357 protein-coding genes, 2 tRNA genes, 2 pseudogenes and 1 riboswitch (1 of these 362 only partly in view) are annotated in these 461373 nt (G+C 34.5%); of the genes and pseudogenes, 150 read left to right on the forward strand and 211 right to left on the reverse strand.

Features of this window, described 5'->3' with window-relative positions:
- Window positions 1–128 precede the first annotated feature (128 nt).
- Window positions 129–1194: pseudogene (fbp, locus tag ACGK9U_RS02785) on the forward strand (class 1 fructose-bisphosphatase).
- A 339-nt stretch (window positions 1195–1533) separates the two neighbouring features.
- On the opposite strand, the gene ACGK9U_RS02790 reads toward fbp, so the two are convergent.
- From ACGK9U_RS02790 to trxB, 3 genes are all read right to left on the reverse strand, one after another.
- On the reverse strand, window positions 1534–2817 hold the full coding sequence (locus tag ACGK9U_RS02790; protein ID WP_394464859.1) for a site-specific integrase: 1284 nt from the start codon (window positions 2815–2817) through the stop codon (window positions 1534–1536).
- 307 nt (window positions 2818–3124) lie between these two features.
- Window positions 3125–3198, reverse strand: a tRNA-Pro gene (locus ACGK9U_RS02795).
- A 211-nt stretch (window positions 3199–3409) separates the two neighbouring features.
- Window positions 3410–4390, reverse strand: coding sequence for a thioredoxin-disulfide reductase (gene trxB, locus ACGK9U_RS02800; RefSeq protein WP_394464860.1), 981 nt, complete (start codon window positions 4388–4390; stop codon window positions 3410–3412).
- Window positions 4391–4558: 168 nt separating this feature from the next.
- Between trxB and ACGK9U_RS02805 the strand changes: the two genes are divergently transcribed.
- On the forward strand, window positions 4559–5002 hold the full coding sequence (locus tag ACGK9U_RS02805; protein ID WP_394464861.1) for a hypothetical protein: 444 nt from the start codon (window positions 4559–4561) through the stop codon (window positions 5000–5002).
- Between the two features lie 52 nt (window positions 5003–5054).
- Here ACGK9U_RS02805 and ACGK9U_RS02810 read toward each other — a convergent pair whose 3' ends face one another.
- The 3 genes from ACGK9U_RS02810 to ACGK9U_RS02820 form a co-directional block, all read right to left on the reverse strand.
- Window positions 5055–5723 (reverse strand): bifunctional 4-hydroxy-2-oxoglutarate aldolase/2-dehydro-3-deoxy-phosphogluconate aldolase, encoded by a 669-nt coding sequence (locus tag ACGK9U_RS02810; RefSeq protein WP_394464862.1) that lies wholly within the window; start codon window positions 5721–5723, stop codon window positions 5055–5057.
- A gap of 60 nt (window positions 5724–5783) precedes the next feature.
- A complete protein-coding gene (locus ACGK9U_RS02815; RefSeq protein ID WP_394464863.1) occupies window positions 5784–7001 on the reverse strand; it encodes a 6-phosphofructokinase in 1218 nt (405 codons plus the stop codon).
- 93 nt (window positions 7002–7094) lie between these two features.
- Entirely contained in the window at window positions 7095–8141 is a 1047-nt protein-coding gene (locus tag ACGK9U_RS02820) for a PfkB family carbohydrate kinase (protein ID WP_379925369.1), read from the reverse strand.
- Window positions 8142–8303: 162 nt separating this feature from the next.
- Here ACGK9U_RS02820 and ACGK9U_RS02825 point away from each other — a divergent pair, with 162 nt between their 5' ends.
- A complete protein-coding gene (locus tag ACGK9U_RS02825; RefSeq protein ID WP_394464864.1) occupies window positions 8304–9335 on the forward strand; it encodes a LacI family DNA-binding transcriptional regulator in 1032 nt (343 codons plus the stop codon).
- On the opposite strand, the gene ACGK9U_RS02830 is transcribed toward ACGK9U_RS02825, so the two are convergent.
- The 5 genes from ACGK9U_RS02830 to ACGK9U_RS02850 all read right to left on the reverse strand — a co-directional run bounded on the left by ACGK9U_RS02830 (window position 9336) and on the right by ACGK9U_RS02850 (window position 11974).
- The gene (locus ACGK9U_RS02830) at window positions 9336–9683 is read right to left on the reverse strand and encodes a cupin domain-containing protein (protein ID WP_394464865.1); all 348 of its coding nucleotides are present in this window, start codon (window positions 9681–9683) and stop codon (window positions 9336–9338) included.
- 127 nt (window positions 9684–9810) lie between these two features.
- On the reverse strand, window positions 9811–10353 hold the full coding sequence (locus ACGK9U_RS02835) for a DUF4252 domain-containing protein (protein ID WP_394464866.1): 543 nt from the start codon (window positions 10351–10353) through the stop codon (window positions 9811–9813).
- 15 nt (window positions 10354–10368) lie between these two features.
- Window positions 10369–10932 (reverse strand): DUF4252 domain-containing protein, encoded by a 564-nt coding sequence (locus tag ACGK9U_RS02840; protein WP_394464867.1) that lies wholly within the window; start codon window positions 10930–10932, stop codon window positions 10369–10371.
- A 42-nt stretch (window positions 10933–10974) separates the two neighbouring features.
- Window positions 10975–11478: a hypothetical protein gene (locus tag ACGK9U_RS02845; RefSeq protein WP_394464868.1), complete on the reverse strand. Its 504-nt coding sequence runs from the start codon at window positions 11476–11478 to the stop codon at window positions 10975–10977.
- On the reverse strand, window positions 11465–11974 hold the full coding sequence (locus ACGK9U_RS02850; RefSeq protein WP_394464869.1) for an RNA polymerase sigma factor: 510 nt from the start codon (window positions 11972–11974) through the stop codon (window positions 11465–11467). Before ACGK9U_RS02850 ends, ACGK9U_RS02845 begins: the two co-directional genes overlap by 14 nt.
- A gap of 256 nt (window positions 11975–12230) precedes the next feature.
- Here ACGK9U_RS02850 and ACGK9U_RS02855 point away from each other — a divergent pair, with 256 nt between their 5' ends.
- Complete coding sequence (locus ACGK9U_RS02855) at window positions 12231–13715, forward strand: S41 family peptidase (RefSeq protein WP_394464870.1); 1485 nt, start codon at window positions 12231–12233, stop codon at window positions 13713–13715.
- Complete coding sequence (locus ACGK9U_RS02860) at window positions 13712–14425, forward strand: ATP-binding protein (RefSeq protein ID WP_394464871.1); 714 nt, start codon at window positions 13712–13714, stop codon at window positions 14423–14425. Before ACGK9U_RS02855 ends, ACGK9U_RS02860 begins: the two co-directional genes overlap by 4 nt.
- 55 nt (window positions 14426–14480) lie before the next feature.
- On the opposite strand, the gene ACGK9U_RS02865 is transcribed toward ACGK9U_RS02860, so the two are convergent.
- Complete coding sequence (locus ACGK9U_RS02865; protein ID WP_394464872.1) at window positions 14481–16352, reverse strand: TonB-dependent receptor plug domain-containing protein; 1872 nt, start codon at window positions 16350–16352, stop codon at window positions 14481–14483.
- Between the two features lie 66 nt (window positions 16353–16418).
- Window positions 16419–16692, reverse strand: a riboswitch (cobalamin riboswitch).
- Between the two features lie 69 nt (window positions 16693–16761).
- On the opposite strand from ACGK9U_RS02865, the gene ACGK9U_RS02870 reads away from it, so the two are divergent.
- The 8 genes from ACGK9U_RS02870 to ACGK9U_RS02905 all read left to right on the forward strand — a co-directional run bounded on the left by ACGK9U_RS02870 (window position 16762) and on the right by ACGK9U_RS02905 (window position 25149).
- Window positions 16762–17904 (forward strand): ABC transporter substrate-binding protein, encoded by a 1143-nt coding sequence (locus ACGK9U_RS02870; protein WP_394464873.1) that lies wholly within the window; start codon window positions 16762–16764, stop codon window positions 17902–17904.
- 48 nt (window positions 17905–17952) lie between these two features.
- On the forward strand, window positions 17953–18984 hold the full coding sequence (locus ACGK9U_RS02875) for a FecCD family ABC transporter permease (protein WP_394464874.1): 1032 nt from the start codon (window positions 17953–17955) through the stop codon (window positions 18982–18984).
- A gap of 42 nt (window positions 18985–19026) precedes the next feature.
- Window positions 19027–19821, forward strand: a complete 795-nt coding sequence (locus tag ACGK9U_RS02880) for an ABC transporter ATP-binding protein (protein ID WP_394464875.1) — start codon at window positions 19027–19029, stop codon at window positions 19819–19821.
- A gap of 134 nt (window positions 19822–19955) precedes the next feature.
- Complete coding sequence (locus ACGK9U_RS02885; protein ID WP_394464876.1) at window positions 19956–21680, forward strand: hypothetical protein; 1725 nt, start codon at window positions 19956–19958, stop codon at window positions 21678–21680.
- An 88-nt stretch (window positions 21681–21768) separates the two neighbouring features.
- A complete protein-coding gene (locus ACGK9U_RS02890; RefSeq protein WP_394464877.1) occupies window positions 21769–23091 on the forward strand; it encodes a DNA recombination protein RmuC in 1323 nt (440 codons plus the stop codon).
- Between the two features lie 170 nt (window positions 23092–23261).
- Window positions 23262–23897, forward strand: coding sequence for a SatD family protein (locus ACGK9U_RS02895; RefSeq protein WP_394464878.1), 636 nt, complete (start codon window positions 23262–23264; stop codon window positions 23895–23897).
- Window positions 23894–24598 (forward strand): DUF3307 domain-containing protein, encoded by a 705-nt coding sequence (locus ACGK9U_RS02900; protein ID WP_394464879.1) that lies wholly within the window; start codon window positions 23894–23896, stop codon window positions 24596–24598. Before ACGK9U_RS02895 ends, ACGK9U_RS02900 begins: the two co-directional genes overlap by 4 nt.
- A 5-nt stretch (window positions 24599–24603) precedes the next feature.
- The gene (locus ACGK9U_RS02905; protein WP_394464880.1) at window positions 24604–25149 is read left to right on the forward strand and encodes an acyl-CoA thioesterase; all 546 of its coding nucleotides are present in this window, start codon (window positions 24604–24606) and stop codon (window positions 25147–25149) included.
- Window positions 25150–25157: 8 nt separating this feature from the next.
- Here the strand turns inward: ACGK9U_RS02905 and ACGK9U_RS02910 are convergent, their stop codons facing one another.
- The 3 genes from ACGK9U_RS02910 to ACGK9U_RS02920 are packed head-to-tail and all read right to left on the reverse strand — an operon-like array spanning window position 25158 to window position 29141.
- On the reverse strand, window positions 25158–27674 hold the full coding sequence (locus ACGK9U_RS02910) for a carboxypeptidase-like regulatory domain-containing protein (protein ID WP_394464881.1): 2517 nt from the start codon (window positions 27672–27674) through the stop codon (window positions 25158–25160).
- Window positions 27664–28569 (reverse strand): FecR family protein, encoded by a 906-nt coding sequence (locus tag ACGK9U_RS02915; RefSeq protein ID WP_394464882.1) that lies wholly within the window; start codon window positions 28567–28569, stop codon window positions 27664–27666. Before ACGK9U_RS02915 ends, ACGK9U_RS02910 begins: the two co-directional genes overlap by 11 nt.
- Before the next feature lie 47 nt (window positions 28570–28616).
- Window positions 28617–29141 carry an RNA polymerase sigma factor gene (locus tag ACGK9U_RS02920; protein ID WP_394464883.1) on the reverse strand — a complete coding sequence of 175 codons (525 nt, stop codon included), beginning with the start codon at window positions 29139–29141 and terminating at the stop codon, window positions 28617–28619.
- A 112-nt stretch (window positions 29142–29253) separates the two neighbouring features.
- On the opposite strand from ACGK9U_RS02920, the gene ACGK9U_RS02925 reads away from it, so the two are divergent.
- The 6 genes from ACGK9U_RS02925 to ACGK9U_RS02950 all read left to right on the forward strand — a co-directional run bounded on the left by ACGK9U_RS02925 (window position 29254) and on the right by ACGK9U_RS02950 (window position 33607).
- A complete protein-coding gene (locus tag ACGK9U_RS02925) occupies window positions 29254–30330 on the forward strand; it encodes a hypothetical protein (protein WP_394464884.1) in 1077 nt (358 codons plus the stop codon).
- A gap of 158 nt (window positions 30331–30488) precedes the next feature.
- Window positions 30489–30863, forward strand: coding sequence for a hypothetical protein (locus ACGK9U_RS02930; RefSeq protein WP_394464885.1), 375 nt, complete (start codon window positions 30489–30491; stop codon window positions 30861–30863).
- Between the two features lie 18 nt (window positions 30864–30881).
- Window positions 30882–31712 carry a T9SS type A sorting domain-containing protein gene (locus ACGK9U_RS02935; protein ID WP_394464886.1) on the forward strand — a complete coding sequence of 277 codons (831 nt, stop codon included), beginning with the start codon at window positions 30882–30884 and terminating at the stop codon, window positions 31710–31712.
- 24 nt (window positions 31713–31736) lie between these two features.
- Complete coding sequence (locus ACGK9U_RS02940) at window positions 31737–32588, forward strand: DUF5777 family beta-barrel protein (protein WP_394464887.1); 852 nt, start codon at window positions 31737–31739, stop codon at window positions 32586–32588.
- Between the two features lie 59 nt (window positions 32589–32647).
- Window positions 32648–33022, forward strand: a complete 375-nt coding sequence (locus ACGK9U_RS02945; protein WP_394464888.1) for a cytochrome c — start codon at window positions 32648–32650, stop codon at window positions 33020–33022.
- Window positions 33023–33061: 39 nt separating this feature from the next.
- Complete coding sequence (locus ACGK9U_RS02950; RefSeq protein WP_394464889.1) at window positions 33062–33607, forward strand: YceI family protein; 546 nt, start codon at window positions 33062–33064, stop codon at window positions 33605–33607.
- Window positions 33608–33637: 30 nt separating this feature from the next.
- Here the strand turns inward: ACGK9U_RS02950 and carB are convergent, their stop codons facing one another.
- Together carB and rpmH are read right to left on the reverse strand one after the other, a co-directional pair.
- Window positions 33638–36490 (reverse strand): carbamoyl-phosphate synthase large subunit, encoded by a 2853-nt coding sequence (gene carB / locus ACGK9U_RS02955; protein ID WP_394464890.1) that lies wholly within the window; start codon window positions 36488–36490, stop codon window positions 33638–33640.
- A gap of 112 nt (window positions 36491–36602) precedes the next feature.
- Window positions 36603–36764 (reverse strand): 50S ribosomal protein L34, encoded by a 162-nt coding sequence (rpmH, locus tag ACGK9U_RS02960; RefSeq protein ID WP_038527912.1) that lies wholly within the window; start codon window positions 36762–36764, stop codon window positions 36603–36605.
- Between the two features lie 292 nt (window positions 36765–37056).
- Between rpmH and ACGK9U_RS02965 the strand changes: the two genes are divergently transcribed.
- Window positions 37057–37632 (forward strand): DUF2892 domain-containing protein, encoded by a 576-nt coding sequence (locus ACGK9U_RS02965; RefSeq protein ID WP_394464891.1) that lies wholly within the window; start codon window positions 37057–37059, stop codon window positions 37630–37632.
- 65 nt (window positions 37633–37697) lie between these two features.
- Here the strand turns inward: ACGK9U_RS02965 and ACGK9U_RS02970 are convergent, their stop codons facing one another.
- Both ACGK9U_RS02970 and ACGK9U_RS02975 read right to left on the reverse strand, forming a co-directional pair.
- Window positions 37698–38624: a lytic transglycosylase domain-containing protein gene (locus tag ACGK9U_RS02970; protein ID WP_394464892.1), complete on the reverse strand. Its 927-nt coding sequence runs from the start codon at window positions 38622–38624 to the stop codon at window positions 37698–37700.
- Window positions 38625–38659: 35 nt separating this feature from the next.
- On the reverse strand, window positions 38660–39325 hold the full coding sequence (locus tag ACGK9U_RS02975; protein WP_394464893.1) for an alpha/beta hydrolase: 666 nt from the start codon (window positions 39323–39325) through the stop codon (window positions 38660–38662).
- 174 nt (window positions 39326–39499) lie between these two features.
- On the opposite strand from ACGK9U_RS02975, the gene ACGK9U_RS02980 reads away from it, so the two are divergent.
- Entirely contained in the window at window positions 39500–39796 is a 297-nt protein-coding gene (locus ACGK9U_RS02980) for an N-acetyltransferase (protein ID WP_394464894.1), read from the forward strand.
- A gap of 77 nt (window positions 39797–39873) precedes the next feature.
- Here ACGK9U_RS02980 and ACGK9U_RS02985 read toward each other — a convergent pair whose 3' ends face one another.
- Together ACGK9U_RS02985 and mtaB are read right to left on the reverse strand one after the other, a co-directional pair.
- Window positions 39874–40377 carry a hypothetical protein gene (locus tag ACGK9U_RS02985; RefSeq protein WP_394464895.1) on the reverse strand — a complete coding sequence of 168 codons (504 nt, stop codon included), beginning with the start codon at window positions 40375–40377 and terminating at the stop codon, window positions 39874–39876.
- Window positions 40378–40478: 101 nt separating this feature from the next.
- Window positions 40479–41807: a tRNA (N(6)-L-threonylcarbamoyladenosine(37)-C(2))-methylthiotransferase MtaB gene (gene mtaB, locus ACGK9U_RS02990; RefSeq protein ID WP_394464896.1), complete on the reverse strand. Its 1329-nt coding sequence runs from the start codon at window positions 41805–41807 to the stop codon at window positions 40479–40481.
- Window positions 41808–42121: 314 nt separating this feature from the next.
- Here mtaB and ACGK9U_RS02995 point away from each other — a divergent pair, with 314 nt between their 5' ends.
- Entirely contained in the window at window positions 42122–43651 is a 1530-nt protein-coding gene (locus ACGK9U_RS02995) for an ABC transporter substrate-binding protein (protein ID WP_394464897.1), read from the forward strand.
- On the opposite strand, the gene ACGK9U_RS03000 is transcribed toward ACGK9U_RS02995, so the two are convergent.
- The 3 genes from ACGK9U_RS03000 to ACGK9U_RS03010 all read right to left on the reverse strand — a co-directional run bounded on the left by ACGK9U_RS03000 (window position 43648) and on the right by ACGK9U_RS03010 (window position 46192).
- Window positions 43648–44460 (reverse strand): TolB family protein, encoded by an 813-nt coding sequence (locus tag ACGK9U_RS03000; protein WP_394464898.1) that lies wholly within the window; start codon window positions 44458–44460, stop codon window positions 43648–43650. The two genes, ACGK9U_RS02995 and ACGK9U_RS03000, sit on opposite strands and share 4 nt — an antisense overlap.
- Before the next feature lie 155 nt (window positions 44461–44615).
- Entirely contained in the window at window positions 44616–45791 is a 1176-nt protein-coding gene (locus tag ACGK9U_RS03005) for a GlmU family protein (RefSeq protein ID WP_394464899.1), read from the reverse strand.
- Between the two features lie 149 nt (window positions 45792–45940).
- The gene (locus ACGK9U_RS03010; protein ID WP_044638195.1) at window positions 45941–46192 is read right to left on the reverse strand and encodes a type B 50S ribosomal protein L31; all 252 of its coding nucleotides are present in this window, start codon (window positions 46190–46192) and stop codon (window positions 45941–45943) included.
- 212 nt (window positions 46193–46404) lie between these two features.
- Here ACGK9U_RS03010 and ACGK9U_RS03015 point away from each other — a divergent pair, with 212 nt between their 5' ends.
- The 7 genes from ACGK9U_RS03015 (at window position 46405) to ACGK9U_RS03045 (ending at window position 53493) form a co-directional block, all read left to right on the forward strand.
- Window positions 46405–46920: a DUF4199 domain-containing protein gene (locus tag ACGK9U_RS03015; RefSeq protein ID WP_394464900.1), complete on the forward strand. Its 516-nt coding sequence runs from the start codon at window positions 46405–46407 to the stop codon at window positions 46918–46920.
- A gap of 40 nt (window positions 46921–46960) precedes the next feature.
- On the forward strand, window positions 46961–47911 hold the full coding sequence (locus ACGK9U_RS03020; protein ID WP_394464901.1) for a glycosyltransferase family 2 protein: 951 nt from the start codon (window positions 46961–46963) through the stop codon (window positions 47909–47911).
- A gap of 233 nt (window positions 47912–48144) precedes the next feature.
- Window positions 48145–49875 carry a phospho-sugar mutase gene (locus ACGK9U_RS03025; protein WP_394464902.1) on the forward strand — a complete coding sequence of 577 codons (1731 nt, stop codon included), beginning with the start codon at window positions 48145–48147 and terminating at the stop codon, window positions 49873–49875.
- Window positions 49876–51702 (forward strand): ABC transporter ATP-binding protein, encoded by a 1827-nt coding sequence (locus ACGK9U_RS03030; RefSeq protein ID WP_394464903.1) that lies wholly within the window; start codon window positions 49876–49878, stop codon window positions 51700–51702.
- Between the two features lie 287 nt (window positions 51703–51989).
- A complete protein-coding gene (locus ACGK9U_RS03035) occupies window positions 51990–52532 on the forward strand; it encodes an RNA polymerase sigma factor (protein ID WP_394464904.1) in 543 nt (180 codons plus the stop codon).
- Between the two features lie 33 nt (window positions 52533–52565).
- Window positions 52566–53066, forward strand: coding sequence for a hypothetical protein (locus ACGK9U_RS03040; protein WP_394464905.1), 501 nt, complete (start codon window positions 52566–52568; stop codon window positions 53064–53066).
- A gap of 4 nt (window positions 53067–53070) precedes the next feature.
- Window positions 53071–53493 carry a hypothetical protein gene (locus ACGK9U_RS03045; protein ID WP_394464906.1) on the forward strand — a complete coding sequence of 141 codons (423 nt, stop codon included), beginning with the start codon at window positions 53071–53073 and terminating at the stop codon, window positions 53491–53493.
- 34 nt (window positions 53494–53527) lie between these two features.
- On the opposite strand, the gene ACGK9U_RS03050 is transcribed toward ACGK9U_RS03045, so the two are convergent.
- Window positions 53528–54580 carry a WD40/YVTN/BNR-like repeat-containing protein gene (locus tag ACGK9U_RS03050; protein WP_394464907.1) on the reverse strand — a complete coding sequence of 351 codons (1053 nt, stop codon included), beginning with the start codon at window positions 54578–54580 and terminating at the stop codon, window positions 53528–53530.
- Between the two features lie 96 nt (window positions 54581–54676).
- On the opposite strand from ACGK9U_RS03050, the gene ACGK9U_RS03055 reads away from it, so the two are divergent.
- The 12 genes and pseudogenes from ACGK9U_RS03055 to ACGK9U_RS03110 all read left to right on the forward strand — a co-directional run bounded on the left by ACGK9U_RS03055 (window position 54677) and on the right by ACGK9U_RS03110 (window position 73448).
- Window positions 54677–55891 carry an RsmB/NOP family class I SAM-dependent RNA methyltransferase gene (locus ACGK9U_RS03055; RefSeq protein ID WP_394464908.1) on the forward strand — a complete coding sequence of 405 codons (1215 nt, stop codon included), beginning with the start codon at window positions 54677–54679 and terminating at the stop codon, window positions 55889–55891.
- A 144-nt stretch (window positions 55892–56035) separates the two neighbouring features.
- A complete protein-coding gene (purL, locus tag ACGK9U_RS03060) occupies window positions 56036–59725 on the forward strand; it encodes a phosphoribosylformylglycinamidine synthase (RefSeq protein ID WP_394464909.1) in 3690 nt (1229 codons plus the stop codon).
- Between the two features lie 81 nt (window positions 59726–59806).
- Window positions 59807–61222 carry a T9SS type A sorting domain-containing protein gene (locus ACGK9U_RS03065; protein WP_394464910.1) on the forward strand — a complete coding sequence of 472 codons (1416 nt, stop codon included), beginning with the start codon at window positions 59807–59809 and terminating at the stop codon, window positions 61220–61222.
- A 111-nt stretch (window positions 61223–61333) separates the two neighbouring features.
- Window positions 61334–63103 carry an AMP-dependent synthetase/ligase gene (locus ACGK9U_RS03070; protein WP_394464911.1) on the forward strand — a complete coding sequence of 590 codons (1770 nt, stop codon included), beginning with the start codon at window positions 61334–61336 and terminating at the stop codon, window positions 63101–63103.
- Between the two features lie 109 nt (window positions 63104–63212).
- Complete coding sequence (locus ACGK9U_RS03075) at window positions 63213–63659, forward strand: MarR family winged helix-turn-helix transcriptional regulator (RefSeq protein ID WP_394464912.1); 447 nt, start codon at window positions 63213–63215, stop codon at window positions 63657–63659.
- Between the two features lie 6 nt (window positions 63660–63665).
- Window positions 63666–66059 (forward strand): 3-hydroxyacyl-CoA dehydrogenase NAD-binding domain-containing protein, encoded by a 2394-nt coding sequence (locus tag ACGK9U_RS03080; protein ID WP_394464913.1) that lies wholly within the window; start codon window positions 63666–63668, stop codon window positions 66057–66059.
- Between the two features lie 109 nt (window positions 66060–66168).
- Complete coding sequence (locus ACGK9U_RS03085) at window positions 66169–67359, forward strand: acetyl-CoA C-acyltransferase (RefSeq protein ID WP_394464914.1); 1191 nt, start codon at window positions 66169–66171, stop codon at window positions 67357–67359.
- A 42-nt stretch (window positions 67360–67401) separates the two neighbouring features.
- Complete coding sequence (locus ACGK9U_RS03090; RefSeq protein WP_394464915.1) at window positions 67402–67773, forward strand: four helix bundle protein; 372 nt, start codon at window positions 67402–67404, stop codon at window positions 67771–67773.
- Window positions 67774–67820: 47 nt separating this feature from the next.
- Window positions 67821–69626, forward strand: a complete 1806-nt coding sequence (locus ACGK9U_RS03095) for an acyl-CoA dehydrogenase family protein (protein ID WP_394464916.1) — start codon at window positions 67821–67823, stop codon at window positions 69624–69626.
- A gap of 240 nt (window positions 69627–69866) precedes the next feature.
- A pseudogene (locus tag ACGK9U_RS03100) lies at window positions 69867–71199 on the forward strand (M28 family peptidase).
- A gap of 27 nt (window positions 71200–71226) precedes the next feature.
- Window positions 71227–72870: a M1 family metallopeptidase gene (locus ACGK9U_RS03105; protein ID WP_394464917.1), complete on the forward strand. Its 1644-nt coding sequence runs from the start codon at window positions 71227–71229 to the stop codon at window positions 72868–72870.
- Between the two features lie 5 nt (window positions 72871–72875).
- Window positions 72876–73448, forward strand: a complete 573-nt coding sequence (locus tag ACGK9U_RS03110) for a YdeI family protein (RefSeq protein ID WP_394464918.1) — start codon at window positions 72876–72878, stop codon at window positions 73446–73448.
- A 20-nt stretch (window positions 73449–73468) separates the two neighbouring features.
- On the opposite strand, the gene ACGK9U_RS03115 is transcribed toward ACGK9U_RS03110, so the two are convergent.
- The 4 genes from ACGK9U_RS03115 to ACGK9U_RS03130 form a co-directional block, all read right to left on the reverse strand.
- Window positions 73469–74749: a glycosyltransferase gene (locus ACGK9U_RS03115; RefSeq protein WP_394464919.1), complete on the reverse strand. Its 1281-nt coding sequence runs from the start codon at window positions 74747–74749 to the stop codon at window positions 73469–73471.
- A 16-nt stretch (window positions 74750–74765) separates the two neighbouring features.
- Window positions 74766–76844, reverse strand: coding sequence for an HAD-IIB family hydrolase (locus ACGK9U_RS03120; RefSeq protein WP_394464920.1), 2079 nt, complete (start codon window positions 76842–76844; stop codon window positions 74766–74768).
- A 216-nt stretch (window positions 76845–77060) separates the two neighbouring features.
- Window positions 77061–78527: a magnesium chelatase gene (locus tag ACGK9U_RS03125; protein ID WP_394464921.1), complete on the reverse strand. Its 1467-nt coding sequence runs from the start codon at window positions 78525–78527 to the stop codon at window positions 77061–77063.
- A 104-nt stretch (window positions 78528–78631) separates the two neighbouring features.
- Window positions 78632–79762, reverse strand: a complete 1131-nt coding sequence (locus ACGK9U_RS03130) for a VWA domain-containing protein (RefSeq protein ID WP_394464922.1) — start codon at window positions 79760–79762, stop codon at window positions 78632–78634.
- 273 nt (window positions 79763–80035) lie between these two features.
- Here ACGK9U_RS03130 and ACGK9U_RS03135 point away from each other — a divergent pair, with 273 nt between their 5' ends.
- The 3 genes from ACGK9U_RS03135 (at window position 80036) to ACGK9U_RS03145 (ending at window position 82024) form a co-directional block, all read left to right on the forward strand.
- Window positions 80036–80605 carry a superoxide dismutase family protein gene (locus ACGK9U_RS03135; protein WP_394464923.1) on the forward strand — a complete coding sequence of 190 codons (570 nt, stop codon included), beginning with the start codon at window positions 80036–80038 and terminating at the stop codon, window positions 80603–80605.
- Window positions 80606–80697: 92 nt separating this feature from the next.
- The gene (locus ACGK9U_RS03140; RefSeq protein WP_394464924.1) at window positions 80698–81228 is read left to right on the forward strand and encodes an RNA polymerase sigma factor; all 531 of its coding nucleotides are present in this window, start codon (window positions 80698–80700) and stop codon (window positions 81226–81228) included.
- 1 nt (window position 81229) lies between these two features.
- Window positions 81230–82024 (forward strand): anti-sigma factor domain-containing protein, encoded by a 795-nt coding sequence (locus ACGK9U_RS03145; RefSeq protein ID WP_394464925.1) that lies wholly within the window; start codon window positions 81230–81232, stop codon window positions 82022–82024.
- Window positions 82025–82076: 52 nt separating this feature from the next.
- On the opposite strand, the gene ACGK9U_RS03150 is transcribed toward ACGK9U_RS03145, so the two are convergent.
- Together ACGK9U_RS03150 and ACGK9U_RS03155 are read right to left on the reverse strand one after the other, a co-directional pair.
- Complete coding sequence (locus tag ACGK9U_RS03150; protein WP_394464926.1) at window positions 82077–83120, reverse strand: RluA family pseudouridine synthase; 1044 nt, start codon at window positions 83118–83120, stop codon at window positions 82077–82079.
- Window positions 83121–83160: 40 nt separating this feature from the next.
- A complete protein-coding gene (locus ACGK9U_RS03155) occupies window positions 83161–83796 on the reverse strand; it encodes a PASTA domain-containing protein (protein ID WP_394464927.1) in 636 nt (211 codons plus the stop codon).
- Window positions 83797–83935: 139 nt separating this feature from the next.
- Here ACGK9U_RS03155 and ACGK9U_RS03160 point away from each other — a divergent pair, with 139 nt between their 5' ends.
- Both ACGK9U_RS03160 and coaD read left to right on the forward strand, forming a co-directional pair.
- The gene (locus ACGK9U_RS03160; RefSeq protein WP_394464928.1) at window positions 83936–84916 is read left to right on the forward strand and encodes a D-alanine--D-alanine ligase; all 981 of its coding nucleotides are present in this window, start codon (window positions 83936–83938) and stop codon (window positions 84914–84916) included.
- Window positions 84917–85022: 106 nt separating this feature from the next.
- Window positions 85023–85478 carry a pantetheine-phosphate adenylyltransferase gene (coaD, locus tag ACGK9U_RS03165; RefSeq protein ID WP_394464929.1) on the forward strand — a complete coding sequence of 152 codons (456 nt, stop codon included), beginning with the start codon at window positions 85023–85025 and terminating at the stop codon, window positions 85476–85478.
- 169 nt (window positions 85479–85647) lie between these two features.
- Here coaD and ACGK9U_RS03170 read toward each other — a convergent pair whose 3' ends face one another.
- Both ACGK9U_RS03170 and ACGK9U_RS03175 read right to left on the reverse strand, forming a co-directional pair.
- Window positions 85648–87312 (reverse strand): SulP family inorganic anion transporter, encoded by a 1665-nt coding sequence (locus ACGK9U_RS03170; RefSeq protein WP_394464930.1) that lies wholly within the window; start codon window positions 87310–87312, stop codon window positions 85648–85650.
- 132 nt (window positions 87313–87444) lie between these two features.
- The gene (locus ACGK9U_RS03175) at window positions 87445–88026 is read right to left on the reverse strand and encodes an NUDIX hydrolase (RefSeq protein WP_394464931.1); all 582 of its coding nucleotides are present in this window, start codon (window positions 88024–88026) and stop codon (window positions 87445–87447) included.
- 131 nt (window positions 88027–88157) lie between these two features.
- Between ACGK9U_RS03175 and pyrE the strand changes: the two genes are divergently transcribed.
- Window positions 88158–88802, forward strand: coding sequence for an orotate phosphoribosyltransferase (gene pyrE / locus ACGK9U_RS03180; RefSeq protein WP_394465196.1), 645 nt, complete (start codon window positions 88158–88160; stop codon window positions 88800–88802).
- A 76-nt stretch (window positions 88803–88878) separates the two neighbouring features.
- Window positions 88879–89274 (forward strand): SRPBCC family protein, encoded by a 396-nt coding sequence (locus ACGK9U_RS03185; protein ID WP_394465197.1) that lies wholly within the window; start codon window positions 88879–88881, stop codon window positions 89272–89274.
- Here the strand turns inward: ACGK9U_RS03185 and ACGK9U_RS03190 are convergent.
- Window positions 89271–90002: a biotin--[acetyl-CoA-carboxylase] ligase gene (locus ACGK9U_RS03190; protein ID WP_394464932.1), complete on the reverse strand. Its 732-nt coding sequence runs from the start codon at window positions 90000–90002 to the stop codon at window positions 89271–89273. The two genes, ACGK9U_RS03185 and ACGK9U_RS03190, sit on opposite strands and share 4 nt — an antisense overlap.
- A 94-nt stretch (window positions 90003–90096) precedes the next feature.
- Here ACGK9U_RS03190 and rsfS point away from each other — a divergent pair, with 94 nt between their 5' ends.
- The 6 genes from rsfS (at window position 90097) to ACGK9U_RS03220 (ending at window position 94870) form a co-directional block, all read left to right on the forward strand.
- Window positions 90097–90468, forward strand: coding sequence for a ribosome silencing factor (gene rsfS, locus ACGK9U_RS03195; protein WP_394464933.1), 372 nt, complete (start codon window positions 90097–90099; stop codon window positions 90466–90468).
- A 6-nt stretch (window positions 90469–90474) separates the two neighbouring features.
- Window positions 90475–92409, forward strand: coding sequence for an ATP-dependent zinc metalloprotease FtsH (gene ftsH / locus ACGK9U_RS03200; protein WP_394464934.1), 1935 nt, complete (start codon window positions 90475–90477; stop codon window positions 92407–92409).
- A 124-nt stretch (window positions 92410–92533) separates the two neighbouring features.
- A complete protein-coding gene (locus ACGK9U_RS03205; protein WP_394464935.1) occupies window positions 92534–93142 on the forward strand; it encodes an LUD domain-containing protein in 609 nt (202 codons plus the stop codon).
- A 1-nt stretch (window position 93143) separates the two neighbouring features.
- Window positions 93144–93965, forward strand: a complete 822-nt coding sequence (locus ACGK9U_RS03210; protein ID WP_394464936.1) for a phosphatidate cytidylyltransferase — start codon at window positions 93144–93146, stop codon at window positions 93963–93965.
- Entirely contained in the window at window positions 93955–94611 is a 657-nt protein-coding gene (locus tag ACGK9U_RS03215) for a phosphatidylserine decarboxylase family protein (RefSeq protein ID WP_394464937.1), read from the forward strand. The genes ACGK9U_RS03210 and ACGK9U_RS03215 overlap by 11 nt, the downstream gene beginning before the upstream one ends.
- Entirely contained in the window at window positions 94604–94870 is a 267-nt protein-coding gene (locus ACGK9U_RS03220; protein ID WP_394464938.1) for an acyl-CoA-binding protein, read from the forward strand. The genes ACGK9U_RS03215 and ACGK9U_RS03220 overlap by 8 nt, the downstream gene beginning before the upstream one ends.
- Window positions 94871–94893: 23 nt before the next feature.
- Here the strand turns inward: ACGK9U_RS03220 and argS are convergent, their stop codons facing one another.
- Entirely contained in the window at window positions 94894–96678 is a 1785-nt protein-coding gene (gene argS, locus ACGK9U_RS03225) for an arginine--tRNA ligase (protein WP_394464939.1), read from the reverse strand.
- Window positions 96679–97143: 465 nt separating this feature from the next.
- Here argS and ACGK9U_RS03230 point away from each other — a divergent pair, with 465 nt between their 5' ends.
- Window positions 97144–99174 (forward strand): ATP-binding protein, encoded by a 2031-nt coding sequence (locus ACGK9U_RS03230; RefSeq protein WP_394464940.1) that lies wholly within the window; start codon window positions 97144–97146, stop codon window positions 99172–99174.
- Between the two features lie 161 nt (window positions 99175–99335).
- Here ACGK9U_RS03230 and ctlX read toward each other — a convergent pair whose 3' ends face one another.
- On the reverse strand, window positions 99336–100271 hold the full coding sequence (gene ctlX, locus ACGK9U_RS03235) for a citrulline utilization hydrolase CtlX (protein ID WP_394464941.1): 936 nt from the start codon (window positions 100269–100271) through the stop codon (window positions 99336–99338).
- 165 nt (window positions 100272–100436) lie between these two features.
- Here ctlX and ACGK9U_RS03240 point away from each other — a divergent pair, with 165 nt between their 5' ends.
- Window positions 100437–101330, forward strand: a complete 894-nt coding sequence (locus ACGK9U_RS03240) for a tetratricopeptide repeat protein (protein ID WP_394464942.1) — start codon at window positions 100437–100439, stop codon at window positions 101328–101330.
- 168 nt (window positions 101331–101498) lie between these two features.
- Here the strand turns inward: ACGK9U_RS03240 and ACGK9U_RS03245 are convergent, their stop codons facing one another.
- From ACGK9U_RS03245 to rpsL, 36 genes are all read right to left on the reverse strand, one after another.
- A complete protein-coding gene (locus ACGK9U_RS03245; RefSeq protein WP_394465198.1) occupies window positions 101499–102413 on the reverse strand; it encodes a dimethylarginine dimethylaminohydrolase family protein in 915 nt (304 codons plus the stop codon).
- Window positions 102414–102481: 68 nt separating this feature from the next.
- The gene (locus ACGK9U_RS03250; RefSeq protein ID WP_394464943.1) at window positions 102482–103768 is read right to left on the reverse strand and encodes a citrate synthase; all 1287 of its coding nucleotides are present in this window, start codon (window positions 103766–103768) and stop codon (window positions 102482–102484) included.
- A 176-nt stretch (window positions 103769–103944) separates the two neighbouring features.
- Entirely contained in the window at window positions 103945–105237 is a 1293-nt protein-coding gene (gene eno, locus ACGK9U_RS03255; protein WP_394464944.1) for a phosphopyruvate hydratase, read from the reverse strand.
- A gap of 325 nt (window positions 105238–105562) precedes the next feature.
- Entirely contained in the window at window positions 105563–106669 is a 1107-nt protein-coding gene (carA, locus tag ACGK9U_RS03260) for a glutamine-hydrolyzing carbamoyl-phosphate synthase small subunit (protein ID WP_394464945.1), read from the reverse strand.
- Window positions 106670–106758: 89 nt separating this feature from the next.
- The gene (gene rplQ / locus ACGK9U_RS03265) at window positions 106759–107235 is read right to left on the reverse strand and encodes a 50S ribosomal protein L17 (RefSeq protein ID WP_209653644.1); all 477 of its coding nucleotides are present in this window, start codon (window positions 107233–107235) and stop codon (window positions 106759–106761) included.
- A gap of 137 nt (window positions 107236–107372) precedes the next feature.
- A complete protein-coding gene (locus tag ACGK9U_RS03270) occupies window positions 107373–108365 on the reverse strand; it encodes a DNA-directed RNA polymerase subunit alpha (protein ID WP_117172433.1) in 993 nt (330 codons plus the stop codon).
- A gap of 98 nt (window positions 108366–108463) precedes the next feature.
- Complete coding sequence (gene rpsD / locus ACGK9U_RS03275) at window positions 108464–109069, reverse strand: 30S ribosomal protein S4 (RefSeq protein ID WP_394464946.1); 606 nt, start codon at window positions 109067–109069, stop codon at window positions 108464–108466.
- A 229-nt stretch (window positions 109070–109298) separates the two neighbouring features.
- A complete protein-coding gene (rpsK, locus tag ACGK9U_RS03280) occupies window positions 109299–109691 on the reverse strand; it encodes a 30S ribosomal protein S11 (RefSeq protein ID WP_209653648.1) in 393 nt (130 codons plus the stop codon).
- 100 nt (window positions 109692–109791) lie between these two features.
- Window positions 109792–110166, reverse strand: coding sequence for a 30S ribosomal protein S13 (gene rpsM, locus ACGK9U_RS03285; RefSeq protein WP_209653650.1), 375 nt, complete (start codon window positions 110164–110166; stop codon window positions 109792–109794).
- Window positions 110167–110168: 2 nt separating this feature from the next.
- Entirely contained in the window at window positions 110169–110285 is a 117-nt protein-coding gene (gene ykgO, locus ACGK9U_RS03290; protein WP_074961360.1) for a type B 50S ribosomal protein L36, read from the reverse strand.
- Between the two features lie 5 nt (window positions 110286–110290).
- Window positions 110291–110506, reverse strand: coding sequence for a translation initiation factor IF-1 (gene infA / locus ACGK9U_RS03295; protein WP_028289261.1), 216 nt, complete (start codon window positions 110504–110506; stop codon window positions 110291–110293).
- Between the two features lie 9 nt (window positions 110507–110515).
- Complete coding sequence (gene secY / locus ACGK9U_RS03300; RefSeq protein WP_394464947.1) at window positions 110516–111865, reverse strand: preprotein translocase subunit SecY; 1350 nt, start codon at window positions 111863–111865, stop codon at window positions 110516–110518.
- A gap of 15 nt (window positions 111866–111880) precedes the next feature.
- A complete protein-coding gene (gene rplO, locus ACGK9U_RS03305; protein ID WP_394464948.1) occupies window positions 111881–112333 on the reverse strand; it encodes a 50S ribosomal protein L15 in 453 nt (150 codons plus the stop codon).
- A gap of 14 nt (window positions 112334–112347) precedes the next feature.
- Window positions 112348–112530: a 50S ribosomal protein L30 gene (rpmD, locus tag ACGK9U_RS03310; protein ID WP_132218429.1), complete on the reverse strand. Its 183-nt coding sequence runs from the start codon at window positions 112528–112530 to the stop codon at window positions 112348–112350.
- Between the two features lie 11 nt (window positions 112531–112541).
- The gene (rpsE, locus tag ACGK9U_RS03315; RefSeq protein WP_209653656.1) at window positions 112542–113066 is read right to left on the reverse strand and encodes a 30S ribosomal protein S5; all 525 of its coding nucleotides are present in this window, start codon (window positions 113064–113066) and stop codon (window positions 112542–112544) included.
- Between the two features lie 6 nt (window positions 113067–113072).
- Window positions 113073–113429: a 50S ribosomal protein L18 gene (gene rplR / locus ACGK9U_RS03320; RefSeq protein WP_209653658.1), complete on the reverse strand. Its 357-nt coding sequence runs from the start codon at window positions 113427–113429 to the stop codon at window positions 113073–113075.
- Window positions 113430–113439: 10 nt separating this feature from the next.
- Complete coding sequence (gene rplF, locus ACGK9U_RS03325) at window positions 113440–113982, reverse strand: 50S ribosomal protein L6 (RefSeq protein WP_209653660.1); 543 nt, start codon at window positions 113980–113982, stop codon at window positions 113440–113442.
- An 11-nt stretch (window positions 113983–113993) separates the two neighbouring features.
- Window positions 113994–114392, reverse strand: coding sequence for a 30S ribosomal protein S8 (rpsH, locus tag ACGK9U_RS03330; protein ID WP_166967730.1), 399 nt, complete (start codon window positions 114390–114392; stop codon window positions 113994–113996).
- Window positions 114393–114459: 67 nt separating this feature from the next.
- Window positions 114460–114729: a 30S ribosomal protein S14 gene (gene rpsN, locus ACGK9U_RS03335; protein ID WP_117172444.1), complete on the reverse strand. Its 270-nt coding sequence runs from the start codon at window positions 114727–114729 to the stop codon at window positions 114460–114462.
- Window positions 114730–114732: 3 nt separating this feature from the next.
- Window positions 114733–115284, reverse strand: a complete 552-nt coding sequence (gene rplE, locus ACGK9U_RS03340) for a 50S ribosomal protein L5 (protein ID WP_209653662.1) — start codon at window positions 115282–115284, stop codon at window positions 114733–114735.
- Between the two features lie 2 nt (window positions 115285–115286).
- Entirely contained in the window at window positions 115287–115598 is a 312-nt protein-coding gene (gene rplX, locus ACGK9U_RS03345; RefSeq protein ID WP_394464949.1) for a 50S ribosomal protein L24, read from the reverse strand.
- 14 nt (window positions 115599–115612) lie between these two features.
- Window positions 115613–115981, reverse strand: coding sequence for a 50S ribosomal protein L14 (rplN, locus tag ACGK9U_RS03350; protein ID WP_100610627.1), 369 nt, complete (start codon window positions 115979–115981; stop codon window positions 115613–115615).
- 2 nt (window positions 115982–115983) lie between these two features.
- Complete coding sequence (gene rpsQ / locus ACGK9U_RS03355) at window positions 115984–116241, reverse strand: 30S ribosomal protein S17 (RefSeq protein WP_044637136.1); 258 nt, start codon at window positions 116239–116241, stop codon at window positions 115984–115986.
- Between the two features lie 12 nt (window positions 116242–116253).
- Window positions 116254–116445, reverse strand: coding sequence for a 50S ribosomal protein L29 (gene rpmC / locus ACGK9U_RS03360; protein WP_132218420.1), 192 nt, complete (start codon window positions 116443–116445; stop codon window positions 116254–116256).
- 13 nt (window positions 116446–116458) lie between these two features.
- Complete coding sequence (rplP, locus tag ACGK9U_RS03365; RefSeq protein ID WP_132218419.1) at window positions 116459–116878, reverse strand: 50S ribosomal protein L16; 420 nt, start codon at window positions 116876–116878, stop codon at window positions 116459–116461.
- A gap of 21 nt (window positions 116879–116899) precedes the next feature.
- A complete protein-coding gene (gene rpsC, locus ACGK9U_RS03370) occupies window positions 116900–117628 on the reverse strand; it encodes a 30S ribosomal protein S3 (RefSeq protein ID WP_394464950.1) in 729 nt (242 codons plus the stop codon).
- A gap of 8 nt (window positions 117629–117636) precedes the next feature.
- Window positions 117637–118044: a 50S ribosomal protein L22 gene (gene rplV, locus ACGK9U_RS03375; RefSeq protein WP_209653666.1), complete on the reverse strand. Its 408-nt coding sequence runs from the start codon at window positions 118042–118044 to the stop codon at window positions 117637–117639.
- Between the two features lie 6 nt (window positions 118045–118050).
- Window positions 118051–118329, reverse strand: coding sequence for a 30S ribosomal protein S19 (gene rpsS, locus ACGK9U_RS03380; protein WP_117172452.1), 279 nt, complete (start codon window positions 118327–118329; stop codon window positions 118051–118053).
- A gap of 3 nt (window positions 118330–118332) precedes the next feature.
- Window positions 118333–119160: a 50S ribosomal protein L2 gene (gene rplB, locus ACGK9U_RS03385; RefSeq protein ID WP_394464951.1), complete on the reverse strand. Its 828-nt coding sequence runs from the start codon at window positions 119158–119160 to the stop codon at window positions 118333–118335.
- A gap of 10 nt (window positions 119161–119170) precedes the next feature.
- Complete coding sequence (rplW, locus tag ACGK9U_RS03390; RefSeq protein ID WP_027138494.1) at window positions 119171–119461, reverse strand: 50S ribosomal protein L23; 291 nt, start codon at window positions 119459–119461, stop codon at window positions 119171–119173.
- A 5-nt stretch (window positions 119462–119466) separates the two neighbouring features.
- A complete protein-coding gene (gene rplD / locus ACGK9U_RS03395; protein WP_394464952.1) occupies window positions 119467–120096 on the reverse strand; it encodes a 50S ribosomal protein L4 in 630 nt (209 codons plus the stop codon).
- Complete coding sequence (rplC, locus tag ACGK9U_RS03400) at window positions 120096–120713, reverse strand: 50S ribosomal protein L3 (protein WP_394464953.1); 618 nt, start codon at window positions 120711–120713, stop codon at window positions 120096–120098. Before rplC ends, rplD begins: the two co-directional genes overlap by 1 nt.
- A 123-nt stretch (window positions 120714–120836) precedes the next feature.
- On the reverse strand, window positions 120837–121142 hold the full coding sequence (gene rpsJ / locus ACGK9U_RS03405) for a 30S ribosomal protein S10 (RefSeq protein ID WP_111309258.1): 306 nt from the start codon (window positions 121140–121142) through the stop codon (window positions 120837–120839).
- Between the two features lie 10 nt (window positions 121143–121152).
- Window positions 121153–123279: an elongation factor G gene (gene fusA, locus ACGK9U_RS03410; protein ID WP_209653671.1), complete on the reverse strand. Its 2127-nt coding sequence runs from the start codon at window positions 123277–123279 to the stop codon at window positions 121153–121155.
- 6 nt (window positions 123280–123285) lie between these two features.
- Entirely contained in the window at window positions 123286–123762 is a 477-nt protein-coding gene (gene rpsG, locus ACGK9U_RS03415; protein ID WP_117172458.1) for a 30S ribosomal protein S7, read from the reverse strand.
- 22 nt (window positions 123763–123784) lie between these two features.
- Window positions 123785–124198, reverse strand: a complete 414-nt coding sequence (rpsL, locus tag ACGK9U_RS03420) for a 30S ribosomal protein S12 (protein WP_394464954.1) — start codon at window positions 124196–124198, stop codon at window positions 123785–123787.
- A gap of 177 nt (window positions 124199–124375) precedes the next feature.
- On the opposite strand from rpsL, the gene ACGK9U_RS03425 reads away from it, so the two are divergent.
- The 6 genes from ACGK9U_RS03425 (at window position 124376) to rlmB (ending at window position 132803) form a co-directional block, all read left to right on the forward strand.
- Window positions 124376–126064 carry a POTRA domain-containing protein gene (locus ACGK9U_RS03425; RefSeq protein ID WP_394464955.1) on the forward strand — a complete coding sequence of 563 codons (1689 nt, stop codon included), beginning with the start codon at window positions 124376–124378 and terminating at the stop codon, window positions 126062–126064.
- Between the two features lie 118 nt (window positions 126065–126182).
- On the forward strand, window positions 126183–129326 hold the full coding sequence (locus ACGK9U_RS03430; RefSeq protein WP_394464956.1) for a SusC/RagA family TonB-linked outer membrane protein: 3144 nt from the start codon (window positions 126183–126185) through the stop codon (window positions 129324–129326).
- Between the two features lie 21 nt (window positions 129327–129347).
- Window positions 129348–130811 carry a SusD/RagB family nutrient-binding outer membrane lipoprotein gene (locus ACGK9U_RS03435; protein ID WP_394464957.1) on the forward strand — a complete coding sequence of 488 codons (1464 nt, stop codon included), beginning with the start codon at window positions 129348–129350 and terminating at the stop codon, window positions 130809–130811.
- Window positions 130812–130842: 31 nt separating this feature from the next.
- Window positions 130843–131490: a DUF5011 domain-containing protein gene (locus ACGK9U_RS03440; RefSeq protein WP_394464958.1), complete on the forward strand. Its 648-nt coding sequence runs from the start codon at window positions 130843–130845 to the stop codon at window positions 131488–131490.
- Window positions 131491–131547: 57 nt separating this feature from the next.
- The gene (locus ACGK9U_RS03445) at window positions 131548–131994 is read left to right on the forward strand and encodes a lipid-binding protein (protein ID WP_394464959.1); all 447 of its coding nucleotides are present in this window, start codon (window positions 131548–131550) and stop codon (window positions 131992–131994) included.
- 71 nt (window positions 131995–132065) lie between these two features.
- The gene (gene rlmB, locus ACGK9U_RS03450; protein ID WP_394464960.1) at window positions 132066–132803 is read left to right on the forward strand and encodes a 23S rRNA (guanosine(2251)-2'-O)-methyltransferase RlmB; all 738 of its coding nucleotides are present in this window, start codon (window positions 132066–132068) and stop codon (window positions 132801–132803) included.
- Window positions 132804–132863: 60 nt separating this feature from the next.
- Here the strand turns inward: rlmB and ACGK9U_RS03455 are convergent, their stop codons facing one another.
- On the reverse strand, window positions 132864–133586 hold the full coding sequence (locus tag ACGK9U_RS03455; protein WP_394464961.1) for a rhomboid family intramembrane serine protease: 723 nt from the start codon (window positions 133584–133586) through the stop codon (window positions 132864–132866).
- A gap of 272 nt (window positions 133587–133858) precedes the next feature.
- Between ACGK9U_RS03455 and ACGK9U_RS03460 the strand changes: the two genes are divergently transcribed.
- A complete protein-coding gene (locus ACGK9U_RS03460; RefSeq protein WP_394464962.1) occupies window positions 133859–135136 on the forward strand; it encodes a replication-associated recombination protein A in 1278 nt (425 codons plus the stop codon).
- A gap of 79 nt (window positions 135137–135215) precedes the next feature.
- Here the strand turns inward: ACGK9U_RS03460 and ACGK9U_RS03465 are convergent, their stop codons facing one another.
- The 4 genes from ACGK9U_RS03465 to radC all read right to left on the reverse strand — a co-directional run bounded on the left by ACGK9U_RS03465 (window position 135216) and on the right by radC (window position 138998).
- A complete protein-coding gene (locus ACGK9U_RS03465) occupies window positions 135216–136088 on the reverse strand; it encodes a hypothetical protein (RefSeq protein ID WP_394464963.1) in 873 nt (290 codons plus the stop codon).
- Window positions 136089–136131: 43 nt separating this feature from the next.
- Entirely contained in the window at window positions 136132–136821 is a 690-nt protein-coding gene (locus ACGK9U_RS03470) for a YjjG family noncanonical pyrimidine nucleotidase (protein WP_394464964.1), read from the reverse strand.
- 68 nt (window positions 136822–136889) lie between these two features.
- Window positions 136890–138197, reverse strand: coding sequence for a polysaccharide deacetylase family protein (locus ACGK9U_RS03475; protein ID WP_394464965.1), 1308 nt, complete (start codon window positions 138195–138197; stop codon window positions 136890–136892).
- Window positions 138198–138299: 102 nt separating this feature from the next.
- A complete protein-coding gene (radC, locus tag ACGK9U_RS03480) occupies window positions 138300–138998 on the reverse strand; it encodes a DNA repair protein RadC (protein ID WP_394464966.1) in 699 nt (232 codons plus the stop codon).
- Between the two features lie 64 nt (window positions 138999–139062).
- Here radC and ACGK9U_RS03485 point away from each other — a divergent pair, with 64 nt between their 5' ends.
- From ACGK9U_RS03485 to ACGK9U_RS03500, 4 genes are read left to right on the forward strand one after another with little or no spacing between them, the layout of a single operon-like run.
- Window positions 139063–139656: an FMN-binding negative transcriptional regulator gene (locus ACGK9U_RS03485; RefSeq protein WP_394464967.1), complete on the forward strand. Its 594-nt coding sequence runs from the start codon at window positions 139063–139065 to the stop codon at window positions 139654–139656.
- 17 nt (window positions 139657–139673) lie between these two features.
- The gene (locus tag ACGK9U_RS03490) at window positions 139674–140537 is read left to right on the forward strand and encodes an alpha/beta hydrolase fold domain-containing protein (RefSeq protein ID WP_394464968.1); all 864 of its coding nucleotides are present in this window, start codon (window positions 139674–139676) and stop codon (window positions 140535–140537) included.
- Between the two features lie 24 nt (window positions 140538–140561).
- Window positions 140562–141449 carry a dienelactone hydrolase family protein gene (locus tag ACGK9U_RS03495; protein ID WP_394464969.1) on the forward strand — a complete coding sequence of 296 codons (888 nt, stop codon included), beginning with the start codon at window positions 140562–140564 and terminating at the stop codon, window positions 141447–141449.
- Window positions 141450–141460: 11 nt separating this feature from the next.
- Window positions 141461–141922, forward strand: coding sequence for a VOC family protein (locus ACGK9U_RS03500; protein WP_394464970.1), 462 nt, complete (start codon window positions 141461–141463; stop codon window positions 141920–141922).
- Between the two features lie 17 nt (window positions 141923–141939).
- Here ACGK9U_RS03500 and ACGK9U_RS03505 read toward each other — a convergent pair whose 3' ends face one another.
- On the reverse strand, window positions 141940–142746 hold the full coding sequence (locus ACGK9U_RS03505) for a DUF1080 domain-containing protein (RefSeq protein WP_394464971.1): 807 nt from the start codon (window positions 142744–142746) through the stop codon (window positions 141940–141942).
- Between the two features lie 489 nt (window positions 142747–143235).
- On the opposite strand from ACGK9U_RS03505, the gene ACGK9U_RS03510 reads away from it, so the two are divergent.
- Window positions 143236–144465 carry a HEPN domain-containing protein gene (locus ACGK9U_RS03510; protein ID WP_394464972.1) on the forward strand — a complete coding sequence of 410 codons (1230 nt, stop codon included), beginning with the start codon at window positions 143236–143238 and terminating at the stop codon, window positions 144463–144465.
- 171 nt (window positions 144466–144636) lie between these two features.
- Here the strand turns inward: ACGK9U_RS03510 and ACGK9U_RS03515 are convergent, their stop codons facing one another.
- The 3 genes from ACGK9U_RS03515 to ACGK9U_RS03525 form a co-directional block, all read right to left on the reverse strand.
- Window positions 144637–146040, reverse strand: a complete 1404-nt coding sequence (locus ACGK9U_RS03515) for a hypothetical protein (RefSeq protein ID WP_394464973.1) — start codon at window positions 146038–146040, stop codon at window positions 144637–144639.
- 95 nt (window positions 146041–146135) lie between these two features.
- Window positions 146136–147491 carry a UDP-N-acetylmuramate--L-alanine ligase gene (gene murC, locus ACGK9U_RS03520; protein WP_394464974.1) on the reverse strand — a complete coding sequence of 452 codons (1356 nt, stop codon included), beginning with the start codon at window positions 147489–147491 and terminating at the stop codon, window positions 146136–146138.
- A gap of 113 nt (window positions 147492–147604) precedes the next feature.
- Window positions 147605–148558: a tetratricopeptide repeat protein gene (locus tag ACGK9U_RS03525; protein WP_394464975.1), complete on the reverse strand. Its 954-nt coding sequence runs from the start codon at window positions 148556–148558 to the stop codon at window positions 147605–147607.
- 138 nt (window positions 148559–148696) lie between these two features.
- Between ACGK9U_RS03525 and ACGK9U_RS03530 the strand changes: the two genes are divergently transcribed.
- From ACGK9U_RS03530 to ACGK9U_RS03540, 3 genes are all read left to right on the forward strand, one after another.
- Window positions 148697–154822, forward strand: a complete 6126-nt coding sequence (locus tag ACGK9U_RS03530; RefSeq protein ID WP_394464976.1) for an alpha-2-macroglobulin — start codon at window positions 148697–148699, stop codon at window positions 154820–154822.
- A 70-nt stretch (window positions 154823–154892) separates the two neighbouring features.
- Entirely contained in the window at window positions 154893–155384 is a 492-nt protein-coding gene (locus tag ACGK9U_RS03535) for a hypothetical protein (RefSeq protein ID WP_394464977.1), read from the forward strand.
- A gap of 2 nt (window positions 155385–155386) precedes the next feature.
- Window positions 155387–156814 (forward strand): M64 family metallopeptidase, encoded by a 1428-nt coding sequence (locus ACGK9U_RS03540; protein WP_394464978.1) that lies wholly within the window; start codon window positions 155387–155389, stop codon window positions 156812–156814.
- A gap of 66 nt (window positions 156815–156880) precedes the next feature.
- On the opposite strand, the gene ACGK9U_RS03545 is transcribed toward ACGK9U_RS03540, so the two are convergent.
- The 3 genes from ACGK9U_RS03545 to ACGK9U_RS03555 form a co-directional block, all read right to left on the reverse strand.
- A complete protein-coding gene (locus ACGK9U_RS03545; RefSeq protein ID WP_394464979.1) occupies window positions 156881–157402 on the reverse strand; it encodes a DUF4136 domain-containing protein in 522 nt (173 codons plus the stop codon).
- 237 nt (window positions 157403–157639) lie between these two features.
- Entirely contained in the window at window positions 157640–158638 is a 999-nt protein-coding gene (gene obgE / locus ACGK9U_RS03550; protein WP_394464980.1) for a GTPase ObgE, read from the reverse strand.
- Between the two features lie 170 nt (window positions 158639–158808).
- Window positions 158809–159918, reverse strand: coding sequence for an adenylate kinase (locus ACGK9U_RS03555; protein ID WP_394464981.1), 1110 nt, complete (start codon window positions 159916–159918; stop codon window positions 158809–158811).
- Window positions 159919–160054: 136 nt separating this feature from the next.
- Here ACGK9U_RS03555 and ACGK9U_RS03560 point away from each other — a divergent pair, with 136 nt between their 5' ends.
- The 3 genes from ACGK9U_RS03560 to ACGK9U_RS03570 all read left to right on the forward strand — a co-directional run bounded on the left by ACGK9U_RS03560 (window position 160055) and on the right by ACGK9U_RS03570 (window position 163971).
- The gene (locus ACGK9U_RS03560; RefSeq protein ID WP_394464982.1) at window positions 160055–161209 is read left to right on the forward strand and encodes a 5-(carboxyamino)imidazole ribonucleotide synthase; all 1155 of its coding nucleotides are present in this window, start codon (window positions 160055–160057) and stop codon (window positions 161207–161209) included.
- 81 nt (window positions 161210–161290) lie between these two features.
- Entirely contained in the window at window positions 161291–161773 is a 483-nt protein-coding gene (gene purE / locus ACGK9U_RS03565) for a 5-(carboxyamino)imidazole ribonucleotide mutase (protein ID WP_394464983.1), read from the forward strand.
- A 146-nt stretch (window positions 161774–161919) separates the two neighbouring features.
- Complete coding sequence (locus tag ACGK9U_RS03570; protein ID WP_394464984.1) at window positions 161920–163971, forward strand: M3 family metallopeptidase; 2052 nt, start codon at window positions 161920–161922, stop codon at window positions 163969–163971.
- A 345-nt stretch (window positions 163972–164316) separates the two neighbouring features.
- On the opposite strand, the gene ACGK9U_RS03575 is transcribed toward ACGK9U_RS03570, so the two are convergent.
- Window positions 164317–166413: a hypothetical protein gene (locus ACGK9U_RS03575; protein ID WP_394464985.1), complete on the reverse strand. Its 2097-nt coding sequence runs from the start codon at window positions 166411–166413 to the stop codon at window positions 164317–164319.
- A gap of 163 nt (window positions 166414–166576) precedes the next feature.
- Here ACGK9U_RS03575 and ACGK9U_RS03580 point away from each other — a divergent pair, with 163 nt between their 5' ends.
- The 5 genes from ACGK9U_RS03580 to ACGK9U_RS03600 all read left to right on the forward strand — a co-directional run bounded on the left by ACGK9U_RS03580 (window position 166577) and on the right by ACGK9U_RS03600 (window position 169296).
- Complete coding sequence (locus ACGK9U_RS03580) at window positions 166577–167080, forward strand: GbsR/MarR family transcriptional regulator (protein WP_394464986.1); 504 nt, start codon at window positions 166577–166579, stop codon at window positions 167078–167080.
- A 52-nt stretch (window positions 167081–167132) separates the two neighbouring features.
- Complete coding sequence (locus ACGK9U_RS03585; protein ID WP_394464987.1) at window positions 167133–167486, forward strand: hypothetical protein; 354 nt, start codon at window positions 167133–167135, stop codon at window positions 167484–167486.
- Window positions 167473–168195, forward strand: a complete 723-nt coding sequence (locus ACGK9U_RS03590) for a DUF2071 domain-containing protein (protein WP_394464988.1) — start codon at window positions 167473–167475, stop codon at window positions 168193–168195. Before ACGK9U_RS03585 ends, ACGK9U_RS03590 begins: the two co-directional genes overlap by 14 nt.
- Window positions 168196–168472: 277 nt before the next feature.
- Window positions 168473–169027 carry a sigma-70 family RNA polymerase sigma factor gene (locus tag ACGK9U_RS03595; RefSeq protein ID WP_394464989.1) on the forward strand — a complete coding sequence of 185 codons (555 nt, stop codon included), beginning with the start codon at window positions 168473–168475 and terminating at the stop codon, window positions 169025–169027.
- A gap of 2 nt (window positions 169028–169029) precedes the next feature.
- Window positions 169030–169296: a hypothetical protein gene (locus ACGK9U_RS03600; RefSeq protein ID WP_394464990.1), complete on the forward strand. Its 267-nt coding sequence runs from the start codon at window positions 169030–169032 to the stop codon at window positions 169294–169296.
- Here ACGK9U_RS03600 and ACGK9U_RS03605 read toward each other — a convergent pair.
- Window positions 169289–170122 carry a hypothetical protein gene (locus tag ACGK9U_RS03605; protein WP_394464991.1) on the reverse strand — a complete coding sequence of 278 codons (834 nt, stop codon included), beginning with the start codon at window positions 170120–170122 and terminating at the stop codon, window positions 169289–169291. The genes ACGK9U_RS03600 and ACGK9U_RS03605 overlap by 8 nt on opposite strands.
- 132 nt (window positions 170123–170254) lie before the next feature.
- Here ACGK9U_RS03605 and gcvP point away from each other — a divergent pair, with 132 nt between their 5' ends.
- The 7 genes from gcvP (at window position 170255) to ACGK9U_RS03640 (ending at window position 180210) form a co-directional block, all read left to right on the forward strand.
- A complete protein-coding gene (gene gcvP / locus ACGK9U_RS03610; RefSeq protein ID WP_394464992.1) occupies window positions 170255–173104 on the forward strand; it encodes an aminomethyl-transferring glycine dehydrogenase in 2850 nt (949 codons plus the stop codon).
- 101 nt (window positions 173105–173205) lie between these two features.
- Entirely contained in the window at window positions 173206–174264 is a 1059-nt protein-coding gene (locus ACGK9U_RS03615) for a 3-oxoacyl-ACP synthase III family protein (protein ID WP_394464993.1), read from the forward strand.
- A gap of 15 nt (window positions 174265–174279) precedes the next feature.
- Window positions 174280–174807 carry a methyltransferase gene (locus ACGK9U_RS03620; RefSeq protein WP_394464994.1) on the forward strand — a complete coding sequence of 176 codons (528 nt, stop codon included), beginning with the start codon at window positions 174280–174282 and terminating at the stop codon, window positions 174805–174807.
- Window positions 174808–174889: 82 nt separating this feature from the next.
- Window positions 174890–175753 (forward strand): glycosyltransferase, encoded by an 864-nt coding sequence (locus tag ACGK9U_RS03625; protein WP_394464995.1) that lies wholly within the window; start codon window positions 174890–174892, stop codon window positions 175751–175753.
- Window positions 175754–176038: 285 nt separating this feature from the next.
- Entirely contained in the window at window positions 176039–177103 is a 1065-nt protein-coding gene (locus tag ACGK9U_RS03630; RefSeq protein WP_394464996.1) for a hypothetical protein, read from the forward strand.
- 434 nt (window positions 177104–177537) lie between these two features.
- On the forward strand, window positions 177538–179739 hold the full coding sequence (locus tag ACGK9U_RS03635; protein WP_394464997.1) for a T9SS type A sorting domain-containing protein: 2202 nt from the start codon (window positions 177538–177540) through the stop codon (window positions 179737–179739).
- Window positions 179740–179982: 243 nt separating this feature from the next.
- Window positions 179983–180210, forward strand: a complete 228-nt coding sequence (locus ACGK9U_RS03640) for a hypothetical protein (RefSeq protein ID WP_394464998.1) — start codon at window positions 179983–179985, stop codon at window positions 180208–180210.
- 172 nt (window positions 180211–180382) lie between these two features.
- On the opposite strand, the gene ACGK9U_RS03645 is transcribed toward ACGK9U_RS03640, so the two are convergent.
- From ACGK9U_RS03645 to pafA, 3 genes are all read right to left on the reverse strand, one after another.
- A complete protein-coding gene (locus ACGK9U_RS03645) occupies window positions 180383–182458 on the reverse strand; it encodes a T9SS type A sorting domain-containing protein (RefSeq protein WP_394464999.1) in 2076 nt (691 codons plus the stop codon).
- Window positions 182459–182553: 95 nt separating this feature from the next.
- The gene (locus tag ACGK9U_RS03650) at window positions 182554–183363 is read right to left on the reverse strand and encodes a DNA/RNA non-specific endonuclease (RefSeq protein WP_394465000.1); all 810 of its coding nucleotides are present in this window, start codon (window positions 183361–183363) and stop codon (window positions 182554–182556) included.
- Window positions 183364–185025, reverse strand: a complete 1662-nt coding sequence (pafA, locus tag ACGK9U_RS03655) for an alkaline phosphatase PafA (RefSeq protein WP_394465001.1) — start codon at window positions 185023–185025, stop codon at window positions 183364–183366.
- A gap of 106 nt (window positions 185026–185131) precedes the next feature.
- Here pafA and ACGK9U_RS03660 point away from each other — a divergent pair, with 106 nt between their 5' ends.
- Both ACGK9U_RS03660 and ACGK9U_RS03665 read left to right on the forward strand, forming a co-directional pair.
- On the forward strand, window positions 185132–185869 hold the full coding sequence (locus ACGK9U_RS03660; protein WP_394465002.1) for an MlaE family ABC transporter permease: 738 nt from the start codon (window positions 185132–185134) through the stop codon (window positions 185867–185869).
- Complete coding sequence (locus tag ACGK9U_RS03665) at window positions 185869–186636, forward strand: ABC transporter ATP-binding protein (protein WP_394465003.1); 768 nt, start codon at window positions 185869–185871, stop codon at window positions 186634–186636. The genes ACGK9U_RS03660 and ACGK9U_RS03665 overlap by 1 nt, the downstream gene beginning before the upstream one ends.
- 5 nt (window positions 186637–186641) lie before the next feature.
- On the opposite strand, the gene ACGK9U_RS03670 is transcribed toward ACGK9U_RS03665, so the two are convergent.
- The 7 genes from ACGK9U_RS03670 to ACGK9U_RS03700 form a co-directional block, all read right to left on the reverse strand.
- Window positions 186642–188138, reverse strand: coding sequence for a DUF389 domain-containing protein (locus ACGK9U_RS03670; protein WP_394465004.1), 1497 nt, complete (start codon window positions 188136–188138; stop codon window positions 186642–186644).
- Between the two features lie 78 nt (window positions 188139–188216).
- Window positions 188217–189296, reverse strand: a complete 1080-nt coding sequence (locus ACGK9U_RS03675) for a mannose-1-phosphate guanylyltransferase (protein WP_394465005.1) — start codon at window positions 189294–189296, stop codon at window positions 188217–188219.
- 16 nt (window positions 189297–189312) lie between these two features.
- Entirely contained in the window at window positions 189313–189927 is a 615-nt protein-coding gene (locus ACGK9U_RS03680) for a SprT-like domain-containing protein (protein ID WP_394465006.1), read from the reverse strand.
- A gap of 65 nt (window positions 189928–189992) precedes the next feature.
- The gene (locus ACGK9U_RS03685; RefSeq protein ID WP_394465007.1) at window positions 189993–190628 is read right to left on the reverse strand and encodes an HAD family hydrolase; all 636 of its coding nucleotides are present in this window, start codon (window positions 190626–190628) and stop codon (window positions 189993–189995) included.
- A gap of 3 nt (window positions 190629–190631) precedes the next feature.
- On the reverse strand, window positions 190632–193859 hold the full coding sequence (locus tag ACGK9U_RS03690; protein ID WP_394465008.1) for a T9SS type B sorting domain-containing protein: 3228 nt from the start codon (window positions 193857–193859) through the stop codon (window positions 190632–190634).
- An 88-nt stretch (window positions 193860–193947) separates the two neighbouring features.
- On the reverse strand, window positions 193948–194631 hold the full coding sequence (locus ACGK9U_RS03695) for an SDR family NAD(P)-dependent oxidoreductase (protein ID WP_394465009.1): 684 nt from the start codon (window positions 194629–194631) through the stop codon (window positions 193948–193950).
- Window positions 194624–195634 (reverse strand): M28 family peptidase, encoded by a 1011-nt coding sequence (locus tag ACGK9U_RS03700; RefSeq protein WP_394465010.1) that lies wholly within the window; start codon window positions 195632–195634, stop codon window positions 194624–194626. Before ACGK9U_RS03700 ends, ACGK9U_RS03695 begins: the two co-directional genes overlap by 8 nt.
- Window positions 195635–195777: 143 nt before the next feature.
- On the opposite strand from ACGK9U_RS03700, the gene ACGK9U_RS03705 reads away from it, so the two are divergent.
- From ACGK9U_RS03705 to ACGK9U_RS03720, 4 genes are all read left to right on the forward strand, one after another.
- On the forward strand, window positions 195778–196884 hold the full coding sequence (locus ACGK9U_RS03705; RefSeq protein WP_394465011.1) for a nickel-binding protein: 1107 nt from the start codon (window positions 195778–195780) through the stop codon (window positions 196882–196884).
- A 116-nt stretch (window positions 196885–197000) separates the two neighbouring features.
- Window positions 197001–197375 (forward strand): group 1 truncated hemoglobin, encoded by a 375-nt coding sequence (locus tag ACGK9U_RS03710; protein WP_394465012.1) that lies wholly within the window; start codon window positions 197001–197003, stop codon window positions 197373–197375.
- 23 nt (window positions 197376–197398) lie between these two features.
- A complete protein-coding gene (locus ACGK9U_RS03715; protein ID WP_394465013.1) occupies window positions 197399–198787 on the forward strand; it encodes an FAD-binding oxidoreductase in 1389 nt (462 codons plus the stop codon).
- A 41-nt stretch (window positions 198788–198828) separates the two neighbouring features.
- Window positions 198829–199293 (forward strand): cupin domain-containing protein, encoded by a 465-nt coding sequence (locus tag ACGK9U_RS03720; RefSeq protein ID WP_394465014.1) that lies wholly within the window; start codon window positions 198829–198831, stop codon window positions 199291–199293.
- 199 nt (window positions 199294–199492) lie between these two features.
- On the opposite strand, the gene ACGK9U_RS03725 is transcribed toward ACGK9U_RS03720, so the two are convergent.
- The 5 genes from ACGK9U_RS03725 to porU form a co-directional block, all read right to left on the reverse strand.
- On the reverse strand, window positions 199493–201139 hold the full coding sequence (locus ACGK9U_RS03725; protein ID WP_394465015.1) for a pyruvate dehydrogenase complex dihydrolipoamide acetyltransferase: 1647 nt from the start codon (window positions 201137–201139) through the stop codon (window positions 199493–199495).
- A 3-nt stretch (window positions 201140–201142) separates the two neighbouring features.
- A complete protein-coding gene (gene pdhA, locus ACGK9U_RS03730) occupies window positions 201143–202141 on the reverse strand; it encodes a pyruvate dehydrogenase (acetyl-transferring) E1 component subunit alpha (protein WP_394465016.1) in 999 nt (332 codons plus the stop codon).
- 213 nt (window positions 202142–202354) lie between these two features.
- Window positions 202355–202837 carry a cytidine deaminase gene (gene cdd, locus ACGK9U_RS03735; protein ID WP_394465017.1) on the reverse strand — a complete coding sequence of 161 codons (483 nt, stop codon included), beginning with the start codon at window positions 202835–202837 and terminating at the stop codon, window positions 202355–202357.
- 126 nt (window positions 202838–202963) lie between these two features.
- The gene (gene porV / locus ACGK9U_RS03740; RefSeq protein ID WP_394465018.1) at window positions 202964–204199 is read right to left on the reverse strand and encodes a type IX secretion system outer membrane channel protein PorV; all 1236 of its coding nucleotides are present in this window, start codon (window positions 204197–204199) and stop codon (window positions 202964–202966) included.
- Between the two features lie 34 nt (window positions 204200–204233).
- On the reverse strand, window positions 204234–208118 hold the full coding sequence (gene porU, locus ACGK9U_RS03745; protein WP_394465019.1) for a type IX secretion system sortase PorU: 3885 nt from the start codon (window positions 208116–208118) through the stop codon (window positions 204234–204236).
- Between the two features lie 264 nt (window positions 208119–208382).
- On the opposite strand from porU, the gene gldJ reads away from it, so the two are divergent.
- On the forward strand, window positions 208383–210074 hold the full coding sequence (gene gldJ / locus ACGK9U_RS03750; protein WP_394465020.1) for a gliding motility lipoprotein GldJ: 1692 nt from the start codon (window positions 208383–208385) through the stop codon (window positions 210072–210074).
- Between the two features lie 139 nt (window positions 210075–210213).
- Window positions 210214–211491, forward strand: a complete 1278-nt coding sequence (gene murF / locus ACGK9U_RS03755) for a UDP-N-acetylmuramoyl-tripeptide--D-alanyl-D-alanine ligase (RefSeq protein ID WP_394465021.1) — start codon at window positions 210214–210216, stop codon at window positions 211489–211491.
- A gap of 248 nt (window positions 211492–211739) precedes the next feature.
- Here murF and ACGK9U_RS03760 read toward each other — a convergent pair whose 3' ends face one another.
- The 9 genes from ACGK9U_RS03760 to ACGK9U_RS03800 form a co-directional block, all read right to left on the reverse strand.
- Window positions 211740–212510, reverse strand: coding sequence for a response regulator transcription factor (locus tag ACGK9U_RS03760; protein ID WP_394465022.1), 771 nt, complete (start codon window positions 212508–212510; stop codon window positions 211740–211742).
- A 170-nt stretch (window positions 212511–212680) separates the two neighbouring features.
- Window positions 212681–212758: transfer RNA gene (locus ACGK9U_RS03765), tRNA-Val, on the reverse strand.
- 63 nt (window positions 212759–212821) lie between these two features.
- A complete protein-coding gene (locus tag ACGK9U_RS03770) occupies window positions 212822–214039 on the reverse strand; it encodes a bifunctional folylpolyglutamate synthase/dihydrofolate synthase (RefSeq protein ID WP_394465023.1) in 1218 nt (405 codons plus the stop codon).
- A gap of 2 nt (window positions 214040–214041) precedes the next feature.
- A complete protein-coding gene (locus ACGK9U_RS03775) occupies window positions 214042–214890 on the reverse strand; it encodes an energy transducer TonB (RefSeq protein ID WP_394465024.1) in 849 nt (282 codons plus the stop codon).
- 65 nt (window positions 214891–214955) lie between these two features.
- Complete coding sequence (locus ACGK9U_RS03780; RefSeq protein ID WP_394465025.1) at window positions 214956–215348, reverse strand: ExbD/TolR family protein; 393 nt, start codon at window positions 215346–215348, stop codon at window positions 214956–214958.
- A 1-nt stretch (window position 215349) separates the two neighbouring features.
- Window positions 215350–216054, reverse strand: a complete 705-nt coding sequence (locus tag ACGK9U_RS03785) for a MotA/TolQ/ExbB proton channel family protein (RefSeq protein ID WP_394465026.1) — start codon at window positions 216052–216054, stop codon at window positions 215350–215352.
- A 59-nt stretch (window positions 216055–216113) separates the two neighbouring features.
- Entirely contained in the window at window positions 216114–217526 is a 1413-nt protein-coding gene (gene nhaD, locus ACGK9U_RS03790) for a sodium:proton antiporter NhaD (protein WP_394465027.1), read from the reverse strand.
- A 14-nt stretch (window positions 217527–217540) separates the two neighbouring features.
- Window positions 217541–218767: a Glu/Leu/Phe/Val dehydrogenase dimerization domain-containing protein gene (locus ACGK9U_RS03795; protein ID WP_394465028.1), complete on the reverse strand. Its 1227-nt coding sequence runs from the start codon at window positions 218765–218767 to the stop codon at window positions 217541–217543.
- A gap of 169 nt (window positions 218768–218936) precedes the next feature.
- Complete coding sequence (locus ACGK9U_RS03800; protein WP_394465029.1) at window positions 218937–220001, reverse strand: anhydro-N-acetylmuramic acid kinase; 1065 nt, start codon at window positions 219999–220001, stop codon at window positions 218937–218939.
- Between the two features lie 94 nt (window positions 220002–220095).
- On the opposite strand from ACGK9U_RS03800, the gene ACGK9U_RS03805 reads away from it, so the two are divergent.
- The 10 genes from ACGK9U_RS03805 to ACGK9U_RS03850 all read left to right on the forward strand — a co-directional run bounded on the left by ACGK9U_RS03805 (window position 220096) and on the right by ACGK9U_RS03850 (window position 231550).
- Window positions 220096–221238, forward strand: coding sequence for an acyl-CoA dehydrogenase (locus ACGK9U_RS03805; protein ID WP_394465030.1), 1143 nt, complete (start codon window positions 220096–220098; stop codon window positions 221236–221238).
- Window positions 221239–221379: 141 nt separating this feature from the next.
- Entirely contained in the window at window positions 221380–221715 is a 336-nt protein-coding gene (locus ACGK9U_RS03810; RefSeq protein ID WP_394465031.1) for an arsenosugar biosynthesis-associated peroxidase-like protein, read from the forward strand.
- 95 nt (window positions 221716–221810) lie between these two features.
- A complete protein-coding gene (arsS, locus tag ACGK9U_RS03815) occupies window positions 221811–222863 on the forward strand; it encodes an arsenosugar biosynthesis radical SAM (seleno)protein ArsS (protein WP_394465032.1) in 1053 nt (350 codons plus the stop codon).
- Between the two features lie 23 nt (window positions 222864–222886).
- On the forward strand, window positions 222887–223555 hold the full coding sequence (locus ACGK9U_RS03820; RefSeq protein ID WP_394465033.1) for a TIGR04282 family arsenosugar biosynthesis glycosyltransferase: 669 nt from the start codon (window positions 222887–222889) through the stop codon (window positions 223553–223555).
- Window positions 223552–224364 (forward strand): purine-nucleoside phosphorylase, encoded by an 813-nt coding sequence (locus tag ACGK9U_RS03825; protein ID WP_394465034.1) that lies wholly within the window; start codon window positions 223552–223554, stop codon window positions 224362–224364. Before ACGK9U_RS03820 ends, ACGK9U_RS03825 begins: the two co-directional genes overlap by 4 nt.
- 281 nt (window positions 224365–224645) lie before the next feature.
- Window positions 224646–225614, forward strand: coding sequence for an arsenosugar biosynthesis arsenite methyltransferase ArsM (arsM, locus tag ACGK9U_RS03830; RefSeq protein ID WP_394465035.1), 969 nt, complete (start codon window positions 224646–224648; stop codon window positions 225612–225614).
- An 82-nt stretch (window positions 225615–225696) separates the two neighbouring features.
- Window positions 225697–226584 (forward strand): sterol desaturase family protein, encoded by an 888-nt coding sequence (locus tag ACGK9U_RS03835; protein WP_394465036.1) that lies wholly within the window; start codon window positions 225697–225699, stop codon window positions 226582–226584.
- On the forward strand, window positions 226581–227282 hold the full coding sequence (locus tag ACGK9U_RS03840) for a DUF547 domain-containing protein (protein ID WP_394465037.1): 702 nt from the start codon (window positions 226581–226583) through the stop codon (window positions 227280–227282). Before ACGK9U_RS03835 ends, ACGK9U_RS03840 begins: the two co-directional genes overlap by 4 nt.
- Window positions 227275–228024, forward strand: coding sequence for a TIGR04283 family arsenosugar biosynthesis glycosyltransferase (locus ACGK9U_RS03845; RefSeq protein WP_394465038.1), 750 nt, complete (start codon window positions 227275–227277; stop codon window positions 228022–228024). Before ACGK9U_RS03840 ends, ACGK9U_RS03845 begins: the two co-directional genes overlap by 8 nt.
- Before the next feature lie 76 nt (window positions 228025–228100).
- Window positions 228101–231550, forward strand: a complete 3450-nt coding sequence (locus ACGK9U_RS03850; RefSeq protein ID WP_394465039.1) for a pyruvate carboxylase — start codon at window positions 228101–228103, stop codon at window positions 231548–231550.
- Here ACGK9U_RS03850 and ACGK9U_RS03855 read toward each other — a convergent pair.
- The gene (locus ACGK9U_RS03855; RefSeq protein WP_394465040.1) at window positions 231547–232281 is read right to left on the reverse strand and encodes a metallophosphoesterase family protein; all 735 of its coding nucleotides are present in this window, start codon (window positions 232279–232281) and stop codon (window positions 231547–231549) included. The two genes, ACGK9U_RS03850 and ACGK9U_RS03855, sit on opposite strands and share 4 nt — an antisense overlap.
- A 90-nt stretch (window positions 232282–232371) precedes the next feature.
- Window positions 232372–233379 (reverse strand): glycoside hydrolase family 113, encoded by a 1008-nt coding sequence (locus ACGK9U_RS03860; protein ID WP_394465041.1) that lies wholly within the window; start codon window positions 233377–233379, stop codon window positions 232372–232374.
- A gap of 94 nt (window positions 233380–233473) precedes the next feature.
- Between ACGK9U_RS03860 and ACGK9U_RS03865 the strand changes: the two genes are divergently transcribed.
- The 6 genes from ACGK9U_RS03865 to ACGK9U_RS03890 all read left to right on the forward strand — a co-directional run bounded on the left by ACGK9U_RS03865 (window position 233474) and on the right by ACGK9U_RS03890 (window position 241536).
- Window positions 233474–234778, forward strand: coding sequence for an NAD(P)/FAD-dependent oxidoreductase (locus ACGK9U_RS03865; protein WP_394465042.1), 1305 nt, complete (start codon window positions 233474–233476; stop codon window positions 234776–234778).
- 2 nt (window positions 234779–234780) lie between these two features.
- The gene (locus tag ACGK9U_RS03870) at window positions 234781–236382 is read left to right on the forward strand and encodes a 4Fe-4S binding protein (protein ID WP_394465043.1); all 1602 of its coding nucleotides are present in this window, start codon (window positions 234781–234783) and stop codon (window positions 236380–236382) included.
- Window positions 236383–236458: 76 nt separating this feature from the next.
- A complete protein-coding gene (locus tag ACGK9U_RS03875) occupies window positions 236459–237151 on the forward strand; it encodes a glycosyltransferase family 2 protein (protein ID WP_394465044.1) in 693 nt (230 codons plus the stop codon).
- Complete coding sequence (locus ACGK9U_RS03880) at window positions 237148–238638, forward strand: cellulose synthase family protein (protein WP_394465045.1); 1491 nt, start codon at window positions 237148–237150, stop codon at window positions 238636–238638. Before ACGK9U_RS03875 ends, ACGK9U_RS03880 begins: the two co-directional genes overlap by 4 nt.
- Before the next feature lie 314 nt (window positions 238639–238952).
- Window positions 238953–239957: a methylmalonyl Co-A mutase-associated GTPase MeaB gene (meaB, locus tag ACGK9U_RS03885; RefSeq protein WP_394465046.1), complete on the forward strand. Its 1005-nt coding sequence runs from the start codon at window positions 238953–238955 to the stop codon at window positions 239955–239957.
- 25 nt (window positions 239958–239982) lie between these two features.
- Window positions 239983–241536, forward strand: coding sequence for a mannosyltransferase (locus ACGK9U_RS03890; RefSeq protein WP_394465047.1), 1554 nt, complete (start codon window positions 239983–239985; stop codon window positions 241534–241536).
- A gap of 102 nt (window positions 241537–241638) precedes the next feature.
- On the opposite strand, the gene ACGK9U_RS03895 is transcribed toward ACGK9U_RS03890, so the two are convergent.
- The 19 genes from ACGK9U_RS03895 to msrB form a co-directional block, all read right to left on the reverse strand.
- Window positions 241639–242052, reverse strand: coding sequence for a VOC family protein (locus ACGK9U_RS03895; protein WP_394465048.1), 414 nt, complete (start codon window positions 242050–242052; stop codon window positions 241639–241641).
- A 12-nt stretch (window positions 242053–242064) separates the two neighbouring features.
- A complete protein-coding gene (locus ACGK9U_RS03900; RefSeq protein ID WP_394465049.1) occupies window positions 242065–242295 on the reverse strand; it encodes a hypothetical protein in 231 nt (76 codons plus the stop codon).
- Between the two features lie 19 nt (window positions 242296–242314).
- Window positions 242315–242725, reverse strand: a complete 411-nt coding sequence (locus ACGK9U_RS03905; RefSeq protein ID WP_394465050.1) for a DNA primase — start codon at window positions 242723–242725, stop codon at window positions 242315–242317.
- A 12-nt stretch (window positions 242726–242737) separates the two neighbouring features.
- Window positions 242738–243715: a deoxyhypusine synthase family protein gene (locus ACGK9U_RS03910; protein WP_394465051.1), complete on the reverse strand. Its 978-nt coding sequence runs from the start codon at window positions 243713–243715 to the stop codon at window positions 242738–242740.
- Window positions 243705–244643 (reverse strand): agmatinase, encoded by a 939-nt coding sequence (speB, locus tag ACGK9U_RS03915; protein WP_394465052.1) that lies wholly within the window; start codon window positions 244641–244643, stop codon window positions 243705–243707. The genes ACGK9U_RS03910 and speB overlap by 11 nt, the downstream gene beginning before the upstream one ends.
- Window positions 244633–246030: an arginine decarboxylase gene (locus tag ACGK9U_RS03920; RefSeq protein WP_394465053.1), complete on the reverse strand. Its 1398-nt coding sequence runs from the start codon at window positions 246028–246030 to the stop codon at window positions 244633–244635. Before ACGK9U_RS03920 ends, speB begins: the two co-directional genes overlap by 11 nt.
- 595 nt (window positions 246031–246625) lie before the next feature.
- Window positions 246626–247507, reverse strand: coding sequence for a pseudouridine synthase (locus ACGK9U_RS03925; protein WP_394465054.1), 882 nt, complete (start codon window positions 247505–247507; stop codon window positions 246626–246628).
- A gap of 62 nt (window positions 247508–247569) precedes the next feature.
- A complete protein-coding gene (locus tag ACGK9U_RS03930) occupies window positions 247570–248475 on the reverse strand; it encodes a geranylgeranylglycerol-phosphate geranylgeranyltransferase (protein ID WP_394465055.1) in 906 nt (301 codons plus the stop codon).
- A 141-nt stretch (window positions 248476–248616) separates the two neighbouring features.
- On the reverse strand, window positions 248617–249546 hold the full coding sequence (locus tag ACGK9U_RS03935) for a mevalonate kinase (RefSeq protein ID WP_394465056.1): 930 nt from the start codon (window positions 249544–249546) through the stop codon (window positions 248617–248619).
- A 56-nt stretch (window positions 249547–249602) separates the two neighbouring features.
- Window positions 249603–250685 (reverse strand): diphosphomevalonate/mevalonate 3,5-bisphosphate decarboxylase family protein, encoded by a 1083-nt coding sequence (locus tag ACGK9U_RS03940; RefSeq protein WP_394465057.1) that lies wholly within the window; start codon window positions 250683–250685, stop codon window positions 249603–249605.
- Between the two features lie 5 nt (window positions 250686–250690).
- On the reverse strand, window positions 250691–251221 hold the full coding sequence (locus ACGK9U_RS03945; protein ID WP_394465058.1) for a DUF1697 domain-containing protein: 531 nt from the start codon (window positions 251219–251221) through the stop codon (window positions 250691–250693).
- Complete coding sequence (locus tag ACGK9U_RS03950; protein WP_394465059.1) at window positions 251218–252459, reverse strand: NAD(P)/FAD-dependent oxidoreductase; 1242 nt, start codon at window positions 252457–252459, stop codon at window positions 251218–251220. The genes ACGK9U_RS03945 and ACGK9U_RS03950 overlap by 4 nt, the downstream gene beginning before the upstream one ends.
- Window positions 252456–253142, reverse strand: a complete 687-nt coding sequence (locus ACGK9U_RS03955; RefSeq protein WP_394465060.1) for a glycerophosphodiester phosphodiesterase — start codon at window positions 253140–253142, stop codon at window positions 252456–252458. Before ACGK9U_RS03955 ends, ACGK9U_RS03950 begins: the two co-directional genes overlap by 4 nt.
- Window positions 253143–253237: 95 nt before the next feature.
- Window positions 253238–254104, reverse strand: a complete 867-nt coding sequence (locus ACGK9U_RS03960) for an acyl-CoA thioesterase (protein WP_394465061.1) — start codon at window positions 254102–254104, stop codon at window positions 253238–253240.
- Between the two features lie 68 nt (window positions 254105–254172).
- Window positions 254173–254700: a peptide-methionine (S)-S-oxide reductase gene (locus ACGK9U_RS03965; RefSeq protein WP_394465062.1), complete on the reverse strand. Its 528-nt coding sequence runs from the start codon at window positions 254698–254700 to the stop codon at window positions 254173–254175.
- Window positions 254691–255635, reverse strand: a complete 945-nt coding sequence (locus ACGK9U_RS03970) for an aldo/keto reductase (RefSeq protein WP_394465063.1) — start codon at window positions 255633–255635, stop codon at window positions 254691–254693. Before ACGK9U_RS03970 ends, ACGK9U_RS03965 begins: the two co-directional genes overlap by 10 nt.
- A 22-nt stretch (window positions 255636–255657) precedes the next feature.
- On the reverse strand, window positions 255658–257220 hold the full coding sequence (locus tag ACGK9U_RS03975) for a YdiU family protein (protein WP_394465199.1): 1563 nt from the start codon (window positions 257218–257220) through the stop codon (window positions 255658–255660).
- Entirely contained in the window at window positions 257220–257759 is a 540-nt protein-coding gene (gene msrA / locus ACGK9U_RS03980; protein WP_394465064.1) for a peptide-methionine (S)-S-oxide reductase MsrA, read from the reverse strand. The genes ACGK9U_RS03975 and msrA overlap by 1 nt, the downstream gene beginning before the upstream one ends.
- Window positions 257759–258217: a peptide-methionine (R)-S-oxide reductase MsrB gene (gene msrB, locus ACGK9U_RS03985; protein WP_394465200.1), complete on the reverse strand. Its 459-nt coding sequence runs from the start codon at window positions 258215–258217 to the stop codon at window positions 257759–257761. The genes msrA and msrB overlap by 1 nt, the downstream gene beginning before the upstream one ends.
- Before the next feature lie 292 nt (window positions 258218–258509).
- Here msrB and ACGK9U_RS03990 point away from each other — a divergent pair, with 292 nt between their 5' ends.
- Window positions 258510–258926: a hypothetical protein gene (locus ACGK9U_RS03990; protein WP_394465065.1), complete on the forward strand. Its 417-nt coding sequence runs from the start codon at window positions 258510–258512 to the stop codon at window positions 258924–258926.
- A 91-nt stretch (window positions 258927–259017) separates the two neighbouring features.
- On the opposite strand, the gene araA is transcribed toward ACGK9U_RS03990, so the two are convergent.
- From araA to ACGK9U_RS04230, 48 genes are all read right to left on the reverse strand, one after another.
- Window positions 259018–260523 (reverse strand): L-arabinose isomerase, encoded by a 1506-nt coding sequence (araA, locus tag ACGK9U_RS03995; RefSeq protein ID WP_394465066.1) that lies wholly within the window; start codon window positions 260521–260523, stop codon window positions 259018–259020.
- 21 nt (window positions 260524–260544) lie between these two features.
- Complete coding sequence (locus ACGK9U_RS04000; RefSeq protein ID WP_394465067.1) at window positions 260545–262134, reverse strand: solute:sodium symporter family transporter; 1590 nt, start codon at window positions 262132–262134, stop codon at window positions 260545–260547.
- Between the two features lie 45 nt (window positions 262135–262179).
- Entirely contained in the window at window positions 262180–262887 is a 708-nt protein-coding gene (locus ACGK9U_RS04005) for an L-ribulose-5-phosphate 4-epimerase (RefSeq protein ID WP_394465201.1), read from the reverse strand.
- Window position 262888: 1 nt separating this feature from the next.
- On the reverse strand, window positions 262889–264565 hold the full coding sequence (locus ACGK9U_RS04010; RefSeq protein WP_394465068.1) for a ribulokinase: 1677 nt from the start codon (window positions 264563–264565) through the stop codon (window positions 262889–262891).
- Between the two features lie 130 nt (window positions 264566–264695).
- The gene (locus ACGK9U_RS04015) at window positions 264696–265382 is read right to left on the reverse strand and encodes an NUDIX domain-containing protein (protein WP_394465069.1); all 687 of its coding nucleotides are present in this window, start codon (window positions 265380–265382) and stop codon (window positions 264696–264698) included.
- A gap of 26 nt (window positions 265383–265408) precedes the next feature.
- Window positions 265409–266065 carry a fructose-6-phosphate aldolase gene (fsa, locus tag ACGK9U_RS04020; protein ID WP_394465070.1) on the reverse strand — a complete coding sequence of 219 codons (657 nt, stop codon included), beginning with the start codon at window positions 266063–266065 and terminating at the stop codon, window positions 265409–265411.
- An 11-nt stretch (window positions 266066–266076) separates the two neighbouring features.
- Complete coding sequence (locus ACGK9U_RS04025) at window positions 266077–268119, reverse strand: transketolase family protein (RefSeq protein WP_394465071.1); 2043 nt, start codon at window positions 268117–268119, stop codon at window positions 266077–266079.
- Between the two features lie 257 nt (window positions 268120–268376).
- Complete coding sequence (locus ACGK9U_RS04030; RefSeq protein WP_394465072.1) at window positions 268377–268712, reverse strand: L-rhamnose mutarotase; 336 nt, start codon at window positions 268710–268712, stop codon at window positions 268377–268379.
- Between the two features lie 11 nt (window positions 268713–268723).
- Window positions 268724–270049: an L-fucose:H+ symporter permease gene (fucP, locus tag ACGK9U_RS04035; RefSeq protein ID WP_394465073.1), complete on the reverse strand. Its 1326-nt coding sequence runs from the start codon at window positions 270047–270049 to the stop codon at window positions 268724–268726.
- A gap of 36 nt (window positions 270050–270085) precedes the next feature.
- A complete protein-coding gene (locus tag ACGK9U_RS04040) occupies window positions 270086–270877 on the reverse strand; it encodes an SDR family oxidoreductase (RefSeq protein ID WP_394465074.1) in 792 nt (263 codons plus the stop codon).
- A 1-nt stretch (window position 270878) separates the two neighbouring features.
- The gene (locus ACGK9U_RS04045) at window positions 270879–271706 is read right to left on the reverse strand and encodes an amidohydrolase family protein (RefSeq protein WP_394465075.1); all 828 of its coding nucleotides are present in this window, start codon (window positions 271704–271706) and stop codon (window positions 270879–270881) included.
- Window positions 271703–272563 carry a fumarylacetoacetate hydrolase family protein gene (locus tag ACGK9U_RS04050; protein WP_394465076.1) on the reverse strand — a complete coding sequence of 287 codons (861 nt, stop codon included), beginning with the start codon at window positions 272561–272563 and terminating at the stop codon, window positions 271703–271705. Before ACGK9U_RS04050 ends, ACGK9U_RS04045 begins: the two co-directional genes overlap by 4 nt.
- 18 nt (window positions 272564–272581) lie before the next feature.
- Window positions 272582–273355, reverse strand: coding sequence for an SDR family NAD(P)-dependent oxidoreductase (locus tag ACGK9U_RS04055; RefSeq protein WP_394465077.1), 774 nt, complete (start codon window positions 273353–273355; stop codon window positions 272582–272584).
- 11 nt (window positions 273356–273366) lie between these two features.
- A complete protein-coding gene (locus ACGK9U_RS04060; protein ID WP_394465078.1) occupies window positions 273367–274383 on the reverse strand; it encodes a zinc-binding alcohol dehydrogenase family protein in 1017 nt (338 codons plus the stop codon).
- A 14-nt stretch (window positions 274384–274397) separates the two neighbouring features.
- The gene (locus ACGK9U_RS04065) at window positions 274398–276833 is read right to left on the reverse strand and encodes a sugar-binding domain-containing protein (protein WP_394465079.1); all 2436 of its coding nucleotides are present in this window, start codon (window positions 276831–276833) and stop codon (window positions 274398–274400) included.
- Window positions 276834–276841: 8 nt separating this feature from the next.
- Entirely contained in the window at window positions 276842–280366 is a 3525-nt protein-coding gene (locus ACGK9U_RS04070; protein ID WP_394465080.1) for a malectin domain-containing carbohydrate-binding protein, read from the reverse strand.
- Window positions 280367–283042, reverse strand: a complete 2676-nt coding sequence (locus ACGK9U_RS04075) for a hypothetical protein (protein WP_394465081.1) — start codon at window positions 283040–283042, stop codon at window positions 280367–280369.
- A 19-nt stretch (window positions 283043–283061) separates the two neighbouring features.
- A complete protein-coding gene (locus tag ACGK9U_RS04080) occupies window positions 283062–284990 on the reverse strand; it encodes an exo-alpha-sialidase (protein ID WP_394465082.1) in 1929 nt (642 codons plus the stop codon).
- 35 nt (window positions 284991–285025) lie between these two features.
- On the reverse strand, window positions 285026–287767 hold the full coding sequence (locus ACGK9U_RS04085) for a glycoside hydrolase family 78 protein (protein WP_394465083.1): 2742 nt from the start codon (window positions 287765–287767) through the stop codon (window positions 285026–285028).
- A 61-nt stretch (window positions 287768–287828) separates the two neighbouring features.
- Entirely contained in the window at window positions 287829–289385 is a 1557-nt protein-coding gene (locus ACGK9U_RS04090; protein ID WP_394465084.1) for a glycosyl hydrolase family 65 protein, read from the reverse strand.
- 9 nt (window positions 289386–289394) lie between these two features.
- Window positions 289395–291863: a glycosyl hydrolase family 95 catalytic domain-containing protein gene (locus tag ACGK9U_RS04095; protein ID WP_394465085.1), complete on the reverse strand. Its 2469-nt coding sequence runs from the start codon at window positions 291861–291863 to the stop codon at window positions 289395–289397.
- Window positions 291847–293271, reverse strand: a complete 1425-nt coding sequence (locus tag ACGK9U_RS04100) for an acetylxylan esterase (protein WP_394465086.1) — start codon at window positions 293269–293271, stop codon at window positions 291847–291849. Before ACGK9U_RS04100 ends, ACGK9U_RS04095 begins: the two co-directional genes overlap by 17 nt.
- A 1-nt stretch (window position 293272) precedes the next feature.
- A complete protein-coding gene (locus ACGK9U_RS04105; RefSeq protein ID WP_394465087.1) occupies window positions 293273–296065 on the reverse strand; it encodes a glycoside hydrolase family 78 protein in 2793 nt (930 codons plus the stop codon).
- Between the two features lies 1 nt (window position 296066).
- Window positions 296067–297929 carry an exo-alpha-sialidase gene (locus ACGK9U_RS04110; RefSeq protein WP_394465088.1) on the reverse strand — a complete coding sequence of 621 codons (1863 nt, stop codon included), beginning with the start codon at window positions 297927–297929 and terminating at the stop codon, window positions 296067–296069.
- Window positions 297929–298849 carry a glycoside hydrolase family 43 protein gene (locus ACGK9U_RS04115; protein WP_394465089.1) on the reverse strand — a complete coding sequence of 307 codons (921 nt, stop codon included), beginning with the start codon at window positions 298847–298849 and terminating at the stop codon, window positions 297929–297931. The genes ACGK9U_RS04110 and ACGK9U_RS04115 overlap by 1 nt, the downstream gene beginning before the upstream one ends.
- 20 nt (window positions 298850–298869) lie before the next feature.
- On the reverse strand, window positions 298870–300447 hold the full coding sequence (locus ACGK9U_RS04120; RefSeq protein WP_394465090.1) for a glycoside hydrolase family 28 protein: 1578 nt from the start codon (window positions 300445–300447) through the stop codon (window positions 298870–298872).
- A gap of 12 nt (window positions 300448–300459) precedes the next feature.
- Window positions 300460–301878, reverse strand: coding sequence for a glycoside hydrolase family 140 protein (locus ACGK9U_RS04125; protein ID WP_394465091.1), 1419 nt, complete (start codon window positions 301876–301878; stop codon window positions 300460–300462).
- 95 nt (window positions 301879–301973) lie between these two features.
- Window positions 301974–305162, reverse strand: a complete 3189-nt coding sequence (locus ACGK9U_RS04130; protein ID WP_394465092.1) for a DUF6298 domain-containing protein — start codon at window positions 305160–305162, stop codon at window positions 301974–301976.
- A 20-nt stretch (window positions 305163–305182) separates the two neighbouring features.
- Entirely contained in the window at window positions 305183–306889 is a 1707-nt protein-coding gene (locus ACGK9U_RS04135; RefSeq protein WP_394465093.1) for a polysaccharide lyase, read from the reverse strand.
- A 41-nt stretch (window positions 306890–306930) separates the two neighbouring features.
- Window positions 306931–307590: a DUF3826 domain-containing protein gene (locus ACGK9U_RS04140; RefSeq protein ID WP_394465094.1), complete on the reverse strand. Its 660-nt coding sequence runs from the start codon at window positions 307588–307590 to the stop codon at window positions 306931–306933.
- Window positions 307591–307615: 25 nt separating this feature from the next.
- On the reverse strand, window positions 307616–309316 hold the full coding sequence (locus tag ACGK9U_RS04145) for a polysaccharide lyase (protein WP_394465095.1): 1701 nt from the start codon (window positions 309314–309316) through the stop codon (window positions 307616–307618).
- 281 nt (window positions 309317–309597) lie between these two features.
- Window positions 309598–311577, reverse strand: coding sequence for a RagB/SusD family nutrient uptake outer membrane protein (locus ACGK9U_RS04150; RefSeq protein ID WP_394465096.1), 1980 nt, complete (start codon window positions 311575–311577; stop codon window positions 309598–309600).
- An 18-nt stretch (window positions 311578–311595) separates the two neighbouring features.
- A complete protein-coding gene (locus ACGK9U_RS04155; RefSeq protein ID WP_394465097.1) occupies window positions 311596–314907 on the reverse strand; it encodes a SusC/RagA family TonB-linked outer membrane protein in 3312 nt (1103 codons plus the stop codon).
- 198 nt (window positions 314908–315105) lie between these two features.
- A complete protein-coding gene (locus tag ACGK9U_RS04160) occupies window positions 315106–317124 on the reverse strand; it encodes a glycoside hydrolase family 127 protein (protein WP_394465098.1) in 2019 nt (672 codons plus the stop codon).
- 7 nt (window positions 317125–317131) lie between these two features.
- Window positions 317132–319597: a T9SS C-terminal target domain-containing protein gene (locus ACGK9U_RS04165; RefSeq protein WP_394465099.1), complete on the reverse strand. Its 2466-nt coding sequence runs from the start codon at window positions 319595–319597 to the stop codon at window positions 317132–317134.
- 12 nt (window positions 319598–319609) lie between these two features.
- Window positions 319610–321922: a DUF5703 domain-containing protein gene (locus tag ACGK9U_RS04170; protein ID WP_394465100.1), complete on the reverse strand. Its 2313-nt coding sequence runs from the start codon at window positions 321920–321922 to the stop codon at window positions 319610–319612.
- 9 nt (window positions 321923–321931) lie between these two features.
- Window positions 321932–323368: a sialate O-acetylesterase gene (locus ACGK9U_RS04175; RefSeq protein WP_394465101.1), complete on the reverse strand. Its 1437-nt coding sequence runs from the start codon at window positions 323366–323368 to the stop codon at window positions 321932–321934.
- 13 nt (window positions 323369–323381) lie between these two features.
- Entirely contained in the window at window positions 323382–326768 is a 3387-nt protein-coding gene (locus tag ACGK9U_RS04180; RefSeq protein WP_394465102.1) for a glycosyl hydrolase, read from the reverse strand.
- Window positions 326768–330058, reverse strand: coding sequence for a glycoside hydrolase family 2 TIM barrel-domain containing protein (locus tag ACGK9U_RS04185; protein WP_394465103.1), 3291 nt, complete (start codon window positions 330056–330058; stop codon window positions 326768–326770). The genes ACGK9U_RS04180 and ACGK9U_RS04185 overlap by 1 nt, the downstream gene beginning before the upstream one ends.
- A complete protein-coding gene (locus ACGK9U_RS04190) occupies window positions 330045–331175 on the reverse strand; it encodes a glycosylase (RefSeq protein WP_394465104.1) in 1131 nt (376 codons plus the stop codon). The genes ACGK9U_RS04185 and ACGK9U_RS04190 overlap by 14 nt, the downstream gene beginning before the upstream one ends.
- Before the next feature lie 9 nt (window positions 331176–331184).
- Window positions 331185–334049, reverse strand: a complete 2865-nt coding sequence (locus tag ACGK9U_RS04195; RefSeq protein WP_394465105.1) for a glycoside hydrolase family 2 TIM barrel-domain containing protein — start codon at window positions 334047–334049, stop codon at window positions 331185–331187.
- Window positions 334050–334058: 9 nt separating this feature from the next.
- Window positions 334059–336188, reverse strand: a complete 2130-nt coding sequence (locus ACGK9U_RS04200) for an alpha-L-rhamnosidase C-terminal domain-containing protein (protein ID WP_394465106.1) — start codon at window positions 336186–336188, stop codon at window positions 334059–334061.
- Between the two features lie 34 nt (window positions 336189–336222).
- Window positions 336223–337596, reverse strand: a complete 1374-nt coding sequence (locus ACGK9U_RS04205) for an MFS transporter (RefSeq protein ID WP_394465107.1) — start codon at window positions 337594–337596, stop codon at window positions 336223–336225.
- 98 nt (window positions 337597–337694) lie between these two features.
- Entirely contained in the window at window positions 337695–338567 is an 873-nt protein-coding gene (locus ACGK9U_RS04210; RefSeq protein WP_394465108.1) for a hypothetical protein, read from the reverse strand.
- 30 nt (window positions 338568–338597) lie between these two features.
- Window positions 338598–340190, reverse strand: coding sequence for a sodium:solute symporter (locus ACGK9U_RS04215; protein ID WP_394465109.1), 1593 nt, complete (start codon window positions 340188–340190; stop codon window positions 338598–338600).
- A 77-nt stretch (window positions 340191–340267) separates the two neighbouring features.
- Window positions 340268–341023, reverse strand: coding sequence for a phytanoyl-CoA dioxygenase family protein (locus ACGK9U_RS04220; protein ID WP_394465110.1), 756 nt, complete (start codon window positions 341021–341023; stop codon window positions 340268–340270).
- Window positions 341024–341066: 43 nt separating this feature from the next.
- The gene (locus tag ACGK9U_RS04225; protein WP_394465111.1) at window positions 341067–343331 is read right to left on the reverse strand and encodes a TIM-barrel domain-containing protein; all 2265 of its coding nucleotides are present in this window, start codon (window positions 343329–343331) and stop codon (window positions 341067–341069) included.
- Between the two features lie 5 nt (window positions 343332–343336).
- Window positions 343337–345841 carry an L-rhamnose mutarotase gene (locus ACGK9U_RS04230; protein ID WP_394465112.1) on the reverse strand — a complete coding sequence of 835 codons (2505 nt, stop codon included), beginning with the start codon at window positions 345839–345841 and terminating at the stop codon, window positions 343337–343339.
- 349 nt (window positions 345842–346190) lie between these two features.
- Between ACGK9U_RS04230 and ACGK9U_RS04235 the strand changes: the two genes are divergently transcribed.
- The 19 genes from ACGK9U_RS04235 (at window position 346191) to ACGK9U_RS04325 (ending at window position 379811) form a co-directional block, all read left to right on the forward strand.
- The gene (locus ACGK9U_RS04235) at window positions 346191–347123 is read left to right on the forward strand and encodes a helix-turn-helix domain-containing protein (RefSeq protein WP_394465113.1); all 933 of its coding nucleotides are present in this window, start codon (window positions 346191–346193) and stop codon (window positions 347121–347123) included.
- 158 nt (window positions 347124–347281) lie between these two features.
- Window positions 347282–347836 (forward strand): RNA polymerase sigma factor, encoded by a 555-nt coding sequence (locus ACGK9U_RS04240; protein WP_394465114.1) that lies wholly within the window; start codon window positions 347282–347284, stop codon window positions 347834–347836.
- 98 nt (window positions 347837–347934) lie between these two features.
- Window positions 347935–349128 (forward strand): FecR family protein, encoded by a 1194-nt coding sequence (locus ACGK9U_RS04245; RefSeq protein ID WP_394465115.1) that lies wholly within the window; start codon window positions 347935–347937, stop codon window positions 349126–349128.
- A gap of 179 nt (window positions 349129–349307) precedes the next feature.
- Entirely contained in the window at window positions 349308–352685 is a 3378-nt protein-coding gene (locus ACGK9U_RS04250; protein ID WP_394465116.1) for a TonB-dependent receptor, read from the forward strand.
- A gap of 25 nt (window positions 352686–352710) precedes the next feature.
- Window positions 352711–354513 (forward strand): RagB/SusD family nutrient uptake outer membrane protein, encoded by a 1803-nt coding sequence (locus ACGK9U_RS04255; protein ID WP_394465117.1) that lies wholly within the window; start codon window positions 352711–352713, stop codon window positions 354511–354513.
- Between the two features lie 143 nt (window positions 354514–354656).
- Window positions 354657–356036 (forward strand): glycoside hydrolase family 28 protein, encoded by a 1380-nt coding sequence (locus tag ACGK9U_RS04260; protein ID WP_394465118.1) that lies wholly within the window; start codon window positions 354657–354659, stop codon window positions 356034–356036.
- A gap of 15 nt (window positions 356037–356051) precedes the next feature.
- On the forward strand, window positions 356052–357632 hold the full coding sequence (locus tag ACGK9U_RS04265; RefSeq protein WP_394465119.1) for a glycoside hydrolase 43 family protein: 1581 nt from the start codon (window positions 356052–356054) through the stop codon (window positions 357630–357632).
- Between the two features lie 41 nt (window positions 357633–357673).
- Window positions 357674–359068: a Gfo/Idh/MocA family oxidoreductase gene (locus ACGK9U_RS04270; protein ID WP_394465120.1), complete on the forward strand. Its 1395-nt coding sequence runs from the start codon at window positions 357674–357676 to the stop codon at window positions 359066–359068.
- A gap of 42 nt (window positions 359069–359110) precedes the next feature.
- Entirely contained in the window at window positions 359111–360154 is a 1044-nt protein-coding gene (locus tag ACGK9U_RS04275; protein ID WP_394465121.1) for a Gfo/Idh/MocA family oxidoreductase, read from the forward strand.
- Between the two features lie 109 nt (window positions 360155–360263).
- Complete coding sequence (locus tag ACGK9U_RS04280; RefSeq protein WP_394465122.1) at window positions 360264–360833, forward strand: RNA polymerase sigma factor; 570 nt, start codon at window positions 360264–360266, stop codon at window positions 360831–360833.
- A 153-nt stretch (window positions 360834–360986) separates the two neighbouring features.
- Window positions 360987–362156 (forward strand): FecR family protein, encoded by a 1170-nt coding sequence (locus tag ACGK9U_RS04285; RefSeq protein ID WP_394465123.1) that lies wholly within the window; start codon window positions 360987–360989, stop codon window positions 362154–362156.
- Window positions 362157–362341: 185 nt separating this feature from the next.
- Window positions 362342–365770 (forward strand): SusC/RagA family TonB-linked outer membrane protein, encoded by a 3429-nt coding sequence (locus ACGK9U_RS04290; RefSeq protein WP_394465124.1) that lies wholly within the window; start codon window positions 362342–362344, stop codon window positions 365768–365770.
- Between the two features lie 12 nt (window positions 365771–365782).
- Window positions 365783–367378: a RagB/SusD family nutrient uptake outer membrane protein gene (locus ACGK9U_RS04295; protein ID WP_394465125.1), complete on the forward strand. Its 1596-nt coding sequence runs from the start codon at window positions 365783–365785 to the stop codon at window positions 367376–367378.
- Between the two features lie 26 nt (window positions 367379–367404).
- Window positions 367405–369264, forward strand: coding sequence for a hypothetical protein (locus tag ACGK9U_RS04300; protein WP_394465126.1), 1860 nt, complete (start codon window positions 367405–367407; stop codon window positions 369262–369264).
- A 203-nt stretch (window positions 369265–369467) separates the two neighbouring features.
- On the forward strand, window positions 369468–372341 hold the full coding sequence (locus ACGK9U_RS04305) for a TIM-barrel domain-containing protein (RefSeq protein WP_394465127.1): 2874 nt from the start codon (window positions 369468–369470) through the stop codon (window positions 372339–372341).
- 31 nt (window positions 372342–372372) lie between these two features.
- Entirely contained in the window at window positions 372373–374613 is a 2241-nt protein-coding gene (locus ACGK9U_RS04310; RefSeq protein WP_394465128.1) for a glycoside hydrolase family 3 C-terminal domain-containing protein, read from the forward strand.
- A gap of 9 nt (window positions 374614–374622) precedes the next feature.
- Entirely contained in the window at window positions 374623–376143 is a 1521-nt protein-coding gene (locus ACGK9U_RS04315) for a cellulase family glycosylhydrolase (RefSeq protein ID WP_394465129.1), read from the forward strand.
- Between the two features lie 61 nt (window positions 376144–376204).
- Entirely contained in the window at window positions 376205–378289 is a 2085-nt protein-coding gene (locus ACGK9U_RS04320) for a beta-galactosidase (protein ID WP_394465130.1), read from the forward strand.
- A 10-nt stretch (window positions 378290–378299) separates the two neighbouring features.
- On the forward strand, window positions 378300–379811 hold the full coding sequence (locus tag ACGK9U_RS04325) for an alpha-L-fucosidase (RefSeq protein WP_394465131.1): 1512 nt from the start codon (window positions 378300–378302) through the stop codon (window positions 379809–379811).
- 9 nt (window positions 379812–379820) lie between these two features.
- On the opposite strand, the gene ACGK9U_RS04330 is transcribed toward ACGK9U_RS04325, so the two are convergent.
- The 27 genes from ACGK9U_RS04330 to ACGK9U_RS04460 all read right to left on the reverse strand — a co-directional run bounded on the left by ACGK9U_RS04330 (window position 379821) and on the right by ACGK9U_RS04460 (window position 417429).
- Window positions 379821–381170: a glycoside hydrolase family 28 protein gene (locus tag ACGK9U_RS04330; protein WP_394465132.1), complete on the reverse strand. Its 1350-nt coding sequence runs from the start codon at window positions 381168–381170 to the stop codon at window positions 379821–379823.
- The gene (locus tag ACGK9U_RS04335; RefSeq protein ID WP_394465133.1) at window positions 381170–381913 is read right to left on the reverse strand and encodes a rhamnogalacturonan acetylesterase; all 744 of its coding nucleotides are present in this window, start codon (window positions 381911–381913) and stop codon (window positions 381170–381172) included. Before ACGK9U_RS04335 ends, ACGK9U_RS04330 begins: the two co-directional genes overlap by 1 nt.
- A 5-nt stretch (window positions 381914–381918) precedes the next feature.
- The gene (gene pelA / locus ACGK9U_RS04340; RefSeq protein WP_394465134.1) at window positions 381919–383943 is read right to left on the reverse strand and encodes a pectate lyase; all 2025 of its coding nucleotides are present in this window, start codon (window positions 383941–383943) and stop codon (window positions 381919–381921) included.
- Between the two features lie 27 nt (window positions 383944–383970).
- The gene (locus ACGK9U_RS04345) at window positions 383971–385734 is read right to left on the reverse strand and encodes a hypothetical protein (protein ID WP_394465135.1); all 1764 of its coding nucleotides are present in this window, start codon (window positions 385732–385734) and stop codon (window positions 383971–383973) included.
- Between the two features lie 38 nt (window positions 385735–385772).
- Entirely contained in the window at window positions 385773–386543 is a 771-nt protein-coding gene (locus ACGK9U_RS04350) for a cupin domain-containing protein (RefSeq protein ID WP_394465136.1), read from the reverse strand.
- Between the two features lie 12 nt (window positions 386544–386555).
- Window positions 386556–387929 (reverse strand): trehalase family glycosidase, encoded by a 1374-nt coding sequence (locus ACGK9U_RS04355; protein WP_394465137.1) that lies wholly within the window; start codon window positions 387927–387929, stop codon window positions 386556–386558.
- The gene (pelA, locus tag ACGK9U_RS04360) at window positions 387930–389135 is read right to left on the reverse strand and encodes a pectate lyase (RefSeq protein WP_394465138.1); all 1206 of its coding nucleotides are present in this window, start codon (window positions 389133–389135) and stop codon (window positions 387930–387932) included.
- 14 nt (window positions 389136–389149) lie between these two features.
- On the reverse strand, window positions 389150–390691 hold the full coding sequence (locus ACGK9U_RS04365) for a family 43 glycosylhydrolase (protein ID WP_394465139.1): 1542 nt from the start codon (window positions 390689–390691) through the stop codon (window positions 389150–389152).
- 24 nt (window positions 390692–390715) lie between these two features.
- Complete coding sequence (locus ACGK9U_RS04370; RefSeq protein WP_394465140.1) at window positions 390716–393265, reverse strand: hypothetical protein; 2550 nt, start codon at window positions 393263–393265, stop codon at window positions 390716–390718.
- 16 nt (window positions 393266–393281) lie between these two features.
- A complete protein-coding gene (locus ACGK9U_RS04375) occupies window positions 393282–396419 on the reverse strand; it encodes a DUF6298 domain-containing protein (protein ID WP_394465141.1) in 3138 nt (1045 codons plus the stop codon).
- A 17-nt stretch (window positions 396420–396436) separates the two neighbouring features.
- Window positions 396437–399181, reverse strand: a complete 2745-nt coding sequence (locus ACGK9U_RS04380; RefSeq protein WP_394465142.1) for a T9SS type A sorting domain-containing protein — start codon at window positions 399179–399181, stop codon at window positions 396437–396439.
- 50 nt (window positions 399182–399231) lie between these two features.
- Window positions 399232–400827 (reverse strand): pectate lyase, encoded by a 1596-nt coding sequence (locus ACGK9U_RS04385; protein WP_394465143.1) that lies wholly within the window; start codon window positions 400825–400827, stop codon window positions 399232–399234.
- 18 nt (window positions 400828–400845) lie between these two features.
- The gene (locus tag ACGK9U_RS04390) at window positions 400846–401511 is read right to left on the reverse strand and encodes a LamG-like jellyroll fold domain-containing protein (RefSeq protein ID WP_394465144.1); all 666 of its coding nucleotides are present in this window, start codon (window positions 401509–401511) and stop codon (window positions 400846–400848) included.
- Between the two features lie 225 nt (window positions 401512–401736).
- Entirely contained in the window at window positions 401737–402786 is a 1050-nt protein-coding gene (locus ACGK9U_RS04395) for an L-rhamnose/proton symporter RhaT (protein ID WP_394465145.1), read from the reverse strand.
- Window positions 402787–402822: 36 nt separating this feature from the next.
- Window positions 402823–403266, reverse strand: coding sequence for a MaoC/PaaZ C-terminal domain-containing protein (locus ACGK9U_RS04400; RefSeq protein WP_394465146.1), 444 nt, complete (start codon window positions 403264–403266; stop codon window positions 402823–402825).
- A 235-nt stretch (window positions 403267–403501) separates the two neighbouring features.
- The gene (locus ACGK9U_RS04405) at window positions 403502–404572 is read right to left on the reverse strand and encodes a Gfo/Idh/MocA family protein (protein WP_394465147.1); all 1071 of its coding nucleotides are present in this window, start codon (window positions 404570–404572) and stop codon (window positions 403502–403504) included.
- A 2-nt stretch (window positions 404573–404574) separates the two neighbouring features.
- The gene (locus ACGK9U_RS04410; RefSeq protein WP_394465148.1) at window positions 404575–405798 is read right to left on the reverse strand and encodes an ABC transporter substrate-binding protein; all 1224 of its coding nucleotides are present in this window, start codon (window positions 405796–405798) and stop codon (window positions 404575–404577) included.
- Complete coding sequence (locus tag ACGK9U_RS04415; RefSeq protein ID WP_394465149.1) at window positions 405799–406932, reverse strand: CaiB/BaiF CoA transferase family protein; 1134 nt, start codon at window positions 406930–406932, stop codon at window positions 405799–405801.
- On the reverse strand, window positions 406932–408077 hold the full coding sequence (locus tag ACGK9U_RS04420; protein ID WP_394465150.1) for a CaiB/BaiF CoA transferase family protein: 1146 nt from the start codon (window positions 408075–408077) through the stop codon (window positions 406932–406934). Before ACGK9U_RS04420 ends, ACGK9U_RS04415 begins: the two co-directional genes overlap by 1 nt.
- 6 nt (window positions 408078–408083) lie before the next feature.
- On the reverse strand, window positions 408084–409223 hold the full coding sequence (locus ACGK9U_RS04425; protein ID WP_394465151.1) for an extracellular solute-binding protein: 1140 nt from the start codon (window positions 409221–409223) through the stop codon (window positions 408084–408086).
- A 28-nt stretch (window positions 409224–409251) separates the two neighbouring features.
- Entirely contained in the window at window positions 409252–410409 is a 1158-nt protein-coding gene (locus tag ACGK9U_RS04430) for a four-carbon acid sugar kinase family protein (protein WP_394465152.1), read from the reverse strand.
- Entirely contained in the window at window positions 410409–411434 is a 1026-nt protein-coding gene (gene pdxA, locus ACGK9U_RS04435) for a 4-hydroxythreonine-4-phosphate dehydrogenase PdxA (RefSeq protein ID WP_394465153.1), read from the reverse strand. Before pdxA ends, ACGK9U_RS04430 begins: the two co-directional genes overlap by 1 nt.
- 1 nt (window position 411435) lies before the next feature.
- Entirely contained in the window at window positions 411436–412584 is a 1149-nt protein-coding gene (locus ACGK9U_RS04440; RefSeq protein ID WP_394465154.1) for an iron-containing alcohol dehydrogenase, read from the reverse strand.
- Window positions 412585–412596: 12 nt separating this feature from the next.
- Window positions 412597–414132: a sodium:solute symporter gene (locus tag ACGK9U_RS04445; protein WP_394465155.1), complete on the reverse strand. Its 1536-nt coding sequence runs from the start codon at window positions 414130–414132 to the stop codon at window positions 412597–412599.
- Between the two features lie 27 nt (window positions 414133–414159).
- Entirely contained in the window at window positions 414160–415008 is an 849-nt protein-coding gene (locus ACGK9U_RS04450; protein WP_394465156.1) for a dihydrodipicolinate synthase family protein, read from the reverse strand.
- Window positions 415009–415173: 165 nt separating this feature from the next.
- The gene (locus tag ACGK9U_RS04455; protein ID WP_394465157.1) at window positions 415174–415944 is read right to left on the reverse strand and encodes a T9SS type A sorting domain-containing protein; all 771 of its coding nucleotides are present in this window, start codon (window positions 415942–415944) and stop codon (window positions 415174–415176) included.
- Between the two features lie 231 nt (window positions 415945–416175).
- Window positions 416176–417429: a T9SS type A sorting domain-containing protein gene (locus tag ACGK9U_RS04460; protein WP_394465158.1), complete on the reverse strand. Its 1254-nt coding sequence runs from the start codon at window positions 417427–417429 to the stop codon at window positions 416176–416178.
- Window positions 417430–418222: 793 nt separating this feature from the next.
- On the opposite strand from ACGK9U_RS04460, the gene ACGK9U_RS04465 reads away from it, so the two are divergent.
- The 15 genes from ACGK9U_RS04465 (at window position 418223) to ACGK9U_RS04535 (ending at window position 444667) form a co-directional block, all read left to right on the forward strand.
- Window positions 418223–421540, forward strand: coding sequence for a SusC/RagA family TonB-linked outer membrane protein (locus ACGK9U_RS04465; protein WP_394465159.1), 3318 nt, complete (start codon window positions 418223–418225; stop codon window positions 421538–421540).
- Between the two features lie 17 nt (window positions 421541–421557).
- Window positions 421558–423375, forward strand: a complete 1818-nt coding sequence (locus ACGK9U_RS04470) for a RagB/SusD family nutrient uptake outer membrane protein (protein WP_394465160.1) — start codon at window positions 421558–421560, stop codon at window positions 423373–423375.
- Between the two features lie 20 nt (window positions 423376–423395).
- Window positions 423396–425069, forward strand: coding sequence for a DUF4957 domain-containing protein (locus ACGK9U_RS04475; RefSeq protein WP_394465161.1), 1674 nt, complete (start codon window positions 423396–423398; stop codon window positions 425067–425069).
- A gap of 98 nt (window positions 425070–425167) precedes the next feature.
- Window positions 425168–426670, forward strand: a complete 1503-nt coding sequence (locus tag ACGK9U_RS04480) for a polysaccharide lyase family 1 protein (RefSeq protein WP_394465162.1) — start codon at window positions 425168–425170, stop codon at window positions 426668–426670.
- Window positions 426671–426690: 20 nt separating this feature from the next.
- Window positions 426691–428928, forward strand: coding sequence for a pectinesterase family protein (locus ACGK9U_RS04485; protein WP_394465163.1), 2238 nt, complete (start codon window positions 426691–426693; stop codon window positions 428926–428928).
- Between the two features lie 114 nt (window positions 428929–429042).
- Complete coding sequence (locus ACGK9U_RS04490) at window positions 429043–430476, forward strand: glycoside hydrolase family 28 protein (protein ID WP_394465164.1); 1434 nt, start codon at window positions 429043–429045, stop codon at window positions 430474–430476.
- Between the two features lie 22 nt (window positions 430477–430498).
- The gene (locus tag ACGK9U_RS04495; protein WP_394465165.1) at window positions 430499–431503 is read left to right on the forward strand and encodes a DUF4861 family protein; all 1005 of its coding nucleotides are present in this window, start codon (window positions 430499–430501) and stop codon (window positions 431501–431503) included.
- A 13-nt stretch (window positions 431504–431516) separates the two neighbouring features.
- On the forward strand, window positions 431517–432758 hold the full coding sequence (locus tag ACGK9U_RS04500) for a glycoside hydrolase family 105 protein (protein WP_394465166.1): 1242 nt from the start codon (window positions 431517–431519) through the stop codon (window positions 432756–432758).
- Window positions 432759–432845: 87 nt separating this feature from the next.
- Complete coding sequence (locus ACGK9U_RS04505; protein WP_394465167.1) at window positions 432846–434474, forward strand: glycoside hydrolase 43 family protein; 1629 nt, start codon at window positions 432846–432848, stop codon at window positions 434472–434474.
- Between the two features lie 8 nt (window positions 434475–434482).
- Window positions 434483–437113 carry a glycoside hydrolase family 3 C-terminal domain-containing protein gene (locus ACGK9U_RS04510; RefSeq protein ID WP_394465168.1) on the forward strand — a complete coding sequence of 877 codons (2631 nt, stop codon included), beginning with the start codon at window positions 434483–434485 and terminating at the stop codon, window positions 437111–437113.
- Window positions 437114–437119: 6 nt separating this feature from the next.
- Window positions 437120–438817 (forward strand): glycoside hydrolase family 28 protein, encoded by a 1698-nt coding sequence (locus ACGK9U_RS04515; RefSeq protein ID WP_394465169.1) that lies wholly within the window; start codon window positions 437120–437122, stop codon window positions 438815–438817.
- A gap of 3 nt (window positions 438818–438820) precedes the next feature.
- Window positions 438821–439729 (forward strand): alpha/beta hydrolase, encoded by a 909-nt coding sequence (locus ACGK9U_RS04520; protein ID WP_394465170.1) that lies wholly within the window; start codon window positions 438821–438823, stop codon window positions 439727–439729.
- Entirely contained in the window at window positions 439699–442932 is a 3234-nt protein-coding gene (locus ACGK9U_RS04525) for a glycosyl hydrolase family 95 catalytic domain-containing protein (protein WP_394465171.1), read from the forward strand. The genes ACGK9U_RS04520 and ACGK9U_RS04525 overlap by 31 nt, the downstream gene beginning before the upstream one ends.
- 3 nt (window positions 442933–442935) lie before the next feature.
- Window positions 442936–443901, forward strand: coding sequence for an alpha/beta hydrolase fold domain-containing protein (locus ACGK9U_RS04530; RefSeq protein ID WP_394465172.1), 966 nt, complete (start codon window positions 442936–442938; stop codon window positions 443899–443901).
- Window positions 443891–444667: a rhamnogalacturonan acetylesterase gene (locus ACGK9U_RS04535; protein ID WP_394465173.1), complete on the forward strand. Its 777-nt coding sequence runs from the start codon at window positions 443891–443893 to the stop codon at window positions 444665–444667. The genes ACGK9U_RS04530 and ACGK9U_RS04535 overlap by 11 nt, the downstream gene beginning before the upstream one ends.
- 61 nt (window positions 444668–444728) lie before the next feature.
- Here ACGK9U_RS04535 and ACGK9U_RS04540 read toward each other — a convergent pair whose 3' ends face one another.
- A complete protein-coding gene (locus ACGK9U_RS04540; protein ID WP_394465174.1) occupies window positions 444729–445328 on the reverse strand; it encodes an RNA polymerase sigma factor in 600 nt (199 codons plus the stop codon).
- A 120-nt stretch (window positions 445329–445448) separates the two neighbouring features.
- Here ACGK9U_RS04540 and ACGK9U_RS04545 point away from each other — a divergent pair, with 120 nt between their 5' ends.
- The 5 genes from ACGK9U_RS04545 to ACGK9U_RS04565 all read left to right on the forward strand — a co-directional run bounded on the left by ACGK9U_RS04545 (window position 445449) and on the right by ACGK9U_RS04565 (window position 453682).
- A complete protein-coding gene (locus ACGK9U_RS04545; RefSeq protein WP_394465175.1) occupies window positions 445449–446615 on the forward strand; it encodes a FecR family protein in 1167 nt (388 codons plus the stop codon).
- 162 nt (window positions 446616–446777) lie between these two features.
- On the forward strand, window positions 446778–450029 hold the full coding sequence (locus tag ACGK9U_RS04550) for a SusC/RagA family TonB-linked outer membrane protein (protein WP_394465176.1): 3252 nt from the start codon (window positions 446778–446780) through the stop codon (window positions 450027–450029).
- Window positions 450030–450056: 27 nt separating this feature from the next.
- Window positions 450057–451589 (forward strand): RagB/SusD family nutrient uptake outer membrane protein, encoded by a 1533-nt coding sequence (locus ACGK9U_RS04555; RefSeq protein WP_394465177.1) that lies wholly within the window; start codon window positions 450057–450059, stop codon window positions 451587–451589.
- Between the two features lie 113 nt (window positions 451590–451702).
- Complete coding sequence (locus ACGK9U_RS04560; protein ID WP_394465178.1) at window positions 451703–452698, forward strand: alpha/beta hydrolase fold domain-containing protein; 996 nt, start codon at window positions 451703–451705, stop codon at window positions 452696–452698.
- Between the two features lie 12 nt (window positions 452699–452710).
- Window positions 452711–453682 carry a pectinesterase family protein gene (locus ACGK9U_RS04565; RefSeq protein ID WP_394465179.1) on the forward strand — a complete coding sequence of 324 codons (972 nt, stop codon included), beginning with the start codon at window positions 452711–452713 and terminating at the stop codon, window positions 453680–453682.
- An 82-nt stretch (window positions 453683–453764) separates the two neighbouring features.
- Here ACGK9U_RS04565 and pelA (ACGK9U_RS04570) read toward each other — a convergent pair whose 3' ends face one another.
- The 4 genes from pelA (ACGK9U_RS04570) to ACGK9U_RS04585 all read right to left on the reverse strand — a co-directional run.
- Entirely contained in the window at window positions 453765–455396 is a 1632-nt protein-coding gene (gene pelA / locus ACGK9U_RS04570; protein WP_394465180.1) for a pectate lyase, read from the reverse strand.
- A 252-nt stretch (window positions 455397–455648) separates the two neighbouring features.
- Window positions 455649–457757: a hypothetical protein gene (locus tag ACGK9U_RS04575; RefSeq protein ID WP_394465181.1), complete on the reverse strand. Its 2109-nt coding sequence runs from the start codon at window positions 457755–457757 to the stop codon at window positions 455649–455651.
- A 76-nt stretch (window positions 457758–457833) separates the two neighbouring features.
- Entirely contained in the window at window positions 457834–459459 is a 1626-nt protein-coding gene (locus ACGK9U_RS04580; protein WP_394465182.1) for a family 43 glycosylhydrolase, read from the reverse strand.
- 94 nt (window positions 459460–459553) lie between these two features.
- Window positions 459554–461373, reverse strand: partial view of a DUF4450 domain-containing protein gene (locus tag ACGK9U_RS04585; protein WP_394465183.1) — the 3' portion only. The gene runs 1609 nt beyond the window's last position; only the last 1820 of its 3429 coding nucleotides appear in the window; its start codon lies beyond the right edge, outside the window; it ends in the stop codon at window positions 459554–459556.

A 461373-nucleotide genomic window follows, 5' to 3' on the forward strand; every position in this document is an offset into this window, starting at 1 on the left:
ATTTGTAATACACATGTGTTAATTTTCTATATTTACTCATCTTAAAAAAGTTTTAGATGGTAAACCTAAAAAATGGCAAAGCCTTTAAAACATGACCACCGTCAAAGACGGTGGTTTTTTAGACTGAAATAAAAATCATAACTTTAGGTCAATTTATTGCTTCAAAATCAAGCATCTTTTCCCTAATCAATAGGCGAACTTTCCAAGCTACTAAACAGTATCCGGTTAGCAGCAAAAATGGTAAACCATGAATTTAACAAAGCGGGATTGGTTGATATCATTGGAGTTTCTATGATGTTAATGCACAAGGATAAAACCAACAAAAATTAGATGTTTTTTGCAAACAAAAAATTTATTTAAGCCATAAAAAATAAAGATATAGCTATGATATTGTTTTGGAAGAAGTTGAAGATTTTATACAAATTCAGGGTAATGATGGATCAAACAATGGAAAATATGTGGTCTTAATGGATACTTTAGATGATTCTACAAATATTCATGTTAATGTATCCGTTGGAACTATTTTTTCTGCTCTTAGAAGAATTACACTTATTGAACCCCTTGTAGAACTTAAAGATTTTTACAACTAAGTAGTGCACAAATAGCGGCAGTTCACATTATTTACGGCACTTCAACGATGCTTGTATACACCAACGGAAATAGCGTAAATGGTTTTACCTTAAACCCAACCATTGAGTTATTTTATCTGTCGCACCCCGATATCAAAATTCCCGCCACAGGAAATATTTATTCTGCTAATGAAAGGAACTATTTCCTTTTTTTTCCCAAGGTGTAAAAAACTACATTAAATATTGCCTAAAGGATGAAATTAATCGTCCTTATTCAGCAAGATATATTGGATCAATGGTCTCTGATTTTCACAGGAATATGTTAAAAGGCGGCATATACATATACCCAATTGTAATAAAAACAAAAACGGAAAACTCAGGCTCCTTTATGAAGCAAACTCTATTGCATTTATAGCAGATCAAGCTGGATGCAGAGCTAGCAATGGCGTTGAACACATTTTGGATATTTTTCAAAAAAAATTCACCAACTAATTCCCTTTTTCATAGTGGAAGCATAGAAATGGTTGATAAATTGGAATCTTTTCTTTTAAATTTAAAACTCCAACTATTACAATTAAAAGTCAACTTATTACTATTCCCAAAACCATTCATTAGTTTTAAATAAATCTATTTTTAAATAAATTAATCACAGATTATTAAATTTGTAACAACAAAAGTTAATATCGCTTAAATAAAAATAAATTAAGGTTCACAAATCGTCAATAAAAATCACAACAATTAGCAAAACCTATGATATCACTGGCAAAGTTACAACAGGTTCGAATCCCAGCCCGCACCTCCTCTTTCCAACACCATCATCATAATAGATATAATCTATTATACAAATCTAAAGGCCGTCCCTTTTCCGATAAATAGTTTGCGAGTTTATATTTCGGGGATATTGTATGAATAAAAAACCTCTTTTTTATTAATTTTCGAGCTTATTTGTATACATATTCTTACTTTAAACAATTTGCAAATATCCAAATACTTTGCCCTTTTTATCATTTATTACTTTTTTGTCAGTCTTTAGTTTTGTTTTTAATTGTTTAAAATCATTACTGATCTTTTTCTCTACGACGCGAGCATACTTTTGGGTAGTTGACAATTTTTTATGACCAAGTACTTTAGAAACTGTTTCGATTGGTACATCATTTAAAAGTGTTATAGTAGTTGCGAATGTATGTCTGGCAACGTGAAAGGTTAAATTCTTTTTTATTTGGCACAATTCAGCCAATGCCTTTAAGCCCTTATTCATCTTTTGGCTACTAATTACAGGTAATAGTAAATAATTATTTTCTTCGCTTGGAAAATTAGCATACTCCTCTAAAATAGAGCAAGCTTCATCTAATAAAGGTTGCTTTACTGGACAGCTAGACTTTTGGCGTTTAATCATTACCCATTTCTCACCATCAACTCCATAACAAATATTTCCTTTTTTGAGATTCTTTACATCTATATAACTTAACCCCGTATAGCAAGCAAAAATAAAAATATCCCTAACTCTTATTAAACCATCATTCACCAAGACCAAATTGGATATCGCTTCAAGTTCCATTTCCTCTAAAAATGGTGCATCATAATCTTGAAATTTTAATTGATATAGAGCAAATGGGTTTGTTTTTATCCAACCGTGCTTGAATGCAATTGTGGTTAATTTTTGTAAACGTTCCATATGCTTCATAATACCATTGTTACCTAATGGTCTTGATTTATTCAATGGTTGACAACCCATTAGAAAATTTTCAAATCCAACTACAAATGAATAATCTACTCTTTTAAGTGAAACGTCTGACTGCTTAATGCATTCATTCAAATATTTATTTAAATATTTTTCAGTTGCTCCATAATTTTTCGCCGTACCCTTTTCTAACTTTTTTATTTCATTTTCGCTATGGTATGACATTAACTCCTGAATTGTCTGGACTTTTTTATCCAAACCTAAAAAACGAATTTTTATAGATTGAGCAGTAATTAGGTTATTCTCACAGCTTAGTTGTTTATGGCAATCAATTAGTTTTTTGTAAACAAAATCTAAATAATCATTTAGCTTATTGGCTTCAGGATCTCCTTTTAAAACCTTTCTAGCATGACTACACCAATAATGTTCTAATATGCATCTTTTTATACTTAAGTCAGCACGCTTACCATCAACCGTGATCCTTACATAAATAGGCACATAGTTATCTTTAGTCCTAAATGTTTTTTTTATCCAAAAATGGATACTAAATGTTGTCGAAGTCTTCATTTCTTCCGTTTAAGTAAAACAATCCGTTAAACGAAAGCCAAATCAATATATGTATTACGTCAAAAAATACGTAATTAACCTTAATGCAGTGGAAATAGGACACCTATTTATTAATTTAGGACTATCTAGCCCATAAAAAAACCACTTGATTTTAAGCAAGTTAAGCATTTTTTTTTAATAAAAATAGGACACCTATTAGGACACCTAAACAATGGTTTTAAAGCGAATCAAATGATATCAAATAAAATTTAAACAATTGAAAATCATGTAATTAACTTTTTATCAATGTCCTTTAATACCCATTTTGTCGGGATGACAGGATTTGAACCTGCGACCACACGGCCCCCAGCCGTGTACGCTACCGGACTGCGCCACATCCCGAAATTATATTTAAATAATAACCACTCTACATGGTTAATCATGGTTTCTGGAAGTTCAAACTGTAATAAAGTGCAGTTTATCCTGAGCTTGCCGAAGGGCCACATCCCGTTTTAAAAAGTTTTCAAAGAAAACACATTTTGTTAAATTTAAAAAATCAATTCATAAAAAAAGCCGAAGAAATTACTTCGGCTCCTATTTTATTTTTTGATATCTAATTATAAGTAGATGTAGATACTTCAAAAGTAGCATCTTTACCTGCTAAATAACGTTCGGCATCCAATGCCGCCATACATCCAGTTCCTGCTGCTGTTATGGCTTGTCGGTAAACATGATCTGCCGCATCACCCGATACAAATACACCATCTACATTTGTTTTTGATGTTCCTGGTACGTTTATGATATAACCTGTTTCATCTAAATTTAAAAATCCTTTAAAGATATCCGTATTAGGTTTATGCCCAATAGCCACAAAAAAACCTGTTGCTGGTATTTCGTGCTTTTCCTTTGTTTGGTTATTATAAACCCTAACGCCAGTAACTACTTGTCCGTCTCCTAAAACCTCATCGGTTTCTGTGTTAAAAAGTATTTCTATATTTGATGTATTCTTAACTCTGCTAGCCATAATTTTTGATGCTCTAAATTCATCACGCCTTACTAACATAGTTACTTTTTTACATAGTTTTGAAAGATAATGTGCTTCTTCACAAGCTGAATCTCCAGCACCTACAATCACCACTTCTTGATTTCTATAGAAGAAACCATCACAAACCGCACAAGCTGAAACACCACCTCCTAATTTTAAATATTTTTGTTCAGAATCTAAACCTAAGTATTTCGCCGAAGCTCCTGTTGAAATAATAACGGTATCGCAATGAATCTCTTTAGTATCATTTACCCATACTTTATGTACATCGCCCGAAAAATCCACTTTAGTAATCCAGCCATCACGCACATCGGTTTCAAAACGTTCTGCCTGTTTTTGTAACTCCATCATCATTTCCGGACCTGTAATTCCATCTGGATACCCTGGGAAATTTTCAACTTCATTCGTTGTTGTTAATTGACCACCTGGTTGTGCACCTTGGTATAATACAGGTTTCATATTGGCTCTAGCTGCATAAATTGCTGCTGTATAACCCGCAGGTCCCGAACCAATTATTAAACATTTTAATTTTTCAATCGTATCTGACATAATCGCTATTAATTTTTAATCTTAACAAAAGTAGAATTTTTGAATTAAATCTTACATTAAAAGTATCAAAAGATATTATCATCACATAAGTACTTATTATCCATTATACTATTTCTCCTTTTTTTTTTGTAAATTGTAGTAGTATGATTATTAATTAACTCTTCATTTATGAAAACTATTCTATTTATTTTCTGTGCGTCCCTTTTAATTTCTTGCAATAACAAAAAAACCGTTGAACAACCTATAGAACATTCTTTAGAAGGTGCTTGGGAATTAGTTAGTTTTTTGAACTATAAAGAAGATGGTTCCGTTGATACTATAAAATCTTCAAACGCATTTAAGCAAATGAAGATGTATTCTAAAACTAAGATTATGTGGAGCCGGTTAAGGGCATGGGATTCTTTAGATTGGTTTGGAGTTGGGGATTATACTTTTAAAGATGGCAAGCTAACCGAAGTTTTAGATTATGGCTCCCATGCTATGAATAGCCGTATAAAAGCAAAAAAGAAGTTTGTTTTTGATATTTTAATTAATGAAAACACATTTACTCAAATTGAAATTGATAGTCTAGGGCATCCTATATATGCTGAAAACTACAAACGTGTGGAATAAAAAAAGCTGAACTTTAAAGTTCAGCTTTTCATCTTATAGAAATTTTAAAAAATTATTTTCTAACAGCTTTAACTATAGCGAGTGCTTTCTTAACATCTTGCTCTAATTTTGCGTAATCTTTATTTGCTATAATATCTTTAGAAATTAATTGCGATCCCATACCAACACAAGTTACACCAGCATCAAACCATCCTTTTAGGTTTTCTTCAGTTGGAGAAACGCCTCCTGTTGGCATAACGCTTGTCCAAGGTTGTGGGCCTTTAATGCCTTTTACAAATTGTGGTCCGTAAATATCTCCAGGGAAAAGTTTAACTATTTCGCAACCTAATTCTTCTGCTCTAGCTATTTCAGTTAATGTTCCGCAGCCTGGAGACCATAATACTTTTTTACGGTTACAAGCAATGGCAATATCTTCTCTTAAAACAGGCGTTACAATAAAGTTTGCTCCTAAAGACATGTATAAAGTTGCTTGTCCTGCATCGGTAACAGAACCTACACCCATTATCATACCTGGTAATTCTTTAATAGCGTATTTAGTTAATTCGCCAAAAACTTCGTGAGCAAAATCGCCACGAGCTGTAAATTCCATTAATCTTGCTCCACCATCATAACATGCTTTTAATACTCTTTTACTTAACTCAATATCATTGTGAAAAAACAAAGGAATCATCCCAGTATCTTTCATTGCTTGAGCCACTTCTAATCTTGAAAATTGTGCCATTTTATTGTTGTTTTTTATTATTATTTTTATTCTTTGGTCCCGATAGCTATCGGGATTATTTTAGTTCCAGTTTAATATTTTCTTAAAATCGTATGCCTCTGGATTGGGTAGATATTTTTTTGCATCTTCATAATCCTTTTCTTTTATATAGAAAAGATTATTAATAAATAGTTGAGCCATATCTGAATTTATATCTACTAATCTAGGTGGAATTTTGCCGTTTTCATCTTCAAAATCCTTTAAATATAATGGTGTGATGTCGCCACGTGAATTGGCACTAACAATACAACCCGTTTTGCCTTCGTCGAATAATTTTTTAACACCAATACCTAGTAAAGTACATAAGGTTAAGTCGAATGCAATTGGAGGACAACATCTTAATTCGTAACCAAGCTCTACTGGTCTTGATTTTATATCCATTCCTAACTCTTTCAATTTAACTTGTAATAAATAGTTAAAAATATGAGACTTACTAACATTCCCTAGCTCTGGGTGTCCGTGATCATCATACGTAAAGTTAATTCCAGAATTTATGATTTCATCTTGTTCCATAAAATGAAAAACACCTTCACTTACTAAAGCGACACCATATTCAATACCTTGAATTTTACACTTAACAATTGAAGAAATAATCATGTTAATGATTTTCTCGAAAGTGATATTCGTTTTGTTGAACATTTCTGGAATAATCATCATTTGATAATGACAAGCCGAAGCTATACCGAATGCTAAATGACCCGCAGAACGCCCCATAGCTGCCAAGACAAACCAATTTTCGCTTGTTCTAGCATCTTCATAAACCGTATTGCCAATGCGAACACCTTCGTCTTTTGCCGTATGAAAACCAAAGGTTGGGTTTCTATCTGGCAATGGCAAATCGTTATCTATGGTTTTAGGTACATGAACATGGGCTACATCTAAATTCTGAGTGTTAACATATTTGGTTAATCTATTAGCTGTAGAAGCCGTATCATCGCCACCAATAGTAACCAATAACTTTACATTATGCTTCTTAAAAAAATCAGCATTAAAATCGCTGTCTTTTGGTTTAAATCTACTCATTATTAAAGTAGAACCTCCGCGACTAAAAATACGATCGGCATGATGAAAATCAAAATGTACTAAAGAGGGGTTATCAGAAAGCAATCCTTTATATCCATGATGTACTCCTATAACGTTGTAGCCGTCTTTTAAAAAAGTTTTGGCCAAAGTGCTAATAACAGTATTAATCCCTGGTGCAGGACCACCTCCACAAATAATTGCAATCGATTTTTTCATATTGAAGGATTTAGTTTAGTTGGGAATTTTAGATTCAATTAAAACCTACAAGGTTTTGAAAACCTTGCAGGTCTATGTATTTAAAATCTATTGTTATCTAGCAACTCTACCAGAAGCATCACCACCCATAAGTTTGGTTACTTCATCAACAGTTACTAAGTTAGCATCACCTTTGATAGTGTGTTTTAAACAAGATGCCGCTACAGCAAAATCTAATGCATTTTGATCGTTATCTGGGTACGTTAACAATCCGTAGATTAATCCTCCCATAAAAGAATCTCCACCACCTACGCGATCAACGATATCGGTAATTTGGTATTGACGGGTTTGTAACATTTGTTTTCCATCGTATAAAACCCCAGCCCAAGTATTGTGAGATGCAGAAATAGAACCTCTTAACGTAGTGATTACTTTTTTAGCTCTCGGGAATTTTTTCATCATTTGTTGACAAACAGATAAAAACGCTTCAGCTTTCACATCATGTCCGTGTGTTTGAACTGCTGCTCCTGCTGGCTTAATACCAAAGTGCATTTCTGCATCTTCCTCATTTCCTAAAACCACATCACAATAAGATGTTAATTCAGTCATGATTTCTTCTCTTTTTGCAGCGTCGCAATATTTCCAAAGCTTCGCACGGTAGTTTAAGTCGGTTGAAATAGTAACGCCTAATTTGCTAGCAGCTTTTACAGCCTCTAAACAAACATCGGCAGAACTTTGAGAAATAGCAGGTGTAATACCTGTCCAATGGAACCACTCTACACCTTTAAATACTTCTTCCCAGTTAATCATACCCGATTGAATAGTAGACATTGAAGAATATGCTCTATCATATACTACTTTACTACCTCTAGATACCGCTCCTGTTTCCAAGAAATAAATACCAAGGCGCTCTCCACCCCATACAATTTTATCTACACCAACGCCTCTTTTACGCATTTCCATCATAGCACATTCGCCTATGTCATTTTTAGGTAAACGTGTTACAAAATCTACAGAAATACCATAATTTGCCAATGATACTGCTACGTTAGACTCTCCTCCTCCATAAACAACATCAAAATTGTCTGCTTGAGAAAATCTTAAAAATCCTTGAGGTGCCAATCTTAGCATGATCTCACCAAATGTTACTACTCTACTCATGTTATTATAATTATAAAATTTAGTTAAATAAAATTCTGCTTAAACGTTTAAGCAATGGCTTTCAAGTAAATATAAGGAAAACATATAAAAATATATCTGCTTTGATAATAAAAACTGAAATACTATATTTGCTTAAACGTTTAAGCAAAAGTATATAAAAAAATGAGAAACAAAAAAAAAACTACAATAAAAGACATTGCTAGCGTTTTAAACATCTCTCCCGCAGCTGTTTCCAAGGCTCTTCATGATGATTCTCGAATAAGTACAAAAACGAAAGAAGCCGTTAAAAAAGTGGCAAAAGAGCTAAATTATCAACCAAATCATTTAGCAAGTGCGCTTCGAAAAGGTAAAAGTAACTTGGTTGGTGTTATTGTCCCTAGAACTAATAGCAACTTCTTCTCTTCTGTTATTCAAAATATTGAAGAAGTATTAAATAAGGAAGGTTACAATATTATTATTACCCAATCCAACGAATCCTATAAAAAAGAATGTAGCAATATAGATACGCTTTTGTTTACTCAAGTTGATGGAATTATCGCCTCCATGGCAAACGAAACGATTAAACTTGATTACTTTGAAAAAGTTAAATCTAAAGGCATACCACTAATTTTATTTGACCGTGGTGAAAATGATTTGAATGTGGACTATATTGGTATTAATGATTACGAAAGCAGCCACATGATTGTTGAACATTTAGTAGAACAAGGCTGTAAACGCATTGCTCATATTGGTGGTTATAGACGTACACGAATTTTTAATAACAGAATTAAAGGTTACATTGATGCCATAAAAAAACACCATTTACCCTTAGATGAATCTTTACTTATAGAAAGTAGCCTTACTATTGAAGATGGCAGAGAAAAAATGAAGCAACTTTTAGCATTGAAAAACAGACCAGACGCTGTGTATGTTGCTGGCGATTATGCTGCTTTAGGCGCATTGCAAGTACTTAATGAAAACAACATTAACGTACCTAACGATATTGCTTTAGTTGGCTTTGGAAACGAACCCTTTACCTCCATGGTAACCCCAACAATTTCAAGTATAGAACAACACAGCACAGAAATTGGAAAACAAGCAGCATTAACCTTTTTAGAACGCGTAAAAGAACCTTTTGTAAAGCAAACACTAAATAAAGTGATTCTTGATGCTGAATTAATTGTTAGAGATTCTTCTAATGTAAAAAATCAATAACTATTGCATAAAATCTTCTCGAATAGGACTAAATACATCTATTAAAATACCGCTCTTTTTACAAACGGTTCCGTGCATAACGTTTGGCGGAATATAAAGGGCGTCACCTTCTTTTACCAGTTTCACTTCGTTATCAACTGTAAATTCAAACTCACCACTGGCTACGTAAGTAACTTGTGAATGGTGGTGGTTATGCATAGCTCCTACGCCTCCAGCTTCAAAATGAACATTAACAAGCATGATTCTATCATCATAGGCCATGATTTTTCTTTTTATTCCTCCTCCTAACTCTTCCCATTCAATATTATCTCCTAATAAAAAAACGTTGCTTGATCCGAAACTCTTCATATGTGTTATTTATTTTTATGGTGAAAATTACACCATTTGAATTAGTAATTCTACAAAGATACTTTTCTCAGAGTTATTATAAAAAGCACTATAAATATATATTTAAATATATTTAACAATGCTTAACTCATTTAAAAAAGTTCATAATATCTTGAACTTGTCCTTCATCTACATTGGCACCTTGTAAAATACCAACTAAGGTTACCATTTTATCTGGGCTCATAGCATCGCCCAAAACTCGAACTATTCCAAAACCCATGTCTTTAGAGCTTCCAAAAACCACAACTTCATCAGCTTCATCATCGTCACCAAGATATTTCACAACCACTTTATTGCCTCTATCGCTTAATTCCATAAGGTCGTTATACTTCTCGTTGCTCAAAATGGTTTTCACTTTTGCCAATTCCACTTTTAAAGTTTCGGCATTGGTTTCATCGGCTTTAAAACCTAAAAAATTTAACCGCGATACTGAGTTATAAGCTTCCTTTTGTTCGTTATTGAATTTAGATTCGTCTATTTTCAACATAGAAATTGGAATATCTTGCGTTATAAAATCTTTAGATTCTTGATGGTCTACAAAATACTTTTGCAAACTGGCTCCGTCATTACAGCTTACCAAAACAGTAGCTGTAAACAAAACCAATAGGATATGGTTGATGGTTCGATTCATGATTAATGCGCGTTGTTATTTCTTTTTCTTTTTGTCTAAATGATTTCCGCCAGGGATATTCATTTTCTCTGTAAGTTTTGAAATTTCATTCAAATCAATATCACCGGTAAGCGACACAATAACGGTTTCAATACGTCGCTGTTCTCCATTTACTTCAACACTTTCTTTCATTACTTTATTAATACCGTTTACAAAAATCAATAGCTCTTTTACATGGTTGGAATCTTTTCCTTCTTTTACATAAAATTTCACTTCTGCGCCATCGTCTTTAACTTCCATAAGCTCTTCTAATGAACTTGAACGCGATTTTACCCATTTGCTAATATCTGCCGAAATTGATTTATTATCGGTAACAATGGTTTTAAAACTGGTAATGCTTTTTACCATATCCATATACGCCTTAGCTTCAGGATCACCTTCATTGATGCCCATTTTCGCTATCATTTGAAACATTTTGGGTTTTATGGACACAAAGGTGACATCGGAATTATCGCTATACTTTTCAAAAATATCTTGAGCCATTCCAGTTAGGGGCAATAACATAATTGCCATTACGATTACTATTAATTTCTTATTCATTTTACTTGTTTTTACGTGTTTAATTATTTGGTTCAATTCTGGTTATTGTTTTTTAAAAATGATGTTTGTTGCGTTTTGCATTTCATTCAAATACCCAAGAGTTTCGGTGCCTTTGTTCACTTCTTCAAGATAGTTTACCGTTGAAACTCCTTTGTTAAAATGATTTGAAATCATTGCCAACTGTTTTGTGACTTCGTTAAGTGCTTCTTCGGGATTGTTATATGTTCCGTAAGCGTATTCTTCATAAGAAGACACAACAGGGCTTTTAAAATAATAACCTAATGTAAGAACAGCTACTGCCGCTACAGCAATCCATTTATAGTTAAATACTTTTTTATCCCGATAGCCATCGGGATTTAATGGAAGTGCTTTAGTAAATTGCTCTTGCTTATTTACCGAAAAATAGGCGAACATAGGTTTATACATTTCTAAATGTGGCGCTACAGTTTCTTGCGAAAAATAGTTTTTTAACTGTTGCTCTTCTTTTAGCGATGTTTCTCCGTTCTCGTACTTTTCAAGTAACTTTTCTATACTATTTAATACCATAATTATGTGTATTAGTCAATTTTTCTCTTATTGTTTTTCTAGCTCTAGACAAGGCTACGCGTACTGCGGTATTGTTCATATCTAACATTTTTGCAATCTCGTCTAAATCGTATGCTTCTATATCCCTTAATTGAATTACTAATTTTTGCTGTTCCGGCAATCCTTCTATAATTTTAGCCACCCAATGAACACTATCGGTTAATTCAACTTGTTTTTGTAAAGATGTGTTGCCATCTTCATAATTGTTATGCACAATTTTTAAATTCTGCGCTTGCTTCGATTTCAATTTATCAAAACAAAAATTCTTAGTCATCGTCATAGAAAATGCTTCCACATTCTTATACTCCTCTATTTTTGTTTTGTTGTTCCATAACTTCAACAATATCTCTTGTGTTGCATCTTCTGCTTCCTCGGTAGATACCAGCAATCGTTTTGCTAAACGAAACACTTTATCTTTAAAAGGCATCACAATATTTAAAAACTCTGTTTGAGTCATTTTTGTTGGTTTGCTTTGGTTGGTTCAAAACTGCTTTGCTAGGGCTATTTTATATTACGACGAACGTTCATCTAATTTGTTACAAATATTTTTTAATTATATAATAATGTAAGTAAATTTAGAGTTTTAAAGACTAACGTTATAAAAAAATCTGTAATACGAACAAATGAAACATCCATCACCAAATTTTTGTGCTTAACAATAAAGTTTATATGGATATTCCATTTGACCGATTAAAATCAATAAGAAATAACAAATGAAATTATTAAAAGTCCTATTTCTAGTATTTACCGTTTCCTTTTTAGTTACAAGTTGTTTTGAAGATAATGACGATAACCAAATTTCAACCACCGAAATAAATGACTTTGTTTGGAAGGGTATGAATGCTGTTTACTTATATAAAGATAATATTCCAGACCTTGCTAATGACAGATTTACTTCAAATAAGGAATATCGTGATTATTTGAATAGCTTTTCTGCTCCTGAAGACTTATTTGAAAATTTAATATACCAAAGGGAAGATGTAGATAAATACAGTTGGATTGTTGATGATTATATTGCTTTGGAGCAACTTTTTAGTGGTGTTTCAACCAGCAACGGCATGGAATATAAACTATTTCGTCAACCCAATAGCACCACCAATCTGGTTGGCTTTGTACGCTTGGTGCTTAATAATAGCGATGCTGCCAATAAGGGTTTAAAGCGTGGTGATGTTTTTAACGCTATAAATGGCACACCTTTAACCGTAAACAATTACAGTAGTTTATTATCTTCAACCTCATACACCTTAAATTTAGCAACTTACAACACGAACAATACACCTGAAACTTCTGATGACACCGTGGTTTCTAAAAACGAAACCATTGCTCTTACTAAATTAGAATATGCCGAAAACCCCATTTACACCACTAAAATTTTTAGTGTGAAAGGAGAAAATGTTGGCTATTTAATGTACAATGGCTTTACTGCAAATTACGACTCGCAACTCAACGCTGTTTTTGGAAATTTTAAATCTAACAACGTAAAGCATCTTGTATTGGATTTAAGATATAACCCTGGAGGTTCGGTAACTTCAGCCATATTACTTTCCAGCATGATTACAGGGCAATTTAATGAGGAAGTTTTTAGCACCGAACAATGGAATAGCGAATTTCAAGCATATTTTGAAACTGAAGACCCCGAATCGATAATCAACCGATTTACAAATAAGGTTGGTGGTGCTGCTTTAAATAGTTTAAACCTTCAAAAAGTATATATTTTGGCAACTGATGCTTCAGCTTCTGCCAGCGAATTGGTTATAAACAGTTTAGATCCATATATTGAGGTTGTACATATCGGTGATTTTACTACTGGAAAATACCAAGCTTCAACCACGTTGTATGACTCTGAAAATTTTACTCGTGAGGGCGCAAACCCAAACCATGCTTACGCGATGCAACCTCTTATTTATAAATCCTTGAACAAAGTTGGCAATACCGATTATAATAATGGACTAGCACCTGATATTGAACTTAAAGAATCTTACATAAATTTAGGTGTTATAGGCAATGAAAACGAACCTCTTTTAGCGGCGGCTTTGGCTAATATTGAAGGTTCTATTAGTAAGTTAGAAACTATTAAAGCGAAAGCAAAACATACTTTAAAGCCTTTTAAAGACAGTAATAGTTTTGAACCGCACCTTAATGAAATGTATGTGGACAAAAAGCTTCCTGCGGACTTAATCAGAAGAAACTTTAAGTGAATAAACTAAAAACTTATTTTAATTGGAGTTCTGGGAAAGATTCCGCCTTAGCGCTTTATCATTTATTAAAAGATGAACGTTATGCTGTTGATGAATTAATTACAACCGTAAATAGCCATTACAACCGTGTCTCCATGCACGGTTTGAGAAAAGAATTATTATTTGCTCAAACAGATGCTATAAACATTAAATCTAGCATTATAGAATTACCGGAAATGCCAAGTATGGAAATCTATGAGCAAAAAATGTTAGAAACTGTTTCTAGATTAAAAACAGAAGGTTTTACACATAGTGCTTTTGGCGATATTTTTTTGGAAGATTTAAGAACTTACAGAGAAGAACAATTGGCCAAACAAGGTTTTGAAACCGTTTTCCCAATTTGGAAACGAAACACCAAAGAACTCCTTCTTGAATTTTTAGATTTAGGCTTTAAAACGATTGTCGTTTGCGCCAATTCCAAATATTTTGGTGAAGACTTTGTAGGCACTGTTATTGACAAAAACTTTATAGACAATTTACCAGAAGGTGTTGATCCCTGTGGTGAAAATGGCGAATTCCATACCTTTTGTTTTGATGGGCCTATTTTCAAAAACCCCATTCCATTTACCATTGGAGAGAAAGTATATCGTGAATATGATAGTCCAAAAACCAACAATGCTATTTGTAAAAGCGACAAATATGGTGTTTGGTATTGCGATTTAATTCCATAAAAAAATGCCGCCAAATAAAGAAATGGCGGCATTAAAAATTGACTTTATTCTCTCACTATAAAGCCAAGTGAAGACCTAAGCTCACATTTCTACCTTTAGTTGTAAAACCAATAATCTCAACGTAATCTTCATTTAAAAGATTGGTTACACTTGCAAAAAGTTTCAGTTTGTTGTTAATTAATTTCTGACTGAAATAAAGATCTATTAACGAATATGATTTTAATTCTGCATTTTGATAAGTAGAAAAATCGGTATCCAATCGTTCACCAACAAATTGATAATTTACAGAAGCAAACGATTTATTTGAGAAGTTATACCCCAAACCCGCATTCGCTTTATGTTTAGGCAAACGCAAACGAGTTCCTTCTTTTAATTCAGTAAACGTATAATTGGCATTAAAGGCTAAATTATCAATAATCTTAACTTCAGCTTCCACTTCAACACCATGTACCGTAGCATCTGTTGTTGCATTAGTATAACCCGTTGTGTATATAATAGTATTTTCTTCTTTTCTATTAAAGTACAATCCGTTTAAACGCAGTCCTTTTTTATTTGAAAACTCCAAACCACCTTCAATAGTTCTATTATCTTCCGGTTCTAAATCGGGGTTTGCACCAAAATAGCCAAACAATTGTGATAAATTAGGCGCAATAAATGAAGTGGCGTAAGACCCTAAAAGTTTAATATACCCAGCATCAACAGGCACACTGTACGACGGATTTAAACTATAAACCAAATGCGAACCATACTCACTATGGTTGTTTAAACGCGCACCCGCATTTAAATTCAAGCCAAAATCTGATACATAAACAACATTTAAATATGGATCGGTATTGGTATAACTTTCATTGGTAGCAAATAAACTTTTATAATCGGCATGGTTCACACCAACAATAGTGTAAAATGACTCATTAAAAACATATTTATTGAAAGCATCAACCACATAACTTTCAGCTTCATTGGTTGTAGAAAAACTAGAAATAGTTTCTCTATCTATTTTTGAATACGCTGCATTAATTTGAAAACTACCATTATTGTATTTAAACTTAGGCGCTATGGCAAATCTGGTTTGGTTTGATAAATATTCATCAAAGGTATCACCTGGTGCATAAGTTGGCGGCGGAAAGCCATCAATATCGGTTTTTAGCTTATCATAACTTGCAAAAGCGGTCATTTCAAAAGCATCGCTAAATTCATATCCTAATTTTAAATTGGTATTAAATCTTGAAAAAGCATCCTTTTCAGCATTTTCAGACTTTGTAGCCGATAAACCATCTACAAATCTATTTCCAAAACTTGCCAAGTAACTAAATTTATCAACACTTCCATTTACAGACACGCTGTTTGTAAAGCTAGAACCATAATAATTCAAATCATCTTGAGATTGATTTGTTCCAACCACGCTTAAAAAATTAGCAGCAACTTTCTCTCTTGAAGATTTTTTTGTTGTAATGCTTATAACAGCTGTAGCTGCAGCATTCCCGTATAATGTACTGGCAGCTCCTTTTATAATTTCAATGGATTCAATGGTATTTACATCTAGCAAACGCAAATCAAATTCATTAGAAACCAATGACGGATCGTTTACCTGAATACCATCAATAAGTACCAATACTTGGCGGTTATTACCACCTCTTACATAATAACCCAAATTTTGTCCTTCTGCACTTCGGCTTCCATTAATTTCAATACCACTTTTGGTATTTATTAATTCTGAAACCGTTCTCCCTTGGTTGTTTTCAATCTCTTTTTGTGAAATTTTAATAACCGTTTTTCCTGAATGTTCACGCTTTAAATTAAAACGTGAATCTGTAATAACAACCTCATCTAATTGTTCTACTGTTGTTGAATCGGTTTGCTGTTGTGCAAAACCAACCATTGATATACCAAAACACAGTACACCAAAAACATTTGTTTTTTTGTTCATTTTTAATGAATAATTAATCGAGAATCGCATGGATTACATACGCAAACTTCTATCCCGAAAGTTTAACTTATTTGTTTTGAAAATGGCAGGTCTCCTGACTTGCGTCTCCATGTTGGTCTTCCCAAAGAATAAATCTTCAGTGACATTGAAGTTTAACATGAAGCTTTGTAGCTTACAGTTGCGGGAACAGTTCTGGAATTAATGAATTACGATTTATGAATTACGAATTTTATAAACACAAAAAACGTAAATCTAAAATCTGCAATCGTATATCATTGCACCAGATTCCCTTTTAATTCATCTACGTGAAATAGATAAAACCAAATTTCGCTGCAAAAGTAAACATTTTGTCTAATGATTTATCCAAAAGATTAAATAATCTTACTTTTGAAAAAATAAATCACAATCATTGAAAAAAGCAGTTTTATTATTCGTGTTTCTATGCTTCCTAGCATGTAAAAACAATCAGAAAAAACCTCTTGAAACGGCACAGGACCTTACTAAGTCTGAATATCAATACGCTAAAGGGTTTTCAGTTACTTATACTGAAAATTTTAAAGTCCTAACCATTTCCAATCCTTGGCCCAAAGCTGAAAAGGTTTACAAATATGCTTTGGTTCAAAAAAACATGCTTTCAAAAATAACTTTAAACAAAGATGAATTTGATGGCATTATTACCATTCCTATTGAAAAAATTGTGGTTACTTCAACCACGCACATTCCTGCTTTAGAATTGTTGAACGTAGAGCAAACACTGGTTGGTTTTCCTGGTACGGATTATATTTCTTCTGAAAAAACAAGATATAGAATTGATAGCGGATTGATACGAGAATTAGGCAAGAACGAAGGCATCAACACCGAAGTTTTGTTGGAATTGAAACCCGATGTGGTGATAGGTTTTGGCATTGATGGGAACAACCGAACTTTTGAAACCATAAAAAAATCTGGGATTCCTGTTATTTTTAATGGCGATTGGGTTGAAGCATCACCTTTGGCAAAAGCAGAATGGATTAAGTTTTTCGGAGTCTTGTTCAATAAAGAAAAAGAAGCCGATTCTATATTTAACACCATTGAAAAAGATTATCTGGAAGCAAAAAAATTAGCAAAAAATGCCAAAACAAAACCGAGTATATTAAGCGGTGCCATGCACAACGATGTTTGGTTTTTACCAAACGGCAACAGTACCGAAGCACAACTTTTAAAAGATGCCAACACCAATTATTTGTGGAGCGACTCCGAAGGTACTGGTAGTTTATCCCTTAATTTTGAAACCGTTTTTTCAAAAGCCAAAGACGCCGATATTTGGTTAAGTCCTTCAAACTACATCCATAGGGAAGCGCTTAAAAACGCCAATTCACATCATGCCATGTTTAAAGCGTTTCAAAATAAAAACATATATTCCACTATAAATACCAAAGGGAAATCTGGCGGTATTCTGTATTTTGAATTGGGTACTACCCGACCCGATTTGGTTTTAAAAGACTTAATTAAAATTTGCCACCCAGAACTCTTAAAAAATCATGACCTTTACTTTTTTAAACCTTTAGATTAGAACTTAAAAATTCCAAAGAAAAAAATCCAAATTCCAAAATATTATTAATTGCTGAATTCAAAAACATATAGCTTTTCATTTTTAGTATTACTCACAATACTGATTATCTGTTTTTTTACAAACATAAGCTTGGGCTCTGTTTATATTCCTTTTAAAGACGTATTTAACAGCCTTATTGGAAGCACCACCGAGCAAGAAACTTGGCTACACATCATCCAAAATTACCGATTACCAAAAGCGTTAACAGCTATTTTAGTGGGTTCTGGCTTGGGTATTTCAGGGTTGTTGATGCAAACATTATTTAGAAATCCATTGGCTGGTCCTTTTGTGTTGGGCATTAGTTCGGGCGCTAGTTTGGGCGTTGCATTGGTTATTCTTGGTTCATCGGTTTTTGGTGGGGTATTTATGGCTTTTTTAATTTCAAAATGGAGCATTGTAATTGCTGCTAGTTTGGGTAGTTTTTTAGTACTATTAGCGGTTTTAATGGTTTCAATAAAAGTACGCGATACCATGGCCATACTTATTATTGGGCTCATGTTTGCTAGCATAACGGCTGCTATTGTAAGTGTACTTTCTTATTTTGGATCGGCACAACAACTGCAACAATATATTTTTTGGGGCTTTGGGAGTTTAGGAAACCTATCTTGGGATGAACTATTTGTATTTTTTATTATTTATTGTCTTGGAATTATAATTAGTTTAGCCTCAGTAAAATCATTAAACACCTTGCTTTTAGGTGAAAATTATGCCAAAAGTTTGGGGTTGAACATTAAAAGAAGCCGATTGGCCATCATCATTTCAACCAGTTTATTAGCTGGAACCATTACCGCTTTTACAGGCCCAATTGCATTTATAGGTTTAGCCATTCCGCATTTAACACGTCAAATTTTTAATACATCAAATCATAAAATATTATTACCAGCCGTTTTTTTATTGGGTGCCATCGTCATGCTTATTTGCGATAGTATTGCGCAAGTTCCCAATAGCGACTATACATTACCTATAAACGCCATAACATCGTTAGTGGGTGCTCCAGTGGTTATCTGGCTATTGGTTAGAAAACGAAAAATGGTTTTTTAGATTGTTAGACTGTTATATTTTTAGATAAAACTTAAGGAATTAGTGAACGAAAAAGACCAACATATCATTTTAAAAACCGAAGATTTATCCATTGGATATCAATCAAAAAAAGCACAAACTCTTGTGGCTTCACATATTAATATTGAGCTACATAAAGGGGAATTGGTTGGTTTGGTTGGAGGAAATGGCATTGGAAAATCGACACTTTTACGAACCATTACAAATGTACAGGATGCTTTAAGCGGAGCCATTTTTATAAACGGAGAACCTATAAAAAAATATCCTGCTCTTGATTTAGCCAAATTATTAAGCTTGGTTTTAACCGAACAAATGATGTCTAAAAATTTATCGGTTTTTGAATTGGTGGCTTTGGGCAGGCAGCCTTACACCAATTGGGTTGGAAATTTATCTGAAAATGACATCGCTATCATCAACACTGCTTTATCGCAAACCAATATTATTGATTTAAAACAGAAACGATGTTTTGAATTAAGCGATGGTCAATTACAAAAAGTGATGATTGCACGTGCGTTGGCACAAGATACCGACTTAATTATCCTAGATGAACCAACAACCCATTTAGATATGTACCACAAGGCCTATATTTTGAAGCTACTTCAAAAATTAGCTAAAGAAACAGGAAAAACCATTCTGTTTTCCTCACACGAAATAGATTTAGCCATTCAACTTTGCGATAAATTGATTGTTATGTCTTCTAACCAAGTGGTATCCGACACACCGTGCCATTTAATTTCAAAAGGTGTTTTTGAAACTTTATTTCCTAAAGATCTAATTGCCTTTGATGAAAAAACGGGAAGTTTTCGGGTAAAAAAATAAAAGTCCTTTCTTATTAGCATTAAATTAATTAAATTTACTAAGCTATAGCCTAAAAATCAACCAGATACATTCACTTACACTTTAGTTCATTGCAATTAAAGTAAATGGTTTTTATTTACTTAAATTTTAAAATTATGAAAACCAAACTTATTATTCTATTCACTTTTGTAATGTTCTTGTCTACTATTTTTTATAAAATAGCACCTGACAAAACATTGGATTATACAAAAAAAATAGGCAGTAATTCGATGAGTTGTACACCCGCCATATTCTTATTGGATAACATAGATACCACGAAACAAATTGCCCCTTTGTTTGAAAACCTTGGAAACCACTTCTATAAAATAAGCACAAAGAATGAATTAGCACAGCGCTTTTTCAATCAAGGTTTAAGGCTAACTTATGCTTTCAATCATGCCGAAGCGCACAGATCGTTTATGGAAACATCCCGATTAGATCCTATATGCGCCATGGCTTATTGGGGACAAGCTTATGTTTTAGGGCCAAATATTAATGACCCTTTACCCGATGATGAGCGCAAAAATAAATACAATGAGGCTATTGATAAAGCCATAAAACTCATCGATAATGCAAGTCCAAAAGAGCAAGCGCTCATTGAGGCGTTAACCCATAGATATTCAAAAGATTTAACGATAGATGTTTCAATTTTGAATAAAGCTTATATGGAAGCTATGGCAAAAGTAGCAACCAAATACCCTGATGATTCGGATATTCAAACGTTGTATGCAGCATCGGTTATGAACACGGTCCCTTGGAATTATTGGGATAAAGATGGGAATCCATCACCAAATATCAAAGAAGCAAAAGCAGCACTTGAAAAAGCCATACAACTAAACCCCAATAACCCTGGCGCCAACCATTATTACATCCATATGGTAGAACTTCCTTATCCAGATTTAGGAGTCCCTATTGCCGAAAAACTGGGTAGTTTAATGCCTGCTGCTGGTCACATCGTTCATATGCCATCTCATATTTACATTAGAGTTGGCAGATATAAAGATGCCGTAAAAGCAAACCAAGAAGCTATTTTAGCTGATGAAGATTATATTTCTCAATGTTTTTCCCAAGGCATGTATCCACTAGGTTACTATCCCCATAACATACATTTTCTTTGGTCGGCATCAAGCCTTTTAGGCAACAGTCAACTAGCCATTGACGCAGCAAAAAAAACAGCAGAAAAAGTTCCCGTAGGTGAAATGAAAGACCTTCATTTTTTACAAAATTTTGCCTCTACACCCCTTCTGGCTTATACTCGATTTGGAAAATGGAACGATATACTTACCTACCCTAAACCAAATGACAACATTAAACATTTAAAACTCATTTGGCATTATACAAGAGGCATCGCATTCATCAGAAAAAATAACATCAAAGAAGCAAAAGAAGAACTTGAGGCTATTAATGAGATGATTAAAGATCCTGAAATGGAAACCATCATAGCCACAGGATTTGATTCTGGAACTACCATTGCAAAATTAGCTTTTGAAGTTGTTTCGGGCGAATTAGCTGGGTTGGAAGGAAATTATAGTTTGGCAATTGAACATTTACAAAAAGCAGTTGTTTTAGAAGATGGTCTAATTTATAACGAACCTGCTGCATGGCACATCCCAACCAGACAAAACTTGGGAGCAATACTTATGAAAGCTAAAAAATATGAAGAAGCTGAAAAAACATACAATGAAGATTTACGTGTTCTCAGACAAAATGGCTGGTCTTTAACAGGTTTATATCAAAGTTTAAAAGCGCAAGGCAAAATGGAAGAAGCTAAAAAAATAAAACAAGAATTTGATCTAGCCTGGAGTGATGCCGACATCAAAATTGATGCATCCATCTTATAAAAATAATTTCAAAAAGCTGTATTTCTGTCAATAGCAAACTTCGTTCTTCCGACTAAAAAAATTATCTTTGGTCAAACATATTTTTTCAATGAACGATAACCTTATCCTAATTCTTGCTATTCTAATTTCTGGTGGTATTGGCGCTTATATTGGTATGACCATTACCAAACTAAAAAGTAAAAGCGAACAAAGCACTTTAGAAGAACGCCAAAACCAGCTTAATATCACTATTAATGATTTAAAACAAACCGTTGATAAAATTGAAAAAGAACGTGAAGATATTCGTCGGGAAAAAGAGTTTTTAAATGCCGAATTAACCCGCAAAAACACCGAATATGACAACCTACAACAAATAAGTTCTAAACGCGAACAAGAAATAGAAGAACGCCAAGAGCAACTTCGTAAAGATTTTGAATTGTTGGCAAATAAAATTTTAGAGGAAAAATCAGAAAAATTCACCACTAAAAACAAAGAAAACTTAGATGCTATTTTAAAACCGCTTCAAGAAAAAATAAAAACCTTTGAAGATAAAGTCGATTTAACCCAAAAAGAAAGCATCAGTATGCATTCGGCGTTAAAAGAGCAACTTTTAGGATTAAAAGACCTCAACCAACAAATGACCAAAGAAGCAACCAACCTAACCCGAGCGTTAAAAGGCGACAGTAAAATGCAAGGAAACTGGGGCGAATTGGTTTTAGAACGTGTATTGGAAAAGTCTGGTTTAGAGAAAGATAGAGAATATTTTGTACAGCAAAGTTTTACTTTAGAAAATGGCTCGCGCGTTTTACCCGATGTGGTTTTGCATCTGCCCGATGGCAAAAAAATGATTATTGACAGTAAAGTATCGTTAACCGATTATGAACGCTTGGTTAATGCAGAAGACGATGACAGACCACTATTTTTAAAAGCACACGTAAACTCGGTTAAAAAACATGTGGATCAACTTTCAGAAAAAAACTATCAAGATTTGTATGATATAGAATCACCTGATTTTGTACTCATGTTCATCCCCATAGAGCCTGCTTTTGCGGTGGTTGTGAACGAAGATAACAGCATCTACAACAAAGCTTTTGAAAAGAATATTGTCATTGTAACACCTTCCACCCTTTTAGCTACTTTGCGTACTATTGACAGTATGTGGAACAACGAAAAACAACAACAAAATGCCATTGAAATTGCACGACAAGCAGGTGCACTTTACGATAAATTTGAAGGTTTGGTATCCGATTTAACAGGTGTTGGCAAAAAAATTGACGCTGCCAAAAGCGATTATTCTGCGGCTATGAACAAACTGGTTGATGGTAAAGGAAATTTAATATCGAGTGTTGAGCGCCTTAAAAAAATGGGAGCCAAAGCCAAAAAAGCATTACCAGAAGCCATTATAAAACGTGCTAATGACGATTTAGACTAATTACTAAAGTTGAAAGCGACGCTATTTTATCACTTAAAAACGCAATATATTTGTTTATCACCTAAAAACGTGATACATTTAATATTCCATAAAAAAGGCATATTTTTGAATATTCCATAAAAAAGGCATATTTTTGAATATTCTATAAACATGGAATATAAAATTTGAATATGGTAAGCATAATAACAGGCGACATCGTTAGGTCTAAGAAATTCAAAAATCCAGAAATATGGTTAACGCCTTTAAAAGAAGCATTGACCAAAACGAGTATTGATAAAAAATACTGGGAAATATTCCGTGGTGACAGTTTTCAAATTGAAATTGAGGACAATAAAAAAGCATTCAATATTGCCACATATATTAAAGCTTGTGTAAAAACCGTAAAAGGATTGGATGTTCGAATGGCAATTGGTGTAGGAAATAAAGCCTTTGAAGGCAATATAATTACTGAATCTAATGGAGAAGCATTTCAATTTTCCGGAGATACCTTGGAGGAACTTAAAAAAGAAAAAACAAACTTAAAAATAAAGTCTAAACACTCATTTTTAAACGAAGAACTAAACTTGTATTTTAAACTTGCCTTAATAACGATGGATAATTGGTCTGTCAATTCAGCAGAAACGGTTAAAATAGCTCTTGAAAATTATGGTGTTTTACAAACAGAAATGGCACAAGTTTTAGGTGTGAGTCAAGATGCGGTAAGCAAACGTTTAAAACGAGCACATTTTAACGAAATAATGGATTTGGATGGCATGTATCGTAAAAAAATAAATCTGTTAGAAGAAAAACAATTGGAAAAAAAATGATGGTACTGATAAAACTTTTACTGGCTCATATTATTGGCGATTTTTTTCTTCAACCAGAAAAATGGGTAAGAGAAAAAGAAAAGAAAAAGCTAAAATCGAATAAGCTCTATTTTCATGTTTTAATTCATATCGTCTTAACCAGTATCTTTCTTTGGGATATTTCACTATGGTCTATCATTTTAACCATCGGTATAACGCATTTCATTATTGATGCTACAAAACTTTCAATTCAGAAGAAAAAAACAAGACGTCTTTTATTTTTTATAGACCAAATACTCCATATTGCCGTTATTTTTTGCTGCTATTTTATTTTTATTGAGAACACATTCCAATTGAACAACCTCGTAACAGAATTCAATCTTTTGCTATTAGCTTGTTTGCTGTTTTTAACAATACCTACATCAATAATTATGAAAACCATTTTTTTAAAGTGGAATATTTCAGAACTCACTAAAAATAACGAGTCACTTGAGGATGCAGGGAAATATATTGGTATTTTAGAGCGCGTTTTAGTGTTTATTTTTATAATAGTAGGACACTGGGAAGCTGTTGGATTTTTAATTACTGCCAAATCGGTTTTTAGATTTGGCGATTTAAAAGAATCTAAGCACCGTCAACTAACAGAATACATTTTGATAGGAACTTTAATAAGTTTTGGTATCGCTATTTTTACTGGACTTATTTTCAATTCGCTAATTTAATATTTATGTTTAGAACAACTGAAGAATCGCAAATAACAATTACACAATTAATGCTGCCATCGCATTCAAATTTTAGTGGCAAAATACATGGTGGCTACATTTTAGGGCTTATGGACCAAATAGCATTTGCTTGCGCCTCAAAACACTCTAGAAACTATTGTGTAACTGCATCGGTTAATAAGGTAGATTTTTTAAATCCAATAGAAGTAGGCGAATTGGTAACCCTTAAAGCATCAGTAAATTACACTGGTAGAACATCGATGGTTATAGGAGTAAGAATTGAATCTGAAAACATTCAAACAGGCGAAAAAAAACATTGCAATTCTTCATATTTCACCATGGTTGCTAAAGATGAAAACGGAAAAAATGTTCCTGTACCTGGTATTATTTTAGATACCAAAAACAAAGTAAGACGCTTTGCCAGAAGTATTGCCAGACAAGAACAAGCAAAAAATAGAACTACTGCTTTTAGAACTTCGGAGTTTAAAATGGAATTGTATTTAGATTCTTTAAAAGATCAAAATGCTAAAATTGAAGTGACTGAAAGCTAATACTTCTTTTAAAAATCAAATCTTAAAACAGCATTAGGAGTTAAACCCAAAGAGCGTTGATTTATTTCATTAAGCACATCATTATTTATTTTATAAAATTGGTTAATCTGGTTTTCCTTATTTAAAACATTCCAAAGTGAGACACCAACATTTGCTTTGGTTTTGTTGGTTAGTTTAAAATTATAAAGGGCAGATATATCTAAGCGTAAATAATCTTCTAAATTTGAAATATTAACAACTTCATAATTTACATTGCCATCTACAATTTCATTACCAGTAATTGGTAAAGTTGTAGGTTTTCCAGAATGCCAATTTAATCCAGCAGATAGTTTTAAATTCTCTAAGCTATAAGTCATTCCTAAAGTAGCTGCATGCTTAATGTTGTAATTGCTTGGAAAATAATTAGGCTGTAACTCTTTAAACCGGTAGGTATTATGCATGTAGGCATAGCTTATCCAAGTGTTAAACTTATTGAGGTGTTTTCGAAATAACACGTCAATACCACTTACACGATTTGCTCCTGTACTTTTCGAAAATTCAAATTGATTTTGAAACCCTTGACTTTGTGCAGTAATGCCTTCAACATGCTTTACATACCCTTCTATATTAAACAACCACCCTCTATGACTGTAATTTAAACCTAGTGACGCCTGTTTACTTGTAATTACAGGAATGTCTTTATTATTTGATAGCTGCCACCGACGCTTTTCAATTCCTAAAAAATCGTTTTGGAAGTTGATAACTTGCGATGTGTTTTGATGTTTGAATTCACCTAAAACTTCAATCGTAAAAAAGTTTAAAAATCGCTGACTGAAGCTTATCCGTGGTTCCCAAATAGATTTACTGAATTTTTCAATAAAATTATATCTCACGCCAAAATTTAAATTTGAATACCCGTTTGCAGATCTGTAACCCAGTTGTGAAAAAACGCCATGTGTTCTAACTACTTCCGAAACCAAAAGCCTAAACAAAGGGGTGTCTACATCATCTAAATTAGTAACTTCGGTTTCTACAAAATGATAACCACTTAATAATTGTAATGCCTCACTAAAACTATAATTAGCTTTTAATTTTAAACTGGTTTCAGACACGATGTTTTCTTGTAAAAAACGTTGAGAATCCAACACATCAACATTTACCGCTTTAAGTTTATAGTCGGTTTCATAAGCTTCAAAGGCTGTTTGGAATTTGTTGTTCCAAATTCTATTATAATGTAATGCCCCTGCAATACTATTTTGGGTTAAACTACTTTCTTTAGATTCCTCTTCTTCATTCACCAACGCATTTTCATTAAACTGAAGTTCGTTGTACACATTTATAAAATTAATACGCAATTCATCTTTATCACTTATTTTATATATCCAACGTAAAGAAGTGTCGTAAAAGTCAAATTTTTTGTCTGAATTGGTAATGGTGGTGGCATTGTTAGAAACTTCTGTATTTTGAGAAATTCTGTCAAAAAAAGCGGTATACGTTGGTGTTTCAACAAAATTGCTAATCGATTTTCTTGCAGCCACTTGTATTGAAGATGTTTTATTAATTGGAACATCAACAAAAGCATTGGCATCTGTTAAATTAACACCTACAGTTGCGTTAAGTCTGTTGTTAACTGATTGATTGGTTTTCATTGAAATAGTTCCGGAAACACCATCGGTATAACTCACATCGCTCCCATTCTTTCTTAATGAAACCTTTTGGGTAATTTGGGGATTATACATAGAAATCAACCCGAAAAAATGACCGGATTGATACATTTTTATATCATCCCAAAGAATCAGGTTTTGATCGTGTGTACCCCCTCGAATATTTATATTTGAAACAGTCTCGTTGATACTTTGAATCCCTGGAAACGCCTGGACAGACTGCAAAACATCATTATCTATTAATCCTGGAAGGATATCAAAATCTGAAAAATTTATTTCATAAGAACCATTGTTTATCTTATTTATACCACTTGCGATATAATTTGAAACAACAACTTCCGACAGTGACTGAAAATTAGGAAACAATAAAACATCTGCACACCCTAATTTTGAAAATTGATTATACGGTTTGACGATAGTTTGATACCCTATAAACCGAATGGTGACGGGCTGTGTTATACTTTTAACTTTAATTTGAAAAAAACCATTTTCATCTGTTGTGGCAGAGTTCATTAAGGTTTGAACCGTTGCATATGCTAAGGGTTGTAAATTATCTTTATCTTTTACATAGCCACAAAGCATTTTATCTTCTTTAGGCTTTACAAGAACAATACCATCGCTCAACATAGAAAACAATAAACCCGTTTGGATTTCTAGATAAGTCAAGACTTCCTTTAACGGTAAACTTGCATCTGGAGAAATGAGGAAAATATTTTCAATAGTATCTTCGGCGTAATTAAATTGAACCTGATGTTGCACTTCCAATACATTTATTACATAAGCCAATGGTTTCTGCTTATTGACATTTTGAGCATAACTACTAAAAAAGACAAAAAGCAAAAAACTAAAAAAAATGGTTATTTCTCTAATTCTACTTCCCATGAATTATTACCAGGTTTGAAGAACTCAATTCATAGGTCATATTCATGGGTTGCGTTATGGCAATAAGGGCATTTTCAAGGTTGTTATGCACAAAACCTCCCGTAAACAATCTGTTAATATCTATATTTTTAAAAGTGACTTGTACGTTATATTGTCGTTCTAATTCTGAAAGCACTTCTCTTATTGGCATTGCCTCAAATTCACTCCAATTATCTCTCCATTTTGGTGCAGATGCCACTATTTTACCTTGGGTGAATTTGCCATCTAAAATTAGATAGGTATCACCTGCCAATAATTTTCTGGATATGGTATCTGAACTTACTTTTACAATACCTTCAAAACATTTGACTTCAAAATAATTATCGCGTTGCTTTACATTAAATTGTGTACCAACAACGGTTACTGTCCCGCTTTTGGTTTTAACATCAAAAGTTTTTCCTTTTGAAACCACAAAATAAGCTTCTCCTTCAAGCTTTAAAAACCTATGGTCATCCCAATTTTTGGTATTGAACTCAACAGAAGATAGGGCATTTAATTCTACTTTAGAGTGGTCTGGAAGCTCTATAGAAGATTTCTCGCCGGCTAAGGTTTCTATATGTGTAAATGGGTCTGAAAAAAAAGCAAAATAAATACTCAAACCAATTAAAATGACACTCGCTATTTTTAGCAGTGGATTCGTCCAATTTAATTTTTTAACAGGTGTTTTTAACGATTTGTACTGCGTTTTAAACGTATTAAAATCTTCTAATTTATAAAAATGTGAGGCTTTAAAATGTTTCGCGCTATCTATTATATTTTCGTTTAACTCTGCATCATCCAACTTGCCAAACATTTCTTTTTCAGCATCATTAAGCTCGTCCTTTAACCATTTTTCTATTAAATGCTCTTTATCCATCTATCCTTAACTTTAATATATAACAACTTAAAACTAAATTCTCCTGATTATTTTATTTTAAATCCTTCCAATTCTTTCTTCAACGTATTGAAGGCACTATAAATCCTATATTCTACTACTTTTTGGGTAACTCCCAAAAGTTCGGCAATTTCGCTATGTTTTTTCCCTTCCACTTTATTCATTAAAAAGGCGATGCGTTGTTCTTCATTTAAATTTTCCAACACTTTTTGATAGCGCTGTAAAAACTGTTCTTTTTCAAAAATAAACTCTGGCGATTCATTGGTGTAATCTTTCGGCCTTTCATTGTGATATTTTAAAACTACTTTTTGATGTTTAAGCTCATTCAACATTAAATTATTGGCAACAGTAAACAAAAATGATTTAGCTTTACTTAAACTAACCTTTTTACAATTATCCCATAGCTTTATAAATGCATCTTGCGCTACATCGTTTGGGTTTATTTGCGAACCATATTTATAATATAAAAAATTAAGCAAGTCTTGTGAGTATTTATTATAAACACGCTCAAAAACCTTGTCTTCGCATATATGGTCGTTAAGTTCTTTTGGCAAAGTATTTAATTTAGTGCTTTAAAGTTATATAAAAAATATATTAAAAAAATTCAGGAGTTTTTTATTTCTAGTTGTTTAATTAATAAAAGCTTCTGTTAAAGACCACCAAATTATGAAAACAATAGCTCAAAAAGTTATCTTTTACATCTTTATTACAGCATTGGTATTTATTACTTCTTGCAGAACAGAGGAAACCGAATCTATACAGGCACCGGAAGACGAAGTTTTGGTTGCCAATTCTTCAGTTGCCAGTTTAATGCAAAAAACATCTATCAATGATGGGTCTAATGATAATATCATAGATAAAGCCAATTGCTTTAATATAAAATTGCCTATTACTGTAATGGTGAACGGTAATAGCATTACTATTAAAACAGAAGAAGATTATAAAATTATTGAATACATTTTTGATGACGATGATGATGATATTGATACTTTATTCATTTCTTTTCCAATTACCATCATTCTTAGCGATTTTACGAATGTAAGAATCAACAATTACACAGAACTATATAATTACATAAGCACTTGTAATGGTGAAAATGAAATTGATGACGATATAGAGTGCTTAGATTTTAATTACCCCATTACGGCTTCTTTATATAACTCAAACAGCGAAATTATAGAAAGCATTGCTATAACCTCAGATATTCAGCTATATGGCTTTATTAAAAATTTAAGAAATACTGATTTTGTTACCATTAAATTCCCCATCGAAGTAACACTGTATGATGGCACACAATTAATCACCAACAATCTTAATGAATTAAAAGACTTAATAGAAACTTATGGTAATAATTGTGATGAAGATGATGATTACGATTATAATGACGATGATTGTAATGACTGTAACCAAGATCAACTACTTGACATTTTAACTAACTGTTCAGGTTGGAGTATTGATAAGTTAGAACGTTATGGAAATGATTATGATGACTATTATGATGGTTACACTTTTAATTTTCGTACCGACGGAACTGTTTCTGCTTTTTACGCGAACAATACAAATTATGGCACTTACACTACTAAAGGAACAGGAAACAGTTTAATAGTTACCATAAATGTTCCTAAATTACCTTATTGCAATAACAATTGGGTTTTGCATGAAATATCAAAATATACCGAAACCAAAATAGACCTAAGGGTTGGTGGCAACGATAGAATGCGATATAAAAATAATTGCAACTAATTATATCAATTTTTTTTTTAAATAAATAAGCTAGTAGTAATACTTAATGAAAAAGAGAAATTTCATTTTCAAATGTCATTTTTAAGTGTTATAACATTTGATTACTAGCGGAACTGCTTCAGTTTAAAAACTGAAGCAGTTTAAAAAAATAAAATGCTATGAAAAAATGGTTAATTATAATACTGCTATGTGCTCTTGCAGTTATAGGTTACAGGTATGTTTATCAAGACCACCGTGATATAGCAACCGAAACATCTATATATAAACTTACAGCATCAGATATTTCGAATGAATTTGCAATTAATCCCATGTCGTCAGAAAACAAATATTTAAATAAAACTATTGAAGTTAGTGGCAGTATTTCAGATAAAAATCCACAAAGCATTACTATAGAGGACAAAGTGTTTTGTCAATTTTCAAATGAAATCCAAAAAACTTTAAATACTGACAAAATCAAAATTAAAGGTCGTTTCATTGGTTATGATGATCTGTTAGAACAAGTAAAACTAGACCAATGCATTATTATTGATTAATCCTAAAACTAAAATATTATGAAAGCAACATTACTTTTTCTTTTTTCAATATTGATTTCAACATCGGTTTTATCGCAGGTGTTTGCAGGTCAAATTGATGATTTTGAATCCGGTACGGTGCAATCGTGGGCAGAAGGAGCGCAATCTCCAAATCCGCCAGTCAACATTTCAACTGGTGGCCCAAACGGCGCAAACGACAATTTTTTAAGAAATGTTTCCAGTGGCGCAGGACCAGGAAGTAGAATGGTGATGTTTAACCAAAACCAGTGGACTGGCAATTTTACTGGGCAAAGTATTATTGCTATTAAATTCAAAGCTAAAGCAACAACAAATTCACTAAATATAAGAATTGCTTTTGATGGAGCTGGCGGCAAAATATGCACTACAAATGCCGTTACTATTAATAGTGGAAGTCCATGGACAGAAGTAACAATTCCAATTAGCTCCTCTAACTTTTCATTGATTGGAGGCACAAACATATCCCAAACATTACAAAATGTTAATACGATGCGAATTCTAAGCAGCGCGTCTCCTGCATGGGAAGGCGATGCCATTTCTGCCACTTTAGATATTGACGTTATTGAAGCATCAACAACTTTAAGTTTAGACGATTTTCAATTAAAGGAATTCTCAATATCACCAAATCCAGCTAGTGCACTTATACAACTAAAAACACAGCCAAACTTAAAAGTAGATAACGTTGCAGTATTTGATTTATTGGGAAAACAGGTATATACCAGCAAAGTATTAGAAAGTCAAATAGACATTTCAAAATGGAGCAAAGGCATGTATATTATAAAAATTTCAGCTAATAACTTTTCTAAAACGGAACGATTCTTAAAACAATAACCACAATTTAAACAGCATTGACATATGAAAATCATCATAATATTTATCTTATCCATTTTCCCTTTTTTAGCTTACGCACAAGATGATTTATTAAAGGAAATCGATACAGACACAACAAATACTGACTATGAAATAGCCACATTTAAAGGTTTGAAAATTGTAAACTTCGAATCAACGAAGCTGGTTTCAAAAAAACAATTAACATTTATTGTATCGCACAGATTTGGTACGATTAAAAATGGTATCAACACGTTTTTTGGACTTGATGATGCCGTAACCAGGCTCAATTTCATATACGGAATTTCAGATGGGCTAAATATTGGAGTTTCTAGAAGTTCGTTTCAAAAAACTTATGAAGCTTCATTAAAATATAGGCTTGCAAGACAAGAAAAAAACGGTTTCCCATTTACTATTGTAGGTTTTAACGACCTCCTAATCAATACAGCCTTAGATGAAAATGATGTGCCATCCATTAAATTTAAGGATCGTTTAGGATATGCGGCACAACTATTAATTTCCAGAAAGGTAAACACCAATTTATCTATAGAATTGGCACCTACTTTTTTTCACGACAATTATGTTTTGATAGAAGAACAAAATAATTCTCAGTTTGCATTAGGTTTTGGCGGACGCTATAAATTAGGTAAAAGATGGTCTATAAATGCCGATTACGGTTGGCATTTAAATAGAGCTAGTAATTCACCTTTTAAAAACCCATTATCTCTGGGCTTAGATTTGGAAACTGGCGGTCATGTTTTTCAAATGCACTTTACCAATGCACAAGCTATGAACACCAATGGCTTTTTAGGACAAGCAACAGGCGACTGGACCGATGGAAATATTTACTTTGGATTTAACCTAAGTAGAACTTTTTAGATATGCCTAGTAAATAAATAATGCTAAAAAAACGAAATATTAATTTAAAAATTCACGCTATGAAATTTAAAAATTTAGTTTACGTATTTGTAACAGTTACATTGTTATTCAATTGCTCTAGTGGTAGTGACGATGACACTTCACCTACACCAAACCCAAACCCAAATCCGAACCCATCAGGTAAAATCACCTATAACGGTAACATAAAAAGTATAATGAGTGCAAATTGTACTTCATGTCATGGCAATCCACCAACTAATGGCGCCCCTATGTCTTTAACAACATATAGTCAAGTAAAAAGTGCCGTAGAAACCAGAGGGTTAATTGGCAGAATAAACAATACCAATAATCCAATGCCAACAGACGGCTTAATGTCTCAAGCCAATAGAGATTTAATTCAAAAATGGTTAGATGATGGTTTGCTGGAGAATTAAAAAAGTTCATATTTATTTAGCATCTTAAATAAATTCAAAATGAAAAAAGCAATAGCATATTTTATAGTCTTTTTAAGTCTTAATATATTTTCACAAACCAAGTATATTACAAAAACTGGCGTAGTAAATTTTGAAGCTTCGGTTTCTTCTTTTGAAGAAGTTAAAGCCATTAATAATTCTGTAACAGCCATCATTGAGGTTGAAAGCGGAGAATTTGCTGCACTGGTTTTAGTTAAAGGTTTTCGATTTAAAAATGCCTTAATGGAAGAACATTTTAATGAAAATTATGCCGAATCTGATAAATATCCAAAAGCCATTTTTAAAGGAAATTTAGAAGATTTCACCATGAATAAATTACAGTCTAATTCAATATTTAAGATTAGCGGCACCTTAACGTTTCATGGTAAAAGCAAAAAGTTGGAATCCATTCCATTAAACTTTTCAAAAGAAGGTGACTTCATAAATATATCGGGGAATTTCAAAGTAAATACTTCAGATTTTGATATAAAAATACCCAAAGTAGTTAGAGATAAAGTCTCTGAAACTGTTGCTATCTCCTTAAATTTCAAATTAGAAAAGACCTAAAAAAAGCCGCTTAAAGCGGCTTTTCTATTTTTATTTATTAAGATACATTTTTCGTCTTGAGTATAGTTCGTAAAACTCATCGTCTTTTAAACTATCTATAAACAAAATGCTTTCTCCTGTACTTTTCATTTCAGGTCCCAATTTCTTATTCACATTATGGAATTTATTGAAAGAGAATACCGGTTGCTTAATCGCAAATCCTTTTAATTGCGGATTAAAGTTGAAATCTTTAACCTTCTTCTCTCCTAACATTACCTTAGTAGCGTAGTTTACATAAGGCTCTCCATAAGCTTTTGCTATAAATGGTACGGTACGAGATGCTCTTGGGTTTGCTTCGATGATGTAAACAATATCATCTTTTATAGCGAACTGAATGTTTATTAAACCAACCGTATTAAGCGCCAACGCAATTTTTTTAGTATGGTCTTTAATCTGTTGCATCACAAACTCACCTAGGTTAAATGGTGGTAACATCGAGTTACTGTCCCCTGAGTGGATTCCACATGGCTCTATATGTTCCATAATACCAATGATGTACACATCTTCTCCATCACAAATGGCATCAGCTTCCGCTTCAATAGCTCCTTCTAGATAGTGGTCTAAAAGTAGTTGATTCCCTGGCATTTGGCTTAACAAGTCAACCACATGTTTTTCAAGCTCTTCTTTATTGATAACAATCTTCATCCCTTGCCCTCCAAGTACGTAAGAAGGTCTTACCAATATTGGGAAATCCAACACATCTGCAATGGCAGCAGCTTCATCCGCTGTGGTTGCAATATCAAACTGTGGATAAGGAATATTGTTTTCTTTTAAAAGGTTTGAAAAATGCCCTCTATCTTCAGCTAAATCTAAAGACTCAAAACTTGTTCCTATTATTTTAATACCATATTTCGTTAATTTTTCAGCAAGTTTTAAAGCTGTTTGTCCACCTAATTGTACAATAACACCTTCTGGTTTTTCATGCTTGATGATGTCGTAAATATGTTCCCAGAAAACTGGCTCGAAGTATAATTTATGTGCAGTATCAAAATCGGTTGAAACGGTTTCAGGGTTACAGTTAATCATGATGGTTTCATAACCACATTCAGCAGCTGCCAAAACACCATGCACACAACAGTAATCGAACTCAATACCTTGTCCAATTCGGTTTGGTCCCGAGCCTAAAACAATAACCTTCTTTTTATCTGTTACAATACTTTCGTTATCTGCATAACGGTTTCCGTCCGCAGTTTCCATATCACTTTCAAACGTTGAGTAGTAATAAGGTGTTTTTGCTTTAAACTCCGCAGCACAGGTATCAACCAACTTGTAAACACGGTTTACCCCGAATTCTTCACGTTTATTGTAAACCTGACTTTCTAAACAACCTAGCATGTGCGCTATTTGTCTATCTCCATAACCTTTTTGCTTCGCTTCAAGCAATAAGTCTTTTTGGATGGTATCAATGGTGTAAGTAGAAATTTCTTTTTGAAGCAAGAATAACTCTTCGTATTGCTTTAAAAACCACATGTCTATTTTTGTGATTTCGTGAATTCTGCTTAACGGAATTCCCATTGCAATGGCATCGTAAATAATAAATACACGATCCCAAGAAGCATGGGTAAGCTTTTCTATAATTTGATCGTAGTTCTTGTTTTCTTTTCCGTCGGCACCTAAACCATTACGCTTAATTTCAAGCGATTGTGTTGCTTTATGAAGCGCTTCTTGGAAGGAACGCCCAATACCCATCACTTCTCCTACCGATTTCATTTGAAGTCCTAACGTTCTATCAGACCCTTCAAACTTATCAAAGTTCCAACGTGGTATTTTTACGATTACGTAATCTAAAGTCGGCTCAAATAAAGCCGAAGTAGATTTTGTAATTTGATTTTGTAATTCATCTAAATGATAACCCAAAGCTAGTTTAGCAGCAATTTTCGCAATTGGATAACCCGTTGCTTTACTTGCTAATGCCGATGAACGCGATACACGCGGGTTGATTTCAATGGCAATAATATCTTCATTTTCATCTGGTGAAACCGCAAACTGCACGTTACAACCTCCAGCAAAATCACCAATACTACGCATCATATGAATGGCCATATCACGCATTTTTTGGTAAGTTTTATCACTTAAAGTCATGGCAGGTGCCACGGTTATAGAATCACCTGTATGAATACCAATCGGATCCATGTTTTCAATAGAACAGATGATTACTACATTATCATTGGAGTCTCGAAGCAACTCTAACTCATATTCTTTCCAACCTATTAACGCCTTATCAATCATCACTTCGTGAATTGGAGACACCTCTAATCCACGTGTTAATAACGCATCATAATCTTCTTCTTTATAAACAAATGAAGCACCTTCACCACCTAAAGTAAACGATGCTCTAATAATTAAAGGAAAGCCAAACTCTTGCGCTATTTCCTTACCTTTTAAATAGGATGTTGCAGTTGCTTGAGGTGCCATAGGAATGCCTATTTTTAGCATAAGCATTCTAAACTTTTCTCTATCTTCAGTTATATTGATAGCATCAATATCTACACCTATAATTTCAACATTAAAATCTTTCCAAATACCTTTTTCATCGGCTTCAATACATAAATTTAATGCAGTTTGGCCACCCATTGTTGGTAAAACGGCATCAATTTGTGGATGTTCTTTTAAAATTTTAATTATCGATTTGGTTGTAAGCGGCAACAAGTACACATGATCGGCCATGGATGGGTCGGTCATGATGGTTGCAGGATTCGAATTAATTAAAATGGTTTCAATTCCATCCTCTTTTAAAGAGCGTAAAGCTTGTGTTCCCGAATAATCAAACTCGCATGCTTGCCCTATAACAATAGGACCAGATCCAATAATTAGAATAGATTTAAGTTTTGAATTTTTTGGCATTTTTACTGTTTAATAATTGTTTTATAATAAGTTACAAAAATACGGATTAACAGATATAAAAAAAGGCATTACACTTAAGTAACACCTTTTTAATATCAACAATTGTTAATCATTATTTCTTATGTCTAGATTCAGATGATACAGACAATTTTTTTCTACCCTTAGCTCTTCTACGAGCAAGTACTTTTCTTCCATTAGCAGAAGCCATTCTTTCTCTAAAACCGTGTTTGTTTCTTCTTTTTCTTTTCGATGGCTGAAATGTTCTTTTGCTCATTACTTTATATCTTTAAAATCTGAATTGTACTTTTTATTTATTATTTTAGGTTCCTTTAAAACCGAGGGCAAATATACAAAGAGTTTTTACTTTGACAAATGTTATTTTAAAAATATTTCGAATTTATTTTCAAGACACTAATTAACCACAAATTCCTTTATTTATTTGGGCTCAACAACTCCCTTTTGTTAAAAATCTATGGATTGATTTTGATAAAAATTTAGTTTCTTTGCATTCAAAATTAAACTTAGATGTAAAAAACATCTAAAAACAATAATTCAAACTATAAAAAATGTACAATAAAATAATAAAATTAGTTATAGCTGCTGGAATAATTGCTTTTGCAGTGTATCAATTTACCGAAGGAAACATTGGCAATGGCATCATGTTTATATTACTTTCATTAATATTTGTGTTTCTTTATTTTAAGAATGAATTTATATTATTGGCATTTTTAAGGTTACGTAAGCAAGATTTTGAAGGTGCTAAAAAATGGTTGGATAAAATTAAGAATCCTGAAGCTGCTTTGGTAAGAAAACAACAAGGTTATTATAACTATTTACATGGTTTAATGGTTTCTCAAACAAACGTCAATGAGGCTGAAAAATATTTCAAGAAAGCCGTTTCATTGGGTTTATCTATGGATCATGATATGGCCATGGCAAAATTGAATTTATCGGGCATTGCTTTTTCTAAACGCAGAAAAATTGAAGCTGAAAAACTACTTGCTGAAGCTCAAAAATTAGATAAACAAGGCATGCTTACCGATCAAATTAAAATGATGAAGGAAAACATGAAACGTGCTGTGGGTCCAAACCAACATTTTGGTGCAGGTGGTTCCATAAGAGCTCAAAAAAGAAGAGGCTAATTCTAACAACTCCCAAAAAGAAAAGACCAACTATGATATGATTTAGTTGGTCTTTTTTTTATTTACTATTGTACATTGTAATATCCCTTTTCCGGAATTTCTATAACATAGCTTTTCCCCGATTTGTTATTAAGTTTCGGTTCTCTTAACCAAGGATTATGGATTTTGAGTATTTTATAGTTAATGCCATTTGCTTCAGCAAATTTTGTAAAATCTGTTACTTCAGTATTAACAGTTACTTTTCGGGTAGGCACATTATTGTATAAATCCTTCTCTCTAAAATTAAAACCATATTTAGCTGGATTGGATAAAATTTCCTTAAGGGCAACGATTCTAAAAATATAACGCCCCGTTTCTTCACCCAACAACAAATCGTAATAATTCTTAACGTTTTGTTCTCTTAAATATCTAGAAATTCCAGCATTACCAGCATTGTAAGCAGCAGCTGCAAGCGTCCATGAACCTAAATCTTCTTTGGATTTCAACAAATACTTACAGGCTACTTCGGTTGATTTTTCTAAATGGTAGCGCTCATCAATATTTTCATTTACCTCTAATCCATTCTCTTTCGCCGTAGCTGGCATAATTTGCCATACACCACGAGCTCCTGCTGGAGAAACAGCATTGGTTAAACCACTTTCTATGACTGCTAAATATTTAAAATCGTCTGGAATACCATTTTTGGCTAAAATGGGCTCTATAATCGGGAAATACTTATTAGCCCGTTTAAACATTAACAATCCGTTGGATTGCCAATAGGTGTTAACCAACAACTCTTTATCCATACGCTCAAAAATATCCAGGTCTTTAAGTGGCATGGGCTCACCTGCGAAATCTAAATTGCCAGGCACTTGAAGCGCATAAACATTATAATCGTTTATCAGCTTTTTTTCAAAATTTTCATCGGTAGGCGCATCTTGAAGGGCATAAACAAATAAAGCACATAAACTTAATAATCCCACAAACGCCAATATTTTCTGTATAGTCTTCATTTTTAAAAAGTTTTATTTAAAGGTAAATATTTTGCTTAGTTTTCTGAAATTATCCTTGGTAAATTTTCGTTAAACCATTTGTATTTATTGATAATCATAATATGGGTCCCTCCTTTTATTGTAATACAATTTGAAATGTTTTTTATGGGAAATACCGCATCATTATCACCATGAATATGAACAATGTCAGGCAAGTAATTTGCTTGGTTCCAACAAACCATTTCTTTAATTGCCCAACTTAAATAACTACTATGATTTACCGATAAATATTTTTTATATAACTCCAAACGCTTTGTTATATTATTTCCAAAGACATATTTAGAAAAAAGCTCGACATTACCAACCAACTGTGTTGGTAGCAACTTATATGCCATGGTTGCTTTTGCTAATAACATTTTTTTTGGCAATTCGTGCATCGATTTTACGCTAGACACAATAATAAGCTTCTTTACCGCAATATGCTTACTCATTTCTTGCACTAAAACGCCTCCAAAAGACACACCCAACAATACTACATTTTCATGTAATATATGCTTTGTCATTCTTAAAGCATAATCGCTAATAATCTCATTTTTAAGAGGTAAAAACCATTCTAAGTAATGAATTTTAAATTGGTCTTCGGGCAATTTGATATACTCAAAGATTTTAGGACTTGCTGCCATTCCTGGCATTAAATAAACGTGTATAATTTCTTCTCTCATACGTTTTAACATAAAAAACACAAAACAACTATTAAACTCTAATAGTTTATTTTATAAGGCATTAACCTGTATTTTACTTTTTAATAACGATTATTTTTCGTATTTTTGCCAAACAAAGTTATACAATAGTACTCAGCTATTTTAAGTTTCCTGAAAAATTAAAAAATACTCACTATGATTGATGTTGCAGAATTAGTAGATAATGATTTTTTACGCCAGTTTGAACTGAAAATCGATAACCATTTAGCTAAAATAGAATACTCATTGCAAGAACGAAAGATTTTTTTAACCAAACTTGTTATTCCTGAGGAAATTAATGATGAGAATTTTACCAAAATTTTTTTAGCTGCTGTTTTTGAACAAATTGAAGAACGCAATTTAAGCGTTGTACCAACAAGTCCTGAAATTGCTAAGTTTGTTAGAAGCAACCGAAAGTATAAACGCATGCTTCCAGTAGGCGTTAGGATTTAGATTTTAGATTTTAGATAAAATTAAAAAAGTCCGAAGTTTAAAAACTTCGGACTTTTTTTTGGGTTAAAACGAAAAATTTATTGTTTTGTATAAACCAAGGTTAAATCTTTGGTTGTTACTACTTCCGTAAAATCTTCATTATATATTTGGATAGCATCTTCAAAGACCCTTGACAATTGGTTGTTAGCAAAAGTTGCGATGCTTTCATTAATTACTACTACCTTACTATTATATGCATATGTTGTAGCAAAACTTATAACACCTTCTTCATCACAAACAACATTAAAAATATATTCATCTGAAGCACCATCAAGTAACGCAATTTTTATATGAGGATTGAACGTTGAATTAGATGTTACAACACCATTAGATTCAAAAACCAAAGTTTCATTGTTTATACAATCTATTTCATTTAACAAATTGGAGCTAATGGTTCCATCGTTATTTATATCAAAACCATCTTCAACATTCATAGCCGATAATTGCCATACACCTACAATAGCAAAGTCGTCGTCTCCATCTCTAAAGCAACTGGTCAATAATAAAGGCGTAAAACATAAGATTAATAATATGTTCTTCATTTTGGGGCATTATTTACTTCTTCAGTAAAAGTATTACGTAAATATTCAGCTGCACAATAAATAAGTTGAAAAGAATAAAATAAGGTTAATTGGCACTTAAATTAGGCTAATAGCTTAACAAATTCAAATCGAACCAAGCCATCTTCATCAATTTTGGTAAGTTCTACTTGATGTAATGTATTTACCAATTCAGGATTCCATGGTGCTTTTATCTTAACGTAATTTTCAGTAAATCCATAAATATACCCTTCTTTGTTTTCGCTTTCAAACAATACGGTTCTTTGTGTCCCTATTTGGCTTTCATAAAATGCACGGCGCTTCTTAACCGATAAACCACGTAACATTTTACTGCGTTTGTTTCTAACATTCATTGGTACAACTCCGTCCATTTCAGCAGCTTCAGTGTTATCCCGCTCCGAATAGGTAAATACGTGTAAATACGAAATATCCAGTCCGTTTAAAAAATTGTAGGTTTCTAAAAAATGTGCATCTGTTTCACCCGGAAAACCAACAATAACATCCACACCTATACAGGCGTGAGGCATCACTTCTTTTATTTTTGAAACCCTATCTACATACAGTTCACGCATGTAACGACGTTTCATTTTTTTAAGAATCTCGTTGCTACCAGATTGTAATGGAATATGAAAATGAGGCACAAAAGCTCTAGATCTTGAAACCAAATCGATGGTTTCGTTCTTTAAAAGATTCGGCTCAATAGATGAAATTCGTAAACGCTCAATGCCTTCTACCTTATCCAGCTCTGTTACCAAATCTAAAAACGTGTGTTCGTGTTTTTTGTTTCCAAACTCACCTTTTCCGTAGTCGCCAATATTAACACCCGTTAAAACTATTTCCTTAATGTTTTGAGCTGAAATTTCTCGGGCATTCTCCAACACATTTTGCATAGTATCACTTCGTGAAATACCACGTGCCAATGGAATGGTGCAATAGGTACATTTATAATCACAACCATCTTGAACTTTTAAAAAGGCACGGGTTCTATCTCCTATTGAATAGCTGCCTACATAAAAATCGGCTTCTTCAATTTCACAGGAATGTACTTCGCCCATGTCATTTTTAGATAGATCATTTATATAGTCTGTAATCTTGAATTTTTCAGTTGCACCCAAAACCAAATCCACCCCATCTACATCTGCCAATTCTTGAGGTTTTAATTGTGCATAACAACCAACAGCAGCCACAAATGCTTTCGGGTTTACCTTTTGTGCTTGTTTCACAATACTTTTAAAACGCTTGTCTGCATTTTCGGTTACCGAACAGGTATTTATAACGTAAATATCTGCATTTTCAGAAAAATCTACACGATCGAAACCTTCATCTGTAAAACTTCTTGCGATTGTTGAAGTTTCAGAAAAATTAAGTTTACAACCTAATGTATAAAATGCGACTTTTTTTCGAGAATTCATTTCTTTTATTAAAGGTGCAAAGTTAATAAAAAAAGAGCGTTTCAAAGCGAAACGCTCTTAATTTAAGGGCGTAGCATAATTTTACACCCTTTGAGAGACTTGGTTGTTGATAATAACAAAAAATCACCTAACATTATTTTAGACACATATTTCTTTAAAAAGTCACATCTATTTTAATTAGAAATAGAAAATAAAAACTTTATTTTTGAATACATAAAACTACCAATGTGATTAAGGCCTATTCTAAGTTTTTTAAATACAGCATACTCTTACTTATTGCGAACATGTACGTATCTTGCAATAAGAAATCTACAATGAATAACGATTCCCTTGTTTTTAGGTATAATGAACATAAAAACATAGGCTCGTTAGACCCTGCTTTTTCTAAAGACATCGCCGATATATGGGCCACAAACCAATTATTTAACGGTTTAGTACAAATGGACGACCATTTAAACGTACAACCTTGTATTGCAAAAAGTTGGACTATTTCTGAAGATGCCCTAACCTACTCGTTTTTATTACGCAACGATGTGTATTTCCATAAAGATGCTTTATTTGGAAAAGATTCAACAAGAGCAGTATTTGCCAAAGATTTTGAATACAGCCTAAACCGTTTATTAGACCCCCAAGTTGCTTCTCCTGGTGGTTGGGTTTTAGGTAAGGTTGATAGCTTTAAAGCAGTAAACGACACCCTTTTTCAAATCCAACTAAAACAACCTTTTCCCGCTTTTTTAGGATTACTGACCATGAAATATTGCAGTGTTGTACCTAAAGAAATTGTAGAGCACTATGGAAGTGATTTCCGTTCTCACCCTATTGGTACAGGCCCATTCAAATTCAAACGATGGGAAGAAAACATCAAATTGGTATTTAGAAAAAACAATCATTATTTTGAAAAAGATAAAAAAGGCAAAGCATTACCATATTTAGAAGCAGTTTCCATAACCTTTTTACCCGACAAGCAAAGTGAGTTTTTACAGTTTGCGCAAGGCAATATCGATTTTGTTTCTGGATTGGACGCTTCTTATAAAGATGAAATATTAACGGCTGATGGACAACTTAGAAGTTTATACAAGAATGATGTAAACATGATTCGTGGTCCCTATTTAAACACCGAATATTTAGCGTTTTACATGGATTCTGAAATTCCTGAAATACAATCCGAACGCATTAGAAAAGCCATTAATTATGGTTTCGATCGTAAAAAAATGATGGTTTATTTACGAAATGGTGTTGGTATTCCTGCCAACGGAGGTTTTATTCCAAAGGGATTACCAGGTTACAACGAAACTATTGGTTTTGATTTTCAACCCGAAAAAGCCAAACAATTAATTGCTGAATTTAAAAAAGAGAGTGCCAACAAAACCCCGGAAATATCTATTACAACAACAGGAAATTACTTAAGTTTTTGCGAATATATACAACGTGAACTTCAAAAAATCGGACTCATTGTAAATGTAGATGTTATTCCCGCCGCCACTTTAAAAGATGCCAAAGCCAACGGAAAACTAAGTTTATTTAGAGCGAGTTGGGTGGCTGATTATCCGGATGCAGAAAACTATTTATCGCTTTATTATAGCAAAAATTTCGCCCCGAACGGACCTAACTATACACACTTTAAAAGTGATTTGTTTGATATGTGGTACGAAAAAGCCTTTGCCGAAACAAATACCACGAAAAGAGAACGCCTTTATACCAAAATGGATTCGTTAGTTATGCACGAAGCACCTGTTGTTCCTTTGTTTTATGATGAAGTTGTACGTTTTACCAGGAAAAATGTAAATGGTTTGGGTATTAATCCTATTAATTTATTGGAATTGAAGCAGGTGAAAAAAAATTAATTTAGCGTAAAATAATACACATCATCATCCCCTTTTCCTCCATCACGTTTTGATGATAAATAGCCTGATTTATTCACGCTATTAATAATCAAACTAAAATCATCTTCGGAACTGTTTATGGGTTTGGGAAGTTTTTCTGCTTTTTCAAAAGTACCATCTACATTCATTTTACTTCTGTAAATATCAAAACCGCCGAAACCATTTGGTCGGTTCGATGCAAAATACAACGTATTGTCTGCACTAATAAAAGGAAACATTTCTTTGCTATATGAATTTACTTTGCTTCCTAAATTTTTAGGTTCCGAAAATTCACCATTCCCTAAAATATCGACTTTAAAAATATCTGAACCTCCTTTGGTTGTTTCTTTTCCTCCTCCAATATTCGAAGTGAAATACATGGTTTTCCCATCTTTACTTATAGCAGGATGTGCATAGGAATATTTAGGATTACAAAACGGCAATTCCTTGAAATTTGTCCATCCTACACCTGTTTTAAACTCACCTACTTTAATTTGGAAATTATCGTCATCAACATCTTTACCTTCAAACATTGTAGTAATATAAAGTTGGTCTCCTTTAGGCGATAATGTTGCAGCTGTAATATAGAATATTTTCTGGTCTGGGTCTATTTCAATCGGACTTATATTTTGAACATTTCCACTTCCTACAGCAGTTCCCTCAAAAATAGTTAAGATTGGATTTCCTTGAAATCGTTTTAATTTTTCTTTATGGTCTAATAAGTACGAAGTGAAAACTATTTTAGAATCATTTACCAGCATCAAACCAAAATGCGGGTATTTGGTATTCATTTCAATATTCTTTACAGTATAAGTTTTTGTTTGGGAGAATCCCAAATAACCTAGAAAAAAACATAAAAAATACAGCTTTTTAAACATAGAAACCTAGTGTTTCACAAATATAACAAATTGAATTTAAACATATTCCAATATAAAACATCTAGAAACTACTCGCGTCTAAACCTTTTGGTTTCTTCAAATATATGCTCTAAAATAACTTTATCTTGTTCGGAAAATGTCATATTACGCCTAGACATAACCACTTCAGCTACTTCAAATGCCTTTTTGGTTACATAAGTTGTAAAACCAGCACTTCCTCCCCAACTAAAACTCGGCACGAAATTTCTAGGAAAACCACTTCCAAAAATATTCACACTAACCCCTATAACCGTACCTGTATTAAACATGGTATTGATACCACATTTACTATGGTCTCCCATCATAAGTCCACAAAACTGTAATCCTGTTCTTGCAAAACTTTCTGTCTGATAGTCCCATAAACGCACTTCGGCATAATTATTTTTCAAGTTAGACGTATTGGTATCTGCGCCTAAGTTACACCATTCTCCTAAAACAGAGTTTCCTAAAAACCCATCGTGACCTTTATTTGAATTGGCAAACAGCACTGCATTATTTATCTCACCACCTACTTTACTTGAAGGTCCAATAGTAGTAGGCCCGTAAATTCTAGCTCCCATTTTCACAATCGCTTCTTCACACAGTGCAAAAGGCCCACGAATTAAAGACCCTTCCATTATCAAGGAATTTTTTCCAATATAAATTGGGCCATTACTAGCATTCAGTGTTACAAATTCCAAACTGGCACCTTCTTCAATAAAAATATTTTCGGCTGCAATTACGTTATTACTTGATGGAATGGGTTGAGAACGTCTTCCATTTGTTAGCAAATTAAAATCTTCTTGAATGGCCTCTCCATTTTTTGAAAAAATATCCCAAGTATGTTCAATTTTAATAACATCGTCATTAAATTCAATGGCCTCATAGCTATCAAAATCAACCTCTTCTTGTGTATTCTTTGAAAAGAAAGCAATCACATCTTCATCCTTAAAAATAGCTTGATTTTCCTGTAAATCTTTCACCATTTCTACCAATTCTAAATTTGGAAGGTACGATGCGTTTATCATGACATTTTCATCCATTTCTACCATGGGATATTTATCAGATAAATACTCTTCAGTAATGGTTGTGGTGGTGGTATCTAAAAAAGTCTCCCACTTTTCACGAATGGTTAAAATTCCAATTCTTATATCGGCAACAGGACGCGTAAAAGTAAATGGCAATAAGTTATTACGCGAAGGTCCATCAAAAAGAATATAGTTCATATTGAAGTTAGAAGTTAGAAGTTAGAAGTTAGAAGATGTTCTCTTAAAACTTAAACTTATTAGTTATCTATTCAAAAGTAGGTTAATTGTCTAAAATAAAAAAGCCTTCCATATTAAATATAGAAGGCTTTATATATAGTTTGTTAAGCTTATTTACTAAACTTAGCATATTTGTTTTTGAATTTATCGATACGCCCAGCAGTATCGATTAATTTAGATTTACCAGTGTAAAATGGGTGCGATGTTCTAGAAATCTCCATTTTGATAAGTGGATACTCAACACCATCAACCTCTAAAGTTTCATTTGTGTTTGCAGTAGATTTAGTTAAAAACACATCTTCGTTAGACATATCTTTAAATGCTACAATTCTATAATTTTCTGGATGTATATCTTTTTTCATCTGGATGATATTTATTTTTTTATTCTGACAGATGCAACACTAAAAAGTGTTTCATCGCTTAAAGCTTTAATATTCTTTCAATTTTGGTTTGCAAAAATAAGCATTTTTTACAATCTCGCAATACTTTTTTACATTTTTTATTACTAATATTATTGTAACGAATTACTATCTTTGAATACTAACTAAAAAACCAACAATTTAAACACAAAAATATGGAATCTAAAGAATTAAACCCTGGCAAATTTGGTATTAATTTAGGTTTGGTCTTAGGGGGTATCATGACGCTAATTGCTATCTACATGTATGCGACGGATATGGCGTTTAAAGGACAGCAATGGCCAGTGTACATATATTATATAGCTTTTCCTTTAATTATAATTTACGCAATAAGTCTTTATAAAAAAAGCAACTCTGGATTACTAAGTTTAAAAGAAGCCATGAAAACAGGAATTGCAGTTGCACTTATTAGTGCTTTAGTATATGTTGGCTACATCCTTATTTTCAACTACATCATTGATTCTGAATACAATACCAAAATGACAGAGTTTGCTACCGATCAAATTGCTGCAACTGAAGCGCCCGTTGAAGCTAAAGAAATGCAATTAAAAATGGTTGAATTCTTTTCCAATCCTATTGCAGGTAGCGTTTTTTGGGTAGCCATGAGTTTATTCTTTGGGTTAATATATTCCTTAATTGGAGGTTTAGTAATGAAAAAATCAGATGCATAAATAAATTCTTTACTTTTGGAATCTGAAAACATTATTTCAAATGAACATATCAGTAGTTATACCACTACTTAACGAACAAGATTCTTTAACCGAATTACATGACTGGATTGCTAAAGTTATGCAATCCAATCAATTTTCGTACGAAATCATTTTTATTGATGATGGCAGCACCGATAACTCTTGGAAAACCATAAGCAACCTTTCATCACAAAACCCAAATGTTAAAGGCATTCGTTTTTTTAAGAATTTTGGCAAATCGCAAGCACTTCATGCAGGTTTTGAAAAAGCTTTAGGCGATGTGGTTATTACTATGGATGCCGATTTACAAGACAATCCAGACGAAATACCAGAACTCTATAACATGATTGTAAGCGATGGTTACGACTTGGTTTCTGGTTGGAAAAAAAAGCGTTACGATTCCGTTATTTCTAAAAACTTACCATCGAAATTATTTAATTGGGCAGCCAGAAAAACATCGGGAGTAAAATTACACGACTTTAATTGCGGCCTTAAAGCCTACAAACTCGAGCTCGTTAAAAACATAGATGTGAATGGTGAAATGCACCGTTACATACCTGTTTTGGCTAAAAATGCCGGCTTTGTAAAAATCACTGAAAAAGTAGTGCAACATCAAGCTAGAAAATATGGTGAAACCAAGTTCGGCATGAATCGTTTTGTTCATGGCTTTTTAGACTTAATCACCATCTGGTTTTTATCAAGTTTCGGAAAACGCCCCATGCACTTATTTGGCGCATTAGGTTTCATCATGTTCGCCATTGGTTTTGGTTTCGCACTCTATTTAGGTATCGATAAACTATTTTTAAACCCAACTGGCAGGCTAATAACCGAGCGTCCGCAATTTTACATATCACTTTCAACTATGATTATTGGAACACAATTTTTTGTAGCTGGTTTTTTAGGCGAAATTATTTTACGTACCAAAGAAGACAAAAAACGCTATTCAATTAAAGAAAAATTAAATTTAGAATAACTATGTTGGGCGTTACCACAAGGGTCGGGTTTTCCGTTATATCTTTTGGTTTTTTCTGAAAAACCAAAAGGATGCCACTTCAACCCCTAACGCAAATGACAGTCTCAAATAAAATTTTTAATATTTCAACAAAAAATTAATTTTAAAACTCAATATTTCACTTCAAATTAGTAACTTTTACAAAAATATCCTTCTACAATAAATTACTTTTGAAACATATTATTTAAAACATCATGATACACATTGAACCAAAAATTTTAGATCGAATTAACTCATGGCTAACCCCAACCTTTGATGCCGAAACACAATCTATTATAAAAAATAGTATTGCAAACAACCCAAAAGACATTCAAGAAAGTTTTTATAAAGACCTAGAATTTGGTACTGGTGGTATGCGTGGTATTATGGGTGTTGGAACCAACCGCATTAATAAATACACACTTGGAAAAAGCACACAGGGTTTAAGTGATTATCTAAATAAATCGTTCCCAAACGAAACACCAAAAGCAGTTATAGCTTACGATTGTAGAAACAACAGTAAAAGCCTTGCAAAAGTAGTTGCCGATGTGTTTTCAGCAAATGGCATTCAAGTGTATTTGTTTGAAGATTTACGTGCAACTCCAGAATTGTCATTCGCTGTAAAACATTTAAACTGTCACTGCGGCATTGTTTTAACGGCATCTCACAACCCACCAGAATACAATGGTTACAAAGTATATTGGCAAGATGGCGGACAATTAGTACCGCCCCAAGATGGAGAAATAATTAATGTTATTAATAGTTTAAAATATTCAGACATTAAGTTTGAAGCAAACAATACTTTAATAAAATATATAGGTAAGGAAGTTGATGATGCTTTTATAACCGAATCTGTTAAAAACGCAAACTTCAATACGTCCGCTAAAGCGAAAGATGATTTAACTATTGTTTTTACTTCGCTACATGGAACATCCATTACAACAGTTCCAGAAACCCTAAAGCGTGCAGGATTCAAAAATGTGCATATTGTGAAAGAACAAGAAGTGCCAGATGGTAACTTCCCAACGGTAGCGTCACCAAACCCAGAAGAACCAGCTGCCTTAAAAATGGCATTGGAGTTGGCTGAAAAAGTAAACGCTGATATTGTTATTGGCACCGATCCAGATTGTGACCGTTTGGGTGTTGCTGTTCGTAATTCAGAGAATAAATTACAACTACTTAACGGAAATCAAACCATGTTAATGATGACTGATTTCCTTTTAAAACAATGGAAAGCTGCTGGAAAAATTAAAGGCAAAGAATTTATTGCTTCAACAATTGTATCTACACCAATGCTTAATAAATTGGCAGATGCCTATGGTGTAGACTGTAAAATTGTTTTAACCGGTTTCAAATGGATTGCAAAACTTATTAAAGATTTTCCAGAGCTTGATTTTGTTGGTGGTGGCGAAGAAAGTTTTGGTTATATGGTAGGCGATTTTGTACGCGATAAAGATGCCGTTACTTCTACCCTGTTAGCATGCGAAATAGCTGCTGCAACAAAAGCAAATGGCAGTTCTTTTTACAACGAATTGATTGCGCTATATGTTACTCATGGATTGTATAAAGAACGACTGATTTCCATAACCAAAAAAGGTATTGAAGGCGCCAAAGAAATAAAACAAATGATGGTTGATGCACGCGAAAATCCATTGACTGAAATCAATAGTTCTAAAGTTATTCGCGTGGAAGATTATGAGCTGTCAATTGCAAAAAACCTGATTGCAAACTCTGTTGAAAATCTTGATATTCCAAAATCGGACGTATTAATTTATTATACCGAAGACGGCAGTATAATTGCGCTCAGACCAAGTGGTACAGAGCCAAAAATAAAGTTTTACATCAGTGTCAACACAACTTTAGACAATGTGTCAGCATTTAAAGCAACGGAACAGAAATTGGAAGTTCAATTGGATATGATTGTAAATGCCATGAACCTTAACTAAATGGATTATCTGAAAAAACTTTCTTCCTTTATATTACCTTATAAGAAGTTTGCAATATTAAACATTGTATGTAATATTTTTTACGCCTTGTTTGGCACATTAGCCATGGTATCCTTAATGCCTATGATAAATGTGCTTTTTGGTGAAGGTAAAAAAGTTACCGCAAAACCTGTTTATAGTAGCGCCAACAGCCTAAAGTCATACCTTGAAGACTCTATAAACTACCTTATCACAACAACAACAGAAAACCATGGTTCTCAACGGGCATTGCTGTATATGATTGTTTTGATAATAAGTTTGTTCTTGCTTAAAAACCTGTTTAATTATTTGGCACTTTATTACATCACTTTTTTAAGAAATGGTGTTTTAAAGGATTTAAGAAATGCTATTTATAAAAAAGTTATTTCCCTACCAATTGCATATTATTCCGAAAAGAAAAAAGGCGATATTATTGCACGCATTTCTGGTGATGTAAATGAAGTCAAAAATTCCTTATTGGCCATTTTAGAACTCGTAGTAAAAGAACCTCTAACTATCTTATTTGCAATTATTGCAATGTTTACAATTTCTGTAAAGCTTACTATATTTGTATTTATATTTATCCCCATTTCTGGTTCAATCATTTCTCGTATTGGAAAAAGCCTCAAAAAGAAATCCAATCGTGTACAAAGCGAACAAGGTATTTTCATCTCAACGCTCGAAGAAACTTTAGGTGGATTAAAAGTCATTAAAGGCTTTAATGCTGAAGAAAAGTTCAACAAAACTTTCATTAATTCTACCGAACGCTATTACCGATTTTCCAATACCTTATTGAACCGTCAAAATTTGGCTTCTCCAACAAGCGAATTTTTAGGCATCGTTACCATTGCTATATTACTATGGTTTGGTGGCTCTATGGTATTGATTGACAAAACACTCTCTGGTGGTGCTTTTATTGCTTATATGGCATTGGCTTATCAAATTTTAACTCCTGCAAAAGAAATTTCTAAAGCAAGTTATAAAGTAAAAGCAGGTAATGCCGCCGCTGATCGAGTTCTTGAAGTACTGGATACTATATCGCCGTTAGAAGACAAACCAAATGCCAAACAAAAAGAAACATTCAACTCTGGCATTGAATTTCAAAATATATCGTTTAAATATGAAAATGAATTAGTACTCAAAGACTTTTCATTAAAGGTTCCAAAAGGAAAAAGTGTTGCGTTGGTTGGACAATCTGGTAGCGGAAAAAGTACCATCGCTAATTTGCTGACACGTTTTTATGACGTAAACATGGGAAGCATCAATATTGATGGCAATGACATTAAAGATTTGACCACATATTCCTTGCGAAACCTTATGGGATTGGTAACACAAGATTCTGTACTATTCAATGACAGTATTAAAAACAATATCCTTATCGGAAAAGAAAATGCTACCGATGAAGAAGTGATTGACGCATTGAAAATTGCCAATGCTTGGGAATTTGTCAAAGACCTACCAAACGGTATAGAAACTAATATTGGTGATGCTGGAAACAAATTGTCTGGCGGGCAAAAGCAACGTTTAAGCATTGCACGTGCTGTACTGAAAAATCCGCCAATTATGATTCTTGACGAAGCAACCTCAGCTTTAGATACCGAAAGTGAACGTTTGGTACAAGTGGCTTTAGAGAATATGATGAAAAATAGAACTTCTGTCATTATTGCTCATCGCTTGTCGACCATTCAAAATGTCGATGAAATTGTCGTGATGCATAAAGGAGAAATTGCCGAACAAGGTAAACACCATGAACTCATTGCCAAAAATGGTGTATATAAAAAGTTGGTTGATATGCAGAGTTTTGAATAATTAAAATTATCATGAAATAAAAAAGGATAGAGATTTGGGTTTCTATCCTTTTTTTTATCCAGTTAGACTTGGGGACGACTAACTACATAAGTAGGTTTCTATAGCAAACATATAATAAAAAAATACATCTCACAAGAAAAAAATGCATTTAATCGTGTTATTTTACACTTAATCGATATTTAATTTTTCAATATGCTGATTTTTAAGTAGTTGTGTTTTTGTGTGAAATTAAAAAAACAACATTAAACTTTTAGTATATTTAGTAGTCTAACCATTAAAGTATTTTTGTGATTGACGAAGTACAATTATTAGAAGAATTAAAATCTGAATTCCATAAAGAGCGCGCCTTTAGAGAGCTGATAACACTGTATAAAGAACGGTTGTATTGGCACATTCGTAACATTGTAAAGTCTCATGACGACACAGATGACGTACTTCAAAACACTTTCATAAAAATTTACAAAAATATTCATAACTTTAAAGGAGACAGTAAATTGTTTTCATGGATGTATCGCATTGCAACAAACGAAGCTATAACGTTCATCAATCAAAACGCTAAACGTTTGCAAACAACAAACGAAGAAGTACAATCTATAGCTATTAGTAAATTAAGTTCAGATGTTTATTTTGAAGGTGAAATCATACAAATTAAATTACAAAAAGCCATTGCAACATTACCAGAAAAACAGCAATTGGTTTTTAATATGAAATATTTTCAGGATTTGAAATACTCTGAAATGTCCGATATATTAGAAACCAGCGAAGGCGCATTAAAAGCATCTTACCACATAGCGGTAAAAAAAATTGAATCATATTTAACTGAAGATTAAACCTTTTACAAAATATCAAGTCTTATTAACAAGATGAAAACAAATAAATTACATAATACAAAAGATACTGGGTTTAAAGTTCCGAAGGATTACTTTGCATCGCTTGAAGATAAGATTTTAAGCGAAGTGAAGCTACAAGAAATAGTTCCTAAATCTGGATATAAATTGCCCGATAATTACTTTGATTTGTTAGAAAATAAAATTGTCAATGCGGTTAAACCACAAGAAGAAACAAAGGTTATCAAACTATTTACTTGGAGAAAAGCTGTTTATACTACCGCAGTTGCAGCAAGTTTAATGTTACTAATTAATGTATTCTTTAATAAAACTCAAAATATCACCATCGATACTCTGGAAACAGCCAGTATTGAAAACTACATCCTAAACGAAGATTTGGAACCAACCGAATTTGCATCTCTTTTTACCCAAGAAGATTTACAGGATGTGCAGTTAATAAATGACGGTTACAGCTCAGAAACTTTAGAAAATTTTGTTTTTGACAACTTAGAAATTGAAGATATTATTACAAAATAAAGAAATGAAAACACTTACAAGCATAGTATTCATAATAAGTTTTTCCTTAGCCACCTTTGCGCAATCTAATGGTGATAAAATTAAAACACTGAAAATTGCGTATATAACGGAAAAATTGAATTTAAGTGAAAAAGAAGCTCAAAAATTTTGGCCTATATACAATGAGTTTGAAGAAGAAAATTCCAATTTAAGAAGACAATCTTATGAAACTCGTAAAAAGACCGATTTAAACACTATTTCCGAAGAAGAAGCCTTACAGCTACTAAAGAAAATTAGAATGAATGAGGAGAAAAGAGATAAACTTAAAAGCGAGTTCATCAATAATCTGATGAAAGTGATACCTGCAAAAAAAATCATTCTTTTACATAAAGTTGAAGACGATTTTAAACGAAAAATGTTTGATGAATATAAAAAGAGAAAAAAATAAACACTAAAAAGAGGAACTAAAAATTCCTCTTTTTTTATTCCCTAAAAGTAAGCTTAGAAATTCTTCCAGCACCTGCCGCATAAGCGATACTATCGTTTAAAAAACGAAGCGTATAAAAATCTTCTTCACTTAAGCGCTTCCATGAATCGCCAGAATCGTTGCTAAAATCAATTCCTTTAAAACCTACAGCAATAAGTTCCTTTCCATTTCTATTTGGTATGTACTGTACACAACTTCTATACCCAGGGCTTTCATTTTGTGCTACCAATTGCCAAGTTTCACCTCCATTGGTGGTTCTTATTTTGTTTGCTGTATTAGCATCTGGTTTTGTGTAATCGCCACCTATGGCAAATCCATTCATTTCATCATAAAAATCAATGGAATATATCCCTGTGGTTTCTAAACCTTGTACTATGGGCGTTTCAAAAACCTCCCAAGTTTCACCCATATCTGCCGAGTATAAAATCCTACTCGATTTTCCACCTGTAGCAACCCAAGTTTTATCTCCTACAATGGCTATATTGGTATTGCTAGCTGCAAATGCTGCTTCACCTTCTTTGGATTTCGGCAATTTATAACAAGAAATTTTATTCCACGTGTTGCCACCATCTCGGGTAATAATGATACTCATGCAACCATCGGTTGGATCGCCAACAGCAATCCCTTCTTGATTATTCCAAAAAACCATAGCATCGTAAAAAACTTTAGCGTGGTTTTCTTTATAAACTACTTGCATTTGCCCCGAACCTCCTGTTTTATATAAAACAGCTGGATTTTCAATACTTAGCATAAAAAAATCGGTTGCTGTGTGTGCCACTGCCCTAAACTGGAGGTTTAAACTATCAAACTCTTGTTTTGAAATCATCCAACTTTTTTTCACAGAATTAAAAAGACCAAAAGCGCCATTGTTGGCAGCAAAAGCAAGACTTCCATCGTTCAATATATCAATAGCGCGAATACTTAACAACGAATCTTCTAAAATGTTTTCAATCTCAACGTTAGAGAAATTCCGTGGCGGTAACCTTTTCTTTTTTACGCAGGAAATAAAAAAAACAATACTTATTAAAATGACGGAAATCCGTTTCATAAACTATAAATTTCCTTAAAAGTAGAAAAGCTAAACGAATAAACGTATAAACAAATCAACATAATAAATGTAACTTTGCAAACTTATTTATACAACATGCGATTACACAGAAACTTATGCTTTTCGGTTATTGATGGTTTAACCTTGATATTTAACGAAGGAAACTATGCAGATAAAGTCATTCAACAATTATTAAAACGAGATAAACGTTGGGGCGCACGCGACCGCGCTTTTGTTGCCGAAACCACCTACGATATTGTACGTTGGAAACGTTTATATGCAGAAATAGCTGAAGTTAAAGAACCGTTCGATAGAGATAATTTATGGCGCATGTTTGCTGTTTGGGCAACCCTAAAAGGTATTAAATTACCCGATTGGACCTATTTTGAAAACACCCCGACACGTAAAATAAAAGGACGTTTTGATGAACTTTCAAAAATCAGAAAATTCAAAGAATCCATTCCAGATTGGTTGGACGAATTGGGTGAAAAAGAATTAGGCAAAGACATCTGGACCAAAGAAATGGCTGCATTAAACGAGCAAGCCGATGTTATTTTAAGAGTCAACACCCTTAAAACAACCAAAGAAAAACTACAAGCCGAATTATTTGATTTAGACATTGAAACCGATTATTTACCCGATTATCCCAATGCTTTAAAGCTAAAAGAACGTGCCAACGTATTTACCACCGAAGCCTTTCAAAATGGTTTTTTTGAAGTTCAAGATGCATCCTCTCAATTAGTTGCCGAGTTTTTAAACGTAAAACCCGGTATGCGTGTGGTAGATACTTGTGCTGGTGCTGGCGGAAAAACACTGCATATTGCTTCCTTAATGGAAAACAAAGGGCAAATTATCGCCATGGATATTTACGCCAATAAACTCCATGAATTAAAACGTCGCGCTAAACGAAACGGCGCCCATAACATTGAGCCACGTGCTATAGAATCTACAAAAGTGATTAAAAAATTATATGATAAAGCCGACCGTGTTTTAATTGATGCCCCATGTTCTGGTTTAGGTGTTTTACGCAGAAACCCAGATGCCAAATGGAAACTGCAACCCGAGTTTATAGACAAAATTAAAGTGACCCAACAGGAAATTTTACAACAATATTCTAGAATGGTAAAATTGGGCGGGCAATTGGTTTATGCTACCTGTTCGGTATTACCATCTGAGAACCAACAACAAGTTGATACATTCTTAACATCGGAAGCTGGAAAAAACTTTATATTTGTAAAAGACAACAAAGTTTTAGCCCACAAATCTGGATTCGACGGATTTTACATGGCACTTTTAGAAAGAAAAGCATAACCTAGCAAGCGACTTTAAACAGTCGCTTTTTTTATGTTCAAAACCTCGTGAATAATTAAACATTTTCATGGCATTAATTACATGAAATTACGCCGAAAAAAAGTAAATTTGCACTTTCTTTAAACACACACAAATCAATATATAATGATTCACTTCTTTGGAAACGTAACCAGCAAGGTATTTGCTGTTCAAACAACAAAAGAATTATCAACTGAAACCATCGCTAAATTAACGTGGTTATTTGGCAACCAGCCTAAAATAGAACAAGCATCTCTCGATGCTTTTTTTGTTGGTCCACGCGCTGCCATGATAACGCCTTGGAGTACCAATGCGGTTGAAATTACCCAAAACATGGGTATTTCAGACATCATCCGTATTGAAGAATTTCAAGCGGTTTCCGAAGATTTTAAAAGTTTCGACCCGATGATTTCTGAAAAATTCAAAGGATTAAATCAAGAATCATTCACTATCAATATCAAACCAGAACCGATACTTAACATTGAAGATATAGCCGCTTATAACCAAAAAGAAGGCTTATCATTAAGTGATGAAGAAGTAGCGTATTTAGAAGGCGTTGCCAAAAAAATTGGTCGCCCGTTAACCGATTCTGAAGTGTTTGGATTTTCGCAAGTGAATTCAGAGCACTGTCGCCATAAAATTTTCAACGGCACGTTTGTAATTGACGGCGAAGAAAAACCAACCTCTCTTTTCAAATTAATACGTAAAACATCTGAAACACATCCAAACAGTATTGTTTCAGCATATAAAGATAATGTGGCCTTTGTTGAAGGTCCAAAAGTGGAACAATTTGCTCCAAAAACCGCCGACAAACCCGATTTTTACGAAACCAAAGATTTTGAGTCAGTTATTTCATTAAAAGCTGAAACCCATAATTTCCCAACAACCGTAGAGCCTTTTAATGGTGCTGCAACTGGTTCGGGAGGTGAAATTCGCGATAGGCTTGCAGGCGGAAAAGGCTCACTTCCATTAGCAGGAACCGCGGTGTATATGACCTCGTATTCTCGTTTAGAAGAAAACCGCCCTTGGGAAAAAGCATTTCCAGAACGCAAATGGCTGTACCAAACGCCAATGGATATTTTAATTAAGGCTTCAAATGGTGCATCAGACTTTGGAAACAAATTCGGACAACCACTTATTTGTGGTTCGGTTTTAACCTTTGAACACGAAGAAGACGCCAGAAAACTTGGTTTCGATAAAGTGATCATGCAAGCAGGTGGTATTGGTTATGGCAAAAAAGACCAAGCGTTAAAAGACAAACCACAAACTGGTGATAAAATAGTTATTCTAGGTGGCGAAAACTACCGTATTGGTATGGGTGGTGCAGCAGTTTCAAGTGCCGATACAGGTGAATTTGCATCAGGTATTGAATTGAATGCTGTACAACGTTCCAACCCAGAAATGCAAAAACGTGCTGCCAATGCCATTCGTGGTATGGTAGAAAGCGACAAAAACTATATTGTTTCTATTCACGACCATGGTGCTGGTGGCCATTTAAATTGTTTATCGGAATTGGTTGAAGATACTGGTGGAAAAATAGATTTAGATGCACTTCCTGTAGGCGACCCTACCCTTTCTGATAAAGAAATTATTGGTAACGAATCGCAAGAGCGCATGGGCTTGGTGATTGACAAAGAGCATATCGATATCCTTCAACGTATTGCAGAACGTGAACGCTCACCTATGTACACGGTTGGGGATGTTACGGGTGATGATAGATTTACATTCGAGTCTAAAACAAACGGCCATAAACCAATGGATTTAGCGATGGAAGATATGTTTGGTAGTTCGCCAAAAACCATCATGACCGATACAACCATCAAAAGAAATTATAAAGATTTAAACTATAATTCCGATAAGTTCCATGACTATTTAGAGCAGGTTTTACAACTGGAAGCCGTAGCATGTAAAGACTGGCTAACAAATAAAGTAGACCGCTGTGTTGGTGGAAAAGTAGCCAAACAACAATGCGCTGGCCCATTACAATTACCACTAAATAATGTGGGTGTGATGGCGCTTGACTATAAAGGGAAAGAAGGGATTGCAACGTCTATTGGGCACTCGCCTATTTCAGGATTGATCAATCCGGTGGCAGGAAGCAGAAATGCCATTACCGAAGCATTGACTAACATTATTTGGGCACCTTTAAAAGACGAATTAAAATCAGTTTCACTATCAGCAAACTGGATGTGGCCTTGTAAAAACGAAGGTGAAGATGCCCGTTTATATGAAGCAGTTAAAGCTGTTTCTGAATTTGCGATCGATTTAGGCATTAATGTGCCTACAGGAAAAGATTCGCTTTCTATGAAGCAAAAATATCCTGATGGCGATGTGTTATCTCCTGGAACGGTAATTATTTCAGCAGCAGGAAACTGTAACGATATTGGCAATGTAATTGAACCTGTTTTTCAAAAAAATGCAGGAAGTATTTACTACATCAACATATCTCAAGATAATTTTAAATTAGGAGGCAGTTCTTTCGCTCAAATATTAAATAAAATAGGAAACGATGCTCCTACCGTAAAAAGTGCAGGATATGTAAAAACCGTTTTCAACACAATTCAAAAATTAATAAAAGATAAACAAATAGTAGCTGGACATGATGTGGCTTCAGGTGGATTAATTACCACGCTGTTAGAACTTTGTTTTGCTGATAATAACTTGGGAGCTAAAATAGACTTGACAAGTTTAAATGAATCTGACACTGTTAAGCTTTTATTTGCTGAAAACGCAGGTATTGTTTTTCAAGCAAAAGATAATTATGATGTTGAAGAATCATTAAAAGAAGCACATATCAAATTTTATAATATCGGAAATGTAACTTCAGATGGATTTTTAGATCTCAAAAATGATTTAGGAAAAGGAATAGGCTTAAATAATATTAGTCACCTTAGGGATGTTTGGTACAAAACGTCATTCCTTTTAGACCAAAAACAAACCGCTAATAATTTAGCTGAAGCGCGTTTCAACAATTATAAAAATCAACCTTTAGAATATACATTCCCTAGTCATTTTACAGGACTTCTCGACTCCGCTCGAAGTGACAAAAATCTGTCAGGTCGAGCGCAGTCGAGACCTAAAGCCGCTATTCTTCGTGAAAAAGGAAGTAACTCCGAGCGCGAAATGGCAAACGCTATGTATTTAGCAGGTTTTGATGTTAAAGATGTACACATGACCGATTTAATTTCGGGTCGTGAAACCTTAGAAGATATTCAGTTTTTAGGTGCTGTTGGAGGTTTTAGTAATTCTGATGTGCTTGGTTCTGCAAAAGGTTGGGCAGGTGCTATTAAATACAATGAAAAAGCCAATAAAGTAATTCAGGATTTCTTCAAAAGAGAAGACACACTATCTGTTGGTATTTGTAATGGCTGCCAATTGTGGATGGAATTAGACCTTATCAACCCTGAGCACGATGTTCATGGTAAAATGGTTCATAACGATTCGCATAAACATGAAAGCGCATTCACTTCAGTAAAAATTCAAAAGAATAATTCAGTGATGCTTTCAACACTTGAAGGTGCTACTTTAGGAGTTTGGATTTCGCATGGTGAAGGTAAATTCAAATTGCCATATTCTGAAGACAAATACCAAATTGTTGCTAAATATGGTTATGCTGAATATCCTCACAACCCAAATGGTTCCGATTTTAATACAGCCATGATGTGCGATAAAACAGGTCGTCATTTGGTAACCATGCCTCATATTGAGCGTTCTACCTTTCAATGGAATTGGGCAAATTATCCGCAAGGTCGTAAAGACGAAGTATCACCTTGGTTAGAAGCCTTTGTGAATGCTAGACTTTGGTTAGAAAAATAATAAGAAATTCTATACGATTTTTAAAGAAAAGCTTTTACTTTGGTAGAAGCTTTTTGTTTTTAACAGAATTTATAAATCTTTATGAAAAATCACTTCTTTATTTATCTGTTTTTATCCCCTATATTTTTATGTGCTCAAGAAGAGGAAATCAATGTAAAACGTACTTTTTATAACGATAGTATTCTTGCTATAAAAAGATGGTTTGGAAGTGATAAAATAATTGACAGTCTCAAAACTTACTACAAAACAGGCGAACTAAACGAAGCATTCTACTTTACAAATATTAAGTACAATGGTGCATGTTATAAATTCAATAAAGCTGGCGATAAGGTTACTACATGGCAGTTTGAAAACGGAAATCTAATAAAACGTACAGACCATATTTTAGAATTCAATAAAAAAGATGAAGAAAAAATAAAAGCGACACATATAAAGCTAAAGGAATTGAATGCAAAATTAAAGGCAAATCCTAATGATTTAAAATCTGAACTGGCTCGTGCCCATGTGCGCCATGTATTAGGTAATTACACTTTAGCGCTTAATGATTATACTAAATTAGAACAAAGGCTTTTAAAAATAAGCGAAGTAAAAAAAGTGGAAGTCCCAAATAAGCTTTTAGCCAATATTTTTGATGCAAGAGCTAGTATTTATGAGTATTATGAAATGGAGAATTATGCAACACAATATAAATACAAAGCCCTTAAAGCAGACCCAGAAGACAAAAGATTGATATATAATTTAGGTTCTTACTTATATGGTATTAAATCGTATAGACTTGCAGAATTTTATTTGAAAAAAGCTTTAGAAAAACGACCAGACCATGAATTTAGCCATAGAGCCTTAGCATCACTATATACCGATTTTGAAGATTATGATAAAGCATTGCATCATGTTAATTTGGCTTTTGCACAAGAATCAAACCTTATAAAATATGGTTTTGGCAGTGTTGAAAGAGATATTAGAACTTTGCGAGGTTTAATATATCATAAGTTAGGTGACTCGGATAAAGGCATTGCTGATTTAAAAGAAACGTTACGTTTAAATAAAGATAATTCGTTCGCTTACCGAAATCTTGGAGTGGTATATTTTGAATTAGGCAAGTATGAAAAAGCTTGTGAAAATTTACAAAAATCCAACGATTTAGGTTATGAAAAAACGCATGATCGGTATGATTTACAAGATTATTTAGAACAGGCTTGTAAAAGTGTAGCAGTAGCTAAAAATGAAACTGTTTTAGAAGTTAAACCTATTAAAACCATTAAATTAGCTGATAAACCTTATGTTTATCCAAATCCAACGTCGGACATCATCAATATTAAAAATCTGTTATTTACTAATTATAACTATTTAATATTTGATTATGCAGGGAAGTTAATATCACAAGGTGTTTCAAATGGAACTAATTCAATTAGCTTGTCTCATTTACAAACAGGTGTTTATATCTTAAAGGTTCATAACAAGGACAACATTGAAACCTTTAGAATCATAAAAGAATAACATTCAGTAATCTATTCTACGAATTTCAATAATTCAACTTCACTTTTTTAATCAATTTGAAAATCTCATTTATTTTCATACTTTGCATAACTAGAAACTTTCAGAAAACAAATGGCTAATATTACTAGAATTTTTGACTTTCCTTATCACCAATTAAGCACTTATAATTTAGATAAGGCATTCTCCACAAAATACAATGGTGAGTGGCAATCTATTTCAACTCAAGAATTCATAAATCAAGCTAACGCAATTAGCCGAGGTTTGCTACGTTTAGGTGTTAAACCTAACGACAAAATTGCTGTTATTTCTTCATCCAATAGAACGGAATGGAACATTCTAGATATTGGCGTGCTACAAACAGGCGCTCAAAATGTCCCCATATATCCAACTATTGCTTCTGAAGATTATGAGTACATTCTAAACCATTCCGAATCCATTTATTGTTTCGTATCCGATGTTGAAGTTCTTGAAAAACTGAATAACATAAAAAGTAAAACCAAGCTAAAAAACGTTTATACTTTTGACGCCATTGAAGGAGAAAATCATTGGACAGATGTTTTAAGTTTAGGCAAAGACACTAGCAATCAAACTGACGTTGAAGCAAGAAAAGAAGTCGTAAAATCTTCCGATTTAGCAACCCTAATTTACACTTCCGGAACTACCGGAAAGCCAAAAGGCGTCATGCTTTCACATAACAATTTAGTATCAAATGTATTAGACAGCGAAAAACGCGTTCCATTTGTTAAAGGAAAATCCAAAGCACTTAGTTTCCTTCCTGTTTGCCATGTTTTTGAACGCATGATTCTTTACTTATACATGTATTGTGGAGTTGAAATTTATTTTGCCGAGTCTATCGAAAAAATGAGCGACAATCTAAAAGAAGTGTGCCCTACAGTAATGACGGCGGTTCCAAGACTTTACGAAAAAGTTTACGACAAAATTGTAGCCAAAGGAACTGATTTAACAGGCATAAAGAAAATGTTATTCTTTTGGGCTTTAAACTTAGGTTTGAAATTTGAGCCCTATGGAAAAAATGGCTGGTGGTACGAGTTTCAATTAAAAATAGCTAGAAAACTAATTTTCAGCAAATGGCAAGAAGGCTTAGGTGGCAATTTAGAAATTATGGTTTCTGGTAGCGCTGCACTTCAAACGAGATTGACTCGCGTTTTTGCTGCTGCCCAACTACCCATTATGGAAGGTTATGGGCTTACAGAAACGTCGCCAGTAATTTCAGTTAACGATATGCGTAATGGTGGCTTTAGAGTTGGCACCGTTGGAAAAATAATTGATAACGTTGAAGTTAAAATTGCCGAAGATGGCGAAATTTTAGTAAAAGGCCCCAACGTTATGTTAGGCTATTTTAAAGAACCAGAAAAAACAGCTGAAGTCATGACAGGTGAGTATTTCCATACAGGAGATATTGGTGAATTTGACAATGATGGCTTTTTAAAAATAACCGACCGTAAAAAGGAAATGTTTAAAACTTCTGGCGGAAAATATGTAGCGCCTGCACTTATCGAAAATCAATTTAAACAATCGCGCTTTATAGAGCAAATCATGGTCATTGGCGAAGGTGAAAAAATGCCGGCTGCTTTAATTCAACTTAATTTCGATTTTGTTAAGGAATGGGCCAGAAAACATCAAATAGCATTTAAAGACACAACCGATCTTATTTCAAACCCTCAATTAATCGAGCGTATTCAAGAAGAAATTGACCATGCAAATAAAAATTTCGGGCATTGGGAACAAATCAAAAAGTTTGAAATAACCCCAGATGTTTGGTCTATTGAATCAGGCCATTTAACACCTACCATGAAATTAAAACGGAAAGTGATTAAAGAAATCTATTCAAATCTTATAGAGAAAATATACAGATCTTAATCGAAAGTTTTAATTAATACCAAAACCAAAAAAACAAATTAAATTTTTCTCAATATATTATGCATGCATAATATATTTTCATATATTTGGAGTTACCAACCTACCAATTATGAAAGAAAAAACTATTGATTATATATTAAGAACCACATGGCTTGCTGTTCAAAAAATGTATAATGAAGAAGCTGCTAAATTTGAAAGCACTATGGCTACTGGCTTTACACTATTAAGTATCGATCCGGAAAAAGGCACACCATCAACAGCTTTAGGTCCAAAAATGGGGATGGAAGCAACCAGTTTATCTCGGATTCTAAAAACTATGGAAGCAAAAGGGTTGATTGAACGTCACCCAAATCCGGAAGATGGCAGAGGTGTTATCATTCGTCTTACTGAATTTGGACTCGAAAAAAGAGCCAATTCTAAAGAAAAAGTACTGATTTTTAATGAAACCATTAGAAAAAACATTTCCGAAGAAAAATTAAATCATTTCTATGAGGTTTCAGATTTAATAAGCGATATGATTTCCAATAAAAAAATTTACGATCAAAACGATAAGTAATCTAAAATGAGCAAACGAAGAATTAAAAAAGTAGCCATTATTGGTTCAGGAATTATGGGAAGCGGTATTGCATGTCATTTCGCAAATATTGGGGTAGACGTGCTGTTGCTTGACATTGTTCCAAGAGAATTAAACGATGCAGAAAAAGCGAAAGGCTTAACACTAGACGATAAAATGGTAAGAAACCGATTGGTAAATGATGCTTTAGCGACCTCATTAAAATCGAAGCCCTCCCCTATTTATCACCCAGATTTTGCCAAACGTATAACCACTGGTAATTTAGAAGACGACATTGCTAAAGTTAAAGATGTAGATTGGATTATGGAGGTTGTGGTTGAACGCCTCGATATTAAAAAAAGTGTTTTTGAAAAACTTGAAAAATATAGAACTCCTGGAACTTTAATAACTTCCAACACGTCTGGAATCCCCATCCATTTTATGAGTGAAGGCCGTTCAGAAGATTTTCAAAAACATTTCTGCGGCACCCACTTTTTCAATCCGGCACGTTACTTAAAATTATTCGAAATCATTCCGGGTCCTAAAACATCACAAGACGTTTTAGACTTTTTAAATGGTTATGGTGAACAATTCTTAGGAAAAACCTCGGTTGTTGCTAAAGACACACCTGCGTTTATTGGAAACCGCATTGGTATTTTTGGTATTCAAAGCTTATTCCACCAAGTAAAATCTTTAGGCTTAACGGTTGAAGAAATTGATAAATTAACTGGTCCGGTGATTGGACGACCAAAATCGGCAACCTTTAGAACGGTAGATGTGGTTGGGTTAGATACATTGGTACATGTTGCCAACGGTATTTATGAAAATTGCCCTAACGATGAAGCTCACGAACTTTTCAAACTACCGGATTTCATCAATAAAATGATGGAAAACAAATGGCTTGGAAGCAAAACAAGACAAGGCTTTTACAAAAAAGAAGGTAAAGACATTTTAGCCTTAGACTTAAATACTTTAGAATACAAGCCTTCAAAAAAAGCAAGTTTTGCTACTTTAGAATTAACAAAAACGGTTGATAAAGTCATCGACAGATTTAAAATATTAGTTGCAGGGAAAGATAAAGCAGGCGATTTCTACAGAAAAAACTTCGCTTCCATGTTTGCCTATGTTTCCAACAGAATACCTGAAATTACCGATGATTTATATAAAATAGATGATGCAATGAAAGCCGGATTTGGATGGGAACACGGTCCTTTTCAAATTTGGGATGCTGTTGGTGTAGAAAAAGGCATCGAAATCATGAAAGCAGAAGGTTTAGAACCTGCGGCTTGGGTGCATGAGATGGTAGCTTCAGGAAACACATCTTTTTACACCGTAAAAAATGGCGCTACTTATTTTTATGATATCCCTAAGAAATCACAAGAAAAAATCCCTGATCAAGATGCCTTCATCATTTTAGATAATATTAGAAAATCCAAAGAAGTATTCAAAAACTCTGGTGTTGTTATTGAAGATTTGGGCGAAGGTATTATAAACTGCGAATTTCAATCTAAGATGAACACCATTGGTGGCGATGTTTTAGCAGGATTAAATAAAGCTATAGATATTGCTGAAAAAGATTTCGCTGGTTTGGTTATTGGTAACCAAGCAGCAAATTTCTCTGTAGGCGCTAATATTGGTATGATTTTCATGATGGCTGTGGAACAAGAATATGATGAATTGAATGCCGCCATCAAATATTTCCAAGATACTATGATGCGTATGCGTTATTCAGCTATCCCAACCGTTTCTGCACCTCATGGCATGACACTTGGTGGTGGTTGCGAACTATCCATGCATGCCGATAAAGTAGTAGCTGCAGCCGAAACTTATATTGGTTTGGTAGAATTTGGTGTGGGCGTTATCCCTGGTGGAGGCGGTTCTAAAGAAATGGCCTTACGTGCTTCCGATTCGTTTAAAAAAGGTGATGTTGAATTGAACACACTTCAAGAATACTTCCTAACTATTGGTATGGCAAAAGTAGCAACCTCTGCTTATGAAGCCTTCGATTTGGGTCTTCTTCAAAAAGGAAAAGACATTGTTGTAGTAAACAAAGACAGACAAATTGCTACAGCAAAAGCCTATGCTAAATTAATGGCGGAAGCTGGATATACAAAACCTGTAAAACGTACCGATGTAAAAGTACTTGGTAAGCAAGCTTTGGGTATGTTTTTAGTAGGAACCGATTCTATGGAAGCTTCAAACTTCATCAGTGAACACGACCATAAAATTGCCAACAAATTGGCCTATGTAATGGCTGGTGGCGATTTATCCGAACCTACCTTAGTTAGCGAACAATATCTGTTGGATTTAGAGCGTGAAGCTTTTTTAAGTTTATGTACAGAACGAAAAACCTTAGAACGTATCCAACACATGTTAAAAACTGGGAAACCACTAAGAAATTAGAATCCCCCTAACCCCCGAAGGGGGAATTTAGGGAATAGAAACAAAATGTATAACTAAAAACATACCCGCAACAGTTCCCTCTCCTTCGGAGAGGGTTAGGGAGAGGAAAATGAAACAAGCATATATAGTAAAAGCATACAGAACCGCTGTTGGTAAAGCACCAAAAGGTGTCTTTCGTTTTAAACGTGCCGATGAATTGGGTGCGGAAACCATCCAACACATGACGAAGGAATTACCTAACCTAGATGTAAAACGCATTGACGATGTTATTGTGGGTAATGCCATGCCAGAAGGTGCTCAAGGTTTAAATATGGCACGATTTATCTCATTAATTGGATTAAATAGTGTAGATGTTCCTGGGGTTACCGTAAACCGCTTTTGTTCTTCAGGTATTGAAACCATTGCTATTGCAGCTGCTAAAATCCAATCGGGAATGGCCGATTGTATTATTGCTGGTGGTTCAGAAAGCATGAGTTCGGTACCTATGACGGGTTTTAAACCTGAATTGAATTACGACACCGTTAAAGCGGGTCATGAAGACTATTATTGGGGCATGGGAAATACGGCCGAAGCTGTTGCCAACAAATTTAATGTGTCACGCGAAGACCAAGATGAATTTGCTTATAATTCACATATGAAAGCCTTAAAAGCACTTGCTGAAAATAGATTTCAAGACCAAATTGTACCTATAAAAGTAGAACAGGTTTATATTGATGACAACGGAAAAAAAGCAATTAAATCTTATACCGTTACCAAAGACGAAGGTCCTCGTGCTGGAACAAGTTTGGAAGCCTTGGCAAAATTAAGACCAGTATTCGCCGCTGGCGGCAGTGTAACCGCTGGAAACTCATCGCAAATGAGTGATGGCGCTGCTTTTGTAATGGTGATGAGTGAAGATATGGTAAAAGAATTAAACTTAGAGCCCATTGCGCGATTGGTAAATTATGCGGCAGCAGGCGTAGAACCAAGGTTTATGGGCATTGGTCCTGTAAAAGCCATTCCAAAAGCATTACAATTAGCAGGTTTAAAACAATCGGATTTAGAATTAATTGAACTTAACGAAGCGTTTGCTTCACAATCATTAGCTGTGATAAGAGAATTAAACCTCAACCCCGACCTTGTAAACGTAAATGGTGGCGCTATTGCTTTAGGGCATCCACTAGGTTGTACTGGTGCAAAACTATCGGTGCAATTATTTGATGAAATGCGCAAACGTAACATGACAGGTAAATATGGTGCCGTTACCATGTGCGTAGGTACAGGTCAAGGTGCTTGTGGAATTTTTGAATTTTTAAATTAAGAAGAAAAAGAATATAGAATTAAGAAAAGAGACTGTTGAGAAATGGCTTTTAGAAAACGGCATAATTATAAAAATTTAAGAATTTGGCAACTTGGTCTTGAAATAACTAATGACATTTCAGATATTTTAATAGAGTTTCCAAAACATGAACGTTATGACTTGTCTTCACAAATGAGTCGGTGTTCTGTTTCAATCCCTAGTAACATAGCGGAAGGTTCAGCTAAAACAGACAAATCTTTTAGTAATTATCTAGATATTTCTTTAGGATCTTCCTTCGAATTAGGGACACAACTATTGGTTGCAAATCACAGAAAATATATTAATGCTGATATCTTAAAAAAACTTGAAAATAAAATAGAAGAGTTTCAAAGAATGACCATGGGTTTTCAAAATGGTCTAAACAATAATAGCTAAAAGTCTACTATCTATATTCTTTTATCTCTTTTCTAAAACAAACAATTATGGAAGAAAAAAATATTTTAAGAGGTGGTCAATTCTTGGTTAAAGAAACAAACTGTGAAGATATATTCACACCTGAAGATTTTTCTGAGGAACAATTAATGATGAAAGAGGCCGTCACCGAATTTGTAGACCGAGAAATTTGGCCAAACAAACCACGCTTTGAAGCAAAAGATTATGCCTTAACGGAATCTTGCATGCGAAAAGCAGGCGAAATGGGTTTTTTAAGCATTTCAGTACCCACCGAGTATGGTGGTATGGGCATGGGCTTTATTGATACCATGCTGGTTTGTGATTATATTTCAGGTGCCACAGGATCGTTCAGTACCGCTTTTGGTGCACATACTGGAATTGGCACCATGCCTATAACATTATATGGAACCGAAGAACAAAAGCAAAAATATGTACCAAAATTAGCTACGGGCGAATGGTTTGGCTCTTATTGTTTAACTGAACCAAGTGCTGGTAGTGATGCCAACTCGGGTAAAACCAAAGCCGTTTTATCTGAAGATGGGAAATCATACAAGATTACCGGGCAAAAAATGTGGATTTCTAATGCTGGCTTTTGTAATTTAATGATTGTATTCGCTCGTATAGAAGATGATAAAAACATCACAGGTTTTATTGTTGAATACGACAAGAACAATCCAAATGGCATTACCATGGGCGAAGAAGAACACAAATTAGGTATTCGTGCGTCTTCAACCAGACAAGTATTTTTTAATGATACCGTAGTTCCTGTTGAAAATATGCTATCCACCAGAGGAAACGGTTTTAAAATAGCTATGAACGCACTAAACGTAGGTAGAATCAAACTAGCAGCTGCCTGTTTAGATGCTCAGCGTCGCGCCATCACTGTATCTGTAAAATATGCCAATGAACGTATTCAATTTAATACCCCTATTGCAAGCTTTGGCGCCATTCGTCAAAAAATAGCTGAAATGGCAACCAACTGTTGGGTTGGTGAAGCGGCCAGTTATCGTGCCGCAAAAAACATAGAAGACCGCATCATGCTTCGGCAAAAAAATGGGAAAGATACACATCAAGAAGCGGAATTGAAAGGTGTAGAAGAATATGCCATTGAATGTTCCATCTTAAAAGTGGCGGTTTCTGAATACATTCAAAAATGTACCGATGAAGGCATCCAAATTTTTGGAGGTATGGGATTCTCTGAAGACACCCCTATGGAATCGGCTTGGAGAGATGCACGTATTGCCAGAATTTACGAGGGCACAAACGAAATTAACCGCATGCTAAGTATTGGTATGCTAATCAAAAAAGCCATGAAAGGCCACGTTGATTTGTTAGGTCCGGCCACAGCAGTTGCTAACGAATTAACTGGTATTCCAAATTTCGACGTACAAGATTTTTCAGAATTATTTTCCGAAGAAAAAAGCATCATTGCCAATCTAAAAAAATTATTCTTAATGGTTGCTGGTGCTGCGTTACAGAAATATGGTGAAAAAATTGAAGAAAAACAACAACTTATGCTTGCTGCTTCCGATATTTTAATTCAAATTTACATAGCGGAATCTGCTATTTTACGTGCAGAAAAAATGGCAAAAAAGCAGGGTGAAGATAAGGCAAAAGAACAAATTGCCATGGCAAAATTAAACTTATTCCATGCTATCGATGTTATCGAAACTGCAGGAAAACACTCCATTATTTCATTCTCAACTGGCGACGAGCAACGTATGATGCTTATGGGTTTAAAACGTTACATTAAGTATGTGAACATGCCAAACATTATTGAATTAAGAAATATTATAGCTTCAAAAGTTATAAAAGAAAATAAGTATTGCTTTTAAGCAATGCGTTTGTAGTGACTAACTCAATTCTCAAAAACGCTTCGAATTTAATTTCGGGGCGTTTTTATTTTCATTATTTTAGAAGAATATATCTCCATTTGAAAGTCATGATTATTTATTTGACCCTTTTTATGGAAACAGGAAAAAATCAAACAATAATAAATTGAATTTTTATTTAGATCATTCATTAAGAGAAAAACACTTAGCAAGTTTAAAATTCAATTATAAAAATGAACAAAAATGAAGTTAAAACACTTATTTACTCTATTACTTTTCTCGGTTGTTTCATATGCTCAAACCCCACAAGACTTATATAAAATTATAGATGCCGTTTCGGAAAAACGAATTGAAAAAAGATATCCAAACCCTTGTAAATTTTGGAACACGAAATACCTTTAGCGATACACTTTCAAACAATAGAGGTATTGGAGCTGCCAGACGTTGGATAAAAAATGAATTTGAAACCATTTCCAACCTTTGTGATGATTGCCTAAATGTGTTTTACCAAAAAGATTTTGTGACAAAAAAAGGCAACAATCGGGTACCCCATGACGCATGGGTGGTTAACGTAGTCGCTATTCAAAAAGGAACCAAATACCCTAACAGCTATGTTATTATGAGTGGAGACATAGACTCCCGTGTTAGTGATACTATGGATTTTACCACAGATGCCCCTGGTGCCAATGATAATGCATCTGGTATGGCAGGTACCATAGAAGCTGCAAGAGTACTTTCAAAATATAAATTTGAAAACAGCATTATTTATGTAGGACTGTCTGGTGAAGAACAAGGTCTTTTTGGAGGGGCTGGATTAGCAAATTTTGCAAAAAAACAAGGCTGGGATATTATTGGTGTTTTCAACAATGATATGATAGGTAATATTGAGGGGGTTGATGGTGTTGTAGACAATAGGTCTTTCCGGATATTTTCAGAACCCGTACCTCCTACCGAAACAGAGAAAGAACGAAATGCCCGCCGCTTTTATGGAGGCGAAGTAGATGGACTCTCTCGACAATTAGCACGCTACATCCATAAAACAACAAAAACCTACATGCCAGAAATGAACCCAATGATGGTATATAGATTAGATAGGTTTGGGCGTGGTGGTCACCATCGTCCGTTTAACGATTTGGGGTTTGCTGGTATACGTATTATGGAGGCACACGAAAATTATACACAACAACACCAAGATATCCGTGAAGAAAACGGAATTAAATATGGCGATGTTATTGAACATGTGAATTTTGGTTATGCAAAAAAGCTAACCGCTGTTAATGCCATTAATTTAGCAAGTTTAGCTTGGGCACCATTAGCGCCTAAAAACGTGGCTATTGGTGGCATTGTAGAACCTTCTGCCAAATTCAAATGGGATAAAGTTGATGGTGCCGTAGGTTACAAAATTTACTGGCGAGATACAACTTCACCTACTTGGGACTATAGCCGATATGTTGGAAATGTTTCCGAATTTACTTTAGATGGCATCGTTATTGACAATTTCTTTTTTGGTATTGCAGCTGTTGGCGGAAATGGCTTTGAAAGCCTAATAACTTTTCCCAATAAAATATTTAATTAACACCTATTTTTGATTTAAAATAAATTTATGACAAAACAGTTCTTTATAATCAGCCTACTTTTTAGTTTTTCATTTGCTTCAGTAAATGCACAATTGTTATCAGAAAAAACCAATTTCACAAGGCAGGATACCTTAAGGGGCAGTATTACCCCAGAGCGCGCTTGGTGGGATTTAACTTATTATCATTTAGACATTACGGTAAATCCTGACAAAAAATATATTTCAGGAAAAAACACTATTCAATATAAAGTACTTGAAAACAATTCTGTAATGCAAATTGATTTACAGCTCCCTCTAAAAATCACTAAAGCCATACAAAACAATAAAGAATTAGAGATTAAGCATGATGGTAATGCGCATTTTATAAACTTAGTAGATGTTCAAAACCCAAACGACATCAATAGTGTTGATGTCTATTATGAAGGGCATCCTAAAGAAGCCGTAAAAGCTCCTTGGGACGGAGGTATTTCATGGGCGAAAGACAAAAATGGCAATCATTTTATAGCATCATCATGCCAAGGTTTAGGCGCTAGTGTTTGGTGGCCATGCAAAGACCATATGTATGATGAAGTGGATAGTATGCTTATTAGTGTGAATGTACCCGACCACCTAACAAACGTTTCCAATGGCAGACTACGAAGTGTGGAACAAACAGGAGACACCAAAACTTATACTTGGATTGTAAAAAACCCTATAAACAATTACGGTGTTAACATCAACATTGGCGATTACGTAAATTTCTCTGAGGTTTATGATGGTGAAGGCGGCAATTTAGACATGAATTATTATGTTTTAAGAGACAACCTTGAAAAAGCCAAAGAGCATTTTAAAGATGCCCCAAAAATGATGAAAGCTTTTGAGCATTGGTTTGGTCAATATCCATTTTATGCCGATAGTTTTAAATTGGTTGAAGTGCCTTATTTAGGCATGGAACACCAAAGCTCGGTTACTTACGGAAACCAATATAAAAAAGGGTATTTAGGCAATGATTGGTCTGGTACCGGATGGGGACTAAAGTTTGATTATATTATTATCCATGAAGCCGGACATGAGTGGTTTGCAAACAATATCACTTACAAAGATGCAGCCGATATGTGGATTCATGAAGGATTTACATGTTATTCTGAAAGTTTGTTTTTAGATTATTACTACGGAAAAAAAGCTGCTTCAGAATACGTTATTGGAATTAGGAGAAACATTGAAAACGACCGACCAATTATTGGTTTTTACAATGTAAACAAAGAAGGTTCTAGCGATATGTACTTTAAAGGCGCCAACATACTCCATACCTTAAGACAACTTATTGAGGATGATGAAAAATGGCGTCAAATTTTAAGAGGTTTAAATAGAACCTTTTACCACCAAACCGTTACCACGAAGCAGATTGAAGATTACATTTCAAAAGAAACGGGTATCGATTTAACCGAGTATTTCAATCAATATTTAAGAACAATTAAAATACCAACTTTAGAATACAAAATTGAAAACAAAGAGTTAAAATACCGATGGACCAACATTATTGATAAGTTCGATATGCCAGTTCAAGTAACCATAAATGGCAAAGAAGAATGGCTGTTCCCTAAAGCCGATTGGAAAACCAAAACTTTGGACACCAAAAATGCGACCTTTGAAATAGACCCAAATTTCTATATTAATTCTAAAAAACTTTAATTGGTTTGGAGTTACCCGAGTTATATTTTAAAACAGATAAAGAATGGCGCGAATGGTTACATAAAAACCACAAAACCTACAAAGGCGTTTACCTCATCTTTTATAAAGTACAACACGAAAACGATTCCATGCGATGGGAAGAAGCCGTTAAAGTAGCCTTATGCTATGGTTGGATAGATTCAACCGTAAAAAGCTTAGGCAATGGAAAACGCAGGCAATACTTCACACCCAGAAACGAAAAAAGTGTTTGGAGCGCCCTAAATAAAAAATATTTAGAAGGCTTAATTTCTGAAAACCTAATGCACGAAAGGGGTTTGAAAATTATTGAAGTTGCCAAACAAAACGGTAGCTGGGAAGCTCTGGACGATGTTGAAAACGGTATCATTCCAAAAGATTTACAAACCGAATTTGACAAAAACCCCATAGCTTTTGAAAACTACCAAAACTTTGCGCCCTCCTACAGAAAAAGCTATTTATATTGGCTTAATCAAGCAAAACGCGAAGCCACCAGAACAAAACGAATTTCAGAAATAGTGAAACTTTGCGCTTTGAATATTAAAAGCAGAGATAGTCGATAATTTGAAAAACTCTATTTTTTTCAATGGGTATAAATATTTGATTCCATAGATTGTTGGTTGATGGAATTATCAAATATTTTAAGTATACGTTTAGCTATTCCGGTCCATCCAAAATTTCGACGTGCAAAACGAGCACCTTCAACCGATAATTCATTACGTAATTTAGGATATAAAAGCGGCATAGACAGCATCGCTCCAAACTCAATAGGCCTGTGAGGATCCGCAAACAATGCTTGATTTCCAAAATCAATTAAATCATATAATCCACCATGAACTGTTACCACACTTGGCGTACCACAAGCCATAGCCTCAATAGCTACCATTCCAAAAGGTTCGTACCTTGATGGCATGGCGAAAATATTGGCTGACCGATACACGTTTGCTAAATCTTCATCTGCAATATAATTTTTCCATTTTATTTTATCTAAAACGCCTAATTCATCTGCCAACGTTTTTAGTTTTTCTATACCTTGTTTGTCTTGTTCCGAATCTCCTCCAATAGCGGCAACCAAACGTGCTTCGGGGCAAAGTTCCAATACAGTAGGTAAAGACTGTAAAAGCAAATCATAGCCTTTATTATGTGCCATTCTACCCAAAGCTAATATATCATTGGGATGGATATCATACTTAGAGCGAACTTTATCGTTTTCCTTTGAAGGCACTGGATAAAAACGATTTTCATCAATACCAGGTGGAATCATACCACAATTTCTAGATAACACATCATATTGTTTAGTAAGTAAATCTACCTGTGGCAAGGTGGTCGCAATAACGAAATTACACATCTGGTACACAAAATATTCTTTTCGAATACGTTCTTTAAAACGATATGTTTTCTCCATTTCAACCTCATCCATATCGCTTCCCATACTATGGCGTTTCCACCAACCTAGTGAATGTGGTGTGTGAACATGAGATATTCCCAATTCTTCAGCTATTTTCTGTCCTGCCCAACCCGCATCCCAATAATGGGTATAAACAATATCATATTTCTTGTTTTCTTTTTTTATAGCTGCTAAGGTATTAGTGACGAACTTCTTTAAATGATCGTGCATATCTTCTTTACGGATAAACTTTTTTCCTCCGAAAGGAATGCGCCATACACTATAATTTTCATCTACAACATCATATTCTGGTTGATCTTCAAATTGACGTGTTACTAAATCTACTTTTTTTCCTAATCGGCTAAAACGTTCTGCTAATTCTAAAACATAAACAACTTGTCCTCCTGTATCTGGTTTTCCTAATTCGGCATTGGCACCTACATATCCGTGCAAAGAGATCATTAATATCGATTTCATAGTTTATAAATTTTAGTTAATTATTAATTATTTTTAAATGATGACAAGCTGAAATATATTGAGCAGCAGACCAAGCTTGGTAGGCTTTACCCATTGCTCTACCTGTAGTACCATGTGCCCATTCTGTAAATTCCCATTCTTCACTTATTCCTTCTTTGTTAATTAAAGCAAGTTTATGCAACTCTGAAATTGCCATTTCTTTCAGCCCTAATTTGTTTATAAACTTCACCCAAAAACCGCCTACAAAAGGCCAAATACCACCATTATGGTAGTGATTAGGCAAGTTTAATAGGTTTACCGTATAATAAGGTCTCCAATCTGGATCTCCGGGAGACACTACGGGATATACATTAGCTACAGGAAACGGATCGTTAACCCCAACCCCTAACATAAAGCGAAAGGTTTGATGTGCTTTTTCAGCATCTATAGTACCGTGTAAAAAGGCTAAAATATTTCCAAAGACATCACAACGCCAACTAAAATCGAATGGGGTTGTTTGTGCTATTAAATAGGATGTGTCTCCTAAAGTAAATTGGCGTTCTGCAAAGGATACTCCCGAAAACAATTTCTGTTGCGTAGAAGGCCAAAAATTTTGAATAATCTCTTTTTTAATTACTTGAGACCATCTAATATATTCTCCTGCTTGCTCATAATCTCCCAACATTTCCAACATTCGCCCAAAGCAAACATTGGAGCGGTACCAAAGGATTTCGTCATATAGAATGTTATAACTTCTACCAAACAAATCTGTCCAATCGCCCGCTTCAGGTATTTCCAATAAAGCATCATTGTTACTATCATGAGCTCCAAGCCATCGCATCGTTTCTTTTATGTTGTCAATATGGTCTCTAAGAAACTCAATGTCCTTGGTTACATTCACATACTCATAAAAGGCAATAACCACCCAAATACCGCTATCTATGGAACAGATACCCCCTACTCCCGAGTAATCGGGTACGTTATCTTTTATACGAACGTTTGATGGAATTTGTCCGTTACGAGAAATATGTTCAAATAAGGTTAAAAGTGTTTGACGTTGGCATTGATGAATTTCTTCATCATGAATAAGGGGCAGCGACCCAATAACCGTTATTGCACCGTCCCTTGCCCATACACTGTGATAGTTTTCATCGGTTCCATTTGGGATATTATCTTTTATAGAACAAGCTGAAAAACCAAGCGGTGTGATATTTTTTCTTAAGGCCTCAATAGCCTTTTCATAACCTTCTTTAATTAAGGCTATCTTTTCACCTTCGTCTTCAGTTGCTATATTATTTAGTTCTTGCTGAATAAAAAAATCATCTTTATGGTCTTTTTCATTGTTAACCAAAGCACCTGCTGGCAATATGCCATAATAAATTAGCCCTTCAACAACACCATCCCCATTTACACCTTCGGCATGGTACACTTGCCTATGCTTCGTAAATTTGTATAATTCTTCATGTGCATTGGCAACAACAATTCCTCTTACACCATCCAATCCAAACATGGCGGAATCGTTTCCACTATCTCCTGCCACTAAAACTTGGTTGGTGTTTAAATCGAGTTTCCTTAGCAGCCATTGCAGTGCATTGCCTTTATTTGCCCACTTGGGAAGAATATCCAAAAATTTATCGCCTGAATATACCACGTTAATATACATATTGGCATTGGCAAAATCCTGTTCTATGTTGGCTATATGCTCTGAAGTTGCATCGTGAAAAAAATAACTTCGTTTGTAGGAGTGTTGAAATTTTGAAGGCTGTTCGTTAATAGGATGATTGCTATTGTGTATAATTTTTTCAACGGACTGAATATCCCAACCATCATCAAGTACCTCATTAAACTCTTTTACGATACATTTATTATTATAATCATAAATATGGGTACCAACACCCGAAATAATATAATCCGGCTCTGGCAGAACACCTCTTTTAATGAGGCTCAAAACATCATCAATCAATCTGCCTGTATTGTAAGTGAGCAATACATTAGAATCTGTTTTGTACTTATTCCAAGTTTTGGTAAAACTTCCTTTTAGTGTATTAAAATCGATGAGTGTGTTGTCAATATCAAAAGATAAAAGTTTGATACTATTCTCTTTGCTTATATCCATATTTTAAAATGCAATTGTTTAAATTATACTTTATAAATAGTTAGAAAAACTACTTGAGACCTTAATATAAGGAAAATTAAAGACTTGCACTGCCTCAATCCATTAAGAAATGGACTGTAAAAATATTTTTGATATAAAAGGAATATATCTAGCTCACATTAACAATTTCGAAATTATATAAACTTATATTTACAATATGAAAACTTACAAAAATGCTTAAATACCGCTTATAAAATTACCATAAGGGTCTTTAAATTGAATGCCTTCTGTAAAACGATGCTTGCTTAACTGCTTAAATTCCACCAATGCCCAAAGCACAAATTCTTTGATGAAATAACCATCTTCTTTTGATAATTTTGGCTGGTATTTAGCCAATAAATCATCTAGAGGTGAAATGGCATCCAATTGGCTTCTATATTCTTTATCACGTAAATCGTCCAACAATTCAAAACCATCTTGCTGATTAAAGAACCATGAAACAATATCATCATAAGGAGTTTCCTCGTCCTGCTTTTTTAATTTTTCAATTTTCGGAAAAAACTCTTCAAATAAACTTTTAACAGCTTCACCTATTAAGTTGTATGCAACCATGGCAGCGCCTTCTTGTTCTCCTTCATAAACCAACTCTACTTTTCCTGTTATAGATGGGATGATACCAACAAAATCACTCAATCGAACCGTTGTTTTTTCATCGCCCGATTTCAAAGCACGACGCTCTGCGGTACTTAATAAATTTTCTAGTGCTGTTATACTTAAACGGGCACTAACACCACTTTTAGCATCTACATATTCGCTTTCTCGTGCTTCAAACACAATTTGCTCCAATAAATCTCGTGCCAAATCCGGAACGGTAACCGAATCTTTTTGTGCTTCCACAACTTTAGCCTCCTGTTCCGTAATTAAACGAGCCGTTTCAATATCGGCAGGATAATGCGTTAAAATTTGAGAACCAATCCTGTCTTTTAATGGGGTTACGATACTGCCTCGGTTGGTATAATCTTCAGGATTTGCGGTGAATAAAAACTGAATATCTAATGGTAACCTCAACTTAAATCCTCTAATTTGAATATCGCCTTCTTGCAAAATATTGAATAATGCCACTTGAATTCTTGCTTGTAAATCGGGCAACTCATTAATGACGAAGATGCATCGGTTGGCCCGTGGAATCATTCCGTAGTGAATCACACGATCATCAGCATAACTCAGTTTTAAATTAGCTGCCTTAATAGGGTCTACATCACCAATAATATCGGCAACCGTTACATCGGGTGTGGCTAGTTTTTCAGCAAAACGTTCACTTCTATGCATCCATGCAATAGGTGTATCATCACCTTTATCTTTAATTAATTCTTTGGCGTATCTAGATATGGGCTGAAAAGGATCATCATTAATTTCCGAGCCTTCTACATAAGGAATATATTCATCCAACAAATTTAACATTAAACGGGCCAAACGTGTTTTTGCTTGCCCACGCAAACCCAACAAGTTTATATTATGCCTAGATAGAATGGCACGTTCCAATTCGGGGATTACGGTATTTTCATATCCATGCACTCCTTCAAAAGTGGTTTCATTATCTTTTAGTTTTTGAATCAAATTATCACGTAATTCATCTTTTATGGTTTTTGATTGATAACCTGATTTTTTTAATTCTCCTAATGTTTTTATGTTTTCTATATTCATATTCTTTTTTATTTAGAATTTAGAAAAGAGAATAAAGAAGAGAGACTTCTTTTAAACCCTGTGTTTTTTCTATATTCTTTAATCTTTTTTCTTAAATCTATTTTTTATCCTCTAATCCGTTTTTTTCTATTGGTTTCATAATCTTCAAAAATCATTTCACCCAAACCTTTAAGTCCTGTATAAAATGCTTTTCCTTGATTGGCATAGGTAAACTCTCTAACAAATTGCATTAAATAAGGGTCTTGCGCTATCATAAATGTGGTAATGGGAATGTGCAAACGCCTTGCCTGTTGTGCCATCATGTAACATTTGTTCACTATATGCCTATCTAAACCATTGCTATTTTTATAATATTCGCCATTTGACAAACGCAAACAACTAGGTTTTCCATCGGTAATCATAAAAATTTGCTTGTTGGTATTTCGCTTTCTTCGAAGTAAATCCATTGCCAATTGAAGTCCTGCCACCGTATTAGTGTGATAGGGACCTACCTTTAAATAGGGCAAATCTTTAATTTCTATTTGCCATGCATCATTACCAAAAACCAGAATATCCAATGTGTCTTTTGGGTAGCGTGTGGTAATTAATTCGGCTAAAGCCATGGCTACTTTTTTGGCCGGCGTTATTCTATCTTCACCATAAAGTATCATACTGTGACTAATATCAATCATAAGCACCGTACTCATTTGCGATTTATGAAGGGTTTCTTCAACTACCAAATCACCTTCAGACAAAGTAAAATCTGCAATACCATGGTTTATTTGGGCATTTTTTAAACTTTCGGTCATCGACACTTTATCCAACGCATCACCAAATTGATAATTTCGGAAATCGCCCGTATGCTCATCGCCTATACCTGGGCTTTTACTTTTATGATTGCCTTGACCACTGCGTTTTATATTTCCAAAAATTTGGTCTAAAGCTTGCTGACGAATGGCCCGTTCAGTTTTTGCAGTAATGGCCATTCCACCACTATTCCCATCGGGGTCCATTTCTTCTCTTATATAGCCTTTCTTTTTAAGGTCTTCAATAAAATCATCAATGGTATATTCTGGCGTGGTAAGTTTATATTCTTTGTCCAATTCCCGCAACCAATCTATGGCTTCATCAAAATCACCGGAAGTATGCGTAATCAACTCTTTAAAAATATCAAAAAGTTTATCAAAAGGAGATTGATTGGGCGCCTCATACTTTTTAAATACAAAACCCTTTCTTAAAGTATTATTTTTTGTCATAGCTGTATAAAAATACTTTATTTTCAATCAATAAAAGCTAAAGAATTATTAAACTTTGGTATGTTAAAATAAAAAATACTTATACTACAATTTAAAAACAGAATGTTTTATGCTTCTTTTAAAGCATACTCATTAGCAACTTTTTAAACCAATTTGAACCCCTCATTCAAAATACAAATGCATATAAATTTAAAATAATATCATATAAGTCATATTCAAATTTGTAATTGTTTGATTTAAGCATTAACTTTCGATAAATAAAAACACTATAAAATGAAAAAAATAAGCTTGCTAATACTGGTTTTTACAATAGGTTTAACCTCATGTAAAAACGAGAAAAAAAATACCGAAACCACAGAAACAGAAACTACTGATAGTCAAGTAGTAGAACCTAAAAGTGTTACCATAGAACTTAGTCCTAAAAGCGACAGTAGCGTTAGTGGGACTGTTATTTTTACTGAGAAAGAAGGCACTGTGAGCATGCTTGCAACAGTAAGCGGCTTAGAACCTGGTGAACATGCCATACATATACACGAATCGTCTGATTGTTCTTCATCTGACGGAAAATCTACCGGTGGGCATTGGAACCCTACAAACCTACCACATGGGAAATGGGGTGCTGAAACAGGATATCATAAAGGTGACATTGGAAATTTAATAGCCGATGAAAACGGAGATGCAAGCATTTCTATATCTACAAATGAATGGTGTATTGGTTGTGACGATGAAACCAAAAACATTATAGGTAAGGGCATTATTGTACATGCTGGTGTAGACGACTTTACAACCCAACCGACTGGTGATGCTGGTGGGCGTGTAAGTTGTGGTGGAATCATTCAATAAAACAGAAAGCAAAATAATTATTTATAAAAGCTACTTTAAAACAGTAGCTTTTATCTTTTTAATTCATTACTTTCGGAAACTCAAACTCTTGTATGCAATTAGAACTTCTAATAGAAAAATTCAAACAGAAAGACGAAAAGGCTTTTGAAACGTTATACAACATGTATAATGATAGCATGCAAGGTGTTATTTATAATATTGTACGCGATTCTGACATAGCTGAAGAAGTTATGCAAGATGTTTTTATTAAAGCATGGCATAATGCCAGCACCTATTCTGCCGAAAAAGGACGGTTTTTTACATGGATTTTAAATATTGCCAGAAATGCAGCGATTGATAAAACCCGCTCAAAATCCTTTAAAAATTCAAAACAAAACCTTGATGCTACTTTTTTCGTAGATATACTTGAAACCAATGAAAGTTTAGATAACAAAACCGATTCCATTGGTATTGCAAAATTTGTGGGCAAGCTTGCAAAAAAATGTATAGAAGTTATTGAACTATTATACTTTAAAGGCTACACACAAACTGAAGCTTCTGAAGCACTTGATATGCCCATTGGCACAATAAAAACAAGAAACAGAAACTGCATACAAGAATTAAGAAACATGGTATTAAAATAAAATGGATATTAAAGCATACATAGAATCTGGAATTTTAGAGCTATACGTAGCGGGTTCGCTTTCTGAAAAAGAAAATCAGGAAGTGTACGAGCTTATGCAACAACATCCTGAAATTTTACAAGAAGTTTTAGATATTGAAGCCGCTATTATTAAACTTACAGCAGCAGCATCTAACAACAAAAACACAAACTCGTTACAAGCTATAAAAAACAAATTAGGTTTTAACAACGATGAAGCCAAAGTTATTTCTATAGCCAAACCTAAATACAACTGGATAACTTATACTGGTTGGGCCGCGTCTATTATTTTAGCCGTTGGGTTATTTTATACTTCAACTGAAAATAATCAACTAAAAGAAGAGATACAAATATCAGAAACCCAACAATCTTTATTGGAAACCCAAATAGCCAATTCCAAAAACAGTTTGGAAGAAGCCAATACCTTAATAAGTGTTTTACGTGATGATAACATTACCAAAGTTCCTTTAGCGGGACAAGGCAATTTTGCAAACACCTATGCTAAAGTTTATTGGGATAAAAATACGCAACGCATTTTCTTAGATGCACAAGGTTTGCCCGATCCACCAGAAGGAAAGGTGTACCAAGTATGGTCGTTAAAGTTAAGCCCATTAACCCCTACAAGTTTAGGAACTATTGATAATTTTACTACCGATAGCAACAAGATTTTTGAAATTGAAAATGCTAATGAAAGTGAAGCCTTTGGTATTACTTTAGAACCTGCAGGTGGTAGCAAAACACCTACTATGGAACGACTTTACACGCTTGGGGCTGTATAAATTCCTTTCTGAAAAAACGACAAAAATTAGCTAAATTAAAAAAACAGAAGATTTATTCTTCAGCACCTTGGTGTTTTGAATAAGTGCGCCATTTTTCAATGCACTGTACCATATCATCTGGAATAGGCGTATCAAAACTCATAAACTTACCGGTTTTTGGATGTACAAAACCCAATGTTTTTGCGTGTAACGCTTGCCTAGGCAATACCTTAAAACAATTATCTACAAATTGTTTGTACTTCGTAAAGGTGGTTCCTTTTAACACCTTTTCGCCACCATACCGTTCATCATTAAACAAGGTATGCCCAATATGTTTCATATGAACACGTATTTGGTGTGTACGCCCCGTTTCAAGTTTACAGGATACTAAGGTTACATACCCCAAGCGTTCCAAAACTTTGTAATGTGTTACGGCTGGTTTTCCTTTATCGGCTTCATCACCAAGATATACGGTGTTTTGTAAACGGTTTTTAGGATGACGACCAATATTACCTTCAACCGTACCTTCCTCCTCATCTATATTTCCCCAAACAATAGCTACGTATTCGCGCTCGCTTGTTTTTTCAGCAAATTGAAGCGATAAATGCGTCATGGCTTGTTCGGTTTTTGCAATAACCAAAAGTCCACTTGTATCTTTATCTATTCTATGTACCAAACCAGGACGCTCACTGGAGTTGTTCGGTAAATTTTCAAATCTATAAATCAATGCATTAATAAGCGTTCCCGAATAGTTTCCATGTCCGGGATGCACTACCATACCTGCTGGTTTGTTTACTACCAACAATTCATCATCCTCATAAACAATATCAAGCGGAATATCTTCACCTACCAACAAATTTTCATGAGGTGGATGCGTAAATAAAACACGGATTTTATCGAATGGCTTTACTTTGTAGTTTGATTTAACAGGAGTTCCATTTACAAAAATGCTTCCGTTTTTTGCTGCTGCCTGAATTTTGTTTCGTGTTGCATTTTCAACAAAATTCATTAAATATTTATCGATTCGAAGTGGTTTTTGTCCTTTTTCTACATCAAAAGCATGATGTTCATAAAGGTCACTTTCATCATCAATATAATCGGGTGTATAATCTTCCATTGGAATTTATTAACCGCGGTAAACCACAGCAGTTGTTAATTTAAAAATTTAAATCGGAAGCCGGTGCAGCATCTTCATTTCCGTTGTCGGGCAAACTATCTCCTTCTTCAGTTGTTGCTGAACCTGGTCTAGTTCCATTTCCAAGCACCAAATCTATAGCAGTTGTTTTTGGCAGCTTTTCACCAGATTTTATTTGTTTCCCCTTATAGGTCATATCCAAAACCAAATCCTTGGCAATGTTATCTACATACGTAAGCTTTCCTACTTTAAACCCTAAAGCTTCCAAAGTTGGTTTTGCTTGTCTAAACGTACGCTCCTTTAAATCTGGAACGGCAATTTTTCTATAACCAGAAGGATTTACCGTAATATAAATTTTGCGGTCTTCTTTAACCTTGGCACCTGCTGCAGGCGCTTGATCTATAACCGAAAACTTAGGATAATCGGGGTTATAGTTTGCGGAATCTTGAACCTGCATTGTTAAATTATTCTCGTCTAACTCTATCTGTGCAACACTTAAAGATTTTCCTTTTAATTCCGGTACGGTTTCAAATTCACCATGGTTTGTGGTAAAGTTTAACCATCGTAACATGATAAAACTTAATACAATTACCGCAACCGCAGCCAATAATAATTGTTTAAAAAATACTTTACTGGTTAGAAATTTAATAACGCTCATGTATAAAATTTTCGATTAGGCAAATATATAAAAACAGAACTGTTTTTTCTTTTGCAATTTAAGTGATATTTTAGCTTAACTAATAATAGATACGTTTTATTGTAGTTTTTAGACTGACACCTTAATTATTTCTATACAGATGAAAAAAAATATTGCTATCATCATGGGAGGTTATTCAAGCGAATACCAAATCTCATTAAAAAGTGGCCAAGTGGTTTTTGAAACTTTAGATGCTTCAAAATACAACGTTTACAGAATTCATATTTTCAAAGAAAAATGGGTGTATGTTGATAGCAACAACGCTGAATTCCCTGTGGATAAAAATGATTTTTCGGTGACTCTAAACAACTCAAAAATAACTTTTCATTGTGTGTTTAATGCCATACATGGATCGCCTGGAGAAGACGGATTTATGCAAGCTTATTTTAAATTGATTAGCATGCCGCAAACCAGTTGCGATATGTATCAAGCGGGTTTAACCTTTAACAAACGCGACTGTTTAAGCGTTTTAAAACCCTATGGCATAAAAACGGCTGAATCATTTTATATAAATTTAGGTGATACCATTAATGAGGATGCCATTGTTGCCAAAGTAGGTTTGCCTTGCTTTGTGAAGGCCAATAAAGCGGGTAGTAGTTTTGGTGTAACGAAAGTGCACAAAAAGGAAGATATAAAACATGCCATTGAGGTAGCTTTTAAAGAAGATGATGAAATTATTGTTGAATCTTTTTTAGACGGCACCGAAGTATCTGTAGGCGTTATAAATTTTAAAGGTGAAACCAAAGTATTGCCCATTACCGAAATTGTAAGCGAAAATGATTTTTTTGATTACGAAGCTAAATATTTAGGAAAATCGCAAGAAATAACCCCTGCCCGATTAACCAAAGATGAAGAAACCAAAGTAACTGCCATTGCAAAAAAGGTGTACGAAGTTTTAAAAATGAAAGGTTTTAGCCGAAGCGAATATATTTTTAAAAATGGTGAACCGCATTTATTGGAAGTAAACACCGTACCTGGATTAACTTTAGCCAGTATTTTACCCCAACAAGCTAAGGCTGCAGGAATTAGTTTGGTTGAGTTGTTTGATAATGCTATTGAATCCTCCCTTAATCCCTCCTAATGAGGGAAACTGTTGGGGATATTTACAATAGAATTGTATATTTACTTATTAATTAATTTTAACTAAATAAAAATTCCCTTTCCTTTGGAAAGGGTTAGGGATAGGAATGAAAAAAGCCATATTTCCAGGGTCTTTTGACCCTATAACTTTAGGGCATTACGATATTATTAAACGTGGTGTGACGCTTTTTGATGAAGTCATTGTGGCTATTGGTGTGAACTCCGATAAAAAATACATGTTTTCTTTAGAAGAACGAAAAGGATTTATAGAAGAAGCATTTGCCGACGAGCCGAAAGTAAAAGTGGTTACCTATAAAGGCTTGACGGTTGATTTTTGCAAAGAAATTGACGCAAAATTCATTTTACGCGGGTTACGTAATCCTGCTGATTTTGAGTTTGAAAAAGCCATTGCTCATGCCAATAGGCGCTTAGCTACTATTGAAACGGTGTTTTTATTAACTGCAGCAAAAACATCGTACATATCCTCTTCCATAGTACGCGATGTTATTAAAAACAAGGGCGATTATACCAAGTTTGTACCAGATAGCGTGCGCGTGAAATAGATTTAATTTTAGACTTCTTAGATCTCTTAGACTACTTAGACCTTTTAGATTTTTAGATTTCCAGACAAAAGTATTCAGTTCAAGCTTCTAAAAGTCTAACCTTCTAATTATCTAACTTTCTAAAAGGTCTAACCATCTAACCTTCTAAAAATCTAACTTTCTAACCAATCTAAAACTTATATTCCGATAATGATTTTGGAAATTTCTCTGGGTTTTCGGCTAAATAATAACGTGGATCATCAACAGCTTCAACAATAACTTCCCTAAATTTCGGACTTGCCTTATACAGCAACACTTTACAGTCTTCACTTAAATGTTTTAGCTTGATGGACTTCCCTTCGGCTTCATATTTATTCACCAAATTAAAAATAGCTTCCAATGCGGAATGGTCGCTAATACGCGATTCTACAAAATCTATCTCAACATGGTCAGGATCATTTTTCACATCAAACTTTTCATTAAAAGCCTGAATAGATCCAAAAAACAAAGGACCCCAAATTTCATAGGTTTTTGTTTTTCCATCTTCAGAAATACGCTTTCTTGCTCTAATTTTTTTGGCATTTTCCCAAGCAAAAACCAATGCCGAAATAATAACACCTACAAACACAGCAATGGCTAAATCGTAAATTACGGTAACTGCCGATACTGTAATCAATACAAAAGCATCTGCCATTGGTATTTTTCTAAGAATTCTAAAACTAGACCATGCAAAGGTTTCTATCACCATCATAAACATCACCCCTATTAATGCAGCAATAGGCACTTGTTCAATGTATTTATCAGTAAACAAAATAAAGGTAAGTAGTGTAACCGCCATCATGATTCCAGATAATCTACCTCGGCCTCCAGCATTAATATTGATAACTGTTTGCCCAATCATACCACAACCTCCGGTACCACCAAACAAACCACTTACTATATTTCCTGCGCCTTGAGCAACACATTCTCGGTTCCCGTTTCCTCTGGTTTCAGTTAATTCATCAACCAAATTCATGGTCATTAGGGATTCAATCAATCCCACCGAAGCCGCTAAAAACGCATATGGCAAGATAAATTTTAAGGTATCTAAATTAAACGGTAAATATTGCCAAAGTTCTAAATTAGGTGTTGGAAATTCACCTTTTAAACCGCTTCCGCCACCTTCAACTATATAAGAACCTACGGTACTAACATCCAACCCTCCAAACACCACAATACCTGTAGTTATTAGAATCGCTGTTAATGCTGCTGGAATTTTGGTTGTTATTTTAGGCAATAACCAAATAACACCCATAGTAAACAAAACCAACCCAATCATTAAATACAATTCGGAGCCTTGCATGGGAATGTTGATGTATTCTTTAACACCATCTGCTGAAATTTCTAGTTCTTTATGTGAAAACATACGTACTTGAGCTAGAAAAATAACAATGGCCAAACCGTTTACAAACCCCATCATTACAGAGTGTGGAATAAGCCTAACAAAACGTCCTAATTTAAATAACCCCGCACTTATTTGAAACACACCCATTAGTATAACAGCTGCCAATAAATAGAAATACCCCATGTTTTCAACAGGCGTATCAAACTGCATCCCTTTGGCATGACCTTCTGAAATTAAATGCACAAAAATAACGGCAACTGCCCCAGCTGCTCCAGAAATTAAACCGGGTCTTCCTCCAAAAATAGCGGTAATCAAACCTATAATGAAAGCTCCTGAAAGCGCCACTAAAGGATCTATTTGAGCAACAAAAGCAAATGCAACTACTTCAGGAATCATAGCTAACGATGTTGTTATACCTGCCAACACATCATCTTTAGCATTTGGTATTATCTTCCTTACAAATTCTGTCATGGTTGTTTTTTTGAAGGTGCAAATTTACGTTTAATAAATAAGTATCTCCAAAGAAAAGCTCATTTAACTCTATATAGCCACTAAAACGTTTGAGTTTTAATTACTCTTTTTTTTAATTTAGAAATGATGCTTTTAAATAAGAATCTTAATATTTGCATATGAATTTTCAAGAGCTCCAGATACTTGCTCATGACTTAACCACTCAACCTTGGTAATACCTTCTTCTTCTTGAGCATACAAAACACCTGTAAAGCTTGTTTTCATTTCAAACCAATAGGTTACCTTAATTCTATGGTTTCCATTACGTTTAAATATATGGTATGTGGTTTCTAATGGTTTTGTTATTTCTAAACCTGCAACACCAGTTTCTTCCATAACCTCACGCAAAGCAGTTCTTTCAATACTTTCAGAGCCTTCTATTTTCCCTTTAGGTAAATCCCATTTATCATTTCGGTAAATAAATAAAATTTCATTGTTATCATTATACACTTTACCTCCACCAGCAACTACATTTGGCAATTTTTTTAAAAACTTTTTAAGTAGTTTTTCGCCATTTTTATGAATAAGGCGTACTTCTTCTAATTTCGTAGTATTAAGCTCCTTTATAACTTTTCCAATATTTACCGTATCCAATAAATAGTTTTTAAAGTTAGTTTCTTGCTCAACAACTGTTGTTAAAATTATAGGTTTATCGCCAACAAAAACTTTGTACATGCCTTACTTTAATAATTACACTTTGGTAAAAATATCATTTTTAGCCACAAACTACACATTGTTGAAAAAAATATTTTTTATTAATTGCATCGCTACAATGTAAAACTAAATTTATGTTTATTTTTGCTCCTATGATTTTTAATAAAGATACCGCTAGAAAAACTGCTGAAGTTTTATTGCAAGTAAATGCTATAAAACTTAGCCCTAAAGCCCCTTTTACTTGGGCTTCTGGATGGAAATCGCCCATTTACTGCGATAACCGTATTGTTTTATCGTTTCCCCCTATTCGAAATTACATTCGAGAAACCATGGCGAAACAAATTGAAAAACAATATGGAAAACCTGATGTTATTGCTGGTGTTGCCACTGGTGCTATTGGTATAGGCATGTTGGTTGCTGAATATATGGGACTGCCTTTTATTTACGTAAGACCCGATGCTAAAGGCCACGGACGCAAAAACCAAATTGAAGGTTTTATAGAATCTGGACAAAACGTTGTTGTTGTAGAGGATTTAATAAGCACTGGAGGTAGTAGCTTAAATGCCGTAAAAGCCCTTAAAGAAGCTCATATTACAGTTAAGGGCATGATTGCTATATTCACTTATGGGTTTGATGTATCTGTCAAAAACTTTGAAAAAGAAAACATCAAGCTACAAACATTAAGCGATTACAATAGTTTGCTTGAACAAGCTTTAAAAACCAACTATATTTCTGAAAAGGAATTAAAAACTTTACAGGAATGGAATACCAATCCTAGTGAATGGAACGCCATCTAAAAAAGGTTCTTGTGAGTTATTAAGTCGTTTAACCGACTATCAACTTAACAAAAACCGACTTAACACCAAAACAAAAATGAATTTAGAATCTCCAAAAATAAACGTTAGCAAATCACCTGAAGCCGTATTTGATTTTTTAGCTGATGTTAAAAATTTCAAATCATTAATGCCCGAAAACATTAGCAAGTTTGAAGTTTTAAGCGAAGACACTTTTGTATTTGCTTTAAAAGGTATGCCGGAAATCGTTTTAAAAAAGAAAGAAGTAGTACCGCCTAATAAAATAATTTTAGGCGCCGCTGGAGGAAAAATAGACTTTTCCCTTATTGGCAATATCACTAAAATAGATGAAGCTAGCAGCGAAGTACAATTGCAATTTTCGGGCGACTTTAACCCGATGATGGCTATGATGATAAAAGGCCCAATCAGCAAATTCATTGAAACACTTGCTACAAGTATCCCAAAAGCAATTTAGTATAAAAGCGTAACGGTTTTTAAATCGAATTCTTTAATTATATCATCCTCAAGCAATATTTGTAGGTTTCCATAATCCGAAACGCCTTTTATAATACCAGAAAACATCAAACCTTCAGCATCTTGAAATGTTGAAGGTTTATTTTTTCTAAAAAGAGATGCTTCATATTTTTCTTTAAGCACATCTAAGTGTCCCCTTTTTAAAATATTAAAATAATGTTTTAAGTTTTTTATGATAATGCTGGAAACTTCATCTAAATCATAAACCCGTCCAGTAATTAATTTTAAAGAAGATGCTTTGGGCAAATTATCAAATTCTACTTGGTTTACATTCAGTCCTATTCCAATAATAGAGCTACTAAATTTACTTTGCTTTACTACATTTTCTATTAAAATGCCACAAATCTTCTTGTTCTCTGACAAAATGTCGTTAGGCCATTTTACACTTAATTTACTAATAGAAAAAAATTGTAGGGTTTTTAAAAGTGCCAAAGAAACCACCATACTTATATAAAAAGGATACTCTACATTAAAACTGGAAACATCCTTATATACACTGAACGTTAGGTTTTTAGAAGATTGAGATTCCCAAACCGTTCCCATTTGTCCTCTGCCATTGGTTTGGTTTTTAGTTATAACAGCTGTATAGTCTGCAACCAACTCATTCAAACAATGTGCTTTTAAATAACTATTTGTAGAATCGATGGCATTAAGTTTGATTATATGCATTAAACAGTTATTATTAGTATATAAAATCTTATGATAATTTTAAAGCATAAAGAACTAAAAAAATAATAACTTTGCAAAAATTTAAAAACATTTAATGGCGAAAGAAAATATAAGTGCAGACCAATTAATATCTGTTATAATTAGTGGCATTGAAGACGTTAAAGGAAAAGAAATAAACATTCTTGATTTAAGAGAGATTGAAAATACGGTTTGCGATTATTTTATAATTTGTGAAGGAACTTCAAATACGCAGGTAAACGCTATAGTTAATTCAGTTCAGAAAAAAGTAAGCAAAGAACTTAAAGATCATCCTTGGCACACCGAAGGTATGGATAATGCCGAATGGGTGCTAATGGACTATGTTAACGTAGTAGTTCACGTTTTTCAAAAACAAATTAGACAATATTACGACATTGAAAGTCTTTGGGGCGATGCAAAAACAACAGTTATAGAAACTAGTTATTAGAAAAGAATGGCAAACGACAAAAAAAACATAAATGACAACAAGCCTAAATTCAGTCCATACTGGATTTACGGTATTTTAATTGCCCTGTTTTTAGGGTTTCAATTGTTTAGCAGTAGTACATCTCAAGATGGAAGCGCTACTACCCCATCAGAATTTTTTAAATATTTAGAAGATGGTGATGTTGCACAGGTAGATATTATAAAAAACACTCGTGTTGCTAAAGTTTATTTAACTTCTGAAGCTCAATCCAAAGAGATTCATAAGAAATCGAAACCAACAACTTTTTTACCTTCTACTACTAAATTACCAAACTATAAATTTGAGTTTGGTGATCTTCAAAATTTTGAAAATCAGTTAAATGAAGCTTCTAAAGATTTACCCAGCAAACCCGTTATAAAATTTGATACCGAAACCGACAATTGGGGCAACCTTTTAATGAGTATTTTGCCTTTTATCTTACTTATTGGAGTATGGATTTTTATCATGCGCCGTATGTCTGGTGGTGCTGGCGGAGGTGCTGGTGGTCAAATTTTCAATATAGGTAAATCTAAAGCAAAACTTTTTGATCAGAACACAGAAGTAAAGACAACCTTTAAAGATGTTGCAGGATTAGAAGGTGCAAAAGAAGAAGTTCAAGAAATAGTTGATTTCCTTAAATTTCCAGAAAAATACACCTCTTTAGGAGGAAAAATACCAAAAGGAGCGCTTCTTGTAGGCCCTCCAGGAACAGGAAAAACTTTATTAGCTAGAGCCGTTGCAGGCGAAGCTAAAGTACCTTTCTTCTCTTTATCTGGTTCAGATTTCGTAGAGATGTTTGTTGGTGTGGGTGCGTCTCGTGTTAGAGATTTATTTAAACAAGCTAAAGAAAAATCACCTTCAATTATCTTTATTGATGAAATTGATGCCATTGGTAGGGCCAGAGGGAAAAATGCCATGTCAGGAAGTAATGATGAACGTGAAAATACATTAAATCAATTACTAACCGAAATGGATGGTTTTGGCACAAACACTAATGTTATAGTACTTGCGGCAACCAATAGAGCTGATATTTTAGATACCGCTTTAATGCGTGCTGGACGTTTTGACAGACAAATTTATGTTGATTTACCAGACGTTCGTGAACGTCAAGAAATTTTTGAAGTGCATTTAAGACCACTAAAAAAGGATAAAGACCTAGACCTCGATTTCTTATCAAAACAAACTCCAGGGTTTTCTGGGGCTGACATTGCCAATGTTTGTAACGAAGCCGCATTAATTGCTGCAAGAAATGGTAAAAAATCGGTTGACAAACAAGATTTTCTTGATGCTGTAGACAGAATTATTGGTGGTTTAGAAAAGAAAAACAAAATCATCACGCCAAGTGAAAAACGTGCGGTAGCGTTCCACGAAGCAGGTCACGCCGTTGTTAGTTGGATGCTAGAACATGCTGCGCCATTGGTTAAAGTAACCATTGTACCTCGTGGCCGCTCATTAGGTGCTGCTTGGTATTTACCAGAAGAACGTTTAATTGTTCACCCAGAGCAAATGCTAGACGAAATGTGTGCTGCTTTAGGTGGTCGTGCTGCTGAAAAAGTTATTTTCAACAAAATATCTACAGGAGCTTTAAGCGATTTGGAAAAAGTTACCAAACAAGCTAGAGCCATGGTTACCATATATGGATTAAGTGATAAAATAGGCAACTTAACTTATTACGATTCTTCGGGGCAAAACGAATATGGATTTACAAAACCATACAGCGAGCAAACAGCCGAATTAATTGACAAAGAAATTTCAGATATTATTGAAACACAATACAAACGTGCTATCAAATTACTTGAAGACAATAGAGATAAGCTGACAGAACTAGCCGAAGTTCTTCTTGAAAAAGAGGTTATTTTTAAAGATAATTTGGAAAAGATATTTGGTAAACGGGCATTTGAAAAAGAAGATGTTGAAAACTAATAAACAAGTTTTCGGCAATATTGCTTAGATAAATAGTAAAAATCTTAAATTAACCGTACGGTTAATTTAAGATTTTTTATATTTGATAACCTCTAAAGGAAATATATTAATAGCAGCTTACTGAATGAGCCTTTTTAGAAAAATTTTTGGTTTAAAACCAGACCAATCGGAAGAAGAAGTAAAATCTTCTGACAGAGGCAAATATATGCCTGAAATAAAACTGCCTATTGACGAAAAGTTTACCATAAACTTTAAAGGCAATGGTGGTAAGTTTTTGTATTGCGAAAATTTAAATGAGATATTTCAGAACTTACAAAATATTATTGAGGAAAATAATTGGGAAGATAAAGAAACCTTAGTACTAGACGAAAACTTAAAAGATAAATTCAAAAAAACCAATTTACAATCTACATCTAAAATTAGCGACGCCACCCTTTTCTTAACAACTTGTGAGAATTTAATAGCTAATGATGGATCTTTACTTATTTCTTCAAAACAAATTTTTGAAAAAAAATTACCCGAATTACCTGTAAACTTTATTGTTTTTGCTACTACTAGTCAAATTGTTGAAAATATTGGTGAAGGTTTGCGAGGTATTAAATCTAAAAACAGACAAAAAATCCCAACAAATATTACCACCATAAAACATTTCAAATCAAACGACGAAAAAGATTTCTTAAGTTATGGTAGTAGTGCTAAAAACCTATACCTACTCCTTTTAGAAGACTTATAAGATGAAAGAAATTCTTATTCGATCACTTTCTGGATTGCTATACATTGTGCTTTTAATATTGTGTATAAGCCATCAACAATCACTGATTATCTTGTTTTTTGTATTTGGCATTATTTGCTTAACTGAATTCAAAAGACTTATTCACCTTAAAAGTATCATTCCTTATTTCATATTTGGTGTCCTTTATGCCTTTTTTGTGTATTGGGAATTTATTTTAAATACAGATACAGGCATTGATGAGGCTATTCAAATACTTATGGTACTAACTATATTTATTGAATTGTTTTTAATTAAAGATTTATTTTCAGATAAAACAACGCCGCTTTTTAGTTCAAAACGTTTTATATTAACCACTTTTTACATCTCAAGTGCCTTTGTTTTTCTAATTTTAATAGCCGATTACAACGAAATCTACAACCCTAACATTCTATTGGGTTCTTTTATTTTAGTATGGGTAAACGATTCTTTTGCCTATTTAGTTGGCAAAAATTTTGGCAAACAAAAACTTTTTGAAAAAATTTCACCTAAAAAAACAGTAGAGGGTTTTTTAGGCGGTTTATTTTTTTCGTGCATAGCAAGCTATTTTATTGCTACCTTTACACAAACTTTAGACTTTACAAGTTGGCTTGTTTTAAGTATTGTAATAACCGTATTTGGCACTTTGGGCGACTTAATAGAATCTAAGTTTAAACGACAAGCAAACGTAAAAGACAGTGGCACTATAATGCCCGGTCATGGCGGCTTGTTAGATCGATTAGACAGTATTATTTTTGCTGCGCCATTTATATATTTATTTTTAAGAATTTTGCACTATGTTTCATAAAGAGGGTCATAAAATTATATTTCTAACATTTGTATTTGTTGTTGGTTGCTCTCTGTTGGCCGATAGCTTTATACCAATAGACTGGCTACGAACTATTGTTTTAATTGCTTTATTGGCTTTTTTAATAATCATTCTTCAATTTTTTAGAAACCCAAAGCGGCATACAATTTCAAACAACAAACATGTAGTCTCTCCAGTTGACGGAAAAGTAGTTGTTATTGAAGAAGTCTTTGAAAAAGAGTATTTTAACGACAAACGCTTACAAGTAAGTGTATTTATGTCGCCAATAAATGTACATGTTACACGTTATCCAATTAGTGGAAATGTTATTTTCAGCAAATACCACCCAGGCAAATATTTAGTAGCTTGGCATCCCAAAGCAAGTGAAGAAAACGAACGCACAACAGTTGTTGTTGAGAACGAAACCTATGGCAAAGTACTTTACAGACAAATAGCCGGAGCATTAGCAAAACGCATAGTGAACTATGCTAAAATAAACGACAAGGCTATGCAAGGTGGAGAATCTGGTTTTATTAAATTTGGCTCTAGAGTTGATTTATTTTTACCGCTAGACACAAAAATAAAAGTGCAATTAAACCAAAAAGTGCGTGGAGGTGAAAGTATTATTGCAGAAGCAAATGACTGATGAAGCATTAGAAATAGAATTCCAAGAAGCGGTTGAACGCGTAAATGCTTACACCGAGCCTTTTCCAGCCGATGTACTTCTAAACCTTTATGCCTACTATAAAAAAGCCACGAACAACTACAGCAGGCCTAGTAGCAAAAAAGCGATTATAAATGCTTTTAAAACCAATGCATTATTTCAAGTAAAAAATCTATCTCAAAACGAAGCGAAACGCTTGTATATTGATTTAGTCAATAAGTATTTTTTATACGGAAGATAAGTTTCTATTTTCCAAAAATAACATTACATACGCTCAGGCACCTGTATGCCTAAAACAGCAAATGCATTTTTTATGGTTTGCGCCACCATTTTAGAAAGTTGTACCCTTAGTAACTTGTCGTTATCATCATCAGCACCCAAAATAGATACGTTTTGGTAGAATGAATTAAATTCTTTCACCAAGTCATAAGTATAATTAGCCACCAAAGCTGGACTGTGTTGCGATGCAGCATTTTGAATAACCTCAGGAAATAATTCCAATTGCTTTAAAAGCTCTTTTTCTTTAGGATGTAAAGATTTATCTGTTGCGCTCAAGGTAACATTGCAATCAAAATCTACCTTTCTTAAAATAGCTTGAATTCTTGCATAGGTATATTGGATAAAAGGCCCCGTATTCCCTTGAAAATCGATAGACTCTTTAGGATCGAACAGAATACGCTTTTTTGGATCTACTTTTAGAATGTAATATTTTAAAGCACCCAAACCAATGGTCTTATAAAGCGCTTCTTTTTCTGCTTGAGAATAACCATCAAGTTTCCCTAATTCTTCTGAAATTTCACCAGCGGTTGATGCCATTTCATCAATTAAATCATCGGCATCTACCACAGTACCTTCCCTACTCTTCATTTTTCCGCTAGGTAAATCTACCATTCCGTAACTTAAATGGTATAGATTTTTAGCCCATTCAAATCCTAATTTTTTCAAAATTAAAAACAGTACCTGAAAATGATAATCCTGCTCATTTCCAACAGTATAAACCATACCACCCACATCTGGAAAATCTTTTATACGCTGTATAGCTGTTCCAATATCTTGTGTCATGTAAACAGCTGTTCCATCGGACCGTTGCACTATTTTTTTATCCAAGCCATCTTCGGTTAAATCGCACCAAACAGAACCGTCATCCTCTTTTATAAAAACACCCGATTTTAAACCTTCAGCAACAAATTCTTTTCCCAATAAATAGGTATCACTTTCATAATATAAAGTGTCAAAATCTACTCCTAAATTTTTGTAAGTTTCATTAAAACCTTCATATACCCAACCGTTCATCTTTTTCCATAACGACACTGTTTCTTCATCTCCTGCTTCCCATTTTTGAAGCATATTTTGAGCTTCTACTAAAAGTGGCGCTGTTCTTTTAGCTTCTTCGGCTGTTTTACCAGAAGCTATTAGTGCCTCTATTTCTTTCTTGTACTCTTGGTCGAACTTCACATAATAATTCCCAACCAACTTATCGCCTTTTAAACCTGTGCTTTCTGGAGTTTCACCTTTACCAAAACGTTTCCATGCCAACATGCTTTTACAAATATGAATACCTCTATCGTTTATAATTTGGGTTTTGTAAACTTTTTTACCTGAAGCTTTTAAAATTTCGGAAACACTATAACCCAAAAGATTATTTCTTACATGTCCTAAATGCAAAGGCTTATTGGTGTTTGGAGATGAATACTCCACCATGATGGCTTTATCATCTGCCTTAGGAGAAACAAAACCATAAGTTTCTTCATTTTTAATACTATTAAAAAAATCAATATAATAAGCATCGCTTATTTCAACATTTAAAAAACCTTTTACTACATTAAAAGCCTTAACTTCTTCAACATTTTCAACTAAATAAGCACCGACAGTTTCACCTATTTGCACAGGATTTCCTTTAACAAATCGTAACATGGGGAAAATTACAACGGTAATATCTCCTGCAAATTCTTTTCTGGTGGCTTGAAATTCTACCGACTCTAATTGAATGTTAAAAGATGCTAAAACCGCTTGTTTTACTTGGCTAGATAAAGTTTCTTGAGGGTTCATTAATAGTCTTATTTTTAAGTGAGCAAAGATAAAACTTTTATTAAAGGATTATTGCAAAAGTTGGCATAATAAAAACAAAAAATATTGCCATTATTTAGATACTAACCTTTTATTTCATTTTGAAAATTAAATAAAAAAACACCAACGCATTTCATCGATAAAAGTACACTTTTTCTATGATTTTTGCCGTTAATCTATTCGTCGAATTTTTCTATTTCTCACTTTATCCTTTCATCTAATTTATTGGTAGAAAAACGCAGAAATTAGATTTTGATGCTGCTTTTTCCAACTTTTGCTATGTAAAGCTATTAATATCCATTTAGGTGGATTTTTTTTAACCAACAAAAACATTACAGCTTAAATAGGTAATACTTATTTTCCCTCAAATAAGGCATACTTAATTATGGTTTTATTACTTGTTGTAATATAAATTATATGAGGAGAATAATTACTTTAATTATTATAATGTCTGTATTCTTAGGTTTTTCACAAACCAAAGAACTAGATAGTCTTTCCATCCAACTTGCCTTCGAAACCCAAGATTCCTTAAAAGTTAAAACCTCTTTAAAGCTTATTAAATTGCTTTACGAAATTAAGGATTATGACAGAGCTTTAAAGTATATTATTGAAAGCGAAAAACTTTCTAACAATTTAAACTACACTAAAGGTATTGCTGAAACATGCTTTTACAAATCGCTTATTTACTCACAAAAAGGGGATTATATTAATGCAGTAACTGGTTATGAAAAATCTAAAATATTATTTAAGCATTTAAACGATACACTTGGGGTCGCAAAAGTTAACAACAGTATTGGTTTAATAGAAATTAAGCGAGGTAATTACTCTAAAGGGATACAATATTCATTGGCCGCCATTAAAGATTTAGAGAATCAAAGCCTACTTAAAGATTTGAGTTTAGCGTATAGTAATTTAGCAAAAGCGTACCAAAACATAAATGCAGTTGATAGAGCTATAGAATATAATTTAAAAGCGGTTGATATTCAAAAACAATTGAATGAAAACAAAGAGCTTATACAATCTTATAACCAATTAGCTGAACTTTATTCAACAAAAAACGAAAACAGAAAAGCTATTGAATATTACCAAAAAGTTTTAAATGGCAAAAACGGCACCAATGATTCTTTACAAGGTTTAATTTATCCTAAATTAGGTGCTGAATATTTAAAATTCAACGATTACGATAAAGCTTCCCATTTTTTATTGGAAGGCTTGAACATTAATAGAAAATCTGATAACAAAACAGGTGTTTTATCCGCTTTAAACAGTCTTGGAGAACTAAATTTAAAAACAAACAAACTGGTTTTAGCCGAACAACATCTTTTTGAAGCTGGTACCATAGCCAAAGGTATAGACAGCAAAGATGAGTTGCTTAAATATTACAAATCGATGATTGCTTTAGACTCTACAAAAAATAAATTCGACAAAGCTTTTATATGGCAACGCCAGTACTATAACTTAAAAAACGAGCTAGCTAATGCCGACAAAATAAAAAATATAGATTCGGTTCCATTGGATTTCAATCCTAATTTTGAAAAAGATTTAATAAACAACAACATTACTGGAGACTCAAGCGACAATTCTGATCTTGGTTTAAGTAAAAACTTCGGTAAATTCAAATTAATATTTTACGGTCTTTTGGCAGCACTTGCCATTGTTTCAACCTTCTTAATCTTAATTTATTTAAAGAGAAACAACAATATAAAATACACCCAAGAATTAGAAGAGAAAAATCTTAAAATTGAATTACAAAACGAAGCTTATCTAGAACAAACCAAGCATCTTGAAAACGTTAATAATGTAAAAGACAAACTGTTTTCAATTGTATCACACGATTTAAAAGATTCCCTTTCTTCCATAAACGGATTTATAGATTTATTAAAAGACGGCTCTTTATCTAGAGAAGAGTTCGATAATTTAATACCAGAGTTAAGCGAAAACGCCAACAATGCATCCTTATTATTGTTCAATTTATTAAACTGGTCTAAATCTCAAATGCAATCTTTAGAACCAAAACCAACACTTTTCGATATTCAAGAAGTGTTTGAAGAAAAAGTTAGGCTTATTGAACAACGTATGGAAAATAAAGGCATCGAATTGATAGACCATTCTTTACGCGATTTTGCCTATGCCGATAGAAGCATGTTCGAAATAGTGGTTCAAAACCTACTTGCCAATGCCTTAAAATTCTGTAAAAATGGCGATACTATTACCATTTCAAACCATATAAGCAATGGAAGCTGTATTATTAGTATTGCCGATACAGGTATTGGTATTTCTAAACAAAACATAGATAAACTATTCAAAAACAACAGTTCGTTTACTACCGTAGGCACCAATAACGAAAAAGGCACTGGTTTAGGCTTATCCATCTGTAAAGAATTGGTAGAATTAAACAACGGTAAAATTTGGGTAGAAAGCACCGTAAACGTTGGTAGCACCTTCTACGTACAATTGCCGAAATCCAGACCATCGTAACATCCTATTTGGGCGTTACCCTATGGGGTCGGGCTATCCGTTACAATCTTTTTGCTCGTGCCTTACAAAAAAGGATTTCTACTATAAATGCGTAGCATTCACGATTTCATTAATTTAAAATAACATGCATGAGTAATCCCTAACACAACCTATCAGCCAACTTAGTTTTTAGGTAAAAACACCTCGGCCATCATACAACGGGCGCTACCACCACCACAGGCCTCAATAGTATCTAAAGAACTTGAGAGTATTTTAGTGTGCTTCTCAAGCCTTTTAACCTGATCTGTAGTTAACGAATTATACGCTGCAGTACTCATTACCAAATACCGTTCGTCATTCACACCTCTAACCTGCAACATATTACCCGTAAAATTATTTACTTGTGCTTCGGTAATATCTATAATTTCCTTGCCATCTTGTTTTAAATGGTCCATTACATTTCTGCGTTCTTTTTTATCGTCTATACTGCTTAAACAAATAACGGCAAAGGTTTCACCCAAACACATCATCACATTGGTATGGTAAATGGCTTTTCGCTCACCATTCACGGTTTGGTTTGCTGTAAAAATAATGGGCAAGTATTCAAAATCTTCACAAAACTCAATAAACAAATCTTCATCGGCTCTGGGAGATAAAGCACAATACGCTTTGCGGTTTACCCTATCTAAAACAACACTTCCCGTACCTTCCAAAAACACCTGTTCGTCCTCTGCATCAGTATAATCCACTATGTTTTTAATTACAAAACCAGCATTTTCAAGAGCTTCAAGCACATCTTCATTCCGTTCTAAACGTCTGTTTTCAGCAAACATAGGATACAAACCCACATCGCCATTTTCATGAAACGACACCCAGTTATTAGGAAAAATAGAATCTGGCGTATCAAATTCATTAGTATCTTTCACTACAATCACATTAACTCCAACACTTCTTAGTTTTTCAACATAAGCATCAAACTCTTGTTGCGCTTTGGCATTAACCGTTTGCGGCAATACATTATCCAATATTTTTTGATAATAATTATTTACAGCAGTTTGCTCGTTCATCCTAAAATTTATAGGACGAATCATTAAAATAGTATCTGTGGTTTGTTGCATGGTGTATCACTTTATACTACAAAAATAATACTATTTATGTTATTAAAATTGAAGTATTACACTTGACTTTGTAAAGAATTTCGACTAACTTCGTTTAACGTCAAGTATAAAACATTGAAACGGTTTTATATCTTAATAATTGGCCTCAATTTGAGAAAAATACGTATGAAAAGAATATTAAGAACATTAATTGCGATTTTAATTTCCCAATTTGGATTTAGTCAAGACTATCAATCTGACTTTCAAAAATATTGTCAGACTAATGACACCATCAACCAATTAAAAGTTTTGACCGAATGGAATTCAGCTAGTCCAAAAGATGCTGAACTTTACACAAGCTATTTCAATTACCATTTTATGAAATCTAAGCAAGAAGTTCTTGCTTTATCTAATGACAAGCTAAATGGAGAAGGTTTTGTTTTAAAAGATAGTTTGAATCAAACAGCAGGGTTTTTAGGAAGTGAAATTTATTTTGATCAAAAAGAATTAGAAAAAGGGTTAAATAAAATTGACGAAGGAATCAAACTTTATCCAAACCGACTTGATATGAGATTTGGAAAAATATACGCATTAGGACAAATACCTGATTGGGAAAGTTTCACATCGGAGATAATTAAAACAATTGAGTATTCTTCAACAAACAATAATAATTGGACTTGGTCTGATAATGAAAAAAGAAATGGTGGAGAAACAAATTTTCTACTAGATATCCAAACTTATCAAATACAATTATATGATACTGGAAATGACGATTTACTTAAAAATATGCGAGAAATTGCGAATGAAGTTTTAAAATATTATCCAAATCATATTGAGAGTTTGTCAAATCTGTCTATTACTTATTTGCTAACTGGAGAATATGACAAAGGAATTGAGCCACTTTTGCGAGCTGAAAAGATTAATCCTAAAGATTATATTGTTCTTTCAAATATTGCTCAAGGTTACAAATTAAAAGGAGATAAAGAAAAGGCCATTGCATATTACGAAAAGACAGTTGAATATGGCGACGAAAGAGCAAAAGAGTATGCAATACAGCAAATAATTGAATTAAAACAATAAAAACTGGTGCCAACACAATATAAAAAAATTGCTAGTTTTAGCTAAACCAAAGTGAGTTGCTCATTTGTTAGCTTCTGATTTTCCTTCGGAAAATCCTCGCATACAAACACGCAACTTCCCTTATACAAAAACGTTAAACAAACCAAAGCTTCCAGCTTTCGCAGGAATTTAATCCCGAACCAAAGGCATCGTACTACAGCGCAACAAGCCTTCTTGTTTAGAAATTTCGGCATAAGGCACTTCTTCAACTGTAAAACCTTGTTGGCGTAACCAGGTATTTAAGCGCGTAAAGTTTTTTTCGGAAATAATAACATCTTCTGAAATGGAGAAAATATTGCTATTCATGTCATACATTTCGTCTTTGGTAATTTCAAAAACATGGTCTTTTCCAAAGAAATTCACCAACCAATCATATTCACGCTCGATTAAAAAACCGTTTTTGTGTATAATGGCCTTACCTTTCCCTATGGGTTGGAAACAGCAATCTAAATGCAGTGCGTTTTCTTTGGCGTTGGTGTTCGATTTTCTAAGTTCGAACGACTTCACCGTCTTTTCTGGAAACAGTTCTTGAATGGCTATAACAGCATCCATATTGGTACGAGCGGTAATTAGGTCGGGATAATCTTCACCGGAATACGTTCCTATAAAAATATAATCGCCCCAAGGCATAACATCACCACCTTCCACATGGCATTCTGGTGGCAATACAATTCGGTTTTTTCTATCTACCTGATTCCAAACATATCGGATAGCTTCTATTTCGGCTTCTCGGTTTGGTAAAATATTGGCTCTAATTAGTTTGTCTTCTATAACAAAAGCAATATCGCGCGAAAATATTTGGTTACAATCTTTAATAACTTGTGGCCTAAACACCTGAACATCGTATTTTTTTAAAACCGCCTCAACAGCATCCATCTCCCTAATCATATCTTCTTCTTTCGGATAGGTGCCAGCAAGCACGTGCTCTATGCTTTTAGGGTCGTAGCAATCTTCCACAGTAGGCGTAGGACCATTACTTTCGGCCGTGCCTAAAATAACAGCTCTTAACCTAGAGATTTCGTTTTTTATATTCAGTTGTAGCATGGTGTAAATATAAAAAAGCTTCATAATGTTTAGTTATGAAGCTTCATTTATTTTACACTTAAAAAATTTTATCTTTTTTCTATTGGCACAAATGTTCTTTGAGTTGCACCAGTATAAATTTGTCTTGGTCTTCCAATGGGCTCTTTTTTCAAACGCATTTCACGCCATTGTGCAATCCAACCTGGTAAACGTCCCAAAGCAAACATTACCGTAAACATTTCGGTTGGGATGCCCATACCTCTATAAATAATTCCTGAATAGAAATCTACGTTTGGATATAATTTTCTATCCACAAAGTATTTATCTTCCAACGCTTCTTTTTCTAAGCCTTTTGCTATATCTAAAATAGGATCTTCAATACCTAAGTTACCCAATACATCATCAGCTGCTTTTTTAATGATTTTAGCACGTGGATCGAAGTTTTTGTAAACACGGTGACCAAAGCCCATTAAACGGAACGGATCTGCTTTATCTTTTGCTTTAGCCATATACTTTTTAGTATCGCCACCATCTTGTTGAATTGCTTCCAACATTTCTAATACTGCTTGGTTAGCACCACCATGAAGTGGTCCCCAAAGCGCTGAAATACCAGCTGAAATTGAAGCAAATAAACCTGCATGCGATGAACCTACAATTCTAACTGTAGATGTAGAACAGTTTTGCTCGTGGTCTGCATGTAAAATTAAAAGTTTATCTAAAGCATCAACTAAAATTTTATTTTGAACATAGAGTGCATTAGGTTGTCTAAACATCATTTTCAGAATGTTTTCAACATATCCTAAAGAATCATCACCGTAATCAAGTGGTAAACCTAATTTTTTACGGTAGGTCCAAGCTACTAATACTGGAAACTTACCTAATAAGCGCACTACCGATTTGTACATATCTGCTTCTGAATCCACATTCACTGATGAAGGGTTAAAAGCAGTTAATGCACTTGTTAAAGAAGATATAACACCCATTGGATGTGCCGATTTTGGGAACGCGTCTAAAATCTTTTTAACATCTTCATCTACTACAGCTTGCGCTTTAATATCGTTATGGAACTTCTCATTTTGTTCTTTGGTTGGAAGTTCTCCAAAAATCAACAAATAAGCAACTTCTAAAAAATCTGCCTTATCAGCCAATTCTTCAATAGAGTAGCCTCTATATCTTAAAATACCTTTTTCACCATCTAAAAACGTTATAGCACTTTCACAAGACCCTGTATTTTTATATCCTGGATCGATAGTAATAACACCATCTGATGCACTTCTAAAACTTGATATATCAATAGCTAACTCTTTTTCTGTTCCTTCAATAACTGGAAGCTCTAATTTTTTTCCGTTGACTTCAATGGTAGCAGTATTTGCCATAAGTATGAATGATTTTTTTTTAATTCTTAAATTGGATTGCTAATTTACGAAATATACCTTTATTAATATAGGGGTTGAAAGCAAAGATTTAATCAATTAACAAATTGTTTGAAATTAATGTAAAAAAAAAAGCGATTATTAAAATAATAACCGCTTTTTAAAAAAAATTAATTTTCTTATTTTATTTTGAATGCTTTTTCCTGTGGAAAATAAGCAACTTCACCCAATTGTTCTTCAATACGAAGTAATTGATTATACTTAGCCATACGGTCGCTACGAGATGCAGAACCAGTTTTGATTTGTCCACAGTTTAAAGCTACTGCCAAATCGGCAATGGTGTTATCTTCAGTTTCTCCAGAACGGTGAGACATTACAGATGTGTACCCTGCGTTTTTAGCCATATTTACAGCTGCAATTGTTTCGGTTAACGATCCAATTTGGTTTACTTTAATCAAAATTGAATTTGCAATACCTTCTTCAATACCTCTAGATAAACGCTCAACGTTGGTTACAAATAAATCGTCTCCTACCAATTGTACTTTATCACCAATTTTATCGGTTAATAATTTCCAACCTTCCCAGTCGTTTTCATCCATACCATCTTCAATAGAGATGATTGGGTATTTTGCAGATAATTCAGCTAAATACTCCGCTTGTTCCGCAGATGTTCTTACTTTTCCTGTTTCACCTTCAAACTTTGTGTAATCGTATTTTCCATTTACATAAAATTCTGCAGCAGCACAATCTAAAGCAATCATAATATCACCACCAAAAGTATATCCAGCTTTTTCAACAGCCAATTTAATAGAATCTAAAGCATCTTCAGTTCCTCCGGCTAAATTTGGCGCAAAACCACCTTCATCCCCAACCGCGGTACTTAAACCTCTATCGTGTAATACTTTTTTAAGGTTGTGGAAAATCTCAGTTCCCATTTGCATAGCGTGTGTAAAGTTTTTAGCCTTTACAGGCATAATCATAAACTCTTGAAATGCAATAGGGGCATCACTATGCGAACCTCCATTTATAATATTCATCATTGGAACCGGAAGCGTGTTTGCAGACACACCGCCTACATAACGGTATAAAGGCATGTTAAGTTCGTTTGCCGCTGCTTTTGCAACGGCTAAAGAAACACCTAAAATAGCGTTAGCTCCTAATTTTGATTTATTTTTTGTTCCGTCTAAATCAATCATGATTTGATCGATTAGGTTTTGTTCAAAAACTGAAACACCCATTAATTCTGGAGCGATAATAGAATTTACATTATCTACAGCTTTTAAAACACCTTTACCCATATATGCTTTTCCACCATCACGTAATTCTACAGCTTCATGCTCTCCTGTTGATGCACCAGATGGTACGGCAGCTCTTCCTAAAATATCATTTTCTGTTACAACATCTACTTCAACAGTAGGATTTCCTCTAGAATCTAAAATCTGTCTAGCATGGATATTAATTATTATACTCATAATTGGTTATTTTAAACTTTTTAACAATTCAAATTTACGTTTAAATCTTGTTTTTTTTAAGATGTTCTTTGATAATTATCCAAAAAAGCACCTATAACGTTTTAGTAATATTATTTATAAAACAAAACAGCTTTTGGGCGTTACCACAAGGGTCGGGTTTTTCGTTACAAGTCCTCGATCCTGCGTCGCTGTGGGCTTTTCACTGCAACCCCTAACGCAAGCACCAGCCAACTTTTGGCTAAACCGTTCGTTTTAGTATCTCAAAATATCTATTAAATAAAAGACCTCACAGGTTTTTGAAACCTGTAAGGTCTCCATCAACACTTTAATTTCTTTTTATATTTTCTATAAACTGGTCGAAAAGATACGACGAATCGTGTGGACCAGGGCTAGCTTCCGGATGGTATTGTACCGAAAAACAATTCTTGCTTTTCATTGCCAATCCTGCTACCGTATGGTCGTTCAAATGCACGTGCGTTACTTGCAAGTCTGGATGCGCTTCCGCTTCTTCCCTGTTTACAGCAAAACCATGATTTTGGGAAGTAATTTCACCCTTACCTGTAACCAAATTTTTTATTGGATGATTAATCCCCCTATGCCCGTGATGCATTTTATAAGTCGACACACCGTTAGCTAATGCAATCACTTGATGTCCCAAACAAATACCGAACAATGGTAAATCTCTTTTTATGATTTCTTTTGCCAAAGTTTGTGCTTCTACCAAAGGTTCTGGATCTCCAGGACCGTTTGATAAGAAATAGCCATCTGGTTTAAAAGCTTCCAAGTCTTCAAACTTAGCATTATAAGGGAATACTTTTATGTAAGCATCTCTTTTTGCTATGTTGCGAAGGATATTCTTTTTGATACCTATATCCAAAGCAGCTACTTTGTAAGTGGCATTTTCATCGCCAAAATAATAAGGTTCTTTGGTTGACACTTTTGATGCCAACTCTAAACCATTCATATCTGGAACTTCAGCCAATTGCTTTTTTAATCCTTCTACATTATCTACATCGGTAGAAATAACAGCATTCATAGCACCGTTATCTCTTATATAGCTTACCAATGCTCTTGTATCCACATCAGATATTGCTAAAAGATTGTTCTTATCTAGAAAATCTTCCAACGAACCATTAGCTACATCACGTGAATAATCGTAACTAAAATTTTTACAAATTAACCCTGCAATTTTAATGGAATCTGATTCAATTTCTTCGTCATTCACACCGTAATTACCAATGTGCGCATTGGTTGTTACCATCAACTGACCAAAATAAGAAGGGTCAGTAAAAATTTCTTGGTACCCAGTCATTCCGGTATTGAAACATACCTCACCAAATGCTGTTCCTTGTTTATTCCCTACTGCTTTTCCGTAAAAAATGGTGCCATCTGCTAAAAGAATAATGGCTTTTTGTCTTTTTTGATATTTCATGTATTAATTAAAAAAGTTTTGCAAAAATGCTAAAAAAAAAGGATAAACTAAAATAGTTTATCCTTTATATGTTAAATGCTTATTAACATTTATTCTTCCTCTTCTTTTGTTGCCTTAGGTTCAACAGCAGGAGCAGCTGCTGGTTTTGCACCACCTCTTCTACTTCTACGTGTTGTTTTCTTCTCTGGTTTACCTGCATTGTAAAGCTCATTGTAATCTACAAGCTCTATCATTGCCATATCAGCGTTATCACCTAAACGATTACCAAGTTTAATGATTCTTGTGTAACCTCCTGGACGATTCGCCACTTTAGCAGCAACATCTCTAAACAATTCTGCAACAGCATCTTTTTGTCTTAAGTTAGCCATAACGATACGTCTGTTATGGGTTGTATCTTCTTTAGACTTAGTAATCATTGGCTCTACAAATTGTTTTAAAGCCTTTGCTTTTGCAACTGTAGTGTTAATACGTTTGTGCTCTATTAAAGAACAAGCCATATTAGCCAACATAGACTTTCTATGTGCAGTTTGTCTACTTAAATGATTGATTTTTTTTCCGTGTCTCATGACATTTTTGTTATCATCATCTTGCTTCTATACCTTTTTAGGGAGCAAACTATGATGGGTTAATGAATTACTATTTACGATCTTTGAATTACGACTTCTTTAATAAAAAATCGCAATTCCTAAATCAAAAAATCGTTCTAGTCTTTATCTAATTTATATTTGCTTAAATCCATTCCGAAGTTTAAACCTTTAACGTTTACTAGTTCTTCTAGCTCGGTTAAAGACTTCTTACCAAAGTTTCTGAATTTCATTAAATCGTTTTTATTGAAAGATACTAAGTCTCCTAAAGTATCTACTTCTGCAGCTTTTAAACAGTTAAGTGCACGTACCGATAAATCCATATCGATTAACTTAGTTTTAAGCAACTGACGCATGTGAAGTGATTCTTCATCATAAGTCTCCGTTTGTGCAATTTCATCAGCTTCTAACGTGATACGCTCATCAGAGAATAACATGAAGTGGTGAATTAACGTTTTTGCTGCTTCGGTTAAAGCGTCTTGTGGCGTAATAGAACCATCTGTAATGATTTCAAAAACCAGTTTTTCGTAATCTGTTTTTTGCTCAACACGATAGTTTTCAATACTATACTTAACGTTTTTTATTGGCGTATAAATAGAATCGGTAAAAATAGTTCCAACTGGTGCAGCAGCTTTTTTGTTTTCTTCTGCAGGAACGTATCCTCTACCTTTTTCAATAGTGATTTCCATATTGAAATTAACTTTAGGATCTAAGTTACAGATAACTAATTCTGTATTTAATACTTGGAAACCAGAAATGAATTTTTGGAAATCTCCAGCTGTAATTTGCTCTTGACCTGAAATTGAAATAGAGATAGATTCGTTATCAATATCCTCAATTTGTCTTTTAAAACGAGCTTGTTTTAAATTTAAAATGATTTCAGTAACATCTTCTACCACTCCAGCGATTGCTGAAAACTCATGATCTACACCTTCTATTCTAACTGATGTAATGGCGAATCCTTCTAAAGATGATAATAAAACCCTTCTTAATGCGTTACCTACTGTTAAACCATAACCAGGCTCTAAAGGTCTGAATTCGAATTTACCTTCGAAATCAGTTGAATCAATCATGATTACTTTATCTGGTTTTTGGAAATTAAATACTGCCATGTTTTTTTCTTCGTTTTAATTGTTATTTGGTTGCGCGGTTTAAAAGTTTGAAGAAGCACCAATAAACCCTTTGGCCAAATACCAATATGATTAATTTATTATTTTGAATATAACTCGACGATGAATTGTTCGTTTATATTTTCTGGAATCTGGATTCTTGCAGGAACAGAAACGTAAGTTCCTTGTTTCGTATCGTCATTCCAAGTAATCCATTCGTATACTTGACTTGAGTTAGCTAAAGATCTTGTAATAGCTTCAAGAGATTTAGATTTCTCTCTTACCGCAACAACATCTCCTGCTTTTAATTGGTATGAAGGAATGTTTACCAACTCACCATTTACAGTAATGTGTCTGTGAGATACTAATTGTCTAGCACCACTTCTAGAAGGAGCAATACCCATTCTGTATACTACGTTATCTAATCTAGATTCGCAAAGTTGTAATAAAACCTCACCTGTAATACCTTGAGCAGCTCTAGCGCTTTTAAATATGTTTCTGAATTGACGCTCTAAAATACCATAAGTGTATTTTGCTTTTTGCTTCTCCATTAATTGGATTGCGTATTCAGACCTTTTTCCACGTTTTCTTGCGTTTCCGTGTTGACCTGGAGGATAATTTCTTTTCTCAAAAGATTTATCTTCTCCAAATATAGCCTCGCCAAATTTACGAGCTATTTTAGTTTTAGGACCAGTATATCTTGCCATTTTAAATTGTTTTTTAAGAGTGATTATGAATTAAGGTCTTAATCTTATCCTTCGATAATCGTTGATCTCTTTTTGATACTTGTTAATAATTATTTTTTTCGGTTTGCAAATGTATGCAAAAAATTAATATCATCTGCAAAACAGATGATATTAATTTTAGTAATGATTTTTTTGATTTACGATATACGATTTTACAAATCTACAATCGAAAATCTTTAATCGTATTTTATTATACTCTTCTACGTTTTGGAGGACGACATCCGTTATGTGGAAGCGGAGTAACATCGATAATTTCAGTTACTTCAATACCTGCATTGTGGATAGAACGGATAGCAGATTCTCTACCATTTCCTGGACCTTTTACGTATACTTTTACTTTCTTTAAACCAGCCTCTAAAGCTACAGCAGCTGCATCTTCAGCAGCTAATTGTGCAGCATAAGGCGTGTTCTTTTTAGAACCTCTAAATCCCATTTTACCAGCAGAAGACCAAGAAATTACGTCTCCTTTTTTGTTGGTAAGTGCAATTATGATGTTGTTGAAAGAAGCATTAACATGAGCTTCTCCTACAGAGTCTACAATAACTTTACGTTTTTTTGTAGTTTTTGTGTTTGATTTTGCCATTTTCTATAGTTTTCAGTTTTAGTTGATAGTCGCTAGAATCCTAAACCTTTTATAATTTCAAACAGATTCCTTCCAACGTCTAAATACTAAAGACTAATTGTTATTTAGTTGCTTTTTTCTTGTTAGCAACAGTTTTTCTTCTACCTTTTCTAGTTCTAGAGTTGTTTTTTGTACGTTGACCTCTTAATGGAAGCCCCGATCTGTGACGAATTCCTCTATAACATCCAATATCCATTAAACGTTTAATGTTCAATTGAATTTCAGAACGTAATTCACCTTCGATAGTAAAAGTACCAACAGCTTCACGAATACCAGCAATTTGGTCGTCGTTCCAATCTTGAACTTTAATACTTTCATCAACATTAGCTGCTGCTAATATTTCTTTAGCTCTACTTCTACCTACCCCGTAGATATAAGTTAAAGCGATAACTCCTCTTTTGTTTTTTGGTATGTCTACACCTGCAATTCTTGCCATAATTACCCTTGTCTTTGTTTAAATCTAGGATTCTTTTTGTTTATCACGTAAAGTCTACCTTTTCTACGCACGATTATACAATCTGCACTTCTCTTTTTTACTGATGCTCTTACTTTCATCTGTGTTAGTATCTATAAGTTATTCTCGCCTTAGATAAATCATAAGGACTCATTTCTAATTTCACCTTATCGCCTGGTAATAATTTAATATAATGCATACGCATTTTACCAGAGATATGTGCCGTCACGATGTGACCGTTCTCTAATTCAACACGGAACATCGCATTTGATAATGCTTCTATAATGGTTCCGTCTTGTTCTATTGCTGCTTGTTTTGCCATAGTATAATATTAAGCTACTGCTGCCTTTCTATTTTTACCTGTTTTCATCAAGCCATCATAGTGTCTATTTAACAAATAAGAATTAATTTGTTGCATAGTATCTATCGCCACACCTACTAAAATGATTAATGATGTACCTCCAAAAAATAATGCCCATCCTTGTTGCACGCCCATAAGCTTAACAATTAACGCTGGAAATACAGCAATGAATGCTAAAAATATAGAACCAGGTAAAGTAATTTGAGACATTATTTTATCCAAGTATTCTGAAGTTTCAGAACCTGGACGAATTCCTGGAATAAAACCACCACTTCGTTTTAAATCATCAGCCATTTTATTTGTTGGTACTGTAATAGCTGTATAGAAATACGTAAATATGATAATTAATATTGCGAATGTGATATTATATACCAATCCAAAAATATCAGCATAATTAGTTTGCATCCATGCTCCAAAAGCTGTTTCTTTTAAAAGTGAAGAACCTCCTATTAAACTAGGGACAAACATAATAGCCTGTGCAAAGATAATTGGCATAACTCCAGAAGCATTAAGCTTTAATGGAATGTATTGTCTAGAACCAGCCATAGCACTTTTTTCGTAATCGCCAGTTGCTGTTCTTCTTGCATATTGCACTGCAATTTTTCTAACAGCCATAACAAGCATAATACAACCTAGTATAATAGCAAACCATAATACCAATTCGAAAAGAATTAACATGACATTGTTTCCTTCTAATCTGGTTGCAGCATTTTGAATGAACGATGCCGGCATGTTGGCAATAATACCAACCATAATCAATAATGATATACCATTACCAATGCCTTTATCGGTAATTTTTTCTCCTAACCACATTGCGAAGATACAGCCTGTTACTAAAATAGTTACAGAAGAGAAATAAAACTCAAAACCAGTACCTATTAAAAAGGCACTTGTTGGAATTCCTAATGCTGGTAAACTTGCTAAGTAACCTGGTGCTTGAAGTAAACAGATTGCTATAGTTAACCAACGTGTAATTTGGTTAATTTTCTTTTGCCCACTGGCGCCTTCCTTTTGTAGCTTTTGCAAATATGGAATTGCTATCCCCATTAACTGAACAACAATAGAAGCTGAAATGTATGGCATGATACCCAACGCAAATACCGAAGCATTTGCAAAAGCACCACCTGTAAAGGCATTAAGTAACCCCAATAAACCTCCATCTGTACTATCTGCTAAACCCTGTAATTGGGCAGCATCAATACCTGGTAATACTACTTGAGCACCAAAACGGTAAACTAATAACAGACCAAGTGTAACTATGATTCTGTTTCTTAGTTCTTCTATTTTCCAAACATTCTTTAACGATTCTATAAATTTCATACTTATAATAAGGTCTTATAACGTTACAACTTCTCCGCCAGCAGCTTCAATAGCAGCTTTTGCTGAAGCAGTAAATTTATGTGCAGATACTTTTAATTTTGCTTTTAATTCACCTTTACCTAATATTTTAACTAGATCGTTCTTACCGATTAAACGGTTTGCGAATAAAGTTTCAAAATCAACAGTATCACCAACTTTTTTATCGTCAGCTAATTGCTGCAAAGTATCCAAATTGATACCTTGATACTCTACACGGTTAATGTTAGTAAAACCAAATTTAGGAACACGTCTTTGAAGTGGCATTTGACCTCCTTCAAATCCTACTTTCTTAGAATAACCAGAACGCGATTTAGCACCTTTGTGACCACGAGTAGCAGTACCACCTTTACCAGAACCTTGTCCTCTACCTATTCTTTTTCCTTGATTTTTAACTGAACCTTCTGCAGGTTTTAAATTACTTAAATCCATTTTTCAGTATATTATTATTTAATTTCTTCAACAGAAACTAAGTGATTTACTTTACTTACCATACCAAGAATACTTGATGTAGCTTCGTGCTCTTTTACTTGACCAATCTTTTTAAGACCTAAAGATTCTAAAACTCTTTTTTGTCTTTGTGGACAATTGATTGCGCTTTTAACTTTTGTTACTTTTATTTTTGCCATCTCTGTCTGTATTAAGCTTTAAAAACTTGTTCAAGTGAAATACCTCTATCTCTAGCAATGGTATTGGCATCTCTTAATTGTAATAAAGCATCAAAAGTTGCTTTTACTACGTTGTGAGGATTTGAAGATCCTTGAGATTTTGATAATACATCGTGTACACCAACTGCCTCAAGTACTGTTCTTACAGCACCACCGGCAATTACACCTGTACCTTGAGCAGCAGGAATAATATTTACTCTTGCGCCACCAAATTTACCTTTTTGCTCATGTGGTAATGTTTTTCCTTTTAAAGGAATACGTACTAGGTTTTTCTTAGCATCTTCAACAGCTTTTGCAATTGCACTAGCAACGTCTTTAGATTTTCCTAAACCTTGTCCTACAACACCAGCTTCATCACCAACTACAACAATTGCTGAAAAACCAAATGCTCTACCACCTTTAGTTACTTTTGTAACTCTTTGTACACCAACTAAACGATCTTTAAGATCTAATCCACCTGGTTTTACTAATTCTGCACTTTTATATTTTTTAAACATAATTTCTTAGAATTTAAGTCCTGCTTCTCTAGCTCCTTCAGCTAATGATTTTACTCTACCATGATATAAATAACCACCTCTATCAAAAGCGATAGTTTCTACACCTGCTTTTAAAGCTTTTTCAGCAAGCGACTTACCTACTAACTTAGCTACTTCAATTTTAGTTGCTTTTGCAGAACTAATATCTTTATCTCTTGAAGATGCTGCACTGATAGTTACACCAGTTACGTCATCTACAACTTGAGCATAAATTTCTTTATTACTTCTAAAAACAGTTAACCTAGGTCTAGCCTCTGTACCAGAAACTATCTTACGTATTCTGCTTTTAATTCTTATTCTTCTTTCGTATTTTGTCAATGCCATAACTTACTTATTAAGCTGATTTACCTGCTTTTCTTCTTAATACCTCACCAACAAACTTAATTCCTTTTCCTTTGTAAGGTTCTGGTCTTCTAAATCCACGGATTTTTGCAGCAACTTGTCCAACAAGTTGTTTATCGTGAGAAGTAAGTTTAATGATTGGGTTTTTTCCTTTCTCTGAAACTGTTTCAACTTTAACTTCAGGAGCTAAGTTCATAACAATAGCGTGTGAAAAACCTAATGCTAATTCCAATTTTTGACCTTGGTTACTAGCTCTATATCCTACACCAACTAATTCTAATTCTTTAGTCCACCCTTTAGATACACCTTCAATCATATTACGCATTAACGATCTATATAAACCATGTTTTGCTTTTTGATCTTTAGTATCTGAAGAACGTGTAACTAATACATTTCCATCTTCAACTTTAATATCTACAGAATCGAAATTTTGGGTTAATTCTCCTAATTTTCCTTTTACTGTAACTACTGAGTCTTTTATATCAACTGTAACGCCTTGCGGAATTACTACTGGGTTATTACCTATTCTAGACATATCTTATCTTTTTAGTAAACGTAACACAATACTTCACCACCAACATTATCTCTTTTGGCTTGTTTACCTGTCATTACACCGTGAGATGTTGAAACAATGGCAATACCAAGACCGTTAAGGATTCTAGGTAGTTCTTTTGAACTTGCGTATTTACGTAAACCTGGTTTACTTATTCTTTGAATCTTTTTGATTACAGGCTCTTTAGTTTCTTTGTTGTACTTAAGTGCAATTTTGATTGTACCTTGTACTGTAGAATCATCAAACTTGTAACTTAAAATATATCCTTGCTCGAATAATATTTTAGTGATGTCTTTTTTAAGATTAGAAGCAGGTATCTCAACCACTCTGTGGTTCGCACGCACTGCGTTTCTAATTCTTGTCAAATAATCCGCTATTGGATCTGTGTACATAATGAATTGATTTGTGATTTTGGTTTTCGGACTATTCCGAACCTTAAATCTGATTATTTAAATAATATTACCAACTTGCTTTTCTAACTCCAGGAATAAGACCATTGTTGGCCATTTCTCTAAAAGTTACACGAGAAATTCCAAATGTTCTCATATACCCTCTAGGTCTTCCTGTTAATTTACATCTATTATGCATACGAATAGGAGAAGCATTTTTTGGTAACTTTTGTAATGCTTCATAATCGCCAGCTTCTTTTAAAGCTTTACGTTTTTCAGCATATTTAGCTACTGTTTTAGCTCTTTTTACCTCGCGGGCTTTCATTGATTCTTTAGCCATAACTTAGTTCTTTTGAAAAGGTAATCCTAATTCGGTTAATAATGATTTTGCTTCTTTGTCAGTTTCAGCAGACGTTACAAATGTAATATCCATACCTGAGATTTTATTAACTTTATCAATATTAATCTCTGGGAAGATAATTTGCTCGGTAATTCCTAAATTGTAGTTACCGCGTCCGTCAAATCCTGTAGCTTTAATTCCGTTAAAATCTCTTACACGTGGAAGTGCAGAAGTAACTAAACGATCTAAAAACTCGTACATTTTTTCGCCACGTAAAGTCACTTTTGCCCCAATAGGCATACCTTTACGTAATTTGAAAGATGCAACGTCTTTTTTAGATATGGTTGCTATAGCTTTTTGTCCAGATATTGTAGTTAACTCTTCTACTGCGTAGTCAATTAACTTTTTGTCTGCAACTGCAGCTCCAACACCTTTAGATATTACTATCTTTTGTAGTTTAGGAACTTGCATTACATTTTTATATCCAAATTCGTCTGTAAGAGCTGCAATTACTCTGCTTTTATACTCTTCTTTAAGTCTCGGTGAATATGCCATAACTATATTACTTCATTAGATTTTGTTGAAAATCTTACTTTTTTATCACCTTCAATTTTATAACCAACTCTTGTAGTTTCTCCTTTCGAAGTTAACAATGATAGGTTAGAAATATGAATAGGCGCTTCTTTTTCTACGATTCCACCTTGAGGATTTTTAGCACTTGGTTTAGTATGTTTCTTAACCATGTTTATACCCTCAACAATCGCTTTGTTCTTATCTATTAATACTTTTTGTACTTTACCTTCAGCACCTTTGTGGTCTCCAGCAATTACTTTTACAGTATCTCCAGTTTTTATTTTAAGCTTTGTCATCTTAAATTAATGTATTAAAGCACTTCAGGTGCTAATGATACAATTTTCATGAATTGTTTATCACGAAGTTCTCTAGCAACAGGACCAAATACGCGTGTTCCTCTCATCTCTCCTTGAGCGTTTAAAAGCACACATGCGTTATCGTCAAATCTTATATAAGATCCGTCTGGTCTTCTTACTTCTTTTACAGTACGTACAACAACTGCAGTTGAAACAGCACCTTTTTTAATGTTTCCATTAGGTGTTGCGTCTTTTATGGAAACAACTATTTTGTCTCCTACAGATGCGTATCTTCTTTTAGTACCACCTAAAACACGGATAGTTAAAACTTCCTTTGCTCCAGTGTTGTCTGCTACCTTTAATCTTGATTCTTGCTGTACCATAATTATTTAGCTCTTTCAATGATTTCAACTAATCTCCAACATTTAGATTTACTTAAAGGTCTTGTTTCCATGATCCTTACAGTATCTCCAATATTACAATCGTTTGTTTCGTCGTGTGCAACATATTTTTTTGTTTTTAACACGAACTTACCATACATAGGGTGTTTTACTTTTTTCACCTCAGAAACCACAATAGATTTCTGCATCTTGTTACTTGTAACAACTCCTATACGTTCTTTTCTTAAATTTCTTGTTTCCATCTTTTAGCAGAATTATTGTAATTCTCTTTTAGTTAATTCAGTCGCAATTCTTGCTACGCTTCTTCTTACAGAACGTAATTGAATTGGATTTTCTAAAGGAGATATTGCATGAGCTAATTTTAGGTCTGAATAACTCTTTTTTGTTTCACCAAGTTTCTCTTGTAACTCGGCTACTGATAATTCTTTAATTTCTGATTGTTTCATGATATCAAATAAATTATGCTTCGTAATCGCGAGCGATTATAAACTTAGTTTTAACTGGTAGTTTTTGAGCCGCTAAACGCAATGCTTCTTTAGCGATCTCTAGTGATACTCCTCCTATTTCAAAAAGCATTCTCCCTGGTTTAACAACAGCTACCCAATATTCAACGGCACCTTTACCTTTACCCATACGTACTTCAAGAGGTTTCTTTGTAATTGGCTTATCTGGAAATATTTTAATCCATAATGAACCTTCTCTTTTCATGTAACGTGTAGCAGCAATACGTGCAGCTTCTATTTGACGTGACGTTAAAAACTCAGACTCGAGTGATTTTATACCAAAAGTACCATATGAAAGTTGGTGTCCTCTTTGAGAAAGACCCTTCATACGTCCTTTTTGTTGTTTACGAAATTTTGTTCTTTTAGGCTGTAACATTTTTCTTTACTTTATAAAAAATTACTTTCTACGACGTGGCTTAGAATTATTTCCTCCACGAGGTGCTCCTGCACCTGCCTTCCCTTGCTTTTTGGATAAACCAACTAGCGGAGAAAGTTCTCTTTTACCATATACTTCACCTTTCATAATCCATACTTTAACACCCAATCTACCATAGGTAGTGTGTGCCTCAACTAAAGCATAGTCAATATCGGCTCTAAAGGTTGATAAAGGAATACGTCCTTCTTTGTAGTGTTCAGAACGTGCCATTTCAGCACCATTTAAACGTCCACTAATTTGAACTTTAATTCCTTCAGCATTCATACGCATCGTAGCAGCAATAGCCATTTTTATAGCACGACGGTATGAAATTCTATTTTCAATTTGGCGTGCAATGCTAGTTCCTACTAAAAATGCATCAAGTTCAGGTCTTTTAATTTCAAAAATATTAATCTGAACTTCTTTTCCGGTAATCTTTTTAAGTTCTTCTTTCAACTTGTCTACCTCTTGACCACCTTTCCCGATAATAATACCAGGTCTTGCAGTAGTGATAGTAACGGTTACAAGCTTTAAAGTTCTTTCAATAATTACTCTACTTACACTAGCTTTAGATAAACGTACATGTACGTATTTTCTAATCTTATCGTCTTCGGCAAGCTTATCTCCATAATCATTACCTCCATACCAGTTAGATTCCCATCCTCTGATAATACCTAAGCGATTTCCGATTGGATTTGTTTTTTGTCCCATTGTCTATCTTAGCTTTGTGTGTTATTATTAGCTCCAACTACGATTGTTACGTGGTTTGAACGTTTTCTAATTCTGTGTGCACGACCTTGTGGTGCTGGACGCAATCTTTTTAACATTGCTCCTCCATCTACTCTAATTTCTTTTACAATCAACTCAGCATCTTCAATACTAGCTTCTTCGTTTTTAGACTGCCAGTTAGCAATTGCAGATAAAAGCAATTTTTCTAATTTAGCTGAAGCTTCTTTTTGGTTGAATTTTAAAATATTAAGAGCTTTCTCTACTTTTTCGCCTCTTACTAAATCGGCTACTAAACGCATTTTTCTCGGTGACGTAGGACAATTATTAAGTTTTGCAAAAGCAACAAGCTTATTACCTTCCTTAATAGCGTCTGCCATTTGTTTTTTACGACTTCCCATAGCTTACTACTTTTTACCTTTATTTTTAGCACCTGCATGTCCACGGAATGAACGTGTTGGTGAAAATTCTCCTAATTTATGTCCTACCATGTTTTCAGTAACATATACTGGCACAAATTGGCGGCCATTGTGAACTGCGATAGTTTGTCCAACAAAATCTGGAGTAATCATAGAGGCTCTAGACCACGTTTTGATTACGGTTTTTTTGTTAGCCTCCACATTGTCAGCCACTTTTTTCTCTAATTTATAATGAACGAACGGTCCTTTTTTTAATGATCTTGCCATGTCTTATTTCTTTCTACGTTCTACAATATATTTATTACTTGCATTCTTTTTAGAACGTGTTCTATAACCTTTAGCTGGAATACCGTTTCTAGAACGTGGGTGTCCTCCAGAAGATTTTCCTTCACCACCTCCCATGGGGTGATCAACTGGATTCATTACTACTGGTCTAGTACGTGGACGTCTTCCTAACCATCTTGTTCTACCTGCTTTACCAGATACTAACAATTGGTGATCAGAATTAGACACAACACCAATAGTTGCTAAACAGTTAACAAGAATCAATCTTGTTTCACCAGAAGGCAATTTAATTGTTGCAAATTTTCCATCTCTTGCCATTAATTGAGCAAAAGCACCAGCGCTACGAGCCATAATAGCTCCTTGACCTGGACGTAACTCTACACAAGAAATAATAGTTCCTAATGGAATTTGACTAAGTGGCATGGCGTTTCCAATTTCTGGAGCAACACCTTCTTGACCAGACACTACAGTTTGACCAACTTGTAATCCGTTTTGTGCAATGATATATCTTTTCTCGCCATCCTGATAATTCAATAATGCGATAAAAGCTGTTCTGTTTGGATCGTATTCGATAGACTTAACTTCAGCAGGAATTCCAGCTTTGTTACGTTTGAAATCGATAATACGATACTTTCTTTTATGACCTCCACCGATATAGCGCATGGTCATTTTTCCTTGACTGTTTCTACCACCAGACCTTTTGTTCGGAACGAGTAAACTCTTTTCCGGCTTATCAGTAGTAATGGCGTCAAATCCATTTACTACTCTAAATCGCTGTCCTGGTGTGATTGGTTTTAATTTTCTTACTGACATTTGTCTTTAATTACATGTTACTGTATAAATCAATCATTTCACCTTCCGCCAGTTGTACAATTGCCTTTTTAACAGCATTTGTTTTACCATGTTGAATACCCGTTTTAGTATAACGAGTTCTTCTTTCTGGACGGACATTTATAGTACGAACTTTTTCAACAGAAACACCATAAGCAGCTTCCACCGCTTTTTTGATTTCTACCTTGTTCGCCTTTGTATTCACCGCGAAAGTATAGCAGTTTCTTAACTCGCTATCTGCAGTCGCTTTTTCTGTGATTATAGGTTTAATTAAGATACTCATGGTTTCTATTTACTTAAATTTGTTTCAATTCCTTCTAAAGCTCCTTCTAAAAGCACTACTTGACCAGCATTTAAAATCTTGTAAGTACTTAATTCTGAAGCAGTTATAACTTCAGAGCCTCTTAAATTGCGTGACGACAAATATACATTATTATTTGACGCACCCAACACAAACAGAGATTTTTTGTTTTCTAAGTTTAAAGCCTTTAAAACAGCTGTAAAATTCTTAGTTTTTGGAGCATCAAAATTAAAGTCTTCTAATACTACAATTGATTGCTCTCCTGCTTTAATGCTTAAAGCTGATTTACGTGCTAAACGCTTTAAGTTTTTATTAAGTTTAAAGCTATAGTTTCTTGGTCTTGGACCGAACATACGACCACCACCTTTAAAAACTCCAGACTTAATAGAACCTGCTCTTGCTGTACCAGTTCCTTTTTGTTTTTTAATCTTACGAGTACTTCCAGAGATCTCAGCACGTTCTTTCGATTTGTGAGTTCCTTGTCTTTGGTTCGCTAAATATTGTTTAACATCCAAATATACTGCATGATTATTAGGCTCAATAGCAAATACATCTTTAGAAAGGTCTGCCTTTCTTCCTGTATCTTTTCCGTTTATATCTAAAACTGCTACTTTCATTATTTCTGAATAATTACATAAGAGTTTTTATGTCCAGGCACACAACCTTTAACAACTAGTAGATTTTTATCTGCTACTATTTTTAAAACTCTTAAATTTTCAACATTCACTCTATCACCACCCATTCTTCCTGCCATCTTCATTCCTTTAAATACTCTTGCAGGATATGAAGCTGCTCCAATAGAACCTGGCGCTCTTAAACGGTTGTGTTGACCGTGTGTTGCTTGACCTACACCACCAAAACCGTGACGTTTTACAACACCTTGGAAACCTTTTCCTTTTGATATTCCAGCAATATCAACGAATTCACCTTCAATAAAGTGCTCTACTGTGATTGCATCACCTAATTTGTACTCCTCATCAAAACCTTTGAATTCAACGATTTTGCGTTTTACAGAAGTCCCTGCTTTCTTAGCGTGACCTAAGTCCGCTTTAGTAGCACTTTTTTCTGTCGCGTCATCGAAACCAAGTTGAATAGCTTTGTAGCCGTCAACTTCTTCAGTTCTGACTTGGGTAACGATACATGGTCCAGCTTCGATTACTGTACATGGAATGTTTTTTCCATTTTCATCGAAAATGCTGGTCATACCGATTTTTTTTCCAATTAACCCAGACATATTTATTATTTATTAATGATTACTATTTGTTATTAAAAATTCAAGGCTGAAAATACATTCAGCCTTGAATTGTATTTTACCGTTTTTCCTTAACCATCGTTAAGGACATGTTTCTGTTCTTACTTACACTTTAATTTCTACTTCAACACCACTTGGCAATTCAAGTTTCATTAAAGCATCAATTGTTTTTGAAGACGAAGAATAAATATCCAATAAACGCTTGTAAGAGCTTAATTGGAATTGTTCTCTTGCCTTTTTATTTACGTGTGGAGAACGTAATACAGTGAAAATTTTCTTGTTTGTTGGTAATGGAATTGGACCTGTTACCACCGCACCTGTACTTTTTACAGTTTTTACAATCTTATCAGCAGACTTATCTACTAAGTTATGATCGTAAGATTTTAATTTAATTCTAATTTTTTGACTCATATTCTTAGTTTTAAGCTTCTGTTCCTTTAGCCGCTTTAATCACTTCTTCAGATATATTTGAAGGTGTTTCAGCATAATGTGAAAATTCCATAGTTGATGTTGCACGACCTGATGATAATGTTCTTAATGTAGTTACATAACCGAACATCTCTGATAATGGCACATGTGCTTTTACAGTTTTTGCTCCTGCTCTATCACCCATATCATTAACTTGCCCACGGCGTCTATTCAAATCACCAACAATATCACCCATATTTTCTTCTGGAGTAATAACTTCCAGTTTCATAATAGGCTCCATAATTACAGCTTTTGCAGCTTTTGCAGATGCTTTAAAACCTAATTTAGCAGCTAATTCGAACGATAATTGATCAGAATCCACATCATGGTAAGAACCATCTGTTAATGTTACTTTCATAGCATCAACTTCGTATCCTGCTAATGGACCATTTTGCATTGCTTGTTTAAATCCTTTTTCAATAGAAGGGATAAATTCTTTAGGAACGTTACCACCTTTAATTGCAGATATAAACTCTAAACCTGTTTTTCCTTCTTCTGCTGGCTCCAAAGTAAATACGATATCAGCAAATTTACCACGACCACCAGATTGTTTTTTGTAAACTTCTCTATGTTCAGCTTTACGAGTAATAGCCTCTTTGTACTCAACTTGAGGAGCACCTTGATTAACTTCTACTTTAAACTCACGACGTAAACGGTCTACAATGATATCTAAGTGAAGCTCACCCATTCCAGAAATAATAGTCTGTCCTGAAGCTTCATCAGTTCTCACTGTAAATGTTGGATCTTCTTCAGCCAATTTAGCTAAAGACATACCTAATTTATCAACATCAGCTTTCGTTTTAGGCTCAACCGCGATACCAATAACGGGATCAGGGAAGTTCATACTTTCTAAAACAATTGGGTGTTTTTCAGCTGAAAGAGTATCTCCTGTTTTGATATCTTTAAATCCTACTGCTGCTCCAATATCACCTGCTTCGATAAAATCGATAGCATTTTGTTTGTTAGCATGCATTTGGTAGATACGAGAGATACGCTCTTTATTGCCTGAACGGTTGTTCAACACATAAGAACCAGCATCTAAACGACCTGAATAAGCACGGAAGAATGCCAAACGACCAACATAAGGATCGGTAGCAATTTTAAATGCTAATGCAGAGAACGGCTCTTTTACATCTGGCTTACGTCTTTCTTCTTTTTCTGTATCTGGATTAACTCCAATTACACTTTCTCTATCCATTGGAGAAGGCAAATAACGACATACGGCATCTAACAAGAATTGTACACCTTTATTTTTAAATGAAGAACCACAAATCATAGGAATGATAGCCATATCCATTACAGCAGCTCTAAGTGCAGCGTGCACTTCTTCTTCTGTAATAGAATCTTCATCTTCCATGAATTTTTCTAATAGGTTCTCATCATAAGTAGCTACTTCTTCAATAAGTAAAGCTCTATATTTTTTAGCTTCAGCTTTTAATTCATCTGGAATTTCAATAACATCAAAAGTTGCCCCTTGAGTTTCATCATGCCATACGATAGCTCTGTTTTTTACTAAATCTACGATACCTTTAAAATCAATCTCGTCACCAATGTTCAAAACGATTGGCACCGCGTTAGATCTTAACATATCTTTTACTTGTTGACAAACTGCTAAAAAGTTAGCACCTTGACGGTCCATTTTGTTAACGAAACCAATACGAGGCACTTTGTAGTTGTCAGCTAGTCTCCAGTTAGTTTCAGATTGAGGCTCAACACCATCAACCGCACTAAATAAGAATACTAAACCATCTAATACACGTAATGAACGGTTTACTTCAACCGTAAAATCAACGTGACCCGGAGTATCAATGATGTTAAAATGATAACTCATTGAATTATCAGTAGGCTCACCATTTTCTCTTGGAAATACCCATTCGCAGGTTGTAGCCGCAGATGTGATAGTAATACCACGCTCTTGCTCTTGCTCCATCCAGTCCATGGTTGCAGCACCATCATGTACTTCCCCTATTTTATGGGAAACTCCTGTATAATAAAGTATACGCTCTGTTGTTGTTGTTTTACCAGCATCAATATGAGCAGCAATACCTATGTTTCTTGTATATTTTAAATCTCTTGCCATGTTGTATTAAAATCTAAAGTGAGAGAATGCTTTGTTAGCTTCTGCCATTTTGTGAGTATCTACTCTTTTCTTAACCGCCGCTCCTTCTTCTTTAGCTGCTGCTAAAATTTCTGAAGCTAAACGTTGTGCCATAGATTTTTCGTTTCTTTTGCGAGAATAGCTAATTAGCCATTTCATTGCAGTTGAAACTTTACGGTCTGGACGGATTTGCATTGGAATTTGAAATGTTGCACCACCAACACGACGACTACGTACTTCTACGTGAGGCATAACGTTAGATAAAGCATCTTTCCAAGTTTCTAAAGCTGTTTTTTCTTCGTTTGTTTTTTTCGATTCTACAATGTCAATCGCATCGTAAAATACTTTAAAAGCCACAGACTTCTTTCCATCCCACATCATCATGTTAACGAAACGAGTTACTAACTGATCGTTAAAACGTGGATCTGGTAAAAGCGGTCTCTTTTTTGCTGCTCTTTTTCTCATGTCTTCTTCTTAAAAGTTTTAATTACTTTTTCTTACCTTTTGCTGGAGCAGCTGGTGCTTGTCCTGGTTTTGGACGTTTAGCCCCATACTTAGATCTACGTTGTGTTCTACCTGCAACACCTGCTGTGTCTAAGGCACCACGAACGATGTGATATCTAACTCCTGGTAAATCTTTTACTCTTCCACCTCTAACCAATACTATCGAGTGCTCTTGTAGATTGTGACCCTCACCTGGGATGTATGCATTTACCTCATTACCATTTGTTAATCTAACACGAGCAACTTTACGCATTGCTGAGTTAGGTTTTTTAGGTGTAGTGGTGTAAACACGCGTACAAACCCCACGTCTTTGTGGACACGAATCTAAAGCAGCCGATTTACTCTTCTTGGTTATTTTGGCTCTTCCTATTCGTACTAATTGTGAAATTGTTGGCATATATATTATATATAAATTTTAAAATCCTCTTTTAAGAGGGCTGCAAAGGTAGAAATTAAAATGAATAATTCAAATCCTAATTCATTAATTTTCACAACATTTATAATATTTTTTTATTAGTTATATTATTAGTGTTAGTTTTCCGTTAGATTTACATATTAAATAGCTATTTATACCGTGCAGAAAACATCCATTTTATACCTTATTATATATATAGTATTTTCTTCGGGACTGTTTTGCCAAAACCTATACCTGAAAATTGATGGTGAAGACGCCATTGAAACCACCACCATAGATTCATTAAACTATCTTAAAAAACATGAAAATTATCTATCTATTAAAAATGAAGTGGATTCGCTTCAAAAAAGTTTATATAGAATTGGTTATATTGAAAATGAACTGGAATTTATTGACAGAACCAATGATTCTTGTTTTGCTGCAAAAATTCATCTTAAAAGAAAATATAATGTTATACATATATATTACGACAAATCCATTATCAACCCGAAGTTAATAAATGCGATATCAAACAAGGTGTTTGACAACTATTTTTCGGTTCCATTCAGTAAACTTGAAAATGCTTTAAGCTTTATTAATTCTAAAATTTCAGAAGAAGGATATCCATTTTCTAAATTATATTTATCAGATATTGAAATAGAAAAATCCAACTTAAAAGGAAACTTAATTGTAGCATCTAAAAACCAAAAGCGTGTCATAAGTGATATTATCATTAAAGGATACGAAAAGTTTCCTCGTTCCTATTTAAAACATTATTTAAAAATTAAGCCCAATCAAACTTTTAACTTAAGTGTCATAAAAAACAAAACCCAGCAATTGAACAATTTAAGGTTTGCAAGTGAAATAAAACCCCCTGAAGTTTTGTTTTCAAAAGATTCTACAACCTTATATTTATACCTTCAAAAAACAAAAAGCAATGCGTTTGATGGCTTTTTAGGTTTTGGCACCAATGAAGACACAAACAAATTACAATTTGATGGCTATTTGAATTTAAACCTTAGCAACAATTTAAACTACGGCGAATCGTTTAAATTGCTATACAAAAGTGATGAAAACGACCAAAAAACTTTTGAAACCAACCTTTCTTTGCCTTATTTTTTTAAGTCGCCCGTTGGGTTAGACCTTGCTTTACGCATATTCAAAAAAGATTCTTCATTTACTACGGTAAACCAAACTGCAAAAATTCACTATCAAATAAACCCTAAGCACAAGGTTTATACAGGAATTTTATCCACTCAGTCCAATAATTTATTGAACCAAACCTCAACTTCCATATTAGATTACAAAACTACATACTACACATTTGCTTATCAATTTGTAAAAAACCAAAACTATAACTTGCTTTTCCCAGTAAATTCACAGCTATATTTAGAAAGCAATTTTGGTGAAAGAAATCAATCAAATCAAGAAGAAAAACAATCCTTGTTAAGTTTGGATGCTTTTAAAATCTTTAATTTGAATACCAAAAACAGCATTTATTTAAGAATAAATAGTGCTATACTTAATTCTGAAACTTATTTTGAAAACGAACTATTGCGCTTTGGCGGCATAAATTCCGTAAGAGGTTTTGAAGAAAACAGCATATATGCATCGCTTTTAAGTTTATTAAATACCGAATACCGTTATCAACTTAACAATTCTATCTACATACATACCATTACTGACTTAGCCTATTTTGAAAATAAGTTATCCGGTAACAAAGAAAAACTATATGGTTTTGGATTCGGCTTTGGAGTTTTAACAAAAACAGGACTACTTCGGTTTAATTATGCAAATGGTAAATCTGAGAATATCCCATTTAAACTTTCAAATTCTAAAATACACCTTAGTCTGACAGCAAATTTCTAACCCTAAATTGTCATTTTCTTATTTTTTTGTCCTAAATCGTAAATTTTAACCATTATTTATTGTTTTATTAACTTTTTATTATGATTTTTGACATTGACTAATTCAAATAATTATAAAAATGAAAACAAAGTTTAGTGGAATTCTAACGCTATTACTAGCGTTTGTCGTGCAACTAACGTTTGCACAAGAAAAGACTATTTCAGGTACAGTATCAGACGCGTCTGGTTTGCCTTTACCTGGAGCTACGGTCTTAGTTAAAGGTACCACTTCTGGTACCTCAACAGATTTCGATGGAAAATATGCAATTAAAGCTAATACAGGTGCTACACTTGTGTTTAGTTTTGTGGGGTATACAACCAAAGAAATTAGAGTAGCTGCCTCAAATTCAATTAATATCCAATTAAGCGAAGATACCGCTGTTCTAGAAGAAGTAGTAGTTACTGCTTTAGGTATTAAAAGAGAAAAAGCCTCAATTGGGTCTGCAGTTACTACTGTAAACTCTGAAGAACTTAATGAGGGATCTCAAACTAACATATCCGATGCCATAAAAGGTAAAGTGGCAGGTGTTGTTATTTCGAATGCTTCAACAGATCCTGGAGCTTCTTCTGGTATTATTATTAGAGGTTTTAGTTCTTTAGGTGGTAGTAACCAACCGCTTTATATTGTTGATGGCGTTCCTATCAATGATGGATCTAGATTTTCTAATGATTTAAATGGTGGTTATGACTTTGGACGTGGATCAGGAGACATTAATCCTGATAATATTGAAACCATTTCTATTTTAAAAGGTGCTTCTAGTACAGCATTATATGGATCTAGAGCAGCGAACGGTGTGGTAATTATTACTACAAAAAAAGGTAAGGCTTCTAAGTTAAATATTGAATTTTCATCGGCCGCTACATTTTCTGATCTGCTTAGGGCACCAAAATATCAAAATCAATTTGGTCAAGGATGGGATGGACAACATTACCTAGATGAAAACGGTTCTTGGGGACCTCGTTTTGACAATAGTGTAATTGTTTGGGGACATGTGGTTAACAATTCTCAAAAACTAAAACCTTATGCATTTCAAAAAGATCAGCTTAGAAACTTCTTTGATATAGGGGAATCTTACCAAACCAATGTATCTGTATCTGGAGGTTCTGATAACACAACTGGAAGAATTTCTGTTAACAATGCAACATCTGATGGTATTTACCCTACAACTGCAGATAGTTTTGAAAGAAATACATTAACATTATCCTTTCAATCAAAAATGGATTTTTTAACTTTTGGAGGAAGTTTAAATTATGTAAACACTTCTGGTAGTGCGGTTGCAACAGGACAAGGTCTTTCGGTAATAAACAATTTAATGCAAATCCCTACTGATATTGATATAACTGAATTTAAAGATTATAAAGACCCATTTAATAATGTTTCTAATTATTATACGCCTTATGGTGTTACCAACCCATATTTTACATTAAATGAAAATGGAAGTGGGTACAAAAAAGAACGTGTTTATGGTGCCTTTGACGTTAACGCAGAATTAAATTCTTGGGCCAGTATTGGATATCGATTTGGTATAGACGCATATGCTGACAACACAAGAATATGGAGAGCCATTGTAGACGCCGATCCAGGAAGTCCAAATGATGGATCAAGTACCGAAGAGCCAGGTGCATATTCAGAAGCAAATAATATAGTTAAACAATTTAATCATGATTTATTTTTAAATCTTAATTTTGATATACAAGAAAAATTAAAAATTGAATCTACATTTGGTTTTAACTATAATGATAGATTTACTACTGGTTTAGCTGCTTCTGTAAGTTCGCAAGACGTGCCTGGTTATTATGCATTAACAAATTCTGCAAGTACTCCAATTACATCTTCTACAATTAGTAAAAGAAGATTATATGGCGTGTTCAATTCAACGACTTTTTCATTTAACGACATGTTATATATAACTGGTAACATAAGAAACGATTGGTATTCAACACTTCCTATTGAAAGTAGATCTGTACTTTATGGTGGTGTAAATGCATCATGGATTGCAACAAATACTTTTCCTGAAATAAAGAATGTTTTAAGTTATGGTAAAATACGATTAGGCTATGGAGAAACAGGGGTAGATACCGACCCATATCAAATAGACCCAGTTATTGTATCTGGTTCTATTGACAATCAAGGCTTTAGAGATTTAGCGTTTCCTGCTGGTGGGTTTAATGCTTTTGAAATTGGTAATAGAGCTGGAAACCCTAATTTAAAACCTGAAAGAAGAAAGGAATTCGAAATAGGTACTGAATTATCCTTTATAAAAAATCGTATCTCTCTAGATTTTACTTATTATGACGCTAAGGTGGAAAACCAAATCTTAAACTTACCACTAGCAGCTTCGTCTGGATATACAAATCAAACAGCAAATGTTGGTGTTATATCTAATAAAGGTATTGAAGCATTACTTAAATTAAGTATTTTCAGAAATCCCGATGGTTTTAATTGGAATACTACTTTTAATTATTCTACAAATGATGCAATTCTAGAAGAATTAGATGAAAGATTAGATCAAGTAGATTTGGGAGGTTTAAGCACCGTAGCTTTAATAGCTAGAAAAGGGGAACCATTATCATTACTAGAAGGTAGCGTTCCAAGAAGAGACCCTGATGGTAACATTGTAGTTGATGCAAACGGTATACCTATTGCTTCACCAATTAAAGAAGTTTACGGTGACACTCAGTATGATTATACCTTAGGAATTTCAAATGATTTTTCTTATAAAGGATTTTCATTAGGCTTTACTTTAGATATAAGGGAAGGTGGTTTAATGTTCTCAAGAACTGCTGATATTACTAGATTTACTGGTAACTCAATAACTACCACAATTAATGATAGAAATCCATATCTCATACCAAATTCTGTGCGAGAAGTTACTCCTGGAGTTTTTGAAACTAATACTACAGCCATTGATTCTGAGCATTGGGATGATTACTATAGAGCAGACGCTAATGATAGAGAACAAGTAATAGATAAATCCTTTATAAAGTTAAGAGAAGTTATATTTGCTTATAAGTTTTCTGATAAAATTATTGGAAGAACACCTTTTAAAGATTTAACAATAAGTGTTGTTGGTAGAAACCTTCTACTTTTCACACCAGAATCTAACCAATATATCGATCCTGAGGTTTCTACTTTTGGCACCGATTTAAATAGCCAATTTGGTGAGTTTAGTGCAAATCCTACCACTAAGAGTCTAACCCTTGCATTAAAAGCTAGATTTTAATTAATTTTAAAAAATAAAAAAATGAAAAATATAATTAGATTTCTTTTTCTTCTAATCATGATAACCTCATGTGAAGAAGATTTGAACATAAACACAAATCCAAATACCCCAGTAGGTGCCGATAAAAGTTTTATCCTTACAGCTGCAGAAGGGTCATTAGCTACTATTATGGGTGGGTATTTAACAAACGTAGGTGGGTTTTTATCTCAATATCATACGCAACCACCTTCAGCTTCACAATATTTAGATATTGATACCTATAACATGAATGCTGACCACGCCAATAGAATGTGGAATGAAATATATGCAGGCTGTTTGAATGATTTAAGTTATGTAAAACAAGTTTCTGATGATGAAAATGATACAGGATCCTATTTAATTGCTACCTTATTACAATCATATACTTTTCAAGTATTAACAGACCTTTTTGGAAGTATACCTTACTCTGAAGCATTATTAGGTGAACAAAATATTAGTCCTAAACTTGATGAAGGTGACGTTATCTATCCTGCATTAATTAACAGTATTGATGATGCCTTAGCTAAATATAACACTAATCCTGTAAGTTCAACCGTTGGAACTCAAGATGTTATTTATAGTGCAAATATGAGTGATTGGGTAAAATTTGCAAACACTTTAAAACTAAAATTGTATTTAAGAATGGCTTATACAAGTCAAGCAAATCCTACGGCTGTAAATGCCCTATTAACTGCAAACAATTTTATAACATCGGATGCTAAATTTTCAGTGTACTCAGCAACTCAAGAGGAAGACAAAAACAACCCATTTTATGATGTTCAAATCGATAGATTGGGGGATGTAAATAATATAGCTAGTGCTTCTCTTTTAAATTTCTATACTGATAATAGCGACCCTAGAATTGATGCTGTTTATCGCAAAAACACTTCAAATCTTCACAGGGCTATTGACCAAGGAGATAGAGGTAGTTTTGCATCTCTTGTTGCTGGTGCTTTTTCAAGACCAAATATAAAACCAAATACACCAGTTTACTTGTTAACCGTAAGTGAAAGTAATTTTTTACAAGCAGAAGCTCTAATAAGATATGCAAGTGGTGTAGGTGCAGATGCTAAGTATAATGCAGGTGTACTCAATTCGTTTTTAACTTATGGGTTAACAGCTGCTCAAGCAAATACTTTAACGGGTACTGGTGGAGCTTATCAATATGTGCCTTCTGCTAATATTGAAACAGCTATTAGACAAGTAATGGTTCAAAAATGGGCTTCTTTAGCATATATAAATAATATTGAGGCATTCTTTGAACTAACCAGAACTAAATACCCAGAAATAGTAACTTTTGGAACTCAAAACTATACTATTGGCAATTTAATTATTTCTAAAAATTCCATTCTACCAGCTGGTCAAACACCAAAAACACTTTTTTATCCAACTGATGAGATAAATAGAAATAAAAACGTAAATCAAAAAGATGCTCTTACTGAGAAGATTTGGTGGGATCAAAAATAAAATATAAATTTTAATTTTAAAAAAAAATAAAATGAAAATAACATTTAAACATTTAAGTCGTATTTCATTAATACTACTAGTATTTCTGATTATATCTTGCGATGAAGCTAACCCAATTCCTTCGGAGATTACTTATTACGCTGATGTACAATTAATTGGAGATCGAACAATTGCCATAACTCAGGGACAACCATTTACTGATCCTGGGGCAATATCTTTAATTGATGGAGAATCGGTACCTTATACAACAACAGGATCTGTTGACACCAGTACTCCTGGTGTTTATAAACTAACTTATGAAACCATAAACGATGATGGGTTTCCTGCATCAGCAACAAGAGCAGTAGTTGTTTTAAGTAGTGCTCCTAGTATCTATAATCTTGAAGGCAATTGGAGAAGAAGTGCTACAGGTAATGCCGTAATAGTACGCATTTCTGATAGAGAATACACTCATAGTAATGCAGGCGGTGTAGACGGAGTCAATGCTCTTTTTGTTCCTTTCTATAATATAGATGATGTTAATTTATATATACCTTTTACCCCTAATGCATCTGAAAGTGGAATAAGTGTTGAAAGCGTCTTGGGTTCTGGAAAAATAATTAACGCTAATGAAATTAACTGGGTTTTAAGTGCCAGTGGATTTTATGGTAGTTTACTTAGAATTTTTAGAAGAGTTTAAAAAAATTAAATACGTAATATTATGAAAAATATATATAAATATAGTTTTATACTTCTTTTGACTTTACTAACATCTTGCACTAATGAAGAAGGATATAAAGATATAAGTCTTGCTAATTCTGCTGTTAAAGAAGTATCTGGTGATTGGGTAGTTGAGGTTTTAAGAGATGATGTTCATTTTAGTGATGCTATAGTGACAATATCTAATACTTCTGATAATTCGCCTACACAAATTGTTATAAATGACCATGATGGTGGATGGGGATTAAAAGCTATTGCTAATGTTGATATAGCTACTAAAACTTTTTCTGTAACTGATGCTACCGAGTACTATTATGACGTAACTGTTACTATCACTAATGGTACTATTATTCCAAATGGAGGTACAACACCTGATGGAAGAATCGTTGATGCTATTTCATTTACCGCAGTTTTTTCTGATGTTCCAACTAGAACCTTTGTTTATACCGGTTATAGAAGAACAGGATTCTTAGAAGACGAATAAATAGGAATACTTTAATTTCATATTTCAAACCGAACAAGAAAACTTGTTCGGTTTTTTATACCTTTACCCCCATGGAAAACCAAACACAAATTTTTGGAATACGCGCTATTATTGAAGCGGTAAATGCTGGTAAAACTATCGATAAAGTATTTCTTCAAAAAGGCTTAAAGGGAGAGCTTTTTAGCGAATTAGAATCGTTGATTAACAGAAACTCTATTAATATATCGTATGTTCCTGTTGAGAAATTAAACAGACTTACCAATAAAAACCACCAAGGTGCTGTTGCTCAAATTTCACCTATAGAATTCCATGATTTGGAAACACTTGTCTTAAACGTTATAGAATCTGGTAAAACTCCTTTGTTTTTATTGTTGGACCAATTGAGTGATGTTAGAAATTTCGGTGCTATTATACGCACTGCCGAATGTACTGGTGTTAATGGCATCATTATTCAGAAAAAAGGTGGTGCTCCTGTAAATGGCGACACCATTAAAACAAGTGCTGGCGCTGTTTTTAAAATTCCTATTTGCAAGGTAGACCATATTAAAGATGCTGTTTTCTATATGCAATCTTCGGGTATTAAAGTGATTGCTGCTACTGAAAAAACAGATGACACTTTATACGATGTTTCATTTACTGAACCTTGCGCCATCATCATGGGATCGGAAGATAGAGGTATTAACCCCTCTATTTTAAAAGTGGTGGATGCTAAAGCTAAATTACCTTTACTTGGTGAAATTGAATCCTTGAATGTATCGGTGGCTTGTGGTGCTTTTTTATATGAAGCGGTGAGACAAAGACTCTCTTAGATTCTTAGACTTTCTTAGAAATTTAGACATTTTAGAGTGAACATTTTTTCAGATGTATCGTTAATCTTTATTTTCTTTGAAGGTATAATTAACTGTAGGTTGCTTTGGTTCTGGTTCTATTTTTTCAATAAAATTTCCGTTTTCATCGAAGTGTTTTAAAAAAGGGTCGTCGTCTTCATTATAATTGGGTTCTTCCCAAACGTATTTTTTGGGTTTCGCAATGGCTTTTCTAAAAATGAACGCAAATAGAAGTCCTGTTATCAATCCTGATAAGTGACCTTCCCAAGAAACACCTTCTTCTAAAGGTAAGGCGTACCAAATCATGCTTCCGTAAAGAAAAATGACCAATAAAGACAAAGCTACCAGTCGGTAATGCTTTGCAAAAACGCCTTTGAAAAAGATAAAACTTACCAATACATAAATGAGTCCGCTAGCGCCAATGTGGTATGAGGGCCTGCCAATATACCATGTTAAAAAACCAGAAACTATAATACCGTAAAACAAAACTTTCCAAGCGATAGGTCTGTAGAAATAGAACAACGCCATGGACAACACAAACAACGGAATGGTATTGTGATATAAATGTTGGATACTGCCATGTAAAAAAGGACTTAAAAATACACCTCGCAACCCTTTAAAGGTTTGTGGATAGATGCCATATTTACTAAAGTTGAAACCAAAACGCACTTCGAACCAAAATACCAACCAAATAGTCAGCACAAAAAAAATGGGGTATGCTATTACACCTGTTGAAAATTTAAAATGGTCTTGATTGTTGCTCATAGAATTAAAGATAGCAAATTGTTAACCAAGTTTCAATTTTGTGCTAAAATGGCAGAAGGGCACCGCGTGAGCGATTATTCGTTGTTGATTATTTCAAATTAATGAACTCATGAATGTAAAAACATTTAAAGTGAAAATCCTTTTTGTGAGGCACGAGCAAAAAGATTGCAACGAAAAGCGCGACCCCGACTTTTTTCGGGGGCACGCCCAAAAAACAAAACTTAATAGTGATGAGATTCCTTTTTGAAAGGGAATTGTTTTAATTTTACAGTATGAACGAACCTTTAGCAGAACGACTACGCCCAAAAACCTTGGAGGACTATGTAAGCCAAAAGCATTTGGTGGGGAAAGACGGTGCTTTAACGCAACATATTAAGCAGGGCTTGATTCCATCGATGGTGTTTTGGGGACCTCCGGGAACGGGAAAAACAACTTTGGCGAATATTATTGCTACAGAATCTAGCAGACCTTTTTACACGTTGAGTGCTATAAATTCTGGCGTTAAGGATATTAGGGACGTTATTGATAAGGCAAAACAAAGCGGCGGTTTGTTTACTACCAAAAACCCAATTTTGTTTATTGATGAGATACATAGGTTTAGTAAATCGCAACAGGATTCGTTATTGCAAGCGGTTGAAAAAGGTTGGGTAACTTTAATTGGTGCTACTACCGAAAACCCAAGTTTTGAAGTGATTCCTGCACTTTTATCGCGTTGCCAAGTTTATATTTTGAACGCTTTTGATAAAAGTGATTTAGAGATGCTTTTGAAGCGTGCTATTGAAAATGATGAGCAATTATCTAAAAAGAAAATAAAGCTGAAGGAAACCAATGCGCTTATACGCCTTTCGGGTGGTGATGCTAGAAAACTGCTGAATATTTTTGAATTGATTGTAAACTCGGAAAACAGCGATACCATTGAAATTACCGACGATGGTGTTTTGAAAAAAATACAGAGCAATACGGTGCGCTACGATAAAACAGGCGAACAACATTATGATATTATTTCAGCGTTTATAAAATCGATTCGTGGTAGTGACCCCAACGGGGCAGTTTATTGGTTGGCGCGTATGATTGAAGGTGGCGAAGATGTAAAGTTTATTGCTAGAAGATTGCTTATATCAGCAAGTGAAGATATTGGGAATGCCAACCCAACGGCTTTGGTAATTGCCAACAATACGTTTCAGGCGGTTTCGGTTATTGGACATCCGGAATCTAGAATTTTATTAAGCCAATGTGCTACATACTTAGCGTGTTCCCCAAAAAGCAATGCCGCTTATATGGCTATTGGCAAAGCGCAACAATTAGTTAGGGAAACGGGCGATTTATCGGTGCCCTTGGATATTAGAAATGCGCCTACAAAACTGATGAAAGAATTGGGTTATGGTGAAAACTACCAATATGCCCACAATTACGAAAACAATTTTGCAAACCAAGAGTTTTTACCAAACGAAGTAAAAAACACAAAACTTTACGACCCTGGCAATAATGCCCGCGAAAATGCCCACCGTGAATTTTTAAAGCAGCGTTGGAAGGATAAATATGGATATTAGTTTGTTGTTAAGTTGTATGCTGTAAAGGCGTAAAATTAATTTCATCTTAACACCTCAACGACAAACAACTTAACGCTCATTAAAACTTGATATTAAGCACTTCTTGTTTTAAAACATCATTGTCATAATATTCTAAAACCCAATTACTGTCCTTTTTATATATAGTAGCATTTTTACCTTCTACCAAATACATATCTGGAATGCTTGTTTTCTTAATTCTATAAACCACTTTTGGTGTACTATCAACTAATTGAAAGCCGTTTTCAATGGCCTGTGCATATAAAATACCCGATGGAGATTCTTTTGCAGTTAATGCTGTTGTATCTATTACTTCTTTAGCAGCCACTTTTAGTTTTGGTGTTTGAGCAACCGCTTCAACCTTCGGCGATACTTTTTCTACAACTACTTCTTTTTCCTTTTTAAGGTTTTCAATTTCCTGTCTTAACGTTTCTATTTCTTTTGAAACCTCACTTTTGGTTTCTACCTCTTGTGATACCGCAACGCTTGCATTGGCACTTGGTTCATATTTATAGTTGAGTGCCTCAATGGATTTAAAAGCGTTTCTTGCGGCTTCAGTATAGGCTCTTTGAAATTCTTTTTCTCTACTTTCACCCATTTCAGAAGTATAAACCACTTCGTCGTTGCAGTTTTTAAGTTCTACCGTTAATTTGGTTTTGAACATACCTGAATCTTTTACCAAATTAGATTTTAAAGCCAAACATCTGTTTTTAACCAAATCATCAGGATAGTTAGCACCTTCCATTAGTGCCTCAAATCCATACTTTTCAAACAAAAACTCGGTTAATGAATTAAGTTGGTATTGATCGGCTTCCTTTAAAAAATCATATTTCGTAGGTACTATTACGTACTTGTAATTGTTTAAATTGGCTTGTGAAAAGATACTTGTAGATAGTAAGCATGTAATAAGTATGGCAATATATTTAAGTTTCATTTTTTATTTAATAATTGTTAAACGACTGTTGTAAAGATACACTTTATAAATATTTTTTTAATTCTATTAAACCACTTATTTGTTTAACGTTGGTTTCTATATTCATATTATTGGTGTCAAAATAAATAACATCCATACCTACGTTTAAAGCACCCTCTATATCGGCTTCATAACCATCACCAATCATAAGGCTTCTACTAATTTCCGTTTGGGCTTTTTCAATAGCATAATGAAAAATTCGAGGGTTTGGTTTTTTTACCCCAATATCTTCGCCATTTGTAATGGTTTTAAAATAGTGATGAATGTTTGATTTGGTTAATTTCCTGTATTGTACCTCTTCAAATCCATTAGACAAAATATGCAAGTTGTATTTTAAACTTAAGTAATCGAGAATCTCAATGGTATGGTCAAACAAATAATTATTATCGGTTAGATAGGTAATATAATCTGTTGATAGCGTTCGAATCATAGTATCATCGATATGCAAATTGGCAGCTACAAACGTATCTCTCAACCGACCAAAACGCAACACTTCTTTATCAATCTTAGCATCTCTATAAAGTTTCCAATATTGGAAATTGATTTCGCGATAGTGCGATAAAAATTCATGTAAATCCACATTTATAGCATTCATTTTAAAAATTTTATCGAATGTTAATTCTGAATTTTTATCAAAATCCCAAAGTGTATGGTCTAAATCGAAAAAAATATCGGTAATACCTTCAATTTTCATATGTGCACTTTATTGTTTTTAAGGTCATATGCAGTTCGCTATTAACAACTTCATTAAAAATCAGCTTTTTACATGCTTGTTTCATTCCCTGACTCTAAAATAATATTGAACAATTCTTTAAATCCTTTCCAGCGTTCAATATCGCTAAATGTATAATTATGAAGTACAGGTATAAACTCTCCATTTACCTGCTTCACTTCATGAATAATGGCATTTAATGTTTTCTTTTTATCTAATAACGATTGGTTTTTTAGCAACACATAGTCCATTACGTGGTAGGAATATATCTTTAACGGGGTTTGAATTTCATAATCCAAATCGTAAAAGAAAAAAGGTGTGCAAGAACCTGCACGAAAACCTATCTGATTTACGTAGCCCATCGTATAATCTTCCAAAATTTCTAGTTCTATCAAGTTTCTGTAAGATTCTGGTAGATTCAATTTTGAAAACGACTGTCTTGATGCTCTAAGCGATGTGTTTATAATATCTTCCATTTTAAGCTTTTCCTTTTTTAAAATAGAAAAATCTTCAATGGCAAAAAAGGATGTTTTTAAACCTACTTCGCAATAATCGGCCACATGCTTTATAAGTGAAACAAACTTCTTTTTATTAGGATTAACACCCTTGTCATAAGTTGAAAAATCGCCTATTAAAAAGAAAAACAAAAACTTGAACTTACTTTGCTTTTGTTTATTAATAATATATTTAAAGGTGTCGTATGGGTCGTGCTGCAACCCAAAAATGACCATAAACCGATTGTATAAAGTTTTAAATTTAAACTGAAATAAATCTTTAACCGAACCTCCAAAACTTCGCATGAAACCTTTTAGCTTAAAATGGTAAGGGCTGGGTACATCTATTATTGGCTTTACACTGTACTTTTTTTGAGGAAATTTAAACTCAGGAAATTGCAATTGCAAGGCCTCTTTAAATTTATACGCCCAAATATCTACAACAGGCTGTTGTAAAAAACCATGTTTAAACGCCATGCTTTCGGTAGCCAAAAAACGTCCATAATTATCTTTTACATGAGGCAGGTATTCTTCATATCTAGACAATAAATAAAACGACGCTGCAAAAATATCAAATGGCATCGCGCTTTTTTCACCATTAAAAAAGAAGCATTTTGTGTGTCCCCAATTTTGAACGTGCACGTCAATATCGTTTAAACCCTGTTCAAATAAAATATCATGGCTTTTTATAAAAAACTCGTTTCCAAGTTGCTGTTTGGTGTACGATAGTTTGATATCATCGTGAGCTATAAACTCCTCTATTTTGGTGGTAAATGTTACCTCTACACCTAATATACGTGTACAAATATGCTTAAAAACATACTTTAAACGTGGTGTAATATTGTGGGTGTAAACTAAAAGCATCTAAAATATAAATTCCAATATTAAAATTCCAAAATCCAAAAAACCTATTCGTTAAAATCTATACATATTAAGATTTTGTTTTTACCTTTTTTGTTATTTACGTTACAAAAGGTTTTCATCGGCAAAACTAAAGTATGCATTTTCGGTAATAATTAAGTGGTCTAGCACTTTTATATCCAAACTTTCTGAAGCCACTTTTAATTTATTGGTAATTTGCTTGTCGGCTTCACTGGGTTTCAATGTGCCAGACGGGTGGTTATGTGCTAAAATAAGTCCGGTTGCGCCCACTTCCAACGCATTTTTAAGCACCAGTCGCACATCTACCAATGTACCAGTGATACCGCCTTTACTTAATTGATTTTTTTGAATGACCTTATTGGAATTATTCAAGTAAACAATCCAGAATTCTTCATGTTGAAGTTCGCCGATAATGGGTTGCATCAGCTCGAAAACAGAAGTGCTTGAAGTTATCTTTTTCTTTTCCAAAGCCTCCTCGCCTCTTCGTCGCCTTCCCAATTCCAAAGCTGCGGCAATGGTAATGGCTTTAGCTTCACCAATACCCTTAAATTCCATAAGTTGTTTGATGGAAAGCTTCCCCAATTCGCTTAAATTATTATCTACACTTGCTAAAATGCGCTTGCATAATTCAACGGCACTCTCGCTTCGGCTACCCGAACCTATTAAAATGGCCACCAACTCTGCATCGCTTAAAGCGGCCTTGCCTTTGTAGAGCAATTTCTCGCGCGGTTGGTCGTCTTGACTCCAATTTTTTATTGAAAACGAGGCTTGTTTTTCTTGCATAAAGTAAATATAAATATTGTAATTTTAAAAATCGTAATTCGTAAATCTAAAATTGCACATTCCATTGAATTATCCTCCAAAAATACATCAAGACAATGACATAAACCACATGGTTGATGTGATAAAAACATACCCATTGGCTACGGTAATTTCAGTAAAGGATAACCAACCTTTAATTACCCATTTACCTTTAATTTATAATGACGCTGGAAAATTAATTGGACATATCGATAAGCAAAATCCACAAGCAGCCTTATTAAGAAACAGCCTTCCTGTTACCATTATATTTTCGGGTCCGCAATGTTATATATCGCCAAGTATTTATACCACAACGCAATTACCTACCTGGAATTACATTAAGGTACACCTAAAGGGCACGGTTAATGCTATAGAAAGCAAAGAAGCTTTAAAAGAATCGATTATTACCATGACCACGTTTTTAGAAGCTCCAGAGCATAAATATGTTTTAGAACCCAATAACCAGCGCATGCTAGGTGCTTTAGATTATATTGAAATGTTTGAAATAACCATTGATGCTTGGGAAGGAAAATTCAAACTTTCGCAAGACAAAAAAACACAAGACATTGAAAATGCCCGTGCCGAATTAATACGTGCCAACCAAGAATCTATTGAGAAATTTTTAAACAAAGTATTTTAATCTATAGCTACTGAATTATGAAGTATTGCATGTTTATCATGGCTTTTTTTAGCTATACACAACTTTTGTTTCCTCAAGAAAAGGAATACACATCAGTTGATTATCCTGAGGGTTACACCGCAGACATTGATGTACTTTACACCCAAGAAGGTAATTGGAAAGGCTACATGGATATATTTACAAATCCCAACGCCACCAACCCAACCCCGGTAGTGATCAACATTCATGGTGGTGGTTGGAAAAGCGGACAAAAAGAATCGCAAACAGGTCTTGAAACTTTTTTTAGTCGTGGGTATGCGGTTGCCAATGTAGCCTACCGCTTAATAGATGTAGCGCCTGCCCCTGCCGCTATAGAAGATGTGCGCTGTGCCTTGCTATATATTTATAGAAATGCCAAAACCTTAAACATAGATACCAACAAAATTGTTATTATGGGAGGTTCTGCTGGTGGCCATTTGGCACTTATGGCAGGTTTACTGGCTGGCAATAATAGTTTTGACAGTAATTGCCCTAATTCCGAACACATTAAAGTCGCCGCTATTATTGATAAATACGGGGTAACCGATTTAACACCGCTTGCCTATAAAAACTCGCCAAGAGATTGGTTAGGGCTCAATAATACAGATGCGGAATTTGTAAAAAAAGTATCGCCCATAAACTACGTGTCACAAAACAGTCCACCTATTTTTATAGCGCATGGCGATGCAGATCCTATAGTGCCTTACCAACAATCCATCATACTCTATAAAAGACTGAAAGCTTTCAAAGTTAAAACCCGACTTTTAACCATTAAAAAAGGCAAACATGGAAACTTCACTAAAAAGCAGAATATTCTTTTAAGCAAAAATATTTGGAAATTTTTAAATAACTTAGGGCTATAATACTGAAATTTAAAAACATAGTCCATGAAAAAACTCACCAAAGAAGATATCAGTCAAGAAGTATTTGATTTGTACGACTATTATGCCCATAATAAAATTGACAGACGCCAATTTGTTGAAAAACTATCCATATATGCGGTTGGAGGTATTACCGTGTCGTCTTTGCTAAGTTTTATAACACCCGATTATATCAATACACTTTTAGTAAAACCGAATGATGAGCGCTTAGATTCCAAATACATCACCTACCAATCGCCCAAAGGTGGCGGTACCATAAAAGGTTTATTATCTATGCCCGATAACACAAAGGGGAAATTACCCGGTGTTATTGTAGTACACGAAAACAGAGGTTTAAACCCTTATATTGAAGATGTAGGCCGACGTACCGCTCTTGAAAATTTTATTTCCTTAGCGCCCGATGCCTTATCTCCTTTAGGTGGCTACCCAGGTAATGATGATGATGGACGCGAACTTCAAAAAAAACGCAATAAAAACGAAATGCTTGAAGATTTTATTGCCGCTTTCCAATACCTAAGTTCGCACCCTAATTGCGACGGTAACATAGGAGTAGTTGGTTTTTGCTTTGGCGGTTGGATTTCCAACATGATGGCTGTAAAAGTGCCTACACTAAAAGCAGCAGTTCCTTTTTATGGCGGACAACCTACTGCCGAAGAAGCTGCTCAAATAAAAACGCCCTTGCAGTTACACTATGCGGGATTAGACACCCGTGTAAACGAAGGCTGGAGCGACTACCAAGAGGTTTTAAAACAAAACAATGTGGAATACACCGCCCATTTTTATCCCGATGTAAACCATGGCTTTCACAACAATACCACACCGCGTTATGATGAAAAAGCAGCAAATTTGGCTTGGGAAAGAACCATTGCTTTTTTTAAAGAGAAGCTTAAATAACATAATTTGGGATGAAAGAAATCAGTTTAAATTGCTTTTTAATTCTGTTTAGCAACACAACATATACACAAAACAACACTGATTTTTCTATGACTTTCAATCATATAGCTTTGTCTGTAAAAAACCTTGAACAATCTGCTAATTTCTATAAAAACACACTAAACCTTAAAGAAATAACAAACAAAACAAAGAAAGATAGCCGAAGATGGCTTTCACTTGGTGATGGTAAAGAATTGCATTTAATTTCAGATTTTGAAGGTGCTATAGTTGTAACCAAAGCTGTTCATATGGCATTAACAACATCAAATTTTGACTCATTTATTGACAAACTTAAATCTATGCATATTAAGTATGCCGATTGGGAAGGAAACCAAAATATAATTAGTATTCGGGCAGATGGTATAAGACAAGTGTTTTTTCAAGACCCAGATGGCTATTGGATTGAAGTAAACAGTGTTGGGCAAACCAATTAAAAATAATAATAGTATAATTACAGCTTTTTAAGCAGAATATTTCTGTATTCTACTTTCATAGGTGGACCAACATGTACCTGTACACCTAAATAACCAGAAAATGCTTGATTAATTAAATCGTTATCAATAACCTCACTCATCAAAACAGCATTAACATAATGTTGTAATCTGTTGCCTTTAATTATAAGGTGTACTTGATTCCATTCGCCATTTTTAATTTCTGATTTTAAAACATCTGAATCGCCTAAAGATTCTAAAACCTCTCTAATTTGCCAACAATTCTTTTCAATGTTTGATTTTAAATCAACTAGGCTATCTTTATTTTCAATGCTAACCTTTTCACCTCGGTAAGCTAAAGTAGTACGTTTTCGTTCCTCATAGTTTTGCCCTGTATACCTATTCTTGCCATCAATATCTGCCTGATAACCACGTAGTGCAAACGACATATCTGCAATAAGCTCACTTCGGTAATTAATGCCACTATTTCCAGCTTCAGAAATTCTATACTCCAATTTTAATTCAAAATCGGTTGGTTGGTCGCCTTGCCAAATGATAAAACTATTTGTTTTTAAAATAGTTTCTGGTGTAATTTCTCCTACCAAATTACCATTTTCAACACGCCAATAGGTTGGGTCTCCAATCCAATCTGTTAAGGTTTTACCATCAAATATTGGCAAAAAACCCTCATCGTTTTCACTAAAAGGTATTTCGTTATTATTTTCAGGCTGTTGTGCATTTACTTCAAAAAATAAAAAATTGCATAGTAACACATACATCAAACCTGTATTTAATATATTATGTACATTTAATCGTGTCCTATTCATAAACCTTATTTTTAAGTAAAACCACCTTTATAGCATATACCATCGGGTTTGTAAAATTGTTGTAAGCATGCCAATAGCTCATAGTATAAAGTAAAAGTATGATTTTATACGTTACAAATAACTATATTGATGAATGCTTTAAAGGTATTACCAAAACTATTAAGCAAAGGTTCCTTAGTAAAACACCGACAAAACACACCAAAAACACTCTTTTTTTAATGTTTTGTCCCACACTTGTTCGGGAATCCTTCGGGAATCCTTCGTAAAATAAGGGGTTTTACGAAGAATCCTCGAAGGAATGTCGAAGGAGACCCGAAAGAAACCCCTAAAAACCATTTTAACCTGTCGATGAATGGTAAATGGGGGTTTAAAAAAATGATTTTTATAAGAGGTTTTTCATTATATTCGTAAGATATAGCGTGGATGTAGACAATTGATTATATCACAGTTGTTGTGAGCAAGCTGGGATTAACCAAATATATTTGACAATTGAATTATTATAATCAATATTTTGATGGAATTTTTTGGATTCCTAGCAGAGATGAAAGAAAAATCAATGCAACTTTATTTATAGATAAGAATGGTAGTGCAACTATTTCTTCTTTGCAACCATTAGAAGATGGAATCAACATTACTGATAAATGGAGTGAAATAGAATTAGTATTAGGTTATTTAAATTGTCATAGCGATTCTAAAACTTATTCTGTCAAACTTTATGACACCTATAAATCCTACCAATCAATTGGACCACTAGATAAGATTAAGTACAAATCCGACAACACATTAATTGCTTCCGCATATGATTCAGAAATTGAATCAAATCTATATAATATATTAATGCTTAGTTCTGATGAACTTAACAATTGGATTCCAATTACTGGATTTGACTTTAATACCAATATTGACAAAAAATTCGAAATAAGTCATTTGTATAACCAACCAGATACTATTGAGTTATTCAAGAATAAAGATTTTAGTGTTTATTTATATTTTCGAGCTTCTACGAATTTCCAAAAACGCAGGAAATCAAATATTATAGAAACTGTTTTTATAAATATTGAGCCTAATGAACCTTTTGAAATAACTGAATTATCAAAAATCAGAAAATCAATAGAACGACTTTTTAGTTTAATTCTTTTCAAACCATTTTTATCTAAGGTTATTGAACTTAAAACTAAAGGTCGAGCAACATATAAAATCATAAAAAAATTAAATAAACCAGATTATGGTTTAGGCAAAGAGATTGATTTCGAAATTTTTACTAAAAATTCGAATAAAATATTTGAAAAATGGTATGAAAAACAAAAAATACTAGAATTAGGTATTATAAATTTTTTTAGTGTTTATGGTCAAAAAGGTGTTTTGATTGAGAATAAGTTTCTTACCTATATCTCAATTTTAGAAAACTATCACAAGAATCATATTAATAAAAATGGGTATTTGAAAAAACGTTTGGAATATTTATTAAATAATTCAAGTTTAGCATCACAATTAAAAAAATTAGACGAATACGCAGAAAGGTTAAAAATCACAAGAAATTATCACGCTCATTTAGAAGAAAAGCACAAAGCAAAGAGTTTAAAAAGTGAAGAGATTCTTAAAACAAATTATTTACTTGAATTTATAATTCGTGAATTATTTCTGAGAGAAATTGGAATTAATCATAATTCGACAATACCACATAACGTTGAAAGATATATAATAGAATTAAATATTTAGAAGCCAGCTCCCTGCTAGCGCGAGCGTCTCGCTCGTGCCCACAATCCAATTCATATATCATTTCTAAATTACACAAAAACCAATAGCATTATTCTCAACATGCTATTATAGTTCTTAGTAAAAGCTTAGAAAATATTTTTAATTCTTATCTGTACGATTGGAACGCTCGCACTAACGTTTGGCGTCTTTTTTAATTAAGTTTTCCTTAATAATTATTGGATACTTAACTTTTAAAATTGTCTGTTCCTTTCTAAACGATTCATTATATCCGTACTCATGCGCTCTTAAAATTGTTTGCTCATTTTCCCTTAACCTATTTGCTGCCGCAAAATGTGAGCTCAAAACAGTTATATAATCTTGATACACGATATCTTCATTATATGTATACAATACCAACGTTTTAGGTTTTATATAATTTTTGAATTTATCAACAAGTTTGTCCTTTGAAATTTCCTCACCATTTATTCTAACCATTTTTTGAATAGAAACATTCACAGTATCATTAAACTGATAATTTTCAGTATAATTTGGTACTGGCGGAATGGGAATATCTTTTTTTAATTTAATTTCAAAAAACGATTCTGTAATCATTTTATCAATCCCCATTTTTTCAAATCTCGGAGTCATTAAATTATCATTGTAAACATCGTATATAATTTTTCGTTGGTTGATACCATACAGCTCCGCTTCAAACATTTTTATATACTTAATAGACATGTTCTTGCTAGCAGAAATTCGAACTGCTAAAAATGGCATTAGCTCTTCTCTTATAAATATTCTTCTTTCTGTAATAAAAGAAGCTACATCTTCCAATGCAATTTTATTTTTATTCTCTGTAAAGATCTCTAAATCATTATTCTCATTCAATTGAAGTTTAAAACTGACTTCCCAATCATACTGAATCATTTCATGGCTATAAAAATCAGAATGAGGCAAGTCTATAATTGGATTTTGACTAATTGATAATGTATCTATTGCCTTATAATCTATAATATTTATTCTACTTAATCCAAAAACTAAAAGCATCATAAATAGCAAATGAAGTAATTGAATTTTAAACCGGTTCTTTTTAAAAATACAACTTAAGTTTTTCCATGATTCTAAATACAATACACCTAATAATAAATAAGATGAAAATTTAAAATATGGAAGAAAATTAAAATCCATACAACACATCGAGAAAACCCCAAAAACCAATCCTATTTTAGTAAACCAGTATGAGAAATTAAAGCTTAAAAAAATTTGATCGTTAAGTATTCTTTTTCTTTTTGGATTAAGTGGACTTACTACTTGTTGTGGCTTACTAAAAAGTAAATTAATAAATATGGAGTTAGCAAAAATGAAAGATAAACCAGCAAAAAAAATATTATAAAAATTTCTGTCTGATTCACTTAAAATGTTTGGAAAATTTTCAAAACCAAAGGACATGACTCTAAATGACTCTCTTAAAACATAAAAGAAAGCGTAAATAGTGTATGCTGAAGCTAAACCAATGGCAAAACTTAAAACAAAACGTTCATTAGAAATATTTCTAAAGTTTACTGATGAATCGAAAAAACGTCTATTAAATTTCATTGACAGCTAAATGTAACTTATAAGTATAAACTTATAATAAAAAGTTACAAGTTAACTATAAGATGAATAAAGATTCCTGCTTTCGCAGGAATGAACTACCCAATAAGCCTTTTAACTTCATTAAAATCCAACCCACCATAATTACCAGAACTCATTAAAAGCAATGCTTTGTTATCAAAGTTTTGCGAGAACAGGAAGTTTTTAAAATCGTCTGGATTGGTATAAATAATAAGGTCTTCACGCTCAAAAGCGTTGGCTATTTGGTCGTGGGTTACTTCTTTAAGTTTTTTAATTTCTACGGCGTGTGGTGAGTAAAACACAACGGCTACATCGGCAGCATCTAATGCACCTTTGTATTCCTTTAAAAACTCCGCATTTAAACTGCTATACGTATGAAGCTCTAAGCAAGCTACAACAGTTCTATTGGGATACTGTTCTTTCACCGCTTTGGTAGTTGCTTCTACTTTACTTGGCGAATGTGCAAAGTCTTTGTATGCAACACTGGTTTTACTTTCGGCTATTTTTTCTAGGCGTTTGCTGGCACCTTTAAAAGTGGCAATGGCTTCGTAAAAATCGTCTTCATCAACGCCCATATGCTGGCAAATCCATTTTGCACCTGCCAAATTATTGAGGTTGTGTTTTCCAAACACTTCTATGGGCAATGGACCTTCGGGAGTTTCCAATAAGGTTTCGCCATCTTCAACAGTATATTCGGGAGTGTGGTATGGCAACTTACGGATAGTATTTGCCGAAGCTTCTACAACACGTTTTACCTCGGGGTCTTCTTCATTATAGGTAATGCTTCCACCGCTAACAATAGAGTCTACAAAAATACGGAACTGCTCTACGTAATTATCATAGGTTGGGAATACGTTAATGTGGTCCCAAGCAATACCGCTTAACAGTGCTATATTGGGTTTGTATAAATGGAATTTTGGGCGTCTATCAATAGGTGAACTTAAATACTCATCGCCTTCAAGCACCATAAAATCGTTGGTTTCGGTGAGTTTTACCATCACATCAAAACCTTCCAATTGCGCACCTACCATATAATCGACATCCCGATTGTGGTAATGCATAACGTGTAAAATCATGGATGTAATGGTGGTTTTTCCATGGCTACCGCCAATAACTACACGGGTTTTGTGTTTAGATTGCTCGTACAAAAACTCGGGATAACTGTATATTTTAAGTCCTAATTCTTGAGCTTTTAACAACTCTGGATTGTCTGCTTTTGCATGCATACCCAATACAACGGCATCTATAAGGGCATTTATTTTTTCTGGAAACCAACCGTAGGTTTCGGGCAGTAGGCCTTTTGCTTGCAAACGGGATTTTGAGGGTTCGAAAATCTCATCATCACTTCCTGTTACTTGGTATCCTTTGTTGTGTAATGCCAAAGCTAGATTATGCATGGCAGAGCCACCTATAGCTATAAAATGTACGTTCATTAATTAAGTATTAAAGTTGCTAAGTTACAAAGTTTCAAAGTTAAAAAGACTCTAATTTGTAAAGTAGTTGCTGTTAAGCGTAAACTGAGACTGGGACTGAAAACTCTAACTATTTAAAGTTTCATAATCCGTTGCTTTTCGTCTTTAAAATGCTTCGTTTTTGGCGATTCGGCAAGTGCTAAATCGATGTACTTTAAAGCGGCTTGTTTGTTCTTTTTGTGGGCATAAATTTGCGACAAGCGGTAGTGTGCCCAGGCTTTGGGAACGCCATCTTCGGGCGAGTAGTTTTTTAAATAGGTTTGCAAACATTGTACGCCTTTTTGCAACTCGATGTTATAATCGGCCGCTATTTTGCCCATTTCATAATGTAAGGCATTGCGCTTGTGTTTTTCTTTGGCTACTTCTAAATTGGCCAAGGCTTTTTCGGGTTGCTTTTGCTTTTCATAAAACGTGGTTAACTTGTTGTAACACCACAATGAGCCCCCTACGTTTATGGCCAACTTATAATATTTTTCGGCAAGTTCAGGCTCATCATCGCTTTCAAAAATATAGCCTTTTGCCAGATAGCCATCTACTTTTGAGAGTTGCTCCAACTGATAGGCATATTTTAATGCCTTGTTTTTACTGCCGCCTAAAACACCAGGTAATTTCATATAATATTCTACCAAGGCCCAACGTACATTTACATGTTTGGGGTCTAATTTGGCTGCTGTAAGAAATGAATCTTCAATATCCCCAATCATCCCTAAAGCGGTTAGCTTACTTACAGACAAGGCTTTCATACCCATAGCACCACCGTATTTATAATGGTATTCGGCACTATCGGGGTTAAGGCTTACTAACTTTTTGTATTTTTCAATGGCTTCGTCCCACTTTTCCTGATGCCCATAGGTATCGCCCAAAAGTTCAATGGCTTTTAAATTGTCGGGGTGTTTTTCTAAGTAAACGGTTAGTTGAAGCTCCGCTTTATCAAACTGTTTGCGTTTAATTAAATCTTCAAAATTATTTAATTGAGTTTGACCAAACGCCACTAACGGGAAAAGCAATAAATAAATAATTCTTCTCATAACATGTAATTTGTTAACAAATATCAATACGCCTGTTTAACTAAAAATAACTAATTTCACTCAATCAAAACCACTATTCGCTCATTTAGTATTTTTTGGAATAGCTTTTGAATGTAATTTGGTTGAAAAATAAAACAAATGAAACAATCGGTAATTTTTTTAACAATAATTTTGCTTTCAAGCCTTGGCAATAGCCAGAATAGCGACTACAACACCCTTTGGAAACAAGTTGAAAAACATGAACATGAAGGTTTACCAAAGTCGGCTTTAAAAGTTGTAGAACAAATTTCTTTGCTTGCCGCTAAAAATAAAAACGAACCTCAGCTTATAAAAACCATGTTTTTTAAAAGTAAGTTTGCTTTGGTGCTGGAAGAAGATGCGCAATTAAAAATTATAAACGATTTTAATAAACAGATTGAACTTAGCAACTTCCCTACAAAAAACATTCTGGAAAGCATTTTGGCTAATTTGTATTGGCAATATTTTAGCCAAAACAGGTGGCAATTTTATAACCGCACAAAAACCTCTGAAAAAGTAGATACCAAAGATTTTAGAACTTGGGATTTACAAACCTTGTTTGATGAAATTCATTTGCATTACCAACATTCGTTACAGAATGGCGCTAAACTTCAATTAGAACCTTTAAGCAAGTATGATGCTATTTTAAACCTTCAAAAAGATTCGAAAATTTATAGACCTACCCTATTCGACTTTTTAAGCCATGAAGCACTAGATTTTTATAAAACCAACGAAACCCATATTACCAAACCTGCTTATAAATTTGAAATTGATAATGCTGATTATTTAAAGGATGCATCAACGTTTTCTAAGTTGAACATCATATCAAAAGATTCCTCATCTTTACAACTAAATGCTTTAAAAATATATCAAGATTTAATTAAGTTTCATATAGAAGACAAGGAACCTTTTGCTTTAGCCGATGTTAATATTGAACGCTTAAAATTTGTAAACCAACATGGAACCTTTACCGACAAAGAAACCTTGCTTTTAAATGCTTTAAAAACGGAAAGTGATAAACTAAAAGCGCATGAAGTTTCTGGTTTATATAATTTTGAAACTGCTTCTATTTACTACCAACAAAGCAACCAATACACTCCAAAAAATAACGAAGAATACCGTTGGAAAGCAAAAGATGCTATGGGTATTTGCAACACTGTTATTCAACAATTCCCCAAAAGCAAAGCTGCTGAAAAGTGCACCGTTTTAAAGCAACAGATAGAACAGGAATCTTTACAAATTACTACGGAAAGCTACTTACCCATTCAGCAACACAGTCGTTTATTGGTGAGCTATAAAAATATTGAGCAACTTCAATTTAATATCTATAAGCTTACGCAAAACCAGTTTGAAAAACTCAATACTATTTACATAAAGGAAGAACAACTTGCCTATATAAAAAAATTAAACGTTTTAAATACTTGGGAAAGCAAACTCCGTAACGAAAACGATTACCAAACCCACAGCACCGAAATATTTGTCCCTAAACTTAATAACGGCAGGTATTTGGTGCATGCCTCTTTAAAAAACAACGAGGACACCTTTGCATTTAGCACCATACAAATTACTAATTTGGCATTGGTAGAGAGCGAAAACGAACACTACAAAACCTTTCAAGTAATTGACAGGAACAACGGAAAACCCATCAGTAATGCTTCGGTTGAATTAAGTTACGTTGAAAACAACCAAAGAAACACGCAATCTGAAAACCACACCACCAACAACTTAGGCGAAATAAAAATTGAAAAAACTACCGATCGCTATAGAAACTTGGTCGCCAAAATTAAGTACGGCAACGACACTGCTTATTTTGGCAATTACTACGTAAACCATTATTACAAAAACAACGCCGAAGAAACCGAATACAAAGCCTTTGTATTTACAGATAGAAGTATTTACCACCCAGGGCAAACAGTTTATTTTAAAGCTATTGCCATGAAAACAAAAAATGGAAAATCGGAAGTTGTGGCAAATGCATCTGTTTACGCCATTTTATACGATGTGAATGATGATGAGTTTAAAGAACTGGAATTAAAAACCAATGAATTTGGGTCGGTTTCAGGTGAATTTATATTACCTAATAGCGGATTAAATGGTGAATACCATATCGAATTTGATGGTGAGGAAGAAGACTTTTACTTAGAACATTATTTCTCGGTTGAAGAATACAAACGTCCAAAATTTGAAACTAAGTTCACGCCCGTAACCGAAACCTATAAAGTTAACGAAGCCATTACCTTAAAAGGCAAGGCTTTAGCCTATGCTGGGAGTAACATTACCGATGCCAAAGTAGTTTATAGAGTTCATAGAAAAGTAGAATATCCACGTTGGTATTTTTGGTATCGCCCATGGTTTAACAGTGAACCTCAAGAAATTATTCATGGGGAAACAATCACAGATGCATCTGGTAATTTTGAAATAACTTTTAAAGCATTGCCGGACAACAGCGTGGATAAATCCAGTCTGCCTATTTTTCATTACGAAGTAGTTGCCGATGTTACCGATTTAAATGGCGAAACTCGAAGTGCCACAACCATTGTAAATGTAGGATATCATGTCTTGGTTGCCAATATGGGATTAGAGAACAAACTTGATAAAAGCAACAAAGACCACAAAATAACTATTGAAACCAAGAACCTAAACGGGGAGTTTGTTCCAGCTACGGGCGTGGTTAAAATTTACAAATTACAAGCGCCAAATGCTGTTTTAAGAAATAGACCTTGGACTGCACCCGATTATCAGGATTTTTCTGAAGAAGACTTTAAAAATCTTTTTCCACATGATGCTTACACCGACGAACATAATGCCAGTAATTGGGAAAAAGGTGCTTTGGTTTTTGAAAAACAATTCGATACTGAAAAATCTAAAGAACTTGCTTTAGGAAACATAAAAAAATGGGAGTCGGGTCAATACCTCATCACTTTAGAAAGCAAGGACAAATTTGGGCAATTGGTGAAAGATGAAATCAAAACCACACTGTATAGTGATGATGACAAAACGCTTGCAGACCATCAATTGTTCAGCATAACCAGTAACAAACCTAAGTATAAAGTTGGTGAAACAGCTACTATAACTTTGGCCTCAGCTTCAAACCATTTGAATGTTACCGTATCTATTGAAAAAAACCATGAGATAGTTAAAACCGAAATCATTCAGCTTAACAACAATAAAAAAACCATCAGTATTCCTGTTAACTCTAATAATGTTGGTGGGTTTGCTATCAGATACAGCTATGCCGCCTATAATAGTTTTCAATCGGGCATAGAAATCATTTCAGTACCCTACCCAAAAACCTATTTAGACATTGAAACCATCACCTTCCGTGATAAACTAAAACCCGGAACCGATGAAACCTGGAGCTTTAAAATCAAAGGCCCACAAGGTGATAAAGTAGCTTCTGAATTATTAGCTAGTATGTACGATGCCTCGTTGGATCAGTTTAAACCGCATACTTGGAGTTTTAACCCGATAAACAATCAATTGTATTCTTCTTACAACAACAGTAATGCACACCAAAGTTTTGGCACACAAAATTTCAGGGTTTATAATGACAAAGTTTATGCAAAATACACACATCAACAATACGACCAACTGAATTGGTTTGGGTTTTATTTTGGAAACAATAACAATATAAAAATTAGAGGAACAGCAAGTATTTCTAAAACTTTAAGTGGAATTGTACCTGGTGTTGAAATAATGGAAGACAGTTCTAATTTAGATGAAGTTGTAGTGGTTGGTTATGCTGCAATGGAGAAAAAAGAACTAACTGGAGCTATAGCTACAGTTAAAACAGAATTTATTGAAAACGAACAAATTATTGAAGATTCAAAAGAAAAACCAAACTTGGAAACCGTTCAAATTCGTAAAAATCTCCAAGAAACCACCTTTTTCTTTCCGCAATTACAAACTGATAAAGAAGGCAATGTGAGTTTTAGTTTTACCACACCCGAAGCCTTAACCCAATGGAAATTACAATTATTGGCACATACCAAAGCCCTAAAAAGCGCTACAAAAACGTTAACCTCGGTAACTCAAAAGGAATTGATGGTTATTCCAAACGCACCACGTTTTTTACGCCAAGGTGATGACATTACCATTAGCACCAAAATAGCAAACCTAACGGACAAACCACTTTCTGGACAAGCCTTTTTAGTATTAACCGATGCCATCTCCGGAAAAGACATAACCTCAAACTTGCTCAGTTCTTCCCCTTCGGGGAAGTTAGATGGGGCTTCGTTTTCAGTAGATGCCAAAGGCAACACCCAAGTGTCTTGGCAACTAACTATTCCTAACAATGTGGATGCAGTTCAATATAAAATCATAGCAAAATCGGGTGATTTTAGCGATGGCGAACAAAACGCATTGCCTGTTTTAACAAACCGTATGTTAGTTACCGAAACGCTCCCTATGTGGATTCGTAGTAATGAAACCAAAACCTTTACGTTAGATAAGTTGAAAAACACTTCGACTGCGCTCAGTGCAGGCTCAACTTCTTCAACTCTAAAAAACCATAAGTTGACTTTGGAAATGACTTCCAACCCTGCATGGTATGCAGTACAGGCGCTTCCTTATTTAATGGAATATCCCTACGATTGTAACGAACAAACATTTTCGAGGTTTTATGCAAATGCCTTGGCAAGCCATATTGCGAATTCAAACCCAAGAATCCAGGAGGTTTTCAACCAATGGGCATCACAAGATGCATTAATTTCTAATTTAGAAAAGAATGAAGAACTAAAGTCCATTCTTATTCAAGAAACACCTTGGTTGCGTGATGCTGAAACTGAAACCGAACAAAAGAAACGCATTGCTTTGTTATTCAATTTGAATAAAATGAACAATGAATTGCAATCGGCTAAACGTAAACTTGAAAACAATCAGTTATCAAATGGCGCTTGGGCATGGTTTCATGGCGGACGTGAAAATAGATACATCACGCAACACATCATTACTGGTTTTGGGCATTTAAAACAACTTAAAGTTGAAACAAATGAGGAATCTAAAATGATTGAAAAAGCCATCAACTATTTAGATGCTGAATTTGTTCAAGAATACAAAAACCTTAGAAAATACGATGCGAAAGTTGATTTAAACAAAGACCATTTAAGCTATCCCCAATTGCATTATTTATACATGCGTAGCTTTTATCCAGAGGTAAAAAAATCGAAAGAGGTTGAAGACATTATCAAATATTACCACACACAAATCCAAAAGTATTGGTTGAGTCGTTCGTTATATTCCAAAGGATTGATGGCTTTGGTGCTTGATAGATTTGGGAACAAAACAACTTCAGCAAAAATCTTAAAATCTTTAAAAGAAACAAGCATTACTTCGGAAGAATTAGGCATGTACTGGAAAGCAAACACGAGTTCTTGGTATTGGTACCAAGCACCTATTGAAACGCAAGCATTGTTGATTGAAGCTTTTTCAGAAATTGATCCCGATAGCCATCGGGACGATTCCAAAACTATTGATAATTTAAAAATTTGGTTGCTTAAAAACAAGCAAACCAACCAATGGAGCACCACCAAAGCAACTACCGAAGCTGTATATGCACTATTGCTTCAAGGTAGCGATTGGTTAAGTGTAACCGATGCTGTTGATGTAGTTTTAGGAAATCAAAAAATAGAACCTTCAAAACTAGAAAACGTAAAAGTGGAAGCAGGAACGGGTTATTATAAAACCTCATGGAACACTTCAGAAATAAAACCAGATATAGCAACCGTTACCCTTACCAAAAAAGGTGATGGCATTGCTTGGGGCGGTTTATATTGGCAATATTTTGAAGATTTGGATAAAATCACTTCGGCTGAAACACCTTTAAAATTGAAGAAAAAATTGTTTTTGAAAACCAATTCCGATACGGGTGAAGAGATTTCAGAAATCACTTCTAAAACAAATTTAAAGGTGGGCGATTTGGTTCGAGTTCGTATTGAATTGCGAAGTGACAGAGCCATGGAGTTTGTACATATGAAAGATATGCGCGCCGCAGGTTTAGAACCCATTAACGTTATATCTCAATACAAATGGCAAGATGGTTTGGGTTATTATGAAAGTACCAAAGACGCTTCAACCAACTTCTTTTTTGATTATTTGCCTAAAGGCGTTTATGTGTTTGAATACGATTTGCGTTTGAATAATGCAGGAAATATGAGCAATGGTATCACTACTATCCAAAGTATGTATGCCCCTGAGTTTAGTAGCCATAGTGAAGGCATTCGTATCAATGTAGTCAATAGTCAATAGTCAATAGTCAATAGTCAATAGTCAATAGTCAATAGTCAATAGTCAATAGTCAATAGTCAAATTTATTATAATGTATAAACTTCTCTATAAATTAGTAATATTATCTGTTTTACTATGGTCTGTTGCTTGTGCTTCAAAGAAAAGTGTTGGCATAGAAACCCCTAACGAGGTCCTACCTCCAAAGCTCATTTTCTTAAACTATAAGATTTCAAAAGATGCTAACGGAAATAAGAACATAGAGTTTATAAACAAAATAATTGCCGATGGAAAGCTAAAAACCAACAACAGCAATATCAAACATGGTGCTATTGGCGATTTAAAATGTCTTCAATTGGATAAAGATTCTACTGAAATAACGTCATTTACTATTCAAAACCCACTAAACAAGCATATTGAATTTCTGAACGATTCCCTTATCTTTGAAAATAAAAAAATAAACTTAAAAAGTGCTCCGCTTTCATTTAGAATGCCATTGCACCATAAAACAAAGTTTATAGCTATTAATGAAATAACCGATTCGCTACAAAACAGCAGCACTTTAATCATTACAAAGTTAGATTGAAAATGAAACATCTTCTACGCATTATTTTATTGATTGGTTTCCAGCATGCTACTGCTCAGGTTTTCGATAAAGAAACCATCAAAAATTTTGAAAATGATGATAAAAGAATCAATTTGGTTATTTTAAGTGATGGCTATCAAGTTAACGAACTTGCACAATTTAAAACAGATGCGGTAAACTTCACAAACACCTTGTTTAATCAATCGCCTTTTAAAGAATACTCCAATTATTTTAATGTTCATATTCTAAAAGTACCATCAAATGAAAGTGGCGCAGACCACCCAGGAACGGCTATTGATGTTACAGAACCCAAAACCCCTGTAAGAACAGTTGATACTTATTTTAACGCCACATTCGATTCTTATGGTTATCACAGGTTGCTTTATTATGAAATTGATGGAAATGCAGCCAATAACACCCAAGCAAAAATATACAATGTTTTAGCTGATAATTACCCAACGTACGACCAAGGGTTGATTTTAGTAAACTCGACGGTTTACGGTGGTTCGGGTGGCGAATTCCCAATGGCCTCCAAAGGTGTAGAAAGTGGCGTTAGCGCGGTAGAAGTTGCTATCCATGAATTAGGACACTCCTTTGCGAACTTAAAAGATGAATATTTTCCGCTAGATGAAATTTATTTTAATGAAGCTATCAATATGACCCAAGAATCGAATCCTAGCTTTATAAAATGGAAAAATTGGTTGAACGGAAATGGCATTGGTATTTACCAGTACAATACAACGGGATATGCCGCCAATTGGTACAGACCGCATCAAGCTTGCAAAATGCGCTACTTAGGCTATCCTTTCTGTTCGGTTTGCAAAGAAGGCATTATAGAAAAGATTCATAGCTTGGTGTCGCCAATTGATTCTTACACCCCTGTTTCCAATACAATAAACAGTCCTTCCTTTCCAATCGATTTTCATCTGAACTTAATAAAACCCAACCCGAACACCTTAAAAAGCAAATGGACCTTAAACGCATTGGATTTTGCTAATGATGTAGATGATGTAAGCATTTTAGAAACCGATTTGAACACTGGAATGAATACACTAACGGTTGCGGTAAACGATGCCACCGGACTTTTGAAAGTTGACAACCACGACAGTTTCCATGTATATACCGTAACTTGGACTATTGACAATTCTGCACTTGGCATTAAGGACATTACGAGCGAAATGGCAAAATACCATATTGCCATGTATCCAAACCCAACAAGTACATTGGTGAACTTTACCTTTGAAAGTGACAAAGATACTATCTTGAAGATTGATATTGTTAGTTTAGATGGGAAAAAGATTAAAACAGTTTCAATAAACAATTACCAAACCAATGAGGTTGATATTAGCCATTTAAGCACTGGAATTTATTTAGCTAATTTCTATACAGGAACTACGCTTATTGCCAGTAAAAAATTGGTTAAAAACTAAAACCGTCTATTAATACATCCGAAAAAAATCCTTTTGGGTATTTAGATTCCTGCTTTTGCAGGAATTTTATTGTTTTGGTGGATACTGGGTTAACACTTTTTCGGCAATAGCGTTAAAAAGTTGCTCCCTTTTTTCGGGGGATGCATTGGGGTTAAAACTCGATTCGCTTACCGCTTGCCAAAACAAGCCTTTGCCATTTTCATCTACAAAATCGATTGTAATTTGGCGGTTAATATTAGCTTGACCAATAGGCAACCCAATAGAAATACCTCCTCCCACATTTCCACCGCCACCACCTAAACCAACGCCTACATTACTGCGTTGTGCTTCTTGGTATTCGTTACTTTTTATATCTACTAAAAAATCTGGGGTTTCGGAAAACAAAAAACCTTTGGCTGCCATTTTTGCATCGAGCGCATCTAAAAACCGTTTGGTATCGAGTTCGCTTAAACCGGTTTTCATATCGCCGTAATAACTATAGGTTTTGTATTTGCTAAAATCGGTTCCTTTTTCAAAATCGGTGTTTACACGAATGGGTGCACAGGAAACCATTAAAATGACTAAGAATAGGGCAATAAAAACTTTCATAACTTTAATTTTTTCTATAAAGTTAATCAAAAATTATTCCAATAACATGATTCTTGTTTGGGATGGAAGCGGCATCCTTTTGGCTTTCTTTGTTATTGGAAATCACCTTTAATAGATACTCCTTACTTAAATAGTGGATTCCTGTCTTCGCAGTAATGACAAAAAAACAAAAAATATAGTTATAGTCCTTCGACTGCGCTCAGGATGAACTCCTAGCCCAACCCTTGTGGTAACGCTCTAGCTATTCAACATTTTCCATAGTGTATCTTTCAACTGCGTGATGCCTTGTTGCGCAACAGAGGAAATGAACAGATACGGAATTGGCAACTCGTTATCCAATAATTCTTTTAATTCTGCTTTAAGTTCTTCATCCAACATATCGCATTTTGAAATGGCAATGATGCGGTCTTTATCCAGCATTTCTGGGTTGTAACGACGAAGTTCATCCAACAAAATATCGTATTGTTTTTTAATATCGGGCGCATCGGCTGGGATTAAAAACAGCAGAATAGAATTACGCTCGATATGGCGTAAAAAGTAATGCCCAAGTCCACGACCTTCGGCAGCGCCTTCAATGATTCCAGGAATATCTGCCATCACGAAGGTTTGAAAATCACGATACTTTACAATGCCTAAATTGGGTTTTAGGGTTGTAAATTCGTAATCGGCAATTTTTGGTTTTGCTGAAGTTACCACAGAAAGTAATGTAGATTTTCCGGCATTCGGAAAACCTACCAACCCCACATCGGCAAGTACTTTTAACTCTAGAGTAATATGTTTTTCCTCTAAAGGCATTCCGGGTTGCGAGTAGCGAGGTGTTTGGTTTGTTGCTGTTCTAAAATGCCAATTACCTAAACCTCCTTTTCCTCCTTCGGCAATAATTCTTTCCTCACCATGCTCGGTTATTTCGAAAATAATCTCGTTGGTTTCTGTATCTCTAACAACGGTTCCTAAAGGCACATCTACATACTCATCTACCCCGTCGGCGCCAAAGCTTCTGCTTTTACTTCCACTCTCACCATGGGTTGCACGAATGTGTTTTTTAAACTTTAAATGAAGAAGTGTCCAAAGATTCTCGTTGCCTCGTAAAATAACGTGACCACCACGACCACCATCGCCCCCATCGGGACCTCCTTTTTCAATAAATTTTTCGCGGTGTAAATGCGACGATCCTTTACCTCCATTACCAGAGCTAACGTACATTTTTACGTAATCAACAAAATTTCCCTCGGTCATTAATATTACTTGTTACATTATCGAATTGAAAGAAAAATACCTAACAGCCAGTAGCTGTTCTCCTTTTAATTTCAAATCTTCTGTCATTTTATTTGTTTATTTATTTTGTAGTTAAGTCGTTTAGTTGTTTTTTCATTTCTACTTAATAACTAAACGATTAAACGCATCAACTAAAGATTATCAATCACACTACTTAAACGCACCGTAATATCTTCAATACTACCAACGCCATCAACACCGTAGTATTTATTTTGCGCTGAATAGTAATCTTTTAAAATAGCGGTTTTATCGTAATATTCTTTAATTCTGTTGCGAATGATAGACTCATCGGCATCATCGGCACGACCACTGGTTTTTCCTCTACCAATAAGACGTTTAACTAAAATTTCATCATCAACTTCCAATGCAACCATCGCATTTATTGAAGAATCTTTACTTTCCAATAATTTATCTAAAGCCTCAGCTTGTGCATTGGTGCGTGGAAATCCATCAAAAATAAAACCTTTTGCTCCAGAGTTTTTTTCAACTTCAGCATTTAGCATATCAATAGTTACTTGGTCTGGAACCAACTCGCCTTTATCCATATAAGATTTAGCCAACATACCCAAAGCTGTTTCGTTTTTAATGTTAAATCTAAAAACATCACCCGTAGAGATATGTACTAAATTGTACTTGTCTTTTAAAAATTCTGCTTGCGTTCCTTTTCCTGCTCCTGGAGGTCCAAATAGTACTAAATTTGTCATGAATTGTGTTTCTTTTATTTGATAGACTTCTGGTATATTTCTCCCCAACCCATCATAGTCTAAGCCATAGCCTACTATAAATTTATTAGGAATTTCAATACCTATATAATGTAGTTTAAAATCTTTTTTATAAGCTTCGGGTTTGTAAAATAAAGTCGCAATTTTTAATGATTTTACTTCTTCATTCTTAAAAATACGGTGCACCTCTGCTAACGTATTTCCCGTATCAATAATATCTTCTAAAATAACCACCGTACGTCCTGTTAAATCTTGCGTTAAGCCAATTAACCGTTGAATGTCTTCGGTAGATTTAACACCTTCATAAGATGCCAATTTAATAAACGTTACCTCGCATGGTTTTGGGTACTTTTTCACAAAATCACTCACTACCATAAATGAGCCATTTAAAATACCCACAAACACTGGAATTTCGTCTCCAATATCGTCCGCTATGTCATTAGCCATACGCTGCATAGCCGCATCTATTTCTTTAGCCGAAATAAATGGTTTAAAATATTTGTCGTGTAGCTTTATCACAGTTAGTTATTTTTGAAAGGGGCAAAGATAATCAATAGATTGCCTAATTACGATTTTTGGTTTACGAATTCGAGACTATTTTAAGATTTAAGTGTATTTTTGCCGTACAATTAACGATTTTAGCATTAATAAAAGCATGAATTACTTTTCTTCAAATTTTAAACTCGGTATTCTTGGTGGTGGCCAATTAGGTAAAATGTTACTTAACGACACCCGGAAATTTGATATTTATACCTGTGTTTTAGACGGCAGTAATGAAGCCCCTTGTAAAATTGCCAGTAATGAATTTCATTTAGGTGATTTAATGGATTTTGATGCGGTTTATAACTTCGGAAAGCTGGTTGATGTGCTTACTATTGAAATTGAAAACGTAAATGTTGATGCTTTAGAAGCCCTTGAAAAAGATGGTAAAAAAGTATATCCGTCTTCTAAAACCCTTCGAACCATTCAAAACAAAGCAACACAAAAGTTGTTTTATGTTGACCATAATTTACCAACAGCCCCATTTTCTCGATTTGCTTATCTTTCTGAAATTGAAGACGCCATAAATAATGGTGGTTTACAATTTCCCTTTGTTTGGAAAGCAGCGCAGTTTGGGTATGATGGAAATGGTGTAAAAGTGGTGAGACAACTTTCCGATTTGGAAAATTTACCCAAAGGGGAGTGTATAGCAGAAACTCTAGTGCCTTTTAAAAATGAATTGGCAGTTATTGTAGCAAGAAACCCTTCAGGAGAAACCAAAACATTTCCTGTTGTAGAAATGGAATTTCATCCAGAAGCAAACCAAGTCGAATACGTTATTTGTCCTGCAAGAATTTCTGATGATGTAGCAAACAAAGCCAGAGAAATTGCTTTAAAAACATCAAAAGCATTTAATCATGTCGGTTTATTGGCTGTTGAAATGTTTCAAACACAAAACGACGATGTTTTAATAAATGAAGTCGCACCAAGACCTCATAATTCTGGCCACCAAACTATTGAAGCGAGTTACACATCACAATTCGAACAACATTTGCGTGCTATTCTAGATTTACCTTTAGGAAGAACTGATAGCAAAGTGGGTGGTGTTATGGTAAATTTAGTTGGCGCTGAAGGCTTTTCGGGTAATGTAGTTTATGAAAATATTGCATCCATCATGAACCTTGATGGTGTTACGCCACATATTTACGGCAAAAAACAAACCAGACCTTTCAGAAAAATGGGACACGTAACCATTGTGAACGAAGATTTAAACGAAGCGCGACGTGTTGCCGAGGAAGTTAAGAAAACAATTAGAGTTATAAGTGAATAAATCAGAGAAAACAAGCACCAAATTCCAATTATTTCAGATTAATACGAAAATTGGAATTTGAAATTTAAAATTTGGAATTTTATGAATAAAGTAGGAGTTATCATGGGAAGCAAAAGCGATTTGCCAGTAATGCAAGACGCTATTGATATTTTAAGAGATTTTAATATTGAAGTGGAAGTTGATATTGTTTCGGCACACCGCACCCCAGAAAAACTATTCGATTACGGTAAACATGCACACACTAAAGGTTTTGCCGTTATTATTGCAGGCGCAGGTGGTGCAGCCCACTTACCTGGTATGATTGCTTCATTATCACCGCTTCCTGTAATTGGAGTGCCTGTAAAAAGCAGTAATTCTATTGATGGTTGGGATTCTGTCCTATCCATTCTACAAATGCCGGGAGGTGTACCCGTTGCAACGGTTGCTTTAAACGGTGCAAAAAATGCAGGCATATTAGCGGCGCAAATTATTGGTTCTAGCAACCCTGCTATCCTAAACAAAATAATTGACTATAAAGAATCTTTAAAACAAATTGTTCTTGAGTCAGCTAAAGATTTAAAATAAAAAAAACCTCGAGGGGAATCTCGAGGTTTTCTAGCTATTAAGAATAATTTTATGAGTTAGTCACTCTTCAAATTCTGCGACAAAAATATAAAAATTTTTATTATGTATGCATAATAAAAATTTATTTTTAAAATATCTACTGTAACATGACATCAAACATCTTATTAAAATCGTTCCAAACGCCTTATAATACAGCACCTTTTTCAAATATTAAAAATGAAGATTTTCTTCCTGCTTTCAAACTATGTATTGAAGAAGCTAAAGCTGAAATTGATGCTATTGCTAATAATTCTGAAGAACCAACGTTTAAAAACACGATTGAAGCCTTGGAATTTTCAGGGGAACAATTAGATAGGGTTTCGAGTATCTTTTTTAATTTGAATTCGGCTGAAACCAACGATGCTATCCAAAAAATAGCTCAGGAAGTTTCACCATTATTGTCTGAATTCAGTAATGATATCACTTTAAACGAAGCTCTTTTCAAACGTATAAAATCGGTTTACGATTCTAAAAGCAGTTTGAATTTAAATACCGAACAACAAACACTTCTTGATAAAAAATACAAAAGCTTTTCCAGAAACGGGGCAAATTTACCAGATGATAAAAAAGAAAAGCTCCGTGAAATTGACAAAGAATTAAGTAAACTGAAGTTGAAATTTGGAGAAAACGTTCTTGCCGAAACCAACAAATTCGAGATGTTGATTACGGATGAAAAAGAACTGTCAGGATTACCGGATGGTGCCATGGAAGCTGCAAAACAATTGGCAGAAAGCAAAGGCAAAGAAGGTTGGTTGTTCAATTTAGATTATCCAAGCTACATCCCATTTGTTACTTATGCCGATAATAGACATCTCAGAAAAAAAATAACACTTGCTGCAGGTAGTAAAGGCTTTAATAATGACGATCTAGACAACCAAGACATTGTTCTAAAAATAGCAAAACTTAGGTTTGAACGTGCCAACCTATTGGGTTACAAAACCCACGCTCATTTTGTTTTAGAGGAACGTATGGCAAAAAACCCAGCCAAAGTAGAAGGCTTTTTAAATGAACTCCTTGAAAAGGCAAAACCTGCCGCAAACGAAGAATTTAAAAAGCTTCAAAATTTCGCAAAGGAATTAGATGGTATTGAACAACTTGAAAAGTGGGATGGCTCTTATTATTCTGAAAAATTAAAACAGAAATTATTCAATCTTGATGATGAGTTGCTAAAGCCTTATTTCAAATTAGAAAACGTGATTGATGGTGCTTTTACAGTTGCCAAAAAATTATTCGATTTAAACTTTGAAGAAATTAAGGATATTGACAAATACCATGAAGATGTTTTAACCTATAAAGTTACCAATAGCGATGGCGATTTCATCTCTATTTTTTATGCCGATTTCTTTCCAAGAGCCGGAAAACGCAATGGCGCGTGGATGACATCATACAAACCACAATCCATAAAGGATGGAAAAAACGACAGACCACATATATCTATAGTTTGTAATTTTACAAAACCCATCCCTGCGAAGGCAGGGAAAAGCAAACCATCGTTATTAACTTTTAATGAAGTCACCACCTTATTTCACGAGTTTGGTCACGCCTTACATGGTATGTTAGCCAACACCACCTACCCTAGTTTATCGGGAACTTCGGTTTATTGGGACTTTGTGGAATTGCCAAGTCAGGTTATGGAAAACTGGTGTAACGAAAAGGAAGCTCTGGAATTATTCGCTAAACATTATGAAACCGGTGAAGTGATCCCAATGGATTTGGTTGAAAAAATAAAGGAATCGGCCACATTTCATGAAGGGATGCAAACCTTGCGTCAAATAAGTTTTGGTTTATTGGATATGAGCTGGCACGGACAAGACCCCACTGGTATTGCCGACGTGAAAGCACATGAATTAAACGCTTTTGAAAATACCACCTTGTATCCTGAAACACCGGAAACCTGTATGAGCACCTCGTTTTCGCATATCTTCCAAGGAGGTTATTCTTCGGGGTATTACAGTTATAAATGGGCCGAAGTTTTAGATGCTGATGCTTTTGAATATTTTAAGGAAACCGGTATTTTCAATAAAGACACCGCTACCAAATTTAAAAACAACGTACTTTCACAAGGCGGAACAGAAGACCCTATAGTGCTTTACAAACGTTTTAGAGGCAAAGAACCACAACCGGAAGCTTTATTGAGACGTGCGGGATTATTGAAGTAAAGTAGGATAAAATCATTGACTACAAGTATCTGATTCAGATATTTCACTTTGTGTTGGATTATAAAGATTATTATAAACCCTATAGGTATTTGAAATAAATGTATTTGACATAGCACAAAAATCATACAGACTCGTATTTTCGTAAACTAGCAATCGCTGTAAATTATCTATATTGCTCAAACCTGACAAAGTTTCCAGAAGCGGATTATTTGCAATTTCTAATCCACTAATTTTGTTTAAATTCCCAAAAGCTTCTAAATTATCTAGTTTTAGATTACCACTTATATTTATATACTCTAAAGATGAAATATTTTCTAAACCAGCGAGAGTAACTAACGAATTTTCCTAAACAACCGATATTGCACCTACTTTTTTCAAACTTTTTAAGTTTGATAAATCCTCTATAAGGCCATTATCATTCAATAGAAACTGACCACCTATTGTAGTTAAATTTTCTAACCCTCTTAAGTCCTTTAAAGAGTGATTCGACGTAATACCTAATACCCCATAAACATGTTGCAAACCACTTAATGGCATTAAGTCAGTTAAACTATCCGATATACTAATTTGTAATGAACCAGAAATATAGGTCACATTCTGTAAGCCCTCTAAACTTTTTAGATTTCTATTCCTGATGATATGTACCCCACCGCTTGGGTCATCAAAATGATTGAGGCTTTTCAAACTCTTAATATCTACTAAGGAACTATTATCACGTATTTGTAAGTATCCTACATGAGTTAACTTATCTAAGCCATTTAAATTTTTCAAATTAGAATTATCCAGAATATATAGAGTCCCACTTACTGATACAAGTTCTTTTAAACTTTCCAGACTATTAATATTATCCACGATATTGGATATATTTCCATCAAAATCAGGTTTTCTGCCAGAATTAGTAATAATCATACTTCCATTAATGCTGGTATAGTTTAAGGCACTGAATGCCTCTAACTCTTCTTGTGAATAAATAAAAACATCTCCGTTAAAAGTACTGCTATACCCCGAACATGTTTTGATATCCCCAACAATTATAATGTCTGTTGATAAAGTAATTTTATTAATTGAGGTTAACATATTATTGTTCAAATCATATCCAATTAATTCTATCTCCGATCCTCCGCACTTATTAATATTAAACTCAAACTCACCCTCGTTGGTTGTAAAAGAAAAATTCGTCCTTCCATTTTGCATTACTTCAATTACTCCATTTTTTACTCCATTGCCGCCACAATCAATAACTCTTCCTTTTATTTGATGAATTTTATCTTCAATTACAATCTTTACAAGATTATTTTCTTCATTATACCCTCCAAAAACTCCCTCAAACTTCTTAAATCTTTCTGTACAACTTAAACTACTATATACGTTAATAGTAATCTTCTCATTCTTGGGAATAACTCCACATAAAACACCTCTATAGTCTGTATACCCCCTGTAAATTAATTGTCCAGTTCTATTTCTTATTATGGAAATTGGTAACTTATGTAAATCATAACCCGCTTCATTTTCTATTGTTAAACATATATTAACCAAATTTAAAGGGACATCACAATTCCACCAAGAAAAATGACTAACTTCACCAACAAAATCTTTCCCTATTTTGGTAGCTTCTCCTTCTTCTACCCAAATGCCTTTTTCTTCATCTAGATACCAAAGTGGTATACTATGAGGAGCAACACTTTGCTGATTTACAGCAATAGGTAATGTTATTTTAGCCTTATTTAAAGAATTGATATTTAATACCTGACCACTATTTCCTGTTAGATTTATTGCTAACATTCCATAAGTTTCTAATAGTTTAATTTGCCCACTAACATCTTGAGCGATTAAAGAACTAGGTATGTTTGAATAAATTTCTTCATCTTCAGGAAATAGATGTTTTACACCTATTTTCACCTCACCATTATAGGGAGTACCATCTTCATTAAAATAGCCCCCTGTTAATGAAACCTTTGCTCCAGATGGTGTCTCAACTGAAACTATCTCTCCTGAATTTGCCGTAGTAAATACATCTGGTTGTAATAATTTTATTTGTATTATTTGACTATCAGTATTTGATGGTATTATTGTTTTTGAGGTAGAAATATAATTAGATTTAGAAACTTTTACGCGTAGAAAATTTCTAAAAGCTTCTAAATTATTAAAAATAGCCAGTCCTTTATCATCTGTTTGCTTTGAAATATTACCTGCGGAAACATCAACAGCTCTAACAGGTTGATTGTTTTCATTTACTACATTTACAAGAAGCGCACCAATTTCTATTCTATCTCCTTTATATATTTCCAAATTAGCAGCAAAATCAGCTGGTTTATCGCCAGTTTCTTCATCTATTTCTTCTTCTACCGCCACTATATCAACGTCTTCTTTATTACACGAGACTAGAAATAAAAATGACAAACAAAGTAAGATGGTTATTTTAAAAAGAAAAGGTAATTTCATATACAAGAATTCAAGAAATATTCTTACAAATATAGCTAAATATGCTTAAAAACAAAAACATTCGATAATGCACAATACTTACTGTACGAGGGGTCTAAAATGTGATTTTAAAACAAACTTTCAATAATTATTGAAAGTTTAAAAATTATTATATATTTGTACCATGAATTACGAAGAAGCAAAAACAAAATTTATAAGTACCTGGGGAAGTTTAGGTACACTTTGGGGCATTAACAAAGCCATGGCACAAATACAAGCATTGCTTTTTATTTCAACAAAACCGCTGTCGATGGAAGAAATTATGGAAGAACTTCAAATTTCTCGCGGAAACACGAGCATGAATTTACGCCAATTAATGGATTGGGGTATTGTTACCAAAGAACTTATTCCTGGTGAACGCAAAGAGTATTTCACAACTGAAAAAGATGTGCAAGAACTGGCAAGAATTGTTGCAAAAGAACGCAGCCGAAGAGAAATTAAACCTGTAATTAAAGTTTTAAACGAAGTTTCTTCCATTGAAGACGATGGTACTGAAAAAACAAAAGAATTAATTAAACAAACAAAAGCCTTACACGATTTAACTGAAACAGCAGATGCTATGATTAACAAACTTGTAAACCAACAACAAAACTGGATTACAAAATCATTATTAAAATTATTCACCTAAAAAAATTTAAATCTTATTTTCAATAATTTCTGAAAGTTTAAAAATATTAAAAATGAAATACTTATATCAAATTAACAAATGGCTTATATTAATAAACCTCCTTCTGTTTATCATTCCTATATATGGATTCATGTTCTTAATACTAACAGGCGTTATTCAAATAGTTTTAGCTGTGGTTATAGCATTTAACATAAATAAATTAGAAGCAAATGGTAAAATATTATTTCTTATTTATATAGTATTCACTTCAATCATATTGTTTTTAACATTTATTACTCATAATGAAAAACTATACTTTGGCAATATTACATTTATAGTCGTTATGGTTATTTCATTATTGCTGGCACTTCTACATTTAAAGATTACATATTTATTATTTAAAAAAGCTAACCATGAAACCAACTAATATATTCATGACAGGTGATTGGAGAGATTTAATCATGACAACCTTTGAAATTGACAAAGACATTTTAGATCCATACTTACCAAAAGGAACAGAAATAGATTTATACAACAATAAAGCCTTATTAAGTATGGTTGGTTTTACATTTTCGAAGGTTAAATTTTATGATTTTAAAGTGCCTTTTCATCAAGATTTTGGACAAATAAATTTTCGCTTTTATGTAAAATCTAAAATTGATAGCACAAAAGGGGTTGTTTTCATAAAAGAATTTGCTCCAAAACCTCTTATTACATTAGTCGCTAACTTGGTTTATAACGAACCATACTTTAACAAGAATATTACTAACAATAAATCTATAACAGACAATAACATTTCCTTAGAATACAATCACAACGGTGCAAAAACAAGTGCTCAAGCTAATTTAACAACTTTTGAAGCTCAGAAAAACACATTAGAACTCTTTGTAGTTGATAGGTATGTTGCTTTTATAAAAAACAAAAAGAGCGAAACTTTACAGTATAAAATATTCCATAAACCTTGGCAACTATACAATTTAGACACTTCATACTTTGATAATGAATTACTAAATCTGTTACCAATAACTTTTAAAAACATAAAACATGTTTCTACTTGCTTTGTAGATGGCTCTTCGGTAGAGGTTAAAAAAGGGTTGTTACAACAAGCCAAAAACGTGGTTGTAAATTCGATTTGAAGTTATTAATTGCTTTAAAGATTTCTCATGCATGCTATTTAAATTTAATGAAATCGTAAATGATTAGCATTTGAAACGGCATCCTTTTTTGAGGCACGAAAAAAAAATATAGTGTAAAGCCTGACCTCCTGCCCTGAGCGCAGACGAAGGGTGTGGTAACGCCACAAAAAACAAAATAAATTTTTCCAGAACTTTTTCTTAATATGATGAATTAACAAAGAGCAATAAATATTCGTTTTTTTACCCTATTTTTGATTCACAAAAAAATTGCGTAACAATGCCTAACAATGAAATTAATCCAAATAAATGGATCGATTTATATTCCGATTATCTATTTAACTATACGGTTACACGTGTTAGCGATAGAGATATTGCGCAAGATTTAGTTCAAGACACTTTTTTGGCCGCCTTAAAATCGATGACAAATTTTAAAGGTGAAGCTAGCGAACGTACGTGGCTCATCTCCATTTTGAAACGAAAAATTATTGACCACTACCGTAAAATCAATTCGAATAAAGGAAAAGCGGAAGTGCGCATTGCTTATAATGACGATAGTGAATCTGAGGGTGATTGGTTAGAAGAACGTGTGGCAGACCCATTTGAGAAAACTGCCGAAGACACTATGCAAAATGAAGAACTTGGTCATGCCATTTTTAATTGTTTAAGCAAATTACCAGAAAAACAAGCAGAAGTTTTTAGAATGAAAACCATTGAAGGCTATGAAACCGAAGTAATTTGTAATGAACTGAATATTACAGCGTCTAACCTTTGGGTAATTATACACAGAGCAAGAACGGCTATGGCAGAATGTTTAAAAGAAAATTGGTTTTGATTATGAGTGATAAAATTAAACTGATGTTGAAATGTGATGAAGCTAATCATGTTTGCGATAAATCGCAGTATAAAAATGCCTCTTTATGGGAAAAAATTAAGTTAAATCTTCATTTAATCATTTGTAAAGCTTGCAGAAAATACACAAAAAACAACGCAAAACTTACCCATACCATTAAAAAAGCAAACGTTGTGTGTTTAGATAAAAAGTGCAAAGAAAACATGAAAAAAGAGTTGGATAAAGCCATTAAAGAAACATCCATCAACTAAACAAAAGCAACAATAATAACCACAGAATGGGTAACCCTTCTACCCAAAATGAACTGTAATAACCTCCTTGCCACTTCTTAGAACATACTAAAAACAACCCTGTTATTATAGATATGACTGCAAAAACAATTAATTTGTTTGCACCAATATCGTCCTTGAAAAATTCTAAAAAGAAAAACACAACCAATAACAGAATACCTATAACTTTTGTACGCTTTACACCTATTTTTTGCGGAATGGTAGCAAGCTTTAAACTATCGTACATTAAATCCCTTATTTCAAAAGGCAACATCAATACTATAATAAAAATACACCGCTGAAAAGCCGTAAACAGCACATCTGCATGCATGGGGTATTGATTATTTATCAAGGGCAAAAAGACGGTAACTCCGGTCCAAACCAAAGCAATAAGGTACACTTTTAAACCACCTACATTTCTTAAATTATTATGGTTATCTAAAAACAAATGTTTTGGTAAAAACGGAATGGCATATAAAAAAGTTACAAGCCCAAATACAGCAATATAAATGAGGGTATCCACATTCAATTTAAAGGCAAAATAACACATGGATAGAAAGCTGAAAAACGAAAAAACCTGTATCGTTTTTAGCCAATTTGCTAAGCTTCTGTGATGAAATTTGGCAAAACCAAAATACTTTACAAAATTATAACCCGTTATAGATGCAAAAAACACAAAAAACAACAAGTTTTCATCATATAAAATTTCGAACTCCAAAAGTGTAATCCATGTTAACGAAAACACCGCTAAAGCCACATGAATACTACTGTTTATGTAGAAATCTAAAAGCTGTTTTAACATCTTCATTTTACAAATTTAAGCAATAGGTTTCGTACAGTGTTAATAAAGCTTTCAAATGGTTAAAAACTTTCCATTATATGCAATAAAACACGCTTTATATTATGTATTTTTGCGAATTATATAAACAATTTCCATTTAATGAATACAAACGCTTTTGCATTGCGTCATATTGGCCCTAGAGAAGAAGACCAAAAACTTATGTTAAAAACCATTGGTGTTGATTCCTTAGACCAGTTAATTTACGAAACCATTCCAGATGATATCCGTTTAAAAAATGGATTGAATTTAGATGAACCAATGACTGAATACGAATATTTGCTTCATATTCACGATGTATCTAAACTAAACAAAGCCTACAAAACTTATATAGGCTTGGGCTATCATCCTACCATTTTACCCGCCGTTATTCAACGTAACATTCTTGAAAACCCAGGTTGGTACACCGCTTACACGCCTTATCAAGCTGAAATTGCACAAGGTAGATTGGAAGCTTTGTTAAACTACCAAACCATGGTAATGGATTTAACAGGTATGGAAATAGCCAATGCATCGCTGCTTGATGAAAGTACTGCAGCAGCTGAAGCGATGAGTTTGTTATTTGCTGTTCGCGAACGTGAGCAAAAGAAAAACAACGTCAACAAATTTTTTGTTTCAGAAAATATAATGCCACAAACTTTATCATTATTACAAACCAGATCGACTCCTATTGGTGTTGAATTGGTAGTTGGCAAGGAAGAAACTTTTAATTTTTCTTCAGATTTTTTTGGTGCTATCTTACAATACCCAGGAAAGGACGGACAAGTTACCGATATTAAAACATTCATAAGCAATGCGAACGATGCGCAATTAAAAGTAGCCGTAGCTGCCGATATTTTAAGTTTGGTAAAATTGGAAGCGCCAGGTAGATTTGGTGCTGATGTCGTTGTGGGTACAACACAACGCTTTGGAATCCCTATGGGGTACGGAGGTCCGCATGCCGCTTATTTTGCAACCAAAGAAGCGTATAAACGTGATATCCCTGGGCGTATTATTGGCGTAACCAAAGATACTGATGGAAATAGGGCTTTACGTATGGCATTACAAACCCGCGAGCAACATATAAAACGCGATAAGGCAACCTCAAATATTTGTACCGCCCAAGTTTTATTGGCGGTTATGGCAAGTATGTATGCCGTGTATCACGGACCAAAAGGCTTAAAATTTATAGCCAATAAAGTCCATAATACAGCATCAACACTTGCTGCTGCTTTAAAAACCCTGGGGTATACACAAGTAAACACATCGTATTTTGATACACTTCAAATAAAAACCGATTCTAAAAAAATCAAGCGTGTAGCCAAAGAAAAAAAGGTAAACTTATTTTATCCAGATAAAGAAACGATTACTATTTCCTTAAATGAAACAACTTCGGTTAGAGATATAAATTATTTAATTTCTGTTTTTGCTGAAGCTGCCGAAAAAGAAACTATCATCATCACCGCAATTTCAGAAGGCGATAATATTTCAGAAACACTAAAAAGAAAATCAGATTTCTTAACGCTTGATGTATTTAACACCTACCATTCTGAAACCGAATTGATGCGTTATATAAAATCTTTAGAACGAAAAGATTTAGCTTTAAATCACTCCATGATTTCTTTAGGCTCTTGTACCATGAAGCTGAATGCTGCTTCAGAAATGTTGCCTTTAAGCATATTTAAGTGGGCTAACATTCATCCGTTTGTTCCTAAAAAACAAGCACAAGGTTATCTAACGGTTTTAAAAGAATTAGAAGACCAACTTACCGAAATCACAGGTTTTGCGGCAACTTCACTACAACCAAACTCTGGTGCGCAAGGTGAATATGCTGGTTTAATGGTAATAAAAGCATACCATGAATCTCGTAACGAAGGCCATAGAAATATTTGCTTAATACCATCTTCAGCACACGGAACCAATCCAGCCACAGCGGTTATGGCGGGTATGAAAGTGATTGTTACCAAATCAACTGCTGAAGGCAATATTGATGTTGATGATTTACGTGAAAAAGCCATTTTGCACAAAGACAACCTTTCTTGCCTCATGGTTACCTATCCATCTACACATGGCGTTTACGAATCTGCCATCAAAGAAATCACCAAGATTATTCACGACAACGGCGGTCAAGTTTATATGGATGGCGCCAACATGAATGCCCAAGTTGGTTTAACGAACCCAGGAAATATTGGAGCCGATGTTTGTCATTTAAATTTACATAAAACCTTTGCCATTCCTCATGGTGGTGGTGGCCCTGGTGTTGGCCCTATTTGCGTTGCCAAACAATTGGTGCCGTTTCTACCCGGAAACCCCATTAAAAAAGTTGGCGGTGAAAAAGCCATTACAGCTATTTCTGGGGCGCCTTATGGTTCTGCTTTGGCTTGCTTAATTTCCTATGGCTATATAAAAATGCTAGGGGCTGAAGGTTTAACGGAATCTACTAAGATTGCTATCTTAAATGCCAATTATATCAAACAACGTTTACAAGGAAGTTTTGATACGCTTTATTCTGGCGAGCGCGGACGTGCAGCACACGAAATGATTGTAGATTGTAGATCATTTAAAGCCAACGGGATTGAAGTAACCGATATTGCTAAACGTTTAATGGATTATGGTTTCCACGCACCAACTGTATCTTTTCCTGTTGCTGGAACTTTAATGATTGAACCGACCGAAAGCGAGAGTAAAGCTGAAATTGATCGTTTTTGTGATGCCATGATTTCTATTAGAAAAGAAATTGATGCTGCTTCTAAAGATGATGACAATAATGTTTTAAAGAATGCGCCACATACTTTAGAGATGATAACAGCCAACGAATGGTACTATCCTTACACCCGTGAAGAGGCTGCATTTCCTTTAGACTATGTAAAACAGAATAAGTTTTGGCCAAGTATCAGACGTGTTGATGATGCTTATGGAGACCGAAATTTAGTATGCTCTTGCGCACCTATTGAAGCTTATGCCGACGCCTAAAAACAGCGTTGAACATCGTAAATTATATTGAAAAAGAATTTGCCTTTTCTTGAAACCTTGTACCTTGTACGAGTTAACAAAAAAAGGCAAATTTTCTTTTTATGAACATTAAAATTACCGGTACCGGAAGTTATATTCCAGATACCATTGAAAAAAACGACGCTTTCCACGCACATACTTTTTTAAACACAGATGGTTCGGCAATTAATTACCCTAACAACGTTATTATTGAAAAATTTCAAGCCATCACAGGTATTGCCGAAAGACGCTATGCTAAAGACCACCACAACTCATCCGATCTAGGTTTTTTTGCTGCCGAAAAAGCTATAGCAGACGCTAAAATAGACCCCGAAACGATTGATTATATTATTGTAGCACACAATTTTGGTGATGTTAAACATAACACCATTCAAAGTGATATGCTACCAAGTTTAGCCACAAGAATAAAGCATAGCTTACGTATAAAAAACCCAAAATGCATTGCTTACGATATTTTATTTGGCTGTCCTGGTTGGATTGAAGGCATTATACAAGCAAATGCTTTTATAAAAGCTGGAATAGCAAAACGCTGCTTAGTTATTGGTACCGAAACACTTTCCAGAGTTGTTGATAAACATGATAGAGATGCCATGATTTTTTCGGATGGTGCTGGTGCCACCATTATTGAAGCAACCGAAGATGAAGGCGGTATTTTAGCACACGAAACGGCCAGTTACACCTATGATGAAGCCTATTATTTACACTTTGGAAACTCCAATAACCCGACACTAAGTAAAAATACACGCTACATCAAAATGGAAGGTCGAAAAATATATGAGTTCGCATTAAATCATGTGCCACAAGCCATAAAAACATGCATTGATAATAGTGGCTTAAATATTAAAGATGTAAAAAAGATTTTTATTCATCAAGCCAACGAAAAAATGGACGAAGCGATTTTAAAACGCTTATACAGACTTTACAGAACTGATATTCCAGAAAATATTATGCCTATGAGTATTCAAACACTAGGTAATAGTTCGGTTGCAACCGTACCTACGCTTTTAGATTTGGTTAGAAATAATAAATTAGAAAACCACAACCTTTCAAAAGGTGATGTTGTTATATTTGCAAGTGTTGGCGCTGGTATGCATATCAATGCTATTGTTTACAAATATTAAAGATTCAACTGTTTAATGTACGAGAAAACTTTTCCCAATAAACGTTTTAAACATACGCTTCAATTTTTAGAAAGACACATAAAAAACTCTGAAACTATTTTAGATTTAGGGGTAGAAAATCCGTTTTCGGATATTATGAAACAACGAGGTTTTAAAGTTGAAAACACTAAAGGAGAAGATTTGGATGTTGACACCTCAACCATTGAAAACTCTAATGCTTCGGTAGTCACCGCTTTTGAAATTTTCGAACATTTGTTATCTCCTTTTACGGTTCTTAAATCTATAAGAACCGATAAATTAGTTGCCAGCGTTCCTTTAAAGTTGTGGTTTTCTTCAGCTTACAGAAGTAATACCGATATGCTAGACAGACACTATCATGAGTTTGAAGATTGGCAATTCGATTGGTTGTTAGAAAAAGCGGGGTGGAAAATTATAGACCGCCAAAAATGGACAAACCCAACCAAAAAAATTGGAATACGTCCCATTTTGCGTTGGTTTACACCAAGGTACTACATTGTATATGCCGAAAGAATAAGCAAATAACAATTTCTAAGTACCTAACTCCAAAAGATTTCAATTAAAATTGGGATTTGGGATTTGGGATTTAAATATTGAAATTTACAAAATGAACTTTTACATCATCATTCCAGCACATAACGAAGCTAGTTCTATTGGTTTAACTTTAGATTCTTTAGTCAAACAAACGCTTCAACCAAAACGTATTGTTGTTGTGAATGATAATTCAACGGATGACACACAAGATATTGTTGAAGGATATTCAGCAAAATATTCTTGGATTCAGTTAGTAAATTCAAAATCTTCCAACGAACATTTACCGGGTTCAAAAATTATTAATGCTTTTTACAAAGGTTACGAAACTCTTGATGAGCGTTATGATGTGCTATGTAAATTTGATGCCGATTTAATTTTCCCTTCTAATTATTTAGAACAACTAGCCATCCATTTTACCGCAGACAAGCATATTGGCATGGCAGCAGGCTTTTGCTATATTGAAAAAAATGGTGCTTGGGTATTGGAAAACTTAACCCGAAAAGACCACATTCGAGGAGCCTTAAAAGCTTATAAAAAAGACTGCTTTTTACAAATTGGTAAATTAAAACCATCTATGGGTTGGGATACGGTTGATGAATTGCTTGCTAAATTTTACGGTTGGAAACTTGTAACCGATGAATCACTGCATGTAAAACATTTAAAACCTACCGGTATTAGCTATAACAAAGCTTCAAAATATTTACAAGGTGAAGCTATGTACAAAATGCGCTATGGCTTTTTCATCACTTTAATTTCAGCTTTAAAATTGGCTTATAAAAAAGGTAGTTTTATACTTTTTAAAGATTATTTAGCAGGTTATTTTAAAGCTAAAAAGAATAAAATTGACTTTTTGATTACCGAAGAAGAAGGTGAATTTATTAGAAATTTACGGTTGAAAGGATTACGGAAAAGTTTGTTTGGTTTCAATAAACCTTGAACCTCTAAAAATAAAGCCTTTATAATTTTAACTGAAGATGAACATGACAAATTTATTCATTTTGAAATTGAATAAGAAGTTTTGGAATTATGCTAAATGGCCTACCTAACCGGTAGGCTTTATGAAAAAAATGTACCTATCTGTCCAAGTAAGCCTAATTTATATTATTTTGCACTCTGTTTTAAATTATAAATTATTGAATCACTACTTGAGTCCACGATACCAATTGTTATGACAAATTTTAAAAAAGTTTTCCTATTATTTCTATTATATTCTCTCTCTACCATGTCTGTATTAGCCCATGTAGAAAAGGTATACAGTCTAGAAGGCACTATAGACAATCGAGAAATAATTATGGAGATTCGTAATGTTGAGGGATATTATAGTGGAAGATATTGTTTCCGTGATAAAAAAAAATCCATCTACCTGCAGGTCGAATACGATTCTATCGCATTCACCTTCAATTTATTGCGATCCAATTTAAAAACAAAAAATCAAGAATCATTTGAGCAGATTGTTATAACTGAAGATTCGTTACATAATTGGTTCGGGGAACAAAGAACTCCGGATGGTAAGATTCATCAGGTTTTTCTGCGCCCGATTAAAATAAATCAATCTGAACCTCATTCAATAAAGAACGAAAAGATAAAAGAAAAATTATCACCATATAATTATTGCCTGCTCAGTGATATAAAATATGAATCAACATCGATTCAAAAGTTAAAAAAGGGGATAAAAATAGAATGGCTTACTGAAACTGGATCTAAAATTAAATTATTCCGTGTAGTTGAGGGGTTTTCCGAATCAAGAATGGTTAAAATAAATAATTACCTTGAACAGTTTTATATAAATGATATACTTAACGGTTATAGTTATGAAAATTTCGAAAACGAAATAAATATTAGCTATTTTACTCCCAATATACTAAGTATGGTAGAGTCTACAAAAAGTTACACCAGTAATACCAAAGAAAATACTTCTGTCATGTATTTAACTCTAGATTTAAAAACTCTTAAAAAATTAAATCTTGAAGACTTACTTTGGCTAGGAGAAGGAACACCTCCTCGTAATGAATCTAGAGAATATTTTAAATATCGAGGTGAAGTTTTTGAGAAAAAAATAGAAAAATATATACATAGTTCTTACGCAAAAGAAATAAATAATTCAAAGTGTGATTATTCTAATGAAAAGACTTTTCGTTTCCCCGATTTTTATCTCTCTAAGAAAGGAATCGTTCTCATGTTAAATCATTATAAGCTCAGCGATGAATGTAAAAAACAAACATGGGCAGTTCTGCGCTACAATGATTTTCCTAATAAATGGAACGAGGAGTATTTTAATAAAAAATAAAAGAACAAATTTTTATATCTTAATTTTTTCAAATCCATATTATTCTATTTCATAATTTATAAATAAAACATATGGAGTAGTTTAGCTATACAAAAGAATAATTCATTAGGGTTTTAACTCAAAATGGATGATTTTGGATTGATTATCAAAGGCGTCAAGCATTAAGTATTAAGGTATTTAGTACTTTTATTCTTCTTTTGATTTTATATTAAAATTGTTCAAAACAAACCTATAACAGGTAAGTACAGGATGGAAAGGTTCAAAAACATAAATACTTTTATATTACCAAATAAGCATATTTAAAACACTTACTAAATACCGACCAACTAAATTGTCTACCTGCAATAATAATCAACTCATTGGAACAGTCAACATTTATGCTCCAGTACTAAAAATCTATATAAAAAATTATTTTCAACACTATAAGCTGATTTATGAAAACGAACTTTACAATTAAAAACACCCTGTTAGTTTATCAATTCACGGTTAAAAATTTATTTAAAAACAGGTTACTTATAAACCTGTCTTTAATTGGCATTATGACGCTTTGTAGTTTCACGCTTCACGGGCAGCGTTACATGGAAAACCTTGACAGAGGATTAATTGCCATGCGAACTAACTCGAATTCAGTGCTAATAAGTTGGCGAATTCCTGGTGACGAATATACCCAGAATGCTACCTACAATCTATATCGTGGGGCAACACTAATTGCTTCCAATCTTAACGTTTCAAATTATGTTGATGCAACTAGTATTAATTATCCTTATAGTGTAGCCGCTGTTATTAACGGGACAGAGCAAGCACTTTCCCCTGCTATAAGCATTAGAGGAAGTCAGTATTTTTCTATTCCTGTTAGATCGGTTAACGGTGGTTATACAACTCATAATCTTAATGATGCCTCTGTTGGCGATCTGGATGGAGACGGAGAATACGAGATTGTTATAAAAAGACTCTCAAATGATGAATCTCCTACCTCACCATACAATCATTATCTTGAAGCTTATGAACTTGATGGTACATTTATGTGGGCTATTGATTTAGGTCCTAACATATTGAATGCAGTAGAAGTGAATTTTTTAGTATACGATTTTGATAATGATGGTAAAGCCGAAGTTGCTACCAGAACTTCAGATGGTATGATTGACGGTATAGGTAATAATATTGGAGACAGAGATGAAGATGGACAAATTAATTACCGTTCTTCTGCGACACAAAATTCTTCATGGTATAGAACCCAAGGTCCCGATTACATATCCATATTTAATGGCGAAACAGGCGCAGAAATTGCATGGGATTTTTACATCGATCGTGAACCAATAGCACAATGGGGACTACCGGGCCATAACCTTTATCACCTTGGCCATAGGGCTACCAAATGTATGTGGGCAGTTGCCTATCTTGATGGTGTAAATCCAAGTTTTGTTATCGGCAGAGGAATTTATCACCGTATAAAACTAGAAGCATGGAATTTCAGAAATGGCACTTTAACACAAGAGTGGGCTTGGGATAGCAGCCCTGGTGGAGTAGCCACTGCTTATCACGGCCAAGGAAACCACAATCTTGCTGCCGGTGATGTTGATGGTGATGGGAGAGACGAGATAACTTATGGAGGCATGGCGATTGATGAAAATGGTAATGGTCTGTACTCTACAGGTTTTGGGCATGGCGATGCTGCTCATTTAGCAGATATTAATCCTGATATTCCTGGTTTGGAATATTTTAGCTGTATGGAAGGTGCTGGCGGAACAATCCCGGGTTTAGCAATAAGAAATGCTGAAACTGGTACGGTACAATGGGCAAATTATTCAAGTGGTGATATTGGAAGATGTATGGCTGCCGATGTAGATCCAAACTACAAAGGTATGGAAGTATGGGGTTCTGATGGTTCTGGTCTTCGTAGCTGCACTGGTCAACTTATATCAAATTCAATACCAACTACAGCGGGTAACGGAGCTTCTTATAATTTTGGTGTTTGGTGGGATGGTGATGTTCAACGTGAAATACTCGACAGAACGGTAATAACTAAATGGAATGGAAACGGAACCGATAGGGTAGCTACATTGTACAACATTGTATCTATTTCTGATAATAATTCAACTAAATCAAATCCTTGCCTTATGGCTGATATTTTGGGTGATTGGCGAGAAGAAGTTATATACAGACGTTCAGACAACACAGGCTTGATTGTTTTTGTTTCTCCTTTTAGTACTAACCAAAGAATGTATACTTTAATGCATGATCCTAACTACAGGTCGGCTATTGCATGGCAGAACAATTCGTATAACCAGCCTCCAAATCTTGGGTTTTATTTTGGCGGCGGAATGGATACACCACCATCTCCTAATATTCAATTGGTAAACGGGGAACCGTTAAACGTTGTTCAAAAGGAAATAACAGAGGGCATAAATATTTATCCAAACCCTTCTAGTGGTGTTTTCGATATAAATTTACCTATATCTATTAAAGATGTCAATAGCGAATTATATAATATTAATGGTGCATTGATTTCAAGACAAAAGCATGAGTTAAATGGAAAGAACTTTGAACTAAATATAACAGATAGACCCGCTGGAGTGTATTTCTTGAAAATTAATTTAACAGAACCAGTAACCCTAAAGATTATAAAAACGGATTAATAAGCTTTCAAGATTTTCCATTTACAACCGCATGGAAAATTATAGATAGGCAAAATGGGACAACCCCACGGAAAAAATTGGCTTATAAAAAAGGGTTTTACACTTTTTAAAGATTATTTAGCAGGTTATTTTAAAGCTAAAAAGAATAAAATTGTTTTTTGGTCACCGAAAAAGAAGGTGAATTTATTATAAATTTGCACTCAAAAGGATGTTTAATAAATTCAAATCTTAAAAAACATTTACATGAAAGCTATCGGATTGACACTTCTTTTTTGCATCGGGATCTTCTTTTTAGCTAAAGCAGCCTTAAAACCTTCTATTAGTGAGGTTAAAAACAACACAGACAACCTAAACTGCACACCTCCAAATACCGTAGAAGCCAATTCTGGTCATGATGAAGGTTGTTGCATTATTTTGGATAGAACCTCCGTTATTCTTAAGCAAAATTCAAAACACAAAGTACAACACTAATTAAAACTCCAGTCTTTGTAGTTGCTTGAACTTCCAAGGCATTCTCTAAAGTGTCCTCTAATTGTGGAAAGAAATCGATTCCTGTTAGTTTATCAATTCTTGTTGAAAAAACATGATAAACAAAAAAGGTTCTATTTTTAATCAGAACCTTTTTTATAAATTATAAAAAATTTCAATAATAGATAACCAATCGTTTTACAAAGCTCTCGCCCGTTGCTTTATCTGTTACTCTTATAAAATAAAGTCCACTATCATAGTTGCTTAAATCTAAAATAGTTCTTTTATTACTTGAGCTATAATCTTTATTAGATAATTGAACATTTCTTAAGTTATTTATACTAACATTTATTCTGTCACTACTAAGTTTTGAGTAATCAATGTTGACTGAACTTTTAGCTGGGTTAGGAAATAAAGCCACTTTACTTGTACTTGGAGCTGTTCTAGTAACTGTTATAGCATTAGAAAGACTGAAACAACCATCTAAACTAGAAACCAAGTGGTCTCCCTCGCCAGGTGGCTCAATACCTGTTAGTCCTTCTTCATAACTCAAATGCCATATTTTACAGACTCCAACTCCAGCCGTATTAAAATCAACATCCGAATAATTAGCTGGCAACCCAAGAATAACTGTCCCTTCTTCATTGGTCACAACCCAAGCAGAATTTGTTCCAATATTACCCTCTAGAGTAATAGCATTGGCAGGAATTTTATCTTCCGTTTCATCAATCGTAAAATCAAAGTTATTATTTGTACCGCCTGTTAGTACACCTCCATTAACACCATTTCTAGTAACGGTAATTGCATTGGACAAATCGTAGCACCCCATCAAATCTCCTGCATTAGTTACTCCTTCTAAACTGACATTTTCTGCATAGCTTAAATGCCATATTAAACAAACACCCTCTCCTGCTCCCTCTAAATCAAAGCTATTGTTGGTAGATGTATCTAAGATATTAGCATCGGCATCGGTAATAACCCAAAGCATATTTACACCTTGTCCGCCACTAGCACCGGTTAAAGTAACTTCAAACAAATCTGAATTTCCGTCTCCAGCACAAATTTCAATATCGGTTGAACCATCAGCTAAAGCAATATTACCGCCTTCTGGATGTTGTATTCTATTTACAGTAATTGGGTTAGACAGATCGTAGCACCCCATTAAATCTCCTGCATTAGTTATTCCTTCTAAACTCACATTTTCTGCATAGCTTAAATGCCATATTAAACAAACACCGTCACCTGCCCCCTCTAAATCGAAGCTATTGTTGGTAGATGTATCTAAGATATTAGCATCGGCATCGGTAATAACCCAAAGCATATTTACACCTTGTCCGCCGCTAGCACCGGTTAAAGTAACTTCAAACAAATCAGAAATTCCATCTCCAGCACAAATTTCAATATCGGTTGAACCATCAGCTAAAGTAATATTACCTGCTTCTGGTTGTTGTATTCTATTTACATTTATTGGGTTTGATAGCGCATAACAACCTGTTAAATCGTTAGCATTTTCTACATTTAGACTAACATTATTTTCATAGCTTAAATGCCAAATTAAACAAACTCCTTCTGGAGCCTCATCAAAATTAACATCGTAAGGAGAATCAGGAGTTCCTAAAATTTTACCTGCACTATCTGTAACTACCCACGCATAATTAGTACCCATATTTCCTGAAAGTGTAATAGAGCCATCTGGAATATTATCTGCTTGATCATCATTAACACAAAACTCGAAAGGACCTCCTTCTAAAGTTCCTGCCGTAGGTTGCTGGAATCTTTCAACCATAATTGGCTCCGATAAATCAAACCTCCCAACAATATCATCAATGTTTTTTGTGAATTTTCCTTGACCAGATGGGTCCACCAAAGGTTTTATACCATTATAAGCAAGATGATATATATAGCAGACACCTACACCTGCACCATCAAAATCTACATCTGAAGGGCTATCTGGTAAACCAAGAATATCCCCTTCTTCGTTTGTAATAATCCATTGTTTTACACGCCCAGAGGCATTCTCTAAAATTACATCAACATAATCAGGCTCACCATCACCAACACAAACACTGGTATATTTTTCGCCATCAATAAATGTAATTTCGCCACCGTAAACAGTTGCATTTTCGTTAGCATTAGAATTTTGAGCTGTAATGGTGCTAAACGCAAAGAATAGAAATGTTAATAAAAAAAAGTAGGTTTTAATATTTTTGAAAATAAGTTTTAGGGTATCAACGTGTACTTTTTCTTTCATAACTATTTGATTTAAAATTATTTATAAAATATAAGATACAAAAAACCCAAAAAATGTTAGTTATCTAACACTTGAATGGCAATTTTTTTCGATAATTAGTAAAATGCCCACTCTTTATAGCTACTAGAAGCTTCTAATTTATTTTCTAAAGTATCATTTAATTGAGGAAAGAAATCAATTCCGGTTAGTTTTTCAATAGAATCTACCGAAACCACAAATTCATAAAGTGGTTTGTTGGAATTTTCATGAGTCATTAAAAAAGCAATCATTTTTGTTTTTCCCGAATCGTTATCAATCAATACTTTATAAAACTGATTTGGCACTGCTACCCTTTCGCTTCCTATGGTTTTCATGTTTCCTTTTAAAACACCGCCTGTTACCACAAAAACCCCATCGTATTTACTTGCCCAATAGCGTATTTTTTGCTCTAAGGTATTCCAAATTCCAGAATTAAAAGCGTGGTCTTGCGGAGAAATATTACTGGTTAAAAAAGTTTCTTCATATACAAACTTACTGTAACTTCTATCACCCGCAGGACATAAATGCCCACGGTCGTAACCTGAGTTTTTATAATTCCTCCAATCGGCAGCACCCGTTTTAACCGCTTTATCAACTTCGAAATATGGACGCTTGAATTTGGTATTGGATAAGTGGTGTTTTTTTAACTCATAAGCAACCCACTCCGCTTGCTCATGTGGCTCGCTATAAGAAAGCGAATAACCTTCATGATGTACTATTTGCCCCGTAGTGCTGGTGGGCAAAAAATATTCGTTGGTGTTTTGTTTAGCTTCCTCGCCTTCCGCTACAATTTCTACCTTTTCTTCTACTTTTAAAAAATGTTCATACCCATAAATCCCTAAAACAATAAGAATAGCAATTAATGAGTAAACTGATTTTTTGGTCATCTATCTAAAAACAAATTCTAAGGGTTGACCAATAGCACCGTTTGGAAAGCTGATGCCTAAAAGTGCAGACATAGTTGGTGCCACATCGATAATTTCGGTTTTTTGGAAAGTTTCTCCATGCTTAATGCCATTTCCGAAGAATAAAAGAGGCACATGGGTATCATAATCAAAACCAGAACCATGGGTAGAACCTGTTTTGCTGTATGAAATATAAGCCGCATCATAAACAAAAAGCACATCTCCAGAACGTTTTTGATTGTGTCCTTTTTGCAACAATGCTTCAATACCCTCTGTAAACGACGTTGAATTTATAGTGGTTGCCGTATATACCTTATCTATATATTCATAACCAATAATTTCGTTTACAATCGCTTCTTGAACGTCATCTAAATCCAAATCGAGTTTATTTATTTGAGTTCTATTTAAAAAAATCTGGTTATTGCTTATGTTTTCAACTAAATCGGAAGCGCCAAATTTAGCAAGCATAAATGCACTTAACTTATCTTTAAACGAATTTGTATCTACATAACCCGCTGGTATTTTCACACTTTTTAAATATGCTGGAACATCTACCGCAGCATGGTCTGCAGTTAAAAATACCGTATATGCACCTTTTCCAACCTTAGCATCTAACGCATTGAACAAACGTTCTAAATCTTTATCTAAACGAATATAAGTGTCCTCAATTTCTTTTGAATTTACTCCAAATTTATGCCCTACATAATCGGTACTGGAAAAACTTACTGCAAGCACATCGATATCGGTATCTTGCCCTATTTGTTCGCCTGATAAGGCTGCTATGGCAAAATCTGCTACAATACTATTTCCGTATGCGGTTGTTTTTATAATATCAAAACCTCCGTTTTTATCTTTTAAAGTTCCTAAGTCGTATGGAAAGGTAGCTGTTTCTTTTCCTTTAAAAGTACCCTCGAAATCATTCAAATCACTTCCACTTTCGGTGTATGTTGAAATATCGAAAAGTGTATTCCATGGTTTCAAATACGATTCTGCAACTTTTGAATTATTGAATTCATTCACCCAATTAGGCAAAGCAGTCATATAAAAAGTACTTGTTATAAAATAGCCTTTATCTTTTCCGTAAAACCAATAAGCCGCATTAGCTGTATGACCTGCTGGTAAAATGGCACCTCTATCTTTTATGGAAATACCAATCGTTTTTCCTCGCATTTGTGTAAACAAACGATTTTCGTCTGAAAAAGTAGTAGCTTTCATTCGGTGTGGAGACATTTGTCCGTCTTCGGTAACAGCGCCCACAGATTGCACACTATCATCACCCGCACAATACACGCTTTTCTTAATTTCTTTATCGTACCAATCATTCGCTATAATACCATGGTATTTTGGTGTAGTGCCCGTATAAACCGAAGCATGACCTGGTCCTGTATAGGTTGGCACATAATTGTAATGGTTGTTTTTACAGTTAAATCCTTCATTCATCATGCGTTTAAAACCTCCTTCTCCATATTTATTATAAAAACGCGTTAAATAATCATAACGCATTTGGTCTACCACAATGCCAACTACAAGCCTTGTAGCATTGGTGTTAGTTCCATTATCTTTACTTAAAACGACCTCGTTTTGGGCTTTACACGAAAAAATTAAAGTAAGCGCAAACAGGAAACAGGCAATATTTTTAAACATATCTATCCATATTTATTTCAAAAATACAGATTTTAGAATATCTTAATTTAAAATTAAAGTTAAATACCTCTAACTTTTTTTTACTTTAGCACTATTAAAATTTATTATGACCTATCTACATAATATTGGTGCTTATTTTATAATGATTGCTGAAATGTTTCGCAAACCAACGAAGTGGTCTGTGATGAAACGATTGATATTTAAAGATATTGATGATTTGGTAATTGGCTCATTAGGCATCATTGCTTTTATATCGTTTTTTGTTGGTGGTGTTATTACCATCCAAACCGCTTTAAACATTAGCAACCCACTTATTCCCAAATACTTGGTAGGATTTGCTACCAGACAATCGGTAATTTTAGAATTCGCCCCTACCTTCACATCCGTTATTATGGCAGGAAAAGTAGGTTCGTTTATAACGTCCAGTATAGGCACCATGCGTGTTACCGAGCAAATTGATGCGTTGGAAGTTATGGGTATAAACTCATTAAACTACCTTATATTTCCAAAAACTATAGCTTTAATGCTTTACCCTTTTGCCATTGCCATTGGTATGTTTTTAGGTATTTTAGGTGGTATGGCAGCTTGTGTGTATGGAGGTTTCAGTTCGTTAGAAGATTATATTTATGGCATCCAAACCGATTTTATTCCTTTTCACATTACGTATGCATTTATAAAAACCTTTGTTTTTGCTTTTGTACTGGCAACCATTCCTGCGTTTCATGGTTACTATATGAAAGGTGGTGCGCTTGAAGTAGGAAAAGCAAGTACCACATCGTTTGTGTGGACCAGCGTTGTTATCATCCTTTTAAATTATTTCCTAACTCAAATGCTTTTAAGCTAATGATAGAAGTTAAAGATTTACATAAATCGTTTAATGGTGTAGAAGTTTTAAAAGGCATCAGTACAACGTTTGAAAAAGGAAAAACCAACCTCATCATCGGGCAAAGTGGCTCTGGTAAAACCGTATTTTTAAAATGCCTTTTAGGATTATTTAATTATGAAGAAGGTTGTATAGCTTACGATGGTAAAGTTTTTTCAAATTTAACAGAAGACGAAAAACGTAATTTACGAGGCGAAATTGGTATGGTATTCCAAGGAAGCGCCTTATTTGATTCGATGACAATTGCCGAAAACGTGATGTTCCCGTTGCGTATGTTTACCAACCAAAATAAAAGCGAAATGGAAGACCGTGTAAACTTTGTTTTGAACCGTGTTAATTTATCGGACGCCCATAAAAAAATGCCTAGTGAAGCTTCGGGTGGTATGCAAAAGCGTGTTGCTATTGCCAGAGCTATTGTAAATAACCCAAAATACTTGTTTTGCGATGAGCCAAACTCTGGTTTAGACCCAAAAACATCTATTGTAATTGATAATTTAATTAAAGAAATTACTGAAGAATACGATATTACCACTGTAATAAACTCGCATGATATGAATTCGGTAATGGAAATTGGCGAAAAAATTGTGTTCTTAAAAAACGGTTTAAAAGCTTGGGAAGGCTCAAAAAACACAATTTTTAAAACAGATAATGAAGTAGTTACCGACTTTGTTTATTCATCTGAATTGATGAAAAAAGTACGCCAAATGTATATTGAAGAGAGACAGTAACTTCTCTATCTTTCTCGTTTGATAACCAAACTATCTAAATCAAATCGTTGTTTTAACCAACGCTCTAATTTACTTTGCTGCTTTAAAACATCTTCTTCCCTAATCGCTTTTTCATTCCATTTTACTGTAAAAACCGAAAGTGTATCTATTTTAGAAAAATTAGAAGTTATAACCGTTGAATAGGATAACCTATCAACGTTCTCATAGTTAATTTTCACTTCTTTAGTCAAGTCATCAAATGGTATTTGTTGTGCTTCAAGTTTTGACAAATTCTTTAATTTTTCTTCCAGAAAGGCTATTTTTTGTGTTTGTGAAAGCAAATCTATAGAATCTCTATATCTAATTTGTTCCATATATCTCAAAGTTCCTAAGTTTTTGGTTTTATTTTGGTTCAATACTAACTCAACATTTGCTAAAGCATCATAATCTTTCAATCTACTTCTTAGAATCTCTATAGTTCCTTGGGGCACTTCATCCAAACCAAAGGAGTTTAACACGATAGATGATGGGATTTTATCATCATCGGAATAATTTATGATTGAGTTTTTCTTTATATAATCGACATGTGGTAACGTACTTAGCTCTCTATTTATAAAATTCTGAGCATCTCTTTCAAACCTACTTTCCTTTAATACACTAACAAAAGTCCACATAGCAGGAATTATGGCTATAATTGCCAAAAAAGTCGCAAACCTGCTTATAAACCTTCTTCTTGCCGAATTAGCATATTTAAGCATTGGGAAATTAAGCACTTTTACTACTAAAAATGTAGCCAAGGCAATAAAAATTGTATTTATGGTAAATAGGTAAAGTGCACCCAAGGCATAGGTCATACCTTTACTTAAATTTTCTTCAACAGCTACTGCCAGCCCATAACCAACGGTACACAATGGTGGCATTAAAGCAGTTGCAATAGCTACACCAAAAATTACTGAAGCAATGGTACCTCTTTTTGTGCGCGCAATTATTAATGCCAACCCACCAAAAAAGGCAATGAGTACGTCGCGAATGTCTGGTTTTGTTCTAGCTAATAATTCTGAAGATTCTTCACTTAATGGAAATAACCAAAAAAACAAGAAAGCGGTTAATACACTTAGCAAAATCATGACCCCGAAATTGACCAGTGATTTTTTCAAAGTATCGATATCATTAATGGAAACCGATAAACCAATACCCAAAATAGGTCCCATTAATGGAGAAATCAACATGGCTCCTATTACCACCGCAGTAGAATTAGCATTTAAGCCAACCGATGCCACAAAAATAGAACACACTAAAATCCACGCAGTGGCTCCTTTAAATGGAATATCGTTTTTTATTGCTTGTATCGTAGCATCGCGATCGGTATCTTCACGAAAATCCAACAATTCGCTAACAAATCGTTTTATATTTTCATACAAACCTTTAGCTCCTTGCTTCATCGCTGCTTTAGAATCTTCAACTGCTTTAGACTTATCGGATTTATTTTCTTCTTCAGAAAAATTAAACTTGTTTTCCTCCATTTTTTAAAAATTAACCACTAATTCACTAATATAAATAAATTTCTCACTCCTTGCTTGCAGAATTTAATTTACACAAATTTATCCGTGATGCTTTCCAAATTTATCTTTTACCTTTTGAAGTACTTTTTTAATATCCTGCTCTTTAGCTTTTGGGTAAATTAGCAAAACATCTTCTTTATCAACTATAATATAATCCTGCAAACCATCGACTACAACAATCTTATCTTTTTTGGATCGAATCATATTGCCAGATGCTTCTTCAGTTAAGGTTTTAGCGTTTACTACGGCATTACCTGATCTATCTTTATCCAACTTATCGTATAAACTTCCCCATGTACCAAGGTCGTTCCAATCAAATTCTGCAGCAATTACATATACATTATTAGATTTTTCCATAATGGCATAATCAACCGAAATGTTTTCAGCATTTGGGTAATTTTCCTTTATGAATGCATCTTCTAAATTGGTGTTATAAGCACTTATACCGGCTTCAAAAAGCATATATAATTTAGGTTGATTGTTTTTAAAAGCCTCTACCACACTTTTCACACTCCACATAAAAATACCTGCATTCCATAAAAAATTTCCTTGTGCTATAAATTGTTTTGCAGTTTCATAATCTGGTTTCTCCCTAAACTGATTCACTGGTTTTATAGACTGTCCGGAAGCTTTATCAAACTCAATATAGCCATATCCTGTATTTGGAAATGTTGGTTGGATACCAAGCGTCATTAAAGCATCGTTTGTTGAACAATAATCAAACGCTTGTTGAACATTTTTTGAAAACGTAGTTTCATCTTCAATCCAATGGTCACTTGGTGCAACTATCATGATGGCATCTGGGTTCTCCTTTTGGATTTTTAAAGATGCATACAAAATACAAGGGGCTGTATTTCTCATAGCCGGTTCTAATAATACTTGGCGCTGAGTAATTCCTGGAAGTTGTTCAAAAACCAAATCGTTATAGCGTTCATTGGTTAGTATAAATATATTTTCCTTAGGAATTAAATGCGATAACCTTTGAAATGTTTTTTGTATTAGAGTATCTCCAGTTCCTAACATATCGTGAAACTGTTTCGGAAATGCCTCGGTGCTTACTGGCCAAAAACGTGAACCCACACCTCCTGCCATTAATATGGCGTAATAATTCTTATTCATTTTTTTATGTTTTTTATTATGAGATTCCTGCTTTCGCAGGAATTATTTCAACCTCAGCGTTAGGGTTAAACAAATACATTCGTCCTGTTTTAACTTCTACACACTCAAAACGCTTGGTACGTTGTGCTCCTTTTTTAAATATTTTACCATTGTATATTTTAAAAGTTTGCCCTAAAGGCACTTCAAAGATATAAGTTTTATTGTTAGGTGCATCGAATTGCTTTAAGGCTAAGGCTAATGTAGCATCGCTATCGCTAGAAGCTTTTGGGTTTTTAAAATGTTTTGCTAAAAGCGGCAATAAATCTATTGGGAAAATTTCAGGGTTTAAAAACGGTAACATTAAATGCTGGAATGTTTTTTTCCATTCTACTCCATGAGGTTTTATAAAACGTCCATAGGTTTTATAAGCTTCAAAATGGGCTATTTCATGTATTAAGGTGATTAAAAAACGATATTCATTTAGGTTTGAATTAATGGTAATTTGATGCTTCCCGTTTGGCAAACGCATATAATCGCCATGGCGGGTTTTACGTTCGTTTTTAATTTTAACAACCAAATGATCGTGCTCTAAAAGTTTTAAAACTTGAGAAATAGCTTTAGGCGAAATGTAATCTTGAAGTTTGTTTTGCATTAACACAAAAATACGGGAATTCTTTAAATGAATAAGAATTGATTTAACTGGAAATTTCTAAAAAATCAAATCATTCCTAAAAGTTCATTCATATTACTAAACGTTTTAGTAGCTTCTTTTTCTAGTTCATTATTATAATCGTGTGCTGTAAATCCAAACACATCAAAACCACCTGCTTTAGCTGCTTTTACACCTGATATGCTATCTTCTATCACCAAACATTCGCTCTGTTTAAAACCCATAGTTTTTGCTGCCCATAAAAATACTGCTGGATCTGGTTTCCATTTTTTAATAGCATAGCAACTGAAAATTTTGTTTTCAAAATAAGGCAACAATCCACTTAGTTCTAAATTCAGCTTTATTTTATTTTCTGGTCCGCTTGAAGCTACGCAAAAAGGGATGTTCAAATTATTTAATACGTTTTTAATACCCTCAACTGGCTTCATCCCTTTTCTAAAAGCTTCAAAACTTTGAGTTCTATAGTCATCTTGAAACGAATTGGGTAATGATTGGTTGATAAGTGCTGAAATATTTTCAATACAAGCTGTCATAAAACTGCCTTTAAAATGTTTCATCCCGTAGTCTAAGTCGATATTTGCGCCATAGCTATTTGCCATATCAACTAATATTTGAATGCTTATGGGTTCGCTATCTACCAAAACACCATCACAATCAAAAATTATGCATTTGTATTTGCTCATACACTATAATCTTAGCGAAAAATGCCCTTTAAACTCAGTTTCATTATTCAATTTAACTGTAAACCAATAATCTGTAGGTACCATTTTTTCACCTCGAAAAGTTCCATCCCAACCTATACTATTTATATTAAGTTTTTTTAGAAGTTTACCATATCTATCATAAATATAAACTTCAACATTTGGAAAATCTGTAATACCTTTTATATGCCATGTATCGTTTACATTATCATTATTTGGCGTAAAATATTTGGGATAATCTATAATAGTTACCTTCTCTGAATCGTTACCACATCCTAATTCATCTCTAACAAAAACGGTATAAATGCCTCCTAGAATATTATTAAAAGTATTACTGTTTTGAAAGTTAACACCGTCTATTGAATATTCAAAATCACCATCGCCTGATGCATTTACTTGTATAAAATTTTCATCGGACAATTCTTGATACTCTACATTTGTAATATTTGGAAGTTCGGAACGGATTAACTCAAAATCAAAACTATTTTCACAATAAATCCCATTTTTATTTTCACCTACTGTGAGCTTATATCCTCCTGCTTTCTCCAAATTCGCTTCATAAGTATTTGAAATAATAGTTCCATCTTGATATTCCCATGTATAGCTATCAAGATTGTTTTTTACACTTATTGCTAATGAAGGTTCTAAATTGCATAAAAAATAAGTGTCTTCAATAGTAACTGCTGGTAAATTATTTACAACCAAATCAAAACTGGTTTCGGAATAACATAAACTATTTAATTCATTCTCAACTTTTACATATATAGTTTGATACCAAGCCGTTGTATTTTTAAAAGACGTTGAAAATGGACTAGATAGTTGATTTCCAACAGGATCAAAATACGTTATTCTTAAGCCATTTTGATTTCCTATAATTTCAGTACCAATATTAGCTATATCAAAATTTGCATAACCACTTCCTTCATCACAAGCGTATCTATTTGAAGGTTTAAGTATTTGTGGTTGCGAAGCTGTTTTTAAAACCAAAGGTGTTTCAGCATAACAACTTGTTTGGGTATTTGTAACTCTAACTGTTATAATTTCTTGATTGGATATGGTGTTTGTATATGGATTAGGTAATGAACTTGGTAATTGATTTCCGTTAGTTTTAAAATAAGTAACTTCCATTCCTGTTTGGTTTCCTAAAACTTGAGATTGGATATTTGTTGTATCAAAATACTCTGAAATACCATCGTTATTATCATCACAACCTATTAGTTCTTGTAACGGATTAGCTATTGGCAACGGGTTTACTATTAACTTAAACGTTTTTTCTGTAGAACAATTTGAATCTGTGTTTTTTGTTTTTACAGTAATTAATTCCTCATTAACCACAAGGTTATTAATAGCATTTAAAGGCGGTACTATTTGCTGACCATTTTGGTGAAAAAATTCAACTTGAATATTGGTTTCTGTTCCAATAACATCGGTTTTTACTTGTTGCAAATTGAATAGAGCAAAACCGTCGGTATCATCATCACATAAATTAATATCTGCAATATTATTAGTGTTAGGTAAAGGGTTTACAATTAAGTCGAAACTGGTTTCAGAATAACAGCATGGATTATTTTTATGTGATACTCGAACAGTAATTGTTTCTCTATCCTTAATGGTGTTTGTAAATGGGTTTGGTAAAGTGTTATAAGATTTACCAGAACCATCTATATAAGTTATCGTCTTATCCGTTTGACCGCCCAAAACTTGAGATTCAATATTTGAAACATTAAAACTTGAAGAAATTCCTGTATTAATAGTATCCTCACAAGCATATACGTTATTTATTCCGTACACATTTGGCGGTTCTTTAACATCAATAGTTTCAGTTAAAACTTCAACACTTCCATCTTTACCTGTAACTGTTGCAGTAATGGTGTATGTTCCATCTGCTGAGAAATCATGAAAAGGTGACAAATCTGTTGATGTATTAGTTATACCTGAAGTAGGGTCGCCAAAATCCCAAACTACTGAGGCTACATTTTCCTTTTTTTCTACACTAAATTCTTTTAAAAACTCTGAGCAAATGTTTGAAATATTCATTTCAAAATTATTTGTTACGTGGTTTACGTTTCCTGTTACGTTTATATAATAGCTAGTATTTCTTGACTCGTAAACCCCAAATGGCGTACATCCTGGAGTATTTGATTTGCTCCAAGAAACATCATTATCAATCTCTGTTCCTGCTATAAATGCTGCCGAATAACCTGTACTCCACAAATGATAAACCTCAACAAGTATGTTTTCTACATCTCTAGGCACAACTATTGGATTTTCAAATTCTAAATTGAAAATCTTAGGATTATTTCTATCAGAAGAAGAAGGAAGTCTTAAGACTTGACTACTACCTATTAAATCAGTCGTAGAAAACGATGTAGGAAAATTGGAATCAATTCTATAAATATTGAATTGAATTCTAACATCCCATGCACCAACCGCAGAAAAAGCGACTTGACCATTATTTATAATAAACTCTTCATTGTTAGATATTCCAAAATCATCTAAAACAAACCTTCTAGCAAAATTAATCGATCCTCCTGAACAACCCCGTTCATTTACCCAAATAGGTTGATCACACACATTATGAGTTAAGGTAGTCGTTGCACCTAAACTCTTATTATTAAACTTTTCCCCAGTGACATTTATAAAAAAATTTGCATTAGGAACAGGTGTGCTAAGTTTATCTGTTGTAATAAAACTATAATACTCACGGCAGCCTGCAAACCAAGAAACATCTTTATCTTCTTCAGTCCCAGCAATAACAATATCTGTATAATTAGGATTATAAACATCATCTGGCTGACTTGCTACTACCAATATTCTTTCAACTTCAGCAGGGACAACTACTGGTATACTAAATTCTATTTGAATAATTTGTGGAACACCATCAATGTAAGGGATTTCTATAGCCCCACCATAGCCTAATGGCTTAGGTTTTGAATTTGGGAAATTGGAGTCTATACTTAAAACACTAACACTTAATCTAGCCCCTTCGTAAGATTTGCTAATAGCTACTTGTCCTGACTTAATAATAAATTGTTCAGTAGTTGATATTCCAAATTCGGAGAGCGTGAATACTCTTGCCCAATGTTCATCGTATTGACAATTAGGCATACCTGTGTCAATAGGCGTATTCCCAACATTATGACTTAAAGTTATTTGCGTATATCCCGTTATTGTAAAGCACAACCAAAAAAAAAGCGAAAGAATATTCTTCATTAAACAAATATATAAAACAGTATTATATATAGTTATGTTTTTAGTTTTAAAACAAAAATAAACGTTAAGTATTAATAAAATAATTCTTTTAAGGCGTAGAATTGGAAACCTGCAACAACTTCCCGTTGTAATATTTATTTCCGTTTAGCGAAAAATCGAAAATATATTGTGCCATTTCCAAGGCAGAAGTTGATGCGATATAACCTGGAAAAGCTTCTTCAAGCATTTCGGTTTGAACAGCACCCAATGCCAATACATTAAACGAAATTCCAGTTGCTTTATATTCTTCAGCTAACAATTCGGTTAAAGTAATTACGGCTGCTTTACTAGAGCTATAGGCTGCCAACCCTGGAAATTTCATACTACCCTGCACGCCACCCATAGAACTAATGGTCACTACATGGCTTCCCTTTTTCATAAAAGGCAAAACAATTCGGGTTAATTCGGCAACTCCAAACACGTTGGTTTTATAGACGGATTCGAATTCTTTCATAGAAATTTCAGAAAACGGTTTGTTTATCAACATACCTGCATTATTAATTAAAATATCTACCTGTTCCCAATCGCTTTCAATAAAATCTTCTACTTTTTTATAAGCCTCGGCATCATTTAAGTCCAACGAAAAAGCCGTAACATTTTTCAATTTTAAATCTTGCACCGGTTTTTCATTCCGCGAAAGCGCTAATACTTGATAGCCTGCTTTTGCAAAAATTTGCACCAACTCATAGCCTATACCTTTGCTTGTTCCTGTTATAATAATATTTTTACTCATGGGTCATTTTAATTTCTTTGGTTGGGGTATTGCACATACTTTCTATAGCTGGAATTACTTTATTTATTAAACTTGCCATATGATCGTAATCTAGTTTATCGGCTTCATCATCCACATGGTGGTAGTAATCGTAATTAGACAAATCGCAACTAGAAATGGTTTGACATGGCAATTTAAATTCTTGATAAAATGGGTAATTATCAGAATGCTTAAACAAATCGTACTTTTTGGATACTTCTGAAAACCCGGTGAAGTTGGAATTGGTGTATTCATTTATTTTAGCAGACATATTTGTCAAATCGTAACCCGTTAGAAAGGCATCGTAAGGTCTATCTTTAAACGGCACGCCTATCATTTCAAAATTCAGCATCGTATATAAGTCTATAGCATCCGTTTTCAACTTTTTAGCCAAATGCTCTGAACCTTTCAATCCTTTTTCTTCTGCCGAAAATAACGCAATCATAATGCTTCGTTTGTTGCCTTTTGTAGCTGCAAAATATTCGGCTATTTCTAATACACCGCTTGTACCCGCCGCATTATCGTTTGCGCCGTTAGCAATGGTATCATCACCCACTTTTTTTGCTGAACCAATATGGTCGTAGTGCGCACCTAATATGATAATTTCATTTTTAAGATTATTGTCGTTACCCTCTATAAAACCGACTAAATTATAAGCATCAATCCCTTTTAAATTAAAACTATCTCTATAGGTTTTGAAATAAGGTTTTATATTGTTTTGTTTGAAGAAATTTTCAATATAAATAGCTGCCTTTCCAATACCTTCTGAACCAGTATCCCTTCCTTGCAATTCATCGGATGCTAAATAAGATACAATCGCTTTTAACTCTTCACTTGTTGCCAACGTATTTTTTATGGGTTTAAAAGGCGTTTCAATATCATCAATATTTGATAACTTTCGCACATCTTCTTTATTCGCTATTACTGTTGAAGATTTGCACCCAATCACGAAAATCAGGATAAACAGGAAGACAACGTTTTTCATAAATTTATATTTGAGTTTAAAGATAAAAAACCTTGAGGTAAAAAGTTGCATATTATTTTTCATTTCACAACTACCTTATTGCAAGGTGTATCAAAATTAGCATATTAGCCTAAATATCATTAACTTGTTTAAAAATACACACTATGCCAATATACATGGATCGTCATAACATACCAGAAGAAATCACAGCCGAACATGTAGCCCAAATGCATCAAGAAGACTTAAAAGTACAACATTTGTATGGATGTAAAGGTATTACCTATTGGTGTGATGAGCAAAGAAGAACTGCTTTCTGTTTAATTGAGGCTCCCAATGAAAAGGCTATTAATGATATGCACAATAATGCGCATGGTGAAGTACCCCATAGAATTATAGAAGTAAACAAGAATATAGTAGAATCCTTTTTAGGACGTATTGAAGATCCTGTAAAAGCACAAAACACTTCATTAAACATAATTAACGACCCTGCTTTTAGGGTTGTAATGCTTATTGAAACCAGCGATTATTTGCACAGACTAGAAAGAAATCAGTTTAGTTTGTTCACACAGAAATTCCATAACAGTGTTACAAAATTACTTAAACAATTTGAAGGATGTATTGTAAAAAAAGATAATAACAGCTATTTGGTTTCTTTTGTATCGATTTCTGATGCTATTTTATGTGCTTTAAAAATTCAGTATAATTTCAAATACATAACTACAAAATATGACGCTTCAATGAGAATACTAAACATTGGTATTAGCTCTGGAGTTCCCGTTACCAATAAAGATTCCTTTTTTGAAGAAAGCATAACATTAGCTACACGGTTGTGTGAAATTGTTGATGACCAAATAGTTATTACTTCTGAAATAAAATCACTTTACGAAAGTGAGAATAGAGATAAATTCATTAATAAAGAACATATAAGATCAATAAATAAAAATGAAGAAAAATTCTTAACGGACTTGATGGATTTTGTAGCAACTATTTGGAATAAACCAGATTTTAATGTTAACGATTTTAGTAGAACATTGGGATATAGCAAATCACAACTTAATAGAAAACTAAAAAGCCTTACAGGAAAATCACCAAATAACTTTATTGTAGATTATAAGCTACAAAAAGCACTTAAAGCACTGCACGACCAGAAAGGAAACATTTCAGAAATTGCCTTTGAATCTGGATTTAATAGTCCTGCGTATTTTTCTACTTGCTTCAAAAATAAATTTGGAGTACTCCCTTCACAGTATCTTCACCACCACGTCTTATAACTATTTATTTTATAATATTTGTCACATTGATTCAAAATTATCATTTTTTGAATTAAATCTAGAGGTCATCACATTATAGTATCCTTAAATTTGGTAGATAACCAAAATTTAAGATCATGACTAAAACACTTTTTGAACGCTTAGGAGGCAGAAACGGAATATCAAACATTGTTGACGACACCGTTGAGAACCACATGAACAACCCAGCAGTTAACAACCGATTTCTTCCTTTTAAAGATCGACCCGAACAATTAGCTGTCATCAAACAACACACGGTTGACTTTTTTAGTGCTGGCAGCGGAGGTCCAGCAACCTATAAAGGTAAAGACATGGTAAAAGCCCATACGGGTATGAATATAAGCCCAGAAGAGTACATGCATGTTATAGATGATATTTTTGAAGCTTTAGACAAAAACAGCATTGATGAAGACTCAAAAAAGGATGTTCTTTCCATTTTATGGTCTTTAAAAAGCATGATTATTTCTAAATAAACAATCAAAAAATTAATATTAGAATGGAAAATGAAGTCAAAAATTTAGACCCTTCAATTATTGAATCATTTGAGTCACAATTAAGGGGAAAGCTTGTAAAACCAACTGATACAAACTATAACGAAACGCGCAAAGTCTATAACGGCATGATTAATAAGCATCCAGGGATATTTGCAATGTGTGTTGATGTTGCCGATGTGATAGCTTCAGTAAACTTTGGGAGAGATAACAATCTATTAATCGCCATACGAGGCGGTGGACATAATGGAGGTGGTTTAGGATTATGCGACGATGGCCTAGTCATCGACTTATCTAACTTAAAGTTTATCCGTGTTGATACATCGAACAATACGGTTAGAGTTGGAGGCGGAAATCTTTGGGGTGAAGTAGACCATGCAATACATCCCTTTGGCTTAGCAGTACCTGCTGGCATTATTTCCACTACAGGTGTCGGTGGTTTAACTCTTGGCGGTGGCGTTGGACATTTATCAAGAAAATATGGACTAACAATAGATAACCTTTTAGAAGCCGACATGGTTCTAGCTGATGGTTCTTTTGTTACGGTTAATAAAAACCAAAATACCGATTTATTTTGGGCAATTCGTGGTGGAGGCGGAAATTTTGGTATCATTACATCTTTTAAATTTCAAGCCCATAAAGTTAAAACTGTTATTGGTGGACCAACTTTGTGGCCTATAGAACGGACTGAAGAGATTATGGCATGGTACCATGAATTCATTAATAATGCTCCAGACGAGTTAAATGGATTTATAGCCACCATGATTATTCCTGGCCCTCCATTTCCCGATTTTTTACATGGAAATCAATATTGTGGTATTGTATGGTGTTATACTGGTAGTCAGGAAGAGTTTAACAAACTCATAAAACCTGCTATGGATTTAAACCCTGTTTTTGAACATGTTGGTGAAATGCCCTATCCTTCCATACAAACCCTCTTTGATGGCTTAATGCCACCAGGGTTGCAATGGTACTGGCGAGCCGATTTTTTTAATGAATTAGGCCCTGAAGTAAGTACACAACACTTAAAATTTGGATCCTGCATTCCTACGCCTCTTTCACAAATGCATTTATACCCCATTAGTGGAGCTGCTAGTCGTGTTGGAGCAGAAGAAACACCCTGGGCATACCGCGATGCTAAGTATGCGGGCGTTATCGTTGGTGTTTCACCAGAACCTAAAGATGCTGATAAAATCACTAATTGGTGTAAAGATTACTGGGAGGGATTGCATCCCTACTCTTCAGGTGGAGCGTATTCTAATTTTATGATGGATGAAGGACAAGATCGGGTAAAAGCAAGCTATAAGCATAATTATGAACGCTTATCAAAAATAAAACAAAAGTATGACCCGACTAACTTGTTTAGCGTTAATCAGAATATAAAACCTGCCTAGTAGGTATACTATATTATTTAAAAACTAAAAAATAACTTATCATGGTAACTACAAAATTTAAATTTATCTATTCTTGTTTAGCTGTTTTTGTGCTGAATGGTTTTAGCCTTTGCGCCCAAACAGCAGCAACGGTCAATTCAGAAATGTCAATTGCAAATACTATTGGTGACGCTGATCTTATATGGCATAAGGCTCCAGATTTTTTTCCTAATTGCTCTTTTACTATTTTAAATGGAGATATCTCTAAACCCAACTTAGATTTGTTCTTTAAAATAGAACCTAATACCGACGTCATTAGTCATACCCATAATTCACCCGAACGAATGGTACTGATAACAGGGGAACTTGAAGTAACTTATGAAGGTGAGCCAACACGAATAATAAAACCAGGCAGCTATCTATATGGCCCTGCGAGAAAACCCCACAAAGCAAAATGTCTTGACAGCGGTCCTTGCGTACTATTTATAGCTCTAGTTGCTCCTTTTGATGCGAATCCAACTGAATAAAAACAAAAACCCCATGGCGGTTTTAGAGCATGAGAAACAAGACTGTTTAACAGCAAATTCAGTCGCAAAAGTTACCACTATCATTGATCCATTTACGGCTGATGACAAATAAGGCATCTATTCAAATAAAAAAAAACCTGCCTCAAATAAATGAAACAGGTTTTTAATATGATGAGATTCCTACCTTCGCAGGAATTTGTTATACCAACATGGTTACAGGATTCTCAATATATCCTTTTAAAGTTTGAAGGAATTGAGCGCCCGTTGCACCGTCAACCGTTCTGTGGTCGCATGCTAAAGACAATTTCATAGTGTTTCCAACAACTATTTGTCCGTTTTTAACCACTGGTTTTTCAACAATATTTCCAACGGAAAGAATTGCAGAATTTGGTTGGTTGATAATTGACGTAAACGTATCAATACCAAACATACCTAAGTTTGAAACGGTAAACGTACTACCTTCCATTTCTGCAGGGGTTAACTTTTTGTTTTTAGCTTTTCCGGCAAGATCTCTAACGGCTGCACCTATTTGAGGTAAACTTTGCTCGTTTGCAAACTTTACTACTGGTACAACCAATCCGTCTGGAACCGCAACCGCAACACCAATATGAACGTGGTTATTTAAACGCATTTTATCTGCAAACCATTGCGAATTTACTTGTGGATGTTGCTTTAAAGCTAAAGCACAAGCCTTAACTACTATATCGTTATAAGATATTTTAGTATCTGGAATGCTGTTGAATTGTGTACGGAATGCAATCGCATTTTCCATATCAAACTCAACACTTAAATAATAATGAGGTGCTGTAAATTTAGAATTTGTTAATGCTTTCGCAATAGCTTTACGCATTTGCGAATTAGTAACATCTTCAAAATCTTCTTGACCTGCTGGTACAAACTTACCAACTGATGCACCTGCTGCTGCAGGAACAAAATTTTCTATATCTGTTTTTACAATACGTCCGTTTTCACCAGACCCTTGTACTTGCGATAAGTTAATACCTTTTTCTTCTGCTATTTTCTTAGCTAATGGTGATACAAATAAACGTCCATTAGTAGAAGTTGTAGCTACAGGTTTAGTAGCTGCTTTTGGAGCTTCCTGCTTTGGAGCCTCAACTTTAGCTGCAGATTTTGGAGCTTCCTGTTTTGGAGCTTCTTCCTTTTTTACAGGAGCGGCAGATGCATAAAAATTATCGGCAACGCCAGAAACATCGGTTCCTGCAGGACCAATAATGGCTAATAACGAATCTACTTTTGCAGATTCTCCTTCTTGCAATCCTATGTATAATAAAGTACCAGATTGGAACGATTCGAATTCCATAGTAGCTTTATCTGTTTCAATTTCGGCTAAAATATCGCCTTCAGAAACTTTATCACCTTCTTTTTTAAGCCATGTAGCAACAGTTCCCTCTTCCATGGTATCACTTAAACGTGGCATGGTTACTACAATAACACCTTCAGGTAATTCAGCTTTAGCTGGAGCTTCTTCTTTTGCAGGAGACGCTTCAGTAGTCTCTGTTTTAGCAGATGCTTCCGCTTTTGCTTCAGGGGCAGCAGCTTCTTTAGATGCATTTCCTCCACCATTTAATAATCCTGAAATATCTTCGCCTTCTTCACCAATAATAGCTAAAAGTTCATCAACCTTAGTGGTTTCTCCTTCTTGAATTCCTATATAAAGTAATGTACCTTCATAAAACGATTCAAACTCCATAGTAGCTTTATCAGTTTCTATTTCGGCTAAAATATCACCTTCACTAATTTTGTCACCCACTTTTTTTAACCAAGTAGCAACAGTACCTTCTTCCATCGTATCGCTTAAACGCGGCATATTTATAATTTCTGCCATAACTTATATTTTATGTTGAATAAATGGATAATCTTCTTGTTCGTAAACCACATCGTAAAGTTGTTGCTTTTCTGGGAACGGAGACTCTTCAGCAAATTTCTCACACTCTGCAACTAAATCTTTCACACGCTTATCAATAACCTTAATATCATCTTCCGTAGCGTATTTCTTTTCCAAAATAATATCTTTCACCTGAGTGATAGGGTCGATTTTCTTATATTCTTCAACCTCATCTTTAGTTCTATAATGCTGTGCATCACTCATGGAATGCCCACGGTAACGGTAAGTTTTCAATTCTAAAAATGTTGGCCCATCACCACGACGTGCACGTTGAATAGCCTCATCAAATGCTTCAGCTACTTTAATAGGGTTCATACCATCTACAGGGCCACATGGCATATTGTAACCTAAACCTAATTTCCAAATTTCGGTATGATTTGCAGTACGCTCAACTGATGTTCCCATGGCATAACCATTGTTTTCACAAACAAATACTACTGGAAGGTTCCAAAGCATTGCTAAATTGAAAGTTTCATGAAGCGAACCTTGTCTTGCAGCTCCATCACCAAAACAACATAAAGTCACTCCATCAACACCATGATACTTATCACCAAAAGCGATACCTGCACCTAAAGGAATTTGACCTCCAACAATACCATGACCTCCATAAAAACGGTGTTCTTTTGAAAAAATATGCATAGAACCCCCCATACCTTTAGAGGTTCCTGTAACCTTTCCATATAATTCTGCCATTACCTTTCTTGGGTCTACACCCATACCTATCGGCTGAACGTGGTTTCTGTAGGCCGTAATCATTTTATCTTTTGTCAAATCCATTGCGTGCAAAGCACCTGCTAAAACAGCTTCTTGACCATTGTATAAATGAAGAAATCCTCTTACTTTTTGTTGAATGTAAACGGCAGCAAGTTTGTCTTCAAACTTTCTCCAGAATAACATGTCTTCGTACCATTTGAGGTAAACCTCTTTTGTGATTTTTTGCATCGATTCCTATTAAATTTTAATTTCGCGGATTACAAAAGTAATACATTGTGACTTATTGCAAAAATGCAATGCGCTTAAAGTCTAAAAATTATAAAAAAAAACTACACTTTATGCACTAAATTGCTTTTTTAATAATTTTTCACGATGAATATTAATGTATTGAAAATTTCAAATGTTTGAATTATTTGAAAACCAATCAAAACAACAAACTCATCATAATACAGATTTATCAAAAACAAAGGGCAATAAGTTTGCCAACGAACTTGATTTTGCAATTCTACCCGCTTCACCCATAAAATAAATTTCGATGGGAGATTCTTGTTTTACTTCGTATTCGGCAATGGCCTGCCTGCAAGCACCGCAAGGCGGAATAGGGTTTAGGGTTGGTTTATTTTTTCCTGTTGCTGAAATTGCCATTCTTACCACTTTGGCATTTGGATATTGAGAACCAGCATAATAAATGGCTGTTCGTTCGGCACATAAGCCCGATGGATATGATGCATTTTCTTGGTTATTCCCTGTTATAATTTCTCCATTATCTAAAAGTATCGCAGCACCTACATTAAAGTTTGAATAAGGTGCATAGGCTCTATCTCTAGCATCAAAAGCTTTTTGCATTAAAGAAATGACTTCTTTTGGAAGTGCTTCCATAGTTTCGAAAACATATAATGTTGATTCAATTTTTACTTCTTTCATGCATTTTTGTTTTTAATAAAGTTAAGAAACAATTTTAGACAAAAAAACTATTGCGGTTTGCAATAGTTTTTTGATGTCTTCAACAAGTTCAGACTAATATTTAATTTCTAAATTGAAAATCCTTTGTTAATATTCTCGGTATTCACCAGCACCAATATTAAAGGTTAACGAGAAACGCAAGGTGTTTTCTAATGGACTTTGCACTTTTGAAGCCGAGAATAAATATGACAAATCGATGTTTACTACATTTGCTTTAAAACCAGCTCCTAGAGCTAAAAATTTTCTTGCTCCTTTTTCTTCTGCTTCATTAAAATAACCTGCTCTAAACGCAAATGAATCTTGATACACATATTCTGCTCCTAACGAATATGTAAACTCTTTTAGCTCTTCGCTAAAACCATCGGGCGCATCACCAAATGATTGAAACATCCCTGATAAAAAGTTTACATCTTGAGATTTACCTTTGTAAATAACATCTTCTTCAACCAGAGAACCTAATTCATCTACATCTTCTTCATAAGTACCATTACCGTTGTTATCCGTGAAATTATATCGATCACCTAATTGTGGAGGTGTTGGTACTAATAATTTTGTGACTTCAGCAGTTACGGCCACTTTATTGTATTGATCGAATATAAAATCGAAACCAGCCCCTAAGCGTAAATTGGTAGGCTGAAAGTTTTCTTCACCACCTTCATCATACTTGAATTTTGGCCCAATATTTTGAAGTGCAAAACCCATTCTCCAACGTCCATTAAAATCGGCATAAGCTTCTTCTTCACTTTGATAATATCCTGAAATATCTACACCAAACGTACTTGCAGGTGTTGTGTCTCCATCTACACCAGGTAATCTTAGATCAGAAAGCAAATAACGCATGGCTACAGACATAGCGAATTGATCACTTAATCGTAATGCATAGGATGCATCAAAAGTAAGTTCATTTGGTCTTTGAATTAATGCTTCTGAAAATTCATCGGCAACAAATTCAATATCCCCTAAAGAAAAATATTTGAAACTTGCTGCAAAAGCACTTCTTTCATCTAAACGATTAAAATAAGTTACATTTCCTAAAAAAATATCGTTAACCAACTTACTTAAATATGGTGTATAACTTACTGCTACACCTGATTTGGTTTCTGAAAACGCATATTTTGATGGATTCCACTGTTGTGAAAAGGCATCAACGGAAGTTGCAACACCCATATCACCCATAGACGCCGCACGGGCATCCGGTGCAATTAACACAAAAGGAATTCCTGTGGTTATAACTCTTCTATCGTCGCTGGGTATTATTGTTGTTTGGGCACTTAATTTTAATACAAATACAAATGCAATTAATAGTAATAATTGGTTTTTCATGAATTAATTTTTATTTGACAAATATAAATCTTTATTAGAGTATAACAAGTTTCTCTATTTTTTCTACTTTTTTATTCAGGAGGTCGGATTGTACCGTTAGTTTATAAATATAAACACCTTTACCTATTCTATCGCCAAAATCGTCTCGACCATCCCAAACAATATCTCTAGACAGCGAACTATTGGTTATAGCACCTCCAGATGTTTGCCCATTTAAGGTTCTAACCAATTTACCTGAAACGGTGAATATCTGTATAGAAACGTTTAAAGGTGCCGAACTATTGTGATTGAACCAAAATTCGGTATAATTTACAAACGGATTTGGATAATTAAGCACATTATTTATTTTTAGAACTTCGTCTTTATCGTATACTATAAATTGAATTTCAGCTATTGACGAATTATTATATACATCCCAAGCCTTTAGGGTTAATGTATGCAAACCAGGTTCTAAGTCTCTAAACGGAAAACTTACAACACCTTTTTTATAATCATCTACTTCGGTTTGATAATAATCGTTTAAAATGATTGGGTTCGTTTCGTCTCCATCAATTATAGCTACAATATCATGACCAATACCACTTGCGGTATTGATACCGTTTGCATCTTCCAATTTTGCTAGTAATGTTGGCGATTCATTAGTAATACCACCAGAGACAAAGTTTTCATCGTTCATATACAGCGCAATAACGGGTCCTATATTGTCTTCTTCTGCATTGTTATTTAATCCGCCAATTTTAACAGTATTCACACTTGCTCCAGATTGATCTTCTAACAATACATCGTTTTTTGAATAAAAGCTTACTTTACCAAAACCTACAGGAATGCTAATATCTTTTGGCACTACAAAATCGAATTCAAACAGACCACTTTTTACTGATGCTTGTCCTCTAAAAATAATTTCTCCTAGGGTTTTAAAGTCTAGTTTCACTAATTGATCATTTAACCTTGTGCCATCGTTGGCCAAAGTTTGCCGGTCGATATCTTTATCATAGATAGTCACCGAAAGTGTTCCGTTGTAATTTGAAAGCAAATTTCCAGACAAATCGGTTACTTCGCCAGCAAGTTTTACATAACTTAAAGCTTTCAGCGTATCGATAGATTGCCCGATGGGTACGTCGTTAATTTTTGAAAGTTGAACATTAGGCTTAGGAAATGCCAGCTTCATTGCGGGATCGCCTATAAAAAAGATGAGTCTATTTTGACTTTGCCCCGATATAGAAGAATTGTTTTTTGTTAACCTTAATGCTTCGGCCATAGAGGGATACTCGTAATCGCCATACGTGTCATCATTACTATATGAAAACAGGTATTGTCCCAACAAATTATTAAACGAAATAGCAAAACTCACAAAAATCTGTCTTGTTGTAGTGATTAAACCAATAGCACCTGCTTGTTTATTCCAATAGACAAACTCACCAGCCGTTTCTCGATAGGGGTTATCGAACTTTGTAAATTCACAAGTCACCGTAACAAAACAATTAAATTTATTGAAATTTCGAAACCCTTCAATATCTGGTTTTAACAAAATACGCTCTTGGGCTAATCCATCTTCTCCCCCATGTCCAAAATAATTGATTACCAACGCCCCTTTGTCAATAGCATTCACCAACTCCGTATTTACTTGTGGGTACCTATTACCTCCAGCAGAGGTTTCTTGTTTATAAGCGTCCGAATGGATTTTAATCACATTCATAAATGGCTTATTCTGCGTAACCAAATTACCAACATTATCGGTGGTTTCTTGCAAAATACCCTCCCAATCTTGATCAACATCATCTGAAACTACTACAAAATTATTTCGCCAGCTACCAAAAGATTCTTTGGAGTAATATTGTTCTACCTTATCTACCAATTCTTTAGCGCGTTGCGGTGTATCTGCCAAAACCCTTCCTACAGCTACGTCTAGCTTATCACTTGTTACCATAGTCCCTTCGTTGGCGTCCATCATACCAAAAAAATCATCGGATACAAACGAATTGGTTAAATTAAAACTGCTGTACGAATGCCATGATGGAACAATGTTGGTATTATTAGGCACTCTGTTTTTATAATCGAAAGAACCATCACCAAACAAACACAGGTATTTTATTCGCTTTTCAGGAGCACTGGCATTATCATAAACATATTTTACTAAATTTCTTATAGCCCCAACATCTTGGTTACCCGTACTAAATTCATTGTAAATATTGGTCAAACTATAAACCTTCACATTTAAGCTATTTTGGTCTCTATTTATTTGAGCCAATCGTTCTGCTTGGGCAAGCATACTTTCAGGGGCAACAATAATATAATCAACGTCTTGAAACACGCCTTCATTATTTAAAAACACCGTTCCCTTAATATTTTGATTGTTTATAGTCGTTTTAGAATCGAATTTTGGCTCAAAATAATCTTGAGGTGCTACGGCTACATAGGTTTTTAAAACGCCCATAGCTGCAGTAAAACTTAAAGTTGATGCCGCATTTGTGTTTAACACACTTGATACATTATAAATATCGGTCACATCCCAAACTTCTGAAAGTTGCGATGCATTTGCTATAGTATATTGTCCAATTCCAGAAGCGGATGATACTGCGCTATTTTTAAATTGAAATTGTTTATTGTTGAAATTCAATGCACGAGTGGCTTCAATAGAAATATAATCTAAATAACCCAATGCACTTGGGTTTCCTTGCTTATTATAATTTAAACCAACTGTTATTTTCGGGCTGGTTACATTAACCGTGTTATTATAAACAGCCTCATTGGCTAAACTGGGGCCTGAAGCACCAGCAATGAACAAGGTAGCTGTAGATGCACCGTTTACCATTAACTGCATGGATGTTGCTGTTGATGAAGCTGCGGCTACGTATACCTTTAACCTTACAGGTGTAGTGGTTACCAAATCTGGAAAATCGAACGTAAAAGTTTTGTTGGTATTAACATCAAACCGGTTACCAAACCAACGTCTTCCTAAAAAGGCAATATTATAATCATCAACCTCATGAAACTTGTAATCTTCATAAGTATTAATTACTAAATCCACAGGGCCACTTGGTTGGGCAAATGGTTGAATACGCTTGCCTAGACCCGAACTTACATTAATATAATAATATGTTTTATCGGTAAAACAGTTAACATTGGTGTTACTTTCCACATTATATTCTCTGGGACCCTGTGCATAAAACAATATGTAATCTTCATTATTAAAAGCACCGTCGGTTTCGCCTACAAACTTTATGGCATTTTCTTCAACATCAAATGGATATGGAACGGCATTTGAATTTGGAATCATTCTACCACCATTTCCATATAATTTTATGGTTCTTGGGTCAACATCATTCACGTTAACACCTAATCGTTGTAAAAAGCTTTTCGATAGTTTAAAAACCCCTGTGGTATCTACGTAAAACCTGTACCATTCACCCGTATTTAAAACCGAATTTGTAATAGCATTGGTTTGGCTTGTTTTATTAAACGACGAAATTCTATTGGCACTTCCGCCTACAGTATAATTAAGTAGAAACGACGTTATTTTTTTAAAACTACCATTCCCTTCCTTTATAATGGGAGACAATTGAAAAACAGCAAATTGCTTATCTCTAGCTATTGAATTTTTCAAACTAAAAGTTAATTCTGTTGGAATAGTATTAATATCTAAATCTTTTAATTCATTTTTAGAAATTGAAGTATAAGAAACATTACTAACAGACACCGAAGATTCATTTACAGAATTTGAAGTAGCCCATTGTGCAACAAATTGCAAACCTTCATCAAAACCAAAACTAAAGTTTTCTTTATTGAACGACGGAATTTCTAACGTATAAGTACCCCCAGAAATTTTTTGGGAAGCCCCCCAATTAATGGTAAATTTTTGTTGTTGCGCAAATATAACGGAACAACTAATACATAGCAAAAATAAAATTTTCTCTTTCATTGCTTAAAATAACGTTATTAGAGTCGTGTTATTATTAAAAAAATAACAAAATTAAAAACTGAGACAAAAATACAATAATAAATGAGTAAATCATGCGTTAATATAACTCAAATGAACGGTGAAAAACAGCAAAAACATCGTTGTAATGACTAAAAAATAGGGTGAAATACACTTTTTTTTAGATAAAATGCAAAAAATAGCTTGCAATGTTCGGTTTAATTCTTATATTGCACCACCAAAAATATTATTAGCTTACTTAAACGTATGGATATGAAAAAAGTAGTAGCATTCAAGGTTTTATTAGTTTTAGCGTTAACTATAGCTGCAACTGGTTGTAAAAAATCTTCGAGTTCAAAGAACAGTTCAAGAGCTACCGGATGGGATATTAACTCCCGAGAAGGTGGTTTCCAGTACAATACCGACTTTAAAGAACAAGAAACTTCTCCAGGATTGGTATTTGTTGAAGGTGGAACTTTTACAAAAGGTCGCGTTCAGGACGATGTGATGCACGATTGGAACAACACTCCAAATCAACAACACGTTCAATCATTTTACATGGATGAAACAGAGGTAACCAACGCTATGTACATGGAGTATTTAGATTGGATTAAGCGTGTTTACCCGCCATCGGATGAAAATTTCAGAGCTATTTACCATGGCGCTTTACCAGACACACTTGTTTGGAGAAACCGATTGGGTTACAATGAGGTGATGACAGAAAACTATTTACGTCACCCCGGTTATGGCGAATACCCAGTTGTTGGTGTAAGCTGGATTCAAGCTGTAGAATTTGCTAATTGGAGATCAGACCGTGTTAACGAATACAATTTAGAAAAAGCGGGTTACCTAAAACGTGATGCTAAAGTTGCTGATGTTAATGCTGAATCTACTTTCAATACAGACACCTATATTAATGCCCCTACTTTAACTTATGGTGGTAACGAAGAAATCATCAATGCAGAAGGACGCAACAGAAGATTTGTTAGAACCGATGCAGATGGCAATGAAAGTAATATTTACGCAACTAGAGAAACTGGTCTTATTACACCTAAGTATAGGCTCCCAACCGAAACAGAATGGGAATATGCCGCTTTAGGATTAAGCGAAATTAGAAGCTACAATTTATACCGTGGTCGTAAAAAATACCCTTGGGATGGACAATATACACGAAATGGTTCTCGTAAATACCGAGGCGACCAATTAGCCAACTTCAAACAAGGCAAAGGTGATTACGGCGGAATTGCAGGATGGTCTGATGATGGAGCCGACATTACTAACGCTGTTAAATCTTATGCGCCTAACGATTTTGGTTTATATGATATGGCTGGCAATGTCGCTGAATGGGTTGCTGATGTTTACAGACCAATTATTGATGACGAATTCAACGATTTTAACTACTACCGTGGTAACGTTTACACTAAAAATGCTATAAATGAAGATGGTTCAGTAAAAGTTGTAACCGTAGATGATATTGTTTATGACACCTTATCTAATGGAAAGTTAGTTGCCAGAAATTTACCTGGAGAAATTTTACAAGTTCCTGTAGATGAAAACGAAACTTATTTACGTACCAACTTTGATAAGAGTAACGTAATAAACTTTAGAGATGGCGACAGACGTTCTTCTCGTAATTTTGAAAGCTTTAATGAAGAAGACGAAGCTAATGGCAAGAAAGACGAAACAAGAAAAATGTACAACTCTCCAAAAAACATCGTTACCAGAGATTCAGCTGGAAACATCGTTAGAGAATACGACAAATCAAATAATAGAACTTCTTTAATTAATGATGAAGTTAGAGTTTATAAAGGTGGTTCTTGGAAAGACAGAGAGTACTGGTTAGACCCAGCTCAAAGACGTTATTTCCCGCAAGATATGGCTACCGATTATATTGGATTTAGATGTGCTATGTCTCGTGTAGGTTCAAAATCTAAAGAAAAACATAAAAAGAAGAACTAATAACTTCTTAGAAATAATTAAAAAAGTCCTAGCAAATGTTAGGACTTTTTTTATACATTTAATTCTGAAAAGATTTGAGGTTATTTCATCTAAATACAAATAAACCAAAATTTTCACCTTTATATCAAAATATTCAACTTTGAAAATAGAACAACTCCATAAACTTTTCTTAGAATGCCAAAGTGCATGTACCGATACTAGAAAAATAAAATCCAACGATATGTTTTTCGCTCTAAAAGGCGATAATTTTAATGGCAACACCTATGCTGAAAAAGCTATAGAAAGCGGCGCAAAATACTGTATTGTTGATGAAGATGAATTCAACACATCATCGCAAACTATTTTAGTAACCAATGTCCTTGAAACGCTTCAGGAGTTAGCATCATTTCATCGAATATTTTTAAATATTCCTATCATAGCACTTACAGGCAGCAATGGCAAAACAACTACCAAAGAACTCATTAACGCCACCCTATCCCAAAAATATACAACAACTGCTACTATTGGTAATTTAAACAACCATATAGGCGTGCCTTTAACTTTACTTTCAATGACTAAAAACACTGAAATAGGCATTGTAGAAATGGGTGCAAACCACTTAAAGGAAATTGAATTTTTGTGCAACATTGCAAAACCAGATTATGGGTATATAACAAACTTTGGAAAGGCACATTTAGAAGGATTCGGGAGTATTGAAGGTGTTATTAAAGGCAAAAGCGAAATGTATGATTATTTAATTTCTAATAACAAAACCATTTTTGTTAATGGAAGTGATGCCATACAAATTGAAAAAACGAAACAAGCCAATACAATTATTTTTGGCAAAGACGCTAATTTTGATGCTCAAGTAAATTTTATTGAAGCTCAGCCAAATGTAAGCGTTAGCTATCATGGTTTAAGCATTCAAAGTCATTTAATAGGCGAATACAACTTTTATAATATTGCTGCTGCTATAACTATTGCTAATTATTTTAAAGTAGAAGACAACCTTATAAAAGCAGGTGTTGAAAACTATATTTCAACCAATAATCGTTCACAAGTTTTAACAAAGGGTACAAACAAAATTATTTTAGACGCCTACAATGCTAACCCAACGAGTATGCATGCCGCTTTATTAAATTTCGAAAAGCTAAACGACGCTAATAAAATGGCCTTTTTAGGCGACATGTTTGAATTGGGCAGAGATGCAGAGCAAGAACATCAAAACATTGTTAATCTAATAGAAACCTTAAATTTGAAAGCTGTATTAATTGGTGAAAATTTTAAAAAAACAACCAGCAACTCAGACAAAGTATGCACTTTTAAATGCTTTGATGATTTTAAGAATAAATTCGACACTTCAAATATAGCAAACAGCACTTTACTCATTAAAGGTTCACGGGGCATGGCTATGGAACGAATTTTGGATTTGATTTAAAAAACAAATCTACTAATTAATGGATACCACAAAAAAGCACCTAATTTGTTATTAATTTAAAAATTAAAACAATAGGTGCTTTTTTTTTATAATTCTCCCTAAGAACTAATTAATAGCAAAACAAATTTCGGGATTAAATAAAGGGGACGCAATACTCAATTTGAGTATTTCAGGTATAATTTCGACAAAGCGCAGTAGTTAACCTATAAAAATCGTATTTTTGTAATCATATAAGAAAATAATTAGATCTAAATAATAGCATTATTCATCTTTAATATCCCGATAAGTTCCCCTGTTGAAGATAGATTGAACTTTTTTAGAATATTTCGCCTATGAGTATCAACAGTATTATGGCTTATGTTCAATTTTTTAGCTATAGCTTTACTTGAATAGTTTAAAACCAGAAGCCTTATCACATCGCGCTCCCTGTTGCTTACTACATCCGATAGTAACTTCTTAGAAAAATTATTGAAATATTTGGTTTCGTACTCATCATTTTCATTCAACAATTTTGCCGTGGCTGTAATATCGAGTTTAATTTTAGGATCCATCACCGTGTAATGCGCCAACCCAATTATAGGTTTCATATTAACGTCCAACTCTAACGGTGTTGTATTTTGAATGATGTTAACATAGTGCTCATCAGCATTTTTAAATCTGAAATTCCAAGTGTAACTCATACGCTTCCGCTTCTTTTCAGGAATTTCATTTAATGTAAACTCCATAAGTTTATTCAATGCTTTTAACCAAGGTTCAATATCGTCTGGATGTATTCTACTCCAAAAATAGCGCATGCCAGCTAATTGCATCTGCATTTTATCAATACCTAAACAAGAAGTCATATTTTTACTTATATACTCAAAAGCTAAATCTTGAGTATTAGTTACACAAAAAAATGTTGAACTGTAAGGCCAATAAGCATCTAGCTCAACTATCTTTTCTATATGCTTTTCTAATGAAGGATGATCGTAAGATGAAAAAATATCCTTATAAGTATGCTTTATATCACTGAATATCATTCTAAACGAATTTTGCAAGAAAAAAAATAGAAAGATTCACCTACATAAAAGCAATAAAAGCAATAAACATCCAAAAAAATCGATAAATAACAAATTCTATGTGTGGTAGCAGGTTTTTTTTGATGAAAAATGATTAAAAACAAAAAACCCAAAGCATTCTGCTTTGGGTCTGGTGGGCGACAAGGGATTCGAACCCCTGACCCCTTGGGTGTAAACCAAGTGCTCTGAACCAACTGAGCTAGTCGCCCTTGTTATCGGTGTGCAAATATAAGCTAGATTTTGAATCTGCAAAAACTTTTTTAATAAAAAATTTAAATTATTTCGGCCACCACAAATGTACTGCCTCCAATAAAAATAAAATCGGTTGTTGAAGCGCTATCCAAGGCTATTTTATATGCTTCATTAACAGAATTATACGCTTCTCCTTTTAAGCCGTGAGCCCCTAAAGATTTTTTTAGATCCTTAGCATCTAGTCCTCGAGGAATATCTGGTTTACAGAAATAATAAATGGCATTTTTTGGCAATAAATCAATGATAGAGGACAAATCTTTATCATTTACAACTCCAAAAACGATATGTAACGTATCAAACACTTCATTTGATAGCTGTTTCATAACATAATTCAACCCATCTCTGTTATGACCTGTATCGCAAACCACTTTAGGATTGAGTTGTAATGTTTGCCAACGCCCCATCAGCCCCGTATTTTTCACAACACGCAACAACCCTTTTTTTATGTTTTGATGGGTTATATTAAAACCTTTTTGTTGAAGCTCATTTATTGCATTTACAACGGTAACAATATTTTTAGATTGATAAATTCCGGTTAAATCTGAAACAAAAGCTTCAGTAACTTCATTATCTGCAAATACAATTTTAGAATTATTTTTTTCTGCCAACTCCATAAAAACAGGAGCCGTTTCTTTTTGGGTTTCACCAACAACTATTGGAACATTCGGTTTTATGATGCCGCCTTTTTCAAAAGCAATCGCTTCTAACGTGGTGCCGAGAAACTGTGTATGATCCAAACCTATATTGGTTATAACGGAAACTTCCGGTGTTATAATATTTGTAGAATCCAACCTGCCGCCCATTCCAACTTCAACAACTGCAATATCAACCTGTTGCTTTGAAAAATATTCGAACGCCATTCCTACAGTCATTTCAAAAAAAGACAATGAGTTTTCTTCAAAAAATGCCCTGTGTTGTTTTATAAAGCCAGTTACAAACTGTTTACTAACAACTTTACCGTTAATTTTTATACGCTCTCTAAAGTCTTTTAAATGAGGTGACGTATACAAGCCTACTTTATAACCTGCTTCTTGTAAAATAGATGCCAGCATGTGGCTTGTGGAACCTTTTCCATTAGTACCAGCAACATGGATGCTTTTAAAATTGTTTTCTGGATGATTTAATCTTTCGATTAGTTTCATGGTATTGGATAAATCTTTTCTGAATGCCGATTGACCCTGTCTTTGATACATTGGCAGTTGAGAAAACATCCAATTTAATGTATCTTGATACGTCATGTTTATTGCCCCAATTTGAAGTTTACTTTCACAAAACCTATTTGTTTTGTAGGCGCGTTAGGGTCCGGTCGCCATTTGTGCGATAATGCTATTTTTTTTGCAGGCTCTAACAAACAGGCTGCCGTATTAGTTGTTCCTCGCACACCTGGTTCAGCTTCAATAACATTACCATTTCTATTTACAACAATCCTCACAATCACCATCCCAGACTCGTTGCAATCTTGTTTAAGTGTTTGGTATGATGCACTTCCTCGACCATTTAATCCATAACCTACACCACCGCTTCCTGCTCCACCAGAGCCAAAATAACTTGGTGCGTATGGATCTCCATCTAATTGGCCTTTATCACCGGCTTTATTATCATCGCCTTCCCCTCCAGAAGCTGTACCTTCCGATTTGCTAACACCTCCAATCAAGGCGTCTAGTTTCTTCTTTTTTTCTTCAAGCTCACGCTTTTCTTTAACAAGTCTTTCTGCTTCTGCTTTAGCTTTCGCATCTGCAATAGCTTTGGCTTTATTTTCGGCTTCTTTTTGCTTTTTTATGGCTATTTCTTCAGCATTATCAGCTGTTAACACTTCTTCTTTCGTTTCAGCGGCTTTAGTTGGCTCTGATTTAACCGGTTCCACTTCTGTAGGTTTATTGATGTTTACAGGCTCCGATTTTATGGGTTTTAGAGGTTGAACTTCACCCGAACCAAAATCACTTGTGCCAAAATTTACTTCCATGCCGTATTCCTCTGGCGGATCCATATATTTGGTACCAACTACAAACAATAACAGTAATATAATAACAGAAATTAACGCTGTTAATTTTGCTGAATCTCTTTCATGTTTGGTTTCGAAATACTTCATTTTTGGATTGATGATTTCTTTGATTAGCACAAACTAAAATCGTGCCGTTTTCCGCGAAAGCGACATTAATTAGGCTTTACCGCTAAAATAACTTTAAACTTATTTCTATTGGCGATGTCCATAACCTTTACTACGTTTTCAACAGGCACCGATTTTTCGGCTCTTAAAACAATGGTTGGTTTTTCTTCTGAAGCCAATGCTGCTAATAATTCGCTTTCCAAAACACTTTCGCCTATGCGTCTTTGGTCGATATAATACGTTAAGTCTGCTTTTATACTAACAGCTATAGACTTTTTGTTCTCGGTTTTTCCGCTAGCCTTAGGCAATAAGATGTCAATAGCACTTGTAGAAACCAATGTAGAAGCTATCATAAAAAATATTAGTAACAGAAAAACAATATCTGTCATGGATGACATATTGAATTCTGGTGATACTTTATTTCTCCCTCTAATGTTCATACTATGATGGTTCGTTTAAATGATCTAGAAACTCCAATGAGTTTGCTTCCATTTGATACACTACTTTATCGGTTTTCACTACCAAATGATTATATGCCATAAAAGCAACAATCCCCACAATTAAACCAGCAACCGTAGTTGTCATTGCTGTATAAAGCCCGCTAGCCAACACATCCATTTGAATGGTGCCTCCTGCATTTGCAAGTTCAAATATGGCTAATATCATCCCTATCACAGTACCAAGAAACCCAATCATAGGTCCTGCTCCAGAAATAGTAGCCAACATACTTACGTTTTTCTCTAACCCGTAAACCTCCAATCTACCGGCATTTTCAATAGCGGTATTAATATCTGCCAAAGGTTTTCCTATTCTAGATATACCTTTTCCAATTAATCTAGATACTGGTGAATTTACCTGAGCACAAAGTATTTGAGCAGAATCGATTTTACCATGCGATACGTGGTCTTTAATTTGATTCATGAAATTTCCATCAATTTTTGATGCTGCTTTTATAGCGAACAAACGTTCAAAATAAATATAAATGGCACCAACCAGCATAAGAAAAAGCAAAGCGATAATAACTTGTCCAGCAACACCACCACTACTGATTAATTCTATTATGGAAAGCGTTTTTTCTACAGGTTGCTCAACATCCGTTAGCAACTCTGTACCTTCTTGTGTACTTTGTAATAATGTATTCAACATAAAAAATATATTTCTTGAACAGTATAACGATTCTTTTTGTGTTTAAGTATGTAAACTTTTTAAAATAGAGTTCTTGTAACCATAAATGCTGCCGAACCTACTAGGAATCCAATAGCTGCAAGCCATGAAATCTTTTTTAAGTACCAGAAAAAGTCAATTTTCTCCATTCCCATTGCAACAACACCTGCCGCAGAACCTATAATTAACATACTACCTCCTGTACCTGCAGAAAAGGCTACGAAATGCCAAAGTTCGTGGTCTATAGGTTCAGAGAACATTCCTAAACTTGCCGCCACTAACGGTACGTTATCTATTACCGCCGAACCAACTCCTAAAAGAATCATCACTAAATCGGAAACACCTTTACCTATTTCATTTGGATAATGTAATTCTGTACCCAACATTGGCATACTTTCTTTTAACGAATCTGCAAACTGAAACAAAATACCTAAAGATTCTAAAGCTGCAACCGCCATTAAAATTCCTAAGAAGAATAATATACTTGGCAACTCGATTTTTGATAATGAACTATGAACGGGACTGTGGTGCGCATGTGCTTCACTTTCTTCGGCATCATTATAATCGCTCAAACTAAATTTTGAAGAACTGTATATTTCAGCAAAAACAGCCACAACACCTAGAGACAACATCATACCTACATAAGGAGGCAAATGCGTTACCATTTTGAAAATTGGAACAAAAACAATAGCTCCCAGTCCTAAATAAAGCATCACAGAACTGTATTTAGATTTCTTTTTTTCTTCCTCAACTTCTTCAATTTCTAAATCGCCTTTGAAAACCGGCAAAAATGAAGCTATAAAATATGGTACGGCCATACATAAAAACGATGGCACTAATAAATAACCAACTAAATGTCCTGTTGATACTTTTTTACCAATCCAAAGCATGGTAGTTGTAACATCTCCAATTGGCGACCAAGCACCTCCAGCATTTGCTGCAATAATAATTAAACCTGCGTACCAAATACGAATATCTCTGTCCTTTACTATTTTTTGAAGGATGGAAATAAGCACAATTGTAGCCGTAAGGTTGTCTATAATTGCCGATAAAATGAACGCTAAAAACCCAAAAAGCCACAAAATTTTTGTTTTCTTTTTGGTTTTCACAAAGTCTTTTATAGTTGAAAAACCATCAAAATAATCTATAATTTCAACAATGGTCATCGCACCTAAAAGGAATACCAGAATTTCGGCTGTTTTTCCAAGGTGATGCAAAAGGGTTTCTTCCATTAAATGCATTTTCTCTTCGGGCGCAAATCCTGCATAACCTTCTACCAGGCTATGTTTTGCCGAATCGAACCAGTTAGGAAAGGATTCCAAACCTAAAGCTATTAATGCCCAACAAATGGCCATCATAACCAATGCCGGAATAAGTTTATCAATTTTCAGGTTATGTTCTAACGTGATGGCTAAATAACCTATTACAAATACTAAAATAATTGCTGCTTCCATAAAAAAAATTAAAATTATATAAGTTGGCTTAGTGCAATTTCAAAAGCAGTTGCACTAATACCAGTTTTAGATTGGTTTTTATTATATACGTTTTCTATTGCTTCTCTAATTTTGTTAGATGTATCATTAAATATCGCTTCATCTGTCATTTGAACACGACGTTCCATAAAATAGGCGAATACGCGCGCCATTCCACAGTTTGAAATAAAATCTGGTATTAAGCTCACCCTGTAATCGGTATGTTCCATAATGGGTCCAAAGAAAATTTCTTTATCGGCAAACGGCACATTGGCACCACAGGAAATGACTTCCAAACCGCTATCTATCATTTCATCTATTTGATGGATGGTAATTAAACGCGATGCTGCACATGGTGCAAATATCTCCGTTTTAATAGTCCAAATTTTTTGATTAATCTCTTCAAAAGGAATTAAATTTTCACTTACCAATGTATTCCCGGATTTAGCCAAAAACAGATTTGTAATCTCTTCAAAAGTAAAACCTTCCTCATTAATTAAACCGCCTGCAATATCGATAATTCCAACCACTTTTGCACCCATTTGCGACAAATAAAATGCAGCCGCAGCCCCAACATTTCCAAAACCTTGAATTACAGCACGTTTACCTTTTACAGAACCACCGTAAATATGATAGTATTGCTTAACGGCTTCAGCAACACCAAATCCCGTAATCATATTGGCAACCGTATACTTTCTTGAAACGTTTGGAGAATAAACTGGGTTTTCAATTACTTTAACAACCCCTTGCCTTAATTGCCCAATGCGGTTTATTTTATCGGCTTCCGTTGGTTTAAAATGCCCATTAAAAACCCCTTCTTGAGGATGCCAAACCCCACTCTCTTCGGTAATTGGAATCACTTCATGTATTTCATCTACATTTAAATCGCCACCAGTACCATAATAACTTTTAAGTAAGGGCGACACCACTTTATACCAACGTTCCAAAACACCTTTTTTTCTCGGGTCTTTTGGATCGAAATTTATACCAGATTTAGCACCACCAATGGCAGGTCCAGAAACCGTAAATTTAATTTCCATAGTTTTAGCTAAGGATAACACCTCGTTCATATCAAGTCCTTTACGCATACGTGTTCCTCCTCCTGCAGCACCACCTCGCAACGAATTTATAACCACCCATCCTTCGGCTTCTGTTTCGGAATCCTTCCAATTAAAAACAATTTCAGGAGATTTATCTTCGTACTTCTTTAATAATTCTTTCATGTTTTTGGTTAATGAATCAATGATTCTTTTAAGCTAATTTATTTTACCGTTAGTTTATCTTCTGTTTAACTAGCGTAGCTATAATTGAGTCATTTTTATGAAAGTATTTTTAATTATTACAACAAATATAAAAAACTAAAATCCGTCAAGGTTAATTTTGCATTATTTTTTAAGGAAGATATACTTTACCAGAACTATGGTTTTCACGTGCTCCGGTAACACTTTTTAAACAATTCACCTCATTTCGAAGCTTCAAAACACCTAAAAAAGCAAAAATTAAAGCTTCTTTGAATTCTATAATGGATTTAGAAGGAATAACAATATTGTTTTGCGAATAGGTCCTCAACCTGTCTATTAAATACCTGTTGTACACACCGCCACCTGTTACCAAAACAGAAGCATCGTTTTTTTTATTTATTTCCGCAGCAAGCTGTACAGCAATATGTTCTACAAATGTTTTTAAAACATCTTTAATTTCTAATTGAAAAGAATTTATTAAAGGAAAAATATTTTTATCTACCCACTCCAAACCTAGCGACTTGGGGTACGCAGCTTTATAAAATACCAAATCGTTAAGTTTAGAAAGCAATGTTTCATTTATAATTCCTGTTGAAGCAATTTGCCCTTCATTATCGTAATCAAACCCTAATTGTTTTACATAATGATTTAAAACAATGTTTACAGGACAAATATCGTAAGCAATGCGTTCTAATTTAACTTCGGAAGAAATATTGGCGAAACCCCCTAAATTCAAACAAAAGTCATATTCAGAAAACAACAACTTATCACCTATTGGCACCAATGGCGCACCTTGACCACCCAATTCCACATCTTGAACCCTAAAATCGCAAACAACTTTTTTTCCCAACAAAACCGCCAAATGTGGCATGTTACCTATTTGATAAGTAAGTCCGTTTTCTGGTTGATGTAGGGCTGTGTGTCCATGTGAACAAATAGCATCAACATCCTCAATTTCATATTTATCCATAAAAGCTTTAATGCGCATGGATAAGAAATTGGTATAATTATTATCCATTTCCTTGAGGCCATCAAAATTATAAGAAACCAAGCCTTTTAAGTTTTCTACCCATTGCGAATTGTAGGGTATCGTTTCAGAATGTATTATTTTAAATTGCCATGTATCATCAAATTGAAATGTCGCATAAACAAAGTCTATCCCATCCAACGATGTTCCAGACATGACACCTATAACCTTATGTTCGCTTTTCATCATATAGAACAAAAATAACAATCCAAATTAAATAATTAACACTAAAAAGCTATATTTGTACATATTTTTTAATGAATCACCATCTTAATTGAGAATTATGAATTTTAACCTTTCTGAAGAACACATTATGATACGCGATGCCGCTCGCGATTTTGCCCAAACCGAATTACTTCCTGGCGTTATAGAACGTGATGAAAATCAGCATTTCCCCAAAGAATTGGTTAAAAAAATGGGCGATTTAGGATTTCTTGGCATTATGGTAGACCCTAAATATGGTGGCAGTGGTATGGATGCTATATCCTATGTGTTAATTATGGAAGAATTATCAAAAATTGATGCTTCGGCTTCGGTTATTGTTTCAGTTAATAATTCATTGGTTTGCTATGGATTGGAAGCTTTTGGAACCGAAGAACAAAAGCAAAAATATTTAACCAAATTGGCTACGGGCGAGTTTGTTGGCGCGTTCTGTTTGAGCGAACCGGAAGCTGGAAGTGACGCTACGTCCCAAAAAACATCGGCCATAGATAAAGGCGACCATTATTTATTAAATGGTACCAAAAACTGGATTACGAATGGCGGACGTGCCGATGTGTATTTAGTAATAGCCCAAACCGATAGAGATAAAGGTTCGCACGGCATTAATGCTTTTATTGTTGAAAAAGGCATGAAAGGTTTTGATATTGGTCCTAAGGAAAACAAATTAGGCATCCGCGGAAGCGACACGCATACATTGCAATTTAATGATGTAAAAGTACCCAAAGAAAACCGTATTGGTGATGATGGTTCTGGTTTCCGTTTCGCCATGAAAACACTTTCTGGAGGACGTATAGGTATTGCTTCACAAGCTTTAGGTATTGCTTCTGGCGCGTACGAATTGGCTTTAAAATATAGTAAAGAACGCAAAGCCTTTGGCACCGAAATATGCAACCACCAAGCCATCGCATTCAAGTTGGCCGATATGTACACCGAAATTGAAGCTGCACGCCATTTGGTAATGAAAGCCGCTTGGGACAAAGATCAAGGCAACAATTACGATGTATCGAGTGCCGTGGCAAAATTATACGCATCCAAAGTAGCTATGGAACATACCGTTGAAGCGGTTCAAATACACGGTGGCAACGGGTTTGTAAAAGATTACCATGTGGAACGTTTGATGCGCGACGCAAAAATTACTCAGATTTACGAAGGTACTTCCGAAATTCAGAAAATTGTGATTTCCAGAAGTTTGATAAAACGATAAGATTCTTCTAAAATTTTAAAATCAAAATAACACCCAAAGTTCATTGTTTATAAAACTAAATAATGAACTTTTTTTGTTAAGTATATGATAAGCTTCCGACTTAAAAACCAATAGATTTTTATCTTTAGAAAAAAATACTTTATGCAAAAAACATATTACGATCCAGCCGATTTAAAAAAGTTTGGAAAAATTTCTGAATGGAATGAAGAATTAGGTGCTAAATTTTTTGACTACTACGGAAAGGTTTTTGAAGAAGGCGCACTTACCGAAAGAGAGAAATCGTTAATTGCTTTAGCGGTTTCGCACACTATTCAATGTCCTTATTGTATTGATGCTTACACAGGCGATGGCTTGCAACGAGGCGTCACCAAAGAAGAAATGATGGAAGCATTGCATGTAGCAGCAGCTATTCGTGGCGGTGCATCGTTAGTACATGGTGTTCAAATGATGAATAAAGTGAATAAGTTAGACATGTAAATATGATTTACAAATTGAGAATTACTAATTACAATTGAAAGAAAAATCAAAATTCGTAATTTGTAATTTGTATTTCGTAACTCCAAAATCAACATATGATTAAATCCCTACATAAACGCGAAAGCGAATTAGCTAATAGCAAACGGCAATTAGAAATTTTATCGAACGGTATTTTCCAAAAAGGCGCATTACCAACTTTTAAGGATAAAATATCGGAAACAAATCAATTTCCCCTAAAAGCCAAAAAACTTGAAATTTTACAAATAAATGTTGGTTACATGTGCAATCAAGTTTGTTCGCATTGCCATGTAGATGCGGGTCCAGACAGAAAAGAAATTATGACGCGCGAAACCATGCAACAATGTTTAGACGTTATAAAAACTACAGGTGCCCACACACTGGATTTAACAGGAGGCGCGCCCGAAATGAATCCCGATTTTCGTTGGTTTGTTGAAGAAGCTTCCAAAGTAGGTATTAAGGATTTTATCGTCCGTTCCAATTTAACCATCATTACAGCCAACAAAAAATACCACGATCTACCCGAATTTTTCAAAAAACACAATGTACACGTGGTAAGCTCTATGCCTCACTGGACCAAAGGCAAAACAGACAAACAAAGGGGCGATGGTGTTTTCAATGCCTCTATTGAAGCTTTAAAAATGCTTAACGCTGTTGGTTACGGCATGCCAGAAAGAAACTTGCGCTTGGATTTGGTTTACAACCCATCTGGTGCGTTTTTACCAGGAAATCAAGCTTCTATGGAAAAAGATTTTAAAAAGGGTCTTTTGGAAGAATTCAATGTACAATTCCATAATTTATTCGCAATAACCAATTTACCAATTAGCCGATTTTTAGATTATTTAATTGCTTCCGAAAATTACGAAGACTATATGTACAATTTGGTAGAAGCCTACAATCCTGCTGCAGTAAAAAATGTGATGTGCACCAATACCCTTTCGGTAAGTTGGGATGGCTTTTTGTACGATTGCGATTTTAATCAAATGCTAGAACTTCCTGTAAACAGCAAGGCCAAACACATTTCAGACTATAATGAAGATTTATTAGAAGGTAGAAACATTGTAATTTCTCAACATTGTTATGGTTGCACTGCGGGGGCAGGAAGCAGTTGCCAAGGCAGTGTCGCTTAGGCTTCAATTTTCAAAATATACAAATGGGAATTTTAAGCAAAAACAATAGTGAAAACAAAGAAGAGGCTACAAATTTCTATGTCCCTACTTCTAAAAATGCCATCATCGTTTTTACAAGAAACCCGGAATTGGGCAAATGCAAAACCCGACTTGCCAAAACTGTTGGCAATGAATCTGCTTTAGAAATTTACAAGCATCTTTTAAAACACACCGCCTACATTGCAAAAAACACCAGTGCCGACAAGTATGTGTTTTATTCTGAAACCATTCAAAAAAACGATCTTTGGGATGCTTCCATTTTTAGAAAAAAATTACAGGAAGGCCAAGATTTAGGAGCAAAAATGCAAAATGCTTTTTCTTATGTTTTTTCATTAGGCTTCCAAAAAGTTATTATTATTGGTAGTGATTTGCTCGATTTAACCCCAAAACACATCCAATTGGCTTTTGAAGCTTTAGACGAAAACAACGTTGTTATAGGTCCCGCAAAAGACGGTGGCTACTACCTTTTAGGCATGACATCCATAAACCAAGCCCTTTTTAAAAACAAAGCTTGGGGAACCTCAACGGTATTAAAAGACACCTTAAACGACCTCCAAAAAAGTAACGTTTTCTTATTAGAAGAATTAAACGATATTGATACCTTTGAAGATATGGAACACTATCAAGAACTCGAAAAATATTATAAAAAATGATTAAGCATATAGAAGAAACCGCTAGCTATTTACAAAACAAAGGATTCGAAAATCCTGAAATTGGCATTATTTTAGGTACCGGACTCGGGCAATTAGTAAATGAAATTGACATACTAAAAGAAGTTAGCTACAACCACATCCCTAACTTTCCAACAGCCACGGTCGAGTTTCACAAAGGCAAACTTATATACGGTATTTTAGAAGGCAAAAAAGTAGTGGTTATGCAAGGGCGCTTTCATATTTACGAGGGCTACACCCTGCAAGATGTCACTTACCCCGTGCGCATTATGGAAAAATTGGGCATCAAAACCCTATTGGTTTCCAATGCGTCTGGCGCCATCAATTTAAACTTCAAAAAAGGAGAACTTATGCTCATTGAAGACCACATCAATCTTCAAGGCAGTTCGCCATTAGCTTTTAAAGGCGTAGAACTTTTAGGGGAACGTTTTACCGATATGAGCGCACCTTACGATGCTGAAATAAATACAAAATTCAAGACCATTGCAAAAACCAAAAACATCACATTGCACGAAGGTGTTTACGCCAGTGTCGTTGGCCCGCAATTGGAAACCCGCGCCGAATACCGCATGCTTAAAATTATAGGTGCCGATGCTGTTGGAATGAGTACGGTTCCGGAAATTATTGTAGCCAACCACCTAAATTTAAAAGTGGCAGCCGTGTCAGTTTTAACAGATGAATGCGACCCAGATCACTTAGAACCTGTAAAAATTGAAGAAATTATTGCCATGGCCTATAAAGCCGAACCAAATATGATTACATTATTTAAAGAATTGATAAAAACATTATAGCATTTGGGCGTTACCACAAGGGTCGGGCTTTCGGCTATATCTTTTGGTTTTTTGTCATTCCTGCGAAAGCAGGAATCCACAATTAAAATTAAATCTTTCTTTTTAAGGTCATTTCCTTATCAAAAGAAAACCAAAAGGATGCCGCCTTAATCCCTAACGCAAAACAAGACCTCATAGGTTTTAAAAACCTGTGAGGTCTGAAAAACAAACTATCTAACAATTTAATTTGTCCAAATAATCTAACAAGTCTAAAAATCTAAAAAGTCTAAGACGTCTAAAATATGAGTTACCTAGAAACCACACACAACGTTTACAAAGAAGCAGCCTTAACCCCCGATGTTGGCTTATGTTGCACCACCAACCCCATTTGGGAATTACCAGGATTAAAAATTCCGAAAATAATGCAAGAAATGAATTATGGTTGTGGTTCAACGGTACATGCCCGCGATTTAACCAATAACCCAAAAATGCTTTATGTTGGTGTTGGTGGTGGTATGGAATTATTACAATTCGCTTATTTCAATCGACAAAAAAGCGGCGTCATTGGTGTTGATGTTGTAGATGAAATGTTGGAAGCCTCACGTAAAAATTTCATAGAAGCCGAAGCACAAAACCCATGGTTCAAAAGCGACTTTATAGATCTTAAAAAAGGAGACGCTATGAATTTACCTGTTGAAGATAATAGTATTGATGTAGCAGCGCAAAATTGCCTGTTCAATATTTTTAAGTCAGACGATTTAAAACAAGCCATTGCCGAAATGTACCGTGTACTAAAACCACATGGTAAACTGGTAATGAGCGACCCCACCTGCGAGCAAGAAATGAACGACGAACTTAGAAACGACGGGCGTTTACGTGCTTTGTGCTTAAGTGGAAGTTTACCTATTGCCGACTATGTAAAAGCACTTACCGATGCCGGTTTTGGCACCATTGAAATTCGAGCTAGAAAGCCATACAGAATCTTAGATCCCAAAAATTATCCAACCAACGAATTAATATATATAGAATCTATTGAAGTTGCCGCCATAAAAGATCCAATGCCGGCTGATGGCCCTTGCGTATTTACAGGAAAAGCAGCTATATATTATGGCGAAAACGATTATTTTGATGATAAAAAGGGACACGTTTTACTAAAAAACCAACCTTTAGCCATTTGCGACAAAACCGCAGGCGCCTTAGCATCATTAAACAGAGATGATATTTTTATTAGCGAATCCACTTATCATTATGATGGTGGTGGGTGTTGTTGAGTTCCTGCGAAAGCAGGAATCTCAAAAATAAGATTAAAAAAAAGGAAACTAAAAAAGATTCCTGCCTTCGCAGGAATTCAGCATGGAAAAATACATAGACATCATAAAAAAATCATATTCTGGTTATTGGAATTACTTAAAGTACGAGTTAATTTCAATCAACCATTGGGATAACTTTTTTTATGGTCTAATTGTTATTTCCTTAGTGGTTTGGCTTTTGGAAATTATATTCCCTTGGCGAAAAAACCAATCTATTTTCAGGAAAGATTTTTGGCTAGACACCTTTTACATGTTTTTCAACTTCTTCCTTTTAAATTTAATTGTGCTCATGGCTTTATCAAATACCGCTGCTCAATTATTGGATGATGGTTTAAAAACCATAGGGCTCTCGGTTGCAAAACTTCAATTGTTTGACGTTGATGATTTACCCAAATGGTTAGGCTTATTTATTTTCTTTATCGTCTCCGATTTTGTACAATGGAACACCCACCGACTATTACACCGTATACCTTTTCTGTGGAATTTTCATAAAGTACATCATTCCGTAAAAGAAATGGGGTTTGCTGCACACTTGCGTTACCATTGGATGGAACCAGTGGTTTACAAATCATTACTCTACATTCCCATCGCCATAATCGGTGGTTTTGATGCGCAAGATGTGGCTATCGTGTATTTTTTTACCATTGCGGTTGGTCATCTAAACCACGCCAATTTAGGTTGGGATTATGGTTTTTTAAAATACGTGTTCAACAACCCTAAAATGCATATTTGGCACCATGCAAAAAAACTTCCAAATCACGCAAGGTATGGTGTTAACTACGGACTCACCTTAAGCCTTTGGGATTATATTTTTAAAACAGATTATATTCCGTATAATGGAAAAGCCATCGAGCTTGGTTTTGAAGGTGATGAAACTTTTCCAAAAGATTTTATTAATCAGGAAATTTACCCACTTAACGAAAAATCATGAAAAAATTCTATTACGTTATTATTGTTTTGCTTTTAAGTTTTTCAGGTACTTCGCAAAATTTCAATCATGATGCTTGGGATAAACTTTTAAATAAACATGTTTCAAACGATGGCCTTGTAAATTATAAAACCTTCAAAACCGATAATAAAGCTTTAAATAATTACATAACATCTTTAAGTGAGCACACACCTAATGATGCTACTTCAAAAGAAGAAAAATTAACCTATTGGATAAACGCCTACAACGCATTAACCATCGATTTGATTTTACGCCATTACCCCATAAAAAGCGTTAAAGACATTAAAGACCCCTGGGGTAAACGCCTTTGGAAATTGGGCGGAACATGGTATAATTTAAACGATATAGAACACAAAATTTTACGTAAAATGAACGAACCACGCATTCATTTTGCTATTGTTTGTGCATCGGTTTCTTGTCCGAAATTATCAAACGAAGCTTATACTTCTGAAAGTTTAGAACAACAACTTACTAAAGCAACCAAAGATTTTTTAACCGATATTAGTAAAAATTCCATTTCAGAAGACACTTTGGAACTTTCTAAAATATTTCAATGGTTCGCTAAAGATTTCAAACAAAACGGTGATTTAATTGATTTCTTAAATAAATATTCAAGCATTAAAATTTCTAAGAAAGCCAAAATAAATTACAAAGATTATAATTGGGATTTGAATGAATAAAGTTTCTATCATAATACCCATATTCAATGAAGCGAAAAACATTGAAATTCTGCTGAATTATTTATTAGAAAATTCTCTTGAAAAAAACATTTCTGAAATTATTGTTGTTGATGGTGGTAGTACCGATGGTTCCCAAAACATTATTGCCAACTTTCTGTCTGGTCGAGCGCAGTCCAGACCTACAAACAACCTCACAACCCCGCTCGAGGAGACATCAACAATAGTATTAAATTCCAAAAAAGGGCGTGCCAAACAAATGAATTTGGGTGCAAAACACGCCACGGGCAACATTCTGTATTTTTTACATGCCGATTCTTATCCTCCCAAAAATTTCGATCAATTCATTATCGATGAAGTTACAAAAGGCAATCTTGCTGGATGCTTTAGAATGCAATTTAACAGCAAGCATTGGTGGCTAAAATTAGCTGGTTGGTTCACGCAATTTAGTTGGCGTGCTTGCCGTGGTGGCGACCAAAGTCAGTTTATAACCAAAAATCTGTTTCAAGAAATTGGCGGTTTTAACGAGGACTATATTATATATGAAGACAACATGCTCATCAATGCTTTATACCAAAAAAAGCAATTTGTGGTTATCAATAAAAAACTTAAAACTTCAGCCAGATTATACCAAAAACATGGTGTTTTTAAGGTTCAGTACCATTTCTATATCATATATTTAAAAAAGTGGTTAGGTGCTTCAGCCGAAGAACTATATATTTATTACATAAAGCATCTATCTTAAGATATTTTTTGTAATTTCAAGACTTTCTTTAAATTTTCCTTTCAATAAAAAACCAACTTCAAACCACTTCATCTATATGAAAATCAAAAAAGTACTTGTAGCAAACAGAGGCGAAATTGCCATTAGAATTTTTAGAGCTTGCACAGAAATCAGCATTAAAACCGTTGGGGTTTATACGTTTGAAGACAGGTACTCGCTACATAGATACAAAGCTGATGAATCATACCAGATTGGTGAAGATAATGAGCCTTTAAAGCCATACTTAAACATGGACGCTATTATAAAAGTAGCTCTAGATAGTGGTGCCGATGCCATACATCCAGGGTATGGTTTTCTTTCTGAAAATGCCACCTTTGCTCAAAAATGTGAAGATAACGGGATTATTTTTGTCGGACCAAAAGTATCTGTTTTAAAATCTTTAGGCGATAAAATTACGGCTAAAGAAGTTGCTTTGGCCAACAACATTCCCATCATTAGAAGTAACGAAAAACCATTAAAGGATATTACAATAGCTTTAAGTGAAGCTAAAAAAATTGGTTACCCTATCATGCTAAAAGCAGCTTCAGGTGGTGGTGGTAGAGGCATGCGTGTTATTAGAGAAGAAGCCGAACTTAAAGGCGCCTACAATGAAAGTAAGCGCGAAGCTTTAAATGCATTTGGTGATGATACCGTATTTTTGGAAAAATTTGTAGAAAACCCCAAACATATTGAAATTCAAATTGTTGCTGATAATTACGGCACCACGGTTCATTTATTTGAACGCGATTGTTCCGTACAACGTCGCTACCAAAAAGTAATTGAATTTGCACCTTCATATGGTTTAAAAGATGAAACCAAAAATGCACTTTACGATTATGCAATAAAAATATGTAAAGCCGTAAATTACAATAATATTGGTACGGTAGAATTTTTGGTAGATGATGATTCTATCTATTTCATTGAAGTAAACCCCAGAATACAAGTTGAACATACCGTTACCGAGGTTATAACCAATATCGATTTAGTTAAAACACAATTATTTATAGCTGGTGGTTATAAGTTATCCGATGAACAAATTAAAATAGCCAATCAGGAATCCATCCAAATAAATGGCTACGCACTGCAATGTAGAATTACAACAGAAGATCCACAAAATGATTTCAAACCAGATTATGGAACTGTTTTGGCTTACCGAAGTGCTTCTGGTTTTGGTATTCGTTTAGATGCGGGAAGCATCTATCAAGGGGCTAAAATTTCACCTTTTTTCGATTCTATGTTGGTAAAAGTAACTGCTCATGGACGAACACTAGACGGTGCGAGCAGAAAAATACGCCGTGCCTTAGCAGAATTTAGAATTAGAGGCGTAAAAACAAACATGCCATTTCTTGATAACATTTTAGTGCACGAAACCTTTAGACAAGGAAAGGTTACAGTGAACTTCATAAAATCAAATCCAGATTTATTCAAGTTTAAAGCACCAAGGAATCGAGCAACAAAATTACTAAACTATCTAGGCGAGGTTACGGTAAACGGCAATCCAGACGTTAAAAAAATAGATACCAGTAAAACATTTATAAAACCTAAAGTACCGAAGTTTGATGCTAATGCCAGTTTTCCAGAAGGCACTAAAGATTTGCTAACAAAACTTGGCCCAGAAAAATTTTCGCAATGGTTATTAAATGAAAAGAAAGTTCATTTTACCGATACTACCATGCGTGACGCGCACCAAAGTTTACTAGCAACTAGAATGCGTACGTTTGATATGCTTGCGGTTGCAGAGGGTTACGCCAAAAATCACCCCGATGTTTTTAGTATGGAAGTTTGGGGAGGCGCTACTTTTGATGTTTGTTTGCGCTTTCTTCAAGAAAACCCTTGGGAACGACTTCGGTTATTACGTAAAGCGATGCCAAATTTACTTTTACAAATGCTTATTCGAGGTTCTAATGGCGTGGGATACAAAGCCTATTCCGATAATTTAATAGGTGAATTTGTAGAACAATCATGGGAAAACGGCGTGGATGTTTTTAGAATTTTCGACTCGCTTAACTGGATGAAATCGTTGGCGCCTTGTATCGAACATGTGCGCACCCGAACCAAAGGTTTAGCCGAAGGTTCCATCTGCTATACCAATGATATTCTAAATCCTGCAAACAAGAAATACGATTTAAAATACTACATCAATCTTGCCAAAGAAATTGAAGGGGCTGGTGCCCATATTTTAGGGGTTAAGGATATGGCAGGTTTATTAAAACCTTATGCAGCTTTCGAGCTTATTTCAGCTTTAAAATCGGAGTTAAAAATCCCGATTCATTTACATACACACGATACCTCATCCATCCAGTCTGCCACCTATTTAAAAGCTATTGAAGCAGGTGTTGATGTTGTAGATGTGGCTTTGGGAGGTTTGTCCGGGTTAACATCGCAACCTAATTTCAATTCAATTGTTGAGATGATGAAATTTCAAGACAGGGCCAGCAGCATAAATATTGATTCTTTAAATGAGTATTCCAATTATTGGGAAACCGTTCGGGAGTATTATTACCCTTTTGAATCTGGTTTAAAAGCAGGTTCAGGTGAAGTTTTCAAACATGAAATTCCAGGTGGGCAATATTCCAACTTAAAACCTCAAGCAAGAGGTTTAGGACTGGAAGAACGTTTTCATGAAATTACCCAAATGTATGGTGATGTGAATATGCTTTTTGGAGATATTGTAAAAGTAACCCCAAGTTCTAAAGTTGTTGGTGATATGGCGCAATACTTGGTCAGCAATAATTTAACCATTCAAGATGTTCTGGAAAAAGGAGACACTTTGTCTTTTCCCCAATCGGTAGTCGACTTTTTTAGAGGCGATTTAGGGCAACCTGTTGGCGGGTTCCCAAAAGAGCTTCAAAAAATAATTTTAAAGGATCAGAAACCGTATACCGATAGACCGAATGCACACATGCCACCGTTAGATCTTGAAAAAGAATACGAAGAATTTAAGAAAATATTTGAACACGATTTAAGTAGAACTATAGAGTACACCGATTTCCTTTCCTATCAACTATACCCTAAAGTATTTTCAGATGCTTATTACAACCATTTAAGGTACGACAACCTTATGAAATTGCCTACCAAAAATTTCTTTTATGGTATTGATATAGAAGAAGAAATTATTGTGGAGCTGGATAAAGGAAAAAACATACTGATTACTTTAGATTCCATAAGCAAACCGAACAGTGACGGTATAGTTACACTTTATTTTAAACTAAATGGACAAGGACGTTCTGTGGAAGTTAAAGATAAGAGCATTAAAGTAGATAAAGTAGAAAATGTTAAGGCTGATAAAGCAGATTCGCTTCAAATTGGGGCGCCATTACAAGGAATGCTCTCTAATATTTTAGTAAAAAAAGGTGATAAAGTAGTAAGAAACCAACCGCTGTTCATTATTGAGGCCATGAAAATGGAAACCACCATAGCAGCAACCGAAGACGCTACCATAAAACAAGTGGTGTTAAAACCAGGTTTTATGGTAAACGCAGAAGATTTGGTAATTAAGCTAAACTAAACTTTATTCCTACCCTTTTCATTTGGATATAAACCGGGCAAATCATCACTTTGATGAAATGCCTTGGTTTCAATATTCATCGCGGTAATTTTACCCCTAAAGGCAGCACCAGTATCAATATTCCAAACATTATAGGCATGCATTGGTTTGTCATGATTAAAATTGGTAGTTGGTGTATGGCCAATAAAGATTTCTTTGTAATGTTTTAAACGATTTGGAAACATGGGCGAATCTTCTTTTATGGAAGATTGCTCCAAAGCCAAAGCCATTTCCCAAAGGGTTCTATCAAAATAAAACGTTTGTTTGAACACTTCTTTTTCAACACCATGCATGGATGTAAAACCTGCATGAATAAACAATCGGTTTTCGCTATCAATATGATATAAAGGCATTTTTTGGAAAAATTCTAAATGTATTTTCTTTTCTTCATCTGAAAACCCATCATAACTCCCCATGGTTTCCTTACCGCCATGAATATACCAAGTCATATCAACATGTCCTGAATCCAGCCAATTTTCGCACCAAACATCATGATTTCCTTTAATAAAGATGCAATTTATTTTTTCTGAAAGTTCGATTAAAAAGGCTATAACTTGTGCCGATTCACTCCAACCATCTACATAATCGCCAACAAAAATTAAGGTATCTTCTTCTTTAACTTCTATTTTATTTAATACTTGTACGAGGGCTTTTAACCCACCGTGAATATCGCCAATAGCATATACGCTCATAAATCCAATAATTTATTGCAAAACTAAAAGATTATAATGAGAATACTAAAAATGAAGATTAAGTTTAGATTAAAAATGACAAAAACGTATTCAATATTTAGAATACTGTGCTTTTATTAAGGCTTCAACCGGTTTGTTTTGGGGTGTAAATCGGTCATCATGCAACCCGCCAGATTTTTCGTGATTATGAAACCATTTCCACACAAAACCACCAGCAAACCAAGGCTCATCCCAAAACTCCTCAAAAAGCACTTGCATGGCATTTGTTTGTGCTTCCAAATTAACCGCATTCATATCACGGTCGCTTCTCCAAGGTTCTTTGCCCGCAAAATCAACACTTCTATAACCAAACTCGGTAAACAAAATGGACTTATCGTACCTTTCTGAGAAGGCTTTTATAGTAGGTTTGTGTTTAAGCCAGCCTTCCCTACAAGCTTCAATTGTTGGCGATTGCTCATCACTTACCGGAAAATAGGCATCCATACCTATGTAATCCAACTGTTCCCAAAATGGGGTTCTATCGTATTCATTCCAATTAGCAGCATACGTAAGTTTTCCTTTATAAACCTGCTTTATTTTTTCTATAAGTTGTTTCCAATACTCAGGTCGGTTATCAATAAATGTTTCCAATTCGGTGCCAACACAAAAAATATCAGCCTTTACTTCTTGGGCTACTTTTGCATATTCTAAAATAAATTGGGAATAGGAAGCTTCTAAAACTTTCCAATCGGCTTCCGAAGTCATTTTAATACCACCCGTAAACTCACCTCTACGCACCCAAATTTGAGGCTTTATCATGATACTTATTTGGTGTTTTCTCAAACTTTCAACATATTGCTTCACACCTACTTTTGTTTCTCCAAACCATTGTCTGTTTGTGTTGAACATAATCTCTGGATGCGATAATTCCCTAATGAACCCAAAAGGCATAATGGCAACATAATTCGCCTGAATATTAAGAAGTGGTTTTATGTGCGTATCGTTTATGGAGTCTCTGGATGCCACAAAGCTAACACCGTTTATTTTTTCAGGTTTATTAGGCATCATAGCGCAAGAACATATCATAAAAAACAAACTCACTCTTAAAATAATCTTCATATCTTGTATTTAATCTTTAAATTTAAACAAATTAAGGAAACCCTTTAAGGTTTTGTAACTGCTTTCGACAAAACTGAGAACTATAACCGAATTTATGGAGCACATTGTAATTATTGGCAACGGCATTTCTGGAGTAACTGCAGCTAGACATATTAGAAAACTTTCAGATAAGAAAATCACCATCATTTCTGCCGAAACCGATTATTTTTTCTCTCGTACCGCTTTGATGTATGTGTATATGGGCCATATGAAGTTTGAACACACCCAACCTTACGAAAATTGGTTTTGGGAGAAAAACAACATCAACCTTAAAAAAGGCTATGTAAAAACCATAGACACCCATTCCAAAACGCTCCATTTTGCTGAAGGCGTCACTTTAACTTACAACAAACTCATCATTGCAACAGGAAGTAAACCCAATAAATTTGGTTGGCCAGGGCAAGATTTAAAAGGCGTTATGGGCATGTACCACAAACAAGATTTAGAAAATTTAGAGTTTCATGCACCTAATAACAAAGTCTGTAAACGTGCAGTGATAGTTGGCGGTGGTTTAATTGGTATTGAATTGGCTGAAATGCTAAATTCCCGAAACATTCCTGTTACCTTTTTAGTGCGGGAATCCAGTTTTTGGAACGGTGTTTTGCCTGACGGCGAAAGCGAAATGATTAACCGCCATATAAAAAACCATCACATCGATTTGCGCTTAGCAACCAATTTAAAAGAAATTATTCCAGATGAAAATGGCAAAGTGAAATCTATTATTATTGAAGAAACAGGCGAAGAAATTTTATGCGATGTAGTTGGATTGACCGCTGGTGTATCTCCAAACATAGATTTCCTTAAAGATTCAAATATTGAAACTGGCAAAGGCGTTAAAGTAAATCATTTTCTTGAAACCAATATACCAGATATTTATGCCATTGGCGATTGCGCAGAACAACACGAAGCTATTGGTAACCGAAGACCTATTGAAGCCGTTTGGTATACAGGCAGGATGATGGGTGAAACCATTGCGCAAACTATTTGTGGTAACAAAATACCTTATAACCCCGGGCATTGGTTCAATTCTGCCAAATTTTTTGATATTGAATACCAAACCTATGGTTGGGTTCATAACTCTAAAAACAAACCAGATTATGAGCAACATTTCCATTGGAAACATGACGATGACACCAAATGCATCACCATAGCTTTTGATAAAAATACCAACGAGTTTCTAGGCTTTAACACTTTTGGAATTAGAATGCGGCATGAAACTTTTAACACATGGCTTACCGAAAAACGCCCTATTGATTACGTTATAAATCATTTAGCTGAAGCCAATTTTGACCCCGAGTTTTATCAACGTTATGAAAAGGAGATTTTGAAAGCTTATAATAATCAATTTCAAACCGTTTAAATATGAGCATTCAAACATATAAAAGCATGTCCTTAGTTAAACCAGAAGCTAACGACTTATCGGTAAAACAAAAAATAGCGGTTGCCATTGGCGCTATTGGGCTTCTCATTCTTGTCTTGGCCATTTTTAATACCAATTTTCCATACAAAACCATATTTTTAACCTTATCGCTTGCTGCTATAGCGTTAGGAACTATTTTATTTGCAAACGATGCCTATTTAACAAAATCCGAAGGCTTAAAAAACGATGGTGTTTGGTTTAAATCCATCTCATCACGAGGGGTATTAGGTTGGGTAACGGGTATATTGCTTACAGGTTTTTACATCATTCTTTATTTTTTTCCAGAATATTTAGGGCAAACACCAAGTAGCGAACCCAATACTGGATTAATATCCCTATTCGACCCACTTAGTTATTTATTAAGCGGAAATCCTGCAAGCCAATGGTTTGTTTATGGCACACTTTATACGGTAGCCATTTTAGTGTTCGGGTATAAATTCATGCTTAAATACCGCCACAATCGCTACGAACAATTGCGAACCGTTTCGGTGATGTTTTTCCAATTGGGCTTTGCGTTTCTTATTCCAGAATTTATGTCGCGCCTTAATGCAAGTCCCGATTATAATTTACCTTATTACGACTTAAAAAGCATGTGGCCACTTAACTATTATTTATTTGATAGTTGGTCTATAAACGGATTGCTATCATCTGGCGCCCTTGGTTTTATCATGTTGATGTTCGGCATCATTTCCATTTTTGTTATTTCTCCTTTTTTGACATATAAATATGGAAAACGCTGGTACTGCTCATGGGTTTGTGGTTGTGGCGGTTTAGCCGAAACCGCTGGTGATTCTTTCCGTCACCTTAGCAGCAAAAAACTTTCCGCTTGGAAATTGGAACGTTGGTTAATACACTCGGTTTTGGTGTTTTCAGTGATGATGACTACCGCCGTCATCTACACCTATTTAGGAAGCGACCCGAACAAATTTTGGCTCACCCGAAGTGCTTTTCTTTTAGGCATAGGCATCTTGTTAACCTTGGTTTTTTCTATAACCATGATTTTTAAAAGACATGAATTGGGTAAAGACGCACGCTATGGCGCTATTGGTTATTTTATATTGATAGCTGCATTATTCACCATGCATTATACTGGAACTTCCGATAAAATATTCTTAATCAAAGCAAGTGCTTTACGTGCTGCCTACGGCCTATATATTGGCTCCATTTTTTCTGGGGTTATTGGTACGGGCTTCTACCCTATTTTGGGCAACCGTGTTTGGTGCCGGTTTGGTTGCCCTATGGCAGCAATCCTAGGGTTTCAACAACGTATGTTTTCAAAATTCAGAATTACTACCAATGGTGGCCAATGCATTTCTTGTGGCAACTGTTCCACCTACTGCGAAATGGGTATTGATGTACGCGCCTATGCCCAAAAAGGCGAAAATATTGTGCGTTCCAGTTGCGTAGGTTGTGGTATTTGTTCTGCCGTTTGCCCTCGTGGCGTTTTAAAATTAGAGAACGATTCCATGAAAGGGCGCATCAATGCTAATGAAATTCTTCTTGGAAATGATGTTGATTTAATGGACTTAATCAACTCAAAATAATTTATCAAAATAGACACATTTTTTTAATCAACTAAACAAAAGTATTGTACTTTTGCTCACTGAAAGTTAGTTCTTTATGCACAAAATAAAAGTAATTATTCCTGCTCATAACGAAGCAGATTCTATTACCCATGTGATAAATGATATTCCTGAATTTGTTGATGAAGTTATTGTTGTTAATAATAATTCCACCGACAAAACTGAAGAAAATGCAAGAAAAGCAGGCGCAACTGTTCTAACCGAAAAAAGTAGAGGCTACGGCAATGCCTGTCTTAAAGGTTTAGAATACATTGCAAACACACCTGAAAAACCAAATATTATTGTATTTTTGGATGGCGACTATAGCGATTATCCTGAAGAATTAACCAAAATTGTAGCACCAATTATCGAGAAGGATATCGATTTTGTTATTGGAGCTCGTGTTAAAAGTTTAAGAGAAGCTGGTTCTATGACAATGCCTCAAATTTTCGGCAATTGGTTGGCAACCTCTTTAATGAAACTTTTTTTTAGTGCAACATTTACCGATTTAGGCCCATTTAGAGCCATAAAATACGATAAGTTACTGAAGTTGAATATGATTGACAAAACCTATGGTTGGACTGTAGAGATGCAACTAAAAGTTTTAAAACATAAATTTACCTATTTGGAAGTGCCTGTAAATTATAGAAACAGAATTGGTGTATCAAAAGTATCAGGAACCATAAAAGGTGCTATATTTGCCGGCGTTAAAATCTTAAGTTGGATTTTTAAATACAGTATTAAAAAATGATTATAGAAACAACAATCATCATTATCTACACCATTTCGCTTTTGCTTATTTTCATGTATGCTTTAGCTCAATTGAATTTATTGCTAAATTATTTAGCTTCCAAAAAAAAGGTAGATAACTCACCAAAATTCGACTTTTCAAAACCAGAAGAAATCCCATTTGTTACCATACAACTTCCTGTGTATAACGAAATGTATGTTATGGAACGTTTGTTGGATAACATTGCCAAAATAGACTACCCTTCCGATAAACTTGAGATACAAGTATTGGACGATTCTACCGATGAAACTGTAGAATCTACCCGTGCCCATGTAGAAAAATTAGCCGCAACAGGTTTAGATATTAAGCACATAACAAGAGTAGATAGAACCGGCTTTAAAGCTGGTGCCCTTAAAGAAGGACTCGTAATTGCAAAAGGCGAATTCATTGCCATTTTCGATTCCGATTTTTTACCAGAACCAGATTGGTTAAAACGCACCGTTCCTTATTTTAAAGACGACAAAATTGGTGTGGTACAAACCCGTTGGGGGCATTTAAACCGTAACTATTCCATACTAACAAAAATACAGGCCTTTGCACTAGATGCCCATTTTACTTTAGAGCAAGTTGGCAGAAACAGTAAAGGACACTTCATCAATTTTAACGGTACAGCAGGACTTTGGAGAAAAACCTGCATTATAGATGCCGGAAATTGGGAAGGCGACACCCTAACCGAAGATTTGGATTTAAGCTACCGTGCCCAACTAAAAAACTGGAAATTCAAATATTTAGAAAATGTTGAAACCCCTGCAGAGTTACCTATTGTAATAAGCGCAGCCCGTTCGCAACAATTTAGATGGAACAAAGGTGGTGCCGAAAACTTTAGAAAAATGCTTGGTCGCGTTTTAAAAAGCAAAAACATTTCACCCAAAACAAAATTGCACGGTTTACTACATTTATTAAACAGCACCATGTTTTTAAACGTGCTTGTGGTGGCCATACTTAGCATCCCGATGCTTTATATAAAAAATGAGTACACACACTTAAAACCATATTTTTATGTTATGAGTTTCTTTGTGGTAAGCTCTATCATATTTTTTGTGTGCTATTGGTTTATGTACAAAAACATTTATGGTGGCGGGTTTAAAAACTTCGTTCGTTATATAGGTATGTTTTTCGTGTTTTTCTCAATTGCTATGGGCTTTTCACTGCACAATTCCATAGCAGTTTTAGAAGGCCATTGGGGCAAGAAAAGTGAATTCGTACGCACACCAAAATTCAATATCAGTTCCATAAAAGACAGCTGGAAAAAGAACAAATACATTAAAAAAACCATATCCATACACGTTCTTTTCGAAGGTTTATTAATGGCATATTTTGCATTTGGCATGTACAGCGCCTTTATAGTGGGCAACCAAGGTGGCGATTTCGGTCTGTTCCCATTCCACTTAATGCTATTCTTAGGTTTTGGTTTCGTATTTATTAAATCGATCACTTCAAAAGTATAGAGCAACGTTCCATATCATAGAAATTAAAAATCTCAAAACGAACTTTATATAGTGGTTTTGAGATTTTTTTTTAGGATGTATTTGTGCGTTACCCTGCGGGTCGCGCTTTCCGCACTACACGGTAGTTTGCTTCAATCGCTAACGCAAAGGCAGAACCCAAAGATATTCCGAAGGATGAACAATTGAAGTAATCTTGTTTATACTTTCCTCGTCTTAATGAGAACAACAATATGGTGAATTCGAAAAAACACCATCAAATGCTCCCACATTTTAACATAATCTGTATCTTTAAAACTGGTAATGCTTATTAAAAAATGACACACTACAAACCTAAAAACAGACTCACCGCACAAGCCTATATTGATGGGGTTTTAAGTGGCGACCGTGTTATTCTGTCCAGGGCCATTACCGTTATAGAAAGCCATTTAGAAAGTGACAAAGCACTTGCAAAAACCATTATTCAAGCCATTTTACCCAACTCGGGCAATTCCATACGTATTGGCATTACCGGTGTTCCGGGTGTTGGCAAAAGCACCTTTATTGAGGCTTTTGGCAAGCATCTTATAAACCAAGGCCATAAAGTGGCCGTTTTATCTATAGATCCCAGTAGTCAACGTTCTAAAGGCAGTATTTTGGGCGATAAAACCCGTATGGAAGCATTGAGCACTTTAGAAAGTGCCTATATACGACCATCGGCTTCTGGTGACACCCTGGGTGGTGTTGCCAACAAAACGGCTGAAAGCATGCTACTCTGCGAAGCGGCCGGATACGATGTTATTTTAATTGAAACCGTTGGCGTAGGGCAATCTGAAACTGCCGTACATGGGATGACCGATTTTTTCCTTTTATTAATGTTAGCTGGTGCTGGCGATGAACTTCAAGGTATTAAAAAAGGCATCATGGAAATGGCAGATATGCTAGTCATCAATAAAGCGGATGGTGACAACATTAAAAAAAGTGAACAGGCACGATTGCAGTACCAAAACGCATTACACATTTTTCCACCTTCGGAATCTGGTTGGGAAACGGTAGTTACCACAGCTTCATCCACCAAAAACACAGGCATCGATACTGTTTGGAATACCATTTTAAATTACCAAGCATTGGTGACCGCGAATGGTTACTTTACAAAAAACAGGCAACACCAAAACATCCGTTGGATGTACGACACCATTAACAACGAACTGAAACAGCTGTTTTACGGTTCCGAAGCCATTACAAATGAGCTTTCCATTTTGGAAGAAGATGTGATGGCCTCTAAAATATCGCCATTAAAAGCGGCAAACCATGTTATTGAAATGTTTAAAAAACGACTCTAATAACGTTCCATAAGTATTTTTAAACATGTTAAACACAGTTATACTAAAACACAACAAACTGCCATTACTATTAGCGTTTTTAAGTGTACTCTTCTACTTTGCTTTCGCCTATAATTTAGTCCGCACCGACTATATTAAATTGATAACACTTTATTCGGTATTGTTTTTTGTGTTCTACAAATTGGTTCAACTTTTAAAAACCCAAATAATATTTTTAACCTGGTTAGCTTTTGCGTTTAGAGCTATTTTTATTTTAGCTATTCCAAACCTTTCGCAAGATTTTTATCGATTTATTTGGGATGGCAGAATGATTTTAGCTGGTTTTAACCCCTATTTACATAATGTTGAATCTTTTATCAGCATGGGTGAATTTCCTGTAGCGCAAGCCCAAGAACTACACCAAGGGATGGGCGCATTGAACGCTAGCCACTTTACCAATTATCCACCTATAAACCAACTATGCTTTGCAATAGCTGCTTTGTTTTCTGGAACAAATATTTTGGGTTCTGTAATAGTGATGCGTTTACTTATTATTGCTGCCGACCTTGGAACCCTCTTTTTTGGAAAAAAACTATTGAACAAATTAAACATACCTGCTCATCATATTTTTTGGTATGTTTTAAACCCGTTTATTATTATTGAATTAACAGGCAACCTACATTTTGAAGGCGTGATGATTTTCTTTTTAATTTGGAGTTTGTATCTCCTGCATTTGGGAAAATGGCAAATGGCCGCTGTTATTTTAGCGTTTTCTATTGCAACAAAACTAATTCCTCTGATGTTTTTACCTTTGCTTTTTTGGTGGTTTGTGAAACGACCTCTCTACTGTACTGGTGGTAACTCAAAGAAGAAGAAAGAGGTTTCGACTGCGATCAACCTGACACCAAACCATGTGACGTTGAAACAAGTTCAGCTTGAGGAAAAGAAAGACCATATGGCTAATGGCATAAAACAATCTGTTTCTAAAGAAGAGATTGCTTCGTCGCTTACTCCTCGCAATGACGGGTTGATAAAATTAATGGGTTTTTACAGTATTGTTGGCATGACCATACTGCTATTGTTTCTTCCTTTTTACTCAAAACAATTCATTACAAATTATACTAAAACCGTTGGTTTATGGTTCCAAGATTTTGAGTTCAATGCCAGTTTATACTACATAGCACGGGAAATAGGATATTTGTTTAGAGGCTACAACGAAATTGCCATAATTGGTAAAGCCATCCCCATTCTTGTGATTCTTTTTGTGTTGTGCGTCGCATTATTAAGAAAAAACAATACCTACTTACATCTTATTACTAGCATGCTTTTAGCGCTATCATTTTACTATTTTACGGCTACTACGGTGCATCCTTGGTACGTGGCAACACTTTTAATTCTGTCGGTTTTTACCAATTATAAATTCCCTTTAGTTTGGAGTTTTGTAATGATACTAAGCTATCTAGCATATATGAATTCAGATAACACCGAAAACTTTTGGGTTATTGGATTGGAATACACCATTGTTTATAGTGTATATATTTGGGAAGTTTTTATAAACAAAAAGCGGTTGTCTAAAAAATGCAATTCTATGTCATATTGAGTTTGTCAAAATATTTTAACTTATTGATAATCAATATCGGTTTCGACAAGCTCAGCCTGACAAAGTAGACGCAAAATACTTTTCAGACAGCCCTTTTCTATATTACTTTTTAAAGATGGACTCAGAGTTTTTAAAACTCTTGAACTCCAACATATAATCGTTTGGATCTTTTATAAAAAACGACACATGTTCTCCTGCTTTACCTTCTAAAAAAGTAGCTTGTGTTACCAAATCGAGTTTTTGATTTTTGAGTCGCTCATAAACTTGCTCCCATTCTTTCAGATCGACAATAATACCAAAGTGAAATGAGGGTAATATTTTACCTTCGAACACATAATTAGGACTATTGAAGCTAAATTTTTCGGCTTTTATAAAGGTTATTTGGTTACCAAATAAGTTTATATCCACCCAATTTTGTGTTTTTCTTCCTAAGGAAGCGCCAACGTTATCTACATAAAAGCTTTCTGTACCTTTTACGCTTAAACAAGGCAACGACATATGAAATGATGCGCCCATAATATAATAGGATTAAAGAGGTTTTAAACTTTCAACTCTGTAAATTACAAAATCTTCGTCATCGTCTTCAAAATCTTCAACAAAAGTTATTCTAAAACTTTTGTCTACAAGACTTTTATCATTCTTTAAATCGTATTGTTTTAATACTCTTGGGTGTACTTCCTCGAATACTAATTCTTCTCCATTTTCAAACCAAAACGTAAAATAACCGTTTTTGTAAGACTTAAAAACAGCTGTTCTCATAACACTTACTTACTATGAATTAATCAATATCATCATCGTCGTCTTCGTCTTCATCGTAGTCTGAATCCGAATCATCCATATCATCATCTTCGTCATCGTCATCATCCGAACTCGGTTTTTTAACAACCACATCGTCGTCGTCATCACCTAAATTCGCATCAGCATCCTCCACTTTAACTTCTTCAAAATCATCATCAGCAACATCATCTGTATCATCTCCGAAGTCTTCCATAGCTTGTACAAGGCGTTTACCAACTTTTACTAAATAAATAGTATCATCGGTTCTTACTTCTACAGCTTCGATTATTTCATTTTGAGCGTTTCTAAATGAAATAATATCAGTTTCATCGTATCCATCAGGAAACTTTTCAACAAGAAGATTTAATATATCTTCATTCAATTTTTTGTAATCTACAATTTTGCGTAACATTTTTGGTTGGGGTTATTGGTCTAACAAATATGCAAAAATTAATGGTGCAACAATGGTTGCATCACTTTCTATAATATATTTTGGGGTATCTATGTCTAATTTACCCCAAGTTATTTTTTCGTTTGGCACGGCACCAGAGTACGAACCGTAACTGGTTGTTGAGTCGCTAATTTGACAAAAATAGCTCCAAAATGGAATATCGTGCATTTCCATATCTTGGTAAAGCATTGGTACCACACATATTGGAAAATCACCGGCAATACCGCCTCCAATTTGGAAGAAACCTACGCCTTTTCCGCCTGAATTTTTTGGATACCAATCGGCTAACCACATCATGTATTCAATACCGCTTTTGGTGGTTGATGCCTTAAATTCACCTTTAATACAGTATGATGCAAAAATATTACCCATGGTACTATCTTCCCATCCTGGAACCACAATTGGCAAGTTTTTTTCGGCAGCTGCTACCATCCAAGAATCTTTTGGATCTATTTCATAATACTGCTCCAAAACACCGGAATTTATCATTTGATACATGAATTCATGAGGAAAATAACGTTCCCCAGCTTTATCGGCTTTATTCCAAATATCGTATAAATGCGATTGCAAACGTCTAAATGCTTCCTCTTCAGGAATGCAGGTATCGGTAACACGGTTATAATGATTTTCTAATAAATCCCATTCTTCTTGTGGCGATAAATCTCTGTAGTTCGGTACTCTCTTGTACGAATTGTGCGCTACTAAATTCATAATATCCTCTTCAAGGTTTGCACCTGTACAAGAAATAATCTGAATTTTATCTTGACGGATCATTTCTGCTAACGATTTGCCTAACTCGGCAGTACTCATAGCTCCAGCTAAAGTAACCATCATTTTACCACCTTCCAACAAATGGGTTTCGTAACCTTTTGCCGCGTCTACTAAAGCAGCCGCATTGAAGTGTAAATAATTTTTTTCTATAAATTGTGATATGGGTCCTTTAGTACTCATCGTCATCGTTAAATTTTGAAGCGTTATTTTTTTGTTTCGAATTATCGTAGGTGTTATCGTAATCATCACCTACCTCTTCGTCCATAAATTTATAACTTAACATTTTATAATACAATTTTGCTGCTAAGAAATCGGAAGATTTTTGTTTTTCATTTGGGCAAAGCTCAACAATATCAAAACCTACCACGTTTTTTTCGGCAAAAACTTGTTTTAAGAAATCTAAAGTTTCGTACCAAAACAACCCACCTGGTAATGGCGATGTAGTATTTGGCATGATGGATAGGTCTAAACCATTCAAGCTGAAATTGATGAATACGTTATCGGTCATCTGGTCTATGGCTGCATCCATCCACGTATCATCAACTGCCATTTCGTGGGCAAAATACGTTTTATCGGTATCTGCTATTGTTTTTTCTTTCGCACTCATAGAGCGAATACCAACTTGAATTAAATTGGTAGTATGGTTGGCCTCGTTAAGCGCGCACGCATTGTTTAGAGACAATCCGTTATGCGATTTTCTTAAATTGGCATGTGCCCCAATGTGTAATACTGTTAAGCTTGGGAACATTTCGTTAAAAGCACGAATGGTTCCTATAGAAATAGTATGTTCGCCACCAAAAACGGTAACAAACTTATTTTTTTTGATATATTTTTTTGTGGTTTGATGAACAGCATCAACCAAAGCTTCTGGCGAATTGTCTGCTTCAACAGCATCCACTAAATGGATACCTTGTTGGTACACTTCAGTATCTGTTTCAATATCATAAAGCTCCATGTTGTTTGAAGCGTTTAAAAAGGCTTCTGGTCCTTTACTGGCTCCTTTTTGTATTGTACTTGTTCCATCAAAAGGCACAGGAATTAGAACAATTTTTGATTGCTCCAATTTTGCAAACTCCTCAGGAATCCCAGCATACGTGTTATTTGTCATAACCTAAAATTTTAAGTAAGTCTTCACTTTTTTGTTGTTCGCTAAATAATTCGGTGGTGATGTTTCCATCAGCATCTCTATCTATTAAAATATGTTTTGGCATGGGTATTAAGCAGTGTTGTAAACCACCAAACCCACCTATGGTTTCTTGGTATGCACCTGTATTAAAAAACCCAATATACAAAGGTTTTTCTTTATTGTATTTAGGCAAATAAATAGCGTTCATATGTTGTTCGCTATTGTAATAATCATCACTATCGCAAGTTAATCCGCCTAACAAGACACGCTCGTAACTTTCATGCCATCTGTTAATTGGCAACATCACAAAACGTTTATTAATAGCCCAAGTATCTGGTAATGTGGTAATGAACGATGAATTGATCATGTTCCATTTTTCACGGTCGTTTTGTTGTTTTTGGTACAACACTTCATAAATAGCACCGCCACTTTCACCTACTGTAAAACTACCAAATTCTGTAAAAATATTTGGAACCTCTACTTCTTCTTCTTCACAAACCAATTGAATTTGATTGATAATTTCACCAACCATATATTCGTAATCGAAATCAAAGGCCAACGAATTTTTAATTGGGAAACCGCCACCAATGTTCAAACTATCTAAACTAGGGCAAATACGTTTTAAGCTTGTATAAACCTTTAAACACTTGGTTAACTCGTTCCAGTAATAGGCATTATCCCTAATACCCGTATTAATGAAAAAATGAAGCATTTTAAGTTTCACTTTTTTGTTCTCTTTAATCTGGCTTCTGTAAAAAGGTAAAATGTTTTTATAGCCAATACCTAAACGCGAGGTATAAAACTCAAATTTCGGTTCTTCTTCTGAAGCAATACGGATACCAATATTAAATTTTCCTTTAATTTCTTTCGAAAGTAAATCAATCTCCTCGTAATTATCAATAATCGGAATACAATTTTTATGTCCGCTATTAATTAACCGTGCAATGTTTTGAATGTATTGATCTCTCTTAAATCCATTACTAATCACATAAGTTTTATCGGTTATTTTTCCTTCTGCTTTTAAACTTTCAACAATATCAATATCAAAAGCCGATGACGTTTCAATATGAATATCATTCTTTAAAGCCTCATCAAGCACATGCTTAAAATGCGAACTCTTGGTACAGTAGCAATAATTGTACTTACCCTTATATTTATTGGTTTTAATAGCCTTTTCAAACCAACCTTTCGCCCTATGAATGTTGTTTGAAATTTGAGGCAAATACGTAAACTTTAAAGGCGCTCCATATTTTTCAACCAAACCCATAAGGTCTATGCCATGAAACTGTAAATGTTTATCGTTTAAATCGAATTCTTCTTGAGGAAAATAAAAAGATTGATTAATTAAATCAATGTATTTGGTATTCATTCTTTATTTTTTGATGTAATAGTTTAATATTAATTTTTTTAAAGTTAAGAAACATATGTTTCTAATCAAATAATATCTCCCTATTAATCAAATACGGATTTGGCTCTGTGTAGTTGGAACAAAGCCATATATATGCTGACTACCAGCAATAACATACGCAGAAGTTAGCTCTAAAATTCGGTTACTTTTTCTGTAAGCTGCTTTTGAAAATAACTTCTCAAATTTCAAAAACCCGAACATATAAACACGTTTCAATTTGTTCAGCAATTACATTACAAATGAAATATAAAAAATTTAATTATGAAGTAATTTAGATTTTTTTTTTAGATTTTTTTTGAAACCGTTTTTCGGCGTTACCCACAAGGGGTCGGGCTATACGCTACAAGTCCTCGCTCCTGCGTCGCTGCGGGCTTTTCGCTGCTATCCCTAACGCAGGCATACCATATACCAAGTGAGTTTTAACAAAAGAAGGACTGAGCTAAAATAAACCCGTTGAAGATGCTGAAACTAGTTCAGCATGACACTAAGTTTATAGTATAGAAAAAACCAAAAGGCTTGTCATTCCAAACTTGTTTCGGAATCATTTAAAACTCAACTAAAGCATCTTCAAGTTATTCAACTCCTGCTCTGTTAAGTGTTTCCAATGCCCACGTGGAATGTCTTTTTTGGTAAGTGGCCCAATGGCGACACAATCCAAACTAATAATTTCGTATTTAAAATGATCGAAAATAGTTCGTATTAAAGTATTACCAATATTCTTGATTTTTAAACCTATTTGGTTTTTAGGCTCTCCATCAATATAGCTGATTTCTTCAACCGATATAAGCTTTCCTTCAACTTTAAAACCTGCTTGAATAGCTTTTAAATCTTCCAGCTTTAAATTTTTATCCAATTCTATTTGAAATAATCGCGCCACACCATTTTTAGAATTGGTGAATTTGGCAGCTATAACATCATCGTTAGTAAACAACAACAAGCCTTTTGAGTTTCTGCCTAAACGTCCAATAGGCTTTATTCTAGAGGAGGTAGCATTGGCAACCAAATCCATTACGGTTCTGCCTTTACCTTCGCTGGTAGTAGTTGCAAAACCTTTTGGTTTATTCAATAAAACGTATGCTTTCTTTTCTGGGTTGATGCGGGCACCGTCGTAACGTACTTCGTCATCCAACTTTACTTTATAACCCATTTCGGTAATTACTTTTCCGTTTACCGTTACAAGACCGGTAGCAATATGCACATCGGCCTCTCTACGGGAACACATACCAGAATTGGCAACGTATTTATTCAAACGGATTTCGTCCGGATTTGAAGGCTGTTTCTTTGATGGCGGATTTACATTTCGAATAGGCGCATTTCCTCTAGCAAAACTTTTTCCTTTAGAAGCACTACCACCTCTACTCGTATTTTTACCGTTACCGTTTTGCTGTCCTCTACCTGAAGGTTTCCCTTTTCCACTTGTTCCTTGCGTTCTGCTCATCACTATTATTTTTTGCAAAGATACTTTTAAAATTTTCGAATTACGATTTTTGAATTACGATTTTATAAAATCCTATTCAACAATAAATCAATATCTATCAATAAAATACTAAAAACCCCTAAAACGATTATGAATTTTAAAATATTGTGCCCTATTAAATAATGCAGTTTGGTTTTCGATTTCCATAACAACATCAAAAAAACCAGTATTAAAACGATACTTAAATAAAAATAAATGTACATGTAACCAATTTCAAATTTAAATAACAACAAATAAATTGGAACAAGTGTTAATAAAGATAATACGGTAAGCAATCGTTTTGAAACCACTTCACCATAAACAACGGGAATGGTATGGTAATTTTGGGTTAAATCGCCCGTAATATTTTCCAAATCTTTTGTTAGTTCGCGCATGGAAATAAGCAAAAACAAAAAAATGGCATGTACAAAAATGACCGTTTCAAAATTTTTGTAATACATAAAAATGGCGAAAAACGGTGTAATGGTTAAAATAGCCGAAACCAAATTACCTATAAATGGCAGCTTTTTTAATTTATGCGAATAAAACCAAATGCCGAAAATGTAAAGTGAAAAGAAAATAACTGCCTTAAAAGACACATAACTTACCATGATAACTGCCAAAAAATTTAGCACGAAATAAAAAGACAGCTTCGTGTTTTGACTCACCAATTTATCCAACCTAGATTTCATAGGTCTATTGATTAAATCTTTTTCAGAATCGTAAAAATTATTGATGATGTATCCACCTGCAATCGTGGCAGCCGAAGCTAAAACCAATAGAAATAAATTAACATCAAAAACCACTTTACGCAAGGGTTTGTCGTGTGCCAAAATATAAATAGACGCCAAATATTGCGCTAGCACTATAACAAGAATATTATAGCCTCTAATAACAGAAAACATGCTAAAAAACTTAAGAAGTATATGTTTCTGTTTACGAGAAAACATATTTTAAAGTCGTTTCTTAGTTAGCAATTTAACCGCCCGAAACACTATATATAAAAAAACTATTAAAAGAGCTAATTGGGCAAGTTGCCAAACTAAAAGACCAAAAGAAAAAGTTTCGGTTAATTCCATACCTATAATTTTTTAGAAATTATAAACTACTTCTAATTTATAATCTTTTAACGAATTTTTTGCTTTCTCAATATCCTCTGTAAAACCTAGAATATAGCCACCGCCACCAGAACCACAAAGTTTTAAATAATACTCATTGGTTTCAATACCTTTTTTCCAAAGTTCATGAAATTGTGCTGGAATCATGGGTTTGAAATGGTTCAACACCACTTTTGACAGTTGCTTGGTGTTTTTGAATAAAGACTTTACGTCACCTTTCAAGAAATCATCTACACAAGCATCGGTATGTTTTATAAATTGGTCTTTAAGCATATTACGGAATCCTTCCTGCTTCATGTTTTCCATAAAAATACTTACCATAGGAGCTGTTTCTCCAATTACACCACTATCCAATAAAAACACAGCTCCTTTTCCATCGGCTTTTTGTGACGGAATACCTGTGGCTTCAATATTATCTTGTGAATTGATAAGAATTGGGATACTTAAATAGCTATTTAACGGGTCTAACCCTGAAGATTTTCCATGGAAAAAAGATTCCATTTCAGAGAAAATAGATTTTAAAGTCAGTAACTTTTCACGGGTTAAATTCTCTAAAACCGTTATTTTATTATGTGCATAATTATAGTAAATAGCAGCTACCAAAGCTCCACTACTACCAACGCCATAGCCTTGTGGAATAGACGAATCGAAATACATGCCGTCATTTACGTCATGCTTCAAAGCTTCAATATCAAAAGTTACCAATTCAGGATTGATAGCCTCTAAATAGGTAACAAAACGCTTTAAACTTTCGTTAGATTTTATGGCAGTTTCCGATGGGTTTTTATCAGTTTTCAGGGCTCCATTATAAAAATTATAAGGAATAGATAATCCTTTAGAATCTTTAATGATTCCATACTCGCCAAAGAGTAGAATTTTAGAGTAAAATAATGGTCCTTTCATGTTTCTTTAAAAATCCTGTTTAACAATATATGAATATTTTTAAACATTTTACAAATTTAATCAATTTTTTTTGCCCCCATGCCAATTTGGTCGCAAATATAATGACCGTTTTGACAATATACAACTAATTCATTTTTAATGAATTCTAAAATTTGTGATGCTTCATTTTTTGGATATAACACATGCACATTGGCCCCCGCATCTAACGTAAAACTTATATGCAAACCCGTTTCTTGACGGAATTTCCAGATTTTATTAATTATTTCCAAAGTGTTTGGTTTCATTAAAATAAAATACGGATTACTGGTCATCATCATAGCATGCAATGTTAAGGCTTCACTTTCTATTAAGGCTATAAACGCATCCAAATCGCCCAATTCAAGAATCGGTTTTAATTTTTCCAAATGATTGTGCGCTTGCTGAAAACGGTTTTTTGCATACGGATGGTTATGCATTAAATTATGCCCCACAGTACTGCTCACTTGTTTTTCACCTTTATCAACCAATAAAATGGTATCTTGATATGCTTTAAAATTTTCGTGAACTTTATACGGATATTTTAAACCGAATAAATCGCTGCTGCCTTCAATGGCTTTGGAGTGTCCCCAAACAATTAAATCGCCTTCAATACTTCTACAAGCACTTCCTGAACCTAATCGTGCTAAAAAGGATGCTTTTTGATAAAAATAATCATTTGGCATTTCAGGATTTAGCATTTTTTTCAAGCTCATTAAACATAAAGCCAACGCACTCATACCTGATGCAGATGATGCAATTCCAGAGCTGTGTGGAAATGTATTTTCTGTTTCAATTCTGAATTTATACTCTTTTAAAAATGGCAAATAAACTTCAACACGCTCAAAAAAGATTTGAATTTTTGGTTTAAAATCATCCTTCTTTTCACCATCTAAAAAAATCTCAAATTCAAAATTAGAAGTACTTGCTTTTTTTGAAAACCCTAACGTTGTGATGGTTTTACAATTATTAAGCGTGAAACTTATGGATGGGTTTTCAGGGATTTGGTCTTTCTTTTTCCCCCAATACTTAACCAAGGCTATATTACTGGGCGATTCCCAAGTTACTTTACCGCTTTCAACTGCATTTGAATGTGCTTTAGGTATAAAATGTTGCTCAGTCATAGTAATTAATATGACGACAAAGATAATAGTTTTAACATAGTTTTGTAATTTCTTGATGTGCCAATAACCTTTAATTTGCGTTCGTAAGTATTCATATTGAATTTTGTACGCCCATAACCTGTTGAACTATAAAAATAAAGCGCATCGTTTTTTATTATAACTTCTTCGTTTTCATAAGTTATTTTAGCGACATCATCCACCAAATTATGATCAGGGATTGCACTAAGCATTATAAAATAACTCTCCATTTTCCTTTCTTCTGAAAACGGACAATTGTTTAAAATTGCTTGAAGTTCTTGATTGGTTTTTACAATTACAGAAACTTCAAACCCAAAATGATTTAAAATAAGATTTTGAATGGTTTTCTCCAATTCTGAAACTTCGGCAGTAGATTGAAAAATAACGTTACCACTTTGAATATAGGTTTGCACCTTTTGAAAACCCGCCGTAGTTAGTAAATCGCGCAATACTGTCATAGGGACTTTTTTATGGCCTCCCACATTAATACCTCTTAAAAGCGCGATGTACGTTTTCACTCAGAAATAGATTTAGCTACAATATAAGCCCCTGTCCATGCATTTTGGAAATTAAAACCTCCTGTAATGGCATCTACATTAATCACTTCACCTGCAAAATACAGGTTTTTATGAAGTTTGCTTTCAAAGGTTTTGAAGTTGATTTCTTTTAAATCGACACCCCCAGCAGTTACAAATTCTTCTTTGAACGTGTTTTTTCCATCTACATTAAAAACAGCTTTTGTAAGTTGAGCTGCTAGATTTTCTAACTGATTTTTGTTTAAATCTGCCCATCGGGTTTCTGGGTTCATGTTGGAAGCCAACACCAGTTTTTGCCACAACCGCTTTGGCAAATCAAATTGAGTCGATTTGAAGACCGATTTTTTAGCTAAATCGTGTTTTAATGTTTTAAGGACATCTAAACAATCTTCAAAAGTTTGCCTTATAAAATTTATTTCTATTTGAAATTTATAGTTTCTTTTTGCCAATTCCACGGCGCCAAACGCCGATAATTTTAAAATAGCTGGCGCACTAAAACCTACGTGGGTAACAAGCAAAGGTCCCTCACTCCATAAATTGGTTCCTAAAACTTTAACCTCAACATGTAAAGCCACAACTCCTGGAATATCTTTGATGCGCTCATCTTTTACATCAAAGGTAAAAAGCGAAGGTACTGGTTGTGAAATGGTATGCCCCAAATTTTCTAAAAGATTCCAGATTTTAGGATTACTACCTGTGGCTATTATTAATTTTTGGCAAGAATAGGCATGGTCTTTTGTTGAAATTACAAACCCTTTTGATTGCACTTCGACAAGCTCAGTGTGACTAGATTGTGAAGAAATGGCTGTTACACTTTGATTATACAAAACCTCAACATGATGTTTTACAGCTTCACTTAAAAAACAGTCGATAATGGTTTGTGATGAATTGGACACGGGAAACATCCTGCCGTCTTCTTCAATCTTCAATTCAACACCTCGTTTTTCAAACCACTCCATGGTATCGCCAGTCATAAATTGATGAAAAGGTCCTAATAACTCATTTTCTCCACGCGGATAATTTTTTATTAGTTCTTGAGGAATAAATTCGGCATGGGTTACGTTGCAGCGACCTCCACCAGACACTTTCACCTTTTGCAACCCTTCGCTACCGCGTTCAAGAATGGCTACTTTTAAATGCGGATTTTGTTCAGCAATGTTAATGGCCGCGAAAAAACCTGCCGCACCACCGCCAACAATAATCACATCTTTTTTAATCATAATCTATCAGGAAAGTCTGAAATAATGCCATCTACCCCATAAGATTTTATTCGCTTTATGGGTTTTAAATTGTTTACGGTATAGGTAAATACTTTAAAATCTTCTTTTAATTTTTGAACAATTTCTTCGGTTAGCATGGTATAATCTGGATGAATAGCAACCGCATTTATGGATTTTGCAAAATTTACTGCTTCTTCCAAATTGGTATCGGTAAGAACACCTAAAGGAATGTTTGGGTTTGATTGAAATACTGTTTCCAATAAGTTTTTATGAAAACTAGAAACGATGATATTACTATAGTCCCAACCCTTTTTCTCAACAAAAAACGTAATGAGTCTACTTGCTTCTTGCGCCGAATCCAACCCTTTTAACTCAACGTTTAATAGGCATTTATTGTTTACAAAGGTTAAAACTTCAGACAACGTAGGGATTTGGCAATGTCCTTTTACTTCAACCCGTTTTAATTGATTTAAAGTGAATTTTGAAATCTCGCCAGAAGTGTTTGTCATTCTATCTAACGTAAAATCATGAAAAACAACTAACTGCCCCGAAGCACAACGATGCACATCTATTTCTATACCATCAACACCTAAACTCAATGCTTTTTTAATAGACTCTAAGGTGTTTTCGGCTAAATGTCCCTTAGCTCCTCGGTGCCCAATACGCAGTATCTTTTTATTCACTTTTAAATTCTTATTAGAAATATTGTTGCAAATTTAACATTAATAAAGTGGTTTTAATGCATCAACAAGCAATCTTCATAGTTTTTCGTTGCTTTTTACTTGAATATAGGACGTATTAACCCTTCTTGTGCTACCGAAGCGACTAATGTTCCATCTCTTGTAAATATGTTTCCTTTTGCAAAACCTCTAGCATTTGAAGTACTTGGTGAATCTGTAGCATAGAGCAGCCAATCATCAAAATCGAAATCCCTGAAATACCACATAGAATGATCTAAACTAGCGGTTTGTGTATTGCCCCAATGCGCTTTACTGGCATGCGGATATAAGGTAGAACTTAAAATATTATAGTCTGAAATATAGGTTAGCACCTGCTGTTTTGTGGCTAAATCTAATTTACTAGCATCACCCTTCAATTTAAACCACACATCGCTAAATGGTGATAAATCTTTTTTATCTAACGGATTTACTATTTCGGTTGGTTTAAATTCAACAGGGCGCTCAATTTCAAAAAAAGCTTTAAGGCTTTTAGGTAAAAAATCGCCGTATTGCTTAAGAATATCGGTCCAACCCAACAAATCTTCCGGTTGCTTTAAACCAGATTTCATTGCAATTTGATGATTGTAACCTTCCTCCTTTTTATGAAACGACGCCGATAATATAAAAATAGTCCTGCTTTTTTGATGTGCCGTAACTCGACGCACCGAAAAACTACCACCATCCCTAACAATGCTTACGTTATAAGTTATGGGTAATTCTAAATTTCCGGCTTCTAAAAAATAGGAATGCATAGAGTGCAAAACCCTGCTATTGGTTATGGTTCTGCTGGCAGCATTTATAGCTTGCGCCAACACTTGACCGCCAAAAACAATGGGACTACCTATGGTTTTGCTAATGCCATTAAATTCGGTGTCGCTAATTTTTTCTAAAACCAATAGATTTAATAAATCGTTTACAGAAGTCATATACTTAATTCAATGTGTGGTTCATTACAAAAATACGTTAGTTCCCTTTTTTAAAACAGCAAAACCTGTTATATCTGTTCTTGTTTTATCAAATGTTTTAACTTTTCACTATTAGTCTGTTTTGAAAAGCGTTCTAACAAAATTTTTAATTTTGGGTTGATAAACGTTTCGCAGAATGGCTTTTCAGGATTATTTTGATAATAATTCTGAATCGATTCCCTAGAGGCTTTAAAAGATTGAAACGGATACACCTTGGTTATTAATTTGTTATCAAATGCCTTTTGAAAATTATTAACAATAGCTTTTGATTGTTGATTTTGTGCTTCTGAAAAGGTATAAATAGCCGAACGGTATTTGGTACGCATGGAATGATTGCTCTTGCTTTTATGGGTATACAAATGAATTTCGATGAGTGTATCTAATGAAATCCTCTCTGGTTTAAAATGAACAATGACAGCTTCAGAAAAGGATGAATTTTCACCTATGGATGCTACATAACCTTGCTCTACGTTTTCAACGCCAAGTAACGATTGAAAAACAGCTTCGGTACACCAATGGCAACCACCACCTAAGGCTATTTTAGAAATTAATTCCATTGTAATTGTTTACGCTCCTTCCAATAATCAAAGGGTTCGACACTAAAACTTTTTAAAAGCATAACATCCTCTTCACTTAAAACAAAGTTGTTTGTTTTTAAGTTTTCTTCCAGCTGACTGACTGTACTTGCACCACTCAAAACCATACTTTCTGGAATGGTTGCTGTACAAAACTGTAGCGCAATAGCATCTACACCCACAATATACTTATTTGAAAGACTTTCTAAAGCACTATAGAAGGTATCGTACTTAGGATAATTTTTGTTCCTAAAGATCCTGCCATTTGCCAAAGCTTCTTTAATTATTAACTTTTTACCATTTTCTTTCAATTGATTACAAATACCTAAAATACTTTGCTCTAAAATATTAAAGGTACTTTGAATGGTATCGAACAATAATTCGCCTTCAACATGAACATCCAATGCTTTTTTAATAACTTCTACTTGGTTATCGCCTGTTGTGGAAATTCCAATTTTAATTTGATGTTCGTTTTTTAAATAAGCCAACTGATTTAACACTTCTGCATTTTCTAAAACCCCTGTTTCTAATGTTGCCGAGTGAATTTGATAGGTGGTTAAAAAAGGCAACAGCTTTTTGGATACCTGCCATTGTTCTTTTAATTTCGAAATACTGTGCTCTTTCACTTCATGAACAGTGGCATTTTTATCAAAATTGGCTGTATAGGTATACCCCCATTTTGCACCTACTTGAATGCTTTTATCATTTTTAGTTGCCAACCAATCTATCAACAAATCTTCGGCTAAACCGTAACCCGGCGCCGTATCAAAATACCGAACACCCAAATTGTAAGCAGCATCCAGCACTTTAAAACCATTGGCTTTAAGCTCGTTTACGTCACTTTTTGCAACAGTATTGGTTCTTACGTTAATATAATGCGGTCTTCCAATAGCCGCCATTCCTAATCCTAAACCCATCTCTTTTTATAAATGAAATTTTCTACGAACTGCACGACAGCATGGAACAACCTACTTTATGCCGCGCCCAATCGGGACGTTTGGCAAACCATTTTTCGTATTCGGGTTGTTCATCGTATGGTTTTTTAAGCATTTGAAACAATTCGTCAATCAACTTATAATTGCCTTTGTCGGCGTCATCAATGGCTAATTGCGCCATATAATTTCTTAAAACATATTTCGGGTTTACCCTGTTCATGTTTTTTTTCCTTCCTTCGGAAGTTGTTTGTTCCTGTTCCAAACGATCGGCATAACGCTGAAACCAAGTTTCCCATTTTTGTTGAATTTCCTCAGTTATTTCCGTTGAAACATAAAAAGCATCTTTAATGAGCTCTAAAGCTTCGGAAGGTTTTTCTATATTGAAATCACTTAGTTTTCTAAAGAAAATGGTCATATCAGTTTCGGCAAGCAGTAAATTATCTTCCAAATTCTGAACCAAAGAAGCATCTAAAGCTTCTTCAACTTCTAAACCTAATTTTGAACGCATCATTGCTAAAGACTTTGTTTCAAAATCTGCTTTGTATTGATCTAAAATAGCTTCTAAAAGTTCTGCTTCTTCAATTAAGGGGTATAAGGCATTGGCCAATTTGTATAAATTCCAAAGTCCAATATTAGGCTGATTCCCGAAACGGTAACGCTTATGTTGACGGTCGGTGGTATTTGGCGTCCAACCAAAATCAAACCCTTCCAGCCAACCGTAAGGTCCGTAATCGATGGTTAAACCTAAAATAGACATATTATCGGTATTCATAACGCCATGTACAAACCCAACACGTTGCCAATTGATGATCATATCCAAAGTACGTTCTGAAACTTCACTAAAAAAAGCTAAATAGGTTCCTTTTGAAGGTTCACCCAAGTGACTAAAAAAATATTTAATGGTATAATCTATTAAGGTTTTTAGTGTTTTAAAATCTTGTCTAGCTGCAAAAATTTCATAGTTCCCGAAGCGCAAAAATGATGGCGCTACTCTACTAACAACCGCTCCCTTTTCATATTCGGGGTTGCCATTGTACAACACATCGCGCAATACTTGGTCGCCAGTTAATGCCAATGATAATGCTCGGGTAGTTGGCACACCTAAATGGTGCATGGCTTCGCTACACAAATATTCCCGAATAGACGAACGCAACACCGCCAACCCGTCGGCAGTTCTGGAATAGGGTGTTTCACCGGCGCCTTTCAATTGAATTGCCCAACGGTTGTTACCATGTTCAACTTCTGCCAAATTAATGGCACGACCATCACCCAATTGTCCTGCCCAATTTCCAAATTGATGTCCGCCATAACACATGGCATAAGGCTTCGTATTTGGTAAAACGGCGTTTCCTGTAAAGGTTTTCAAAAACGCTTTACTTTGGGCATCATCTTTTGAAAGCCCCAGATTCTCCAACATTTCGGGCGACACGTGAATCATCTCTGGTTTTGCAGTTTGCTTGGGTGTTACAAAAGAAAAACAGGCTTTTTCAACCTGTCTTCTTGTGTTTTCTAAAACGCTATCTGCCGGTAATTCTTTATTAAAAGTATCTTTTATGTTTAAGTTCATCATTTTAATCTATCTCCATACAATTTTCTAAGCTTCGATAATTTAGGCATAATTACAAAACTACAATACCCCTGTTCTTTGTTATTTCTATAATAATCCTGATGATAATCTTCAGCTTTATAAAATATTTTTAAAGGACTTATTTCAGTCACAATAGGATTATCATAATACTCAGCTACTTCTTCAACTACCTTTTCTGCTATTTCCTTTTGATTTTCATCATGATAATAAATTACCGAACGGTATTGCGTACCCACATCGGCACCTTGTTTGTTTAAGGTTGTTGGGTCGTGAGTGGTCATGAAAATGACTAATATATCTTCATAAGAAATGATATTCGCATCAAAAGTAATTTGAACTACTTCAGCATGTCCCGTTAAACCCGAACAAATTTCACGATACGTTGGATACCCAGGTGCATTACCTCCAGAATAGCCGGACTCTACTTTTTCAACGCCTTTTAATTCTTGAAATACCGCTTCAGTACACCAAAAACAACCACCTCCAAAAGTGGCTATTTGTAAATTTTTATTTTCCATTACTTAATGTCCGTTTCTATTTCCAATATCATGGATTCCGAATTAATACAATAACGCAACCCACTAGGTTCTGGCCCATCAGGAAACACATGCCCTAAATGTGCATCGCAGGTATTACACATCACTTCTACTCTTACCATACCATAGGCGGTATCTCTTTCGTACTTTATGGCATTTGGCTTAATAGGTTGTGTAAAACTAGGCCAACCTGTGCCAGATTCAAACTTAATGGAGGAACCGAACAATGGCGTATTACAACACACGCAATTGTACTTACCTGCTTCGTGAATGGCGCAAAGGGCACCACTGTGCGGACGCTCTGTTCCTTTTTGTCTTGTAATTCTAAACTGTTCTGGGGTTAATATATTTCTCCATTCAGCTTCGGTTTTTTCAACGCGTTTGTCTGGAGTTGGATTTCCTTTTACGGAAAAGTTGATTACTTCTTTCCAAGTGAGCATGATGGTATTTCCTTTCTTTTTAAATTTATTTACAATATGCTTTTCAATATTTAATAAGTCGAAGCTTTTATGAACAACTAACAAAAACGCCACCTATCAACCATAGCTTTAAAGCATCGAATAAATTTACAACAATAAATTACAACTAGCGAAACTTAGCACGTCCTAATCGATTTAAAAAAAATTGAAGTATCAAAAACAATTAAAGTATATCTATTTTTTAACCAAAAAATAAATAATATCATAATTTTCACTACTTTTATTTCAATATAAACCAACTAAATCCAATTTTATGTTTTCAAAATCAAATTTAATTTCGACACTAGTTACCACACTATGGGGCTTTTTGGGCGGATGGCTAATTTGGGGTATAATAGGAGACCCTATACTTAAAGAACATATTTCAAATGCAGATTTAATGAAAGAAATGCCCGATATGCCATTATTGGCATTGGGTTGTTTAATAGTTGGATTTGCTTTTTCAACGATGTATTCTAAATGGGCAAATAGCACACATAGTGCAGCTATTGGTGCTACTTTTGGAATATGGCTTGGTATTTTAACCGGCTTGGGAGATGGTTTAATAGATCACGCAACAGCTAATATTATTGATTTATCAGGAACACTTATAAACGCGGTTCTTTACATTATTCATTTTGCTATTATGGGTGTTTTAGCCAGCTTAGTTTACAATAAATTCAGCTCTTAAGATATTTACCTATGTGACTAATTCCAACTATATTCAATAAAAAAGCTGTTGTATGATACAACAGCTTTTTTTATTCAATATTAATTTATAATTAAAATCCTTTATTTAAAACATAAGCGGCATCATTCCAACGAAGCTCTTGTTTAAATCTGTACAAGTCTGTTTTTTCATCTATTAATAAAAACTCTATATCCATAATTTCAGCAAAATCTTCTAAAGATTCAGCAGAAATATTTTGACTATAACAAGTGTGGTGTGCTCCTCCAGCATAAATCCAAGCTGCTGCCGCGGTTTGTAAATCTGGTTTTGCATCCCAAAGCACACGTGCCACTGGTAATTTTGGCAAACTTTCTTTGATTTCAACTGCCTCCACTTTGTTAACCAACATTCTAAAACGGTTGCCCATATCTACTACCGATGCATTCAAAGCATTTCCTGCACCACCGTTAAAAACTAGTCTAACTGGATCTTCTTTACCACCAATTCCTAAAGGATGAATTTCACAAGACACATCACCTTTAGCTATTGTTGGGCAAATTTCTAACATATGAGAGCCTAAACACGTTGTGTTGTTAGGGTCGAAATGATACGTATAATCTTCCATAAAACTATTACCGCCTTCCAAACCTGCACCCATAACTTTCATGGTACGTACCAAAGCCGATGTTTTCCAATCACCTTCACCACCAAAACCATAACCACTTGCCATTAAACGTTGGGTTGCGATACCTGGTAATTGTTTCATACCATGTAAATCTTCAAACGTATCAGTAAAAGCTGTATAACCACCATTTTCTAAAAAAGCACGCATACCTAACTCTATTTTAGCGGCATCTTTCAATGATTGACGCATAGCGCCATCCGCTTTAATTTTTGAAGCCATTACGTAAGTATCATCATACTCTTGCACCAATCTATCTACTTGCGCATCGGTTATTTGATTTACATAAGCAACCAAATCACCAATTCCGTAACCATTTACTTCGTAACCAAATTTTATTTGAGCCGACACTTTGTTTCCATCTGTTACCGCAACTTGACGCATGTTATCTCCAAAACGAGCCACTTTCATACGCTTGCTATCTGCTGCTGCATTTGCTACACGACACCAATCGGCAACTTGTTTAATAACTTTTTCGTTTTGCCAATGCCCTACAACAACTTTACGATTTTTACGAAGTCTTGATACCATAAACCCAAATTCACGACCACCATGTGCCGATTGATTCAAGTTCATGAAATCCATATCGATAGTTCCCCAAGGAATATCTCTATTGAATTGTGTGTGTAAATGTAGAAATGGTTTTTGTAAAGCTGTTAAACCTGCAATCCACATTTTAGCTGGCGAAAAAGTATGCATCCATGTAATGATACCAATACAATTATCATCATTATTCGCAGCTTTACAAATAGCATGAATTTCTTCAGGTGATTTTACTGTTGGTTTAAAAACTACATTTACGGGAATAACATTGCTTGCGGTATATGCATTAGCAATTTCTTTTGAATGTTCGGCAACCTGTTTTAATGTTTCAGGGCCGTATAAATCTTGGCTACCGGTTACAAACCAAACCTCGCCGAATTTTAAATTGATCATTTTAATTTTTAAAAAAGGTTATTATGATAAATAAATATAAAGTGCTACAACCATTCCAACAATAGCAAAACCAACTGGTTTTAAATATTGCCAACTAGTAATATCCACTTGTTTGGTGTATTCCTGTTCGTAATCTGTTTCTCTTGGATAAAACTTACTAACGATAAACATGATTAATACAACAAGAACAAAAAGTGCTCCCATTAAATGCAAGAAATGCGGGAAAAACGTACCTGATTCTATACACATAGGTCTCACAACATATAATAGTATTAAATAAGTGATAGCACTAAATAAAATAGCAATATTTGCTGCTTTTCCTGATACACGTTTAGAGAAAATACCAACTATAATAATAGCTAAAATTGGCACACTATGCGTTCCGTTCAATTCTTGTAAATAGGTAAAAATACCTCCTTGAACCCCATACAATAACGGAGCTATAGCCATAGAAAATATAGCTAGAACCATTCCGAAAATTTTACCTGCTTTTACAACTTGTCTCTCTGAGGCGTCTTTATTGATGTATTCTTTATAAAAATCCAAACCAAATAAAGTTACCGAACTATTCAAGGCACTGTTGAACGAACTTAAAATAGCTCCAAAAAGAACCGCTGCGAAGAAACCAATAAACGCTACAGGTAATACTGCTTTAACCACCATTGGGTATGCTTCATCTGGATTTGCTAAATCTCCTTTAAAAATATAGAACGCAATAATACCCGGCAACACCACTATAAAAGGGCCTAATATCTTAATAAATGCCGCTAATAAAAGTCCTTTTTGACCTTCTTTTAAATTTTTAGCACCAAGCGCTCTTTGTATAATGGCTTGATTGGTTCCCCAGTAATAAAAATTCACGATAATCATCCCTGTAAAAAGTGTCCAAAATGGCACATCAGAATCGGGGCCTCCAATAATATCAAATTTTTCGGGTAATGCAGTAGTTAGGTTACTTAAACCCGTAAAAACATTGCCATCGCCAATATACATTAAACCAAAAATGGGTATTAAAGAACCTCCTATTATCAATCCAACAGCATTAATTGAATCGGATACAGCAACTGCTTTCAATCCACCAAAAATAGCATAGATACTTCCAATGATTCCAATAGACCAAACTGTAATCCAAAGTGTGGTTTCTGGCCCTGTCCCCAACATTTCTGGAATATCGAACATGGTATTTATAGCTAATGCTCCAGAGTACAATACCGTTGGCAACATAGATATAGCATAACCCAATAAGAACAATAAGGAAACAATGGTTTTGGTACTTCTACCATATCTTTTATCTAAAAATTGCGGAATGGTAGCTATACCTCCCTTTAGGTATTTAGGCAATAAAATAAAAGCTGTAAATACCATGGCTATGGCTGCTACAACTTCATAAGCCATAATGGGTAAGCCGTCTCTAAACGATACACCATTCATTCCCACAATTTGCTCGGTTGATAGATTGGTTAGTAATAATGACCCCGCTATAACTGGCCCCGTAAGACTTCTTCCTCCTAAGAAATAACCATCAGAAGAATTCTCATCTGTTTTTCGTGTTGACCACCATGCGATAACTGCTACCAGTAAAGTAAAACCAGCAAAAGATAAAATACCCATATTTAATTTAGTTTAGTTAGTAATTATTTAGTTTAAAATTATTTCTTAACAACCTTGACCGTAATAAGCATCTTTACCATGCTTACGATCGTAATGTTTATTTTTTAATGCTTCTTTTAATTTAGCAGCATTTGGGTTTATTTGCAATGTTAAATATGCCATTCTAGCAACTTCTTCACAAACAGCACTATTATAAACAGCTTTTGCTACGGTTGAACCCCATGTAAATGGTGCATGGTTACCAACAAGAATCATCCCTACTTCATTATAATCCAATCCGCGTTCTTTAATGCAATCTATAATTTGATACCCCGTCATATGTTCATAATCGCCCGCAATATAATCATCTTTCATTGGTGGTGCACAAGGAATATCAGAAATTAAATGATCAGCATGTGTTGTTCCAAAAATAGGAATATCTTTTATAGCTTGTGCCCAAGCGGTTCCATAAGTTGAATGTGTATGTACGACCCCTCCTATTTTATCCCATTCTTTATATAAAACGGCATGTGTTTTTGTATCAGAAGACGGACGCATAGTACCTTCAACTATTTTAGCATCGAAGTCACAAATTACCATATCTTCTGGTTTTAAATCTACATACGGGACGCCGCTTGGTTTTATAGCGAAAACACCTTTGCTTCTATCAACCGCACTAGCATTCCCGAAAGTAAATAGTACCAATCCTAATTCTGGAAGTTGCATATTAGCTTCAAAAGCCTCTTCTTTTAATGTTTTATAAATACTCATAATCTTAATTTTTCATGATATGGTTTTCCATAGCTATACATAATTCATTATAGCTATTATACACTTTTTTGTAGGCTTCTGCATTTTCTTTGATTGGCTCGTAGACCCTCTCAAAAGGGCTTGCCATAGCATTCATTGCAGATTCAGTATCTTGATGTATTCCAGCTGCAACAGCGCCAAAAATAGATGCTCCTAACGCACAAGCTTGTTCTGATTGGGCAACTTTAATAGGCGTGTTTAAAACATCTGCCATAGTTTGCATAACAAATGTTGACTTTTTTGCAATACCTCCTAACGCAATAACACCTTTAACAGGAATACCTTCACTGATAAATCTATCTGCTATTTTTTTTGCTCCAAAACACGATGCTTCTACCAATGCTCTAAATACTTTGGGTGATGTACTACCTAAGTTTATTCCTGAAATAACACCTTTTAAGTTTTGATTTGCATCGGGTGTTCTCCTACCATTCATCCAATCTAAAGCTAATTCTCCAGCTGCTCCAATAGGTTCTTTAGATGCTGCTTCACTTAGTTTTGGCAATATATTAGCTATGGATTCTTCAATTAATTTAGTTTTAAGTTCTTCATCAATTAAACTAGAATTCCCAATAAGTTCTTTAATTGGCCATGAAACCAAGCGTTCATACCATGCATAAATATCACCAAAAGCCGATTGTCCTGCTTCTAAACCTAACATATTTGGTATAACCGAACCATCTACTTGTCCGCAAATACCTTTTACTAAATGTTCGTTTTCTTGTAATGGTGTTACTAAAATATCGCAGGTAGACGTACCCATAACTTTAGTTAAAAAATAAGGTTCTATGTTTACACCAACTGCACCCATGTGGCAATCGAAAGCACCCACAGCTACCACTACCGAAGTTGGCAAACCTAATCGTTTTGCCCATTCTTCAGATAAGGTTCCGGCTGAAACGTTAGAAGTATAAGTTTCTTTAAATAAACGTTCTGTTAAACCATCTAAAACAGGGTCTAAAGCCACAAAAAAATCATTTGGAGGCAACCCACCAAAAGATTCGTGCCATAAAGCTTTATGGCCAGCAGCACAACGGCTACGTTTCATTTGAGACACATCATTCCCGCCAGTTAGTAAAAATGGTACCCAATCGCAGTGCTCAACCCAAGAATATGCATTATCTAAAACACTTTTATCTGCTCTAGAAACGTGAAGTATTTTTGACCAAAACCATTCTGATGAATAAATTCCGCCTTCATATTGAGAATAATCGATGTCCCACTTTTTACAAAGTTCATTTATTTCATCTGCTTCTTTGATGCCTGTATGGTCTTTCCAAAGCACAAACATGGCATTTGGGTTTTCTTCAAAACCTTTCAACAATGCCAATGGTGTTCCTGCTTTATCCACTGCGACTGGGGTAGAACCGGTAGTATCGACACCTATACCGACAATGTTTTTAACAACATCATCATTTACTTGAGAAACGACCGATTTGATCGTACTTTCAATTCCTTCAATATAATCTAAAGGATGTTGCCTGAATTTATTTTTTGAAGGCTCACAATATTTACCTTCCTTCCATCTTACATAATAATGAACTGCCGTAGCCATTTCTTCTCCTGTAGTTGCATTTACTATTAATGCCCTAACAGAATCCGACCCAAAATCCATTCCTATGGTATACTTTTCGTTACTCATGGTTTCAATCTAAAATAGTGAATTTATTAATTCAATACACTGCTAAATTAACAGCGCAATATAATACATAATTACAAAAGTGTATAAAAAACACTTGTATTTTTGGGCAAAAAAATAATCTAAAACAATGTTATAGATTAAAATTTTTCTCAACTTTATAAAGAGCTTCATCAAATCGATAGAAATAGGCTCCTTTTCTCGATTCTGACATGTCTTTTTCTTCCAATCTAACCAAATACTTCATTTGAAGCACTTTTCGTCTAAAATTTCTTTTATCAATAGGCTCATTTAAAATACCTTCATAAAGCATTTGTAGTTGAGGCAATGTGAATTTGGCTGGCAACAAGTTAAAGGCTATTGGGAAATTTCTAACACGACGTCTTAATCTTCTAATTGCAGATTCTACCATGTCTTTATGGTCGAAAACAAGTTCTGGCAACTCTTCAATAGGAAACCATTTCGCATTATATTTACTAACTTGTTCTTCGTTATACTTCGATTTTAAAATCATAGCACTATAGGTTATTGAAACCACATGCCCGGAAGAATCTCTTTTCGCATTGCCAAAAGCTTTTACTTGTTCCATATAAATATCTTCTAAACCTGATAATTTATATAGAACTCTATTGGCAGCCTTGTCTAAGTCTTCATTTTCTCCAACAAAACCGCCAATTAGAGACCATTTTCCCATTTCGGGTTCAAAACCTCTGTGTATTAATAATAATTCCAGTTTATTATCATTAAATCCGAAAATAATACAATCAACAGCTAATTTTATCTGTTGCAATTCTCGGTATTCTTTATTATAAACAGTCATATTATTAATTCAACAAACAGTTATAATTATTTATTTCCTTTTTGGTAATCTAATAAAAACTGTGCTAAACCACTATCGGTTAAAGGGTGTTTTAATAAACCTTTAATAGCGGATAAAGGTCCTGTCATAACATCTGAACCTAACTTAGCACAATCTATAACGTGCATTGTGTGACGTACTGACGCTGCTAAAATTTGGGTTTGGAATCCGTAGTTATCATAGATTAATCTAATTTCTGATATTAGGTTTAAACCGTCTGTTGAAATATCATCCAATCTTCCAATAAATGGCGACACATAGGTTGCTCCCGCTTTTGCAGCCAATAATGCTTGACCTGGAGAGAACACTAACGTTACATTGGTTCTTATACCTTTATCTGAAAAGTATTTACACGCTTTAATACCATCGGCAATTAATGGTAATTTAACAACGATTTGTGGGTGTAAAGCTGCTAAAGCTTCACCTTCTTTAACCATGCCTTCAAAATCGGTTGAAATAACCTCAGCACTGACATCGCCTTCAACTAAATCACATATTTTTTTGTAGTGAGCTAAAATATTTTCAGCTCCTGTAATGCCTTCTTTAGCCATTAATGATGGGTTTGTAGTAACGCCATCTAAAACGCCTAATGCTTGTGCTTCGGCTATATCGTTTAAATTTGCAGTATCAATAAAAAATTTCATCTTTTATAATTTTAGTTTTGTTGTGTTTTTAAATATTCTAATACTTGTTTGCTTACTTTCTCTCCAGTAAACCCGAATTTCTCATCAAGAACATTCGCTGGTGCTGAATACCCGAAGTGATCTAACCCGAATACTTTTCCATTATCACCTACAAGACCTTCTAAGTTTACCGGTAAACCTGCCGTTAAACCAAATAATGGTTTGTTTTTTGGGATCACTGAATTTTGATAGTCTTTAGATTGTAATCTGAATACACCTTCTGAAATAATAGAAGCGATATTTACCTTCAATCCGTTTTGAGATTCTAAAATTTCAGCGGCCGCTACCAATGTTGCCACTTCCGATCCGTTTGCAATTAAAACCACATCCGGATTTTCAACTTCCTTCACTAAATACCCGCCTTTCTCTGCCGCTAATGCATCACTGTATCTTGAAGCGCCTTTGGCTGGTAAATCTTTAATATTTTGTCTTGAAAGGATTAAACCAGTTGGTGTGTTTTTGTTTTCCAAAGCCATTTTCCAAGCAACACTTGTTTCTGCAGAATCAGCAGGACGTAACGCCATAAAACTTGGTCTACCACTATGGTTTTTCAATTTTTCCAACAAACGGATTTGAGCTTCTTGCTCTACAGGTTGGTGTGTTGGCCCGTCTTCACCTACTCTAAAGGCATCGTGCGTCCAAACGTATTTCACTCCTAATTCTTGAATACCACTTAAACGAATGGCTGGTTTCATATAATCTGAAAACACAAAGAATGTTGCAACTACTGGAATGATTCCTCCGTGTAACGCTAAACCATTTGCTATACATGCCATGGTTAATTCGGCAACACCTGCTTGCAAGAAAGAACCACTGAAGTCTCCTTTTTGAAGTGCCTGTGTTTTCTTTAAGAAGCCATCCGTTTTATCAGAGTTTGATAAATCGGCAGAAGACACGATCATATTTTCTACTTTTCCGGCTAAATAGCCCAATACCCCCGAAGATGCTGCTCTAGATGCTAAACCTGGCTTATGCTCGATGGATTCAAAATCCAATTCTGGCAATTCACCTGATAAAAAGAAATCCAATTTATCGGCCAAAGCTTTGTTTGAGGCTCTCCATGATGCAATTTCAGCTTTCTTTTCGGCCGTTTTTGCTGCTTTTTCTTTTAAAAGACTTTTATAGAATGCTTCAACCTCTGGATAAATATCGAACGGGCTTTCTGGATTTGCACCTAAGTTCAATAATGTTTTTGTATAATCTGCACCGGTATGTCCTATTGGCTGCCCGTGTAGTTCGCAATGTCCTTCGAACATACTACCATCTGCCGCAACAGCACCTTTACCCATAATGGTTTTACCAATGATCAACGTTGGCTTTTCGGTTTCGTTATTGGCGTCAGTTAATGCTTTTCTTATTTCATCGTGGTTATGAGCATCGATTGTAACTACGTTCCAACCCCATGCTTCGTATTTCATGGCGGTATCTTCACTGGTCACCTCATCGGTAGAAGTTGACAACTGGATATCGTTAGAATCAAAAAACATAATAAAATTGCTCAATCCTAAATGGCCTGCAATTCTACCAGCACCTTGTGAAATTTCTTCTTGGATACCTCCATCGGAAATAAAACCGTATATTTTATGGTTCATCCAATCTCCAAAACGGGCCTGTAAAAATTTGGCTCCGATAGCTGCTCCAACACCCATAGTATGCCCTTGTCCCAATGGACCCGACGTATTTTCTATACCTCTCTTAACATCTACTTCTGGATGCCCTGGCGTGATGGATCCCCATTGTCTAAAATTAGCAACATCATCTTTTGCATAGTTTCCTAATAGATAATACTGAGCATACATTAAGGTAGATAAGTGACCCGCATCCATAAAAAAGCGGTCCCTGAAAGCCCATTCCATATCGGTTGGATCGAAATTGAAGAACTCGGAGTATAAGATGTGCATAAAATCTGCACCACCCATGGGACCTCCTGGGTGTCCTGAATTCGCTTTTTCTACCATCGCCACAGCTAATGCCCTGATATTATCTGCTGCCTGTTGATCTAATTTTTTGTTCATTTTAATTATGTTAATTTTAATAGCCTATAACTTGTTTTAGTTATCCAATATGTATTTCAAAATTGAGGTGCAAAATTAAAACATTTTATTTAAACCATATTGTCTAACACACAGATATATCAATATTAAATATATGATATACATTTATTTGCAAATATATAATAATTATTTAATAAGTGTTCTAAAAACACTTATTTTTTTGAACCAGACCACTTAACCTATATTTTATAATGTAGATACGGTAAAAATGGAACGTTTTAAAGTTTGAAAATTTCTTCTAAAAGCAGCCATTTCTCCCCTTGGTTCGCCATTGGCAATTTTTGCTGAAATTTCCACATTAAAGATTCCCATTCTTGAACTTTTGGGTTATTAGTGTCCATTTTTGTTTTTCTTTCAAATGAAAAGGAACCTTCTACTTCCAATACCATAAAAAGCCTATTACCTTTATTATAAATTTCCATATTGATAATACCGGAGTCTTTGATACTTTTAATTATTTCTGGCCAAACATTTTTATGAAGTTGTTTGTATTCAGCTATTAAAGATTCATCGTCCTTTAAATCACAAAACAAATAATATTTTTTAGTTTCCAATAAATGTTTTTTTATAGGTTTTTGTTATACTTTGAATATACTTTTTTACCATAAACACCTATTACAATAAAACATATTAAAGTAATTATAAATGAAAAACGCATTTCGGTTAAACCAAAATAACTAACATCTTCGTAACCTGGGCCACCTAAATCAAGTATAGAACCTTGTAGAGGTGTTAACAATGCGCCGCCTACAATTGCCATAACTAAAAAAGCAGCCCCAAATTTAGCGTCTTGTCCTTGACCTTCTAAAGCAATACCATAAATTGTGGGAAACATTATAGACATAAATACCGAAGTTGCTATTAAAGAATAAATTCCTAAAAACCCTGGCAAAACCATTGTACCTATAGTTGTAAAAGATGCTCCTATAGCAAAATACATTAACAATTTACCTGAATCGATATTTTTCATTAAAGCCGTACCAATCATTCTTCCTGTTAAAAACACAATATATCCAGCTAAACCAAACCAAACAGCCGACTTACTGTCAATACCTAAAGTTTCAGCATATTGATACACATAAGTCCAGCACATAATTTGAGCTCCTACATAAAAAATTTGAGCAATAACACCGAATGCAAATTTTGGTTGGCTCCATAATCTTTTAACAGAATTTACAAATTTAACTTTAGCCTCTTGGTCTTTATTCTGTGGCATTTTTAACAAGCTAATCATGATAAAAAACAGCAAAACAACAAAGCCTAAAATAACATAAGGATTACGAATAACCTCTAAATCTGAAGTTTTTATAACCGCCTTAGCTGAATCTGATAATGTATCGAAAATTGGCTGTCCATCAGGAGTTGTATCATCGGATTTTAAAGCATTCAATACAAAGTTTTGGGCGATTAATAAACCGCCAATAGACCCCATAGGGTTAAACATTTGAGCAAAATTTAATCGTCTTGTCGCTGTTTCTTCTGCTCCCATAGACAATATGTATGGATTTGCTGTTGTTTCCAAAAAAGCCAATCCGAAAGTTAATATATAATAGGACGCCAAAAAGAACCCGTAACTTTCATATTGTGCTGCAGGGAAAAACAACAATGCACCTATTGCATAGAGCGCCAAACCTACTAAAACCCCTTTTTTATAAGAATATTTGTTTACAAATAATGCTGCTGGGATTGCCATACAGCCATAACCGCCATAAAAAGCTAACTGTACATATGAGGCCTCTACATTTGAGAGTTCTAACACTTTTTGAAACGCACGAACCATAGGATTTGTAATATCATTTGCAAATCCCCAGAGAGCAAAAAGCGAAGTAATTAAAATAAATGGTAAGATAACCGATTTGGCTACTACTGGAACTTTTGTGGTGTTATTCATTTTTGGTTTAGTTGGTTGGATTAAGTTTAGTTTGAATTATTCAGTTAATAGCGATCGGTCTAAGTGCACATAGCCTCCATCAACAATAATATATTGCCCCGTGGTGTGTGATGACCTATCGGAAATGGTAAACAAACAGGCATCGGCTATTTCTTCGGGTGTTGTCATTCTATTTTCTAAAGGAATTTTTTTAACAATGGATTTCAATTTTTCTTCACCATTTTCCAAAGTTTTAATCCAATTATCATAAGCGGGCGTCCAACTTTCTGAAATAATTAGTGCGTTTACCCTAATGCCATCTTTAATTAAATCGACCGCCCATTCTCTGGTTAAACCCAATACACCGCCTTTTGATGCTGCATAGCCAGAAGTACCACCTTGCCCTGTCATTCCTACTTTAGAACCTATATTTAAAATGTTACCTTTTGACTTTTTAATATATGGCAAACAGTACTTTGTTGTGGCAAAAAAGCTAACAAGGTTCAGTTTTAGTGACTGCATAAAATCATCTATTGATGCATCTAAACCTGCGCCATCATTAACCCCAACATTATTGATTAAGGCATCAATACGCCCATATTTTTCAGCAATTACGTTAACTGCAGCTTCAATTTGTTCTGGTTTGGTAACATCGGTTTTCACGAAAAGTGCATCAACACCCCTATCCTGTAGTTCTTTTTCGTAACCAAAACCTCGGTCGTTTCTGCAAATAATTACAGGAATCGCGCCTTCATTTGCAAGGGCTTGAACAATGGTTTCTCCAATACTCCCCTTTATACCTGCAGCACCTGTAACCACTACTACTTTATCTTTTAAATGTAAATCCATATTATAGATTATAAAATTTTATTGCGTTTGCACCCATGATATTTTGTTGCTCATTGGTACTTAATTTTGAAATAAAACCGGTTGTTAATTCTTTTACTTTTGAATAGTTTCCGGCCACTAAACACACCGGCCAATCGGAACCATACATAAGTCTTTTGGTTCCGAAAACTTCCAAAACCAAATTCATATAAGGTTCAATTTGTTCAGCAGTCCAAGTTTTGAAATCAGCTTCGGTTACCATACCTGAAAGTTTGCAAAATACATTTTCTTGTTTTGCAATTTCTTTCATTAAAATTGCCCAACCATCAAAAAAACCGTCTTTAATATATGGTTTTGCAATATGATCGATGACGAATTTTTGATTAGGAAATTCTTTAACAAATTCTAAAGCAGCACCTAATTGATGTGGGAAAATTAAAATATCGTAGGTATAATTATGTTTTTCTAATAATGAAATCCCTTTTAAAAAATTTGTGCGTAGCAAAAAATTATGATCAGATTCACCTTGTACTATATGGCGAAATCCTTTTAATTTTTCTTTATTATTATAAGTTTCTAATTGATTTTCAATATCATTGGCCCTTAAATCTATCCAACCAACAACACCTTTAATAAAATCAGTTTCAGAAGCTAAATTTAAAAGAAAATCAGTCTCAGCAAGAGTTTGGTCTGCTTGAACTGCTACACAACCATCAATCCCATTTTCATGATAAACTTGTTCTAAATCAGAAGGCATAAAATCTTTCCGAATAGCCGCCATTTCTTCGTCTATCCAAGCATGTTTTTCTGGTTCATATTTCCAAAAATGTTGATGGCTATCTATAATCATTTTCTTGGATAAGCTACTACATTTTGTTTTGAAACACCCAAACCTTCAATACCTAATTCCATAACATCGCCCGGTTTTAAATATAACGGTGGTTTTAGCCCTAAGCCAACACCAAAAGGTGTTCCTGTTGAAATAACATCTCCTGGAAGCAACGTCATGAACTGACTGATGTAACTTATAGATTCTTCAATGTTAAAAATAAAATCTGATGTAGAGCTATCTTGCATGGTTTCACCATTTAGCTTTAACCAAAGGTTTAAATTATTTGGATTTTCAATCTCGTCTGTTGTTGCCAAAAATGGTCCAAGAGGCGCAAATGTATCGCAGCCTTTTCCTTTGCACCATTGCCCTTCTTTTTCAATTTGAAAAGCACGTTCGCTAACATCGTTATGCAACACATAACCCGCAATGTGGTTATATACTTCTTCTTTAGTAATGTAGGATGCTTTTTTACCTATAACAACCGCTAACTCTACTTCCCAATCGGTTTTTGTACTGCCTTTTGGAATAATAACATCATCATTTGGACCAACGATAGCTGTAGTAGATTTAAAAAACAATACAGGTTCGTTTGGAACTTTCATACCTGCTTCAGCAGCATGTTTTGCGTAATTTAAACCAATACATACCAATTTTGAAGGACGACAAATTGGTGAACCTAAACGTACATCATCCTTAATTAAAGCACATTTTTCATGATTATTCTTCAACCATTCTTCTAATCTTTCAATACCATCGCTTTCAAAAAATTGTTCAGTATAATCTTCACCAAAGTTTGATACATCTATTTTACTTCCGTTTGGTAACTGAACTCCTGGTTTTTCCTTACCTGCTTCGCCAAATCGTATTAATTTCATTTTATAACTATTTTAATTTTAACCATTTAATTTTATAAAGCCACCATCAATAGGAAAATCGGTTCCTGTAATAAAAGATGCTTCATCTGAGCATAAGTATAATGCTAAATCTGCCACTTCTTGTGGTTTTCCCATCCTACCAATTGGTTGCGTTTTTGATAGTTTTTCAAACATTTCTGCTTCTTTACCTGGATAATTGTTCTTCAAAAACCCATCAACAAAAGGAGTATGGATTCTTGCCGGTGACATACAATTACAACGTATACCATAAGCTAAGTAATCTTTAGCTACCGAATAGGTCATGGTAAGTGCAGCACCTTTAGACATGGAATAAGCAAACCTATCGGAAAGTCCTACTGAGGATGCTATGGAGGCCATGTTTAAAATAACCCCGCCATTTTTTTTCATGTGTGGAATTGCTGCAAAAATACAGTTGTAAACTCCTTTTACATTCACGCTATAAACACGATCTAAATCTGCTTCGGGCGTATTTTCAACGTTTCCAATATGGGCTATTCCTGCGTTGTTTATTAAGATGTTTATAGTATTCTTTTCTGAAATGGCATCAATCACTTTAACAACATCTTCTTGATTTGCAACATTGCACTGATGTACTTCTGCTGAACCACCATCGTTTTCAATCTCGCTTTTAGTGATTTTGGCGTTATCAACATTCAACTCTAAAATATGAATATACGCCCCTTGGTCAGCCAATGTTTTTGAGATGGCCTTCCCAATTCCGCTACCTCCACCGGTTATTATCGCTGTTTTATTTTTAAGACTAAACTTCATTTTTTTATGCTTTACAATATAGAAAAATTAACCATTGCTTTAATGACTTTGGTTTTTGGATCTAACCAAGAGTCAAAATTTTCAATCATTTCGGTAAAATTAACTTGATGCGTTACAAAAGCTTTTGTTGGAAATTTATCTAGATTTTTAATTACAAAGTTAAAATCTTCCAAGGTTGCATTTCTACTACACATAATGGTAGATTCTTTAGCATGAATAGCTGGGTGACTAAACACCAATTCGCCTTTAGATAAACCAACCAAGACATAGCGACCACCATGCGACATATATGCAATACCGCCTTCCAATGCGCGTTTATTTCCTGTACAATCAAAAACCACTGTTGCCATATCGCCATTAGTTATTTTGGAAACTTCTTCAACTGCAGTTCCAGATACTTTAACCACATGTTTTACACCTATTTCATTTTTAACAAACTCTAATCTGGCTTCATCAACATCTAAAGCAATAACTTCAGCGCCTTTAATTTGAGCTAATTTCATTAACCCAATACCTATGGGTCCGCAACCAATAACCACAACATTTTCGCCTTTAAGCACGTTAGCTCTTCTAATAGCATGTGCTCCAATAGCTAAAGGTTCTACAATGGCCATTTCTTCAAAAGATAAATTATTAGCTGGAATTAGCAAATCGGTTCTTACTGCAAAATTTTCCTGCATACCACCATCGGCATGTACTCCTAAAACACGAATATTGCTACAACAATTCGTTTTTCCTTGTCGGCATGCTAAACACGTACCACAACTCACATAAGGCATCACAATGACCTTATCTCCTACTTTTAAGTTTTGAGGATTATTTCCTATCTCAAGAATTTCGGCTGCCAATTCATGACCTAAAATTCTAGGATAGGTAAAAAATGCTTGATTACCAGAATACGCATGTAAATCGGTACCACAAATGCCAACGCGATGCACTTTTATAAGTGCTTGATTTTCTTCTCTAGTTGGGATTTCCTTCTCCTTTAAAGTAAACTTGTTTGGTTCTTCACAAACAATATATTTCATCTAAATTATTTTTATTAATTTTTTACTGTTTCTATTTCTATAGAGGTTTTGATTGCCTCATCATTGGTGGATGCTGTTAATTTAATATCATCATCTTTTCCATTCGATTGGATAATAACCAAACACTTTCCATTAAACGCTTTAATTCCTTTAGCTTTGAATGAAGATAAGTTTGCCTGATAGCCATTATCTACCCCCACAATTTTACCACCACCTTCAACTTCAAAATGAATTAAATTATCGGCTTTAGCCACAAAATTCTCTTCAGAATCTAAAATATTAACTGTTACATAAACCAAATCGTAATGGTCTCTCACAATTTTTTCCTTATCAGGAACCAACTCTATTTTAGAAGCTTCACCTGCTGTATGAATTTCTTTTTCCAAAACCACTTTTCCATTTTTTCTAGAAACGGCTTTAAGAGTTCCAGGTTTAAAATCAACTTGCCAACATAGATGTAAATCGTCTTCCGACTTTGATTTAGCGCCTAACGATTCGCCATTTAAAAACAGCTCTACTTCATCAGCATTGTTGTAATATGCCCAAACATCAACTGTTTTGCCTTCTTCCCAATTCCAATGTGGAAACAGATGCAAAACATCTTTGCTAGTCCACTCACTCTGGTACATATAATACACATCTTTCGGAAAACCTGCCAAATCTACAATACCAAAATACGAGCTGCGTGCTGGATATGGATACGGAATAGGCTCTCCTAAATAATCGAATCCTGTCCAAACAAATAACCCAGCTATAAAATCCTGTTTTTTAACGGTGTTCCAGGTTTCTTCGTGTGTAGAGCCCCAATAAGCCGATACGTTATCGTAAGCCGAAACCGTAAAATCTTCATTGCCATCAAAAGGTACGTTGTGTGCTGGTGGCCATCTGCGGATGCTATCGGAAGGCATATCGTATTGCCCTCTAGTGGCTAACGCCGACATGTTTTCTGAAGCTATTATTTTTTCACCTTTAAATCTTTCAGGGAAATCTTGATAAGCTTCGTGTTTGTAATTAAAGCCTAATAAATCGAGGGCGCCCGATTGGTAAATGAAGTTTTTATCGGGTTCATTTTCGGTTAAAGCACAAGTTACAGGTCTGGAAGTATCTAAATTTTTAACAATAGCTACCAGTTCTTTGGTTAACGATATTCCTGCTTCATCAAATTGTTCACGAATTTCGTTACCTATACTCCACATCATTACAGAGGGATGGTTTCTATCGCGTTTTATTAAATCTTCTAAATCTTTTTTATGCCATTTATCCCAATCAACGTTATAATCGAATTTTACTTTTTTCAATTTCCAAACATCAAAAGCTTCATCTTGAACAATAAAACCCATTTCATCGCATAATTCCAATAATTCTAAAGATGGTGGGTTGTGTGCTGTACGTACGGCATTAACCCCCATATCTTTCATAATGGTGAGTTTACGTTTTATGGCTGCATGGTTAGCTACAGCACCTAGGGCACCATTATCGTGATGTAAACAAACCCCTAGAATCTTTGTTGGTACCCCGTTAAGCGAAAAGCCTTTTTCGGCATCAAAATCAAAATAACGAATACCTGTTTTTGTGGTATAATTATCTACCAATTCGGAATCTTCATAAATTCTGGTTACGATGCGGTACATATACGGATCTTCCAAACTCCAAAGTTTTGGATTTGAAATTTCTATATCTGATACTTTTACCAAGGTTTTGTTTGGATACAGTTTTTCTAAAGTGGTTGCTTTTCCAACCTCTCTATCATTAGCATCATAAATTTTGGTTTCCAATTTAAACTTTTTAATAAGTCTGGAGTTATTTTGGATGGTTACTTCATAATTAACCAAAGCTTTTTCTTCAGTAACTTTTGGAGTTGTAACATAAGTGCCCCAATGGGCTACATGTAATTTTTCGGAAGCTACCAATCGTACATTCCTGTAAATACCAGAACCCGTATACCAACGCGAGTTTGGTTGCTGAGAATTATCAACTTTAACAGCTATAACATTTTCTTGTTCGCCGAAGTTTAAATAATCTGTTAAATCGTAAGCAAATGATATATAACCATTTGGACGTTTCCCTAAATATCGCCCGTTAATCCAAACTTCGCTATTTCGGTAAACGCCATCAAATTCAACAGAAACCGATTTATCAACCCACTCTTCTGAAATGGTGAATGTTTTTCGATACCAACCTACTCCTGCTGGCAAAGCGCCACCTTCTGGTTTGGTTGGATGCTCTTCGCTAAACTCGCCTTCAATACTCCAATCGTGTGGTAAATTTAGTTTTCTCCAATCAGAATCTTGGTATTCTAATTTACTGGCTCCTGGATTTTCTCCCAACTTAAAATTCCAATCGAAATTGAAATCTTCAACAATTCGAATATCTTTTTCTTCGAAATTACAAGCTACAACTAAGCAAAATACAATACTTAATAAGGCAAAACGTTTAACTATCTCTATCATTTTTAATATTATTGAAATTCAAATGATTCTAATCGTAATCCTTTCATATTCTCCGATTCTATTTGAATTTTATAAGTACCCGCATTGATATAACCTCCCGATGTGGTATTTAAAATTTTCCATTTTTCATCGGCAACTGGAAACTCAATATCATCATTTCTAAGTAAAATGCCGTTAGCATCTTCAATTTTGAGTTTTACTTTTACTGGATACTTATTCATATTCATAAATCGGTAGCGCAACAAATAAATATTTGCCACACCAGGATTTACTGTAAAAGTAATACTGTTTTTGGAATTTTCGGTAAACTCTATATAATCACTTTTCTTAAAAAATGCTTTTTCTATACCAGAACCTGTAGTTTTAGCATCTTCGGCTTCCAACTTTAAAATGGTTCGGGTGTCTTGTTCCTCCATAGAATAGGTTGGAACTACCACAATGGAACTTATATTGCCTTCACCTTGATTTTCAAAAAGCACCTTTTCGCCTTTTATAACTTCCTTTTTAAATACATTAAATTTTGTTCCTTTTGAATTTTGAACCGTATCAGGAGTTTTTTGATAGCCTTCTAACCATGAAGATTGTTTTATACCACTTTCAACAAATACATAAATATTGGCATTTTCCTTTGAAATGAACGACCCTGAAATATTGGCTTTAGATGAATTTAAAAAACGCAAATAATCGGCTCCATAAACTTCAGCAGGCAATTTAGTAAATTGAATATCAGCGTCTTTATACTGCTTACTATTATCATCTAACCAAGAACCAATTTCAAATTCAACATTAGTTGAAACACCTAAAATATTTTTAGAAGACGATTTTGCTGCTTTAACATCTACATTTTTTGTAGCAATAGCTATGGCTGAAATCACAGCTTGACTCGATGCTACTTTTGGAAACGAAATTTTTAATTTCCCGTTTTCACTCTTTGCATTCAGTACTTTTTTTAATGCAGTATCGTGCCCAACTTCGCTCCAAATATCCAAATCTTTTAAAACGACTTTTCCGTTTATTGCCACATCAAATACGCGCCAGTTTTTGCAGTCCATTCCTTCACCGGTTCCATACCAAGGTTCTATAAAATAAAGTTCTACTTGATATTCTCCATCGGGTAACGGAAATTCATAACTTAATTTATCGGCTCCATATCTAAAGTTTTGGAATAAACCCCAATCTTTAGTGTTTGCAATTGGGTCGTTTGTGAAACGCTGACTTGCATAAAAGGCTGGCAGGTTTTCAAAATTATCTGTCCATGAAATTGAACCCCAAGTGTTTTCATCTGTTTTATGAACATCGGCTAACCACGTATTACCATAAGTATCTTTATAATCTGAACCTCCACTATTAACACGATAAACATAATTGTAATTAGATTCTGGTTTTAAAATAGCGTTGGATTCTGATATTAAAGCATCAAAATTGGGTGCTTTGGGCAAGTTGTTTAAAACTATATAATCCTTAGCAACTGCTTTACCATCTACATAACCCACAGCATACAACACGTTGTATTTTATATCAACCTGATTCCATTGAAAATGCTCTCCAATAACCCCAGTTTTTTTAAGCTTTCCTAACGATTCATTATTGACATCATTAAACAACTCCACCTCATCACAGTTAGAGTAAACATCAATCCCGTTTTTTACACCTACAGCATCCCAACGATTTTCCCACGAATGCGACACAATATAAACCATCGGGTTCGTTTTGTTAGAAACATAATTTGCTCTGTACATATAAAACGCATCTAACGGTTCGCCCCAAATGGTAAAAACACCTTTGTAATTTACAGGGCCAACCTTGTCTATATCCCGATAGCCTTCACCATTTTGAGTTCTTCCAGGATTTTCATGTGAATACAACAACCAATGGTATTGACCAACGATTTTATCTTTAACCGATTCCGCTTCACGCACTTTAATTTCCATAAGTTGCGAAAACCTGTTTTCACTTAATTCTCCTTTTTGATCGAATTCACCTTCGGTGTGTAAATCGGCACTTCTCCAAGCACCATATTCTCCGTTTAGTAATTGCTCAGTAAGTTCTTCACCATAATTATAAGGGTCGCCGCCATAGGTTCCAGACCAATTCTGAATAACGTTCCAATCGGTTCCTTCACCGCCATTACAAGTGGTTACGATACGTTGTTTCGCTGAAGTTGGATCCATCTCTCGAATAATTTGAGTGCACTCTTCTGCAAATTCTTTAGGAATCGTGCTTTCGTTTTGTAGGCCCCACATCACTACCGATGGATTATTTCTACGCTCTTTAATCCATTCTCTTAAAAGTCTTTTAAAGTTTTCTTTAAACTCTGGTGTATCATACCAAATGTGAGCAGAAAACTGACTCCAAAACAAAATACCTTCTTCATCTAAATGCTCTTGATATTTTAAATTATGCGGTTGGTGCCCTTCTCTAAAAGAATTGTAACCAGCAGCTTTTATTTGAGAGATTCTTGCTTCTATTTCAGTATCTGAAAACGCATGGCTTTTGCCAATTAAATGCTCGTATTCGCAAGTACCGTTTATAAATAAAGGTTCATCATTGATTAAAAATCGATTGTCGTCTCCTTCTCTAGCAACTGGCCAACTTACCCAACGGATACCATATGGCGTTGTTAATGCATCTATTAAATTTCCGTTTTCATAAACCTTTGTTGAAAGTTGATACAAATACGGATTACTTGGTGACCATAATTTTGGGTTTGAAATTTCAGGTAAGGTTTGCTTTACTGCATTAACATCTGAAACATTTACATTTTCCGTTTTAATTGATACGACTTCATTACCATCTTCATCATAAAGTGAATTGATAATTGCAATATTTTTTGATGAATTGCTATAATTTTTAAGTTCTGTTGTAATATGAAGCAATGCTCTTTCTTTTGAAGTTTTATCATCATTCCAAACATGAACTCCAAAAGGTTCTATTCTTAGTTTATCTGTGATGATTAATGACACAGGTCTAAAAATCCCCATAGGTTGGGAACCTTCCGAAAAACCCCATTCACCCGAACAGCCTCCACAAACCCAAGGTAAATCGGCTATAAAAGCAGGGTGTGCTGCCTTAACAACAATGGTGTTTTCTTTTTCAAAACTAACCACATCTGTAATATCTAAAGTAAATGTAGTGCGGCCGCCTTTATGCTCGCCTACTTGTTTGCCATTTACCCAAACGGTGGCATAGGAGCTAACACCTTCAAAAAACAAAAAATGTTGTTTCTCTTTATTTGAAGCATCTAAATGAAGTGTTTTTTGATACCATGCCGTACCATGTAAATTACCATGTGACATGCGACGGTAACCATAATATTGATCCCAATTATGAGGTACTGAAACATTTTCCCAATCAGCATCTGGACTTAGATTCTTTACAAAATCATTTTCAGATTGATTTAAACTATCTAAAACGATGGATTTCCAATTGGAATTAAGCGAAATCGTTGTTCGAATGTCGTTAGGCTTTGTAGCCGTTTTACACGAAAACAACCCAATAAACACAAAAAGGAATATGTATTTTAAATATCTCATTTAATAGAATAGCCAATCTACAGCTTCTTTTTCATTATCATCAATTAATCCCACATCGCGAGACGTTACTTTTTGATTTGCATCAATAAACCCAAAAATCAATACACGTCCTTTTCCTAAAACCAATTCATTTTCACCAGACTTAAATTCATACGTATGAATATTCACTCTAGGTAAATCTCTTAACCTAACAGCATTAGCCAAAATAACTTCGGCTTCACCTCTAGTATTTCCTGCGGCGTTTGTTTCTAAACTTGGTGGGAATAAAAAGCGTTTTTGATCGGTATTGAAATAACCAACGACCAATTTCACAGGCTTATCATTTTTAAATTTAAGATGTGTACCATTTTCATTTTGGTTGTCTGCAATGAATGAAATGCCTTTTAAATTTTGAAGTTCTGGAGCTATGTCTACAATTTCAGATTCTGGCATCCCGTATACTTTTGTTCCTTTCTTTAGGTTATAATAGCCATTATTTTTCATCAACAAAGAAACATCTTCAACTTGCCAAGGGTCTCCTTCTTTTCTTACTATTTCACCATCTTTAGGAGCTTTTAACAAGTTTAAATTTCTTTTGAAATTAGCCAATTCACGTTCGTAATGTGGGAAAAGCTCTTTCCATGTTTTATTGTTACCATCATCGCCTCCTATAGGGATTCTACGTTGTGCCGTTTGCATACTGTTGGCATACAAATAAGTATCTTTAGTTAAATTAACCAATTGCTTATAATGGTCGATGCTCTTTTCTAAATGAGGCAATGTTTTTTCTAAATCTTTAATATCATTGGAATAGCTATAACGCAACACCAACAATGCGGCTTCTACTTTTTCTGAAAAGAAATTGGCAAATGCATTGTAGCAATACATGTCATTTTTTAAACGGATAAACTCAGCTTTATCCTTGGTTATTTTAGCTTCAGCTTTATCAATGGATAAAACAGCTTTTTTTCCATGTTCTACAATTTCATTGATAATTTGAACTGGAGTTTCACCTTCATGCGGTGTGTGTTCCCATTCTTTTTTAGCATATTCTAAAAGAATTTCGCCAATAGGGCCACAAGATTCGTAAAAGCCTGGGTACACGCGCCATTTGTATGGATTTACCAATTGACTTTCGAACATACCCAATAACAAGGTTTGACGGTTTCCTTCAGTAATACCAAAGCGTCTTAATGTTTTTGGGGCTATTTCACCAGCTTCTTCATAAGCTTTTAAAATATGTTTACCTGTTTCGGTATCTGTTCCAAATTTTGCCGCTAACTCTTCACTCCAAAACTTGATTTCATCGTTTCGATCTCTATTAGATTCCCATGCGTAACGCGACCAAGCTTTGTACCATATCCAATCACGATCCATTTCCAACAAACGAGTTTCTGTTTTATCTGGTGCATAAGGCCAATCCCAATACGATGTTTGCGGATATAGATGTAGCGCATTGGCACCATGAACCTTATGCATGGCTTTTACACTTTTTTGAATAAAATCTGGAGAACCATAACGGAACGGTTCTAAATTTGCTAAAATATGAACGTTTGAAATATGTATAGAACCTGCTTCACTTAGCTTTCTATGTGTTTCAGCCCAAGGCCCACGAGGTTGGTAAGTCGTTAAAGACTCGCCATTATACTTGTTCATGGTATAAAGATTTTTATATAAAGGCAATGCTTTTTGCATAACCACCGGTGCATCGGTATCGTGCGCCCTAAGAATTATAGGTGGCTCTTCGGTTTTACCCAAAGCTTTTAAACCATCTTTAACCCCGGGAATAATGGTTTTTGTAAACCACTCCACATCATATTCCCGTTCCATAGCTTCACCTAAAGCTACCAACAAGCCCACATTAGGATATTTTTCAATGAAAGCAGCAATCGATTTTTGGGTATAATCAGCAATTACAGGCACAATAGGTCTGGAACGGTCTTGTGTTTTAATATTGTAATGCTCTGCAAATGGTTTCGAAACAATGATGTTATAAAACATTTGAATAACCCAAATACCACGTTTATCAGCTTCTTCAGTAATAAATTTGAAAATCTCTTCATTCTTTTTGAAATCTTCGTCGCTAACTTCAAGTGCAAACGGATAATCGTCCAATTTCACCAACGAAGCAAAAGGGTGTCCGTTCCACAAGTACAAAGAATTGTATCTGTTTTCTACCAGCATATCCAAATACTTTATCCAAAGTTCTTTGTCGTAAAACCATGGAAAGTTTTCGGGTGTATATGGGTATTCGTAAACGCTTCTACCTTCTAAATATTCTGTTTTTTGAAGCCCTATAACGGTACCACGCAACACCATTTCTGGACCATCTTCTAAATTTATAGTGGCAGGTAATGCTTTTTGCTGATTGATTTGATCTATCAATTCTAATACGCCATACAAAGTTCCTGAAGCATCAGCACCTTCAATAGAAATTATATTTTCTGAAGTACTTATTTTGAAACTTTCTTTTTTAGTATTATCTGTTTTTTCTGAAACAATAATTACACGATTTCCCTTGTTGTTTGACATTTCAGATGAAACATTAACAACGTAATCATTCCTAACTAACACCTCTGAAAGCTTTTCTACTCCAAACTTAATTCTAGGCGATTCTAAGTCAGCAACAATGGTAACCTGCATTTGTGTTGTACAAGAAAAAACAATGAAAATTAAAACAATACTTAAATACCTCATAAAACTGTTATTCTATATATTATTTATTTTGAAACACCTTTTTAAGGTAAGCGGCATTAGCCGTATAATTTGCTTTCACATTATGCACTTGTGCGGTATCCCTAGAGCGTTCTACAATAAGCCAACCTTTCCAATGCATTTCATCTAAGGTCTTTTTAATAGCCGGTAAATCGATGGCTTTATCATTTTCAATCCAAACGCCATCGGTGTTTGAAGCATGGATTTGACCAATATTATCTCTTCCTAAAGTTTTTAATTCTTTGGAAATATCACGTCCGTTCTTTATCGCGTTCGCAAAGTTGAATGAAATTTTAATGTTTCTGTTATCTATTTCTTCTAACAATTTCTTCTCTTCGGAAGCTGACAATGATGTTTCAATAGCTATAATACCATTAATCTTTTCTACTTCTTTACCTGCCCAATGTAATCGTTCCACAATTGCTGGTCTTAATTCTGGATTTTTAACCAAATCACCTTGGGTACCTAATGGCAAATAAGCCACTTCTACATTGAATGTTTTCATCACTTCAATACAATCCGAAACCATTTTTTTATAGGTTTCGCGTTTTGCAAACGACTGCGCATAAAACCCAGACATCGCAATGGAACTTATACCAACACCCGTTTCAATCATTTTATCTTTAAAAACCCTCACGCTGGCAGTATCTCCATTTACAAACTTACTATCAAACGTTTCTCGATCTCCTAAACCACCCATATCCATTTCAATACCATCAGCATCAATTTCTTTGGCGAGTTCAAACGACCCTAATTTTTGGCGTTTTAAGATCATCCAATCGCAAACAGCCACTTTGTATCTTTCTTTAGTTGGTCCTGGCCAAACACCATCTTTAATTGGGAAAGACACCAACTTTAATGGATCTATTTTCACATATTTAATTTTTTGTCTGCGCCATGTATAAATACAATGCAACATGCCATCTTTTCCTTGGATGATTGCTGGATATGAATATTGACTGATTTTTGAATCTTCTAAAACCAAAGAAGCGTCCCAGTTAACACCGTCATTGGAAACTGCAATATTTAAAGGACTTCTGTAACCTTTAGTTGTACCTTCATCTGGCCAAACGTGATTATAAATTAACACATGCTGTCCATTTTTCATGGTAACAGCATCGGTACCAGAACTGTTATTAGGCATATTCAATAATTCTAAATCAGACCAAGTTTTTCCATTATCTTCAGACCATGTGCTGAATAAATGCCTGTTTCTGGTTCTCCCTATTTGTTGAAGTTTTCCGTTTTCATGGAACAAAACACTTGGCTGGATGGCGTTAATAGCATTCTTACCTTTTGGAAGCGTATCTCCCATAACCCAAGTTTTACCAAAATCTGGAGTCGATTCCATACGTAAATTCCAGCCGTTTTCTTCGGTACTAGATGGCAATAAAAGATTTCCGTTTTCTAATAAAACAGGTTTGTTTTTTATAGGCCCTAAAAATCCATCAGGCATTTTTTCTGGAGAAGACCAGGTGTCTCCACCGTCTGAAGAGCGCATTAACATGCCCCACCAAGTTGATGGACTTGGACCAATTTTATAAAACAACATTAAATCTCCGTCTGGAATTTGGTACAATACAGGATTCCAAGTTGGGTACCTCAACGTATCATTTTGCACACCATTTGCGACCTCAACGCCTTCTGTCCATGTTCCATTTTTGCGTTTACTTACCCAAATACCAACATCAGGATGTCTTTCATGAGTACCGCCAAACCAAGATGCTACCAAATCGCCATTGGTGGTTTCTACAATAGTTGCAGCATGACATGACGGGTATGGCGCATCTTCATTAACAAACTCTTCTATTAAAATGCCTTCTTTCCATGTTTTTTCTTCTAAAGTTATTTTTTTAACTTCTGCTGTTTGTTTACAGCTTCCAAAAAACACTACACCTGTTATAATTAATAAAGTTTGAATTAGTTTCATGTTCATCTGATTTATTAGTTTAATTCTGAATTATTTTAGTTTATATTAATTGAATAAGTTCCTGATTTCAACTCTAAAACAAGTCTATCTTCTTCCGTTTTATAATTTTCAGAATTCTTATCTAATTGTTTTTTATTGATTTTTACTTTTGAAACATTGGTGGTTGGCAAATACACCAACGCACTCGTGTTTGCAGGAATGGTAATATCCCAAATCAATTTGTTTTTTGTCTTCTTCCAATGACTTTTAATAGTACCATGAATAGATTCATACGAAGCATTCACATAGCTTAAACCGGCATTAAAATCTGGTTTCATAATGATTTGTTTAAAACCTGGCATTTCTGGATTACTTTTAATCCCCGCCATATTTTCGTAATACCAAACCAATAAATCGCCCAATAGCATCACGTGGTTTTGGGAATTCATTTCTGGGTCGGCTGTATTACCGTTCCATAATTCCCAAATGGTGGTGGCCCCATTTTCAACCATATAACCCCAACTTGGATAGGTTTTATTTGACGCTAGTTTGTATGCCAAATCACCCCTTCCATTTTCTGTTAAGGTTCTCATTAAAAATTGTATCCCAACAACACCCGTACTTACATGACCTTGCTTAGTGACTTCAACTTCATGCACCATGTTATCAAACACTTTCGCCTTTAATTCTTCTGGCACCATACCAAATGCTAAAGGCAATACATTAGCTGTAACAGTATTATTGGCATAGGTATTATTTTTGTTCAAATATTTTTTATTGAATGCCATTTTTAAGCGTTCTGATAAATCATCATAATGTGCTATATCAACTTCAGTTGCATTAATAATATGTGCAAACTTTTTCATAATTTGAAGTAAGTGATAATAAAAGGCACTCGACAAAACCTCACCATTGGTTAAACGTGTAGGATCTTGCGAACGGATAATTTCCAACGACTCTGGTGGTACACACCAATCGCCGTATTTGTCTTTAGTCATTAAATCGTTCTTCAAATAATTGGCTTCCATATAATCCATCCATTTTTTCATGTAGGGATAATGGTTTTTAATCACATTTTCATCAGCAAATTGGTTGTACAACATATCGGCCACTTTAATATAAGCACCTTGCCAAGTAACGCCATCGCCATAATAACGCCAAAATGCAGGAGCAACATCTGGAATACCTCCATCTAAAGTTTGCGAAAATTTAATATCGTCAAGCCATTTTGCGTAAAGTGTTTGATTATCGAACAAAAAACTCTCACCATAAGCTCCCGTCGTTCTATCACCCAACCATGGTTGACGTTCATTACGTTGCGGACAATCAATCGGCATGCCTTTATAATTCCCTCGAATACCCCAAAAAGCATTCTTGAAAATTTGGTTCATTGTTGGATTAGAACATTCAAACGTTCCTATAGTTTCTATATCGTCATACACCACTTTTCCTAAGAAATTACCTAACGAAGGTTTATATTTAAATCCTGAAATTTCTACAAATCGAAACCCATGATATACAAATTTTGGTTCCCAAATTTCTTCGCCTTCACCTTTTAAAATGTATTGGTCAGTTACTCGGGCATCACGTAAATTCGCTATATAAAGCGACCCATCTTCTTTTAAAGATTCGGCAAATTTCATCGTGATTGTATCGCCTCTATTTCCCTTCACTTTTAGTTGCAGCCAACCCACCATATTCTGACCCATATCTAAAATATAGCTACCCGTTTTGGTTGCTGTTATGGAAATGGGGGTTACCTCATCCATCACTTTCATATTGGGTGTCATTTGTGCCTCTGGAAAACCACCTGGTTCTTCAACCCACGTTAAATTTAGCCAATTACTATCGTCAAAATTATTGGTATTCCAATTGTGTATTTCATTTCTGGCATCATAAACTTCGCCATCATATTCGTTGTTACTTCTTATTGGACCGTTTGGTGTAAACTTCCAAGTTTCATCGGTTTTTATGGTTTCAGTAGTGCCATTTTCGTATTCAATATCCAACTGCAATGCCATTTTTGGAAACCCAAAACTTTTAATTTTATAAGGTTTGTATTCTTGACGCATCGCAAAAAAACGTCCGTTTCCTAAAATGGTTCCTAATACGTTTTCACCTTTTTTTAATTGAGATGTTACATCAAATACATTATACTTTACGTTTTTTGTGTAATCGGTTGGAACAGGTGCCAACACATGATTCCCTATTTTTTCACCATTAATATAAAGCTCATACAAACCCATACCCATAATGTAAACTTTGGCATTTTTTACCTGCTTTTTAACATCGATTTGCTTGCGAATATAACGTGCTGATAATTTTGAAAACTGGCTAACACTATCACCCGGAAACAACTGATTATAACCTATCCATCGGGTTGATTTCCAATCGGCATAGGTTAAAATACCCATACTCCAATGTGCGGTTTCACTCCATTGGGTTTCTCCTTTATTTGTCCAGACTTTAACTTTCCAATAGGCTTCATCTTTACTATCCAATTTTTTTCCTGAATAGGTTATATTCATTGAAGCATTGCTCGATACTTTGCCAGAATCCCATAAATCGGCATTATTATTTTTTAATTTTTCAGCTGAAGAAGCTACCAGAATTTGATATGTTTTTTGCTCAACTTCTGATACGTCAGTGATAATTTGCCAACTCAATCGTGGCTGCAACACATCAATCCCTAATGGATTTGTAAGCATTTCACATTGAAGATTATGCAACTTTATATCATTTTGAGCCATTACAGAAAATGAAAAAAGAAGTATAACTATATATTGAAGTCTTTTCATTAGATTTTATACCTACAAGGTTTTCAAAACCTTGCAGGATTTTTTATTTGATTTGTAAATTTTATTCAGAAACAAGTTTTTCTAGTTTTTCAGATGAAGCAATTTCTTGTCCATTTCTAAAAATCTTAAACCCTTTTCCCTTGTTATATTTTTCACCTGTTTTGTCCCATAAAATGGTAATAATAGCACCATGGTACAACACATTATCTAAACAAAACCAATCCCATTTATCTTGAGGAATTAACGGATTGACTTCTATTTTCTCATCAGCTCTTGGACGTAAACCTACCAAGCCTGTAATCATTAAATCATTAAATGTTGAATGATTGTAATAGCGACTACGCTCTCGATCGCCCATTAACCAATAGCCCGTAGTTTCATCTAGATATTCACCAATGTATGGTCGCCCACGATAATATTGCGACTCTACATATAAATTCATTTGTTTGAAATAATCATCTTCTGAAACTACATCTTGACTGTAGTTATTCAACACATTTGCCATAGCTGTTAGTGTTTGAGACGTTGCAAAAGGCCAAACCGCACCATCCCATTCGCAAGTTCCTGTACCATGACTTCTAAAACGTGGACTTCTACGTTCGGCGGTTGTTAAACCAAAAGGTGCAGAAAAACCTTGTTCGTCTTTTACTTGTGCCCAAGCTTTTTCAAATCCTTTGTTCTTTTCTGGAAGATTGAAATACCAAGGAATAAAACCAATGGCTTCCCTTACATTGGAAGAGGTATCTTTCTCGGTCATCGTTTCAAAAAATTCATCTTTGGGATTCCACAAACGAGTTTCAACTAAATTCTGAAGTTTTTCAGCTTTATTAGTAAAATAGACTTCATTCTTTTTATCTCCTTTTATGGCTGCTATTTTAGATAAAGCTTCAGCATTTCCGAACATATAACTGTTGATGGTTGGACGTACATTTTGTACATGGCGCCCGCCACTTAGGGATTCTTCCATGCCATCTTTCACGTCAATTTGCCAAAACAATCCATCAGTTCTACCTCTATCAATTTCCCATTGTGCATATTCTGAAACTAAATCGGGGTACATATCCAATAGAAACTTATCATCTTTATTTACCAAATAGCGGTTGTAAAGCGCATCGGCAGTCCAGCTACTAAAATTCATGAGCTTTTTCATTCTACCTCCGTCATTCCCTCTAAACCATAACTTTACATTTTGTTCGATGAATTCTGGATTGTGCACCCATCTAAACTCATAAATGTGATGCCCTAAAGCACATGCAATTAAATTGTATTTATCGGCGTACGAACGGTCTACCAAAAACTCGGTAATGGCGTAACCTTGTGGTGTATTGGTGATGTGCTTACGCAAACTCCACCAACGGAAATAATACATTTCTTCAAAGTTTTGTTGCGGACATTCAAACAATGGAATATTCGTTTTCATCCAAGACCAAGCACTATCATTTGGAATAGCTTTGGCTATGTTTTCATCTTCCATGGTGTTGAAATAATCTACATAATGTTTGTAGTTATCAACTTCTAAAACATATGGTTTTTGAGCTACCAAAGTCGATTTACAACTACTAAATACAACTGTAAAAAAGACTAATAATAGTTTGATATGATTGATTTTTGAATTCATTTTAATAGTTTATTTAGCGTAAAAGATATAGGATTCTCCTGCTTTCATTTCCACATCATACTCGTAATACTTAGGAAGCTTCACTTTCTTAATTTCTGCTTTTTCAGAAATAATTGGTTGCTTAACTTCCACATCATAAAACAACGGATTTGGGTTTTTGCCTTTTGCTTTTTTAAGTCCATTCCCCTTTAATGGTGTTTCACTCCGTAATCTACAATTACCACTAATTTTTGGTTGAATTTTTAATTCTAAAACACTGTTGTTTTTCCAAATCAAATCAATTTCATAACCTCCTCTAGACTTCAAACCTTTTATTTCACCATCTTTCCAAACATTTGGTAAAGCAGGCAATAAATGAATAGCGCCTTCGTGACTTTGCATGAGCATTTCTGCAATACCTGCTGTACAACCAAAATTACCATCTATTTGAAATGGTTGATGGGCATCTAGCATATTTGGATAGGTTCCACCACCTTTTCGTTGGTCGACAGTTACTAAATGCAATTGGTCTTGCAATAATTTATATGCATGATTGCCATCTAACAAACGTGCCCATAAATTTACTTTCCAACCCATAGACCACCCAGTAGATTCATCACCTCTAAAATTTAATGAGGTTTTTGCTGCTTCAAATAATTCAGGAGTTTTAAAAGGTGAAATTTGATTACTAGGAAACAATCCGTACAAGTGTGATACATGACGGTGCTTGTCTTCAGGGTCGTCCCAATCGATCAACCATTCTTGCAATTGCCCATGCTTTCCAATTTGCATTGGCGGCATTTTAGCTAAAGCATCTTTTAATTTTTCGGTAAAATTTTTATCTTCTGAAAGAATATGTGTTGCTCTAATAATGTTGGTAAACAAATCGAAAATCAATTGATTATCCATGGTTGTTCCTGCGGTAATAGTTGATGTACCATCTTCACCAGCATGTGTGTTTTCAGGAGAATTTGAAGGCACTACCACTAAATATCCCGAATTAGGATCTTTAATCATAAAGTCTAAAAAGAACGTTGCCGCTCCTTTCATTATGGGATAAATTTCTTTTAGATAATTTTCATCACCCGTATATAAATAACGCTCCCATAAATCTTGACATACCCACGCGCCACCTGTTGGCCACATACCCGATGCCGCATTATCTATTGGCCCTGTAATACGCCAGATATCGGTATTATGATGTAATACCCAACCATCGGCATTGTACATAATTTTAGCTGTTTCTTTGCCAGTTTCAGCAACTTCTTTTACCATTTGAATAAACGGTTCGTGCATTTCGGACAGGTTAGTCAATTCCGCAGGCCAATAATTCATTTCCGCATTAATATTCATGGTGTACTTGCTTTCCCAAGGCGGAAACAACATATCGTTCCAAATACCTTGAAGATTTGCAGGTTGCCCACCCGGTTGTGAACAGGAAATTAATAAATAACGTCCGAATTGAAAATATAAAGATGCCAACTGCGGATCGAATTGACTATCGAATTTTCGAATGCGCGCGTCGGTAGTTTCTTTAGCTGCTTCGGTAATTCCCAAATCGAATGATACACGGTTGAAGAATTTTTGATAATAGGCAACATGTGCTGATTTAATGGCCTCAAAATCTTTGATTAAAGCGTTATCTAAATACGCTTTGCTTTTAGCAACTTCGTCTTCAGTAAGTTCTTTATAATTTTTAAAATTGGTAGCTATTGAAATGTAAAGGGTTACCTCATCAGCCTTATTAATACTAATGATTCCATTTTTAACGGAAACATCACCTCCTATATTTCTAGCCGCCATTCTACCTTGAAACTTAACACGTCCTCTTTGACCTTCTACCGTACTTGTTTCACCTGAAAGGGATACTTGATTTCCTTCGGTTTTGGTTAGTGTTTTATCAAACGGACTATTCATAAACACATTTCCAGTGATTTGTCCCGGTTGACTAGCCGTTAATTTTACCACTATCACTTGGTCTGAAAACGCCGTAAGTATTTCTCTTGTAAATGTAACGCCATTCACAGCATACTGAACTTTAGCGGTTGCATTTTCAATATCTAAATCGCGATAATAATTTGTATAATTTTGATGCCCCGGAAATGATAAATATACACTTCCAAAGGTTTGATATGGCATTCCATTATTGGTTTGCGAACGGATATCTGAGGTTGCCAAATCTTGTGCTTCCTTATATTTTCCATCAAAAATAAGCTGACGCACTTTAGGCAATGCCTTTAATGCTTTATCGTGTGCAATGCTATTAGGAGAACCTGCCCAAATGGTTTCTTCGTTTAACTGCAAACGTTCCACCGCTGGATCGCCAAAAACCATAGCACCTAAACGTCCGTTTCCTAAAGGCAAGGCTTCGTTCCAAATTTCGGCTGGTTCATCGTACCAAAGTTTTAATTCGGTTCCCGCTTGAGCAAACAAATTATTTACCCCAAAAAGAAAGATTAGGCAACAAAGAATTTTAATATTTCTATTTTTTAACATCATACTCTTTATTGTTTTTTTCTCCAAATAATTCATACAATTCATCTATATTTTTCATCGCGTTTTGTGGCACGTTTTCAACTTTATTTCCAAAAACATATAAGTTCTCGTAGGGTTCAATAACACAATCGGATTCGTCAATTTCACCCTCTTTATTTTTAGCTTTTTCTAAATTCAACCCTAAATGCTTCGCCATAAAAGGATACATAACCATACGTTTAGACATACCATAATCATGTCCTTCTTCTGCAAAATGAGCATTTTCAACTAGATCCTTTTTACCATAAAAACCATAGGTTCGTTGTATAAATGGAAATTCTAATTCAGGAACGTTGCTAGTCCAATCTTTCCCATCAGAAATAATAAGTTGTGGTTTTGGTACTGCCATGGTTGCTACTTCAACATTGTTTGTCCCATTTCCGCAGAGATGAATACCACGACCACTTTCGCAAGGACAACCACCAGAATGATTTGCTGACACCATAACCACGGGAACAGACACTGTTACTCTATCATCTAAAGCTGCCAAAAACATTGTATGCGAACCACCACCAGAACCACCTGTAACGCCCACACGAGAGGCATCGGCATGTTTTAGAGTTGACACATAATCCAGCAAACGCATACCGCTTAATAGTTGTATGGTTGAAGCGATGCTGTTACGATGCATCGTTTCTGGAAACTGCAATTGCGATTCACCCCAAGCAAACAAATCAAAATTTATGACAATGGCTCCCATTTTAGCCAACATAGCACAGCGTAATTGTTCGTCTTTTCTATACCGACCATCACCAAAATGTCCGTTAGGTGTTATAATAATAGGCGCTTTTTTATTCAATGGGTATGGTTTGTAAATAGAACCCGTTGTATAAACTCCCGGAAGAATTTCCAACCCTATATTTTCAACACTATACCCTTTATACTTTCGTTTTTTGGTTAAAATAGGTTTGAAATCAGGCATTTTTGGTGCTTTATCAATTCCGAAAGCTGTTATCATGCACTGTTTCAATTCGGCTTTTCTGGTTTCCCAAGTTTGTTTATCACTATAAAAACTTGACAAAAAAGCTAAACGTTCTACGCTTTTGGGAATGGATACTCTATGGTGTTGAAATTCCCTGATTTCATAAGTACCATCTGCTTCTTTAAACGTTGTTAAATTGAAAGGTGCTAAAACATTAGCTAAAGACACTTCTAAATTATCGGGTTCGATTTTCCAATCGGCATAATCCAATACTTTATCTTTCAACAAACCTTTATTATCTTCAATTTTTACATGGAAAATAATTTCAATTTTATGAATTGTTTCTGCAATAGGCGTTCTGAAATTAGTATCAGAAGTTTGTGCCTGCATTGTTGAAAACAACAATACGACTATTGAAAAAACTACTATGTTTATTGATTTTAATTTCATTTTAGTTACTTTCTATACTGTAAACTCCCGAACCTATTATAAAAGTTGGTTTATTTGCTTTTTTATCAACCTCAATTTTTCGTTTAAATTGATTTAATGATTTTCCGTTAATTGTGATTTGAGATTCTGCATTGACAGGCAAAATCACTGTTGCTGTTGTATTCACAGGCACTTCAATTTTGAAAATAGTTTTGTTATCTTTCTTCTGCCATTCTGAAACTATTGTTCCGTAAACCGATTTATAACTTGCTTTTACAAAGGTCATATCGCCCACAATCTCTGGTTGAATGAAGAAGTGTTTAAACCCTGGATGTGCTTCATCGGGAACGATGCCTGCCAAACTTCTGTAAAACCATTCTTCAATTTGTCCCATCATAAAATGGTTCCATGAATTTCCTTTTCTTGGATCCCATTGTTCCGTTAATGTGGTTAACCCAAATTTAATTTGAAATCCGTAACCCGGTGTATCATAATGGTTGTTCATTTTATACATGGTTTCGTTTTTATAATTTCTAGCCAACGCTTGAAATAAGTAACGATTCCCTACATCGCCCGTTGTTAATCGGTAACCTCTGTTCTTTATGTCAGCCAATAAATTAGCCATAACCGCTTCTTTATATTGCGGTTCTACAATATCCATAAAAAGCGACACTGCATTACTAAATTGGCTTTCTGTACCGTATTGTTTCGTTTCTTTGTTGAAAAACTCCTTATTGTATGCATCTTTAATATGAGATGCTAAAGTTTCGTACTTAGAAATATCTTCCGTTTTATTTAGATGCTTTGCTGCTTTGGCAAATAAATATGCTGCGTAGTAATAATGACTGGTGGCAGAAAGGGCAATAGGACTATTTTTTGAATAACCAGCAGCATGCTCGCCATAATCGTACCAATCGCCCAATCCGTAATCAAGGATATAATCTTCAGATTTAGAAGTTAAGTAATCAATATACCTTTTCATTACTTGATAATAATCTTTTATCAAACTATCATCGCCATAATATTCGTAATACATCCAAGGCAGAATAACACCTGTAACGCCCCATTCCGGAGAATCGGTAAAATCGCCACCAAACACCACATATTCTGGCGCGATGGTTGGAATCATACCATTTTCGCGTTGCGCATCTGCAATATTTTCCATGATACTGGGAATGTAGGTTTGCAAATTATAATTGAAAATCAATCCAGGACCATTAAGGTGTGCTTCTTCCAACCAACCCAATTTTTCACGATGCGGACAATCCGTCAACACTGCTTGAAAATTACTTTTAATGGCATTATTGATAAGCTCGTGCGCTTTGTTAAAAATTTCGTTGGAGCATTCAAAACTACCTGCCTCACCTGCCGAATTATAAATAAAATTAGATTTGATATCTAATAGTGTTGGTAAATCTTCATTGGTTATTTGAAGATAATTTATGTTTTCAATTTGAATGTATTGATAGCCATAATAACTGAATTTTGGCTGCCATGTTTCAACACCTTCACCTTTTAAAGTGTATTGAAAATAGTATGGTTTTCCAGAACGCCCTTGACTGATGGTACCATCATCTTGCAAACCTTCACCCACCCATATTTGAACTGTTTGTCCTTTTTTACCTTTTACTTTTATGGTGGGAAACCCCGATAGGTTCTGCCCCATATTAAATACATAGGTGTTTGGCTTGATCTCATTAACTTCTTTTACTGAGTATTGCTTTTGAATGCTTACAGGCGGTGCTGTTTGCGCTTTCAATGCGCCTTTTGGAGCTTCTTGAATTATAACAGGTTTCCAATGGGCATCGTTAAATATTGGTGTATTCCAACCCAACTGTTCTAAATTGGCATCGTAATCTTCACCGCCAAACATACCATTATATGTAATGGGGCTTTCTTGGTATTTCCAACTGCCATCAGAACTCACAACCTCTTCTGAACCATCAGTATAAATAATTTTCATATTAAAAAACAAGGTAGGCGGACCAAAACTTATAAAAAATTTGGTATAACGCTCCTGCAAAGTATTGTACATGCCATTACCTAAAAGGACTCCAATGGTATTTTTTCCTTGTTGTAAATCTTCCGAAGTTAATTCATAGGTGTTGAAATTCACCGATTTATCATAATCCGTCCATAAAGGTGCAAATTCACTGTTGCCTATCTTCTTTCCATTAATAGTTAATTCATAATGCCCTAAACCAGACACATAAACCACCGCTTCTTTAATCTCTTTTGAAATTGAAAACGGTTTACGAAGCATGATACTTTGACGTGACAACGGATGGGATGCATTGATGATGGAATCCTTTTTTGCTCTTTTGAACGTTGCCGTATGGTAATTTCTGCCTTCTGGCAAATGGCTGTTGGCCTTTGTAATGGCACCAATCCATATGGGATTTAAGTTTGATGACACAGGTGTTATTCTGAAAAATGCCGATTTACTAAAACTTGATTCTTGGTTATCCTGATTCCAAATTTTTACTTTCCAAAAATATTTGGTTTCGTTTTTTAAAATTGAGCCTGCATAAGTAATAAACTGACTTTGGTTTGACATTACTTTACCACTATTCCAAACATCAGCTTTATTGTCTTGCAGTTTTTCTTCAGAAGAAGCAACCAAAATTTGATATGCTTTTTGAGAAACATTTGATTTTTCAGACACCAATTGCCAACCTAACCTTGGTTGTTTATTAACTACTGCCAATGGGTTTTCAGCTAAATCACAAGTCAATTGCGTAACTATGGTTTGTCCATTAGAACTGAATCCAATGGATAGAAAAACGAAAAATGATATGTTTCTTAAAAATTTCAAACTATTGTTTTTTAGTCACTAATGATTTAATATTAAATACAGCTTCTGGAATGCTAACGCCTGTATAAGGCACATCATCATAATCTGGTGTATCAACAGGGGTGTCCGGATTTGGATAATGACGTTGCTCACCTGTGCGGAACATAATACGCGAAATACCTTCTACGGGTTGAAAAAAGATACCACGTGTTGGCTCACTATTATTAACTGAAACGGTGTAAGAGCGTGATGATGCTTCTAAAGACACTTTGATTATATATTCTTTTCCCGCTTCATAAGATGTAATATTTCTTAAACGGTAGCCTGCTTTGTGTTTCAAATTACCATCCGTATCAAAAATAAATCGAATAGCTGGCATGCCTTGATTATTTTGCAATTCCACCTCCAGCATACCATGATTGTTTTGCTCTGGTTTTACGATAAAAGTTGCTTCCATCTTTTCGGCAAACGGAATAACACGTTCCACACGTGGATAATCAAAAGGATCTTGGTCGCGTAAGGTTAACCATTTTTCATTATCCTTTTTTTCAATTTTTGCTGAACCCCATGATAAATCGTATGTATTCCAAAATTTTAATTCATCTCCATTTGGAAGCTTACTAAAAACATCGTTAGCATCTTTATCAACCGTACTTGTTACTGGAACTGGTACCGAAGCTACCCACATATCTTCCTTATTCATGCTATAAGTTAACCATATTTTTCCATCTGGAGGCGTACCGTTTCCTTCCACAATACCCCGAACGTATTGCGGTCCGTGCGATTTATAAGCACCACCATAACGCAATCGAGATATTTCACCATGAACCAATAATAAATCGGTGTAATTTAAGCCGTCATCACTGGTTGAAATGGCTAATGGCCAACGGAATTCCGATGGATTATAAACCGTTGCATAACGACCATCCGATGTTTTTTGTCCCCAAATTTTGGCATTACTATTTACAAAACCAGGTGCTCTAAGCGCATCGTATTGCCATGTTTTACCATTATCGGCACTCATAGAGGTTAAGGCATGTTTCCATAAACCAACCACGCGTCCATCTGGTATGTGGTAGTAACTAAATGCTTTATATTCTTTTTTAAGCGGAATTAATGGATCGTCTCTATCGGCTTCTTCAACCCATTGTTGCATCATCAATGGTGTTGCCAATAATTCTTCGCAAGCTTTTTTAAAGCCTTTATCTTTACTTTTTGTGTAAAATGGATATGCTGATTTGGAGGTGTCCCATGTTTTATTATGACGAATAAAATAAATAGGTCCAAAACTACCGTCTTTATAAATTTCACGAATAACCCGACCAATACCTTTACCATCGTTGGGATCGTCGTGTGGTTTCATAACAATCCCGTAATAAGCCAAAGTAAAAAACCGGTTATCTGAAGATGTAAAAAAGCCCATACGTTGGTGCATCACCGCTTTTAAGTTTTTTGCTACTGCATCGACACCTTCTTTCACGTAACCATCTGGAATGTTATACATGGGAAAAACAACTTCAGGAAAGCTCCAATTTTCACCATCTTTTGAGGTTTGTAAAAATGATTGACTAGGAGGAATGTGTTCGCCAACAGGATCGCTTAAATATTGTACAAAAAAGGTATCGTTCCAATAAGCTATATTAGGTGCGTGGTTGTATGTCCACCCAAAACCATCCGATTTTTCGGGATGCTCTCTACTTGCTCTCATAATTTGAGTTGCATGTACACCAACCGCCGGACTTAACTGCCCATGATGGTAATCGATATTTGATAGTGTTTTACCAACATATTTTATGGTGTCTTGTTGTGCTTTTGCAGAAATACAAACCGCCAAAACAAAAACTCCTGAAACTAAATACTGGTTTATCTTTTTAAATTCAATCATTATTTTTCTTTACTTTTTTCTATTAAACCCTGTAAAACTTTATTAGAAATGGTACTAATTGTGCCATGCTTATGTCCTTCTGGAAGTTTTATTTCAGCAGTTACATCTTCAAAGGCTTTAAAGTCTGACGTTCGGACTGCTTTATAATTCATGTCACCATAATTATCATAGTAAATCAGCCATTTACCATCTATTTTTAATACTGTTGGTCCTTCCGATTTAAACCCTGTATAAGGTTCAGATATATTTTCAAAAGGCCCTAAAGGTGATGTTCCGAAGCCAACTTTTAGATTTCGCATGGGACGTGTATTGTCTTTTATTACTAATACATAATCGTTTTTTCCTCGCTTCACAATCACGCAATCTATCACACTAAAACCTGGGTCTAAGAATAATTTGGTGTCTGAAAATGTTTTAAAATCTTTTGTAGTGACGTAATACATTCGATGATTATTATATTCATCTTCAATGCCTTTTTCAAAACGAAATGGAATGGTTGATGCCCAAATAATAATGTAACGGTCTTCAACGTCATCATAAAAAATTTCAGGAGCCCAAACATTTATTACTTCGGGTTCGTGCTCCATTACTGGAATATATTGTTGTTCACTCCAGTTTATTAAATCTTTAGAACTGGCATACCCAAAACCATTACCACCCTTCCAATCTGTAGTCCAAACCATGTGATACGTATCATCTTTTCCCTTTACAATGGAAGGGTCACGCATAATTTTACTAGCGCCCGCTTCAGGCTTTAAATAAGGGCCTTTTAAATCCTCCCAATGATACCCATCATTACTGTAAGCTAAATATAAACCTTCTGTTGCTGGCTCTCTAAAAGATGTAAAAATGTAAGCGTCCTTTTTTGGTGCACAACTAAAAAGTATTGGTAATAATATCAGTAATAGTAATCTTCTCATCGGTTTAACGCTATTTTATTCTAATTTAATTTGATTTCTGTTTTCAAATCTTTTCCCATCACCAACACTTTTTTTACATTTTCAAAAACATTGTTTTTTAAGTAAATAGCTTTGGTTTCTGAACCATCTGCTTCTAAAAACACATCGGTTGGTTGCATGGGAAAATTGCCATTAATCATCATATTAGACACATTCATTAATTTAATAACTGGTGTGTCTTTTAAAGGAGATGCCGTTGAAACATTGTCTAAAATCAAATTTTTAGAGTTCTGAATTTTAAATGCTGCTCCAAGTTCTGTATTCACTTTCACATTATGAAACTCAATATCATAGGCTGTATCTATAGAAAACCCTTCTTTTGATTCGATATTGATATTTGAAAATGACAGGTTATGGATTGGCATTTCTGGGATACCAATAACACGACACGCAGTATTAACATTGGTTGCCGTAACATTACTTATATGGATGTTTCTAAAAATTGGCGTGCGCTCGGTTACAGGTTCTTCAACGGTATTCTTATCGTAAAATAAGTTAAACATAAAAGCTTCTTGCTTAATGTTATTCATAACGATATTGGATACTCGAATGTCTTCAACAACACCGCCTCTACCACGAGCCGCTTTTAAACGAATACCTCTATCGGTACCATCAAACACACAGTTTGCAATCGTTACTTTTTTTATCCCTCCAGACATTTCACTACCTATTACCACGCCACCATGACCACTTAACATGGTACAGTTTGTTATGGTAACATTCTCGGTAGGTGTTGCCCATTTTCTACCATCGGCATCACGTCCTGATTTTATTGTAATACAATCGTCGCCCACACTAATATGGCAATTTGAAATATGTACATTTTTACAAGATGTTGGATTGATACCATCGGTATTTGGTGAGTATGGATTAAAAATAGTAACACCATCAATAGTTACATTATCGCAAAATGCAGGATTAATGGTCCAAAACGGTGAATTTTGAATGGTAACACCTTCAATTCTTACATTTTTACAGTTGAAGGCTTGAAATAATGGTGGACGATGAAACAAATAACTTCTAGTACGCTCGTAATAAGGTTCTGTTTTTAAATCGGCATTAGCTTCCTGCGTCATTTTTTGATATTTGGTAAGTTCCAATTTTTCTTTAGCAGATTCTATACGCCAAATTTCCTTCCACCATGCTTCACCTTGTCCATCAATAGTTCCTCTCCCAGTTATGGTCACGTTTTCTACATCCTTAGCAAAAATCAAAGGTGAAAAACTTTGCATGACCGTACCTTCCCAACGCAATTGCACGAAAGGCAAATAATGATCAAAATTGGTTGAAAACCTTAAAATGGCTCCAGATTCGATATGAATGGTAATGTTATTTTTTAATTTAATAGCACCTGTCAGATATTCTCCCGCAGGAAAATAAATAGTGCCACCACCATTTTTTTCGGCCTTATCTATAGCTCCTTGTATAGCATCGGTACATAATATCCCTTTATTATTTCCTCCTTCATTTAAAATATTCAACCAACCATTTGCTGCTGAACTTATAGAAACAAACGATGTGAAAATCGTTAAACATAATAGTAAGCTTATCTTTTTCATAATATCTCGTTGTTATTTAGAGGTTAAAATTAACACCCAATCGTTGCCATCTACTTGATCACCTAGAGGATCGAAATCACGAATACCTTCATTTTTAAATGTTCCTATTTTGGTGGTTTCACCATTTTTAGGATTGTACCAAGAAGCATCAACTTCCGTTCCTTTAATTTTACCCATATTTACAAAAATGATTCGTCCGTTGTATGTATAGATAAAAGCATAATTTTCGCCTCTGGTTGCTGCTAAATAATCGTATTTCTCACCTTGATTAGCAATTAAACTATTATCTGGAACACGTTCAAAATACGGGTATTGTAAGATTAAATCTTTGATATATTTCATTTGTCCCGCACCAGGGTCGTTCAAGGCATCTACCCAATATTTTTTACTTCCATAAGCTTCGGGTTTTGTATGATTTTCGTGCATTTGCATAATATGGTTGTTCCCATAAGTGAAACCAGCACCACCAGCAAAAACCGACCAATAGGCATAACGGCGCAAATCGTTATCGTTCCATAAAGGTTGCAACGTATCGTGTAAACCTTGCGGAATACCTTCATACGAAGGCTCTCCATCTAAAGTAGGCTTGGTCGGTTTTAAATTGAAATCGACCTGTACATACTTATAGTTATCCTGCGCATACATTTTACCTTCCGTTTCTTGGTCGTAACGTCTATGGCCTGATTGAAACATATTAAAATCTAACCAACTTGCATTATGATAATTATCAGACGAATCGGTACGTCCAAAAGGGTGAAAGGTTACCAAGCAATCAGGATTTTTACTTTTTAAGATGCTTCCTATAGCATTCCATATTTCGGTATTTTCTTCACCTGGAGTATCACCTCCATTCAACCAAATAATATTTTTTCTATCCTTAAATCTATCACCTAAAAAAGTTGCATACGCTTTAGCTTGCTCTAAATTTACTTTACCGCCTTTAACCGATGTGCCCCAAATTGGCACCATACCTAAATACAAATTGTTTTCTTCGGCAACATCTAAAGCATAATCTACATGATCCCAAAAATCGTATTCCTCTGGATTTTCAAAATTATTGCCCTCTGTCACTAAAGGTTTTGACAAATCTTTATTCACCACTGCCGAATCACCATAAACATTCGCCATTTCTTCAGAATGCATGGTCATTATTTGAATCACATTATAGCCCTTTTCCTTTCTATCGGCAAAGTATTTTTTAATCTCGTCTCTATTTAATTTTTTGAATGTTAACCAGCCAGTATCCCCTAACCAAAAAAATGGCTTACCATCTTCTGTTTGAAAATAATGTTTATTGTCAGATACTTCTAATTTTGACATGCCTACTATTTCGGCTTCAACTTGGTCTTTTTTAACTTCTTTACAAGAAATCATTATAGCAACGAATCCGGCTAAAGTTAAAATTCTGAAGAGTTTTCTTTTGTTATTCATTAATTGATAATTTAATTCGGTTATCTTTTTTAGTTTTTTAAATGGTATTGGTTATATATAAGTACCTATTATGCACATTGGGGGTGACATAAAATTTATTTCTTTTTAATAAATACTACTTTCGCATGGTCTGATGGTGCAGATAAAATGTGTTTCAATTTCCCTTTGATTATTGTTTTTGAAACAACAGCTCCACTTGATGAATCGATCCAAAACACTTCGTAATTACCTTTAAAATTAGATAAATCTACCTCTGCCTTTTTTATATCTTTTAAATAGAACAGATAAGATTCACCTTCGTCTTGTAATGACCAAGATTTACTTTGGTAATCTTCTTTTGAATCAACGCTCATTTTTGATAATGACTCATAAAATCCAGATACCATTACATTTGGAATATTGGGCAACGAACCACCTGCCATTAATACGGGCCAACCAAACCTTGGAGACCCATTGGTAGAATACAACACCACTTTATCTGGAAACTCATTACGATACTCACGAACAGCTCTATAAACTTGTTCGTCGGTTTCTTTACCAACATTCATTTTTCGGGCATGTTGGCGTGGCGCTAAATTTTTACCACCTTCGGGTGCGTAGGCACTTCCATCTTCTCTGTAATGCCAATAACGAATATCAATTAAATCGACTGTTTTGTTTCGTTTAGCATCATTTAAAACAGCATCTTGTACATCTTTAGTGGCACTTAAGCCTATGATACCACCTCCCGAAGTTTCATCTTTATATTTTTGAACTTCATCTATCCAAAATTGCATAAAATGAAGTGGACCAGTATATTCGGCACTTGTTAATTGAATGACATTACTGTTATCCTTAAAATTATCCAAAGATTTTCTAATAAATCCTTGATGTAATTTTCGCCTTGTTTCATTTGAAATATCATAAAACTGTTCTGCCATAAAAATACGCTTATCACCTGCATAGGGAACAGGTTCAGGAAAACCTGTATCGTTCACATTATTTGCCGAACGCCATGGCGAACTCGACCAATGCGCACCCGCTTCAATAATATTATGTTGAAAGTATTGCTGGTTGATTAACAACTGTCCGTTAGCTTCGGCCAAATCAGCAAATCCATCCAAACGATTCCAGTACCAAGCATTGTATTTTGTTAAATCGTATTTACTTAAATGATCCCATGCCAAACCTTCACCTGTTCTGGCAAAAGGTTGTTCGTAAAAAGGAGGCCAAACATCGGCATCGATTCTACGGGTACGTTCATGGTCGTCCATTCGGCGCTCGTACCAAAGTCCGTAATTATGTTCTAAAGCAATTACATTGTCCTTTTTGAATGATGCTACAACTTCATCTAAATCATCTGTAAAACCTTTACCAATTCTACCAGGAACAAATCTGGTAACATGCGGTGTGGCATTTTCAACATCATGATCTCTTAAACTACCGCGCCACCACATCACATTGGCTTGATTTCCTGTTATAAGTTCTCCTTTAAAAGTTAGTTTACCGTTCTTTATTTCAACTTTTGAAGTATTGACCTTTTTGCTACTTTGACTGCGCTCAGCACTCGTTTCGCGAAACGAATTCAACTTTAAATCTTCAACCGATTTTAGCTTTGAAGCATCAACCGGAATGGTATTTAATTTTGATACTTTCTGAATCCATTCTGGTAAACTTATGATAGGGTTCAAAGCTTCTTTTGTAAGTTGTTCCGCTTGTTCAAGTGTTGGACTTGTTGAGGGTTCCGACCCCATATCAAACACGTACGGATTCATAGGAAGTTTTTCCAATCTATTTTCTAACTGAGCATAAAATAAACTTCTTGGTGCAATATGATTGTTTACATCTTTCCAATGTCCAGTACCAATCATAATACCTCCCCATACACCAAATGCCCAGTTTTGAGCAGTGGGTGGACTGTAATTATCAATTTTTGATGCTGAAGTTTCCCAAATAACACTGTTAGCCGCCGTCCAACCCGCACCTCTACCCGCTTGTTCACGGTTATTATAACTTAGTGCCTGACCATCAACATATGCCACATCAAACAACACGCCAGTTGCCCAAGACCCTATTGCCCCACTATTACTATATGGTAAATACGATTCACATTGTACAAACGCATTAGGGCCAGTAGTACCAAAACCACCTACTGCAAAATCGTGATATCCACGTTCTGAGTAACAACGTTGAAATAAGGTTTGTTGCCCTTCAGTATAAAATGTATGCCTTCTAAACGCTGCTATTTCTGAAATTGGTTCAGTAGCAATACAATCTTCAACCGTAATTTGTTGTGATGATTTTAATAACGACACCGCACCACCAGCAAAATGCTTAAAGTTAACTTGACGTACCCAAGCGTTTTTTACATGTTCCATGGAAATACCAAACCAACGGTGTTCTTCGTCCTTTAAGTTCGATTCATCGAATGTGGACTTGATTGTTAAGTTTTCAACGCCTATATTTTCAATTCTACCGGCCCACGTGTATGTTATTACTTTGACTTTTCCGTAAGTATCATCTAAAACCATGGTTAGAGGCGCATTTAATATTACTTCATTACCATTGATGCTTTTAACAACACGATTCCACGTCATATCCCAATCTCTGGTTTTCCAACCAATCCAACCAGTTTCACCTCCAAAATCTTTCATCTGTAATTCATCAATCCAATTTTCGGTTAAAGGTTTTTGAATGATTATTTCATCAGAAACTTTTAATCTAGAAGTATTTTTTAATTGAATTTTTAGAGTTCCTAATGGCGTAAATGATGTGTCAAAATCTAAAGTATCTTTGTACTTTTTATCATCAACACCTAAAACTCTAACAACAGCTTCTCGTGTGATGCCCGTTCCTAAAAGGATGGTTTCATTTTCAGCATTTCCACTTCCTCTTAAAACTACTCCAGATTTTTTTATATATAACGTGCCATTTATTTTGAAAATCCCCTTATCTAAAAGCACCGTTCCCCTAAAACCAGAAGCGTTTGGTTTTAAATTGCTCACATAATCAATGGCTGCTTGTATTTTTTGAGTAGCATCTTCTATTTGACTAGATACAAAAATTTTAGCCTCTACATTAGGAATATTTTTTTCAGATGCCATATAACCAGCATATGAAAAGTCTGGGATTTTGTTTCCTAAACTATCGGGAACACTAACTACTTTACCTTGTTTATTCTTTATTATATCTGGGAATTTGCTTTGGGAAAATCCGCTATTTACTATAAAAAACAAGATGATACTTGATAAAACAAATTTATCTTTTTGATGAAAAACAATATTTTTGAGGGAGAACAAATTCATCTTCAAGCAAGTCTTAATAATTACTGTAATAACCCGTTAGGCAATTTTGCCAACGTATCGGTATTATTTTCTGGTTTTGTCCAATCTACTTTTTTAGTTGGATCGATACCATTCATGTATTTTTCTATATTGGTATAACCATCGCCGTTTGAATCTTTATTGGCATCGGAAGCATCATTTGGGTTTAAACCATATTTTTTCTCCCAAGCATCAGAGATACCGTCATTATCAGAATCTTTATAAGGTTTTCCTTTGTATTCTGGATAGCCTCCAACTTGGTCAGGGTGGGTTATAATGCCTTTTTTGTATGAATCGGCAGGTAAACGTCTTTTTATAAATTCTTTACCAATGGTGTTTTCTAATCCGTCTTTATAGTCAATTTTACCTGTTTTAACATAGTTAATCACACGTACATCAACCGCATCTCTTCTTGGTAAAGTAGCTCCAACATTATTTAAAACAAAATCGTAAGCCTCTTCTGCCTTCATAATGGTAAGATGTGGCATTTCAAATGGTTTGTCCTGTTTAATAAACTCTAAATATTCTTTAGCTTCTTCAAACGAACGGTTCTCAATTTGTACACCGCCATTCCAGTTATTGGCTGTTACACTTGGTACGCCATCTACATAATTTCCGGAAACGTATGCTCTACCAAACGTTTTAGGTTCCATGTAACCTGATTCTGGTTTTAAAATTCTATAACGTATCGGTTCATCTTCTGGTGTAATCGGTCCTGGTTTGAAATAATTGTTAATGATGTTAAACATAGAACGGTAATCACCACCATCTAACGAGCGATTCCACCAATTAAACAATACATTGTTTACAAAATTGAAACTACCGTACATACCTATAGACGGATTTCTAGAAATATTGTTAGCCCATAAATTACGAATAAACGTACTGTTTAAACCGCCAATAGTACTGCCAAAAGCATGATTGTATGTATCTAAACCTTCTGAAGAAATGGTGTTTTGAATGGTAACATTCACTGCTGGTAATTTTTCCAATTTCGATTTTTCATTCGCTTGAAATTGGTGTCTGTACAACGAAATATTTTCATCCAACCCCCAACTTACAGAGCAATGGTCAATAATCACATTGCCAATAACGTTACCGCCTAAAGCATCATCTCTTCTGGTAACATCGGTTGCGCCTCTACGAAAACGCATATGACGAATGATGATATCATGGGTATCCAATAACAACGATTCTCCCGCAACACAAATACCATCACCAGGAGCTGTTTGACCAGCTATGGTAATATAAGGTGCACGAACGCTTATTGGTGCTTTTAATTGAATAATTCCTGCTACATTGAATACAATGGTTCTTGCTCCAACAGCTTCGCAAGCTTCACGCAAAGTACCTTTGCCGCTATCTTCTAGACTGGTAACGACAAAAACTTTACCACCACGTCCTCCAGGTGTAAATGCACCGCCACCTTCGGCTCCAGGAAATGCAGGAATACTTGCCTTAATAAGATCTCCCGGGTACGCTGCCCAAGGAATGTAAGGACGCCCTTGCTTTGACTCTTCTTCAATTATGTGATAATTACGTTTCCAAATTTCTTGTAATCTTGCTTCCTCTTGAGCTAAAATTACATCTGTTTTAGATTGAAGTGCCTCAGGAATATCTGGGTATTGTGCAAATACGGGATGTACTAGTGTAGAAAGTACTACTGATACAAATAATTTTTTAATAAGGCTGAATTTAGAAGTTTTCATTTTAAATAGATAATTTTCAGGAAAATTAAACTGTAACTTAATTATTTGGATTCCGCTTTTTTACGTGCTTCAATACGTTCGTACCAACCGTCTCTTTCTTTTTCTAAATCATAACCTTGATCTGATAGGTAGTTATTGATTCTTCCTTTATATTTACCAAACCAAGCATGTTTTTCTTTAGATGAACCTCCATCTATGGCCTTTTCTCTGGCTTCTTTTAGGTTATTATAAATATAATCTTTTTGCTCTTGAGTTAAACTTGGTATCATTTCCAAAAAGGCAGCGTAGGTTTTTGGCAACACACCATAAGTCATACCATCTTTAACTGCATCTATTTTTTCCTCGCTTAACTGGGACTCTAACTTTTTTATATAAGATTTGTGTAACTTGCTGATTGATTTATCCGCTTTAGATTTCAATTTTTCAATTTTGGAATTTTGTTTCTCTTTGGATAAATCACTCTTTTTTAATACTTCAATTTTAGAGTCTCTTTCATCTTGTAATTTACTTAAATTACGATATTGTTCTGCAATTATATTGGTTACCACCTGTTCTTTTTCAGAGTTTTCCAAATTCAATTCGTCTACAATTTTAGCAGCACGCTCGTTTGTTACTTTTATATATTCAGGATCTAAATGCTGTTGTGCCTGAATATTTACAAAAGCTAAAAGCAGAATACTTAAACTTATTTTTCTTAACATGATTTTATTTTTTTTTAAATGAATCCTATTTTAAAAGTGGCTCATTTAAAGTTTCTTTGTTGTTTTTTAGGTCTTTCCAATTGATGGTTTTCTTCGGATTGATGCCATTTATATAATCTTCAATATTGGTATATCCATCTTTGTTTTTATCTTCTTTAGCATCAGAGGCATCATTTGGGTTCAGTCCATATTTTATCTCCCAAGCATCAGGCATTCCATCCTTATCAGAATCTACATAAGGTGTTCCTTTGTATTCTGGATAGCCTCCAACTTGGGCAATATCTGTGATGATTCCACTTTTATAAGAATCGGCAGGTAAACGCCTGTGTTTAAATTGATAAAAAGAGTTTGGGTTTAAGCCTTCAACATATTCAGGTTTTCCGGTTTTAACAGTTCTTGCTATTCTTTGGTCTACAGCATCTCTGATTGGCAAAGTGGCTCCTGCGTTTTTTATTACAAAATCGTAGGCTTCATCGGCTGTCATAATGTTTCTAAACCATGGCATTGGAAACGGTTTACTGGCTTTCATGGCTGGAAAATATACCTTAGCTTCATCAAATGTCATTAGTTCTCCGTTTTTACCTTCTATTTGCACGCCGCCTTCCCAATTATTAGTAGTTACTTTTTCATTCCCTTCTACAATGTTTCCTGTAACATAAGCACGACCAAAAACCATATGATCCAACTTACTTCTTCCAGCTTCTGGCTTTAGTATTCTATAACCAATTGGATTTTCAGTGGAAGTTACCGGACCTGGCTTAAAATAGTTATTAATGATGTTGTAAGTTGCGGTATAATCGCCTCCATCTACAGATCTGTTGCTCCAGTTAAACACAATATTATTCACAAAATTGAATATACCGTTCCATCCAATGGATGGGTTTCTACCAGCATTATTTGCCCACATATTTCTAATAAAAGCACAATTTTCGCCTCCTAAAGTACTTCCAAAAGCATGGTTATACGTATCTAAAGCTTCGCCAAACAAACTATTTTGAATGGTGATATTAACTGTTGGCTTTTTTTCATCTTTATAATCTGCTCCCGGACTGTACATGTGTCTGTAAATAGACATGTTTTCGTCCAATCCCCAAGTGGCAGATATATGATCTAACATAATATTTCCCACGGGGTTCCCTCCAATGGCATCATCACGTCTACCTACAAAGGTTTCGCCTCTACGGAAACGCATGTGGCGAATAATAACATCGTGTGTGTCTATCCAAACTGATTCTCCTGCTACACAAACACCATCGCCTGGTGCTGTTTGACCTGCTATGGTTATATAAGGTGCCCGAATAATTAATGGGGTTTTAAGTTTGATAATACCTGCTACATTAAAAACAATAACTCTGGCACCACCTTTTTCACAAGCTTCACGTAAGGTTCCCGGACCTCTATCTTCAAGACTTGTTACGGTATAAACATTACCACCGCGACCACCATAAGTGTACATACCACCACCTTCGGCTCCTGGAAACGCAGGTATATCTGCCTGTGGTAAATCGGTAGGTCTTCCTGCCCATGGCAAATACGGTTTACCTTCTTTTTCTTCTTGCTCTACAATTACTTTTGCTTTTTCCCAAGCTTCATCAGAATGTTTGTAAGCCTCTGTTTTAATGGCTTCCTCTTTTGCTCTATCTTCAGCAGTTAGCTGTGGGTATTGTGCATAGGTAGTCGTTACTACTAAAAACAACATGTATAAAATAAAATTACTCTTTTTCATTATCTTTTTTTTATTGAACTTGCAATGACGTTTATTAAAATTTAGGACTTCGACAAGCTCAGTCTGACTTAACTAAACATCATTTTAAATTGTTTTTTTTTGAATAAAAATGATACCCCATCTTGACTTTTCATTTTTAGAAAATAAAAAGTCAAGATGAATTCATTGTTAATTTTACCATTTATATGGCAAGCTTTTTAGTTTTAAAAAAAAATACCTGTATTTAAAACAAATACAGGTATTTTCATTTTAAATAATTAATTTATATTAATTACTCCAAATTAGTTATACGGAATAAATGAACCTCCCCATCCTTGTGTTTGTTGCAAATAAGGTGCCGTAATGTATATGTTTTGATAAATTCCAAAGAAATAATATTCATTATACCACTTAAATGTAAAATTAGTTGGGTTTTCAATACCATCATCTTTAACAACAACTTCAAAATGATTATCATATAAATAATCCACATACTCAGCATAGGTTGTAATTCCACTAGGGTACGTAGTGGCGTCTCTATTAATAACAGGAGCGCTACTTCCTTTAAATGGATCTACAAACCCAGTGTAATAGGTTGATGCATCGCGCTTAGCAAATGTATAGTATCCTTGTCTCCTAGAACCTTCAATAGGCGTTTGATTTAAACGTGTACAAGTACCAAAGTCGTCGTTATACAATAACCAACGTCTTAAATCAAAAAAGCGTTTGTTTTCATAAGCAAACTCTACTTTTCTTTCATTTATAACCGCTGCAAAATATTGATCTCTAGTCGCTAAACTCGCTAAACCATAATCGCCATCACCATTTGTAACTCCTGCTCTAGCTCTTATAGACTTGATATAATCTTTACCTTCTGATAATTTATCAATACCTATAGCTGATTCTGCTAAATTAAGAACCACTTCTGCAAAACGTATTTCCATATAATCATCACCATTATTTCTAAATGAATTTGTGCTAGCCGAATTTTTATTGGTAAACTTTCTCAAATAAATTCCGGTTGTATGAATTGGAGTATCTGTTGCTATTTTTGGTCCACTAGGATTTACTGCGAAAGGAAACCAATAATAGGTCCAGTTTTTAAAATTCGCATTTCCTGCATATGGCCATATACTACCATTGTATGCAAATGTATGATAAAAACGAGGATCTCTATTTCTATAAAAATGGTTAAGGTTACCATTTGGATTGTATGGCGTTCCATCTGCCATAGGAAAAGCATCCATAATGTTCTTCGTTGGCGTCATTCCTGCATTACCACCTTGAACTTTAGAACGTGTTTCATATTCTGTATAATTATTTTTCAATGTCATTCCAGAATTTGCAGCAAAATCATTGAATCCAAAAGCAAAAATAGATTCTTTACCATTGTCCTTAAACCACATATTTTGCCAGTCTGCATCCAACCCTTTTCCTGCAGCTAAACATACATTGTAAGCCTCTAAATTCGCATCATAAGCACGTTGCCATCTTGCTTTGTCATCTGTTCTGTTAAACAAAGGACTTGCCCAAGTTAATAACACACGTCCTTTTAAGGCAGCTGCAGCTGCAACAGTAATTCTACCTGCATCTGCTGCCGTATAAGGTCTGGCATTTTGCAATAGGGTTTGCGACATGTTTAAATCTGAAACTATTTGATCTATCACTTTAGCAGACGAACTTCTAGGTGTTTGATTTATTGGGTCATCAGCCACTAATGGCAGTTCTCCCAAAACAATGGGAACCCCTCCATACAACCTTACTAATTCAAAATACTGCCATGCGCGCCAAAAATACAATTGACCTTTAATTTGATTTTTAAAATCTTCTTCAAGCCCATTATATTTATCAACATTATTTAAATACAAATTACAATATCTTATTCTTGTATACGCATCATTTTGAGCATTCGTTTTTATTGGCTGCCCTAAAGATTTTAAACAGTGGCCATTTAAAGGTGATATTTCTGCCCATGGCTTGTTAATATCTACTTCACCTGCCACCTCATCGGTTGCTTTTGCAAAAATAGTTGGGTTGCCATTACCTGGAACATCGGAATTATCAACCGCACCTTTTGACCACATAGCCATATTTACACTTCCAGTTGGCAACATTAAATTATACAAATAGTCTACATAATTTTTTGCTAAAGATTCATATTGATATATCTCAACATCAACTTTTTGGTAATTTTTCTTTTCTTCAATAAAATCTGTACTGCAGCTATACAATATGACAATAACAGAAAATATGAACAGCTTTTTTATTTTGATATTTTTCATGCTTTTATTTTTTTAAATTTAAAAACCAATATTTACACCCAAAGAATAGGTTTTTAGCACAGGATAACTGTCGTATGAACCATAAGGACTCAAACCAAAATCTTTATAAGGATTAAATAAAATAAATGGATTCATTGCCACTAAATTCAATCTAAAACTATTTACTCCTACTTTCTCAGTTAATGTTTTAGGAAATGCATAGCTTAAGTTTATGTTTCGCATTACTAAGCTAAAACTACTCACCTGCCAAAACTGAGAACTCACTGTATTTATTTCCTTATTTTGTGGTGCAAGATTCGGAATCGTTCCCGTTGGATTTAATTGCTCATCGTACATATTAGCCCAAAATGCCGGTCTGTTTTGATAATTACCAGTAATTAAATTTGAAGTAAAAGGAGTCTTAGCACTACCTACCTCTCTATAACCACCCCAATTTACAGTTAATACGGTATTTAAACTTAAACCCTTGTATCCTAATTTAATTGCAGTAGAAAAACCTTGTGGTCCTTTTGCAGGTTTTTTTAATTGTATTTGATCATTATCATCTATAACTCCATCTTTTGGACCAAACGTTTTAGTTTCTGGATCCCAAGCGCCTCGAACATCTCTATAGTATAACATACCGGGTCTTAGTGCTGATACTGGTTTTCCAAAAACCGATGTAACTCCTGTTTCGGCAATATAGTTATCAATATCGGCTTGGGTTTTAAACATTCCTTGGTAATCATAGCCCCATTGACCGCGATCTGAAGGTCCTGGTTGATTAGTTTGCCAAGGAAACCAGAAAATCTCATTCGTAAAATTACCTGCAATTATTTTATTATTATACCAACCTGAAAGAACCGTTACGCCATAACTAAAATCTTCACCTACGGAATCACTCCATCCCAGAGATATTTCAGTTCCCCAAGTATCATATTTACCTGAGTTTGAAGAAGCCGATGCACCACCAACAGTAAAAGGCACACCAGAATTTAAATTAGTTAATGCCTCTGTTCCAATATTATAAAAAGTTTCAGCAGTTGCCGACAGCCTGTTATCAAGAAACCTAGCTTCAAAACCAAAATTGGTTCTGAGTTCTTTACCCCACCTAACATTTGGATTTGCTATTCTGTCTGGAGATAAACCAGCAGATACCGTTGAGTTACCTCCAAAAACAGCACCACCATTAGTTTGTGTGCTAAAATTTTGTCGCCATTCCCAAGCTCTGGTATCATCTTTACCCGTTAATCCAACAGACCCTCTAAACTTTAAAAAATCGATGGTGTTTGATTTAAAAAAAGCTTCCTTAGATATAATCCAACCACCAGAAATAGAATAAAAATTTCCCCAATAATTTTTAGGAGCAAACTTTGCAGAGACATCAGACCTTAGCAAAAATTCAGCATAATACTTATTATCATAATTATAATTAAATCTTCCAACCAGTCCTAAATCTGCCGATTCATACCTCCAATTATAGGTGTTTTCAACATCAAAATTACCTGTAGTTTGCCAAATCATACCATCTGCATATTCTGGCACTCCAAATTTAATGATACGGTCATGATACTCAAACCTTTCCGATTTCTCAATAGCTAAAAAAGCAGACACGCTATGCTTACCAAAATCTCTATCGAATGTTCCTTGAAGGCGTAATTGTTCATTACCATTTTTATAATTATCTATAAGTAATCTATCACCATTCACGATCTCATTTACAATCCTAACTGTATTAGTTCCTAATGGACCTGTACCGCTTTCATACAAAACATACGTTTGCCCTGGCGTTCTAACATTATCCGTAAGATCGTTATCAGCACCATAAAATTCATACAGATTAAACTTAGTACCTGATTGAGTTGCTCTGGAACCACCTTCTTGACGGGAATAAGTAGCTCCTACTTTTAACCCTTTTATAAATGGCAACTCGTACTCAAAATTTAAGTTTACATTAACATTATTTTCTCCACTTACAGCTAAGTTTTGCAGTCTTTGTATTTCTCCATAATGAAATCCTGCCAAAGCATCATTTCCATTTGAACCAATTTGCAAAGTAGGCATACCATCTATATACAATGGTAAAAATGGCGCTCTGTTTTGTAACTGTCTAAAATCGTTTTCTTCATTCTCACTACCAATTTTACTGGTTGTTTTACTTTGGTCAGTAAAATATCCTGAAACCTGAAAACCAGCTTTAAACCCTTTTGCCAAATTAATGTTAGACCCAGCCCTAAAAGACCAACGATCGTAATTTAAAGTCCCTAAATTCCCGTCTTGTGTGTAGTATGATATACCTCCAAAATACGTAGCGTCATCGGTACCTCCACTAATATTAAGATTATGTCTTTGGGTTCCAGCAGATGTCCAATAATCATCTAGAGCATCATAATTTATAGTTTTAAAATGCTCTAACTCTGCTGGCGAAAAGAATAACTCACTATTAGGTGCAGGATCTGCAGGATCGTATCCTCCATTAGGCCCGTTCATAATATTAAAAACCCTACCAAAATCGTAAGCACTAAGCATTTTATGGCGGTAGGTTTCATCAGCAACCGAAAAATTTCCTGAATAAGAAAACTTTGCGGGTCCTTTCTTCCCCTTTTTAGTAGTTACCAAAACTACCCCTTGTGCTGCCCTAGAACCATAGATTGCTGCAGAGCCATCTTTTAAGAATGAAATACTTTCAATCATGGATGCATCTAAGGTATCAAATATTGTTGAATCACTTAAACCTGTATTAGGGTCGATTTGAATAATACCATCGATGACATAAAGTGGTTCAGGGGAATTTCTATCCTTTGCTCTAATATTGTTACCCGTAACAGGGTTACGTATTTGAATTTGAGCTGGAGCTCCAGGTCTAGACTCACCTCCAGAGACACCAACTCCCAAAACACGCCCTACAAGTGCAGCCCCTAAATTACCTACTGGAAGATCTTCAATCTCTTCTCCCTTTATACTAACAATTGAAGCTGTTACCGCTTCCTTTCTTTGAGTACCATAAGGAACGGTAATAATTACTTCATCTAACGACTCCGTATCTTCTTGCATGGTTATGTTAAAAACATTTTTTCCTTCTACTGAATATTCAGCTTTTTTCATTCCAATAAAAGTGAATACCAAAATACTTTTAGACCTAACAGAAAGCCTAAAATTTCCATCAAAATCCGATACGACACCATTAGAGGTTCCTTTTTCTATGATATTAACACCAGGAATTGGCACGCCTGATTTATCAACTATTGTTCCCGAGACTGTTTTTCTACTATTGGCATCTTGAGCGAAACCTGACAGACTTACTATACTGAAAAGCAACAACATACATGCACTGGCAAATGCTTTTTTCATACTTATTTGTTTAGTTTTATAATTGTTTAGTTTATTAAATTGTTAGCAACCTAATGTTTGGTTTCTAAAATTACGTTGCTAATATTGGATATTTAGCAATAATTAAGTGCTATTTTTGTACGGCGACCGATTTTGTAAACTCATTTTACTAAGTGATTTATCTAATTTTTCAGTTAAGATAAGACAAAAAACTAAATTTTAATAAGGCATCCAAACGGTCATTTCTCTTTTTAGCCTATTTCCCCAACTAAAATAGGGAATCAATGTGATGTTAATGCTCTTTTTTGATAACGTTATTGGTTTATATAAAGCCTGATTCCAATTTTCGGAATCAACGTAACCTTTTCCTTCTATTGCTACAACTTCTCTGTTTTTTATGGTTGCTTTTTTAGTATTGAAAATTGAATTCACGTCTAAAACAACCGCATTTATATCTACTTCTTTAGAAATATCTTCAGATTCTAAACAATACACCACAGGCCCTCTTTTTACAGCTATTTGGTTTTTCGTTTCTTCAACTAAAGGGTTTGCTTGCATTAATTCTACAGGCATGGGAATATTAAGCTCTATGATATCTCCTTTTTTCCAATTATTTGAAAGTTTTGCATATGTCCCAGAAGCTACTTCTCCTTCAAATATTTTTTGATTTATAGAAATTGATGCGTTTCGGCTCCATCCTGGTATTCTTAAGAAAATAGGATATGCTCCTTTTGGTGCTTTTACAATTTTTAAAACAATTTTACCATCCCAAGGATAATTGGTTCGTTGCTCAACTTCTATTTTTTCACCATTTAAAGTCTCCGATTTTAAATGATTACTACCGTACAAATTAACGTACAATCCTTCTTTTGAAACATTATAAGCGTAATTACTAACTTGAGCCAATGTACGCGTTACATTAGGAGCGCAACAGTTAGACCATGTGATATAACCTTCGCGTTCATGACCCCAACGCTGTTTAAATGGTAACTTTTCGGAAACATTCAATGGGTTGTTGTAGCAAAATTCCGTTCCTTCAAGGCTCACACCCGATAACACACTATTGTAAAGTGCTAATTCCATAACATCGGTGTATTTTGCATCTCCCGTAAGTTGTAGCATACGCCAATTCCATAGTACATTGCCAATATTGGCACAGGTTTCGGTATGCGCTGTTGCGTTAGGCAACTGATATGGCCTACCATAAGCTTGATGTATTTTTTGCACTTCGGAAGGATTGTAGGACGTTCCATCGGGCGATACACCATCATATAAGGCACCACAACCTCCTGTGATGTACATTTTTCTGTAGACCACATCTTCCCAAATGGATTTAAGGTTTTCCATCAACTTTTCTTCACCAGTTTCCGCATATAAATCGGCAATACCCGCATATAAATAATTGGCCCTTACGGCGTGCCCCATAGCTGTGGTTTGCTCTCTAAATGGAATACGGTCTTGATTATCATCGGTTCCATCGTTGGTAACACCTCTAATATTTATTAGATTATTTGCTAATTCTAAATAACGTGGATCTTTAACAGTACGGTACATTTCTACTATTCCCATGTAATGCGATGGACAAATAGCATTTCTTGCCAACTCTGGTGATGCTTTTTTGTAAAAATCATATAAAAAATCGGCAACACCTTTTGCTACTTCTAAAAAGTTGGATTTACCCGTTGCTCTATGATGGATGCAAGCTGACGTCATCAAATGCCCCATGTTATACTTCTCAAAACCTAACTGTTTTTTAAGTTCTTCAGGGCCTAAAGTACCCCAACGTTCTTCTATTAAAACGGGGGTATTAATATATCCATCTGCTCTTTGAACTTTCGTAAACATGGCAATGGCTTCATCCATTTGCTTATCTAACTCAGGATTCTTTGTAATGGCATAAGCCGATGCCATGCCTTCCAATATTTTATAAAAATCGCCATCATGAAACGAAGGACCTGCATGCTTTCCTTTCATTTCTCCTGAAGCTATTTTGAAATTTGCATAGGCGTGCGTAATGGAATCGTTATGATACAGATCCCACATGTAAGGCAAGGTGTTTTGGGTTTCAATATCGAATTGCTCTTTCCAAAAACCACCTGTCCAATGTACATCTTGCAGATTGACACTTTTTAATTTTGCATAAGGACTATTTAAATTTGCTACCAAGCCTTTATCTTGAGCAAACATAATTGCATTTAAAGCTAATAAGCTAAGTATTAATATTTTGTTTTTTTTCATAACTATCTTATTTCACATATACATTTACAGTACGACTCATAGTATCTCCTTCATCATCAATTACACGAATTACAAAAGAGGCTAATCCTTTTTTATCTGTTCTAAATTGAAGCTTTCCTTTATTTAAGGATACATTTCCGTTTTTGACTTCGGAAAAACTATATACTGGATTTAATTTGTAACCTCTAAAATAATCAATTAAAGCCAATTCTAATTGATCACCTAAATTTACAAAATAATGGGGTTGTGCCATCCAATCCAAATAATCGTCCAATTGCGTAAAACCATCCTTATCTTCATCTGAATTTGCATCTGAAAAATCTCCCACTTTTGAATTTTCATTTAAACCGTGCGCTTGCTCCCACCAATTTGGGAGTCCATCATGGTCGGTGTCCCAAACTGCGGGACGTGTTTCACTTTTAAATTCTGGAAAACCTCCAGCATCTGCTTCTGTATCTATCATACCAGGAAAACCACTTTTACTTCCTTTAAACTTATAAGTACCATTAAGTGTTTCTTCTATAATTCTAATATCGCGTTTATCTGCAAATGGTTGGTTAGCTCCTACATCTGAAAGTACATTTTTATAGGCTGCTTTTGCTGTTTGAGTGGTTACATACGATTCAAAAAATGGTTCATCTACAAAAGTTTCATAATCCACGTTTTCGTTGTTTTTGATTTTTGAGCGTCTACCCTTTTCTTGAGTATCTATATCAAAATGTCCAGGCATGACATTTCCATCAAAGAAATAACGCTGACTGCCTTTTCCAACACCTTCGTGGTCTGCTGTTAAGGCAAAAAACAAATCGGTTGAAGGTCCTGGCTTATAATAGTTGTTTACGAAATTCACCTCGTTTGCTCCACCATCCGTTGTTCGGTTTCCCCAATTATACACGACATTATTTCTGATATCTAAACGCCCAGAATAATACCCATCTCCATTTAAACCTCCGCCCATACTCCAGTTTCTTCCGTAGTTATGTGCCAATAGATTATGATGAAAACTTCCGATATCTCCCCCAATAGTCGCTGCGTAACCATGCATTTTTCCAGCTTCATATTTATCGTGTCCAGCTACATTTAATGCTTCTGATATAAAAGTACGTTGCAACGTAATATGATGCGCTCCACGAGAACTGAAAGATTCATCGATAGTCCAACAAATGGAGCTATGGTCTATAATGCTATGATTGGCACCTGTAAGTCCCATACCATCAAAAGTAGTTCCAGAACCGATTCTAACTTTTAAAAACCTAGCAACACAATCGTTACCAGTAATACCAATAGGCGCTCTAGTAACTGTTATGCCTTCTCCCGGAGCTGTTTGTCCCGCAATGGTAATATAAGGTTGGCTCGCTACTAATCTAGACTTCAACTCAATATTACCCGACACATTAAACACAATAGTTCTAGGTCCTATTTCTTGATTTACGGCATCGCGTAAACTGCCTGGACCATCATCATTTAAGTTAGTTACCTCTACGACTTTTCCACCACGACCTCCAACGGCAAATCGTCCATAGCCCTCAGCTCCTTTAAAAGCTAATTGTGCTGGCTTAAACGACCAAACATCCCCTTTTGTTATAGTCCCGTCTTCATCAATTTCATCTACGCGCCAATAGTAGGTTATCATACTATATAAATTTTCTACCTCATAACTGGTTTCTGATAATTTTCCTTTAAATTCTTTTGAATTTTCTGTTGCTGCAGCCACATCATCTTGATTCTCACCAAAATATAGCATGTGTTCTTTTATTCCATTTGGAGCTTCCCAAGCCAGTTTCAATTTACCATTCACGACCACATGTTCGTCACCAGATTCCGGAAATGCTGTGTTGGCTTGTTTTTTAATGTTTGGTGTGTCAATTTCAAAACCATTCAAAACAAGTTGTGGTAAATAGTTTTCGGTATTAGTATCTGTTTCAAAACGCAACTTTACATCTTTACCTGAATCTACATTAATAATGATATAGGCAGTTGCTATTTCTATTTTTGCAAACGCTCTATTACTTGGTTGAACGGTTTCTACCAATTCGTTATTCACATAAATTTTAATGGGCGATGTCTTTTTATTTTTAACGACGTCAAATGAGTTATGATACGTTAATAAGGAATGTTTCCCTGGTTTTAATCCACTAATAGTAAATTCTAAAGAGGAATCTGTTACCAAACCATCACTTCCTAATTTATTATAATGCGGTGCTTGCATGCCTACTTTAAACCATTTTGAGGTAAAGTTCCCTTTTAATTTTACGGTTAATTCGCCAAAAGATTTTTCATCATTTTGCTTTTCTTCAACGACCCATACTTCATAATCGGTATCATGTACTTCCTCAAACCTTCGTCCTGAAAAATCAAAATCTACTTTAAGCGTTTGTTTTTGATTTTTTGTGTCTTGAGAGTTACACTGAATATTCATTACAACAAACACTGCTAAAAATATTTTGAACATGCGAATTTTAATTACTTTCATTTTGTTTCTTTTTTAATTATTCTGTTCTAAAAGATTTACAACGTCTTTTTTACGTGTTTCTGGCATTACATTTAGTGTTTTTAGAGAGCCATCTTTCCATTCTACCTCTACCGTAGTATTTTGCTTTGTATACAATTTAAAATGCACATTCCAGTCTTTAGGCCATGCAGGGAATAAGTATACTTTACCATTAGTTTCTTGTAAAAGCATTTCTTGCATGCCAATCATTCCAGCTCCTCCCCAATTATGATCAGGCACCCAATCAAAACCAGGGCCCCAAAAGGCGGGAAACCTTCTGCCAGAATTTGCCATTTTTAATAAGGTATATTTAGCAGCCTCATCGGTCAAACCCAATCTAGCTGCCATAATATTGTCCTGTTTCCAACCTACGTGACTTCTAAATTTCAACAAATCGTCATCTAAAAAATACGTATTTCTAGCTACGTCTAAATCGGGCAGTCCAACACCATACAGTTCCCATGGAAACACAGGATATAATTGTGCCGCTTCTGTATTGTTGATGCGTTCCCAACTTTTGGCAGGCGATAATACTTTTTGATGATTGATTTCTCTAAAGTTTAACGGTGGAATGCGTGTTTGGAATGCTTTTACATATTCAACATCTTCGTTAGTTAAATCTTTGCCTGAAACTTTCAATAACTTTTCTGAAATTACTTTTAAAGCTGAAATGGTACTATTGGCATTATAAGCCATTTTATAGGTTTCTACTGCCGAACCTGGATACAGTATTAAATGACCATTGGCATCTAACGATTTTCGTCCACGCTTTTTGGCCAAATATTGATAGTGTTCATCAAAAAAGCGAAGGCAACTTAAAATAAACCCATTGTATTTTTTAACATCTTTATTGGCATATTCGCTTTGTTCCAACATCATTTTACAAAACTCGAATACGGTATCCCATTGGTATTCCAACCAAGCATTGTATTGCATGCCGGGATCGTAATCTGTGGGTCGTTTCCATTCGTACTCTGCAGGATTTGGCAACCCAAAATTTTCTAATTGTTCGGTAAACGCTGCACCTTCGTGATTCCAGTACACTTTTGTACGCAACTCAGCATTTTTTTGCAAACTCAAATAATAATCTAATTGCGAATCCATCATATCAAAATCACCACTTTTTAGCATCGGGAAATATACCAATCGTTGGTTTTGCTGCGTCATCGTGCCTCCGCCCCAATTTCTAAAATCTGGAGTAAAATTTAATTCTGCATTTGTAAAAACAGGGTCGTAAGTAAACAAACCTCCATTAAACTTTGTTGGATATTTTCCATAGGCATTACAACCCAACATATACCTAAAAAGTTGATAATTTTGACCTATTTGATAAACAGAATCCTTTTCTGTTAAATTGCTTTTTTGGGTATAAATAAAACTACGATTCCAAAAGTTGTTCCACCAAACAATCGTATTTTTTTCAGCCTTCTTTTCTTTGGATTTATAAGAAGACTCCAAATCTTGCAACCCATCGTTCCATAAATTGATGTTTTCATCTTGGTTGGTATGCAAATACAAGGCTATCTGATGCTTTTTACTTGGTTTGATACTTTTTAAACTGAAACCTTTAAAATCGGTATCTTGATAAACACCCTTGTAAGTTCCATCTGGTTTCATGCTTTTGCCTTTCATGACACCTCCAAAAGTTAAGTGTTTTATCGGATTCATCATTTGGTCTTTTACCGATTCCATTTTTTGCTGTTTCACAGCCACATCAAAAACGGTTTGCTCTCGGTTTTTATGGTAAAACTTAACCCCTCCATTTTCAAAAGTAATAGAATCTTGATAAGTAATAATATTGCCTTGTGGCGCCCACTTATAGGAATTGGCATTGTTTGCCTTCCCTTTTACCTCACGGCTTTTATATCGCCAACTTTCATAAGAAGCTTTGATGTTTACAGGAACATCACTTACAGCATCTAAATGGATAACAGGACTAAAAACATCTACCCAAAGTTTTATTTTGGTGTTGTTTTGAGAAACTAAAACATAACCATCTTTTAATTTTAATTCTTGACGAAATCCTTTATCATCATTAAAAGGATTTGGTTCAAGTTGAACTTTTACGCGCCCTAATTTCAATAAGGTATTATGCTCATCAAACGTACCGCTTCTTGAGAAATAAAAATATAAATCACCTTTTTCAACCCAAACATTCAACCCAATATCGCCACCACCAAGTGGCATTGATTCCGATGAATTTTGGCTTTGTGTCGTCCAAATTTGATTGTAATTTTCAAGCATAGGCATTTGCGCTTCCGCGGAAAGCGTAAAAAACAAAAACATAAAAATTACAAAGTATTTCATTTTTAAATTTTAATCTTTATACCAATCATCTGTTCTAAAAGACGACATTGGCAAGCCTCCTACACTAAAAATTTCGGCTTCTGTAAAATCTTTAAATAGATAACGTACTGCCACAGGTTTCTCTACTTGAGGTGATGATAGTAAAACAGATTTACTTCGTAAAACGGTTTGGGCGGGGTAAAACACTTTATTTTCACCTGCAATTTCAAAACCTAAAACTTCTTTGTTGTAGGATGTGATGCCATTTGGTACATTATTGAAAGATACCGTTATGGTGCTTCCTTTAATTTCCATAGCATTGAACTCAGGACTTTCATATTCAAAACCTTCAATACCATAAGTTTTTGCTAAGGCCAAATATGCTAATCTGCTACCCCCTTTTTCTTTATCGGCTGGATGAATATTGTCTTTTTCACCTATATCCATTATAACAGCCATTGCTGAATTGGAAATTTCTTTGGAAGCTTGCAATTGTGCCTCACGTAGGTATGCCGAATTGTACTTTTCTAAATAAGAGTTTTTGTGGTAGCGTGTATAATCAAACGGTGCTATTTGCACAAAATAAAACGGAAATTCTCCTTGTTTCCACAACTCTCGCCATGAACCCACCATTTTTTTAAATAACGCTTTATATTCAAAAGGTCGGTCTCTATTCGATTCGCCTTGATACCAAATGGCTCCTTTAATGCCATATCCAACAACAGGTGCTAGCATACCATTGAATAATGTTGTTGGTTCTCTGTTAGGTGCTTCTTTAAAATCTTCTTTCTTTGTTGGAATTTTAATATTTTTGAAGTCTTTAAGCATTTCGGCATTCATCCAAGCTTCAACATTGGAACCGCCATAGGATACTTCAATCAATCCCACTGGAACATTTAAAACCTTTTGAATTAAGCTGCCAAAATACCAAGCGGTTGCACTAAAATTACCTGTAGTTTGTGGTGTAGCGACGTGCCAACTGCCCTCAAAATCATCTGCTGGAGATAGTATGGTTGCTCTTGGCACACTTATAAACCTAATGTTGTTGTTTGCAGAATTTACAATGGCTTCATTACCACCCAAAACGGGTTGGCCTGTAAATCCTTTAAGTGGCATTTCCATGTTGGACTGACCAGAACACAACCAAACCTCACCAATTAGCACATTTTTTATGGTTTTTGTTACTGGGCCTTCTTTGATTATAATTTCATAAGTTCCACCAGCAACAGGTGTTGTAACTTTTGTTTGCCATTTTCCTTGTTTATCAACGTTTACATCATAGGTTTTTGAATCCCATGATGTTGTAATCACGATTTTACCATTTTTTGTTGCCCATCCCCAAATTGGTGCTTCCATGTTCTGTTGCAACATCATATTATCGGTAAATAATGCTGGTAATTTAATATCTGCATGAATTTGTATGCTCTCTAAAAAGCATAAAACCGCTATAACAAAGTATTTTCTCATTTTATTATTTTTATTATTTTATTATTTTAATGTCTCCTAACAAACCAGATTTTACCATCATAGTTTCATCTAACCTATAAGGTGCTGTGGTCCATGTTAAACGATCTTCTTTTGATAATTTTTCATCACCAATTAATCTATTAGCCCAAGTATTGGTCACTTTTATCGTCAAGGTATTTTCTCCTTTTTTTAAAGCTTTTGAAATGTTTTTTCTATATGGATACGTCCATAAAACGCCACAATCATTTCCATTTAAACTTATTTCGGCAATGTTGTTGATTTCATCAAACTGAAGAAATAAATCCTTTTCAATCTCCTTATTCCAATCAAATGTTTTGGTATAAATAGCCGTTCCAGAATAATATTTAATACTATCATTGGTTGAAGTGCTCCAATCAAAAAGTTGATGAATTTCAATTGGTTTTAATGGCCCATGAAATGCTTTGTCAAATTGAACCGCCCAATTTTGATTTAAAGTCTGAACTGTTTTATAACTCGACCCATTTTTATTTTCTTCTAAACCTTTCTCATCTTGATTTTCTTTAAAAATTACAAATAAAGATTCGTTTTTATCAAATTGCAACGAAACAATACTACGTCCATTTTCAAACTTCCAATCTTTTACTTTAGTAGTTTTATCAGTCACAGGATTGTACAAAACAGGTGTTTTATCGGATACTCTAAAAGAAACCTCTACTTGTCTTTGTTCTTCTTTTTGATTTGCTAAAAAATAAACATCTTCCTTTTTATAGGCTCTATGTGTCCAAGCGATGGTATTCGCATCTTTTTTATTGATTTTTACATCTGCTGTAACTCCAAATGCAGAAAAATCAGATTCTAAATAAGGCAATTTTACCACCGTTCCTTTTCCTAAAGACCATTGTTTAGCTCCCTTACCAGACCAAATTTCATCAATAACCTGTTGCCATTTTTCTTTTTCTTCAACTGTGTATTTTCCCGGAATACTCGTTGGTTTCTCATTCACAAAAACAGTAGCTCCATCTTTCACCAAATTCAAAATCTTTTGAGCTACCTCCAAAGACATCATCTTGTTTGGAGATATTTTTGTTACCCCCGGAAACAATAAAAATTGATATGCTACTTTGTCTGAGAAAATCACATTTCCATTCTTTACATAAGCACTCAATAATACATCACGATTAAAAGAATCGTATTTGTAGCCGTTTAAAGCATTTACCCACTCTGATAAATCCGTACTATTTTTAGTGTATTTTACCTCTTTTGGCATATGTGCCGATGGCTGATCTTTATTCTCCAAACGAACTTTTTCTGATGCCACACGTTCGGCACCAAAAACATTGGGGATGGATGACACCAACCTATCTGGCAACACCGATCTCGAAGGGATTTCTTCACCTGTAAATACCGCAAAATCAATCACGGGATGTCCTTTTTGCAATTGGAATTGTACATTTTTACAATACTCAAAAAAAGCTTTTCCGGGTTTCCACCAAGTTTGATCACGTTGGAAAAAAGTTCCAATCGGATCTAAAGTCATTCCTGGTTTTCTATCTAACCATGGATTATGAACAAAAACATGATAGAAAAAACGATTGATTCCTAAGGCATAATTTCTATCGGCCAAGGTTTTTAAGTTTCCAGGGTGTTCATCCCAATCCATTCTTAATTGGGTAAATGCTTCTGCTTGAATGATGTTTTTTCCATAAATATGTCCTCCAGAAATGGCATCTAACATATCGTTAGGTTTGTCATGCGTAGGACTTCTTAACCAAAACTCCCCGCTAGGATAATCGATGTGTTTAAAGTGTAACAAACCATCACTCATCATGGTTGGAGCTACATTTTCTGAACTAAATTTAACTCCGGCTTTTTTAGCTTCGTCTGCCAAAACACCAAAGAAATTATCTACAATTAATTCTGATATGGTTTTTCTAATATCGTATAACACATTTTCAGAAGTTTCAATATCATCCAATGGAATCCCAGCCATTACAGGTAAATATTCCACAACATCGTAACCTCTACGCTTTTTAAATTCTTCTCTAAAAACAGGTGACCAATTTTGACTTCCACATTCCCAACTATCCATGTGTAATATTTCCACCACTTTTGAGGATAATTCTGGTCCTGCCACTCTTAACATTTTTCCAAACCAATGGTCTAATTGAAAACGAACAGCTTCTGCATTAAATTTATCAACCTCTAAACCTCTACCTCCTCCAGCGGTCGCATTTTCATGTCCTGTGGAAGTATGTCCAAACCTAATGATTCTCCATTTTTTTTCTGATGGCGCTTGCCAATTTAAAACACCTTTCTCATCTATAAACTCAGAGATATTGATCATTTTTGACTTGTCGACACAATCCTCTTTTGTGATTTGTGCATTATTTAACTTTGAACTAATTCGCCAAACAGCACCAGATTTCCCTTCATAATTCTCAATTAAGGGTTCTTCTGAAAGAATAATTTTTGTGACCTTTAAGCCTTGGTTCCATTTGGCCATATCAATATCTTCAGCTCCAGGTTCTGAACCTTCTGGATTGTAAACAAATCTGAAATATTTTGCTTTGGCCGAAAGGCTATGTGTATAATTTGCATCGGTATCTTGCCAACCAGAACGTGGCGTTTCTAACCTCCCCAAACTTTTAAAAGCCTTTCCATCATCACTCACCTCAACCATCATTCTATGCGCTTGATAATTGTTCCCTTTGGTTTTAATATGAATTGATTTACATGAAAAAGGCTCATTAAACTCATACTGAATATAACCAGGTTCAGACATACGTAACTGCGTTTGATCGGTAGAAGCATCGCTTAAAAAAGAAGCTTCTTCAGCTATAGAAGTACTTATTTTAGGCTGCACACCAACTGATGTTTGATGTTTATTTTCTACAGGAAAAGCATACGTAGCAATGTCTTTATAATAATTTTTATAATGCGATGGCATGGGTAACTTTACCCCATTTAGATTTGTTCCCTCAACTATTGTATCAGCCCAAACTACTTTTTGCATAGATAATTCTGGCGTAATCCAAGGTCCACCTGCAACTGCAAATCCATCTGCAGGATGAAAAGCTATTTTCACACCTAATCTATCTGCTTCGGTTAAAGCCCAACGAACCAATTCCCAAAATTCATCACTTAATTGCAACACAGGGGGATCCATCAAAGGTTCCTCACCTGGACCTTTAATCGTCATTAAATAAGCACCTCTAATTCCAGCTTCTTTCATCGCTTCTAAATCAGCAGTAATGCCTTCTTTAGAATAGGCACTTTTTAACCAATACCAATACACCCAAGGCATAGCACTCTCTTGAGTAGGCTCAAAATAAGACACTTCTGTTTTTTTAGCTTGGTTACATGACAATAAAACAAACACCAACAAAAACAGAACAATATGTTTACTTTTAAAACGCATTAATATTGAAATTTATCTAGGGTTTTATCTAGCCCTTCTTTATTAGATTTGAAAGGGACGAGGTAAAAACTATATTTATAATCTTTAGACGGAATTTGATACTTTTCTAAAGGAGCTGCTACTGGTGACCAACTATCATTCCCACCAATGCCCATTTGTCTTAAATCGATGTTAAGTATTAAAAAACCTGGATTTTTTAAATCGAATGTATGTTTGGCCTCATTGATATTTTCTTCCGTATAAGGCCAAACGCTCATACTTAGCGGTTGGTTAACATTCACTACTAACAACCCTTCGTTTGTATTCGACGTGGTGGCAGCCATCCAACGAACTTCTGTTCTATTTCCGTTTTCTTGAGGACGTACATAAGGTTCTGTAAATTCATTTAAAGGCAAACTATAACGCTCAACAAAAAAACCATGATTTCTATCAACATAATTTTCCAACTCGCCTTTTCCATACCATGAAATTTGTTTGAACTTGTTTTGAATTCCCATTTGCATTCCCACTTTAGGGATATTTGGTAAATTTTCTGATGCTTTTAATTTGTAATCGACTTTTATAAGACCATCTGACTTTATTGTATATGAAACCGAAACTTGTGCACTGTCTTTTATCACTTCATAAACCGATTTTACTATAATTTCGTTTTCCACTTTTTCAGCATTTATCGAGGTTAATGTTGGCTGATTGTCATACCAAGGTTTTAAAACTTTTTGTGGTTTCCATCCTTTACTATCATTATCGGTAAACGGACGCGTAAAGTTTGGCATTAATGGTGCAAAAATTTGTTCTTCGCCATTAAAAATATAAGAATTTAAAGCACCATTTTCTTTGTTAATTTTGATGTTGAAATCTTTACCAGAAACTTCAATATTCTTATCATTTTCAGAAACTGAAGCAGCTACTTTATAATCCGTAAACAAATTTGGATTTTGTCTCTTTTTTGATACTAAAAATTGATCCTGTGCTACTACAAACCCTTTCTTAGCCCAAGGCGTATCCTCAGAAAGTTGGAATTGAATACTTATAAATATATCAGCATTTGTTTTGACAATAGGTAAATATCGACTCCAAATTAAAACAGTAGTTTCACCAGCCTTTACATTTAATGGACTTAAAGGTATTTCTTTAAAAATCTTCCCATCAATTGTCATTTTTAACACGGGCGTCAAATCATCCAACGATTTTGAGGCTTGACGATTTTTAACAATTAGCTTAGTCCCATCTATACTGCATGTTGCAGGTTGATATACCCATTTGTTTTCGTACATCGCTGCTTTGGGTCTTCCATCTGAAGCAACAATACCGTTGATGCAAAAATTGCCATCGTGTAGTTTTTCTCCAAAATCACCTCCGTAAGCATAAAATTCTTCTCCTGTTTTTTCATCAACTTTTAATAAACCTTGATCTTTAAAATCCCAAATACACCCACCAATTATTCTAGGCAATCGTCTAAATTCGTCCCAAAGTTCTTTTAAATTCCCTGTTGAATTCCCCATGGAATGTGAGTATTCCACAAACAAAATAGGTCGTGTATCAGCCTTGTTATCTACCAGAAACTGTGGTGTGAATACACCTGGATAAAAACGACTTACCATATCTACATACGGTTCATCTTGTGGATTTTCAAAACGGTGTGAATGATCGCCGGTTGATGGATATCGTTCATCTCTCTCGTCTATGTATCCATCTAATCTCGGATTTCCTTGTGCAGGTTCGTAATGTATCGGTCTGGTAATGTCAAAATCATGTGTCCAACCAGCCATAGCGGCGTGGTTTGGTCCTTTACCCGCTTCATTGCCTAAACTCCACATAATGACACTTGGGTGGTTTTTATCACGCTCTACCATTCGGGTCATACGCTCTAGGTAGGCATTTGTCCAACTTGGATCATTACTCAATTTCCCTCCCAATCCATGCGTTTCTAAATTAGCCTCATCCATCACCATAATTCCGTATGCATCACATAATTCATAGAAGTATGGATCGTTAGGGTAATGACTGGTTCTAATGGTATTAAAATTAAATTGTTTGATGGTTTTTACATCATCTTCAATATCCTTTCTCGTCAAGGCCTTTCCTCTAATAGGATGATGATCGTGGCGATTAACTCCATAGATATATGTTTTTTTTCCATTGATTAATAACTTCCCGTTTTCTTTAGAAAACTCAATAGAACGGAAACCAACTTTACAAGATTTTACTTCTGAAATATTTCCGTTTTCATCTTTTAAAGTCATGACCAACGTGTATAAGTTTGGCTCTTCTGAACTCCACTTTTTAGGATTTTTGATCGTCTTTTCAAAAAAACCAAAACGCACATTGTCCAAACGTGGGTAACTTTCATTTACAATGGCTTTTGCCAAGGTGTCTATAGGTTTTTCAAATAAAGCCTCGTTTTTATCATTATACAATTGAAATTCAAACAAAGCATTTCTAATGGTATCTCCAGCTAAGTTTTCTAATTTTGGACGTAATTGAAAAACAGCATCTTTATACTCTTTATCTAATTTTGTTTGATAGAAAAAATCTTGAATGCGTAGTTTTGGTTCAGCCATTACAAAAACTTCTCGCTGAATCCCACTCATTCGCCAATGGTCTTGATCTTCTAAATAAGCACCATCACTATAACGAATTACCTGAACCGATAATACATTTTCTCCTTCTTTTAAATAAGGTGTAATATTAAATTCTGATGGTAAAAAACTATCTTCTCCATAACCTAAAAACTCCCCATTGATCCATACTTGAAAAGCAGAACTCACCGCTCCAAAATGAAGCGTAACCGTCATGTTTTTTTGCCAATCACTTGGCACTGTGAATTTACGTTGATAAGACCCTACACTATTGTCATCTTTAGGAACAAAAGGCGGATTGATAGGTCTAAAAGGATACACAGCACTTTTGTAAATTGGAATTCCATAACCAAGTAATTCTATATTAGAAGGCACTTCTATTTTATCCCATTCTTTTACTTCGTGCTTGTAAAAATCCTTAGGAGCTTCTTCTAAGTTTTTTGCATACTTAAAATTCCACTCACCGTTTAACATGATGAAACGACTTTTTTCTCTATTCCCTTCTAATGCATCTGCTACCGTTTTATAAGAATAAGCAGTAGCTCTTGCAGGCTGTCTATTGATACTAGTTACCAACGGATCTTCCCAAGGTATAGATTTATATTTTTGAGGTACATTGGGAATACCTGCAGGTTCTCCTGTAACCGTTTGTGCAGTCACTAAGCTTGCAAAAATTAAAGCAACACATAATATGAATTTATTTTTGATCATCTTCTATAGCTACAAAATGAATATCACTTTTTCCTATGTCTTTTGAGGTTGCCAATGCAATACCACGCTGTCCGGCCTTATTTACAGCACAGTAATAATGATACACAATCCCCTCGTGTTTTAACACAAATGATTTATGAGCAAACAAATCATCATAAGGTTCTGATGACTGAATTAAATCTTCTCCTTCCCAGTCTTTCCAGTGAATTAAATCATTAGATACTGCAAACCTGTTAAACGCTCCTTGATCCCAACCAGTCCAAAAGGCTCCAAAATAAAACATGACCCAAGTATCATTAATACGCTGAATATAAGCATCACCCGAAATCCCTTTGTGATGATTGATTACAGGTCCATCACCAAAACGTTTCCAGTTTTTCATATCGTCTGAAACCGCCATAGCAATACGCTCTGCTCCTTTGGCAGGATTGATACTATCTCCACGAGCGTTGTAATACATCACAAAATCATGTCCTGTTTCTTTCTCAACATCTCTAATCACAGAACTTTTATACATGGTACTGTTATCCCACCATTTGGCTTTATCATCATTTGGTCTTAATATTGGTTTTGGCAAACGTTTAAATTCGTGAGGTGTAGTAGGCAACTCATCCGTATAAGCCATTCCCATAGATAAAATTCCTGCTTCATATCCTGTGGTATTCCCACCAAAATAACTCATCCAATATTTATCATCATAAGATTCCCATTTGTAAGAACCTCCCCAAGTAGGGTCTTGTAAAGCAATGTATCCTGCTTTTTGATTGACATCCCATTCTGTAGTGTCTTTTGAAAACGACATGACTTTTCCTAAGTGTTTCCAGTTTAACAAATCATCACTTTCTGCCAACCAAGTTTCATAACCACGTCCTTCAAAAATCAAGTAAGTCATAAACCATTTGTTATCTTTTCTGAAGATACTCGGACAATCCATTTTATATGAATTATCAGTAGGCACCATAATCAAACCATATTTATAAGGGGTTTTAATTTCATTATAAATCTCTTGCATTACAGCATCTGTAATTTCTCTTTTCTTCATTTTTGAAGAACAAGATGTAATAATTACAAATGCGAAAGCCGTTAGCATGATTTGAAAAAACTGCTTCGTTTTCATATATGAATGTTATTTTTTAAACTTTAAATAAATCGTACGTTTTTGCAAACCACTTAACCATTTAGGTTGCGATGAAGGCCCTACCAAATCTGTAGCATTTACTTTATTTCTTGCTGGTGGAATAACATCTAAAACAGCAATTCCAGTATTCGGGATGGTGTACAATAAAGCATCACGTCCATCGCGTGGTGAATACACACCTAAATAAGTATCCGTATCTTTATTCTCAATATAAATTTGTCCTTCTTCAGTAGTAAATTCTGCCCAATGCCAATTGTTGAAATATCCTTTAAACTCAGGATAATTGAATGATTCTCCTGGAATAGGATCGTTATAATCGTTCTCCCAAATATCTAAAGTGGTTCCTTTTAAACGGTTTTGCCAAACTCTATAAGGTCCATCACCCAACCATTTTTTAGCTCTCATTTTTTCTTCAGGATATTCAAAATACATTCCCGCTAAATCAACCACACCGTTGTATTCATATTCATAGTCTAGTTGAATCAATCCATCGGAATTGATTGTCCAAACTACTTTTTGAAGAATTCCGTGATAATTAGCGGTAACCACTACTTTTCCATTTTCATGTTTTGCTTCTATATTCAATAAATTTTCAGAACAATTTACTTCTTCATCCCAACAAGAAAACTCCTTATAAATACGATCTTCTCCTTTTAAGAAATCTGGATTGATGGTGCCATCTAAAGTTCTATCCCCTCTACGAGCCATGATTATTTTTGGCCCATTGGTTAAACTAATTGTTTTTCCAGATTGGATCACCTCCACTAATTTCCCTGATGTTTTATCAATTTTAATTTCAGATTTATCAGCTTTAATAATATAAGCTTCTGCTGTTTCTTGTATATCTACTTTTCCTGAAACTTGTTTTTTAACTTCTGTTGTTTTGTCCCAAGTAAAATCCCAAGTCCATAATTCATGACCATTTTTATTAGTTGCTTTTACATACAACACATCAGCATCTTTCCAATTGTTTGGTAAGTTCAATTTTAATTCTCCTTTACCATGAGGTAGAATATTTGGCGATGGAATTTTTCCTTTTTCAATCGTTTTTCGTTCTACTTTTCCATTTAAAGGAGAGCTAAAATTCACCAACTCATATTCAAAAGCACAAGTGTTTGTATTGGTAAAATCGTAACGATTTTCTAAAGTAAACGTTCCATCAAAATCTTTTGATAAGATTGGTTTTTCCATAATCATCACCGGAGACCAAACTTCTTTCACAGTAAAGAAACTACCTTCTTTTTCGTGATGTGGCCCTACAATTCCATCGGCTCCATAATTGCCTTGATTGTCAATTCTTCCATCCTGATCGGTACGAGCAATTCCTTCATCCGCAAATACCCAAAGATAACCTCCTGCTCCTCTAGGATGTTTTCTCATAATTTCCCAATAATCATCAAAACCAGCTCCGTGACCACCATCATACAATCCATGAAGGTATTCTGTTGGCATAAAAATATTATCATCTCTAAAATATTCTAAAGTCTCCCCATAAGATCGATAATGCATGGTTTCTACCCCATTATGCTCTTGTTGTGGATGCAACACGGGACGTTTTTGCAAATCCCAGATATCAAACTGATTGTCTAAATTAGTATTCCAACCTCCTTCATTTCCGTTAGACCAAAAAATAATACTTGGGTGATTTAAATCACGAGTAACCATTTCTTTCACCAACTTTTTCCCTACAGCATCATCGTAATGACCATGCCATCCTCCTAACTCATCCATAACATACAATCCAAGTTCATCACAAGCTTGTAAAAACTCAGGGTCTGGTGGATAGTGAGATAAACGCACTGCATTCATGTTCATTTCTTTGATCAAACGAACATCTGCATAGTTTAATTCTTTGTTTAAAGTTCTACCAGATTCAGGCCAAAAACTATGGCGGTTTACTCCTTTCATCAACACACGTTGACCGTTGACATAAACTCCATCTCCTTTTCTGATTTCAATGGTCCTAAATCCTATAGATTCTGAAATGGTATGCAACAATTCTTTTCCTTTATAAATAGCTATTTCTGCCTTATAAAGGTTAGGCGTTTCTGCTGTCCATTGTCTGATGTCTTTAAAACTTCCTGATAAGTGAATTTTATCTCCGCTACCTACAATATAAGCCTTAATAGTATTTCCTACTTTTTTCCCGTTTGTATCCAACACAGTTATCTCTGCTCGTACATTTGAAGCCGCATTTCCTAAAAACACATTGGCTTCAAACGTTCCATCAGCTTCTGCTTTTAACGATGTATAATTGATATGTGTTGTTGGCAAGGCTTCTAAAAATACTGGACGGAAAATTCCGCCAAAATTCCAGTAATCTGCACGTCTTTCAGCCAAATTAACACTGGCATTTTTGGACTCTTTGCTTACCACAACACTCAACTCGTTTTTCTTTCCAAATTTTAATAAATCTGTGATATCATATTTGAATCTATAAAAAGCGCCTTGATGTTCATCATCACTTGCCGAACGTCCGTTAATTCTAACTTTTGTATCCGTCATAGAACCATCAAAAACAATTTTTACACGTCTGTTTTCCCATGCTTTTGGAACCTCAAACGTATACTTATATTCTCCTACCTCATCAGCAATTCCTTCTGGAAAAGGTTTTCCGTAAAAACGAATTCCATATTGATATTTTCCAAATCCTTCTTGCTCCCAAACAGAAGGCACATTAATGGTAGACCATTCTCCGCTTTTTCTTCCGTCTGAAATTTTAAATTCCCACTCTTTGGTGTCTTGATAACCTTTTCCTGATAAATACTGAATTTGAGTTTCTGCATTTTGAGCTTTTGCCGAAAAACTGACAACTGCCAAGAGAATAGATAATCTGTAAATAAATTTGCTCATTCCTTTTAATTATAATGCTTTGTATTGAATTTGATATTCTTTATTAGCCTCTAGTGCTAACTGATACTTGTTTTTATCCACTTGTGTAATTGTACCCAAATTTGTTTTTGGCTTGCTTTGGCTATTTATGATTAAAGTCCCTTCTCCTTCTGAAGATTTTACTTTTATTTCATTGGTGCTGCAATAAACATCAACAGAACCATTAGGTGTTGGTACTTTGCCTTCCATCCATTTTAAACCTCCTAAATTTGGTTTTATCACATATTCCGAATAACCTGGAGCAGTAGGTTCTACACCTAAATAATATTTACCAAACAAGTAAATAGGACTTGACCCCCAAGCATGACATAAACTTTTTCCGTACGGGCGTCCATACATTTCTAAATGTTCCTTTCCACCTTGTTTTGGATCGTATTTTTCCCAGAAAGAAGTCGCTCCTTCTCTTAACATACCTCCCCAATAATCGCGAATTTCATCTAACACAAACTCCTGTTCCCCCATAGCGCAAAGTGCTTCTAACTCATAAAATCTCATATAAGGTGTGGTGATTTCTAGGATGTCATCATTCAACAATACTTTATTTTTTACGCTTTGTTTTTGTTCTTCATCAAAATAGTTGAAAAAGATTCCGAACATATTGGCGTATCGGGTTACGATATCTTGCACTTCACCATCAATCCGTTGGTGTTTCATGACATTTTCATTCTTATCCCAAAAGACATCAAACAATTGTTCTTTTAAATCTTTTGCTAATTGCTGGTACTGTTTTTCATCTTCTGATGCTCCTGCAATCTTTGCACTTACTGCCATGGCTTCTAAACTTCTGGCCAACAACATTTGTTCAAAACTAACCTCACCCGTTTTTGGTAAGCCATCAGCCCAATCAATAAACACCCAATCTCCCTCTAAAGGTTCTAAAAATCCATTTTTATTTCTTCTACCTAAGCAAAACTCCATAAGCGTTTTCATTCTTGGATAAAAGGTTTCAATGAATTTCGTATCGCCCGTATATAAATAGTAATCGTAAATACCTACAAACCAATAGAGCGAATAATCCATAATAATATTGATGTGCGCAGTCACTGGTTCTTTACCTCGAAGTGCCAGCAAAGTTCGTTCCACAGATGGCGAATCATAGAACAAATAATAATTCATTAAATAACTCTGATGAGCGTCACCAGACCAAATCCAACGATCACGTTTTATACCATCTATAAAAAACTCACGCGTTGTTAAATGCATTGTGTACGCCGAAACATCCCAAATTTCATTTAATAAATCATCTGAAGATTTAAAAGCACCACGATACTCCAATGGTAAATATTCATAAAGCATCGATATGGAATCATATAGCACTGTAGCATCGGCTTGTACTTGAACATATCTAAATGCTTTCGATTTATCGTGTGTATAGGTTTCTGATTGATTGCCATCAAAATGAAGGTAATCTAAGGTTTCACATTTGGCTGAATCTAAGGCTTCTTCACGAGATTCCCCATAATACAAGGCTAATTTGCCTTTTCCTTTTAAACCATGAATTTTTATATAACCAAAAGTTTCTTTTCCAAAATCTACTAATTCACTACCGTTTACCTTTTCGGTACTTTTGGCATTCCAAGGCTCGGTTGCCAATCTAAACTCTGAAGGTTTATGCTCTGGTGAGTCAAAATTCCAAGAACCAACAGGTAACCAAGGTGTGCCCGATTGTTGTGCTCTTCCTGCTTCATCAATCCAGAGTTTATCCTCATTGGTTACTATCCAAGTTGCATCTGATTTTATGTATTTCCCATCTATATAAATTGCTGGCAACACTTCTTGATTGAATACTTTAAAAGAAATTTTGTGCTTCCCAGACGGTATTAAAATTGATTTTGGTTGTCCATAAATTTGGATATCGTCTAAAAGTAATTGAAAAGAACCTTCGGAGTAAATTTTTACCTCATCAGGCTCTGGAATATCTACTTCTGTTTGAAAAGTAACCAAAGGGTAAGGACTGTAATATTGCCAAAGCGGTGGAAAAACCGCCTCCCGTTCGGTACGCCGAACTTGCATTTTATTGCTCAACCAAATTTCGAAATCGCCCGGGTACCAAATCCAAGTTGAAGTAGAAGAGGCATTCGGTAAATAAGATTTATCCATTTGTTTAATTTTTTATGATACTATAAATTCTGTTTTAAATATCGTCTCCGTATCTTTCTTCTGTTATTTGTTGCAATGTTTTACCGCGAGTTTTTGGTGTCCAGATAGTACCGATTACCAAAGCAATAAAGAGTAATGTTATCATAATGTTTGCCGCCATATGAAATCCTTCTCCGTTTTCCCCATATATATAAACAAACCCAAATCCCCATACTGCCGCTATAGCTCTAACAACAAAGAACATAATACCTTGTGCCGCTGCACGATATTTGGCAGGAAAGAGTTCTGATGCCCAAAGTGCATAAAAAGCTTGCACACTAAGCCCAGCATGAATACCCCAAAGAACAGTAAAAGCCCATAATGCTATATAATTTTTAATGCCAATAAAGATGAGGATCCCCCAAGCAATAATTCCTATGGACGTGCCAATAAAATACAGCCAACGTTGATTTACTTTATCAACCAACATGGAGAATGCGAAATAAGTAACTGCAATAATTATAAGCCATTGTACGGCTGATACCATATTAGCATCTTCGTTTGAAAGACCTCCTGCAGTTTCATAAATATGTTGTTGAAAGAAGCCCATTACAGAAGCTACCATGTTCCAGGTAACATAAATACCTGCAAGAAAAACCATGGTACGAATATTTACCTTATTGGTAAAAAGTGTCCCAAATGATGCAAAAACACTCGGCTGTTTCTCATTGCTTTGCTTTTGCTTCTCCTTAGCTTCTTTCCAATCTTCAGACTCATTAAGTTTTCGTTGCAGGTTCCATGCGATAAATGCTACCATAAACAACGTGCCAAAAATAAGACGGCTACTGAATACATTTACTGCTTCAAGACTTGCTTCGTTCCCTATAAAGAATTCTGCTATTTTTTGCACATAACTGAATAAAGCACCAGCTGATGCACCTACTTTACCTGGAGCAAGCAACATTCCTAAAATTAAAATAATTGTTGGACCAACGCCCCAAGCAACCTGAGAAATACCCATATTGCGCCCACGATTACCAACTTCAGAATTTTCAGAAATATAAGTCCACGAGGCAGGGACACCAGCTCCTACCGATATGCCTGTAATCAAAAATCCAGTCAACAGCATTGGAAAATTTACCGTAAAAATAATAATGGCTACCCCCAACATATACACAAGCATATTGTAGGTATAAATCGTTTTTCGTCCGTATTTGTCGGCAAGAAAACCACCAATAATCGCGCCTATTGCAGCACCGAAACAGTTGGCGCTAATGGCATTAAGCCAGCCAAGATTCCCTTCTGTAAGTCCGAGGTAATTTTGCCAAAGCGTCAATCCACTTGCTCCGGCCACAATTGCGCCAGCATCAAGATAATTAGTAAGCGATACAGCGATCGTACTTTTTAAACTTCCTTCTTTTTGTTCCATTTTTTTTATTTAATATTTATAGTGCGTTTTGAAAATAGAACAGTAGCCAAAAAATTGACGATTAATTTCACTCCCTTATCACACATATTTTGAATTTATTAATTTAATTCTTTTTGAGCGGCTTCCCAGCATTGTTGAATAATATCTTTATAAAGTAAAGCCTGTTGCCAACGGTCGCCTTCTTCCTGTTCGCTTCCATCAGAGGAAACAACTGTTCTGGCATAAAAAATTTCGGCTTTTAATAATTCAATCGTAAAACAGATGTAATCTCCTGGCTTTGCCGTTTTTAAAAAGCCTAAAAATGAGCGTTTCCACATGTCTTTAAAATGTTCGACATAACTTAGATTTTTATCATCAGAAACATCTACTTGGATACATCCTGGATTTCCTATACGACCATGCATAAATCGAACTCTATCAAATACTGGCTGAATAAAATCCCATTTGTTTTCTATACCGCCATACACCATTTCCTGACCTGTGTACCAATGTGAAAAATCGCCATTGAAACGAATTTCCGGAAATCGTTTTGTTAACTCAACTGTTCTGAACAAATCTTGCGTTATGGTAGCACGGTGTGTTTCTATGTAAATGGGCATATCTATCGCTTCTGAACTCTCTTTGATATAATGAACCAAAGCATCCATTTCTGCATCCGATTCCATGCCCCAGCCTAAATGCACCGTTGCACAGTTATAGTTTAACGATTTCCATAAAGGTAATAAATCTTTTAAATCGCCTACTTTATTTACCCGTGCATGTGCGGTTAGCTGTAAATTGAATTCTTTACACAATTCGGGATTGCCATCTTGAATACCACCAAAACCTGCTTCGGCTATTGCTTTATGCTTTTCCCAATCACTTCCTTTTGGACCTTTAGAAAATGAAGGTAAATCTTCACAAGTACCATAATTTATATCTATACGTAATGATGGTGGATTATGACTCCCATCGTTCGTGTTCTTTATCATTTTTAATTATTTTATTGAATTAAAGGGCTATTAATGTCCGTTAAAGAACAGATACAATGCCATCATTGTAACAATAAGTATTCCCCAAAGTATTTTTACTTTTGGAGATACTTTGGTTAATGTACTATAATCTAAAGTGCTTTTATACGGATTGCTTTCTTTGTCTAAATATGAAATAATTACTATTAAAACAGATAGAAATACGAAAATATAAAAGGACAACAGTAAAAAATGAGGCCAGATTTTAACCCCTGATGTTGGGTCGTTAGGAAATATCCAAAGGTACATAACGCCAACCGTTAAACTAAGTAATGTTCCAAATGTTAAAATACTATTAGCCGCTTTTGTGGTTGTTTTTTTCCACAAAACACCAAACAAAAACACGACCGACATTGGAGGTGCAATAAAGCCTAATACTGACTGGAATACATCGAACAAATTAAGTCCTTTTATACTGTCTATTGCCATAGTAATAAATATGGATAAGATCGCTCCTGTTACAGTAACCATGTGACCTACTTTAACGATTCGTTTCTGACTAGCATCGGGCTTAAATTTTTTAACATAAATATCCATTGTAAACACAGTGCTTAACGCGTTTAAAGCCGAATCGATTGTACTTACCAATGCCGCAATAAGAACTGCCATAACCAATCCTTTCATTCCTGTTGGAAACAATTCGGTTACCATAGTCATATATGCTTCATCTGGATTTGATAAATTAGGAAACAATATAAAGCACATAATTCCCGGTAAAATAAATAAAGGGACATCAATAATTTTAAGCCATCCCGTAAAATTAGCTCCTAACTGTCCTTGCTTAACACTTTTTGCACCTAATACCGATTGTACCATAGATTGATCTGTACACCAAAACCAAACACCCATAATAGGATAACCCAATATAATAGCTGTCCAAGGGTAATTAACATCATCTGCTGGCATGAATAAGTTCCAATAACTTGAAGGTGTCTTATCAAACAACGCATTAACGCCACCTACTTTATCTAAACCAACCCACATTAACGAAAAGGACACAATTATTAACAAAACCATTTGAATTACATTGGTGTATGCTATGGTTTTAAGTCCACCTGCCATGGTAAAAAAGCCCGCGATTAGTAACAGTATAACCACCGATAGCCACATAGGTAAATTAAGTATTTGTTGAATTAAAATACCTCCTGCAAACAATGTTAGGGACAACCAACTTAATAAAACGGTTACAATGGTGTACCACGCCAAAATATTTTGAGTTGAATTACCAAAACGTTTTCCCATGAATTCAGGTAAAGTTTGTACTCTGGCACCTAAATATCTTGGAGCAAAAACAACTGCTAATAGAAAAATAAAAATGAAGGCATACCAAGAAAAATTACCTGCCACAATACCTGTAGAATAGCCTATACTTGCTGAAGCTATTAACATAGAAGGTCCTACATTGGTGCCCCACATATTTAACCCGATGCTAGACCAATTCAAGGAATTTCCAGCTAGAAAATAGTTCTCGTCAGCAGGTCTTTTGTTTCTAATGCTAATCCAAGCACCAATTCCTATTAATACTATTAAGTAAATGCCTACTACTGCAAAATCAAGAAGTTCTAATTGGTCGTATATATTCATTTGTTAATGTCTATTGAATTAGGTTGGTTAGTTGGTTGTTTGGTCTAAAATTTAAATTAACAGAAATTTCTGTTATATTAGATATAAGCATTGATATTTTCACCAGATTTAATAAAAGGCTCTGCCCAATAAAGTGGTTCACCATTACTTTTTAATATAGGTTCTGCGGAATATTGGATTAACAATACACGTCTAGATTTATCTGTTTTATTAGCCCCACTTCTATGGAAACAAGTACTTGAAAATAACGCCACATCTCCTGCATTTAAAACTGCTGGAATCCCTGGATTATCTCCAAAATATCCAATTTTATCGTTTGTTCCTTCTTGAAGTACGTGATCTATCCTATCTTTTACACCAGCCTCTTTATAAGGTAATAGATAAACAGTACCGTTCTCTTCAGTAACATCATCTAACGGACACCAAATTGATAAATATGGTTTGTGTTCAAAATCTAGATACCCTGAATCTTGATGCCAAGAGAAAGTCATGGCTTCTTTAGATGCTGCTTTTACCACATATTGTTCTAAAAACAAAAACACATCTTCTCCTAAAATTTTACGTGTAATTTGCTCCATTTCCTTACCAAAAATAAGGTCTTGCATGGTTTTACTGTCTTTGTAGCGCAAAGCGATAAAGTATCTTTTTCCTTTGTGGTTTATTTCATCAACCTCAACCCCTTTTCTGTCCATTTCATCATCTTTTTCTTTTATGAATCTTTGGCATTCACCACGTAATCGTTCAATTAATTCTTGTGGTATCACATTTTTTACTATACAAAAACCATCTTCTTGAAATTGGTTTAATTGTTCATTGGTTAAAACTGTACTCATTGTCTTATTTTTAAATTGTTATAGTATGGTTATTTTTTTCTGATTATATAAAATCCAAATGCACCCAAATGCCTTTGAAGTTTGTATCTATCTTAATATTTACGGATTTTTTTAAGTCCATGTCGTCTGTACAATTAACAGCTTCAGGATAAACAGGAATTGTAGCACCTTCTTTTACCCAAACCGGCATGTCTTCCATAGGAACTTCAACATTTCTCAACCATTTATCGCCAGTCGTTTTTTTGCCAGTAAAGAAATTAACCCAACTGCCTTCTGGTAAATAGACATCTCTTTTATTTTCTGAATTCATCATAGGAGCTACTAAAAAATCGGCTCCAAAATAATATTGATCGTCTATATGCCAGCACATTTTATCTTGCGGATGCTGCATTAACAAAGCTCTTAAAACAGGGAATCCTGTTGATGTTGTTTTTTCGCTTTCCTGCAAAATATAAGGCAATAATGCGTAACGCAATTTCCACCATCTTCTAATTGTTGAAGCAATATTTGGATAGTAATAAGGCTCTCTTTTTGAAGTACCATGATAACGAATGTGTGATGTAAACACACCGAACTGAGTCCAACGCACATATAAATCGTCTGGGATGACGGAATTCATAAAATTGGGCACACCATGGAAACCCGGCACATCGTGACTCCAAAATCCGAAACCAGACAAACCTAAATGAAGCCCACCTTTTAAGGAACCTGCCATTCCATCCCAAGATGCCGCAGCATCACCTCCCCAATGAATTGGGTAGCGTTGGCAACCACTCCAACCTGCTCTTGCCCAAACCACGCCATCTCCTGTGACTTCTTTGGTTACTTCAAACGCGGCTTTTTGATATAGCAAGGCATATAAATTGTTAAGAGATTTTGGAGTCATGTTATGATAATTGGCATCTAAATGAATTTCTTCACCAAAATCGGTTTTTATACAAGCAACTCCCATATCTAAAAGTTCACGCAATAAACCTTTATACCATTCTACTGCTTTTGGATAGGTAAAATCGATGGTTCCGGCATAGTCTAAATTGCTAAAATTAGACCCTCCTTGTAAAGCATCGCCATTTAATGCCCCTATATAATTTTTAGCTTTAGCTTCTTCATATTGTTCGGCTTCTTCTGAAATGTAAGGCATTTGCCATAAGCTTACCCGATACCCATTTTTCTTTAAATTGGAAACAAACCGCACTGGTTCTGGAAAACGTTCAGAATTAAATTTCCATTCACAAAGCCAATCGGTTTTAAACCAACCCGTATCTAAATGAATGACATCACAAGGATAATCTTCTGTTCTTAATCTATCGCAAATTTCGCTCACTTCTTCTTCAGAAAAATAGGTCATTTTACTCATCCAAACGCCATAAGTCCAAAGCGGTGGCATGTTAGGAAACCCCGTAAGTCGTTTGTATTGATATATGATTTTTTCTGGTGAATCTTCACCTATTAGAAACAAATCTAAAACAGGTTCTTCTACCAATAATTGAACTGATCTGGTAGAAAAATCAGCCATTGAAAATTTACAATAGGTAGATGTATGCAAAAACAGACCGTACAATTCACTCGATAAATAAAACGGAATGTTTTTATAAGTTCGTTTGTTATTTACACCTTGTCCGTCTTGATTTTTTAGTTGAAAGGTATTTCCCGACAAATCCATTTTGCTAAAACGCTCGCCAGTTCCTACAAACTTTTCGTCTGGTTTAGCATGAAATGATATAGATACTTTACTTGGTTTTCCATATTTTTCAATAAATGACAAACACATAGCATCCATTCGTGCTGGAAAAAATTGATCGTAAGCACTAACTCTTATTGCTTTTTTACCATCAGGGTAAAATGTGGCTTTCATAGATTCATCAGGCTCTGGCAATAAGTCGCTCCAATGGTCTATTTCTGGACTTGATAAATCAAAAACAGCACGTAATTTCCCATTGACATCTTTAACTAGCCATTCATCTGAAGATTTTTCAATATTTAATTTTGATTCTTTAATATCATCTGCCATGTCTAACATGGGCGACGACTCCAAAACCTCCGTATCAAAACCAATGCTTACTCTTAATATTTTTTCACCAAAAGCTCTCAAACAGACTTTGTAATTTTTTCTTGGCACAGAGGTATCTGCAGCAATCTCATTTGATAACAATTGGCATTGAAATGGCACTGTTAAAGCAATGCCTAATCCATTTTGGGTAATATCAATTGGATTACAGGCTTTCCAAAGTCTAGAAACACCTTCTTCTAAAGACAAGTCGGTATTGAAGTCTAGAAAGTCGAAAAATTGGTGGTTGGTTTGTTTCATTTAGGTCAATTCAGTTTATTTAAAAATACCCAGGTTTCATTTCGTTTTGTTCCTTTTATGCCTGTTTGGTATTTTGCCATGAGTGTATTCCAATCGTTTACACGCGGATTGTTTTCGGTTGTTTTTGGATTCAGTTCATCTAAAGTTTTGCCCTTTGGAATGCTTATAATCAACATTAACTGACGTCCATTTTTAAACACCTGTAATTGTTGAAAATCGGCATTACAAAAGCCTTGCGCTACTTCTGGCCATGCTTCAAATTGCGTTTTATGATAATCTAAATATTCCTGTTGAAGTTTTGCATCTTCAACCAAGTTTGCGGTTAATACAATATGTTCCCATTCTAAAGCCAATTCTGAGTTTTCACATCTTTCAAACTTGCTAAAATTGTAAACGGGCGTATGGTATGTTTTAATTTCTGCTTTTGGATATACCAAAGCCAATTCACTTTTTAAATGTTCAATATGGTTTAGTTTTGCATATAAAACCATGTGGTTTTTCCATTGATACAATTGCGCATCAATAACACCATTTGCTTTGGCTATTGACTTAATTTTAGCTTCATCAAAACCTTTACCTATTAATTCTATTGCTGCAAAATGGGGAATTTCCTGTAAAGTCCAATTGGCATCTACAACAACTTCTTTTTGCAAATGTTTATATGGCTGTCTGATGCCTGCATTTTGCTTTATAGTTTCGCCTACAAAAGCATTATTATTTTGCCAGACATTGTCGGGACCGTTGGCATTTTGAAGAAACTTTTCCGCAGGAACCCAGTTATTTTTTACGTTAAAGTATGAAGACCCCTCATCTGTATATAAATAAAACCAATGATAAGGATCGTGAGGGTACGGACTTTGGTAAATATCATAAATGTAATTTTCTTCAATAACGCTTTCCGGTTGTGCTGACAGTGTATAAATACCCGCCGTATCATATAGACGCTTCCCGTAATGATGAATTTTATTAGCCACAACCTTATTTCCTTTCATGGCATTTTTGGTTTTTGTCCAGCCCCAACCCAAGCCAATACCTGTGTACGACACATCGGAAATCTCGTTATGTGCAATGGTAATATTTTTAACAAAACCTGCACTAATTCCAACGCATCCCCAATCTTCATTAGTAACATCGGTTATTAAATTATCAACAATAGTTTCGTTTGTACATATTTCCCTTTCATCTTTTGGATTATAGGGTAAATGTGTTTCGAAAGCTTCATCTGAAAAAACACCTACGTTTATAGCACTTCCACCAATATCTTTAAACAAATTTCCTTGAACCAAGTTGTTATTGGTGCCTTTATGCAAATCTAAACCTGTTGATGATAAATACTTAAATGTGCATTCTTGAAACTGAATATTATTAGCATAATTAACCTTAACAGCTGCTCTAGGTCTTCCAATCCAAGCTTGATTCTCTAAACCTGCCTTATCGGGTGTTCCAGGTGTTTTAAGTTTATATGCATCTAACAAATACATACCCGCCTGCAAAGGCACATGACCTTGTTGCGATGGGCGCAGCCAATTGCTATATTCAAAAGAAATGCCTTTGAAATAGATATGCTGTACGGGCGCATCTATTGTTCCTTTAATTTCTAATATGCTTTCTAAAACAGGAACCATCACTTTTACAGATTCCATATTTTCCCCTTCACGTGGGTAATAATAAATTTTAGAGTTTTCTTTATCTAAATACCATTCGCCTGGTTCATCTAATAAACACAAGGCATTATTCAAAAAGAAAGGTGAATTACCTGTTTTTTTTGAAATCCAAGGTGCTGGCCATGGGTGCTCGCTTTGAATACGGCTTTCGGGTTGTTCAAAATAAACTTTTGCACTATCGCCTTTTACTTCAATATCCTTAATACGTAAATTGGCTATAGCCCACCACTGCTGGATAAGCATTTCCATCCCAGGTTGAAAAGCAACCGATTTATTATTAAAAGGAATCCAACAGGTTTGAGAGGTTTTATACCAAGATAAAATCCTATCCATTTTATCACCAGACGTGCTTTTTGCTCTTACCGACTTTTTTCCGTCAACCCAAAGCTGCCTAAAGTCAATAATACTTCCTGATTTCTTTGGTGCATCGGCTACCCAAATTGTACCTGAGTTCAAACCGTTTATGGAATCAGATTTTTTCCAGTTTTCAACTTGTAACCCGCCACTTAAAATAGGTTTTGCGTTGTTATAAGCTTCTATAATAGTTGGACTTTCTGCTGTTCCAGAATCTTCTGGTCTAACAAAAACAGGTTCATCCAAATAAAAATCGCCATCCATTAAAATAATGTGAATGCCATCTTTCACTAAAGGATCATTTAAACGACGCATGTCTCGGGCTTTTCTTAAAGCCATATGAAGCGTTGCTAAAGGCGATTCTTTAGTTCCAGAATTATAATCATTCCCTTTACTACTCACCCATATTTCAATTGCATGACACGAAAAAGAAATAACCAGAAATAGTAAAAGTATTGTTAACCTGTAGTTGTTTTGAATATTTGCTCTCATTTATTATTTTTAATGCTTTAATTCATAAGTTGTTGACTTTTTCGCTTGCTTCCGACAAAGTTGAACTTAGAATTTTATGTTATTTTCAATATTTATAAAATAAAGAATTAATAATTTAGCATCACAATAGTTCAATACAATTCTTATCTACAACACCATTTTAGTTTGTGATTCACTAAAATGAAACGTTACAGATTTCGAACTTTTATTAATTGGTAGCTAATATTCATATTTTAACAATAAAATAATGGTATTTTTAAGCGATGGTCAATTTTATAAAAGTTTTTTGAAAAAGTTAAGATTATAACTATTGGTTCATTCAATTAAAATAATTCATTAATAATTTAAAATGAAAAAACCGACAAACCGTGATATGTTTGAAAATAAAAAAAAAGCAGGTAATCAAGGTATTTGGTGGCATCAAGATAACTTAGGGCCTTTAAAACACTTCCCTTATATTAGGCAATTTGGCAGCATGAAGTTTTCTAAAGTTAGAATGGATGAAAGCATGCTTCCGCATTTAAATGATGGTATTGAAATACATTTTGTAAACAGCGGCAAGTACAAATGGGCTGTAGATGGTAATGAAATTGAACTTTTACCAGACAACTTATCGGTTACTGCACCATGGCAGTTAAATGGCAGTCCTACTGGAAAAATGGATATTGGTCAAATAAACTGGATTGTTATCAAACCCGACGCATATGATATTGACACGCCACTTAATCTTGGCACATGGACCAAATTGTCTGAAAAGTTTCAAAAAAGGTTGGGAGCTATGATAACTAATGAAAATGCTATAGTTATTGAAAAAGCCAAAATTTTCAAAAAATACTTTATTGAGCTCCAAAAAGAATTATCTAACCAAGAAAAAGGTTTTGAAATTATGGTGGGCAACATTATTGAAAATCTATTTATAGACCTGCACAGACACCTTGCACTTAGAGAACAAAAAATACAGGAAGAAGATAATTTCATTATTAAGTTAACCCAAATAGTCACCAGTGATATAAACAAAAAATGGATTATTGATGATTTGGCATACTTGTTTGGCATGGGAAAAACAAAATTTACTTATGAAGTAAAAAAGCATACGGGTTACCCTCCAAATAGTTTTATAATAAACCTGAAAATTGAAAAAGCCATCGATTTAATAAAAAACGATAATGACATGAATATGTCTGATATTGCTTTTGCTTGTGGGTTTTCATCGTTACAACATTTCACTTCTACTTTTTCGCAGCGCATAGGTATTAGTCCTGGTAAATATAAAAAGCCGTAAAACAATTTACAAAATTGACCATCGCTTAAAAATAACATTGCTTTATTGTTAAAATAACAATATTAGCCTTTTAGTTTACAACAAATAAACATTCAAATACTTCTTAGAATAAACAAAAGAACGAACTAGAACTTTATAAACATACATACTCATACCTTATGATGTTCAATGATTTAAAAATTCTACAAGAACTCAAACTTGAAAGTACAGATGCTTTTAAGGAATTATTCGATTTGTATTATATTCCATTAAGTACTTATGCATTAAAGTATTGCGATTCTTTTTCTCTAGCTGAAGACATTGTTCAAGAATTATTTATTAAAATTTGGGACGAAAAGTTATACTTAAATTTTGAAGAAACCATAGGCCCTTATTTATTCAAGTCTGTAAAAAACAATACACTACAGGCTAGTAAACGAAAAGCTAAATATCAATTTATTGAAATAGAAAAACAAGTCAATAAATTAATATCTGAAGAAGACTTAGACATTAAACATATTGAAGAGGAAAAGAAAAAATTATATATAGAAATTGAAGCATTACCTAAAAAATGCAAGGAAGTTTTTAAAGCCATTGTATTGGACAACCTTAAATATAAGGAAGTAGCTTCTCAACTAGGAATTTCCGTTAACACTGTTAAAACACACCATTCCAGAGCCTTGAAACACCTTCGAAATGTTATGGAAATAATCATTTTGTTACATTTTATTTAAAAAAACATTATCCTTTTGTCACCCATTTTTGGTTTTTTGTTATTATAGTTAATATAGCACATATTAAAGTTAAAATAACACATGAGTAGTAATCAATAATGGATCAAATCAACTCCCATATTTTAAAACTTATTTCAAATTATATTTCTAAAAATATAACTGAAAAGGAATTTCATGAATTAAAACAATGGATACATGAAGATTCAAAAAATAAACAGTTTTTTATTGATCATTTACAAATTTACAAGAAGGTAAGAATAATACAATTTGCTGAAATTCTTGATAAGGATGTTGCTTGGCACAATATTGTTTCAAAACTTAAAAACCCACTTCCTCAAAATCAAGCATCAAAAAAAACTGCTTCAAAATCCAAATACATAAAATTAATACCAACTATTTCTAAGTATGCTGCGGTTGCATTTATATTTTTAGCCATAGGATATTCTTATCAAAATGGATATTTTACAAGTACTAAAAAAGTTGCTATTCCTTCAGAAAGCATCACACTTCAGTTAGAAAACGGTTCTATTCAAATTATTAATGAAGACGGCTCTACACAACTGGTTGATGAAAAAGGTGACGTAATAGGAAACCAAAACGGTCATCAACTTGTATATAGTAATGACGTTAAAAAAGAAACTTTAGCCTACAACACACTAACAGTTCCTTACGGAAAACGTTTTGAAATTAAATTATCAGACGGTACCAATGTACACTTAAATGCAGGTACCTCACTAAAATATCCTGTTAAGTTTTTAAAAGGAGAAAAACGTCAAGTATTCTTAAATGGAGAAGCATTTTTCTCAGTTGCTAAGGATGCCAAACACCCTTTTATAGTTAATGCAGAGCATTTAAATGTTGAAGTTTTTGGTACTGAATTTAACATGTCGGCATATCCTGAAGATATTGATACAGATGTCGTTTTAGTTGAAGGCTCAGTAGGGATGTACAAAGATTCTCAAACAATGAAAGAAGGAACTATGTTAGTCCCAGGAACAAAAGGCTCTCTTAATAAAGAAAATCTAAATATAAGTACTGCAAAAGTTAACACCCTAATTTACACTTCGTGGAGACAAGGTGGCTTATTTTTTAGAAATATGACATTTAAAAATATTGCTAAAAAAATAGAACGCCAATATAATATGAAAGTCATCATAACTAACAAACTATTAGAAAATGAAACTTTTAATGCCAATTTTAATGAAGAACCCATAGAGAAAATATTAAGTTATTTCAGTGATAGCTTCAATATTAAATACAGCATAAAAAACAACATAGTATATATAAACTAACCAATCTAAACAAAACAACATATGAAGTAAAAACTAAAAAACTTAAACAAAGACCAACAAAAAAATCACTTTAGAATATCCAATAATTTGGATAAAAAAACCGGAAAATGCGCCAACATTTCCCGGAGTTATAAAGTGACAACTAAATTTAGTCAATCACTAATTAAACATTTAAAAATATGAAAAAAATTCATGATAGAAAGGGTAGAAAACTGCCTAGTCTGAAATTTGATTTAAAAATGAAATTAACCACTCTTTTTTCAATTGTATCATTCTTTAGCATGTTAGCAAACACAGGCTATACACAAACTATAACATTGAATGTTGAGGACACACCCGTATCTCAAATAATTGATAAGATTGAAGCAACAACCGAATACAGATTTGTTTACAATACTAAGTTTGTTGATTTAAAACGCAGAGTTTCAATAAAAGTAGAAGATGCTAACATTGAAAACGTTCTAAGCAATTTGTTTAGTAACACAAACACTTCTTACAAAATAAGAGACACACAGGTTGTTTTAAAAGACAAAAAAATAACCAGTAATTATATAAAACCATTTCCTTCTAATATTGAAATTGTTGTTCCAAAACAAGAATTTAGAGTTGTTGGAACTGTTACAGATGCGAATGGGCAACCATTACCTGGAGCAAACATCCTAGAAAAAAACACCACAAATGGAACACAAACAAATTTTGACGGCGAGTTTTCTCTAAATGTTAAAAATGAAAACTCCATTCTTGTTGTATCTTATATAGGGTTCACTACTCAAGAAATCCCTGCAAAAAGTCAAATAACCATCAGTTTAAAAGAAGATGCTGCTAGTTTAGATGAGGTTGTAATTGTTGGTTATGGTTCTCAAAAAAAATCAGACGTAACAGGAGCTGTTGCAAGAGCTGATTTAGAAACCTTTAGAGAGCAAGGAAACACCAGTATTGTACAATCATTACAAGGGTCTGTAGCAGGGTTGAATGTAGGAGTCAGCACCGAAGCTGGTGGCGATGTAAATTTTTCCGTAAGAGGACAAAACAATTTAGGAGGCGACCCAAGTGCTAATGCGCCATTAATAGTAGTTGATGGCATCATTTTTAGAGGCACGCTTCAAGATATTAACCCAGACGATGTACAATCTGTTGATGTCTTGAAAGATGCCAGTTCAACAGCCATTTACGGCTCACAAGCCTCAAACGGTGTTATTATAGTTACAACAAGATCTGGTAAAGGTAGCGCAAGCAGCAAACCTGTTTTTAATTATTCTGCACGTTATAGTTTTAAAGAGGATGCTAATAGATTGAAGTATGGCTCAGGAGAAGATTATCTAAATCAAATTAGAGCATTCAACTGGAAATCGGCTTTTCCACAAGGTCCAAATTATGATCCAAATTACAATGTATTGACAGGTTTAGACCCGCAAGAAGTTGTAGGATACAATAATGGAACAAATGTTGACTGGCAAGACCTATTAACTCAATCAGGGTTTGTTAACAATCATAATTTAAGTATTTCGGGAAACAATGATAATGTCAACTATTTTGTATCTGGTTCATTTTTAGAAAATGAAGAAGTCATCATAGGTGACAATTACAGTAAGATTACGGGCAGAATCAATTTAGAGTTAAAATTAAACAATTGGTTAAAAATAGGAACAAATTCATTTGTTACTTCTGCAGATTACTCAGGGATAGAATTCAACAGAGAAGCTGTTACATATTCTCCATTCGCTGCTGCTTATGATGAACAAGGAAATCCTATTGCAAAAGTAACAGAACGTTTTGGAACCAGTGCTTTACTTACAGCTAACGATTTAGATGTAGACAAAAGAACACACCTAAACACAACACTGTATACCATTATTGATATTCCTTGGATAAAAGGATTATCTTATAGAATGAACTATAACAATAGTACCAGAACAAGAAGACATAATCAATTTTTATATGCAACCCCAGATCGTGTGTCTCAAGCTAGAAAAGATTTATTCTTTAATAAAGATTGGACTATAGACAACATTTTATCTTACAACAAAACATTTAACAATATACATAACATAAATGTAACCTTGGTTTATGGCCGTGAAGAACGATATATTGAAAGCACTGAAGTTGGCAGTTCAAACTTTAGCAATGAAATATTAGACTTTAACGATTTGAGTTTAGGAGCAATACAAGTTGTACACTCTGGAGCGGAAGCTGAAAGCAGCTTATACCAAATGGGTAGACTTAATTATAATTTCGATAGCAAATATTTCATAACAGGAACTATAAGACGTGATGGGTTTTCTGGATTTGGAAAGAATAATAAATTTGCAGTTTTTCCTTCAGTAGCATTAGGTTGGAGTATTTCTAAAGAGAATTTTTTCGAACCTCTTAGCAACACAATTTCTAACTTAAAACTTAGAGCATCTTATGGTGAAAGTGGTAATAGAGCACTACCTAGATATTCTACATTAGCAAAAGTTGACCAAAATAACGCGTATGTTTTTGGAGATGGTGGCTCTACGGTTGGTGGTCAATTTACCTCTACAATTGCGGCTGCCAATTTAAAATGGGAAACTACTACAGGTATTAACTTAGGTTTAGATTTCGGGCTCTTGAGTAACAGAATAAGTGGAAATATTGAGTATTACAATACAAACACTGAAGATATTCTTATAAATATTGATATTCCATCAATAAATGGTTTTTCTGAAGCTAGTGCTAACCTAGGTAAAGTACACAACACAGGATTGGAATTTACTATCAATTCAACCAATGTTATAATAAATGACTTTAAATGGTCAACAACCGTAAATTTTTCAACTAATAAAAATGAAGTGGTTTCTGTTTTAGGTAGAGATGATAACGGCGATGGCATTGAAGACGACTTACCTTCTTCAGGTTTTTTCATTGGAAAATCATTAGGGGCAATTTTTGATTATCAAATAGACCCTGTAAACCCTATATACCAAATAGGCGACACAGATATCCCTCCTGGCTCTGAACCAGGATTTTACAGACTTGTAGATCAAAATGGCGGTGGTATTTCTAGTACTGATGACAAAGTGATATTAGGAAAAACAGAACCTGCGTACCGCTTTGGAATAACTAACAATATTAGATATAAAAATCTTAATTTAAATGTATTTATAAACTCCATTCAAGGTGGAAAAGATGGCTATTTAGGTGACAACACCTATTGGATGATTGACCAATGGACATCTGGTGGAAAAGGAAAAATTGACGGACTATTGCCTGTAATTGTTGATTACTGGACACCTGACAATCCAAATTCAGAATATCCTTCACTTCGATACGATGCTTACGATCAAACTAGGCAAGCTAAAGTTTTTAGAGACAGAAGTTTTGTAAGACTACAAGATGTTAGTTTAAGCTACTCCTTTGATGATGATATACTCAAAAAATTAGGGCTTAAACATCTTACACTGGTTGCAAGTGGAAAAAACTTAGCAACTTGGACAAAATGGAAAGGTCTAGATCCAGAGGCAGGGTATCGCATTACCTATGGCGACAGGCCAGTAACTCGTTCTTACACATTAGGCGTAAATCTATCATTTTAACACAAAAACATTAAAAAACAAGAACATGAAACATTTAAAATATATTTGTTTACCGCTTCTCTTCATAGCGTTTAGTAGTTGTAATGAAGATAAAATATTAGAAGAAACCCCATTGGATTTTGCTACTGTAGAAAATTCATATGTAACCCAAGGAAACTTTGAAGCTGCAATTGCCCAATTATATAATCAAGCTAGACGCTATTTTGGAGACCCAACAGGTTCTGCTTTCGAAATGGATGTTTGGTTTGGCACCGATGCTGGTTGGCAAGCCAGAGAATATGCTTCACATGTATATTCTCAATATGGAGGTTTTGGTCCCGACAACGGAGATGTTGCTCAAAGATGGACCGATGCCTACAAAATAGTTTCTAACGCCAATACTGTAATCAGCAGAATTGCTGATGCTGATATTGACAGCGAAGCAACTAAAACCAGATTACTTGCTGAATCTCGCTTTTTTAGAGCTTGGGCCTATAGAACATTAGTTTATTTATATGGCGATGTCCCACTAGTATTAAAAGAGGTTTCGTCTGCAAAAAGAGATTATGTTAGAGCTCCTAAAACAGATGTTCTAGCAGCCATGATTGATGATTTCGAATTTGCAAAAACAAATTTACCAAGTGTAGGAGATGAAGCAGCCAATGGCAGATTAACTAAAGATGCTGCACGTCATTTTTTAGCAGAAACGTATATTTCAGTTGGCGAAAATCAAAAAGCCATTGACAATGCATCTGAGATTATTGATAGCGGAAAATATGCACTAATGCAGAATCGCTTTGGGTCTAGAGCAAATGAACAAGGTGATGTATATTGGGATTTGTTCCGATTAGGCAATCAAAACCGAAACTCAGGAAATACTGAAGGTATTTGGATACACCAAATTGAATATGAAACTTTAGGTGGCTATGGAGCATCATCAGGTGAGGCTAACTTTTGGGAACGCTTAATTGGACCAGAATATAATAGGTTTACGGCTAAAGATGAAAATCTTGGAGTTAGAACTTTTATCTATGAATCTACGTATCATGGTGGTAGAGGACAAGGTTTTTTTAGACCAAGTACGCACGTTACACACGGCATATGGAAGAATGTGGATCCTGCTGATTATGACAATGACATTAGAAATTCAGAGAACAATGTACTTCGCAAATGGTGGATAGACAATCCTTTATCAGCACATTATGGTAAAATTATAGACTTACGCACCAATAGTAAATTAGCTTATGAGACTTACTTAAATGCGGCTACTATCGAGAACGATTCTAATAGATTAATATATCCTGTATTCTTAAAACTAACACAAATAAACAATCATTTTGCAACAGATTTAACCGATGGTAGTTTAACTGCTGCACAGGAACCATTGGCAACACAAGAGCATAAAGATCTAATTGCCAGCTATGGTGGTGTTGGACCAAAAATGAATGCTAATGCTAGACGACACTTTGTAGATCAATATGCCGTAAGGCTACCGGAAACACTACTTCTTAGAGCAGAGGCATACATGAAATTAGGCGGTGCAACTAATTTAGATTTAGCCGCTGCAGATATTAATACCATAAGAAGTAGAGCAAATGCTTCATTAATTACTGGTTCAGATGTTACAATAGATTTTATTTTAGATGAACGCCTTCGTGAATTATTTCTAGAAGAACCAAGAAGAATTACATTAAACAGACTTGGGTTACTTTATGATAGAACTAAAAGATTTAATCATTATTCAAGTTCAAGTGTAGCACCTCACAATAATTTATATCCTATTCCTAGTATTGAAATCCAAAATAATACGGAAGCAGAATTAACTCAAAATACCGGATATCCAAATTAGTTTAGTTTGTTTAGTTAGTAATTAGAATAGAGTTATACTTTATTCTAAAGCTAAAAGGGAATGCTACATGATTTTGCTGCATTCCCTTTTTTATTAATTTTTAGAATTGAAAGATTCATTATATTTAAGAACATTAATATTGTATGAAAAAAAATAAAATCATCAATCTGCATAAGTGTTTTTTAATCGTATTATTAGTAATTCTATCGCAAAGCTGTACTTCTAAAGTAGAAAATCCAATTTATAATGTTTATGATTTTGGAGCTAAAGGTGATGGCATTACTAACGACCAAAAAGCAATTCAAAAAGCAATTGAAGCCTGCAAAAAAACAGGTGGCACTGTTTTAATTGAAAACGGAAATTTCTTAACAGGACAAATTATACTCGTAAGCAATTTGACCTTACATATTGATTCTACAGCCACCCTTTTAGGAATAAAATCTGATGATGAAAAAGATTATCCACATCATCTCATAGAAACTAAACACCCAAACCGAATGCTACAAGATTGCCAAAGAAGATTAATCTATGGCAATAAAGTTGAAAATGTAACTATAACCGGAGGCGGAACTATTAACGGCCAAGGCGACTATAAACCTTGGATGCACGTAAAAGAATTAGGAACCGAAAAAGACCGCCCTTCTATTTTAGCTTTTGTAGGATCTAAAAACATAACTATTTCAAACATAGAACTCATTAAACCGGCTTGCTGGACTCAGGTTTATATTGAATCTGAAAACATCACTATTAAAAACATCAAAGTTAATACAGGCAACTTAACTCCAAACAGAGATGGTATCGATATTGTAGATTGCCATAATGTTTTAATTGAAGATAGCTTTATTCAATCTGAAGACGACGGTATCTGTTTTAAAAGTGGCAGCGAATTTGGATGTAAAAATATTGTTGTAAAACGCTGTATCATTGATAAGTTAAATGTAAACGCTGGAAACTGTTTTAAGTTAGGTACAGATGGCCTAGGAAGCTTTATGAATTTTAATGTTTCAGAATTAACATTGAAAAATGCCTATCAAAATTCTGCTATCGCCATCGAATCTATGGATGGCGCTGTAATCGACAACATTAACATTAGAGATTCAAATATTGATAATTGCGGACAAGCCATTTTCATTCTTTTAGCAGACAGAAAAAGAACTGTTCCTAACAGAAATCCACGAATAGGGAGCATTTCCAATATCTCCTTTAAAAATATTACAGGAGATAATTTCACACAGCAATACCCTTCAATTATCACTGGAATAGATGGGCATCATATTCAAAATATAACTTTTGAAAATATTGATTTCAAATTAAAAGGTGGAATAAATTCTAAAGACCAAACAGTTATGGAATATGATGGCACATACCCAGAAGGCAGTAAATTTGGAAACACAAATGCTTATGGTTTTTTTATAAGACATACAGATGATGTTGTTTTTAAAAACTGCAACATCTCAACAAAAGAAAGAGATATAAGAACTTGGTTAGTACAGGTGAACGTGAAAAACATCATTGAAGAATAACCAAAGCAAGATATTATGATAAACATAAAGCATATAGTTATTTCGTTCTTTGCCTTACTAAGCATTAAAAATACGGCACAAATATGGACACCCGATTTAGGAAATGGCACCTATAAAAACCCCATACTTTATGCCGACTATTCCGACCCAGATGTTATTAGAGTTGGAGACGACTTTTATATGGTAGCCTCTAGTTTTAATGCTATGCCAGGCATTCCAGTACTTCATTCTAAAGATTTGGTAAATTGGAAACTTATTAATCATGTTTACAATAAATTACCTTTTGAAAAATATGACAAACCTGCCCATGGTGAAGGTTCTTGGGCACCGTCAATTCGTTATCATAAAGGCACATTCTTTGTGTATTTCTGTACACCCGAAGACGGTCTTTTTATGGCTTCCACTAAAAATCCCGCAGAAAAATGGGATTTGACTATTATTGAAAACGTTGAACGTTGGGAAGATCCTTGTCCGCTTTGGGATGACGATGGAAATGCTTATTTGGTAAGAGGAAAAGTTTGTGCCAACGAATTATATCTTCATAAAATGAGCAAAGATGGTAAACAAATACTTGATAATGGCACATTAATTTTTAACGATGTTGAAAAACAACCTATTATTGAAGGTCCAAAATTCCTAAAAAAAGACGGTTACTATTATATTCTTGCTCCTGCCGGCAGTGTTCCTTCAGGTTGGCAAGCAGTATTGCGATCAAAAAACATTTATGGCCCTTATGAAGATAAAATCGTATTGCACCAAGGGAATACTGATATTAATGGCCCACATCAAGGTGGTTTGGTTGCATTAAAATCTGGCGAATGGTGGTTCATGCATTTTCAAAGTAAAAATCCTTTCGGAAGGATTGTCCATTTACAACCTGTTACATGGAAAGACGGTTGGCCTATAATGGGAATTGACAGTAATAATGATGGCATTGGCGAACCTGTTAGTGAATATAAAAAGCCTAATATTGGCAAAACCTACCCTATTGAAATACCCCAAACCAGTGATGAATTTAACAATCAGAATCTAGGTTTGCAGTGGCAATGGCATGCCAACCCAAAAGAACGTTGGTCTTCGCTTGTAAAAAATGAAGGCCGTTTAAGATTATTTAATGAGAAGAACTTCACTCAAAATGGAAACCTCTGGTTTGTTCCTAATTTATTGCTTCAAAAATTTTCATCGCCATCTTTTACATCAAAAACAAAAATTGATTTTCATGGTGATTTAATTGGTGACAGAAGCGGATTAGTAGTAATGGGATCTGAATGGGCATATATCGCAGTTATAAAAACTTCTAACGGAAATAAAATAACTGTTTACGAAGGAACAAAACATAAATGTGAAGATCTTACAAAACAAATAGATTTACTATCTTTAGATACAAATACCTGCTATTTGAAAGTGGAAGTTTTTGATTCTGGTACATATCAATTTAGCTACAGTCTGGATGATGACAAATTTGAACTTATAGGACGAAAATATAAGGCTCAAGAGGGTGTTTGGATAGGGGCCAAAGTAGGATTGTTTTCATTAAACCCTAATATTATGGAAAGTAAAGGTTATGCAGATTTCGATTGGTTTAGAATAGAATAAAAAACATATAAATAATCACCAACTAAACACCACAAATAAACATGGAAAATTCAAGAAGAAATTTTTTAGCATCCATTAGTATGCTTGCAGCCTATAGCGCTTTCCCTATTTCATCTTTTAATTTTGGAACTTCAAAAAAGCTTAGAATAGCACTTGTTGGAACAGGAATTCGGGGCACCAGTTTTTGGGGAAAACGATTGGTTGATGAATATTCAGATATTTTAGAATTCGTTGGGCTTTGCGATATAAACCCCGGACGCTTAGAATTTGCCAAAAAATTTATTGGCACCAATTGCGTAACTTTTGTTGATTTTGATGCTATGTTAAAAAAAACAAAACCAGATTTAATAATAGTAACCACTGTTGATTCTACCCATCATGAATTTATTATTAAAGGACTGGAATCCGGTTTTGATGTACTTACAGAAAAACCTTTAACAACCGATGAAACCAAAGCACAAGCCATAATAAACGCAGAAAGACAATCGGGTAAAAACCTCATCGTTGGATTTAATTATAGATGGAGTCCGTACAGTACAAAAATCAAAGAATTACTTGCCAATAATACCATTGGAAAAATAACATCTATCGATTTTAACTGGTATTTAAACACCTACCACGGCGCATCGTATTTTAGAAGATGGCATGGTTTGAAAGATAAGGGTGGCTCACTTTGGGTGCATAAATCGACACACCATTTCGATCTTTTAAATTGGTGGTTAGATTCCGACCCCGAAGAAGTTTTTGCATACGGCAGTTTAGAACATTATGGTGCCAACGGTCCTTTTAGAGGTACTAATTGCAGAACCTGCAAACACAAAACCAATTGCGATTACTTTTGGGATATTACAAAGGACAAACGTATGATGGATTTGTATGCAGCTAATGAAAAACATGATGACTATATTAGAGATAATTGTTTGTTTAGAGAAGAAATTGATATTTATGATAAAATGTCGGCACAAATAAAATATGCCAACAATGTAACTGTAAATTACTCTTTAACTACTTACTCTCCTTTTGAAGGTTGGCGTATTGCTTTTAATGGTACCGAAGGAAGAATTGAAGCATCTTTAGATATTCCGTATAACAAAAAAACCGATGTTACCCAAGCCGAAATGCATGCCAAAGAAATGGAACAAAACGCTATGGAAGAAGCCGAAGCTGAAACTATAATTGTTCACAAATTATGGAAAGATTACAATACCGTATTAGTGCCATTTGAAAGGGGTGGTCATGGTGGTGGCGATAAACGTTTGCATGACAAAATATTCAAAACGCAAAATGAAAAAGATCCTTACGAAAGAGCTGCCGGCAGTAGAGACGGTGTAATGTCTGCCATAATAGGCATTGCCGCCAGAAAAAGCATTGAATCTGGAACACCCATTAAAATAGCTAGCCTCACTGATATTAAACCTTCAGCTAATAGAACTTAAAATTATTCGTATTTTTATCAGAATTCAAAAAAAACAACTTATATGCAACCAATAAACACAGCACTATGTTCGTATGGTATGAGCGGTCATGTGTTTCATGCGCCTTTTATTTCTGTAAACCCCAAATTTAATTTATCCGGAGTTTTTGAAAGAACAAAAAATGAAGCACAAAAGCATTATCCATCAATAAAAACATTTCGTTCATTAGATGATATGTTAGCTGATGATAATATTGAACTCGTTGTAGTGAACACTCCTAATGTGACACACTTCGATTTTTCAAAAAAAGTCATAAACGCTGGTAAGCATTTGGTTATAGAAAAACCTTTTACAGCCACAGTTGCAGAAGCTGAAGAGTTAATTCAATTAGCAAAAGAAAAAAAGGTTATCATGTCGGTTTATCATAACAGACGTTACGATAGTGATTTTAGAACGGTTCAAAACGTTTTAAATGAAGGTTTATTGGGGGACATCGTAGAAGCTGAATTTCATTACGATCGTTTCGACCCTGTTTTAAGCTATAAAACACATAAAGAAACGCCAACTGCTGCCGTAGGAAGCTTGTACGATTTGGGTTCGCATTTAATAGATCAAGCATTACAATTATTTGGTTTACCTAAAGCATTGAGTGCCGATTTAGATTCGTACAGACCAAATTCTAAAGTTGGAGATTATTTTGATGTAAAATTATTTTATCCTTCCCACCGCGTTATTCTTAAATCGAGTTACTATGTTCGTGAACCATTACCTGGAAACATTTTACATGGCACTAAAGGTTCGTTTATAAAAACCAAAGCTGATGTTCAAGAAAAAGAATTACAAGCTGGCAAAAAGCCTAATATGCCAAATTGGGGAACGGAACCAGCTACCGAAAAAGGATTATTGCACACCGAAAAAAACGGACAAATAATAAAAGAACACATTCCTTCTTTAAAAGGTGACTACATGGCTTACTATGATGGCATATATGAAGCCATTAAGCATAATAAACCAGTTCCCGTAACCGCAGAAGATGGCATGCTGGTTATTAGAGTGATTGAAGCTGCATTAAAAAGCAATTCAGAAAGAAAAATAGTTACTTTATAAATAAATCCCTCTAATTATAAAATACTTTTTTATTCAAACCGAATAATTAACAACCAATTAAAATAATTTAATTTTTACTACTTTGCGGTTAGATAAGTAATAAGCCACCTTGGATAATAATGAAACGAATAATCCTGAATCTTTCTTTTCTCTCCTAAAACAGGGAGATAAAAATGCTTTTAAAATTATTTTCGATACTTACTACAAAAGACTTTATGCTTTTTCCCTGCATTATGTAGAAGACCAATATATCGCCGAAGAAATTGTTGAAGACACTCTGGTTAAGCTTTGGCAAAAGCGTAATAAATTGGACAAAGTTGAGAATTTGAAGGCTTATTTATATAGCATGGTTAGAAATGCCTCTATAGACCATCTTAAAAAAGATAAAAAATTTGTGCGCCTAGATGTAAAAAAACATGGCGCCTTGTCTTTAAAAGAACAATACATTATAGAAGAAGAAACCCATAATATTTTATACCAAGCCTTAGAAACATTACCAAAAAAATGCAGAAAAGTATTTGAACTGTCCTGTTTAGATGGCATAAAATATAAAGATATTGCAGAAGATCTTCAAATAAGCGTAAACACAGTAAAATCACAACGTGCCAGAGCTATCGAACTTCTAAAAACATACTTAAAAGACTATCCGTTCTACCAAATCTTCTTAGTGTCTTTATAAAATTTTTATTTTTTTTACTTTTTTTTCCACCCAAAAATCAGCTTTAACAGTCATATTAATAATTCTTTAACACTCATTTTATTTAATTAATAAAAAGTGTACTGGTTTTTTAGCAATTAATAATTACAATAAGACAATATTATCATATCATAAATGACACCAAAAACCCCATCAAATTATCAAATAGCGCAATTAATTTATAAATCTATTGCGAAAATCATCTCTAGTGAAGAAAAAGAAATTCTAGACAACTGGTTGAGTCATGAAGATAATTTAGCTCTTTACAATAAAATTACCGATAAAAAGAATATTCAAGATAAGCTAGCTATATACGAACAAATTGAAACCGAAAAAGTTTATGCGAAGCTTGAAAACAAATTAAATAAAAACAATAAAAAGGTAAAAACTTTAAAATTGCTTAAAGTTTTTAAATATGCTTCCATCATCATTGTTTTTTTAGGATTAGGTGGCTATATGTACCAAAACGGATATTTTAGTAAAAACGAATCTTTTAGTGTTCCAAACGAACAAATTACCCTTCAATTAGAAAATGGCACTATTAAAGTTATAAACGAAGATGGCACATCACAAGTTTTAGATGCTAAAGGAAATGTCATTGGAACACAAAGTGGCACACAAATAGCTTATAGTAATGATGCTTTTGAAGAAACTTTGGTTTATAATACTTTAACTGTTCCTTACGGAAAACGTTTTGAAATTTTATTATCAGATGGTACCCATGTACATTTAAATGCAGGTACCTCTTTAAAATACCCAGTAAAATTTTTAAAAGGAGAAAACCGACAGGTATTTTTAAAAGGAGAAGCCTTTTTTAACGTCTCAAAAGATGCAAAACATCCTTTTATTGTAAATTCTGATGTTTTAAATGTACAAGTGCTTGGAACTCAATTTAACATTTCTAGTTATCCAGAAGATATTGAAACCGATGTTGTTTTAGTGGAAGGCTCTGTAAATTTATATACTACAAAAGACTCAAATAACAACGCGTTATTAAAACCTGGTTTTAAAGGTACTTACAATAAAAACAACACAAACAACATTACTACAAACCCAGTAATAACAAGCATTTATACTTCTTGGATAGATGGTGAGTTGGTGTTTAGAAATATCACTTTTGAAAACATTCTTAAAAAAATGGAAAGACATTACAATGTTGATATTACTAACAACAACATTGTTTTGGCAAACGAGAAATTTAATGCAAGTTTTAGAAATGAACCCATTGAAAAAATACTTGAGTATTTTAAAATTACTTACAACATAAATTACACAATAAACAATAATAAAATACTAATCAACTAAACTAAATATTTTCGCCTATGAGATAGATGAACTAAAAAAAACACCGAAAACTAAACTAAACACATCTTACGCTCCTTCACGACATTTTAGAGCAAAAAAAAATCGGAAAATGGTGACACATTTCCCGATTCAATTTAAGACGTGATTAAAATTAAACTAATAACCACAATTAACACTTCAAAAGTATGAAAAAACTTCTTAACAAGAAAAGAAGCCATCATCGTCCATTATTAAAATTTGATTTAAAGATGAAGCTAAGTGCATTAATGATATTTGTAACATTTTTTACTTTACAGGCTAACAATTCGTATTCCCAAAAAGTAAAAATCTCTTTAACCTTAAATAATGTTACTGTTGGCGAACTAATTGATAAAATTGAAAGCACGACCGAATTTAGGTTTGTTTACAAAATTAAAGACGTTAACCTAAAACGAAACATATCGGTTAATGCAAATAAAGAATTTATAAATACGGTTCTAGATGACATTTTTCTTAACACCGACACCACATACAGGGTTTACGACAAACAAATATTTCTATTAAAAAAAGAAATAACAAATATTCCCAAAGAATCAATAAACCTTGATGTAAATAGCATTAAAACGATACAGACTTGGAGCGTAAAAGGAACTATTTCAGATGAATTCGGTCAACCATTACTTGGCGCCAACATTATAGAAAAAGGCACCACAAACGGTACACAATCTGATTTTGATGGCAATTTTTCAATAAATGTTTTTAATAAAAATGCTGTTTTAGTTGTTTCGTTCGTTGGTTTTACCACAAAAGAAATTCCTGTAAACGGACAAACCAATTTAAGCATAGCATTAAATGAAGACAGAGCTTCACTAGAAGAAATTGTTGTTGTTGGTTATGGCACACAAAAGAAAGCCTTAGTTACAGGTGCAAGTGTACAGGTAAGTGGTGACGATTTAACCAACAGAAATACCGCAAACGCTATTCAAGCATTGCAAGGGCAAACACCAGGTGTTCAAATAACCTCAACCTCTGGTCAACCTGGAGAAAGTTTAAACGTCGTTATTAGAGGCGTAGGCTCTACATCGGGTAGCAACCCATTATATGTTGTAGATGGTATTTTAACAGGTGATATTTCATACTTAAACAACGCTGACATTGAATCTATTTCCATCTTAAAAGATGCGGCTTCTGCTGCTATTTACGGTTCTCAAGCATCAAATGGTGTCGTTTTGGTTACCACTAAAAAAGGTAAAAGAGGTCAAGCTGCACAAATTACTTTTGATCAATTTTACGGACTTCAATCTGTTGCTAGAAAAGTAGATTTATTAGATGCTAATGAGTATGCCGTTATGGTAAACGAAGCAAGAGTGAATTCTGGTCAAAATCCATTATTTACTAATACCGAAATTGCCGCTTTAGGAACTGGTGTTAACTGGATGGACGAAATGTTTGTAGATAATGCTGCTACAAAAAATATTTCTTTAGGTATCACAGGCGGATCAGAAAACTCAGTATATTCTTCCTCTTTATCTTATTTTGGACAAGAAGGTATTGTTGGTGGTAAAGACTTATCAAATTATGAGCGTTATAATTTCAGATTTAATTCAGAACATAAATTATACAAAGATGTGGTGACTTTTGGAGAAAATTTAAGTTTTGCTTACATAAACAACAACGGTATTGGTGTTGGTAATCAATACAACAACTCGCTTAGAAGTGCTTTTACAGTTAATCCATTATTGCCAATGTACGATAGCGAAGGCAATTATTACAGTACAGTACCTAATAGTGAACAATGGTTAACTGGTAGAGCCAACCCCTATGCCGAAATGGTTTACAACAACCAAAATGAAAGCAATAACCAAAAACTATTAGGCAATATATATTTGGAAATTGAACCTATTAAAAATCTAACCCTCAAAACAACCTTAGGATTAGATTATTACGCTGGCGAAGGACATTCTTTCAATCCTATTTATGAAGGATTATCTATTTATTCATTTAGAACTATAGATAATACTAGTCAAAGCATGAACAAGGGCAAATCGTTAACTTGGGATAATTTGTTGACTTATAAATTTGATGTGGCTGAAAATCATCATTTTGAAACCATGGTAGGTAGTTCTTCCATTAATTTTGATGGCACTTACTTAAATGGTAACAATGCTAACAATATTTTAGGAGGCTTAAAATATGCATGGTTAAACAATACAACCAATAGCCAAGGCGCTCCTTTAATGGGCGTTGGTGGCGGAAAATCTGAAAACAAGAGAATGTCTTATTTCGGCAGATTAAATTATAACTTCAACGAAAAATATTTAATAAACGCTACGTTTAGAGCCGATGGTTCTTCCAATTTTCACCCAGATAATCAATGGGGCTATTTCCCATCAATTTCTGCAGGTTGGATAATGTCTAAAGAAGATTTTTTAAGTGATTCTAACACATTCAACTTTTTAAAATTTAGAGCCAGTTGGGGGCAAGTTGGAAATCAAAACATAGGTGCATTTCAATTTTTAGCACCCATAAGAACTTCTACAACCAATTACATTTTTGGTAATGAAGAAGGCGTATTAACACCAGGAGCTTATCCAAACAGATTATCTAATCCAGATTTAAAATGGGAAACATCAGAGCAAATTAACATAGGTTTTGATGCCCGTGTATTAAACAACACCCTTGATATTAATTTTGATTGGTATAGAAAAACAAATAAAGATTGGTTAATTGTAGCACCCATATTAGCAACAGCTGGTGCCGATGCTCCTTTTATTAATGGCGGAAATGTTATAAATTCAGGTGTTGAATTGGCGTTAAACTACAGAAATAACATAGGTGATTTTAATTACAACATTGCAGCCAATGGTGCATACAACCAAAATGAAGTTGGAAAAATACCAACTGCCGATGGCATTATTCATGGCGCAACAAACCAACTTTACGATAATGCACCAGAATTTTATAGAGCACAAGACGGTTTTCCGTTATGGTATTTCTGGGGTTACGAAACCGATGGCGTTTTCCAAACACAACAACAAATAAATGACTATGGTATTCAGCCTAATGCAGCACCTGGCGACATTATTTATAAAGACATCAGTAAAGATGGAAGAATAAGTGATGCCGATAAAAAAATGATTGGCGATCCAAACCCTGATTTCACGTATGGATTTTCAATTTCCGGAAATTATAAAGCCTTCGATTTTTCAATCTCTGCAAATGGCGTAGCAGGCAATCAATTAGTACAATCGTATAGAAACCCGGGTGCTTTTGACAATTACACATCTGCAATTCTTAATCGTTGGACGGGTGAAGGCTCTTCAAACACAGTACCTAGAGTAACCGAAGATGGTAGAAATTTTGCAGGATTCTCAGATTTATACATTCAAGATGGCGATTTCTTAAGAATAAACAACCTTACCCTTGGTTTAGATTTAGCAAAACTTAGCAAAACACCAATTTTTGCTAAACAGTTAAGAGTTTATTTTTCAGCTTTAAACCTATACACGTTCACTAAGTATGACGGTATGGATCCTGAGGTTGGTTTTGGTACTGGTGGCACATCATCTGGTGTAGATGTAGGCTACTATCCTAGACCACGTACACTTATGATGGGATTAAATGTTAAACTTTAAAAAATACTGAAAATGAAAAATACATATATATACATCATGTTGTTAGGTTCATTATTTTTAAGTTCATGCAGCTTAGATACAGAACCTTATACAGAATTAACAGATACAAACTTTTATAAAACCCCAAAAGATGCTTTAACAGCTTTAGTAGGGTGTTATGATGGCTTACAGGTAGCAACCGGTGCTTCTGGTGCTGGACTTCCAGTAGTAACAGAAGTTTTTTCGGACAACTGCTTTGGAGGAACCGGAAATGCCGATGCCTATAACTTCGCAGCTTTAGATGAATTTGATATTTCACGTGCACCAAGTTTTGTTGATATTTTTAATGATAACTGGGTAGCCTATTACAAAGCCATTTATCGCTGTAATGTATTGATACAAAAAATGGATCAAATTGAATGGAATGGCGATGATGCCTTAAGAAACGCCTACGAATCTGAAGCCAGATTTATTAGAGGGTATCTCTATTTTGAAATGGTTCGATTATGGGGAAATATTCCGTTATTAACCGAGCCTTCTACAGAAAATATTCCACAAGCAGCACCAGAAGATGTTTATGCTGTTATTGCTCAAGATTTACAATTTGCATCAGATAACTTACCTAATGTAGCCTACAATAATGTTGCTAGTGGTCGTGTTACAAAATGGGCTGCAAAATCATTACTTGGTCGCGTATATTTATATTATACTGGGTATTATGGTAAATCCGATTTAGCTGGTGTAGTAACCAAGGCACAAGTTTTAGCACATTTAGAAGATGTTATTGCATCTAGCAGTCATGGTCTTGTAGATGATTTTGCTTCATTATGGCCGGTTGCTTCTGCCTTTTCAGATATTGATTTTGCTGGTGAAGATAATAAAGAAGTCGTTTTCTCTATTAAATACACCTACACGAGCGATTATAATGGAAACACCGACGGCAACCATTGGTTAGTACTATTCGGAATGAGAGAATATTCATATTTGCCTTACGGAAATGGTTGGGGCGTTACTGTTAACTCTAAGCTATGGGATGCTTATGGCGCTAATGATACCAGACAATCGACAACCATCATTTCTGTTGATGATGAAGACATCCCGTTTGATAAAATTGATAATCAAAGAGAATATACTGGGTATTATAATAAAAAGTACACGCCAATGTCTATGCTAGATGCTGAAGGAAATACCGTATCATCAGTAAATCAATATGGTGTAAACGATTTTCAAATTAACCAATATCAAGATTACGTGGTGTTAAGATACTCTGATGTGTTACTTATGGCAGCAGAATTAGGAAGTGCCAACGCACAAGATTATTTTGATGAAGTAAGACAACGCGCATACAAAACCAATTTTGTCGCTAAACCAGTTTCACAAGCAAACATTTTAGAAGAACGTCGTTTAGAATTTGCTCTTGAAGGCATCAGATATTACGATCTTTTACGCCAAGGCATTGATACGGCAGCATCAACCATTGCGGAAACCACCACACTTTTAAGCGGCGGTGTTGCAGAAACCAAAACCATTTCTGAAAATAATATTAAAACAACCAAAGGGTTGCAACAAATTCCAAACACACAAATTACGTTATCTAATGGCGTTTTAAAGCAAAACACTGGTTGGTAATTTTTAACTAAACTAAATTTTTAAAAATGAAAAAAGTAAAAATATTAATCGCAACATTTATACTGTGTGCGGTGGGCTTTTTGGCAATATCGTGCCAACCCGAATCCTACTCATTAGGAAATACACCTGACAAATCTGATATTAAATTCGATATCACCCAAGATTTCACAGTAGACCCGGGAGGAAATACCGTAATAATGACAAACCAAACCAAAGGTGTTACGCTAACTTGGGATTATGTTACTGGCAAATCTAATAAAGCAGTTGAAACTGTAAAATACGCTTTTAAAGGTGATTATACCATCAAAATCACAGCCGTTACCGCTGGCGGACTGGTAGAGTTAGACCCCGTAACAATTACGGTAACAGATGATAATTTAAGCTATGTTGATGACCCTTTATGGACAGCACTTTCAGGTGGCGTTGGTAAATCTAAAACATGGTATCTAGATTTAAATGCCGAAGGACAATCAAAATACTTTGGTGGCCCAATGTCGTTTTCCGGAAATGAATTAGGATGGCAAAAACAATGTTTAAGTGACAATACCGACCTATGCTGGATTTGGGAACCAGAATGGGCTTCTGCTACATGGATTGGTGATGCTGGCGATTATGGCTCTATGACTTTTAGTTTAGAAGGCGGCCCGTTTGTAACAGTAAACCATGCCTTTACAACTAATAGAGGCACAGAAAATGGCACCTATTTTTTAGATGCTAATGCACATACATTAACATTAACAAATGCCGCTATTTTACAAAACTCTTGGGGTGATAATGATGTTGATGATTGGTCTAATTACAGAATTTTAACGCTAACCGAAGACGCCATGCAATTGGCAGCATTTCATAACTCTAAACAAGAACTAGTTATATTCAATTTTATTTCCAAAGAATACAGTGATAATTGGGTGCCTGAAGATTTACCTGAACCAAATCCGCAAATTGATTTGAACGGAGGAACCGTTGATGACTTACTTTCTGTTACTACATCTACCACCAAAACATGGCATTTAAGTGCAGATAGCCCTTTTGATTGGACCGATTTAGAAGGAAACTTATTAAATGGATGGCAAACAGCCGAAGATTATGAAGCTGCAGGTTGGCCTGGTTATAAAGTTTCTGATAAAAATAACGTTATAAAAAATAAAATATCATTTTCTAATAATGGTACTGTTACCACTATAGACAGCAATGGTATTGAAGCAGCTGGCAGCTATTCAACTTCAACAGATGGTAAAAACATCATTACTTTTTCTGGCATCACGCCTTCATTCCCAATAGGAAGCTCTTGGGCTACAGTTTCAACAACATCTCAAAATCAATGGAGAATTGTTAAAACAGCGAAGAAAGCTGGTATTGTAACCGATATTTGGTTTGGAAAACGTGATGAAACAGGTAAAAACGAATACATGGTATTCCATTTTGTACTTGATAATAATACATCTGGAGGAAACACCAATACAGATACAGTAGTAGCTTTTGATAATTCTAAATTAGCTTTCGGAGACCTAGAAGGAAATGGTAAATTACGCTTAGAATTGTATAACGATTTTGGCTCAACAGCTACAAACCCTGGGTTAAACAAAAATAGTCTGGTGTTTAGCGAATCTGTTGAAGTAACTTTCACTCTTGGTGGTATTACTTTAAATTCAGGAGCTGCTGGGTCATATAATGCTTCTATTTATTATGCCGATTCAGATTGGACTCCAAACGGAAATGGTGCTAATGTTACTGTTAATGGTAACGGTACTTACACGGTAACTTATGCGCCTGGCGTTGATGTTGATGGTGTTATTGTATTTGTTATTGACATAACAGGATTAGCAGCAGATATTACAGATCTTACTGCTGTTACTGCAACTATTGATAAAATAGTTATTAAGTAAACTAAATATTAAACCACTGTATTACAAAGCTAATACAGTGGTTTTTATTTTAATAACAAGTTCCTTAATACAGAATTTCGTTATATATTTTTACTTAAAATCTATCATATAAATTCTAATTAAATAATATCTCTTATTATTTAAAAAGTCTTTGCTATCCATTTTTTCAACATAAACTAAAGGAAGAAGAAACACCAATTCCAATGAAAATAAACACTATTTATCTAAGCTTATTTACAGGTTTGCTACTAGCTTCTTGTTCATCAAATAAAAAATCATATCAACAAACCAATGATGGTATTATTGTTACCATAAAGCAAACAAAAAACACAGATTTAAATAAATTACGCTTGCAGGTTTTAGGCGACGAAATTATCCATGTATCTGCAACTCCAGAACAAGAATTTATAAAAGACTCGAGTTTAATTATACTTCCAGATTTAGCTCCTCACCCTTTTAATGTTTCGCAAAACGGAGATACAATTACACTTTCCACAAAAACATTAAATGTAATGGTTTCTTCTATCGATGGAGGCATTACATTTAAAGACCATGAAGGAAAACGTATTCTTACCGAGGCAAAAGGTGGTGGCAAAACATTTAATGCTATTGAAGTTGATAATACCAATGGATATACCGTACGACAAATTTTCGAATCTCCTGAAGATGAAGCTTTTTATGGCTTAGGACAACATCAATCAGATGAATATAATTATAAAAACAAAAGTGAAGAACTTTTTCAGTACAACACCAAAGTTTCAATTCCTTTTATAATATCAAATAAAAACTACGGACTGTTATGGGATAGTTATGCCTTAAGCCGTTTTGGTGACAGTCGTCCGTATCAACAATTAAATGAAGTTTTCAAAATTTATAACAAAGAAGGTCAAGCAGGAAGTTTTACTGGTACTTATAACGCCCCAGAAATAGGAAACACTGCATTAATTAGACAAGAACCTTCTATATTTTTTGAAGATGTAAAAAGCATTAAAAATCTTCCTGAAAATTTCCCTCTAAAAAATGCCGATGTGTTATATGAGGGTGATATTGAAGCAAACGAAAGTGGCGTATACAAGTTTATTTTATATTATGCTGGTTACATTAAAGTTTATGTAAACAACGAATTAATGGTGCCAGAGCGATGGAGAACAGCATGGAACCCAAACAGCTACAAATTCTCAATGAATCTTGAAGCTGAAAAACGCGTACCAATACGTATAGAATGGAAACCAAATGGTGGTGCATCTTACTGTGGTTTACGTGTAAAAACTCCACAACTTGCCGAAGAAAAAGGAAACCAGGTTTGGTGGAGCGAAATGAATAAAAACCTTGACTACTACTTTGTTCATGGTAAATCTATGGACGAAATAATTAAAGGCTATCGCACATTAACAGGAAAATCTCAAATCATGCCTAAATGGGCTATGGGCTACTGGCAAAGTCGTGAACGCTACAAAACACAAGATGAAATTGTTAGTACTTTAAAAGAATTTAGAGAGCGCCAAATACCAATAGATAATATTGTTTTAGATTGGAATTACTGGGAAGAAGATGCCTGGGGAAGTCATGAATTTGATGCCGACCGTTTTCCAGATCCTAAAGGTATGGTAGATTCTATACATGCTATGAATGCCAAAATGATGATTTCTGTATGGCCTAAATTTTATAGAACAACCGAGCATTTTAAAGAATTCGACGAAAAAGGCTGGATGTATCAACAAGCTATAAAAGACAGTATTCGTGATTGGGTTGGACCTGGTTATGTGGGGTCGTTTTACGATGCTTATTCTGCCGATGCACGTAAATTGTTCTGGAAACAAATTTATGAAAACTTATACCCTATTGGTGTGGATGCCTGGTGGATGGATGCCAGCGAACCTAACGTTTTAGACTGTACAGACATGGACTACCGTAAATCTTTACAAGGACCAACAGCCTTAGGATCGGCTACAGAATTTTTTAACACCTATGCCTTAATGAATGCGGAAGCTATTTATAAAGGACAAAGAAACGTAGCGCCAAACAAACGTGTGTTTTTATTAACACGTTCTGGATTTGCAGGTTTACAACGTTATTCTACAGCAACCTGGAGTGGCGATATTGCCACCCGTTGGGAAGATATGAAAGCGCAAATTTCGGCTGGATTAAACTTCGCTATTAGTGGTATTCCATACTGGACAATGGATATTGGTGGTTTTTGTGTAGAAGATCGTTATGTGGCTGCTCAGTTAGCATACGACAAAACCAAAAAAGAAAATGCCGATTATAAAGAATGGAGAGAATTAAACACGCGTTGGCATCAATTTGGGGCCTTTGCACCTCTTTACAGATCGCATGGACAGTTTCCGTTTCGTGAGGTTTGGAACATTGCTCCAAAAGGGCATCCGGCCTACGAATCTATCTTATATTATACCAATTTACGTTACCGCTTAATGCCATACATTTATACCTTAGCTGGTAAAACATATTTTGATGATTACACCATTATGCGTCCGTTGGTTATGGATTTTTCAGAAGATAAAACGGTCGAAAACATTAGCGATCAATTTATGTTCGGACCTTCAATTATGGTTAATCCGGTTTATAATTATGAGGCCCGCAATCGTGAGGTTTACTTTCCAAAAACATCTAACTGGTACAATTTTTATTCAGGAGCGTTTATAGAAGGTGGCCAAACCTTAACCGTAGATGCGCCTTATCAAGAGATACCGTTATTCATTCCAGAAGGTGCTATAATTCCTGTGGGACCTGAAATTCAATATACCGATGAAAAACCTGCAGATAACATTACCATTTATGTTTATCAAGGAAAAGATGGTAGTTTCACGTTATACGAAGACGAATCTGGTAATTACAACTACGAAAAAGGTAAATATTCAAACATTACTTTTAGTTATAACGAAGCTTCAAAAACTTTAACTATTAATGAAAGACAAGGTGCATATGAAGGCATGCTTCAAAACAGAACCTTTGAAATTGTTACCGTAAGTAAAGAAAATCTAAAAGCATTCGATTTCGACGCTAAAGGAAAAACCATAACATACGATGGTAAAAAACAAACCATCCATTTAAAATAACCAACCATACTATTTTTAAAAACCAATAAAAATGAAAATTAAGAGTATATACACATCCATGATAGCTGCTTCTTTATTAGCTGCTTCTTGTAAAGACTCCAATCAAACAGTTCAAATTTCTAATGAAACTATGACTGTAGAGTATAAAGGTACCCCAATTTCAAAAGCATTTGATGCTAAAATTGACAGCCTAGTGTCACAAATGACATTAGAGGAAAAGTCAGGTGTACTGCATGGAAACAGCATGTTTGCTACAAAAGCGGTTGAACGTTTAGGAATTCCAGAATTAACAATGGCCGATGGTCCTTTAGGAGTTCGAGAAGAAATATCTAGAGATTCTTGGGCAGCCGCTGGTTGGGATAACGATTTTGCCACCTACTATCCTGCTGGTGGCGGTTTAGCGGCTACCTGGAATACCGAATTAGCTTATTTATTTGGAACTAGTGTGGGTGAAGAAGCCATTGCCAGAGATAAAGATGTGTTATTATCGCCTGCAATAAACATTATTAGAACACCGCTGGGCGGAAGAACCTATGAATATTTCACTGAAGATCCTTTTCTTAACAAGAAAATGTCGGTGCCTTTTATCGTGGGAGTACAAGAAAATGATGTGGCTGTTTGTGTAAAACACTTTGCTGCTAACAACCAAGAAACACACCGAGATTATGTAGATGTTCAAATAGAGGAACGTGCTTTACGTGAAATTTATTTACCTGCTTTTGAAGCGGCTGTAAAAGAAGCACATGCTTATAGTTTTATGGGTGCTTACAACAAATTTAGAGGAGAGTATTTATGTGAAAACGGATACATGCTTAACGAAATTTTAAGAAAAGAATGGGGTTTTGAAGGTATTGTTATATCAGACTGGGCTGCTGTTCACGATACTAAAAAATCTATAGAAAATGGTTTAGATGTTGAAATGGGAACTCCAAAACCTTTCAACGAATTCTTTTATGCCGATAGTTTAATTGAAAAAGTAAAATCTGGCGAAATTGCCGAAAGCGATGTAGATATTCATGTTAAACGTGTGTTACGTATGATGTTTACTTTAAAAAGTATAGACGACAAAGGCCGTGCTAAAGGAAGTATTAATACAGAAGACCATTTTGAAGATGCTTATAAAATTGCTGCCGAATCGGTTGTTTTACTTAAAAACGCTAAAAACTTATTACCATTAAAAACAGATATTATTAAAAGCATTGCTGTTATTGGTAATAATGCCATGAAAAAAAATGCTTTAGGCGGATTTGGAGCGGGTGTTAAAACAAAAAGAGAAGTAACGCCTTTAGAAGGTTTACAGAACAGATTACCAAAATCCATAGAAATTAATTATGCCGAGGGGTATTTGGAACGCTACTCTAACAATGAAAAAGCTAAATTAGGCGATATTACTTTAAGTGGTCCAGCTACTATAAATACGCTTGAACCTGCGCTACTCGATGAGGCTATCAAAGCTGCAAAAAATTCTGATGTGGCTATCATTTTTGCTGGTTCTAACAGAGATTACGAAACAGAAGCTTCAGACAGAGGTAGTTTAGATTTACCATTCGGACAAGAAGAATTAATTAAAAAAGTTTTAGAAGTTAACCCGAATACCATCGTTGTATTTATTGCTGGAGCACCATTCGATATTGAAGATATCAGTAAAAAATCAAGTTCATTAATTTGGAGTTGGTTTAACGGCTCTGAAGGCGGAAATGCCTTGGCCGATGTTATTTTAGGCAACGTAAATCCTTCAGGGAAATTACCATGGACCATGCCTAAGAAAATTGAAGATTCGCCAGCACATGCAACAAATAGCTTCCCTGGCGACGAAACAGTGTCTTACACAGAAGGTATTTTAGTAGGTTACCGTTGGTTTGACACCAAAAAGATTGAGCCTTTATATCCGTTTGGTTATGGTTTATCTTATACAACTTTTGAATTTTCAAATTTAAAAACAGATAAAACAGCTTACGATAAAGATGATATGATTAAAGTGTCTTTCGATTTAAAAAATACAGGTACTACCGACGGAAAAGAAGTGGCACAATTATACATTAGTGATGAGGAATCTTATGTAGAAAAAGCGGCACAAGAACTTAAAGGCTTTCAAAAAATATCTGTTAAAAGTGGCGAAACAAAACATGTAACCATAACATTACCTGCAAAAGAGCTGGCTTATTACAACGAAGTTAAAAAAGAATGGCTTGTTGAATCTGGGTCATACAAAATAAAAATAGGAAACTCTTCTCGTGGTATAAAAGCAGAAACAAAAATCAACATCAACTAAAATTTAAAAATGAAAATTTTAAAACATATAATACTTAGTTCATTATGTTTTCTATTCGTTTTAATGGCGACATGGTCATGTTCTAGCGATGGATCTCCAGACGAAAAAGAAGTTATAGAACCAGAAGTAAAATCGTTAACAACAAATGTAACATCACTAGATTTTTCAAGTGACGATAGCAGTTCTAATATTACTGTTACAACAAATGTAGACTCTTGGGTAATTAGTGCCTCGGGAACACCATGGATAACGTTAAGCCAGACATCTGGTGTTTCAGGAACTTCAACAGTATCTGTTAGTGTTCAAAAAAACCAAAGTATTCAAGCTCGAAATGCCACTATCACAATAAATGCTAATAAAATAACTCCTGTAAAAATTACAGTTACACAAGCAGGTATTACTTCAACTAATGGTATTTATCCAGACTATATTACAGAGACTTTACCTGCCGATCCAACTGGCATGACTAGTACTGCGAGTGAAATTGCTGCAAAAATAAAATTAGGATGGAATATTGGTAATAGTTTAGAAGCCTCTGGAAGTGAAACCGGATGGGGCAATCCTATGGTTAGCAAAGCTTTAATTGATGCTGTAAAAGCCAACGGTTTTAATGCTGTAAGAATTCCATGTTCTTGGGATCAGCACCTTGAAGATGCAGCTAATGCTAAAATTAAAGAAAGTTGGTTAAACCGAGTTAAAGAGGTTGTACAATATTGTGTAGATAACGATATGTATGTTTTATTAAATATCCACTGGGATGGTGGTTGGTTAGAAAATAACATTGAAGAATCTAATAAAGTGGCAATAAACGCCAAACAAAAGGCCTTTTGGGAACAAATTGCTTTACATTTAAAAGATTTCGACGAGCATTTACTATTTGCAAGTGCCAACGAACCCGATGCTAGCAATGCTACTCAAATGGCGATATTAAATTCTTTTCATCAAACTTTTATTGATGCTGTAAGAGCTACTGGTGGTAAAAATGCTTACCGTACCTTAGTTGTTCAAGGACCTAAAACAGATATCGAGTTAACTAATAATTTAATGACTACTTTACCAACAGATACTGCAGCAAACCGTTTAATGGTAGAAGTACACTATTACACGCCTTGGCAGTTTGCAGGATTAACACAAGACGAAAGCTGGGGTAAAATGGCCTATTACTGGGGTGCTGGTTACCACTCGACTACAAATACCGAAAGAAATGCATCATGGGGTGAAGAAGCTGCTTTAAAATCGTATTTCAAATTAATGAAAGAACAGTTTGTAGACAAAAATATTCCTGTAATTCTAGGTGAGTTTGGGGCTATTAGACGTACAACCTTAACAGGCGCAGATTTACAATTACATTTAGATTCTCGAGCTTATTACGTAAAAACGGTTGTAAAAGAAGCTAAAACAAATGGTCTTCTACCCTTCTATTGGGACGAAGGCAGCACAATAAACAACGGCTTTGGTATTTTTAACAGAAACAACAATACCGTTTTTGATACTAAAGTTTTAAATGTCTTATTAGAAGGATTAAACTAATTTTTATAATACAACAAAGGTTCTAAAAAAGGGCCTTTGTTGTTTTTTTAAATTCATTAAAATGAAAAATCTACTTCTTAATTCACTTTTATTTTTCATATTAACTTTAAAGTTTCAAGCCCAAGAGGCTGCTAAATTTTTTCCGAAAGAAAATTTAATGTCTATTGGAATTTACTATTATCCAGAACATTGGAATAAAAGTGAATGGGAACGTGATATAAAAAATATTTCTGAATTAGGTTTTGAATTTATTCATCTTGCCGAATTTGCCTGGATTAATTTAGAACCACAAGAAGGTGTTTACGATTTTAAATGGCTCGACGAGGTTATAAATCTGGCTAAAAAATATAACCTAAAGGTTATTTTAGGCACGCCTACGGCCATTTCTCCGGTATGGCTAGGCATAAAACATCCAGAAATTTATGCCATGGGATCTAACTACCTGCGGGCAGAACATGGTACCAGAGCACAACAATCATTAAGCAACGAGATTTGGCGGGATTATTCTAAAAAAATAATTACAAAATTAGGAACCCATTATGGCAATAACCCGACGGTTATTGGTTGGCAATTAGATAACGAACCTGAAGGAAAAGAAGATTATAGTCCGTCATCACAAAAAGCCTTTCAAAAATGGTTAGAAAACAAGTATAAAACCATACATGCTTTAAATGAAGCTTGGGGTACAGCCTTTTGGAGTCAGACGTATTCTAATTTTAATCAAATTAAAATACATAATGCCAATCATGTTGGTTGGTGGGGAACCAATCCGCATGCCCTACTCGATTTTAAACGTTATACGGCAGACACTCAAGCTGAATTTCTAGATTTTCAAGCAGATATTTTACGAGCAATCGTTTCTAAAAACCAATACATTACTACCAATTACACGGCAACTACTTATGGTGCCGATCCAACAAGAACCAAAAAACTTGACTTCGATACCTTTACAAGTTATCCAAATAAAGGTCAGGCTAATATTGGCGAAAATGGTTTTAGATTAGGCGCCCCCAAAGAATTATCGTTTGCGCTTAGTTATTTCAAAACAGATAAAACCATATCTGGCGTTATGGAACTTCAACCAGGATTTGTTAACTGGGGTAATATAAATCCATTATTACAACCAGGCGCTTTACGTATGTGGTTGTTTCATTGTTTTGGTGGTAATTTATCGTTTGCATGTTCATACCGTTATCGCCAAATAAATTACAGTGCAGAGCAATACCATGGCGGCATAACCACTTTAGATGGCGTTAGCTTATCGCAAGGAGGAAAAGATTATAAGCAAGTTATTAACGAAATGACATTGTTACGAAAAGCCTATAATCCGGCTGCTAAAATACCTGAAGAATTAAAGAAACGTAAAACAGCCTTACTTTGGAGTCATGATAACTTATGGAGTTTAAGTCGTCAAGGGCAAACATCGCAATGGAATACATTATCGTTTTTTCAGAAATATTTAGAAACCTGTAAATCTCTAGGCGCTCCTACCGATATTATTAAAAACGATGACAATTTAAATAATTATAATATTGTAATTATTCCTGCCTTTGAAATGGTTGATGATGCAAACATTTCACGATGGGAAAACTACGTAAAGCAAGGTGGTAACTTAGTTTTAACGCTAAGAACTGGCGTTAAAGATAAAAACGGTCACTTATTCCCTACCGCTTATGCTGAAAAAATATATCCGTTAATAGATGCCAAAATTGAATATTTCGACCAATTATTACCTCAATCGAAAGGAACCATTTCAAGTAATTCAAAAGAATATTATTGGAATAATTGGGCCGATTTAATAGAAGCTAACAATCAAGAACATGTTTTAGCCACTTATACGAATCAATTTTATGCAGGAAAATCGGCTGTTGTAACTCATAAAATAGGAAAAGGGACTGTTACTTATATTGGCGTAGATACAGACGATGCTAAATTAGAAAGAGACATTCTTAAAAATGTTTATGCTTCTGCTAATATTAATACAGAAAATTATCCCGAAGGCGTTTATGTGACCTGGCGCGATGGCTTTTGGGTTGCTGTAAATTACAGTTCAGAAGCATATCAATTAAACATACCTGATAACCACAAAATATTAATTGGAACCAAAACTTTAGCTTCTGGAGGTGTTACTGTTTGGACTGAATAAAAAATACATCATGAAAAAAATTATTTTATTACTAACTATAATTTCGACCTTTTGTTTTACTGGTTGTGTAGATACTAAAAAACAAACCAAAGTAGAAGCACCTGCTAAATATGAGGCTAATTGGGAATCTTTATCGAAATATGATGAGGCAGCTGAATGGTTTAAAGATGCCAAATTTGGTATTTATGCACATTGGGGTGTTATGTCTGTTCCTGCATATGCCAACGACTGGTATGCTAGGAATATGCACATTGAAGGCAGCGATGAATATAAACACCATGCAGAAACTTATGGCGAACCATCGCAATTTGGATATCATGATTTTGTACCTCTTTTTAAAGCTGAAAAATTCGACGCCAATGCCTGGGCCGATTTATTTGAGAAATCGGGAGCCAAATTTGCTGGTTTGGTGGCAGAACATCATGATGGCTGGTCTAACTGGGCTAGTAAAATTAATCCGTGGAATACCCTAGATATGGGGCCTAAGCGTGATGTTTATGGCGAATTAAGTGAGGCCATTCATAAAAAAAATATGAAATTAGTTGCCTCGTTTCATATGGCGAGAAACCTTCAAATATTTAAAGAACAACCCGAAAAATGGTTGAATGACACCTCTTATTTTCCATATAACCCCAAAATGCCAACGTCTTCCGAAGATCCGCTTTTAGCAAAAATGTATGGCAACATTTCAAAAGAAAAATTTTATAACGATTGGTTGGGGCAACTAAAAGAAGTGATCGACAATTACAGCCCAGATTTAATTTATTTTGATAGTCAAACACAAAAAATACCCGAATCTTACAAGAAGGAATTTGCTGCCTATTATTTTAATGATGCCCTTTCGAAAAACAAACAAGTTTCATTTACTCATAAAGAGGGTGAATTTCCTAAATCGGTTAGTTTAGAAGATTTTGAAAAAGGCCGTATGAACAAAATTACACAAGATTTTTGGTTAACAGACGAAACCGTTTCGGTTGGTAGTTGGAGTTATACCAATACTTTAGGTTTAAAAAAAACCAACGAAATTATTCATGTTTTAGCCGATGTTGTTAGTAAAAATGGTGCTTTAATGCTTAATGTTTCGCCAATGGCTAACGGTATTATTCCTCAAAATCAACAAGATATTTTATTAGAAATTGGTAATTGGTTAAAAGTTAATGGCGAAGCCATTTACAGCTCCAGACCATGGATTGTTTTTGGTGAAGGCCCTACAAAACAAGAAAAATCGGGTATGTTTTTAGATAAAATAACTTATACACCACAAGATGTTCGTTACACTAAAAAAGGAAATGTTATTTATGCGATTGTGTTAGGCTGGCCTGGTAATAATGTTGAAGTTAAATTAAATGCTTTTACAAAAGATATACTAAACAAGGAAGTACCTAAAGTAAAAAACATAGCTATTTTAGGGTATAATGGTAATATTGAATTTTCTCAAGACACTACTGGTTTGGTTTTTAAAACTCCCAATGAAGAAATTAACAGCAATGCTTTTGTAGTAAAAATTGAAACTTATTTATAGATTTAAATGCTATTTAACCGCACTAGGCACGCCTTGTTTATCTCCAATAACGACTTCGTCAAATATCACGTTTTTGGTATTGGTTAAAGTCAATCCATTTTTAGCAGATTTAATAGTAATATTTTTTAAGCTAACATTTTCTACTTTGAAATTTGGATACCCTTCAATTACAATTGCGGTATTGGAAACAGTCTCAAAACTGATATTGGACAATGAAATATCCGATATTTTGGAAGGATGCAAGCCACCGCCCTCTCCGTGATAATTTGAGGTCATATAAATGGCGTCTTCAACATCTCCAAAAGCAATATTATCTGCATAAATGTTTTTTATATAACCACCTCTATCAGAATTCGTTTTAATATAAATGCCTCGCTTCAAATACCCACTTGCTTCACTGTTATAAGCAAATACGTTTTTAACTCCAGCAGACATTTCACTGCCTATTACCAAGGCATGTAAACCTTTAAATCTACAGTTTCTTATTAAAATATTTTCAGAAGGTATATTTGAGTTTCTTCCATCATCGTCCCTTCCTGCTTTTATGGCAATATTATCATCAGCATTATTAAAGTCGATATTTTCAATTAGAACATCACTTGATTGTTCTATATCCAGTCCATCGTTATTTTTATTATGGGCATCATATTTTAAACCTCGCAACGTAATACTTTTACTTTTCAAAAGATGAACACACCAAAAAGGGGAATCTTCAATTTTAACATCTTCAATAAGAATATTTTTAGAATTCACAAACTGCACAAGTTGTGGTCGCAAATAAAAACCATCACCAAAAACCCGTTCCTTAACAGGTGTTTGATTATGGTTCATTTCTCTACTTAAAAGTTTCCCTTTTTCCTCCAAAACCTTCCAAGTGGACCACAATCCATTGCCTTCTCCATCAATAGTTCCTTTGCCCGTTATAGCGACATCTTCTACATTAAAACCATAAATCATAGGGCTATAATTATACAATGCTGTACCTTCCCAACTGGTTAAAACTAGCGGATAATCTTTAGGGTTGGAACCAAAAACTATTTTAGCACCTTCTTCTAAATGTAAATTTACATGACTTACAAAATGAATGGGGCCATCTACTTTATAAATCCCTTTTGGAACAATGATAGTACCTCCTTTCTGTTTTAAACAAGCTTTCATCGCTTTATCAAAAGCTGATTTACAGTTTTTGATACCATCTCCTTTTGCTCCTTGTTTAGTAACATTAATAGTGTAATCTGGAATTGTTGGTAAACTTATTCTGCTTTCAATAGTTCTAATAATAGAGTCCTTATTGAACACACTTTGTGATTGTATATTTTGAAAACATAAAACCAATGCAATTATATAAAGGCTTTTCATTATTTGATGTATTCAGTTAAAGTTGATACTTTGTTTTTTAATTCGGCTACTGCCAATTTAGCTATTTCATTAGCACCTAATTTCGATAAATGCGTATCGTCATGCTTACCCTCTTTATAAAATGGTTCTTCGCCTGGTTCGAAATGTAAATGCAATTTTTTAGAGCCTTCAACGCCATACGATTCCTCTAAATGCTCGGTAAAATATTGTAAGTCTATAAAAGGCACATGATACTCTAAAGCTACCAAACGGGTTTCTACCGGATATTCGCCGTGGGTATCGATTAAAGTGCCATGTTCATTAAAATTTCGTCTCACAATAGATGAAAACAAAACAGGTGTCGCCCCTTTGGCCTTGGTTTCCTCAACAAACTTAATTAAGTTATGTCGATAGGTTACATGCGGATTTGTATAGCGATCTGGGGATTTAAACTTTTGGTCGTTATGCCCAAATTGAATAAAAACGTAATCACCTTTTTTTAAGGTTTTAAGTATCGAATCCCAACGTCCTTCACCAATAAAACTTCTGCTACTTCTTCCATTTACAGCTCGATTATCTACTACAGCATTTTCTTTTAAATATTGTTGTAAAACTTGACCCCAACCATGTTCTGGATTTGTTTCCGGATCTTTTTTATTTGCCATAGTAGAATCACCAATCATATAAATAGTTGTTTGTTGTGCCATACAACTAGTGGCAATAAATAATAAAACTATTAGATTGACTTTTATTAAATTTTTCATCGTCATTATAAATTTTGATACCATTTTATTTTAGAATTGTTTGAATTTGATTGAAGAATATGCTCTTCAGTATATTTATTTGCTTCTCGTTTTTTAAGTTGATGCGACCACTTTACCCTTTTCTCTGGTTTGTAACCTTCACCAATGCAGTTATATTCAGCATAAAACGTTGAATTTTCAGCCTCTTTTTTAGACCAATTATGCCAACCCTCTGGTTTTATATGTTTACCCATCTCACAATTTATAAATACCGTTTTTGCATATAAACGCCATGGCCTGCCTAAATATGCTTCATCTACATTTTCATCGGCTGTTAACTTACAGTTTTTAAACACATAACCAAATTGTTGACCTTTAGGTGTTGAAGCTGCCGTGATGTATGAATTTGATTTATTGTGAATAATACACGACTCAAAAAGTACGGTGGCTTCACCAAAAATAAAATCGGTTGTTCCTTCTATGTAACAATTTTTAAAGTATTGTTTAAACCCTTCTCCTGCAGTGTAAACGGTATCTTGATTTCCCAGAAAAGTACAGTTTTCAAAATAACAACGGTTTGCGTTTACTGATAAAGCTACAGCTTGCCCGACAGCACCTGCTGTGTTTTTTATGGTTAAATTTTTTGCTATAAAATCATCACCTTCAACCAAAACCGTTGATGTATGAAAGGTGCTATTTCTACCTAAATTGATTTTATCAAAATAATCATCAAACGTAATGATAGTATTTTCTTTGCTTTCACCAATTAATGACACATAAGTGTTCCATGAATACACATGCACTTTTTCGTTATAAACGCCATTCTTTATATTGATAATCACACGCTGATAAGGAAATGATTTGGCAGCATATATGGCTTCTTGTATGGTAGTAAAATCGCCGCTACCATCTTTGGCTACAACCATGTTGTATTCATCTTTTGGCGATTTTTTTTCTTTAACAGCCACGTCATATTTGGCTTTCCATTTTGGGTAACGTTCTAAAACTTTACTTGGGTTTTCGGTGTACCAACCGTAGCCATTTCTACGCTCGTAGCCAATTTCATTTAAAGCATATTTTTTTACACCATCGCGATCACAGAAAAATGGTGTATTATTTTCCAATTCCATAAAACGTGCCCAAAGTGGATTTGCATTTTCATCTTTTACAATTACTTTATTTCGTTTTTTAGTTTGTTCATCTAATTCCCAAACTTGTTTTATGCCAGTTAGTTTAACTTTCTCAAACCAAGCAACGGCACTGTTTATGGCTGTTTTTATAGCTTCGGAAGGTTTTTCTAAATCCATTAATAATAAAACAATACCAGCAGATTCACTTCCGCTTAACGAAGGCAACTCGTAAGCTCTAGCTTTGGCGGGTTCTAGAGTAACCTCGTCATGTTGTGCACACCAAACAGTTAACACGCCATTTTGTTTGTATTGTGTTTTTAAAATGCAATCGATACCTTTTGAGAATGCAATTTCTATTTTTTTTATAGTTTCATTTGATGGATTCACAGCATATTTGCCTGTATTATCTTTCAAATCTTTTAACAGATTTAAAATATTAACCATAGAATCATCATTGTATGTTATGTGTGTGTAATAGCCCTTTTTTAACGGGTAAAACTGTGGCCATCCACCTGAATCGTATTGAGCTTCTAAAATATAATTTAAGCCTAAAAGAAATGCATTTTTATATGCTTCATTGGATGTTGCTTTATACATTTTCGATAGAAAAAGCATTTCTTGGGTAGTAGCACCATTATCGGTAGTTACATCTTCCGTACTCGCTTTTAATTTTTCTAGTTGTAGTTTTTCTTGAGCAGTTAGTGGTTTCTGCATTTGGATATTCTTTGGCCAACCACCAATATTTCGTTGATACAGCAATACGTTTTCGGCAATAGCTTTTGCTTCTTGTGTCGCAAACCAAGTAGTATCTTGGTTATAAATTATGCTACGCCACGATTTCTCTCGGACTTGTGCTTGAATATTATTACTTGTTAAATTAATAATAGCGATTGCGATTATAATATGCTTAAAAAAATTCATGTTTGTCAAATTTAAAATAATTATTAATTACCATGGTAATACCAAAGTCGGGCTGTTTTTATATAAATCCATTTTCAATATAATTTTACTTCCTGCCCCCTTTTTTAAAACAACCAGTAACTTATTACCATTTAAAGCTACACTTTTACCATCTATAATTACTTCCGTAAAATCATGTTCCCCATAAGCTCCTGATTGAAGAATCACTTTACGTGATTGGGTTTGATTAGTATTTACCAGTGTTAATTCAATACCTTCGGGTGTAATTTTTTCAACTAACGCAGCAACATGATCAGGTAAACCCGCTCTTTTAAGAACAGGATTAAAGTATCTAACTCTCGAATGAAGTATATTCCCCGCTATACCTGGGTCATTACCGCCTGTTGTTAACTCTACCAAAGTTCCTGCTTTTACTGGATTCACTTTTTGAGGCTCATCAGTTTGTCTAATTTCATCCTTACTAGTATCTTTATTCATTCTTTCAATACATCTAACAATAAAATCTTGTTCCTTTTTTAATGCTTGTTCAGGATAATTTGGATTATTTCCCAATAAAAAAGAAATCCATGCATCTTTATTTAAATGTTGAAGATCGGTAGGATCCATACTCCATAAATAAATATCTCGAAGCACATCAAAACGTCTTTCTGGCATATAACCATACCAGCCATTTTCCCCATATTTATTAGGAAGCAAAATTGTTGAACCTTGCATTTTTTTTGCAGCATATAAATTTTGCATTTGTAATCTTAAAGGCGTTATAAATTTTTTGTTATTCGTTAACAAAAAAGCACTACCTAAAGCAATACGTGGCCCTCGAATAAAATAATTTCTCACATTACTTTCTGGCCAAAAATTCCAACCAAAAGTACCGCCATACCATTTTCCATCCCATTCGCCACCAATTGTTCCATCAAGCCCAATATTTGTGGGTATGTTGCCATTATTCCCAATAATTCTATCATACCATGCAGTTGTATATTCTAGTAACCAATCACTATATTTCTTATCACCAGTAAGCATAAATGCGTTCATTGCAAGTGTTGTAGACACTAAATTAAGCGGATGATCACCTTTAATGTTTCCTGCAGTGCTATATCTATTTAGTCTTTCTGGAAAACCTTCAACTGGTTCTCCACCCCAATCTGTTTCTGAAGCAAAAGTTAATTTTGGACCTCGGCTACCATTATGCAAACTTCTAATAATTTTATGTTTTGTGTCATAATTCTGTGCTTCAGGATCTTCATTCATATAAAACCCTGCAAACCGAATTACTCGTTTTTGGTACAACGTGTCTTTTGGATTTACAAGACCATAAAAATTGAATGCAGAAAGCCCTTCACCATTGTGTTCCCAATCAAAAGATGTTATAAACTCCTTGTAATATATGCCCTCTTTAGCCATTTCTATATTAGGCACTTTTGCCTTTGTAAATTGAATTAGATGGCCTTCCCAAGCCTTTTTGTATATTTCTAATATAGATTCTGGACCACCCAACGCATAGACTAATGGCCAATGTGCAAAATTTTCCATAGCATCATCAGGGCCATCATTGCCTCCCCAACGTTCAACTACTTTCAAATAACCGTTTTCTGCAACATATTTTTCGGCAAAAAGCTTGCAAGCCTTATTATACAAATCAAAAAGTTTACGTTGTTCCAATGCCCAAACTGGTGGAGACATAGACGATGTAATCTTTATTTCTGGTATTTCATTTTGATTTACTGAAAGGTTTTGAGATTTCACAGTTAATCCAATAAAAACTAAACCAATAGAAAATAAAAATTTCATAATCATAACTATATTTTTAACATTAGTAATTACTTAGATTAATTCCATTTGAATGCAAAATATTTGCAAGGAGCATCATCGGCATTACTAATACCATGCAATAACTGTGAGTTTGCTAAAAATAAATCGCCCGCAGTTCCTTTGTAAGTCTTACCATCAATCATCATTTCTGCATTACCAGATATTAACAAGATTATTTCGGTTTCAATATGCGTGTGTGGGTTATGGCTTGGTCCTTTTTTATCTAATTGTGTAATGTGCATTTCGAAACGTTCACACATAGAAGTTGATCTATCAAAATACGCTATTCCACCTCCTCTAGCACTTGGTTTAAATTCTAAATCGTCTGCATTATAAACCGTAGAGCCCCCATTTGTTTGTCCACGTTCAATATTTATTGGTTTTTTAGACTTATAGCTCATAATGTAATACGTTAAGTTCGTGTCGCCTACATTTTCAATTGCATGTATTTCCTTTGGCATGAATAAAACAACACTTCCTTTTCCGATAATTTCACTTTTTCCTTCATTAGTTACTTTCATAAGTCCCTCCTTTACGATAATACACTCTTCAATATCATCGTTTGCATTTGGTTTATTAGCCTTAGCTCCTGGATACTGCGTAGTTGCATGCATTTCAAAATATTCAAAGTGCGGAGATACTCCTTCAAATATTTTTCTAGACTCTCTGTCTTCACTTTTTTCTACAGTAAATTCATTCCAAATGTAAACGCCATCTTTTACGGGTTCTAATTGTGCATTACTTATTATAGTAGAAAGTATTAGAATGCTTATTATTAATGTTTTCATAATTTATATTGATTAAAATTCTTCTACAACTTGTTTGCCATCCATCCAAGCAATCATATTCAAAACTAAATAATTCCAATTTTGAAAGCCTTTATTCAAAAGGGGTTCGCCTGTTTCTGGCTCGTAATATTCGTGTAAGGCACCATTTTTTTCAAAATCTTTTCCAAAAAGCCAAATAGTTCTAGACGCCAACTCCTTAGCTTCTTCAGTAAATCCATAATCCTTTAACCCCTTAAAAACCATGTAATTTGAAATCCCCCAAATAGGACCTCGCCAATTTGATGGATTTGCACTAGCACGCATACTGTACATTTTTTCCATTTTTGAAAGCGTACGTACACCTGATTGCGAATTGAATGTTTTTGGATTTGCATAATGCTCTTTTACAACACGCTCCGCTTGTTCAGGTGTTGCTATACCTGCCCACAAAGCTAAAAACCCAGACCAAACTTCAATGCGTTGAATTAAACAATCGTAATCACGAGGATAACCACTATGAATCATAAACTCTTTTCCTAATGTGCTATCCAATCGGTTTACAGCTGGTGTTAAATTCAAATCGACGCTATAGAAAAATCCATCACGTTCATCCCAACAATGTTTTTGAATAGCTGCTTTTAAGGTTTTAGCATCTTCTGCAAATTCCTTGCCTATTTCTGATTGATTTAGTTGATTAGCTAAGTAAACCATCGCATTTAATTCTTTATACATCAAGCAATTTAAATATATAGAACCAGAACTTTTTGCTGGTCTGAAAAATGTAGCGGGATCATTATCAACTCCAATTGCTACATCATTTTGCCAATAATACAAGCCTGTTGCTTTATTGCGGTGATGTGATTTATAATTGTTTACAAATGCCTGTAAATGATAAAATTTTTCGCGAAGCCACTCAGCATCGCCTCCATTGGTTTTTGTTAAAAATGCCGCATGTTGAGCCAAAACAGGTTTATGCATATTAACATTATAAATATTTTCCGGCATGATATCGCGCGGTTTGGAATCTTCCCAAATTACAATGGGCAAATAACCATCCCAATCGCCATAATGAAGAAAATTAAGCACGCAACCCTGTTCATATTTAACAGCTTCCTTTTTATCTTTATCAGAACCAATATCTGTTAAAATTTGGCGAAGTGCAATATTACTTAACCAAGAATCCCAATCCCACAGTACATTATCATACTGATTACTTCCTGGCGTTAAAAAAGAATAAACCAATGAACCACTACTTGGTCGGTACATTTTTTTATAATCTTTATAAACATAAGATTTAATAATGGACGCGTAATGCGAAATTGTATCGTTTCCTTGACTATAAATTGAAGCAGACATCAATAAAACAAATATGACTATCACCTTTTTTTCCATATAAATCAGTTTCATTTACTGTTTTAAAACATTATTAGATGGTGCCCATTTTATTTGCCATTCGTTATATTTTTCTAATACGTCTTGTGGCGCATAGGTGTACCACGCATACCCATTACGACGTTCGACACTAACTTCTGCCATAGAATATAAATATTTGCTGTTTCGGTCGCAAAACAAAGGTTTACTGGTTCCTAATTCATAATAGCGCGTCCATATTGGAGGAGCTGTTGAATCAATTACTACACGTCGGTCGTGATTAACCGTTTTAAATTTTGACTCAAAAGCCTCTATATCAAACGTTTCAATTTTGGTATTGTAAATTTTAGAATCTTCAAACCATTTTATGGCACTTTGAATAGCCTTTATTATTTTTTCACTAGGATTATCAATACTCATTAAAAACAAAACAATAGGTGCGCTTTCACCATTACAAATACTCGGTGGCTCAAAAGCACGTGCCCATGCTGGTGATAAATCGACCTCATTATGCTGTTGGCACCAAGCTGTAAGTTTTCCTTGGTTTATAATTTGCATGTTTAAAATACATTCCAAACCCTTATTATAAGCTTTTCTTACTTTTGCTTTTTCAACTTCATCTAAAAAACTAAAATTAGAATTGTTGCCAATTACCTTTTGTAACAAACCCATAATACCCATATATGCACCATCATTAAAAGTGATATACCGGCTATAATTATTTTCCAACGGATAATACTGTGGCCAACCTCCATTGGTGTATTGTGCATCCAAAACAAAATCCACTCCTTTTAAAAAAGCATCTTTATACTTTTCAATTTTGGTTGCTGTATAAACTTGCGCCAAATAGTATAAATGTGTGTAAGTTGTAGCATTATCAAACGTAGTATGCAATATGTTTTTTGTATTTATCACTTTACTTATTTGTTCTGAAGTTAATATAGCGCGCATATCATAGTTTTTTGGCCAACCGCCATTATCTCGCTGAAAAATCAACATGTTATTTGCTATGTTAGTATAATCAGACTCATCATATCTAGGTTGGTTCGGAACAGGATCCACAATATTATTTTTATCCTTAATATTGTACCAATGCCTAACACCATCTCCAAAAGGTCTTGTACTAATTTTTGCTGTTTTATTGGTTTTAGATTGGGCATTTAAATAGCTATATGAAAATGCTATTAGAAACATGAGTAGTAATAACTTTCCGTGTTTTGTTTGTTTTTGAAACATTTTCATTTGTTTTGGTTTAATTAATCTAAAGCTTTGTAACTAAAATTATCAAATTGCACTTCACCTTCTCCAAAGGCAAATAAACCGGCACGAAGGCTTAAAAATTCCCCAAAAACATTATGATTGAATCCACTCGCTTCAATGCTTCTTTCTAATCGAGTCCAACTTTCTCCATCTGCACTGTAATAAAAACTAACTTCGTTTTCATCATTTAAAATACGAAGGTATCCATGTTTGCCAAAATTATTTGGTTCACTAATTTTTCGCTTTTGGCGGTTATATACACTGAACTTTTCTTTGGTTACAGAAATATGCATGTTGGCTACTTCGTTGTAATATAAACACAGGCCAACCTCAACATTGCCTTCTAAAATATATTCTACCTGAACTTCGTACTTTCTATCTGAACTATTAACAAGAAGTGGCGAACTATCTGCAAACGATTTTCCTTCAGCTTTAAACACTAAAGTGCCATTTTTAAATTTAGTTCTTTCTGGGTTGTAATCTTTATAAAATTGCCATTGAAGATTCAACTGTGCATTATCAAAATTATCATTAAGACTATGAGATGCACTAGACACTTTTAAATCTGGAACACTAATTTTATCGGATGCATTAATACCTTCCGGTACTCTAAACCAACCATCTTCTGTCCATTCAATTGGTAGCATAAGTGTTTGCCTTCCTAATGTTTGAAAGTTCTTTTCGTAACCATGGTACATAATCCACCAATTACCGTTTATATCATCAACCAATGTACCATGACCTTGATTCCACCAACGTTCACCTCTATTTTTAGTATGAACAATTGGATTATAAGGTGAATTTTCAAAAGGACCGTAAGGCGATTTTGAACGCGCCGAAACTACCATATGTGCCGTAGCTGGACCAGCAGTTCCACCTTCTGCGGTTATTAAATGATAATAGCCATCTTTTACTGTTGATTTAGGTGATTCTAAACAAAAACATTCGGTGCTCCATTCTTTAGGGAATTGCCAACCTTCGTAGTTAAAAACAGGTTCTTCTGCTGTGGCAAGTCCATCATCGGTTAATTTAACTACAAAACCTTTTGAAAGATACAAATACCTATTTCCTTCGCCATCTACCACATGTCCAGGATCGATAAACCCACTTAACTTTAAATCGATTGGTTCACTCCAAGTGCCATTTGGTGAATCGGCATAAACCACCCAATTTGTTCCTCCTGCTGGAAAATAGATATAATATTTACCATTAACAAAAACCAAATCGGGAGCCCAAACTGAACCCACATTTTGGGTTAATGCATGCGAAATGCGTTCCCAATGAATTAAATCGGTAGAATGCAAAATAATCAATCCTGGATAATAATTAAATGATGAATGTGTCATATAATAATCACTACCCACACGCACTATGGATGGGTCTGGATAATCACCTCCTAAAATGGGATTTGAATATGTTGACTCTTCTTTTGCTTCTTGGGGTTGTAGTTCTTTTTCATCTTTACAATTAACCAATGCTATTCCTGATAAAAGCATCCCTATGAAAAATATTTTTGAACTTAATTTTGTTTTAATCATGTTTTTAATGTTTGATGAAAGGAACTAAAACCATTCAATTTTTAAATCTTTTATTAAAGTGGCTCCACTTCCCACAGTTCCTGTATGTTGAAAACTTAAACCGCCATAGTTGTTAGGTGTAATTTCGGTTTGCATATCAACAACTTTTACAACTTCAGAACTATTATGTTGTGTATAATAGTCTTCTGAATTTTCAGCATGAACTATGAATTTATTATTTTTTATCTCAACTGTAATTTTACAATTGGGTCGGTAACAGGATGCAGAAATAGGCTCACTAATAGGAGTGGCCATTCCGTTTTCATATTTCATTAAAACAAAATCGATAGCATCGCTATACTTGGTGGTTCTAATCAAGCGCAGGGCGTACCCGTTCATGTGTTCAATATCCATTTTTACACCAACATCCATATATTGTGCTCTGGCGCTGCTAAAACCTTGACCAGCCGTTTTGGAAGGCACAGCAACGAAACTAATTTTCATATCACCAAACACTTTCCCTACAGGTGTGTATCGCATACGAGCACCCTTTGTGTTTTGTACAAAACCCAAATTATTAGCTGCCCCATTGATGCCTTCACCGTAATACCAAGGGTCGCGTCTGTTATCACTTTCCCAATTAAACTCTTGTGTATCCAAAGGCGCATAACTATCAAGTGACCAAAAACCAGGTAGTATTTTAGGTTGATATTTAGTCGACATGTTTTCCAAATTAGGAATTAAAACATTGGCTAATTTCTTTATATCTTTTGTTGAAATTACTTTCGTTAGAACTGTGGTTTTAGCTAATCCTGCATCGCAACGTACATGTTTAGGCGATACGCTTGCCATAATGTAATAACCAATATCACCTACTGATAACTCGTAGGTTTTTAAAGGTTTATTGAATCTGGAAACGGCTATTTCAATAGGCTGATTTCCTTTTATATCGTTACAACGGTACCAAGTAACTAAAGACTGATCATCAAAAGACATATCTAAAGCATAATCTAAATGAAGTTCATTATTACTTTTGCTTATTTGAGGAAGTTTTGTAAATAATGGCGGATTGATAAATGAAGGTGCAATATACAATACACTGGCAGATTCTAACCCCGAAGCTGTGTGCGCCGTAACAATAACCTCTTTGGTTTCATTGTCACTGTTTGTTGGAATTACCAAACAGGTTCCATTTTCTTTAACTTTTAACTGTACTAATGATTTGTATTCGGAAGCAATGTCCCAATATATTTTTTCTCCTTCAAATTTAAAATTTCCAAAGCACTTGACTGTTGCTTCTAAAAGTAAGCTATCTTTTCCTGTTTCTAAAGTTTGTTGGGTTGGATTAATAATTAATTGTGTAGGAACATTCGAATAGCTATTCCCAGATTCTTGTTCTGCACTTTTTACAATAGGCTTAATTCCCATCGGATCCCAATCGTCGTTGCCTCTAAGTAAATTATATGTATTGTAAACTACTTTATTGTTGTGTTTGAAACGATACGCATTTAGAACTTCTTTTCTTGTTATATCAACCGTTGCAAAAGCATCATGCTTACCAATAAACACGGGGCTATTGTTTAAAGTAACATTACTTTGGTAATAACGAGCTTCTTTGTCAGGAATATCACGCCAACCAATATAACTTAGCTCTTTAGCAAAAAATCGTGTATCTACAACTGTAATTGGTCCATTAGCTTTTTCAAAATACTGACTTCCTCTGGTATATACTTGAATATCACAATTTAAAAACACAGAACCTGTACCATCGGTTCGGTAAAATGGTTTAGACGAATAAAAATCTAAAGTACTATTAAGATAAACGGCACTTCCGTTTAGTGCATCATCCGTCATTTCAAAATGGCAGTTTTCAAAAAGCGTACGTTTACTGCCCCAAAAAGGCCCTAAATTTAATCGGCTTACAAACCGTGTGTTACGTGCTACAACTTTATCGCCATTTGAAAAAATGAGTTGTGCCTGTACGATGGCAGAACCACGTTTTTCTCGATTTAATTGAGGGTTAAGCGGATAAACCAAATCGATATTGCAATAATTACCAAAGGTTAAATTTTCAGTAGATAAGCCATCGCCTTTAATATTTAACATGGTAAAATTACCTTTAGCACCTATGGTTTGACCACGATTACTGGCTATAATAACAGCTTCGGGATTATCAGTTAAACCTTGAAATCTCAACCATTCGCAAGAAATCTCTAGTCCAAATGGCGTGTTACTATTTTCTTTTGGCAATCGAACTTCGGGATCATCTGGATTATCAACCCAATATACCCAAGGCGCAATGTATAACACCATAGGTGAAGCCTCAGTACCATTGGTTACATGTTTTGAGGCTTCATTTATAGAATTATAAACATATTTGTATTTTGAAACTTCTTCATTTGAAAGTTGCCCGTCTATAAAAAATGCTTTTTGGCCTAGCGCTATTTTTTTGCCTTTATAGATTATATAGCTACCATTGAATTCCAAATTCTTATACAAATCACCCTTTTTTTGTTGACCGAAAGCAGGTGATAGCCCACATTGAAAAAGCAAATAGACTATCAATAAAACTATAGATACTGGTTTTAAGAACATATTTTTTTATTTAGTTTTACTTATGAATCCAAGCAACAATAGCTCCTTCAAACGGTGCTTTTAAATTTACAACTTCTTTTTCTATGCGTATTTTTGTTTTAATCAATTCACCTGTCACCGGATTAATCCAGTCCAACTTATATGAATTTGAATCGTTTTTTAAATCAATATGTATTTCAGCGTTTTGACTAAAAATGATATAACCAAGTTTCGCCTTTCCAAGTTCATACTGCTTCTTTCCTAAATAGTTGGTTATATTACTTTCCATAGTAACAGCATCTTCAAAAAACTGCTTATCATTAATTTTAGGCATAGAAGCTAAAGAGCCACCAGCCATAAATGTTGCCCAATTAGAAAGTGTACCTCGTTGAGAATAAACAACAGCCTTGTTTGGATATTGGGTTTTATACTCATTTATTGCTCTATAAATTTGGCCGAATGATGTTTCACCAGGATTAAAAATGCGTGCATATTGCCGTGCAGCAAGACTTACACCTCCAGGAGGCGCATACAATGTAGTATCATCACGGTACTTCCACTGAAGAACATCAATAATATCTACTAAAGCACCTCTTTTAGGATCTGATAAAATTGCATCTTGTACATCCTTTGTGCCTGGCAGCATAACCAATACATCTTTATTGTTTTCTGTTTCCCATTCGGCAATGACATCTAACCAGAATTCAACAAAATGTAAAGGACCAGTGTATTCCCATCCTAAATGATGAATAATATTTTTATTATCTCTAAAATTTTCAAGGCTTTTGCGAATGTAATCCCGATGCAATTGTTTCCGAACCACATTAGAAGTGTCATAAAATTCCTCAGCCATATAAATACGCTTATCTCCTGCATAAGGTGGGTTTTCAGCGAATTCGGTATTATTAATGTTATTCGCAGTTCGCCATGGATAATCAGCCCAATGTGCACCTTCTTCTATAATATTATGCTGCAAATAATGTTCTTGAATAAATAACAAATCGTTTTTATCAGCTAAATCCGAAAATTGTTTTAATCTAAGCCAATACCATGTATTCCATTTGGTTAAATCGTATTTGCTTAATCTATCAAACGCTTCTCCCTGACCGCTTCTACTAAATGGTTGTTCGTAAAAAGGTGCCCAAACATCGGCATCTGCACGTCGGGTTCTAGCATGATCATCGCGCCTCCTTTCATACCAAAGCGCTGGAAAGCTTTGCATGACAGATACATTTTTTTGAAGCATATCACTAACCAGAGTATCTAAGTCATCTGTTAACCCACGCCCTACGCGCCCTGGCACAAATCGAACTAAGTTGGATGCCGGTCTTTTTAATTCTGAAGGTCTAGTTGACCCTCGCCACATAGATGTACGGTCTCTTCCTCCTGAAATTATTCTATCACACTGTACGATTTTTCCATTTAGAAGATGTATCGCTTCTACTTTATGAACAGCTTTCTTAATCTTTGGAATATCGTTTTTACCCCAATTTTTCACATTAGAAACATCTGAATGGATTGGATACTTTTCAACCATTTGATCTATCCAAACATCCATGGTTATATCTGGTGTTTTTGAACGTTCACTATATTTCGCCGTTAATTCTGTTAATGGTGCTGTAGTACTACTAGATTCATAAATCAATATTTTATCTTCTTCAACTGATTTTTTTCCAGTACGTGCTTCCAGCTGTGCATAAAAAAGACTCTCTGGTTTTATAAAAGTATGTTGTAGTTCATGATGTCCATTTCCATAACCTTGCGCCCAACTACCGTAAGCCCAATTCTGTGCTTCAGGAGGTTTTGATAGATGAATTTTCGCAGCTCTACCTTGCCAACAAAATGAATTTGCAGCACTCCAACCGCCACCTTGACCATCAACATCACGATAATCAAAGCTAATATTACCGCCATCAACGGTCATTTTATCAAATAAAATTCCGCTGGACCAGCCTCCAATAGCGCCACTAAAATTATATGGCATATAGGAATAACACTGTACAAAGGCATTTGGTCCGGGTGTAGTAAACCCAACAGAAAATGCATGATACCCATATTCAGCATAACAACGTTGAAATAGTACCTGTTGCCCTAACGTTTGAAATGAATAGCGGCGATAATTACCGATTTCACCAACTGGATTTAGTGATTTACAATCTTCAACCGTGATGCGCTTTGCAGTTTCCCAAACAGCTACTGTAGAACTCACAAAGTTTTCTGCTTCTATGCGGCGTACCCAAGAATCTTGAACATTTTCAATGGTAATTGCCATCCAACGGTGATTTTCGTCTTTCAAATTTGAATCATCATAAGTTGAAATACAACGTAAGTTTTCAATACCTACATTATTTATTCGCCCATCCCAATGATATCCTGTAACCGTTCCACCACCATATTTTGGATCAATACCATTAGTTAAAGGCGCATCAATTGTTATAGAATTTGGTGAGACCGCAATAATGGTACGATCCCAATTCATATCAAAATCACCAGGTTCCCATTTAGTAAGTGTGTAATCTACATAAATACCTATTTTATCGGCGCCTATACTTTCTATCCACTCTTTTGTTGATGGTCTTTTTATAAGAACTTTATCTCCGATTTTAAAGGAATGACTTTTAGAAAAAGTTAATGTTGTGGTATTTACCGGGAAATATTTTTCTTCCAATGGATTAGGTTCTCCCAAAGTCCGATTGTTTTTACCAGCCACTCGAATTAGGGTTTCGCGATTGGTTCCGGTAGCCAAAAGCACCGTGTTTTTATTACTAATTCCTCTCAGCACAACACCACTTGCAGAAATATTTAAACTACCTCTTATTTTATAAGTTCCCTCTTTTAAAAGAACGGTTCCTCGAAACCCATTCTTATCTATAGGTAAGCTAGACACAAAATCGATTGCCGATTGAATTAACAACGTAGCATCTGTTTCTGTTGCCTCAATAACAAGTTTTACTGGAACATTAGGCAGTTGGATTTCTGATGCCATATACCCACAATATGAATAATCGGGTACCCTATCGCCGTTGGGTTGAATCTTGTATTCTAATTTACGGTCTTCTGTTATGTGAATAGGTGAATCTGGAGTGGTCTTAAAATGTATAAAAGCAATAGATGGGCAAACAAATACTATCAATATTATATAGATCCGTATTTTGTTTACCCATCTTAATTTCATGTTTTATTATCTTTAATTTATTCTATAATTAGTTTTTGAGTATGCAAAACTTGCTTTGAACTAGATTCAAATACTTTTAAAATAAAAACACCTCGGGCATTTAAAGTTATGTTTTCTGTACTACCTGCTTCAATTGTTCCTTTTTTTACTTCCTTACCTAGGATATCGAATATCTTAAATTCAGATTTAACACTATTGTTTTTCATTTTGATAGAAAATGACCCCTTGTTTGGAATTGGCCAAACTTTAATTTCGGCAAGGTTTTTCTTTTCAACAGAAAGGGTTAAATCGTATCCATTTAAAATATTTACTGTGCGTGTCATACTATCTCCTGCAGAATCTGTAACTGTAAATTTAAAAGAGCCTAAACCAGTTGCGGTTGGTGTGAATTCTACAATATTCCCAACTAAATTAGTTGTTCCATTCACAACATCAGATATGGAATAAGAAACTCCACTTGTAAAACCTCTAGATAATTGTTGAATGTTGACATCAATTTTTGCTCCTGATGCAGTGCTATAATGAGGTAAAGACATCCATTGTAAATAATAATCTAAATTGGTGTATCCATCCATATTATTATCAGCATTTGCATCTGAAAAATCTCCAGCAGGTGAATTAATATTAGTTCCTATGATGGTTTCATACCAATTTGGCAAGCCGTCATTATCTGAATCCCAATCAGCAGGTCTTGTTATGAATGGATAATTTTCATACCCTCCAGAATCAGCTTCACGATCTGGAAACCCTTTTTTACCAGTGACACTTCCTGTTACAGAATACGTTCCTGACAGGGTTTCATTAATCATTCTTTTATCATGGTCATCTAAAGTTGGTTGATTACAACCTACATCTGACAATACACTTTTATATGCTTCTCTTGCAGATTGGGTTGTTACATATGACGGGAAAAAAGGTGCATCTACAAATGTTTCATAGGTGTTGGTCGCGCCATTGGAATATCTTGCTCTTCTTCCGTATTCTTGGTTGGTTTCATCGAAAAAGCCTGGCATAACGTTACCATCAAAAAAGGCACGTTGCATGCCCATACCTACATTTTCATGGTCCATTGTAAAAGCATACCGTTGCAATTGCATACCTGGACCAGGTTTATAATAGTTACCTACAAAGTTAACCTCTTTGGCGCCGCCATCGGTAGTTCTCGACCCCCAGTTATAGACCACATTATTGGTGATATCTAAGAACCCTTTATAAAACCCTCCACCATCTAATCCACCTGCTAAACTCCAATTTCGTCCGTAATTGTGTGCTAATAAATTATGATGAAAGCTGCCTACCCCACCACCAATGGAAGCGGCATAACCATGTTCTGTTCCTGAAGGGTAATTTTGATGATCTGCAGCGTTTAAAGCTTCTGAAATTAATGAGTGCTGAAACGTTACGTTTCCAGCATCACGAGAACTAATACTTTCATCCACAGTCCAACTAATTGAACAATGGTCTATAATGTTATGGTCGCCTTTCAATCCCATACCTCCCATATCTTCATTCCAATTATATCCTAATCGAACCCTAACATTTTGAATAATATTATCGTTACTTCCCAGACCTAAAGAACTTCCTTTTATTGTAATACCTTTACCAGGTGCAGTTTGACCTGCAATAGTAATATAAGGTTGGTTGGAAACCAATCGTGAGTAAAGCTCTATTAAACCAGATACATTAAACACAATGGTTCTTGGGCCAATATTATTAGTGACTGCTTCACGCAAACTACCTGGACCACTATCGTTTAAATTGGTTACAACCACTACTTTACCACCACGACCACCTCTAGCAAAACGTCCATAACCTTCGGCTCCTGGAAATGCTAATTGTCCTGGACGAAAACGCCATACATTGCCTTTTGTGATTTCACCACCAGAAGTTACTTGGTCTACTCTCCAATAATAAGTATCTCCTGTGTATAATCCACTTACTTGATAACTATTTGTTGAGTTATCCTGATTTCCTTTATATTCTGAAGAAGACGTGTCTGCCACATCAACAACAGCTAAACTAGTTCCAAAATAAATATTTTGTGACACAGCATTGTCAGCAGGTGTCCATTGTAACAAAACATTATTAGATGATAATTCTACATGCTCATCGTCATGAGCAGGAATTGGATCTGTTGCTTGATTAAAGATGTTAGGTGTATTTAATTCAAAACCGTTGAACATAACGTTTTTTTGAGTTTCACTCCCTGAAGTCTCTGCTGCAAATAAAATAACCACATCATTACCTGTTGTAGCCTGAAAATTTAAATAAACCGATTTCGCTGTGGCCGGTGTTAATGCCCTAACCGAGGGTATCACATTGTCTTCTACTAAATTACCATTTACAGAAATATCAATAGGGCTGTAAGTAATACTTTCGCTATCAGTAGCATTTAAAAAAGCCAAGAGTGTATGATTTCCTGTTTCTAGACCACTAATACGAAGTTCTATTTGTCCACCACTATTAGCGGTTCCACCTTTCACAGTAACACCATCACTTAATAAATATGCAAAATTAGGACTTTGTATTCCCGCTTTATACCAATTGGTTCCTAATTCTGTACCAAAACTTCCTCTTTTGGTAACTGTAAACGTTATATTGTTTACCGTTTTATTTGCAGAATTTCCACTTGGCACAACCCACGAGGTATAATTGGGATCATTTACTTGATTCAATGGTTGATTAGCCATATCAAAATCTATTTTAACTATAGGATTTTGAGCAAAAACGCCCAAAAAGGAAGCTAAAAACAGAATGAACATTAGTTTAATTTTATAATTTCTTAGCATTTTTATTTAATTTATTATTGATATTATTTATTTGTAATTTCTTTAGATTGTATATAGTTAATTAGTAACTTCATATTTCTTATGTAGGTTCCTGTTGAAATATATTTTTGGTCTGTTTTATCAGCATATGGTGACGTATCTGTTTCATCACCAACTCTAGTTGTAGCATATTCATTGGTTAATTCTGTATTTTTACCATCACCTATATATGGATTGCTTATGTAGGCTCCTTTAGAAAGCCAACGGTTTTCATTATCAAGTTCATTTACGACCTCTATTATTTTAGAATCATCAATTTTGAAATTAAATACATATCGATTTAAATCATAAAAACTTTGAGGCGTCCCTTTTTGTTGAAACTCTTTTGGTTTTAATGGTGAATCTTTAGTTGCTTCTTCAACAGAAAGTTCTAAAACTTTTTTATATTCATCTTTTAACTCTTGAAGATTTACAAATCCTTTTCCATAGTAGTGAGACAGCAAATTCTTGTCATTCTCGTCAATGTAGTAGCTTCCATATATTACATTAGAACCTTTACGATGTACATAAATTGGTTTGTTGGTTTTAACATCTACAAATGTTGGATGTGTGCGATGACCTTCAATTTTATCTGCAGGTAATTTTACATCTTCTAACCACTTAATAGCTTTCGGAACACCTTCTAGAAATTGCTTATCGCCTGTTAATTGGTAAAACTTTATTAATAGCAATGCATTTTCACAGGTTGCTCCTGGTAAAAATGCAGCAGGCTCATAAGTTCTTGCACTTGCCGCTTTCATATCCATATCTACTTGTTGCCCCCAAGCTCCACAGGCATCCTGAGATATTTTATAAAAATTCATACCCTTATATATGGGTTCAAGAAATCGTTCCTGACCTAATACCAAATAGCATTGCATTAGAAAATTTACGTTTTCCCATATAACATCATCATTAAAGGTATAAAATGGTGTGTAATCTGGAAAGCCTGGTTTTTCATAACCTTTAACTAAAGGGTATCTTTGTGGCCAACCACCATTGGGGTATTGACTTTTCAAAATAAAATCCAAAGCTTTATCTAAAGCTGGTTTGTAGGTTGGATCCATTTTTTCTAAATACATTCTTAACAGAAAACGAGCTGCATCCGTAGTTACATCATCATCAAATGTTGAATTTCCATAATAATGCTGAAATTCTTCCAAACGCCATCCATTTTTCCCTATAGTATTGTACCACTGCTTAAGTGAACGGTCTCCTGCAAAATCAATCATATAATTCCACCCACCTTCATGACTTTGCCCCCAAATTATAGCTCTTGCTGCTTTTTCTGCTGCTTTATAATAATATTCGTTTTTTGTTGCTCTGTAGGCATCAATAAACACATGTCCCATACTTATAGTTCCTGGATGCTGTAACCAAATCATGGTTTTATAGGCTTCCATTTCTCCCCATTGGCGTGAGAAATCGGGCATATAATGCCAAACAAAACCACCATTGGTACTTACTTTTTCTACCATAAACTCGGTAGCTTTCAACATCGTTTCAACAACTTTTTCTTCTGAAAGCTTTTGTTGCGCTTGAAGTTTAAATCCAAATGCGAGGAAAATAAAAATTAGAAATATGTGGTTAGTTGGCTTCATTAGGAATTTTGACTTTAATTATAATTTAAAACTCATAAAATCAGTAACGTTAAGTTTTTTAGGCGATACTTTTATTTTATAAATAATTCCTTTAAACCACGAACGTTTGTTTAAACGAACACCAACTGAACTTTGCCCAGTCTCAATAGAACTAAAAGAAAAAGACTCTGTCAATTCAAGCTTTCCATTCACATAAGTACTAAGACTGTTTTTTGTAACCACCAAAGCCACGTGATACCATTGCCCTAGCGGATGAATTAATTTCTCATCAATTAACGCTAACTTATTCTCTCCAGAAGCTACAAAACCATCAAAATACCAACTATTATCTACTGCACGGATTTCAAGCAACATACGATTCCCTGATATTTCTCCCATGTGAACGACACGTTGTTCAAAATCGCCATCAATAGCAGGGTTGAAAATCATTTCAACAGTAAATTCATCCATGTCTTTAAGAGGCACTTCATTTAAAAAAAACGCATCATCTATACCGTCAAAATAAACTGCTTTGCCATATGGCGAATTAACCATCTTTGGATTGCCACTAATTTTTATATTTTGAAATTCTTTATTAAGAAATCTAGAAATTATCCATTCTGTATTTTGATTTTTCCCTAAATTTTCTGAAACTGTTTGACTATTTAAAACCCCTGATACAACCACAAAAAGTATAGGTATCAAAAGGTGGTTATATTTTATATTTTTCTTACTCATCAACAATTCAGTGCAATCGATTACTCAAAGATATCTAAAAAATAAAATCCCTCAAATTAAATCATGTTAAATATGACTGATATCCTGTTGAAAGGTTTAATTTTCTTTTGAAATAATTTTATTATATGACAAAGCCCACAAATAAAATGCCAAACCACCCTAACTTGTGTCAGATGATAAAACATAAGTTTATCAATAACTACCAAAACTAGTTACGCAAAACGATACAATCAACACAACCAACCCAACAATTAGAATTGCATAAGTTTCTTTTTTAACGTTCTTCCATTCTTTCATAATCACACCAACTATATAACTAAAGAAAATAAGCATCGACATGTGCAATACCCAACTAGCAAATTGATAGTCGCCCATTTTAACATGCCCTAATCCGTAAAAGAAAAACTGTAAACACCATAACGAGCCTGTTAATGATGACAACAACCAGTTTCTAATAAGACTATTATCTTTCTTATCATTATCAGTTTTATTAGGTAAAAATTCTGTTATGGTTTTTTGTTTAAACCCAACAATGATATACCATATAAAATTTACAATGAAGCATCCTAAAGTTGACACTACCAATTTAGCATTTCCTTCAAATTGTCCAGCTCCATTTTCGGCTGCCATATCTGCGATAGGCTGTCCGTATTCTAACGATAAATTAAACACTCCTGATAAAACACCGGCAATAATGGTTAAGCCCAAACCCAACATCATGTTAAAACCTGCCTTATTAAGCTTATCAGCATCTAAATCTTTCTCTTTTTTAAAACCTGCCCATCCACATATAATAACACCAACGATAGATAATAGCATCCCTAAAAGCACAATACCTCCTCCTGGCTTTGTAAAGAAATCTCCCAAGCCACCAAAAACCATAAGTGGCATAATAGTGCCCACTACTGCAGAAATACCAATAGCAATGGTATAGGTTAAAGAATAACCAATATGATTGATAGCTTTACCAAAAGACATACCGCCAAAGCCATAAATACCACCTAAAAAAAGTGCCATCCAAAAAGGTTTTGAAGGTGCTTCTGCAATTATTGAAAAGAAATTTGGCACTGTTAACCACGCTAAAACCGTTGGCACTATTAACCAAGCAAAAATGGATTGTGCCAACCAAAATGTATTCCACGACCAGCCCTTTGTTTTGGTACTTGGTAAATAACAACTTGCTGCAGAAATACCTCCTACAGCATGAAGAAGTGTTCCTAATAAAGAATTTGGTGTACTCATTTTATTTAGTTTTTAGTTGGTTAGTTGTTATTGTTTTTATGATTTTCTCTTCACAAGAAGCAAATGATCACAAACCAATACAACTTCTCCTCTTTGATTAATAATCTCTACATGTTCAGTAACTGTTCCCATTTCTGGTCTTTTTGCATCTCCCTTTTCTGAAATGGTAATTTCTGAATGGATGGTATCGCCAATATGAACGGGTTTTACAAAACGCATGCGATCATACCCTTTTGAGAAAGCTTCTGGGTTTATTTCTGAAGCTGTTAACCCGATACCGATACTAAAGATCATGGTGCCGTGTGCAATACGCTGCCCAAAAGATTGTGTTTTGCACCATTCCTCATCCATATGATGTGGAAAGAAATCGCCTGTATGTCCTGCATGCACCACAAAGTCGGTTTCTGTAATGGTTCTTCCTAAGGTTACTCGTTTTTCGTTTAATTGATAATCTTCGAAAAATGTTGATTTGAAATACATAATCTTTTTATTTGTTTAACCGTTGATAGTTTATTTGTTAAGTTGTTTTATAGTTTCGCTGTGCGTTAGGGATTGAAGCGGCATCCTTTTGTTTTATTCAAAAACATAACCCAAATTTTAGGATTAACTTTTTCTGTGTTGTGGATTCCTGCCTACGCAGGAATGACAAAAAACAAAAGATACAGCGTAAAGCCCGACCTGGTTCCTGAACTTGTTTCAGGATAAAGGTAACGCCCTAATTAAAATCGTTTATTTGAACGCCTCCGTTGTTGTTACTTACATAACAAGCTTCTACTACTTTCATGGTACCTAAAACATCTTGAACGCTTGCGTGCAATACCTTGTCTGAACCTTCCTTGAAACGCATTAAGTTTGACATGGTGCCAACAAACGCCTCTGGAAACCATGAACCCTCAAGGTTTAGAGTTTTCCATTCTGAATCTTTACCCGATTCTGTAATGATATACTCGAATTTGTCTGGTAAGCCATCGGGATAATTCATTAAAAGTCCCATTTTTGCTTTAATGGCTCCTTTGGTTCCTTCCCATTTAATGTAACTCTCTTGATTATTGATGCCGAAATCGTGGTCGTGATTTGTGTTTATTTTTACACTTAATGTATCGCCATAATCTAGAATAATGGTTGAACGACATGAGGATAAATCTTTTAAAGGATGCTTCCACGTTTTTGCCATAACTGCTTTTGGATTGCCTAAAAATGAACGAATACAATCGATGTAATGTACGCTGTGGAACAATATTTCTAACCTCGGATGCTGTTTGATTACCGGAAATAATTCCCAAGGCGTTTTTACGGTGACTTTAAATTCTAAATCGTACAAATCGCCTATTAGTCCTTGATTGATGATGTTTCTAGCAGCACTTACAAACGATGCAAAACGCAATTGGAAATTGATGGCTGCTACCAAATTTTTACGTTCGCAAACGGCAACAATTTCTTTAGCTTGTTTGTAATCGTTACCCATGGGTTTTTGAATAAGTACCGCAGCTCCATCGGGTAATTGTTCTAAAATTTCAATGTATTGGTCTGGCAACACGGTAATATCGTACACCGCATTTTTGGGAGCATGCTTTACAGCTTCGGCTACATTTTCAAAAACATGAGGAATGTTATGAGCTTTCGCCATATCGTGTGCTTTGGAAATGGTGCGGTTTGTTATTCCAAATACCTTAAAACCTGCCATTTTATAAGCTGGTAAATGTGCATCTTTTACAATACCGCTGGCACCAATAATGATAATGGGTTGCTCAGTTTCTGGTAATAATGGTTTATAAGTAACAGTCATTTTTATAGTATTTTTTGAATGTTATTTTGAGTTTCTTCTAACAATTGAGCCGAAGGTATTTTGCTATCAATGGCTTTTAATACCATGTGGTCAATCAATTCAGCAACTTTTGGCCATACAGGAGTTTGTGGCAATGTTAGTGCATTTTCATGAAGCATACTTAACTTGTGATAGTACGGAATGGTTTTATTGATTTCGGTATCATTCCAAGTTGATTTTCTACAGCCTATACCGCCTTCTTTGGTCAATAATTTATCACTCTCGGGCGTGGTAGCAAATTTTAAAAATTTATAAGCTAAATCTTTATGCTTGCTTCCCAAACCTATGACATATAACCAATAGACATTTAGTGATGCTGAATTATGGTTTTCATCATGTGGTAATTCTGCAATATCAACCTTTCCTTTCACTTTGGAAGCTTCAATAACTTCGCACATGGATGCAAATCCAAACCAATTTATTGCCATAGCCGCTTCTCCAGTTGCGAATGCCATACCTGCTTCTACCGAGCCAAATTTTTTAGATTTGGGATGTGTTGTTATTGGATTGTTTACTGTGTGTCTGTAAAAATCCAATGCCTGAATTGCCTCAGGTTTATTGATATTTATTTGATTATTGTCATCTAATAACGAACCGCCACGTGTCCATAATTGCAAACAAAAATCGAAGACCATGTTGTGACCGTCAGGATAATTAGCAAAGACGCAACCGTAAAGATTATCAGTTGGTCTGTTGAAAAATTCAGCTATTTGATTGAATTGTTCCCATGTTTTTGGTGGTTGCAATTCGTAACCATATTGATTTTTGAAGTTTTCTTTTTCTGAAACATCTTCAAATAAATCCTTTCTATAAATTAAACATTCTGGTCCATCGTGAAATGGCAATCCGTAAACTTGATTATCTATTTCTTGAAGGTGCAGTAATGATTCGTGCCAACCATCTGGAAAATTCCGAGGTGGATTTTGCGCTATGAGTGGTGATAAATTTTCAACTGCTTTGGCATTTACAGCATCAAAAATCCAGTCGGTATTTATGTGGGCTATATCCCAATCGCCATTTTGCAGGCCTTTTTTAGTGAGTGTTTCTTCATATAAATCGTGAAGTTCCAACGGAACCATTTCTGCCTCCATACTCAAATTATTTTCAGAACTAAATGCCTCCCACAACTTTATTAAAGTCGTTTCGAAAGGTTCAAATTTCCGAACTGCGATTCTTATCTTATCCATTTACATTAACTCCTTTAAAATCTTCTCGTTGTGCTCACCAAGTTTTGGCGAACCTTTACTTGATTTAAATATTTCGCCATCAATTTTTATAGGACATCGGGTCGTTTCATACGAATATCCATCGCCCATCGTGACTTTCTGGACAAAATCTAAAATTTTAAATCCTTCTTCCTCAAAAAGCTCTTGATAATTTAAAACCTTAGCACACCAAATATCAGCAGGTTCTAAAATGGCTAACCAATAGTCTGTGCTTTGGGTTTTAAGATGTGTTGCTAATACTTTTTTAATCTTATCTCTTAACCCAAATTTATTTTCAGGAAATTGCAATAAAGCATCACATTTTAAAAGTTGTGCCAACACAGGAATAGAACCCATAGCCAAGGCTAAAAAACCATCATTGGTTTTATAAATTCCGTACGGCGCACCTAAATAGGCATGCGCATTATTGCTTTTGGTTCGTACAGGTAACTCACCTCCATCGTTAAAAAAAGTGGTGATGGTTTCGAACTGAAAATCGATAGCAGATTCTAGCATACTTACCTGCACCAAAGCACCCGAATTATTGACTGTTTTTCTATACAACGCCGCTAAAATACCTTGCGCTAAATGAGCACCTGCTAACATATCGACAATGGATAATCCCATAGCCACCGGACCATCATTTTGGTTGCCTGTTAACCATGTTAAGGCAGTCATGGATTGTAACAATAAATCTTGACCAGGCTTATCCTTTAAATCGGGATGGTTGCCATAACCCGAAATTTCAGCATATACCACTTTTGGGTTGATAGCTTTTACATCCTCATAACTTAAACCGATACGTTTCATAACATCGGGTCTAAAATTATGCATCACGACATCGGCTTTAGCCAATAGTTTCATTATAATTTTCAAATCTGCTGCATCTTTAAAATCGGCTGCAAAGGATTCTTTATTTCTATTGATGGTATGAAAAATGGACGACTCACCATTCATTATCAAATCTGAAGTATATAGTGTACGACAAATATCACCCGTTCCAGGTTTTTCAATTTTAATAACACGAGCTCCTAAATCTGCCAAACGCAAACTCGCTGATGGTCCTGACAAAAACTGACTAAAATCTACTATTAAATAATCTTCTAATGGTTTCATTAATTATTTAAAAATTGTTCGTAAATCTTCTCATTATTTTCTCCTACTTTTGGTGCTGCTTTAGCACTGCTTAAAATAGTTTCATCAAACTTTATTGGAAGTCTCGTGGTTAGCATTTCTTTTCCTTCAGAATTTTTAACGGTTTGTTTCAACTGTAAATCGTTCATGAAAGGTTGATGGTTTAAATCGTTATAATCCGATACTTTTTCACACCACATGCCTTTTTCCCGCAAAGCTTTAATCCAATAATCTGAATCTTTGGTAACTATTTTTTTACTTAATATTTTTCGAATGGCTGCACGCGACCTAAACCATGTTTTTTTATTGGTGTATTTACTTAAATCAACTTCAAGAATACGTCCTAGTAATAGCAAATCGCCCATTGCCAATGCCAAATGGCCATTACTGGTTTCGTAAATACCATAAGGTGCACTTAAAAAGGCATGCGCGCTACCACGAACGTTTCCTCTATCGGCCAATTTTCCACCATTGTTTAAAAATATGGTGATGGCTTCAAACTGAACATCTAAAATAGACTCTAACAAACTTACCTCAACTAAAACACCTTTATTCGTTTTAGCTCGTTTTAGTAACGCTGCTAAAATACCCTGAACAAAATGATTCCCGCACATTAAATCGGCTACCGCCAAACCAAAAGGCACAGGCCCTTGACTGCTTTTTCCGCTTAACCAAGTTAAACCCGAAAGCGATTGAATCAATAAATCTTGTCCCGGTTTTTTTGCCCAAGGCCCTTTTTCACCATAACCAGTAATAACACCGTAAATAATTTTTGGGTTAATAGCTAATGCATCTTCAAACGCTAAGCCTATTTTTTCCATAACGCCAGGGCGGAAATTATGCGTTATAATATCTGCCTTAGCGATTAGTTTTTTTACTTGCGCTAAATCGTCTGGATTTTTTAAATCGGCAGCAAAGGATTCTTTATTTCGGTTGATGGTATGGAATAGCATGCTACTTTCATCTACAAACAAATCTTTAATGCTTAACTGCCTGCAAGCTTCACCTTTTACAGGACGTTCAATTTTAATAACACGTGCTCCTAAATCGGCCAATTTTAAACCCGCCGAAGGACCTGCCAAAAACTGGGCAAATTCTAAAACCAATAAACCTTCTAATGGCTTCATTTATTATTAATGTGTTAAAGATTCTTTATAGATTTCATTCATCTTATCTACCGCTGCTTCAATAGAGGTTTTTCCTGTCATGGCTTCATGAATTACAGGGCTTGCTTCATCTTGAAAATGCATATAGCCGTAATATTGCGGACGCATTGTTGCCTCATCCAAAGTTTGTAATGTATCCTTAAAAAAGTCTTTACATTGATTGTTTACATCGTCATTTAACCACGCTTTTCTGTGCCCTGGTTGTCCGCCAAATTCGAAATACAAACCAGATTGAACTTTTTCTGAAGCTGTAAATTCGGCATATTTCATAGCAACTTCAGCATGCTTTGTTTTTGAAGACACTGCAATACCTGCACCTCCTAAAGTAGAACGCAGTCGTTTTCCATTAAAAGTTACCAAACCTCCTGCTTTTAAAACATGGTCGGCATAATTCTTTTTCGAATAATTTGAGTAGCCATAATTGAACGGACTGTAAACTATATCATCCGTTTGCGTCATGCGTTCATAAATCTTAATAGGATTCATTTCTAAACAAAATGATGGTGCTAAATCCAATAGTTCTTTATAGGTTTTGATAGCTTCAACCATTATTTGGCGTGGCGCCACTTCCGTTTTACTTTCAAAAACCTCGGCTCCTAAAGCGATACACATCATAAAATGATGCATCAACGTATCAATTGGTATGGATGCAAACGCCACTTTTCCTGTTTTTGCCAACTTCATCAGTTCTTCCCAAGTTTTAGGAATTTGCACATTGTATTTACTTACCAAATCTTCTCTCCATGTTGCAATGGGGGTTGCTGCATCGGTTGCCAACGTCCATTGTTTACCATTCACATGATAACTATCATGTGATTTCCCAACACTGTTATTAGCCAATTCTTTTATGAATTCGGCATCTAAATAGTCGTCAAAAGGCAAAAGCACTTTATCTTTTGCGGCAATGGACACATGCGGATTATCCATGATTAACAAATCGTAGTTGGCTGTTAATTCACCTAAAGAAGCATCTGCAAAGGCTTGTAACGAGCGTTTTTCCCATGTAATTCTAACATCGGGATTTAACTCTTCAAACCTTTGTGCTGTTGCTACTACCGAGGTAAACCCTCGTGTATGATTCCATGCTATTCCTTTTAATATTTTCATTGAAATTTTTAATCTAATTCTAAATATACTAATTTAATAAACCATTTGGCCATTGGTAACTACCCGGTTTTATGGTTATATATTTTTTAGGGTTGTTATCATATTGCATACGCACCACACCTGAAGCAAGTTCTGCAATGGGTGTGAACGATTTCCATTGTAATTCATCAAGTAAATCATAAGCTGTGGCGCCACCTTCAATAAAAATCTCATTAATATCTGAAGTCTCTATTAGGTTTTTCGCAACTAAACTCAATCGCGATTTTAAATTTAGGGACTTGTTATTCAATTGAACAATTGTATTTGAAACCCTTAAAACCAACTTTTTTTTATCCTTATAAATAGAAGACACTTCATCTATAAAATTCTTCAGAACTTTTTTATCTAGTTTATTTTCAAGAAGCGCTTCAGGGAAAACAACCAAAGGACAATTGGTTTTTTCAATAGTTTTTGAAAACGCTATACTTTTAGGGTGTGTGCTTCCTGAAAGCAGTAAATAATTGTTTGTAAAGCTATGTTTGTTTTCCTTTACTGTTGATGTTGCCAGCTTCATTTTAATGAGAAATTGTTCAAAAAAAGCAGCACTTCCACCTACAATGTTGTCTTCATGATATAAATTAATACACTTTGATAAATCTTCAACATAACTACAATCAGGAATAAAAAGACCTTTTGTTTTAATTTTATGGATAATGCCAGTAAAAATTTCGAGGGACTCCTTTTTTGAACTCCTATCTAAAAGTAACTCTTTTACCAAAGATGTTTTAGAAGGAAAATCTGGGTCGGTAGCAAATCCAGTATTTTCTATAAGATTATCATTTACCCAATAAACTCCTTTTTTAATACAACGATTTCCTTCTGGGTTAGAAGGTTGAAGTAAAATACTTTTTTTTTCTGTTACATCAATTAATGCGGAAAGCTCCGTTAGAACATGGCCACGTAATACCGAATCGCATTTTTTAAATATGGTATAATTTTCTTTTGAAATTATTTCTTCGGCTAAATGAAAATGAATTTCATACGCTTCATCTTCTATCATCGAACGCGTATCTGTTGCTATGATATTTACAGTCGCCTCTTTATCAGGAATTGTATCAATACCAAAAGAAACGTCAACGCCATAGCGAAGACAAACTCCTGCAATTTCGGCGGCTCCTGTTAAATCATCTGCTAAAACAAAAATCATTATTTTTTATGTTTAGCCATAACAATAGCATAATCAATAGCAACCAACATGGCATCTGCTGAAGCGATGCCTTGACCTGCAATTTCAAAAGCTGTTCCATGGTCTACGGATGTTCGAATGATAGGCAATCCTAAAGTGATGTTTACGCCTTTTACACTTTTCATGGTGCCTTTTTCATTGTCCCATTTAAACCCTTCCAATTTAAAAGGAATATGCCCTTGATCGTGATACATGGCAATGCAACCATCAAACTTACCTTGCACCGCTTTTACAAACATGGTATCTGGAGGAAATGGGCCTTCAACGGTGTAACCTAACTTATTGGCTTCTTCAATGGCTGGAATGATTTCATCAACTTCTTCATCACCAAACAACTGGTTTTCACCTGCATGTGGATTTAAGCCTGCCACAGCAATTCTAGGTTGTTTAATGCCGAATTTTTTACAAGCATCATCCAACAAGGTAATCACCTCAAATACACGGTCTTTTTTACATAAATCGCAAGCTTGACGTAATGACACATGGGTACTTACGTGAATAACCCTGAAGTTTTCATCGGCCAAAAGCATCGCGAATTTTTTGGTGTTTGTATAATCGGCATAAATTTCGGTGTGTCCCGAATATTTATGTCCTGCTTTGTGAATGGATTCTTTATTTATGGGCGCTGTAACCGTAGCGTCAATATGGTTGGCTAAAGCTAATTCGATATTTTTTATAACCGCTTCAAAAGCTGCTTTTCCTGCCATGGCAGTTACAACTCCTGGTTTTAATTCTTTGGTATCAACGTTTTTTAAATCGTAAACATCTATAGTGCCGTGTTCAAACTTAGCATCTTTTACATCTTGAATCGCATTTATTTTCAATGACGATTTTAATGCTTTTACTTCATTTTGCATCGTTTCAGCATCACCAACAACTAAAGGGCTGCATCGACTGTAAAGGTCTTTTAAGGCTAATGTTTTTATGATTATTTCTGGGCCAATTCCTGCGGGATCGCCCATTGAGATTCCTATTTTCGGCTTCATTTTAAAGTAATTTTTTATAAATAGTTATGGCATCTTCCCTAGTTACTTCTCTTGGATTATTTTTTAATAATCGTGTAACTTTCATTGCTATGTCTGCTAGTTCAGTTATATCGTTTTCTGTAACACCAATAACTGTTAATCGTTGTGGAATGTTACAAACTTTTGATAATGCTTCAACTTTTTCTATACCTGCTAAAGCTACTTCTTCATCAGTTCCCGAAATGGTTACACCTAAAGCTCTAGCAACTTCGGCATGACGTTTTGGATTTGCTTGCAAATTAAAACGCAATACTTCTGGCATTAACATAGCGTTTGACAACCCATGAGCAATATGGAATTTTCCGCCCAAACCATAAGAAAGTGCATGAATAGCCGCCGTATTTACAGGACCTAAACACAAACCACCATACATAGAACCTAACAACATTGCTGAACGTGCCTCTATATCGTTTCCGTTTTCATAGGCGTTTTGAAGGTTTTCAGAAATAAGCTGGATTCCTTTTAATGCATAAATATCAACCGTTGGATGTGCAAATTTATTGGTGTAGGCTTCAATACAATGAGATAAAGCATCAATTCCCGTTTCGGCTGTTAATTTAGCTGGCAAACTAGCCGTTAAAGCAGGGTCGAGATAACAAGCATCTGGGACTAAATACGGACTGATAATACCGCTTTTAGCTTGGGTATCTTCGTTTAATAAAATCGCATTGGGTGATACTTCACTACCAGTTCCCGATGTTGTTGGAATACAAATGAGTTTTATGCTTCTTTCCTTTAAAAAACCAATTCCAACTATATCTTCTAATTTTTGGGTATTATTTATTAAAGCAGCCAGTAATTTGGCACAATCTAACACACTACCACCTCCAATACCTATAACACAATTAGGTTTAAATGTTTTATTGGCTTGTAATAATTCATCAAATTGAGAAAAGGTAGGTTCTCCAACATAGGCATATTCTACTAACGAAATTTTTTTGCTTTTAGATTGAAGCTCTTTTTCAATAGGCTTTACAGCTTCCAACAATGGTGTTGCAACCAAAAACAAAATATTATGTGAATTTTCTAAAATGGCATCGTTTGAAAGTTCTTTTAAGGAACCTTCACCAAAAACAATCTTACCTGGTTGTAATAATGTAATTGAATTCATTTTTTAATTTAATTAATTCTTCTGTTTTAAATATCCGTAAAAAGTTAAATTATCATCGGCTTTTTCCGATTTAAACAGAAAACTTGCAAAGTAGCCAACAACCAACACAATAAGGTGACTGTAAACACCTAACATATATTTATGGTGAGGGAAATTATATTGTCCTAAATCTATAATTAATGTCCCGGCTATTTTTGTAGTTGTTAAAACAGCATAAGCTGTGAAAACAATACATACAGCCAAACCCACATACAGACCTTGTTTATTAGCTCGTCTTGAAAATAATCCTAAAAGAAAAATACCCACAATACCTGCTGAAAATATCGCATACAACTCAAATACGACACCTAAAACACCTTCGCCACTCCAAGAAGCATACAGAAGTGCCACTGCTGACATAGCTATACCTGAAAAAAGAACCAATAATCGTCCCACAACCAATCGGTCTCTATCAGAACAGTTTGGTTTAAAACGTTGATAGAAATCTTCAACTCCGATGGCTGCTAAACAATTCATATCAGAATCTAAGCTGGAAACTGCCGCAGCTATTAATGCCGCTAACACTAAACCAACGGCTCCTACTGGTAATTCTGTTCCTATAAAATAAGTAAATGCTTGGTCTGCATTTATACCATCCGGTAATATAGCTCCTCCTGAATTATAAAATACAAATATTAACGAGCCTATTAGCATAAATAATGCCCATACAGGCACGCTTGCAAACACACCTATATAAGCTGCTTTTTTAGCGTCTTTATCATTCTTGGCAGCTAAATAACGTTGTACAATGGTTTGATCGGTACCATATTTTTGTAATGCGTAAAAAGCGCCATTTATTACCAAAACCCAAAATGTGAGTTTTGTAAAGTTAAAATCGTAAGGTCCAAAATCAATTTTCTTCATAGAAACAGCTTCACTTAACATGTTTCCTGCGCCTCCTTCATAATTAAACAATAAAATACCCACGCACAGCAATCCGCCCCCTATCAGTAAAAAACCTTGAATAACATCCATCCAAATAACAGCTTCCATACCTCCTAACAAAGTGAGCAGGATAATTACGGTACTTAACATTAAAATATAAGTTGTTACATCCAATCCTGTTAAGGTGGCTAAGGCTAATGACACCAAATACAATACGGTTCCCATTTTAGAGAAATGCGTTAATATAAAGGCAATGGAACTATACATGCGTGCAAACACACCGAAACGACGTTCAAAATATTCGTAAGTACTTAAACGGATTACTTTTCGGAATAATGGCACAATAATCCAAATAACACAAACCAAGACAATAGGCACCATTAAACCTTGAACCAATAAAATCCAATTGGCTTTATAAGCCGCCGCAGGATATGCCAAAAAGGTAACACTACTTATTAAAGTTGCAAAAATGGAAATTCCAATTGCCCAAGCGGGTATGGTTTTACTTCCTGAAAAATACTGGTCTGAGCTTTTTTGCCTGCTTGCAAAATAAAAGCCAGCCCCTAGTGTAAATAATACTGAAACGATTACAATAACGATATCTATCCAATGAATATTCAGCATAATAATTTAGTTTTTTAGTTGGTTTGGTTATTCCACCTCGGTTAATGGTGGCATCATGGTTTTATTGCATAGTTCTTTTTTATGCATCAATGCTTTTAAAACTGCCAGCGACTCGCCCAATGATTTGTCTTTTTGATATTGCTGTGCTATAACATCGGTTTTTTGTTGCCAATTATCACAGCTTTCCCAATCTTTATTAAGAGCAGCCTCGTGTAAGTGTTTATACATTTCCGGCACATAGTTACCTGTACTTGGCACAATACCATCGGCCCCTAGTTTTAAACTCCCGGCACTTTGAGCGCCCCAGCCACAGAAATATGAAAATTCCGGATTGTTTTTATATGTTTTAATGAGTAGTTCCATACGCTCTACATCACGCTCGGAGTCTTTTAATCCCCAAATATTGGGATGTGAAGACAATGCTACAATCACTTCAAACGGAATAGACATTTGGGTGGTAGCTTTTATATTGTACATCATCAAAGGCCCATAAATTTCATCGGCCAAGGTTTTGTAAAATAGCATCATTTGATTTGAAGTAAGCCCATAATATGATGGCAATGTTGCCACCACACAATCGGCTCCTGAACTTATGTACAAATTACCACGATGTACCAAATCATCAACCTGATTCCCTACTAAGCCTGCATAAACACATTGATTATTTGCTTTTGCTTTAACCGCTGCTTCAACTAATCGAAAACTTTCCAATTCACTTATTGAACTAGATTCTCCAGTAGTACCTAATACCAATGGATGGATATTATTTTCTGCAAAAAGCGATACAATACGTTTTACAGCAACAACATCCACTGTAAAATTTTTATTAAGTGGCGTTACCATTGGCACTACAACCCCGGAAAAACGTTTTTGCATAAGTTCTAATTGAATTTAAATAACATTGCTAATATTAATAAATTAAGAATAATTAGGTGCTATTTTTGAACGCTGACCAATTATATAAATAAACATCTAAAAGTATTGAACAAAAAAAGGACATGCAAAAGCACATCCTTATTAAGAATTTATACTAATAATAATTTATTTTACTAATAATTTTACTGATTTTTGACCCTCTGCTGTTTTAATAGTAGCTATATATAAACCAGATTTAAAACTAAAATCCATATCGTTATTAGTTTTAAATGATTTTACCAAAGCTCCTGTAATACTATAAATACTTAGTTCAGAAGCAGTTTTCACATTTGATACATAAACTCTATTTCCAATAGCTTGTACGTTTGTTGAAACTGGAGATGTATTGTCATTTACACCAAGTACACCATCAACTACTGAAATCTTATGATAATTGATTGAAGAAGTAGCCCATACATAAATAGTACCTCCAGTACCATTATAAGTAGTTGTTAAAAGAAGAGGGACACTAGAATCTTCAGAGGTTGCACGACCTAGCTCAGCAGTACCGTCACTCACCACGCATGCACGACCTCCTGTACCATTAACCCTAAAATAAACTTTTATTGTAGAGGGCCCAGATACTGGGAAAGAAAAATAGCGTCTTGCTGGAGTAAGTCCATCACCTTGACTACTACCATTTCCTGGCCACTCATTATCAGGCGTATAACCATCACTAAAAGTAAAACCAGAAGGCGCTGGTCTCATAGCTCCAAATGTAGCAGAAACTGCGGCCACAGTCAACCCATCTATAACCTGCTCACCAGTAGTCATTTGAGCAAGATCTGCTGGCCAACTTGTAGAGGTTGTACCTATTTCCCAAGTGCGGTCTTGAGCAGTTAATAATGTTGTAACTAACAACATTGGTAAAATAAAATAAAGTAATTGTTTTTTCATGTTTTATAAGTTTTAGTTTACTCGATCACTTTATTGTAATCGATTGCCTAATTTATATATTTTTTTAATACAAATTAAATCTGAAATAAATAATTATTAAAAAAACATGTGTTTTCGTTCAATTGCAATTTTTAAACGATTAAGTACAGAGGAAGAATAAGAAAAAAAAGAGAATGCCTATCAAGACATTCTCTCTTTAAATAAAATTTTATATAATATATTGAATATAAATTAATTCAATAAAAGCTTAACAGATTTTTGGCCTTCAACTGTTTTAATCGTAGCTATATACAAACCAGATTTGAAAGCAAAATCCATATTACTAGTTGTTTTAAACTCTTTAACTAAAGCACCAGTAATAGCGTATATTTTAACTTCTGTACTAGATTTTACGTTTGATACAAATATTCTGTCACCAATGGCATGTACATCAGTTGTAACTGTTGATGCCACATCATTAACACTCAAAGCTGCATTTAATTCAGCTTGTACAGCACTTTTTATTGAGGTAGAACTAATATACATTCTGTAAAACCTTACAGTACCTCCTCTATAAGCAAGCTTGTATGTTTGCGCCCCAACAGCTCGAAATTCCATAACTCTAGGAGCCTCATCACCAGTATCTCCTCCTGAAAGACCACTACAATCAAAGGCTCCAGTACCAGCTCCTTTATCCTCTATTAACACAGGAGTACCTGTTCCTCCATAAGATTCAAAGGAAAACCAACCTGTACTACAGCCTAAAGTACCATTTCCTTCAATATCTACATACTGACCAGAAGCTACCACTGTTAAATACTCATTGGCTTGTAAATTCACAAGAAAACCTCTAAATCTACCACTAGTATTATATCTTTTTTCTCCTGGTGTTGTAAATTGCAAACAACCAGGAAAGGCATCAGGATTCATACCATCTGGCATTGTTAAACGTCTATAATCAGTTCCAGCTATTGGAGTTGTATCAAATCCAGAACCATCAAAACGTGTAATATCATCTCTTACTGTTATCAACCTATCACTATTACTGTCTTTGTAAAATACCATATCTACCGTACCATCTAAATCGGGCATTAATTGTGGTTTGGTATACAGACTATTACCACTTAACAAAGTACCATTAGGAGGGTTTGGTGATGAACTTTTAGAAGTGACTTGAAAACGAGCACTGCCGTCAAAACTTGCGTAATTCGAATTGAAAGTTGAAAAATAAACAGAATAAGAGCTTTGTCCATTCTCATTTTCAAAACCAGCTTTAGCAGCATACTGTATCCCGTCTGCATAATTGGTTACGGGTGTACCGCTACCATCAACCCAATCAATTTGTCTGTTATAATTAGCAAAGGCATTTAAATAATTTAAAGGCATCATATTATTATATCCCGCACCTAGATCTTTGGCTCCAAAATCCCAATATTTAATTTGGGCTTGCATAGTTGCCGTTAATAACAACAATGGTAGTGTAAATAAAAGTAATTGTTTTTTCATTTTAATTTAGTTTTAAATATTAATATTTAAGTAACACAAAATATAAAGAGTAATTTAGATTGCACAATCGATTACCTATAAATAAGTATTATAGTGTAGCAAGGTCAGATAATTAACGTTTTTTTATGTATAATTTTGAACTACGGTCGATTCTATAACCTGTAAAACAAAAATATTATTCTTTATATTTCAATAGATAAAGTAAAAATATCGTATAAAATACACTATATTTATAAATATAAATCAATAATTAACATTTTTAACAAGTGAGATTTTTCAATTTTTAGACAAGATTCAAAATTAAACGTTATCATTTAAAGAGCCTGTTTATTTTCTTACGCACTTAGCAAAGTTTCTAAAAAGAACATGTAAAAACTTGCATCTTATAAAATAATAAATATGTCGCGCTAATTTTTCTGAAACTCGATTATATTATTATTTTAAGTCAAAATAAACTTGACATTTGTTTGATACTTAAGGCTATTACATATGATTAAATTAGAACAAATTATTATCGTTCCAAAAAAAATAATTGTTAATCTTTTCTAAAAATTTGCTTTGTGACAAATATTATTTATATTTGGGCAATCGATTACATCTTTAAACATCCTTTGAATAGCGCTAATTGACTTAAATTGAGGACTGTTCATGATTGAGAAATCTATTTTTCTTTAAGTAAATTAAAGTATTTTTTGATTTGCTTAAATTAAAGTGCAATCTATTATTATACATAGCTCATTATTTTTTTAACAGTAATACCAACAACAAAAATTAACTATTAAACAAACTATTTATGACAAACAAATCCTTATTGTATTATCTTTTTTCTTTCCCTAAAGTCAGAAAAAAAATAACGAACTTTAATAAGGCTTATTTAGCTTTATTCATTGGAGCCTTTTTATTTTGCTTAGGTAACGTGCATGCACAAAGCCAAATAACGATTAGTGGTGTAGTTACTGATGGCGGAGAATTAGGTGGGCCACTTCCAGGAGTAACCGTATTGGTTAAAGGAACTTCTAACGGTACTTCTACTGATTTTGATGGACAGTTTACGCTTAACAATGTCGCTTCCAATGCTACCATCGTTTTCTCTTATATTGGATATAAATCTCAAGAAGTTGCTGTAAACAATAGAACTTCAATTAATATAACTTTGGAAACTGATGTAAGTCAACTAGACGAGATTGTACTTATTGATTACGGTTACGGAAAAGTAAAAAAAGCAGACATGACTGGTTCTAGTGCTAGTATAGGTAGTAAAGAACTTTCAACCATTCCAATTTCAAGTGCTGCTGAAGCACTTTCTGGTAGATTACCTGGTGTAAACGTAACTTCCGCCGATGGTGAACCAGGTGCAGAAATTAGAATTAGAGTTAGAGGTGGTACATCTTTATCTCAAGACAATAGTCCTCTATTTGTTGTAGATGGCTTTATTGTTGGTGGTATTGATAACATACCTGTTAATGACATTGCGAGTATTGACGTTTTAAAAGATGCTGCAGCAACTGCTATCTATGGTGCTCAAGCATCTAATGGTGTTATTGTTGTAACTACAAAATCTCCTGTTGCTGGAAAAACTTCAATAAACTACAATAACTATTATCAATTTAACGAATTACCTCAAGATAGAAAATATAAGGTTTTAAGCCCTTACGAATTTGTGTTAGCTAATTACGAATACGAAGCATTAAGAGGTCAAACAGCTATTGAAGGGTTTGAAAAGTATTTCGGTAAATATGACGATATAGAGCTTTACAAAAACAGAAAACCAACCGATTGGCAAGATGAATTATTTGGTGGGTCAAGGCTATCTCAATACCATAACCTATCTATTGGAGGTGGTACTGAATTAACCAAAATGAATTTAAGCTTATCCCACAATGCTGATGAAGGATTACTAACAGGTTCAGCTTACGAAAGAACTGCTATTAACTTTAAATTAAATCAAAAAATATCAGACAGACTTTCATTTGATGCTCAAGCTAGGATAACAAACACTATTAAAGACGGTGCAGGAACATCAAGCGGACAGTTAAGTATTAAAGATGCTGTTCAAACAAGACCAGTTAATGGTATTGCTGATGAGTTAGACATTGATTTAAATCAAGTAACCGATGATGACGATTTTCAACAATTTCTTTTAGGTTTAAAAAACCCTAACGATATCGTTAAACAAGATTGGAGAAAAAGAACAGAACACGATTATGTATTTAATGCTGCTTTAACTTGGTCTATCACAGATGAAATCACTGCAAAATCATCCTTTTCACGTTCTAAAGGATTTCAAGAAGATTTAAGATTTTATGGCCCTTTAACAAGTGAATCGTTCAACAATGGAGGCAGCTTACCACTTGGCCAAAGAACAAACAGAGATGACCATTCTTATCGTTGGATTAATACCTTGAACTATAAAAAAGATTGGGGAGAATCTAAATTAGACGTTTTAGTTGGTCATGAAGTGTCTTCAAGTGGTGGAAAATCTAATTTTATTAGAGCTGAAAACTTCAGACTGTCTATAACCCCTAAAGAGTTATTTGCTAACATGCAGTTTGGTGATGTGGATAGAATTTCTGGTGGTCAATTTACAGATTCAAATAGAAAATCTTTATTTGGACGCTTTGATTTCCAATTACAAGACAAATACATCTTTACGCTTACCGCTAGAGCAGACCAATCAAGCAAATTTGCTAAAGAAAACTCTTTGGGTATTTTCCCTGCATTAGCATTTGCATGGAAATTAGACCAAGAAAATTTCTTGAAAGATGTAGATTTTGTTGATGAACTAAAAATAAGAATAAGTTATGGTGAAACTGGTAATGATAGAATTGGTTCTGGTTTAACACAATTTCTTTTTGAAGGAACAACAAACAGAGGGCCTGGTTTTGGTAACGTAGACAACCTTTACTACCAACCTGAAAGCAGTTCGTTATATAATCCATTTTTAACATGGGAAACTACTGTAACAAGCAACTATGGTTTAGATTTTACTATATTTAAGAAACGTTTAAACGGTAGTTTCGACTATTATATAAACGAAACACGTGATTTACTTTACACACAAGCCATACCAACTAATACTGGTTTTAATGAACAATATGCCAATATTGGTAGTACAGCAAACAAAGGACTCGAACTTGGTCTAACAGGCTATATTCTTGATACTAAAGATTTTTCATTATCAGCAAACTTCAATATAGGTAGAAACGTACTTACAATTGAAAAATTAGATGGTACGCAAAGTAAATTTGCACAGTCTAATTGGGCAAGTACCGATCTTAGAAACAGAAACGATTATCAACTAGAACTTGGTGGTAAAATTGGTAACATGTTTGGTTTTGTTACAGATGGTTTTTACTCTGTAGATGATTTTGAAAGCTATGATGCTGTGGCTAATAGGTATATTTTAAAGACAGGCATTGCTGATGCTTCTGGTACAGTAGGTAATACTTTAAGACCTGGAACCTTAAAATTAAAAGATTTAAATAATGATGGTGCTATAAATGATTTAGATAGAAAAGTTATTGGTAATGCGTTACCAGATTTTCAAGGAGGTTTTGGCTTAAATGTAAGATATAAAGGCTTTGATTTAGCTACATTCTTTAATTACCAAGTTGGAAACGACGTTTATAATACCGGTAAAATCCAATTCAATCAGTTTAGAAGAGTTAATAATGGTAACTTATTACAAACTATGAGTTTAGAAAATAGATTTACTTATTTAGATATTGATGGCTCATACACCGGCACTCCTGGTGGTATTGTTACCGATTTAGATCAATTAAGAGAGATAAACCAAGGCAAAAAAATCTGGTCTCATGCCAGCCATGGTATTGCTGCTGCTGTTATTCATGATTGGGCTATTGAAGATGGATCATTCTTAAGGTTAAATAACGTAACTTTAGGGTATAGTTTACCTGAAAAATTAATCTCTAAAGTAGGCTTATCGAAGGTTCGAGTATTCGCAACAGGTAGAAACCTTGCTATTTGGACTAAATACTCAGGTTATGACCCTGAAGTTAACTCTAGTAGTAATCCGTTTACTCCAGGGCTAGATAGATCTTCTTTCCCTAGAGCGCGTTCGTACACTTTTGGAGTTAACTTAACATTTTAATAAAAAAATTAATTGATATGAAACTTAAACTTATTTTAGCTATTATACCTGTTTTCATAATAGCTACTTCATGCGACAAGGACTTTTTAGAGCCTGACTCCATTTCAACATTTGACCTCGATTATATCTATTCAAATGTTGATGACGCCAGAAATGGTGTGAATGCCGTTTACTCTTATTTTAACCAAGATGCTTTTAGGTCAAGGTTATCAAATAACATGACAGGTAGTACGGATATTGAAATTGGATATCATAATGGTGAATATGATAATGGTAGACGTGAAATCTGGAATTTAGATGCTCTAGCTTCCAATAATGATTTAAACATTGTTTGGACTTATGCGTACAGAGCTATTAGAGACGCCAACATTGCAATAAAAGGAATTACAAACAGCGGCAACTTAAACTCATCTGATGTTGTTGTAAAAAACACCTTTAATCAATTATTAGGTGAAGCTCATACATTAAGAGCTTATTGGTATAGCATGCTAACATTTCACTTTGGTGATGTGCCTTATGTTACCGAAGCTCCTGTTGCTGGTGCCAATTTCTTTTTTCCTAAAACAAATAGAAACGAAATTCTTTCTAATGAAATTCAAGCTTTAATAGATGTTGAAGCAAATATGCAATGGAGAGAAGCACTGCCTTATTCAATTGAACAGGTAAGTCGTGAATATACTCTAGGTATGATTGCACGTTTGGCTTTACAACGTGGTGGATATTATTTAACCCCAGCACTAAATATGGTTAGAGATAGTGACTATTTAGATTATTATGCTATTGCTAAACAATACAGCAAAAAATTAATTGATTTAAAAGACAGACCATTACCAACAGATTTTGGACAAATATTTTTAAATCAAAACAAATTAATTGTTCCTGCAGGCGATGACGATATTCTATTTGAAATACCATTTGCTAATGGCGGTGGTGACGTGGGTTGGAATATTGGTATCCGAGTTGATGGAGGAACAGATGCTAAACACGCCTATGGTTCTGGAAGTAATTATATGGCTATACCTCCTACTTACTATTTATCATTTGATAGCAAAGACAAACGTAGAGATGTAACTTGTGGGTTATTTAAAGTTACGGTAGAGGATGTAAATGAACATGTAGGCATCAATATATCTCAAGCTAAATGGAACAGACGATTATTGCCAACCCCTCCAGGCAGAGAGTCTGCAAAAGGCACCGGTATTAACTGGCCAATGATGCGTTATGCAGATGTTTTATTAATGTATGCTGAAGCTGAAAACGAATTAAATGGACCAACCTCAGAAGCACAAGCAGCTTTTAAAAGAGTAAGAAAACGTGCTTTTAACGAAGAAGATTGGCCAACCAAAGTAGATGGATATGTAACCCAAATATCTGCTTCTAAGCAAACATTCTTTGATGCTATTGTTGACGAACGTGCATGGGAATTTGGTGGTGAAATGATACGAAAATACGAACTTATACGTTGGGGTATCTATTCTGAAAAAATACAAGAAACTGTTGCAGACTTAAAAGTATTAGCTGATAAGGCTTTCAATGGAACTGGCACAGGTCCAGACTATATGTATTGGAAAAATGATACAAGTGGTAAATTTGTAGTATTAAATCCAGACACAAAAGTATTGGCTGCACCAGATGAGACTTGGATAAGAGAATCCTTTTTATTAAGACTGCACAATGACACTACAACTTACCAGGAATGGATTTTAAACGATTATGAAAATTATTATAATGGTCCAAAACCAGGGGTTGTGAGATACATATTCCCAATCCCAATTAATGCCATTGAAAGTAGCCAAGGAACACTTGCTAACGATGGTTATCAATTTACTAATTAAAAACTTATATACTTATAGATATGAAAAGTAAGAGTAATATTTTTAATCTGAGAACAGTATTGTTTTTATGCTTGATCGTTACCATGTTTAACGCTTGTGATAAAGACGATGATGCAACATACGACAAAACCCGTTTGTTTCGCCCCGTTCTCAACCAACCACTATTTGCAGAAGGTAATACCATTATTGTAAATATGGGAAAACTGAAGGGTGCTGTTGGTTATACCTTAGAAGTAAGTAGAGATACTTTTAACACTATTGAATACACCATTGAAACCGACACTAATTACGTTGAAATAAACGAAAACACCGTTGGAGAAGAATTATTTTGGAATACAAGATATCAAGTAAGAGCAACTGCCCACGAAGCAAATGCTGAATTTGATAGTAGAGTTTCCGATTTAGGTGGTGTTAGGACCCAAACATTTCCAAGTATTCTATTTTCACCTAAATCATGGGATGTTATAGATGTTGCTGCAAGAGTAACTTGGCAACCCGCTGGACAAATTGTAACTGGCATGAAAGTATTTGCTTCAACCGACTTAAGGCTTACAACACCTTTGTTTCCTGAAACACCGGTGACACCTGAAGAGTTTGCTGCTGGCGAAGCATTTGTTACAGGTTTACAACCTGATACAGCATACCAAATTGCTATTTATAGCGGAACAGAACTTAGAGGTTGGGTAAATTATAAAACTAAAGTAGCCGATATAGACCCAAATGGCCCAGGCGTAATAGATATTAGAGCTGATGAAAGTGCTTCTGCGGTAAGTAACGCAGTATCATCTGCACCAGATGGAGCTATCATATTAGTAAAAAGAGGTATCGTTTACGATCTACCTTCTTCAGCACTTAATAAATCAATTACTATTAGAGCAGCATACGGCTTTGGAGAAAAAAGAGCAGAATTGCACACTACTGGCAACTGGAACATTGCTTCCGGTGCAACCATAGACCATATTCGTTTCATCGACTTAGAAATAAAAGGCGAAGATAACAATGGAGATTATGTATTTAATCCATCAAGTGGAAACACCAATGTTAATGAAGTACTATTTGATAATTGTGAGATAGGGACCTTGCGTGGTGTTATGAGATTGAGAGGTGATAATGCTGTTATAGGCACTTTTGAAATTAGAAACTCGCTTGTATTTGATATTGGAGGATATGGTATTTTTACTTGTGATACCGACCCTAATACTCCAACTACAGCAAGAGTAAATAATTTTAAATTTGTAAATAGCACATTTAATAAAATCACTATAGGAATTGTAAGTAGAACACCTTCTCAATCTGTAATTATAGAGAGTTGTACTATTGCAAATATCAATACTATTTTCCGTTATAGAGGTGGTGCTGGTAATAATGATGTAGCCAATGGTATTGAAATTAAGAATACTATTTTCGGACATAATTGGGATCCAACTGGAACAAAAACAGGTGCTGACCTTGCTGTTGTTGGAACAGAAAGTGGCGGTTTAGGAGGAACAAATTTTACTGTTCAAAACACCTATACAACTACAGATTTCCTTTTTGTAACAGGAAAAGAAATTGCTGCTATTCCAATTGGAAATGCAGGAACTTCACAATCTGGATTGTGGGCTGATCCTGAAAACAATAACTTTAACATTGTAAATTCCTCATTTGTAGCTAGATCTACTTCTGGCGATCCAAGATGGCGAGTTAAATTATAATTAAATATGGTTAAGTTTTTCTTAACCATTAAAAAGGATATCTAAAAAGACTTAAAAAGCTATTTTAGGTATCCTTTTTTATTAATATAAAAAAAGACATGAAACTATATTTTCAAACACTATTTATATTTGTATGCGTTTTTTATTCATGCAGCAGCTCCTCTCCAAAGGATGATGATTCCGAAGAAGTTGTAATTGTCGATCCTGAACCGGAACCAGACCCTGATCCTGAAGATAAACCCACTCAAGTTACTGAAGAAGCCTATGCTTTTCCTGGTGCTGAAGGATTTGGAAGAAACACGACGGGAGGTCGAGGTGGTAAAGTATTATTTGTTACCAATCTTAACGATTATGGGACAGGTAGTTTAAGAGACGCTGTAAACACATCTGGTGCACGTTATATTATATTTAAAGTCTCAGGAACCATTAGGCTTCTATCTGAATTAAAAATAAATAATGGTAATGTTACTATTGCAGGTCAAACGGCACCTGGCGATGGTATCTGTTTAAAAAACTACCCCGTTACCATAAATGCAGATAATGTAATTATTCGCTTCCTTAGATTTAGAATGGGTGATGAAGCCCAACAAGAGGGCGATGCTATTGGAGGCCGTTTTCATAAAAACATCATCATCGATCATTGCTCGATGAGTTGGTCTACCGATGAAACCGTTTCTATATACAACAATGAAAACACAACATTGCAATGGTGTTTTATTACCGAAAGTTTACGCAATTCCGTTCATGGTAAAGGGGCACATGGTTATGGCGGTATTTGGGGTGGTAAAAAGGCATCATTCCATCATAATTTATTAGCGCATCATGATAGCAGAAATCCACGTTTAGGCGAAGCTGCTGGTTCTTCATTTGCTCTAACCGATTTAGTAGATCTAAGAAACAATGTTATTTATAACTGGCAAGGAAATAGTGCTTACGGAGGTGAAGCCATGAATGTAAACATTGTAAATTGTTATTACAAACCTGGTCCAGCTACAACAAAGACTACACGTATTATGTCTATCGACAAAAACAAAAATGTTGGTACCGAAGTTTATGATATTTGGGGTAAATTCTATATTGATGGTAACCATGTTGAAGGTAGCACTCAAACCACAAATGACAATTGGACTTACGGCGTATTTAATCAATTTCATGGTAGCTATGGCACCGTTTCAGAAGAAGATAAAGCAGCAATTCGTCAGTCTGAACCTCATAACATAAACAATAATATTAACACGCATACTGCCGTAGTAGCTTATGATAAAGTGCTTGCTTACGGAGGCGCATCATATAAACGCGATGCAATAGATTTAAGAATTGTAAACGAAGTTACAAACAAAACTTATACCTACGAGGGATCAAACGGCAGTACAAAAGGTATTATCGATACACAAAGTGATGTTGGAGGTTGGCCTACTTTAAATTCAGAAACACCACCAGTTGACACTTCTGGTGACGGTATGCCTGATGCTTGGAAAATAGAAAAAAAACTAAAAGTAGCTGACAACAACCCAAACGGACATGATTTAAGTACTGGTTATGAAAACATAGAAGTTTACATTAATAGTTTAGTCGCTTCAATTACCGAAAACCAAAAATAATAAAAACTTAAAATACCATAATGTTTAATAAAATTTACTTTATAGTTGCTACCCTCCTATTTGGCTTCCATATAAATAATGCCCAACAATTAGCCTTTCCAACTGCGGAAGGCTTTGGACAATATACTACTGGAGGAAGAGGTGGTTTGGTATATAAAGTAACCAATTTAAATGATGATGGTGAAGGCAGTTTAAGAAAGGGTATTCTTAAAAGTGATGCTAGAATTATTGTTTTTGATGTTTCTGGAACTATCGAACTTCTAAGAAATTTAGACATCAATAAAGGCGATTTAACTATTTTAGGACAGACGGCACCTGGTGAAGGTATTACCATTAAAGGCTATCCCGTAACCATAAAAGCCAACAATGTAATTATTCGCTACCTAAGATTCAGAATGGGAGATACGCATGGTGTTGAAGGCGATGCTTTGGGTTGTAGAAATACCAATAATGTTATTATAGACCACTGCTCTATTAGTTGGGGAACAGATGAAAACGCTTCATTTTACAACAACAAAAACTTTACGCTCCAATGGTGTATCATTTCTGAAGCTTTAAATAGGTCTGTTCATAAAAAAGGGGCACATGGCTATGGTGGTATTTGGGGCGGAGTTAATGCATCCTTTCATCATAATTTAATTGCAAGCAATAATAGCAGGAATCCTAGATTTAGCGGTTCTTCTACCACCGAAAACTCTGAAAATGAATTTGTTGATTTTAGAAACAATGTCATCTATAATTGGGGAGAAAACAGCATTTATGGTGGCGAAAAAGGCACATACAACATAGTAAATAACTACTTTAAATCAGGTACAGCTACAACTTCATCAAAGTTAAACCGCATTGTTAATCCATCAGAACCTTATGGCAAATTTTATGTAGATGGTAATTTTGTAAACGGTTACGATGCCATTACCAAAAACAATTGGAATGGCGGTGTACAATGTGATAATCCTGAAGCAACTAAATTAAATTCACCTATAAACATTTTAGAAAACATAAAAACATCAAATGCTATTAATGCCTATAATGAAGTTCTTAAAAACGCCGGAGCAAACCTTTTTAGGGATGCTGTTGATGTTAGAATTATACACAACACCAAAGAAGGTAGTGCCAATTACAAAAACGGCATTATAGATTCTCAGGAAAATGTTGGAGGATGGCCAATTTTAAAATCTGAAAATTCAAAAAATGATTTAGATGAAGATGGTGTGCCTGACGATTGGGAAAAAGAAGCTAAACTAGACCCAAAAACAAACGACGCTCATTTAAACACCCTAGATAAAACCTACACAAATATTGAAGTGTACAGTAACTCATTAGTCAATACACTTTTTAAAAAAAAAGTAGTTAACGGTGAATTTTATGATTTTATTATAGACTCCAAAGGTTCTGGCGATTTCACAACGGTTCAAGAAGCCATTAATGCCATACCGGATTTTAGAAAAAATGAAACTAAAATCTTCATTAAAAACGGTATTTATAAAGAAAAATTAGTGCTTCCAGCATCAAAAACCAATGTAACTTTTATTGGTGAAGATAAAAATAACACCGTTTTAACCTATGATGATTTTGCTCAAAAACAAAACAAGTTTGGTGAAGAAATGGGAACAACCGGCTCCACCTCCTTTTTTATTTTTGGTGATGGTTTTAAAGCGAAAAACATTACTTTCGAAAACAGCGCAGGCCCTATTGGACAAGCAGTAGCTGTTCGTATTGATGGTGATAAGGTTATATTTGAAAACTGTAGATTCTTAGGAAACCAAGACACCTTGTATCTTCATGGAGATAATAGCAGACAATATTACAAAGACTGTTATATTGAAGGTACGGTCGATTTTATATTTGGTTGGTCTACGGGCTTTTTCGAAAACTGCGAAATATTCTGTAAAAATGCTGGATATATAACTGCAGCTTCAACCAATAAAAACACTGAATTTGGATTTGTTTTCAAAAACTGTAAACTAACCGGTAGTGCTTCAGATAATACATTTTACCTAGGTCGTCCTTGGCGTGATCATGCTAAAACCGTTTGGATAGATTGTTATATGGAGAAACATATAAAACCAGAAGGGTGGCATAATTGGGGAAAACCAAATGCTGAACAAACCACATTTTATGCAGAGTACAATTCTTCAGGTCCAGGAGCATCCAATACAAGAGTAGGTTGGGCTAAAAAATTATCGGAAGAAGAAACTAAAACATTTTCATTAGAAAATGTTTTAAAAGGAACGGACAACTGGATTCCTAAATTATAATTTTATAAAATTCAGTTATATTTTCTTAAAAAAAAGATAATACTCTAAATATATTATGCCAATAATTACATCTTTAGTATTTTTATACAATCGATTACAACTAAATAATAATTCATGAAACTTACCACACCTTCTTTCGCATATTCAATAATATGCTTATCACTATTTTCTTTAATCTTTAGTTCATGTAAAATTAAAGGAAAGGACAAGGAAAAAACAGAAACAGACGTTTTTAGTAAAGCTGATGAAATAATCAGTTCCATTAAGGTTTTAGAATTTCCGGACAACACATTTAATATTTTAGATTTTGGCGCTTTAGCAGATGGTGAAACCAATAATTCTGAAGCTATAAAGAAAGCCATTGCTACTTGTAACAAAGCTGGTGGTGGTAAGGTAATAATTCCTTCAGGAAAATTTTTAACAGGCCCTATTCATCTTAAAAGTAATGTGAATTTACATTTAGAAGAAGGTGCTGAAGTTCTATTTTCTAAAAATGCAAAAGATTATTTACCAGTTGTGCATACCTCTTATGAAGGTCAGGAATTAATGAATTATTCCCCTTTAATATATGCCTACAAACAGAATAATATTGCAGTTACTGGTAAAGGTACTTTTAACGGTCAAGCAGGAACTACCAATTGGTGGCCTTGGTGTGGTGCCGAAAGATATGGACATTTAAAAGACACCCCTCAGCAAAAAGACGACCATAACCTACCTCGTTTGTGGGAAATGGCAGAAAACAATACACCTGTTTCTGAACGTATTTTTGGTGAAGGACATCAACTTCGCCCACTTTTCATTCAACCCTTTGAATGCGAAAATGTATTGATACAAGGTGTTACATTTACCAATGCGCCTTTTTGGGTCATCCACCCCATTAAATGTAATTATGTGAGAGTGGAAGGCGTTACCGTAAGTAGTCATGGCCCTAATAACGATGGTTGCGACCCTGAATACTCAAAAAACGTGCATATTAATAAATGCACTTTTGATACAGGTGATGATTGTATCGCTATTAAATCGGGCAGAAATAATGATGGCAGACGCGTAAACATCCCAAGTGAAAATATTGTAGTAGAAAATTGCGATATGAAAGATGGCCACGGTGGTGTTGTAATGGGCAGCGAAATATCAGCAGGTGTTAGAAATGTGTATGTTAGAAATTGTAAAATGGATAGTCCAGAGTTAGATCGTGCTATTAGAATTAAAACAAATACCTTAAGAGGTGGTTTTGTTGAAAACGTGTATGTGAAAAATATTGAAGTAGGGCAAGTTAAAGAATCTGTTTTAAGAATTAATCTCTACTACGCTATTTATGGCCCCCAAGAAGGTGATTTTATGCCCGTAGTTAAAAACATACACTTACAAGATATTAATGTTGAAAATGGTGGTAAATATGGTGTACTTATAAAAGGAAGACCACAAAGTTTCGTTAAAAACGTTACTCTAACTAACGTTCATATTAAAAATGCAGAAACAGATTTATCTGTTGAAAACTCAGAACCAATCATATTCAAAAACACTACCATAAACGGAAAACAATATTAAATTAGTTAACAAATCATTTCTTATGAAAAAAGTAGCATTCCTATCAATTGTCTTATTAGGTATATTTTCATGTAAATCAAACCAAAAAAGCAATAACAACAACGTGGTTAATGATACAAAAACACCTTCTAAAACCTATGCTGAAATTTCTATTGCCCAAGGTGGAGAATGGGTTGATGGTTCTAGAGGACACAAAGAATACAATGCTGGAACGTCTTTTAAAAACATAAATTCACTTCAAGTGCCAAAAGAACATACCGATCATTCTTGGTTTATACGTTATGAAGGCCCAGGTTGGGAAAATAGCCAAATAGGTTACCGTTTGTATCTGGACTGGAGAAATGCTATTGACATCTATGGCAAAAAAGTAGATTCTTTGGTATTGCCTTACGTAGGGCAAGATGGATTTGACTCCTACCATGAACCAGCACCTTGGGGACAAGATATTTTAAAAGCTGGAAAATCTATGGGTATTGGTGGCTACGGTCGCATAGTGAACGATACGGTTGTTCATTTTCAAACCGTAAAAAACACTTTTGCTAAAATCGAAAATTCTGAAAAAAGTTCTTCTGTAAACATAACTTATGAAGAATGGAAAACAGGTAATGAGACCATCAATTTAAATTCAAAACTTACTATTTATCCTCAAGACAGATTTACAAAAGCAGAGCTAACACCTTCAAAAGAAGTTACAGGTATTTGCACGGGTATTGTAATAGCAAAAGACATTCCTTTAAATAAAAAAGAAGGTGCAAAATGGGCATATATTGCTACTTATGGTAAACAAACATTAGTAAGTCCTCCTGATAATTTAGGAATGGCCCTATTTTACAAATTAGATGAAGTAGCCGAACAAAAACAAGGAAAATATGACCACTTAGTTATATTTAAACCATCAACTAAGACCTTAACCTATTATTTTTTAGGTGCATGGGAACAAGAACTAAACGGGATTACAAATGAAGCTGATTTTATTGCAGATCTAAATAAAAAATTACAAATATTAGATAACACAAACGCACTTTAATTTTATTAATAATATGAAAACTCAAACTAAATATATCGCCATTTTTGCTATTGCTATAGGTCTATCTACTACAGCATGCAAAAATGCAAAGAAAGAAAACACAAAAGAAACTGCATCTGTAGAAAAAATAGTTCCTGAAAATTTAAAATGGTCCGAACGTATGATGCTTTCTGAAATTGAACGATTCCCAGAAGCTACAAAACTTGATTTTTCAGAAAAACCACGTTGGACATATACGCCTGGGTTGGTTTTGTCTGCTTGTATAAAAGTTTATGAGCAAACCAAGAACCAAAAATACTACGATTACATATATGAGTATGCCAATACGCTAATTGATAGTGCCGGTAACATTGAAACCTATAAACTATCAAACCAAAACCTAGACATGATTAAGTCTGGTGACGTTTTGCTGTACTTATATCCAAAAACTAAAGAAGAACGTTTTCTTAAAGCAATGGAAACTTTAAACAGCCAATTAGAATCACAACCAAAAACATCCGATGGTGGTTATTGGCATAAAAAAGTTTATCCATTCCAAATGTGGTTGGATGGTTTATATATGGCAGAACCTTTTCATGCTCGCTATGCTAAGGAATATATTGACAATGAAGCTGCAAGGCAAAAAATATATGATGATGTGGTACATCAATTCGACCTGATTCAAAAACACAGTCGGGATGAAAAATCTGGTTTACTTTACCATGGTTGGGATGAAAGCAAAGAACAAAAATGGGCCAATAAAGAAACGGGAAATTCACAACATTTTTGGTCTAGAGGTATGGGTTGGTACGGAATGGCTATGGTAGATGTTCTGGATTTTTTACCAGAAAATCACCCAGGACGTGAAAAAATCATTAAATATTTGAACCAATATGCCGAAGCTGTAACAAATGTACAAGATGAGTCTGGTTTATGGTGGCAAGTTTTAGACCAAGGTAACAGAGAAGGAAACTATTTAGAAGCTACAGGAACTTCAATGTTCACTTACACTTTTGCTAAAGGTGTACGTAAAGGCTATTTACCAGAAAAATATTTAGACGTTGCCAATAAAGCCTACAATGCCCTTATAAAAGATTTAGTTTCAGTTGAAGAAAATGGTGTTGTAAATCTAAACCAATGTTGTGCTGTTGCTGGCTTGGGCGGAAACCCTTATAGAGATGGTTCTTATGAATATTACATTAACGAAACCATCCGTTCCAACGACCCTAAAGGTACTGGTCCTTTTATAATGGCTAGTCTTGAATTAAACAAATAATTATTTCTTTTCATCAAACATTCGTGATTAGTTCTTTCAAACTTAAGATTAGCCACAAATGTTTGATTATATAAAAACAACAAACACATGAAGTTTTATTCAATCTTATTTACACTTTTAAGCACTACCCTGCTATTAGCTCAAAACAACAAACCTTATATATCTGATGTTTGGGTAGCCGATAATGGCGATGGCACCTATAAAAATCCAATAATATACTCTGATTATTCAGATCCTGATGTTGTTAGGGTTGGCGATGATTATTATATGACCGCATCCAGCTTTAATGCGGCACCTGCCCTACCCATTTTACACTCAAAAGACATGGTAAACTGGAAATTAATCAACCACGCCTTACCCTTACAAGTACCTTTTGAAACCTTTAATGTGCCTCAACATGGCAATGGTGTTTGGGCACCAAGTATCCGTTATCATAACAATGAAATTTACATTTATTGGGGCGATCCAGATTTTGGGATTTATATGGTAAAAACAAAAGATCCCTTAGGTAAATGGGACGAGCCTATATTGGTTATGGAAGGAAAAGGACTAATAGATGCTTGTCCGCTTTTTGACGATAATGGCGAAGCATACTTAGTACACGCCTATGCTGGTAGTAGAAGAGGTGTTAAAAGTTTATTGACAGTAAATAAAATGAATCCAGAAGGCACTAAAGTTTTAGACCAAGGTATTCATGTATTTGATGGGCATGAAAACCATGAAACCGTTGAAGGTTCTAAATTCTACAAACGCAATGGTTATTACTACATTTTTGCGCCTGCGGGTGGAGTTGCAACTGGCTGGCAACTGATTTTACGCTCTAAAAACATTTATGGGCCTTATGAAGAAAAAGTAGTTTTAGAACAAGGTAGCACAAAAATTAATGGTCCGCATCAGGGTGCTTGGGTAGATACACCAAACGGAGAATCTTGGTTTTATCATTTCCAAGATGTTGATGCCTATGGTAGAATTGTACACTTACAACCCATGAGTTGGAAAAATGATTGGCCAGTAATGGGCAAAGATATAGATGGTAACGGTATTGGCGAACCCGTTATGTCACACAAAAAACCCAACGTTGGAAAAACTTATCCTATTGAAACACCTGTTGAAACCGATAATTTTGATGGTTTTAATATAGGACTTCAGTGGCAATGGAATGCTAATAACGATGTGGTTTGGCATGCTAAATTACCTGGCAATGATTATTTAAGATTGTTTTCTATTAAATCTGTTAAAGACACAGAAAACCTTTGGATGGTTCCAAACCTATTGCTTCAAAAATTTCCTGCACCAAACTTTACCGCCGAAACCAAAATAACATTAGTTCCAGAAGAAGCTAAAAGCGGAAAAACCGCAGGATTAATTATTATGGGAATGGATTATGCTACTTTAAGCATTAGCCATGATGAAAACGGTTATTATATTCAGCAAACCGAAGCCATTAAAGCTATTGATGGTGCCGAAGAAAAAGTAATTAAAAAAGAACGTTTAAAAGGAAATTCAGCATATTTTAAAGTAGAAGTTACAGCGCCCGATGCTATGTGCCAATTCAGTTTTTCTGAAAACGGCAAAAAATTCAATAAAATTGGCAAGCCTTTTAAAGCGCAACCAGGTAAATGGATTGGTGCTAAAGTAGGTTTATTCAGTATCAGCACTCAAGCAGCAAAACGTGGCGGATATGCCGATGTAGACTATTTTAAAGTTACTAAATAATAACTTTCATGAAAAAGATAGGCGTTCTATTAATTTTATCATTGGTGTTTTCATTTAGTTATGGGCAAAATACGTTTCCATTTCAAAACCCAAAATTATCCCAAGAAGAAAGGCTTAACGACTTAATTTCTAGATTAACCACCAAAGAAAAAATTGAGCAACTCATGTCTGATGCTCCAGCAATTGATAAATTGGGAATTCCGAAATATAATTGGTGGAACGAAGCTTTGCATGGCGTTGCTAGATCTGGCTACGCCACTGTTTTCCCACAATCTATTACCATTGCTGCTTCATGGAACACCGATTTGCTATCTCAGGTAGCATCAGTTATTTCAGATGAAACAAGGGCAAAATATCACGAATACATAAGACTTGGTCAACATGATATGTATCAAGGGCTTACCCTTTGGTCTCCAAATATTAACATTTTTAGAGATCCTAGGTGGGGACGAGGCCATGAAACTTATGGCGAAGACCCTTATTTAACCAGCCAATTAGGTCTTCAGTTTGTAAAAGGGTTACAAGGAAATGACTCACTACATTTAAAAACAGTAGCTACAGCAAAACATTTTGCAGTTCATTCTGGACCAGAAGCTTTACGTCACGAGTTTGATGTAACAACTAATACAAAAGATCTTTGGGAAACCTATCTGCCTGCTTTCAGAACCTTGGTTAAAGACGGACAAGTCTATTCTGTAATGACTGCATACAACCGCGTAAATAACAAAGCAGCAAGTGCTAGTGATGAATTATACGATATTTTAAGGAACAAATGGGGGTTTAAAGGCTATGTGGTTTCAGATTGTGGTGCCATTGCTGATATTTGGAAAACCCATAAATTAACCAAAGATGCCTCTTCTGCTTCTGCCCTAGCTTTAAAAGCGGGTTGCGATTTAAATTGTGGGAGCTCCTATAAGTTTCTAAATGATGCTATAAAAGAAGGATTGATAACTGAAAACGACTTAGATGTTTCCTTAAAACGCCTTTTTTTAGCTAGAATGAAATTAGGCATGTTAGATGGTGATTTAAAAACACCTTATTCAGAAATTCCGTTTTCTGTTAATGATAATTCGGCACATTCCAATTTATCTAGAAAAGCAGCTCAAGAAAGTATCGTTTTGTTAAAAAATGAAAACCAACTGTTACCACTTTCAAAAGACATAAAAGCAGTAGCCGTTATTGGCCCAAATGCTGACAATATTATGTCGTTGTGGGGTAATTACAGTGGAATACCGAGTAAACCTGTTACTATTTTAGAAGGCATAAAAAACAAATTAAGTCCAGAGGTTGAGGTGCTATATGCAGAGGGAAGTCCTTTAGCAGACGGGATCCCAACCATGGAAGTGATACCTTCAATATATTTTCGTACCGATAACCATGTCCAAGGCTTAACTGGGCTGTATTACAATAATATTGATTGGGAAGGAGAACCTTTATTTGAAAGAATTGACGATAATATTTCGTTTCAATGGGATATTAATACGCCCGATCCTCGTTTAAAAATGGGACATTATTCCATAAAATGGACAGGATATATACTCCCTCCAAAAACAGGAACCTATTCTTTTAGTGATTGGGGAAAACCGTTTATGGAGTTTTCTATTGAAGACATAAAAGGAGGTGGAAAACACAGTCATCATGCATCATTAAACCCAAAAGAAATTCAACTTGAAGCAGGTAAAAAGTACAAAATTGAAATAAGATATAAAAATTATTATGGCGATGCAACCGCGCAAATGATGTGGAGCAAACCTACAAACAACCAAAAAGAAGAAGCTTTAGAAATAGCAAAAAAAGCAGATGTTGTTATCTTAACTTTAGGTTTAAATGAACGACTTGAAGGTGAGGAAATGAGTATAAAAGTTGATGGTTTTGAAAGAGGAGATCGTACAAAACTAGATTTACCTAAAGCACAAGAAGACCTTATGAAAGCCATAGCCAAAACAGGCAAACCTATAATATTGGTTTTGGTTAACGGCGGAGCTTTAGCAATTAATTGGGCTGATGAAAACCTACCTGCAATAATTTCAGCTGGCTATCCTGGTCAGCAAGGAGGCAATGCCATTGCCGATGTATTATTTGGTGACTATAATCCTGCGGGAAGATTACCTATTACCTATTACAAATCCATCGATCAGTTACCTCCTTTTGAAGATTATAACATGGCAGGAAGAACGTATCGTTATTTAAACCACGAACCGTTGTATCCATTTGGTTATGGATTAAGCTATACCAATTTTAACTATACGAACTTAATAGTGCCCTCTGAAATTGACATTAACAAACCAATAACCGTTTCTGTAACTGTTTCAAATACAGGCAATTTAGATGGTGATGAAGTTGTTCAATTATATATTAAAGATGAAAAAGCTTCTACTACCAGACCAAAGCACCAATTAACTGGTTTTAAAAGAATTAACATCAAAAAAGGAAAAGAAAAAGAAGTTCAATTCACCATTCAACCCAGACAACTTAGTATGATTAATAATAAAAACAAACTAGTTATAGAACCAGGTTGGTTTACAATTTCTGTTGGAGGTGAACAGCCTAACCTATCTAATAAAAATCATGCAAATTCTACCAACTCTATTTCCAAACGTATAAAAATAGTAGGTAAAACTAAACATTTAGAATTTTAATATCACATGAAAACAAAACAATTAAAGTCGATTTTTGCGCTTCTAGTTTTAAGCATTTCAGCATCTATAAATGCTCAAAATAGTAATATAGCTATTAATGAAACTACTATATATGAAGGTGTTGAATTCAACATGCCTAAAGTAAAAACAACCAATTTCCCAAATTATGAAGTAAGCATCACAGATTTTGGGGCTATAAATGGAGGCTTATTCAAAAATACGGATGCCTTTTCAAAAGCAATAGCAGATGTTAATTCTAAAGGCGGTGGTAAAGTTATTGTGCCCCGTGGTATTTGGTTAACCGGCCCTATTACTTTAAAAAGCAATATAAACCTTTATTTAGAAGATGGTGCTTTAATAGTTTTTAGTGATGATTTTGATGATTACCCCATTATAAATACCAGTTTTGAAGGTTTAAATACGGTAAGATGCATATCGCCTATCAATGCTAATAACGTTGAAAACATTGCCATAACGGGCAATGGCATTATTGATGGTAGTGGCGATGCATGGCGTCCTGTAAAAGTTAGTAAAATGACAGATAGCCAATGGAAAAAGCTAGTAAATTCTGGCGGCGTACTTTCAAAAGATAAAAAAATATGGTTTCCTTCCGAAGGTTCCAAAAAAGGGTATGAAAGTAGCACCAACTTTAACGTACCCGATTTAATTACTGATGATGAATTAGCATCTGTTAAAGATTTTCTCCGCCCTGTAATGGTAAGCATTGTAAATAGCAAACGCATTCTTTTAGACGGACCAACCTTTCAAAACTCCCCTGCATGGAACATTCACCCGTTAATGTGTGAAGACATTATTATAAGAAATCTTAAAGTTAGAAACCCTTGGTATTCTCAAAATGGCGATGGTTTGGATTTGGAATCCTGCAAAAACGCACTCGTTTACAATAATACGTTTGATGTTGGTGATGATGCCATGTGTTTTAAATCTGGTAAAGATAAAGATGGCAGAGACAGAGGTATTCCCACCGAAAATGTTATTGTAAAAAACAACATCGTTTATCATGCACACGGTGGTTTTGTGATTGGTAGCGAAATGTCTGGTGGTGTTAAAAATGTTCATGTATCCAATTGTTTGTTTTTAGGTACCGATGTAGGCTTACGTTTTAAAAGCACTCGAGGCAGAGGTGGTATTGTTGAAAACATTTATATTTCAAATATTGATATGATACACATTCCTACAGATGCCATCCGTTTCAATTTATACTATTCTGGTAAAGCGCCTGTTTTAGAAGAAGGTCAAGAATCAGACACTAAAATAGCCGAAGAAAAATTGGTTGAAGTAACCGAAGAAACGCCTTCTTTTAGAAATATCTCTATGAAAAATATTAATGTATCAGATTCTGAAACAGCCATGTTTTTTATGGGATTGCCTGAAATGAACCTAAAAAACATATCTATAGAGAATTCTGTTTTCGAAACAAAAAAAGGCATTACTCTTATTGATTCAGACGACATTACATTGAAAAATGTAAAAATAAAAGCTTCAGATGATTTTGCTTTAACTATTTATAACAGCAAAAACATCAAAGCAAGTGAGTTCAACTTTAAAGAAAGCAAATCAGCAATTAAAGTTTTAGGGCCAAAAACCAGTAATATCCAGTTGGATAAAAAGGATATTTTAAATGAAAAGGAGCAAATCCAAGAAGGTATGGGCTTGGGCAAAAAAGCTATAAAACTTCAATAAATAATGAATAGAAAGGCAGTAATCGCTTTTAGTTTTCTTATGTCTTTGATGCTTTCTGCACAAGATATCATTCCTTTATGGCCAGAAGGAAAAATGCCAAACTCTAAAGGCCTAAACTTGGAACATATTGAAGAACGCGAACGTATTACACAAGTTTCATCCCCAAAAATGCTTGCATATTTCCCTCCAAAGGAAGAACAAAATGGTAGTAGTATTTTAATTTTACCTTCTGGCGGTTATGCCAAATTAACTTATAATTTAGGGGGTATTCAATTAGCTAAATGGTTTAATACTCAGGGCATCACTGCTTTTGTACTTATTTACAGACTGCCCAATTCGCCTGATTTATTAATCCCCGAAAATGGCCCAGTTCAAGATGCTCAAAGAGCCATGAAACTAATTAGAAAGCATGCTTCAAAATGGCAATTAGATGAAAATAAAGTAGGAATTTTTGGTTCTTCTGCAGGAGGCCATTTAGCATCTACCATTGCCACACATCAAACAGATGTATCAAAAATAAAAGATAGCACAGACAGCTACCCCTTTTTACCTAATTTCATGGTTTTAGTGTCTCCAGTAATTAGTTTTGGTGACTATACCCATAAAGGAAGTCTCCAAAATTTTCTAGGAGAAAACCCATCTCCTGAAAAAATTAAAGCATATTCAAACGAGTTTCATGTAACCGAAAACACACCACCAACTATATTGTTCCATGCGCAAAATGACCCTGCTGTAAACGCTATGAATAGCTTACTGTTTTATGAGCAAATGATGAAACATAAGGTTGACGGTTCGCTTCACATTTTCCCCAAAGGTGAGCATAATATTGGTATTTATAATGAATCGTCTTTAACAGACGAATGGAAAAATATCTGTACAAAATGGCTAAAAGAAATGAAAATAACAAAATGAAAAATGGTGTCCAAAAACACAGAATATTAATATTTGCAATCTTAATTACAGCATTTTCAAGCGCACAAAACAATAATGTTTTATGGTATGAACATGCTGCAAATAATTGGAATGAAGCCTTGCCTATTGGTAATGGCAGAATTGGAGGTATGTTATTTGGCGGTGTTGAGAATGATAAAATTCAACTAAACGAAGAAACCGTTTGGGCGGGTGAACCTGGAAATAATGTGCCAAAAGATTATTTCCAAGACATTCAAAATATTAGAAAATTACTTTTTAGTGGCAAGTATGAAGACGCTCAAAGAGTGGCACTTGAAGTTTTTCCAAAAGACACACCTAAAGAAACGAATTACGGTGTACCCTATCAAACCGTTGGAAACTTAAATTTACATTTTCAAAATCATGAAAACCCTTCAAATTACAGACGAGATTTAAATATTGAAAATGCTATATCTACTGTTAGCTATTCAGTAAATGGTGTAAATTATAAAAGAGAATACTTTGTGTCTTTTCCAGATCAAATTATGGTAATTCACTTATCGTCAGATAAACCAAAAAGTTTGAGTTTTGATATTTCTATGGATAGTCCGCAATTAAACCATACTATTTCAGCTAAAAAAGGAATCATTGAACTTAAAGGAACTACGGGAAGTCATGAGAATAAAAAAGGAAAGATCAATTTTACAACTTTGGTTTATCCAAAATTAATCGGAGGAAAACTAACAACAAATAAAGACAATGTTTCTATAAAAAATGCAAACGAAGTTATACTTTTTGTAAGCATCGGAACCAACTTTAAAAACTATAAAGATTTAAGTAATTCGGCAGACAAAATAGCCAAAGCCTTTCTTGACAAAAACAAAGAAAAAACCTTTCCCAACTTAAAAAATATTCATGTAAAAGATTACCAAAACCTATTTAACAGAGTGTCTTTAGAAATAGGAGGTGGTTCAAATAATAATCTACCAACAAACAAAAGGCTCGAAGCTTTTGCTAAAAAAGAAGATTTAGCTTTAGTTTCTCTATACTTTCAATTTGGACGGTACTTATTAATATCAAGCTCAAGACCTGGTGGGCAACCAGCCAACTTACAAGGTATTTGGAACGATAAATTGTCACCACCTTGGGACAGCAAATACACGGTAAATATTAATACTGAAATGAACTATTGGCCAGCCGAAGTAACCAATCTTTCAGAACTACATCAACCATTATTTTCCATGCTAGAAGATTTATCTGAAACCGGAAAATTAAGTGCTCAAAATATGTACCAAGCGCGTGGATGGAACATCCATCACAATACCGATATTTGGCGTATTGCCGGCATTGTGGATGGTGGTTTTTATGGCCTTTGGCCTATGGGTGGTGCATGGCTAAGTCAACATTTATGGCAGCATTATTTATTTACAGGTGATAAAGATTTCTTGACTAAATATTATCCTATTTTAAAATCTGCTGCAGAATTCTATGCAGATGTGCTTCAAGAAGAACCAAAAAATCAATGGTTGGTTGTTGCTCCTTCTATGTCACCCGAAAATAAATATATTGATGGCGTTGGTATAACGTATGGTACCACCATGGATAATCAATTGGTATTCGATGTGTTTAGTAATGTTATCAACGCTTCAAAAGCATTGAATATGGATGCAGACTTTGCAACTTCAGTAGAAGCATTAAGAAAACGATTGCCGCCTATGCAAATAGGAAAACATAACCAATTACAAGAATGGATAGAAGATTGGGACAAAACAGGTGATAAACATAGGCATATTTCACATTTGTACGGTTTATATCCTTCAGCACAAATTTCACCATTTAAAAACCCCAATTTATTTAAAGCTGCAGAACAAACTCTCGAATATAGGGGTGATATATCAACAGGTTGGTCTATGGGTTGGAAAGTGAATTTTTGGGCGCGTATGCTTAAGGGAAATCGAGCTTACCAACTAATAAAAACGCAACTTACTTTAGTTGATGATGGCACCAAATCTGGTGGCACCTACCCTAACCTTTTTGATGCGCATCCTCCGTTTCAAATTGATGGCAATTTTGGGTGTACTGCAGGCATTGCTGAAATGCTTATTCAGTCTCACGACGAAGATTTATTCCTATTGCCCGCTTTACCCGATTCTTGGGAACAAGGCTCTGTTAAAGGTTTAAAAGCCAGAGGCGGTTTTGAAGTAGATTTAGATTGGAATGACAATGCCTTAAAAACCTTTAAAATTAAATCTGAATTAGGTGGAAATTTAAGAGTTAGAACGACTGAAATTTTATTAGATGATAATGGAAAACCTCTAGCGGAAGCTTTGGGTGAAAACGAAAATCCATTTTATCAAAATCCGAAAATAAAAGATCCATTAGTTTCTAATAACGCTAAGATTGATGCTTTAAATCTTCCAAAATATCATTTGTATGATATAAAAACAGAAAAAGGAGGTGTTTATATATTCAAAACAAAGCATCAAAAAGTAACCAAAGTCTATTTAATTGGCGACTCAACCATGGCAGATTATACTGGTGATTATGACCCAGGAAAAGATTATATGAAAACCAGATATCCTGTAACTGGTTGGGGGCAAGTTTTTCAACCGTTTATGGCTAAGGATAGTTTGTATAAATTAGAAAATCTTATAAAAACAGATAGTGTACTTGTTGATGATCGTGCCAGAGGTGGACGCAGTACGCGTACATTCTTTCAAGAAGGCAGATGGCGTTCTGTTTATAAAAATCTTAAAAAAGATGATATTGTTATCATGCAATTTGGCCATAACGACGCAGCCAAAGAAAAAACAGAACGTTACGTAGATATTGAAGGTTACAAAGAATTTTTACGCTTATTTGTTAGCCAAACCAGAGAAAAAGGAGCTACGCCTATTATTTTAACACCGGTAGCAAGAAACTACCCTTGGAAAAACGGTATTTTACATGATGTACATGGCGATTACGACCAAGCACCGAAAGATGTCGCTTTAGAACTAAACGTCATGCTTATAGATTTAAATCAAAAATCTAGAGACTTTTTCACTAAAAAAGGGGAATCTTTTGTTACGGAAAATTATTTTATGAATCTCCCAGAAGGAAAATATGAAGCGTATCCTAAAGGACAAAAAGACAACACACATTTTCAACCAAAAGGTGCAACAGAAGTCGCTAGATTAGTATTTGAAGGACTTAAAGAATTAAGTACCAATATTAAATATTAAAACATGAGGTTTTTTATAAGTTTTTTTAGTTTATTTATTTTTTGTGGGCAAATTATTTTTGCACAAGAGAGGCCTGCATACCCTCCGTACACCATTGAATTAACGTATCAAAAACTCAAAAAAGACCATCCGTTTATTACTCCTATTCAGCCTTTAAAATCTAAAGAAATAAAATATAAAGAGGATGTAGTTTATAAAAAAACAACCACCTCTAAACTAAAATTAGATGTATATCTTCCTAAAGGTAATTGTAAAAAAACCTATCCTGCAGTTTTATTGATTCATGGTGGTGGTTGGCTAACTGGTAGTAAAGAAAATGAGCGTGTTATGGCGCAACATCTAGCTTTAAACGGTTATGTTGGTATATCGGTTTCTTATAGGTTAGGGTTTGAAGCACCGTATCCAGCAGGCGTTATCGATTTAAAAGACGCTATTAGATGGATGCGAAAAAATGCGAAAAAGTATCAAATTAATCCTGATAAAATTGCTGTTTTAGGAGCATCAGCAGGTGCGCAATTAGCTGGACTTTTAGCCGTGACTCCAAACTCATCTTTATATGAACCAAATTCAAAAATTTCAGATGCTGTACAAGCTTACGTAAATGTAGATGGTATTGTATCTTTTATTCACCCAGAAGCTTCTGCAGAATCTAAACCCGGTAAAGTATCAATGGCCGGTATTTGGCTTGATGGTGAAAAAGAAGAAAATTTTAAAAACTGGAAAGAAGCTTCGCCATTAGAATATGTTGATGAACATTCGCCTCCTACCCTTTTTATAAATAGTGCTCAACCTCGTTTTCATGCTGGACGCGATGATATGATTTCAATTTTAAATAAGTATGGCATTTATAACGAAGTACATACCATTCCAGAAACGCCGCATTCCTTTTGGCTAATGCATCCTTGGTTTGAAACTACTCTTAATTATACCGTTAATTTTTTAAATAACGTATTAAAAAATGAAAACTAAATATATTATTCCGTTCATTATTCTAACCTTTTTTTCAACCTTTTTAGTGGCTCAAACTTCCGCGAGTAAAAAACCCAAGATTTACCTAGTTGGCGACTCCACCATGTGTTTATATGATGAAAGTAGGTTTCCACAGGAAGGTTGGGGTATGCCTTTCGCTAATTTTTTTGACGATTCCATAGAAATTGAAAATCATGCAAAAGGTGGCAGAAGTACCAAATCGTTTCTTGATGAAAACCGTTGGCAACCTATAGTTGATTCGCTAAAAACTGGCGATTTTGTATTAATCCAGTTTGGGCATAACGATTCAGCAAATTCTAAAGACCATCCAAACCGTTATGCTTCACCCGAAGATTATAAAAAATATATGGGGAAGTATATTAATGAAACAAGAGCCAAAGACGCTACAATTATTTTAATAACACCCGTTACTCAAAGAAAATATGATTCTAACGGCGAATTAATAAAATCGCATAAGGAATATTGCGATGCGGTTATTGAATTAGGAACAGCGTATAATGTACCTCTTATTGATTTAAACACTAAAAGCCATGAATTGGTCAAAAAAATGGGTCCCGAGTTTTCAAGAAATTTATATATGATTTTTGAACCAAATGAACTACCACGCTTTCCAAAAGGATTTAATGACACTACCCATTTTTCTGAGTTTGGTGCTCGTAAAATGGCTGAATTGGTTTTACAAGGCATTAGAGAGCTAAACTTAGATTTGGTAAATTATGTTGTTAAGCCTTATTTTAAACAGTGATTAATTATTGTTATCTAATTCAAAAAATATCTTAATCAGGGTAGAATATTCTTAATATAAACTAATCTTTAGTTTTTAGGCCTAATTTTGTTTGAACACCAAATAATAAAAATAATATACAACTTGTTTTTTCTCCAACTGTTTTTCGCAGTATTGAAAAAGCTTTTGTTATGTGTGCTTCAACAGATTTAATAGAAACATTTTTATATTCAGCAATTTCAACATTAGTAAGTCCTTCTTGTTTACTTAGTAAAAAGATTTCTTTGCATTTAGGAGGAAGATTTTGTATTTCTGATTTTACCAATTTTATTAATTGTTCCAGAGATTGTTCTTCTTCATCTTCTACGATAGATGAAAGTGCACTTATGTATTTATTCTCTAAAGGAAAAACCGATTTCTGCTTACGGTAATAATCTATAAATTCATTGTATACAGATTTATAAAGAAAACTCTTAATTTCAAAATCTGGTTTAAGGCGTTCGCGCTTTTTCCAAGTTTTAATAAAAACATTCTGCACAATATCTTCTGCTGCATCTTGGTCGTGAACAAGACTATATGTATAAACACATAATTTATGATAATAGGCGTCCATTAAAAAAGTATAGGCTTTAGAATCGCCTATTTTTAACGCTTCAATAAGTTGAGAGTTACTAGAATACATTTTTTAATATATATTAAAACAATAATAAATAGCATGGTTTATTGCGAAAATATAAAAAAAACTTATAAAAAGTTAGGGTATTGAAAAGTTAACACGTATTAATATAAATAATACCATAAAATGATCACCCCTAGTATAGAAAATTTAATAGTTAAGTTTCTTAGCAATCAGGCAACCGCATCGGAATTAGATGCATTAGAGACTTGGATTCAAGTTTCTAATAACGACGTACTTTTTAAACAATTTGTAAAAATAAACTATGCTATTGAGTTTAACATGCAAACTTTCAACATAAACAAAGCAAAAGACAAATTACTAGCAGAAATTGCAAGTGATAAAAGGGTAATTACATTAAAAAACACCCGAAAAAAAATACGCTATGCCGCCGCTGCAATTGTTATTGGTATTTTGGCAACAGGCTATTTCTTTAAAGACAATTTATTAAAAACACCCATAAACGATAGCCCTGAAATTACAAACACCATAGAAGCAGGCACAAACAAGGCCACTTTAACATTAGAAGATGGATCTGTTATACTTTTAGAAAAAGGAGATACATTTCAAACTCAAAATGCAAATAGTAATGGTGAAAAAATAGTATATACTAATTCAGAAGAAAATTCTAAAACTATTAAATACAACTATCTAACAATTCCTAGAGGCGGTCAATTTTTTATTAAACTATCGGACGGAACCAAAGTTTGGTTAAACTCTGAATCACAATTAAAATACCCTGTAAACTTCAAAAAAGGTGATACTAGACAAGTAGAATTAGTATATGGTGAAGCCTATTTTGATGTTTCGCCAAGTACAAAACATAATGGGGCAAAATTTAAGGTTCTAAATAAATCTCAAGAGATAGAGGTATTAGGAACAATGTTTAATGTTAAATCTTATAAAGACGAAACCAACATTTATACAACTTTAGTAGAAGGTAAAGTAGAAATTAACACTTCAAAAGGCAAACAACTACTGGCTCCAAACCAACAATCAAATTTAGATATTATATTGAACAAAATAGCTATTAAGGAAGTAAACACTAAAGAGGTTATTTCTTGGATTCATGGCGACTTCGTGTTTCAAAATAAACCGTTAAAAGATATTATAAAGGTATTATCGCGCTGGTATGATATTGAAATTGAAATTGAAAATAAATCACTTGAGGATATAAAATTTAATGGAGAATTAAGTAAATATCAAAATCTAGAAGACATCCTATTACTAATAAAAAACACTAATTATATAAATAACTATGAAACAAACACCAATAAAGTAATATTGAAATAAAAAAAAAGAGGGAAAGAAATATTAACATCTCACCGCAAATAATCCTCCCTCCTTTAATGCGATTAATTAATTAAATGTTTAACTAACTAACTATGTAAATTTATGGAAATTAAATTAACTAATGCTTGTTTTCTATTCAGAAAACGGTTATTAATGATTATTATGAGAACCTTCATTTTTCTATGCTTCTTTTCAATGTTTGGGTTTACCCCCAATAACATTTTATCACAAAATGTTAAAATTGTAATTGACACCGATAAAACAGCTACCGTTGATGAAGTATTTAAAATGATTAGCGACCAAACAGATTACAAATTTATCTACCAAGTAGATTTGTTTAAAAACTTGCCCAAAGTACATTTAAAAAAAGGAACTATTGAAGCTAATACATTGCTTCAGCAAAGTGTTTCTAATGTTGATGTACTATTTGAAATTACTAATAACAACAATATTGTTATTAAGAAAAAAACACTTGATACTTTTTCTTCTATTTCAAAAGACAAGAAAACTCAAGACTTTAAAATATCTGGTACTGTAAAGGACGAAAATGGACAACCACTTCCAGGAGTAAATATTCTTGTTAAAGGAACTTCTAATGGTACCCAAACAGATTTTGATGGAAACTATACTATAACCGTTGAGAATTCTAATGACATTTTAGTATTCTCATTCATAGGGTTTCTTACCCAAGAAGTAACCATTGCCAACAAAACAGTAATTAATGTTAGTTTAAAAGAAGATGTCGCCAAACTGGATGAAGTCGTTGTGGTCGGTTATGGCTCACAAAGACAAAAAGATTTAACAGGTGCCGTCTCTTCAATGAAATCAGAAGATTTCAATAAAGGTCCGCAGCTAAGTGCTCAACAAGCTATGCAAGGCAAAATGTCTGGTGTTGTTATCGCACAAAACAGTGGAAAACCAGGTGGTTCAAATACGGTTAGAGTACGTGGAGGCACATCTTTAACTGGCGTAAACGACCCCTTATATGTTATTGATGGTGTTCCAATTTCTACAACAGCAGGTGTTAGTTCTGCAAACATTAGAGGTAATGGTACCGATTTTTTTGATCAAGAACCTACTAACCCTTTAATGACAATAAATCCCAATGACATTGAATCCATTACCGTTTTAAAAGATGCGTCTTCTACAGCTATTTATGGATCTAGAGGTGCCAATGGCGTTATTGTTATTACTACTAAAAAAGGAAGCTCAGGAAATTTAAAGGTTACTCTTGACGTAACAGGAGGTATTTCGACAGTTGCCAAAAAACTGGATGTTCTTTCGGCTGATGAATACCGGCAAATCAACGATGACTTAGGGCTAGCTTATTCAGACCTAGGAGCAAACACAAATTGGCAAGATGAGATTTACAAAACTGCACAAACTCAAGATTATAATCTATCATTTTCTGGTGGATCTGGAAAATCAAATTATAGAGCATCATTAGGGTATGGTAATCAAGAAGGTGTTTTAAATGGTTCTGAACTAGAAAGAGCTAATGCAAGAATTAATGTTAACCATTCTGCTTTAGATGATAAGTTAACTTTTGATTTAAGACTGAACTATGGCAACACGTTTTCAAACAACTCTCCGGTATCTAACACCGTAGGAAGTGAAGTTGGAACTAGTATAAATTATGAGTCGTATGTTTTTAATCCTACGTATCCAATTTATGATGCCGATGGAAACTACAACCATGTCCCACCATACAGGGTTAATCCAATATCATTTGCAAATGATGTTATAGATGAAGTAACCAACAATAGACTTTTAGGCAATTTGTCTACAACTTATAATATTACAGATCCTTTAAGTGTTAATATCAACTTAGGCTATACACACCAAACTATAAACAGAAATTCTTATATAAGAAAAACAAATCCATTGGGAGAAGGTTTTGGTGGTTATGCTAGTGTTCAAAAACTAGAAGATTATAGTAAATTAATTGAAACCATTTTAAGGTACAATAATACTTTTGGCAAACATAATGTTGATGCTATTGCGGGTTATTCTTGGCAGTATTTTGTAAATGAAGGCTTGCGCAATGTAGCTTCTGGGTTCTTATCAGATGAATTCAAATGGTATAGTTTACAAGCTGCAAGCACCATAAGTAATGTTTCTACATTTAAAGGTAGTAATACTTTAATCTCAATGTATGGAAGAGTTAATTACAATTTTGATGACAAGATTTTAGCTACAGCTACTATTAGAAGAGATGGCTCCAGTAGATTTGGTTCTGGAAACCAATGGGGTGTTTTCCCTTCGGGCTCTTTGGCTTGGAGAGTTTCCAATATGGACTTCTTTAAATCAAAAACAATTTCCGATTTAAAACTAAGAGCTAGCTATGGTGTCACTGGAAACCAAGAAATAGGAAATTTAAACTCTCTCACAACACTAGGTGCCACCAATGCAGGTTATATAGTAGGTGGGCAAAGAGTTACTACTGTATTACCACAACAATACGCCAACCCAGATTTAAAATGGGAACAAACATCTCAATTTAATACTGGTGTTGATTATACCATACTTGATGGTAAAATTCGTGGAAGTATCGATTACTACAGAAAGAAAACAACCGATCTTTTATTACGTTTACCTGTTCCTTCACCTACAGCTGTTAGTACGCAGTTAGCAAATGTTGGTAGTGTTGAAAACAAAGGTGTAGAACTAGAAATTTCTGCAGATATTATTGATAAAAATGATTTTACATGGACATCTTCATTTAACTATAGCAGAAATAGAAATAAAGTATTAAGTCTGTCCAACGATCAATTTCAAGGAAAAGATATACAAATAGCACCTTTACAAGGACAAGGTTTATCAGGAATTTTTGCTCAACTAATTAAACCAGGATTAGCTCTAGGAACCTTCTATGGCAGAGAATTTATTAGAATAGAAAACGGTACAGAAATACTTGGAGATGAAGATAAAGTTATTGGCTCTGCACAACCAGACTTCACCTTTGGTTTTTCAAATTCATTTACTTACAAAAATTTAACACTTGGTATAAATTTTAGAGGATCTATTGGAAATGATGTATTTAATTTAACAGGTAATAACCTTGGATATCTAAGTAATCTTCCTGGTAGAAATGTGTTTAAAGAAGCCTTAACCAGTGGTGTTTTAAGAAGCCAACCTAAGCGCTATTCTTCTCGTTGGATAGAAGATGGATCATTTGTACGCTTAGACAATGTTACATTAGGCTATAATTTTAATCTTGAAAAAATTCCAGCTCTATCTAGTGCTCGAATATTTATTACGGGACAAAACTTGTTATTATTTACTAAATATTCTGGTTTAGACCCCGAGGTTAATTCAGACGTATCAGGGACTGGTATAGCACCTCTAGGAGTTGATTATTTAGCTTATCCTAAAGCTAAAACAGTTAGCCTTGGTTTAAATGTATCATTTTAAGAATAACTTAAATTATAAATTAATATCATGAAAATATATAATAGAAAATCAATATTCACTTTATTTGTTTTTACATTGTGCTTATCCGGATGTACAAATTTAGATGAAGAAGCGTTTGGAAGCTTATCTCCAGACACATATTATAATACAGAAGCCGAAGCACTATCTTCAGTAGTTGGTGTTTATCAAGCATTATCTAGTGTATCCAGTATTGATCGTCCTTGGAGACTACAAGAATATGGAACAGATGAATTTGTTATTCCAGGAAGAGCAAGTGGTGGATGGTTTGACCAAGATGTTATCGACATTGTTACACACACCACAACCCCTGCAAATGCAGATGTAAATAGAGGTTGGAACTCACTTTTTCAAGAAATAGGCATAGCAAATGCTGTTTTAGAAAGCTTACAAGCATCTCCCAACAGTGAAAACCTAAAAAGTTTAATAGCTGAAACTAGAGCCCTTAGAGCATATGGATACTTTTTTGCTATGGATCTTTGGGGTAATATACCAATAGTAACCGTAGCAAGGATAGACCCCAACAACCTACCCGCAACTAGGCCAAGAACAGAGGTATTTGAATTTATTGAGAGCGAAATGTTAGCAGCTATTCAAGATTTACCTTCTGTTACCGAGGTTAATAGAACCAGCTACTATCCAAGATTTACCAAAGAAGCCATACAAGGTGCACTAGCGTCAATGTATTTAAATGCCGAAGTGTATACGGGAACACCTAGATGGTCCGATGCTGTCGCTATGTGTAACAACATTATAAATACAAACGCTTATGATTTGGAAGCAGATGTAGTTGATAATTTTAAATCTACTAATGAGGAAAACTCAGTGGAGTTGATTGCATCATTTTCTATAGACCCAACTCAAAATGCTGGGAACAATCAATTTATATTGTACACGAATCACTCTCCAGACAAAACAAAATACAACTTACCATTTACTCCAGCAAATGGATTTAGTACATTTCCAGAAGCGCTTAACAGGTACGAAGATCAAGATAATCGTTTGTTGTTGATTGAATATGGCCCACAATATTACTTAGATGGTGTGACACCATTAACATACCCAGACGGCACACAGTTAGACATTATTCCTGTACAAGATTTAGTAAGTGCTGCAGATAATGAGGGCTATAAAGTACTTAAATACACCCCTATTGGAGCATCATTCTCTGGGTTTAATGCTGACAACGATCTTGTTTTAATGCGTTATGCTGAAATACTATTAATAAAAGCTGAAGCTTTATTTAGAGATGGCAACACAACACCTAGTGTTTCATTAGGTTTGGTGAATAGAGTGAGAGAACGCAGTAATGCTACACCACTTGGTAGTTTAACGCTAAAGGATATTGAGGACGAAAGAGCAAGAGAGTTTTTATGGGAAGGCCACAGAAGAAGAGATATGATTCGTTTTGGCACTTACTTTACAGGCACTTGGTCTTTTAAGACCGGACAAACTGAGGCTTTTAGAGGTGTTTATCCAATTCCCAATATACAAAGATCAGCAAATCCAAACTTGGATCAAAATCCAGGATATCCATTATAGTTTAGTTTGTTTTGAGTTAGTTTAAATATTACCCATGTACTACATAGAAATGTGTATTACATGCGGTAATATTTTTTTAAATAATATCCAAATCTTTAATCAAGTTTAAAATTATGAAAAAACCTTTTTTAAGTATAATAGCTACCTGTTTTTTATGTTTGAATATTTCAACAATTAAAGCTCAAAATAAAAATATCAAAATACCAAGAGACACAACCTATAAAGTAACTTCTGAATACAAAAAATATTTAAAATATTTCCCTTACATAAAACCTGCGAAAGATTCATTACCAAATAATGTGAATCAATTCAGAGAAGTAGTTTACACCACATTAAAGAATACCCCTTTTGGTGATAGAGACTTGCATGTTGATATTTTTTCACCAAAAAAATCAGGAAAATATCCCGCTTTATTGATGGTACATGGCGGTGGATGGCGATCTGGTGATAAATCATTACAAATACCAATGGCTCAAAAACTTGCAGCTAGAGGCTATGTAACAGTTTGTGTAGAATATCAACTTTCAATGGAAGCAAAATATCCTGCGGCTGTTTACAATATAAAAAGTGCTGTTAGATGGATGCGAGCAAATGCCAGCAAATATGGGATTGACACAAACAAAATTGCTATTTCAGGTTGTTCTGCAGGTGGGCAATTAGCCATGCTTACAGGATTAACAAATGGTATTGACGACAAAGAGGGTAATCACGGTAATTTGGATTTTTCCAGCGATATTCAAGCAATTATTGATATTGATGGGGTTGTAAACTTTATGGCTCCAACTTCTTTAAATTTAAACAGAAAACCAAATTCGCCTGATATTGAATGGTTAGGTGGTTCTTTTTATGAAAAACCTGAAATATGGAAAGATGCTTCTAGTATTTATTGGGCTAATGAAAAATCGCCTCCTATTTTATTTTTAAACAGCGGTTTTCCCAGATTTCATGCAGGGCAAGATGAGTTAATTGGCATGATGAACAATTGGGGTATTTACACCGAAGTCCATAAATTTAACGAAGAAATCCATACCTTTTGGTTATTTCATCCATGGGTAAACCAAACCGTTAATTATATAGATAATTTTTTAATTAAAGTTTTAAATAACTAAACCTTAAACTTCATGAAAAAATTAGCAACATTAAAATTTATTTTGCTCCTTATTTTTGCTTCTCCATCAATTCTCGCTCAAACATCAAACCCAGATAAATACAAATATGAATTCACTGTTGCTAAAGATGGTAGCGGCGACTACAAATACATTCAAGATGCTATTGATGACATGCGGGTATTTCCTTTAGCACCCATCACCTTGTACATTAAAAACGGGATATATACTGAAAAAATTGAATTATCTGAAAACAATACAGATGTTACTTTTATAGGTGAAAGTGTAGATAAAACCATCATAACTTTCAATGATTATTCTGGTAGAGGGCAGCATATAGGCACTTTTAATTCCCATACCGCAAAAATATCTGGAAATAGGTTTAAAGCTGAAAATATCACATTTGAAAATTCGGCAGGGGCCATTGGGCAAGCAGTAGCGCTGTATGTTGATGCCGACAAAGCTGTTTTTAAAAACTGTAAGTTTCTTGGAAATCAAGACACCATATACCTTGGTGGTGAATATTCCAGACAACTTTTTGAAAATTGCTATATAGAAGGCACTACCGATTTTATTTTTGGTCCTGCAACAACCGTTTTTAAAAACTGTACCATTCATTGCAAATCAAATTCGTATATAACAGCACCAAATACAACAAAAGATAAGACGTTTGGTTTTGTGTTTTTAGATTGCAATATAACAACAGCTAACGATGTCACTAAAGTTTACTTAGGAAGACCATGGCGTTATTGGGCTAAATCTGTATTTATAAAGTGCCAATACCCTAAGCAAATTGCTCCTGAAGGATGGCATAATTGGGGTAATATTGAAAATGAAAAAACAGCATTTTTTGCAGAATATAATTGTACAGGAGAAGGTTTTAAGCCAACGGAAAGAGTAAAATGGTCTCGTCAATTAAGTGATAAAGAAGCAAAAAACTACACCTTAGAAACTATTTTCAATTCTTGTAATCCTTGGAAGTTTTAAAGAATATAAAACAAAACTGATTTCAAAATAAAAAAGGTGCTTATAAATAAGCACCTTTTTTATTGACTAACTCAAATAATTATCAAATACCGTTTTTGTTTTTCCAATTTGTATATTCTGAACCGATTAAACTAGCAGGCCAACTACCATACCAAGAATATCCATTTCTTCTTTCATGTGATATCTCAGCAATAGTTTTTTTAGGTATTCCATCCCTACTACAGAAAAATGCCTCATTTGGTCCAAAAGAACTAAAATATGAAGCATATGGAAAACCTGTATAATCTTCTAAACTATAAAATCTACCCCACATAACATTACCAGGTTTTTCCACTAAGATTTTATCGTATCCATTTTCGTATTGACTTCCAGTTACAGACTTTAATTCGTATCCCACAATTTTAACTGATTCAAACCATGCTACAGCACTGTTAATAGCATTAATAACCTCAGACGATGGGTTATCTAATGTCATTAATAAACGTACTATTCCAACAGATTCCGACCCACTATTTGAAGCTAATTCATAAGATCTAGCCGTTGCTGGTGCTAAAGTAACAGCATTATGCTGTGCACACCATGCGGTTTTAACTCCATTAATAACAACTTGAGTTTGTAAAATAACATCAATTCCTTTATCAAATGCTGTTTGTGCTTTACTTACATAGCTTTGATCTATTAAATCCATATTATTTCTCTTCAAAAAAATATCTCTCATTAAATTCATAACATTACCCATAGCATTATCATTATAAGTAATGTGTCTGCTATAATCAGTTGGTTCAATCGGATAAACTTGAGGCCAACCACCATTATCGTATTGTGCTTCAAAAACCCAATCAATTCCTCTTATTGCCGCAGCTAAATAATCAGGATTTTGGGTTGCTTTATATGCACTCAATAAAGATCTAATTTCTGTTATTGTATGGCCATTATCTATAGTTGTATCTGTGTTATTTTTAGTATTATTTGCTGTAGTTATTTCAGATGAAGTTTGTGTGCGATCATAACCAGAAAAATCATTGTGATATTTTGACCATCCACCATTGCTACGTTGCCACAACAACATATTTTCAGCTTTTAAAGTAGTCGCATAAACGGGCGTTACACCAGATATGTTTATTTGAAGTTGACCCACCTTAGCACTTCCATCCGCGGCTGTTGCTGTTACGGTTATTGTCCCATTTAATTTTGGAGTTAACAAACCCGTGGTAGATATAGTAGCATAAAGCCCATCTGAAACCGCCCAAGTAACTGCTTTGTTCGTGGCATTAGTTGGTAAAACCTCAACTGATAACTGCTGCGGCTGTCCATCGGTAATATCTGTTCCGGTGATAGATATGCTTTCAACAAAAACCGGAGGACCTGTAACGCCTGATATTGTAATAACTTTTTCTGCTGAAATTCCTGAATCATCATTGGCAGTTGCAGTTACGGTTACCGTTCCATTATCCATAGGGGTTAAAAGCCCTGAAGTTGATATAACAGCAACTGACTCATTTGATACACTCCAAGTTACTGTCCTGTCGGTAGCATTATTTGGTAATACAACAACGGCAAGTTGTTTAGCTTTTCCGTCAGTAATATTACTGCCATTAATTATCACATTGTTAACCAAAATATTTTTAGAAGTTTCTTCTTCAGGACTATCGCTACTGCATCCAAATAAACTAACTAAAAAAATAAAGACTAATAAACCTTTCACTTTTTTCATATTTTTTATATTTTTTTTTACAGATTACTGTTTATCAACAAAATAACATGTAATCGATTGCACAATATTATGCAAATAAATTTATTAATAAAAATTATTTATTAGAAATTTACCCTTTCATGTACTAATTAACATAAAAAAAATAAGAAAATTTATTCAATATGTTTTAAACTAATACAAACAATTAACCTCAAAAACTGTTCCAGCTTAATGATTGGTCTTTGAAGTTAAACTTAAACCGTTGATTCTTTGTTACGGCATTGGTTTTAAACCTTCCCATTTAACGTTCCACTTGCCATCTTTTGGAAACCCAGGGTTATTAACAGTATTACCATCATAACCTGCACACATAAGAGCTATTGCCGAAAGAATACCTCCATTACCTGGCAAGTACAATGTTAATCTTTCATTTTGGTAATTATGCCCACCTGGTAAATAGGTATTGGTTATTTCATCCCTTAAAAGTGCTTTTATCGCATCTTCTGGCCTGTTAAGTCGCGTTGCCGTCATTGCTTCCAATGGAAAATCCCACCCCCAAGTATGGTTCCAAGTCCAAACCTTATCTACAATATCAAAAGTATTGTTCATTATTTTTACATCAACAAAATTATTATGTGGCAACATACTCATAGCACCCAAAACCGCTGGATGATCTATGGTGTGTTTACTTGTAGGCGAATAAGAATCTGGTACACTTTCAGCTGCTAAATACACACCATCCTTTTGAGCCATTGGAGAAATTTTATCTATAATGTTTTGCCATTCGGTTTCAGGCTCCAACCCTAAACGTTCACGCCATTGTTGTGCCACTTGCAATGCCCATTTCCAATATGCCAACTCCCAAGGCGAATTGAATGTTTCCAATTTATCAAAACACTCTTGTGCTGGTATAACGCCTTTTCCTAAAATATACCTATCGTTTTTAGCATCGTAATTTGGGTAAGACGCCATAAAATCGGCTGTTGAAAAAATGAGCTTTTTATACTTTTCTAAATTCTCTTTTGAAGGGTTGTTTCTATAAATTAGTTCAGCTAAATAAATAACATGTGGCTGTTGCCATATTAAAAAAGACCCTACGTTTGATGGCGCTTCATCGGCATTATGGTCGGTCATTTTTTGCCAACGCACCCCTTTATAACCTTGTCTTTCGGCTATCAACTTCGCTTTATCGTAGGCTACAAAATACCAACCGATACTTTTTTCCAAAAAATCGGTTCTTCCCCAAAGTGGATAATGTGCCGAATGCCACCAATACATTTCCATATGCGGCTTGCCATACCAGCTATTGTATGTTAAACCCGTTTCCTGTACAGGGTAGTTTCCTGCGCATTGTGAGCGTGTTAAGTATTGCGATAGCACCACACGTCTTTCAATTTCAAAAGCTCTGGTATCGGTACATTCTGAAAAATCAACCGCACCACCCGATTGCCAAAAGTCTTCCCATGTATTTATACTATTGATTTCTACCTCGTTAAAAGTAATGGTTTCGCTATTGTTCTCTTGTGAAAAAATTACAGCGAATTCAAAACTATCTTCTGTATTTGGTTGCATAGTGAAATAATGCTCTTCTATTTTTGTTACTGAAGCTTCAGTATTTAAACGAGCTTCCACAAAATACCGATCGTTATCTAAAGTCCTGTTGAAAACAAATCTTTTTCCTGTTTGTTCATTTACGGTTGTTTGATGCATATCACTGTTAGTGTAATTAACACCTCTATCAGCAAACTGATTGGTTGGATATGGAAATCTGAATTTTAATTTAATTCTATTTTCTTTTAATAATGGCGACTCTACTTTTGCTGCAATACCGTCAGTTTTAGAATCTCCATAGGTTACTACTTTTACAGAAACACCTTCAACAGTAAAATGACTTTCAATTTTACCTGTCCAAAGATTTAGTTCTTGATTAATGTCTTTTAAGTCTTCTGGTTTAGCAACTGTTCCATCTTTCTTAAGAATTTCCAACCCTACGTTTCCTAACTGCAAACGGTGTGGGTTTGCTCGAAAATAATCGGCTGCAGCCATGTTTCTATCATTAGCTCTATCCTGTATGGCATATAAACTATTTGGGTTTCCGTTAAAATCATAACCCTTTAAAGTTTCACTAAATTCAAAATTTTCGGTATTTGGAAATGTATGCCAACCCCATTCCGATTGTGTTCCTAAAGGCACGCCATTTTCATAAAATTCAGTAAACGATTGCAATCCAGTAGCATCTACGGTAAAAGCAAATTTTCCATTACCAACATTTAGTGACCCAAGCGTATCAATGGCTGTTATTTTTACATTATGACGTGTAACTACGGCTTTTCTATCTATTTTTTCTGGCTGAGATGATGGCTTTTCTTTGCATGAATTCATGCTTAAAAAAGCTAAGATTAGGAGTAAAAGAAGATTTGTATTTTTCATTATTATATCTATTTATATTTAGTTTATTTTAAAAAGTGTTTGTGTTTTTCACAAAAGTAACATCATCAACTTGACATTGTGCATTTGCAATACCTTCAGCTACAAAACCAATTTCAACTTTTCCATTTGACACAAGCACGCCATCTATTTCTATAAGATTCCATGATGGGTTTTGTTTTGAAATAGTTAAAATATTTTGCTTACCCCCACTTTCTGCGTACATCTTTAGCACATTGAATCCATTTGTGTTTTTAATTTTAGCAGATAGTTTATAATACCCATCTTCCAATGTTACAAACGGGGTAGATTCTATAGTTTGAAAAACTTTTCGTTTAAAATTTATAGTATCCGAAATATTTAAGCTTTTTTCGCCTACAACCTGTTTTCGGTCTTCTTCTGTATTAAAATAGTTTAATACCGGAGAATCATCAGACCCAACTACAATTTCATTTCCTTCATATATTTTTGTAAACCATCCTTTTAACTGTTCTTGTATTGGTTTTACTGGACTTGGAATATGCCTTCTATCTGCTTCAAAACTCCCATTTTTAACATAATTATTATCATTTGCTACCTCCCAATCTCCAGTATGAGGATTAAAATTCCATGAATGCAGAGAATTGAAGTATGGCACATCTCCGTCAAAACTCATGGGACACCATTGATTGTAACCCAAACCATTCCCTGCAAAATTGGACCATCTATCACCACAATAAACAACCAACTCTTTATTTTTTGTTTTAAGTGAAGTAAAAAAACCAGTTTGTGAGATATGAGCATAATCATCCATAGACCCGGGTGTTATAAGCATTTTATTTGTTGGTAAATATGGCCCTCTAATATCATCAGCAACCAGGTAATACGCATAAGATGAATCCCAACCGTAAAGGTTTGATGCGTACAAATAATATTTACCATTATATTTAAACATACAGTTTCCTTCTCTACCAGCTCCTTTAAAAACTTCAGTACAATCCAGCAGATTTACCATACCGTTTTTAACACCAATTTCAGAGATATAAATTTTATGGCGGCCTTGTCCGTATGAATATACAAGATAGGAAATACCAGTATCCTCATCGGTAAAAACCGTTTGATCACCAGTATTTGGTGTACCTATCATAGGTTCCATATTAATTCTTTGATGCCATTTAAAAGGTCCCGTTGGGCTATCTGAAACAGTTATTAAAACCTGATCATTGTGTTGAACAAATAGAGCGTATTTTTTCAACTCTTTCACATAAGCGACACCTAAGCGCCCCATCCACCCAGTGCGACTGTAATTTTTATTGATTTCCTCTTTAGTAAGAACAGGTTTTTCAGATTCCCAGTTTACTAAATCTGTAGAGGTATAACAAGTTACCGAAACAAAACGAGACCTAGGCTGTGTAATGGATGGGTCATTTCTATAAAGTTCTGCCTCTTCATAATGAACACCATACCAGTAATATTTTTCTAGATTGGTAACAGGATCGACAAATCTAAAAATTCCTCCACCTTGACTATAAATTGGCTCACCGCTTTTAGTATCCCAAAACCGGTCATTTTTAATGTTTAACGTTTGTGATGTTAAAACAAACGCTGAGAAAAAACACAACAAGGCTGTTAAGAGTAGAATAACGTTTATTTTTTTTAAGGGTTTCGTATGGGTCATATATTATTTCAATATTTATAAATAGTTTCAGCTATAATTAGTTTTGCTTTAAGAGTTATGTACAAGCCTGCCACCAATAATTAAAAAACCAATATTAATTCCTTACTAAAGTTACACTCATTAAACCAATAACCACTTCATTTGCAACAGCTTTAATTTCAAGACTTTTTAGCGTTTTGTTTCCATTTAACGGTAAATCCAAAATGGTTGCTGCTCCGCCATTAATACCAAAATCGGTAAAACCTTTTATGGGTGTGAAATCTTTAAAATCTCTTGTAATGATTCCAGAATTTAAATAAACCCGTGGTGGTTTTGGCGCATCGGTTGTAAAGGCTAAACCATCAACAAAATAATCTTGCTCAATAGGCCACCAATTTTCAGGATTTTTTAGTTCTAAAGCTTCAATGGTTCCATCAGTATATGTTACGATAATTTCACCATTCACAAACCGACTTTGCATTGGGTTTGTAGTTCCTGCCATCATAAAATATGCATGGGTTGCTTTACCAGAAAGCGGTATTTCGATGGACTTTGGAAAATTATCCCATTGTGATACAAAAGCAATATTACTTTTTTCGGTTTCTGAAGGTGTGCTAAAAGGAATATTCTGCGGACTTACAATCGTATTGTTTTCGCCTGCTTTCTTACGCAAACCGGAATCGTCAATAATTGGTTTTATAAACGGATAACACCAGTTCCCAATTCCTTGCGTTGGGAGTTGTAAAGTTGGCGATGTTGGTCTCGGACTTAAATATTGCTGTTCAAAAACATCGGTTACTTTGCTGTTGAAAAGGGTTTCTAAGTTGATTTTATCAAAATTGGTTTCAGAAGATAGTTTTTCATCCCAATTTTGGAATTTGGAAATAGCATCTTTTTCAGAAGTTACTTTTAAATGAACCGGTTGCCACCAAACCATGCCATTTTGTTTCAGTTGAACAAAAAATGTTTTATTTCCTTCTTTTGAATTAATTGTAAAATCTAATTGATTCTTTGTTTTTTTTACTTCTAAAATTGAAGTTTGTGGGTCGTAAACCTTAACAATTTCTGCTTTTGAAGTTTTAAATTGAAGTTGCTTATTTTGATATCCTTCAAACTCAAATTTAGGTTGTTCTAACTTTCCTTCTTTTAACTTGATTTCAATTATATATTGTTTTTGATACAGACTTTCAATAACAATTTTAGGATTGCCTATGGCAGTTTCATCAAACTTCCAATCAACTTTATTTCCATTTATTTTAACGTATTCAATACCTTCATTTAAAACATTCACAGAAAAATGAAGTTTCATGTGATTGTTAAATTTGGAATCGATAGTATATTTTAAACTATTATCCTCTTCCGAGAAAGCGATTTTAATATCTGGAATATCTAACGAAGCATGCTTCCAATCTTTTGGAAACCCTAGTTTTAAATACAAGGTGTTTTCAATAGCATTTGGTTGAATTCCAAACAAACCTTCCACCAAAGAACGTGCTGCCATAGCAATGGGGTCGGCAAAATCACGGTACAGTTCGCCACGAATCGCATCATAATAAGACAACTGCTGAAAACTTCCTGGTGATGCGCCTAAATACATACTTTCAATTAAGGCACTATGCCATAACCGAAACGCTTTCTCGCTTCTGCCACCTTGCCAATAAGCCAAAGCTGTATGCAAATTTTCAGCCAAAGCAACGTTGTTTACAGACCACGTATAAGGTTGCCAATTGGTGGTTGAAACGAGTTGTAAATTTTCAAAAGGCAATCCTTCAGCTTTTACGGGAATATGCGGAATTTCTGTATCTATATACCTTAAAGATTGATAAGCTTGAAATGAGTTTGCTATATTTTCATCTAAAGCATGATAAATGGTCCAAATTCCCGGAGTATCATGAAGCAATTGGTTTCCTAACAAGTCTTTATACTCCGCAAAAA

The organism is Mariniflexile sp. HNIBRBA6329 (genome assembly GCF_043558645.1).
GTDB lineage: Bacteria > Bacteroidota > Bacteroidia > Flavobacteriales > Flavobacteriaceae > Mariniflexile.

What these genes read in the sequence shown, in the direction of transcription:
- ACGK9U_RS02790 (WP_394464859.1), bottom strand. Translation starts at nt 2,817, where the DNA reads ATGAAGACTTCGACAACATTTAGTATCCATTTTTGGATAAAAAAAACA.
- trxB (WP_394464860.1), bottom strand. Translation starts at nt 4,390, where the DNA reads ATGTCAGATACGATTGAAAAATTAAAATGTTTAATAATTGGTTCGGGA.
- ACGK9U_RS02805 (WP_394464861.1), top strand. Translation starts at nt 4,559, where the DNA reads ATGAAAACTATTCTATTTATTTTCTGTGCGTCCCTTTTAATTTCTTGC.
- ACGK9U_RS02810 (WP_394464862.1), bottom strand. Translation starts at nt 5,723, where the DNA reads ATGGCACAATTTTCAAGATTAGAAGTGGCTCAAGCAATGAAAGATACT.
- ACGK9U_RS02815 (WP_394464863.1), bottom strand. Translation starts at nt 7,001, where the DNA reads ATGAAAAAATCGATTGCAATTATTTGTGGAGGTGGTCCTGCACCAGGG.
- ACGK9U_RS02820 (WP_379925369.1), bottom strand. Translation starts at nt 8,141, where the DNA reads ATGAGTAGAGTAGTAACATTTGGTGAGATCATGCTAAGATTGGCACCT.
- ACGK9U_RS02825 (WP_394464864.1), top strand. Translation starts at nt 8,304, where the DNA reads ATGAGAAACAAAAAAAAAACTACAATAAAAGACATTGCTAGCGTTTTA.
- ACGK9U_RS02830 (WP_394464865.1), bottom strand. Translation starts at nt 9,683, where the DNA reads ATGAAGAGTTTCGGATCAAGCAACGTTTTTTTATTAGGAGATAATATT.
- ACGK9U_RS02835 (WP_394464866.1), bottom strand. Translation starts at nt 10,353, where the DNA reads ATGAATCGAACCATCAACCATATCCTATTGGTTTTGTTTACAGCTACT.
- ACGK9U_RS02840 (WP_394464867.1), bottom strand. Translation starts at nt 10,932, where the DNA reads ATGAATAAGAAATTAATAGTAATCGTAATGGCAATTATGTTATTGCCC.
- ACGK9U_RS02845 (WP_394464868.1), bottom strand. Translation starts at nt 11,478, where the DNA reads ATGGTATTAAATAGTATAGAAAAGTTACTTGAAAAGTACGAGAACGGA.
- ACGK9U_RS02850 (WP_394464869.1), bottom strand. Translation starts at nt 11,974, where the DNA reads ATGACTCAAACAGAGTTTTTAAATATTGTGATGCCTTTTAAAGATAAA.
- ACGK9U_RS02855 (WP_394464870.1), top strand. Translation starts at nt 12,231, where the DNA reads ATGAAATTATTAAAAGTCCTATTTCTAGTATTTACCGTTTCCTTTTTA.
- ACGK9U_RS02865 (WP_394464872.1), bottom strand. Translation starts at nt 16,352, where the DNA reads ATGAACAAAAAAACAAATGTTTTTGGTGTACTGTGTTTTGGTATATCA.
- ACGK9U_RS02885 (WP_394464876.1), top strand. Translation starts at nt 19,956, where the DNA reads ATGAAAACCAAACTTATTATTCTATTCACTTTTGTAATGTTCTTGTCT.
- ACGK9U_RS02890 (WP_394464877.1), top strand. Translation starts at nt 21,769, where the DNA reads ATGAACGATAACCTTATCCTAATTCTTGCTATTCTAATTTCTGGTGGT.
- ACGK9U_RS02895 (WP_394464878.1), top strand. Translation starts at nt 23,262, where the DNA reads ATGGTAAGCATAATAACAGGCGACATCGTTAGGTCTAAGAAATTCAAA.
- ACGK9U_RS02900 (WP_394464879.1), top strand. Translation starts at nt 23,894, where the DNA reads ATGATGGTACTGATAAAACTTTTACTGGCTCATATTATTGGCGATTTT.
- ACGK9U_RS02905 (WP_394464880.1), top strand. Translation starts at nt 24,604, where the DNA reads ATGTTTAGAACAACTGAAGAATCGCAAATAACAATTACACAATTAATG.
- ACGK9U_RS02910 (WP_394464881.1), bottom strand. Translation starts at nt 27,674, where the DNA reads ATGGGAAGTAGAATTAGAGAAATAACCATTTTTTTTAGTTTTTTGCTT.
- ACGK9U_RS02915 (WP_394464882.1), bottom strand. Translation starts at nt 28,569, where the DNA reads ATGGATAAAGAGCATTTAATAGAAAAATGGTTAAAGGACGAGCTTAAT.
- ACGK9U_RS02925 (WP_394464884.1), top strand. Translation starts at nt 29,254, where the DNA reads ATGAAAACAATAGCTCAAAAAGTTATCTTTTACATCTTTATTACAGCA.
- ACGK9U_RS02930 (WP_394464885.1), top strand. Translation starts at nt 30,489, where the DNA reads ATGAAAAAATGGTTAATTATAATACTGCTATGTGCTCTTGCAGTTATA.
- ACGK9U_RS02935 (WP_394464886.1), top strand. Translation starts at nt 30,882, where the DNA reads ATGAAAGCAACATTACTTTTTCTTTTTTCAATATTGATTTCAACATCG.
- ACGK9U_RS02940 (WP_394464887.1), top strand. Translation starts at nt 31,737, where the DNA reads ATGAAAATCATCATAATATTTATCTTATCCATTTTCCCTTTTTTAGCT.
- ACGK9U_RS02945 (WP_394464888.1), top strand. Translation starts at nt 32,648, where the DNA reads ATGAAATTTAAAAATTTAGTTTACGTATTTGTAACAGTTACATTGTTA.
- ACGK9U_RS02950 (WP_394464889.1), top strand. Translation starts at nt 33,062, where the DNA reads ATGAAAAAAGCAATAGCATATTTTATAGTCTTTTTAAGTCTTAATATA.
- carB (WP_394464890.1), bottom strand. Translation starts at nt 36,490, where the DNA reads ATGCCAAAAAATTCAAAACTTAAATCTATTCTAATTATTGGATCTGGT.
- rpmH (WP_038527912.1), bottom strand. Translation starts at nt 36,764, where the DNA reads ATGAGCAAAAGAACATTTCAGCCATCGAAAAGAAAAAGAAGAAACAAA.
- ACGK9U_RS02965 (WP_394464891.1), top strand. Translation starts at nt 37,057, where the DNA reads ATGTACAATAAAATAATAAAATTAGTTATAGCTGCTGGAATAATTGCT.
- ACGK9U_RS02970 (WP_394464892.1), bottom strand. Translation starts at nt 38,624, where the DNA reads ATGAAGACTATACAGAAAATATTGGCGTTTGTGGGATTATTAAGTTTA.
- ACGK9U_RS02975 (WP_394464893.1), bottom strand. Translation starts at nt 39,325, where the DNA reads ATGAGAGAAGAAATTATACACGTTTATTTAATGCCAGGAATGGCAGCA.
- ACGK9U_RS02980 (WP_394464894.1), top strand. Translation starts at nt 39,500, where the DNA reads ATGATTGATGTTGCAGAATTAGTAGATAATGATTTTTTACGCCAGTTT.
- ACGK9U_RS02985 (WP_394464895.1), bottom strand. Translation starts at nt 40,377, where the DNA reads ATGAAGAACATATTATTAATCTTATGTTTTACGCCTTTATTATTGACC.
- mtaB (WP_394464896.1), bottom strand. Translation starts at nt 41,807, where the DNA reads ATGAATTCTCGAAAAAAAGTCGCATTTTATACATTAGGTTGTAAACTT.
- ACGK9U_RS02995 (WP_394464897.1), top strand. Translation starts at nt 42,122, where the DNA reads ATGAATAACGATTCCCTTGTTTTTAGGTATAATGAACATAAAAACATA.
- ACGK9U_RS03000 (WP_394464898.1), bottom strand. Translation starts at nt 44,460, where the DNA reads ATGAATACCAAATACCCGCATTTTGGTTTGATGCTGGTAAATGATTCT.
- ACGK9U_RS03005 (WP_394464899.1), bottom strand. Translation starts at nt 45,791, where the DNA reads ATGAACTATATTCTTTTTGATGGACCTTCGCGTAATAACTTATTGCCA.
- ACGK9U_RS03010 (WP_044638195.1), bottom strand. Translation starts at nt 46,192, where the DNA reads ATGAAAAAAGATATACATCCAGAAAATTATAGAATTGTAGCATTTAAA.
- ACGK9U_RS03015 (WP_394464900.1), top strand. Translation starts at nt 46,405, where the DNA reads ATGGAATCTAAAGAATTAAACCCTGGCAAATTTGGTATTAATTTAGGT.
- ACGK9U_RS03020 (WP_394464901.1), top strand. Translation starts at nt 46,961, where the DNA reads ATGAACATATCAGTAGTTATACCACTACTTAACGAACAAGATTCTTTA.
- ACGK9U_RS03025 (WP_394464902.1), top strand. Translation starts at nt 48,145, where the DNA reads ATGATACACATTGAACCAAAAATTTTAGATCGAATTAACTCATGGCTA.
- ACGK9U_RS03030 (WP_394464903.1), top strand. Translation starts at nt 49,876, where the DNA reads ATGGATTATCTGAAAAAACTTTCTTCCTTTATATTACCTTATAAGAAG.
- ACGK9U_RS03040 (WP_394464905.1), top strand. Translation starts at nt 52,566, where the DNA reads ATGAAAACAAATAAATTACATAATACAAAAGATACTGGGTTTAAAGTT.
- ACGK9U_RS03045 (WP_394464906.1), top strand. Translation starts at nt 53,071, where the DNA reads ATGAAAACACTTACAAGCATAGTATTCATAATAAGTTTTTCCTTAGCC.
- ACGK9U_RS03050 (WP_394464907.1), bottom strand. Translation starts at nt 54,580, where the DNA reads ATGAAACGGATTTCCGTCATTTTAATAAGTATTGTTTTTTTTATTTCC.
- ACGK9U_RS03055 (WP_394464908.1), top strand. Translation starts at nt 54,677, where the DNA reads ATGCGATTACACAGAAACTTATGCTTTTCGGTTATTGATGGTTTAACC.
- purL (WP_394464909.1), top strand. Translation starts at nt 56,036, where the DNA reads ATGATTCACTTCTTTGGAAACGTAACCAGCAAGGTATTTGCTGTTCAA.
- ACGK9U_RS03065 (WP_394464910.1), top strand. Translation starts at nt 59,807, where the DNA reads ATGAAAAATCACTTCTTTATTTATCTGTTTTTATCCCCTATATTTTTA.
- ACGK9U_RS03070 (WP_394464911.1), top strand. Translation starts at nt 61,334, where the DNA reads ATGGCTAATATTACTAGAATTTTTGACTTTCCTTATCACCAATTAAGC.
- ACGK9U_RS03075 (WP_394464912.1), top strand. Translation starts at nt 63,213, where the DNA reads ATGAAAGAAAAAACTATTGATTATATATTAAGAACCACATGGCTTGCT.
- ACGK9U_RS03080 (WP_394464913.1), top strand. Translation starts at nt 63,666, where the DNA reads ATGAGCAAACGAAGAATTAAAAAAGTAGCCATTATTGGTTCAGGAATT.
- ACGK9U_RS03085 (WP_394464914.1), top strand. Translation starts at nt 66,169, where the DNA reads ATGAAACAAGCATATATAGTAAAAGCATACAGAACCGCTGTTGGTAAA.
- ACGK9U_RS03090 (WP_394464915.1), top strand. Translation starts at nt 67,402, where the DNA reads ATGGCTTTTAGAAAACGGCATAATTATAAAAATTTAAGAATTTGGCAA.
- ACGK9U_RS03095 (WP_394464916.1), top strand. Translation starts at nt 67,821, where the DNA reads ATGGAAGAAAAAAATATTTTAAGAGGTGGTCAATTCTTGGTTAAAGAA.
- ACGK9U_RS03105 (WP_394464917.1), top strand. Translation starts at nt 71,227, where the DNA reads ATGACAAAACAGTTCTTTATAATCAGCCTACTTTTTAGTTTTTCATTT.
- ACGK9U_RS03115 (WP_394464919.1), bottom strand. Translation starts at nt 74,749, where the DNA reads ATGAAATCGATATTAATGATCTCTTTGCACGGATATGTAGGTGCCAAT.
- ACGK9U_RS03120 (WP_394464920.1), bottom strand. Translation starts at nt 76,844, where the DNA reads ATGGATATAAGCAAAGAGAATAGTATCAAACTTTTATCTTTTGATATT.
- ACGK9U_RS03125 (WP_394464921.1), bottom strand. Translation starts at nt 78,527, where the DNA reads ATGAATATAGAAAACATAAAAACATTAGGAGAATTAAAAAAATCAGGT.
- ACGK9U_RS03130 (WP_394464922.1), bottom strand. Translation starts at nt 79,762, where the DNA reads ATGACAAAAAATAATACTTTAAGAAAGGGTTTTGTATTTAAAAAGTAT.
- ACGK9U_RS03135 (WP_394464923.1), top strand. Translation starts at nt 80,036, where the DNA reads ATGAAAAAAATAAGCTTGCTAATACTGGTTTTTACAATAGGTTTAACC.
- ACGK9U_RS03140 (WP_394464924.1), top strand. Translation starts at nt 80,698, where the DNA reads ATGCAATTAGAACTTCTAATAGAAAAATTCAAACAGAAAGACGAAAAG.
- ACGK9U_RS03145 (WP_394464925.1), top strand. Translation starts at nt 81,230, where the DNA reads ATGGATATTAAAGCATACATAGAATCTGGAATTTTAGAGCTATACGTA.
- ACGK9U_RS03150 (WP_394464926.1), bottom strand. Translation starts at nt 83,120, where the DNA reads ATGGAAGATTATACACCCGATTATATTGATGATGAAAGTGACCTTTAT.
- ACGK9U_RS03155 (WP_394464927.1), bottom strand. Translation starts at nt 83,796, where the DNA reads ATGAGCGTTATTAAATTTCTAACCAGTAAAGTATTTTTTAAACAATTA.
- ACGK9U_RS03160 (WP_394464928.1), top strand. Translation starts at nt 83,936, where the DNA reads ATGAAAAAAAATATTGCTATCATCATGGGAGGTTATTCAAGCGAATAC.
- coaD (WP_394464929.1), top strand. Translation starts at nt 85,023, where the DNA reads ATGAAAAAAGCCATATTTCCAGGGTCTTTTGACCCTATAACTTTAGGG.
- ACGK9U_RS03170 (WP_394464930.1), bottom strand. Translation starts at nt 87,312, where the DNA reads ATGACAGAATTTGTAAGGAAGATAATACCAAATGCTAAAGATGATGTG.
- ACGK9U_RS03175 (WP_394464931.1), bottom strand. Translation starts at nt 88,026, where the DNA reads ATGTACAAAGTTTTTGTTGGCGATAAACCTATAATTTTAACAACAGTT.
- pyrE (WP_394465196.1), top strand. Translation starts at nt 88,158, where the DNA reads ATGATTTTTAATAAAGATACCGCTAGAAAAACTGCTGAAGTTTTATTG.
- ACGK9U_RS03185 (WP_394465197.1), top strand. Translation starts at nt 88,879, where the DNA reads ATGAATTTAGAATCTCCAAAAATAAACGTTAGCAAATCACCTGAAGCC.
- ACGK9U_RS03190 (WP_394464932.1), bottom strand. Translation starts at nt 90,002, where the DNA reads ATGCATATAATCAAACTTAATGCCATCGATTCTACAAATAGTTATTTA.
- rsfS (WP_394464933.1), top strand. Translation starts at nt 90,097, where the DNA reads ATGGCGAAAGAAAATATAAGTGCAGACCAATTAATATCTGTTATAATT.
- ftsH (WP_394464934.1), top strand. Translation starts at nt 90,475, where the DNA reads ATGGCAAACGACAAAAAAAACATAAATGACAACAAGCCTAAATTCAGT.
- ACGK9U_RS03205 (WP_394464935.1), top strand. Translation starts at nt 92,534, where the DNA reads ATGAGCCTTTTTAGAAAAATTTTTGGTTTAAAACCAGACCAATCGGAA.
- ACGK9U_RS03210 (WP_394464936.1), top strand. Translation starts at nt 93,144, where the DNA reads ATGAAAGAAATTCTTATTCGATCACTTTCTGGATTGCTATACATTGTG.
- ACGK9U_RS03215 (WP_394464937.1), top strand. Translation starts at nt 93,955, where the DNA reads ATGTTTCATAAAGAGGGTCATAAAATTATATTTCTAACATTTGTATTT.
- ACGK9U_RS03220 (WP_394464938.1), top strand. Translation starts at nt 94,604, where the DNA reads ATGACTGATGAAGCATTAGAAATAGAATTCCAAGAAGCGGTTGAACGC.
- argS (WP_394464939.1), bottom strand. Translation starts at nt 96,678, where the DNA reads ATGAACCCTCAAGAAACTTTATCTAGCCAAGTAAAACAAGCGGTTTTA.
- ACGK9U_RS03230 (WP_394464940.1), top strand. Translation starts at nt 97,144, where the DNA reads ATGTCTGTATTCTTAGGTTTTTCACAAACCAAAGAACTAGATAGTCTT.
- ctlX (WP_394464941.1), bottom strand. Translation starts at nt 100,271, where the DNA reads ATGCAACAAACCACAGATACTATTTTAATGATTCGTCCTATAAATTTT.
- ACGK9U_RS03240 (WP_394464942.1), top strand. Translation starts at nt 100,437, where the DNA reads ATGAAAAGAATATTAAGAACATTAATTGCGATTTTAATTTCCCAATTT.
- ACGK9U_RS03245 (WP_394465198.1), bottom strand. Translation starts at nt 102,413, where the DNA reads ATGCTACAACTGAATATAAAAAACGAAATCTCTAGGTTAAGAGCTGTT.
- ACGK9U_RS03250 (WP_394464943.1), bottom strand. Translation starts at nt 103,768, where the DNA reads ATGGCAAATACTGCTACCATTGAAGTCAACGGAAAAAAATTAGAGCTT.
- eno (WP_394464944.1), bottom strand. Translation starts at nt 105,237, where the DNA reads ATGAGTATAATAATTAATATCCATGCTAGACAGATTTTAGATTCTAGA.
- carA (WP_394464945.1), bottom strand. Translation starts at nt 106,669, where the DNA reads ATGAAATATCAAAAAAGACAAAAAGCCATTATTCTTTTAGCAGATGGC.
- rplQ (WP_209653644.1), bottom strand. Translation starts at nt 107,235, where the DNA reads ATGAGACACGGAAAAAAAATCAATCATTTAAGTAGACAAACTGCACAT.
- ACGK9U_RS03270 (WP_117172433.1), bottom strand. Translation starts at nt 108,365, where the DNA reads ATGGCAGTATTTAATTTCCAAAAACCAGATAAAGTAATCATGATTGAT.
- rpsD (WP_394464946.1), bottom strand. Translation starts at nt 109,069, where the DNA reads ATGGCAAGATATACTGGTCCTAAAACTAAAATAGCTCGTAAATTTGGC.
- rpsK (WP_209653648.1), bottom strand. Translation starts at nt 109,691, where the DNA reads ATGGCAAAATCAAACACAAAAACTACAAAAAAACGTAAAGTTATTGTA.
- rpsM (WP_209653650.1), bottom strand. Translation starts at nt 110,166, where the DNA reads ATGGCAAGAATTGCAGGTGTAGACATACCAAAAAACAAAAGAGGAGTT.
- ykgO (WP_074961360.1), bottom strand. Translation starts at nt 110,285, where the DNA reads ATGAAAGTAAGAGCATCAGTAAAAAAGAGAAGTGCAGATTGTATAATC.
- infA (WP_028289261.1), bottom strand. Translation starts at nt 110,506, where the DNA reads ATGGCAAAACAAGCAGCAATAGAACAAGACGGAACCATTATAGAAGCA.
- secY (WP_394464947.1), bottom strand. Translation starts at nt 111,865, where the DNA reads ATGAAATTTATAGAATCGTTAAAGAATGTTTGGAAAATAGAAGAACTA.
- rplO (WP_394464948.1), bottom strand. Translation starts at nt 112,333, where the DNA reads ATGGATTTAAGTAATTTAAAACCTGCAGAAGGTTCAGTTAAAAATCAA.
- rpmD (WP_132218429.1), bottom strand. Translation starts at nt 112,530, where the DNA reads ATGGCAAAAATAAAAGTAACAAAAGTTAAAAGCGCAATCAATTGTCCA.
- rpsE (WP_209653656.1), bottom strand. Translation starts at nt 113,066, where the DNA reads ATGTTTAAAAAATATAAAAGTGCAGAATTAGTAAAACCAGGTGGATTA.
- rplR (WP_209653658.1), bottom strand. Translation starts at nt 113,429, where the DNA reads ATGGCATTGACAAAATACGAAAGAAGAATAAGAATTAAAAGCAGAATA.
- rplF (WP_209653660.1), bottom strand. Translation starts at nt 113,982, where the DNA reads ATGTCTAGAATAGGTAATAACCCAGTAGTAATTCCGCAAGGCGTTACA.
- rpsH (WP_166967730.1), bottom strand. Translation starts at nt 114,392, where the DNA reads ATGTACACAGATCCAATAGCGGATTATTTGACAAGAATTAGAAACGCA.
- rpsN (WP_117172444.1), bottom strand. Translation starts at nt 114,729, where the DNA reads ATGGCTAAAGAATCAATGAAAGCCCGCGAGGTAAAAAGAGCTAAAACA.
- rplE (WP_209653662.1), bottom strand. Translation starts at nt 115,284, where the DNA reads ATGGCATATTCACCGAGACTTAAAGAAGAGTATAAAAGCAGAGTAATT.
- rplX (WP_394464949.1), bottom strand. Translation starts at nt 115,598, where the DNA reads ATGACAAAGCTTAAAATAAAAACTGGAGATACTGTAAAAGTAATTGCT.
- rplN (WP_100610627.1), bottom strand. Translation starts at nt 115,981, where the DNA reads ATGGTACAGCAAGAATCAAGATTAAAGGTAGCAGACAACACTGGAGCA.
- rpsQ (WP_044637136.1), bottom strand. Translation starts at nt 116,241, where the DNA reads ATGGAAACAAGAAATTTAAGAAAAGAACGTATAGGAGTTGTTACAAGT.
- rpmC (WP_132218420.1), bottom strand. Translation starts at nt 116,445, where the DNA reads ATGAAACAATCAGAAATTAAAGAATTATCAGTAGCCGAGTTACAAGAG.
- rplP (WP_132218419.1), bottom strand. Translation starts at nt 116,878, where the DNA reads ATGTTACAGCCTAAAAGAACAAAATTTCGTAAACAACAAAAAGGACGT.
- rpsC (WP_394464950.1), bottom strand. Translation starts at nt 117,628, where the DNA reads ATGGGACAAAAAACAAATCCAATCGGAAATCGCTTAGGTATTATCAGA.
- rplV (WP_209653666.1), bottom strand. Translation starts at nt 118,044, where the DNA reads ATGGGAAGTCGTAAAAAACAAATGGCAGACGCTATTAAGGAAGGTAAT.
- rpsS (WP_117172452.1), bottom strand. Translation starts at nt 118,329, where the DNA reads ATGGCAAGATCATTAAAAAAAGGACCGTTCGTTCATTATAAATTAGAG.
- rplB (WP_394464951.1), bottom strand. Translation starts at nt 119,160, where the DNA reads ATGTCAGTAAGAAAATTAAAACCAATCACACCAGGACAGCGATTTAGA.
- rplW (WP_027138494.1), bottom strand. Translation starts at nt 119,461, where the DNA reads ATGAGTATCTTAATTAAACCTATAATCACAGAAAAAGCGACTGCAGAT.
- rplD (WP_394464952.1), bottom strand. Translation starts at nt 120,096, where the DNA reads ATGAAAGTAGCAGTTTTAGATATAAACGGAAAAGATACAGGAAGAAAG.
- rplC (WP_394464953.1), bottom strand. Translation starts at nt 120,713, where the DNA reads ATGTCTGGGTTAATTGGAAAAAAAATCGGTATGACCAGCATTTTCGAT.
- rpsJ (WP_111309258.1), bottom strand. Translation starts at nt 121,142, where the DNA reads ATGAGTCAAAAAATTAGAATTAAATTAAAATCTTACGATCATAACTTA.
- fusA (WP_209653671.1), bottom strand. Translation starts at nt 123,279, where the DNA reads ATGGCAAGAGATTTAAAATATACAAGAAACATAGGTATTGCTGCTCAT.
- rpsG (WP_117172458.1), bottom strand. Translation starts at nt 123,762, where the DNA reads ATGAGAAAAAGAGCAGCAAAAAAGAGACCGCTTTTACCAGATCCACGT.
- rpsL (WP_394464954.1), bottom strand. Translation starts at nt 124,198, where the DNA reads ATGCCAACAATTTCACAATTAGTACGAATAGGAAGAGCCAAAATAACC.
- ACGK9U_RS03430 (WP_394464956.1), top strand. Translation starts at nt 126,183, where the DNA reads ATGAAAACAAAGTTTAGTGGAATTCTAACGCTATTACTAGCGTTTGTC.
- ACGK9U_RS03435 (WP_394464957.1), top strand. Translation starts at nt 129,348, where the DNA reads ATGAAAAATATAATTAGATTTCTTTTTCTTCTAATCATGATAACCTCA.
- ACGK9U_RS03440 (WP_394464958.1), top strand. Translation starts at nt 130,843, where the DNA reads ATGAAAATAACATTTAAACATTTAAGTCGTATTTCATTAATACTACTA.
- rlmB (WP_394464960.1), top strand. Translation starts at nt 132,066, where the DNA reads ATGGAAAACCAAACACAAATTTTTGGAATACGCGCTATTATTGAAGCG.
- ACGK9U_RS03455 (WP_394464961.1), bottom strand. Translation starts at nt 133,586, where the DNA reads ATGAGCAACAATCAAGACCATTTTAAATTTTCAACAGGTGTAATAGCA.
- ACGK9U_RS03460 (WP_394464962.1), top strand. Translation starts at nt 133,859, where the DNA reads ATGAACGAACCTTTAGCAGAACGACTACGCCCAAAAACCTTGGAGGAC.
- ACGK9U_RS03465 (WP_394464963.1), bottom strand. Translation starts at nt 136,088, where the DNA reads ATGAAACTTAAATATATTGCCATACTTATTACATGCTTACTATCTACA.
- ACGK9U_RS03470 (WP_394464964.1), bottom strand. Translation starts at nt 136,821, where the DNA reads ATGAAAATTGAAGGTATTACCGATATTTTTTTCGATTTAGACCATACA.
- ACGK9U_RS03475 (WP_394464965.1), bottom strand. Translation starts at nt 138,197, where the DNA reads ATGCTTTTAGTTTACACCCACAATATTACACCACGTTTAAAGTATGTT.
- radC (WP_394464966.1), bottom strand. Translation starts at nt 138,998, where the DNA reads ATGCAAGAAAAACAAGCCTCGTTTTCAATAAAAAATTGGAGTCAAGAC.
- ACGK9U_RS03490 (WP_394464968.1), top strand. Translation starts at nt 139,674, where the DNA reads ATGAAGTATTGCATGTTTATCATGGCTTTTTTTAGCTATACACAACTT.
- ACGK9U_RS03495 (WP_394464969.1), top strand. Translation starts at nt 140,562, where the DNA reads ATGAAAAAACTCACCAAAGAAGATATCAGTCAAGAAGTATTTGATTTG.
- ACGK9U_RS03500 (WP_394464970.1), top strand. Translation starts at nt 141,461, where the DNA reads ATGAAAGAAATCAGTTTAAATTGCTTTTTAATTCTGTTTAGCAACACA.
- ACGK9U_RS03505 (WP_394464971.1), bottom strand. Translation starts at nt 142,746, where the DNA reads ATGAATAGGACACGATTAAATGTACATAATATATTAAATACAGGTTTG.
- ACGK9U_RS03515 (WP_394464973.1), bottom strand. Translation starts at nt 146,040, where the DNA reads ATGAAATTTAATAGACGTTTTTTCGATTCATCAGTAAACTTTAGAAAT.
- murC (WP_394464974.1), bottom strand. Translation starts at nt 147,491, where the DNA reads ATGAACGTACATTTTATAGCTATAGGTGGCTCTGCCATGCATAATCTA.
- ACGK9U_RS03525 (WP_394464975.1), bottom strand. Translation starts at nt 148,558, where the DNA reads ATGAGAAGAATTATTTATTTATTGCTTTTCCCGTTAGTGGCGTTTGGT.
- ACGK9U_RS03530 (WP_394464976.1), top strand. Translation starts at nt 148,697, where the DNA reads ATGAAACAATCGGTAATTTTTTTAACAATAATTTTGCTTTCAAGCCTT.
- ACGK9U_RS03535 (WP_394464977.1), top strand. Translation starts at nt 154,893, where the DNA reads ATGTATAAACTTCTCTATAAATTAGTAATATTATCTGTTTTACTATGG.
- ACGK9U_RS03540 (WP_394464978.1), top strand. Translation starts at nt 155,387, where the DNA reads ATGAAACATCTTCTACGCATTATTTTATTGATTGGTTTCCAGCATGCT.
- ACGK9U_RS03545 (WP_394464979.1), bottom strand. Translation starts at nt 157,402, where the DNA reads ATGAAAGTTTTTATTGCCCTATTCTTAGTCATTTTAATGGTTTCCTGT.
- obgE (WP_394464980.1), bottom strand. Translation starts at nt 158,638, where the DNA reads ATGACCGAGGGAAATTTTGTTGATTACGTAAAAATGTACGTTAGCTCT.
- ACGK9U_RS03560 (WP_394464982.1), top strand. Translation starts at nt 160,055, where the DNA reads ATGAATTACTTTTCTTCAAATTTTAAACTCGGTATTCTTGGTGGTGGC.
- purE (WP_394464983.1), top strand. Translation starts at nt 161,291, where the DNA reads ATGAATAAAGTAGGAGTTATCATGGGAAGCAAAAGCGATTTGCCAGTA.
- ACGK9U_RS03570 (WP_394464984.1), top strand. Translation starts at nt 161,920, where the DNA reads ATGACATCAAACATCTTATTAAAATCGTTCCAAACGCCTTATAATACA.
- ACGK9U_RS03575 (WP_394464985.1), bottom strand. Translation starts at nt 166,413, where the DNA reads ATGAAATTACCTTTTCTTTTTAAAATAACCATCTTACTTTGTTTGTCA.
- ACGK9U_RS03580 (WP_394464986.1), top strand. Translation starts at nt 166,577, where the DNA reads ATGAATTACGAAGAAGCAAAAACAAAATTTATAAGTACCTGGGGAAGT.
- ACGK9U_RS03585 (WP_394464987.1), top strand. Translation starts at nt 167,133, where the DNA reads ATGAAATACTTATATCAAATTAACAAATGGCTTATATTAATAAACCTC.
- ACGK9U_RS03590 (WP_394464988.1), top strand. Translation starts at nt 167,473, where the DNA reads ATGAAACCAACTAATATATTCATGACAGGTGATTGGAGAGATTTAATC.
- ACGK9U_RS03595 (WP_394464989.1), top strand. Translation starts at nt 168,473, where the DNA reads ATGCCTAACAATGAAATTAATCCAAATAAATGGATCGATTTATATTCC.
- ACGK9U_RS03600 (WP_394464990.1), top strand. Translation starts at nt 169,030, where the DNA reads ATGAGTGATAAAATTAAACTGATGTTGAAATGTGATGAAGCTAATCAT.
- ACGK9U_RS03605 (WP_394464991.1), bottom strand. Translation starts at nt 170,122, where the DNA reads ATGAAGATGTTAAAACAGCTTTTAGATTTCTACATAAACAGTAGTATT.
- gcvP (WP_394464992.1), top strand. Translation starts at nt 170,255, where the DNA reads ATGAATACAAACGCTTTTGCATTGCGTCATATTGGCCCTAGAGAAGAA.
- ACGK9U_RS03615 (WP_394464993.1), top strand. Translation starts at nt 173,206, where the DNA reads ATGAACATTAAAATTACCGGTACCGGAAGTTATATTCCAGATACCATT.
- ACGK9U_RS03620 (WP_394464994.1), top strand. Translation starts at nt 174,280, where the DNA reads ATGTACGAGAAAACTTTTCCCAATAAACGTTTTAAACATACGCTTCAA.
- ACGK9U_RS03625 (WP_394464995.1), top strand. Translation starts at nt 174,890, where the DNA reads ATGAACTTTTACATCATCATTCCAGCACATAACGAAGCTAGTTCTATT.
- ACGK9U_RS03630 (WP_394464996.1), top strand. Translation starts at nt 176,039, where the DNA reads ATGTCTGTATTAGCCCATGTAGAAAAGGTATACAGTCTAGAAGGCACT.
- ACGK9U_RS03635 (WP_394464997.1), top strand. Translation starts at nt 177,538, where the DNA reads ATGAAAACGAACTTTACAATTAAAAACACCCTGTTAGTTTATCAATTC.
- ACGK9U_RS03640 (WP_394464998.1), top strand. Translation starts at nt 179,983, where the DNA reads ATGAAAGCTATCGGATTGACACTTCTTTTTTGCATCGGGATCTTCTTT.
- ACGK9U_RS03645 (WP_394464999.1), bottom strand. Translation starts at nt 182,458, where the DNA reads ATGAAAGAAAAAGTACACGTTGATACCCTAAAACTTATTTTCAAAAAT.
- ACGK9U_RS03650 (WP_394465000.1), bottom strand. Translation starts at nt 183,363, where the DNA reads ATGACCAAAAAATCAGTTTACTCATTAATTGCTATTCTTATTGTTTTA.
- pafA (WP_394465001.1), bottom strand. Translation starts at nt 185,025, where the DNA reads ATGTTTAAAAATATTGCCTGTTTCCTGTTTGCGCTTACTTTAATTTTT.
- ACGK9U_RS03660 (WP_394465002.1), top strand. Translation starts at nt 185,132, where the DNA reads ATGACCTATCTACATAATATTGGTGCTTATTTTATAATGATTGCTGAA.
- ACGK9U_RS03665 (WP_394465003.1), top strand. Translation starts at nt 185,869, where the DNA reads ATGATAGAAGTTAAAGATTTACATAAATCGTTTAATGGTGTAGAAGTT.
- ACGK9U_RS03670 (WP_394465004.1), bottom strand. Translation starts at nt 188,138, where the DNA reads ATGGAGGAAAACAAGTTTAATTTTTCTGAAGAAGAAAATAAATCCGAT.
- ACGK9U_RS03675 (WP_394465005.1), bottom strand. Translation starts at nt 189,296, where the DNA reads ATGAATAAGAATTATTACGCCATATTAATGGCAGGAGGTGTGGGTTCA.
- ACGK9U_RS03680 (WP_394465006.1), bottom strand. Translation starts at nt 189,927, where the DNA reads ATGCAAAACAAACTTCAAGATTACATTTCGCCTAAAGCTATTTCTCAA.
- ACGK9U_RS03685 (WP_394465007.1), bottom strand. Translation starts at nt 190,628, where the DNA reads ATGAGCAAATACAAATGCATAATTTTTGATTGTGATGGTGTTTTGGTA.
- ACGK9U_RS03690 (WP_394465008.1), bottom strand. Translation starts at nt 193,859, where the DNA reads ATGAAGAATATTCTTTCGCTTTTTTTTTGGTTGTGCTTTACAATAACG.
- ACGK9U_RS03695 (WP_394465009.1), bottom strand. Translation starts at nt 194,631, where the DNA reads ATGAGTAAAAATATTATTATAACAGGAACAAGCAAAGGTATAGGCTAT.
- ACGK9U_RS03700 (WP_394465010.1), bottom strand. Translation starts at nt 195,634, where the DNA reads ATGAAAAACGTTGTCTTCCTGTTTATCCTGATTTTCGTGATTGGGTGC.
- ACGK9U_RS03705 (WP_394465011.1), top strand. Translation starts at nt 195,778, where the DNA reads ATGCCAATATACATGGATCGTCATAACATACCAGAAGAAATCACAGCC.
- ACGK9U_RS03710 (WP_394465012.1), top strand. Translation starts at nt 197,001, where the DNA reads ATGACTAAAACACTTTTTGAACGCTTAGGAGGCAGAAACGGAATATCA.
- ACGK9U_RS03715 (WP_394465013.1), top strand. Translation starts at nt 197,399, where the DNA reads ATGGAAAATGAAGTCAAAAATTTAGACCCTTCAATTATTGAATCATTT.
- ACGK9U_RS03720 (WP_394465014.1), top strand. Translation starts at nt 198,829, where the DNA reads ATGGTAACTACAAAATTTAAATTTATCTATTCTTGTTTAGCTGTTTTT.
- ACGK9U_RS03725 (WP_394465015.1), bottom strand. Translation starts at nt 201,139, where the DNA reads ATGGCAGAAATTATAAATATGCCGCGTTTAAGCGATACGATGGAAGAA.
- pdhA (WP_394465016.1), bottom strand. Translation starts at nt 202,141, where the DNA reads ATGCAAAAAATCACAAAAGAGGTTTACCTCAAATGGTACGAAGACATG.
- cdd (WP_394465017.1), bottom strand. Translation starts at nt 202,837, where the DNA reads ATGAAAGAAGTAAAAATTGAATCAACATTATATGTTTTCGAAACTATG.
- porV (WP_394465018.1), bottom strand. Translation starts at nt 204,199, where the DNA reads ATGAAAAACCAATTATTACTATTAATTGCATTTGTATTTGTATTAAAA.
- porU (WP_394465019.1), bottom strand. Translation starts at nt 208,118, where the DNA reads ATGAAAGAGAAAATTTTATTTTTGCTATGTATTAGTTGTTCCGTTATA.
- gldJ (WP_394465020.1), top strand. Translation starts at nt 208,383, where the DNA reads ATGGATATGAAAAAAGTAGTAGCATTCAAGGTTTTATTAGTTTTAGCG.
- ACGK9U_RS03760 (WP_394465022.1), bottom strand. Translation starts at nt 212,510, where the DNA reads ATGATATTCAGTGATATAAAGCATACTTATAAGGATATTTTTTCATCT.
- ACGK9U_RS03770 (WP_394465023.1), bottom strand. Translation starts at nt 214,039, where the DNA reads ATGACGTATCAAGATACATTAAATTGGATGTTTTCTCAACTGCCAATG.
- ACGK9U_RS03775 (WP_394465024.1), bottom strand. Translation starts at nt 214,890, where the DNA reads ATGAAGTATTTCGAAACCAAACATGAAAGAGATTCAGCAAAATTAACA.
- ACGK9U_RS03780 (WP_394465025.1), bottom strand. Translation starts at nt 215,348, where the DNA reads ATGAACATTAGAGGGAGAAATAAAGTATCACCAGAATTCAATATGTCA.
- ACGK9U_RS03785 (WP_394465026.1), bottom strand. Translation starts at nt 216,054, where the DNA reads ATGTTGAATACATTATTACAAAGTACACAAGAAGGTACAGAGTTGCTA.
- nhaD (WP_394465027.1), bottom strand. Translation starts at nt 217,526, where the DNA reads ATGGAAGCAGCAATTATTTTAGTATTTGTAATAGGTTATTTAGCCATC.
- ACGK9U_RS03795 (WP_394465028.1), bottom strand. Translation starts at nt 218,767, where the DNA reads ATGAAAGAATTATTAAAGAAGTACGAAGATAAATCTCCTGAAATTGTT.
- ACGK9U_RS03800 (WP_394465029.1), bottom strand. Translation starts at nt 220,001, where the DNA reads ATGATGAAAAGCGAACATAAGGTTATAGGTGTCATGTCTGGAACATCG.
- ACGK9U_RS03805 (WP_394465030.1), top strand. Translation starts at nt 220,096, where the DNA reads ATGAATTTTAACCTTTCTGAAGAACACATTATGATACGCGATGCCGCT.
- ACGK9U_RS03810 (WP_394465031.1), top strand. Translation starts at nt 221,380, where the DNA reads ATGCAAAAAACATATTACGATCCAGCCGATTTAAAAAAGTTTGGAAAA.
- arsS (WP_394465032.1), top strand. Translation starts at nt 221,811, where the DNA reads ATGATTAAATCCCTACATAAACGCGAAAGCGAATTAGCTAATAGCAAA.
- ACGK9U_RS03820 (WP_394465033.1), top strand. Translation starts at nt 222,887, where the DNA reads ATGGGAATTTTAAGCAAAAACAATAGTGAAAACAAAGAAGAGGCTACA.
- ACGK9U_RS03825 (WP_394465034.1), top strand. Translation starts at nt 223,552, where the DNA reads ATGATTAAGCATATAGAAGAAACCGCTAGCTATTTACAAAACAAAGGA.
- arsM (WP_394465035.1), top strand. Translation starts at nt 224,646, where the DNA reads ATGAGTTACCTAGAAACCACACACAACGTTTACAAAGAAGCAGCCTTA.
- ACGK9U_RS03835 (WP_394465036.1), top strand. Translation starts at nt 225,697, where the DNA reads ATGGAAAAATACATAGACATCATAAAAAAATCATATTCTGGTTATTGG.
- ACGK9U_RS03840 (WP_394465037.1), top strand. Translation starts at nt 226,581, where the DNA reads ATGAAAAAATTCTATTACGTTATTATTGTTTTGCTTTTAAGTTTTTCA.
- ACGK9U_RS03845 (WP_394465038.1), top strand. Translation starts at nt 227,275, where the DNA reads ATGAATAAAGTTTCTATCATAATACCCATATTCAATGAAGCGAAAAAC.
- ACGK9U_RS03850 (WP_394465039.1), top strand. Translation starts at nt 228,101, where the DNA reads ATGAAAATCAAAAAAGTACTTGTAGCAAACAGAGGCGAAATTGCCATT.
- ACGK9U_RS03855 (WP_394465040.1), bottom strand. Translation starts at nt 232,281, where the DNA reads ATGAGCGTATATGCTATTGGCGATATTCACGGTGGGTTAAAAGCCCTC.
- ACGK9U_RS03860 (WP_394465041.1), bottom strand. Translation starts at nt 233,379, where the DNA reads ATGAAGATTATTTTAAGAGTGAGTTTGTTTTTTATGATATGTTCTTGC.
- ACGK9U_RS03865 (WP_394465042.1), top strand. Translation starts at nt 233,474, where the DNA reads ATGGAGCACATTGTAATTATTGGCAACGGCATTTCTGGAGTAACTGCA.
- ACGK9U_RS03870 (WP_394465043.1), top strand. Translation starts at nt 234,781, where the DNA reads ATGAGCATTCAAACATATAAAAGCATGTCCTTAGTTAAACCAGAAGCT.
- ACGK9U_RS03875 (WP_394465044.1), top strand. Translation starts at nt 236,459, where the DNA reads ATGCACAAAATAAAAGTAATTATTCCTGCTCATAACGAAGCAGATTCT.
- ACGK9U_RS03880 (WP_394465045.1), top strand. Translation starts at nt 237,148, where the DNA reads ATGATTATAGAAACAACAATCATCATTATCTACACCATTTCGCTTTTG.
- meaB (WP_394465046.1), top strand. Translation starts at nt 238,953, where the DNA reads ATGACACACTACAAACCTAAAAACAGACTCACCGCACAAGCCTATATT.
- ACGK9U_RS03890 (WP_394465047.1), top strand. Translation starts at nt 239,983, where the DNA reads ATGTTAAACACAGTTATACTAAAACACAACAAACTGCCATTACTATTA.
- ACGK9U_RS03895 (WP_394465048.1), bottom strand. Translation starts at nt 242,052, where the DNA reads ATGGGCGCATCATTTCATATGTCGTTGCCTTGTTTAAGCGTAAAAGGT.
- ACGK9U_RS03900 (WP_394465049.1), bottom strand. Translation starts at nt 242,295, where the DNA reads ATGAGAACAGCTGTTTTTAAGTCTTACAAAAACGGTTATTTTACGTTT.
- ACGK9U_RS03905 (WP_394465050.1), bottom strand. Translation starts at nt 242,725, where the DNA reads ATGTTACGCAAAATTGTAGATTACAAAAAATTGAATGAAGATATATTA.
- ACGK9U_RS03910 (WP_394465051.1), bottom strand. Translation starts at nt 243,715, where the DNA reads ATGAGTACTAAAGGACCCATATCACAATTTATAGAAAAAAATTATTTA.
- speB (WP_394465052.1), bottom strand. Translation starts at nt 244,643, where the DNA reads ATGACAAATAACACGTATGCTGGGATTCCTGAGGAGTTTGCAAAATTG.
- ACGK9U_RS03920 (WP_394465053.1), bottom strand. Translation starts at nt 246,030, where the DNA reads ATGAATACCAAATACATTGATTTAATTAATCAATCTTTTTATTTTCCT.
- ACGK9U_RS03925 (WP_394465054.1), bottom strand. Translation starts at nt 247,507, where the DNA reads ATGAGCAGAACGCAAGGAACAAGTGGAAAAGGGAAACCTTCAGGTAGA.
- ACGK9U_RS03930 (WP_394465055.1), bottom strand. Translation starts at nt 248,475, where the DNA reads ATGTTTTCTCGTAAACAGAAACATATACTTCTTAAGTTTTTTAGCATG.
- ACGK9U_RS03935 (WP_394465056.1), bottom strand. Translation starts at nt 249,546, where the DNA reads ATGAAAGGACCATTATTTTACTCTAAAATTCTACTCTTTGGCGAGTAT.
- ACGK9U_RS03940 (WP_394465057.1), bottom strand. Translation starts at nt 250,685, where the DNA reads ATGACTGAGCAACATTTTATACCTAAAGCACATTCAAATGCAGTTGAA.
- ACGK9U_RS03950 (WP_394465059.1), bottom strand. Translation starts at nt 252,459, where the DNA reads ATGATTAAAAAAGATGTGATTATTGTTGGCGGTGGTGCGGCAGGTTTT.
- ACGK9U_RS03960 (WP_394465061.1), bottom strand. Translation starts at nt 254,104, where the DNA reads ATGACTTCTGTAAACGATTTATTAAATCTATTGGTTTTAGAAAAAATT.
- ACGK9U_RS03965 (WP_394465062.1), bottom strand. Translation starts at nt 254,700, where the DNA reads ATGGAATTAATTTCTAAAATAGCCTTAGGTGGTGGTTGCCATTGGTGT.
- ACGK9U_RS03970 (WP_394465063.1), bottom strand. Translation starts at nt 255,635, where the DNA reads ATGGGTTTAGGATTAGGAATGGCGGCTATTGGAAGACCGCATTATATT.
- ACGK9U_RS03975 (WP_394465199.1), bottom strand. Translation starts at nt 257,220, where the DNA reads ATGAACTTAAACATAAAAGATACTTTTAATAAAGAATTACCGGCAGAT.
- msrA (WP_394465064.1), bottom strand. Translation starts at nt 257,759, where the DNA reads ATGGAAAATAAAAATTTACAAATAGCCACTTTTGGAGGTGGTTGTTTT.
- msrB (WP_394465200.1), bottom strand. Translation starts at nt 258,217, where the DNA reads ATGCTCACTTGGAAAGAAGTAATCAACTTTTCCGTAAAAGGAAATCCA.
- ACGK9U_RS03990 (WP_394465065.1), top strand. Translation starts at nt 258,510, where the DNA reads ATGTTTTCAAAATCAAATTTAATTTCGACACTAGTTACCACACTATGG.
- araA (WP_394465066.1), bottom strand. Translation starts at nt 260,523, where the DNA reads ATGATCAATTTAAAATTCGGCGAGGTTTGGTTTGTAACCGGTAGCCAA.
- ACGK9U_RS04000 (WP_394465067.1), bottom strand. Translation starts at nt 262,134, where the DNA reads ATGGGTATTTTATCTTTTGCTGGTTTTACTTTACTGGTAGCAGTTATC.
- ACGK9U_RS04010 (WP_394465068.1), bottom strand. Translation starts at nt 264,565, where the DNA reads ATGAGTAACGAAAAGTATACCATAGGAATGGATTTTGGGTCGGATTCT.
- ACGK9U_RS04015 (WP_394465069.1), bottom strand. Translation starts at nt 265,382, where the DNA reads ATGACTGTTTATAATAAAGAATACCGAGAATTGCAACAGATAAAATTA.
- fsa (WP_394465070.1), bottom strand. Translation starts at nt 266,065, where the DNA reads ATGAAATTTTTTATTGATACTGCAAATTTAAACGATATAGCCGAAGCA.
- ACGK9U_RS04025 (WP_394465071.1), bottom strand. Translation starts at nt 268,119, where the DNA reads ATGAACAAAAAATTAGATCAACAGGCAGCAGATAATATCAGGGCATTA.
- fucP (WP_394465073.1), bottom strand. Translation starts at nt 270,049, where the DNA reads ATGAATAACACCACAAAAGTTCCAGTAGTAGCCAAATCGGTTATCTTA.
- ACGK9U_RS04040 (WP_394465074.1), bottom strand. Translation starts at nt 270,877, where the DNA reads ATGGATTTACATTTAAAAGATAAAGTAGTAGTGGTTACAGGTGCTGCA.
- ACGK9U_RS04045 (WP_394465075.1), bottom strand. Translation starts at nt 271,706, where the DNA reads ATGATTATAGATAGCCATCAACATTTTTGGAAATATGAACCAGAAAAA.
- ACGK9U_RS04050 (WP_394465076.1), bottom strand. Translation starts at nt 272,563, where the DNA reads ATGAAATTAATACGATTTGGCGAAGCAGGTAAGGAAAAACCAGGAGTT.
- ACGK9U_RS04055 (WP_394465077.1), bottom strand. Translation starts at nt 273,355, where the DNA reads ATGAAGTTTAGTCTTAAAAATAAAACAGCGATAATAACCGGTGGAGGT.
- ACGK9U_RS04060 (WP_394465078.1), bottom strand. Translation starts at nt 274,383, where the DNA reads ATGAAATATATTGTTTGTGAAGAACCAAACAAGTTTACTTTAAAGGAG.
- ACGK9U_RS04065 (WP_394465079.1), bottom strand. Translation starts at nt 276,833, where the DNA reads ATGATAGAGATAGTTAAACGTTTTGCCTTATTAAGTATTGTATTTTGC.
- ACGK9U_RS04070 (WP_394465080.1), bottom strand. Translation starts at nt 280,366, where the DNA reads ATGAGATATTTAAAATACATATTCCTTTTTGTGTTTATTGGGTTGTTT.
- ACGK9U_RS04075 (WP_394465081.1), bottom strand. Translation starts at nt 283,042, where the DNA reads ATGAGGTATTTAAGTATTGTTTTAATTTTCATTGTTTTTTCTTGTACA.
- ACGK9U_RS04080 (WP_394465082.1), bottom strand. Translation starts at nt 284,990, where the DNA reads ATGAAACTAATTCAAACTTTATTAATTATAACAGGTGTAGTGTTTTTT.
- ACGK9U_RS04085 (WP_394465083.1), bottom strand. Translation starts at nt 287,767, where the DNA reads ATGAAAAGACTTCAATATATAGTTATACTTCTTTTTTCATTTTCTGTA.
- ACGK9U_RS04090 (WP_394465084.1), bottom strand. Translation starts at nt 289,385, where the DNA reads ATGAATTCAAAAATCAATCATATCAAACTATTATTAGTCTTTTTTACA.
- ACGK9U_RS04095 (WP_394465085.1), bottom strand. Translation starts at nt 291,863, where the DNA reads ATGATGTTAAAAAATAGAAATATTAAAATTCTTTGTTGCCTAATCTTT.
- ACGK9U_RS04100 (WP_394465086.1), bottom strand. Translation starts at nt 293,271, where the DNA reads ATGAAATTAAAATCAATAAACATAGTAGTTTTTTCAATAGTCGTATTG.
- ACGK9U_RS04110 (WP_394465088.1), bottom strand. Translation starts at nt 297,929, where the DNA reads ATGATTGAATTTAAAAAGATAAACCAGTATTTAGTTTCAGGAGTTTTT.
- ACGK9U_RS04115 (WP_394465089.1), bottom strand. Translation starts at nt 298,849, where the DNA reads ATGAGAAGATTACTATTACTGATATTATTACCAATACTTTTTAGTTGT.
- ACGK9U_RS04120 (WP_394465090.1), bottom strand. Translation starts at nt 300,447, where the DNA reads ATGAAAAAGATAAGCTTACTATTATGTTTAACGATTTTCACATCGTTT.
- ACGK9U_RS04125 (WP_394465091.1), bottom strand. Translation starts at nt 301,878, where the DNA reads ATGAATAACAAAAGAAAACTCTTCAGAATTTTAACTTTAGCCGGATTC.
- ACGK9U_RS04130 (WP_394465092.1), bottom strand. Translation starts at nt 305,162, where the DNA reads ATGAATTTGTTCTCCCTCAAAAATATTGTTTTTCATCAAAAAGATAAA.
- ACGK9U_RS04135 (WP_394465093.1), bottom strand. Translation starts at nt 306,889, where the DNA reads ATGAAAACTTCTAAATTCAGCCTTATTAAAAAATTATTTGTATCAGTA.
- ACGK9U_RS04140 (WP_394465094.1), bottom strand. Translation starts at nt 307,590, where the DNA reads ATGTTAAGAAAAATAAGTTTAAGTATTCTGCTTTTAGCTTTTGTAAAT.
- ACGK9U_RS04145 (WP_394465095.1), bottom strand. Translation starts at nt 309,316, where the DNA reads ATGAAAAAGAGTAATTTTATTTTATACATGTTGTTTTTAGTAGTAACG.
- ACGK9U_RS04150 (WP_394465096.1), bottom strand. Translation starts at nt 311,577, where the DNA reads ATGAAAAATATCAAAATAAAAAAGCTGTTCATATTTTCTGTTATTGTC.
- ACGK9U_RS04155 (WP_394465097.1), bottom strand. Translation starts at nt 314,907, where the DNA reads ATGAAAAAAGCATTTGCCAGTGCATGTATGTTGTTGCTTTTCAGTATA.
- ACGK9U_RS04160 (WP_394465098.1), bottom strand. Translation starts at nt 317,124, where the DNA reads ATGAAAAAAAACAAAATATTAATACTTAGCTTATTAGCTTTAAATGCA.
- ACGK9U_RS04165 (WP_394465099.1), bottom strand. Translation starts at nt 319,597, where the DNA reads ATGAAAGTAATTAAAATTCGCATGTTCAAAATATTTTTAGCAGTGTTT.
- ACGK9U_RS04170 (WP_394465100.1), bottom strand. Translation starts at nt 321,922, where the DNA reads ATGAAATACTTTGTAATTTTTATGTTTTTGTTTTTTACGCTTTCCGCG.
- ACGK9U_RS04175 (WP_394465101.1), bottom strand. Translation starts at nt 323,368, where the DNA reads ATGAGAAAATACTTTGTTATAGCGGTTTTATGCTTTTTAGAGAGCATA.
- ACGK9U_RS04180 (WP_394465102.1), bottom strand. Translation starts at nt 326,768, where the DNA reads ATGCGTTTTAAAAGTAAACATATTGTTCTGTTTTTGTTGGTGTTTGTT.
- ACGK9U_RS04185 (WP_394465103.1), bottom strand. Translation starts at nt 330,058, where the DNA reads ATGATCAAAAATAAATTCATATTATGTGTTGCTTTAATTTTTGCAAGC.
- ACGK9U_RS04190 (WP_394465104.1), bottom strand. Translation starts at nt 331,175, where the DNA reads ATGAAAACGAAGCAGTTTTTTCAAATCATGCTAACGGCTTTCGCATTT.
- ACGK9U_RS04195 (WP_394465105.1), bottom strand. Translation starts at nt 334,049, where the DNA reads ATGAGCAAATTTATTTACAGATTATCTATTCTCTTGGCAGTTGTCAGT.
- ACGK9U_RS04200 (WP_394465106.1), bottom strand. Translation starts at nt 336,188, where the DNA reads ATGGATAAATCTTATTTACCGAATGCCTCTTCTACTTCAACTTGGATT.
- ACGK9U_RS04205 (WP_394465107.1), bottom strand. Translation starts at nt 337,596, where the DNA reads ATGGAACAAAAAGAAGGAAGTTTAAAAAGTACGATCGCTGTATCGCTT.
- ACGK9U_RS04210 (WP_394465108.1), bottom strand. Translation starts at nt 338,567, where the DNA reads ATGATAAAGAACACGAACGATGGGAGTCATAATCCACCATCATTACGT.
- ACGK9U_RS04215 (WP_394465109.1), bottom strand. Translation starts at nt 340,190, where the DNA reads ATGAATATATACGACCAATTAGAACTTCTTGATTTTGCAGTAGTAGGC.
- ACGK9U_RS04220 (WP_394465110.1), bottom strand. Translation starts at nt 341,023, where the DNA reads ATGAGTACAGTTTTAACCAATGAACAATTAAACCAATTTCAAGAAGAT.
- ACGK9U_RS04225 (WP_394465111.1), bottom strand. Translation starts at nt 343,331, where the DNA reads ATGAAACAAACCAACCACCAATTTTTCGACTTTCTAGACTTCAATACC.
- ACGK9U_RS04230 (WP_394465112.1), bottom strand. Translation starts at nt 345,841, where the DNA reads ATGAGAGCAAATATTCAAAACAACTACAGGTTAACAATACTTTTACTA.
- ACGK9U_RS04235 (WP_394465113.1), top strand. Translation starts at nt 346,191, where the DNA reads ATGAAAAAACCGACAAACCGTGATATGTTTGAAAATAAAAAAAAAGCA.
- ACGK9U_RS04240 (WP_394465114.1), top strand. Translation starts at nt 347,282, where the DNA reads ATGATGTTCAATGATTTAAAAATTCTACAAGAACTCAAACTTGAAAGT.
- ACGK9U_RS04245 (WP_394465115.1), top strand. Translation starts at nt 347,935, where the DNA reads ATGGATCAAATCAACTCCCATATTTTAAAACTTATTTCAAATTATATT.
- ACGK9U_RS04250 (WP_394465116.1), top strand. Translation starts at nt 349,308, where the DNA reads ATGAAAAAAATTCATGATAGAAAGGGTAGAAAACTGCCTAGTCTGAAA.
- ACGK9U_RS04255 (WP_394465117.1), top strand. Translation starts at nt 352,711, where the DNA reads ATGAAACATTTAAAATATATTTGTTTACCGCTTCTCTTCATAGCGTTT.
- ACGK9U_RS04260 (WP_394465118.1), top strand. Translation starts at nt 354,657, where the DNA reads ATGAAAAAAAATAAAATCATCAATCTGCATAAGTGTTTTTTAATCGTA.
- ACGK9U_RS04265 (WP_394465119.1), top strand. Translation starts at nt 356,052, where the DNA reads ATGATAAACATAAAGCATATAGTTATTTCGTTCTTTGCCTTACTAAGC.
- ACGK9U_RS04270 (WP_394465120.1), top strand. Translation starts at nt 357,674, where the DNA reads ATGGAAAATTCAAGAAGAAATTTTTTAGCATCCATTAGTATGCTTGCA.
- ACGK9U_RS04275 (WP_394465121.1), top strand. Translation starts at nt 359,111, where the DNA reads ATGCAACCAATAAACACAGCACTATGTTCGTATGGTATGAGCGGTCAT.
- ACGK9U_RS04285 (WP_394465123.1), top strand. Translation starts at nt 360,987, where the DNA reads ATGACACCAAAAACCCCATCAAATTATCAAATAGCGCAATTAATTTAT.
- ACGK9U_RS04290 (WP_394465124.1), top strand. Translation starts at nt 362,342, where the DNA reads ATGAAAAAACTTCTTAACAAGAAAAGAAGCCATCATCGTCCATTATTA.
- ACGK9U_RS04295 (WP_394465125.1), top strand. Translation starts at nt 365,783, where the DNA reads ATGAAAAATACATATATATACATCATGTTGTTAGGTTCATTATTTTTA.
- ACGK9U_RS04300 (WP_394465126.1), top strand. Translation starts at nt 367,405, where the DNA reads ATGAAAAAAGTAAAAATATTAATCGCAACATTTATACTGTGTGCGGTG.
- ACGK9U_RS04305 (WP_394465127.1), top strand. Translation starts at nt 369,468, where the DNA reads ATGAAAATAAACACTATTTATCTAAGCTTATTTACAGGTTTGCTACTA.
- ACGK9U_RS04310 (WP_394465128.1), top strand. Translation starts at nt 372,373, where the DNA reads ATGAAAATTAAGAGTATATACACATCCATGATAGCTGCTTCTTTATTA.
- ACGK9U_RS04315 (WP_394465129.1), top strand. Translation starts at nt 374,623, where the DNA reads ATGAAAATTTTAAAACATATAATACTTAGTTCATTATGTTTTCTATTC.
- ACGK9U_RS04320 (WP_394465130.1), top strand. Translation starts at nt 376,205, where the DNA reads ATGAAAAATCTACTTCTTAATTCACTTTTATTTTTCATATTAACTTTA.
- ACGK9U_RS04325 (WP_394465131.1), top strand. Translation starts at nt 378,300, where the DNA reads ATGAAAAAAATTATTTTATTACTAACTATAATTTCGACCTTTTGTTTT.
- ACGK9U_RS04330 (WP_394465132.1), bottom strand. Translation starts at nt 381,170, where the DNA reads ATGAAAAGCCTTTATATAATTGCATTGGTTTTATGTTTTCAAAATATA.
- ACGK9U_RS04335 (WP_394465133.1), bottom strand. Translation starts at nt 381,913, where the DNA reads ATGAAAAATTTAATAAAAGTCAATCTAATAGTTTTATTATTTATTGCC.
- pelA (WP_394465134.1), bottom strand. Translation starts at nt 383,943, where the DNA reads ATGAATTTTTTTAAGCATATTATAATCGCAATCGCTATTATTAATTTA.
- ACGK9U_RS04345 (WP_394465135.1), bottom strand. Translation starts at nt 385,734, where the DNA reads ATGAAATTTTTATTTTCTATTGGTTTAGTTTTTATTGGATTAACTGTG.
- ACGK9U_RS04350 (WP_394465136.1), bottom strand. Translation starts at nt 386,543, where the DNA reads ATGAAAACATTAATAATAAGCATTCTAATACTTTCTACTATAATAAGT.
- ACGK9U_RS04355 (WP_394465137.1), bottom strand. Translation starts at nt 387,929, where the DNA reads ATGAAACTGATTTATATGGAAAAAAAGGTGATAGTCATATTTGTTTTA.
- pelA (WP_394465138.1), bottom strand. Translation starts at nt 389,135, where the DNA reads ATGAAAATGTTTCAAAAACAAACAAAACACGGAAAGTTATTACTACTC.
- ACGK9U_RS04365 (WP_394465139.1), bottom strand. Translation starts at nt 390,691, where the DNA reads ATGATTAAAACAAAATTAAGTTCAAAAATATTTTTCATAGGGATGCTT.
- ACGK9U_RS04370 (WP_394465140.1), bottom strand. Translation starts at nt 393,265, where the DNA reads ATGTTCTTAAAACCAGTATCTATAGTTTTATTGATAGTCTATTTGCTT.
- ACGK9U_RS04375 (WP_394465141.1), bottom strand. Translation starts at nt 396,419, where the DNA reads ATGAAATTAAGATGGGTAAACAAAATACGGATCTATATAATATTGATA.
- ACGK9U_RS04380 (WP_394465142.1), bottom strand. Translation starts at nt 399,181, where the DNA reads ATGTTCATTCTGTTTTTAGCTTCCTTTTTGGGCGTTTTTGCTCAAAAT.
- ACGK9U_RS04385 (WP_394465143.1), bottom strand. Translation starts at nt 400,827, where the DNA reads ATGAAGCCAACTAACCACATATTTCTAATTTTTATTTTCCTCGCATTT.
- ACGK9U_RS04395 (WP_394465145.1), bottom strand. Translation starts at nt 402,786, where the DNA reads ATGAGTACACCAAATTCTTTATTAGGAACACTTCTTCATGCTGTAGGA.
- ACGK9U_RS04400 (WP_394465146.1), bottom strand. Translation starts at nt 403,266, where the DNA reads ATGTATTTCAAATCAACATTTTTCGAAGATTATCAATTAAACGAAAAA.
- ACGK9U_RS04405 (WP_394465147.1), bottom strand. Translation starts at nt 404,572, where the DNA reads ATGACTGTTACTTATAAACCATTATTACCAGAAACTGAGCAACCCATT.
- ACGK9U_RS04410 (WP_394465148.1), bottom strand. Translation starts at nt 405,798, where the DNA reads ATGGATAAGATAAGAATCGCAGTTCGGAAATTTGAACCTTTCGAAACG.
- ACGK9U_RS04415 (WP_394465149.1), bottom strand. Translation starts at nt 406,932, where the DNA reads ATGAAACCATTAGAAGATTATTTAATAGTAGATTTTAGTCAGTTTTTG.
- ACGK9U_RS04420 (WP_394465150.1), bottom strand. Translation starts at nt 408,077, where the DNA reads ATGAAGCCATTAGAAGGTTTATTGGTTTTAGAATTTGCCCAGTTTTTG.
- ACGK9U_RS04425 (WP_394465151.1), bottom strand. Translation starts at nt 409,223, where the DNA reads ATGAAAATATTAAAAGGAATAGCATGGAATCATACACGAGGGTTTACC.
- ACGK9U_RS04430 (WP_394465152.1), bottom strand. Translation starts at nt 410,409, where the DNA reads ATGATTTTTGTTTTAGCAGATGATTTAACAGGAGCCGCCGAAATTGCA.
- pdxA (WP_394465153.1), bottom strand. Translation starts at nt 411,434, where the DNA reads ATGAAGCCGAAAATAGGAATCTCAATGGGCGATCCCGCAGGAATTGGC.
- ACGK9U_RS04440 (WP_394465154.1), bottom strand. Translation starts at nt 412,584, where the DNA reads ATGAATTCAATTACATTATTACAACCAGGTAAGATTGTTTTTGGTGAA.
- ACGK9U_RS04445 (WP_394465155.1), bottom strand. Translation starts at nt 414,132, where the DNA reads ATGCTGAATATTCATTGGATAGATATCGTTATTGTAATCGTTTCAGTA.
- ACGK9U_RS04450 (WP_394465156.1), bottom strand. Translation starts at nt 415,008, where the DNA reads ATGCAAAAACGTTTTTCCGGGGTTGTAGTGCCAATGGTAACGCCACTT.
- ACGK9U_RS04455 (WP_394465157.1), bottom strand. Translation starts at nt 415,944, where the DNA reads ATGAAAAAACAATTACTTTATTTTATTTTACCAATGTTGTTAGTTACA.
- ACGK9U_RS04460 (WP_394465158.1), bottom strand. Translation starts at nt 417,429, where the DNA reads ATGAAAAAACAATTACTTTTATTTACACTACCATTGTTGTTATTAACG.
- ACGK9U_RS04465 (WP_394465159.1), top strand. Translation starts at nt 418,223, where the DNA reads ATGACAAACAAATCCTTATTGTATTATCTTTTTTCTTTCCCTAAAGTC.
- ACGK9U_RS04470 (WP_394465160.1), top strand. Translation starts at nt 421,558, where the DNA reads ATGAAACTTAAACTTATTTTAGCTATTATACCTGTTTTCATAATAGCT.
- ACGK9U_RS04475 (WP_394465161.1), top strand. Translation starts at nt 423,396, where the DNA reads ATGAAAAGTAAGAGTAATATTTTTAATCTGAGAACAGTATTGTTTTTA.
- ACGK9U_RS04480 (WP_394465162.1), top strand. Translation starts at nt 425,168, where the DNA reads ATGAAACTATATTTTCAAACACTATTTATATTTGTATGCGTTTTTTAT.
- ACGK9U_RS04485 (WP_394465163.1), top strand. Translation starts at nt 426,691, where the DNA reads ATGTTTAATAAAATTTACTTTATAGTTGCTACCCTCCTATTTGGCTTC.
- ACGK9U_RS04490 (WP_394465164.1), top strand. Translation starts at nt 429,043, where the DNA reads ATGAAACTTACCACACCTTCTTTCGCATATTCAATAATATGCTTATCA.
- ACGK9U_RS04495 (WP_394465165.1), top strand. Translation starts at nt 430,499, where the DNA reads ATGAAAAAAGTAGCATTCCTATCAATTGTCTTATTAGGTATATTTTCA.
- ACGK9U_RS04500 (WP_394465166.1), top strand. Translation starts at nt 431,517, where the DNA reads ATGAAAACTCAAACTAAATATATCGCCATTTTTGCTATTGCTATAGGT.
- ACGK9U_RS04505 (WP_394465167.1), top strand. Translation starts at nt 432,846, where the DNA reads ATGAAGTTTTATTCAATCTTATTTACACTTTTAAGCACTACCCTGCTA.
- ACGK9U_RS04510 (WP_394465168.1), top strand. Translation starts at nt 434,483, where the DNA reads ATGAAAAAGATAGGCGTTCTATTAATTTTATCATTGGTGTTTTCATTT.
- ACGK9U_RS04515 (WP_394465169.1), top strand. Translation starts at nt 437,120, where the DNA reads ATGAAAACAAAACAATTAAAGTCGATTTTTGCGCTTCTAGTTTTAAGC.
- ACGK9U_RS04520 (WP_394465170.1), top strand. Translation starts at nt 438,821, where the DNA reads ATGAATAGAAAGGCAGTAATCGCTTTTAGTTTTCTTATGTCTTTGATG.
- ACGK9U_RS04525 (WP_394465171.1), top strand. Translation starts at nt 439,699, where the DNA reads ATGGCTAAAAGAAATGAAAATAACAAAATGAAAAATGGTGTCCAAAAA.
- ACGK9U_RS04530 (WP_394465172.1), top strand. Translation starts at nt 442,936, where the DNA reads ATGAGGTTTTTTATAAGTTTTTTTAGTTTATTTATTTTTTGTGGGCAA.
- ACGK9U_RS04535 (WP_394465173.1), top strand. Translation starts at nt 443,891, where the DNA reads ATGAAAACTAAATATATTATTCCGTTCATTATTCTAACCTTTTTTTCA.
- ACGK9U_RS04540 (WP_394465174.1), bottom strand. Translation starts at nt 445,328, where the DNA reads ATGTATTCTAGTAACTCTCAACTTATTGAAGCGTTAAAAATAGGCGAT.
- ACGK9U_RS04545 (WP_394465175.1), top strand. Translation starts at nt 445,449, where the DNA reads ATGATCACCCCTAGTATAGAAAATTTAATAGTTAAGTTTCTTAGCAAT.
- ACGK9U_RS04550 (WP_394465176.1), top strand. Translation starts at nt 446,778, where the DNA reads ATGAGAACCTTCATTTTTCTATGCTTCTTTTCAATGTTTGGGTTTACC.
- ACGK9U_RS04555 (WP_394465177.1), top strand. Translation starts at nt 450,057, where the DNA reads ATGAAAATATATAATAGAAAATCAATATTCACTTTATTTGTTTTTACA.
- ACGK9U_RS04560 (WP_394465178.1), top strand. Translation starts at nt 451,703, where the DNA reads ATGAAAAAACCTTTTTTAAGTATAATAGCTACCTGTTTTTTATGTTTG.
- ACGK9U_RS04565 (WP_394465179.1), top strand. Translation starts at nt 452,711, where the DNA reads ATGAAAAAATTAGCAACATTAAAATTTATTTTGCTCCTTATTTTTGCT.
- pelA (WP_394465180.1), bottom strand. Translation starts at nt 455,396, where the DNA reads ATGAAAAAAGTGAAAGGTTTATTAGTCTTTATTTTTTTAGTTAGTTTA.
- ACGK9U_RS04575 (WP_394465181.1), bottom strand. Translation starts at nt 457,757, where the DNA reads ATGAATTCATGCAAAGAAAAGCCATCATCTCAGCCAGAAAAAATAGAT.
- ACGK9U_RS04580 (WP_394465182.1), bottom strand. Translation starts at nt 459,459, where the DNA reads ATGACCCATACGAAACCCTTAAAAAAAATAAACGTTATTCTACTCTTA.